Genomic DNA, 461,373 nt, shown 5'->3' on the forward strand with positions numbered 1-461,373 from the left:
GTCTACGACTTGTATCACCAGATCGAAACCTGGCTGCAGCCATTGATCGAGGTGGGCCTGAAGCTGCGACGCAATTCCACGCACGTGTTCGAAAGGGCACCGGACGAGGCGAGTTACGATTACGCCATCGACCAACTGCTGATCGAAGGCAACCACCACAGCATCACCTTCGATCCCGTCGCTCGCTTCACCGCTGACGGTGCCGGGCGAATCGAGATTCGCTCGACAGGCAAGGAGCTCGCCCTATTGCGAACCGTCGATGAACACGGCGAGACGCATTGGTGGCTTCAGGCGATCGACCAACCCGGACAACAACCGGATGCAATCGCGCTGACCGAACACAACCTGCTTCTGGCGGTGCAAGAAGGCCTGGGGCTTTAAAGCGTGTTCTGCCCCACCGCCATCGAGGGAGGCGCCGCTCGCCTCCCGTCCAGCGTTGGCCGTTCCGAAGGCAGATTCAGCGCTCGCAATACCGGCTTGTCGTACCCATACACATCGGGCTTGAACGTCACTCGCCCGTCAAGGCTCAGGTCCACCGTCCAATAGGCCAACAGCACTGGCACTTTCACGGGGAGCCTGATGTTCTCTGTCTTGCCGTTGGCTAACTGCTTTTGAATCCCTGCACTGTTCCAGCGAACCGGATCGTTGAACAACAGCTCCACCAGTTGCAGCGGGTTTTCTACCCGAATACAGCCCGAACTGGTCGCACGATTGGATTGCGCAAACAACTCGCGATGCGGGGTGTCGTGCAGATAAATGGCGTAATCATTGGGAAAGCGAATCACCACCTGCCCCAGCGAGTTATCCGACCCTGCATCCTGACGCAGTGTAAGGCCACGCGGGTTGTCCCAATCGACAGTCGACGGGTCGAGCACGTTGCCTTCTCGATCGATCACGCGGATCCGGTTTGCATCAAGATAACCGGGATTGTTGCGAATCTTCGGCAGCATGTCCTTGACCAGAATGGTCGGCGGCACGGTCCAGGTCGGGTTGAACGTGATGTAAGTGATCTCGGATTGAAAAATCGGTGTGCTGCGATACGGTTTTCCCACCTGTACCCGGGAGCGCCATATCAGCTTGCCATCGCGATAGAACGAAACCTTGTACCCGGCGATGTCGACGATGACAAAAGTACCCTGAAGTTTGTACAGCAGCCACCGCGCCCGCTCCATGTTCACGCGGACCTGATCGATTCGCGCCTCGACCGGCACGTTCAACGCCGCCAGTGTTGCCGGCCCCGCCACACCGTCCGCCCCAAGGTATTGTTCGGCCTGGTACTTTTTCACTGCCGCCGTGACCGTGTCGTCGTAATCGGTGCGCCCGCTCATTGGTGGAGCCAGATAACCACCGGCCACTAAACGGGCTCGCAGCTGCGCCACCGAGGCGTCATCCATGCCCGGTCTGAGCGTCTGCCCTTGCGCAATCTTTGGCCAGCCGCCACTGTCGCGAACCTTGCGCAATTGCGCCAGCCCCTGGCGCAACGTGCCATAAACCGCTTCTTGTGGCGGTGCCTGGGCAAACGCGCGTGCGACGTCGTGGCTGTCGAGGGCGGCGAAGAAAAGATTGACGTCCTCCCGAGGGTCTATGCCCACCGGGTCGAAATTCCAATGGATGTCCAGTCGCGAAGGGTCAACCTTGCCGCGGCGCAACTGCAGCAGCGCCGTGATGAACGTCTGAGTCGCCGAGATATCAAAAGCGGCCTGTTGCCCCGGGGTGGGCGCCGTTGCCTTCATCGACATTCTGGCCGTGACCAGTTCGGCAACTCGAAAATCGTCAGGGTCCAGGCCATCGATTTCTGTATCGCTCAGGCTTTTCAATAACTGGACGACATCGCCATCGTCCGTCCAGGCAGCGCGATAGCCTCGATGACTATAAAAATCCAGCACGGCCCGGTTAACGTCGACCCGTTGATGACGTGGTGAGGTGAGCAACGGGGGAAAAGCCGAGCGCAATGGCGCCAGCGCCGCCTGAATCGCCTGACCGACGTAATCACCAGGTGCTGCCTCCATGACCACGCTTACTGGAGATGACGGCTCAATCGGCGAAGTTTGCGCAATCGCGCTGCCGCTTATCAGAAAGCCCATAAAAAATATGCGGCTTATGACGAATAACCTTGTTAACTGCCCCATGGATAATCCTTAATCTCCCGTTTTCAACCGGCTAGCGTCGTGCGCGCTGCTAGACTCGAAACTATCAGATGAGACTTGCGTATGGCCCAAGACCGCTTCGGCTTTTTAATAACGGCCCTGTTGCTGACCGCGTGCACCTTACCGGCAGCCTACGCCGATTCACTTGAAGCCGCCCTCATCAAAGCGGCCCCGAATGCCAACGCCAAGGTGATTGCCCTGGCTGTACGCGCTTCCCAATGCAGCCGAGCCCAGAGTGCAGCCCCGGCTCAAAGACTGGCGGTGATCGATTATTCCCTGCCCTCGACCGCGCAACGTCTTTGGGTGTTCGACCTTAAACAACGCAAGTTATTGTTCCACGAACTGGTCGCCCACGGTCGCAACAGCGGTGAGAACATGGCCCGTCAATTCTCCAACCGCAATGCCAGTTTCGCCACCAGTCTCGGTTTGTATCGGACCCAATCCAGCTATGTTGGGCAGAACGGTTATTCGTTGCGTATGGAAGGTCTGGAGCCCGGCTTCAACGACAATGCATTCGAGCGCGCGATCGTTATACATGGTGCGCCGTATGTCAGTCCTGATCTGGCGCGGGCGAATGGCCGGATCGGCAGAAGCCTGGGTTGCCCCGCTGTGAGACCTGCGATTGCGCATCAGTTGATCGACTCGATGAAAGATGGACAGTTGTTGTTTTCTTATTATCCGGATCAGCGCTGGTTGAAGTCTTCCTCATATATCAATTGTGGTAACGCTACCGTGGCGGACTCCGCCAGGCCGACTGCAAATAATTGAACACAGCATGAAACTGTCAGAAATGTAATCTTGGCCTCAGTCTGCTGAAAGGCGTCCCCCGTTAGCCTCCATTTCATAAAGCGCTCTTCCATCCGCTCAGGATGGAAGTGTTGGGCTTCATCAGGCTGACGGACGGGAACCAAAACGGCATGCATTCCAACACCTCAAGACGCACTTTTGTGAAGGGCCTCGCCGCTGGAGGAATCCTCACTGGCCTCGGCCTGTGGCGCACGCCGGTCTGGGCGGTCACCAGCCCCGGCGAACCGAACGTACTGGCCGGTACCGAGTTCGACCTGTTCATCGGCGACACCCCGGTCAACATCACCGGCAATCCTCGATCGGCAATGACCATCAATGGCGGCATTCCCGGCCCCCTGCTGCGCTGGCGTGAAGGCGACACGGTCACGCTGCGGGTGAAGAACAAACTCAAGGACACCACTTCCATTCACTGGCACGGCATCTTGCTGCCCGCCAACATGGACGGCGTGCCGGGCCTGAGCTTTCACGGCATCGAGCCGGACGGGATGTACGTTTACCAGTTCAAGGTCCGGCAGAACGGCACTTACTGGTACCACAGCCATTCGGGCTTTCAGGAACAGTCCGGGGTTTACGGGCCATTGGTGATCGACGCCAAGGAACCGGAGCCTTTCCAATACGATCGCGATTACGTGGTGATGCTCACCGACTGGACCGACGAAGACGCCGTCGACCTGATGCGCAAACTCAAGAAACAATCGGACTACTACAACTACCACAAGCGCACCGTGGGCGATTTCATCCACGATGTCAGCGAGAAAGGCTGGGGCTCGACAGTCGCCGATCGCAAGATGTGGGCCGAGATGAAAATGAACCCCACCGATCTGGCGGATGTCAGCGGCGCCACGTACACCTACTTGATGAACGGCCAGGCGCCGAACATGAACTGGACTGGCGTGTTTCGCCCCGGCGAAAAGCTGCGTCTGCGTTTCATCAATGGCTCGTCCATGACCTACTTCGACGTTCGCATCCCCGGCCTGAAAATGACCGTGGTCGCGGCGGATGGCCAACATGTCAAACCGGTGAGCGTCGACGAATTCCGCATCGCGGTGGCGGAGACGTTCGATGTCATCGTTGAGCCGACCCAGGACGCCTATACCCTGTTCGCCCAATCGATGGATCGAACGGGTTATGCCCGAGGCACCCTTGCAATGAAGGCCGGCTTGTCGGTGCCAGTGCCACCGCTGGATCCGCGACCGCTGGTGACCATGGATGACATGGGCATGGGCGGGATGGATCACAGCAGCATGGGCGGCGATATGGCGGGGATGGATCACAGTGCACCGCAAGGCATGACGGGCATGGATGGCGGTGACATGCAGGGCATGGACAACATGGCCGGGATGGATCACAGCAGCATGGCCATGGGCGGCATGGCCGGTATGCAATCCCACCCAGATACGGAAAAAGACAACCCGCTGGTGGACATGCAAGCCATGAGCACCTCGCCGAAACTCGACGACCCGGGCCTGGGCCTGCGCGACAACGGCCGTCGCGTGCTGACTTACTCCGACCTGCGCAGCACCTTCGAAGACCCGGATGGCCGCGAGCCCGGTCGCACCATCGAGCTGCACCTCACCGGCCATATGGAGAAGTTCGCCTGGTCGTTCAACGGCGTGAAATTCTCCGATGCCGAACCGCTGCGACTCAAGTACGGCGAGCGCATTCGTGTGGTGCTGGTCAACGACACAATGATGACTCACCCCATTCACCTGCACGGCATGTGGAGCGACCTCGAAGACGAGAACGGCCAGTTCATGGTGCGCAAACACACCATCGACATGCCACCGGGATCAAAGCGCAGCTACCGGGTCACCGCCGATGCGCTCGGCCGCTGGGCCTATCACTGCCATCTCCTGTATCACATGGAAATGGGCATGTTCCGTGAAGTTCGCGTGGAAGAATGAGGCGCTACCCATGACCAGACTGATTCGCTCTACCCGCCTCGCTTTGGCACTCGCCGGCTTCACGGCTTCTTCGGCCATGGCCGCTACCGACGATATGCAGGGTATGGACCATAGCCAGATGCCGGGCATGGATCACAGCCAAATGCAAAGCATGGACGACGGCCAGATGCAGCCCGCCGCACCGACCCAAAGTCGCACGCCGATCCCGGCGCTGACCGATGCCGATCGCGCCGCCGTCTACGTCAGCCCCGCCGGCCATGCCGTGCATGACTCCGCACTCAATTATTACTTGCTTGCCGACAAACTCGAATGGCAGGACGCCGACGACGGCAGCGCGTTGGCGTGGGACCTGTCTGGTTGGGTCGGCGGCGACATCGATCGCCTGTGGCTGCGCTCCGAGGGCGAACGCGTCAATGGCAAGAGCGAAGACGCGGAAGTCCAGGCCCTTTGGGGCCACGCGATCAGCCCGTGGTGGGACGTGGTGACCGGCGTGCGCCAGGATTTCAAACCCGGCGATCCGCAAACCTGGGCTGCGTTCGGTGTGCAAGGCATGGCGCTGTACAACTTCGAAGCTGAGGCCACGGCCTTCATCGGCGAAGGTGGCCAGACCGCTGCACGGCTGGAGGGCGACTACGACATCCTGCTCACCAACCGGCTGATTTTGCAGCCGACCGCCGAGCTCAATCTCTATGGCAAAAACGACCCGCAACGGGGCATCGGTTCCGGGCTGTCCAACACCGAAGCCGGCCTGCGATTGCGTTATGAAATCCGCCGGGAATTCGCGCCCTACATTGGCGTGACCTGGAACCGCACCTACGGCAAAACCGCCGATTACGCCAGGGATGAAGGCGAGGACCGCAGCGAAGCCCGCCTTGTCGTTGGCGTTCGGCTGTGGTTCTAAATGTATTAACTCAAAAACCTAAAAACCAACCGCTTGAAGCGGTAAGAGGCCTTGCATGCGCACAATCAAAACCACCGCTATTGCCATCGCACTTTCAACCGGGCTGCTCATGAGCGCACTGGCTCAAGCCCACCCCAAACTGCTCTCCTCTACCCCGGCCGAAGGCGTGGAAGGCGCGGCGCCGAGCAAGATCGAACTGCACTTCTCCGAAAACCTCGTGACCCAGTTCTCCGGCGCCAAACTGGTCATGACCGAAATGCCAGGCATGGCCCACTCGCCCATGCCCATGAAGGCCAAAGTCTCCGGCGGCAGCGACCCGAAAACCATGGTCATCACCCCGCTCTCGCCACTGCCCACCGGCAGCTACAAAGTCGAATGGCGCGCTGTGTCTTCAGACACTCACCCGATCACCGGCAACGTTACGTTCAAAGTGAAGTGATGGATGAGCGACTCAATCAGCATTGCCCTGCGCTTTGCGTTGTATGTGGATTTGATGCTGTTGTTTGGGGTGGCGCTCTTTGGGCTGTACAGCCTTAAAGGACGGGAACGGTTGACGGGAGCGGTATTGCCGTTTCGGCCGATGTTGGCGGGGACGGCGGTGCTGGGCGTGATGTTGTCCGTCGTGAGCATGGTGATGATGGCGAGTGCCATGAGCGGGGAATCGGACTTCGCCGAGCTGCGTCCGCACATCGAAATGATGCTGTTCGAGACGAATGTCGGGCTGGCTTGGGTGGTTCGCATTGTTGCGCTGGTCGTCGCAGGTTTCGCGGTGATGCTCCGTGCGCCTGGTTTCAGTTTATGGATTACAGCTTTTGCCGGCGGTGTTGCCCTTTCCAGCCTGGCCTGGAACGGGCATGGCGCTATGGATGAAGGCAGTCGTCGTTTCTGGCATTTCACGGTGGACATTCTGCACCTGCTGACAGCAGGAGCCTGGCTTGGCGCCTTGATGGCGTTTGCGCTGATGGCCAGAATCAACGCCCTGCACACTGAAGCGCGCATCAGGTTGTTGGCCCGCGCGGTTAATCGATTCGAGGTAATGGGTGCGGTCATCGTGGTGGTCATCACGGTGACGGGGGTGGTGAATTATCTATTCATCGTCGGGCCGAAACTGGATGAAGTATTTCTCAGTACTTACGGGGTTTTGCTGTTTATCAAAGTGGTGCTGTTTGCCGGGATGCTCGTACTTGCTGCGCTGAACCGGTTTCACCTGGGACCGTTTCTGGAGCAGTCATTGGGGAACGGACGATACCAGGTAGCGGCGAATGCGTTGCGGCGTAGCGTGCTGGTGGAATGGTTGGCAGCGGTGGTGATCGTGGGATTGGTGGCCTGGCTCGGAACGTTGAGCCCGGAGATGGACGTTTCTATAGGGAATGAAGCATCCGATGATCGGCCAAGCAGCCAGTGGACAGGGTGAGAGTCCTTTACTAGCGTCTAACCACCGGATTTCAAGCCATAGGGTTCAACACCCAAGCGCCAAGGTGAAAATGCGGCGCAATTATCGAAAGGAGATCGAAAATGGCTGAAGTAATGAAAGTGGTGGATGTCGAATTAAAGTTACTTAAATCAAACCCACCGCAGCTACACATATCGGCAATTGGCCTGGTGAATTCTGGTGGATGGACAAACCCGAGACTGGAGCCACGGGTTTATATTCAGTTTCCGCCTGACGGCATTCAAGACTTCGATTTTGTTGCTGATCCGCCCCAAGGGGCTGCTATACAGGTCATCCTTCCCATCGACGCATCAAAACTTTGGAAAGAACCGCCGCTCGATAAACTCAAGGGAGTAAGAGTCCACTCTGCCAGCAACTCGATTGAAGCGCATCTTAAGAGTTCGAAGTCCCTGGCTTGCGGATAAACAACTAATGTGAAGGCATACGTGTCGGGCCTCGCCTGGCACGTATCACGCATTGGAATGAATGGGCTATTGAGACGGTGGATGACAGTCAAGAAGTGCTTTCACTACACTGACTCCCGCTTGAACCCCACTCCATCACAAAAGCCCAATAACAATGAAAACCATAAAAAGCACCATGATGCTCTGCGGCCTTCTCGCGCTAGCCAGCGGCGTTCAGGCAGTGGAAAACCCTTCCCATCTCGACACCGTCCTGCAACAGGGCCAACTTCGCGTTTGCACGACCGGCGACTACAAACCCTATACCGTCAAAGGTGAAGATGGCGAATATTCGGGGATCGACATCGCCATGGCCCGCTCGCTGGCCGACAGCCTGGGCGTGAAGGTTGAGTGGGTTCAGACCACCTGGAAAACCCTGATGCCCGACATGCTCGCGGGCAAATGCGACATCGGCGTCGGTGGCATCTCCGTCACGCTGGAACGCCAGAAAAAAGCCTTCTTCAGCACCACACTGGATGTCGACGGCAAAATCCCGCTGGTGCGCTGCGAAGATCAGGCGAAATACCAAAGCATCGAACAAATCAACCAACCCTCGGTTCGCCTGGTCGAACCGGCTGGTGGCACCAACGAAGCCTTCGTCCACGCCTTCCTGCCCAAGGCGCAATTGCGGCTTCACGACAACGTGACCATCTTCCAGGAGCTGCTGGACAAGAAGGCTGACGTGATGATTACCGACGCCTCGGAAGCGCTGTACCAACAGAAACTCAAACCGGGTTTGTGTGCCGTGAACCCGACGCAATACATGCAATATGGAGAGAAGGCTTATCTGTTGCCGCGCGACGATATTAGCTGGAAGTTGTATGTCGATCAGTGGCTGCATCTGGCCAAGGTGACAGGGAACTACCAGAAAATTCTGGGTCAGTGGATCGCGGTGCCAGAGACTAAATAGCTCGCTACATACCCATGTAGGATCTGCGTTCGATCGCGCAGCGCAAAATCAGAATGCGCAATGCATCAGTCAGATGACGCAACAGCGGAAGCCCCCCGCCGTTGCGTCATCTGGCCTGAGCTGTATTCAGTGCATATAAATGCATCTTGGATATTTCAATTTCTTCCAAGGGAAGCAGGTTTCCCATGGTGAGAGCGTTGTGCTCGCCTATACTAAAAATCAAGTGATGGCAGATGCAGTTTCGCAAAATATTGAAATTTAAAGAGGTAGGCCCCCTTTGGATTACTGATTAAAAAATTTTCCATGATGGTTTGGTCATGACGAGGATTGATATGAATGTCTTATTGAAAGAACTTCAGGCCTATCATCATGAAGTGGCGATGAAAATTACTCAGATCAAAGAGCTGCTGAGGAAAATGAGATATGAATCCGATGGTACTGATGACTGCAAGCTGTTGTTCAAGATGCTGGAAGCCTTGCATGGTGATGCAGAGCGACATCACCATGAAAACGAAGAACTTATCCGGATGGCCTTGCTAGCGACTGAGGCACCGATCCACCAACGGGTCAAGGATATCGAGCGAGATCATCAGGCATTTGGGCGCATTGCCGGACAACTGAAGATGTTGGAAAAGACAACTCAGGAAACGAGAGTAATTGCTGACACCATCGATGACTTCATCAAAAAATATTACGATCATATGGATGCTGAGGAAAATATCTTCTTTCCGGCGGCAGATAAATGGCTGTCAGACAACCAATGGCAGGAAATCAAGCGTCAATGGCATTAAATCGGGATGCGCCTTACATTTCTACTACTTAGTTTTGGTCTCACTAAGCAATTATGCGGCCACTGGATGGCTCCTGTGTCCATTACTCCAACTACCTCCGCTAGACTCGCCCGAACCCCGCAAGCCCAATCCTGATAAACTCCCCACCTCTCAGCCTCATCCATTTCAGAAACGCCAATACCCCTAATCACCGCTAACCCGCTCCGCTTTCCCGCCGTTTCTCCGTGGCCCGATGATTGGAACAACTTACGGCAAGCCCCTTTAAAATAGCGCCTTACAGCGAATCTCTACTACCATCGTACCAATTATGTACCACCGATCTCCCTTTTACCGGCCTTTCCAGTGTGGCTAACCACGTTACGTAAGGCAGATATCGGCCAGGAGCAGCCATGCGGACCACCTAAAAAACGGACAACCTGATGTACTCACTGATTCACCATGGGGTGACACCGATCCAACACAAAAAAAACAGCTATCGTTATAAGTGTCGGTCTGTCCTAGACCAGTAGCGTACTGATGGAGTTCTTATGAAAAGGACCAATCTTACTGCTGTTGTCACCGCCCTTCTCGCGGGAACCGTCCCAACACTTTCTAGCGCTACATCTCCTACAGATCCAGTTTTCGCCTTTGGCTTGCTGGGAAGCTATAGCGTTCTCGAATTCACAGGACACAGAAGCACGAACACCGAACACATTCCGGAAGGAGGGTTATTTCTCAACTTTGGCAACAAAATGACGGCTCAAACCGGTTTTATCTATCATGCGGAAATAAGCGGGCAGTACTCTGAAGAAAAGAATCAGACAGTAAAGGATGGCCAGGTCGACATGGATCTTGGCTGGCGGACTGATTTGAACACGCGTAACTTTTTAGATCTATTGCTGGGCGGAGGATACAAATGGAATCGATTTCAACCGGAGTCTAACAAGTACGACATTGATCTCACCAGCCGCACTTCTTTCGCTAAAGTTGCTGCTGGCTACAATCATCGGTTCACCACTACAACCCTGCGTTTTGAAGCGGGAATTCGAAGAGTAATAAATGGTGATTCGCAGCTAAAACTCCACGGGGTCAACAGCGAGAGTCTGGATTTAAAAGACAGCAACAATCCTTTTGCCGAGCTGAGTTTTCTGTTTAATCAACGAGGATCGATTCCGATCTTAGCATCCCTATACTACAACCGCTTCAATTATGACTTGGATGGTCAATTTGCAGTGACTGACCTCGACAAACAAACCAGGGAGGAATATGGCGTGAAATTGGGCTTGGTTTTTTAACTCAACGATGGATCTTTTCTATGGTTAACGGCCCTACCTGACCAAAAAAGATCCTTTACTTAACCCGCCTCCCGCGATGGGTCGATTGCTGCCGATATCAAGCTAAAAACCATCACCTTCTCGGTGATGGATCGGAAAAACAACGAAAAAAGGGGACTGATTTATTTACTCGTGCTATCTCGCTGAAGCTCTCCCATTGCTTTGCTCACTTGTTCCGAACACGAAGCAAGACTCGCCTAAGCTGTGCAAGCCCAATCCTGATAAACTCCCCATCTCCCAGCCTCACCCACTCCAGAAACGCCAATGCCCCCAATCACCGCCACACCCGCTCCGCTCTCCCGCCGCTTCTCCGTCGCCCCGATGATGGATTGGACAGACCGCCACTGCCGTTTCTTCCTACGCCTGCTCTCCAAGCACGCCCTCCTCTACACCGAAATGGTCACCACCGGCGCGCTCCTCAATGGCGATCACGAGCGCTTCCTGCGTCACAACGAAGCAGAACACCCGCTCGCCCTGCAACTCGGCGGCAGTGTTCCGCTGGACCTGGCCGCTTGCGCGCGCATGGCCCAGGACCATGGCTACGACGAGGTAAACCTGAACGTCGGCTGCCCAAGTGATCGGGTGCAGAACAATATGATCGGCGCGTGCCTGATGGGGCATCCGCAGTTGGTGGCCGATTGTGTGAAGGCGATGCGTGATGCGGTGTCGATTCCGGTGACGGTGAAGCATCGGATCGGGATTAATGGGCGGGACAGTTACGAGGAACTGTGTGATTTCGTCGGCACGGTTCGGGATGCAGGGTGCACGAGTTTTACGGTACATGCGCGGATTGCGATTCTGGAGGGGCTGTCGCCGAAGGAGAACCGTGACATTCCGCCTCTGCGCTATGACGTGGCGGCGCGGTTGAAGACGGATTTTCCGGAGTTGGAGATTATTCTCAACGGCGGGATCAAGACGCTGGAGGCTTGTCACGAGCATTTGCAGACGTTTGACGGCGTGATGCTGGGTCGTGAGGCGTATCACAACCCTTATGTGATGGCTGAGGTGGATCAGCAGCTGTTCGGCAGCACGACGCCGGTGATCAGCCGGGCCGAGGCGCTGGCGCAGTTGCGGCCCTATATCGCCGAGCATCTGCTGGCGGGTGGATCGATGCACCACATCACTCGGCATGTGCTGGGGCTGGGTACCGGGTTTCCGGGGGCGCGCAAGTTTCGGCAGTTGTTGTCGGTGGATATTCACAAGGCCAAAGAGCCTTTGGCCTTGCTGGATCAGGCGGCAGAGTTGCTTGAGGGGCGTTAACCGTCACCTGCGTTGAACCCGCGACCCATTTCAGCATCGTATCTACCGATACCATGCCCCGCCTTTCAAACATCCGTTTTCAGGTTGTTGCCGCTGGGGCCATCGATACACGTACGCGCCCTTGAGTGGCTGCAAGCGCTCGGGTAATGTCATTAGACCCATAGGACAGAGCACGCCCATGACTTCCAAGCTGGAACAACTCAAACAAATGACGACCGTGGTTGCCGACACTGGCGACTTCGAAGCAATCGCTCGCGTTAAACCCGTGGACGCTACCACCAACCCTTCCCTGCTGCTCAAAGCGGCTTCCATTGCCGGTTATGCCGAATTGCTGAACGCGTGCGTTCACGACTGCAAGGGCGATGTGGGCCTGGCCAGTGACCGTTTCGGCGTTGCGGTAGGGCAAGAAATTCTGAAGGTTGTACCGGGCCGTATTTCCACTGAAGTGGATGCGCGCCTGTCGTTCGACACCGATGCGATATTGAAACGTGCGCACCGTCTGATCGACCTGTACGAGAAAGCCGGCGTTGGCCGTGACCGTGTGCTGATCAAGATCGCTTCGACCTGGGAAGGTATCCGCGCCGCCGAGAAGCTGGAAAAAGAAGGCATTCAGTGCAACCTGACGCTGCTGTTCTCCTTCGCTCAGGCTGCCGCTTGTGCCGATGCCGGGGTATTTTTGATTTCGCCGTTCGTGGGCCGCATCTACGATTGGTACAAGAAAGCCACCGGCAACGACTACACCGGCGCGGATGACCCGGGCGTGCAGTCGGTGACGCGCATCTACAACTACTACAAGGCCAATGACTACAAGACTGTGGTGATGGGCGCGAGCTTCCGTAATCTGAATCAGATCGAACAGCTGGCCGGTTGTGATCGCCTGACCGTTAGCCCGGACCTGCTGGAGAAGCTGGCGGCGGATACTGGCAAGCTGGAGCGCAAATTGGCGCCGGGGCAGGCTGGCGAGGCGCGCCTGAGCCTGAATGAAGCGCAGTTCCGTTGGTTGTCCAACGAGGATGCGATGGCGACCGAAAAGCTGGCTGAGGGGATTCGTCAGTTTGCTCGGGATCAAGAGAAGCTTGAGGCGTTGTTGCAGGCCAAGCTTTGATTTGAGTTAGCTTGAAGCAAAAAAGGGGCGAACCTTGATGGGTTCGCCTTTTTTTTTGTGAATTTGGGTAGTGTGCTTCGCGTTGAAAGATGCAGTGATCGTTACGACGTCTTCGCGGGCAAGCCCGCTCCCACAGGGATTTGTGGTGATCGCGATAGTGTGTTTGCGCGGCCGCTTTAGGGGATCAGTGCCGCTCCAGCGCGTTCACCAAATCATGGAACGCCTCACGGTTGGAGTCGTTCAGGCCCATGAGGATTTTATGCGCTTCAAGGACTTTGACCCGCACCACTTCTTCGGACTGATCCTGGTCTGGCAGGTCGGTCAGGCATTCAGGGCATGGGATCGGGCGATCAACGATGTTGAACACTTGCTCAAAGCCCATGGACTGCAGCAGACGGGTGATGTCTTCGTGGGTGGTGACAACGGTCGGCAGCAGGCCGACCTTTTGCCGCGACAGGATCGACAGTTTGGCCAGCAGGCCCAGGGTGGTGCTGTCGATGCTGCGGGTTTCGGTCAGATCGATCACGATGGCGTTGAAATTCAACGCGGTGAAGATCCGCTCAATAGTCGCATCCAACGCCGAACACAGGGTCAGGCGAACTTCACCGACGAACTTCAGGACGAAGGTGCCATCCTGCTCGGCGAACTGGATTCTACCGGTACTCATTAAAGATTCCTGCTCAACACCAACAGGGCGATATCATCCGGCATCTCCCCTAGCGTGGCCAATCCAAAAACCTGGCGCAGACCATCCAGGCTGCCGCCCGCTGCCTTCACCCGTTGAGGTAAAGCAGCTTCTTTATCTTTGAGTGTGGGTTCTGGCAAAAGGTCCAGAATGCCATCAGACATCAGCGTCAGGCTGAACACTGGCGGCAATTCCAAAACGTGGTCTTCGTAGGTGGCTTCATTGAAGAGACCCACCGGCAGACCGCGCCCTTCCAGGTAACGAACACTGTCTGGCGTGTACAACACAGGCAACGGCAGATGACCGCCGATGCTATAGGTCAACAAACCGGTCTCCTCGTCGATGACTCCACCGACCATTGTGACGTGTTTACCCAGCTTACAGCTGATCAGGCCCCGGTTGATATGACCAAGAACCTCTGAAGGCTTGAACTCTGGCAATGTGCCGTTGCGCTTGGATTCGAACAGCAAGCGCGTGGTCATGAACTTCAGCAGCACGGTAACGAAGGCTGAAGAGGCGCCATGGCCGGAAACGTCCGCCAGGTAAAACGCTACCCGACGCTCATCGACCCGAAAGTAGTCGACGAAATCGCCCGACAGGTACAGCGACGGAATGATCTGGTGCGCAAACTGGAACTCATTGATGCTCCAGGGGCTGACCGGCAGCATGTTCATCTGCACCTGGCGACCGGCGTTCTGGTCTTCCTGGAGCAGGTTCAGGCTGGCTTCGAGCTCGCGGTTGGCCTTTTCCAGCTTCTCGCGATAGCGCTGGTTTTCCAGCAGCAAGCGCGCACGATCCAGGGCCCGGCGCACGGAGTGCTCGAGCACCGCCAGATCTTCGAGAGGCTTGATCAGGTAGTCGGCCGCACCCAGGCGCAGCGCCTCGACCGCGTCGTTCATCACGCCGGCGCCCGACACCACGATCACCGGGGTTTGCGGCGACAGCTCGGTAACCTGGCGAATGAGTTCGAGTCCGCCCATCTGCGGCATGCGCAGATCGCAGATGACCAAATCGGGCTTGTATTGCTCGAATACCTGAAGACCCTGCTGGCCGTTGCTGGCCTGCAGGACACTGAAACCACTGTCTTCCAAGTAGGCCGCGAGGCTCGCGCGCACTACTTCGTCATCATCGATTATCAGCAGCGTGGCACTGGTTTTTGGCATGTGGGCAAACGGCGCCAGAATTAGGTTGGCGTAGCAGGCTGGGCATTTTGCCCCGCACACACTACTGGATTCGCTTTCTAGCCTCTCTGTCGCACCGTTTTCGAGCGTTTGCCCTACTCACAGGTTCACCAAAGGTGCCCTTCTAAGGCGCAGACGGTACTCCCATCCGCGAGGCGTTTCAAGCTCACGCCGATGGTCGCTTGACGTCTTTACTTGTCAAATCACCGGGAGTTATAAGAACAGGCAAAACCGTAACCCAAAGGAAGGATCGAGCCCATGGGCGAAACCGGTCGGGACTACAGCGAAAAGCGCGATGCCGATGTGTCGCTGATTCATGAAGGCGACGAGGTGCCAGCCAACGAAAGAAGGCGGCCACATGGCCGCCTTCTTCGTTTTACCGGTCGAGATTAAAAATCGTCTTCGACCTGGCCGTCCTTGACCTTGAATTCGCGGTTTTGCAGGTACGCATTGCGGATAAAGGTGTATTTGTCGCCGCTGACCAGTTTTTCGGCCGACAGCAGATTGGCGCGGGTGTCGATGATGTTCAGGCCGAAGATCGAATTACGCACCGGCACGTCGTGGATGTAGCGGTATGGACCGGTGTAGCCATCGACATACTTGGAAGGCGCATCACGCAAGGTGCTTGGCCCCATGAGCGGCAACATCAGGTATGGACCGCTGCCCACGCCCCAGTAACCGAGGGTCTGGCCGAAGTCTTCATCATTGCGGTGCAGGCCCATCTGGGTACCCACGTCGAAGAAACCCAGCAGGCCGAAGGTGGTGTTGAAGATCAAACGCGCGGTATCGACGCCTGCGGCAGCGGGCTTGGCCTGCAACACGTCGTTGGCGAGGTTGGTCACGTCGCCGACGTTGCGAAACATGTTGTGAATGCCATCTTCCAGAAACTGCGGCGTGACGAATTGATAGCCCTGAGCCAATGGCTTCAGTGCGTAAGTGTCGACAAAATCGTTGAACTTGTAGATCGGGCGGTTAATGCTTTCCCAAGGGTCTTCTTCCGTGGCCGCCTGGGCCGCGAACGGAACCAGCAATACACTGGCACACATACAAAGCTGAGCGAGATGATTGCTCCAGCGCATAAAGAAACTCCTTGGATTCGTACTGGCGCGGGGGCTTGGCCCGGGCGCAAAGGCCGCTAGTATATGACGGAAAACCCGGTTTAGGCAGCATCGTGCGCAATGGCCTCCCGGATGATTGTCCTGGCTGGGAGCGATTCACATCAGTGTCACTCAACTGTCACCGTCCACGAATAGCCTTGTCACTATTTCAAGGATGTTGATATGCCACGCACCGAAACCTCGCCTCTCATCGCTCCCAGCCTGACCGCGGTACTGTTCGGCCTCAGTGGATGCCTGGTGGATTTCGGCGCACGTACTCGACAAGGCGGCACACTGACTGCCGAGCATGCCGAAGTCACGCTTGGCGCTCTGGACAGCCTGTCCAGCTTGCAGCGTCAACGGATTCCTTGCGCCTGGCTCGATGAGTTGCCCCCCGCCCTCAGCCACTCTCTGGCCGGGGCACTCCCGGAATGGGTCAAACCTTCGCAACACCTGGCAACAATCAATCCATGGCCAGCCCCAAACGCCTGTTGGCAAGCCTTGATGACATTGAATGTCGAGCGTCTGGACGGCTGTGTGCTGGTCAGCGGCGAACCGCGCCTTCTGCAATCGGGCCTGAATGCCGGGTTGTGGACCATTGGCCTGGCGTCCTGCGGCTCGCTGTGCGGGCTGGCACCCAGCGAATGGCAGGCCTTGAGCCAAAAGGAACGGGAACACCTGCGCGCCAAGGCAACAATGCAGTTGTTCGGCCTGGGCGTGCATTCGGTGATCGATCATCTGGGCGAACTCGACACTTGCCTGGCGGATATCAGTCTGCGCCGGCTCAAGGGTGAGAAGCCCTGATCGCCGCCTCACACCTATGAAGGCATGCACGTTGCCCGAGAGTGGATTAATCTAAAGCTCAGCCACAGACCTTTGGCGCACCGCTACGGTCTATGCCAGTGCCTATCGATAAAAGGAAGAACGTCATGCCTGCCCGCGAACTGCAAGAACAGCTCAACAAACTGCGCGAGCAATTGGAACAGAATCCACCGCTTACCGAAGCCGAGCGCGCTGACCTGCACGCGCTGATGCAACAGATCGAACTCGAACTTGAGCTGGAAACCAAAACCCAGGACACCAACCTCGCCGACAGTGTGAATCTGGCCGTCGATCGCTTCGAACTTGAACACCCAACCCTTGCTGGCACCTTGCGCAACATCGTGCAAGCGTTGGGCAACATGGGGATCTGAACCCGCCAGATACAAAACAGCCCCGCTATTGATAGCGGGGCTTTTTGGTTTCACAGCCCCTTGAGTTATCGGGCGACTGGAATTGCGCCAAGATCGCAGCCTTCGGCAGCTCCTACATTGGGAAGGCGAAGGCTGCGATCTTTTGATCTTACTGACGAACCAGCCGATGGTTCGGCAATTGCACGTCTTCTGTGCTGCGATACGGATTGATGTCCAGCCCGCCACGACGCACATACCGTGCATACACCGTCAGCTTCTCTGGCTTGAGCAACCGTTGCAGGTCGAGGAAAATCCGCTCCACACACTGCTCATGGAAGTCCGAGTGCTGACGGAAGCTCACGATGTATTCCAGCAGACTCGCATGGTCCAGCGCCGCGCCGCGATACTCCACCGCTACGCTGCCCCAATCTGGCTGACTGGTAACCGGGCAGTTGGATTTGAGCAAATGGCTGTGTACGGACTCTTCAATAATGAGCGACTCATTGCACCGCAGCAGTTCCGGACGCGGATGCTCGTAATTGCTGACGCTGATATCCAGGTCATCGATGCACACACCCGGCAACGCCTCCACGCCTTCTGCCTCAACATCTTTCAGGCTGCGAACCCGCACGCCCACCGGTTTGCCGGCAGCGGCCGAGAGGTCTTTCGCCAGCGTCGCTTCAAGGCTTGCGGTGTCGGCAAACGCTGTTTGGTTCAGCGAGTTGAGGTACAGCTTGAACGACTTCGATTCGATGATGTTCGGCGAATCCGCTGGAATGCTGAACTCGCCAATCGCCACCACGGGTTTGCCGGATGGCAACAGCCACGACAATTCGAAGCAGTTCCAGAAGTCCACGCCCTTGTACGGCAGGGTTTCAGCCGTCAGGCCCAGCTCGGCCCATTTCGCAGTGCGCGGGATCGGGAACAGCAGGGACGGCGTGTAGGTGGCGATGTATTCGCTGGATTTGCCCAGCGGCGAATGTTCGGCTGCGGGATGCATGGCGGAAACCTGACTGAAGAATCAGCGGATTCTACCAGCCTTTGCTCCCGCCTTTGAGTGCTTACTGACTGACTGTCAGTTTGCCGACCATGCCGGCCTGATAGTGACCAGGGATATTGCAGGCAAATTCCAGGTTGGTGGCCTTGGTGAAGGTCCAGGTCAGCTCGGCGGTTTTGCCCGGCTCCACCAGCACACTGTTCGGATCATCGTGTTTCATCCCATGCCCTTTGGAGGAATGGTCCATTGTGGCCATGGCGCCGTGGTCCATGGCCTTCATGCCTGTAGGCATCAGCATGCCGCTTTGCTGCATCTGGAGCATTTCCTGCTGATGCCGGGCATGCATCGCCGCGTCGCCGAGGTTGAATTCGTGCAGTAACTGGCCTTTATTCACCAGTACAAAACGCACGGTTTCTCCGGCCTTGATATCAATTGCCTTGGAAGTGAAGGACATGTCGCCCATCACCACTTCAACGCTACGGGTTGCCTTGGTCGCTGCCGCCGGTTGACCGAAGTCGTAGGAATGCGCCGGTGAAGCCTCCAGTCCCAAGCTCAGAGTCAGCAAGCAAGCGGTCAGTACCAGACGATTTTGAAAAAACATAGTCGCACTCCAACAAGATGAGGTTCAGCTTGTGGGAAACTTAACCCGCGGGCTCTGCCAGCCACCTGACAGGCAAATTACAACTTTGTCAGATTGGCCTTTATCGCCGCCGCCCACGGTATAACGCCCCCGTTCCAACTGCCCGAGTCGCCCATGAAACTGCTGATTGTCGAAGACCAACCGAAAACTGGCCATTACCTGCGCCAGGGCCTGACCGAGGCCGGTTTCACCACCGAACTGGTGGCCGATGGCAGCACCGGCCAGCAACTGGCGTTGAGCGGCGATTACGCCTTGTTGATCCTCGATGTGATGCTGCCCGGTCGCGATGGCTGGCAGATTCTGCAGGCAGTGCGCGGCGCGGGGCTCGACACACCAGTACTGTTTCTTACAGCGCGAGACGCCGTGGAGGACAGGGTTTACGGCCTGGAGCTGGGCGCCGACGACTACCTGGTCAAACCGTTCGCCTTCTCCGAACTGCTGGCGCGGGTTCGCAGTCTGCTGCGTCGCGGCAGCACCACGCCTCAGGAAACCAGCCTGCAACTGGCCGACTTGCGCCTGGACCTGATTCGTCGCCGGGTCGAACGCAACAGTCAGCGCATCGACCTGACCGCCAAGGAATTCGCCCTGCTGGAAATGCTCCTGCGACGTCAGGGTGAAGTCCTGCCCAAGTCGCTGATTGCTTCCCAGGTGTGGGACATGAATTTCGACAGCGACACCAATGTGATCGAAGTGGCGATCCGCCGTTTGCGCCTGAAGATCGACGATGATTTCCCGAACAAGTTGATCCACACCGTGCGCGGCATGGGTTACGTCCTTGAAGAGCGCCCTGCCTGATGCGCCGACTCTCTCTAAGCAACCGCCTGGCGCTGCTATTCGCAGCTTGCACTGCCGTGGTGTCGTTGTTCGCCGGGGTGTTGTTCAGCCGCGCCAGCGAGGCGCATTTTGTCGAGTTGGACCAGCAATTGCTCGACGGCAAACTGATTGGCTTGCGCCGGGCGCTGGATGACATTCCGTCCAGCGAGAGCGAGACCCGACTGGCCGATGAATTGAGCCGACAAGCCGATCTTTCGCTGCGCATCATCGGCAGCGACGGACAACGTGTGTACGACAGCACAGCCCGTTTACCCAAAGACTTGCCGCGCCAATTGGGCCTATCGACGGTGAGCGATGACGGCACTGACTACCGCGTCCTGAATGCTCTCCTGTTCCCCGACAAACCCGATTCACCGCAACTGACCTTGTTGCTGGACATCACTCATCACCAACATTTCCTGCAACGCATGCAGCATTTGATTTGGCTGACGGTCGGTTTGTCGGCGCTGGCCACCGCCCTGCTCGGAGCCTGGGCCGCACGCAGGGGGTTGCGCCCGTTGCGGCGCATGAGTGCGGTCGCCAGCGGCGTGTCGGCGCAATCGCTCAACGCTCGCCTGCCAGAAGCAGACATGCCGCCAGAGCTCGAGGAACTGGCTTACAGTTTCAACGCCATGCTCGGACGCCTAGACGATTCTTTTCAACGGCTCTCGGCGTTTTCCGCCGACATCGCCCATGAACTGCGCACACCGCTGTCGAATTTGCTGACCCATACGCAGGTCACCCTCACCCGCCCTCGTCCCATCGAGGATTATCGCGAAGCGCTGCACAGCAACCTCGAAGAACTGCAATGGATGGCGCAACTGGTCAATGACATGTTGTACCTGGCCAAGGCTGATCACGGCTTGCTGATGCCCAAGCGCGAAGCGCTGGAACTGGCGGAAGAAGCCGATGTGCTGCTGGAGTTTTTTGCGCCGCTGGCCGAGGACGCTCAGGTGAAATTGAGTCGTGAGGGCAGCGCGCGCATGCAGGGCGACCGCAGCATGTTGCGCCGGGCGCTGTCCAACCTGCTGGACAATGCACTGCGGTTTACCCCGGGCGGTGGCGAGGTTCGGGTGAAGATTATCGAGCAGCCGACAGGCCTGAGCCTGACGGTTGAAAACAGCGGGGAAATGATTTCTGAAGACTTGTTGCCGCGTTTGTTTGACCGCTTCTACCGGGCAGACCCGGCGCGCCGTGAAGGCAGCAGTGAGCATGCGGGGCTGGGATTGGCCATCACCCAGTCAATTATCCGCGCCCATGGCGGGCAGATTCGTTGCGAATCGGATAAGGAATGGACGCGGTTTGTGATGGAGTTGCCGAAGGGGGATTGAGGCGACGCAGAACCTGTGGGAGCGTGGCTTGCCCGCGAAGAACGATGACGCGTAGTACCTGAAAAACGCGGTGCATTCTTCGCGGGCAAGCCACGCTCCCACAGAATTTTCGTCGCTCAAAGTTCTTGACTTACCGGCATCAGGCCCATCGGACGGGTTTCGTTTATCGCCTGTCGTCGGACAATGGCGTTTCTTCATCCGGCGCTGGAATATCGTCATCCAGATCCGGGTCCAGGGCTGGGTCCCTCCAGTCTTCAGGACGATCGACGTCCGTATCGGCCGGATCTCGCGATGGGTCCATGCCCGGTGGTGCGTCTTGATCCATCGACGGATCGTCCATATCGGGATTGGGTCTGACAGGGTCGTTATCGGAAGTTCCACCCTGAAGGATTTGATCGTAAGCCATGACGCACCTCCATTGATCAGGCCCAGCAAATCCGGGCCGTACAGGTTGGAAACGAGCCTGCAAAAGGGGTGCTATCGAGGAGACCAACGGCGACTACCGATCAGCCGAAAAGCGGTCGCGACTGTTAGTCAGGTGCAACCACATTGCCGCCCGCGCCGCATCCGGATCCTGGCGTTTGATGGCGTTTAGAATCGCCTCGTGTTCGAGGTTGGCGAGTTGCCCCAGCTTGCTCAAATCCGCCGACCCGCGCTCGGCGGCATTGACGCGAGTCCGGGGGATCATGGCGCTGCCCAGGTGCTGCATGATCTCGGTGAAACACGCGTTGCCGGTGGCTTCGGCGATCAGCAGATGAAAGCGCTTGTCTGCCTCGACGCAACTGTCGTTGTTGGCCAACAGGCTTTGATAGTCATCCAGCGCTTCACGCATCTGCGCCAATTGCTGGTCTGTGCGACGAACCGCCGCCAGCGCCGCCGCCTGGGTTTCCAGGCCCATGCGCAATTCCAGAATACTGCGCACGCCCAGCGCCGTATCGACATTCAGACGCAGCCCCTGATCCGGTGCCCGCGCCAGAACAAAAGTGCCGATGCCGTGACGGGTTTCCACCAGCCCCGAAGCCTGCAACTTCGAGATCGCTTCGCGCACCACTGTGCGACTGACGCCATGCTCCTGAACAATCGAGTTCTCCGACGGCAGCTTGTCCCCCGGCACCATCTGGCCGAGCAGGATGCTCTGGGTCAGTTTGCTCACCAGATCGTGGGCCAGGTTATGGGCACGCTTACGGGCAGGTGCGTCGATGTCTTCTTGCATGGTGATTATCCGAAAAGCGGGTATCCGGATCGTATCACCGTGCGCACTTTTCGATGACGGGAATCTCAATAAAACGCCGCCCAACTTGTATGACAACACTCAATATTCACTGCACAAAAGACGATTTACACCATCGCCTCGAAGCGGCTCCGCCGCGACAAAGGGAAATTATCGACTGAAGAAATCCGGGACAGTCCCCAACAAATACGCCGCCAAAACCCATAAAACGAATAAAAAACCTTCCGCCTAGCACCATTTTGTTGAGTGACGTACTTGTAGAACAAAAAAACCTAGTTGTATGATGTCTATCAACAACGCAACATCCAGCCACACCCCGCATAAAAATAACGAGTGGGAGAAAAAGCAGTGAATACATCCATATCCGGGATGACCGAGGGCGCCGATTCGGTCCTGAAGTCCGCCATCTCGAAAGTGAAACGCCACGTTCTGCCGCTGTTCGTGATCATGTTCATCGTCAATTACATCGACCGTGTAAACATCGGCTTCGTCCGCGCGCACATGGAGCATGACCTGGGCATTGGCGCTGCCGCCTACGGTTTCGGCGCCGGTCTGTTCTTCATCGGTTACGCGCTGTTCGAAGTCCCTTCCAACATCCTCCTGCAAAAAGTCGGTGCACGAATCTGGTTGACTCGCATCATGCTGACCTGGGGTCTGGTGGCCTCCTGCATGGCGTTCATTCAAAACGAAACCCACTTCTACATTCTGCGTTTTTTGCTCGGCGTTGCCGAAGCCGGTTTCTTTCCTGGGGTGATTTACTACTTCACCCGCTGGTTGCCTGGCGTCGAACGCGGTAAGGCGATTGCGATCTTCCTCAGTGGCTCGGCCATAGCGTCGCTGATCTCCGGCCCGCTGTCCGGGCTACTGCTGCAAATCAGTGGTTTGGGCATGCATGGCTGGCAGTGGATGTACTTCATTGAAGGGATGTTTTCGGTCGCGCTGTGCGTGTTCGTCTGGTTCTGGCTGGACTCCAAACCCCATGACGCCAAATGGCTGACCCGTCCTGAGCAGGACGCACTGGTCAAAGCCATCGATGACGAACAACTGGCCCGCGAAGCCGCGACGCCGATCAAACCGTCGCTGGGCACGCTGCTCAAGGATCGCCAGATCATCCTGTTCTGCGTGATCTACTTCTTTATCCAGTTGACCATCTATGCCGCGACCTTTTGGCTGCCGAGCATCATCAAGAAGATGGGCGACCTGAGCGACATCCAGGTCGGGTTGTTCAACTCGATTCCGTGGTTGTTGTCGATCGTCGGCATGTACGCCTTCGCCACACTGTCGGCCAAATGGAAACACCAGCAAGCCTGGGTCGCCGCTGCGCTGTTGATCGCTGCCGCCGGGATGTTCATGTCCACCACGGGCGGGCCGATCTTCGCCTTCGTCGCCATTTGCTTCGCCGCGTTGGGTTTCAAGTCGGCATCGTCGCTGTTCTGGCCAATTCCCCAGGCGTACCTGGATGCACGGATTGCTGCAGGCGTGATCGCACTGATCAACTCGGTGGGCAACCTCGGCGGCTTCGTTGCGCCGACCACCTTCGGCCTGTTGGAACAACACACCGGCTCGATTCAGGGCGGGCTGTACGGCCTGGCCGCCACCTCGATCATTGCCGCGATCATCGTTTTCGCCGCGCGCAATAAACCGAAATCTGCACCTGTGGTTGCCTTGGGCAAACCAGCACCTAATCACGCCTGAACATTGGTTGTAAGGATAAAAAAATGACTCCACAAGAAGCCGCAAAAGCCCCGATCATCACCAGCATGCAGGTTGTACCGGTGGCCGGCCACGATGGCATGCTGCTCAATCTGAGTGGCGCCCACGGCCCGTTTTTCACGCGCAATATCGTGATCCTCAAGGACAACGCCGGTCACACCGGCGTCGGCGAAGTGCCGGGTGGCGAGCGTATTCGCCAGACGCTGGAAGATGCGCGCGCATTGGTAGTCGGCAGCCCGATCGGCACTTACCAGAAGATCCTCAATCACGTGCGCCAGACCTTTGCCGATCGCGATGCTGGCGGTCGCGGTGTGCAGACCTTCGACCTGCGCATCACCATTCACGCAGTCACTGGCCTTGAAGCCGCCCTGCTCGACTTGCTCGGTCAGCACCTGGACGTACCGGTCGCGGCCCTGCTCGGCGAAGGCCAGCAGCGCGACGAAGTGAAGATGCTCGGTTATCTGTTTTATGTCGGTGATCGCAATGAAACCGATCTGGCCTACCGCAGCGAACCGGACGCCGACAACGACTGGTTCCGTGTGCGTCACGAAAAAGCCATGAGCGCCGACGCCGTGGTGCGCCTGGCAGAAGCCGCCCACGCCCGCTATGGCTTCAAGGACTTCAAACTCAAGGGCGGCGTGTTGAGCGGCGACGAGGAAATCGAAGCGGTCACCGCCCTCGCTGAACGTTTTCCCGATGCGCGCATCACCCTTGATCCGAATGGCGCCTGGTCGCTCAAAGAAGCGATCCGCCTGTGCCGGGATCAACATCACGTTCTCGCTTACGCCGAAGATCCGTGCGGTGCGGAAAACGGTTACTCCGGCCGCGAAGTCATGGCTGAATTCCGTCGTGCCACGGGCCTGAAAACCGCGACCAACATGATCGCCACCGACTGGCGGGAAATGGGCCACGCGATCCAGTTGCAGTCAGTGGATATCCCTTTGGCAGACCCGCACTTCTGGACCCTGCAAGGCTCGGTTCGAGTCGCGCAGATGTGCCACGAATGGGGCCTGACCTGGGGTTCGCATTCCAATAACCATTTCGATATTTCCCTGGCCATGTTCACCCACGTTGCAGCGGCTGCGCCGGGCGAAATTACCGCCATCGACACCCATTGGATCTGGCAGGACGGTCAGCGCCTGACCAAAGCCCCGCTGCAAATCGTCGACGGCTGCGTGCAGGTGCCGAAAAAACCTGGCCTGGGGGTGGAGCTGGACATGGATCAACTGGCCAAGGCCCATGAGCTGTACAAAGGCATGGGACTGGGCGCGCGGGATGACAGCGTGGCGATGCAGTTTCTGATTCCGGGATGGAAATTCGATAACAAGCGGCCGTGTCTGGTGCGGTAATTCTGGAGAACACTACGCAGCCCCCCATGTAGGAGCTGCCGAAGGCTGCGATCTTTTGATCTTTATCTTTAGCAATTTCAGCTTCGCCAAACGTCAAGATTAAAGGATCGCAGCCTTCGGCAGCTCCTACGATTCATCATGGGCCGCTTGCAGCAACCAGTCCTTGAACGCGGCCATCGCCGACGTTTCAGGGCGCGACTGCAAGCGGGTCAGCCAGTAGCTGCCCGTGGTGATTCCGATGGCGAATGGTTGCTCGATTACGCCCGCCGCCAGTTGTCGAGAGAACATCAAGGGCGGCGCCAACGCTACGCCCGCCCCTTGCAACGCCGCTTCCATCATCGCCAGCGAGGAATCGAAGACGATACTTCTCGGCGGTGCCGCATGGATTGAGAGCCCGGCAGCCTGAAGCCAGTCCGGCCACTCATCGGTACGATAGGAGCGCAACAACGTTTGCTGCAACAGATCGGCCGGCGTGTGCAATTGCTGCGCAATCTCGGGAACGCAAAGCACCGACAGCGGCGCCTCGATCAACCGTACCGCTTCGATCCCATGCCACGCCCCTGCGCCAAAGCGAATGGCGTAATCCAGCCCTTCAGCGGCCACGTCCACCCGGTTATTGTTGGTCGAAAGACGCAAATCGATAAACGGATGTTTCGTCTGAAAATCCGCTAATCGCGGCAACAGCCAACCGACCGCGAAAGTCCCCACGGCGCCCACCGTCAGCACCTCACGAAAATGCCCGCCCTCGAAACGCTCAAGGGTTTCGGCGATCCGGTCGAAAGAGTCGCGCAACACCGGCAGCAGGGTTTCACCTTCGTTGGTCAGCATGAGGCCCCGGGGCAGGCGCTTGAACAAGGTCACGTTTAGCTGGGTTTCAAGGCTTTTGACTTGATGACTGACCGCCGCCTGCGTGACACACAACTCCACCGCCGCCCGTGTAAAACTCAAATGGCGTGCCGAAGCCTCGAAGGCGCGTAGCGCATTCAGCGGCAGATGAGGTCGAATCATGCCCACTCCCAAAATTTTCTAATGGCTCATCCGAAATATCGTCGTTTGTCGGTCTTCGCCAAACTGCATAGATTTGGCTCGCCCAACAACGGACCGGCTTGAAAAACCGCTGGAGTGTAGCGGTTAACACAACAGAAATTCATGGAAAGTGACTCAATCATGCATATAAAAAATCAGAGAAAACTCGCGTCTTACGGCGCTTTCGCACTTCTGCTAGGCGTCAGTCACAGCTTTGCTGACGACCGCATCGAAGCGATCGTCAAGGCCGCCGTTGAGCCGGTGATGCAGCAACAGCAGATCCCCGGTGTCGCGGTCGCGATTACCGTCAACGGCAAACCGCATTACTTTAACTACGGCGTGGCGTCGAAAGAAAACGGCAAAGCCGTTACCGAAGACACCCTGTTCGAGATCGGTTCGGTGAGCAAAACCTTCACCGCCACCCTCGCCGCTTACGCGCAGACAACAGGCAAATTGTCTCTTTCGGACAAAGCCAGTCAGGTGCTGCCAACATTGAGTGGCAGCGCGTTCGACAATGTCAGCGCGCTGGAACTCGGCACCTACACCGCCGGAGGTTTGCCGCTGCAGTTCCCCAGCGATGCCGACCATCAGGACAAAATGCTCGGCTATTTCAAGCAGTGGAAACCGGCCTACGCCGCCGGCACTCATCGCCAATATTCAAACCCCAGCCTTGGGCTGTTCGGCTATCTGGCAGCCCACAGCATGGGAGCGCCCTTCGATGAGCTGATGGAAAAAACTTTGCTACCCAAACTCGGCCTCAAGCACAGCTACCTCAAGGTCCCGCAGGATCAGATGGCGCTTTATGCCCAGGGTTACAACAAGGACGACAAGCCTGTGCGGGTCGGCCCGGGCGCATTGGATTCCGAAGCGTATGGCGTGAAAAGCAGCGCCTCGGACCTGCTTCGTTATGTTGAAGCGAACATGAATCCGGCTTCGCTGGAAAAGCCCTTGCAGCAAGCCATCGCCACCACACATACCGGTTACTTCACCGTCGGTGAGATGACTCAAGGGTTGGGATGGGAGTTCTACAACTATCCGGTAACGCTCGATACATTGCTGGCGGGCAACTCGTCGCAGATGGCGTTTGAGGCTCATGAAGTCCAACCGCTGAACCCGCCGCAACCGCAACGCGACACTGTGTTGATCAACAAAACCGGCTCAACCGGCGGCTTTGGCGCCTATGTAGCCTTTATTCCGGCGAAGGACATCGGCATCGTGATCCTGGCCAACAAAAACTACCCGAACGCTGAGCGAGTCAAAATCGCTTACAAGATATTGAGTGCGCTGGACAAATAGCCGAGCGTGACGCAGCTGCTACGGACGTTCGGGGGATAAACGAAAATGGTCAAGACGCAGAACCTGTGGGAGCGTGGCTTGCCCGCGAAGAACGATGACGCGCAGTACCTGAAAAACCGCGGTGCATTCTTCGCGGGCAAGCCACGCTCCCACAGGATTTTCGTCGCTCAAATGTCTTAACTTACCAGCAGAAATTCAATCATCCGGCATTTCAGGCGGTTTGGCGGGCTTCGCCGGTTTGCCCTTTGTGCCTTTGGCCGGTGCAACGTCAGCCACCGGCGCTGGCACCGGTACTGTCGCTTCCTTTTCGGCGGCTGGCAGCGCGTCGATGGTGCTGAAAATCTCTTTCAGCTCGACCGCATCCTTTTCAAGCTTCTTTTCGCCGTCCTTGCCGACCAGGATGATTTTGCTCTTTGCCCCTGCGCCCAACTTGAGCGAGCGAATCAACGCCATCGTTGTTTGCGGGTCCAGGTCTTTGCCGTCGCGTTGGCCCATCGTGTTGATCACGGTGTAAAGCACCATGTTTCGCTCGGTGAAGCCCTTGCGACTGGCGGGTTCATCCAGCGATTTTTTCAGGCTGAGCCAAGTGGGATCGACCGAACTGGGCGCGATGACAATCAGGGGACGGGCCCTGCCCACGTCTTTAACCAGAGGGGAATCGTCATCGGCGGCGAACAAGGGGCCGACGAAAGCCAGCAGAGTAGCCAGGGTCAAAGACCTGATGAGCATGCGCATCTCCTTTTGATATCCACGCTTTAATGATTGCGCATCGCGGCGAACGTTCCGGGCGAGGCAACGTATTTGTGTTCGCCTTGCCCCAAGCTTAGGTCAGGGCGTTCATTGCGCAACAGCCTGAGCTAATCTGATAACACGACTCGCACCACCTGATTCGCCGTGAGGATTTTTCCATGAGCGCTCAGTTGAACCACACCATCGTCTGGTGCCGTGACAAACAGGTCTCCGCTCGCTACCTGACCGACCTCCTCGGCCTGCCCGATGCCGAGCCGTTCGGGCCGATGCTGGTGGTCAAGTTCGATAACGCAGTGTCGCTGGATTTCTACAACAACGACCCGCCCATTGCGTCACAACACTATGCGTTCCTCGTGGGCGACGAAGATTTCGATGCAGCCTTCGCTCGCCTGCAAGCGCGCAAGCAGTCCTGGTGGGCCGATCCGGGCAAACAGAGGCCGAACGAGATCAATCAATACGGCGATGGCCGGCGAGTGTATTTCGATGACCCGGACGGGCATCTGCTGGAGATTTTTACCCGGGAATAGATACCCGTTATTAGCGCAATGCTGTTCACTTAAGCGCGACTCTCAGCCATGCCAACCGTTGTGGCGAGCGAGCTTGCTCGCGTTGGGCTGCGTAGCGGCCCCAAAAATACGATAACAATCGCCGATTTTGTGAGTGCTACGCACTCAAGCGCGAGCATGCCTCCCTCGCCACAGGTTACTCACTGACTCAAGACTCTGAAGTGAACAGCATTGCCGTGATTAGCGGGTCATATACCGAACGGAAAGGTGTCTTCCTCGTGTTCCATGAACTCAGGCGCCGGCAAGGGCGAGACCGCGTGGGTTTTTTCGATCCACACGAAAGCGTCGAACTGCTCTGCCAGTACGGCCTGAAAGTAATGACTCTGAAGCTCGGTTTTGGGTCGATAGATGACACCGATGGCGCGCTCGAGCAACGGTTCAGACAGTACGTCCAGCAATTCCTCGCTCGGTGACGTCCGCCAGTCGAGCAACGCTGCGGGAATGCCGGCCTGGAGAAACAGTTGTTCCCAACTGTCGGCCAATGCCGGGGTCACTTGTTTGACCTGCATCGGTTCGTCCCAGTCATCGGCAGCGGCGACGGTGCCATGGTCGGTGCCCATGCCGATCAGCACCGCTTGTGAGCCGTAGGCCATACGGCACAACTGGCCGATGTTGAATTCCCCTTCCCAACCCATTTGCGTCGCGGCGGCGTTGCCGATGTGTGAGTTATGCGCCCACACCACCGCTTTGGCTCCTCCCCCGCGATGCACCATCAGGGTTTGCAAGGTATCGAACATGTGCAGGTCACGCAGGTTCCACGAGGCGGTGGAGCCGCGGTACATGGCGCGATAATACTGCTCGGCGGCGCGCACAACGCGGGCGTTCTGGGTGGCGCTGAAAAACGCCTCGTCGTCGGCGACCATCGGGTCGAGCCGTTCGCCCAGCAGCACATTCAATTGCTCGACCACGGCGTCTTCGCACGTGGCCATGTTGCCCCGCTCTGCGAAATGGCCGTACAACGCCGGGTCGTCATGCCACGGCGTCAGGCAGCTGTAGCGATGACGGGCCTCTTTCGCCAGTTGCGGGTCGGTCTTATCAAGGTAGTCGAGCACTTCGTCGATGGAGTGACGCATGCTGTAAACATCCAGCCCCCGAAACTCCACCCGCTGCTCAGGCGTCAGCCCGCGATTATGGTGGTGCAGCCAGCGGGTGAACGTTTGCACGGCGGTGTTGCGCCACATCCAGGTGGGGAATCGGGCGAACGCCTGTTTTTTCCACGCCGAGCGGCCCAGGTCGCGGACACATCGGTCGATCTGGCCGGCATCGGGCCAGTCGGCTTCGACGGCGACGATGCCGAAGCCATGCTGTTCGATCAGGCGGCGGGTGATCGCCGCCCGGGTCTGGTAGAACTCCTGAGTGCCATGGCTGGCTTCGCCGATCAGCACCACGCTGGCATCGCCAAAACGGTCGAAGAGTTTGCCGAATTCAGGTGAGTCGAGTGCAGGCAATGGCTCGGCGTGACGGCGCAGCACGTCGGCCGCGTTACTGGGTGGCTCGCCGCGGGGACGGCGGAACCGTTGCAGAAGATCGTTTACGCGGCTGTTCATGGACGCCATGACCTCATCTGAACGTGGTCATCATTTTGACTACGCCAGCGAGGGCATGATTCCGCTTAATTCAGTGGTCCATACGGCGGCGGATCAGAACGCCAGTTTGTAGCCGATCAACACCAGCATTGTGGCCAGGCACGGACGCAGCAGTTCGTCGGAGATCCGCCCGGTCAAATGGCTGCCCAGGTAAATCCCCGGCAGCGAACCGACCAGCAAGTAGCCCAAAATATGCCAATCCATGTTGCCCATGCTCGCGTGACCCAAACCGGCGACCAGGGTCAGGGGCACGGCGTGAGCGATTTCGGTGCCGACCAGGCGGCGGGTGGGGAGCATCGGGTACAGAATGAACAGCGCGACGGTGCCCAAGGCGCCGGCGCCGATGGAGGTCAGGGCCACCATGGCGCCCAGGATCAGACCGGTGATGACGGTCAGTGCATTCAACCGGGGCCCGCTAGGATTGTAGTGGCCCCCCGCCCGTTTGTGGGCGAAATCGAGCAAGCGTTTCTTGAAGAAAATGGCCAGCGCCGTGGCGAACAATACGAAGCCCAGGGCTTGTTTGATAACGGCGTTCATCGCGTCGGGCGAGGTCTGCAAGCTGCTCAAAAACCAAAGCGTCAGCGCCACCGCCGGCACACTGCCGAGGGTCAGCCAACCGGTGATCGCCCAGTCGATGTTCTTGTTCTTGCGATGAACCAGCACGCCACTGGATTTGGTAATGGCCGCATACAGCAAATCAGTGCCTACCGCTGTGGCCGGGTTGACGCCGAACCACAGCAGGATCGGCGTCATCAACGAACCGCCTCCGACGCCGGTCATGCCGACAATAAAGCCGACCACCAGACCTGCAACGACCAACCCGAAATTACCGAATTCCATTAATACGCCCAGAAAATCGCAGGAAAATAACCGGCTCGCAGCATAGCGATTTTTCTTATAACCAGTTATATCGATGCGGTCTATCGTTATGCCAACTCATTGAGGCGGAACACAGTTTTCCCTCTCCACCACATCCCCTTGTGGGAGCGGGCTTGCTCGCGAAAGCGGTGTATCAGCCGACACTCATGGCGACTGACACAACGCATTCGCGAGCAAGCCAGCTCCCACAGGGGATTGGGTTCAGCACTCGTTTTATTGCACCGGCAAAAAATTCAGGAACAGCAAACTCTGGGCATAGTTGAGGCCGATCCGCCGGTAGCGTTCGTCGAGCATCTGGGTCAGCAGGTCCAACCGCGCGACGATTTTGCCGAACTCCACGGCAAAGCTCAGGTTGCTGCCCTCCTCCGAAATTTCGTTGGAAAACAGCAAGGGCTCGCCTTGCTTGTTTTGCCGCTGACTCAAAATCCAGGTGGCTTTCTCGATGTTGCGCGCGGCATTACTGACGAAGGTCGGGTTGATCGCATCCGTCATGTAGAACTCCAGCCGATTGCCGTGAGCGGTGACGAGCATGCTGCCGATGGCATAGATAAAGGCACCGACCCGGTCGCCGAGAAATTCCGGGCTCATGGCATAGCTCAGCGCGGCAAGGTCTTTTTTGCCGCCGAGAGTGGCCAGCGGCTCTTGCTGTTCGATGGCCATGCGCACCTGTTTTTCCGCGGTGCCAACATCAAGGAAGCCGGATTTCTTCAGCTCTTCCGGGTTGCGCAGGTAGAGCTTGTTCATCAGCAGGTAAAGGCTTTCGAGGTTGTCGCGCATCGTCAGGGTCGCCATGCGGTCGACGCTGGTCTGGAGGAACTCCTGGGGTGTGCCTTTGCGAAACTGACTGACGATATCGTTGCCCGGCTGATGGCTGCAGCCACTGGCGAAGAGCATCGACAGGCCAGTCAGCAGCCAGTAATAACGGCGAATGTGCGAGGTAAAGCGGGGTAAAACTCGAGCCATGGGTTCTTGAACTTGGGCATGGGCCGGCGGTGGGGATCGCCGCGGGCTGGCCAAAGATAGAACCGCCAAAGCCGGAAAAGTGCAGTGCCGGTGGTCCGTAAACGCGGATTACCGTGAAAGCGGCTCCACATTAGTCATACTTTATAATTGCAACCCTGCATAGATAAGCTATAAATCCTTCCTTGATTGCGTTAAATCTAGCTTATTAGTATGACTACTTCTCCAAAAACAACAAAAAGGAAGGTTCAACCATGCGTCAATCTCGATACCTGCTCTCCGGCCTCGGACTGTCCCTGACGATCGCCACCCTCCCCGCTCACGCCGCTGGCTTGTTCAGCGAACACAAAGCCTTCGGCAAAACCAATGATGGCACGCCCGTCGAGCAATACATCTTGCGCAACAGCCATGGCCTGCAAGCCACGGTCATTACTTACGGCGGGATTCTGCAGTCGCTGAAAGTGCCGGACAAAAACGGCAAGCTCGACGATGTGGTGCTGGGCTTCGACGACGTGCAGGGTTACCAAAGCGGCACCGCGTACTTCGGCGCGACCATTGGCCGCTTCGGCAATCGCCTGGCCAACGGTGCCTTTGAGCTGGACGGCAAGCGCTATCAGGTGCCACTCAACGACGGCAGCAATTCACTGCACGGCGGGGCGCAGGGTTTTGATAAACGGGTGTGGAAAGCCGAACCGAGCAACGGCAAGGATTCGGTGGGCGTGACCCTGACGTATTTGTCGGCGGGCGGTGAAATGGGTTTCCCGGGCAACCTGAAAACCGAAGTCACCTACAGCCTCACCGAGAACAATGAGCTGCGCATCGAGTACAAGGCCAGCACCGACCAACCCACCGTGCTGAACCTGACCAACCACAGTTACTTCAATCTGGCCGGCGCGGGCAACGGCGACGTACTGAAGCAGCTTGCGACCTTGCATGCAACCCGCTACACGCCGGTCACCGGCAAACTGATCCCTACCGGTGAACTGGCCCCGGTCGCCGGCACGCCCATGGACTTCACTCAACCGACCGCCATCGGTCAACACATCAAGGCTGATCACCCGCAACTGAAGTTCGCCGAGCCGAAACAAGGCGGTTTCGATTTCAACTGGGTGCTGGACGCCAAGGGTGATCTGGGCAAACTCGCCGCCGATGTCAGCGATCCGCAATCCGGGCGCCGCTTGCAGCTCTACACGACTGAACCGGGTGTGCAGTTCTATACCAGCAACTTCCTTGATGGCACGGTCAAGGGCAAGGCTGGCAAGGTTTATCCGCATTGGGGAGCGTTTACTCTGGAAACTCAGCATTATCCGGATTCGCCGAACCAGCCGAACTTCCCGTCCACACGGCTGGATCCGGGCAAGCGCTATAGCCAGACTACGGTGTACAAGTTTTCTACCCTGTAGATCAAAAGATCAAAAGATCAAAAGATCGCAGCCTTCGGCAGCTCCTACGCAGGCTGCGATCTTTCGAGGCCGCCACGGAACCACCGGGCCATTTTGCTGCCAACTGAAGTATCGATCGGACGTTAGAAAGGAGGATGCATGCGTACTCTTGAGCTGGCCGGCAGCCAAGTGCCGGTCATCGGCCAAGGAACCTGGCGCATGGGAGAGGAACGCTCCCGACACACAAAGGAAGTTGCAGCGCTACGTTTGGGCATCGAATTGGGCATGACCCTGATCGACACCGCTGAAATGTACGCAGAAGGAGGCGCTGAAGAGGTGGTGGGTGAAGCCATCGCCGGCCTTCGCGATCAGGTGTTTCTGGTCAGCAAAGTCTATCCCTACAACGCCAGCCGCAGAGGCATCCCCCAGGCCTGCGAGCGCAGCCTGCGGCGGTTGAATACCGATTACATCGATCTCTACCTGTTGCACTGGCGCGGCGACTATCCCCTGGCGGAAACCGTCGAAGCCTTCGAACGCCTGCGCGAAGAGGGCAAGATCGGCCGTTGGGGCGTGTCCAATTTCGATCTGGACGACCTGGAAGAACTGGCCTCCCCGGCCTGCGCCACCAATCAGGTGCTGTATAACCTGGAAGAACGCGGCATCGAGTTCGACCTGCTCCCTTGGAGCCAGCATCACGGGATGCCGGTGATGGCCTATTGTCCGATCGGCCAGGGCGGGCACATGCTGGCCAACTCGACGCTCAAGCAGATTGCCGCCCGTCACGAGGCGACACCGGCGCAGGTAGCGCTGGCATGGATTCTGCGTCAGAACGGCGTGATCGCCATCCCCAAAGCGGTCCGCCCCGAGCATGTGCAGCTCAATGCACAAGCGGCGCTGTTGCGGCTTGAAGTCGGGGATCTGGAGGCGCTGGACCAAGCGTTTCGCGCGCCACAACGTAAGCAGCGGTTGGCCATGGTCTGAGCCATCGCGGTTTGTCAGAGGGCATCGGCATGAGAAGTACCGATCAGCTCGACGCTTTCAATTTGCCACGCTTCGTTCAGGCGCAGGACCCTGTGTTCGAGTGGGTGCAGGAAGAGCTGCGCGCCGGCCAGAAGCGCCGGCACTGGATGTGGTTTATCTTTCCGCAGTTTTGCGGATTGGGCGACAGCGAGATGTCCCGCTACTTTGCCATTCGCTCCAGTGAAGAAGCCACCGCGTACCTGAAGCATCCGGTACTAGGGCCACGCTTGCGCCTGTGCACGCAACTGGTTCTGGACATTCCTCAACGCTCGATCACGAAGATTTTCGGCCATCCCGACAACCTGAAATTTCACTCATCGATGACGCTATTCGCCCAGGTTTCGCCAAAAGGCAGCCTGTTCCATAAGGCGCTGGATCAGTATTTTCACGGCATTCCGGATGACTGGACGTTGTCGCTACTGGACTCAAAACAGGCCCAACTGCCCCCCAATCAGCGTTGAGAAATCATCATCCACGAACGGCAGAATCGCATCCGCCACCGGTTGCAGCTGCCGGGTGACGTAATGGTCGTAGTCGATGGGCGCGCTGCGGATTTCCAGCGGCTCGGGGCCGGCGACGGTGATGACATAACTGATCCAGCCGCCATTCTGATATTGCCGCGGGCGTCCCTGCTGGTCGTTGTAGTCGTCGGCGATTCGCGCAGCCCGCACGTGGGGCGGCACGTTACGTTGATAGTCGTCGAGGGTACGGCGCAGGCGTTTACGGTAGATCAGGCGCTCGTCGAACTCACCGGCCAATGTCTTGCGCACATAATCACGTACGTAATCCTGATAGGGTTTGCGATTGAAGATGCGCAGGTACAACTCCTGCTGGAACTGTCGGGCCAGCGGCGACCAGTCGGTGCGCACAGTTTCCAGGCCCTTGTAGACCATTTCATCGGTGCCGTCGGCGCGGGTGACCAATCCGGCATAGCGCTTCTTGCTGCCCTCCTCGGCGCCGCGAATGGTCGGCATCAGAAAGCGCTTGTAGTGGGTTTCGAACTGCAACTCCAGAGCACTTTCCAGTCCGTATTCCTGTTTCACATGCTCGCGCCACCACTGGTTGACGTGGTCCACCAGCGCATGGCCGATCTGCGCGGCTTCTGCCTGACCGTGGGCACGCCGCAGCCAAACGAAGGTGGAGTCGGTGTCGCCATAGATCACCGCGTGGCCTTGGGCTTCGATCAACTGGCGGGTGCGCAGCATGATTTCGTGCCCGCGCAAGGTGATGGACGAGGCCAGCCGTGTATCGAAGAAGCGGCAACCGCTGGAACCCAGCACGCCGTAGAAGGCATTCATGATGATCTTCAGGGCCTGGGACAACGGCGCATTGTGTTCGCGCTTGGCGGTTTCACGACCTTCGGCCACCCGGGCGACGATGGCCGGCAGGCAATGCCGGGTTCTTGAGAAACGCGCACCGCGAAAGCCCGGCACCGACTCGCTGTCGTCGGGATGCTTGAGTCCTTCGATCAAGCCCACCGGGTCGATCAGGAAGGTGCGGATGATCGATGGATAAAGGCTTTTGTAGTCGAGCACCAGCACCGATTCGTACAGCCCGGGCTGCGAGTCCATGACAAAACCGCCGGGGCTGGCCTCCGGTGGTTTGCCGAGGTTCGGCGCGACGAAGCCCTGACGGTGCATCAACGGCATATACAGGTGAGTGAACGCCGCCACCGAGCCACCGCTGCGATCCGCCGGCAAACCGGTGACGCTGGCGCGCTCGAGCAGGAAGGTCAGCAGTTCGGTCTTGGCGAAGATCCGCGTCACCAGTTCGCAGTCCTTGAGGTTGTATTTCGCCAGAGCCGGTTTGTCCTCGGCAAACATGCGATTGATTTCGTCCATGCGCTGGTACGGATTGTCGATGGACTTGCCTTCGCCCAACAGGGTTTGCGCGACGTTTTCCAGGCTGAACGAGGGGAAGCTCCAGGTCGCCGAACGCAGCGATTCGATGCCATCGATGATCAGTCGGCCGGCAGCCGAAGCGAAGTAATGGTTGCCACTGCCGTGTTCGCGCCATTGCATTTCTTCACCGCCACGCCCCAGCTTCAGCGGCACCGCCAAGCGCCGGGCATGTTCGTGCAGTACGCGCAGATCGAACTGCACGACGTTCCAGCCGATGATCGCGTCGGGATCGTGCCGGGCGAACCATTCATTGAGCTTTTTGAGCAGCAGGGTTCGCGAGTCGCAGTATTCGAGCTGGAAATCCACCCCACTGTCATCGCCATTGGGTGGCCCGAGCATGTACACCTGCCGCTCGCCGCAGCCTTCCAGGGCAATGGAATACAACTCGCCCTGAGCGGTGGTTTCGATGTCCAGCGAGACCAGTCTGAGCTTCGGTCGGTAGCCGGGGTCGGGTTTCATTTGCGCGTCGAGCAGCAGACCTTCCGCGCCGGGCGTGCCGCCGAACAAAACGGGCGCGGTGATGAAACGCTCCATCATGTAGCGTTCCGGCGGGCGGATATCGGCTTCGAATACATCGACGCCTGATCTGCGCAGCGCGGTTTCCAGGCGCATCAACTGACCATGCTGCTGGCAATACAGGCCGAGCACCGGGCGATGTTCGAAGTCCAGAAGCGCCAAGGGCTTCAGCTCGATGTTTTTCTCGCCGCACAGCAGCGCTTCGGCTTGCTCACGCTGGGCTGCCGGAATAAATGCTACCGACGGTTGATGCGGCAGGCGGATACGCCGGGGACCGGCATCGGTCGCCAGCCAGAACTCGACTTCCGTGCCGGCCGGGGTATCGCGCCAATGCCGGGTCAGGACGAAGCCCTGCTGTAAATCCACCACTGCAACCTCAACGATCTGATTCAAGAGGTAATTCTACGCGTGATCGACGGTGATAGGCTCATTGCCAAGTGGATGCGCAATCCAATGTGGGAGCGGGCTTGCTCGCGAAGGCGGCGGCACAGTCAACATGGATGTCGCCTGACACACCGCTTTCGCGAGCAAGCCCGCTCCCACAGGTTCCATACCTTAACTGCCTGGCATTGGGGCATGCCCCCTCACCACGCGGCGGGCATTTACAAAGAAAAATCACTGAATGACGCTTTTTGCGCGGTATCTGCCGCTTTCTGCCTTGCTCTGTGAGCGCGTCTCTACGATTCTTCAAGAACAACGACAACACCCGAGAATCCGCCATGAAAACCGTCGCCCAACTGCTCAAGTTAAAGGCCCAACAGAATCAGGAAGTCCATACCATTGCGCCTCATCAAATGGTGCTGGAAGCGCTGATGGTGATGGCCGCAAAAAACGTCGGCGCGTTACCGGTGCTGAAAGAGGGAAAGGTCGTCGGCATCATCAGCGAGCGGGACTATGCGCGCAAACTGGTGCTCAAGGGACGTTCCTCCGTCGGCACGCCGGTCAGCGACATCATGGTGACATCGGTCATCACCGTGGACACCCATCAAACCGTCGAAACCTGCATGGGCATCATGTCCGAAAAGCGCCTGCGGCACTTGCCAGTGGTGGAAAACGGCGAGTTGATCGGCTTGCTGTCCATCGGTGACCTGGTCAAGGAAGCCATCGCCGAACAGGCTGAACTGATTCGGCAGCTGGAGCAGTACATTCGCGGCGAGTGATTCCAGCACACCGCAAATCCCCCCTGTGGGAGCGGGCTTGCTCGCGAAAGCGGTATGTCAGTCACCATAAGTGTTGACTGACATACCGCTTTCGCGAGCAAGCCCGCTCCCACATTTTGATTGGCGATGCTCTTAAGACGGCCAATGCCGCGCGAAAACCGGTGCCAACGCAGGGTGCCGGTCGAAGCGTTCGAGCCAGGCGGAAAACCCCGGCCGCGCAGCGCGCAAGTGCTCTCGGGTACCCGCCCAGCGCGTTACCACTGCCGCCAGAATATCCAGCGCACTCGGTGTTCCGTCGCCCAGGTACAACTTGCCGGCGAACTGATCGGCAAACACCTCCCAACTCCAGTGCAGGCGCTGGCGGGCACCGGCCATAAGGTTTTCCCTGGATGATTCGTCCGCCTCGGCCAGCCAGCGCTCGGGGTAGTCGATGATGCCGATGGCGGCGTAGCAATTGCTGACGATGTACACCAGGCCCCGAATAACCTGATCACGCTTGAGCGGGTTTTCCGGCAGCAGGTTCGACTCCGGGAACGTCAGGCCCAGGTGAATCAGGATGGCCGCACTCTCGGTCAGAACACCGCCATCGGGCAATTGCAGAGTGGGAATTTGCTTGAGCGGGTTGAGTTTCTCCAATGCCTGAACCGTCTCCGGGGACGATGAGACATCGATGAAGCGATAAGGCACCTCGCACAGCTCCAACGCCGCTTCGATGGCGGCCGCACCCGAGTTCTGATGTCCGTAAAGCTGATACATGACTAAATCTCCTCTGCGACTCTCTCTTTGTAGCAGCTGCTGAAGATTGCGCTCGAATTGTCAGTCAAACGTTGGCGGCCCCAACAGATCGCAGCCTGCGGCAGCTCCTACGGTCTGGCGTATGACTTCAACTCCACGGGTGTACCCGGTCGGCGTAGGAGCTGCCGCAGGCTGCGATCTTGGCGGCCCAGCACAGGATCAGTCATATCCCCGCGCGCTTCATGCAACGCTGGTAACGCTCATCGACCCGCTTGGCGAACCACGCTGTGGTGAGTTTGCGGGTGATTTTCGGGCTTTGCAGTACGATTCCCGGTAATACCGCACGGGGTAATGGCCGGCCTTCAGCCTGTTCGGCCAAGGCGAAAACCCGCCGATACAACTGGGTATCCTCGAATTCGAGGCCTCTCCCCTCCTCCAATTGATTGCGAATGGTCAAGTTGCGCATGTCCAATTGCTTGCCGAGGGTGCGCACCGCCAGTTCCGTGGTGCCCGGCATGATCGAACCGTAGCGCACCAGATCGCCATCCAGCGCCAGCGGAATGCCGGTCGCACGGCTTACCGCGTTCTGAAACGCCGCATTACGGCTGGCGTACCAACCAGCGTTGAAATCAGCGAAGCGATACAGCGGCTGCTTGTAGCTCACCGGGTAACCGAGCAAATGAGCAATACCGAAATACAGGCCACCACGACGCGTGAACACTTCGCGGCGAATCGAGCCGTTCACCGGGTAGGGATAATGACGCGCCTGCCGCTCGGCGAAGTCGATGCTGACCTGCATCGGCCCACCGGTGTGCACGGGGTTGAAACCATCGAACAGCGTCCGCCCCATGGGCACCATGCCGATGAAATCATCGAAAATCGCGCTGAGTTCTCTTTCGCTGCGCGCGGCATTCAGCCGGTCGCTGTAACTTTTGCCATTGGGTGAACTGACCTGCAAGGCACCGCTCACCAGCAGGCCAGGGATGTGAGCCTTGGCGGCGCGACGGTCGATTTCGTCCCGGGCGATCTTGCCCAGGCCCGGCACCGGCGGATCTGCCTGAAACGTCGACTCCTGCTCAGTGACCGCGAGTACCGAACACAGGTTTTGCGTGGTCGGCGAAATATTTTGCGCGGCAAACGCCGCGTAGATGTCCGTGGCCCAGCCTTGGCGATCGGTGGTCTTGGCCGGTAGCAGACGGATGATCTCGGCCTTGACCTCAGCCGGCTTGCGCGGTGGCGGTTCCTGCGTGCGTTGGGTACCGCAACCGGCCAGAACCAACAATGCCGCGATGCTCATGATCAATCGATTGACTTGCATGGTGCTCCATCAAAATCCGTTGAGCCGGGTTAACCATACGATCAATGGCATGGCGCAGGCTATGACTGTGACAGTCACGGACTGTTCCCCCGTAGCGGTAGCGCTGTGCTACACGCGTGGTTTTCCGTTGGGCAGCGGGGAGGCCAGTACATCCGGGCTGAACCATACTTGCTCCACACACCGAGGAGGACAGGCTCATGAACCGTAGCGACGTGCTGATCATCGGTGCCGGCCCGACCGGGCTGGTACTGGCGCTGTGGCTGAGCAAACTGGGGATTGCGGTGCGCATCATCGACAAGACGTCGGAACCCGGCACCACTTCACGTGCACTGGCAGTACAGGCGCGAACGCTTGAACTGTATCGCCAGCTCGACCTCAGCGACACCGTTGTGCAAAACGGCCATAAAGTGGCCGCAGCGAATTTCTGGGTCAAGGGCGAACCGGTCGCGCGCCTGCCGCTGAGCAGCATCGGCGAGGGTCTGACCCCCTACGCGTTTCTGGAAATGTATCCGCAAGACGAACACGAACGCCTGCTGATCGACCGCCTGGAGGCCTTCGGTATTACGGTTGAGCGCAACACCGAACTGCAAAGTTTCGAAGAAACCGGCGACGGCATCACTGCCCGGCTGCGCTTGCCCGATGGCCAGCAGGAAACCTGCCAGGCCTGTTACCTCGCCGGCTGCGACGGTGCCCGGTCTATTGTGCGCAAAACGCTGGACACCGATTTTCCAGGCGGCACCTATCAGCAGATTTTCTACGTGGCGGACGTGCAGGCTCGTGGTCCCACGTTCAACGGTGAACTGCATGTGGACCTTGATGAAGCCGACTTCCTCGCCGTATTCCCCTTGGCCGGCGAAGGTCGCGCCCGGCTGATCGGCACGGTTCGCGACGAGCGCGCCGACCGTGCCGAAACCCTCCAGTTTGCAGACGTCAGCAGCCGGGCCATCGAGCATCTAAAAGTGCAGATCGATCAGGTGAACTGGTTCTCGACCTACCGCGTGCATCACCGGGTTGCGGATCACTTTCGCACCGGACGCGCGTTTCTGTTGGGTGACGCCGCCCATGTCCACAGCCCTGCGGGTGGCCAGGGCATGAATACCGGGATTGGCGATGCGATCAATCTGGCCTGGAAGCTCGCGGCGGTGTTGAGCGGTGGCGCCTCGGCCAAACTGCTCGACAGTTATGAAACCGAACGCATCGCCTTTGCCCGGCGATTGGTGGCGACTACCGACCGGGTATTCAGTTTCGTCACCGCCGAAGGGCGAATTGCCGACGTGCTGCGCACCCGCGTGGCACCCTTTTTGATCCCGAAAATGACCTCGCTGGAAGCCGCTCGGGAGTTCCTGTTTCGCACGGTGTCGCAAACCACCCTCAACTATCGCGGCATGCCGTTGAGCGAGGGCGTTGCCGGCCATGTTCACGGCGGTGATCGTCTGCCTTGGGCCCACGACGGTGAAGGGGACAATTTCGAATCGCTGAAAAATCCGACCTGGCAGGTGCATGTGTATGGCGATACCAGCGACGAGATGATCGCCTGGTGCTCCGAGCATCACCTGCCGTTGCAGGTGTTCGACTGGCGGCCGGCGTTTGAAGCGGCGGGACTCACACGCAACGGGTTTTACCTGTTGCGACCGGATACCTATGTAGCAATTGCCGACTACAGCGCCGATCCGAAGGTGATCGAGCGGTATTTCCGCGATCGTGAAATTCGGCCGTTCTTCGGCTGACCCCAAGAACGACGAAGATCAAATGTGGGAGCGGGCTTGCTCGCGAAGGCGGCGTGCCAGTCACCATAAATCTCGACTGACACGCCGCCTTCGCGAGCAAGCCCGCTCCCACAATGATTATGTGGTGGTCTTTAGATCCCGGCCAGGGCCAGGTCCATTGCGAAGTAGGTGAAGATCAAATCCGCCCCGGCCCGTTTGATCGCCCCCAGGCTTTCACGCACCACCCGGTCTTCATCAATCGCTCCGGCCTGGGCGGCGAATTTGATCATCGCGTACTCGCCGCTCACCTGATACGCCGACAGCGGCAAACGCGAGGCTTCGCGGATGTCGCGGATGATGTCCAGATACGCGCCGGCCGGTTTGACCATCAGCGCGTCGGCGCCTTCCTGCTCGTCCAGCAGCGATTCCCGCACGGCTTCGCGGCGGTTCATCGGGTTCATCTGATAGCTTTTGCGGTCGCCCTTCAGCGCACTGCCGCCGGCCTCGCGAAACGGACCATAAAGCGCCGAAGCGAATTTGGTCGAATAGGCCATGATTGCGGTCTGGCTGAAACCCGCTTCATCGAGGGCACGCCGAATGGCCTGGACCTGCCCGTCCATGGCCGCCGACGGTGCAATCACATCGGCGCCAGCGCGGGCAGCGGCTACGGCTTGTTTGCCGAGGTTGATCAAGGTCTGGTCGTTGTCGACTTCGTGGTGGTGCAGCACGCCGCAGTGGCCGTGGTCGGTGTACTCGCAGAAACAGGTGTCGGACATCACGATCATTTCCGGCACGGCGTCCTTGGCGATGCGTGACATGCGCGACACCAGGCCGTTGTCGCTCCAGGTGTCACTGCCGCTGCTGTCCAGATGATGGGACACGCCAAACGTCATCACCGACTTGATCCCGGCGCGAGCGTAACGCTCGATCTCGCCGGCCAGCTTCGACTCGGGAATGCGCATCACCCCGGGCATGCTCTTGATCGGCACGAAATCGTCGATTTCTTCCTCGACGAAAATCGGCAGCACCAGGTCGTTCAAGCTGAACTCGGTTTCCTGGAACAGGCTGCGCAGGCTCGCATTGCGGCGCAGACGGCGTGGACGTGCTTCGGGGAACTGACTGGGCATGGATCTTCCTGAAAACAACAGCGCAAAAGACGAAACTTATAGGGGGCGAAGCTTATGCTCTGCAAGGCGCGGGGCACAAACCCCGATCACTCAAGACTGCATTACCGCGGCGGCAACAATCACCCGCCTCTGACACACAACCCTGTGGGAGCGGGCTTGCTCGCGAAGGCGGCCTATCATTCAACATTGATGTCGGCTGACCCATCGCTTTCGCGAGCAAGCCCGCTCCCACAGGTTCAGTGCGATAACTCAAAGCGGTTGCCTGGGGATTTCCAGCCCGCGAATCACCGCCGGCCTTGCCAGGAAACGCTCCAGAACGCGGGTAACATTGGGGAAATTCTGGATGCCGACCAGATCGCCGGCTTCGTAGAAGCCGATCAGGTTGCGAACCCAAGGAAAGGTCGCGATGTCGGCGATGGTATAGCGCTCGCCCATGATCCAGTCGCGCCCTTGCAAACGGCCCTCAAGAACGCTGAGCAAGCGCTTGCTTTCGTCGACGTAGCGATCACGGGGACGCTTGTCTTCGTAGTCCCTGCCGGCGAATTTGTTGAAAAAACCGAGTTGGCCGAACATCGGACCGATACCGCCCATCTGAAACATCAGCCACTGAATAGTCTCGTAACGCGCCGCCGATTCCTGCGCCAACAGTTGTCCGCTCTTGTCGGCGAGGTAAATCAGAATCGCCCCGGACTCGAACAAGGCCAGCGGTTGGTCCCCCGGACCATGGGGGTCGAGGATTGCCGGGATCTTGTTATTGGGGTTCAGCGAGAGAAATTCGGGGGACAGCTGATCGTTGGTGTCGAAGTCCACACGATGCGGCTCGTAGGGCAGCCCGATTTCCTCGAGCATGATCGAAACCTTGACGCCATTGGGCGTTGGCAAGGAATAGAGCTGGAGCCATTCCGGGTACTGGGCCGGCCATTTTCGAGTGACGGGGAATGCAGACAAATCGGTCATAAGGGGCATCCACGGGAAAAACGGAGTGAAGATCATAATTCAGGAGCTGCCGAAGGCTGCGATCTTTTGGCGTCTTCAGGGGGGCGCCGAAGAGAAAGATCAACAGATCGCAGCCTTCGGCAGCGTCTACAAGGAGTAAGGTATGTGCCGTGTCCATAATTCCGCAACATCCAGTCGCTAACCTTTTCCCCAATCCGGTCAAGGTTGCCGTTAAAGTGCATGGCGCCTCACTCGGATCGAACCAAAGGGCTTCAGAGGACTCTGAGCATTGCCCTATAGGAAACGGACCGGGTCAACGACATGGAAAACACCCGATGCTGGGAGCTCGCGGTGTCAAGGTTTGTCAGCCTTAACCGAATACGCTGAAGATGACCTATTCGATGATGAATCCCTTGAAATTCGCCCAACGCTTCAAACATCGCGCCTATATCTTCCTGCCCTCCCTGCTGGCGGTCAGCGCGTTGTTTTTGTCGCTTGAGTCCAGTGAAAGCCGTGCCCAACCGGCGGACGGCACCCAGACGCTGGTGTTCCTGCGCCACGCGGAAAAACCCGCCGGCGGCCTGGGTCAACTCAATTGTCAGGGGCTGAACCGCGCCATCGACCTGGCCACCTTGTTGCCGGAAAAATTCGGCAAGGCCGACTACGTGTTTGCCGCCAACCCGACACGCAATGTCGAGGAAGGTGAACTGGATAATTCCTACAGTTACATCCGCCCCCTGATAACCATCAGCCCCAGCGCGATCAAGCTCGGCTTGCCGGTCAATATCAACTTTTCGGCCAACGACACCAGCGACCTGGCGGATGAACTGCTCCACGACAAGTATCACAACTCGGTCATTTATACGGCCTGGTCCCACGGCTACCTGCCCGAGCTGATCAACAAAGTCGCCGGGGAAGCCGTCGGCAAGAAACAGAACATTACCGACGACTGGAAGTCGAGCGATTACGATTCGCTGTACGTGCTCACGCTGACCTGGCACAACGGCAAGGCCAGCCTGCAGAGTCAAAGCTACAAGCAAGGGCTGGATAACGGTCAGGAGACCTGTCCGACTTAAGTTGTCGACTGCTTCCTGCACTCGGTCGCGACGGTTGATCGGGGCGGCTGTGCTTTAGGATATTTAGTGCCTGTCTGGGTCTCTTCGCGAGCAAGCCCGCTCCCACACTGGATCTCTGCGGTACACAAAACCAGTGTTCACTGAAGATCAAATGTGGGAGCGGGCTTGCTCGCGAAGAGGCCTGAACAAACGACATCACCTTGGCTGACTACCCCGCTCCCGCAGATATTCAAGCACCGCCCCCCGCTCCCCGACAAACTCGATCCGCGACCCCTTCTTCTCCCGCTGAAACGCATACATCGGGTCGTAATATTCGCGCAGTAACCCTTCGATCCAGCCTCGGTGCAAATCCACCGCACCGCTGTTCGCCTGTTCTGCCAGCGCATCTTCCATCAAGGTCAACATCCGCTGATGGCGTTCGCCGCCCAACCGTTTCTGGACATTGTTCAGGCTCGCCAGCAAGCGCTCGGAAAACAGTGCGAAACCTTCATCGCCATGCACGTCGATGAACTCGGCGCACAAATCCACCACGTAATCTCGCAGGATTCGCTCGACTCGCCCTTCCAGGCTGTCTTCCAGCCAGACCATCGGAAATTGCTGCATGCCCTGATACAACGGCAACGGCAAGGCGCAACTGCCGACCATGCGACTCTCGTCTTCCAGCACGAACTGTTCGATACCACAGGCACGCTTCTTCAGCACATCCACGGCCAGGCGGTTTTCAAAGTCGATGTTGGAGGGTTGGCCGGTGGCGCGTTTGCCGAAGCTGGAGCCGCGATGATGGGCGTGGCCTTCAAGGTCCAGCCCGTTGCTCAATTGAGTGAGCACCTCGGTCTTGCCAGTGCCGGTCATGCCGCCCAGCAAAACGAAATCGCACTGGGCAATGGCCTGATCGAGCGTGTCGAGCAAGAAGGTGCGCATGGCCTTGTAGCCGCCACCGACCCGCGGATAGTCGATGCCTGCTTCGTCCTTGAGCCATTGCTGAACGATCTGCGAACGCAAACCGCCGCGAAAACAATACAAATACCCATCCGGATGCGCCCGGGCAAAATCGGCCCAGGCCTGGATGCGCTCGGCCTTGATCTCGCCGGCCACCATTTGATGCCCCAGCGTGATGGCCGCTTGCTGACCTTGCTGCTTGTAGCAAGTGCCGATCCGTTGCCGCTCGAGGTCATTCATCAGTGGCAGGTTGACTACGCCGGGGAATGAGCCCTTGAGAAATTCGACCGGCGCGCGGGTATCCATCATCGGCCGGTCGTTGAGGAAGATGTCGCGGTAATCGGTGAAGTCGATGGACATCAAATCACCTCTACCGCGTTAGTCTGTCGCTCAACCAGTTCGCCGATCGGCTCAAGGGTCAGGCCAAGTTCGGCTGCCAGCATCAAAAACTGTTCATTGCCCTCAGGCGTGACCGCAATCAGCAGGCCGCCGCTGGTCTGTGGATCGCAGAGCACACGTTTGTGCATTTCCTGAAGCCGCCCCAGTTTGCTGGCGTAGCTGTCGAAATTGCGCAGCGTGCCGCCCGGCACGCAGCCTTGATCAAGGTAGTACTCGACACCCGGCAGGCGCGGCACCCGGTCATATTCGATGCGAGCAGTCACGTTGCTGCCGTCGGCCATCTCGACCAAGTGCCCGAGCAGGCCGAAACCGGTGACGTCGGTCATTGCGGTCACGCCGTCGAGTTTGCCGAAACGGCTGCCGGGTTTGTTCAGGGTGCACATCCAGTCGCGGGCCAGGCCGATGTCGGCATGGCGCAACTTGCCCTTCTTCTCGGCCGTGGTGAGGATGCCGATGCCCAAGGGTTTGGTGAGGTACAGCAAGCAACCGGCGGTGGCGGTGTCATTGCGCTTCATGTGGCGCTTTTCCACCAGCCCGGTCACGGCCAGGCCGAAGATCGGCTCTGGCGCATCGATGGAATGGCCGCCCGCCAGTGGGATACCCGCCTCGTCGCAGACCGAACGCCCGCCGCGAATCACTTCCCGGGCAATCTCCGGTGCCAGCACGTTGACCGGCCAGCCGAGGATCGCAATCGCCATCAACGGATCGCCGCCCATGGCGTAGATATCGCTGATGGCGTTGGTCGCGGCGATACGGCCGAAATCGAATGGATCGTCGACGATCGGCATGAAAAAGTCGGTGGTCGAGACCACGCCGCGTTCTTCGTCGATGGCATACACCGCCGCATCATCGCGTGAAGCGTTGCCGACCCAGAGTTTCGGGTCCAGGTTTTGCGCGCCGCTGCCGGCCAGAATCACCTCCAGCACCTGGGGTGAAATCTTGCAGCCACAGCCTGCGCCGTGGCTGTATTGGGTCAGACGAATCGGCTCGCTCATCGGGGATGCACCTTGTGAAGTCAATGCCGAGGATTCTACAGCAACCCATTTTGTAGGAGCTGCCGAAGACTGCGATCTTTTGATCTTGATCCTCGGCAGAGTTGAAATCGCCCAAAGTCAAAAGATCGCAGCCTGCGGCAGCTCCTACAGGGAGCAGTCGACACCACTTTGGTGCATATACCGCCAGATCCTTTCGCCCTGAATATCACTCGTTCTGCCCCTCCCTCCGAATTCCTTGACCGAAAGGACAGTTAAACCGTTAATTCCTTAGATTTTTCCGTGCTTTGAACAAAACTGGTATGCCTTGTGCAAACGTTTGCGAGTCGACGATACCGGCCTGTTCGCCACCTATCTGCGCTCCCCGCACCATCGGACTTTCGAACCGCACGAAAAGGGACTTTTAATGCATTGCACCTCCAATCGCGCGACTTGCTCACGCACTTTGGCTGTTTCCTTGCTGCTGGCCAGCGTTACAGGACTACTCAGCAGCCACGTTTGGGCCCAACCGGCCACCGCCGAAGAGTCCGCTCAGGGCGAAGCTCTCAGCCCTGAAGCGAGCCCGCCGAAAAAAGGCGCCTATCTGTCGGACTGGTTCAACCAGGACCTGACAGTCATCGGCAGCAAAGACATCAGCTTCGGCCCGCAACCGGCCGACGATATCTACCTGGAATATGAATACTTCGGCCGCAAGGGGCCGTTCGAGTTGTACGGTTACATCGACATTCCGAAGATCTTCGACATCGGCAACAGCCATGACAAAGGTGTCTGGGACCATGGTTCGCCGGTGTTCATGGAGCATGAACCGCGGATCTCCATCGATTACCTGGCCGGCCGCAGCCTGGCCGTCGGACCGTTCAAGGAATGGTACGTGGCGTTTGACTGGATCTACGATCACGGCAACAACAGCGCCAACCGCGCCAACACGCTTTACAGCGGTCTGGGCACGGACATCGACACCCATTCGCGAGTCAATCTGTCGGCCAACTTCTACGGCCGCTACCAATGGGAAAACTATGGTGCCAGCAATGAGTATTCGTGGGACGGCTACCGCGCCCAGCTCAAATACATCGTGCCCGTCAGCAGTTTCAGCAACGGCGCTTCGTTGACCTACATCGGTTTCACCAACTTCGACTTCGGCTCCGACCTGCACAAGGACAACCTCGCCCGCACCGCCAACGCCACCGTCGCCACCAACGTGTTGCTCTATGCCTTCACCCACGTGCGCTTCACCCTGGTCGGCCGTTACTTCCACAACGGCGGTAACTGGGACGACGGCAGTGAATTGAATTTCGGCGACGGTGACTTCCGCGCCCGCTCTAACGGCTGGGGCTACTACGCCGGTGTCGGTTATCAGTTTTAAGGCTCATTTGAATAAGGAGGTTTTATGAAAGCAATGACCCGTTTTTCCCTGTCCGTCGGTTTGGCCATGAGCACCCTGCTCTCTTCTTCTGCTTGGGCGGTTGACACGCCGATCCAGCCGAAAGTAATGCTGATCACCATGTTTGCCCCCGAGGCGCAGAACTGGATCGATCGCCTGGAGCTCAAGCAGGAAGTCCGCGTACCGGGCCTGTCCGCCGAGTACCCGAACATTCGCTGCAACACCCGACAGGTGTGCCTGATGGTCACTGGCATGGGCCAGACCAATGCCGCGGCCTCGACCCTTGCCCTGGCGCTGTCAGCGAAATTCGATCTGCGCAAAAGTTACTTCCTGATCGCCGGAATTGCCGGCATCAGCCCGCACCATGGCACCATCGGCACCACCGCGTGGGCACACTATCTGGTGGAATTCGGCACCCAGTGGGAGCTGGATTCCCGGGACGCGCCGAAAGACTGGCCGACCGGTTACCTGGGCATCAACACCAAAGGCCCGAACGAAAAACCACCGCTGGACTACAAGACTGAAGTGTTCGAACTCAATCCGAAGTTGCAGGCCAAGGCGTTCGCCCTGAGCCACAAGGTTCAGTTGAGCGAGAGCAAGGAATCAGCGGCATGGCGCTTGAAATATCCATCGGCGCCAGCCAATCAGCCACCGGTAGTGACCCAATGCGACACACTGGCGGGCAACACCTGGTTTTCCGGGACGCGCCTGAGTGAGCGCGCGGAAGTCTGGACCAAGCTGTTGACCAATAATGAAGGGGTCTATTGCACGACTCAGCAGGAAGACAACTCCACCTACGAAGCGCTGCTGCGCGCCAGCCGCGAGGGGTTGGTGGATGTCCGGCGCCTGGCGGTAGTGCGCGCCGGTTCCGACTTCGACCGACCGGCGCCGGGTCAGAGCGAGGTGGATAACCTGCTCAAATACGCCGATCAGGGCGGCTTTGTGCCGGCGCTGGAGAACTTGTACCGCACGGGGAATCCGTTGGTGCAGGAGATTTTGCAGAATTGGTCGGCTTGGGAAAAAGGTGTACCCGAAGCTTGATCTGACAACACCTCCCCATGTGGGAGCGGGCTTGCTCGCGAAGGCGGACGGACAGTCGACGTTGATGCTGAATGTGAAGCCGCCTTCGCGAGCAAGCCCGCTCCCACCTTAATCGCATTACGGCAACAACCTCATACATGCTCAAATCAGGCGGCGCTGCCATAGACTAGGATCATCCGGGGTCAGGAAGGCTCCGTGATCACGAGGCGCCCGGCTGTCGCCAGCCACTGTCACCGTCCGACAATTCGACTGAATTTTCGTCGCGCCTCGCGATCCCTCTATAACTACAGGGAGGAATACAGGCTTTATGAACAACGCAAAACTTTTCGTCATTGAATACACCCTTCATGGCAAGCCCAAGTCTTTCATTATTCGCCTCGACAAAATGGACAATGCAGAGGCTTGGCACTGGGCAAGTTGCGATGCCGGAGTAGGCCGGATCCCGCGCTTTGGCCGTGAACGGGTGCAGAAGACCAGCAAACCGCTGGCGGAAAAATTCGGCATCGAGAATGTGACTTGGCGACCCGCCAGTTGAGCGTCAAAAAGGAGGGGAAAGATTTGAAGCGAAGTGGAGCCTGGACGGCTCCACTTTTTTGGCTCAGCGGTCAGGGTTGTGCACACTTGCAGCCTTTGTTGACGCAGGCTTCGCCGTTTTCATGGTGCTTGGCGCAGGCTTCACAGCAATAGTGCTTGCCGTGACGCACGATAGGGTGTTCACCGAGTTTACAGTTGCATTTCGGGCAGTCGCAGGTACCGTCATTCATAAGTCTGACTCCGTGGTTAGGGTCGTCCGGGTGCCGCGAATGCGCGACACCTGAAGCAAATGACCGTCCGTTCCCCAAACGGGTTCAAACAAACCCTTGGACAGTGCTTGCTTACTAATGAGGGTAGTCGCGATGCAGCTACTCATGAATGAACACTGCCCTGTGGTGAGGGGGGAAACCCTAATGCAGGTAAGTCGAGGCGCAGAACCTGTGGGAGCGTGGCTTGCCCGCGAAAGCGTCGTGTCAGTCAATATCAATGTTGAATGACACGACGCCTTCGCGGGCAAGCCACGCTCCCACAGGATTATCGTTGCTCACGTTTCTTAACTTACCGGCATTGGGGGCAAGCCTCCTCGCCACAAAAGCACCAGCAATCAGATGCGAAATTGCCCGACCAGTTGCCCCAGGCGCTGCCCCAGATCGGCCAGGCTACGGGGAGGTCTGGGCGCCGAGTTGGGTTTCATCGGCTACGCTGTCTACGGCCACGGCGATTTGATGCACGCTGCGGTTGATCTCTTCGGCCACGGCGGTTTGCTCTTCGGCGGCGCTGGCGATCTGGGCGTTCATCGAGTTGATGGTGCCGATCAGTTGGGCCATGGCGTCCAGAGATGCCCCGGCCTCGTTGGCCTGGGCCGACGTGCCGTCACCGGCCTCGCTGGAGCGGCGCATGGCTTCGACCGCCGATTGGGTGCCGGCCTGCAAGCGGTCGATCATGCTCTGGATTTCCTGGGTGCTGATTTGCGTGCGACTGGCCAATGCACGCACTTCGTCGGCGACCACCGCAAAACCACGCCCGGCCTCACCGGCGCGGGCCGCTTCGATAGCGGCGTTGAGCGCCAACAGATTGGTCTGCTCGGCAATCGAACGGATCACCCCGAGCACGCTGACAATCGACGACACATCTTTCTGCAGGCTGTCGAGCGACACGCCGCTGCTGCGAATATCATTGACCAACGCATGAATCTTCACGATGCTGCCGGCCACCACGCGTTTGGCGGCCTGGCCTTCTTCGTCGGTCTGCTGGGCAGCGACCGCCGCGTTCTGCGCACTTTTGGCCACTTCCTGAGCCGCCGCCGACATTTGGTTGATCGCCGTGGCTACCTGATCGGTTTCGTGACGCTGACGCTCCATGGCTTGATCCGAGCGCTGGGCCTGATCGGACACCTGATTCACCAGCCCGGTCAGTTGCGAGGTCATTTCAGTGATCTGACGTACCAGACCGTGGATCTTGTCGACAAAACGGTTGAACGAGCCGGCCAGCTGGCCGAGTTCATCCCGGCTGGTAATGGTCAGACGCCGGGTCAGGTCGCCCTCGCCTGCCGCGATGTCGTCGAGGTTGGCTTTCATCAGATTCAGCGGACGCAGAATGGTGTTGGCCAACAGCATCCCGGCAACAGCGATCATCAGCAGCACCACCACGGCAATTCCGACAATGCTCAGCACCACGCCTTGCATGCGCTCCTGGACCTTGGCCTCGACCACTGCCACTTGGGCTTCGATGCCGTCGAGGTTGACCGCAGTGCCGACCGCCATGTCCCACTTCGGCAGGTATTCGGTGTAGCCGAGCTTGGGCACCAGCACTTGGGTGTTACCGGGCAGCGTCGAGCTGTATTGCAGGTAGTGAGTACCGTCCTTGGCGACTTTCACCAGGTCGCGGTTGACGTAGACGCCGTTGGGGTCGCGATTGTCCTTGAAGCTCTGGCCCACGCCTTCGGGGCTGCTGGCCTTGAACAGGCGCACGGTATTGGAGTCGTAGCCGAAGAAGTAGCCGTCCTTGCCGTAGCTGATGCTCGACAGCAATTTGATCGCCTGCGCTCGCGCTGCGTCATCGCCGGGAGCGGCCGCGTCGTAGAGCGGTTTGATCGTGGTCATGGCCACAGCGACGTAACTTTGCAGGGTTGCCTTGGCATCGCTGAGCAGGCGCTGACGGGTTTCCTCGACTTCCTTGCGGGCCTGCTCCTGCAGAATGAACAGCGTGGTCAGGCTGATGACCAGCGCAAAGAGCAGCACCGGGAGGACGGCAAGGGACAGGACTTTAGCCTTCAGGCTCATGCGCATGACGTTCACTCTTTTTGATTTTTTTGGCGTGGTTAAAGGCTATAACGGCAGGCCAATTCAAAAGTTGAACGCGATCATTGTGGGAGCGAGCCTGCTCGCGATGGCGGCGATACCTTCAGCATCAATGTGACTGACAGATCGCAATCGCGAGCAGGCTCGCTCCCACAGGGGTAGTAGCCGTTACAGAACCATCGCGGCCACCCAGCCAAATACCAGCAGCGGCAGGTTGTAGTGCAGGAAGGTCGGGACCACGGTGTCCCAGATGTGGTGATGCTGGCCGTCGATGTTCAGACCGGAAGTCGGGCCCAGGGTCGAGTCCGACGCAGGTGACCCGGCATCGCCCAATGCGCCGGCGGTACCGACGATGCTGACGATGGCGAGCGGGCTGAAGCCCAGTTGCACGCACAACGGTACGAAAATCACCGCCAGAATCGGTACGGTGGAAAATGACGAGCCAATGCCCATGGTCACTAACAGGCCCACCAGCAACATCAACAACGCGCCAATGGCTTTGCTGTGGCCGATCCACGAGGCCGAGGTTTCGACCAGCGTTTGCACTTGCCCGGTGGCTTTGATCACTTCGCCAAAACCGGATGCGGCGATCATGATGAAGCCGATCATCGCCATCATTTTCATGCCTTCAGTGAACAAGTCATCGGTGTCGCGCCACTTGACAATGCCCGATGCCGAGAAAATCAGGAAGCCTGCCAGCGCCCCGATAATCATCGAATCGAGCAGCAACTGAATGATGAACGCGGCAGCAATGGCCAGGCCGGCGACTATCAAGCTCAACGGGTTGTACTGCACCGCGACCTGTTCGACCTGCTCGATCTTTTCCAGGTTGTAAACGCGCTTCTTGCGGTAGCTGATGAAGGCTACTGCGAGGCCAAACACCATGCCCAATGCTGGAATGCCCATGGCGTGGGTGACGTTGATGCCACTGATGTCCACGCCGCTACGGGCAACGTTGGCCAGCAAAATTTCATTGAGGAAGATGTTACCGAAGCCCACGGGCAGGAACATGTACGGCGTGATCAGACCGAAGGTGATGACACAGGCAATCAAACGACGGTCCAGTTGCAGTTTGGTCAGCACATACAGCAGTGGCGGCACCAGCAACGGGATAAAGGCGATATGAATCGGCAAAATGTTCTGGGAGGCGATGGCCACCACCCACAGCAGGCCGATCAGCAGCCATTTGACATTTCCGCCGCCGTTGGCGTGCTGGCGATCGACCATGGCCAGGGCCCTGTCGGCCAGCGCATGGGCCAGGCCGGATTTGGCGATGGCCACCGCGAACGCGCCGAGCAAGGCGTAGGACAACGCGACAGTCGCTCCGCCGCCGAGGCCGCTGTTGAAAGCTTTAAGGGTCGCGTCGATGCCCAAGCCACCGGTCAAGCCACCGACTAGCGCGCCCACAATCAGCGCGATCACCACATGCACGCGGGACAGGCTGAGTATCAGCATGATGCCGACCGCGGCAATTACTGCATTCATTGTCGTTACCTCAAAAGCAGCGCGGTGAGGCAATCACCGCCCATCGGAATGAGTCCGGCCGGTAGTCTGTACGAGCGCCACCAGCGGATGGAGAAAAGGGTTTTATCAGAGGGCGCGCACTGTGCCGGAGCGCTGCCGCCTTGTCAAAGCGAACACCCCGTTTGGGCCGATGGTTTACACCTGTGGTGAAGGGGTTTGTGGCGAGGGGGCTTGCCCCCGTTCGGCTGCGAAGCAGTCGCAAAACCTGTCGATGGGGGTTGTCTGATCAAATGCCGGGGCCGCTTCGCGACCCAACGGGGGCAAGCCCCCTCGCCACAGGCCCTCGCCACAGGCAAGCTCCCACCACAGGCAGCTCCGCGCGATAAAGCTTCGACTTACGAAATAAAGAAAGCCGGATTTCAGCCGTTACAGTGCAAAGTCTCAGATATTTATCGAATAAAAGGACGTTTCAATGTCGCTCAGACAACTTTCCATTCAATGGAAAATCACCCTGTTGGCCGGGCTGTGCCTGGCAGGCATCGTGACCCTGCTGGTAGGTCTTTCGCTGTATCGCATGGAACACAGCTCCGCACTGGTGAAAGCCTCGAGCATGGACATGCTGACCGAGGCCGCCCAGGCTCGCATCGAGTCCCAAGGGGAAGTCCAGGCGCTGGGCATTCGTCAGCAGTTCATGGACGCCTATCAATATGGCCATGGCTTTTCGCGGCAGGTGCTGTTTTTGCGTGATCAGGCCGAGAAGCGCTTTCTCGATGCCTTTGACCTGCGTGAAGACCTGACCCGGCAGGTCAAGTCGGCCCTGCAAGCCAACCCGGAACTGCTCGGTCTGTCGCTGGTGTTCGAAGCCAATGCGCTGGACGGCAAGGACGAACTGTTTGCCAATCAGGCAGAGATTGGCAGTAACGAGAAGGGTCGCTTCGCCCTGTACTGGTCGCAACCGATACCGGGCAAAGTGACCTCCATGGCCCTGCCGGAAAGCGACATGGCCGACACCACCACCGGCCCCAGCGGCGAGCCGGCCAACGCCTGGTTCACGTGCCCGCGCACCACGTTCAAGCCATGTGTGATCGAGCCCTACTTCTATGTGATCGACGGCCAGAACGTGCTGATGACCAGCATCGTGTTCCCGCTGATGGTCAACGGCAAAGTCATTGCCTCGCTGTCGGTGGACATCAACCTCAACAGCCTGCAAGCGATCAGCCAGAGCGCCAGCAAAAAACTCTATGACGGCCAGACCAATGTCAGCATCGTCAGCCCGGTCGGTTTGCTCGCCGGCTACAGCCCGGACGCCAGCAAGCTCAGCCAGCGCCTGGACGCCGTGGACACAACCGACGGTGCCGAATTGCTCCGCCGACTGACCACCAGCGGCAAAACTGAAAGCCTGCACAGCAATCGGCAATTGAAAGTGCTGTCGCCCTTCCAGCCGATTCCCGGTGGCAAATCCTGGGGTGTGTTGCTCGACGTGCCCGAGAAGGTCCTGGTCGGCCCCGCCGAAGCGCTGAAAAAGCAACTCGACGATAGCAACACCACCGGTACGCTGATTGAACTGTGCCTGGGTGTGCTGGCGGCACTCGTCGGTCTGCTGTTGGTGTGGTTGATGGCACGTAGCGTGACCCGACCGATCCTTGGCGTGGCCCGCATGCTGGAAGACATTGCCAGCGGCGAAGGCGACCTGACCCGGCGCCTGGCTTACGATAAGCAGGATGAGCTGGGCCAGTTGGCCGGTTGGTTCAACCGTTTCCTCGACAAGCTGCAACCAATCATCGCCCAAGTGAAACGCTCGGTGCAGGACGCCCGCAGCACGGCGGATCAGTCGTCCGCCATCGCTACCCAGACCAGCGCCGGCATGGAGCAGCAATACCGTCAGGTCGATCAGGTCGCCACCGCGTCCCACGAAATGAGTGCCACCGCCCAGGACGTCGCCCGTAGTGCTGCGCAGGCCGCACAAGCGGCGCGCGATGCCGATCAGGCGACTCGTCAGGGTTTGGCCGTGATCGACCGCACCACCGCCAGCATCGACCACCTCGCCGTCGACATGAGCGCGGCCATGGTCCAGGTCGAAGGCCTGGCGGCGAACAGCGAGAAAATCGGTTCGGTGCTGGAAGTGATTCGCGCCATCGCCGAACAGACCAATCTCTTGGCACTGAACGCCGCCATCGAAGCCGCCCGTGCCGGTGAGGCCGGACGCGGTTTCGCCGTGGTGGCCGATGAAGTGCGCAACCTGGCGCGGCGTACGCAGGAGTCCGTGGAGGAAACCCGGTTGGTGATCGAGCAGCTGCAGAGCGGAACGCAGGAGGTAGTGAGTTCGATGAACAACAGCCATCGCCAGGCTCAGGGCAGTGTCGAGCAGGTTAGTCAGGCGGTGACGGCATTGCGGCAGATTGGTGATGCGGTAACGGTGATCAGCGACATGAACCTGCAGATTGCCAGTGCGGCTGAAGAGCAGAGCGCAGTGGCTGAAGAAATCAATAACAACGTGGCGACCATTCGGGATGTGACCGAGTCCCTGTCAGGGCAGGCCAATGAATCGGCGCGGGTGAGTCAGTCGCTTAATAGCTTGGCGAATCAGCAGCAGAACTTGATGGATCAGTTTCGCGTGTGATCCCGATGCTGCTCCCACAGGGAATTTGTGCTGAATCAGGTTTATAGGGCGCCGCAGAACTCATGTGGGAGCGGGCTTGCTCGCGAAGGCATTGTGTCAGGCGGCATCGATGTTGACTGTGCCGCCGTCTTCGCGAGCAAGCCCGCTCCCACAGGGAATTTGTACTGAGTCAGGTTTATAGGGCACCGCAGGACTCATGTGGGAGCGGGCTTGCTCGCGAAGGCGTTATGTCAGGCGGCATCGATGTTGACTGTGCCGCCGTCTTCGCGAGCAAGCCCGCTCCCACAGGGAATTTGTACTGAGTCAGGTTTATAGGGCGCCGCAGAACTCATGTGGGAGCGGGCTTGCTCGCGAAGGCATTGTGTCAGGCGGCATCGATGTTGACTGTGCCGCCGTCTTCGCGAGCAAGCCCGCTCCCACAGGGAATTTGTACTGAGTCAGGTTTATAGGGCGCCGCAGAACTCATGTGGGAGCGGGCTTGCTCGCGAAGGCATTGTGTCAGGCGGCATCGATGTTGACTGTGCCGCCGTCTTCGCGAGCAAGCCCGCTCCCACAGGGAATTTGTGCTGAATCAGGTTTATAGGGCGCCGCAGAACTCATGTGGGAGCGGGCTTGCTCGCGAAGGCATTGTGTCAGGCGGCATCGATGTTGACTGTGCCGCCGTCTTCGCGAGCAAGCCCGCTCCCACAGGTTAAGCGGCGTCCTTGCGTTTGGAGTCAGCGTTTGGGCAACTCGATTATCACCTTCAACCCGCCCCACTCGCTTTCCTGCAACTTCAATACCCCGCCCCACGTATCGACGATGTCGCGCACGATACCCAATCCCAAGCCATGCCCATCCGTCTGTTCATCCAGCCGGGTACCGCGGCTGAAGACCTGAGTGCGCTGGTCTTCGGGAATGCCCGGCCCATCGTCTTCAACGCTCAATTCAAACCCTTCAGCCGTTTCGACCACGCTTAATCGAACCTCGGCATCCGCCCATTTGCAGGCGTTGTCCAGCAGATTGCCAAGCAACTCGAGCAGATCTTCGCGATCCCACGGCAGCTGCAAACCGGCCGGGGCCCGGTAGCTCAAGTCCAGGTGTTCGCCGTGAATCATGTTCAACGTGGCCAGCAAGCCCGGCAGTTCGGCATCGCAATCGAACAACGCCCCCGGCAGTGCATCGCCGGACAGCCGGGCGCGGTTGAGTTCGCGATTGAGCCGTTGCTGAACCTGTTCCAGTTGCGCCTGCATGACTTTGCGCAGCTGCGGGTGAGCATCGAGTTTTTCGCTGGACGCCAGGCTCAACAACACCGCCAGCGGGGTTTTCAAGGCATGGCCGAGGTTGCCCAAGGCGTTGCGTGAACGCTTGAGGCTGTCTTCGGTATGGGCCAGCAAATGGTTGATCTGCGCCACCAGCGGTTCCAGCTCGACCGGCACTGCGTCATCCAGTTGCGAACGCTGGCCCTGCTGCAATTGGGCGATTTGCTCGCGGGCCTTTTCCAGCGGGCGCAAGGCGCGGCGTACGGTGATCCGTTGCAGCAGCAAAATCAGCAACAGCCCCGCCAACCCCAACCCCAGACCAAGTTGCTGCATGCGACAGAAACTCTCGCGCATCGGCGTGTAGTCCTGGGCGACGCTGATGGAAATCGCCTGCCCCAGCCGCCGGTAGTCCGAACGCAGCACTAGCAACTGCTGCCCTTCCGGCCCCAATTGCAAATTGCTATGCAAGCCAGGCTGTTCAAGTCGCGGCAACTCCTGATCCCATAACGAACGGGAACGCCAATGGCTGTCGGCAAAATCGATGCGAAAGTAATGCCCGGAAAAAGGTCGCTGATAGGCCGGCGACAAGTGCCGCTCATCCAGTTGCAAACCCTGGGGTCCACGCACCAGCGCCACCAGCAGGTTTTCGCTGTCGTTGCGCAACCCGGCTTCGAGGTAGCGCTGCAGCCCCATTTCGAACAGCCACAGGCTGGTTTGCGCCAGCACCAGGCCGACGATCACCATCACGCTGATCAAGCCCAGGCTCAAGCGGCGCTGGATCGACCTCACTGGGCTTGCCCGCCGAACAGGTAACCCTGACCGCGACGGGTTTCGATCACGCTGCGGCCGAGCTTGCGTCGCAGGTGGTTGACGTGAACTTCCAGCACGTTGGAATCGCGCTCGGTTTCGCCGTCGTAGAGGTGTTCGGCAAGGTGGCTTTTGGAAAGGATTTGTTCAGGGTGCAGCATGAAATAACGCAGCAGGCGAAACTCGGCGGCGGTGAGCTGAATGTCGGCGCCGTCGCGGGTCACGCATTGGCGACCTTCATCCAGATGCAAACCGGCGGCCTTAAGCGTCGGCTGATTGGCGTGACCGTGGGAGCGGCGCAACAATGCCTGGACTCGCAGGTGCAGCTCTTCGGGATGAAACGGTTTGGTCAGGTAATCGTCGGCGCCGGTCTTCAGACCTTCGATCCGCTCAGCCCAGGAACCGCGCGCGGTGAGGATCAGCACCGGTGTGGTCAAGCCGCCGGCCCGCCATTGCGCCAGCACCTCGAGCCCCGGCAAACCCGGCAGGCCGAGGTCGAGAATGATCAGGTCATAAGGCTCGCTGCTGCCCTGATACACCGCATCGCGGCCGTCGGCCAGCCAGTCCACGGCGTACCCTTGTCGGTTGAGGCCGGCCAGCAATTCGTCGGCCAGTGGCACGTGGTCTTCCACCAGGAGCAAACGCATCGGTCAGTCTTCCTTGTCTTTCAATAAATGGCCGGTGACGGCGTCAAGGTCCAGCTCGCGCACCACGCCTTCGGCAGTCAGCAGCTCAACCTCGTAAATGTAGACGTCGTGTTTTTCCTCAAGCTCGGCTTCCAGCAGCTTGGCCCCGGGATAGAGGTCCAGCGCTTGCTGCAAGAGCTGCTCCAGCGGCAGGATCACACCTTGTTGGCGCAGACGCAGGGCCTCGTCCTGATCCAGATCGCGGGCCATGACCACCGAGCAAAAAGCCAGGAGCACCAGCGCCATCCGACTGCTGGCGCGCCGATTAAAAGAAAACACCTTCATTACGTATCCTGATGATCCTTGAGAACCTGCCCGCTGACAGCGTCCAACTCCAGGTCCCATTCAAGGCCCTGCGGGTCGCGCAGTTCGACCTGGTAGATGTACTTGCCGTACTCTTCTTCAAGCTCGGTTTCGCTGATTTTGGCGCCGGGGTGTTTGGCCAATGCCGTGGCGTTGAGCTTCTCGAAGGACACAATGGTACCAGCGTCGCGCAGTCTCAGGGCTTCGTCGGGGCCGAGGTCGCGCGCGTGGGCAATGCTGGCAGTTATGGCGATGATGGAGGCGGTAAACAGGGCAGTCAGGATTTTCATGGGTGTCTCCGTATTTTTTTATGTGTTGCTACGAGAGCTACTTTAGTGATTCGAACTTAACTGAAACTGAATTGCCATCATTGATGATTGCAACGCGACATCACTGACATAAACAAATCCCGGTAGGAGCTGCCGAAGGCTGCGATCTTTTGATCTTTGACTGCGTCATGAACGCCAAAAATCAAAATCAAAAGATCGCAGCCTTCGGCAGCTCCTACATTGATCGGGGACAATCACAGCCCAAGAGATGCTTATAATCCCCCGCCAGACATCGAGACCGGTTATGACCGCGATCCACATTAAGTTCCCTTCCCTGACGCTCAAGGCCGGCCCGCGTGCCTTGGCGCGCATCCGTGCCAATGGCTTGAGCGCTGCCGATGTGGGCACGCTGCCGGGCGCCGCCGGTGGCCCGAAGGCGTTGGGGATTCAGGGGCTGGATCTGGCGCTGTTCGGCGAATGGCTGCCGGCGGCGCCCCGGCAACGTTCGCTGATCGGCGCTTCGGTGGGTTCCTGGCGGTTCGCCAGCGCCTGCCTGCCGGATGCCGCCGAAGGCATCCGTCGCCTCGGTCATCTGTACACCGAGCAAAATTTCGCCAAGGGCGTGACCATGGCGCAGATCAGCCAGAGTTCCCGGCGCATGCTCGATGACTTGCTCGACGGCCGTGATGCCTCGATTCTGGACAACGCCCACTATCGACTGAACATCATGGTGGTCAAAAGCCATGGCCTGCTGGCTGACGATCATCGCGGTCGGCTGGGGCTGGGGCTGTCGTCGGTGATCGCCGACAACCTGCGCGGGCGGGCGCGGCTGTCGCGGCATTTCGAGCGGCTGATCATCCACGACCCGCGCCTGGCACCACCGGTCAACGCGTTGAATGACTTCCCGTCGCGCTTCGTTGCGCTGGATGCCGGCAACCTGCGCCAGGCCCTGCTCGCTTCGGGTTCGATCCCGATGGTCATGCAAGGCGTGCGTGACCTGCCGGGCGCCGGTGCGGGGACGTTTCGCGATGGCGGACTGCTGGACTATCACCTCGACCTGCCCTACAGCGGCAACGACATTGTGCTGTATCCGCACTTCACTGATCGAGTGATCCCCGGCTGGTTCGACAAGACCCTGCCGTGGCGCCGTGCCTGTCCTGCGCGCTTGCAGGATGTTCTGTTACTGGCGCCGTCCAAGGAATATCTGTCGCGCCTGCCCTACGGCAAACTGCCGGACCGGAACGATTTCAAGCGCTTCATGGGCGACGCCCCGAGCCGGCAGAAATACTGGCGCACGACGATGGATGAAAGCCGCAGGCTGGGTGACGAATTCCTCGAACTGACCGCCAACGGTCGCCTCGGCGAGCGCTTGCTGACCCTTTAGTCAGGACAAACTGTTAAACTCGCCGCCTGCCCGAATCGCTGCGGCGAACGCCACCTGAACAGAGCTGAAAACACTGTGGAAATCTTCAAGGAATTTACTTTCGAATCCGCCCACCGCCTGCCCCACGTGCCAGACGGCCACAAGTGCGGTCGCCTGCACGGTCACTCGTTCAAAGTGGCGATTCACCTGAGCGGCGATCTCGATCCGCACACGGGCTGGATCCGCGACTTCTCGGAAATCAAGGCGATCTTCAAGCCGCTCTACGAGCGTCTGGACCATAACTACCTGAACGACATTCCTGGCCTGGAAAACCCGACCAGCGAAGTGCTGGCCAAGTGGATCTGGAATGAATTGAAGCCCCTGCTGCCGGAACTCAGCGCGATTCGTATCCATGAGACGTGCACCAGCGGTTGCATCTATCGCGGTGAGTAAGCCGATCTAAAGACAACGAAAATCCCCTGTGGAGAGTAATGCTGTTCACTTAAGAGAGTCTTGAGTCAGAGAAACCTGTGGCGAGGGAGCTTGCTCCCGCTTGAGTGCGTAGCACTCACAAAAATCGGCAATGATTGTAGATTTTAGGGCCGCTACGCAGCCCAGCGCGAGCAAGCTCGCTCGCCACAATCCAAGAGCGCGCCTAATGAACAGCAAGCCCGCTCCCACAAGGGGAACTGCGTTTCGTCAGTGAATAGATAAACAGCCTTCAATGGCTGTTTTTTTATGCCTATGCTTCTTGGCTCGCACACGCCAAGAGGACGCTCCCATGGCTGACTGGCCGCTGGCTCAGACCTATCGCTTCAACGGGCATTCCGTGCGCTACGCCGTGCGTGGCGACGGGCCGCCGCTGGTGTTCGTGCATGGCACGCCCTTCTCTTCTTATGTATGGCACCGGATTGCGCCGCACTTCATCACCACGCATCGGGTGCACTACTTCGATCTGCTGGGTTACGGGCAATCCACGCAGCCCGACGGCGATGTGTCGCTGGGCATCCAAAACCAGTTGTTGGCGCAATTGCTGGAGCACTGGGGCCTGGAACGGCCAGACGTGGTTGCCCACGATTTCGGCGGCGCCACCGCGTTGCGCGCGCATCTGCTCAATGGCAAGGATTACCGCAGCCTGACGCTGATCGATCCGGTGGCGCTGTCGCCCTGGGGATCACCGTTCGTGCAGCATGTGCGTCAGCATGAAGCCGCATTCAGTGGACTGCCCGATTACATTCAGCAGGCGATTGTCCCGGCCTATATTCGCGGCGCGATCAAGCGCGAGATTCCCGATCATGAGCTGGCGCCTTATGTGCGGCCATGGCTTGGGGAACCTGGACGAGCAGCGTTCTATCGGCAGATCGCGCAGATGGATGAACGTTTTACCCGCGAGGTCGAAGGGCTGTACCCGACGGTTCGCTGCCCGGTGCAGATTCTGTGGGGAGAGGACGATCAGTGGATTCCCATTGAGCGTGGCCAGGCGCTGCATCAGGTGATTGCGGGGTCGCAGTTTCATGCCATTGCCAATGCCGGGCATCTGGTTCAGGAGGATGCGCCGGAGGCGATTGTGGCGGCGCTGCTGCGGTTTTTGCCCCTGCACAATTCCCCCTGAAAAAACCGAATCCATTGTGGGAGCGGGCTTGCTCGCGAAAGCGGTGTGTCAGCCAGCATCATTGTTGAATGTCAGGCCGCTTTCGCGAGCAAGCCCGCTCCCCACATGGGTGCTGTGTTTCTTCAGGTGCACCGCTTTCGTGCCTCTCTGAGGGCCAAATCCGCCTGCTCGTCTATAAATAACAACACCCTCGCGCCATTGGCACGAGCACTGCAATACCCACGCGTCCTCCATCCAGCAAGGAACGCCACATGACGCAAAACGATTCGGGCAACGATTACCCCCTCAGCGAAGTCCCGATGCATGCCCGCAAAGGACTTGCCTCCACCGCCATGGTGCTACTGGGTTTTACCTTCTTCACCGCGACCATGTTTGCCGGTGGCAAGCTCGGTGTGGCGTTCAGTTTCGGCGAGATGATGGCAGTGATTATCGTCGGCAATCTGCTGCTGGGGATCTACGCCGCGGGGCTTGGCTACATTGCCTTCAAGAGCGGCCTTAACTCGGTGCTGATGGGACGTTTCTGCTTTGGTGAAGTGGGCAGCAAACTCAGCGACCTGATCCTCGGTTTCACCCAGATCGGCTGGTACGCCTGGGGCACCGCGACGGCGGCAGTGGTGCTGGGCAAATATTTCGGACTGAGCGAGGGCACGGTTCTGGGGCTGATGGTGCTGTTTGGCCTGGGCTTCTGCGCCACGGCGTACATCGGCTATCGCGGATTGGAGATTCTGTCGTACATCGCCGTACCGGCCATGATGTTGCTGCTGATGTTGTCGATGTGGGTCGCCACGGTGAAAGTCGGCGGTCTCGAGGGCTTGCTCGCGGTGGTGCCGACGGGAACGCTGGATTGGTCGACCGCCATTACCCTGGTGTTCGGCACATTCGTCAGCGGTGCGACGCAAGCCACCAACTGGACACGCTTCTCTCGTTCGGCGCGGGTGGCGGTGCTGGCGAGCCTGATCGGTTTCTTTGTCGGCAACGGTCTGATGGTGCTGATCGGAGCCTACGGCGCCATCGTTTATCAGCAGCCGGACGTAGTCGAAGTGCTGCTGTTGCAAGGCTTCGCCATGGCCGCGATGGCGATGTTGCTGCTCAACATCTGGAGCACTCAGGACAACACCATCTACAACTTCGCCGTCGCCGGCTGCAACCTGCTGCGCACCGGCCGGCGCAAAGCCGTGACCCTGACCGGCGCGGTGATCGGTACGTTGCTGGCGCTGCTGGGCATGTACGACATGCTGGTGCCTTATCTGATTCTGCTGGGCACAGTGATTCCGCCAATTGGCGGGGTGATTATGGCGGACTTTTTCTTTCGCTATCGGGGCCGCTACCCACGCCTGGCCGACACACGGCTGCCCGCGTTCAACTGGCCGGGGCTGAGCGCTTACGCGGTCGGCACAATCGCCGCCTTCAGCTCGCCGTGGGTCGCGCCGCTGGTAGGGATTGCCGTAGCCGCGCTAACGTATGTGCTATTGACCGGGGTACTGGGTGCCCGTACCGCCGACGCACCATTACAAGATCTCTAGAAGGATTGCCTGATGCATATCATCAACGCCCGCCTGCGCAACCAAGAAGGCCTGCATGAGTTGCACCTGGAAAACGGTCTGATTCACAGCATCGCCCGGCAAACCGAAGCCCCATCACTGGGGCCTGACGACCTGGACGCCGGCGGTAATCTGGTGGTGCCGCCCTTCGTCGAGCCGCACATTCACCTCGACGCCACCCTGACCGCCGGCGAGCCGCGCTGGAACATGAGCGGCACGCTGTTCGAAGGCATCGAGTGCTGGGGTGAGCGCAAGGCAACCATCACCCAGGAAGACACCAAGACTCGCGCCAAGAAAACCATCCAGACCCTCGCCGCCCACGGCATTCAGCATGTGCGCACCCACGTCGACGTCACTGACCCGGAGCTGACGGCGCTCAAGGCGATGCTTGAAGTCCGCGAGGAAAGCCGTCATCTGATCGACCTGCAAATCGTTGCGTTCCCTCAGGAAGGCATCGAGTCGTACCGCAACGGTCGGGAGCTGATGGAAGAAGCGATCCGCCTGGGCGCCGATGTGGTCGGGGGCATTCCGCATTTCGAGTACACCCGGGATCAGGGCGTCAGTTCGGTGAAGTTTCTCATGGACCTGGCCGAGCGCACCGGTTGTCTGGTGGACGTGCATTGCGACGAAACCGACGACCCGCACTCACGTTTCCTTGAGGTGCTGGCCGAAGAAACCCGCAGCCGCGACATGGGTTCGCGCGTCACCGCCAGCCACACCACGGCCATGGGCTCTTACGACAACGCCTACTGCGCCAAGCTCTTTCGGCTGCTCGGGCATTCGGGGATCAGCTTTGTCTCCTGCCCCACCGAAAGCATTCACCTGCAAGGACGCTTCGATAACTTCCCGAAACGCCGCGGCGTGACCCGAGTGAATGAGTTGCTCGAAGCGGGGATGAACGTGTGCTTCGGCCAGGATTCGATCGTTGATCCGTGGTATCCGTTGGGGAATGGCAACATTTTGCGGGTGCTCGAGGCTGGGTTGCACATCTGCCACATGCTCGGTTATCGCAATCTGCAAAGTGCGTTGGACCTGGTGACCGACAACAGCGCCAAGGCCATGAACCTGGGTGATCGCTATGGACTGGAACAAGGGCGACCGGCGAATCTGCTGATTCTGTCGGCGGACAGCGATTATGAGGTGATTCGCAGTCAGGGCTTGCCGCTGTATTCGGTTCGCGGGGGTAAGGTGTTGATGAAGCGGCAGATGCCAGTGGTGGAATTCAGTGGTGATTTGAGCTGAGATCTTCGTTGAATGTGATGGCCCCTTCGCGGGCAAGCCCGCTCCCACAGGTTCAGCGTGATCCCTGTGGGAGCGGGCTTGCCCGCGATAGCGGTTTGAAATTCACCGCATCAACCGCGCCGTCCCGAATAATCTGACCCGACTCAACTCGCCCTCCATTTCCTCCAGCAAAATCGGCGCCGTGCCGCCAGGCATGACCACCTTCACCTCCCCCGCCGTCACCCAACCCGCACGCCACGCCGCACACGCCACTGCACTGGCGCTGGTGCCAGACGAGGCGGTCGGCCCTTCGCCGCGCTCGAACACCCGCGCAACGATTCGACCCTCGGATTCAAGCATCGCCCATTGCAGGTTCACCCCTGCCGCGCATGGCTGCCCTGCGCCGGTCGGCATAGCGTATGCGATGCGGGTCAAGCCGTCGGCCAATCCCGATTCGCGCATCTGCGCATTACTCGGCAACGCATCGGCACCGGTCACCAACGTTACGCAATGGGGATTACCGATGCGTACGAACTGGCTGCGGTTCCAGGCAGAATCGAGCGCCGACAACGGCCGCACATGACTGACTTCGCGCCCCTTCAACACCACGGGTTCAACCCCTTGCGCCGCCACCGCTTCAGGCCCGAACGATGGCTGCCCCAGGTCCAGCCAGAACCCTTGCACACCATCGATTTCAGCGGGTTTCACTGAAGTCTCCACCGGTGAAACCGCGTCGCTCTTGTCGTGATGAACCCGCAGCTGACAGGCCTCTTCCGTGGGCATCAACCCTTGTTCAGCAAGGGCCTGGGAAAAAATCGTCAGGCCATTGCCGCTGCGCTCGGCCAGCGTGCCGTCAGTGTTGACGATCAACAGATCAAACGGCGGCGACGATTGAAACGGTCCTACCAGCAGACCATCGCAACGATGTCCCTTGCTGCCGGGCGGCTGTGTACCTGGAGCCCAAGCGCAGAATGCCTCGATAGCCGACACCGTCCACGCTTCGCGGGTTTGCGCGGCATGACTGGCCAGCGCAGGCAATTCGATTCCGCTACTTCGCACGTTGTCCGGCGTCACGACCGCGTAGATATTCCCTCGAGCATCGTACATCCGCGTCATGGCGCCCCCTTTATGAACAATTGATGCGTCGACGATATCGCGAAACAGCGACTGGCTGTGCAAGGATGTCACCCTGCCTGACTGCGGCCCCGCCCGGACGTGATGATCGAACCCGTTGCGGTTGTTCACTGTCCCTTGGGGACGCGACGTTTTTTGCCAAGGATCGATATGACCAACCTCAATACTCAAGCCGCATTCGTCCCCGGACGTCTGGAACAGATGTCCACCCGCATCGCCTTCTTCATCGCAGGCATCGGCATCGCGGCCTGGGCGCCGCTGGTGCCTTACGCCAAGGCGCGGGCCGGGCTGGATGAAGGAACCCTCGGGCTGTTGCTGCTGTGCCTTGGGGTGGGCTCGATTCTGGCGATGCCCATGGCCGGTATTCTGGCGACGCGTTTTGGCTGCCGCCGGGTGTTGAGCGGCGGGACTTTGTTGATCTGTGCGGCACTGCCGCTGTTGGCGACGGTGTCTTCGATTCCGGCGTTGATCGCGGCGTTGTTCATGTTCGGCGCCGGCCTGGGCACGGTGGATTCGACGGTGAATCTGCAAGCGGTGATCGTCGAGCGGGCCAGCGGCAAAACCATGATGTCGGGGTTTCATGGGCTGTTCAGCCTCGGCGGAATCGTCGGTGCGGCGGGTGTCAGCGCCCTGCTCGGTTTGGGTTTTTCGCCGCTGGGGGCGATGTTGGTGGTGATCGTGATTCTAGTGCTGGCCTTGCTTAAAGCCGCGCCGCACCTGTTGCCTTACGGCAGTGAAAGCTCCGGCCCGGCATTCGCCGTGCCCCATGGCATCGTGCTGTTTATCGGCGGGATGTGCTTCATCGTGTTCCTGGCCGAAGGCGCGGCGCTCGACTGGAGCGCGGTGTTCCTGGCGCAGGAGCGCGGGATCGACACGGCGTATGCGGGGCTGGGTTATGCGGCATTTGCGCTGACCATGACCATCGGGCGCTTGACCGGCGACAGGATTGTTCGGCGTCTTGGTTATACGCGGGTGATTGTGTTCGGTGGGCTGACGGCCGCGGCGGGCCTGGCGCTGGCGACGTTCGCACCGGCGTGGGAGGCGGCGCTGGTGGGTTATGCGTTGCTGGGGGCTGGCTGCTCGAACATTGTGCCAGTGCTGTACACCGCCGTCGGCAAACAGACCGTCATGCCGGAAAGCATCGCCGTGCCGGCCATCACCACCTTGGGTTATGCCGGTATTCTCGCCGGGCCTGCGGTGATCGGCTTTATCGCCCACGGCAGCAGCCTGAGTTTTGCCTTTGGGTTGATGGCAGTGTTGCTGGTGGCCGTGGCGATTGGCGGAAGGGTGTTGAAGGTTTAGAGCGAAAAGATCGCAGCCTGCAGCAGCTCCTACAGGGAAACGCATATCCCGTGTAGGAGCTGCCGCAGGCTGCGATCTTTTGATCTTCAGCTGTTAAAAACCAACACTGGCCTGCACAAAGAACGTACGCGGCGCGCCGACGTACATCCCCGAGTTGTTATCGCTGGAGCGGGTGAAGTACTGCTTGTCGAAAATGTTCTTCACCCCCGCTCCGACTTTCAGGTTCGACAGTTGCGAGCCAAAGTCATATCCCCCACGCACGTTCCAGGTCACGTAACCCGGGATGTCGCCGTACTGGCCGTCCGCGCTGCCTTCGGTGATGTAGTTGCCGCTGAAGCTGCCATCAGCGTTTACCGCGGTGCCCGGCGAGCGTTGTTTGGACTGGGCAAAGGCATCGAGGTTGTAGGTCCAGCGGTTGATGTCGTAACGCAGCCCGGCGGTGGCCACCTGACGCGAGTAGAACGGCAGGTCACGGCCCTTGAAGCCTGGAATCTCGCCTTCATAAACAGCACGTGTGTAGGTGAAACCGGCGTTGGCGGTCAGGCCGTCGAGCCGTGGGTCCAGCGCCGCCATGTCGTAGTGCACCGAGGCTTCCAGGCCCTGGTGCGTGGTGGCGCCGAGGTTGGTCCAGCCCACATCGTTGCTGATGTATTGCAACTCTTTATCGAAGTCGATGTAGAACAGCGTCACTTCCCCGCCCCACACGTCATCGTTGTAGCGCGTACCGATCTCGTAGGTCTTGGCCTTTTCCGGGTTCAGGCCGTTGGCGGTGTTGTCACCCGAACCACCCTGACCGAGCTGGAAATATTGCAGGCTGCCAAACGAGGTTTCGTAGTTGGCGAACAGCTTCCAGGCCTCGGACATGTGATACATCACGCTCAGGGCCGGCAGCGGTTCGTTGCTGTCGATGCTGCGGCGCTTTTCCTGCACAGGTTTGCCAGCGGTGTCGAGAACCGGCCGGTCGTGCCATTCGGTGCTGATGCTTTCAAAACGGATGCCGGGGGTCACGGTCCAGTTGCCGACGTCGATCTTGTCATCGATGTAAATGGCGTGGGCTTCGGTGCCGCCAGTGCGATCCTGGAACACATGGCCATCGGAAGTTTTGGTAACCACCGGCTGATTGTTCACCAGCGCCAGACGGCTCGCCTCTTCATGCATGCCTTCTTTCAGGTAGCGATAACCGACGCTGGCTTCCTGAGTGGTCGGGCCCAGATCAAACACATGGGACACCCGCGGTTCGATGCCGAAGGTGTAGTAAGTGCGCGGATAAGAGCTGAGGGTTTTCTGGTCGCGTGAAGCGATGGTGCTGCCACGGAAGCTGTCGGAATAGTAGGTCAGCACTTCGGCCTGGGTGCGGTCGTCGATCTGCCGAATCCACTTGAAGGACACGTCCTTGCGGCGGCCGCTGAAGTTGTCATGATCGCGATCGGACTGGAACGGATCGGCGTCGTACTGCTTCTGCGTCAGGCCACCGGGCATGTCGGCGCTGGCGTCGTAGTAGTGGAAATTGAGGCTGAAATCGTCCTGATCGGTGGGCGCCCAATGGGTCTTGAGGATCACGTCGTCGATGTCATTGCTGTTGTTGCTTTTGCGATAACCGTCGCCGTTTACCCCGGAATACAACAGTGCCACGCCCATGCCGTTATCGGCGGTGCCCCCCAGAAACGCGGTATCGATGTGTTTCCAGCCACCGCGCTGAGTGGTTTCCAGGGTGGTGCCGATTTCGCCGGTGGCTTTCTCCGGGATCGCGCGGGTAACGAAGTTGATCACGCCACCGACGTTCTGCGGCCCATAACGTACGGAACCGGCGCCGCGCACCACGTCGATGCTGTCGAGGTTGCCGGAGGAAATCGGCGCCATGGACAGCTGCGGTTGGCCATAAGGGGCGAAGGCGGCCGGCACGCCGTCGATCAGCACGGTGGAGCGTGGCGACAGGCGTGAGGTCAGGCCGCGCACGCCAACGTTCAGGGAAATATCGCTGCCGCCGGTGCCGTTGGCGTCCTGTACTTGCACGCCGGGTACACGACGCAGCACGTCACCCACGTTCATCGCGCCCTGCTCGACCATGGCTTCGCGACGGATCACCGTGCGCGCGCCGGGATGGTTTTGCACCACGGCGGCATTGGCATCGCCGAGCCAGTCGCCAACCACTTTGATGTCGGTCACGCCCAATTCCAGCGGGCCGTTGGCGGCGGAAGTCGGGGCTGGCATCAGCGTTACCGAGCCTTCATCGATCCGGTATTCCAGACCACTGCCTTGCAGCAATTGGCGCAAGGCTTGTTCCGGTGAAAGATTGCCGTCGACCGCCGGGGCTTGTTTGCCAGCCACCAGTTCAGGGCTGAAAAAAACCTGCAGCGAGGTTTGCTGGCCCAGCTGACTCAGGGCCTGGCCCAACGGTTGCGCCTGAATATGAATGGCGTCGGCAGCAAACGCCTGGGGCAGCGCCGAGCTGACCGCCAGGGCGAGAGCGAGGGGCAGCCAGGATGTTTTGTTATTTTTAGCGGTGGTTTTCTTCACGTCGAACGTTGTCCTGTGGATCGCAAAAGTGTGCGGCTGTTAATGCAAACCAGTTGCAGTTGGACAAGAAGACGAAGAACTCGAAAAAAACCTGAATCTATCGGGCAATTATTTCCTGGCTGCCGTCATCGAGGGTCCGAATGGCTACCGGCAGAATGCTCGGCAAGGCCTTGAGCAGTGCATCGGTGTTGTCGGATTTGAACACGCTGGTCAGGCGCAGATTGCCTGCTTTGGCGCTACCGACCGTCAGCGGTTTTTCCCGATAGCGCGACACTTCTTCGGCCACTTCGCTCAGGCTGGCGTTGTTGAACACCAGTTTGCCGCTGCGCCACGCCGTCAGTTCAGCCGGGTTGACCGCATAGGCGGCAGCGACAAAGCCCTGGGCATTCACGCGAGTACCGAGGCCGGCGGTGAGGCTGACGGAATCTGCGCCATTACCTTGAACCTTGACCGTGCCCTGCTCCACCGCGACCCGGGTTTCGCTGCTGTCGCGACGCACGTCGAAACGGGTGCCAGTGACCGTCACCTTGCCGCTGCCCGCCTCGACCACGAACGGTCGGCTGCTGTCGTGCTCGACGCTGAACATCGCCTCGCCTTGCGTCAATTCGATGCTGCGACGATCCTTTTCATAGCGCACCTGCACCCGGCTGCGGCCGTTCAGGTCGATCACCGAACCGTCCGGCAACGCCACATGGCGACGTTCGCCAAGGGCCGTGGAATATTCAGCCGTGTAGGTCGCCGGAGGGTTCAAGCCACTGAACAACCCCAGGCCTAGCGCCACTGCCAACACACTGGCGGCCACTGCATAACGCACCAACGGACGACGTTTGCCGCGGGCCGGCGAAGTTTCGCACAAGGCGTGCAAACGCTTGGTCGGCAGTAGATCGGCTGCCGCCCACAGGCTCTGGAGCATTTGATATTCGTCGCGATGCTGAGGGTGTTCGTCCAGCCAGCTCTCGAAGCCACGCTGTTCTTCGGCGTTGACGGCAGGTTCCTGCAAACGCACAAACCACCGCGCCGCGTCGTCGCGAACCGTTGTTTGCCCGCACGCACAATCACGAGTATCCATCATGGAAAGTCCTGTTTGGCCGGGGATGAAAAGGCGCACCGCATCTGCCTTTCGTAGGGGCTGCCGAAGGCTGTGATCTTTTGACGGCCTTGAAACCGCTGGAGATCAAGATCAAAAGATCGCAGCCTGCGGCAGCTCCTACAGAAGCCGATCTTTTCGGGGCTGCGGCGAATCATGGCTGTAACCCGTCCAGGCGATCACGCAAATGCCGCAGAGTGCGGATCATATACTTTTCCACCATGTTCTTGGACAGCCCCAGGCGCTCGGCGATTTCGGCCTGGGTCAGGCCTTCGATCTTCTGCCAGACGAACACCTTGCGGCAGTTGAGCGGCAACTCGGTGAGCGCCCGTTCGATGGAATCGGCCAACTGGATCGCGTGCATGAAATGCTCCGGGTCGCCGGACGACGACGCACTGTGATCGATCGCCTCCGACTCCATGGCGCCCCGCCGATCCTCACGCCGATAACCATCCACCGCAATGTTGCGTGCGGTCTGGTGCAAATACGCCCGAGGTTGTTGCACCGCCGCCGAATCGGACTCAAGCACCCGCACGAAGGTGTCGTGGGCCAGGTCCTCGGCCTGCTGACGATTTCTCAGACGACGGGTCCAGGTGCCGATCAACTCTTCGTAATGCTCGAAAAAGCCGTGTCTGCGGGGCAGCTTGGGGGTCATTGCGGTGTGCTGTGGAGGGGAGGCGAGAATAGTAATGCTTCCTATTAAGCCCGGCAAATCATTCCTCGGGGCGTCGACGAGAGGACCTGTCCCCCCACAAAATCTGTGTATAGCGATGATCGAAAATGTGGGAGCGGGCTTGCTCGCGAAAGCGGTGTGTCAATCGACATCAATGTCGGCTGATACACCGCTTTCGCGAGCAAGCCCGCTCCCACAGGGTATGCGCAAGGCTCCCCGGCGGTCGAAACGTCCGGCACCAGACGACCGGCGGCAGAAACCCATTGCCACATAATATTACCTACGTCATATTACATTCGTAATAAAGCACCATTTCTCACAGGTATTTCTCCATGACCAGCATGCCCAGCCTTGAACCCGACCTTGCTGTCGCGGTGAACACACCCAAGCCTCCCCTGCTTAAAAGGCTGCTCTTGCTGGCGGCGGCCATCGCGGCCTTGGTGATCATCGGGCTGTACGCAACCCATTGGTGGACCGCCGGGCGCTTTATTGAAGAAACCGATGATGCCTACATCGGTGGCGACGTCACGGTGATCGGGCCGAAGGTCGCGGGGTATATTGAAGAGGTGCTGGTCACCGATAACCAAAGGGTCAAGGCCGGGGATGTGTTGATTCGGCTCGATGCCCGTGATTACCGTGCCAACCTGGTGAAGGCCGAAGGTGCAGTGGCTGCCGAAGAAGCGTTACTCGCCAACCTCGACGCCACCGAACAACTGCAACATGCGGTGATCGGCCAGGCCCGCGCCGGCATCGATGCCGCCGGCGCCGAAACCGCGCGCTCGCGGGACGATAACGCCCGCTATAAACGCTTGGTCAACAGCAATGCCGTCTCGGTGGAAAGCGCACAACGGGCCGAGGCCACCTTCAAAACCGCACAGGCGCAGAGTGCCCGGGCGCAGGCCGAACTGCTGGCCGCGCAACGTCAGTTGAACGTGATTGAAACCCAGAAGCAGCAAGCGCGCGCCGCGTTGATTCAGGCGCGGGCCGAGCGTGATCTGGCGCAATTGAACGTCGGTTACACCGAGTTGAAAGCCCCGGTCGACGGCGTGATCGGCAATCGCCGGGCACGGGTCGGCGCTTACGCCCAAGCCGGTTCGCAGCTGTTGTCGGTGGTGCCGGCCAGCGGGCTATGGGTCGATGCCAATTTCAAGGAAGATCAGCTGTCGCGGATGACGCCGGGCCAGCGTGTGATCGTTCATGCGGACGTGCTCAAGGGACGTGAATTCCACGGTCATCTGGACAGCCTCGCGCCGGCCAGTGGTTCGCAGTTCAGCGTGCTGCCACCGGAAAACGCCACCGGCAACTTCACCAAAATCGTCCAGCGGGTGCCGGTGCGAATCCTGCTCGACCCGGCCGACGGCGTGCTCGGTCATCTGCGCCCCGGCCTGTCGGTGACGGCCGAAGTGGACACTCGCGCCGAACCTGAAACCCCGAACGTGGCCAGCACACCATGAGTCGCGTCCTCGTCGCCCCCACGCAGCCGTTCAACGCCGCCAACATGGCGACGGCGACCAAGGTGTTCGCCTTCGCCACCATGTGCATCGGCATGTTCATTGCGCTGCTGGATATCCAGATCGTTTCGGCGTCGCTGCGTGACATCGGCGGCGGGCTCTCGGCCGGCACTGACGAAACTGCGTGGGTGCAGACCAGTTACCTGATCGCCGAAATCATCGTGATTCCGCTGTCGGGCTGGCTGTCCCGGGTGTTCTCGACCCGTTGGTTGTTCTGCGCTTCGGCGGTGGGTTTCACCCTGGCCAGCCTGCTCTGCGGCGCGGCATGGAACATCCAGAGCATGATCGCCTTCCGCGCCCTGCAAGGGTTTCTCGGTGGTTCGATGATCCCGCTGGTGTTCACCACCGCATTCTTTTTCTTCACCGGCAAACAACGGGTAATCGCCGCCGCGACCATCGGCGCCGTGGCCTCGCTGGCACCGACGCTGGGGCCGGTGATCGGTGGCTGGATCACCGACATTTCGTCCTGGCACTGGCTGTTCTACATCAACCTGGTGCCGGGAATTTTCGTTGCGGTGGCGGTGCCGATGCTGGTGAAAATCGACCAGCCGGAATTGTCGCTGCTCAAGGGCGCCGACTACCTGAGCATGCTGTTCATGGCGGTGTTTCTCGGCTGCCTGGAATACACCCTCGAAGAAGGCCCGCGCTGGAACTGGTTCAGCGACAGCACGATTCTGACCACCGCCTGGATCAGTGGCCTGGCCGGATTGGCCTTCATCGGTCGAACCCTGCACGTGGCCAACCCGATCGTCGATCTGCGCGCCTTGAAGGACTGCAACTTCGCCCTCGGCTGTTTCTTTTCGTTCGTCACGGGGATCGGTCTGTTCGCGACTATTTACCTGACGCCACTGTTCCTCGGTCGTGTACGTGGCTACGGCGCGCTGGACATTGGCCTGGCGGTTTTTTCCACCGGGGTGTTCCAGATTCTGGCGATTCCTCTGTACGCCTTTCTGGCCAACCGCATCGACCTGCGCTGGGTCATGATGAGCGGCCTTGGGTTGTTCGCCCTGTCGATGTGGGATTTCAGCCCGATCACCCACGACTGGGGGGCGAAGGAATTGATGCTGCCGCAAGCCTTGCGCGGAATCGCGCAACAACTGGCGGTGCCGCCGGCGGTGACCCTGACCCTCGGCGGGTTGGCACCGGCACGGCTCAAACATGCTTCGGGGTTGTTCAACCTGATGCGCAACCTCGGCGGCGCGATAGGTATCGCCGCGTGCGCCACGATCCTCAATGACCGCACCAACCTGCACTTCACCCGGTTGGCAGAGAACCTCAATAGCACCAACGAAGCGCTGAATCAGTGGCTGTCCCAGGTCGGCAATAACTTCGCCGCCCTCGGCCAGAACGGTGACATCGGCGTCACCGCCAGCCTGCGTCAGCTGTGGCTGCTGACCTACCGCGAAGCGCAGACGCAAACCTACGGCGACGCTTTTTTGATGATCATGGTCTGTTTCATCCTCGCCACGGCGATGGTGCCCTTGATGCGCAAGGTGCAACCACCGGCTGCGCCGTCAGCGGATGCTCATTGAGCGGATTCAGATATAAGTCACTAAATAACAATCGGCCAGTCAAAGTGGAATTTAGCAGCCCTCTATACGCAGAACGCCACAGATTTAAGCAAAGAAATCACGTACAGCTGCCAGAAACGAACTGCTGATAAATACATTGATTGCGACGATAGGTATGAACAGCACTGCCTTCGCCGGCCTAGACAATTTGGAATCAAACAGTTTATCCGCAAAATAAAAAATCAGTAGAGTCAGCCCCCACACCGAGATCGTCAATAAAAAAACAAATAGAAAATCCGACATAGGACCTCTTCTTCAAAGAGCGATATAAGTTCAACTTGAATTGGCCTGAACTCCACCGGCAGAGTCCACGGATTCCAAATCAAAACGACTGGGTCAATGGTTATGCTGCACCACCACCGGGACCGTTAGATCGCATCATATAACCGCCGCCAAGTCCTCCGTAGAAAGATGCCATTGCCGTCCCTGCCGCTTGAGCAGTCGTTGCCGGCGTAAAGAATCCGACTACTCCGGCCGCAACTCCTGCGCTAGCAGCTCCAGTCCAAGTGGCGGGCTGTCCACTGCCAGCTTGCATTCCAATGTATCCAGCGACACCAACGACTGCTCCCGCAACTGCACCGGGCGGGCCAACAGCGCCGCTAATTTCTGCAATTTCCATCTGAGTTAACGCACGCATTAGAACCATCCTTTATAAGTGATATTTTTTACGCTCTCTGACCTACTTTCAATATAAAGCGTCGCAACTCCAATTGATGGAGTAATTATCAGCAAAAAAATTAAATCGGAACGATCCTACGCAAGTCAGGTTATATATTCCTACAAACACTACCTACTGAATGATTTTCTGATGATTGGCATGCTTCATCCTCGCCACGGCGATGGTGCCCTTGATGCGCAAGGTGCAACCACCGGCCGCGCCGAGTGCCGATGCGCATTGAGGCATCAGGCTGCTTTTGCAAACAATCAGGCCTGAGGCATTTTGCGAAAACCCACGGCCAGGCGATTCCAGCTGTTGATGGTCGAAATCGCCACGGTCAGGTCGACCATTTCCTTGGGGCTGAACTCGGCGCTCAGCATTGCATAGTCTTCGTCCGGGGCGTGGGTCAGGCTCAGTTGGGTCAAAGACTCGGTCCAGGCCAGTGCGGCGCGTTCACGTGGGGTGAAAAACGGCGTTTCACGCCACGCCGACAAGGTGTACAGCCGGCGCTCGGTCTCGCCATCCTTGCGGGCATCGGCGGCGTGCATGTCGAGACAGAAGGCACAGCCGTTGATCTGCGATGCGCGCAGCTTGACCAGTTCGATCAGCGACTTTTCCAGTGGCAGCTTCGAGACGGCGGTTTCCAGGGCGATCATGGCTTTGAGGCCATCCGGGGAGGCGGTGTAGAAATCGATACGAGGTTGCATGGTGAGCTCCAGTCACAAATGGGTTGGCGCTACGTTAATGCCGGCTTGAGGTTGAACAAATAGCCAATTATTGGGAAGTTGAGGATGCCAATGGGCAAGCGTCATAAATAGGAGACATGGGTAATTGCCATCAGCCCATTAACGCCATTAGAATGCGATTCATTCTTGATTACGCGGCCGGGATGCCCGAAAGGAGTATTTGCCACCATGTCGCTCTCATCCCGAATGCCGTTGCCCTGCGCCACTTCGTCAATCCCCGAGACGACGTATAAACAACCACTGACACGTCGACAAACCCTGGCTCGTCTGGGCCTGTTGCTGGTGGTTGGCCCCATCGGTATGGCGTTGCAACATCTGCCCCTCGAGCACTGGAGCACTCAAGACCGCACCTCTGTCGAGCGCATCCGCTCATTGCCGGTTGAAGACCAACCCGATTGCGCTCGAGTGCCTAAGCCCGCTTGCGCAACCACTGCAAAAACCCCTTCTTCTCCACCCTCTTGGGCGTTTCCTGGATCAGTGCCTGCGCCGTATGCAAACGGAAATCCAGCAAGGCCTTCATCGCCTCATTGATGTCATGCCGCGCATCCAGGCATGGCTTGAGGTATTCCTTCTCGATGCGGTAGAGCGTGCAAAAAGTCTTGGCCGAAAAATCGGCGAGCGCCGATTCATCGGACAGAATCCCGGCCTCGCCTATCACCTCACCCGGCCCCATGCGCCCGGCCTCGAACTTTTTGCCAGCGCGGCTCAGGGTGACCGACACCACGCCGGATTCGATGATGAACAGGTGATCGCTGACCTCCCCCGACGGCAGGATCATTTCCCCGGCGCGGAAGGTTTGCAGTTTCATGTTCTGGCTGAAGGTTTCTTTCTCTTCTTGACGCAGGGTCGAGAAGATAGTCGAACTGTCCAGCAGCGCACGCGGCCGTGGCAATGTAGCAGGCACGTTGGATTCGACGCTCGACAACAGGCTGACACCCGAGGCCTGCAAGTGCCGGTAAGCCAAATCAAACAGCAGATTACGCACCATGCGCTTCTGATCCATGGAGACCACGAAGCCACTGATTTCGTATTCCATGCCAGTGCTGCCGGAGCTTTTCAACGACACGCTCGGCGCCGGTCTGGCCAACAGGAAGCGACAGCCCTGCATGGCCCGCTCCAGAGCATCAATCACCGTTTGCGGACGAGCATGGGGGCTGACTTGCACGCTGATCGATACCCCGAAAATATCACTCGGCCGGCTGAAGTTGATGATCTTGGCCTTGGCCGCCAGGGAGTTGGGAATCACCGCCATGCTGCCTTGCGCGGTCTGCAGGCGCGTGGCGCGCCAGTCGATGTCGGTGACCCGGCCTTCGGTGCCGTCGATGGAGATCCAGTCATCCAGTTGATAGGGTTTTGTGGTGTTCAGGACGATCCCGGAAAACACGTCACTGAGGGTGCTTTGCAAGGCCAGGCCAACGATGATCGCCAACGCACCGGATGTTGCCAGCACGCCCTTGACCGGTAATTCGAGTACATACGCCAGGGCGGCGATGACCGCAATCAGGAAAATCACTGCGCCGAGCAGATCCTGCAACAAACGCCCGGTGTGCCCGACCCGTTGCATCATCACCGCGCCGATCAACACTGTCAGGGTGCGCGCTGCATACAGCCACCAGCCGATCTGCAAACCGGTCGCCGCCAAGTGCAACGGCACATTGTCGAGCCAAGGCGCCGGCGCCATGGGGTTCAAGCCTTCGTTGAACAGCAGCACGCTGAACAACGAAAAAATCACCAGTCGTACCACCAGTTTCCAATTGCTGCCGCTGGCGGTGATCAAACGCCACAACACTAGATCGACCAGGATCAGGATCAGCGCGCTGAGCAATGGGTGATCGGTAAGCAGTGACAGCATCAAGCAACTCCAGCAAGGGTCAATGGCACGAAGATCTCACAGATTGGGCACAGTGTAGGAGCAATTGATGTCTCCAGAACAACACAAAACACTGTGGGAGCGGGCTTGCCCGCGATGGCAATTGATCAGTCAATGTGATGTTGACTGATCGACCGCTATCGCGGGCAAGCCCGCTCCCACAGGTTATGTGTGTATGTGCTGCCAGGGTTTACTTGCTGTTGGTGAGAGTGTTGTAGCTGGTCATCAGGTTGCGATAGTCCGGGATGTGGTTGGAGAACAGAGTCGCCAGACCTTCCACGTCGTTGCGCCAGTCGCGATGCAGCTCGCAGGCCAGGCCGAACCAGGTCATCAGTTGGGCACCGGAGGACGACATGCGATCCCACGCCGATTGACGGGTCAATTCGTTGAACGTGCCGGAAGCATCGGTCACCACGAACACCTCAAACCCTTCTGCCAGGGCCGACAGCGCCGGGAACGCCACGCAGACTTCGGTCACTACGCCAGCGATTATCAGTTGCTTCTTACCGGTAGCCTTGATCGCCTTGACGAAATCTTCGTTGTCCCATGCGTTGATTTGGCCGGGACGAGCGATGTAAGGCGCATCCGGAAACAACTCCTTGAGTTCCGGCACCAGGGGGCCATTGGGGCCGGTTTCAAAACTGGTGGTCAGAATCGTTGGCAGCTTGAAGTACTTGGCCAGGTCGGCCAGGGCCAGCACGTTGTTCTTGAAACGATCCGGATCGATGTCGCGCACCAGAGAAAGCAAACCTGCCTGATGATCGACCAGCAGAACGGCGGCGTTATCCTTGTCGAGACGTTTGTAGGAAGTAGTCATGGGGTAATCCTCGCTTTTTATCGATGCCGAACGGGCCGGCGGAAGTGAACTCTGATTTTTCGTTTAAACGTGGCCAGGCAAGCGTAGTCAGCCAAACCCGGCACGCCACAGCACTACAACAATGATTTCAATCACTCATCCGGCCGAAGCGGCCCGATTGAAAGTCGGCAAAGGCCTGGTGAATCTCCTGCTCGCTGTTCATTACGAACGGGCCGTGGCCGACGATGGGTTCATCGATCGGCTCGCCGCTGAGCAGCAGCACCACGGCGTCGTCAGGGGCTTGCAGACTGAGCTGATCGCCATCGCGCTCGAACAGCGCCAACTGCCCTTCCCGAACCAGTTCCACACCATTGACCTGAACCGTGCCGCGCAACACCACCAGTGCCGTGTTGCGCCCTTGGTGCAGATCCAGAGTCAGCGATTTTCCGGCGTTCAAGCGAACGTCCCACACATCGATTGGCGTAAAGGTCCGCGCCGGGCCGCTGTGGCCTTCGAACTCACCGGCGATCAAGCGCAGGCTGCCAGCGTTGTTCTTCAATGGAATGCTTGGGATGTCGGCGTCGAGAATCGTCTGGTAACCCGGCTCCGCCATCTTGTCCCTGGCCGGCAGATTGACCCACAGCTGCACCATTTCCAGGGTGCCGCCGCTCTTGGCGAAACCTTCGGAGTGGAACTCTTCATGGAGAATCCCCGACGCTGCGGTCATCCATTGCACGTCGCCGGGGCCGATCTTGCCGCCGCTGCCGGTGGAGTCGCGGTGTTCCAGTTCGCCCTTGTAGACGATAGTCACGGTTTCGAAACCGCGGTGCGGATGCTGACCAACGCCACGACGCTCGGTGGTCGGGGTGAATTCGGCAGGGCCGGCGTGATCCAGCAGCAGAAACGGGCTGATGTGTTTGCCCAGGTTGTCGTAGGAAAACAGCGTGCGAACCGGAAAACCGTCGCCGACCCAATGAGGTCGTGGGCTGGTGTAGAGACCGATGATGTTTTTCATCTTTCCTCCAAATCTGTGGTGTGACGCGATGGACAAAGCTTAAAACCGGCGCCTTTGGTGCGCTAGACTGCAAAAATCAGCCTTAGCGTTCTATTTGGAGAACGATGGTGGAAGACCTCAACACCCTGTACTACTTCACCCAAGTGGTGGAGCACCGCGGTTTCGCCCCGGCCGGACGCGCGCTGGACATGCCCAAATCCAAGCTCAGCCGACGCATTGCCGAGCTCGAAGAACGCCTCGGTGTGCGCTTGCTGCACCGCAGCAGTCGGCATTGCTCGTTGACCGAAATCGGCCAGGCTTATTACCAGCGTTGCCTGGCCATGCGGGTCGAAGCCGAAAGCGCCGCCGAACTGATCGAACGCAATCGCTCCGAACCCCAAGGTCTGGTACGCATCAGTTGCCCGACGGCGCTGCTGAATTCCTGGGTCGGGCCGATGTTGACCCGCTACATGCTCGAATACCCGCTGGTGGAGTTATTCATCGAAAGCACCAACCGCCGGGTCGATCTGATCCACGAAGGGTTCGACATCGCGCTGCGCGTGCGCTTTCCGCCGCTGGAAAACACCGACATGGTGATGAAGGTGCTGGGCAACAGTACCCAATGCCTGGTGGGCATTCCGGCGTTTGTGCAGCGCTTGTCGTCACCGGCTACGCCGGCTGATCTCAGCGGTCTGCCGAGCGTGCATTGGGGTGGCGCACAGAGGGAATATCAGTGGGAATTGTTCGGTGCCGACGGTGCGAGCGCGCTGATTCGTCATACCCCGCGGATGGTCACCGACGACTTGCTGGCCTTGCGTCACGCGGTACTCGCCGGCATCGGCATCGCCCACCTACCCAGTGTGGTGGTGCGCGATGAGATTGCCGCCGGCCGATTGGTGGAACTGGTACCGGGCTGGGCGCCCAAGTGCGGGATCGTGCATGCGATTTTCCCCTCACGACGCGGATTGCTGCCGTCGGTGCGGACCTTGATCGACTTTCTGGGCGAGGAATTCAGTCACAGTGACATCGCTTGAGGCAGGCGATAGACAGGAGATCAAGCCTCAGCCCTGCTCAAGACTGTGGTCCAGGCGCGTCATGGCTTGATGCAACTTATCGACGGCTGCGTCAATAAGTGCGGCATCGCCCTTGCCACATGCACGCTCTAGTTGTTCGCAACACTCGACCAGGCTCAGCGCCCGGACCATCTGCGCCCCGCCCTTGATGCGATGTGCCAGGTCCAGCAAGCCGTAGTGATTACCGCTGGCATGTTCTTGCAGCAAGCGTTCGCGATCATCGCGGTTGGTCACGGCCAGGTCGTGCAACAGTTGGGTGATCAGTTCATAGTCGGCCCCTGTGTATCGCTGCAGCCCGCTTAAATCGATTTCGACCATGGAACGCCCTTCGGTCGCGTCTACCGGTTCGCTGGAAAATCTCGTGGCCAACCATGTACTCAGGTCGACCAATCGAATCGGTTTAAACAGGCAATCGTCCATACCTGCTTCAATACAACGGGTTTTCACCTCGGGCTGTGCATTAGCGGTGAAGCCCAGAATCACGGTCGGTTGCCCCACTTCAAACCGTTCCTCATCGCGGATCGCACCCGCCAGTTCATAACCGCTGACCACCGGCATATTGCAGTCAGTGATGACCAGATCGAAGGTGTGTTCACGCCATTGCTTGAAACCTTGCTGACCATCCTCCGCGACCCGAACGTGGTGCCCCAAATAACTCAGTTGTCGCGAAAGCAACAACCGGTTGGCCGGGTAATCATCGACCACCAGAATCGTCAAAGGGCGGGTCTTTATCTGTGATTCACTCTCGGGCATTTCAATGACGGGCAACGTGTGCAATGCGACCAGTTCAAGGCTGATGTCCACCCGGGTGCCACGCCCGAGAAGGCTGTCGAGTTGCAAGCGACCACCCATCATTTCACACAACGTGCGACTGATCGCCAGCCCCAGACCGGTACCCTCTCGGCCTGATTGCTGACTGTTCCCGGCCTGCACAAAAGGGCTGAACAGTCGTTGTTGGTCAAAGCCGCTGATACCGATGCCGCTGTCCTCGATGCGCACACTGGCCATGAGACGGTCAGGCGGCGCGGGCACAATCCGCACGCTCAGACTGACCTCGCCTTTGTGGGTGAACTTGATTGCATTGCTCAGTAGATTGGACAGCACCTGTTTGAAACGCGTGGGGTCGATCAGCACATCACGGTCGCTGTGCTCGTCCAGTTCGACCCGCCACTGCAGATTCTTCTGCCGTGCCAGGCCTTCAAAGACCCGGCACACCGACACTACCAGAGCCTGCAAATTGGCCCGCTCCGGCGACAGCGACAGATGCCCGGACTCGATACGGGCGATGTCCAGAATGTCGCCGATCAATGCCAGCAACTGCTGCCCGGCATTTGACGCCACCTCGATGGCCGCGCGGTCGGTAATGCCCTCGTCTGCCCGTTTCAGCGCCAGTTCAAGCATGCCGAGCAATGCATTCATCGGCGTGCGAATCTCATGGCTCATGGTGGCCAGGAACGTGGTCTTGGCCCGGTTGGCATCGTCGGCGGCGTCCTTGGCGTCCTGCAGTTGTTTGAGCCACTGCTGACGCTGACGAATCTGCCGACGCTGCCAGACGATCCAGGCCAGGGCGAGCAGCAATAAGGCGCCGGCCACGACGAAGGCCTGGAGAATTTGTTGGCGATGACGCAGCCAGTAGCTTTCCTCCAGCATCAGGTCATTGCGCCAATACTGAGTCATCTCGTCGATCTCTTCGGGGGCGATACTGAGCAGCGCCTTGTCCAGTATCGAATGCAGCTCGGGGGCGTCCCGCCCGGTCGCCAGCGTGCTGCGAGCGGGATCGACGCCAACGGTGCTTGTCACTTGCAGACGATCGCGATACAGCCGGGAAATCATGTAACGGGCGCCGATCAACGAATTGATACCGCCGTCAGCCTTGCCCTGGGCGACCATTTCCATCGCATCTGCCGTCAACGGTGCATTGACCAGCCGGATTTGCGGAAAATGCTGACGGATGAATTCGCCAGCACTGTTGCCCTGGGTAACGGCCAGGTTTTTGCCTGCCATATCATCAAGCGTTACGGGGCTGCCCGGCTCTGCGCGAGTCACCAGTACATTCGGGCTGGTCAGAAACGGGCGAGTGAACTGCAACTCGGCTTCACGTTCGATGCTGGGGCTGATTCCTGCCACCAGATCGACCTGCCCGGTCTTGATCCACTCGAACATTTCAGCGATGGACTTTGTCGGTCGTATGTCGAACGTCAAGCCTGTGCGCAGGCTGATTTTCTCCAATACATCAGCGCCAATACCGCGAAACCTGCCTTCGCTGTCGAAGAAGGAAATCGGCATCAGATTTTCATTGATCGCGACCCTCAAATGCGGATGCTGCTGGAGCCAATGCTGCTCGGTCACGCTGAAATGCAACGGCTGAGTGCCCGAAATAGAGGCACCTCCAGCTCCCCAGCGGCGCAAGATATTCATTTGTTCATTGGTCGTGATCGCCGTCAGCGCCTGGTTGACGATACGCAACAACCGGCGATTATCGCGGGCCATGGCAAAGGCAAAACGGCCAGGCTCCATGGCAGAGAAATCAGCCAACTGGACGTTGTTCAGGTAGTTTTTGCTGATCAGGTATTGGGCGCTGATCGCATCGCCCAGATAGACATCCGCCTGACCGAACGCCACGGCCCCTACCGCCCCCAGCGTCGAAGGAAAGAGCTCGACCCGTGCCTGGGGATAAAACTGCTGCACGTATTGCTCGGGCAAGTAGTGGTACAGCATCGCCAGGCGCTTGCCGGCCAGTGCCGGGGTCAGCGTGTAAGGCGAATCGGTGCGGGTCACCAGTACCGGTTGATCGACGGCATAGGCGCTGGACTTCTGTAGCTGCGGATCCTGTGCCTCATAACTGTTAGCCGTTCCCAGCAGGTCGGCCGTCCCTTGTTTGAGCGCCTGGAGGGCCTCTTCTCGCGACCCGTAGCGTTGAACTTCGATCTCCACCTGCAAAAGCTGTTTGAGCAAACCGGCGTAGTCCGCCGTAACCCCCTCCAACGCATGGCCCGTGGTAGTGATGTCGAAGGGGGGATAGTCCGGGGCAGAGACGGCAAGCACCAACCGGCCCTTTTGCTGCAGCCAGCGTGAATCGGCCTCCGACAGCTTGGCCGTAGACCCTTGCGCGTAGGAACGACCCAGCAAGGTCAAGGTTTGCGGCTGGGCACTGACATACGACACCCATAGGCCAAACCCCAGCAACAGCAGGCTTTTCAGGCAGCGAAAGTGTCGAAGGGCGTTCATTCAGATCAGATGATTGCGTCGGGCAAGATCACGCAGATGCACCGACGATTTCACGTTGAGTTTTCCGATCAAACGGGTTTTGTAGGTACTGACGGTCTTGTGGCTCAAATGCATGATTTCAGCGATGACCTTGTTGCTCATGCCCCGCGCCAGATGCTGGAAAATCGTCAATTCGCGGTCCGACAGATTGTCGATCATCTGCTTTTCGCTGCGCTGCAACATACTCAAGGACACTGAACTCGAGGGCAGCTGTGTGAAATAGGTGTATCCCCCCATCACGGCGTGCACAGCTTTGTGCAGATGCTGCAAATCGTTGGTCTTGGCGACATAGGCCGCAGCACCGGCGCGCATGCATCGATCCTGATAAAACATGGGCTCCTGGGACGTGAAGACCACGATGCGACACCGCACCTCGCCAGCCTGAATCCGTGCCAGCACATCCAGCCCGTCGAGGGATGGAATGTTGAGATCCAGCACCACCAGTTCAGGCTTGTGTTCGCGAATCATCGGCAAGACCTCATTACCGCTGGAGGCTTCGTAGATGCGTTTGTATCCCTCAAGCCGGAGTACGATTTTGACTGCGCCGCGAATCACCGGATGATCGTCCACAATCAACGCTGACTTCATGGCAACTCCCTAGGCAAAAACACGAGCACTCACTTCCCATGGGCAAAGTCCGGATTAGACGCAGTAGCTGCGCATGGACTCTTGCATGGAATGCCGGTCTGAACTACCTGACAGAAATGATAGTTCAGACGAACGGTCCTGCGGATCAACGAACGCCATCAAACGTTGAATTGATGCGAGGTCAGGCAAGACGTGACTGACCTGAATCTTCTGTTGCCCCCTGGCCGGCAGCGATGGCAACCAGGCCTGTTGGCCGTCGTAGATCAGCACACGCTCCAATTGCCGGTTATCGAGGCAATAATCCACCAGGTCCAGAGTCCCACCCGCCAGCGCGGCATCGATGACCAACAGATCGAAGGGTTCGCGACCGTACTCCACCAGGGTCAGCAACTCTTCCAGGCTTTGCACCGGCGCTACCCGGTAATAACCGAGCTGGTTGAAACAACGCTCGATTCTCAGCCGGTTAAAGTGTTGTTCGTCAGCGATCAGGATGCGAAAGGACTTGTTCGACAATGGCGCCCCCCTGAAGGGTGTCAGATTAATGAGGGCGCAAGGCTACGGAAGACCTCTCGGGCTTTCTGTAGGACTTTTCTGAAATGCCGTCCCCCTTTTGGACGCGCTCCTATAGTAGGCGTTGCGGCAGACTGTGATCTTTTCAGGAGCGACTCAATATCAGCTCGCTGTGGCCAACAACATGTCCATCACCGACCGCCCATGCCCACGCGACTTGCCATGGTCATACAGCGAGCCGGCAATTTCATCGGCGCGGATCGGCAGGATCGACAGCAAGGTGTCGCTCAAGCCGTGGCTGGCCTGGCAGAAGCCCTGCATGTAGATGCCGGCCTTGCAACGCTCGTCGGTGATCAGTTTGTAGTGGCGATCGACCTCGAAATCGCCCAGGTACTGTTCCAGCGGAGCCAGCAATTTGCGATGCATCTGACGCTCGTAACCGGTGGCCAGCACCACAGCGTCGTAATGGCGAACCGTGACTTCGCCGGTGGCGTTGTTGCGCACCGCCAGCTCGATACCGCGCTCGGTGGCGGTGGCTTTTTCGACGGTGGTCAGGGTACGGAACGCATGGCGCGCGATGCCCGAGACTTTCTGCCGGTAGAAGATGCCATAGATGCGTTCGATCAGGTCGATGTCCACCACCGAATAATTGGTGTTGTGGTACTCGTTGACCAGACGCTCGCGTTCGCTGCTGGCCTGCTGGAACACCAGGTCGGTGAACTCCGGCGAGAACACTTCGTTGACGAAGGGGCTATCATCGGCCGGTTTCAGGGCCGAGCCGCGCAGGATCATGTCCACCTGCACCGACGGGAAGCTGTCGTTCAGGTCGATGAAGGCTTCCGCCCCACTCTGCCCGCCGCCGATGATCGCAATGCTCATCGGTTGGTTGTTCACGCACGGCTGCCTGGCCATGCGCTCCAGGTACTGGGAATGATGGAACACCCGGCCATCATCCTTGAGTGCCTTGAACGCTTCGGGAATGCGCGGTGTACCGCCGGCACTGACCACTACCGAACGGGTGGTGCGCACATGCTGCTGACCATGCGTATCACGCGAGATCACCCGCAGTGCTTCGACCTGCTGGTGGTGCAGCACTGGCTCGATGGCCAACACTTCCTCGCCATAGCGGCTCTGCCCGGTAAATTGCCCGGCGACCCAGCGCAGATAATCGTTGTACTCCATGCGGCACGGATAAAAGGTGCCGAGGTTGATGAAGTCCACCAGACGACCGTGATGCTTGAGGTAATTGACGAAAGAATACGGGCTGGTCGGGTTACGCAGCGTCACCAGGTCTTTGAGGAAGGAAATCTGCAGTTCGCTTTGGGTGACCAGGGTGTTGCCGTGCCAGCGGTAGTCCGCCTGCTTGTCGAGAAACAGCACATCCAGCTCGCCCTGGCTCGGCCCGCGCTCTTGCAAGGCGATGGCCAGAGCCAGGTTCGAAGGGCCGAAACCGACGCCGATCAGGTCGTGAACGATGGGCGATGCAATTGCCTGTGTCATTTCCAGTGTCCTCTGGATGAACCCCGGACCAGCGGGGATAAAGCCTGGGTGACCTGACCGGCCGTGTGCGGCAGCAGAGTCGTCTGTTGAATAGGAACGAGGACAATGAAAAAAAATTTAACGAGGCTTGATTAAACGGTGGCGATCAATGGGCGTCCCACTGGCGCATTCGCACCCGGCAATGCTTCATGGCATTGACGATGTGCTTTTCCACCAACGCCCGGGAAATCCCCAGGTGCTCGGCGATTTGCGGGTGCGACAAGCCGTCGATTTTGCGCAAAAGAAAACTCTCGCGACACAGCTTTGGCAACTCCGCCAATGCGCGCTGAAGCATGTCCAGACGCTGGCCATGATCGAGGCTGTTGTGGGGCGACGGCGTGAAATAGCGCTCTTCGCTGTCGAGCACGTCCAGGGATTCGACCTGGCGCAAGGCATTGCGTCGGTGGTCGTCGATCACCAGATTGAGCGCGGTGCGATAAAGAAACGCCCGGGGTTGTTCGATCGGCGTGTCACTGGAACGCTCCAGCACCCGCAGATAAGCGTCATGCACCACATCTTCAGCCACCTGACGGTTGCCTAGCTTGGCGTTCAGGAAATACACCAGCTCGCGATAGTAGTTTTCCAACATGACTCCCGGTTCTTGGGCCAATCTGTGCCATAAAGAGTGCGCCATAAAAGAGATGGCGGCACGATGATGGCAGCGCGCAAGAGGCGTAATTTATAGTAATTCTCATATAGATTTAAAGCACTGGATCCAATTACTTGAGAAATAACCTCATTTGTCCGATCTGTACGCGATATATCAAGGCTTAAATTCTGCTTCGGGGTTCTCGTTTACAGGACAGCTTCCCGTGTCTGTCGGTCCACCGACAGCGTTCAGCGACGCCGGTCACTGCCGCGCACGCCGAGCGACGGGCCGATTTCTACCGGCTGGAACCCCGCATGAAACGTCCCCGCCCTACCCGACGCGCCCTGTTTGTCGCTCTGTGTCTGATCCCCGCCGCAGCCCTGGCCGCCTGGCAAGTGATCCCGCCGGGGCGTGAAAAACTTGCCACCGCCACCGTGACCCGCGCCGATATCGAAAACAGCGTGACCGCCCTCGGCACCCTGCAACCGCGGCGTTATGTCGACGTCGGCGCCCAGGCGTCCGGGCAGATCCAGAAGATTCATGTCGAGGCCGGCGATCAAGTCAAGGAAGGCCAATTGCTGGTGGAGATCGATCCCTCGACCCAGAAAGCCAAACTCGACGCCGGGCGCTTTTCCATCGACAACCTCAAGGCCCAGTTGCAAGAGCAGCGCGCCCAGCACGACCTGGCGCAGCAAAAGTACCAGCGCCAGCAGACGCTCAAGGCTGGCGGCGCGACCCGCGAAGAAGATGTGCAGACCGCCCGCGCCGAGGTCCGTGCGAGACAAGCGCGCATCGACATGTTCCAGGCGCAGATTCGTCAAGCCCAGGCAAGCTTGCGCAGCGATGAAGCAGAACTCGGTTACACACGGATCTACGCGCCGATGTCCGGCACGGTGGTCGCCGTTGGCGCCCGGGAAGGCCAGACGCTCAATGCCCAACAACAGACGCCGCTGATATTGCGCATTGCAAGATTGTCACCGATGACCGTATGGGCCGAAGTGTCGGAGGCCGATATCGGCCAGGTCAAACCCGGCATGACCGCCTGGTTTACCACCCTCAGCGGTGGCAGCCGGCGCTGGAGCAGCACCGTGCGGCAGATTTTGCCGGTGCCGCCGCGCCCGCTCGAACAGACGCAGGGCAGCCCCACCAGCGGTCGCAGCGGCAGCGAACGGGTGGTGCTTTATACCGTGCTGCTGGATGTCGACAACGCCGACAACGCCTTGATGACCGACATGACCGCCCAGGTATTTTTCGTCACCCGGCAAGTGCAGAACGTGCTGACGGTGCCCACTGCGGCCCTGCACAACGGCACCGCGGCGGATCGCCAAGTGGCACAAGTGGTGGCGGCCAATGGCGAGGTTCAGCGCCGCGAGGTTCGCACCGGGATCAGCGATCGGTTACGCACGCAGATTCTCGAGGGGTTGGCGGAAGGCGATCACGTGCTGAGCGCCCCGCTCACCGGCAGCGGAGGCTGAATGCAAACGCCCCTGATTGACCTGCGACAGATCCGCAAAGCCTACGGCGGTGGCGACAGCCCCGTGGTGGAAGTGCTGCGCGGCATCGACCTGTCGATCCACGCTGGCGAATTTGTCGCCATCGTCGGCGCTTCCGGTTCCGGCAAATCGACCCTGATGAACATCCTCGGCTGCCTCGACCGCCCCACCAGCGGCGACTACCTGTTCGCCGGAGAAAACGTCGCCGGCCTGGGCAGTGACGAACTGGCGTGGCTACGGCGCGAGGCCTTCGGTTTCGTGTTTCAGGGTTACCACCTGATCCCGTCCGGATCGGCCCAGGAAAACGTCGAAATGCCCGCCATTTATGCCGGCACCCCGGCGGACGAACGCCATGCCCGCGCGGCGGCCCTGCTCGAGCGCCTCGGCCTGGGTTCGCGCACCGGCAACCGTCCGCATCAGCTTTCCGGTGGTCAGCAGCAACGGGTGTCGATCGCCCGCGCCTTGATGAACGGCGGCCACATTATTCTCGCCGACGAACCCACCGGCGCCCTCGACAGCCACAGCGGCGCCGAAGTCATGAGCCTGCTCGACGAACTGGCCAGTCAGGGGCATGTGGTGATTCTGATCACCCACGACCGCGAAGTGGCCAGGCGCGCCAACCGGGTCATCGAAATCCGCGACGGCCTGATCATCAGCGACACCGCCACACACTCCTCGGCCGCCCCGCGTACGTCCCGTCCCGGCGCACTGCAAGCCGTGGACCTGCGCCAGCGCCTGAGCGCCGGCAGCGAGCCTAATGGCGCCTGGAAAGGCGAACTGGTGGACGCGGTTCAGGCGGCGTGGCGCGTGATGTGGATCAACCGCTTCCGCACCGCGTTGACGCTGCTGGGGATTGTCATTGGCGTTGCGTCAGTGGTGGTGATGCTGGCGGTGGGCGAAGGCAGCAAGCGGCAGGTGATGGCGCAGATGGGCGCGTTCGGTTCCAACATCATTTACCTCAGCGGCGCCGCGCCCAATCCGCGTACACCGCCCGGGATCATTACCCTCGACGACGTCGCCGCGCTCGCCAACCTGTCCCAGGTGCAGCGGATCATGCCGGTCAACGGCTCGACGGTCGGCGTGCGTTTCGGCAACGCCGATCACACCGCTTATGTGGGCGGCAACGACACCAACTTCCCGAGCATTTTCAATTGGCCGGTGGTTCAGGGCAGCTATTTCACCCAGGCCGATGAAGACAGCGCCGCCGCCGTTGCGGTGATCGGCCACAAGGTCCGGGAGAAGCTGTTCAACGACCGGGTCGACCCGATTGGCCAGTACCTCCTGATCGAAAACGTGCCGTTTCAGGTGCTCGGCGTGCTGGCCGAAAAAGGCTCCAGTTCCGGCGACTCCGACAGTGACAACCGCATCGCCGTGCCCTACTCGGCCGCCAGCGTACGGCTGTTTGGCAGTCGCAATCCCGAGTATGTGGTGATCGCCGCCAAGGATGCGCGCAAGGTCAAGGAGGCCGAGCAGGCAATCGATCAAACGATGCTGCGCGAGCACAAGGGCAAGCGCGATTTCGAGCTGACCAACAACGCCGCCATGATCCAGGCCGAGGCCCGCACCCAGGGCACGCTGTCATTGATGCTCGGTTCGATTGCGGCAATTTCGTTATTGGTCGGCGGTATCGGCGTCATGAACATCATGCTGATGACCGTGCGTGAACGCACCCGGGAAATCGGTATTCGCATGGCCACCGGCGCCCGTCAGCGCGACATCCTGCGCCAGTTTCTCACCGAGGCGGTGATGCTTTCGGTGGTCGGCGGTGTCGCCGGGATCGGTCTGGCGTTGCTGGTCGGTGGCGTACTGCTGCTCGGCAATGTCGCGGTCGCGTTCCAGTTGATCGCCGTGCTCGGCGCCTTCGGCTGCGCGCTGGTCACCGGTGTCGTCTTCGGCTTCATGCCTGCCCGCAAGGCTGCCCGGCTCGATCCGGTCACGGCCCTTACCAGTGAATGATCGACCTATGAAAGTGCCCCTGACCCTACTGGCCGCCAGCCTGTTACTAGCCGCCTGCAGCACCCCTGCTTCGCACCCCGACAGCGGTCTGCTACCACCCGCCGCCTGGCAATCACCGAACACCGCCGCCGCTGCACACAGCAATCGGCAATGGTGGACGCAGTTCGGCAGCCCGCAACTCAATCGCCTGATCGAACAGGCAAGCGTAAGCAGCCACGACCTGGCCGCCGCGGTCGCCCGGGTGCAGCAGGCCCAGGCCAGCGCCACCATCGCCGGCGCCCCGCTGCTGCCCGAACTCAAGGCTGGCCTCAACGCCAATCGCCAACGCTTGCTGCATGGCAAGGGCTACAGCCAACTGGACGTCAGCCCCGATAATCGCTCGCTGAATTACTACGATGCGGAACTGAGCGCCAGTTACGAAATCGATTTCTGGGGCGGCAAACGGGCGGCCCGGGACAGTGCCCTGCTCGGCTTGCAGGCCAGCGAGTTCGATCGGGCCACCGTGGAACTGACCTTGCAAAGCGGCGTGGCCAACAGCTATACCCAGGCCTTGTCGTTGCGTGAACAGCAACGGATCGCCGAGCTGAACCTGGCCAACGCCCAAAACGTTTTGCGATGGGTGCAGACACGTTATGACGCCGGCAGCGCCACGGCGCTGGAACTGGCTCAGCAAAAAAGCCTGGTGGCCGAACAGCAACGCAAACTGCCGCTGGTGCAACAACAGGCCCGGGAAGCACGGATCACCCTCGCCGCCCTGCTCGGCCAACCGGTGCAAGCACTGACGCTGACAGAGCAGCCGTTCGATCAACTGCATTGGCCGCAGATTGCCAGCGGCGTGCCCAGTGAGTTGTTGAGTCGCCGCCCGGACATCGCCAGCGCCGAAGCCAAACTCGCCGCCGCCCAGGCCGATGTGACCGTCGCCCGCGCGGCGATGCTGCCCAAGCTGACGCTCACCGCCAGCCTGGGCTCCGGCGCCGACCTGGCTTCGGATCTATTGCGCACGACTTTCTACAACCTGTCCTCGGGGCTGGTGGCGCCGGTCTTCAACAATGGTCGCCTCAGCGCCGAGCGCGACAAGGCCACGGCGCGTCAACAGGAACTGCTGGAAACCTATCGCGGGGCAATCATCAATGGCTTTGCCGATGTGGAAAAAGCCCTCAACAGCATTCGCGGGCTGGATGAGCAACGCCAGTGGCAGGTAGAAGAACTGAGCCAGGCGCAGACCGCTTTCGACATCGCCCAGAGCCGTTACCAGGCCGGCGCCGAAGACCTGCTCACAGTGCTGCAAACCCAGCGCACGCTGTATGCCGCCCAAGATCTGAATGTGCAGCTGAGATTGTCGCGGTTGCAGGCCAGTATTGCGCTGTACAAGGCGTTGGGTGGGGGATGGCAAGCCCTGTAGAACAGCGTCGTTCTTGAGGCTGTCTTCGCGAGCAAGCCCGCTCCCACATTGGATCTGCGTCGTACACAAACCTCGTGCTCGATGGAGATCAAATGTGGGAGCGGGCTTGCTCGCGAAGAACGATAACGCGGTCTACCCGACTAAACCGGCCACCCCTTGACCTTCAAATGCCGCGCATACCACGGCCGTCGCGGCACTTTGCGCAACAGGTCACTCATGTTGTCTTCATCGCCAAAGGTGATGCGCAACGCCAGCTTCATGGTTTCCGGGTCCATTTCCACCGAACGCCCCACCTGCAGGCCCTGCGTCGTACTGCAACCGTGGGTGTCCGGCCCGAGCCACGGATCGCCCACTTCCACCCAACGCCCCGGCGCAAACCACGGCACGCCGTTGACCTCCAGGCGGCTCAGTTCGCCTGGGTGAAAACGTTCATGGGCGTGGAACCAGTCTTCGATGCGATCGTCGATCCAGCCGTGGAAACGCCAGAACACCGGGTTAACGTGGGATGAGAACGGATCGCCGAGAAAATCGTTTTCCGGGGCATACCAGCGCACCGCGAAGTCGGCCTGATCCCGAGCCATCGGCACGGGTATCTCGTTGGACGGATCCCGAGCCACCGAGGCCCAGCGCATGTGCAGCCAGTCGTGCAGGCCCAGCTCGACCTCCGAGCCGAACTGGCCGAGGGTCAGTTTCGACAGGTAACGCGGATCCCGGTACTGGGACTCCCAGACCTGAAAGTTGCTGTGATAGGTCTCTGCGGCTTTGATGTCACTGACCCATTTGGTGTATTCGTCATCACCTTCGGTCAACCAGGTCGGCGGTAAGGCATTGCCATCGTGATTGTCGAAATAGCGCGCGAAGCCCTGGCGATCACGCTCGAGTTCTGGCTGCGGCAAGGGGAACGCCGGCCATGAAGGCAAGTCCTGCATGGACCGGGCAATGCCGAGCATGTGCCGGTGCATGAAGAAGAAATCGATGCCCGAACCGTTGCGGTCCTTGCGCGGCCCGCGGGCATCACGCTCGTTGTCCCGTGGGCCGGGTTGCCAGCCGATACCGCGCAACGCCTCGCGCTTTTTCTCCGGGAGCTTGTGCCATTTGTCCCGGGAGGCGTGCCAGAGCTGGTGAAACAATCGATGCTCGGGGGACACCAGCCACGCCAGAAATGTCGGGTTGAGGGCGGTTCGCTCCCGCGCTTCGGGAAACCGCCGCTTGATGGCGATAAAGCGATTGTCGAGTTCGGGCAAACCCAACGGGCGATTCAGGCTCAGCACTTGGCCGCTGAACGTGCCGCTGCCGGCGTTGCCGAAAGCGGCCCAGACTTCGTCGAGTTTGGCCTTGAACTCATACACCGGCGCCACCAACGGGGCGTCGGTGCGCATCAGCCGCCAGTACAGTTCGGCGCCATTGGCTGGCGCCAGATCGCCGATGACTTGATAGCATGGCTGGCCCTCCCCGCGCAGGTGAGTGCCGGTATCCAGGCAACCGCGCAACCCGCGCCCGCGATGAGCGATGTCGAGAAACAACTCCAGCCCGTCCTGCGGCAAGCCATCAAGCCCTGCATCGCTGCCGACAAAACGAATGTCCCAGACTCCGCGCAAGCTGTCGGCCAGTTGCTGCCCGGCGGTGCTGGCCAGGTCGACCGTAGCCTCCCCCGGCGTGATCGGTTCCTGCTCCCGGGTCAACTCACGATGTGCATAAAAAGCGGCAGGCACCGCAGCGCTCGTGAGCGCCAGGCCCGCCATGAACCAGCGTCGAGAAATCGTCATTGCCCTACCTGTGTCAGCCATGAAGCAGGCTTTATCCAAGCTAGAACGTTTGTTGTGGGGGGAAATTTAAGCGCACCAGACACACCCTTGTGGAGAGCTTTCCTATGGAGAAAGGGCTTTCCTGTGGCGAGGGAGCTTGCTCCCGCTGGAGCGCGGAGCGGTCCTGATTTTTCTCAGGCAGATCGCGTCTGCTGGATTGACGACTGCTTCGCAGCCGAGCGGGAGCAAGCTCCCTCGCCACAGGAAATCACACAAGCCGCTAATTTTTCCTGCCGGTCACTCGTTCTTCCCAAATAGCAAAGGCCCCTGCGCCTGCACTCAACGGCGAACCTGACTGAGATGGCGATGACAAAAACACGTTCGAAAAAGGCCCTGTACCTCGGCCTGCCACTGGCCCTGGCCATCAGTGCCGGCGCAGGCTGGCTGGTCTGGGATTACGGGTTCAAGGACAACCCCGGCTACCCGATCAAGGTCATGAAACAGGCCACCGAACTGCAGGGGCGGATCCTTTCCTTCGACAGCCACATCACCGTTCCCCTGAATTTCGGCGCCCACGGCAACGAGGCCGACAAGGACGGTTCCGGCCAGTTCGATTTGATCAAGGCCAACCGTGGCCGACTGTCCGGCGCGGCCCTGACGGTTTTCGGCTGGCCGGAAATGTGGAACGGCCCGAACGCCCCGCACCGGCCCACTGACGGCTTCGTCGAAGAAGCACGCAACCAGCAGGAAGTGCGCTACAAAATCATCTCCGGACTGGTGCGCGACTTTCCCAATCAGGTCGGCATCGCCTACACCCCCGACGACTTCCGGCGCCTGCACGGCGAAGGCAAGTTTGCGATTTTCATCAGCATGCTCAACGCCTACCCGCTGGGCAATGACCTGAACAAACTGGACCTGTGGGCCGCTCGCGGCATGCGCATGTTCGGTTTCAGCTACATCGGCAACAACAGCTGGGCCGACTCGTCACGACCGCTGCCGTTTTTCAACGACTCCCCCGATGCCCTCGATGGGTTGTCGGACATCGGCAAACAAGCAGTGCGGCGACTCAACGATCTGGGCGTGATCATTGATGTGTCGCAGATGTCGAGCAAAGGCCTGGAGCAAGTGGCGCAACTGAGCCGCACGCCGATGGTGGCCTCGCACTCGGCGCCACGGGCCTCGGTAGACATCCCGCGCAACCTCAGCGACAAGGAGCTGCAGCTGATCAAGAACAGCGGTGGCGTGGTGCAGGTAGTCGGCTTCTCGCAATACCTCAAACCGCTGACCCAAGGCACACAGGACAAACTCAACGCCCTGCGCGCACGTTTCGATTTGCCGCCATTGCCCAACCTGGCGATGGCGCTGATGCCGGGCGACCCGATCATCACCGCCTGGTCCGAACAGAAGCTCGGTCAATACGCCAGCGGTCTGTACGCCATTCTCGAAGAAGAACCCAAGGCCACGCTCAAGGACCTCGGCGATGCCATCGATTACACCGTGCGCAAGGTCGGCATCGACCACGTCGGCATCGCTTCGGACTTCAACGATGGCGGCGGCATCAAGGGCTGGGAAAATGTCGGAGAAATCCGCAACGTCACCGCCGAATTGATCCAGCGCGGCTATTCCGAAACCGATATCGCCAAGCTCTGGGGCGGCAACTTCCTGCGGGTCTGGGAACAGGTGCAAAAAGCCGCGAAGCCCACGCTGATTTCTCGCCAGGAACCGCTCAAGCCATGAGTGACCGTCGGACCTTTCTGAAACGGGCCGGGGTCCTCGCCGCTGGCCTGCCGTTGGCTGCCAGCCTCGGCTCCCCGGTCGCCGCCGGGCAATCGCAAGCGCTGCCCCGGGACAAGTGGGCGCAGTTGCGTCAGTTGTTCGACCAGGACCCGAACTGCATTCACTTCGCCAATTTTCTGGTGACCTCCCACCCCAAACCCGTGCGCGAGGCCATCGCCCGTCACCGCGCCGCGCTGGACTTGAATCCCGGGCTGGCCATGGATTGGGACCTGGGCGTGACCCACCAGCGCGAAGAAAACGTGCGGTTCTGGGCCGGTCGGTATTTACAGGCCAAACCGACGCAGATCGCCCTCACCGGCAGCACCACCGAAGGCCTGGCGATGATCTATGGCGGCGTGCAGGTGCGCCCCGATCAGGAAATCCTCACCACGGTTCACGAGCACTATTCCACGAACAACATCCTGCATTTTCGCAACCAGCGCGATGGCACCCGGGTGCGCAAGATTCAATTGTTCGAGCAGCCACAGTCGATCTCGACCGACCAGGTGCTGGATACCATCAACCGCAACATCCGCCCCGAGACCCGCGTGCTGGGCATGACCTGGGTGCACTCGGGCAGTGGCGTGAAGCTGCCGATCAGCGACATCGCCGGCCTCGTCGATGAACACAATCGCCAGCGCGACGACCAGGACCGGATCGTTTACGTAGTCGACGGCGTGCACGGTTTCGGCGTCGAAGACCTGAGTTTTCCGGTGATGAACTGCGACTTCTTCATTGCCGGCACCCACAAATGGATGTTCGGCCCTCGAGGCACCGGCATCGTTTGCAGCCGCAGCGAAGAGCTGAAATACGTCAGCCCGAGCGTGCCGACCTTCTCCGAAGCCACGACCTTTTCCACCACCATGTCCCCCGGCGGCTATCACGCGTTCGAACATCGCTGGGCCGTGGATGAAGCGTTCAAATTGCACCTGGAACTGGGCAAAGCTGACGTGCAGGCGCGCATCCATCAGCTCAACAGCTACCTCAAACAGCGTTTGCTGGAGGAACCGGGTATCGAACTGGTCACCCCGGTCAATCCGAAGTTTTCCGCGGGGTTCAGCTTCTTCCGGGTCAAGGGTCAGGACGGCGATGCCGTGGCGGCTCACCTGATGCACAACCGGATTGTCAGCGATGCGGTCAGCCGCGACGTCGGCCCGGTGATCCGCACTGCACCCGGCCTGCTCAATACCGAAGCCGAGGTGGACCGCTTAATCGACGTGCTGGGCAAAAAGCGCTCCGCGTGAATTCTCGCTCCCAATGCAGTTCACTTAGAAGGTCTTGAGTCAGATAAACCTGTGGCGAGGGAGCTTGCTCCCGCTTGAGTGCGTAGCACTCACAAAAATCAGCAATGACTGGCAGATTTTTGGGGCCGCTGCGCAGCCCAGCGCGAGCAAGCTCGCTCGCCACAAAAGCCCTCTCGCCACAATGGTCGGCATGACTGACAAGTGAGCTGCGAGGCACCGTTTTCCTTTAACCGAGACGACTTATGAAAACGCCCCACACACCCTCTTCCCCGCGAACCCTGTCGGCCCTGGCACTGACCGCACTGCTTGCCGGTCTGCTGCCCGGCACTGCCCAGGCCGCAAGCCCGCCAACTCCCGGCAAGGTGTTCAAGGATTGCAAGGACTGTCCGGAAATGGTCGTGCTGCCCGCCGGCCGCTACACCATGGGCACACCAGAGGATGAAGTCGGCCACCAGACCGATGAAGGGCCGTTGCATGAAGTGACCTTCACCCGCCCTTTCGCCATCAGTCGCTTCCAGGTACTGGCCGGCGAATGGGACGCGTACGTGCGCGCCACCGGCAACACCCCCGCCGACTTCGATGATCGCCCGGGACGTCGCTGCACCGCCGGCAAACCCAGCTTTAAACAGACCGCGCGTCACCCGGCCGTGTGCATGAACGTGGCCGAAGCCCAGGGCTACATTGCCTGGCTGTCGGAGAAAACCGGTCATGCCTATCGCATGCCCAGCGAGTCGATCCGCGAGTACGCCGCCCGCGCCGGCAGCACCGGCGCTTTCCCGTTTGCCTTCGATGAAGGCGCCGACTACCAGATCTCGAAAAACGCCAACACTTACGGCGCCGCCGACGGCTACAACTTCACCTCCCCGGCCGGCACTTTCCCGGCCAACGCCTTTGGCGTGTTCGACATGCACGGCAATGTTTATGAGTGGGTCGCCGACTGCTACCGCGAAGACTATGTCGGCGTACCCAGCGACGGCAGCCCGTGGCTGGAGCAGAAGTGCAAACGCCAGGTCATGCGCGGCAACGACTGGGGCGAAGCACCGGTGTTTTCCCGCTCCGGCAATCGCAACAGCAGCCTGCCCACCAGCAGCGGCGACTGGCTGGGGTTTCGTGTAGTGCGTGAGCTCTGAATCCTCTGTGGCGAGGGGCGCGGAACCTGTGGGAGCGGGCTTGCTCGCGAAAGCGGTGTGTCAGGCGACATCAATGTTGACTGTGCCGACGTCTTCGCGAGCAAGCCCGCTCCCACAGGAATTTCGCTCGCCGCAGGTCTTGTGACTAACCGGCAACTACCGTTCGTGACCGTTTAAATAAAGTCCCCGACCATTCGTTTTCCTTAAGTACCGGCACTCCCTCCGTGTCGAAAGGAATCCTCCATGACCAAGCCAACGCGTGGGGCGATCAACGAATTGCTCGCCCTGCTCAAGCCCTTCCGCCTGATCGTCTCTGTGTCCATCGTGCTCGGCATGATCGGTGGCCTGAGCGTCACCGTGTTGCTGGCGACCATCAACAATGCCCTGCATTCCGCTGACGGCCTGACCCGCTCCGTGGTGATGATTTTTGCCGGGCTGTGCATGCTGGCGCTGCTGACCACGATTGTGTCCGACATCGGCACCAACTACGTCGGCCAGCACATCATCGCCAAGTTGCGCAAAGAGCTGGGAGAGAAAGTGCTGTCGGCGCCGATCGACCAGATCGAGCGCTACCGCAGCCACCGGTTGATCCCGGTGCTGACCCACGACGTGGACACCATCAGCGATTTCGCCTTCGCCTTCGCGCCGTTGGCGATTTCCCTGACCGTAACCCTCGGTTGCCTCGGCTACCTGGCCATGCTGTCGTGGCCGATGTTTCTGATGATGCTAGTGGCCATCGCCATCGGCACCACCCTCCAGGCCATCGCCCGGGCCAAGGGCATGCGCGGTTTCTACGCGGCGCGAGACTGCGAAGACGAGCTGCAGAAGCACTACAACGCCATCGCCGAAGGGGCCAAGGAACTGCGTATCCACCGCCCGCGGCGTCAGCGGATGTTCGTGTCCGGCATCCAGAAAACCGCCGAGAAAATCTGTGATACGCAGATCCGCTCGATCAATACTTTCGTCATTGCCAAGTCGTTCGGCTCGATGCTGTTTTTCGTGGTCATCGGCCTGGCGCTGGCCCTGCAATCGTTCTGGCCCAGTGCCGACAAGGCCGTGATGAGCGGTTTTGTGTTGGTGCTGCTGTACATGAAAGGACCGCTGGAACACTTGGTCAGCACCCTGCCGATCATCAGCCGGGCGCAGATTGCGTTTCGCCGGATCGCCGAGCTCAGCGAACAGTTTTCCTCCCCGGAGCCGCACCTGCTGCTGGAAGACCCGGGTCATAAATCCGGCCCGGTCCGCAGCCTGGAACTGCGCAACGTGCGTTACGCTTTCCCGCCGGTGGAAGGCAGCGAGCCCTTCCGTCTCGGGCCGGTCAACCTGCGCATCGAGCAAGGCGACATCGTGTTCATCGTCGGTGAAAACGGCTGTGGCAAAACCACGCTGATCAAACTGCTGCTGGGCCTTTACGCACCCACCGAAGGCGAGATCCGCGTGAACGACCAGCCGATCACCGCGCTCAACCGCGATGACTACCGGCAGAACTTCACCACGATATTTGCCGACTATTACCTGTTCGATGACCTGATCCAGGGCGACCGGCAAGTGCCGCAGGATGCCACGCGCTACCTCGAACGCCTGGAGATCGCGCACAAGGTCAGCGTGCGCGACGGCGCGTTCAGCACCACCGATCTTTCCACCGGCCAACGCAAACGCCTGGCGCTGGTCAATGCCTGGCTCGAAGAACGGCCGGTGCTGGTGTTCGACGAATGGGCGGCCGATCAGGACCCGACCTTCCGCCGCATTTTCTACACCGAACTGCTGCCCGATCTGAAGCGTCTGGGCAAGACCATCATCGTCATCTCCCACGATGACCGCTACTTCGACGTCGCCGATCAACTGGTGCGCATGGAGGCCGGCAAAGTCAAAAGCGAACTGCAACCCGCGTAATCGATCAGGCCGTGGCCGGTCGGAAAAATATTATTTTTTCCGGTTTGCCGCGGCCTCCTCGTCTTAATGAGATGAATAAGAACCATTACCAACTATACCTGCCAAGGTCTTAACCTCATGTCCGCATCCCGTTTCATGCTTCGACCTCTGACCCGCGCCCTGTTAATGAGCAGCACCACTCGCTCGCGCATGACGTCCACCGGCCTCGGCCTGGCGATGACCCTGGCGGTGACGCCGTATGTCCAGGCCCAGGAATGGACCCTGAACATCCCGGCCCAGCCATTGGCTCAGGCGCTGCAGACCCTCGGTCAACAGACCAATCTGCAAATCATCTACAGCCCCGAGAGCATTCAGAACTTGCGCTCCAGTGCCCTCAGCGGCCGCTACCAGGAAGATGATTCGCTGAACGCGATGCTCAAGGGCACCGGGATCCGCCATCAACGCGACGGCAACACCGTCACGCTGCTGGCGCCGGCCACCGGCAGTGCGATGGAACTGGCACCGACCAGCATCAACGGTCAGCGGTTGGGCGCGACCACCGAAGGCAGCAACTCCTACACCACCGGCGCGGTGACCATTGGCAAGGGCGAGCATTCGCTCAGGGAAACCCCGCAGTCGATCACCGTCATCACGCGCAAGATGCTCGATGATCAGAACCTGAACACCATCGAACAGGTCATGGAAAAGACCCCGGGCATCACCGTTTACGACTCGCCCATGGGTGGCAAGTACTTCTTCTCCCGGGGTTTCCGCATGACCGGCCAGTACCAGTACGACGGCGTGCCGCTGGACATCGGCAGCAGCTACGTGCAGGCCGATGCCTTCAACAGCGACATGGCGATTTATGATCGGGTCGAAGTATTGCGCGGTGCGGCCGGGATGATGAAGGGCGCCGGGGGCACTGCCGGTGGTGTGAACTTTGTGCGCAAGCGCGGCCAGGACACCCCGCACACTCAACTGTCGTTGTCTGCCGGCACCTGGGACAACTACCGTGGCCAGGTCGACACCGGCGGCCCGCTGAACGACGCCGGCACCATTCGTGGCCGGGCCGTGGTGACCCAGCAGACCCGTCAGTATTTCTATGACGTGGCCGAACGCAGGGACCAGATCTATTACACCGCGCTGGACTTTGACCTGAGCGACTACACCACCCTGGGCCTGGGCATGGCCTATGAAGACGTCGATGCCACCCCGTGCTGGGGCGGTTTGCCGCGCTACGCCGATGGCAGCGACCTGAAGCTCTCTCGTTCCACGTGCCTGAACACCGCCTGGAACAACCAGCGCAGCAAACGGGCCACCTACTTTGGCGACCTGAAACACGAGTTCAACGACAACTGGGCGCTGAAGGTTGCCGGGGTTTATTCGAAAAACACCCAGGACATGGAATACGCTTTCCCCAGCGGTACAGTACCGATTGGCGCCACCAGCACCAGTACCGCGATGATCGGCAGCATCTTTGACTACGATCAGGTCGACTACGGCCTCGACGCTTATGTGGACGGCAAATTCAACGCATTCGGCCAAGAACATGAGCTGATCGTCGGTGCCAACGCCAGCCGCTCCCACAAGGATGACTTCTACGCCGTGGCCCTCTTGCCGCAGAGCCAGAATGTGCTGAACCCCGACCATCACCTGCCTCAGCCGGATGAAAGTTTTTACCTGGCCAATGCCTCCCGGGGTGGTCCGGTGGATATCCGGATCAAGCAATACGGCGCCTACTCCACGGCACGCCTGAAACTGGCCGATCCGCTGACCTTCGTCCTGGGCAGTCGCGTCAGCTGGTACAAGTCCGAAACCGATTCCGTGTCGTTCTGGCGCGGCGAAGGCACGCCGACAAGCTCCGAGGCCAAGGAAACCGGGCAAGTCACCCCGTTCGCTGCCTTGCTGTTCGACATCAACGACAACCTGACCGCCTACGCCAGCTACGCGGATATCTTCACTCCGCAGGGCGGCTACAAGACCATCACCGGTTCGACGCTCAAGCCATTGATCGGCCAGAGCTATGAACTGGGGATCAAAGGTGAATGGTTCGACGGTCGCCTGAACAGCGCCGTCAACCTGTTCCGCACCATCCAGAAAGATGCAGCCCAGGATGACCCGGCCTGCCCGGACAGCAGCTGCTCGCTGAACTCCGGCAAAGTGCGCGCCCAGGGCTTCGAAGCTGAAGTCAGCGGTGAAGTCATCGACCGTCTGCAATTGCTCGCCGGCTACACCTATACCCAGACCAGGATTCTGGAAGACGCCGATGTCAGTCAGGATGGTGTGTCATATAACACCTATGTCCCGCGCCACTTGCTGCGTGTGTGGGGCGACTATGCGCTCAGCGGCCCACTGGAACGCGTCACCGTCGGTGCCGGCGTCAATGCCCAGAGCGGCAACTACCGCGTCTCGCCGACCAGCAACAACAACGTCACCCAGGCCGGCTATGCGGTCTGGAACGGTCGCATCGGCTACCGCATCGACGACACCTGGTCCGTGGCACTGAACGGCAACAACCTGTTCGACAAGCGCTACTACGCCACTATCGGTACCGAAAGTTGGGGTAACTTCTACGGTGAACCACGCAACTTCGTGATGTCGGTCAAGGCTGACTTCTGATTGCAGCCTCAATGAAAACGCCCCGCCATTGCGGGGCGTTTTTTTGTGCGGGAAAAGGACGGTGGTTTAACTGAAAGTTCGAGGGTGTTCCAGCGGGCCTCTTCGCGAGCAAGCCCGCTCCCACATTTGATCTCAGGCGTACACAAATAGTGTGTTCACCGAAGATCCCCTGTGGGAGCGGGCTTGCTCGCGAAGGGGCCGGCCCATCCACTACAAGACGCACAGTCAGACCAATAAACAGGCGATGTTTAATCGACATCTCCCGCACACCCTATAGGCTGTAGCGCGGGAAATCTTTCTACCCAACGAGCTTGGAGGTGTCAGTGAATAACGCTTCAAGAGTCCAGACAATCATTTCAGAAGACCCCGCTCGATGGCGTCTACTCCAGCTTGTTCATTCCCTGGGATTGCCGGATTGTTGGATAGGTGCAGGTTTTGTCCGGAACGCGGTTTGGGATCACTTGCACGGACGCTTCCCATCTCCTATCGCGAGCGACGTCGATGTAATCTGGTTTGATCCATGTCACTGCACTCCCTCAGATGACAGGGCTTTAGAAGCAGCTCTGCGAGATTTGGACCCGACAGTCCTCTGGTCAGTAAAAAATCAGGCGAGGATGCATGTTCAGAACGGCGATAAACCTTACATCTGCACGACTGATGCAATGCGTTACTGGCCAGAGACAGCAACGGCAATAGCCGTCAGATTGCGCGAAGGAAACACCTGTGAGGTATCTGCCCCCTTGGGACTGGATGATCTTTTCAACCTGATCATCAGACCCACTTGGAGATTTACTGAAGAAAAAACAGCGATGTACCAAGTGCGCTTGAAGTCCAAGGGGTGGACGACAGTGTGGCCTCTACTCAGGCAGGAGTCAGGTCAACTTATAGAGTCATCCAAATTTTGAACGATGACTTCTTTTTTGGTTTAACTGAAAGTTCGACGGTGTTCCACCGGGCCTCTTCGCGAGCAAGCCCGCTCCCACATTTGATCTCAGGCGTACACAAATAGTGTGTTCACCGAAGATCCCCTGTGGGAGCGGGCTTGCTCGCGAAGAGGCCGGCCCATCCACCACAAGATCCACAGTCAGACCAATAAACAGGAACTGTTTAAACGACACTTCCAGATACTCACTCAGGCTACACATTCTTGCGCCGCTGCCTACGACTACGCCAGAATCCGCCGGCTTGTGCGTCTAAGGGCCGGGCTCTATCGTTTCCGGGTCGCTGAAAAACAGCGATCGGGTTTGGTAGCCCGCTGTCCCACATGACGCATAGCGTCACCTTATGCAGGTGCTTTTTCGGCATTTGTTTTGATGGTGGCCATGCGCAGGGCGCCCTCGGGCGCGCCGGTTTTTCCATGTGGGCCGGTCTACCAACCTTCGTATGGCCACCACCCTTCGTTTGGTAGCGAGGGTGATGGCTCCTTTAATCACATATGGAGTTCCATCTATGTTCAAACCTACACCGAACCCACCGGAAACCGATCCGGCATCCCCCTACGAATCCCACGATTCCAAAAAACTCAACGAAGCCGCCGACCGCGCCCTCGACCACTACCTCAAACCGCCCATCCCCAAAGACACCAAGCGCAAGCCCAGCACCATTTACCATGTCGGCACCGAAGTCGATAACGAAACCCTGCTGGTCAACGCCTGCGAATCCCTGGCATCAGCCAGCATGATGCTCAGTGAGTTCGCCGGGTTGATGGACATGCCACATCGCAACATGATGTTGGGGATTCAATCGGTGGTCATGCTTGGAGAGTTGGCAGTGAACCGGGTGCTGGATAACCTCGATCCGCGAGGCTAGCGAAGAACCTGTGGCGAGGGAGCTTGCTCCCGCTCGGCTGCGCAGCAGTCGCAAAACCTGAGCGTGCGGTGCATCTGAAAAACCGTGACTGCCGGATTTGGGGCCGCTTCGCAGCCCAGCGGGAGCAAGCTCCCTCGCCACAACAGCGTGGCTGCCTGCAAAGCTCTGCGGTGTTTTTCACGAACCTCGACAACTACCTCCACGACGAACACCGAACCTGTAGGAGCTGCCGCAGGCTGCGATCTTTTGATCTTGAAGCTTTACGCTCAACCCAAATACCGACTCAGCGCCCGACTCAAGCGCTCATGCACACCCAACACATCCGGCATGACCGAAGCCAATCTGAGCAAGTCATGGGTCAGCCCCGGGCAATGTTCGAGTTCGACACTCACCCCCTGCGCACGCAGTTTATCGACGTAGGCCTGGCCTTCATCGAGCAACGGATCGAACCCGGCCAGCAACACAATCGCCGGCGCAACCCCGCGCAAGTCCTCAGCCAGCAACGGTGAGAAGCGCCAGTCCAGCAAATCTTCGGGGCTGCGGGCGTAGTGCTGGTAAAACCAGTCCAGCGTGTCGCTCTCCAGCAGATACCCCTCACTGAACAACAAACGCGAATCGTGGGTGCGCGAGGCATCCGTGACCGGATAACACAGCAGCTGCACCTTCGGGACGATGGCCACGGTGTGTGGCTGAACCACCGCTTGCAAGGCCAGCACCGTCGCCAGCGTGGCACCGGCACTGTCACCGCCGAATGCAACGCGACCGGCATCCAGCCCCAGGGCCAGCGCCTGTTCCGCCAGCCAGGACAAGGCGTCTTCACCATCCTCCAGCGCTGTCGGGAAACGATGCTCCGGCGCCAGCCGATAGCCTACCGACAACACCGCGCACGGCGTACGTCGGCAGAATTCGCGGCAGACTCCGTCATGGGAGTCCAGGCTGCCCACTACAAAACCACCACCATGGAAATACACCAGCACCGGCATCGGCGCCGTCGCCGCTCTCGGGCGATACAAACGCAACGCCAGCGGCGCACCGTCCCGGGCCGTGGTGTCGATCTCCTGCACATCAAGATCCTGAGGGGCATTCCAACGCAATTGCACGGTGGTTTGTTCGAAGATCGCCCGCGCCTCGGCCGGGGTCAGTTGATGCAGCGCTGGCTGGCCTGCGTCCTGGCCGTCTTGCGCCAGGTCGAGGAAGGCTTCCAGATCAGGGTGTAGCGACATCGAAAGAATCCTTCTATCCGCAAAAAGGGCGTTAGTAAAAAAGGGGCGCGCCTGAGCAACGCCCCCCAGCAATGATTAAATCCCCGGCTCAGCCCACCCGCGCCATGCAATGCTCGATCAACGCCTCAAGCTCGCGCTGATAATCCTGCATGAGCCGCTCCATGGTGCTGGCCCGATAACGCTGGCTGCTGTAGATGCAACGCAGCGCCAACTGGCCGTCGTACACCTGGCCAACAATCTCCAGCCAGTTGCCCAGATTGGCCTGCAAGCTGTAGTTGTCGCCGCTTTCTTCCAGCGCCGGTACCAGCAAGGCTTGCTCGTCGAAGCTCTGGTCGAACTGGCCCAGATAGTTGAACGTCACCCGTGCCTGCGGCAGATCAGCCAATTGGCGGGCCAGTTGCGGTCCGGCCAGATGACGCAATACGCCATAGCCGATGCCCTTCTGCGGGATGGCCGCCAATTGCGCCTGCACGTTGATGATCGACGCGCCGATGTCCGCGCTGTCGGGGGTGAGCCGTACGGGGAACATGCTGGTGAACCAGCCCAGGCTGCGACTCAGGTCGATGTTCTCGAACAGGTCCTCGCGGCCGTGCCCTTCCAGCAGAATCAGCGCCGACGGCTGTTCGCTCCAGCGGCACAGCGCCCGGCTCAGGGCCGACAGCAGCAAATCGTTGATCTGCGTGCGATAAACCGCCGGCGCTTGTTTGAGCAACTGATCGGTGTGTTCGGGAGACAACTTGAGCCGCGCCTGAGCCTGATGACGCACCTGATTCTTGCCGCGACGGTTGTCGCACGGCAGGTCGATACCCGGCTGATCCAGTTGCTCCAGCCAGTAGGCCAATTCCTGCTCGGCAATCACCGGCGCCTGCGCCTGCAACGCTTCGGCAAATGCGCGATAGCTGCTGGTGCGGATCGGCAATTGCGGTTCGATGCCCATCACGCAGGCCTCATAGGCCACCTTCAAGTCGTCGAGCAAAATTCGCCACGACACGGTGTCGACCACCAGATGATGGATGACCATCAACAGCCGCGCCTGGCCGTCCGGCAAGGCGATGTGCACCACCCGCCAGGCCGGTCCATCATCGAGTTTAAGGCTGCGCTGCGTCAGGTTGGCCAAGGCTTCGACCTGCTCGCTGCTCTCGACCTCACGACGCCATAGCACCGGCTCGCGGCGCTCGGTCGGTGCGGCATAGCGCTGCAACCAGCGCCCGCCTTCCTGACAGAAACGCAGGCGCAAGGTGTCGTGATGGTTTTCGATCCAGCCCAGCGCCTGTTCCAGGGCATCCAGATCCAGCGTCTGACGCGCACTCAGCAAAAACGACTGGTTGTAGTGATGAGACTCGGCCATGCCCTCGGCAAAAAACCACTCCTGAATCGGCAGCAGATTGAACAGCCCCTCGCTGGCCACATGGGTAAGGTCCGCCGCCGGTTGCGCGGTGCTCGCCTTGACCACGTCCTGTTCGACGATGCCGGCGATGGTCTGGTAGCGCATCAGATCGCGCAGCTTGAGGTCCATCTGCAGGGTCGGGTGGTTCCTGACCCGGGAAATCACTTGCAGGCTCAGGATCGAGTCGCCGCCCAGTTCGAAGAAGTTGTCGCTGATACCGACCTGCTCCACCTGCAACACCTGCGCCCAAATGTCCGCCAACAGTTGTTCCTGCTGATTGCGCGGGGCGATGTATTCCTCGCTTTTGAACTCCGGCTCGGGCAATGCCTTGCGGTCGAGCTTGCCGTTGGGGGTGATTGGGAAGGCACTGAGGCAAACGATCTGCGCCGGCACCATGTATTCCGGCAAGGTGCTGCGTAGAGCGGCCTTGAGTTCATCACCCAGCTGCTGGCCGGCGTTGGTGACAACATAACCGATCAGTTGCTTGCCGGAGGCATTGTCCCGGGCGATCACCAGGGCGTCGCTGACCTGCGCCAGTTGCCGAAGGCTGGCCTCGACTTCACCCAGCTCGATGCGGAACCCGCGCACTTTGACCTGATGGTCGATGCGGCCGACGTAATCGACCACGCCGTCCTGGCGCAAACGCACCAGATCGCCGGTGCGGTACAACCGCTCGCCGCCGGCAAACGGGTTGGGCACGAAGCGTTCGCAGGTCAGGTCCGGCCGACCGTGATAACCACGGGCAACCCCGTAGCCACCGATGTACAACTCGCCGGCAAAACCGGGCGGCAGCGGATTCAATTCTTCATCCAGCACATACAGGGAACGTGCGCCCACCGCCCGGCCGATCGGCGCATAAGCCGCTTCACATTGCTGGCTCACCGGCACTTTCCACAGCATCGGCGTGACCACGGTTTCCGTGGGGCCATAGCCGTTGGTGAAGTACTCGGGACGCAGCGTCGCCTTGACCTGTTCGAAGGTCTGGTCCGGCACCGCATCGCCGCCGAAGCAATAGATGCGCACCGGTGGCGGTGCAATTCCACTGGCCGCGGCGTACTCGGCCAGTTGCTTGAGGTAGGCCGGCGGGAAGCAAGCGATGGTCACGCCGTACTCGTGCAGCGCCCGGTAGGTCTGCTCCGGCGTCCACAGGCAACCGTCGCGCACCACCAGCCGGCCGCCGCTGTACAGCGTACTCAACCAGCGCTCATGGGCACCGTCGAAGGCGAACGACATGAAGTGCAGCTCGCAACTGCGGGTGTCCATTTCATACAGTGTGGCGATGGCCTGACAGTGCATGCTCAGCGGCCCTTGGGTGACCGCCACGCCTTTTGGCCGGCCGGTGGAACCCGAGGTGTAAACCAGATAAGCCAGCCCTTGCTCCAGCACGCGGCACACCGGCGCCTCATCGGCATAACGGGACTCGTCGAGCTGATCCAGCTCAAGGCGCAACAGGCCGTCGGGTGCCGGTAACGTCGCCCGCAGGCTGCTCTGGGTCAGCAGCAACGCCATGCCGGAATCTTCGATCATGTACGCCAGACGCTCCGGCGGATAATCAATGTCCAACGGCACATACGCCGCGCCGCTTTTGAGCACGGCGAGGAAGCTGACGACCATTTCCAGTGAACGTGGGAGTGCCACGCCAATCACCACTTCCGGCCCCGCGCCATGCTCGATCAAGCAATGGGCCAGACGATTGGCCCGTCGTTCCAGTTCGCCGTAGCTCAGGCTCAGCCCGGCGCATTGCACCGCAATGGCCTCAGGCTGACTCAGTGCGTGTCGACTGATCAGCTCTGGCAACAGCTGCGGCTGATGATCCGCTGGCGGTTCGGCGCTCCAGGTTTGCATCGCCTGCCATTGCTCGAGCGACAGGCGCTGCAGGTTACCCAGGCGTTCGCCAGGCGCGCGCATCATCGCCTCAAGGGTGTTTTCCAGGGTCAGGCGAATCCCCTCCACCGCCTCGGCACTGAAGTGGCTGCGCAGGTACAGGTATTCAATCGACAGTTCGTCGCCGAGCGTCACCGCCAGGTCCATCGGCACGTTCGTCACGTCATGGCCGATGGATTTGCCGAAGCTCAAGCCACTATCGTTGTCTTCTTGCAGGCGGTCGTCGATCGGGTAGTTCTCGAACACGATGATGCTGTCGAACAGCGCCTGCCCGCCCAGGCCGGACCAGCGTTGCACATCCGCCAACGGAGCCTGGGAATGGTCGCGGATATCCAGGTTGTACGCCTGGATCCGGTTCAGCCAGTCTGCCAGAGGCTGATCCGGTTCCAGCGTCTGAATGATCGGCAAGGTGTTGATGAACAGACCCAGCATGTTGCCGACATTGGGCAAACTCTCGGGACGCCCGGACACCGTGGCACCAAAGGTCACGGTGTTTTTCCCGGTGTAGCGCTGCAACAGCAGCAACCAGGCGCCCTGGATCAAGGTGTTCGGGGTAATCCGCAGATCGCGGCAGAACTGCAGCAGACGCCCGGTCTGTTGCGCGTCCCAATGGGAGTAGATGGCGTTGTGGCCGGGTTCATCGGACACATGCCGGGGATGGATGGCCTGGCTCAATGCCGTCGCCTCGTTGACCGGGGCGAGCCGGGCTTTCCAGAACAGCTCCCGGGCGTCCTGGTCCTGGGCTTGCAACCAGGCAATGAAGTCGCGGTAGCGGCCGTTTTCAGCGCTGATTTCACCCTTGGCGTAATGCTGGATCACCTCACCAAACAAGCGCGAGCTGCTCCAGCCGTCCATCAGAATGTGATGACTGGTCCAGACCATCTGGTACTGATCTTCAGTGTTGCGAATCAACAACACTCGCTGCAGTGGCGCATGGGTCAGTTCGAAGCCTCGCGCGCGATCCTCGGCGGCCCGCGCGGCGATGTCCGCCTCGCTGACGTCGCGATCGCGCCAGTCGAGCACCTGCAAATCGAGCGTCGCCTGACGCTGGACAATTTGCAGCGGTTTGGCCAAGCCATCGTGCCAATGGAAACTGGTGCGCAGGATAGCCTGACGCTCGATGACCGCCTCCCAGGCCTTGCGGAAACGCTCAACATCCAGACCGCCCACCGGCAAACTGATCTGATTGACGTACAGGCTGGAACCATTGTCCGACAAGGTGTGGAACAGCATGCCTTCTTGCATCGGCGACAGCGGATAAATGTCTTCGATCCGGGACGGGGCTATAGGCAAGGCGTCCAGTCGGGCCTGATCCAGATGCGCCAACGGGAAGTCCGACGGCGTGACGCCATGGCTGTCCGGCTGGCAGCAATGCTCGATCAGCAGCTCCAGTTCCCGGGCGTACTCCTCCGCCAGGCGTTCGATGGTCGAGGCGTTGAACATCTGCGTGCTGAACGACCAGCCGACACTCAACTCGCCGCCGTATACCTGGCCGTTGAGCGTCAGCCAGTTACCCAGCAGCGCATCGTCACTGTGCTCTGCGCCCTTGCCCTCATCGGCCGGCACAAACAAGGCACCGCTCTGGCTATCGAAGCTACCGTCGAACTGGCCCAGGTAGTTGAAGGTGATACGCGGTGTCGGCAAGGTCCGCAGCGACGCCTGGCAAGCCTCGTCCCCCAGATAACGCAGCACACCGTAACCCAGGCCACGATCCGGAATCGCGCGCAGTTGCTCCTTGATGTGCTTGATCGAGCCGACCAGCGCCTGGGTCGGGGTCAATTTGACCGGGAACAGGCTGGTGAACCAGCCGACTGTGCGGGTCAGATCGAGGCCGTCGAACAGATCTTCACGACCATGGCCTTCGAGCTGAATCAGCACCGACGACTGTTCGCTCCAACGGGCGATTACCCGGGCCAGCGCCGTCAGCAACAGGTCGTTGACCTGTGTGCGGTAAGCCGCCGGGGTCTGTTGCAGCAGTCGTCGGGTCAAGGTCGGGTTCAGGCGACTGTAAAGCGTCAAGGCATGGCGGCTCTGCAGGCTGCCCTGGGGGTTATCTTGCGGCAGCGGCGCGCCGTCCGAGTGCTGCGCCTGCCAGTAAGGCAGTTGTCCAAGCAGCGATTCACTGCGGGCGTGACGTTGCAATTGCTCCGCCCACTGCTTAAAGGACGTGGTCTTGGCCGCCAATGCCAACGGTTCGCCGGCCAGTAACTGGCGGTAGCTGCCCTGCAAATCCTCCAGCAGGATCCGCCACGACACACCATCGACCACCAGGTGATGAACGATCAACAACAAGCGCTGTTCGCCCTCGGGCAAACTGAACAACACCGCGCGCAACAACGGGCCTTGTTGCAGATCCAGGCTGCGTTGGGCTTGTTCGGCGACGCGTTCCAGGTGGGCGGCATCGCTGACCGATTCCAGCCACAACGGTGACAGGCGCTGGTGTTCCACGGTCCGATAGCTCGCCGACCAGCCGCCTGAGGTTTGGGCAAAGCCCAGGCGCAGGCCGTCGTGATGATCGATCAGCGCGTGTAAGGCCTGCTCAAGCGTCGCGGCCAGCAGAGGGTTCAACGGTTTGAGCAGCACCGACTGATTCCAGTGATGACGCTGCGGCAAGGGTTGCTCGAAGAACCATTGCTGAATCGGCAGCAACGGTGTCTCACCTGTCACTGGACCTTGATCGATTGACGCCAGGGCTTTGCCAAGTTGCGCGACAGTGGCCAGCCCCTGGACGGTCTGCTGCTGGAACAGATCCTTGGGCGTGAAGCTGATTCCCTGCTGACGCGCCCGGCTCACCACCTGAATGGAGATGATCGAATCGCCGCCCAGGGTGAAGAAGTTGTCGGTCACGCCGACCCGCGTAAGTTTCAGAATGTCTTGCCAGATCCCGGCAATCTGCTGCTCCAGTGCGGTGCGCGGTGCCACGTAATCGCGTTGCAGCTGGTTGGCGTCCGGGGTCGGCAACGCCTTGCGATCGAGTTTGCCGTTGGGGGTCAGCGGCAATTGTTCGATGAACAGCCATTGCGCCGGCACCATGTAATCCGGCAGGTGCGCCTTGAGCCCGGCCTTGAGCGTTTCGCTCAGATCGTCCTGTTGTTGCGGGCTCAGGTCTAACTGCGTCGGCACCACATAGGCCACCAGTTGCTGGCCGCTATGGCCTTCCACCGCCAGCACCACGCCTTCGCGCACGCTGTCGTGAGCCAACAGGCGCGCTTCGATTTCACCCAGTTCGATACGGAACCCGCGCACCTTGACCTGATGGTCGATGCGGCCGACGTATTCGATCAGGCCGTCGTCACAGAAACGGGTGAGGTCGCCGGTGCGGTACATCCGCTCGCCATTGCTGGCCAGCGGGTTAGGCACAAAGCGCTCGGCGGTCAGGCCCGGGCGGAACAGATAGCCACGGGTAATGCCGTCACCGGCCAGGTACAACTCGGCGGCAACCCCAATTGGCGCGGCCTGCAATTGGGCATCGAGCAAGTGGGCAGTGGTGTTCACCAGCGGTCGGCCGATGTTCGCCTGGCCGCCGGCTTCGCGGCGGGTGCAGGTCGAATAGGTGGTGTCTTCCGATGGCCCGTACAAATCGTAAACGTGCTCGACCGAGGTCTCGCGGTACAGCGTGTCCACCAGGCTTTGTTTGAGCGGTTCACCCGCAAGATTGATGATGCGCACGCCTTGGGGAATCTGTCCGGCGCGCTGCAAGGCCGCGATGGCCGACGGCACGGTGTTGATCAGGCGCACCTGATCGCGCTCCGGCAGCTCCGGCAATTCCAGGGCATTGCGCGCCATGATGATCGAACCGCCGCGGGCCAGGGTGACGAAAATCTCCCACACCGACAGGTCGAAGCACACCGAAGTCGAGGCCAGCACGCCTTGCAGGTCCTCTTCGCTGTACACCTCGTGCGACCAATGAATCAGCGCCTGCACGTTGCGATGCGCAATCGCCACGCCCTTCGGTTTACCGGTGGAACCAGAGGTATAAATCACATAAGCCAGGTTGGCAGAATCAATCCCGCCCTCAAGGTTGTGCGATGCCAGGTCAGCGAAGGCCTGACCGCCCGCCTCGACCCACACCATTTGCGCCTGGGTCTCGGGTAATTGCGACAGCAAATGCTGCTGAGTCAAAAGAACCCGCGCCTGACTGTCGTCGAGCATGTAGGCCAGGCGATCCGCCGGGTAGTCCGGGTCCAGCGGCACGTAGGTGCCACCGGCCTTGAGCACCGCCATCAAGGCAATCACCAGTTCGGCGGAACGAGGCATCGCCACGCCCACGCGAATTTCTGCGCCGACACCCAGGGTTTGCAGATGACGGGCCAACTGATTGGCGCGGCGATTGAGTTCGGCATAGGTCAAATCAGTACCGGCATGGCGCAAGGCAATCGCCTGTGGCCGCGCTTCGACCTGGGCTTCGAAGCCCTGATGGATCAAGGCTTGGGTCGGATACGCGGCGTGATGGTCATTCCATTCGGCCAGAGTGCGCAGCTCGGTCGCCGGCAACAAGCCGATCTCGCCCAGCAAGCGTTGCGGTGCGTCGAGGAACTGGCGCAGCACTTCTTCCAGATGAGCCGCCAGGCCGACAATGCTGCGCTCGGCGAAGTGCTCGGTGAGGTAGTTGAAGTCCAGGCTCAACACCTCGCCGGCACCGGCGATCAGCGTCAGGCCGTAGTTGGTTTGCTCACGGTGTTCGAGACCGCTGAAACGCAAGCCGCCCGGGTTGGCCTCCAGAGTGTCGGATACGGGGTAGTTTTCGAACACCAGCAAGGTGTCGAACAACGCTTCACCGTTGAGCGCGGCCAGGCGTTGAATGTCTTGCAATGGCGTCTGTTCGTAATCACGCAGCAACAGGTTCTTATCCTGCACGCCGCGCACCCAGTCGCGGACACTGCAGGTCGCTTGCGGGCTGGCGATCACCGGCAGGGTATTGATGAACAGGCCCAACTGTTGCTCGATACCCGGCAGGTCCACCGGGCGACCGGACACCGTCGCGCCAAATGCGACGCTGCTTTGGCCGGTGTAGCGCTGCAACACCAACAGCCACGCGGCTTGCACCAGACTGTTAAGCGTCACTTGCTGTTGACGCGAGAAACCGTTGAGGCGCTGAGTGAAGGCGGCGTCAAAGGTCAGCTTATGCACGCCTTTGCCGGGGCCGGGCACGGTTTGCCCGTGGCAGGCCGAGGCCAGCCGCGTCGGCTCGTCCAGTTCGGCCAATTGCCCGCGCCAGAAGGCTTGCGCCGCGTCCTTGTCCTGGCGTTGCAGCCAGGCCAGGAAGTCGCGATAACGGCCTTGGGCACTCGGCACCGGATGCCCGGCGTAATCCTGCAGCACTTCGCCAAACATCCGCGAGTTGCTCCAGCCGTCCATGAGAATGTGGTGGCAGGTGAAGATCAGGCGATGACGGTCATCGGCGGTGCGCAGCAGGCATAGGCGCAGCAGCGGCGGATTCTGTAAGTCGAAACCACGTTCGCGATCAGCCAAGGCACGGGCCTCAAGCACGGCCTGCACGTCCGGTTCTGCACGCACATCCACTTCCGGCATTTCCAGGGTCAGTTGGCGATTGATCACTTGCAGCGGTGTATCGAGGCCGTCATGGCCCCAGATGAAACCGGCGCGCAGCACTTCATGACGGTCCACCACCCGCTGCCAGGCTTGCTGGAAGCGCGGTACATCCAGACCGTCGATATCCAGCAGCATCTGATAGACGTAAGCGCTGGCGTCGGCGTCGTACAGGCTGTGGAACAGAATGCCCTGCTGCATCGGCGCCAGCGGGTAAATGTCCTCAATCCGCTGCGCGGCGATCGGCAGGCTGTCCAGATGCGCCTGGGACAACCCGGCAAGCGGCACATCGGAAGGGGTCAGGCCGCCGCTCGGATGACTCAGGCAATGCTCGATCAACTCACTCAGCGCGACTTCATAAGCGCGGGCCAGGGCGTTGATGGTCGCCTCTTCGAACACGTCAGCGCTGTAAGTCCAGGTCAGGCTCAATTGCCCCTGGTAGACGCGGCCGTCAATGGTCAGCCAGTTGCTCATCGGCGCCTGTTCGTCCTGACCGGCGCCCTTGTCTTCGGTGGCCGGCACCCACAGGGCGCCTTCGTCGAAGTTGTTATCGAACTGCCCCAGGTAGTTAAACGTCACCTTGGGTTGGGACAAACCGCTCAGGGCTGCCTGCGCAGCGTCGCTGCCCAGATAACGCAGCAACCCATAGCCGATGCCTTTGTTGGGGATCGAGCGCAGTTGTTCCTTGATGCCCTTGATGGACGCTTCGAGGCTGGCCTGCGGAGTCAGGCGCACCGGGAACATGCTGGTGAACCAGCCCACGGTACGGCTCAGGTCGAGGTCGTCGAACAGGTCTTCGCGACCATGGCCTTCGAGCTGCACCAGGGCGCTGTCGGAGGCGGTCCACTCACACAAAACCCGGGCCAGCGCGGTCAACAGCAAATCGTTGACCTGAGTGCGATACACCGCCGGTGCCTGTTGCAGCAATTGCCGGGTGCGCTCGGCATCCAGACGGGTATCGACGCTGCGCTCGAAACGGTTCTGCAGTTGTCCATCAGGGTTGTCCAGCGGCATGACCGCCGGTGCTTCGGCCAGTTGCTCGCGCCAGTAATCCAGTTCGGTTTCCAGCCCGGCGCTGCGCGCATAACCTTGCAGGCGTTCGCCCCAATCCTTGAACGCCGAGGTCTTGGCCGGCAGGCGCAACGGCGTGCCGGCACGCAGTTGTTGATAAGCGGTTTGCAGGTCTTCGAGCAGGATCCGCCACGACACACCATCGACCACCAGGTGATGGATCACCAACAGCAGTCGCTGGCTGGCATCGGGCAAATCCACCAAGGCCGCGCGGATCAACGGACCGTCGCTCAGGTTCAGGCTGCGCTGCAGCTCCAGGCACAGCGCGGGCAAGGCCTTGCTGTCATGCAAAGCAACGGTGCGCAGCAGTGCGTTCGGCTGATCGATGGCGGCATGTTCCTGCGCCCAGCCACCTGCGGTCTGGCGATAGCGCAGACGCAAGGCATCGTGATGCCGTTGCAGATGTTCCAGGGCCTGCTCCAGCGCAGCCGCTTGCAGAGGTTCAGCCGGGGTCAGCAGGATCGACTGGTTCCAGTGCTGACGCTGAGGAATCTCGGTGGCGAAGAAGTACTGTTGAATCGGCGTCAGCACGGCCGCGCCGAGCACATCGCCTTGCATCGCCTGCACCGCATCGCTCTGCTGTGCGACGGTGGCCAGGCGTTGCACGGTCTGATGCTGGAAGATGTCTTTGGGCGAAAAGCGGATGCCCGCCTGACGCGCCCGGCTGACCACCTGAATCGAGATGATCGAATCGCCGCCCAGTTCAAAGAAGTTGTCGTTGAGTCCCACCCGCTCGACTTTCAACACGTCCTGCCAGATCTCGGCCAGACGCTGTTCGAGTTCGCTGCGCGGTGCCGCATAAGCCTCTTGCACCAGGCTCACATCAGGGTTGGGCAGTTGCTTGCGATCGAGCTTGCCGTTGGCCGTCAGCGGCAGGCGGTCGAGGAACACCCAGCTGACCGGCACCATGTAGTCCGGCAGGCTTTCACGCAATTGCGCCTTGATCGAATCGCGCAAGCCGGCATGGGCCTCCGCGTCCAGTGGCTCGCTCGGCACGATCCACGCGGCCAGTTGCTGCCCACTGAGCCCTTCGACCGCCAGCACCACGGCTTCACGTACCGCGTCATGCTTGAGCAATCGGGTTTCGATTTCCCCCAGTTCGATACGAAAACCGCGAATCTTCACCTGATGGTCGATACGACCGATGTACTCGATCACTCCGTCGCCGCGCAGCCGCGCCAGGTCGCCGGTGCGGTACAGACGTTCGCCGGCCACAGGGTTGAACGGATCCGGAACGAACCGCGTGGCGCTCATGCCTGGCTGATTCAGATACCCCCGCGCGAGCCCGGCCCCGGCGATGTACAACTCGCCAATGCACCCTTGGGGCACCAGGTTCAGCGCGTCATCGAGCAAGTACCACGACAGGTCGACAATCGGCTCGCCGATCGGGCTGCTGTGGCTCTGTTGCAAGTCAGCCATGGACAGCGGGCGGTAGGTCACATGCACGGTGGTTTCGGTGATGCCGTACATGTTGATCAGCGTCGGCGCGCGGTCACCAAAACGCTCGAACCAGGGGCGCAGGCTCTGCACTTCCAGCGCTTCGCCGCCAAACACCACGTAACGCAGGGCATGGTTGCGCGACGAGGCACTGGCCACTTGCATCAGCGGTTTGAACGCCGACGGCGTCTGGTTCAGAACGGTGACTTGTTCATCGCAGAGCAAGGTGTAGAACTCTTCCGGCGAACGGGTGACGTCGTGAGGCACCACCACCAGTTTGCCGCCGTGAAGCAGTGCGCCGAAAATTTCCCAGACCGAGAAATCGAACGCGTACGAATGGAACAGGGTCCAGCTGTCCTCGGGGCCGAAACCGAACCAGTGATCGGTGGCGCTGAACAGGCGAATGACATTGCCATGGGGCAGCAACGCGCCTTTGGGCTTGCCGGTGGAGCCGGAGGTATAAATCACATACGCGAGGTTGTCTGCCGTAGTCGTGCACGGCGGATTGGCCGTGCTGCTGTCCTGCGGTGGTTGATTCAAATCCAGGCAAGCCAGCCCCGGTGGAATCGGCAGCTGCGCCCGCAGATGTCCCTGGGTCAGCAACAGCTCGATGCCGCTGTCCTCGATCATGAAGCGCAAACGGTCGTCGGGGTAGCTCGGGTCCAGCGGCACATAAGCGCCACCGGCCTTCAGCACGGCGACAATGGCGACGATCATGTCCAGCGAACGCTCCACCGCCACGCCCACCCGCACATCGGGGCCGACGCCATGGGCGATCAGCTGATGCGCCCATTGGTTGGCCTGTTGATTGAGTTCGGCGTATGTCAGCCGTTGCCCGGCGAACACCACTGCTGGCGCATCCGGATGACGCTCGGCCTGAGCCTCGATCAACTGATGAATGCACTGGCTGACCGGGTGCACCACCGGGCTCGGGTTCCAGTGCGCGAGCAGTTGCTGTTGCTGCGCGTCATCGAGTACCGGCAGTTGGGCAATGCGCAGGCTCGGGTCTTGAACGATCGCCTGCAGCAGGTTGCGCCAGTGATGCGCCAGACGTTCGATGGTCGAAGCTTCGAACAGGTCGGTGGCGTACTTGAGCACCGCTTCAATGCCATGGGCCTGTTCGGTGGTGTTCAGCACCAGGTCGAACTGCGCGGTTGTGCTTTGCCATTCCAGCGGCTCGATGCTCAAACCGTTCAAGCGCGTCTCGACACTGATGCGGCTTTCGGCCTGGTGATTGAACATCACCTGGAACAACGGGCTATGACTCAGGCTGCGTCCCGGCTCCAGAGCTTCCACCAGTTGTTCGAACGGCAGGTCCTGGTGCGCCTGGGCTTCCTGCGCGGTTTGCCGAACCTGGCGCAGCAGATCGACGAAGCTGGCTTGGCCGTCGACGTCCGCCTTGAGCACCTGGGTGTTGACGAAGAAACCGATCAGACGCTCGATCTCCACGCGCCCGCGGTTGGCCACCGGCACACCGACACGGATGTCGGCCTGGCCGCTGTAGCGGTGCAACAAGGCCTGGAACGAGGCCAGTAACAGCACGAACAGCGTGACGTTTTCCCGTCGGGCGAAGGCCTTGAGGCTGTCGCTCAGCGTCGGGTCCAGAATCAGGTTGTGACTGGCGCCGGCAAAGCTCTGTTCCACTGGACGCGGGCGGTCGGTGGGCAACTCCAGCACCGGTTGCTCACCGCCGAGCTTTTGTTGCCAGTAAGCCAGTTGACGCTCCTGTTCGCCGGCCTCCATCCATTGCCGCTGCCACAAAGCGTAGTCGGCGTATTGAATCGGCAGGGCCGGCAGCCCGGCGTCATGCCCGAGGTTGAAACCGGCATACAACTGCACCAGTTCCTCGATCATCACCTGCAACGACCAACCGTCCGACACGATGTGGTGCAGGGTCAGCACCAGCACGTGATCCTGCGGGGTGACTTGCAGCAGGGCCGCGCGCAACAGCGGGCCGGTCTGCAAATCGAAAGCTTGCTGGCTCTGGGTCTGGACGAAGGCCTGGATCGACGCCTGCGGGTTTGCCGCCAGTTCAGGGCTCAGCGTGTGAATATCCAGGGCAAACGATCCTGCGGGCAGGATCGTTTGCAAGGGGTGCCCGGCGTCTTGAGTGAACACCGTGCGCAAGGTTTCGTGACGCTCAATCAGCGCCTGGACACTGCACTGCAACGCGGCCACATCCAACGGGCCCTGCAAACGCAGGGCCGTGGGGATGTTGTAGGCCGCGCTGTGCGGTGCCCATTCCCAGAGAAACCACTGGCGCTGTTGAGCGTAGGACAGCAACAACGGTTCTTCAGCCGTGCGCTTGAAAACCGGGGCAATGTCAAAAAGGTTGACCCCTTTCTGCTTGAGCAGAACCGCCAGAGCCTTTCTTTGCTTAGCCGAAAGTTGTCCTACCGACTCGATTAACTCTTGCACGCGTTGTTCCCCTCAAGAAATCAGTTTTTCCAGATCATCGAGGGATAGACGTTTGAGGGCCTCCAGGGATTTAGCCAATTCGTCCTGAACCGGCGATAAATCGACGCGCAACGCTTCGATGCGGGTGCAGAACGCTTGCAGGGTGTCGGCTTCGAACAGTTCCTTGAGCGGCACCTTGTCACCCAGCCGTTCCTTGATCCGGGTCACTACCAGCGTCGCCAGCAACGAATGCCCGCCCAACTGGAAGAAATTGTCCGTCAGACCGACGCGCTCGACGTCCAGCACCTCTTGCCAGACGGTCGCCACTTCCCATTGCAGATCGGTGCGCGGCGCTTCGTAACGCTGCGGCGTCGGATGGCCGCCCAGCGCCAGCAGGGCCTTGCGATCGAGCTTGCCATTGGGGGTCAGCGGCAGCGCGTCGATCACGTGCAGATGGCTCGGCACCATGTGCGCCGGCAAACGATTGGCCAGGGCCGCCCGCAGGCTTTCCCCCAACGATAAATTGCCCGGTTGGCTCGCTACGACGTAGGCATGCAGGTGTTTACCCGCCGCGCCCTCCTGCGCCAGCACCACGGCTTCGCGCACCTGGGGCTGTTCCAGCAATCGGGCTTCGATCTCGCTCAGCTCGATGCGGAAGCCGCGAATCTTCACCTGATGGTCGGCACGACCGATGTACTCAATCGTGTCGTCTGGCCCCCGGCGCACCAGATCGCCGGTGCGATACAACCGCTCACCATGAGTGGCGAACGGGTCCGGTACGAAGCGTTCCGCAGTCAGGCCGGGACGCAGCAGATAACCGCGGGTCACACCGGCACCGGCCAGGTACAACTCGGCGGCCAACCCGGCTGGCAGCACTTGCAACTGACTGTCGAACAGGTAGGCCACGGTGTTGTCCAGCGGCCGCCCGATGTTCGCCCGGCCGTTGGCGGTGCGCAGCGTGAAGGTCGAATAGGTGGTGTCTTCCGACGGCCCGTACAGGTCATAAACCTGCTTGACCGAGGTGCTGGCGTACAGCGTATCGACCAGCGTCTGCTTGAGCGGCTCGCCGGCCAGATTGATGGTGGTGACCGACGCCGGAATCTGCCCGGCCCGTTGCAGCGCGGCAATTGCCGAAGGCACTGTGTTGATCAGCGTCACCCGCTCACGGGCCGGTAACTCGGACAGCGCCAGGGCGTTGTCCGCCAGCACCATGCAACCGCCGCTGGCCAGGGTGACGAAAATCTCCCACACCGACAGGTCGAAGCAGATCGAGGTCGAAGCCAGCACGCCACGCAGCTGCTCATCGCGGTAAACACCCTGCGACCACTGGATCAGCGCCGCGAGGTTAGCGTGGGTGATCGCCACCCCTTTGGGTTTGCCGGTGGAGCCGGAGGTGTAAATCACGTAGGCCAGGTTCTGCGACACGATCTGGCTGACCGGCGCCGTGGACGGATACCCGGCGAGCCATTCGGCGCCCTCTTCGACCAACAGCACTTGCGACGGCAACGCCTCGGGCAACATCGCCTGCAACGCGGCTTCGGTCAGCAGCACCGTTGCGCAACTGTCCTCGAGCATGTGCAGCAAGCGCTCTTGCGGATACTCCGGGTCCAGCGGCACGTAAGCACCGCCGGCCTTGAGGATCGCCAGCAGCCCGACCAGCATGTCCGGCGTGCGGCGCATGCACACGCCCACCCGCACTTCTGGCCCGACACCCAGCGCTTGCAGCTTGTGCGCCAGTCGATTGGCCCGGGCGTCGAGGGTGCGGTAATCGAGGGTTTGCTCGGCAAACAACAGCGCAGCAGCCTGCGGTTGATGTTGTACCTGCGCGTCGATCCGCTCGACCACGTTGCGCGAATCCAGCGCCGTGATCGCAGCCTTGCCCCAGTCGACAGCCGCTTGACGCGGGGCGCCGTCCAGCAGTTGCAACACGCCCAGAGGCTGCGAAGCATCCGCCATGAATTGCATCATCAGGCCTTCGAGCTGGGTGCTCAGGTCGGCGATGGTGGCGTGATCGAAACAGGCCTGGTCGAAGCTCAAGCCCAGGGTCAACTCGCGACCGGTAACCGCCACCAGTGTCAACGGATAGTTCGTTTGCTCTTGACGCTCGATGGCCGAAAACTCGAGACCGGTGGCAGAGCCTTGGGCCAGGGCTTCAGCCATCGGGTAGTTCTCGAACACCAGAATGCTGTCGAACAGCGCGCCCGCGCCCTGCCCGGCCCAGCGCTGGATATCGTAGAGCGGCGTGTGTTCATGTTCGCGCAGGGCCAGGTTGAGGCTCTGCACCTGCTGAATCCATTGCCCGACCGGGATCTCGGCGGACGGCGCAGCCACCACCGGCAAGGTATTGATGAACAGGCCGATCTGCTGCTCGACGCCGGGCAAGTCCGTCGGCCGACCGGCCACCGTGGCGCCGAAGGCCACGGTGTCCTGACCGGTATAGCGCTGCAACAGCACCAGCCACGCGGCTTGCATCAGGCTATTGAGGGTGACCTTCTGCTCGCGGGCGAAGCGGTTCAGGTCGCCGGTTTGTTGTTCGCTGAACACATGTTGGTAATCGGCATAACCGCTGGCCGGCGTCTGACTGACCGGCATGGCGCTGCTCAGGCGGGTCGGTTCCTGAAGGTCAGCCAATGCCGACGTCCAGAACTCGCGACTGGCCTGAGTATCGCGCTGGCCCAGCCACTCAATGTAATCACGATAACGACCCGGAGCCGCCGCCGGGGTCATGCCGGCATAGCGTTGCAACACCTCGCCAAACAACTGCGAGGTGCTCCAGCCATCCATCAAGATGTGATGACTGGTGTAGATCAAGTGATGCTGCGCCTCACCGGTTCGCACCAGCAGCACGCGCAACAGCGGCGCCTGGTCCAGTTCGAAACCGGCGGCCAGATCCTCCCGAGCCAACTGATCGAGCGCTGCGTGAAGGTCATCACGACCGCGCCAGTCTTGCACGGTCATGGGCATCGACACCGTCTGCCTTACAATCTGCACCGGCGCGTCGGCGTCCTCGGGCCAGACGAATACCGTGCGCAAAATCTCATGAGCCTCCAGCGTCTGCTGCCAGGCCTGGCGGAAACGCTCGGTGTCCAGCTGCCGCACATCGACCCGTAACTGGTTGGTGTAGGCCGGGCCGTCCGGCTCGTTGAGGCTGTGGAACAGGATGCCCTGTTGCATTGGCGACAACGGATAGAGATCGCTGATCTCCTGTGCCGGTACCGGCAGCGCCGACAGTTGCGCCTGCGTCAGGCGCACCAGATTGAAGTCCGACGGCGTGACCCCGGCATGCTCACCGCCAGTGCAATGTTCGATCAGCCGTTCCAGTTCATGGCGATAAGCATCGGCCAGCGCCTGAATGGTGTGCGGGCGGTACATGCCTTGGCCGAACGTCCAGCTCAATTCCAGCTCGCCGCCATAGACCTGGCCATCGACGCTCAGCCAGTTGCCCAAGGGCGCATCTTCATTCTGATGCTCGCCAGTGCTTTCGGCAGTCGGCATGAACAGTGCGCCGTCAGCGGCACTGAACGCATTGTCGAACTGGCCCAGGTAGTTGAAGGTGATGCGCGGCGGCGACAATTCCCGTAGCGGTTCGAAGCCTGCGAGGTAGCGCAGCACGCCGTAGCCGATGCCTTTGCCCGGCACAGCTCGCAGTTGTTCCTTGATCGCGCACAGCGAAATGCCCGGCTCTGCCTGTGGGGTCAGCCGCACAGGAAACAGGCTGCTGAACCAGCCAACGGTGCGACTCAAATCCAGGTCGTCGAACAAGTCTTCGCGACCGTGGCCTTCGAGCTGGATCAGCACCGAATCCTGTTCGCTCCAGTCACACAGCACCCGCGCCAGGGCCGTCAGCAGCAAATCGTTGATCTGGGTGCGATAGGCGGCCGGCGCCACTTTGAGCAGTGCGTGGGTCAGTGTCTTGTTCAGGCGAGAAGTGGCCTGAGCGGCTTGGCGATGAGTCTGGACGGTCTCAGGGAAATCCCTCGGCAAGTCGCTGTTGCCGCCCTCCAGCGTGCGCTGCCAGTAGTCGCGCTCGGCCTTCAAACTATCGCTCTGCCCATAACGGTGCAGGTGTTGCGCCCAAGCCTGAAGCGAACTGCTTTTGCCCGGCAGGACCATCGTCTTGCCCGCCGCCGACGCGGTGTAAGCCTGCTGCAAATCCTCCAGCAATACTCGCCAGGACACGCCATCCACCACCAGGTGATGGATCACCAGCAGCAACCGTTGTGTAGCGTCAGGCAGGTTCACCAGCACCGCGCGCACCAGCCGGCCCTGTTGTAAGTCGAGACTGCGCTGGGCTTCGGTGGCCAGCGCTGGCAAATCGGCCAGGTCGTCCAGTGTTCGCACCCACAACAGGTCTGTGTGGCGCTGCGTCTGGAACGTCGCCTGCCAAGTCTCGCCCGATGCCTGGAAACGCAGGTTCAGCGCATCGTGCTGCTCGATCAGAGCGACCAATGCGTTGTACAGATGGGTCGCGTCGAGGGGGATTTGCGGTTGCAACATCACCGACTGGTTCCAGTGGTGACGCTGAGGAATGTCGGTCTGGAAGAAGCGCGCCTGGATCGGCAGCAACGGCAATTCGCCGCTGGTCTTTTGCGCGACGCTGGCGGCCGGTTTGCTCTCGATCAGTTTGGCCACCGCCGCCAACTGGCCGATGGTTTGCTTCTCGAACAGTTGCTTGGGGCTCAGCTTGATGCCCTGGCGTTTGGCCCGGGCTATGATTTGCAGGCTGAGGATCGAATCGCCGCCCAGCTCGAAGAAGTTGTCGGTGCTGCCCACCTGTTCAAGCTTCAGGACATCGGCCCAGATCGCGGCAAGCTTCTGTTCGACCTCGCCCACCGGTGCGACAAATTGCAGCGTCACCAGCCCCGGCGCCGGCAAGGCACGCTTGTCCAGTTTGCCGTTGGCGGTCAGCGGCAGGCGCTCCAGCACCACGATCTGCGCCGGCACCATGTACTCCGGCAGGCAGGCCTGTAACTGCTGGCGCAGGTCGTCGACATTCAGCGCCAGGTCAGGCGCGGCCACGCAGTACGCTACCAGTTGCAGGCGCGTTTCATCACCGTCCAGTGGCAAGGCCAATACTGCGGCCTCGCTTACGCCGCTCAGGCCCAGCACTACCCGGGCGACTTCCGCCGGCTCCACCCGATAGCCACGCACTTTGACCTGATCGTCGGCACGACCGATGAATTCCAGTGCGCCCTGACGGTTACGGCGCACCCGGTCACCGCTGCGGTACACCCGCGCGCCGACGGCGCCAAACGGATCCGGCAGGAAGCGTTCGGCGGTCAGCCCCGGCTGCCCAAGGTAACCCAGCGCCACGCTGTCGCCGCCGATGTACAGCTCGCCCGCCACCTGATCGGCGACCGCGTTGAGCACATCGTCCAGCACGTAGACATGCGCACCCGACAACGGGCGTCCGACCGGCACGCCGCGGGCACCCGAGTCGAGATCCTTGAGCTCATGGGTCAACACACCGACCGTGGTTTCACTCGGGCCATAGTGGTTGATGAAGCGGCAGCCCGGTTTGAGTCGCCGCACCTGTTCCAGCAATGCCGGCGAGCAGGCCTCGCCACCCACGATCAGTGCGTGTTGCGGCAACACATCGACGGCCCGGGAGGCCTGCATCAGCGCCGCCAAATGCCCCGGCACGATCTTCAACACGCCCACTTGGTGCTCAGCCATGTAATCGGCAAACCGGTCCGGGTCGAAGCCCAGCTCTTCGGGCAATACATGCAGCAAGCGACCAGAGCACAGGGCACCAAACAGCACGGTAAACCCCAGGTCCGCGGCAATGGTCGAGACCAGCGCCATGCTCGCCGCTGGCTCCAGCGCCAGACGTTCCAGCGCACCGCGCACGTAACTGGCCAGGGCGCCGTGGCTCACCAACACGCCTTTGGATTGACCGGTGGAGCCAGATGTGTGAATCACATAGGCCGCGGCATCCGCCGACACCGTCAGCGAAGGCTTCGTCGTCGACTGGTCCTGCCAGCGTTCGGGGGCGAAGGCCAGCCCTTGGCAACCGGCGACCGCCAGAGTGCTTTCCCGCGCGTCGCCTGCGGCACACAGCAGGACTTTCGCCTGCGCGCCTGCGAGCATCTGCTTCAAACGTGCGGCCGGCGCCTTGACGTCCAGCGGCATGTACACCGCCCCGGCCTTGATCACCCCTAACACACAGGTCAGCCATTCCAGGGAGCGCTCCATCAGCACCGCCACGGGTTGCCCGTTTTGCACGCCTTGCGCACGCAGGTAGTGGGCCAGGCGATTGGCGTCCTGATCCAGCGTCTGGAAACTCAAGGTTCGTTCAAGGCAGCGTGCGGCCAGTGCCTCAGGCTGTGCAGCAACTTGACGATCCCATTGCTGCAACACCGACTCCGCCGGCTGCCGCGGCGTCAGCGCCGGTGGTACTGGCGTGGTTGCAAGACTGTGCAGCGGCGCCTGCGGAGCGCTGAGCAATTCGCGGAAAAGACCGAGCAGCGTCGGGATAAACCCTTCGATGGTCGAGTGCTGGTACAAGTCGCTGGCGTAGGTCATTTGCCCGTGGATCAGCGTGCCGTCATCGGTGATGTCCAGCGCCAGATCGAAGTGCGTGCCTGCTTTGTCCAGCGGATACTCGGTGACGCTCAGGCCCGGCAGGTTCATCGCACGCTGGGTCTGCATGCCGACGTTCTGGTTGAACTTGGCCTGGAACAACGGGTTATGCCCCAGGGTTCGCTCGGGCACCAGTTCATCCACCAGTTGCTCGAACGGCAGCTCTTGATGGGCCTGGGCACCGAACGATGCTTCCCGGACCCGGGCCAGCAAATCGTCGAAGCTGCCGCGCTCATCGACCTGGCAACGCAGTACCTGAGTGTTGACGAAGAAGCCGATCAGCCCTTCGACCTCGGAGCGCCCACGGTTGGCATTGGGCACGCCGACGCGAATATCGCGCTCGCCGCCAAGTCGCGACAGGAACAGCGAAAACCCGGCCAGCACCAGCATGAACAAACTGATGCCTTTAGCCCGGGCAAAGCCGTTCAACTGCCGGGACAGGTCCGCACCGAAATCAAAGCTCAGGGTCTGGCCTTCGAAACTCTGGGTCAGCGGCCGGGGAAAATCCGCCGCCACGTCCAGCAGCGGATGTTCTTCACCCAACTGCTGGCGCCAGTAATCGAGTTGCCGCTCGCCCTCGCCGGCCTCCAGCCAGCGGCGCTGCCAGATCGCGTAGTCGGCGTACTGCAGCGGCAACGCCGGCAACTGCGGTGCGCGCTCCAGGCTGAAGGCCTGATAGCACTGCACGAATTCCTTGACCATGACGTCCATCGACCAGCCATCGGAGACGATGTGGTGCATGCTCACGATCAGCACATGTTCATCGTCCGCCAGACGGAACAGGCTGGCCCGCAGCAATGGCCCGTGGAGCAAATCGAACGGCTGCGCGGCTGCTTCCTCAACCTGCTGCGCCAGCTCGGCTTCACGCTCTTGCATGGCGACGTTCGACAGATCGACGCGTTGCAGCGCCACGCTCTGCTGGTCGAGGATGATCTGGCTCGGCTGGTCATTGTCAGTCTGGAACACCGTGCGCAGCACTTCATGGCGCGCCACCAGATGATCGAAGGAACGCAACAGCGCAGCCTCGTTCAACTGCCCGTGCAAGCGCAGACCGGCGGCCATGTTGTACGCGGCGCTCTGCGGGTCGAGCTGCCACAGAAACAGCAGACGTTGTTGGGCGAACGAGAGCGGGATCACCGCGCAGTCGTGACGACTGACCGGCAGCGGCAGCAGGCTGAAGTCCTTGCCCTCCTCGCGCAGTTTGGCGAGAAACAGTCGACGTTGCTCCAGCGGCAAACCGACGAACCTTTTAGCGATACGCTCCGCCATATTGCCGCTCATACTTCAACTCCCTCCAAAGAACTCATGAACTGATCCATGTCGGACCAGTCGTTATCGCTTGCACCGCCGGCCAGCGCGGCCAACTCCAGCGCCAGATCGCCCAGCAGCGGTGTCTCGAACAGGCTGCGCAACGGCAGCACCACGCCCAATTGGCTTTTGATCCGTGCGATCACTTGCGCGGCCAGCAACGAATGCCCGCCCAACTCGAAGAAATGGTCATCGACCCCGACCCGTGACACTTGCAGCACCTCGATCCAGATCTGCGCCAGAGCCTGTTCGGTGTCGGTTTGCGGGGCGCGATAGCTGCTCTGCAATTGGCTCGGATCGGGGGTCGGCAAAGCCTTGCGGTCGAGTTTGCCGCTGGGGGTCAGGGGCAGTCGCGGCAACAGCAGCAAGTGGCCGGGCACCATGTAGTCCGGCAGGTTGTTCTGCAGCGAAGTTCTGGCTTGCTGACGCACAATCGCCTGCTCCGCCGCGCTGCCGAGCACGCTCTGATCGACCACCAGATACGCCACCAGTTGTGGCCCGCCGACCAGGGGCAAAGCCAGCACCACCGCCTCACGAATCCCCGGGCATTGCTGCAACCGCGACTCGATTTCTCCCAACTCAATGCGGAACCCGCGAATTTTCACTTGGTGATCGACGCGGCCGATGTACTCCACCGCGCCGTCGTCCCGCAGCCGGGCACGGTCGCCGGTGCGGTACAGACGCTCGCCGACCGCGAACGGATCGGCAATAAACCGCTGGGCGCTGAGCGTCGGTTGCCGGTGATAACCACGGGCCAGGCCCGGCCCGCCGATGTACAACTCGCCCACCGCCCCTTGCGGCAACAGATTCAAATCATCGTCGAGCACGTACAGCCGGCGGTGCTCCAGACCGTGACCGATCGGAATGCCACGCCACGACACCGCCTCGGCGGTCAATGCACTGCAATCGTGGAGAGTCGAAACCACCGTCGCCTCGGTCGGGCCATAAGTGTTGAGCAAACGCACATGACCCAATCCGGCGCGTTGCCACAGGCGCAGCCCCTCCACCGCCATCGCCTCGCCACCCACATGAATCTGGCGCAAGACACCGAAATGGACAGGCGGATTGGCCGCGTAATCCTGCACCACCGAATACCAATAAGCGGCCGGCAAATCCGCCAGGGTAATGCCCTGTTCGACGATCACCTGATGCAAGGTCGCACTGTCCCACAGGGCCGCATCGCGCAGGACCACACAGGCGCCATGGCACAGCGGCGGGAAGAATTGCTCGACGAAACCGTCAAAACTGCTGGTGGCGAATTGCAGGACGCGATCGCCTTCGCGCAAATCGCTGTAGTCGATCGCCCGCGCGATGAATTCACTCAGCGCACCGTGACTGACGGCCACGCCCTTCGGCCGGCCGGTGGAGCCGGAGGTGTAGATCACGTACGCGAGGTTCTGCGGATCTACCGTCACTTGCAGATTGTTTTCACTCGCAGCGTCGCTGTCCGGCAGTCGGTCCAGACACAGGCAATCGATGCCATCGAGCGCCGGCAAACTGCTCAGCAGCGGGCTCTCGGTCAGTACCAGTTTCAGTCCACTGTCATCGAGCACATGGCGCAAGCGTTCGGCCGGGGTGTGCGGGTCCAGCGGCACATAGGCGCCACCGGCCTTGAGCACGGCCAGCAATGCCACGGCCAGCTCCAGCGAACGCCCCAACGCCACACCGACCAGCACATCAGGGCCGACGCCTTTGGCGCGTAACTGATGGGCCAAGCGATTGCTGCGAGCATTCAGTTCGGCATAGCTGAGTGAGGGCGATTGCTTGCTCGCCAGAATCACAGCAGTGGCCTCGGGAGTGCGCACTACCTGGGCTTCGAACAGTTGTGGCATACCGGGCAGCAGCGCCGGGTTGGCGACGGGTTGAATCAAGCGCTCGCGCTCATCCGTGCCGAGCATCGCCACCTCGCCCAGCGGTTGTTGCGGATCACGGCAGACCGACACCAGCACGTTGTGCCAATGCTCGGCCAACGCGGCGATGGTCGGTGCGTCGAAGAGGTCGGTGGCGTAAGTGAACGCGGCGAACAGTTGCTCGCCCTCCTCCCGGGTGTCGAGCATCAGGTCGCTGGTGGCCGCATGTTGACGTCCACTGCCGGCCAGTTGCTGCTCACTCAGATAGCCGACCTGCAAACCGCAATCGAGCCGCACGTCCTGCAGATCGGTCACCAGTGGCTGGTGGTTGAACATCACCTGAAACAACGGATTGTGACTCTGGCTGCGGGCCGGTTGCAGGGCTTCGATCAACGCGTCGAACGGCAGTTCCTGATGGGCCTGGGCGCCAAGCGCTGCTTGACGCAAGCTCTGCAGCAGGTCGCTGAAACGGGTTTGAGGCGTGACCTCGCTGCGCAGGATCTGGGTATTGACGAAGAAGCCGATCAGGCCTTCGGTTTCACTGCGGGTGCGGTTGGCGATCAAGCCGCCGACGCGAATGTCGGTCTGGTCGCTGTAGCGGTGCAGCAAGGTTTTGAAAGCCGCCAGCAGTACCACGAACAGCGTCACGCCCTGGCGCTGGGCGAGGGTTTTCAGGTTTTGGCGCAGGGCCCCATCGATGATGTTCTCCAGACGTGCGCCCTGGTGGCTGGACTGGGCCGGATAGGCACGATCGGTGGGCAATTCGAGGATCGGAGGCTCTTCACCCAACTGCGTTTCGCCCAACTGCGTGCGCCAGTAATCGAGCTGGCGCTCGCGTTCCCCGGCTTCCAGCCAACTGCGCTGCCACAGGGCATAGTCGCGGTAGTGCACGGTCAGTTCCGGCAAGGTCGGTTGCCGCCCCGCGACCAGCCCATCGTAGGTGCGCATGAACTCATCGATCAGAATGTTCATCGACCAGCCATCGGCAATGATGTGATGCAACGTCAGCAGCAACACGTGCTCCTGTTCGGCCAGACGCAACAGGCGAAGGCTCAGCAGCGGGCCCTGTTGCAAATCGAAGGCCTGAGTGGCTTCAGCCATCATGTGCTGTTGCGCCTGCGGCCAGCGCCGATCTTCAGGCAAGGCACTCAGATCGTTGATCGCCAGTGTCAGGTCTCGGGGTTCGGCCACTCGCTGGAATGCACGCTCGCCCTCCTGGCCGAAGGTGGTGCGCAGGCACTCATGACGCGCGACAAGCAGGCTGAACGCGCGCTCCAGCGCCTCGGTTTGCAACGCACCGCTCAGGCGCACCGCCATCGGCAGGTTGTATGCCGCGCTTTGCGGGTCCAGCTGCCAGAGGAACCACATCCGCTGCTGGGCATAGGACAGGCCGTCACGCTCACCGACCCCGACACAACAGGTCATGGGAAGCTGCGCAAAATCGATGCCTTCGCGGGCCATGCCGGCCAGAAACAAGCGGCGCTTGTCCTGTGGCAGTTCGATAAAACGGCGGGCGAGTTTCTGTGCGTCTGCGGCATTCATGCATGGGGTCCTTGCTGATCGGCGGCGTGACCAGGAGGCCCGGTCGTATCAACAAGAACGAATGGCTAGCGCGATGATTTAGCGGCACCGACAAACGCGGCCAGTCAGTTGAGGTGCAGAACCTGTGGGAGCGGGCTTGCTCGCGAAGAGGGCGTGTCAGTCGATATTAATGTTGCCGGGCACACCGCTTTCGCGAGCAAGCCCGCTCCCACAGGTTCCGCACCAGGCATTAGACCGAGCAGTGGACAGCGCAACAAAAACGCCGAAGCCGGTGCAAGACTGGCTTCGGCGACAGGCGCGTCAAGGACTGTTCAGATCAGCGCGCGTCCTGGGAGTGCCCTTCAGCCATCGCGACAATCACCTTGCGCTTGCCTTCGAACGGCGCGCGGGCGTGGGCCGAGAGCATGTTGTCGAGCATCAGCACATCGCCCTCCTGCCAGGGAAAGCTGATGGCGCAGTCATCGAGCACCGCACGAATTTCACTGAGCACCTCATCCTCGATGGGCGAGCCGTCGCCGTAGTAGACGTTACGCGGCAGGTCTTCTTCATCGACGATGTCCAGCAGGGTTTCGCGCACCTCTGGTTGAAGGTTGGATATGTGGAACAGGTGCGCCTGATTGAACCAGACCCTGTCGCCGGTCACCGGATGACACGCCACCGCCTGGCACGTCTGGCGAGTGCGCAATTCTCCGTCGTCCTTCCATTCGCAAATGATACCGTGGGCCTTGCAGTAGGCCTCGGCCACCTCGCGGTCTTCGGTGTTGAACACTTGCTCCCAGGCCACGTCCAGCCCGTTGCCGAAATTGCGCACGTACATCAGGCCTTTGCTGATGAAGCGCTCGCGGATTGCGACAGGGATGCGACGATAGACTTCACGGCTGTCAGCAATCGGCGTTTCACCGCCCGAGGTGGCGGCGATCATGCTGTAGAACCAGATTTTCATCGGCCAATCCCGGGAATAGGCCTGCTCGTTGTGCAACGGGATGCTCTGATGCGCCGGGTATTCGGTAGAGGTGTAGACCCCTTGCGTGACGTTGGTGCGCGGCGTCGAACCGAACTCGTAATTGAGCAGCGGATGGCCGAAGCCGGCGGCGAATTGGCGGAACTGCTCGGCACCGTCCAACTGGAACCCGCGAAACAGAATGCCGCCATCACGCAGCAAATGCTCATCCACCAACTCATTCAATTCATCGAACACCGCCAACAGGCTGGTATTCGGCTCGGTCGCTTCCACCAACAGCGGCAAGCGACCCCGCGCCGGCAGCAACGGCCGAACGGCAAAACCCACGGCAACACCCATGACGGGCCTCCTGTTAACACTCGATAAAGCGAACCGCGCGCGCTAAAAAACCGGCGCGGCCAACTGCGCATGACGCCGGTGATGGACTTCCAGATGATTCTTGATAATTCGCAGCACCTTGGCTTCATGCTCATGAATGAAGAAATGGCCGCCGGTCATCATGTCCACCGAGAAACTGCCCAGGGTTTCCTGGCTCCAGCCGATCAATTGCTCGGTGGTGGCCCTGTCTTCCTTGCCGCCGAGCACGTGCACGGGGCACTTAAGCAGCGGACGCTGCATCGGTCGGAAGCGCCCGCAGAGCATGAAATCGGCGCGCAGAATCGGCAGCATCAGGCTCATCAACTCCTGATTGGCCAACACCTCCTCGCTGGTGCCTTGGAAGGTGCGCAGCTGCTCGATCAACTGTTCGTCACTTTGGGGTTCGGCGAAGCCACGGTCATAGTCGCTGCGCATCGTCGGGGCGGCCGTGCCAGAAGCAAACAGCGCCACCGGCTCCGCAGCGCCGAGGGCACGAAAGGCGTGGGCCATCTCGCAGGCCAGCAACGCCCCCAGGCTGTGACCGAACAAGGCATAGGGGCCATGCAGGGACGGCTTGTGTTCCCTGGCCAACTGCAGGGCCAGGGCGCGCATGTCGGTCTGCAAGGGTTCGTCATAACGAACGCCCCGCCCCGGCAACTCCACCGGCTGCAAGTGCAGCCACGGCGGCAACTGGCGCCGCCAGCGGCTATAGACCATGGCGCTGGCGCCCGAATAGGGCAGGCACAGCAGTGTCAGCTTTGTCACCGCATTTACCTCGATTGGTTATCTGTTTAGGAGAACGGATGAGTTGTGATCAGAATTAGTCTGTTGGATGGATAAGCTACCTGCGGTTTGCCGGCAAATGAACTCTCTGGGGCTCAAACCGGTCAGCTAGTTAGATCCTCATTCCCGGAGCACGGCGGCAATGGTTGATCCGTTCGAACGACAAAGCGCCATCGACGCCCACGGCATCATTGGCGACATGCGCAGCGCCGCGCTGGTCAACGACAAGGGCAGCGTGGACTTTTTCTGCTGGCCGGAATTCGACAGTCCGTCGATTTTCTGCGCGCTGCTGGACAGCCCCGAAGCCGGCATCTTCCAACTCGCCCCGGACCTGCCCGACGCTCGTCGCGAACAGATTTACCTGCCCGATACCAACGTCTTGCAAACCCGCTGGCTCAGCGATCACGCGGTGGTCGAAGTCACCGACCTGCTGCCCATCGGCGACAGCGAAGATGATTTGCCGATGCTGATGCGTCGGGTGCGCGTGGTCAGCGGACAAGCGACAATCCGTATGCGCTGCGCCGTGCGACATGACTATGCCCGGGCTCACACCAAGGCCCGCGCACGTGATCGGAGTGTGTATTTCGAGGCCACCGGCCAGCCAGCCATGCAGCTGTGTTCGAATCAATCCTTACGCATCGAGGGCCATGCGGCCGTCGCCCAATTCAGCCTCGAACAGGACCAGAGCGCCGAGTTTTTGCTCGGCGGCGTTGACGATGCGCGCTTCAAGGAAGGGGCCGCCGCGCTGTGCCTGGAGCGCACCCTGAAATTCTGGCGCGACTGGATCGGCCAGTCCAATTATCGCGGTCGCTGGCGAGAAATGGTCAATCGCTCGGCCCTGGCCCTTAAGCTGCTGACCTCGCGCAAACACGGCGCCATCCTCGCCGCCGCCACCTTCGGCCTCCCGGAAACGCCCGGCGGCGAACGCAACTGGGACTACCGCTACACCTGGATCCGCGACGCCTCGTTCACCGTCTATGCCTTCATGCGCCTGGGCTTCGTCGAGGAAGCCAACGCCTATACGCGCTGGTTGCGCGGTCGAGTCAGGGATTGTCACGGCAAAACCATGAAACTCAACATCCTCTACGCCATCGATGGCCGTCAGGAACTGCCGGAAGTTGAACTTCCACACTTGGCCGGTCACGGTGGCGCGACACCGGTACGCATCGGTAATCAAGCCTACGATCAAATCCAGCTCGACATCTTCGGCGAGCTGTTGGACGCGGTGTATCTGGTCAATAAGCACGGTGAAGCGATTTCCCATGAAGGCTGGAAACACACCGTGGAAGTGGTCGATCAGGTCTGCGCAACCTGGCAGCAAAAAGACGTCGGCATCTGGGAAATGCGCGGCGAGCAGTATCATTTCCTGCACTCGCGACTGATGTGTTGGGTGGCGGTGGACCGCGCTATCCGGCTAGCCTCCAAACGTTCGCTGCCCGCCCCGTTCGCCCGCTGGGACCAGACCCGTCAAGCGATCTACACCGACATCTGGAGCAATTTCTGGAACGAAGAACGCGGGCATTTCGTCCAGCACATCGGTGGCACCGGCCTCGACGGCTCGATGCTGCTGATGCCGCTGGTGCGCTTCGTCAGCGCCAAGGATCCGCGCTGGATAGCGACCCTCGAAGCCATCGAGAAAACCCTGGTGCGCGCAGGCATGGTCTACCGCTACCGCAACGACGATGGCCGGATCGACGGCCTGCCCGGTACCGAAGGCGCCTTCGCCGCGTGCTCGTTCTGGTACGTCGAATGCCTGGCCCGGGCCGGCCAGGTGGAGAAGGCCCACCTGGAATTCGAGCAATTGCTGAAGTACGCCAACCCGTTGGGGCTGTATGCCGAAGAATTCGACAGCCATGCCCGACATCTGGGCAACACACCACAAGCACTGACGCACCTGGCGCTGATCAGCGCGGCAAGTTTCCTGAACAGAAAGTTGAGCGGGGAGAAAAATTTTTGGCAGCCTTGAGACCGGGTCGTCTTCTTCGCTACTACAGATGTACACCGTTCAACTGTGGGAGCGGGCTTGCTCGCGAAGGCGATTTCACATTCAACATTGATGTCGCCTGACACACCGCTTTCGCGAGCAAGCCCGCTCCCACAGGGGATCAGCTGTGTGGCGCAGGCTTCGGTACGTCGACGTTATCGAGCACCCGATTCACCGCCAGTTCGGCCAGCATGATGACCTGCTGAATCGCCAGGAGCGTGTGCCGCTGCGGAGCATCGACATAGGCGGCAATGTCGCTGGTCATGACGCTGGCTGAGGCCAGTGATTCGCAAACATGGGCCAGCAGGCTTTCGTTATCCATATCCGGTGCAACCAGAAACATTTTGCTTGGCTTGCGGCCTTCGTTTTTTTTCGGGGTGGGTTTGAGGTAGTGGTCGAGCGCGCGTTCAGCGGCGTCGTGGAGTTTTTTCGAATCGAGGGATTCGTAGGGGGAAACGTTGTCGGTTTCTGGGGGATTGGGACTGTCTTTCATCATGGTGTAACTCCTGACATTCATGAAGCTCACCGCCGTCGTGACCAAACGATGGGTGGTGGGCGGTACGCAGGTTGGTCAACCGGGAAGTCAGGCACCCGGCGCACTCGAAAGTGCCCCGCGCACAGCCCACCGCGAAGCATACCGATAAGCACAAGAAAAAGCGCCGACATGCTCACGTTGGCGCTTGTACGCCTGACATTGCACGGGTGACCAAACCCGGTCGCTGAATTTGCAGCGACCCCCAAAGCCTATCGGCTCCCTTTCCTAACCTACAACCGCCAAAACTCGTCGGAAATATCCCCTTTTACGACGTTTTTTGTAGGACCGAGGCTACGCCTGATTAACTTAAACACGCTCCATCTGACACTGCTGACCTCCTGTGGCGAGGGAGCTTGCTCCCGTTGGGGCGCGCAGCGGCCCTAAAATTTGCAACCCCATTCCTCCAGAAGCACCGCATTTGCTGGCTTTGCGGCCGCTGCGCAGCCGAACGGGGGCAAGCCCCCTCGCCACAGAACCAGGTAGGCCGAACCTACAATCACTAAACAAAACCAGCCCAATCAAGACGCGGTAACGCATTCCTACATCTGGAAATACCTTGTTGCCAGCGCCTACATCCATCCCTACCATCCACGTCAACGGGCACAGCGGAGCTGTCCAACAAAACCCGAATTCAAGGAACCAGAATGACCCAGCGTATCCATCGCAGCATCGACACCCCACTCCGATCAGGCCTGAACCGGGATGAATTATGGGAAGGCCACGACAAAGGCCTGATCAAATGCTGGGAAATCGGCCGCCAACGTGCCGTCCGCTTCCCCGATCTCGCCCAGCAATGCCTCATCGGCGAACTCCCGGTGCTGGGCTGGAAAGGTGGCATCAGCCGCAGCCTGAAAAAACTCGAAAAATACGGATCCCTCAAATACCTCGCCCAATGGCAGGGGTTGCGCGGGGAAGATCTGGATATTGATTTGAGCGCAGAACGGGCGTTGACCTGTTCCAGAACCAAAATGGTCGTGACGTTTACGCCGGATCGGTCGAAGTATTTCAATCAGGTGGCGGACGTGGAAGCTTAAGGAGAAGGACGCATGGTGGACCTGCATCAGGAATTTCAAAACAGCGGTTTCTTCCACGAAGCACGGATTGATCGACGCTCGGCTGACGCACTGGTGGGAATCGCCGCCGGGCTCGCTGCCGACGGTACGATCAACCAGCAGGAAGCCGAGTTTCTAAAGACCTGGATCGAAACTCATTTAAGCCATCTCGGCGATCCGGTGGTGAATATCCTCTACAAACGCCTCGCCGGCATGCTGAGCGACGGCGTGCTTGATGCCGAGGAGTCTGGCGAGCTGTTGGAGATGCTTCACCAGTTTGCAGGCCTGCCGATTGGTTCTGCCCAAACGTTCACTGCGCCGACCAGTCTTCCTCTCGACAACCCGGTGCCCTCTTTAAGTTGGTCTGACCGAGTGTTCCTGTTTACCGGGATCATGGCTTACGGTCCGCGCAAGGAGTGCGAATCACTGATTATTGAACGTGGTGGGTTTATCGGCGGATCCGTCAGCAAGAAGATCCACTATCTAGTGGTAGGCAGCATTGGCAATGACCAATGGCTGCATAGCACCTATGGGACCAAGATCAAAAGAGCTGTCGAACTGAGAGAAAGCGGTGTGCCTATAGCGATCATCAGTGAAGAATATTGGCAAAAGGTGCTGTTCGGATAACCCATTACAGCCTCTATGGAGTGTCCAATGAACAAGGACGTGCAGATCCAATTCACCAAAACTCCAAGTTTGATTCTCGCCTACGAAGCACACGGCCCAACCACCGGCGACCCGGTCATTCTGCTCCACGGCTTCCCCTACTCCCCCCGCGCCTACGACGAAATCGCCCCGGCCCTCGCCGCAAAGGGCTACCGCGTGATCGTCCCGTACCTGCGCGGCTACGGCCCGACCCGGTTCAACAACCCCGACACCCTGCGCTCCGGCCAGCAAGCCGCCCTCGCCCAGGATCTTCTGGACCTGATGGACGCCCTCGCCATCAAACAAGCTGCCCTGTGCGGTTACGACTGGGGTGGTCGGGCGGCGTGCATTGTCGCAGCGCTGTGGCCGGAGCGAGTGCGCTGTCTGGTGACCGGGGACGGTTACAATCTTCAGAACATTCCCCACTCTACCCAGCCTCTGGATCCGGAGACTGAACATCGTCTCTGGTATCAGTACTACTTCCACACCCCGCGCGGTGCTGAAGGTTTGACCCAAAACCGCCGGGCACTGTGCGAACTGCTCTGGACGTTGTGGTCGCCGACCTGGGCCAAAAATGCCGAACGTTATCCCTTGAGCGCGCCAGCCTTCGATAATCCGGATTTCGTCGAGGTGGTGATTCACTCGTACCGACACCGGTTCATGTATGCGCCCGGTGATCCGGCGCTGGAGTGGATGGAAGAAGCGCTGACCCAACAACCGGTGATCAGCGTGCCGACGATTTCCCTGTGCGGCGCCGATGATGGTGTCGGCCCCGCATCTGAAATCGATGAAGACGCCGAGCGTTTTACCGGCCCTTACGAACGCCGGGTACTGGCGGGTGTCGGGCATAACATTGCGGAGGAAGCGCCCGAGGCGACGCTCAAGGCAATACTGGATCTGCTGGTGAGCTGACAGAAAACCGCTCGCGATAGGCTTGCGGCGTTACGCCCATGGCTCGCAGAAAACTGCGGCGCAAAGTCTCTTCACTGCCAAATCCGCATTGCACCGCGACCCGTTTGATCGGCACACCGGTGTCGCTGAGTAGACGTCGCGCGGTTTCGACCCGAATCAGTTCGATGGCCCGCGCCGGGGTCTGGCCGGTGTCGGCACGGTAGTGACGGACGAAGCTGCGCTCGCTCATGCCGGCCTGTAAGGCCAAGGTCGGGATGCCGAGGTCCTTGGTTAGGTTTTCGCTGATCCAGGCATGAAGTTCGTCGAAGCGGTTGCCTTCCTTTTGCAGGGACAGGGTCACGCTGAACTGCGACTGGCCCCCCGGACGCTTGAGAAACACCACCAATTGCCGGGCGACGTCCAGGGCCATGGTTCGGCCGAGGTCTTGTTCGACCATCGCCAGGGCCAGGTCGATGCCCGCGGTGACCCCGGCCGAGGTCCAGACCGGGCCGTCGTTGATGAAAATCGGGTTAGGTTCGACGTGCAGTTTGGGGTGCTGCTGCGCCAATTGTTCGCAGCGGGTCCAGTGCGTGACCACTCGCCTGCCATCGAGCCAACCGCTGGCCGCCAGCAAAAACGCCCCGGTACACACTGACGACACCCGCCGACACCCGGTCCCATGCTCCCGCACCCAAGCCACCAACGGCTCGTCTTGCGCCGCCGCATAAACGCCCCAGCCACCGGCAATGATCAACGTGTCGCTGCCCCGATCCGGCAGCGGCTCAGCCAACAGCGCCAATCCCGCCGACGACATCACCGCCCCGCCGCCGCTGGCAATCACCGACGGCGCATAGGGTGGCGGCAAACCTTGCTGGCGGACAATGTCGTTGGCCGAGGCGAACACCTGCAACGGCCCGGTGACGTCGAGCAGTTGCACGTTGGCAAAGGCCAGCACATGAATGGTTCTCGGGTTGTTTGACATGTTTGGCGTAATTCGTGGGGTTATTGGCGTATACGCCAGATCCTACGAGCCTAGAGTAAAGCCGTCCACCCCAACCAGGAGAAAAAGCGCCATGACGTTGCAGATCGGTTTTCTATTGTTCCCACAGGTTCAACAACTGGACCTGACCGGCCCTTATGACGTGCTGGCCTCACTGCCGGACGTGAAGGTGCACCTGATCTGGAAGGACCTGATGCCAGTCACCGCGAGTACCGGGCTGGTGTTGAAACCGACCGTCACCTTCGACGATTGCCCACCGCTGGATGTGATCTGCATTCCTGGCGGCAGCGGTGTCGGGCCGTTGATGGAGGATGAAGAAACCCTGGCCTTCATCAAGGCAAAGGCCGCCCAGGCGCGATATGTCACTTCAGTCTGCACCGGCGCGCTGGTGCTTGGCGCGGCGGGGTTACTCAAGGGCAAACGCGCCACCACTCACTGGGCGTATCACGAGTTGCTCGGAGTTTTGGGAGCGATCCCGGTGAACGATCGGGTGGTGCGCGACGGCAATCTGCTGACCGGGGGCGGGATCACCGCGGGGATCGATTTTGCCCTGACCCTGGCGGCTGAATTGTTTGATAAGGACACGGCGCAACTGGTGCAACTGCAGCTGGAATATGCTCCGGCGCCGCCGTTTGCTTCGGGTAGCCCTGAGACAGCACCGGTCAGCGTGCTGGAGGAAGCCCGCAAACGCGCTGCCGCGTCGTTGAAACTGCGCTCGGAAATCACCGAACGTGCAGCGGCGAAACTCGCCCGCCAGTGAAAGAAACGGCTGCGGGCGCTATCCCCGCAGCCAGCCATTCAGGTCGGAAAATCCGTTGCCGTTTTGTATGCAGCCCAGCAACGCCTCAAGCATTCGCCGCACGCCGACCATTGGGCACAAACAGCTCGACCGTGCCATCACCATAAGCCCGCTCCACTTTCGAGATTACCACTTGATAACTCGCGTACCATTTGCGGTACTGGCGCTTGGCCTCCAGATGCCTGGGATGGCTGGCGAATTCTCGTATAGAGGTTTCGTCCTGCCAGTAATAACTGGCGTTGACCAACTCGCCATCGGCCGAGCACCAGGATTGGGTGCCGACAAACCCTTCGATGCTGATCGCAACTTCGTCGATCAACGCGCTCAAACGGTTGAACTCCTCGTCCCGTTGCCCGGGTTTGTAGATAAACGAAGCGATGTACATACACAGGTTCCTTTTCAGTGAATGAGTCAGGCCGGACGAGTCATCAGGGCCAACCGGACGGCGAGCAACAGCAGTACCGCGGCCAGCCCCAATGACTGCCATTTGGCGAATGTCGAAAGGCTGGAAATACGCCGGCTGACGGTGCTGCCGAAAACCCCGAGCAGGGTGTGAAACACGCCACTGACCAGAGTCAGCACCACGCCCAACAGCACAAGCTGTAATGCAATCGGCCCTTGCTGGGCATCAACGAATTGCGGCAGAAACACCATGAAAAACAGCAAAGCCTTGGGGTTTAACAGGCTGTTGAGCATCGCCCGAATCAGCAGGGTCTTGAGCGGCACTCGCGCAACATCCGACGTGCCGCTGGCCGAGGTTTTTTGCAATGCCTTGAATGCCAGCCACAGCAGGTAGAGGACACCGGCATACCGGATCAGGTCAAAGGCCGGCGGCCAACTCCCAACCAGCGCCGTAACCCCCATCGCGGTCAGCGCCGTCAGAATCAGATCGGCCAAGCCAATGCCTAATCCCGACGCCACGCCACCGCGCCAGCCATAACTGGCACCATGACTGATCACGAAAGCCATATTCGGCCCGGGCGACAGCAGCAACAACATCACCGCGCCGACGAAAATCAATAAGGTCGCAGGGTCAATCACAGCGAAGTCTCCGTCCTGGAAAGCCTGTAGATTAGAACGCCAATCTGATACAAACAAAAAATTGATCCAGATACAAAGAGCTCTCACCCATGACCCGTATTCGCTACAAACGCCTGGTGGATCAGTTCGCCGGGAAGATTCGCAGCGGTGAACTGCCACCCGCCACACAGTTGCCGACCATTCGTGCGTTGATGCAGAGCGAGCGGATTGCCCTGGCCACTGCATTGCGGGTCTATCACGAGTTGGAGGCGATCGGCCTGGTGGTCGGCGAAACCGGCCGTGGCACCTTTGTGCGCGACACATCCTTGCCACGCGGACTGGGGCTGGAACAGCAACCACTGGGCGTCGGCATGGTGGACCTGACCTTCAATTACCCGTCGGTACCCGGTCAGGACGAGTTATTGCGCGAGGGTTTGCGAGTGATTGCCGCCTCCGGCGATATCGATGCGCTATTGCATTCCGCGCCTCAGGGCGGGCGGGCACATGAACGGCAGACGGCGGCCCGGCATTTACGCAATCGGGACATTCGGGTGGGGGGCGATCAGGTGCTGATCGTCAACGGCGCCCAGCAAGGTCTTGCCGTGACGCTGATGGCACTGCTCAAACCGGGAGATATTCTGGCCCTCGACGCCCTCACCTACCCTGGCCTTAAAACTCTGGCTCAGGCCCATCGGCTGGACCTCGAAGCCCTGCCGCAAATCGCCGGGCACACCGATCTTGACGCCCTGGAAGCGCTGTGCAAACGGCGCCCCGTGCGGGTGCTCTACAGCATGCCGACGATGCACAATCCGTTGGGGACGGTGATGTCCATCGCCGACCGTGAACGCCTGGTGCAATTGGCCGAACGCTACGACTTTCTGATCATCGAAGACGGCGCCTATGCCTTCCTCGCAGAACCCGCGCCCAAACCGCTGTTTACCTTGGCCCCGCAGCGCACACTGTATATCAGCGGCCTGTCGAAAAGCGTTGCCTCGGGCCTGCGCATTGGTTTTATCGTTGCACCGAAAGCGATGATGCCGGTGCTGGAACAAGCCATCCGCGTGTCGACATGGAGCACCCCGTCGCTGACTGTCGCACTGGCCTGCCACTGGATCGATAGCGGCGAAGTCGACAATCTCGAAGAGCAAAAGCGCCGGGACGCCCGGCAACGACAGGACCTGGCTCGGCAAATACTGAAAAATTGCGAGCTGGTGGCGCATCCCGGTTCCTACTACCTTTGGCTCAAATTGCCCGAAGGATTACGGGCGGAAACGGTTGTTGCCGAGTTGGAACGTAAAGGCGTGCAGGTGACCAGCGCCGAACCCTTTGCCACGACCACTCATGTGCCTCCTGCACTGCGGGTGGCCATGGGATCGATCAGCCTCGACGTGTTGGAGCGCGCCTTGGAGACACTGCGTGAAGTCGTGGACATCTGACAGACTTTTCTGACGCCCATAAAAAAACCCGCCGAAGCGGGTTTCTCAAGACCATTGCGACATCCTGTCGGCAGCCATCCTGGCGTATGGTCGATCATCCGTGATCCTGAGCACGTCCTGTGCTTCAGTTGATGGATCCAGATTAGACGTATCGGTGAAGCTTAAAAAGACGACATACCACTGGCTGCGTGTAAGCCATTGACCATTCAACACCTGAAACCTGCACTACAGGAGATCGGGTTTCAGTTTTCTAAAGACGAAAAAAAACCCGCCGAAGCGGGTTTTTCCCAAGACCATATCGACTCCCTGTCGGCAGCGATCCTTGCTATGGTCGATCATCCGTGACCCTGGAGCACTTCCTGTGCTTCAGTTGATGGAGCTAGATTACCCTTCGGATCCAATCCGCAATAGACGACATAGCTACTACCGCGTGTAAGACATTCGCTATAGCCGCGCCTCCAAACCCCCTAAGATGTCTCGGCCATCATGCGTTAAAGCCACGAGTCTCATGGCTTGCAGCCATTAACCTCCCTGACGCTCATGAGTCTTGGCATTCGTTTCCAGAAATTGTTCGATATTACTCATCTGCTCATCCCAACCCCGGCTGTCCATGCGGAACGCCTTTAGCCGGCGCGACTGAGGGATGTGATCGAAACCGGACTCGACGACCGTCAACAATGTGCCTTCGTCCATATCCTGGAGTTCGAATTTCACCAGCGTAGTGGGTTCTTGGGAATAGTCGGTTTCGGGATCGACTGCATACGGGTGCCAGCGAAACGAAAACACCCGCTCCGGCTCGACACGCTCCACCAGCACATTCCACAACAAGTGCTCATAACCAGGATAAGTGATCTGCCCCTGAGTCCACTCTCCGGCGACAAAGCGCTTGCCTTCGAGCGCCACGCCGAACCATTGACCGAAGACTTCGGCATTGGCCAGCACGCGCCATACCTGCGAGCGCGGCGCCTTGAGCAGGATCTTCCTTTCGATGCGATCTGATGCTGGGTTCATAAGTCACCTCCTGTAGTGAACAGTAGGCCTGTAAAGACCATAAGACCAACCTGAAAGTTGTATCAAACGCGCGTCGCAATCGAGCGAGCCTGAAATATTCGGCCTCAGTTTTGGCCATAAGTTCTGGTTTGAAGGGGGAAGTCAGCGGGCTGAAACTGCTAATGTTTGCAGAGACGTGCCCCCTTACAAGGAAGATTCATGCAGCCTTCACTCACGGAACGTTACCGCGCAACCCTGCTGGGGCTTGCGTGTGGGGATGCCGTTGGCACCCGTGCCGAGTTCCAGCCACGCGGCTCGTTTATCCCTCTGACCGATATGGTTGGGGGCGGCCCGTTCAATCTGAAGCCAGGGCAATGGACCGATGACACTTCCATGGCACTTTGCCTGGCAGAAAGCCTGCTGAACAAAAAAGGTTTTGATGCGGCCGACCAAATGGGCCGTTATCTCAACTGGTGGCAATGGGGTTACCTGAGTTCGACCGGCGAATGCTTCGACATCGGCATGACCGTCCGTGAAGCGCTGACTCGTTATCTGAAAAACGGTCAGCCATTCGCAGGTTCCACCGATCCCTATACAGCCGGCAACGGTTCGCTGATGCGGTTAGCGCCAATAGTGCTGTACTACTTTCCTGACCCCGACCGGATCAGGAGATTTTCCGCAGACAGCTCGCGCACTACCCATGCGGCGCCAGAGGCACTTGAATGCTGTCAGTTACTTGCTGAGCTGATCCGCAAGGCATTGAAAGGCGCGCCCAAGCAGGATTTGCAGAGCCTGCCGGAGACAATGTTCGTGGAACCAAAGGTCGCAAGCATCGCCCGAGGCGATTACCTCGGAAAATCCAAAGATGATATTTGCGGTACTGGTTACTGCGTTGCATCACTGGAAGCGGCCTTGTGGTGCTTTCACCAGACTGACAGTTTTGAAGCCGCCATTCTCGAAGCCGCAAACCTGGGCGATGACGCCGATACCACCGCCGCCATCGTCGGCCAGTTGGCCGGGGCTCACTACGGTGTTCAGGCCATCCCTGACGGGTGGCTGGCGAAATTGCATCAGCGCGAAGACATCGAGGCCACGGCTGACGCCCTGCTTCGAGCAGCCACCGCTGCCGCCATCTCAGCCACGCAACCAGGAAAGCCCCCATGAATAACTTGCATGGCAGCTGCTTGTGCAAAGCCATCGAGTACGAACTTGATAGCCTCGACATGCCCATCACTCATTGCCACTGCCAAACCTGTCGCAAGGCACACGCAGCGGCATTCGCCTCGACGGCCGGGGTCATGCGTGAGCATTTTCGCTGGATAAAAGGACAGGACCGGCTAAGCACCTATGAGTCGTCGCCGGGCAAGCTTCGGCATTTCTGTCCGATCTGCGGATCGCATCTGATGGCAGAGCGCTTGGCCCAACCCCATGTAATCGTTCGCGTGGCGACACTCGATGATGATCCGAAAATGATACCTCAGGCTCACATCTGGACATCCCATGACGTGCCCTGGCTTGAATATGAATCGAATAAGAAATGTCCTGAATGGCAGACATAGTTTCCGGACACGCCACAAGTGCAGCATCAGGCTGCTGATTTGTTGACTGGCGGCGCCCCGCTACACTGCCCCAACCTTCCATCATCACAGCGAGCCTCTCATGCCCTCACGTTTTCTCCTTGCGTTTACGCCGCTGCTGTTTACCCCCTTTGCGTATGCCATCGACTGCGACAACGCCACTGACCAGTCGACGTTGAATCAATGCGCGGCGCAGCGGAACAAGGCCGCCGACAAGGAGCTGAATGCGCTTTACCAGCAAATCACCACACGCTTGAAGGACGACCCCGACGCGAAAAAGCTGTTGATCGGTGCACAGCGCTCATGGATTGCGTTTCGCGATGCCGAGTGCAAGTTCTCGGCGTCCGGAGTGGCAGGGGGCAGTGTATATCCGCTGATCTACAGTAACTGCAACACTGAGCTGACCAAGACGCGGGTCGAGTCGTTCAAGACCTACTTGAAGTGTCAGGAAGGGGATTTGAGTTGTCCGGTGCCAGGGGCTTGATGCTGCGGTGTTCTTAAGGGCCTCTTCGCGGGCAAGCCTCGCTCCTGCAGGGGCCTTCGGTGGTACATGAATTGTGTGTTATTCAAAAATCCACCCGACAACTTAATGTTACCGATCTGCTTCAGGCTATAGAGTGTTCGGCGGTGGCCGAGTCTTCCTTCTCGGCTTCGGGAGACACGCCGCACCCGCCCACGTGGTGCGGCGTGACGCAGACTCAACGGTGAAACGGTGCGTGGAAGCCTTTACGAGCCTCGATTTTATGAGTCTCGATTTCTTGCCGCATATCAGCCACCAGTGACGCGATCGCGTGGGGGCTATCCAGTGTCCATACCGGAACATGGGTGGCCACCAAATCCACTTTCCCGGTCATGCAATCGCAGACCCTAATTGTCAGGGACTGGTCCGCTTCCATGCTGCAAGTGCACACAGCCGGCAAAAAACTATGTTCAATGATGTTTTGAATTTCCAGGGTTGAAAGGAACATTGCTACCTCCTTCACGCCAGGTGTATGGCCGGGCAAATGCTCCCTCATTCACCCATTATCCGGAAAATTCTAATCCTCAATAATGGGTGTCTCAAGACCGTAACAGGTTGCTTATCGTCTTGTTAGTGATCCTTGGACGTGAGGATCTCCCGGAGCTTTGCCCGGCACGGCTTATTGCGGCTTCAAATGACCATCCTGATCGAGCAGCAAGGCACTCATGATCTGCCATACCCACGGGACCGGCGACGCGACCGTCGGCCTCGCCGTTTTCGATCATGACCGAGATGACAGACCAACCCAAAAAACGGCGTGGTTACTTAGCGCCCGTTCTACCGAAACTATGAACAATGCAACTCGATGCAACTCGATGCAGCTCGATGCAGCCACCACGGTACTTTCCTGCGGACAAAACAAAACCCCTACCTGCGTACGCAGATAGGGGTTTCGGAATTTGATCTTGACGATGACCTACTCTCACATGGGGAAACCCCACACTACCATCGGCGATGCATCGTTTCACTGCTGAGTTCGGGATGGGATCAGGTGGTTCCAATGCTCTATGGTCGTCAAGAAATTCGGGTACCGAATCGTGGCCTGGTGGCCGCGCTTCAGCAAATTGGGTAGGTGATAGCCTGGTGTTTTGTGAGTATCGAACTTTCGGTTCTTGCGTCTTCACACACCGCAATCTGGTGCCTCTTCAGGTCAGCAAATTGCTTGGGTGTTATATGGTCAAGCCTCACGGGCAATTAGTATTGGTTAGCTCAACGCCTCACAGCGCTTACACACCCAACCTATCAACGTCGTAGTCTTCGACGGCCCTTCAGGGGACTCAAGGTCCCAGTGAGATCTCATCTTGAGGCTAGTTTCCCGCTTAGATGCTTTCAGCGGTTATCTATTCCGAACATAGCTACCCGGCAATGCCACTGGCGTGACAACCGGAACACCAGAGGTTCGTCCACTCCGGTCCTCTCGTACTAGGAGCAGCCCCTCTCAAATCTCAAACGTCCACGGCAGATAGGGACCGAACTGTCTCACGACGTTCTAAACCCAGCTCGCGTACCACTTTAAATGGCGAACAGCCATACCCTTGGGACCGGCTTCAGCCCCAGGATGTGATGAGCCGACATCGAGGTGCCAAACACCGCCGTCGATATGAACTCTTGGGCGGTATCAGCCTGTTATCCCCGGAGTACCTTTTATCCGTTGAGCGATGGCCCTTCCATACAGAACCACCGGATCACTAAGACCTACTTTCGTACCTGCTCGACGTGTCTGTCTCGCAGTCAAGCGCGCTTTTGCCTTTATACTCTACGACCGATTTCCGACCGGTCTGAGCGCACCTTCGTACTCCTCCGTTACTCTTTAGGAGGAGACCGCCCCAGTCAAACTACCCACCATACACTGTCCTCGATCCGGATAACGGACCTGAGTTAGAACCTCAAAGTTGCCAGGGTGGTATTTCAAGGTTGGCTCCACGCGAACTGGCGTCCACGCTTCAAAGCCTCCCACCTATCCTACACAAGCAAATTCAAAGTCCAGTGCAAAGCTATAGTAAAGGTTCACGGGGTCTTTCCGTCTAGCCGCGGATACACTGCATCTTCACAGCGATTTCAATTTCACTGAGTCTCGGGTGGAGACAGCGCCGCCATCGTTACGCCATTCGTGCAGGTCGGAACTTACCCGACAAGGAATTTCGCTACCTTAGGACCGTTATAGTTACGGCCGCCGTTTACCGGGGCTTCGATCAAGAGCTTCGCGTTAGCTAACCCCATCAATTAACCTTCCGGCACCGGGCAGGCGTCACACCCTATACGTCCACTTTCGTGTTTGCAGAGTGCTGTGTTTTTAATAAACAGTCGCAGCGGCCTGGTATCTTCGACCGGCGTGGGCTTACGCAGTAAATGCTTCACCCTCACCGGCGCACCTTCTCCCGAAGTTACGGTGCCATTTTGCCTAGTTCCTTCACCCGAGTTCTCTCAAGCGCCTTGGTATTCTCTACCCAACCACCTGTGTCGGTTTGGGGTACGGTTCCTGGTTACCTGAAGCTTAGAAGCTTTTCTTGGAAGCATGGCATCAACCACTTCGTGTTCTAAAAGAACACTCGTCATCAGCTCTCGGCCTTGGAATCCCGGATTTACCTAAGATTCCAGCCTACCACCTTAAACTTGGACAACCAACGCCAAGCTGGCCTAGCCTTCTCCGTCCCTCCATCGCAATAACCAGAAGTACAGGAATATTAACCTGTTTTCCATCGACTACGCTTTTCAGCCTCGCCTTAGGGACCGACTAACCCTGCGTCGATTAACGTTGCGCAGGAAACCTTGGTCTTTCGGCGTGGGTGTTTTTCACACCCATTGTCGTTACTCATGTCAGCATTCGCACTTCTGATACCTCCAGCAAGCTTCTCAACTCACCTTCACAGGCTTACAGAACGCTCCTCTACCGCATCACCTAAGTGATACCCGTAGCTTCGGTGTATGGTTTGAGCCCCGTTACATCTTCCGCGCAGGCCGACTCGACTAGTGAGCTATTACGCTTTCTTTAAAGGGTGGCTGCTTCTAAGCCAACCTCCTAGCTGTCTAAGCCTTCCCACATCGTTTCCCACTTAACCATAACTTTGGGACCTTAGCTGACGGTCTGGGTTGTTTCCCTTTTCACGACGGACGTTAGCACCCGCCGTGTGTCTCCCATGCTCGGCACTTGTAGGTATTCGGAGTTTGCATCGGTTTGGTAAGTCGGGATGACCCCCTAGCCGAAACAGTGCTCTACCCCCTACAGTGATACATGAGGCGCTACCTAAATAGCTTTCGAGGAGAACCAGCTATCTCCGAGCTTGATTAGCCTTTCACTCCGATCCACAGGTCATCCGCTAACTTTTCAACGGTAGTCGGTTCGGTCCTCCAGTTAGTGTTACCCAACCTTCAACCTGCCCATGGATAGATCGCCCGGTTTCGGGTCTATTCCCAGCGACTAGACGCCCTATTAAGACTCGCTTTCGCTACGCCTCCCCTATTCGGTTAAGCTCGCCACTGAAAATAAGTCGCTGACCCATTATACAAAAGGTACGCAGTCACCCAACAAAGTGGGCTCCCACTGCTTGTACGCATACGGTTTCAGGATCTATTTCACTCCCCTCTCCGGGGTTCTTTTCGCCTTTCCCTCACGGTACTAGTTCACTATCGGTCAGTCAGTAGTATTTAGCCTTGGAGGATGGTCCCCCCATATTCAGACAAAGTTTCTCGTGCTCCGTCCTACTCGATTTCATGGCCAAGAGATTTTCGCGTACAGGGCTATCACCCACTATGGCCGCACTTTCCAGAGCGTTCCGCTAATCTCAAAGCCACTTAAGGGCTAGTCCCCGTTCGCTCGCCACTACTAAGGGAATCTCGGTTGATTTCTTTTCCTCAGGGTACTTAGATGTTTCAGTTCCCCTGGTTCGCTTCTTAAGCCTATGTATTCAGCTTAAGATACCTAACTTATGTTAGGTGGGTTCCCCCATTCAGACATCTCCGGATCAAAGTCTGTTTGCCGACTCCCCGAAGCTTTTCGCAGGCTACCACGTCTTTCATCGCCTCTGACTGCCAAGGCATCCACCGTATGCGCTTCTTCACTTGACCATATAACCCCAAGCAATCTGGTTATACTGTGAAGACGACATTCGCCGAAAATTCGATGCTTGCTCATAAAGAGCAACTCACAAATTTTACCTTAGCCTGATCCACTACCAGTGAAAGTAGTGTTCAGTCTATCTTTCTATCACATACCCAAATTTTTAAAGAACGATCTAGCCAAAGACTAGAAATCAACATTCACCATCACCAGGATGGAATGCTCATTTCTAAGCTTTCAACAAACAGAAGCAGTAGTGGTGGAGCCAAACGGGATCGAACCGTTGACCTCCTGCGTGCAAGGCAGGCGCTCTCCCAGCTGAGCTATGGCCCCGTATTTCTACAGGCGTTTCCCACACAAAATTGGTGGGTCTGGGCAGATTCGAACTGCCGACCTCACCCTTATCAGGGGTGCGCTCTAACCAACTGAGCTACAGACCCAATTTCGGGCTGCTTCTTATCGTCTTCTTCAATGAATCAAGCAATTCGTGTGGGAACTTATGGAGCAGCTGATGTCGTCGATTAAGGAGGTGATCCAGCCGCAGGTTCCCCTACGGCTACCTTGTTACGACTTCACCCCAGTCATGAATCACACCGTGGTAACCGTCCTCCCGAAGGTTAGACTAGCTACTTCTGGTGCAACCCACTCCCATGGTGTGACGGGCGGTGTGTACAAGGCCCGGGAACGTATTCACCGCGACATTCTGATTCGCGATTACTAGCGATTCCGACTTCACGCAGTCGAGTTGCAGACTGCGATCCGGACTACGATCGGTTTTCTGGGATTAGCTCCACCTCGCGGCTTGGCAACCCTCTGTACCGACCATTGTAGCACGTGTGTAGCCCAGGCCGTAAGGGCCATGATGACTTGACGTCATCCCCACCTTCCTCCGGTTTGTCACCGGCAGTCTCCTTAGAGTGCCCACCATGACGTGCTGGTAACTAAGGACAAGGGTTGCGCTCGTTACGGGACTTAACCCAACATCTCACGACACGAGCTGACGACAGCCATGCAGCACCTGTCTCAATGTTCCCGAAGGCACCCATCCATCTCTGGAAAGTTCATTGGATGTCAAGGCCTGGTAAGGTTCTTCGCGTTGCTTCGAATTAAACCACATGCTCCACCGCTTGTGCGGGCCCCCGTCAATTCATTTGAGTTTTAACCTTGCGGCCGTACTCCCCAGGCGGTCAACTTAATGCGTTAGCTGCGCCACTAAGAGCTCAAGGCTCCCAACGGCTAGTTGACATCGTTTACGGCGTGGACTACCAGGGTATCTAATCCTGTTTGCTCCCCACGCTTTCGCACCTCAGTGTCAGTATCAGTCCAGGTGGTCGCCTTCGCCACTGGTGTTCCTTCCTATATCTACGCATTTCACCGCTACACAGGAAATTCCACCACCCTCTACCATACTCTAGCTCGTCAGTTTTGAATGCAGTTCCCAGGTTGAGCCCGGGGCTTTCACATCCAACTTAACGAACCACCTACGCGCGCTTTACGCCCAGTAATTCCGATTAACGCTTGCACCCTCTGTATTACCGCGGCTGCTGGCACAGAGTTAGCCGGTGCTTATTCTGTCGGTAACGTCAAAACAATTACGTATTAGGTAACTGCCCTTCCTCCCAACTTAAAGTGCTTTACAATCCGAAGACCTTCTTCACACACGCGGCATGGCTGGATCAGGCTTTCGCCCATTGTCCAATATTCCCCACTGCTGCCTCCCGTAGGAGTCTGGACCGTGTCTCAGTTCCAGTGTGACTGATCATCCTCTCAGACCAGTTACGGATCGTCGCCTTGGTGAGCCATTACCTCACCAACTAGCTAATCCGACCTAGGCTCATCTGATAGCGCAAGGCCCGAAGGTCCCCTGCTTTCTCCCGTAGGACGTATGCGGTATTAGCGTCCGTTTCCGAGCGTTATCCCCCACTACCAGGCAGATTCCTAGGCATTACTCACCCGTCCGCCGCTCTCAAGAGGTGCAAGCACCTCTCTACCGCTCGACTTGCATGTGTTAGGCCTGCCGCCAGCGTTCAATCTGAGCCATGATCAAACTCTTCAGTTCAAACATCTTTGGGTTTTTAAGAAACCCTAAACTTGGCTCAGCAATCGTTGGTTACATCTTTGATTTCTCGCGGAGTAACTTGTGATGCTGATAATCTTGTTGACTATCAGTCTGACTCCACAAGCACCCACACGAATTGCTTGATTCAGTTGTTAAAGAGCGGTTGGTTAAGACCTTTCGTCTCAACCGAGGCGCGCATTCTACAGCAGCCTCTGTTACTGTCAAGCGGTTATTTTCAGAAGTTTTCAAAGTTTCGCTTGGGAATCTTCAACAACTTCAACCACTTGCGCTTCCGATCTCTCGTTAGCGGGAGGCGAATTCTACAGCGTTACTCGCTGCTGTCAACACCTCTTTTTCTCCGCTTTCGACCGAGAAGATCGAACCGTCAAAAGAGCCAAACAACACCGCTCTTTCAACTCCTTCTGGCTTCGATGAACTGAAGCGTAACCGCTGCCGAAAACCGCATAACTCATTGTTTACCAAGGAGTTTTCCGTTTCGACTGCGCCGGAAGTGGGGCGAATTATAGACGTCCAGAATCTGCCGTCAAGCCCTGATTTTGTTTTTCTATCAGGATGTTCAAAAACCCTGCTTATATATAGACGCGCTCGCAACGAATGCGCAGTATATTGCCCAACACATACAACAATACTCTCGCTTGCTACTTCGGACGATGCCACGCAATGAATGACCACCCCCGCAGTCTTGCCTCGACCCTGTTCTCGGTTGGCCTGCTCTTGATAGCCATGGCATCAATCCAGTCCGGAGCCTCCCTGGCCAAAAGCATGTTCCCGGTTATCGGTGCTCAAGGAACGACCACCCTGCGACTGATCTTTGCCAGTGTGATCATGCTGCTGATATTGCGCCCATGGCGAGCGAAGCTCACTGCGAAATCCTTGCGCACCGTTATCGTCTACGGGATGGCGTTGGGCGGCATGAATTTCCTCTTCTATATGTCCTTGCGCACTGTCCCCTTGGGTATCGCCGTAGCCCTGGAGTTCACCGGCCCCTTGGCGGTCGCTATTTACGCCTCACGTCGAGCGATCGACTTTCTATGGATTGCTCTGGCAGCCCTGGGTTTACTGTTATTGATTCCGATAGGCGCCACGAGCGCGGGCATCGATCTGGTCGGCGCAAGTTATGCCCTCGGTGCTGGCGTCTGCTGGGCGCTGTACATTCTGTTCGGCCAGAAGGCTGGTGCTGACAATGGGGTGCAGACCGCTGCTTTGGGCGTGATGATTGCCGCCCTGTTCGTCGCCCCCATCGGTATTGTTCACGCTGGCGCTGCGTTACTGACACCCTCATTGATTCCCGTGGCCATCGGAGTCGCCATTCTGTCCACCGCCCTGCCTTACACCCTTGAGATGGTCGCCCTCACACGGATACCAGCCCGGACCTTCGGTACGTTGATGAGCATTGAACCCGCGATCGGTGCGCTGTCCGGCCTGTTGTTTCTTCAGGAATACCTTTCCCTGTCACAGTGGATGGCTATCCTGTGCATCATTCTGGCTTCCATCGGCGCGACCATGACCATGGGCAGCACCGCCAAGCCCGCGGTCGCAGCGGATTGAAACGAGATTTGACGAAGGTCTGGTATTTGCCGCTCAATTAGGCCATGTTTAGGCCACGTAACTCAGTGTCAGACATGGATTTTTTCAGATAGGGATATCAGAACGCTTCAAGCAAAAGCGAAGGCAGGCAGACCCAGGCACAGATCCGGGGCCGCTATTAAGGACAGCAATGAAACGAATTTTGATACTGATCGCCGTACTTGCAATTGCGGGCTGCGCAGCGACCTCGAAACCCCAGACGAAACACGGCAAGAAAGGACTGCATATCAACTGTTCAGGACTCTCCTCCTCGTGGGACAAGTGCTACGCCAGCGCCGCCAATTCGTGCGCGCCCAAGGGTTATAAGGTCATCGCCAAGTCAGGGGATGCGGTGGAAGAGCCCGGTGACTATCCCTTCGGCCTCAACCCCGCCGGCTATACCAGCCGCAGCATGATCGTCATCTGCAAGTAATCTTTCCCTTCCTATCAGGCTTGCGTAGTCCGATAGGCGTTTCGCTGCGATGCTGCTAACGTTTGTCAGTCAATGACCGTTCAGCAAAGGGCGATATCCATGACCACCGCTATTCATAACAAGAAGATCGTATTGGTCGTCGGCGCGGGCGATGCCACCGGCGGCGCCATTGCCAAACGTTTTGCCCGTGAAGGGTATATCGCCTGCGTCACACGTCGCAGCGCAGACAAACTCCAGCCATTGGTAGAGTCCATCACCGCCAGTGGTGGCCAGGCGCACGGTTTTGCCTGTGATGCGCGCAATGAAGAAGACGTGATGGCGCTCATCGAGCAGATCGAAACCGAGCTCGGCCCCATCGAAGCGTTCGTCTTCAATATCGGCGCCAATGTGCCGTGCAGCATCCTCGAGGAAACCGCCCGCAAGTATTTCAAGATTTGGGAAATGGCCTGTTTCTCAGGGTTTCTCAACGCCCGTGAAGTGGCCAAGCGCATGGTCACCCGCCAACGGGGCACGATCCTGTTCACCGGCGCCACTGCTGGCTTGCGCGGCGCCGCGGGTTTCGCCGCCTTCGCCGGTGCCAAGCACGGGATTCGCGCCTTGGCGCAAAGCATGGCCCGCGAACTGGGGCCGATGAACATCCATGTCGCCCACGTCGTAGTGGATGGCGCAATCGATACCGACTTTATCCGCAACAATTTCCCGGAAAAATACGCGACCAAGGATGAGGACGGCATTCTCAATCCTGAGCATATCGCCGACAACTATTGGTACCTGCACAGCCAGCCACGGGACGCCTGGACTTTCGAGCTGGATCTACGCCCCTGGAATGAACGCTGGTAGCCTCCCCTTCCAATAATAAGAAGAGCGCATCAACCATGAGCAAAACCGTGGAGTTCTTTTTCGACCTCGGCAGCCCAGCCACTTACCTGGCCTATACCCAGCTGCCGAAGATCTGCAAACAGACCGATAGTCATCTGATCTACAGGCCGATGCTGCTGGGTGGCGTCTTCAAAGCTACTGGCAATGCTTCCCCCATCACCGTACCGGCCAAGGGTCGCTACATGTTTCAGGATCTGGAGCGCTATGCCAAACGTTATGGCGTACCGCTGAAGTTCAACCCGAACTTCCCGATCAATACCTTGATGCTGATGCGTGCTGTCACAGGTATGCAACTACGCCATCCCGAACGCTTTCAGGCGTTTATCGATTGTCTGTTTCACGCCCTTTGGGTTGAGGGATGCAGCCTCGATGATCCAGTAACTGTTGCCGTCGTGCTGACGCAAAACGGTTTCGATCCGAAGGAGGTGCTGGCAATGACCGCCGATGAAACCGTCAAAGCCGCTCTCAAGGAAAACACCGAGGAAGCGGTGCAACGTGGTGTATTCGGTGCACCGAGCATGTTTGTCGGTGATCAGCTGTTCTTCGGCCAGGATCGTCTGGACTTCGTCCTTGAAGCCCTGCGTGCCCAATAACCAGCGCCGGCCTATGACCTGAGCCAGGCGCTGGAAAACAGCGCCTGGACTCAAACCGCTCAAATAGCTGCGGTTCGGCTGTTCAACCACTCAAGGGCCGCGCCATCGAGCAATGGGCTCAAGCGTTCACGCACCTCGGCGTGATAACCATTGAACCACTGCTTTTCGTCTTCAGTCAGCAGCGATGGTTCCAGGCAACGGGTGTCGATCGGGCACAGGGTCAGGGTTTCGAATTTCAGGAACTCCCCGAACTCGCTCTTGCCTGCTTCACGATTCAATACCAGGTTCTCGATCCGCACGCCCCAACGGCCCGGACGGTAAGTGCCTGGCTCGATGGAGGTGATCATGCCCGGCTGCATCGCGGTTTGCGGTGCCGCCGCGGCCTGATAGGCGATGACTTGCGGGCCTTCGTGAACATTGAGGAAGTAGCCGACGCCATGACCGGTGCCGTGGCCGTAGTCGACACTTTCGGCCCAGATCGGTGCGCGGGCAATGGCGTCCAGCAACGGCGACAGAATGCCTCGTGGGAACTGTGCACGGGAGAGCGCAATCACGCCTTTGAGCACGCGGGTGCAATCGCGCTTCTGCTCGTCAGTCGGCGTACCCACCGGCACCATTCGGGTGATGTCGGTGGTACCGCCCAGATATTGGCCGCCGGAGTCGATCAGCAACAGGCCGTCACCCTCGATCACCGCATGTTCTTCTTCGGTGGCGTGGTAGTGCGGCATTGCTCCGTTGGCGTTAAACGCGGCAATGGTGTTGAAGCTCAGCGAGACATAATCCGGACGCCGGGTACGCGCCGCGGTGAGGTGTTCATCGATGGTCAGTTCGGTGATGCGTTCACGCCCCCAAGCCGCTTCCAGCCAGGCGAAGAATTCGCACAGCGCCGCGCCATCCTGCTCCATCGCCCGACGAATGTGTTCGGCATCGGCCAGGCTTTTCTGTGACTTGGCCAGAGTGGTCGGGTTCAGGCCTTCGAGCAGTTTCACGCCGCTGTTCAGGTTATCCAAAAGACCCGCCGTGACCCGCGCCGGATCAATTTGCAGGCTCTCGCCACTCGGCACGGCGCGCAAGGCGGCGGTGACTTCGCTGTAATCGCGCAGGGTCACGCCGTCCTGTTCAAGAATGGCGCGCAGTTCGTCGCTCACTTTGCTCAGGGCGACAAACAAGGTGGCCTGCTGCTGGCTGATCAGGGCGAAGGACACGAACACCGGATTGAACGACACATCGCCGCCGCGCAGGTTGAACAGCCAGGCGATGTCATCAAGGGTGGCGATGAAGTGCCAGTCGGCACCGCGCTCTTTCAGCACCTCACGCAGTTTGGCGAGTTTTTCGCCACGGCTGACCGTCGCCTGAGGCGGCAAGTGTTGATAGATCGGCTCGTTCGGCAGGCTCGGACGGTCACTCCAGACTTCACTCAGCAGATCGATGTCAGTGCGCAGACGTGCGTCGCGTTCTTCAAGTTTGCCGCTCAAAGTACGTGCGGAGGCCAAGGCCATTACCGCGCCATCGACTGCAACGACACCGCCTTCAGGGGTTTGCTCGGCCAGCCAATCGAGCGGGCCGGGTTGACCCGGTTGCAGCTTGACCAGCTCGATGCCGCTGCCCTTGAGCTCCTTGCCCGCTTGTTCCCAATAGCGGCTGTCGGCCCAGACACCGGCAAAATCCGGCGTGACGATCAGCGTCCCCACTGAGCCATGAAAACCCGACAGCCACTGCCGTCCCTGCCAATAGCCCGGCAGGTATTCCGACAGGTGCGGATCGGCTGACGGCACCAGCAGCGCATGAATACCCTCCCGCCTCATCAGCTCGCGGGTTTGCGCCAGGCGCTGGGGTACCAATCCATTGGTCAAAGGCTGTGTACTCATCGTGTCTCCTGCTAACCACTCATCATTATTATTCGGTACCGATCGGAGTCGGCGCTTACTGACCTGTCGCCCAGAATGCCGGAGCACTGGCGCAAGCCGCTTTAATCAGGTGTACCGCCTGGTCGATATCCTGCTCGGTGGTGAAACGTCCCAGGCTCAAGCGAATGGTGCGACTGGCCGAGCGTGCGTCATGCCCCAGAGCCAGCAATACATGGGACGGCGCATTGCTGGCGGAATTACAGGCCGAGGTCGCGGAAAACGCGATCGAGGCGCTCAACGCCGCAGAGCTGAATTCGCCTTCGTTGAAAGTCAGGCTCAGGGTATGGGGAATGCGCTGGGTCGGGCTGCCATTCAGACGGACGCCGGGAATGCTCAGCAGCGGCTCGAGCAAGCGTTCACGCAGACGCGCGATGGTGGCTTTTTCTTCATCGAATGAGGTGGCCGCCAACGCGAAGGCTGAACCCATTGCGGCAATCTGGTGTGTCGCCAGCGTGCCTGAACGCAACCCGCCCTCGTGCCCACCGCCGTGGATCTGCGCCTGCAGACGCTGCTGCGCACGAGGACCGACATACAGCGCGCCGATGCCTTTGGGACCGTAGACCTTGTGCGCCGAGAACGACATCAAATCCACCGGCCACCGGGCCAGATCGATCGCCACTTTACCTGCGCCTTGGGCCGCATCGACGTGGAACAACGCATCGCGGTCATGCACCACCTGGCCGATGGCCGGGATGTCGTTGATAGTGCCCAGTTCGTTATTGACCAGCATCAATGACACCAGAAAGGTGTCCTCACGCATCGCTTCGCTAACCGCTTGCGGGGTAATCAGGCCATCGGCATCGGGCACCAGATACGTCACCGCAATGCCTGCGTCCTGCAACTGTTTTGCAGTGTCGAGAATCGCTTTGTGTTCGATCTGGCTGGTGATGATGTGGCCGCCGGACACACCGCGGGCCTGGGCCACGCCCTTGAGGGCAAGGTTATTGGATTCGGTGGCACCGGAGGTCCAGACGATCTGTTCTGCCTGGGCGCCCACCAATTCGGCGACCTGGCGCCGTGCTTGCTCGACCGATTGCCGGGCCTGTTGGCCGAAGGCGTGGGAACTGGACGCTGGATTGCCGAAGTTACCGGTGAAACCCAGACACTCGACCATGACCTTGATGACCCGCTCATCCACTGGCGTGGTGGCGGCGTAGTCGAAATACAACGGACGTTTATTCATAAAAGACTCGCAGAGCGTGTTCCGGATCAGGAAGCTCGTCACTGGAAATGTCAAAGAGCCGCCTCATGAGCGACGCCGAATTTTCAGAACGACAGCAATACCTGATCGCAGGCCATTAAAGAAGAACAACTTCATTTAAAAGTGCGTAGGAACGCTCCTGAAGTCGAGCTTAACAGGCATCGGGCCACCGGATGAAGCAATGCGTCAGCTAAAACTTTCGAGCAATAACGGATACATCGAAGCCACCAACAATAAGGCCATGCCCCAGTTGAACAGCCGCAACCAGCGGCGATCGCGCAGCACATTGCGCAACAGCGTGCCGCAACCGGCCCACACACTGACACTTGGCAGGTTGATCAAAGCGAAGACCGCGGCAATCACAATCACATTGGTGAAATAGCCCTGCATCGGCGTGTAGGTGCTGATGGCACCGATGGCCATGATCCAGGCCTTGGGGTTGACCCATTGAAACGCTGCCGCGCCCAAATAACTGATCGGCCTGCCCTCGCCCTGTTCACCCTCGGCTACGGGCCCGGAATGAGCAATCTTCCACGCCAGGTACAGCAAATACGCCGCGCCGACATAGCGCAACAGGGTGTAAAGCATTGGATAGGTTTGAAACACCGTGCCCAGGCCGAAACCGACAGCGACTACCAGGACGAAGAAGCCACACGTGATGCCCAGCATGTGGGGAATGGTGCGCTGAAAGCCGAAATTCACGCCCGAAGCCAGCAACATGGTGTTGTTCGGACCGGGGGTGATCGAGGTGACAAGGGCAAACAGGGCAAAGCCCAGCAGCAGGTCGAGCGAGAGTGTCATGGGTGGCAGTCCATCGGGGTCAGTCAGGTATTGACCCTATCGCACGCCTTGAGGGAAACCCATGGACAGTTGCGTGAAAGTTCGAGCAGTACAGTTGTCGCTCAGCTTTGGCGGCCGTGCAGCTGTACTGCGCGTTCGGCGTTCATCTCGCCTTGTTTGTCGAAACTGAACGATTTTGCCGGCTGGCCGAGCAGTTCGGCTTTCTTCGTGTGGTACTCCTCGAAAGACAAGCCACGACGATTCAAAGCCTCCAGCGCCAGCTCCCGGGTTTCTTCAGCGGTGTAGGGCCGCAATTCCGGTGAAACATGGCTGGCACATCCGGCAAGAACTGAGATGGCGAGCAGCAAGAAAGTGGCGAGCATAGATTTCATTTCGGGCGTCCGCAGATCTGTGTTTGGGGCAATGAACACAGGCTACCCGTGCCGCTCGAAGGCCAGAAATCAACGCTCTCGATAGTGGATATCGGATCAAGAGATTGCAGTTTTGGGCAACTGCTCGTCGGGCACTCGGCTGCGGGAAAAGGGCTGACCTATAGTTACTCGACCGGAAATCGGCGAAGGAACACCTTAACCCCACAACAAAAGGAGAACCGTCATGAGCGTAAAACCTATTCCAGAGGGTTATCACAGCATCACCCCGTATCTGGGCATTCAGAAAGCTGCCGAAGCCATCGACTTCTACAAGAAGGCCTTTGGCGCCACCGAAGTCATGCGCCTGGCCATGCCTGATGGCGGCATCGGGCATGCTGAGCTGCGTATTGGTGACTGCCCGATCATGCTGGGCACGCCCTGCGACCAGGGCCCATTGAGCAACCCGGACACGTCACCGTCCGTGGGGCTGCATCTGTATGTGAACGATGTGGACAAGTCCTTTAAACAGGCCATCGATGCCGGTGCCACGGTGGTCTCGGAGGTCAAGGATCAGTTTTATGGCGACCGTTCGGGGACTTTGAAAGATCCCTACGGGCATCTATGGTTTTTGGCCACGCACAAGGAGGATCTGACTCAGGAGCAGATCGAACAGCGGGCGAAGGAGATGTTTAAGCAGGGTTGAATTTTTCAATGAATATTCGGACCTCTTCGTGAGCATCGCTCCCACAGATTTTGATTTGAATGGATTTTGTGTTTAAAACAGATTCAATTTAGAGCGGGTTCGCTCGCGAAGAGGCCGGCACAACCACTGCAAATCACAGACAAAAAACAAACCGGCCGATTGACCGGTTTATTTGTTTACGCCATCCCCTCAAGCCGCTTCTGCGGCTTGAGCCTGACGCACCACCACCGCCAATCGCTTGAGGCCTTCTCCCAGCCGTACCGGGTCGATGTGGCTGAAGTTCAGCCGCATATGACCAAGGTTATTGTCCGGGTCGGGGAAAAACGGTTCGCCTGGCATAAACGCTACATCTGCAGCCAGCGCAGCCTTGAGCAGCGTGCGCGTATCCAGCGGCTGCTTGAGCGTCAGCCAGAAAAACAGCCCCCCCTTGCGGCACATTCCACTGCGCCAGATCGGAAAAGTGCGTTTCCAAGGCTGACTGAAACGCATCCCGACGAACCCGATAGAAGTCCCGTAACTCGCTTAGGTGCTGCTGGTATTTCTCAGTGCCGATCCATTGCAGCGCTTGCCACTGGCCAATGCGGTTGGTGTGCAGATCGGCCGATTGCTTGAGCCGCAACAAGTGCGGGAACAGGTCTGGGCTGGCGATCAGGTAACCGACCCGCAGGCCCGGTAACAGGGTTTTCGATACGGTACTCGTGTAGATCCAGCTGGCCTTGTTCAAGCGACTGACGATCGGCGTGGCACTGCCGCCGTCGAAGGTCAGTTCGCGGTAGGGTTCGTCTTCGATCAAGGTCACGCCGAACTCGTCGAGCAACGCCGCTACCGCGTCGCGCTTGGCCTCGCTGTAGCGCACCGCCGAGGGGTTCTGAAACGTCGGAATCAGGTAAATGAACGCTGGCTTGTGTTTTTCAAGACGGTTGCGCAATTGCGCCAGGTTCGGGCCATCGGCTTCCTGTGGGACGGTGATGCAGTCGGCACCGAACAATTGGAAGATCTGCAACGCTGCCAGGTAAGTCGGCCCTTCAAGCAGGATCTCGGTGCCTTTGTCGATGTAGAGCTTGGCCGCCAGATCAAGGGTTTGCTGGGAGCCGCTGACCACCAGCACCTGACTTGCCTCGCACGGCACACCCAACGCTCGGGCTTCGGCTGCCAGTGCTTCACGTAGCGCCGGTTCGCCTTCACTCATACCGTATTGCCCCATGGACAGCGGCATGTCCGCCCACTCGACTTTCGGCAGCATGGCTTCGGCCGGCAAGCCACCGGCAAACGACATCACCTCCGGGCGCTGGGCGGCGGCGAGGATTTCACGGATCAAAGAACTTTTAAGGCGCGAGACACGTTCGGAAAAAGCCATGGGGTCACCGGTAGCGAGGCCTGAGGAAAATGAGTCAAACTGGTTGACCGAAACTACGACAGACCGAACGGATACGTCAATATGCTTGACCTTAAAAACCCCAGCACTCAGCAACAAGCCATGGAAGCGTTTTTCTTCGGTTACCAGGCGTTCACCGCCAAAGCCGACGAAATGCTCGAGCGTCGCGGCTTGAGCCGGGTGCATCAACGCATCGTGTTTTTCATCGCCCGCTACCCTGCCCTCAGCGTCAAGGAGTTGCTGGCGTTGCTGGGCGTGAGCAAACAGGCGCTGAACATGCCGCTGCGTCAGTTGGTGGAAATGCATTTGGTGAATAGCGTCGCGTCCGAAACCGACAAGCGTAAGCGATTGCTGGAACTGACTGCAGAAGGTGCGCGGTTCGAACAGTCGTTGCGGCGCGAGCAGGTGAAATTGCTGGAGCGGGTGTTTGCCGAGGCCGGGGAGACGGCGGTGAATGGGTGGTTGGCGGTGAATCTCGCGCTGGGTAAAAGTCAGGTGACAGCTGACTGACTATCCGCGGCATGTGTATCGACTGATCTAAAGCTATCGCGGGCAAGCCACGCTCCCACAGGGGAATGCGCTCACCTGTGGGAGCGGGCTTGCCCTTGAAGGCGTCCTTCCTGGCGATATATCCCTATTGCCAAACTTTTCGTCTACAAAACCAAAAACATTATTTGCTTTATTTGTATACAAAAGCATAATTCGCTTCGTGCGAGTTTCTGACCAGCAAGTCAACAAATTCGCAAGCACCTCAAAGGGTCGCTGCCGCCCTCATGGGTCCGGCCCTGGAAATAACAATAAAACTCTTGAGGAGTACTCGCTGTGGAAAGCCGCAAATCCGAAGCCCCGACGCTGGAACTCTCGCCGCCATTACGCAATGGCTGGCTGGAGCGCATCTTCAAACTCAGCTTGCACGGCACCACGGTGAAGACCGAGCTGATCGCCGGTCTGACAACCTTCATCACCATGGCCTACATCATCTTCGTCAACCCGAACATCATGGCCGATGCCGGCATCGATCACGGGGCGGCGTTCGTCGCCACTTGCATCGCCGCCGCGCTGGGTTGTCTGTTGATGGGGCTGTACGCCAACTGGCCGGTCGGCCTGGCGCCGGGCATGGGCCTGAACGCGTTCTTCACCTACACCGTGGTCGGCACCATGGGCTACAACTGGGAAACCGCGCTCGGTGCGGTGTTCGTCTCCGGTGTGTTGTTCATGTTCCTGACTTTTTCCAGGATCCGCGAATGGCTGCTCAATAGCATTCCAGTGAGTTTGCGCTTTGCCATGGGCGCCGGTGTGGGGCTGTTTCTGGGGCTGATCGGTTTGAAAACCGCGGGTATCGTGGTCGACAGCCCGGCCACCCTGATCAAGCTCGGTTCCCTGCGCGAACCTGGCCCGTTGCTGGCGGCCATCTGCTTCCTGATGATTGCCGTGCTCAGCTACCACAAAGTATTCGGCGCGATTCTCATCAGCATCATCACCGTGACCCTGGCCGGTTGGGGCCTTGGTCTGGTGCATTACGAGGGCATCATGTCTGCCCCGCCGAGCCTCGCTCCGACGTGGATGGCCATGGACGTCGCCGGTGTATTCAATATCAGCATGATCAGCGTGGTGCTGGCCTTCCTCTTTGTGCACATGTTCGACACCGCTGGCACCTTGATGGGCGTTGCACAACGCGCCGGTCTGGTAAACGCTGACGGCAAGATCGAAAACCTTTCCCGCGCCCTCAAAGCCGACAGTGCTTCCAGTGTATTCGGCGCGGTGGTCGGTGTTCCGCCCGTCACCAGCTACGTGGAAAGTGCCGCGGGTGTCGCCGCGGGTGGTCGGACTGGTCTTACCGCCGTGACCGTAGGTGTGCTATTTATTGCCGCGATGTTTTTCGCACCGCTGGCTGGCATGATCCCCGCTTATGCAACCGCCGGTGCGCTGATTTATGTGGCGATGCTGATGATGGGCGGCATGGCGCACATCGAATGGGATGAAGCGACGGACAGCATTCCGGCGATTGTTACCGCGATCATGATGCCGCTGACCTTCTCGGTCGCCGACGGTATCGCGCTGGGCTTTATCACTTATGTGGTGCTGAAGGCTTTCACCGGTAAACACAAGGAAATTTCCATCAGTCTGTGGGTGCTCTGCGCGATCTTCATCGCCAAGTTCATTTTCTTGTAAGCCGTCTACGTTTCAACAACAGTGCTTCAAAACAGCCTCACCCCGTCGGGTGGGGCTTTTGCACATAGGGAGAAAGTGATGAGTCTGGAAACCTGGCTGCTGTTCAGCGGCGCTGCGCTGGTGGTGATCCTGATTCCGGGGCCACTGTCGTTGCTGATGATCAGCAACAGTCTGAATTACGGTTTGCGCCGTTCTTACCCGGCGTTTCTGGGCGGCGTGATTGCGTCGATCTGCCTGCTCAGTGCTTCGGCTTTGGGTCTGGGCGCTTTGTTACTGGCGTCGGAACAGCTGTTCAGCGCTCTGAAAATCGTCGGCGCGCTGTACCTGTTCTATCTCGCCTGGCAGAGCTGGCAGCAATCACGTCAGCCCTTCCAAGGCGCCGAAGTGCCCCAGGCTGCGCCGGTACCGCGTTTTCGTGCACTGTTCGGGCGCGCGTTCATGCTTGGCGCGAGCAATCCGAAAGACATTTTGTTCTTCGCCGCTTTTCTGCCGCAGTTTTTGAGTGCCGAGCAACCCTTCTTGCCGCAGTTGCTGGTGATGATTGTGACCTGGACTGTGCTGGATCTGCTGTGCAAATTGGCTTATGGGCTCGGTGCCCATGGCGCTGCGCGGTATTTGCGCAGTGGCAAAGGGCAGAGCTGGTTTAACCGGGTGAGTGCGGGGTTGTTTAGCGGGGCGGGTGCGGCGTCGTTGTTGAGTCGTTGAGGTAAAGCAAGATCAAAGGATCGCAGCCTTCGGCAGCTCCTACAGGTGTACGCAAAAACCATGTAGGAGCTGCCGAAGGCTGCGATCTTTTGACTTTGCCTAAGGCAAAAAAAGCCCGCAGTGTGAGCGGGCGAAAGACCAAAGAAGCTATATGCGCAGTCGCTTCTCGGAGGAGGCAGCTGCTTGGGGGATCAACTGCCCCGGTACGTGGAATAGCTATACGGCGAAATCAACAACGGCACGTGGTAGTGATCCTGTTCCGCAGAGATGCCGAAACGCAGCACCACCACATCAAGGAATGCAGGCTCGGGCAACTGAACCCCACGGCCGCGGTAGTAATCCCCCGCATGAAACTGAAGCTGATAGACCCCGGACCGATAGTCATCACTTTGCAGCAGCGGCGAATCGACACGACCGTCGCTGTTGGTAATCGCAGTGGCGACCAATTCCAGCTGCGAACCTTCGACGCGGTACAACTCGACCTTGATCGAGCTTCCCGGGCAACCGTGTGCAGCGTCCAAAACGTGTGTAGTCAAACGTCCCATTGATTCTGCGCGCCTGCTGCATGGAGCAGTCAGACCTCGCGCCTCCCGAAGTCAGGTGAAAGGAGACCGCACCGTTTCGGAGCACGAAAAGTTGCGGCGAGCGACTGATTAAGACACTTTTCATAAAAATTGTACACAATAAAAACGACATTTTTACCGCTACCACCTCCATTCAGGGTTTATCAGCGAATCTTGCGCCGAACCATAAGATCAGGGGACCTCCTATCCATTAGCTGACCAGTCAGGCAGGTTTCTTGCAGTACCCTTCAAAGTGCATAGCCAATGAAAAATGCAAAAAAACAGGCTTACAAAGTGAATATAAAGTTGTATACAATCACTCCATCGCTGTGACGCCAGCCTGCCCTCTCATCGCCAGGCCGCCACGCACACCCTGACTTTGAACAAGTCGACACGAACAAGAAGGAAGACTGCAGTGAGCGCTGACTACCCACGCGACCTGATCGGTTACGGCAGTAACCCTCCTCACCCACACTGGCCGGGCAATGCCCGCATCGCGCTGTCCTTCGTGCTCAACTACGAGGAAGGTGGCGAGCGCAATATCCTGCACGGCGACAAAGAGTCCGAAGCGTTCCTCTCGGAGATGGTCTCGGCGCAGCCGCTGCAAGGCGAGCGCAATATGAGCATGGAATCCCTTTACGAGTATGGCAGCCGTGCCGGCGTCTGGCGGGTTTTGAAACTGTTCAAGGAATTCGACATCCCGTTGACCATCTTCGCCGTGGCCATGGCCGCCCAGCGCCACCCGGACGTGATCCGCGCCATGGTCGATGCTGGCCATGAAATCTGCAGTCACGGCTATCGCTGGATCGACTACCAGTACATGGATGAAGCGCAGGAACGCGAGCACATGCTCGAAGCGATCCGCATCCTCACCGAAATCACCGGCGAGCGCCCACTGGGCTGGTACACCGGTCGCACCGGCCCCAACACCCGTCGACTAGTGATGGAAGAAGGCGGTTTCCTCTACGACTGCGACACCTACGACGACGACCTGCCCTACTGGGAACCGAACAACCCGACCGGCAAGGCGCATCTGGTGATCCCCTACACCCTGGACACCAACGACATGCGCTTCACTCAGGTTCAGGGTTTCAACAAGGGCGACGATTTTTTTGAATACTTGAAAGACGCATTCGATGTGCTGTACGCCGAAGGCGCCGAAGCGCCGAAGATGTTGTCGATCGGCCTGCACTGCCGGCTGATCGGCCGTCCGGCGCGCCTGGCTTCGCTCAAGCGCTTTATCGAATACGCTAAAAGTCATGAACAGGTGTGGTTCAGCCGCCGAGTCGACATCGCTCGCCACTGGCACGCAAACCACCCGTATCAAGGGGCCGCGAAATGAGCCGCTTCCAGACCCTGAAACCATCGACCCTGAGCCGCGACGCCTTTGTCGCCGCCTTCGCCGACATTTACGAACACTCGCCATGGGTGGCCGAGAAGGCCTTCGACCTGGGCCAGGACGCTTCGATCGACGAGATCGAAACCCTGCACCAGCGTATGAGCGACATCTTGTTGAGCGCTGATCACACAAGCCAATTGGCCCTGATCAACGCTCACCCGGACCTGGCCGGCAAAGCCGCCGTCCAGGGCGAACTGACCGAAGCCAGCACGAATGAACAGGCTGGCGCCGGTATTCACCAATGCTCGAGCGATGAGTTCCAGCGCTTCACCGAGCTGAACGACGCCTACAAAGCCAAGTTCAAGTTTCCCTTCATCATGGCGGTAAAAGGCAGCAACCGGCATCAGATCCTCGCGGCGTTCGAAACGCGCATTCACAACTCGGTCGACACCGAATTCAAATGCGCGCTGGCGGAGATTAACAAGATCGCCCTGTTCCGATTACTGACCCTATAGCAAGCCTGGCCCGAGTGGATTCATGAACGCCGAAAACACCCAGGGCCTGCAAGCATCCCAAGCCAACTTATTTAAAGGCAGACAAGAAGAATGAAAGCTTACGCCGTACCTTTCGAGAAGTTCGTCAACCTGGCCGACGCCCGTCTGGGCACCAAAATCATCTCGGTCACCGATGACTGGTTCGCCGACGCCAACCGTCTGTTCCAACCGACCCCGGCCGTGTGGAAGGAGGGCGTGTTCGATGACAACGGCAAGTGGATGGACGGCTGGGAGTCGCGCCGCAAGCGCTTCGAAGGCTACGACAGCGCGGTGATCCGCCTGGGCGTACCGGGCTCGATCAAAGGCGTGGACATCGACACTTCATTCTTCACCGGCAACTACCCGCCATCGGCTTCGCTGCAAGCCTGCTTCCTGGCGTCGGGCGAGCCGGACGAAAACACCCAGTGGACTGAAGTGCTGTCGGCCGTCGAGCTGCAAGGCAACAGCCACCACTACCACGAAATCAGCAATGACCAGGCCTTCAGCCATCTGCGTTTCAACATCTATCCGGATGGCGGCGTGGCCCGTCTGCGTGTGTATGGCATTCCGTACCGCGACTGGTCCGCTGTGGGCGACAACGAACAAATCGATCTGGCCGCAGCCCTGAACGGCGGCCGTGCGCTGGCCTGCTCCGATGAACATTTTGGCCGCATGAGCAACATCCTCAACCCGGGGCGTGGCATCAACATGGGCGACGGCTGGGAAACCGCCCGTCGTCGCACGCCGGGCAATGACTGGGTGATCGTCGCGCTGGGCCATGCCGGCGAGATCGAGAAAGTCATCGTCGACACCCTGCACTTCAAGGGCAACTACCCGGACACTTGTTCGATCCAGGGTGCACTCGTGAAGGGCGGCACCGACAGCCAGATCGAAACCCAGTCGCTGTTCTGGCGTGAACTGTTGCCAAGCCAGAAGCTGGAAATGCACGCCGAACATACCTTCGCCGAGCAGATCAAGGCACTGGGCCCGATCACCCACATCCGCCTGAATGTGTTCCCGGATGGGGGCGTGAGCCGCCTGCGGGTTTTGGGCAAGGTCGCGAAATAATGCTGAGCCTGTAGGAGCTGCCGCAGGCTGCGATCTTTTGATCTTGATCTTAAAAACAAAGTCAAAAGATCGCAGGCTTCGCCAGCTCCTACAGGGATCGCGCACGACACGCGAGCAAGTGAACCAACAACACTGAATTCGGAAAAGAAGACCAGCATGCGCACATTGACGATTGAACCGCTGACCAAAGAAGCCTTCGCCCCTTTCGGTGACGTGATCGAAACCGAGGGCAGCGATCACTTCATGATCAACAACGGTTCGACCATGCGCTTTCACAAACTGGCGACGGTAGAAACCGCCACGCCAGAGGACAAGGCGATCATCAGCATCTTCCGCGCCGACGCGCAGGACATGCCGCTGACCGTCTGCATGCTGGAGCGTCATCCGCTGGGCAGCCAGGCTTTCATTCCGCTGCTCGGCAACCCCTTTCTGATCGTGGTCGCGCCACTTGGCGATGAACCTGTATCAGGCTTGGTCCGCGCCTTCGTCACCAATGGCAGGCAGGGCATTAATTACCATCGCGGCGTCTGGCACCACCCGGTGCTGACGATCGAAAAGCGGGATGACTTCCTGGTGGTTGATCGCAGTGGCACAGGCAATAACTGCGATGAGCATTTTTTCAAAGAGGATGAGCGTTTGATCCTCGCCCCCCACCAATAAGAGAAGGTCTGATCACTCGACGACAGAGTGACAGGCGAGAGGTAAAGACTGTGGAAGCACATCTGTTGGAATGGCTGAACCTGAGCGTGCGCTGGGTTCATATGATTACTGGCGTGGCCTGGATCGGCGCGTCGTTCTATTTCGTCTGGCTGGAAAACAACCTCAACCGGGTCAACCCGAAAAACGGGCTGGCGGGCGATTTGTGGGCGATCCATGGCGGCGGTATCTACCACCTGGAAAAATACAAACTGGCTCCACCGACCATGCCGGACAACCTGCACTGGTTCAAATGGGAAGCCTACTTCACCTGGCTGTCGGGGGTCGCGCTGCTGTGCGTGGTGTTCTACTCCAACCCGACGCTCTACCTGCTCGCTCCGGGCAGCAGCCTGACCGGCCCTGAAGGTGTTCTGCTGGGCATCGGCTCGTTGTTCGTCGGCTGGTTCATCTACTCCTTCCTCTGCGATTCGGCCCTGGGCAAACACCCTGCCCTGCTCGGTGTCATCCTGTTCGTGCTGATCATCGGCGCCGCTTACGGCTTCAGCAAAGTGTTCAGCGGTCGTGGTGCGTACCTGCACGTCGGCGCGATCATCGGCACCATCATGGTCGGCAACGTGTTCCGCATCATCATGCCGGCCCAACGGGCATTGGTGGCGGCGATTGCCGAGAATCGCACACCCGATCCGGCGCTGCCAGCCAAAGGCTTGCTGCGTTCGCGGCACAACAACTACTTCACCTTGCCGGTGCTGTTCATCATGATCAGCAACCACTTCCCGAGCACTTACGGCAGCCAATACAACTGGCTGATCCTGGCCGGGATCGCGGTGCTGGCGGTGTTGGTGCGTCACTACTTCAACACCCGCCATGACAGCCACAAGTTTGCCTGGACCCTGCCCGCCGCGGCTGTCGGCATGATCTGCCTGGCCTACGTGACCGGCCCGGCGCCGATGTCCAGCGCCCCTGAAGTGGCCAAGGCGCCTGGGGCCATCGAGTACCAGCCGCTGCCGGAAACCGCCCTGGGCGGTGGCAAGAAACCGGTTGAAGCGGCACCGGCGACGGCCCCTGCAACTGCACCCGCCCAGGCATCCAATGCCGGCCCTGCCTTCGATAAAGTGCACGACGTGATCCAGGAACGCTGCACGGTCTGCCATTCGGCCAAACCCACCAGCCCGCTGTTCAGCACGGCGCCGGCGGGCGTGATGTTCGATACCCCGGAGCAGATCAAGCTTCAGGCCCCGCGCATCCAGGCCCAGGCGGTTGCCAGCCAGATCATGCCATTGGGCAACATCACCCAGATGACCCAGCAAGAGCGCGACCTGATTGGTGCGTGGATTGTTCAGGGAGCTCAAACCCAATAAGCAACATGCCGTTGTAGCGAGGGGGCTTTTGTGGCCACAGCAAGCCCCCCGCCACGATCCACCTGATACACAAATCACAAAAATAAAAAAGATCCGAGGTGTTGCATTCCGAACTGCCACACCCACCCGTACTGACTCACTAAAAGACACACCCCTTGTGGGAGCGAGCCTGCACGCGATGACGCTATGACATTCAACATCAATGTTGATTGAACCAACGCCATCACAAGCAGGCTCGCCCCCACAGTGGGTGGCTGCCTGCGCCTCAAACAATAAAAACAAAAGGGAGCAACAGATGATTCGGACAAAAACCAGCGTGCTGTTGGGCTCTGGCCTGTTGGCCGCGAGCCACGCCATGGCCGGGGATTTACTGCTGTGGCAAACCAACAGCCTGAGCTACCTGTACGGCAAGAATTTCGTGATCAACCCGTCGATCCAGCAGACGGTGACGTTCGAGCACGCCGACAGATGGAAGTACGGTGATAACTTCCTGTTCATCGACAAGATCTTCTACAACGGCGAAGAAGACCGCAATAAAGGCCCTCACGCCTTCTATGGCGAATTCAGCCCGCGCCTGTCCTTTGGCAAAATGCTCGACCGTCGTTTCGAGTTTGGCCCGATCAAGGACGTATTGCTGGCCATGACGTACGAGTACGGCGAAGGCGACAGCGAAGCGTATCTGATTGGCCCGGGATTCGATCTGGCAGTGCCGGGTTTCAACTATTTCACCTTGAACTTCTATCGTCGCCAGACCGAAGGCCCACGCCCCGGTGATGGTGTCTGGCAGATCACTCCCACCTGGTCCTACAGCGTTGCGCTAGGCAATTCGAACCTGTTGATCGATGGCTATCTGGACTGGGTAGTGGACAACGATCGCAACGCACGCGGCACTTACCACGCCAACTTGCACATCAATCCGCAGATCAAATACGACTTGGGCAAAGCGTTGGGCTGGGGCGAGAAATTCGTCTACGTCGGCACCGAATACAGCTATTGGAAAAACAAGTACGGAATCGAAAACAGCGCCAACTTTGACACTCACCAAAACACCGCCAGCCTGCTGGTAAAGGTGCATTTTTAAGATGGCCCGCAACCGTGCCCGATACCTGTCACCGGTGCTCTGTTGCGGGGCACTTGAGACCTGGCCAAGGAGTCAGTATTCTCCGCGCCCGCCCGAATCCGCTCTAAAAAAAAGCGCGGATTTAATTCCTGACCAGAAAGCCAACTTATCCCGGCTCTGGACAGCACCAAGGCCTCTCCAATTGACGCTCAATCGACTGTTTTCAAACAGCCGAACGGGCGTTTTTTGGCTTTTCGAAAGCCTTGGCTCAGCTCTTGCTAACAGCATTAAAGCTGACCGACTGGATTGTTTTTTACAGCGAAGAAAAGGCGCCACACCAGAGCGCTGACCTTAGAAAAATAACGTGGAAACACCTACTTTTTGGGAGCAACCGAATGAAACGTACGCGCACCAGCCTGATGCTCGCAGGATCCTTGCTGGCCGGGGGTCAGGCAATGGCAGGCGACTTGCTGCAATGGCAGAACAACAGCCTGACCTACCTTTACGGCAAGGACTTCCAGGTCAACCCGCGCATTCAGCAAACCGTCACCTTCGAGCACGCCGATGCCTGGAAATACGGCGATAACTTCTTCTTCCTCGACAAGATCTTCTACAACGGCGAGAAGGACTTCAACGCCGGCCCGAACACCTATTACGGGGAGTTCCAGCCACGTATTTCGCTGGGCAAGGTCCTCGACCAGAAGATCGAATTCGGCCCGATCAAGGACGTGCTGCTGGCCATGACGTACGAGTTCGGTGAGGGCGATACCGAGTCCTACCTGATCGGTCCGGGTTTCGACCTGGCGATTCCCGGGTTCGATTACTTCCAGCTGAACTTCTATCAGCGTCACACCGAAGGCAGCCGTGCGGGTGACAACGTCTGGCAGATCACACCGGTGTGGTCCTACACCATTCCCGTGGGCGATTCGAACATCCTGATCGATGGTTTCATGGACTGGGTAGTCGATAACGACCAGAACAGCAAAGGCACCTACCATGCCAACCTGCACTTCAACCCGCAGATCAAATACGACTTGGGCAAAGCCGTGAACATCGGCGAGAAGCAGCTGTACGTCGGTGTCGAGTACGACTACTGGTCAGACAAGTACGGGATCAAGGACAGCCAGTACTTCAAGACCGATCAGAGCAACACGAGCTTGCTGGTGAAGTTTCACTTCTGATCTTCGCTTTATGTGGCGTCTGGAAGGACGCCTTCGCGAGCAAGCCCGCTCCCACAGTTGATCAGCGGTGATCACAAATAACGTGTTCACAGGAGATCCTATGTGGGAGCGGGCTTGCTCGCGAAAGCCACACCGCAAATCTCAAGCCGGAACCGCAGGCTCCACCAACCCCAGAAACCGGCACAACTCATGCCGTTTGGCCAACGCATCGCGCCGCCCCAGATCGATCAATTCGCTGCAATACCCCGCCTCGAACAGCAGATAACTCAATACCCCCGCCCCGCTGGTCTTGGTCGCCCCCGGCCCGCGCAAAAACAGACGCAAGGCCGCTGGCAATTCCTGGCGATGCCGCGCTGCAATTTCATCGATCGGCTGACTCGGCGAAATCACCAGCACCTCCACCGGCGCGGCTCCCAATGCACGACTCGGCGCGCCGTCGGGCAGCAGATGGCTGAACTGATTCAGACGCTGCAACAACTCGATGTCACTTTCCAGGCTGTCAATGAACGTACTGTTGAGCATGTGCCCGCCGATTTGCGCCAGCGTCGGCTGCTGACCGGTATAGGCACGTTGCAGCGGCTGTTGCGGGTCGACCCCGCGCGGGTTGCCGCTGACACCCACCACCAGCACGCGGCTGGCACCCAGGTGCAAGGCCGGGCTGATCGGTGCCGATTGGCGTACCGCGCCATCGCCAAAATATTCTTCGCCGATTTTCACCGGCGCAAACAACAACGGAATCGCCGAACTGGCCAGTAAATGTTCGACGCTCAATTGGGTCGGCACGCCGATTCGCCGATGGCGCAACCAGGATTCGATGGTGCCGCCACCCTGGTAAAACGTGACGGCCTGACCGGACTCATAACCAAACGCCGTGACCGCCACCGCTTTCAATTGCTTTTGCGCGATGGCCTCGGCAATTCCGGGCATGTGCAGTTTGTCGTTGAGTAATCCGCGCAGTGGCGAGCTATTGAGCAGGGCCACTGGCACCGGGGCGCCAATGCCCATCAGATTGTGACTGACAAAACGGGTGGCTTGATGGATCACCCCCGGCCAGTCGCTGCGCAATACCAGATGACTGCGGAAACCTTGCCAGAAGGCAGTCAGACGCTGAATCGCGCCGCGAAAGTCCATTGCCCCACTGGCCAGGCTGACCGCGTTGATCGCGCCAGCCGAAGTACCGACGATCACCGGAAACGGATTCGCCGCGCCTACCGGTAGCAGCTCGGCAATCGCCGCCAGCACGCCCACCTGATAAGCCGCCCGAGCCCCGCCGCCGGAAAGTATCAACCCTGTAACCGGTTCAGCAGAACTCATCGCAACACTCCATGGTGCTTAAAGGGATCGGTGACTCAACCGCGTTTGGCGTACAGCTTCGCCTCGCCCGGTGGACGGGTCTTGAAGCGGCGATGTGCCCAGAGGTATTGCTCCGGACATTCGCGCAAAGCACTTTCGACCCACTGGTTGATACGAATGCAGTCAGCCTCTTCCGTCTCGCCGGGAAAGCCCTCGAGCGGCGCATGAATCACCAACCGATAACCACTGCCGTCCGCCAGGCGTTGTTGAGTGAACGGCACGACCAATGCCTTGCCCAGCCGTGCAAACTTGCTGGTGGCGGTGACGGTCGCCGCCTGAATCCCGAACAACGGCACGAAGATACTTTGCTTGGCACCGTAGTCCTGATCCGGCGCGTACCAGATCGCCCGACCTGAGCGCAGCAGTTTGAGCATGCCACGCACATCGTCGCGCTCCACCGCCAGCGAGTCGAGATTATGCCGCTCGCGGCCACGACGCTGGATGTAGTCGAACAGTGGATTCTTGTGTTCGCGGTACATGCCATCGATGGTGTGCTGCTGACCGAGCAGCGCCGCGCCGATTTCCAGCGTGGTGAAATGCACGGCCATCAGAATCACGCCCTTGCCCTGCGCCTGGGCCTGCTTCAAATGCTCCAGGCCTTCGATGTGGGCCAGTTTCGCCAGACGCTTGCGCGACCACCACCAGCTCATGGCCATTTCGAAAAAGGCGATGCCAGTGGAGGCGAAGTTTTCCTTGAGCAGACGCTTGCGCTCGGCAGCGGACTTTTCAGGGAAACAGAGCTCAAGATTGCGCTTGGCAATGCGCCGTCGGTCGCCCGCCACTCGGTACATCAATGCACCCAGGGCGCGACCGACCGACAGCAATGCCGGATATGGCAACTGCACAATCAGCCACAACAGCCCCAAGCCACACCACAGCGGCCAGAAACGTGGAGAAAGAAATGCTGTTCGAAATTGCGGGCGATCCATTAAAGGTTCCGTCAAGACAGTGGCCGCGCATTCTACATCGTTCGACCCGGCTTGCGGCCTGCGGGCGTTCTCGTTATAAGTCTCGGCACTTTTAGTGACAAGTCGTTGTATGCCGACCATGAGCCAAACCGAACCGCTAGACCAAGATCCCGTGTTCCAGTTGAAGGGCAGCATGCTCGCCATTACGGTGCTGGAACTGGCCCGTAACGACCTCGAGAACCTTGATCGACAACTGGCCGCCAAGGTCGCCCAGGCGCCCAACTTCTTCAGCAATGCGCCGCTGGTCCTGGCCCTGGACAAACTTCCGGCCAGCGAAGGCTCGGTCGATCTGCCCGGGCTGATGCGCATCTGCCGCCAGCATGGCCTGCGCACCCTGGCGATCCGTGCCAGCCGAATCGAGGACATTGCCGCCGCCATCGCCGTCGATCTGCCGGTGCTGCCGCCGTCCGGCGCCCGTGAGCGACCGCTCGACCCGCACGAAGGCACTGTTGCGAAAAAACCGGAAAAACCACCGGAACCCACCATCAAACCGACCAAAATCATCACCTCGCCCGTACGCGGGGGCCAGCAGATTTATGCCCAGGGTTGTGATTTGGTGGTGATTTCGTCGGTCAGCCCGGGGGCGGAACTTCTCGCCGATGGGAACATCCATGTATACGGCGCGATGCGCGGTCGTGTCTTGGCCGGCGTCAAAGGTGACACGAAAGCCAGGATTTTCTGCCAGCAAATGACCGCTGAACTGGTCTCCATCGCTGGCCACTACAAGGTTTCCGAGGATCTGCGTCGTGATCCATTGTGGGGCGCGGGCGTGCAAGTCAGCCTGTCGGGCGACGTGTTGAACATCATTCGGCTTTAACGGATACTGCCGCATTTTCCAAGCATCTCTAAAACGTAGCGAAAACGGCTCAAACGAAGTAGGAAAAAGGCCAACAGCAGTGTTTACCGGGGGTAAACGCCGCTCAGAACCGGATTCCAGCCAAGGCTGTCCGACTGCAGTAGTTTTTCAAGAGATGTTTTTCAGGGGCTAAACGTCCTTTTTCCTTAGGGGTAAAACACCTTGGCCAAGATTCTCGTGGTTACATCCGGCAAGGGTGGTGTGGGTAAGACCACCACCAGCGCCGCTATCGGTACCGGCCTCGCTCTGCGTGGTCACAAAACAGTTATCGTCGACTTCGACGTCGGCCTGCGTAACCTCGACCTGATCATGGGTTGCGAGCGCCGCGTGGTGTATGACTTCGTCAACGTGGTAAACGGCGAAGCCAACCTGCAACAGGCCCTGATCAAAGACAAGCGTCTGGAAAACCTCTACGTACTGGCCGCCAGTCAGACTCGCGACAAAGACGCGCTGACTGTCGAAGGCGTCGAAAAGGTCCTGATGCAGCTCAAGGAAGACTTCGAATTCGTGGTCTGCGACTCTCCGGCGGGCATCGAGAAAGGCGCCCACCTGGCCATGTACTTCGCTGACGAAGCGATTGTAGTGACCAACCCGGAAGTCTCCTCCGTGCGTGACTCGGACCGCATGCTGGGCCTGTTGGCCAGTAAGTCCCGTCGTGCCGAAAACGGCGAAGACCCGATCAAGGAACATTTGTTGCTGACCCGCTACAACCCGACACGCGTGAGTAACGGTGAAATGCTGGGCGTCGAAGACGTCAAGGAAATCCTCGCAGTGACCCTGCTGGGTGTGATTCCGGAATCGCAAGCCGTCCTCAAGGCATCCAACCAGGGCGTCCCTGTGATTCTCGACGACCAAAGCGACGCCGGTCAGGCGTACAGCGATGCCGTCGATCGTCTGCTGGGTAAAACCGTGGACCATCGTTTCCTCGATGTCGAGAAGAAGGGATTCTTCGAGCGACTTTTTGGAGGTAGGTAATGAACCTTTTTGACTTCTTTCGTGCCAGTAAAAAGGTCAGCACCGCGTCGGTAGCGAAAGAGCGTCTACAGATCATCGTGGCGCATGAACGCGGCCAGCGCAGTACGCCGGATTACCTGCCAGCCTTACAGAAGGAACTGGTGGAAGTGATCCGCAAGTACGTCAATATCGGGTCCGATGACGTGCACGTCGCTCTGGAAAACCAGGGCAGCTGCTCGATCCTGGAACTCAATATCACCCTGCCAGATCGCTGAGTCGATCCGGCGGGAGCCACGGCGGCTCAGAACCTTCAGGCTCTTGTAGGAGCTGCCGCAGGCTGCGATCTTTTGATCTTGTTTTAAAAGCAAAATCAAAAGATCGCAGCCTGCGGCAGCTCCTACATTGGGCATTAGGGTTCTGAGCCGCCGTTGGCGTTTGTTACGAGGCTGTTTTAATGCCGTTGTCCAACATCCGCATCATTCATCAGGACGCCGCCGTACTGGTGGTGGACAAACCGACCCTGTTGCTCTCCGTCCCCGGCCGGGCCGATGACAACAAGGATTGTCTGATTACGCGCCTGCAAGAAAACGGCTACCCGGAAGCGCGAATCGTCCATCGGCTGGACTGGGAAACGTCCGGTATCATTCTGTTGGCCCGTGACCCGGACACTCATCGCGAGCTGTCTCGGCAATTTCACGACCGCGAAACCGAAAAAGCCTACACCGCCCTGTGCTGGGGACAACCGGAACTGGACAGCGGCAGCATCGATCTGCCCCTGCGCTACGACCCGCCCACCAAGCCCCGCCATGTGGTGGACCACGAATTCGGCAAGCATGCCCTGACGTTCTGGCGTGTGCTGGAGCGTTGTGGCGACTGGTGCCGCGTCGAACTGACGCCGATCACCGGCCGCTCTCATCAGTTGCGCGTGCACATGCTTTCCATCGGCCACCCGCTGTTAGGCGACGGGCTCTATGCCCATGAGCAAGCCTTGGCTGCCTGGCCACGACTTTGTTTGCACGCCAGCATGCTCAGCTTCACTCATCCCCAGACGGGCGAACGCCTGCGCTTCGAGTGCCCCGCACCGTTTTAACGGTCAATGAGCGTGCTTTTGTGGCGAGGGGGCTTGCCCCCGTTGGAGTGCAAAGCACTCCTGAAACCAGCTAAACCGCATCTGCAGGATTTACGACTGCTTCGCAGCCGAACGGGGGCAAGCCCCCTCGCCACAGCAAGCTCCCTCGCCACATTGAGTCTCACTCTGCACGCGTAACAGCCCACCGCACTTTGCGCTTTCAATACGTTAAACTGGCGCCACTGCTGTCTGGAGCTACTTATGCGCGAAGAGTTGAACCAAGGCCTGATCGACTTCCTCAAGGCCTCCCCTACCCCGTTCCATGCCACCGCCAGCCTGGCTCAGCGTCTGGAAGCGGCCGGTTTCATGCGCCTCGACGAGCGTGAGCCATGGACCACCGAAGCCCATGGTCGTTACTACGTCACCCGTAATGACTCTTCGATCGTCGCATTCAAAATGGGCCGTCATTCACCCTTGCACGGCGGTATCCGACTGGTCGGCGCGCACACTGACAGTCCGTGCCTGCGGGTCAAACCCCAGCCGGAACTGCAACGTCAGGGCTTCTGGCAACTGGGTGTCGAAGTCTACGGCGGTGCACTGCTGGCGCCGTGGTTCGACCGTGATCTGTCTCTGGCCGGCCGCGTGACGTTCCGCCGCGATGGCAAGGTCGAGAGCCAGTTGATCGACTTCAAGGCACCGATCGCGATCATTCCGAACCTGGCCATTCACCTCAACCGTGAAGCCAATATGGGCTGGGCGATCAATGCCCAGACCGAACTGCCACCGATCCTTGCGCAATTTGCCGGTGATGAGCGCGTGGACTTCCGCGCCGTACTCACCGATCAACTGGCCCGCGAACATGGCCTGAACGCTGACGTAGTGCTCGATTACGAGCTGAGTTTCTACGACACCCAAAGCGCAGCGGTCATTGGCCTGCATGGCGATTTCATTGCGGGTGCGCGCCTCGATAACTTGCTGTCGTGCTACGCCGGCCTGCAAGCTTTGCTAACGACCGAAACCGACGAAACCTGCGTGCTGGTCTGCAACGATCACGAAGAAGTCGGTTCCTGCTCGGCCTGTGGCGCCGACGGCCCGATGCTTGAGCAAACCCTGCGTCGTCTGTTGCCCGAAGGGGATGAATTCGTACGGACCATTCAGAAATCCCTGTTGGTTTCGGCCGACAACGCCCACGGCGTGCACCCGAACTATGCGGACAAGCACGATGCCAACCACGGCCCGAAACTCAACGCCGGCCCGGTGATCAAGGTCAACAGCAACCAGCGCTACGCCACCAACAGCGAAACCGCCGGGTTCTTCCGCCATTTGTGCATGGCCGAAGAAGTGCCGGTGCAGAGCTTTGTAGTGCGCAGCGACATGGGCTGCGGCTCGACCATCGGCCCGATCACCGCCAGCCACCTGGGCGTGCGCACTGTGGACATCGGTTTGCCGACGTTCGCCATGCACTCGATCCGTGAGTTGTGCGGCAGCCATGACCTGGCGCATCTGGTCAAAGTACTGAGCGCGTTTTACACCTGCCGCGAATTGCCGTAGCCGCCCCCTGTAGGAGTTGCCGAAGGCTGCGATCTTTTGATCTTGATCTTTTGGCGTCTTCAAATGCGCTGAAAATCAAGATCAAAAGATCGCAGCCTTCGGCAGCTCCTACACACATCACCACCGCTCATCCGAAAGCCGCCTAGACTTGCAGTACCCTCTCCGACAAGGCTGTCCCCATGATCTCGTTGTCTTCGTTCCACGCCATGCTGATCCCGATTCTTTCCGGGATGATCATGCTGGCCATCGGCTTCAACTTTCGCGACAAGAACGCCGGTGTGTTCGCGATGTGGGTTGGCATGCTGATGATCCTCGCCACTGTGATCTACAAGATCCTCGCCAAACTCAACGAATAAATCCTCACGCCTGGCTCGCATTGATGTGCCGTTGAATGTGTGTCCTACACCACATCCACTCCGACATGAATCGCATCATGGCGCCAGAACTCCAGATCACAATCGATCAGTCGCTCGTGCTGATCGTAATTGACCCGAGCAATCCGCAATCCCGGGCTGCCTACCGACACCCGTAAAGCCGCCGCGGCGTCCACCGACAACGCCGTCGGCACAATCTCGAAACGCACCCGCCCGTAATGCAAGTCGTAATGCCGGGCATACAGTTCGGTCATCGACTGATTCAGATCGAAATCCAGAATCCCGGGGAAAAACTGCGGGTTCAGGTAGTGCTCCACATACAACACCAATCGCCCGTCAATCCGTCGCGAGCGGCAGATCTGGATCACGCTCGACAACGCCGGCAATTGTAACCAGGCACACACCGCCGCCGACGCCGGTTGCAACCGCGCCGAGATCACCTCGGTGGACGGCACTCGCCCCTGCGCACTGACCATCGCGTGAAAGTGGCTGCGCTGCATCAGGTTGTAAGCCAGCCTTGGTGGCGACACGAACCAGCCGCGTCGCTCCTCGCGATAAATCTGGCCCTGGGCCTCTAGCTGCAATAAAGCCTCACGCACGGTGATCCGCGTGGTACCGAACAACTCACTGAGCTTGCGCTCTGCCGGCAACTTGCTCCCGGGCGCCAACAGACCGTGGTCGAGCTGTTCTTGCAGAACCTGTCCGATGGCTGTCACCGCTTTGGTGGTCTCGATGCGCATCAACGTTACCTATCTGGACTAGACCAGCACTGATTCAGGGCAGAACCGTGATTCAAATCGGTTCCTTCAACTGCCTGCAAGCCTAGGCACTGCATATGACTGACAGATGACAAAGCCGCCGAACGGTTGCGCCAGACACCTGCAATTTTATGGCCAAGTCCCTTTCATATCAGCTCTTTAGCCATGGTCTACGCTTATCTCGCACCCCGCGTACCCGAGCGCAGAAAATTCAGGCCGACCGGTCGTCGACATCAAAATGTCATCGAGGGCGCCTAAATTGGCTCAGGTATTGCTGACCTAGACCAACACAACCGCAATCGCAGCGTTGAAAACGCCCAAAGGAGCTTCGGATGAAACAGTTTTTCCTGGCATCACTGTTAGGCTCGACCATTGCCCTGTGCACCGCCGCCATGGCGGCGGATGATCTGAAAACCCTGGAAGCCGCTGCGAAAGCGGAAGGCCAAGTCAACAGCGTCGGCATGCCCGATGACTGGGCCAACTGGAAAGGCACCTGGGAAGACCTGGCCAAGAAATATGGCCTGAAACACATCGACACCGACATGAGCTCGGCCCAGGAAATCGCCAAATTCGCCGCCGAAAAAGACAACGCCACGGCCGATATCGGCGACGTCGGTGCCGCGTTCGGCCCGATCGCGGTCAAGCAAGGTGTCGTGCAACCTTACAAACCCACCACCTGGGAACAGATTCCGGACTGGGCCAAGGACAAGGACGGTAACTGGGCGCTGGCCTACACCGGCAGCATCGCGTTCATCATCAACAAAAAACTGCTGCACGGTTCCGAAGCGCCAACCAAATGGGCCGACCTCAAGACTGGCAAGTACAAAGTCTCTATCGGTGACGTGAGCACTGCGGCCCAAGCGGCCAACGGTGTACTGGCCGCCGCCCTTGCCAATGGGGGTGACGAAAAAAACATTCAGCCAGCCCTGTTGCTGTTCGCCGACATCGCCAAGCAAGGCCGCCTGTCCATGGCCAACCCGACGATCGCCACCATGGAAAAGGGTGAAATCGAAGTCGGTGTGGTGTGGGACTTCAACGGTCTGAGCTACAAGGCCAAGATGGCGAATCCGGATGACTACATCGTGCTGATTCCATCCGACGGCTCGGTGATTTCCGGTTACACCACCATCATCAATAAATACGCGAAGCACCCGAACGCCGCCAAACTGACCCGCGAATACATCTTCAGCGACGCCGGCCAAATCAACCTGGCGAAAGGCAACGCCCGTCCGATCCGCGCCGAGCATCTGAAATTGCCGCAAGAGGTCAAGGCCAAACTGCTGCCTAACGAGCAGTACAAAAAGGTCACGCCGATCAAAGACGCCGACGCGTGGGAAAAGACCTCCAAGTCGCTGCCGCAGAAGTGGCAGGAAGAAGTCATTATCAATATGCCGTAACACGGTAGATCCCCACATTGGGTACCCAATGGAGATCCAGTGTGGGAGTGGGCTTATGGTGAGGGGGCTTTTGTGGCGAGGGAGCTTGCTCCCGTTGAACTGCGCAGCAGTTCCTTTTTTGGGGCCGCTTCGCAGCCCAACGGGAGCAAGCTCCCTCGCCACAGGCAAGCTCCCTCGCCACAAAAGCCCCCTCCCACAGGGGATTGGTTGCGTACTTGAATCATCTGTTTTTGCGGAGTCCCAGCCCCTATGAAGCACAACGTCATCCTTGTCGTGCTCGACGGCCTCAATTACGAAGTCGCGCGCCACGCCATGGGGCATCTGCAGGCTTACGTTGGCGCAGGACGCGCGGCACTCTACAAACTGGAGTGCGAACTGCCGGCCCTGTCCCGACCGCTTTATGAATGCATCCTGACCGGCGTTACGCCGATCGACAGCGGCATCGTTCACAACAACGTCTCGCGCCTGTCCAACCAGCGCAGCATCTATCATTACGCCACCGATGCCGGCCTGAAAACCGCGGCCGCGGCGTATCACTGGGTCAGCGAGTTGTATAACCGTTCACCGTTCGTGGCCGCCCGGGATCGTCATACCGATGACCCCAAACTGCCGATCCAGCACGGTCACTTCTACTGGAACGACCACTACCCCGACTCGCATCTGTTCGCCGACGCGGAGCACCTGCGCCTGCACCACGCACCAAACTTCTTATTGGTCCACCCCATGAACATCGACGACGCCGGGCACAAGCACGGCCTCGACACGCCGCAATATCGCAACAGCGCCCGCTCGGCAGACATCATCCTCGCCGATTACCTGCAAGGCTGGCTCGACGCCGGTTACCAGGTGATGGTGACTGCTGATCACGGCATGAACAACGACCGCTCGCACAACGGCTTGCTGCCCGAAGAACGTGAAGTGCCGCTGTTCGTCCTCGGCGATGCCTTCAGTCTCAACCAAAAAGCCGCACCGAAACAGACCGAGATCTGCGGCACCGTCTGCGAACTGTTGGGCGTGCCCCACGACAAACCTGTGTGCCGGGAGCTGCTCAAGTGAATGCCATGACCCGCGGTAAATGGCTCGCCGCTTTGTGCCTGGTGCCCTTCGCGATTTTCTTCTTCGTGTTCCAGATCGCCCCGCTGCTCTGGGTAATGATCAACAGCCTGGAATCGGAAGAGTTCGGCTGGGGCCTGGCCAACTTCAGCAAAATCTTCAATTCGAAGTTCTATCTGCAGGCGATCCAGTACAGCCTCGAAATCAGCTTCTGGTCCAGCGTGTTCGGCATCATCATCGCCATACTCGGCGCCTACTCCTTGCGTCGGGTCGACTCGAAACTGCGTAACTTCGTCAACGCCTTCGCCAACATGACCAGCAACTTCGCCGGCGTGCCCCTGGCCTTCGCGTTCATCATTTTGCTGGGGTTCAACGGCAGCATCACCATCATGCTGAAACAGGCCGGGATCATTCAGGACTTCAACCTGTACTCGAAAACCGGTCTGATCATTCTCTACACTTACTTCCAGATTCCCTTGGGCGTGCTGTTGCTCTACCCGGCTTTCGACGCCTTGCGCGAAGACTGGCGTGAGTCCGCGCAATTGCTCGGTGCCAACGGCTGGCAATTCTGGCGACACATCGGTTTACCGGTACTGACCCCGGCGCTGCTGGGCACATTCGTAATCCTGCTGGCCAACGCCCTCGGCGCGTATGCCACGGTCTATGCCCTGACCACCGGCAACTTCAACGTGTTGCCGATCCGCATCGCGGCAATGGTCTCCGGCGACATTTCCCTGGACCCGAACCTGGCCAGCGCCTTGGCCGTGGTGCTGGTGGCGTTGATGACCCTGGTGACCGTCGTGCATCAGTTGCTATTGAAGAGGAGCTACCATGTCTCGCGTTGAACTGGGGCCCGTCGGTATCTACCACCGGGTGGTGGTGTATTTGTTGTTTGCCATTCTGCTGCTGCCGCTGCTTGGGACATTGATCTACTCGATTTCCAGCAGTTGGTCCGCGACGATCATGCCCAGCGGTTTTACCTTCAAGTGGTACCTCCAGCTGTGGAGCGACCCGCGTTTTCTTGATGCATTCGGTCAGTCACTGCTGGTCTGTGTCGGCTCGCTGATTCTGTCGGTAGTGCTGATTCTGCCGCTGCTGTTCGTGGTGCATTACCACTTCCCGAAACTCGACGCCTTGATGAACATCCTGATCCTGCTGCCTTTCGCGGTGCCGCCGGTGGTGTCGTCGGTGGGGTTGTTGCAGCTCTATGGCTCGGGGCCGTTCGCGATGGTCGGTACGCCGTGGATTCTGATCGGTTGCTACTTCACCGTGGCGCTGCCGTTCATGTACCGGGCGATCACCAATAACCTGCAAGCGATCAACCTGCGCGACTTGATGGACGCCGCGCAACTGCTCGGTGCCAGCACCTGGCAAGCGGCATTCCTGGTGGTGCTGCCGAACCTGCGCAAGGGTTTGATGGTGGCATTGCTGCTGTCGTTCTCGTTCCTGTTCGGCGAGTTCGTGTTCGCCAACATCCTCGTCGGCACCCGTTATGAAACCCTGCAGGTCTACCTCAATAACATGCGTAACAGCAGCGGCCACTTCACCAGTGCGCTGGTGATTTCCTACTTCTTCTTTGTGCTGGTTCTGACCTGGGCGGCCAATATCTTGAACAAGGACAAAAGCGAATGAGCTATGTCAGCGTCCAACACCTTCAGAAAAATTACTCTGGAACCACGGTATTCAGCGACATCAACTGCGAAATCAAGAAAGGCGAATTCGTCACGCTTCTCGGCCCGTCCGGTTGCGGCAAGTCCACCCTGCTGCGTTGCATCGCCGGCCTGACCTCGGTGGACGGCGGCAAGATCCTGCTGGAAGGTCAGGACCTCGTCCCGCTGAGCCCGCAAAAACGCGGGATCGGCATGGTGTTCCAGAGTTATGCGCTGTTCCCGAACATGACCGTGGAGCAAAACGTCGCCTTCGGCTTGCGCATGCAAAAGGTCAACGCCGACGATAGCCACAAGCGCATTGCCGAAGTGCTGGCACTGGTAGAGCTCAAAGACTTCGCCGCCCGTTACCCGCATCAATTGTCCGGCGGACAATGCCAGCGTGTGGCCCTCGCTCGCTCGCTGGTGACCCGGCCTCGGTTGTTGTTGCTGGACGAACCGCTGTCGGCACTGGATGCGCGGATTCGCAAGCACCTGCGCGAACAGATCCGTCAGATCCAGCGCGAACTGGGCCTGACCACGATCTTCGTCACTCACGATCAGGAAGAAGCCCTGACCATGTCTGACCGAATCTTCCTGATGAACGAGGGAAAGATCGTACAAAGCGGCGATGCCGAAACCCTTTACACTGCGCCAGTCGATGTGTTTGCCGCAGGCTTCATCGGTAACTACAACCTATTGGACGCCGACAGCGCCAGCAAACTGCTGCAACGACCGATCACCCATCGCCTCGCCATTCGCCCGGAGGCCATCGAGCTGAGCCTCAACGGCGAACTCGACGCGCAGATCCGCAGCCACAGCCTGTTGGGCAACGTGATTCGCTACCGGGTAGAGGCCCGGGGTGTGGAATTGGTGGTGGATGTGCTGAACCGCTCGGCGGCCGATTTGCATCCCGATGGTCAGCGCCTGGCGCTTTCCATCGATCCGACGGCCCTGTGTGAGGTTGCTTGAAAGCAGCGGCAAGCTACAAGCCATAAGCTTCAAGTTGTAGACTGCTGATCACCAAAATCCACTTCTTGCAGCTTGAAGCTTGAAGCTTGCAGCTGTTCTCAGAGAGAACCCGATGGCCCTGGCAATTTTTGATCTGGACGAAACCCTGATCCACGGCGATTGTGCCACCCTCTGGAGCGAGCAAATGGGTCGCCTGGGCTGGGTCGATCCCGAGTCGTTCATGCGCAAGAACAATGAGCTGATGGACGCCTATAGCCATGGCAAGTTGCGCATGGAGGAGTACATGACCTTCAGCCTCGAACCGATGATCGGCCGCACACCGCAAGAACTCGAGCATTTGGTGGGGCCATGGGTGGAAGACTTCATCGAACCGATCATCTTCAGCGACGCCACCAAAGCCATTGCCGCCCACCGCAAGGCCGGCGACCGGATCCTGGTGATCTCGGCCTCGGGTACGCATCTGGTCAAGCCGATTGCCGACCGGTTGGGCATCGACGAGATTCTCGGCATCGATCTGGAAGTGGCCCATGGGGTTTATAGCGGCCAAACCGTTGGTACCCTGACCTATCGCGAAGGCAAGATCACCCGGTTGCTGGAATGGCTCGATGCCGAAGAGGAAAACCTGGAAGGCGCGAGTTTCTATTCCGACTCACGCAACGATTTGCCGCTGCTGCTGAAAGTGGACTTTCCGCATGTGGTGAATCCGGATCCGGTGCTGCTCGAACACGCCAAAAAGGCCGGTTGGCCGATCCATATCTGGAAGTAAAAGCAAAAGATCGCAGCCTCGCTTCGCTCGACAGCTCCTACAAGTGGATTGTTTACACCTGTAGGAGCTGTCGAGCGAAGCGAGGCTGCGATCTTTTGGCTGCCAACCCGATTTCAGGTCAAGCTTTCGTCAATCACCAGCACCAACTTCCCCGATACCTTATTGGTCGCCAGTTCCGCAAACGCCGCTTCGGCGTCCTTGATTGCAAAGGTCCTGGCCAGCTGCGGGCTCAAACGCCCCTCGGCAAACAGCGGCCAGACATGCTGGCCAAGATCGCTGAACAAATCGGCCTTGAACTGCTCATCACGGTTGCGCAAGGTTGAACCCAGCAGTTGCACCCGCTTGGCCAGTACCTGCGCCAGATCCAGCTGCGCTTCGCGACCGCCCATCAAACCGATCAGCACCCAACGACCATCGCGAGCCAGCAGCTTGAGGTTCAACGCCGCGTAATTGCCACCCACCGGGTCGAGGATCACGTCGAACGGCGCAAGATCATTCAAGCTGTCCAGATCGCCGTTGCGCACCACTCCGCCCTGCGCGCCCAACGCTTCACAATAGGCCAGGCGCTCGGCGGAACCGACGCTGACCCAGCACGGGTTACCAAACGCCTTGCACAGCTGAATGGCAGCTGAACCGATTCCACTGGCCCCGGCGTGCAGGAGAACTTTCTCACCCGGTTTGAGCGCAGCCAGTTGAAACAAATTCAGCCAAACGGTTGCATACACTTCCGGTAACGCGGCCGCCTCGGCCAGGGACAAACCTTCGGGAACCGGCAACACATGCCGTCCGTCGACAACTACCTCTTCGGCCATCCCACCCCCGGCCAGCAAGGCGCAAACCCGATCGCCGACCTTCCAGGAAGCGCCCGGGCCGACCTCGCAGATCACCCCCGAACACTCAAGACCCAGTACTTGACTGGCCCCCGGCGGTGGCGGATATAGTCCCGCCTTCTGCAACAAATCGGCGCGATTAAGTCCTGCTGCCGACACCCGGATGCGAACTTGTCCTACATCACACGCAGGACTCGGCTCTTCAACCCACTCCACTCGCCCCTCAACGCCTTGCAATGCTTTCACAGTGCCTCCATAGTGAGTCTGGACTGAGCCCGAAGCTGTAGCGCCGGGCTTTTTGCATTATGCGACCGGTCCTTGTGGATCCGGCGACTTCAAAGACGGCCTAATATGCGTTATCAATTGTCCCCGCGTCGAATCAGCATGAAGCATCTGCTCCCCAGCACCGCCCTCGCTCTTGTCATTGGTCTCGGTCTTTTGCCGATGTCGAGCCATTCGTTCGCAGCCAACAGCTGGGACAAGCTTCAGCCCGATCGTGACGAAGTAATCGCCAGTCTGAACGTCGTCGAATTGCTCAAGCGTCACCATTACAGCAAACCACCGCTCGACGATGCGCGCTCCGTGATCATCTACGACAGCTATATCAAGCTGCTGGATCCATCGCGCAGCTATTTCATGGCCAGCGATATTGCCGAATTCGACAAATGGAAAACCCAGTTTGACGACTACCTCAAAAGCGGCGACCTGAACGCCGGGTTCACCATCTACAAGCGCTACCTGGACCGCGTCAAGGCGCGTCTGGATTTTGCCCTTGCCGAGCTGAACAAGGGCGTCGACAAGATCGACTTCACCGCCAAGGAAACCTTGTTGGTCGATCGCAAGGACGCCCCTTGGCTCAAGACCACCGCCGAGCTGGACGATCTGTGGCGCAAACGCGTCAAGGACGAAGTGCTGCGGATGAAGATCTCCGGCAAAGAGCCGAAGCAGATTCAGGAAACCCTGACCAAGCGTTACAAGAATCAGCTGTCGCGTCTGGACCAGACCCGTGCGGAAGACATCTTCCAGGCGTACATCAACACCTTCGCCATGTCCTACGACCCGCACACCAACTATCTGTCGCCGGATAACGCGGAAAACTTCGACATCAACATGAGCCTGTCCCTGGAGGGCATCGGCGCCGTGTTGCAGAGCGATAACGATCAAGTGAAAGTCGTGCGCCTGGTGCCTGCCGGCCCGGCCGACAAGACCAAGCAGGTTGCACCGGCCGACAAGATCATCGGCGTGGCCCAGGGCAACAAGGAAATGGTCGACGTAGTCGGCTGGCGCCTGGACGAAGTGGTCAAGCTGATTCGTGGCCCCAAAGGCACCGTGGTGCGCCTGGAAGTGATCCCGGCCAGCAACGCGCCGAACGACCAGACCACCAAGATCGTGCCGATTACCCGCGAAGCGGTGAAGCTTGAAGATCAGGCGGTGAAGAAGTCAGTCCTCAACCTCAAGCAGGATGGCAAGGCCTACAAGCTCGGCGTCATCGAGATCCCGGCCTTCTACCTGGACTTCAAGGCCTTCCGTGCTGGCGATCCGGACTACAAGAGCACCACCCGCGACGTCAAGAAACTGCTGACCGAATTGCAGAAAGACAAGGTTGACGGCGTGGTCATCGACCTGCGCAACAACGGCGGCGGTTCCTTGCAGGAAGCCACCGAGCTGACCAGTCTGTTCATCGACAAAGGTCCGACCGTACTGGTGCGTAACGCCGACGGACGGGTCGATGTGCTGGAAGATGAAAACCCGGGCGCGTTCTACAAAGGCCCGATGGTGTTGCTGGTCAACCGTTTGTCCGCCTCGGCTTCGGAGATTTTCGCCGGCGCCATGCAGGACTACCACCGCGCGCTGGTCATCGGCGGCCAGACCTTCGGCAAAGGCACCGTGCAGACCATTCAGCCGCTGAACCATGGCGAACTGAAACTGACCCTGGCCAAGTTCTACCGTGTTTCCGGCCAAAGCACCCAGCATCAGGGCGTGCTGCCGGACATCGACTACCCATCGATCATCGACACCAAGGAAATCGGCGAAAGCGCCCTGCCGGAAGCCATGCCGTGGGACACCATCCGTGCGGCCATCAAGCCTGCGCTTGACCCGTTCAAACCGTACATCACGCAGCTCAAGTCCGAACACGACATGCGTACAGCCAAGGACGCGGAGTTTGTGTATATCCGCGACAAACTGGCCCTGGCGCAGAAGTTGATGAGCGAAAAAACCGTCAGCCTCAATGAAGCCGAGCGTCGTGCACAACACGCCGATATCGAAGCCAAGCAACTGGCCATGGAAAACCTGCGTCGCAAGGCCAAGGGCGAAGAACCCCTCAAAGAACTGAAGAAAGAAGACGAAGATGCCCTCGCGGGCGAGCCGGACAAGACCAAGCCAGAAGACGATGCTTATCTGAGCGAGACCGGGCGGATTCTGCTGGATTACTTGAAACTCAACACCGCGGTTGCCAAGCACTAAGTTGCTATAAACAGGATGATGGCAATTTAATGCTGACGCTCCCCGGATCGTCATCAAACAGACATCATTCTGTCGTGAAATAAAGGACTGGGTGCACCTTGCACCCGGTCCTTTTTTTATCGCCAGAGAACGCCATGACCACGACCGAACAGCTGAGTGCCTTGAGCTCGATACTGACTCAAAGCGGTTTGCACAGCCTGTTCCAGCCGATCATTTCTCTCTCTGAACGACGAATCATCGGCTACGAAGCCCTCAGCCGCGGCCCCTCCAACAGTCCGCTGCACTCCCCGGTCGCCCTGTTCGCGGTAGCCCGCCAAGCCGGTCGCCTTAGCGAACTGGAGATCGCTTGCCGTCAAAGTGCTTGCCGTCGTTTTAATGAGCAGCAACTGCCCGGCAAACTGTTCCTCAATGTGTCCCCGGAATCGCTGCTCGAAGCCGCCCACCAACCCGGACGCACTTTGCAACTGTTGCAGGATTTCGGCATCCCACCGAGCCAGGTGGTGATCGAGCTCACCGAACAGACCCCGACCGACGATTTCCAGTTGCTGCAAAACGCCCTGCATCACTATCGGGCAATGGGCTTTTCCATTGCACTGGATGATCTGGGTGCCGGTTATTCGAGCTTGCGACTCTGGTCTGAACTGCGCCCGGATTACGTCAAGATCGATCGGCATTTTATCGACGGCATTCACCAGGACGCGCTCAAGCGTGAATTCGTTGGCTCGATCCTGCAGATCGCCAAGGCTTCCCGGGCAAAAGTGATCGCCGAAGGCATCGAATTGCCGGAAGAACTCGCCGTGCTGACCGAAATGGGGGTCGATCTGGTCCAGGGTTATCTGCTCTGCCGCCCCCAGGAACAGCCACCCCGCGATGCCCGAACCTTGATGCCCAAACCCAACAGCGTCGCCGCAATACTGAGCGAGGACGTCAGTGATCTCAGCGCCCTGCTCAACGACCAACCGGCTATGGCCAGTGACACCCCGACCGCTACCGTACTGGAAGCCTTCCGCCGCCAGGCCAACCTGAGCTCTCTGGCGGTGCTCGACAAACAGGGCCAGCCGTGTGGCATCGTCCACCGCCATTCGCTCTCGGATGCCTTGCTCAAGCCCTTTGCCACCGACCTGTTCGCCCGCAAGCCCATCAGTCGCTTGATGAGCGACGACTTCCTCGCCGTGGAGTTGAGCCAGTCGCTGCAACAGGTCAGCCGCTTGATCACCAGCCGCGCCCGTCAGCGCATCGAAGAAGATTTCATCATCACCTTCAACGGCAGCTATTTGGGGCTGGGCCGAGTGATCGACGTGCTCAAGCTGATTACCGAACTGAAAATCCAGCAAGCACGCTACGCCAACCCGCTGACCCTGTTGCCCGGTAACGTACCGATCCAGCAATGCCTGACGCGCCTGCTGCAACAGGAACGGGAATCGGTGATCTGCTACGTCGACATCGACAGCTTCAAACCCTTCAACGACATCTACGGCTACGGCCGCGGGGATGAAGTCCTACTGTGTCTGGCGCAATGCCTGAACGACCGCGTCGACCCATCCCGCGACTTCGTCGGCCATATCGGCGGCGACGACTTCCTGCTGGTCCTCGGCCCCGAAGACTGGCGCAAACGCCTGAACCAACTACTGGACGACTTCCACAGCCAATGCCGACGCTTTTACCGCAGCGAACACCTCGAAGCCGGCTGCTTCATCGCGCCGAATCGCCAAGGCATACGGCAGGAGTTTGCGCTGCTGTCACTGTCCATCGGCGTGGTGCATTTGCACCCACAGGTCTGTGCACAGCTCGATGCGAGTCAATTGGCGGAGATGGCATCACAGGCCAAGCACCACGCGAAGAATGTGCAAGGGTACAGCGTGCATGTGATTGATAGCCTGGCGGTGTCAATAGCAGAGGAAACGTTGGTTGCCGGGCATCGGTGATTGCCGCTCAAAAAAGATCGCAGCCTTCGGCAGCTCCTACATTGAATGGCGTACATCCCGTAGGAGCTGCCGAAGGCTGCGATCTTTTGATCTTGCTCTTGTGGCGAGGGCCGACTTTGCGGGGGATCAATCAGGAAAGAAGTCGGGAAAGGATGATGTTGCTGTAGGGCGATTCGCTAAAAGCGCTCAACTAATTACCAAAGCAACCAGAAACAAAACGTGGCGGTAGGTTTCCCTCACGCCACGTTCGTTTGTCAGACACTCAATTATTTAATCCGCAGAACCACGAGACGCCAACTCTTTCAACTTGAGTTCAGCCAGCGGATGCCCGGCCTTCGCCGCCATTTCCCACCAGCGAGCCGCCTCCACCGGGTCCGGCGCCTTGCTCGGCGTACCGGCCAGGCAGATCACACCCACCTGATAGGCCGCCTTGCCATCCCCCGCCAGCGCGGCCAGGCGCAGTAATCGCACACCCTCCTCGCGAGCCCCAAGACCGACGCCGCGAAAGGTCAGAATGTGGCCGTAAAAGCTCTGGGCGCCGACATCACCCAGGTTCGCCATACGCGCAAACTGGCCCTCAAGCCAGCTCCAGCCTCGCGGCTGACGTACAAACCACGACCAATGGAACAACTGGCGGGCCAGCCAGTAACCGGCCCGCGCCTTGAGTCGTAAAAACACTCAGGCTTCCGCCGACTCGGGGTACTCGTATTCGAACACTCGCACCACTTCCGAGGCATGCCAGGACGCGGCAGCCACGCCATCGGACGGTCCGGAGAAGCGCCCGAGTCGCTCGACACATTCAAAGAAGCCAGTGCGCGGCAAACGGCTGGCGCCCTGGCTGATCACCAACGAGCTGCGCAACGGCTGCTCGGCTCTGGCATCCAGCGCGGCCAGGTGCTCAAGGGCTGCGGTCAAGGTTTGCATAGCCGGCGTGGGTAGCTGCAAACGCTCCAGCAATGCCCGATAAGTCAAAAGATGGCGCTGACGACGCGCCTGATCCAGCTCCCCCAACAATCCGTCCCAATGTTGACGACTGATGCGTACGCTCACGATTCATCCCTCCATCCTGGCACCGTCAATTCCCAGGCGAGGCTGCGGCGAATAGCAGCGTCGGGTTGACGCTCACCGCTTTCGATCAAGGCGAGATATGACGGGCTGATGCCTACCGTGCGGGCCAGCGCCTCAATGGCGATGCCCTTCCCTTCGCGCAAATTGCGTAGTTGATCCAGACCCGGAAGAATCTGGTCTGGTGCCGCCGCGGGAGGCACTGTGGCGTCACGCGGTGGTTGTTGCTTGATGCCTGCTGCTTTCAGTAGAGCCTGATACTGAGCCCATGGCAGAACCGCATATTCGGGCTCGCCTTCGCGTGTAATTATCTGAATATCCATGACTACCCCGTAGGACAACGACACTTAGCGAGTCGGCGCTTTTCCTTAGAAGTGTAATCCTAACAGCGACCAAGGTCGCGGGGCGGTATGAATATCTGGAGGATTCTGAATTGGCTCAGTTTTTCTTCGGTCCCTGCAGCTGTAATTGTTCGGGGGTATCAGGCAAGCGTTCGACGACCGCGAGCTTCTCCGGCACCTGACGTTTGCGCCAGGCGCGGAAGGCATTGAGCTCGTCATCGAGGACTTTCATCAACCAGGCCAGCACGGCAATGTCGTCGAGCATGCCGAACATCGGTAAGAAATCCGGGATCGCATCCACCGGACTCACGAAATACATCAGGCCGGCCACCACCGAAATCAGTGATTTCGGGCTGATGGCCCGGTATTCGCCACGCCAGTAAGCCAGGCAAAGAGCCTGCAACAGGCGCAGATCGTCTTTGAGTTTGCCCAGACGATTGCCCTGACTGGCACCTTTGCTGGCAACCGCGAACAGCAGGGTCGGCAAACGACCACGGGCGAGCAGGCGTCCAGCCAGAGGCAGGAAACGAGCAAAATTCCAGGGCGTTTTCATTTATTACTCCCACTGAAATGTTATCCACACAAATTGTGGATAACCTTGTGAACAGAGCTGCATTTCTACGCTGAAAGCCCCGTTTCATAAGGGCCTGACTCAGATCGGGCGTTTTTTACTCACATAAAAAAACCCAAGATTTCATTGACTTGGCGTTCTGGCCCGTCTAGCTCGAGCGCCCTCACTGGCTATGACTTCAGCGTACTGCATCCGTTCGCTTTGTTTACCTCCACTGAACGCCAGATGCAACAACGCCCCGCATAAGCGAGGCGTTGTTTGTAAAGCAGACGCGAATTACTGGGGAGCGTCTTGTTTGGCTGGATCCTTGATGGCCAGCAGCTCCAGGTCGAATACCAGCACCGAGTTGGCTGGAATCGCCGGGCTTGGGCTTTGGGCGCCGTAAGCCAGCTCGCTAGGGATGTACAGCTTGTACTTCTCGCCAACGTGCATCAGTTGCAGGCCTTCGACCCAACCCGGAATCACACCGCTGACCGGCAGATCGATCGGGCTGCCGCGCTCGACGGAACTGTCGAAAACGGTGCCATTGGTCAGTTTACCGGTGTAGTGAACAGTCACTACGTCGGTCGGCTTAGGCTGAGCGCCGTCGGCTTTTTTGACCACTTCGTATTGCAGGCCGGAAGCCGTGGTGGTGACACCCGCTTTCTTGCCGTTCTCTTCGAGGAATTTCTTGCCAGCGGCTGCCGCCTCTTCACTCATCTTGGTCAAACGCTCTTCGGCACGCTTTTGCAATGCAGCGAAGGCTTCAACCAGCTCTTCATCTTTCAGCTTCTGTTCTTTCTTGCCGACGGCATCTTCGATGCCCTGGGCTACCGCTTTGGAATCCAGGTCATCCATGCCTTCCTGAGCCAGGCTTTTGCCCATGTTCAGGCCGATACCGTAGGAAGCTTTTTGCGCCGGGGTTTTCAGCTCTACGCTGGTCTGCGAATCACAACCCGCAAGTACCAGGCCAACCAGGGCCACCGCCGCCGCCAACCGATGCTGTTTCATGCTATTTCCTTGTTCATGCGCCTAAAGGGCAATCGAGTAAAGCCGCGAGCTTATCAGGCCGCCACGACCAATGGCTACCGGCATGAGAGCAGGAAACGTCTGATAAGTTCAGGTGTTTAAACGCATTTTGGCTATAGAAGGATGAAGCTTCTGTCATTTCGCTCTTACGGACTCAAGTGCCGCTTCCCACAGACTCTGGCGTAATGGCCTCTTGCCGCACTTCGTGAGCTGAGGCATAAGGGAGCTACAAACTGACAAGGATGTTTATCATGCGCCTCATATTCCGCTTGCTGATTCTGATCGCAGTCTTGCTGGGGCTGGGCCTCGCCGTCGTACTGTATTACGTCGCCAACCCGAAATTGCCGGCCTGGTCACCTGCGCAACAGGTAAATTACCTGGAGCAATGGAGCGCCGCCGACCGCCAGACTTACTACTTCACGCCTCAAGGTACCCAAGTCAAAGGCTTGCGTTATGACTGGTTCAACGCCCTGGAATTGCCCTTCTCACAAGAACGATTCGCCGCTCCTGAATACCTCGCACGCTTTGGGTTTCTGATCGACCCGAGCCAGAAAGCCACGCCGAGCAATCCCGGTAACTTGCCAGTCGGTTTTGCCCGTCATCAAAACCCCGGCAGCCAGGACGAATATCTGGACATTACATGCGCCGCCTGCCACACCGGCGAATTACGCTTCAATGGCCAGGCTGTGCGCATCGACGGCGGCTCGGCCCAGCATGTGTTGCCCTCAAGCGTGCCGACCCTGCGTGGCGGCAGTTTTGGTCAGGCATTGGTGGCCAGTCTCGCCTCGACTTATTACAACCCCTGGAAATTCGAACGTTTCGCCCGCAACGTTTTGGGTCAGGACTACGAGGCACGGCATCAACAACTGCGCCAGGATTTTAAAGTCTCACTCGATACCTTCTTGAAGGTGGCCTGGAACGACACCCATCGCGGCCTTTACCCCACCGAAGAAGGTCCCGGCCGCACCGATGCTTTCGGGCGCATTGCCAACGCCAGCTTCGGCGATGCGATTTCACCCGCCAACTATCGGGTGGCCAACGCTCCGGTGGACTACCCGCAACTGTGGGACATGTGGACTTTCGACTGGGTGCAATGGAACGGTTCGGCGCAGCAACCGATGGCCCGTAATATCGGTGAGGCCTTGGGTGTGGGCGCCACGCTGAATTTCTTCGACAGCAACGGGCAGCCGCTCAAGGGCGACGACCGCTACCCCTCCAGCGTCCGGGTGCGCGATCTGCATCGGATCGAAGAAACCCTGCAACGACTCAAACCGCCTGCCTGGCCGGAAGCCCTGCTGGGCAACATCGACAAGCCCCTGGCCGCAAAAGGCCGCGACCTGTTCGCTGAAAACTGCGCCGGGTGTCATGTGCCCCCCGTTACCCAAAGCGAGGACAGATCGGTGCAACATCTGAAATTGCTGCCAGTGGAGGTCATTGGCACAGACCCCGGCGCCGCCAATAACATTGCCGATCATCGCTTCGATCTGACGGCTTTACAGTGGGATCCGGCAGAGCTTGCGCAACTGGACGTAAAACTGCATCCCAAACCCACAGAACCCTTGGATATGAGCCAATTGTCCGTAGCCAAGGGACTGGCTTACGTCACTGCTTTCGTGGGCAACCAGGCCTACCGCGAAGCCAATGTGACACCCGCAGAGCGCCCGAACCTGGACGGATTCGGCCTGCCGATCGGCGTGCAGGAGTTGCGTAGCTACAAGGCGCGACCTTTGGCGGGCGTCTGGGCCACGCCGCCGTTTCTGCACAACGGTTCGGTACCCAGCCTTTATCAATTGCTCTCGCCACAAAGTGAACGCGCGACCACGTTTTACAAGGGCACCTTTGAATATGACCCTAAACATCTGGGCTATCGCACCGAAGCCTTCACCAACGGTTTTGTGTTCGACACGCGCATTACCGGTAATCACAACAACGGCCACGAGTTCCGCGCAGGTGAACGCGGTAACGGCGTCATTGGTCGTCTGCTGCAACCGGAAGAACGCTGGGCGCTGCTGGAATACCTGAAAGTGTTGGGCGGCCCGATAGAGTCGCAATTGCCAGACCGCCGCCTCAGTCAAAAGGATTGACCCATGCTGATCACTCTCTGGTTGCGCCTGGGCGCCTTCCTTGGCAAAACCCTGCTGTGGTTGTTGGGTCTGGGCCTGCTCGGCTGGGCGCTGCTCATGGCCTGGTCTGCCTGGTCTGCCTGGCAGCATCGCGGCCCGGTATCGGCTGAAGAACTGATTCCGGACGGCGAAGCGGCGATGACCCAGGACATCATCCAGACGGCCGTGCGCATCGTCGATCAACACCGGGAAAGTACCCGCTACCTGCGCGATGCCCATGCCAAGGCCCATGGCTGCGTGAAGGCCGAAGTACAGGTGCTGTCGGATTTGACGGCTGAGTTACGCCAAGGCGTGTTCAGCGAGCCTGGCAAAACCTGGCAAGCGACGATACGGCTGTCCAACGGCAATGCATATCCGCAGTTCGACAGCATCCGCGATGCTCGGGGCATGGCGATCAAACTGCTCGATGTGCCTGGCAAACAGTTGCTGAGTGACCGACAAGGGCGCAGCGAGCAGGACTTCGTGATGTTCAATCATCCGAACTTCTTTGTCAGCGATGTCGCCGAGTATCGTCAGAATGTGGCCGCTCAGGCTGATGGCAAAAAGGCGATGGCGTTCTTCCCGGGCTGGGACCCACGCACCTGGCAAGTTCGCCATCTGTTTATTGCGCTGGCGACGCTCTCCCCTGCCCCGACAAGCCCGACGCAGACCACTTACTTTTCGGTTTCGCCGTACAAGTTCGGTGAGGCCAATGCCAAATTTCGCGTGATGCCGGACCCTGATAGCTGCCCGGCCTACGCACTGCCCACGCAAAATCAAAACTTGCCGAACTTCCTGCGCAGTGCGCTGAATCAGCAGCTATCGACCGATCGGGTGCCGGCATGTTTCGTCTTGCAGATCCAGCGTCAGGATACGGGGAAGTACATGCCGATCGAAGACACCAGTATCGAGTGGAACGAAAGCGACGCGCCCTTCGAAACCGTAGCCCGGATCAAACTGCCTGCCCAGGATTTCGACACGCCGGCGCTGAACCTGCAATGCGACAACCTGTCGTTCAACCCATGGTTCGGGCTTGAAGCCCATAGGCCGATTGGCGGGATCAACCGGTTGCGCAAAGCGGTGTATGAGGCCGTCAGCGACTACCGGCACAGCCGTAACGCTGAACAATAGGCAAAACAGAAACGAAAAAAGCGACCCGAGCAGGGCAAGGCTGGTCGGGTGAAGATCAAACCTGTGGGAGCGGGCTTGCTCGCGAAGACGGCGGCACAGTCAATTATTGATGTTGCCTGATACACCGCTTTCGCGAGCAAGCCCGCTCCCACATGGATTGCGCTTAACTGGATCAGCCGAACAGGTCGCTTTTTCAGTGGATTCGCTACAAAGCTAAATCCCAGACAGCAAAAAGCCCGCATTAAGCGGGCTTTCTGTGGTGATCTGGCGTTCAGCGTTCCAGATACCGAATATGGCGCAGCGGACGGGACTCGAACCCGCGACCCCCGGCGTGACAGGCCGGTATTCTAACCGACTGAACTACCGCTGCGCGTAGCGTTGAAAGTAAGTGGTGGGTGATGACGGGATCGAACCGCCGACATTCTGCTTGTAAGGCAGACGCTCTCCCAGCTGAGCTAATCACCCTTTACCTTCGTTGCGGGGCGCATTGTGCCACAAATTTTCATAACGTGTTGATTTAATTGATAAAAAATCAAAAAAATCTGAAAACCGGTAAAACGACACACCCTGCAGGAACTTCAGACAGAAAAAAACCCGCGTTAGCGGGCTTTTCCGTGGTGACCTGGCGTTCAGCGTTCCAGGTTACCGAATATGGCGCAGCGGACGGGACTCGAACCCGCGACCCCCGGCGTGACAGGCCGGTATTCTAACCGACTGAACTACCGCTGCGCGTAACACTAAAGCGAATGGTGGGTGATGACGGGATCGAACCGCCGACATTCTGCTTGTAAGGCAGACGCTCTCCCAGCTGAGCTAATCACCCTTCACTTTCGGTGTGGCGCGCATTCTACGGAGCGACCCAACCTCTGGCAAGCACTTTTTTAATTAATTTTCTCAGGCCTTCCAAAGGCTTAGAGAAGGGTTGGCCTATGGCACATGGAGGACAATAATGCCCCCCTTTGTTTAAAGGAGAGACTCACCTCATGTGGTTCAAAAACCTGCTTATCTATCGCCTGACCCAAGATCTGCCTTTTGATGCCGAGGCGTTGGAAACTGCACTGGCCACCAAACTGGCGCGTCCATGTGCAAGCCAGGAGTTGACCACCTACGGTTTCGTCGCCCCGTTCGGCAAGGGCGAAGACGCGCCGCTGGTGCACATCAGCGGCGACTTCCTGCTGATCGCCGCCCGTAAGGAAGAACGCATTCTGCCGGGCAGCGTCGTGCGTGACGCGGTGAAGGAAAAGGTCGAAGAGATCGAAGCCGAACAAATGCGTAAGGTCTACAAAAAGGAACGCGATCAGATCAAGGATGAAATCATCCAGGCCTTCCTGCCCCGCGCCTTTATCCGCCGCTCGTCGACCTTCGCCGCCATCGCGCCGAAACAGGGTCTGATCCTGGTTAACTCGGCCAGCCCGAAACGTGCCGAAGACCTGCTGTCTACCCTGCGCGAAGTGATCGGCTCGCTGCCGGTACGCCCGCTGACGGTGAAAATGTCGCCGACCGCCACCATGACCGAGTGGGTCACCACCCAGAAAGCCGCGAATGATTTCTTCGTGCTGGACGAGTGCGAACTGCGCGACACACACGAAGACGGCGGCATCGTGCGCTGCAAGCGTCAGGACCTGACCAGCGAAGAAATCCAACTGCACCTGAGCACCGGCAAAGTGGTCACTCAACTGTCGCTGGCCTGGCAGGACAAACTGTCGTTCGTGCTTGACGACAAAATGGTGGTCAAGCGCCTGAAGTTCGAAGATCTGCTGCAAGATCAGGCGGAACAGGACGGTGGCGACGAAGCCCTGGGCCAACTGGACGCCAGCTTCACCCTGATGATGCTGACCTTCGGCGACTTCCTGCCGTCGATGGTTGAAGCGTTGGGTGGTGAAGAGATGCCGCAGGGCATCTAAACCGACGCGCGGTCTAAATGTGGGAGCGGGCTTGCTCGCGAAAGCGGTCTGACATTCAACGATGATGTTGACTGTTATGACGCCTTCGCGAGCAAGCCCGCTCCCACATTTGGATGTGTGTTGCGACCAACCGAGGCTTGATCCTCGGGTTAATGATGGGCACTCTATTGCGCAACGCGGGGACGACCTCGCGGCTCGATCGAGTGATTAATCCGGGGACGACCCCATCCATCGATGGAGGTCTTCAATGTCCTGGATCATTCTGTTTTTCGCTGGCCTGTTCGAAGTCGGCTGGGCCGTCGGTCTGAAATACACCGACGGTTTCAGCCGCCCTCTTCCTACCGCACTGACCATTGCAGCCATGGCGATCAGCCTGGGCCTGCTGGGCCTTGCCATGAAGGAATTGCCGCTGGGCACGGCCTATGCGGTCTGGACTGGCGTGGGTGCGGTGGGCACGGTGATCGCCGGGATCATTCTGTTTGGTGAATCCATGGCGCTGTTTCGGCTGGCCAGTGTGGCGTTAATCATTGCCGGGTTGGTTGGGCTCAAGGTTAGCGCTTAGGCCTCTACCGTCTTCGCGGGCAAGCCTCGCCCCTACAGGGATTGGTGGTGTGTCCACACTATGCGGCACAACACAAAACCTGTGGGAGCCGGGCTTGCCCGCGATGAGGTCCGGGCAAACAACTACTTATCTAACGGCCCCACGCAACTCCCCCACCATCCCTTGCAACGTCGCCGGTTCAGCCAGTTCAACGGCCACCGCCGGCCCCGCCACCAGGGTCACCCGCGACCACAGTCGACGAAACACGCCCTTGTCCGGATCCCGACTGAAGAAACTCCCCCACAACCCCTGTAATGCCAGCGGAATCACCGGCACCGGCGTTTCTTCGAGGATCCGCGTCAGCCCGCCCTTGAACTCGTCGATCTCGCCATCGGCGGTCAACTTGCCTTCAGGGAAAATGCACACCAACTCACCGTCTTTCAGATACTGAGCGATGCGGGTGAAGGCTTTTTCGTAGATCTGAATGTCTTCCTGTCGTCCGGCAATCGGAATCGTCCCCGCCGTGCGGAAGATGAAGTTCAGCACCGGCAGATTGTAGATTTTGTAATACATCACAAAGCGAATCGGCCGACGCACTGCGCCGCCTATCAGCAACGCATCGACGAACGACACATGGTTGCAAACCAGCAATGCCGCGCCTTCATCGGGAATCAGCTCCAGGTTGCGATGCTCGACGCGGTACATGGAATGGCCGAGCAGCCAGATCATGAAGCGCATGCTGAACTCGGGGACGATTTTGAAGATGTAAGCATTGACGCCAATGTTCAGCAGCGACACCACCAGGAATAGCTGCGGGATCGACAGCTTGGCGATGCTCAGCAAGACGATCGACACAATCGCCGACACCACCATGAACAGGGCGTTAAGAATGTTGTTGGCGGCGATCACTCGCGCCCGTTCGTTCTCGACAGTACGCGACTGGATCAGCGCATACAGTGGCACGATGTAAAAACCGCCAAAGATCCCAAGCCCAAGAATGTCGATCAACACCAGCCAGGCGTGGCCGAACCCCAGGACTTCGATCCAGCCATGACCGGCAACGCTGTCTGGAATCGTGCCGGAATGCCACCACAGCAACAGGCCAAACACCGTCAGACCGAATGAGCCAAACGGCACCAGACCGATCTCGACTTTGCGCCCGGAGAGTTTCTCGCAGAGCATCGAACCCAGTGCGATACCGACCGAGAACACGGTAAGAATCAGCGTCACCACAGTCTCGTCGCCGTGCATCCATTCCTTGGCATACGCCGGGATCTGCGTCAGATAAATCGCCCCGACAAACCAGAACCATGAGTTGCCGACGATCGAACGCGATACTGCCGGGGTTTGCCCCAGGCCCAACTTCAAGGTAGCCCAGGACTGGCTGAAAATGTTCCAGTTCAAACGCATTTCCGGCGATGCCGCGGCAGCCCGGGGAATGCTGCGGCTGGCCAGGTAACCGAGCACGGCGATGCCGATGATTGCCGTGGACACGACCGGCGCGTAGTTGCTGGCCGACATCATGATCCCGGCGCCAATGGTCCCGGCGAGAATCGCCAGGAAGGTGCCCATTTCCACCAGACCGTTGCCGCCCACCAACTCCTCTTCGCGCAACGCCTGCGGCAGGATCGAGTACTTCACCGGCCCGAACAGCGCCGAGTGGGTGCCCATGGCAAACAACGCGACCAGCATCAGCGACAAATGATCGAACATGAAACCGACCGCGCCCACCGTCATGATGACGATTTCCCCGAGCTTGATCAGACGGATCAGCGCGTCCTTGGCAAACTTTTCCCCGAACTGCCCCGCCAGAGCCGAGAACAGGAAAAACGGCAAGATAAACAGCAACGCACACAGGTTGACCCAGATCGATCGGTCACCCTCGATGGTCAGCCGGTACAGAATGGCGAGGATCAACGACTGCTTGAAAATGTTGTCGTTGAAGGCACCCAGGGACTGCGTGACAAAAAACGGCAGGAAGCGCCGGGTGCGAAGCAAGGTGAACTGCGAGGGGTGACTCATCTTCCATGTGTCCCTGATGTTGGATAAAAAGTGGCGTGGCAATTGTTATTGGAATGTCGAGCGTCGATCCAGGCCACAGATTACCCAATCTTTGCCGGTTATTTGTTTAATCCTGCAATGCACGGCGAAACAAACAACTCACCTCGCCATGCGCCCTGCACCGTGCGTTTGGCAACAATCAGCCACATCACCGCCAGCAACGCCACCAGTACACAGCCAAAGACACTGAAAAACGTCAGGTGCAACGTGCTCGCCAGGTTCAACGTCGCCAAAGAATAGACGCCCAACGGGAAAGTGAAGCCCCACCAGCCGAGGTTGAACGGGATCCCGGCGCGCAAGTAACGCACAGTGATCAACAGCGCAATCAGCATCCACCAGAGCCCGAAGCCCCACAGCGTGATGCCGGCCACCAAGCCAAGCCCTGCGGCGATCTCGCCGATACCCGGCAAACCGTTGGTGGCAAAAATCGCTGGCGCGTCGGCCCCCAACAGCAACATGCCCAGTGCACCGGTGCCAATCGGCCCCAGGGCCAGCCAGCTTGAGGCGGCCATGTTTTCGTGGGGCAATTTATGCAACGCCATGCGCAGCAGCAGGATAGTCAGAATGCTGAACGCCACCGGCAGGGAAAAGGCCCACAGCACGTAGCTGGCCACCAACACCACCAGTTGTGAATGAGCATCGACCAGATGCGGCGCCAGCAAGCCGCCGCTGGCCGCCGCCACTTCCGCCGCCACCACCGGCAACAGCCAGACCGCGGTCATCTGGTCGATGCTGTGCTCCTGACGGGTGAACATCATGTAGGGAATCAATACGCCGCAGGCCAGCGACATCGCCACGTCCAGCCACCAGAGCGCTTGGGCGATATAAATCACGCCGTCGCCCCAGCGCGGCAAACCGAACAACAAAAAGCCATTGATAAGGGTCGCAAGGCCCATGGGAATGGTGCCGAAAAACATCGAAACCGTGGAGTGCCCGAAAATCCGCCGCGCTTCGTCGAAGAACATGATCCAGCGCGCGGCATACATGGCCGTGAACACAACAAACAGAACAATATTGAACAGCCACAGGCCTTCGGCGATCGCATGCAGACCAGGATTCGCCGCTGGTAATTGCGCAAGCGCGAGCGACAACACACCCGTACCCATGGTCGCCGCGAACCAGTTGGGGGTGAATTGGCGGATGGCTTCTCGAGGGTGCTGCAAATGACTGAGCGGTTTGATACCGGGTTTAACGCTATGGGTGCAGGTCATGATGAACTCCTGTCCTCTCGTGAGGTGGAGCTCATGGTAGATCCGAATCGAATATCGATATAACGGGTAATTTCTCTAACTGTTATCTGTTTTTCAGATATACATCAGACACTACCTTCAGTCTCGATCACCAATACCCTCGCCACACCCAGCGGATGAGCCACATGCTCGGTACCCACCGAGGCATAAAAGATATCGCCGACTTCAAGTATCGTTTCCTTCTCCTGGCCTTCTTCGCGATAACGCATCTGCACCCGCCCATCGAGCACCACGAATACTTCCTGACCGTCGTTGATGTGCCACTTATAGGGCTGATCGGTCCAGTGCAAACGGGTGGTGATGCCGTTCATGCTGGCGATATCCAGCGCCGCCCAGGCGCGGTCAGCGGTGAAGGATTTGCTGCGGATGATCTTCATGGGTCGGTCCGTCGAAATGAATGGCGGTGCCAAGGCTAACGGTCATCGAACATCGACGCCACAGACTTTGACGGAATGCATCGGTTGATCGATATTGCGTTTAGTCAGTAACGCCGCCTTCGCGAGCAAGCCCGCTCCCACACTGGATTGAGGGTGCCCACATATTTTGTGTTCACTGACGATCGAGTGTGGGAGCGGGCTTGCTCGCGAAGAGGCCCCCAAACACACCAAAAATCGAACTGACTCCCAACCTGCGACACCCCGCCACGTCACGACCTTGGTCGACACTGACTAACTCAAGCGGTCATGCGAGACTGTCTTGGCCGGGCGGAGTCCCGGAGGTCTTTTGCCTGGAGTTCCCATGTCGCTGTCCATCGGGCTGATCGCCACCGTCGCCCTGGCCTATATGGCCATCCTGTTCGCTATCGCCTTTTACGGTGATCGGCGCAGCACGCCGTTGCCGCCACGGGTGCGTGCCTGGGTGTACAGCCTGTCGCTGGCCGTTTATTGCACCAGTTGGACATTCTTTGGTGCCGTGGGCCAGGCGGCCGAGCAGCTCTGGTCATTTCTACCGATCTACCTCGGGCCAATCCTGCTGCTGATTTGTGCACCGTGGGTCCTGCAAAAAATGGTGATGATCAGCAAGCAGGAGAACATCACCTCCATCGCCGACTTCATCGCCGCCCGCTACGGCAAATCCCAGTCGCTGGCCGTGGTGGTGGCGCTGATTTGCCTGGTTGGCGTGCTGCCGTACATCGCCTTGCAGCTCAAGGGCATCGTGCTGGGCGTGAACCTGCTGATTGGCGCCGGTGCCGACGCCATGGGCACACGCGCGCAAGATACGGCATTGATCGTATCTCTGGTGCTGGCGCTGTTCACCATCGTTTTCGGTACCCGCAACCTCGATGCCACGGAACACCACCGCGGCATGGTGCTGGCGATTGCTTTTGAGTCGCTGGTCAAGCTGTTCGCTTTTCTCGCGGTCGGCGCATTTGTGACCTATGGCCTGTACGACGGTTTTGACGACCTGTTCGACCAAGCCCTGCTCGCCCCGCGCCTCGAAGCGTACTGGAAAGAAACCATCAACTGGCCGTCCATGGTGGTGCAAACCGGCGTGGCGATGATGGCGATTATCTGCCTGCCCCGGCAGTTTCATGTGACGGTGGTGGAAAACATCGATCCTCAGGATTTACGCCTGGCCAAATGGGTGTTCCCGGCCTATCTGGCGCTGGCGGCATTGTTTGTCGTGCCCATCGCGCTGGCCGGTCAGATGTTACTGCCCATTTCGGTGCTGCCGGACTCATTCGTCATCAGCCTGCCTCTGGCCCAATCTCACCCTGCCCTGGCGATGCTGGCATTTATCGGCGGCGCTTCGGCGGCGACCGGGATGGTAATCGTGGCCAGCGTGGCGCTGTCGACCATGCTTTCCAACGACCTGTTGCTACCGTGGTTGCTGCGGCGTAACAACGCCGAGCGCCCATTTGAAGTGTTCCGCCAGTGGATGCTTTCGGCGCGGCGGGTGAGCATCGTGGTCATTCTGCTGCTGGCCTATGTCAGTTATCGACTGCTGGGCTCCACCGCAAGCCTGGCAACCATCGGCCAGATCGCCTTCGCCGCCGTGACCCAACTGGCCCCGGCCATGCTTGGCGCGTTGTACTGGAAACAGGCTAACCGTCGCGGGGTGTTTGCCGGGCTGGCCGCCGGCACGTTCCTCTGGTTCTACACCTTGGTGTTGCCGATCGCCGCCAACAGTCTTGGCCTGCCCTTAAGCAATTTTCCAGGCCTGGCCTGGCTGCAAGGCAACCCGTTGAACCTGCCGATCACGCCGCTGACCCAAGGCGTGGTGCTGTCCCTGGCGGGCAACTTCACCTTGTTCACCTGGGTCTCGCTACTGTCACGCACGCGGGTTTCGGAGCACTGGCAGGCCGGCCGCTTCATCGGCCAGGAAATCAGCGCGCGCCCCAACGCCCGCTCAATGCTGGCAGTACAGATCAACGACTTGCTGCAACTGGCCGCCCGTTTTGTCGGCGAAGAACGCGCTCGCCAGAGTTTCATCCGTTTCGCCTACCGCCAGGGCAAAGGCTTCAACCCGAACCAGAATGCGGACGGTGAATGGATCGCCCATACCGAACGCTTGCTGGCCGGTGTACTCGGCGCATCTTCGACCCGGGCGGTGGTAAAAGCCGCCATCGAAGGCCGGGAAATGCAGCTCGAGGATGTGGTGCGGATCGCCGACGAAACCTCGGAAGTGCTGCAGTTCAACCGCGCCCTGCTGCAAGGCGCCATCGAAAACATCACCCAAGGCATCAGCGTGGTCGACCAGTCGTTGAAACTGGTGGCCTGGAACCGGCGCTACCTTGAACTGTTCAATTACCCCGACGGTTTGATCAGCGTGGGCCGGCCGATTGCCGACATCATTCGCTACAACGCCGAGCGCGGTCTGTGCGGCCCCGGCGAAGCGCAAGTGCACGTCGCCCGTCGCTTGCACTGGATGCGCCAAGGTCGGGCCCATACCTCCGAACGATTGTTCCCCAATGGTCGAGTGATCGAGCTGATCGGCAACCCGATGCCCGGCGGCGGTTTCGTCATGAGCTTCACCGACATCACCGCGTTCCGCGAGGCCGAACAGGCGCTGACCGAAGCGAACGAAGGCCTCGAGCAACGGGTCATTGAACGGACCCACGAACTGTCGCAACTCAACGTTGCCCTGACCGAAGCCAAGGGCACCGCCGAATCGGCGAACCAGTCGAAAACCCGTTTCCTGGCCGCCGTCAGCCATGACTTGATGCAACCGCTGAATGCGGCACGGCTGTTCTCTGCCGCCCTCTCCCATCAGGAAGAAAATTTATCCAGCGAAGCCCGCAAGCTGGTTCATCACCTGGACAGTTCGCTACGCTCGGCCGAGGACCTGATCAGCGACCTGCTGGACATTTCCCGCCTGGAAAACGGCAAGATCAACCCTGATCGCAAGCCCTTCGAGCTCAATGATCTGTTCCATACGCTAGGCGCCGAGTTCAAGGCTCTGGCGCAGGAACAGGGGCTGAAATTTCGCGTCAGGGGCAGCGCGTTACGGGTCGACAGCGACATCAAACTGCTGCGACGGATTTTGCAGAACTTCCTGACCAACGCCTTCCGCTACGCCAAAGGGCCGGTGCTGCTCGGCGTTCGGCGGCGCAACGGCGAGCTATGCCTTGAGGTCTGGGACCGTGGACCGGGTATTCCAGAAGACAAACTGCAGGTGATTTTCGAAGAATTCAAACGCCTCGACAGCCACCAGACCCGGGCCGAGAAAGGTTTGGGCCTGGGCCTGGCGATTGCCGATGGGCTGTGTCGCGTGCTGGGTCACACCTTGCGCGTGCGTTCCTGGCCGGGTCGCGGCAGCGTGTTCAGTGTCAGCGTACCGCTGGCTCGGACACAAACGGCAACGCCGGCCAAAGTGGCCGAACTCAATGGCCATTTGCTCAGCGGCGCGCAGGTGCTGTGTATCGATAATGAAGACAGCATTCTGATCGGCATGAACAGTTTACTCACCCGCTGGGGTTGCCAAGTCTGGACCGCGCGCAACCGTGTGGAATGCGCGGCGCTGCTCGGCGATGGAATGCGCCCGCAATTGGCACTGGTGGATTATCACCTGGACGATGGCGAGACCGGGACCGAGTTGATGGCCTGGTTACGCACACAACTGGGCGAGCCGGTGCCGGGGGTGGTGATCAGTGCCGATGGACGGCCGGAGACGGTCGCCCAGGTGCATGCAGCGGGCCTGGATTACCTGGCCAAACCGGTGAAACCGGCGGCGTTGCGGGCGTTGTTGAGTCGGCATTTGCCGTTGTAGGGTGATGATTGAGGTCTGTGTTGCCTTCGAAAAGATCGCAGCCTTCGGCAGCTCCTACATTGACTGCGTGAAAATCCGATCCTGTAGGAGCTGCCGAAGGCTGCGATCTTTTGCTCTTTATTCGGGTAACTCGGCCAAGCCATCGACATCCGTCATCGCTCGCTCCAGCAGGTCCGCCGGCAAGTTCTTGCTGGCTCGCGCCCCGAGCAACTTTAGCTGCTCGCTGCGGCTGACCAGGTTGCCGCGGCCTTCAGTCAGCTTATTGCGTGCAGCGCTGTAGGCTTTGTCCAGTTGCTGCAGGCGATTGCCGACCTCGTCCAGATCCTGAATAAACAACACGAACTTGTCGTACAGCCAACCGGCGCGCTCGGCGATTTCCCGAGCGTTCTGGCTCTGGCGCTCCTGCTTCCACAGGCTGTCGATGACCCGTAAAGTGGCCAGCAGCGTGGTCGGGCTGACGATCACGATATTGCGGTCGAATGCCTCCTGAAACAGCGTCGGCTCAGCCTGCAATGCCGCAGAAAACGCCGCTTCGATCGGAACGAAAAGTAGAACAAAATCCAGACTGTGCAAGCCGTCGAGCCGCTTGTAGTCCTTGCCGGCCAGGCCTTTGACATGACTGCGCAGGGACAGCACGTGCTGCTTGATGGCGATCTGGCCGATGGCATCGTCCTCGGCCGCCACATATTGCTGATAGGCCGTGAGGCTGACCTTGGAATCGACCACGACCTGCTTGTCGCCGGGCAGGTAAATAATCACATCCGGTTGGAAACGCTCGCCGTCCGGCCCCTTGAGATTGACCTGGGTCTGGTACTCACGCCCCTTCTCCAGACCTGCGTGCTCAAGCACCCGCTCGAGAATCAGTTCGCCCCAGTTGCCTTGGGTTTTCTGCCCCTTCAACGCACGAGTGAGGTTAGTGGCTTCGTCGCTCAGGCGCAGGTTCAGCTGTTGCAGTCGCTCCAGCTCCTTGGCCAGGGAAAAACGCTCGCGGGCTTCAGCCTGATAGCTTTCCTCAACGCGCTTTTCGAACGACTGAATGCGCTCCTTCAACGGGTCGAGCAATTGCCCCAAACGCTGCTGACTGGTTTCGGCAAAACGCTGCTCACGCTCGTCGAAGATCTTGCCCGCCAGCTCGGCGAATTGCGCGCGCAACTCGTCTCGCGAGCCTTGCAGGTCGTTGAGGCGTTGTTGATGGCTTTCCTGCTGCTCACGCAGCTCGGCATTAAGGGAAGCAGCCTGCGCGTCGAGACGACGCAATTCAGCCTCTTTGCCGGCGCGTTCGATGTTCCAGGCGTGAGACGCATCGCGGGCGTCGTCGCGCTCGATCTGCAGCAGTTCGACTTCACGGCGCACCGCGGCCAGATCCGCTTGTTTGGCGGCATTGGCCTGGCTCAGATCAGCGATTTCATCACGGCAAGTATCAAGCTGGGCATTCAAGCCGTCCTGCGTCAGTTGAGCAATGGCAAGACGCTCTTCCAGCAACGCCAGCTCGGCCTGCCCCGCACTCGTCCGACGCTGAAGTTGCCAGGCCAGTACCAGTAACGGCAACCCGGCGCCCGCGAGCCCCAGCAATGCGCTGGTCAAGTCCATCGCCATAGCCACTCCTGCCGATTCGATAAAGCGTGAAGGTTAACCAAGGCGTCAGGTCTTGGACAGCTCAGTCTTCGCTCAGGCCCAGTTCCTGTTGCGCACGTCGGTCGCCCGCACGTGCGGCCTGACGCAGGAGCTCCTGGCCAATGCGGCGATCCCGGGCATTACCGCATTCGCGGCACATCAGCTGGCCGAGACGGCTTTGCGCCGCCACAACGCCTTCACGGGCAGGCTGCTTGAGCAAGCGTCCGGCGAAATGTTTAACGTTGGAGTTTTCGCCCAGGCGCGGACTGTCCAGTAACCACTCGGCCACACGCATTGAAAAGCGCTTGGGCGGGGTAACACTGGAGGATGTTGAGGTAGCAGAGGCTGATACTGAGCGAAACTTCATAAAGCACTGTGGGACAGATCGGAAGGCGCGCCACTCTACTCTTTTTTTCGTACAGGTAAAGTCGAAAAAAGCCTGCACGCCCGTCCTAGAGCAAGCGCTTGGGACAATCCACAGAAGCTGTGGATAACTCAGTGGACAACCGCCTTTGAACTCGCGCAAAGCCGTATGGCGTGGGGCTCGCAGTCAAACTGACGATTTTTTCACCAGTAAAAAAAAGCGATGTTTTTCATTGACTTAAATTTTCATTACAGGCACCCACTCCTGTTGAAGCGAGGATGACAGTGGGATGACAGTTCGGGCAATTTATGTGCACAAGTCCCTGCGAGCCAGTTATATCGATGCGCTTTTTCGGCGCGTTTTTTGGCAGCGCCTGGGGATAAAACCCGAGCAACCCTTGCCGCCGGTCGGTCCTGACGCGATCGTTGTCTCGGATCAACGGTAGGGGTTCTGGGCTATTGCGGGGCATGGGTCAGCTCAATCGGAACTTGCCAATAGGCACTTCAGCGCTTTTTTACAAACAGCCTTCCCTTCTGCAGGTCAATCCGTTAGTATCCGCGGCGTTAGTACCAAGCTGAAAGTCAATTCTGGTCGAACAAATCCCCCGGTCAGCCTTCCCTAAGAGAAGCCTCCACCGACAAAACGGGATCGACCACCTCGATGGTTTCCAGGTAAATCTTGCGTCAACACAGCCTTTGAATCGAAAGCAAAGGGTGTTGCCAGGCTCACTTACTCTGACCGAACCAGCCTGCAAATTGATCAGGATCTTCACCCCGGGCCCAGAACCTTGCCCTTGATGTGTTGCCTGCCCTCCTAAGTACCTACCTGCCAGCCCAAGCGCGCCAATTTATCAGCGCTTCAAACTGGCTGCTTTGTTCCAGTCGGGTTCTTCGTTCGACCAATGGTGGTCGTCGTCACTGGAACGTTTTAACTTTGCACGGTTCTTATCCGTGTCGCTTGTAGGAACACCAATTATGTCCACTCAAATCCACACTCAGGATGCCATTCGCACCCTAACCAATGCCTTTGCTCCAATGAACTGCCTGATCATGGCCGCTCGCAAAGGCTGCTTCAGCTTCACTCTGGTCAACGAACACGGCATCGCTCGTCACAGCGAACGCCTGTACCCTGATCAATACTCCAGCGCAGAACCGCTGCAGGCTGTGATCGAGCGTACTCGCCAGGCACTGGTTGCCTGAGACGCCAGAAAAGCTGAAACCTAAAAAGCCCTGCTGAAAAGCGGGGCTTTTTATTGCCCGATATTTCTCATTTCGAGATCTACGGCTAAGCACCAACCGATATAACGGTTATAACTCGAAGCCGGAAATATTTTAAAAACAGTCCTTTACAGCGAAATAATGACACTACACTTCAACTCAAGCGGCTTGATCCGCTTGCGGCGAGCCTGAATCGATCCATTGCTGCCAAGGCCTTCAGGCATCGCCGACCACTTCATGTTTCGAGGGCTTTATGGGAATCGCTGCCAGCGAACTGTGTCGTTATGTGATCCGTCCGACATTGATCTACCTCGGACGCCATAGCGCAACTGCCGAATCCCTGCTGCTGGGCATCGCCGCCAGTCAGTCAGCCCTTGGTTCAGCCCTGCATGACCGCCGCGGACACGGTCTGTACCGAATCGCCGAACCCCGCCACCAGGCGCTTTGGGATCACTATCTGGCCCTGGATCCGGATCGGGCAAGCCTGGTCCGTGGCCTTGCCAGCCAACATGCTTTTCTCAGCGGGCCGCATCTGGAATTGACCGTCAACCTGCGTTACGCCACTGCCATTGCCTGGCTGCTGGTAGAAGAACAGAACACTCCCCTTCCCGCCTCCGATGACTTGTTGGGAATGGCCCGAATCTGGCGCCAGACTTTCCAGCCCCAAGGTCGTCTGCGAGATTTCACCTACGCGTGGCAAACCTGTGTTTCATCATTGAATCAAGTCGCCTGCTGATCCACCCATTTCCGAAAATCGCACAACAGGTCGCGATTTTGGTCGGATTGTCCTACAAAACCGCTCTAACTCAAGCGTTACAGGCTATAGCGCCCAGACGAAAATCTTGGTAATTTCCGCCCCGGTGATCACCAGGAATTCTAATAATGAAAAAAGTAATGCTCAAAACCACCATTAGCCTCGCCGTTGCCATGGCATCCACCCAACTCTTTGCAAGTGGCTTCGCCCTCAACGAACAAAGCATCAGCGGGATGGGGACAGGTTTTGCCGGGCGATCTTCATCTGCCGACGACGCATCTACAGTTTTTGGTAACCCCGCCGGCATGTCTCGCCTCAAGCGTGAACAAGTGAGCGGTGGTGTTGCATTTATCGACGCGCACGCTGATATCAGTGATGCGAGCTCCAGTCCGAATAGTGGCACCAATAAAGGTGACATGGTCCCTTTCATGGGCGTGCCCATGGGCTACTACGTAAAGCCAATCGATGACCAGTGGGCATTCGGTTTCGGTGTCTACGCTCCATTTGGCCTGGTGACCGACTACGAGAACGGCTTCGCCGGCAAATACTTCGGCAGCAAGAGCGAAGTCAAAATCGTGACGCTCCAGCCAACCGTCAGCTACGCCTTCAACGACAAGGTGTCCATCGGTTTTGGTCCGACCATCAACCACATTTCAGGCACCCTGGAATCGAACCTGTCGATCACTCAGGCCGCGCCGGACGGTAAGGTCAAGATCGAGGGTGACGACACCGCGCTGGGTTACAACGTCGGTATCCTGGTTCAGGCCACCGACAGCACTCGCGTCGGCCTGACCTACCACTCGAAAGTGAAGTACAAGCTGGAGGGTGACACCAAGGTCAATTACAACCTCCTCGGTGCCGTTGGTCAAAACCCGAACCAGAAGTACGACGCGTCTTTGGATATCACCACGCCTGAGTCGGTCGACTTCTCGGTCACACACCAACTGGATGACCGGTGGACGCTCTACGCAGGTAGCACCTGGACTCGCTGGAGCCGCCTGAAAGAAATCACCGTTGAGAACAAAGGCGTTCCGGCCCTCCTCAATGGCCAGTTCGGTACCATCACCGAAGAGCAGAATTGGCACGACACCTGGGCGCACGCCATCGGCGCTTCGTACCAGTTGAACAAACAATGGGTCCTGCGTACCGGCCTGTCCGTTGACCAGGCACCGACCAATAATGAAGACCGCTCCCCGCGCATTCCGACTGGCGATCGCAAGATTTTCAGCCTTGGGGCCGGCTGGAGCCCGACCGACGACCTGACCATCGACGTAGCGTACTCGTACCTGCGCGAAGAGTCGGTCAAGGTCAACAACAGTAACGGCCGTCAGAACTACAGCGCAGAGTATGAAAACTATGCGAACGGTTTCGGTGTTGGCGCAACATACCGTTTCTGATGATTCACGGCGACGCCCTCGCCGCCTGAATTGAAAAAGCCCCGCGCTCTTGTACAGAGACGGGGCTTTTTAGTGCGCGTCGATCAGGGTTTCGATGCGAGCGCTTTCTCCACCGCCTCGATGAACTCGGGATTATCCGGCTTGGTCAGGCTGGAGAAATTGGCGATCACCTTGCCCTGGCGATCGACCACGTACTTGTAGAAATTCCACTTCGGCGAACTGCTTTGTTCAGCGAGAACCTTGAACAAATGCGTTGCGTCATCGCCGCGGACTTTCTGCGGCTCGGTCATGGTGAAAGTCACGCCGTAGTTCACGTAACAAACCTTGGCAGTTTCTGCACCATCTTTGGACTCTTGCTTGAAGTCATTGGACGGCACACCGACCACTTCAAGCCCTTGATCCTTGTAACGCTGATACAGCGCCTCAAGGCCTTTGAATTGCGGAACGAAGCCACAGAAACTCGCGGTATTGACCACCACCAGCGGCTTGCCGGCGAAGCGCTGGCACAGATCGATGGATTCCTTGGCACGCAGCTTGGGCAAAGAGCCTTGTAGCAACTCCGGGCATTCTGCCGCCTGTGCCAAACCGGTGAAAGCCATCAACACTGCGGGAACTGCAAGCCAGCGCATCAGCATGTCGGTGCATCCTTGAACAATCGTCAGAAAACGAAATTACTCGCCTTCGCCGCTCGCTAGCAAGCTCCCATGCCCAGTTGCAACAATGCCAGGCCACCCTGATGCCAGCCCCACCATGCCAGGGCCAGCAACAATAGGCCGACGCCGATAGCAGTCATCTGCGGCCAGAGATTGTTCATGCGGCACTCATTCGGGTTTGCAGACGCGCCACCGGCTGCTCGCGCACCGGCCAGTTCAGGGCTGCGGCCACCAGACTCAAGAGAATCGCCACCTGCCAGATCAAGTCGTAGCTCCCGGTTCGGTCATACACCACCCCGCCCAACCAGCCGCCGAGGAACGAGCCGAGCTGATGGAAGAGGAAAACGATCCCACCGAGCATGGACAAATTTCGTACACCGAACAAGGTCGCCACCGTGCCGTTGGTCAAGGGCACCGTCGACAACCAGAGAAAGCCCATGGCCATGCCGAACAGATAGGCCGTGACCTGAGTGACCGGCGCCCAAAGGAACAGCACAATCACCACCGCGCGCAACAAATACAGACCGGTGAGCAAACGCGGTTTGGACATCCGCCCGCCAAGCCAGCCCGCGGTATAGGTACCGAAGATATTGAACAGCCCGATCAGCGCCAGCACCGTGGTGCCGACGGAGGCTGGCAAGTGTTGGTCCACCAGATAGGCTGGCAAGTGCACGCCGATGAACACCACCTGAAAACCGCAGACAAAAAAGCCGAACGCCAACAGCCAGAATCCTGAATGGGAGCAGGCTTCGCGCAACGCTTCAGAGAGGGTTTGCTCATGCCCGAGCACCGGCAGCGGATTGTCTTTGAGCATGCTCACCAGCGGCACGATCAGCGCCACCACCAGACCCAACACCAGCAATGCCGCAGACCAGCCAAGCCAGCCGATCAACCCCAGCGTGCCGGGCAACATGGCGAATTGACCGAAAGAACCGGCGGCGCTGGCGATCCCCATGCCCATGCTGCGTTTTTCCGGTGGCACGGCACGACCGACCACGCCGAGGATCACCGAAAACGAGGTGCCTGACAGGCCGATACCGATCAACAGCCCCGCGCTCAAGGACAAGGTCACCGCCGAATCGGACAACCCCATGAACACCAGACCCAAGGCGTACAGAACACCACCGATCAACACCACCTTCGCAGCGCCAAAGCGGTCGGCCAGTGCGCCGGTGAATGGCTGGGCCAGGCCCCAGATCAGGTTCTGCAAAGCAATGGCGAAGGCAAACACTTCGCGACCCCAGCCGAACTCGGCACTCATGGGTGCCAAAAACAGCCCGAAGCCGTGTCGCACACCCAATGACAACGCCAGAATCAGCGCACTCCCCAACAGTACCCAACCGCACGTACGCCACATCGATGTCATTGTTGTTCTCCGGTAGCGGGTATATACCCGCTTAAGATCGAACAAACTGGCCTCAAGCCAGTTCATCCAGCAATTTCAGCAAAATCTCACGCTTCTCTGCACCCAGGCGATCGATCAGCCGCTGTTGCGCCGCTTCCCACGCTGGCAACGCCGCCGCCAGGCGTTCACGCCCTGTCTCGGTGAGCAGGACAATGCGATTACGCATGTCCTCGCCTTCGACCAGCGTCACCAGACCTTCGCCCTCCAGCACCCGCAGATTACGCCCGAGCGTGCTGCGATCCAGGCCCATGGCTTCGGCCAGGGACGAGATGCTTGGCTGATCCAGACGCTGCAGATTGCACAGCAGAGAATACTGGGCAACGTTGATCCCGAAGCCGTCGAGGGCGCCGTCGTAATGCCTGCTGACGCCACGAGCGGCGCGACGCAGGTTAGTGCACAAACATTGGGAAGGAAGCATAGTGCGTGTATATACCCGCGAGTTTGTTAAATCAAGTTACAGGATGGCAGAAACATCAAAAGATCGCAGCCTTCAGCAGCTCCTACAAGGACCGCGATCTCCTGTAGGAGCTGCCGAAGGCGGCGATCTTTTCTACCATCAGACCAACGCCAATCCCACCAATACCACCACCTCCAGCAATTCCAGCAATGCCCCTGCCGTATCGCCCGTCGTCCCGCCCAATCGGCGCACCATCACTTGCCGCAGCCAGACAAACATCACGGCCGCCAACACAAGCGCCCATACGCCGCTGAGGCCAGCCATCAGCACAGAGGCCAAAGCACAGATTACCAACACCTGCTGACCGGCCAAACGCGGTAGATGATCAGCCAATGCCTGACCCAGCCCACCGGGACGCACGTAAGGTGTGGTGAGGAATAAGCCCAGTAACGCGCTGCGGCCAAGCAGTGGAACGATGATCAGGATCACGCTGTGCTGTTGCTCGATCAACGCCAGCAACGCGGCAAACTTGAGCAGCAATACCAAGACCAGCGTCACCACGGCGATCGGCCCGCTACGCGGGTCTTTCATGATGGTCAAGGTGCGTTCACGGTCGCCGTAACCGCCGAGCCACGCATCGGCGCTATCGGCCAGGCCATCCAGGTGCAACGCGCCACTGAGTACGACCCAAACACTGAGCAGCAATGCGGCGTGAAGCAATAATGGCGCGCCCAGCAATAGCCAGTTCAGCCCCCACAGAATCAAGCCGAACAGCAAACCGACCAGCGGATAAAACAGCAGCGACCGGCCCAGTTCCTCGGGCGTCGGCATACCCGGCAAACGAATCGGCAGGCTGCTCAAAAACTGCAGGGCGATCCAGAACGGCAACATGGTCAGATCGCTTCCCTTAACAAGACGCCGGGTTCGACCGACAGCGAGAACAACGCGCCGTGGCCGACTTCAACGTTGAGCAATTGCTCACGCGGCAATCCCCGCGCTTGAGCCAGCAACAAACGCATGACGCCGCCATGGCTGATCAGCAAGATCCGCTCACCCGCATAGGCCGTGTGCAGCCGTTCGATGGCCGCCAACACTCGCGCAGAAAAGTCCGCCACCGGTTCACCGTCTGGCGGCGTGAACGAATAAGGATCGGCCCAGAACAAGCCCAACGCGTCGGCGTTGGTTTCCATCAGCGCCGCCGCGCTCTGCCCTTCCCAGGCGCCGAAGTGCAGTTCTTGCAGATCCTTATCCAGCTGCACCGGCAAACCCAGTTGCGTCCCAAGCTCTTGCGCAAAGCGTGCACAACGCTGCAACGGCGAACTGACCAGTCGATCCCAAGGCCCTTGCTCGATCACCGCTGCGCGCATTTGCTCCCAGCCCTTGCCGGTCAGCGCATCGTCGAGGCTGCCGCGTAAACCGCCGCCGAGTTCGGTTTCGCCATGGCGCAACAGGTCCAGACGCAAGGTCATGCCGGGCGATCCGCCACTGCGGCTTCGGCGAACGTCGCCATCTGCCCGTGCAGGTCGCAGGCCAGACGCAACAATGGCACGGCCAATGCCGCACCACTGCCCTCGCCCAGTCGCAGGCCGAGGTCCAGCAACGGTTCGGCGTTCAGGGTTTCGAGCACATGGCGATGACCTGGCTCGGCGCCGCGATGACCGAACAGCAGCCACTCACGGCAGGCCGGATTCAAACGCACCGCCACCAACGCAGCGACGCTGCAAATAAACCCGTCGACCAACACCGCGACACCTTCCTGAGCACAGGCCAGGTACGCGCCGACCAGCGCAGCGATTTCGAAACCGCCGAGGTTGAACAAGGTTTGCAGCGCATCGCTACGCTGAGCGCCATGCAACGCCAAGGCGCGTTCAATGACTTGGGCTTTATGGCTGACACCCGCTGCATTCAATCCGGTGCCCGGCCCGGCCAGATGCACCACCGGGCAATCGAGCAATGCACAGGCCAAGGCACTGGCCGCCGTGGTGTTGCCGATGCCCATTTCGCCACCGATGAACAACTTCGCGCCGGCTGCGATGGCGCGCCGCGCACTGTCGCGACCGGCCTGCAAGGCGAGTTCACCTTGGGCTTGAGTCATCGCCGGCCCATGGACGAAATTCGCCGTGCCCAGGCCGAGGTTCAGGTGACGCACACCTGGCAGATTCAACGACGGCGTGACAGTGCCAAGATCCACCACTTCAAGGGAAGCCCCCAACTGCCGCGCCAACACACTGATCGCCGCACCGCCGCTGACAAAGTTGAGCAGCATCTGCCCGGTAACTTCCTGCGGAAACGCCGACACGCCTTCAGCAACCACACCATGGTCACCGGCAAAAATCGCAATCCACAGCTGATCCAGCGTCGGCTTGACCTTCCCCTGCAACCCGGCCAGTTGCACCGCTACCGATTCGAGCCGGCCGAGCGAGCCGGCAGGCTTGGTCAGTTGCTGTTGACGCGCCTGCGCCTGTTCGACCGCTTGCGCATCGATGGGCTTGCACGGGTTCAGCCACCAGGCGTGAGTCATAACGCAGTTCCTTTCAAAGTCAGGGGCAGGCCGGCGACGGTCAGGACGACTCGCTGACAGCGCTCGGCCAAGGCTTGATGCAGCCAACCGGCTTCATCGACATAGCGGCGAGTCAATTCGCCCAACGGCACGACACCCATCCCGGTCTCATTGCTGACAAAAATGATTTCACCCGGCAATGACGCCAGGCAGTCCAGCAGGGCTTCGCGTTCGGCCGACAAGCGCTCGGCATCGTCGAGCATCAGCAGATTGGTCAGCCACAGCGTCAGGCAATCCACCAGCAAGCAACGATCGGCACTGGCGTTTTCGCGCAGCACACGGGCGAGTTCCAACGGTTCTTCGATCAATGCCCATTCGGCCGGACGACGGGCGCGATGATGGGCTACCCGTTCGTTCATTTCGCCGTCCAGGGGTTGGCTGGTGGCGATATACGTCACGACCAGAGCGCTGTCGGTAGCGAGCTTTTCAGCCAGGCGACTTTTGCCGGAACGGGCGCCGCCGAGGATCAGTTGCAGCATGGTCATTCCTTAAAATGTGCAGTGAGGCCACTTCAGTCTTCGCGAGCAAGCCCGCTCCCACAGGGGGAATTGTATTGGTCACAAAATGGAGTAACACCTCACATCCAATGTGGGAGCGGGCTTGCTCGCGAAGAGGCCAGCACATTCACTCTAAAAACCACAGAGCTCACGCAACAGCGAGGTATCCAGATGCTTCTCCACCAGATCCGCCAGCCGTTCGATATCGCGCTCGCGCAAGGCGTGGTAATCGACCTCTTGCACAGCCTGCAACCCGGCCCAACGCAACAACGCACTGCATGCCGCCGGTGACTCGAACAGGCCATGCAGATACGTACCGAAGATCTGCCCATCGACACTTTGTGCGCCATCGCAGCGACCATCGTCGAGCTGCACCGCGGCGCTTTCCAACGCGGGCCCGGTGGTCACGCCGGCATGAATTTCATAGCCGCTGACCTGTGCATCTTCCAGCGCCAGACGCCCACGCACATTGCGCAACTGCTTCTCTTCTTCGAGTTGCGTTTCGAACGCCAGCAAGCCCAAACCGGCACTGGAACCGGGCGCGCCTTCGAGGCCCAGCGGGTCGTGCACCTGCTCGCCGAGCATTTGAAGACCGCCGCAGATCCCCAGCACTTTTCCGCCATAGCGCAAGTGCCGCGAGATCGCCGTGTCCCAACCGTTGGCCCGCAGATACGCGAGGTCGCTGCGCACGCTTTTCGAGCCGGGAAGAATGATCAGGTCGGCCGGCGGAATCGCCTGACCGGGGCCGATGAATTGCAAGTCCACTTGCGGATGCAGGCGCAGCGGATCGAAATCGGTGTGGTTGCTGATGCGCGGCAGTACCGGCACCACCACGTTGAGCACTCGATCGGCCTTGTCGGCCTGCCGCTGATCGATACCGTCCTCGGCCTCAAGATGCAGGTCCATCACATACGGCAAAACCCCGATCACCGGTTTGCCAGTGCGCTCCTCCAGCCAATCGAGGCCTGGCTGCAACAAGGCGATGTCGCCGCGGAACCGGTTGATGATGAAGCCTTTGACCCGCGCCTGTTCGCTGGGGGACAGCAACTCCAGCGTACCGACCAAATGCGCAAAAACCCCACCGCGATTGATGTCGGCAATCAGTACGACCGGGCAGTCCACCGCCTCGGCAAACCCCATGTTGGCGATGTCGCCGGCCCGCAGGTTGATCTCTGCCGGCGACCCCGCCCCTTCGACCATCACCACCGGATATGCCGCACTCAGCCGCTCATGGGAGGCCAGTACCGCTTGCATGGCGATGGCCTTGTAGTCGTGATAGGCGACCGCGTTCATCGTCGTGACTGCACGGCCATGAATGATCACTTGAGCACCGGTATCACTATTGGGTTTGAGCAGCACCGGATTCATGTCGGTGTGCGGTTCAAGGTTGGCGGCCTGGGCCTGCACCGCTTGAGCGCGACCAATCTCGCCACCGTCAGCGGTCACCGCGCTGTTGAGGGCCATGTTCTGCGGCTTGAACGGCACGACGCTGACACCTTGGCGGGTTACCCAGCGACACAGCGCCGTCACCAGTGTGCTTTTACCGGCGTCCGATGTAGTGCCCTGCACCATCAAAGTTGCGCCTTGCATCCTCAACGTAGTCATTGCGCTTCCTTAACGTAGGCTTCAAGCGCTTGCTCAAGACGCAGCCAATCCGCCTCATCCGCCGGCAAGCCAAACCGCACGCTGCTGTTGTGGGTGAACAACCGCAGCAGAATGCCGCGCCGGGCCATGAATTCGTGCAGTGCTTCGGCGCACTCGGTGATCAGCCATTGGAACAATGCGCAGCCGCCCTGGGGTTTAAGACCGTACTGTTCAAGCAGCAACGCCAGACGCTCGCCGGCCTCATCGGTACGAATGCGTTGTCGAGTGTGCCCTTCCGTATCCGTCAGACACGCCTGGCCCAGCACTCGGGTCGGACCGCTGACCGCCCAAGGCCCGACCTGTTCGGCCAGCAGTTTGAGCAACTTGCGCTCGGCCAGCACAAACCCCAGCCGCACACCGGCCAGGCCGAAGAATTTGCCGAAGGAGCGCAGCACGATCAAACCGATCTGATGGGTAAACGGCGCCAGGCTCAAATGCGGGGTGTTGTCCATGAACGCCTCGTCCACCACCAGCCAGCCACCGCGCTGGGCCAGCCGCGCATGCCAATCCAGCAGGCGAGCCGGGGTCAGGCTCAACCCAGTGGGATTGTTCGGGTTGACCACCACTAGCACGTCGAGGCTGTCGAGAAAGAAATCGACTTCCGACTCCAGCACTTCGCGCACGATGTAACCGTTGCGTCGCCAGGCTTCGGCGTGTTCGGCGTAACACGGCGACAGCACGCCGACCTTGCCGGCCCGGCGCAAACGCGGCAGCAACTGGATCGCCATTTGCGAGCCGGCCACCGGCAACACTTGAGCCGCACCGTAATAGTCGCAGGCTGCCTGCTCCAGACCGTCATCGGTTTCCGGCAACCGCGCCCAGGCTCGCAGCGGGATGTCCGGGACCGGGAATGGCCAAGGCGCGAGGCCACTGGACAGGTCGAGCCAATCGGCTTCGGCAATGCCGTATTGAAGCGCCGCCTTGCGCAAGCGGCCCCCGTGCTCAAGCATAAAACTCCGCCCCCACGCAAAGAATCAGCAGCCATAACCATACCCCGCGCTGGACCAATTGCCAGCCACGGTCGATGGAATCGGCATCCGCCGGCACGCCTTCGCCCAATTGCGGACGCTGATGCAGTTCACCGTGATAAATCGCCGCCCCACCCAACTCGACACCCAGCGCGCCAGCACCGGCCGCCATCACCGGCCCGGCATTCGGGCTGTCCCAAGTCGGGCCCTGGGTGCGCCAGCACTTCAGCGCCAGTCGGGTTTTGCCCAGCAACGCGTAGGTCAACGCCACCAGGCGTGCGGGAATGTAATTCAGAACATCATCGATCTTCGCCGCCGCCCAACCGAAACGTTCGAAGCGATCGTTGCGATAACCCCACATCGCATCGAGGGTGTTGCTCAGGCGATAGAGCACCACGCCGGGCGCACCCGCCACGGCAAACCAGAACAGCGCGGCGAATACTGCATCGCTGCCGTTCTCCAGCACCGATTCGGTGGCGGCGCGGGCGACTTCGGTTTCATCCAGTTCGCTGGTCTGACGGCTGACCAGATAGCCGACGCGTTTGCGCGCCTCGATCAGATCATCGCTGCGCAGGGCCTTGGCCACCGGCTCAACGTGCTCACCAAGGCTGCGCATGCCAAGGGCGCAATAGAGCACGAGAATCTCGACGATCCAACCGACATAAGGCGCCCAGGAAAGTGCGGTGGCCAATAAGGTCAGCGGCACAACCGCCATCACCCAGGCCGTAACGCCGTGACTGCGCCAGCCACGGCCACCGGAGTTGAAACGTTGCTCGATGCGATCGGCAAAACGACCGAACGCCACCAGCGGATGCCAGCGTTTGGGTTCACCCAGTAGCGCATCCAGCGCGACCGCGGCGACACTCAACAACGCCACACTCATTGACTCACTCCCCAATAATTTTCATACAGCAATTCGCTGAGCGGACGCGCCTGCGCCCAGCCTTCGAGTACCAGCATTGGCGCCGGGTAGAATTCCTTGACCGGCCCCAGACAAAGGACGGCCAACGGCTTGGCGCCGGTCGGTAAACCCAGCAAGTCCGCCAGCGCTTGTGGCTCGAACAATGACACCCAGCCCATGCCCAGGCCTTCGGCGCGGGAGGCGAGCCAAAGGTTCTGGATGGCGCAGGACAGCGACGCCATGTCCATTTCCGGCAGCGTACGACGGCCGAAAATGTGCCGCTCTCGATCGTCCATCAGTGCAGCGACCAGCACCTCGGCGCAGTCGTTGATGCCTTCGACCTTGAGCTTCATGAATTCGTCGGAGCGCTCGCCGAGGGCTTCGGCAGTGCGGATGCGTTCGTCTTCCACCAGTTGCTGGATCTTGCCGCGCAGGGCCCGGTCGCTGATGCGGATGAAACGCCAGGGCTGCATCAGGCCGACACTCGGCGCCTGGTGCGCGGCTTCGAGCAGACGCCTCAATAACGCAGGCTCGACGGTGCCGCCGCTGAAGTGCCGCATGTCGCGGCGCTCGGCAATGACTCGGTAAACGGCTGCGCGTTCGGCTTCGGAAAATGTGTTGTCGGTCATGGCCTCTTCGCGAGCAAGCCCGCTCCCACATTTGAAATGCGTTCCCCTGTGGGAGCAGGCTTGCTCGCGAAGGCGTCCTCAAGGTCAGGCAAAAATAGCGCGGCAATCGCCGATGGATTGGACGGGAAATAAAAGTGCACATAAGAAGCCGTCATCCGCCCCTTACGATAAACCGCCTCCGCCCCTCGCCCGCCATTGGGGCTCAAACCTCGAGCAATCGGCTCAAGTCCGGTGCTGGTCAACGAGTGGTGATAAGTGTGCCCACGCAGCAAACCTTCCGGCAACTCGACTGCCTGCAAGGCCAACGCGGCAAGACGCTTTTGCATCACCGCATCACCGGCCAGCAAGCCAACCAGTTCAGCGCGAGTGCCCTCGACATCGGTCAAGGAATCCAGCAAATACAGCATGCCGCCACACTCGGCCAGCAACGGTTTGCCCGCCGCATGGTGCGCGCGGATCGCGGTCAGCATCGGCGTGTTTTGTGACAACGCCACATGGTGCAATTCGGGGTAGCCGCCCGGCAGATAGAGGCTGTCTGCCTCAGGTAATTCGCTGTCGCGGATCGGCGAAAAGAACGTCAATTCGGCGCCCATGGCCCGCAGCAGATCCAGGCTCGCGCCGTAGGTAAACGCGAAAGCTTCGTCCCGGGCCACGGCAATCCGCACACCGGCCAGCAACGGTTCGGCGGCGATCATTTCAGGCGCGGCGAATTCCACGGCTGGCGGCAGCGCCACATCGCAACTGCTGGCCAAAGAGTCGGCCGCCGCATCGAGACGCAGGTCGAGATCGTTCAATTCACTGGCCTGAACCAGGCCGAGATGCCGACTCGGCAATTCGATCCCGGTCTCCCGGGACAACGCGCCGTACCAGCGCAAACCTTCAGTCAGGCTGCCTTCGAGCAATTGCGCATGGCGCACGGTGCCGACCCGGTTGGCCAACACACCGGCAAACGGCAAATCCGGCTGATAACGCGCAAGGCCCAGGGCCAGCGCGCCAAACGTCTGCGCCATGGCGGTGCCATCGATCACGCCGAGCACCGGCACACCGAAGTGCCGCGCCAGATCGGCGCTGGACGGCGTACCGTCGAACAGCCCCATGACGCCTTCGATGAGGATCAGGTCGGCTTCGCCAGCGGCTTCCCACAATAGCCGTCGACTTTCTTGCTCGCCGACCATCCACATGTCGAGTTGATAAACCGGTGCGCCGCTGGCGCGCTCGAGAATCATCGGGTCGAGAAAGTCCGGGCCGCATTTGAACACGCGAACCTTGCGCCCCTGATTGCGATGCAAACGGGCGAGCGCGGCGGTGACGGTGGTCTTGCCCTGACCGGAGGCCGGCGCGGCGATCAGTACCGCCGGGCATTGACGATGGCTATTCATAAAATGCAGTTCACAACTCGACGCCTTTTTGCGCTTTGATTCCGGCCTGGAAGGCGTGCTTGATCATGCCCATTTCAGTGACGGTGTCGGCCAGCTCGATCATCTCCGGTTTGGCGCCGCGACCGGTGACCACCACGTGCTGCAACGGCGGACGCGCCTGCAAGTCGCTGAGCACCTGATCGAGATCGAGGTAGCCGTGCTTGAGGGCGATGTTCAGTTCATCGAGCACTACCAGGCCAATGGCCGGATCACGCAGCAATTCGCGGGACACTGCCCAGGCGGCTTCGGCGGCGGCGATGTCACGCTGGCGATCCTGAGTTTCCCAGGTGAAGCCCTCGCCCATCACATGAAAACGCACCTGCTCCGGGAAGCGCCGGAAGAACAGCTCCTCGCCGGTGCTGTTGCGCCCCTTGATGAACTGCACCACGCCGCACTGCATGCCATGGCCCATGGCCCGCGCAAGCATGCCGAACGCCGAGCTGCTCTTGCCTTTGCCGTTGCCAGAGAGCACCAGCAGCAAACCGCATTCATTCGGCGAGTTGGCGATGCGTTCGTCGATCACCGCTTTTTTGCGCAGCATGCGCGCCAGATGGCGTTCGTCACGATCGGGAGTATCAGTCATGGGGGGAGCTCTCCGTTGAGGCTGGATAACGGCGGGCAGGCACAAGAATAGACGGCAACAAGCCTGGCATCGCCCACCGTGATGCCGTTGGATGAATCAGGCCGGTCTCCGGGCTCATGAGCGGCTTGCGCCTGACCGCGCGCCTTCCCATGTTGATATCAACACAGTGGCTCAAGGCGCAGTCTTCTCTCATTTACCGTTGCGGGGGCAGCGCCGGGATCATGACTCTTCGTCGCTTGAAGATAGTCACTCACCGGCTTCCCTGTTTCACTCTGTCGACCAAGGTCACAGAGCACCTGAAACAAGCCGCGAAGGTTAGAGGGTTGGGGATGGAGCGTCAATTAAAGCCGGGACACCGCTGAGCGAATAACTGCCATCGATCAATTAACTGACGCCAATCTTGTGCCACACTGTCAGCAGTGATATCAAAGAGCCACAACCTGACAACACAATAACAAGGGTGAGCCACATGCAAGGCATGATCATCAGCAATCCGAAGCTGGAATTCCTGCGGCCGGTGCTGGAACGCTGGTTTGACTGTATCGACCGCTACAACGCCGTGCGCGGCGATAACGATACACCTTACTGGTATGACGAAAACGCCAACCTCGGCCTGCTCTCCGCCGCGGCCTGGATGGCAGAAATGGTCACGCTGGCACAGACGTCGACCCGCAAACAGATTGAAGAAGGCGAACGTAACGCCCGCGCCGATCTGTTTATCGCCAGCAGCGAAGAACGCGCATATCTCCAAGCCACCCAGCGCTGGCCACGGGTCAATAGCCTGAACCTCACCCAGGCGCTGGCGGACATCACCAGCGATGCGAAGCGAATCAGCTACGCCAGCGACCTGAAACTCGGCTGTCTGTTTGTCGCGCCACAAAAAGCCCAGCACAGCGCCACCCCGGAGGAACTCCAGGACATGGTCGATGACCTGCAAAAGGAACACACCTGCGCCGTGGCCTGGTATTTCCCTTACGCCTACCGCAAGTTGCGTAATGAAGCCGGCAACTATCATCCGGGCATCGCTATTGTGCTCAAGGAAGCCCGCGGCTGACCGGTTGAACCATCGAGCGTCTACGCTTCTCTATGATTACATCAATGCATTCATAGGGAAGATCGTAATGCGCAAACCCCAGCTCGCTTTCATCATCGCGCTCGCCGGAGGGCTCGCTGCCTGTGGTGAAACCTCCAGACTGCAAGTCTCGGATGGCACAGGCCCTTCGCCCAAGCTGCCAGAACCGAATAAAACCCTGATCCCGACGGTGAACATCGCCCCGGCGATCGGCTGGCCTGAAGGCAAGAAACCTGCCGCCGCACCAGGGACTCAAGTGGCGGCGTTTGCCGAAGGCCTCGAACACCCGCGCTGGCTCTATGTACTACCCAACGGCGACGTACTGGTAGCCGAAACCAACGCACCGCCTAAACCTGGCGGAGGCATTCGCGGCTGGGTCATGGGCAAAGTCATGGGCCGCGCCGGTGCCGGCGTCCCCAGCCCGAACCGCATCACCCTGCTGCGGGACAAGGACCACGATGGCATCGCCGAAACCCGCACGGTATTCCTGGAAAACCTCAACTCGCCCTTCGGCATGACCCTGGTCGGCAATGACCTGTACGTCGCCGACACTGATCGCCTGCTGCGTTTCCACTATGAAAACGGCGAGACGGCGATCAAGTCGCAGCCGATCAAGGTGGTCGATCTGCCGGGCGGCACGCTGAATCATCACTGGACCAAAAACGTCATCGCCAGCAAGGATGGCAGCAAGCTGTACGTCACCGTGGGCTCGAACAGCAACATTGGTGAAAACGGCATGGATCAGGAGGAAGGCCGCGCGGCGATCTGGGAGGTGGACCGTGCCACCGGCAACCATCGGATCTTCGCCTCGGGGATTCGCAATCCAAACGGCCTGGCCTGGGAACCGCAGAGCGGCGCCCTGTGGACCGCCGTCAATGAACGTGACGAAATTGGCAGCGACCTGGTGCCGGACTACATCACCTCCGTGAAGGACGGCGGGTTCTACGGCTGGCCCTACAGCTATTACGGCCAGCACGTCGACATTCGCGTCGAGCCGCAAAACCCCGATCTGGTGGCCAAGGCGATTGCACCGGACTACGCGGTGGGGCCGCATACCGCGTCACTGGGCCTGACGTTCGCCGAAGGCAGCAAGTTGCCCGCGCCGTTCACCCAAGGTGCCTTCATCGGCCAACACGGCTCGTGGAACCGCAAGCCACACAGCGGCTATAAAGTGATTTTCGTGCCGTTCAACGCCGGCAAACCGAGCGGGCAGCCGGTGGATGTGCTCACCGGTTTCCTCACTGACGACGAAAAAGCCATGGGCCGGCCGGTGGGTGTGGTGATCGATCAGCAAGGAGGCTTACTGGTGGCGGATGATGTGGGGAACAAGGTGTGGCGCGTTTCCGCGGCTAAATAAACATCAAAAGATCGCAGCCTTCGGCAGCTCCTACATTGGATGATATATACCCTGTGGGAGCTGCCGCAGGCTGCGATCTTTTCCAACAAGCGCTTACCTTTACGGCAGACAACGCCCCTCTAGGGATTATGTGCCAAATGCTCAGGTTGCAAGACACGCTTGGCGCTCAGGTAGGCTTTCTGCCAGTAAGCCTTGGACAGGCTGTCCAGCTTGACCGTGCCGCCCGTGGCTGGCGCGTGGACGAAGCGGCCTTCGCCGACGTAGATCCCGGCGTGGCTGACCTGGGAGCCGCCATTGGTGGCGAAGAAAATCAGGTCACCGGTTTGCAGGCCTTCCTTGCCGACACTGGGGGCTTGCATGCCGATCATCTCGCGGGTGGAGCGCGGCAAGGAAATGCCGGCGACATCGCGATAAACGTAACCGATCAGACCGCTGCAATCGAACCCGGAATCCGGAGTGTTGCCGCCCCAGCGATAAGGTGTTCCCACCAGGCCCAGCGCGCGAAACAGCACGTCTTCTGCCGCAGGGGAAAAGGCTTGGGAAGGACCGAAAACAATGGGAGCGCGAACCACCGGCGCAGGTGGCGGTGTGCGGCTGGCGCAGGCGCTGAGCAGCGCTGCGAAGAATATGAGTGTGAGGCGGGCCGACATCGTCATAAACAGAACATCCTGATCTGGCTGCGGCTTTTTCCACCGAAAAGGCAGAAAAGAAAACCGCCTGCGCAGAACGCAGGCGGTTTGCCATCAATAATAGATCAGGATTCTAGCGGCTACGCGGCAAACTTCAAGTAAGACTTTAAGTTCGCCTTACAAACAGTCCGCTTACTTGCGTGCCGTGACGATAGTCGGGGCCGCAGTCGGCGCCATCGCGAGTGCGCGTTTGGCTTCGATGAAGGTTTTGCTCCAGTAGCTGTCGCCCAGGCTATCAATCCGGACACCACCGCTTTTGCGGCTGCTGGAGTGGATGAACTGGTTGTCACCCAGGTAGATCCCGGCGTGACTGACACGACCGCGACGACCATTGGTGGCAAAGAACAGCAGATCACCCGGTTTGAGGGCGCTGCGAGCAACCAGAGGAGCGTCAACGTTGATCATTTCGCGGGTGGAGCGCGGCAGGTTCATGCCGGCCTCTTCACGAAACAGGTAACCGATGAAGCCGCTGCAGTCGAAACCGGCTTCAGAGGTGCCGCCGAAACGATAACGGGTACCGATCAGGGACATGCCACGTTCGAGAATGCTGTCGGCGAGAACCGGAAGCTGGTACGACTTGCCGCCGGCGAAGTCTGCCAGTTCTTTATCGGTGGTTAGCTCTTCCTGGAAAAGAACGGAAGAAGACTGCGCAGTAACTGAATTTGAAACCTGCTGTTTTGGCGCTTGCTGGGACACTGGAGAGTGGGCAGCGCAACCGAACAACAGGGTGACGAGTGCGAGAGGCACGAGGGGTGCGAAGCGATTTAGCATGGGCACGACCGTGGCTGATAGTTTCTGAAGAAGCCGCGACTATGCCCGCTATCATCCTCATTTGCAAATTCAATCGATCTGTATGTGACTTTTCGGTTTCTCGTTTACATCTAAGCGCTTAAGCCCATTTTGAACCTTTGCGCAGCCTGCCCTCTTGCAGGAAAGCGGATTCGTTGACGCCTGGAAAATGCCGAAACCCGCGTAAAACCTGAGTCTGATCAGGTTCCTTTACCAACCCAGGGTTTCTTTCAGGAACGGGATTGTCAGCTTGCGCTGAGCTTGAAGGGAGGCCTGATCGAGGCGCTCGAGCAACTCGAAAAGCGCGCTCATGCTGCGAGTACCACGGGTCAAGATAAAATGCCCGACCTCGTCGGTCAGGTGCAGGCCACGGCGCGATGCGCGTAACTGCAAGGCACGCAATTTATCTTCGTCAGAGAGTGGACGCATCTGGAAGATGAGTGCCAGTGTCAGCCGCGACTTGAGATCCGCCAGCTTCACCGGCAATTCACGCGGGGATGTCGAGGCGGCGATCAGCAGGCGCCGGCCGCTGTCACGCAAGCGATTGAATAGATGAAACAGCGCCTCTTCCCAATCTGCCTTGCCGGCGACGGCCTGCAGATCGTCCAGGCAGACCAGTTCGTATTGTTCGAGGTGATCGAGGATTTCGATGCCGCGGTCCAGCAACTCGGCCAACGGCAAGTACACCGCCCGCTCCCCCAGCTGTTCGAAGCGCAGACACGCCGCCTGCAACAAATGCGTGCGCCCGACCCCGTCCTTGCCCCAGAGGTAAATCAGGCTTTCCGTCCAGCCGGCGTCGGCTTCGCAGAGCCGCTCGACATAGCCGAGTGCAGCGGCATTGGCGCCTGGGTAGTAGTTGATAAAGGTAGCGTCATCACGCAGACGCACACCTAGGGGCAGCTGAATCGGTTTCATGCTGACTGAACAGTTCCAAAGGAACCGTTAGTGGCCTCTGTGTAAAGTTTGCGAAGTTTATACCCGTGAGGCTGACCGCACAATGCGACAGACCACAAGCAAAATCAAAGGTTTGCGTTAACGACAGTTTCTTTGGCGGCGCATGTGACAGCCGCACAAGGGATACGGGCACACCTGGCACGAAACCAGGCTGCCCGCCATGAGCGATCAAAAACCCTTACAGCGCGGATTCGTCGATACCCCCATAGATATCCGAATCCTTATACAAATCGTGTACGTGACGCACCAGGACCATGATCACCGCCGCCACCGGCAACGCCAGCAACACACCGGTAAAACCAAACAGCTCGCCGCCGGCCAGGATGGCGAAGATCACCGCCACCGGGTGCAGGCCGATCCGGTCGCCGACCAATAACGGCGTCAGGACCATGCCTTCCAGCGCCTGGCCGACCATGAATACCGCGACAATACCGATCAAGGGATACAAATCGCCACCGAACTGGAACAAACCGGCAATCAATGCTGCACCAATTCCGATGACGAACCCCATGTACGGCACGATCGCCGCCAGACCGGCGATCAGACCGATCAACAGCCCCAGCTCCAGCCCGACGATCATCAAGCCTGCGGCGTAGATCACCCCCAGCGCCAGCATCACCAGCAACTGCCCGCGCACGAAGGCCCCGAGCACTTCATGGCATTCTTCCGCCAAGGTCATGACGCGCGCTTCACGATCACGGGGTAGCAGGCTGCGGATCTTGGCCATCATCAGATCCCAGTCGCGCAACAGATAAAAACTCACCACCGGAATCAGCACCAGATTGGCCAGCAAGCCAATTAGTGCAAGACCTGAAGCCGTTGCTTGACTCAGCACCACGCCGACCACATCGGTGGTCTGGCCCATGTGCTCGCTGAACGCCGCCTTGAGTTTGTCGAATTTCCAGAAGCCGTCCGACAACCCCATCTTCGATTGCGCCCACGGCACGGCAGTGTGCTGCAACCAGTCGAGCATTTGCGGCGTCAGCTCATACAAGCGAAAAAGTTGCTTGGCGAGCATCGGCACCAACACCAACAGCAATGCGGTGACGAGCAATGTGAACAAGGCAAACACCGCCACCACGCCCCAGGTCCGCGAAAGGCCATACTTTTCCAGCCGATCCACCAGCGGGTCGAACAGATAAGCCAGCAACAGCGCCACCAAAAAAGGCGTCAGGATCGGGTGCAACAGGTAAACAAACGCGCAAAGCAGGACCACCCCACCGAGCCAGAACCAACGCCGTGTATCGGCCATGTACCACTCCTGCTTCTATATAAAGAAAAACTACCAGCGAAAACGTAACTGCGGTGTCGGGGCCGGGGCTGGCGCTACGGCTGGTGTCGAACCAGCCGTCACTGTCTGAACAGGGACCGTGGGTGCCGGCGCCTCACCGGCCGGAATTTCCTGCAACCTGCCCAAGGACAACTGCGCCCGCAACTGATCGGGGCTGCCGTTGACCCGATAAAGCACGCGGTCGCCGTCGACACTTTGCAGGCGTGCCCCAAAAGGCTCCAGCAATCGCCCGAGCGTCGCATAACGTTCCAGGCTCATCCCTTGCACTTCCAGCAATTGCTCGCTCGAAGCGCCCGGCTTGGCGGCAAAACGCGGCGCGAGGCGTTGGCTGACCGCCAGCATCACCGCATCGGCCAGCGCGGCAGTATCGGCGCCCTGCGCACTCCCGGCTTCTTTTTGATCGCCCAACCACAAACGCCACTTGGCTTGCCATTGGCCACCCTCTTCACGGGCATGCACCGCCAGCAAAGCGTCGGCATTGTAACGGTCGGATGCGCCCCGCAGCGGTGCCGGGTCTGCGCTCTCCAGATTCGGCGCAGTGGCGACAATCTGCTCGTTCAGGTCCGCCAGCGGCAACCGCAGCGGCAGCCCACGGTGTTGCGCCGCTCGAAGCAGTGGCGTGGCGCTCGCCTGACCATCGCCGACCAGGCTCGAACCTTCAGTGGAATCGTTCAACCACCAGCCGAGGATCGATGGCCGGTTCGCGCCCCACACGGCCAACCCGGCACGCCGCAAGGCCTGTTCAGTGGTGGCCGGGTCGAAATCGACTTTCAGCACTTGCGGTGGCCCGGCGTCATATCCGAACTGACTGATGATCTGCTGAGGGTCCTTGCGCACGGTCGCAAGACCCGGGCTCTGCGCCGCCTTGGGGTCGCCAGTCAGGCGCAACACCAACGTATCCAGCGCCCTCTGAGTCGCCTGGTCGCGCTCCTCCGGTGTCTGGCTGCTGACAGGCTCGCGCACTTGATAGAGGCCTTTGACGGTTTCGGCATGACCGGTCAGGCTGACCATGGATAAACAGCCCGCGAACAAGAATTTAAGAAAACGCATAAAAAGATTCCTGACGACAAGAGCGGCTGGAACAGACCGCGTGAAGATGAATGAACCAAGGGTCTGTTGACCATAGATTCAAGCAAAACATTCACCCGGTCCCGGTAAGTTTTCGCACTGTCATAACGATAGACGGTTAACGTCGATACCTTATACAGCCATCCGGGACGCCACCAACACGGGCAATATCGGTTTTTTTAACGCGATATGCCCCTGCCCGTCGGCACGAGGATGGCCGCTGCCCCTCAAGCCTGATAAAATCGCGCGCCTTCGCAGACCGGCAACAGCCGGGCACCCTGAAATTCGCGTATGGCAATTGCCCTTCGCCAGCTTCAGTGGCCCCACTGGACTCGGTCGTTACCCCTGAATCCCCCCTAAAGGCCTGGATCATGAGCAAGCAACCCTCCCTGAGCTACAAGGACGCCGGTGTAGACATCGACGCCGGTGAAGCATTGGTCGAACGCATCAAGAGCGTCGCCAAGCGCACTGCGCGCCCGGAAGTCATGGGCGGCCTGGGCGGTTTCGGCGCCCTCTGCGAAATCCCGGCCGGTTACAAGCAACCGGTACTGGTCTCGGGCACTGACGGCGTCGGCACCAAGCTGCGCCTGGCGCTGAACCTGAACAAGCACGACAGCATCGGCATCGACCTGGTTGCCATGTGCGTGAACGACCTGGTGGTGTGCGGCGCCGAGCCGCTGTTCTTCCTCGACTACTACGCCACCGGCAAACTGAACGTCGAAACCGCGACCCAGGTCGTGACCGGCATCGGCGCTGGCTGTGAACTGTCCGGCTGCTCCCTGGTCGGCGGCGAAACCGCTGAAATGCCTGGCATGTACGAAGGCGAAGACTACGACCTGGCCGGCTTCTGCGTCGGCGTCGTGGAAAAGTCCGAAATCATCGACGGCTCCAAAGTCGCTGCCGGCGATGCCCTGCTCGCCCTGCCATCTTCCGGCCCGCACTCCAACGGCTACTCGCTGATCCGCAAGATCATCGAAGTGTCCGGTGCAGATATCGAAAACATCCAGCTCGACGGCAAACCGCTGACCGACCTGCTGATGGCCCCGACCCGCATCTACGTGAAGCCGCTGCTCAAGCTGATCAAGGAAACCGGCGCCGTCAAAGCCATGGCCCACATCACCGGTGGTGGCCTGTTGGACAACATCCCGCGCGTTCTGCCAAAAGGCGCACAAGCGGTGGTTGACGTTGCAAGCTGGACTCGCCCTGCCGTGTTCGACTGGCTGCAAGAGAAGGGCAACGTCGACGAAAACGAAATGCACCGCGTCCTGAACTGCGGCGTTGGCATGGTTATCTGCGTTGCGCAAGAGCACGTTGAAACCGCGCTGAATGTGCTGCGTGAAGCCGGCGAGCAGCCTTGGGTCATCGGTCAGATCGCCACCGCTGCCGAAGGCGCGGCTCAGGTCGAACTGAAAAACCTCAAGGCTCATTGATGTCCCAGACCTGTGATGTGGTGGTGCTGTTGTCCGGCACCGGCAGTAACTTGCAGGCCTTGATCGACAGCACGCGGACCGGCGACAGCCCGGTTCGCATCGCTGCGGTGATCTCCAACCGCGCCGATGCCTACGGCCTGCAACGCGCCAGGGACGCGGGTATCGATACCCGCACCCTGGATCACAAGGCTTTCGAAGGTCGCGAGGCCTTCGATGCCGCGCTGATCGAACTGATCGACGCCTTCAACCCCAAACTCGTGGTACTGGCCGGTTTCATGCGCATTCTCAGCGCTGACTTCGTGCGCCATTATCAGGGTCGCCTGCTCAATATCCATCCCTCGCTGCTGCCCAAATACAAAGGGTTAAACACCCATCAGCGCGCGCTGGAGGCCGGTGACACTGAACACGGCTGTTCCGTGCACTTCGTCACCGAGGAACTCGATGGCGGACCACTGGTCGTACAGGCAGTAATACCGGTAGAGTTGCACGATTCGCCGCAGAGTCTGGCGCAGCGAGTTCATACCCAGGAACACCTGATCTACCCGATGGCTGTACGCTGGTTTGCCGAAGGTCGTTTATCACTCGGTGAACAAGGTGCTTTACTGGACGGACAGTTACTCGCGGCCAGCGGCCACTTGATTCGAACCTAGGAGATTTTATGCGTCGCGCCCTGCTCTTCGCTTGCGCTCTTCTCGCCCTGCCGTTTGCGCAGGCCGCAGACCTTCAACCCTTCTCCGCCAGCTACACCGCCGACTGGAAGCAACTGCCCATGAGCGGCACCGCCGAGCGCAGCCTGACCAAGGGCGCCAACGGCATCTGGAAACTCAGCTTCAAGGCGTCGATGATGATCGCCAGCCTGACCGAAGAAAGCACTCTGACCGTAGACAAGGACACCCTGCTGCCGCAGTCCTACCATTTCGAACGTGGTGGCCTGGGCAAAGCCAAGAAGGCTGATCTGGATTTCGACTGGACCAACAAGATGGTCACCGGCACCGATCGCGGTGACGCCGTCAAGCTTCCACTCAACCGCGGCATGGTCGACAAGTCCACCTATCAACTGGCGCTGCAGCATGACGTGGCCGCCGGCAAGAAAAGCATGAGCTATCAGGTCGTCGATGACGGCGAAGTCGATACCTATGACTTCCGCGTGCTGGGCTCGGAGAAAGTCGACACCAAGGCTGGCCAGATCGATGCGATCAAAGTCGAGCGCGTGCGCGACCCAACACAAAGCAAGCGCATCACCGTGCTGTGGTTCGCCAAGGACTGGGATTACCTGCTGGTCCGTTTGCAACAGGTCGAAACCGACGGCAAGGAGTACAACATCATGCTCCTGGACGGTACGGTCAACGGCAAACCGGTCAAAGGCAGCTAATCCGCACCAACATGCAAGCCCCGCAAACGCGGGGCTTTTTTTCGTCTGGCATTTGGTTGGGCGAGAGAGCGATCAGCGCACGGTAAAGCGTTGCTGGGCCAGCAGACGGTCGCCCTGGAACACCATGAACCGCCACTCACCGGGAACGACTTCATGGCTTTCAGTGAACTCATACGCCATCACATCCTGCGGAGCACCGGGTACCAGTTTTTGAGTCACTTCCAGTTTGTCATGACGCACGCCATCCGGAGTTCGGATTCCCGGCGTGAAATAGAGCAACGTCAGCGGCTGGTCTTCGGCAACCTTGTCAGCCAACTGGTAACGCATACCAAACTTGGTGCCGAGTTTGGCGGGGACGATTTCGGTTTGCTGGATCTGTTCATTGCTGCGGCGCAAAACTCGCTCGCCCGATTGCAGTTCGGCTTTCGGGCCAGCGAACACGCCGTATTCCACTGGGCCTTCGACACGGACTTCGGCACTGGCCAGACCACTGACGAACATCATTGCGGCCAGGGCGGTTAAACGGGTGAGGTGCATAGTGCGCTCCTTGATTGAGATGAGCGCGAGGGTATGACGCTGGAGTGACAGGACGATGACAACCTTGGGTTCAGCACAATCCCGTGGGGAGGGGCTTGCCTGTGGCGAGGGGGCTTGCCCCCGTTGGGTTGCGAAGCGACCCCGGGATTTCAAAGTTAAACCGCATGCAATGGATTTACGACTGCTTCGCAGCCGAACGGGGGCAAGCCCCCTCGCCACAGGATTGTGATCACTTCGCGACAGCACGAAGCAGAATCCCCCGCCAAGAAAGCGGAACGCGAATTTGAAGGGATGCTCTATAACTTCAGGGTCTTTTTTGTTCGAATGACTTTTCCCACTGCCTGCGAGGTTTTTTATGACTGTTACCGTCAATACCGTCTCCGCCGAAGGTTTTCGTCACAGCGTCCAGATCGATGACCACGAACTCTTTGCCGATGTGCCGAAAACTTCTGGCGGCGAAGGCTCCGCCCCAGAACCCCACGACTACTTCGATGCAGCCCTCGGTGCCTGTAAGGCCCTGACGCTGAAAATGTACGCCAGGAAAAAGAACATCCCGCTGACGGGCGTCGAGGTTGAGGTCACGCGCGACAACAGTGAAGAGCAGAAAGGCAAATATGCCTTGCTCGTCGAACTCACACTAAAAGGCGTGCTCACCGATGCCCAGCGTGACGAACTGCACCGCGTGGCCGACCGCTGCCCGGTACATAAGCTGATGACCACTTCTGACATCAGCATTGAAACCCATCTGTCCGAAGGTGCGTTCAGCCAATAGCGGCAAGGGCTGCGCAAGCGGGTTATGCTCCCTGCGTCACCCGCTCAGCCTGGAATGCACCATGAACACGCCACTCGTGATCCGCCCTCGCGCCGAAGATGTCGAAGGCCAGCCAATTCTTCGCCCGTTGCCGTCAGCCAAATGCCGCAACGTCGGGCCTTTCGTGTTTTTCGACCACATGCTCGAAACCCGTTATTCGGCGGGCAAAGGCATGAACATCCGTCAGCATCCACACATCGGCCTGTCCACCCTCACCTACCTGTTCGAAGGGCAAATCCAGCACAAGGACAGCCTCGGCTCCGATCAGGTAGTAAATGCCGGTGACGTCAGCTGGATGACCGCCGGCAGTGCAATCGCCCACGTCGAACGCACGCCCGAAGCCTTGAAGGAAAGCGGCTTTACGATGCACGGCTTACAGATCTGGCTGGCTTCGCCCAAGGATCGTGAACACGGTCCGGGACATTACAGTCACCACCCGGCTGCCACACTGCCCGTCAGCGATAACCTGGGCGTGAAGATACGGATGATCGCCGGTTCAGGCTTTTGTCTCGAATCACCGGTCCCGGTGCTTTCTCCTACGCTGTACGCCGAATTGAACCTGCAAACGGCGACCACTTTGCTGATTCCCACCGAGCATGAAGAGCGGGCTCTGTATGTGCTGAGCGGGGAGGCACAACTGGATGGCGAGCTGATTGAACCGCGCTCACTGGTGGTGTTGCCGGCCGGTGAAGAGATGACGCTGTTCGCCGAGAGCGACTGTCATGCCGTGCTGTTTGGCGGCGCGCCGCTGGATGGGCCACGGCGGATCAACTGGAATTTCGTGGCCAGTGATCCGGCATTGATCGATGAAGCACGTCGACGCTGGGCGGCCGGGGATTGGCCGACAGTGCCGGGGGAAAGTGAGCGGATCGAACTGCCGAAACACCGAAGCCCGCCGCCGCCCCTGTAATTGATCGGCTGATCGTTCCCATGCTCTGCGTGGTTGCAGCCCGTGACGCTCCGCGTCACTGGACGCGGAGCGTCCCTAGAGGCATTCCCACGCAGAGCGTGGGAACGATCAAAAAACCCGCCGAAGCGGGTTTTTTTACAACGCGGTTAAACCGACAATTCAACCAGCAGCTTGTTCAGACGGCGCACATAAGCGGCCGGGTCTTTCAAGCTATCACCGGCCGCCAGGGCCGCCTGATCGAACAGAATGTGCGACAGGTCGCCGAAGCGCTCGTCGCTCGGCTCATTGTCGAGTTTCTCGATCAGCGGGTGGGCCGGGTTGAATTCGAAGATCGGCTTCGAATCCGGAACCTTCTGACCGCTGGCTTCCAGGATCTGACGCATTTGCAGGCCCAGGTCCTGCTCGCCGATGGCCAGAATCGCCGGGGAATCGGTCAGACGATGGGAGACTCGCACTTCAGCAACAGAGTCGCCCAATGCCGTCTTCAGACGCTCAACCAGGCCTTCTTTGGACTTGGCGACTTCTTCCGCGGCTTTCTTGTCTTCTTCCGAATCCAGATTGCCGAGGTCCAGGTCACCGCGAGCCACGTCGACAAAGCTCTTGCCGTCGAAGTCGTTGAGGTAGCTCATCAGCCACTCGTCGATGCGGTCGGTCAGCAGCAGCACTTCGATGCCTTTCTTGCGGAAGACTTCCAGGTGCGGGCTGTTTTTGACTTGCGCGTAAGTTTCGCCGGTCAGGTAGTAGATCTTGTCCTGACCTTCCTTGGCGCGGGCCAGGTAGTCGGCCAGACCTACAACTTGCTCGCCGTCGTCGCCCTGAGTGGACGCAAAACGCAGCAGGCCAGCAATTTTTTCTTTGTTGGCGAAGTCTTCTGCCGGGCCTTCTTTCATGACCTGACCGAAGTTCTTCCAGAAGCCTTTGTATTGCTCAGGCTCGTTCTTCGCCAGTTTTTCCAGCATGTCCAGAACACGCTTGGTCAGCGCCGACTTCATCGAATCGATGATCGGGTCTTTCTGCAGGATTTCCCGCGACACGTTCAGCGACAGGTCGTTGGAGTCGACCACGCCTTTGATGAAGCGCAGGTACAGCGGCAGGAACGACTCAGCCTGATCCATGACGAACACACGCTGCACGTACAGCTTGAGGCCTTTCGGCGCTTCACGCTGGTACAGGTCGAACGGAGCACGGGTCGGTACATAAAGCAGCGAGGTGTACTCGAGCTTGCCTTCGACCTTGTTGTGGCTCCAGCTCAGTGGGTTTTCGAAATCGTGAGCGACGTGCTTGTAGAACTCCTGGTATTCCTCGTCCTTGATTTCAGTACGAGGGCGAGTCCACAGGGCGCTGGCGCGGTTGACGGTTTCCCATTCAACGACAGGCTTGTCTTCGCCTTCAACGGCTGCCACTTCTTTGGGCAACTCGATCGGCAAGGCGATGTGGTCGGAATACTTCTTGATGATGTTGCGCAGACGCCAACCATCGGCGAACTCGTCTTCACCGGATTTCAGGTGCAGGACAATGCGCGTACCGCGGTCAGCCTTCTCGACGGTGGCGATTTCGAATTCGCCTTCGCCTTTGGACGACCAGTGCACGCCTTCGCTGGCAGCGAGGCCGGCACGGCGGCTGAATACGTCAACTTTATCGGCAACAATGAAGGCCGAGTAAAAACCAACACCGAATTGACCGATCAGGTGCGAATCTTTTTTCTGATCGCCAGACAAGTGCTTCATGAAATCGGCAGTGCCGGATTTGGCAATGGTGCCCAGGTGGGTCACCGCGTCTTCACGGCTCATGCCGATGCCGTTGTCTTCGAGGGTGACGGTTTTAGCGTCTTTGTCGAAGCTCACACGGATTTTCAGTTCCGCGCCGCCTTCCAGCAAGTCAGGCTTGGCCAGCGCTTCAAAACGTAATTTGTCGACAGCGTCAGAGGCGTTCGAGATCAATTCGCGAAGGAAAATTTCCTTGTTGGAATACAGCGAATGGATCATGAGGTGCAGCAGCTGCTTCACCTCGGTCTGGAAGCCCAGGGTTTCCTTTTGAGTTTCCACACTCATGGTCATCAAACTCCAATCAGATGGCATAAGCCGCGACCTTGAGGTCGACGGCGGGTTGTCCTCAGAGTTGGGGGCTGAGATCAGGATTTCAAGGGCTCTTCGATTTTGAAGTGAGCGCGGGCTGTGGCAATAGGCTCGCCCTCAGTGCTTTGCCAGGCGGTAATCGCCACGTTTGCCACCCGCCGCCCCTGTCGGCACACCTGGCATCTGGCCCAAGTATCGCGAAACTGCCCCGCGCGCAGGTAGTCGAGGGAAAAGTCGATAATCTTCGGCACACCGGGCGAGCCGGTGAAGATCAGCAGGTGCAGTGCCGCCGAGAGCTCCATGAACCCGGCAATCACGCCGCCGTGAATCGCTGGCAGTAAAGGATTACCAATGTTGTCTTTGTTGGCCGGCAGACGAAACAGCAGTTCATCCCCGACGCGCGAACATTCCACGCCAATCAGTCTGGCGTAGGGAATCAGACCCAGCAGCGAGGCGTAGTCCCCCTGCGCATGGGCCTGTTGAAGTTGCTCTTTGAACGTGTCGGTCATTTCGCACCTCCGGCTATGGCGCCGCCAAAACCTTTAGTGCCTTTAATGCCCTTGCCCATGCGCATGAAGGTACCCACCACATGGGCGATGGGCTGTTCGGGGTCGTCCTGATAGGCAAAACCGCGCGCGAAGATGACGTCGGTGGTCACTCGATAGCATTGGGCGAAGCCGTATACGTCCTTGTGCGGCTCGGCGGCGTGCATGTAGTCGATGCGCAAGTCGAGCGTCGGACAAACTTCGAATTCGGGCAGCACGCAAAGGGTAGCCATGCCGCAGGCGGTGTCCATCAGTGAGGTCAACGCTCCGCCATGAATCACGCCGGTTTGCGGATTGCCGACGATCTGCGGGCTGTACGGCAGAATCACCGTCAATCCTTCGCTGCTGGCGCTGTGAACGCGCATGCCGAGTACCTGACAATGCCGCAAGGCCGACAGGAAGCGTGTCGCACGCTCAAAAACGGGGATTTCGGCCATTGGATTAAACTCTTCTTAGTGTTCCTGGAAAGTAGCAGGCTAGTGGGTAAAAGTTCCGTAGAAAAACAAACTTATATATCTGTGCGAATTAAGGAACTTAACCCTGATCGCTGCGCTCGAAAGGCCAGTAGATACTTTCCATCAGGAGAAACACCCCATGCGTAAGACTTTAGCTATTGCCTTGATGTTGACCGCTTCCCTCGGTCTCGCTGCCTGCGATAAAAAATCCGAGGACAAAGCTCAAGAAGCCACCAAACATGCTGAGCAAGCTCAGGAAAAAATGGGTGAGGCTCAGGATAAAGTGAACGAGGCAGCAAAAGAAAACGCCGAAGCTGCCAAAGCTCAGGCCGAATCGAACGCAGCAGCGACAAAAGAAGCCGCGCCAGAAGCTCCTAAAAACTAAAAGCGATTTTAGTGACAAAAGAAAACCCGCCAAGTGCGGGTTTTCTTTTGTCTGCGGCTTTTGTTTGGCGTGCAGCCTTAGAGCAAAATCGTCCTAAAAGTCGGGCTAATCATCAGTAACAACGAAGACACTAAACCGATAAACCACACCAAACTGCGCTGCCAGGCCAGATCCACCCAATAGCACAACAGGTAAAAGATACGTGCGATCACAAAGATGATCGCCAGCGCATCGATCAGCCATCCCGCCGTCTGCGTGGTGTGCGCCATCAACACCCCCACCGCAAAGATCATGAACGCCTCGAAACTGTTCTGATGGGCGGCCAATGCACGGGCACCGAAGCCCGTAAGTTGCGCCTGCTGTTGGCGCGGCAGGTGATTGTTGTAACCACCCTGATCGTTCATGGCTTTGGCCACCGGGATCTTTGCCAGGAAAATCAGTAACGCGCTGATAAACACACACCAGAACGGAATACTCATCAAGCAGCTTCCTTGTTAATTTCAGGCAATGGCGCCTCTGTAGGGGTATACACCATTACATCAAGAACGTCGGAGTGAAATTCGCGGCGATACAACACCAGCACGACGCCGGCACTCATCAACATGAACAACCAAGGGCTGACGAACCACGCCAGCATGGTCATGCCGAAGTAATAGGAACGCAGACCGAAGTTGAACTGGTTGGCCGCCATGGAAATGACCCGTGCTGCCCGGGAAGCGAAAGCTTTACGCTCTTGCTCGGACACATGACGCTCGCCAATCATCGGCGCCGAGCCCACCAGAATGGCCGCGAAGTTGTACTGACGCATGCACCAGCTGAACGTAAAGAACGCATAGACAAACACCAGCGCCAGGCACAACAACTTGATCTCCGACATGCCCTGGGAGGCTTGTTGCACCATCGGGATATCCGCCAGCAACGACACGGCTCTGTCGGACGCACCTAATACCGTGAGAATACCGGCCAGGATAATCAACGTACTGGACGCGAAGAACGAGGCATTGCGCTCCAGGTTACCAATCACGCTGGCATCGGCAATGCGGTTGTCGCGCAACAGCATGCGACGCATCCAGTCTTCGCGATACAGGTGCAACACACTGGCCAGGCACGCGGTGTCGCGGCCTTTCCATGTCGCGTAACGGGTGTAGCCACCCCAGCAGATGACAAACCAGAGCGCGGCGAGGATGTGGATCAGATTTGCTTGGATGAACGACATGCAGGTCCTTGTGAGGTATAGGAGGAATACCGAAATCCTGTGGGAGCGGCGGTACGACGATTCGACTTGCTCGCGAAAGCGGACTTCCAGTTAATATCACTATTGAATGTTAAGCCCTCTTCGCGAGCAAGCCCGCTCCCACATAGATTTGCGCACGGCCATAAAAAATGCCCCGTATCGATTGATACGGGGCATTTCCATTTTTGCCAGGACTCAGCGCAAGGCCCGCTTGTGGCAGGCCATGAAGCCGCTTAAGCCAGCGCTTCTTCGCGCTTGCCCAACAGACGATCGCAGACCACCGCGACCACCAGGGTCATGACCGCCGGCACCAGCCACGCCAGACCCTGCTCGCTCAGCGGCAGGTGAGTCAGCTGGGTCGGCATCCAATCGGCCAGACCGGCGCCCTTGAGGGCATCGATCAGACCGAAGATGAACGACACCAGCATCACCGGACCGACGATGCGGCCCTGCTCATGCCAGAAGTCCTTGCAGAAGCTTAGCGCTACCAGGGCGATGCACGGCGGGTAGATGGCCGTCAGCACCGGGATCGAAAACGCGATCAGCTTGGTGAGGCCCAGATTGGACACCAACAGGGAGAATGCAGCCAGGATGATCACCAGCGTCTTGTAGGACAGTGGCAGTACACGGCTGAAGTATTCGGCACAAGCGCACGTCAGACCGACTGCTGTCACCAGGCAGGCCAGGGAGATCAGCACCGCAAGGAAACCGCTGCCGAGCGAACCGAATGTGTGCTGAACATACGCGTGCAATACCGCCGCGCCGTTGGCAGCACCGGCGGCCACTTCATGGCTGCCCGAACCGAGGCGGAACAGACTGACGTAAACCAGCGCGAGGCCTACGCCGGCAATCAGTCCGGCGATGATCGCGTAACGGGTGATCAGCGCCGGCGATTCCACGCCACGGGAGCGGATCGCATTGACAATGACAATGCCGAATACCAGCGCACCCAGGGTATCCATGGTCAGGTAACCATTGATAAAGCCCTGGGAGAACGGTGCTGCGACATATTCAGGCGTGGCCACGCCGATATCACCGGCCGGCAACGCAAACGCGGCGATGCCGAGAACGGCCAGGGCAATGATCTTCAGCGGTGCAAGGAAACGTCCTACGGTGTCGAGCAGGCGGCCCGGGTAGAGCGAGATGAAAAACACCACCAGGAAGTACACCGAGCTATAGAGAAACAACGCCAACGGGCTCTCGCCAGTCAGCGGCGCCAGGCCCACTTCGAACGACACGGTCGCGGTGCGTGGCGTTGCGAACAACGGGCCGACAGCGAGATAGCACGCGGCTGCCAGCAGGCCACCGGCGACTTTACCGATCGGGCTGCTCAAGGCATCCATTGCACCACCGACCTTGGCCAGGGCGACAACGGTGATCACCGGCAAACCAACCGCGGTGATCAGAAAACCCAGCGCCGCCATCCAGACATTAGGCCCGGACTGCAAACCGACGATAGGCGGGAAGATGATGTTGCCAGCCCCGACGAACAGGGCAAATGTCATAAAACCCAGTGCCAGGATGTCCTGGCCTTTCAACACTTTCATTAAGGAAATACCACACTACTGAATCGGAATTTAGAGAGGGATTTCCCTTATGGGTGAGGGAAATGCTGTCGGCCCGTATAGGACTGACCCGTTTAGCGCGTTGCTGCCTTGTGGGCCGCGGACGCAAAAATGGCTGCTAGCCTAACGAATTTGCACGACAAACGCACTGTTACAGGGCGAACTATCCGATACGCGACGTTTCAATGTCGCGTTTACATATCTAATTTTCCTTGAAGATCAAAAAGATCGCAGCCTTCGGCAGCTCCTACGGTTGGAATGCGATCCCATGTAGCCGAAGGCTGCGATCTTTTGATCTTCGGAAACAACAAAGGCCACCCGAAGGTGGCCTTTGTCTGGTGAAGCGTCAGTTAAGCGCGAGGCTTACTTGACAGCCCAACCGGTCAGCTCGGCCAGGGCCTTGCCGATGTCTGCCAGCGAACGCACGGTTTTTACGCCTGCGTCTTGCAGTGCAGCGAATTTCTCGTCTGCAGTGCCTTTGCCGCCAGAGATGATTGCGCCAGCATGGCCCATGCGCTTGCCCGGAGGAGCAGTCACACCCGCGATGTAGGAAACAACCGGCTTGGTCACGTGTGCCTTGATGTAGGCAGCCGCTTCTTCTTCAGCCGAACCGCCGATCTCGCCGATCATTACGATCGCTTCGGTCTTCGGGTCTTCCTGGAACAGCTTCAGGATATCGATGAAGTTCGAACCCGGGATCGGGTCACCACCGATGCCGACGCAAGTCGACTGACCGAAACCGGCGTCAGTCGTCTGCTTCACAGCTTCGTAGGTCAGGGTGCCGGAACGGGAAACGATACCGACCTTGCCTGGCAAGTGAATGTGACCTGGCATGATGCCGATCTTGCATTCGCCTGGAGTGATCACGCCTGGGCAGTTAGGACCGATCAGGACTACGCCCAGTTCGTCGCACTTAACTTTAGCGTCCAGCATGTCCAGGGTAGGAATGCCTTCGGTGATGCAGACGATCAGCTTGATGCCGCCGAATGCTGCTTCCAGGATGGAGTCCTTGCAGAAAGGAGCTGGAACGTAGATCACGCTGGCGGTGGCACCAGTGGCAGCTACAGCATCTTTCACGGTGTTGAACACTGGCAGACCCAGGTGCTCGGTGCCGCCTTTGCCAGGAGTTACGCCACCCACCATCTTGGTGCCGTATTCGATGGCTTGCTGGGTGTGGAAACTACCTTGCGAACCGGTAATACCCTGGCAGATAACTTTGGTGTCTTTATTGATCAGGACGCTCATTATTTGCCCTCCGCAGCTTTAACGACTTGTTGAGCAGCGTCGGTCAGGCTGGTAGCAGCGATGATGTTCAAACCGCTTTCTGCCAGTACTTTAGCGCCCAGCTCAGCGTTGTTGCCTTCAAGGCGAACAACAACCGGGATTTTCACGCCGACTTCTTTCACAGCGCCGATGATGCCTTCGGCAATCATGTCGCAACGAACGATGCCGCCGAAGATGTTGACCAATACTGCAGCGACGTTAGTGTCGGACAGGATGATCTTGAACGCTTCGGTAACGCGTTCTTTGGTAGCACCGCCGCCCACGTCGAGGAAGTTGGCTGGTTTGCCGCCATGCAGGTTGACGATGTCCATGGTACCCATGGCCAGGCCAGCACCGTTGACCATGCAACCGATGTTGCCTTCCAGTGCTACGTAGTTCAGTTCGAACTTGGCAGCGTGCGCTTCGCGCGGATCGTCTTGCGACGGATCGTGGAAAGTCTTCAGCTTAGGCTGACGGTACATGGCGTTGGCGTCGATGTTGATCTTCGCGTCGAGGCAATGCAGATCGCCGTCAGCCTTGATCACCAGCGGGTTCACTTCCAGCAGAGCCAGGTCGTGATCCTTGAACAGCTTGGCCAGACCTACGAAGATCTTGGCGAACTGAGCAACTTGCTTGCCTTCCAGACCCAGCTGGAATGCCAGCTCGCGACCCTGGAATGGCTGAGCGCCAACCAGTGGATCGATAGTAGCCTTGAGGATTTTCTCAGGGGTGTCGTGAGCGATTTTCTCGATGTCCACGCCACCTTCGGTGGAAGCCATGAACACGATGCGACGGCTCGAACGGTCAACGACAGCGCCCAGGTACAGCTCTTTAGCGATATCAGTGCACGATTCAACCAGGATCTTGGTGACTGGCTGGCCATTGGCATCAGTCTGGTAAGTCACCAGACGCTTGCCCAACCACTGTTGAGCGAATGCTTTGGCGTCTTCTTTGCTGCGAACCAGCTTTACGCCGCCCGCTTTACCGCGACCACCAGCGTGGACCTGGGCTTTGACAACCCACTCGGTGCCGCCGATTTTGTCGCAAGCTTCTGCTGCTGCTTCCGGGGTGTCTACTGCGTAGCCGGTGGAAACTGGCAGGCCGTATTCAGCGAACAGCTGCTTACCCTGATACTCGTGAAGATTCATGCTTATTACCGTCTTCGTTAGGTACTGCGCATTCGGTGCTGCACCATTCTGGTGCCGCACCACCTGTGACTGCTGCTTGCGTAGCTTTCCAGTTACCCCGGTGCAGCTACGCAAGACTGCGTCCAGCGGACATTCCGCGGTGAGTCTTGCATGCAAGGCTCACGACGGGCCGTACCGCCGTGGTTTCTTATTGTGTTAACGCTTCTTGCGGTTGGCGATGTGGATGGCGCCGCCATTCACAGCCAAAGCTGCTTCGTGCAAGGCTTCAGACAGGGTCGGATGGGAGAAAACCATCATGCCCAGGTCTTCAGCGCTGGTGCCGAATTCCATACCGATCGCGCCCTGCTGAACCAGTTCTGCAGCGCTCGGGCCAATCACGTGGACGCCCAATACGCGGTCAGTCTTGGCATCGGCAATGACTTTCACAAAACCGCCGGTGTCGTTGGCTGCCATGGCACGGCCACTGGCTGCGAACGGGAAGGTGCCAACGTTAACTTCAACGCCTTCAGCCTTCAAGGCCTGCTCGGTTTTGCCGACCCACGCGATTTCCGGGTGAGTATAAATAACTGACGGGATCAAGTCATAGTTCATCTGGGCTTTATGGCCCTTGATGCGCTCGACGACCATGATGCCCTCTTCCGAGGCCTTGTGTGCCAGCATCATGCCGCGAACCACGTCACCGATGGCGTAAACGCCCGGTACGGTGGTGGCGCAGTGATCGTCAACATGCACGAAACCGCGCTCGTCCAGGGTCACACCGCAATCGGCAGCCAGCAAATCAGTGGTCACCGGACGGCGACCAACGGCTACGATCAGCTTGTCGAAAGTGATGTTCTGTTCGCCGTTGGCATCGGTGTAGTTCACAACGACTTCGTCGCCGTTCACTTTGGAACCGGTAACGCGAGCACCCAGCTTGATGTCCAGACCTTGTTTGGTCAGGGTTTTCAGCGCTTCCTTGGAAACCGCTGCATCAGCGGCCATCAGGAAGGTGTCCAGCGCTTCGAGAACGGTAACTTCTGCGCCCAGACGGGACCAGACCGAACCCAGTTCCAGACCGATGACGCCAGCGCCAATCACGCCCAGACGTTTTGGAACCGATTGGAATTCCAGCGCGCCAGTCGAATCGACGATCACATTCTGGTCGACCGGAGCCGGTGGAATGTCGATCGGACGCGAACCTGGAGCCAGAATCACGTTCTCGGCTTCAATGATTTCTACCGAACCGTCAGGCTTGGTGACTTCGACTTTCTTGCCGGCCAGCAGTTTGCCGTGGCCCTGGATCGAGGTCACACCGTTGGCCTTGAACAAGGTGGCAACACCCGAGGTCAGGCCTTTGACGATGTTGGCTTTACGGCCGACCATTGCAGGCACGTCCATAGTTACGCCAGCGTGGTTGATACCGTGGATCGCGAAGCCGTCCTGGGCTTCGTGGAACTTCCAGGAGCTGTCCAGCAGCGCCTTGGATGGAATGCAGCCGACGTTCAGGCAAGTACCGCCGAGGGCCAGTTTGCCTTCCTTGTCGGTGTATTTCTCGATGCAGGCAGTGGAAAGGCCCAATTGCGCTGCTTTAATGGCGGCCACGTAACCGCCAGGGCCCGCGCCAATCACTACTACGTCAAATTTCTGCGACATTCAAAAAATCCTCTTTTTTGCGGCAAGCTTGAAGCCGCAAGCGTCAAGCCAAGCTGCCCTTTCCTGCAGCTTGTAGCTTGAAACCTGCGACTGCTTCTATCAGATATCCAGCAGCAAACGAGCCGGGTCTTCCAGCAGGTTCTTGATGGTCACCAGGAAGGTCACAGCTTCTTTGCCGTCGATCAAACGGTGATCGTAGGACAGCGCCAGGTACATCATCGGACGGATAACGACTTGGCCGTTGATCGCCATAGGACGCTGCAGAATGTTGTGCATGCCCAGGATGGCCGCTTGTGGCGGGTTGACGATCGGAGTCGACATCATCGAACCGAAGGTACCACCGTTGGTGATGGTGAACGTACCGCCAGTCATTTCGTCCATCGACAGCTTGCCGTCGCGGGCTTTCTTGCCGAAGGTGGCGATGCCGCCTTCGATTTCAGCCAGGCTCATCAGTTCGGCGTTACGCAGAACCGGAACAACCAGGCCGCGATCGCTGGAAACTGCAACGCCAACGTCAGCGTAACCGTGGTAAACGATGTCGCCGCCGTCGATCGAAGCGTTGACAGCCGGGAAGCGTTTCAGCGCTTCGGTGGCAGCCTTGACGAAGAACGACATGAAGCCCAAACGCACGCCGTTATGGCTCTTCTCGAACAGATCCTTGTACTTGGAACGCAACGCCATGACTTCGGTCATGTCGACTTCGTTGAAAGTGGTCAGCATCGCCATGTTCGACTGAGCTTCAACCAGACGCTTGGCAACAGTGGCGCGAACGCGGGTCATCGGTACGCGCTTCTCGATGCGATCGCCGGCAGCGAACACTGGAGCAGCAGCGGCAGGTGCAGCAGCCTTGGCAGGTGCGGCAGCCGGAGCGGCTTTCTTGGCAGCTACAGCGGCAACAACGTCTTCCTTGGTCACACGACCGCCTTTGCCAGTGCCGGCAACGGAAGCGATGTTGATACCGTTTTCTTCAGCCAGCTTGCGAGCAGCTGGTGCAGCAACAGGATCGTCTTCGCCCGCTTCGACAGGAGCAGCGGCAGCAGCAGGTGCAGCAGCGGCGGCTGGAGCAGCGGCGGCAGCAGGTGCAGCAGCGGCGGCTGGAGCAGCGGCGGCAGCACTGCCCTCACCGATGGAGCCCAGAACTTCGTCGGACAGAACGGTGTCGCCTTCGTTCTTGACGATAGCGCCCAGCACGCCGTCAGCAGTGGCCAACACTTCCAGTACGACTTTGTCGGTTTCGATGTCGACGATCAGATCATCGCGCTTGACGGCGTCGCCCGGTTTTTTGTGCCAGGTGGCAACGGTGCCATCGGCAACCGATTCCGGGAAAGTGGGGGCTTTGATTTCGATAGCCATTATCTGTGGGTCCTTAAATTCGGTTTCAGGTGCGCGAAGGCGTTAAACAGTAAAGGCGTCTTGCAGCAGTTGTTCCTGCTGCTCAGCGTGCATCGATGCATAACCACAAGCAGGTGCAGCAGAAGCCTCACGGCCCGCGTACTCGAGTACGAGAGACTTGTTGAGCGTACTGATGCTACGACGCAAGTGGTGTTGGCTGCAGTACCAGGCACCCTGGTTCATCGGCTCTTCCTGACACCAAACGGCATGCTTGGCGTTGGTGTAAGGAGCCAGGACTTCTTTCAGGTCGTCCTCAGGGAATGGATACAGCTGCTCGATACGCACGATGGCGATGTCATCACGACCTTCGGCACGGCGTTTTTCCAGCAGGTCGTAGTAGACCTTGCCGCTACACAGAACAACGCGCTCGACCTTTTTCGGGTCCAGGGCATCGATTTCCGGGATAACGGTCTGGAACGAACCTTCGGCCAGATCTTCCAGAGTCGAGATGGCCAGTTTGTGACGCAGCAGCGACTTCGGAGTCAGGACGATCAACGGCTTGCGCAGCGGGCGAATCACCTGACGACGCAGCAAGTGGTAGATCTGAGCCGGGGTGGTCGGGACGGCAACCTGAACATTGTGCTCGGCGCACAGTTGCAGGTAACGCTCCAGACGAGCCGAAGAGTGCTCCGGACCCTGACCTTCATAACCGTGCGGCAGCAGCATGGTCAGACCGCAGAGACGGCCCCACTTGTGCTCGCCACTGGTGATGAACTGGTCGATAACCACTTGGGCACCGTTAGCGAAGTCGCCGAACTGGGCTTCCCAGATCACCAGCGCCTCAGGCGTGGTGGTCGAGTAACCGTATTCGAACGCCAGCACGGCTTCTTCGGACAGGAACGAATCGTACAGGTCGAAACGTGGCTGGCCCTTGTACAGGTTTTGCAGCGGGACGTAGGTACCCGCGTCTTTCTGGTTGTGCAAGACAGCGTGACGGTGCGAGAACGTACCGCGACCGATGTCCTGACCCGTCATGCGAATCGGGTGACCTTCGAACGCCAGGGTCGCGTACGCCATGGTTTCGGCGTAACCCCAGTTGATCGGCAGGCCGCCGGCTTGCATTTTCTGACGGTCTTCGTAGATTTTCGAGACCTGGCGCTGAACCACGAAGCCTTCCGGAATTTCCAGCAGCTTGGCGGACAGTTCCTGCAAGGTTTTCAGATCGAAACGAGTGTCGTGACGCGCGGTCCAGGCATGGCCCAGATACGGACGCCAGTCCACGAACAACTCTTTGTTCGGCTCTTTGACCAGGCTTTTTACAACATGCAGACCGTTGTCCAGCGCATTGCGGTATTCGTCGACTTTCGCCTGAACACGCTCTGCGTCCAGCACACCGCTCTGGGTCAGACGATCGGCATACAGCTCACGGGTGGTGCGCTGTTTGGTGATCTGCTGGTACATGATTGGCTGGGTGCCGCTAGGCTCGTCGGCCTCGTTGTGGCCACGACGACGGTAGCAGACCATATCGATTACCACGTCACGCTTGAACTGCATGCGGTAGTCGATGGCCAGTTGGGTCACGAACAACACGGCTTCCGGATCATCACCATTCACATGGAGGATCGGCGCCTGGATCATCTTCGCAACGTCGGTCGCGTACTCGGTGGAGCGCGAGTCCAGCGGGTTGCTAATGGTGAAACCGACCTGGTTGTTGATCACGATGTGCACGGTGCCGCCGGTCTTGAAACCGCGGGTCTGCGACATCTGGAAGGTTTCCATGACCACACCTTGACCGGCGAATGCCGCGTCACCGTGGATGGAGATCGGCAGAACCTTCTCGCCGGTAGGGTCGTTACGACGATCCTGACGGGCGCGAACCGAACCCTCGACCACCGGGGAAACGATTTCCAGGTGTGAAGGGTTGAAGGCCATGGCCAGGTGAACTTCACCACCGGTGGTCATCACGTTGGACGAGAAGCCCTGGTGATACTTAACGTCACCGGAACCCAGCTCGACCTTCTTCTTGCCTTCGAACTCGTCGAACAGCTCGCGCGGGTTCTTGCCGAAGGTGTTGACCAGCACGTTGAGACGGCCACGGTGGGCCATGCCAATCACGATTTCCTTGGTGCCATAGGAACCGGAACGCTGGATCAGCTCGTCGAGCATCGGAATCAGGCTCTCGCCGCCTTCCAGACCGAAACGCTTGGTACCCGGGTATTTGGTCCCGAGGTATTTCTCCAGGCCTTCGCCGGCGGTGACGCGCTCAAGCAGATGGCTCTTGATGTCGGCGGAGTACGTCGGACGACCACGCACGCTTTCCAGACGCTGCTGGAACCACTGGCGCTGCTCGGAATCGGTGATATGCGTAAATTCAGCGCCGATGGTGCGGCAATATGTCTGCTGCAACGCTTCGTGAATTTCGCGTAGGCTCGCCTCCTCTTTGCCGATGAACAGGTCGCCGGCACGGAAGGTCGTATCAAGATCGGCATTGGTCAAGCCGTAATGATTGATTGACAGGTCTGCAGGTGCAGGACGCTGCCACAGCCCCAGCGGGTCAAGCTGGGCTGCCTGGTGGCCACGCATACGGTAGGCCTGGATCAATCGCAGCACTTCAACTTGCTTCTTCTCGTGCTCACTGCTCACGCTGCCGGCGGAAACCGGTTGGGCGCGGCGCTGGTTCTTTGCCAGCAAGACGAAATGATCGCGAATTGTGGAGTGCGAAACATCGGTGGCAGGGTTGCCGTCAGCAGGCAACTTCTGGAAGTAGGTGCGCCACTCTTCTGGCACAGCGTTAGGGTCGTGCAGGTAGAGCTCGTAGAGCTCTTCCACATAGGCAGCGTTACTACCGGATAGGTAGGCGCTGTTCCACATGCGCTGCATCACGCTTTCTTGCATGCTTGGTCACCCTCGGTTAGGGGAACACCACCGGCGTCGACACCGAGCAAACTTGCAGAAGTCCGAATGCAGCGACCAAAACAAGCCACTTAGGATCACGCTGATAGTCCGGGTACCAGCCCGGATGCCCCTGCTTGTCTCATTTCTTCAAAATAAGAGCGGCAGCCTTTTAAGCTGCTGCTCAGGTTAAAACTACGGCGCCGGTTGAAGCCGGCGCCGTAGCATCTACGGGTACAGCGGTTCTACGGGTACAGCAGCTGAATCACACGCCGCTTGAAAGCAGCATGTTACGGATGTGACCGATGGCCTTAGTCGGGTTCAGGCCTTTCGGACAAACGTTGACGCAGTTCATGATGCCCCGGCAGCGGAATACGCTGAACGGGTCATCCAGCGAAGCCAGACGCTCGGACGTCTTGTTGTCGCGGCTATCTGCCAGGAAGCGATAGGCTTGCAGCAGAGCAGCCGGACCCAGGAACTTGTCCGGGTTCCACCAGAAGGACGGGCACGAAGTCGAGCAGCAAGCGCACAGGATGCACTCGTACAGACCGTCGAGCTTTTCACGCTCTTCAGGGGACTGCAGACGCTCGATGGCCGGAGCTGGCGTGTCGTTCTGCAGGTATGGCTTAACCTTTTCGTATTGCTTGTAGAAGATGCTCATATCGACAACCAGGTCACGGATAACCGGCAAACCTGGCAGCGGACGAACGATCAGCTTGTTACGTTTAACGACGGCAGACAGCGGCGTGATACATGCCAGGCCGTTTTTGCCGTTGATGTTCATGCCGTCGGAGCCGCAAACACCTTCACGGCAAGAGCGACGATAGGAGAAACCTTCGTCCTGCTCTTTGATCAGGGCCAGCACGTCCAGCACCATCAGGTCTTTACCACCGGTATCAACCTGGAATTCCTGCATGAACGGCGCAGCGTCCTGATCAGGGTTGTAACGATAAACACTGACTTGCAACATGGCGGCCACCCTTAATAAGTCCGAATCTTAGGTTCAAAAGTCGGAACAGTCTTCGGCGAGAAGTTCACGGCACGCTTGGTAACGCGCTTGTCACCCGGGAAGTACAGGGTGTGGCACAGCCAGTTTTCATCGTCACGGTCTTCGAAGTCTTCACGGGCGTGAGCACCGCGGGACTCTTTGCGCACTTCTGCAGCGATAGCAGTGGCTTCGGCCACTTCCAGCAGGTTCTGCAATTCCAGCGCTTCGATACGCGCCGTGTTGAAGGCCTGGCTCTTGTCGTTGATCTTGACGTTGGCGATACGCACGCGCAGGTCAGCCAGCTGAGCAATACCCTTCTGCATGTATTCGCCGGTACGGAACACACCGAAGTAATTCTGCATGCAGCTTTGCAGTTCGCGACGCAGGGTTGCCACGTCTTCACCTTCGGTACGCTCGTTCAGCGCGGACAGACGTGCCAGGGCCGCGTTGATGTCGGCGTCGGTGGCGTCATCGTATTCGATACCGTCGCTCAGCGCTTTTTCCAGGTGCAGGCCGGCAGCACGGCCGAATACCACCAGGTCAAGCAGCGAGTTGCCACCCAGACGGTTGGCGCCGTGAACCGATACGCACGCCACTTCACCCACTGCGAACAGGCCAGGGATGATTTCGTCGACGCCTTCGTCGTTCTGGGTGATGGCCTGGCCGTGAATGTTGGTCGGAACGCCGCCCATCATATAGTGGCAGGTCGGAACAACCGGAACCGGAGCGACCACCGGGTCAACGTGTGCGAAAGTCTTGGACAATTCGCAGATGCCTGGCAGACGGCTGTGCAGCACTTCCTCGCCCAGGTGGTCGAGTTTGAGCATTACGTGGTCGCCATTCGGACCGCAACCGTTGCCGGCGATGATCTCTTTAACCATCGAACGGGCAACCACGTCACGACCGGCAAGGTCTTTGGCGTTCGGAGCATAACGCTCCATGAAACGCTCGCCGTGCTTGTTGATCAGGTAACCACCTTCACCACGGCAACCTTCGGTAACCAGTACACCGGCGCCGGCGATGCCGGTCGGGTGGAACTGCCACATCTCGATGTCTTGTACCGGTACGCCGGCACGCAGCGCCATGCCAACGCCGTCACCGGTGTTGATCAGGGCGTTGGTGGTCGACGCGTAGATACGACCTGCACCGCCGGTGGCCAGTACGGTAGCCTTGGCACGGATGTAGGTGGTTTCGCCGGTTTCGATGCAGATGGCAATCACGCCGACGAATGCGCCGTCCTGGTTCTTCACCAGATCAACAGCGTAGTACTCGTTCAGGAACGTGGTGCCGGCTTTCAGGTTGCCCTGATAAAGGGTGTGCAGCAGCGCGTGACCGGTACGGTCGGACGCGGCACAGGTACGGGCGGCCTGGCCACCTTTACCGTAATCCTTCGACTGACCGCCGAATGGACGCTGGTAGATGCGGCCCTGTTCGGTACGGGAGAACGGCAGACCCATGTGGTCCAGTTCGAAAACTGCAGCCGGGCCTTCCTGACACATGTATTCGATAGCGTCCTGGTCACCGATATAGTCGGATCCCTTGACGGTATCGTACATGTGCCAGCGCCAGTCATCATTCGGATCAGCGGACGCGATGGCGCAAGTGATGCCGCCCTGGGCCGATACGGTGTGCGAACGGGTCGGGAAAACCTTGGTGATCACGGCAGTCTTGTGACCGCCTTGTGCCAGTTGCAGCGCTGCGCGCATGCCGGCACCGCCGCCACCAATAATGATGGCGTCGAAAGAAATCGTTGGAATGTTAGCCATGGATCAGATACCCCAGAGAATCTGCACACCCCAGACGAAGTAAGCGAACATCGCAACGCCGCATACTGCCTGGAAAAGGAAACGTACTGCAGTCGCGGACTTGCCCAGCGCCATCGGCGTCAGGTAGTCGGTCGCGATGGTCCACATGCCGACCCAGGCGTGAGCGCCCAGGGCTACAAGGGCCAGCAGACTGAAGATACGCATCCAGTTGCTTGCGAACAGTTCGTGCCATTGGGTGTAGCCAATGCCAGGATTCGCAACGAGGTATCCGATCAGGAAGATGAAATAAGCCGCGAGAACGACCGCAGACACACGCTGTGCCATCCAGTCATAGAGGCCCGAACGCGACAGGTTCGTAACGCTGGTTACCATATCCAAACTCCCGCCAGAACGATCAACACCGCAGACACGGCGATAATGATTTGCGAGCCCAGTTTGCCGCCTTCCAGCGTCTCACCGATGCCCATATCCATAATCAGATGGCGCACACCGGCTACCAGGTGATACAGAAGAGCGGACAGGAGGCCCCATGCTACGAACTTGGCCAGCGGACTGGTCAAGCATGCCTTCACCTCGGCAAAACCTTCCTCGGATTCCAGAGATTTGCCCAATGCATAAAGCATGAAGCCAAGGCCCAGGAAGAGGATGATGCCGGAAACACGGTGAAGAAACGACGTAACGCCGGTGATGGGGAGTTTGATGGTCCTTAGGTCTAGGTTTACAGGTCGTTGGCTTTTCACGGCTTTTTTTCACACTGAAGAGCCCCTAACAATCAGGGCAAAGTTGTTGGGGAGTGCACTGGTCAGGTAACCACCACCCAGGGATGCGACCCCCAATAAAGCAGGCCCAAAAGCCCCTGGCGGTCGGTGGCCGAGTATAGACAGTTAGGCTACTAATGACAACGCGTTCACCTTCCCCTAATAGCTGATTGCACAAGTGACATAAAAGGCGTAAATGGCAGTCAATTTCGAGGAAAAAGTCCGGTTAAAGCCTTCTGGAGCAAGACTTTAGGCAAATTGACATTCGAATTTATCTCACTATAGTGGTGCGGGCCCTGCGTGGGGGGTCTGTCTGATGATTTCAAGCATAAATAGGAGGCCACATGGCTGACAAAAAAGCGCAGTTGATCATCGAGGGCGCAGCCCCCGTCGAGCTGCCCATTTTAACCGGCACCGTTGGTCCCGATGTTATCGACGTTCGGGGCCTGACGGCCACGGGCCGTTTCACCTTTGACCCTGGTTTCATGTCGACTGCCTCCTGCGAGTCGAAGATCACCTATATCGACGGCGACAACGGCATTCTGCTGCACCGCGGCTACCCGATCGAACAGCTGGCTGAAAAGTCGGACTACCTGGAAACCTGCTACCTGTTGCTCAACGGCGAATTGCCGACCGCAGAACAGAAAGCCCAGTTCGTCGGCACCGTGAAGAACCACACCATGGTTCACGAACAGTTGAAGACCTTCTTCAACGGCTTCCGTCGCGACGCCCACCCGATGGCCGTCATGTGCGGCGTAGTGGGAGCCCTCTCGGCCTTCTACCACGACTCCCTCGACATCAATAACCCGCAGCATCGCGAAATCTCCGCGATCCGGCTGGTTGCCAAGATGCCGACCCTGGCTGCAATGGTTTACAAGTACTCCATGGGCCAACCCATGATGTACCCGCGCAACGACCTGTCGTACGCGGAAAACTTCCTGCACATGATGTTCAACACCCCGTGCGAGATCAAACCGATCAGCCCGGTACTCGCCAAGGCCATGGACCGGATCTTCATCCTCCATGCCGACCACGAGCAGAACGCATCGACTTCTACCGTACGCCTGGCCGGCTCGTCGGGTGCCAACCCGTTCGCCTGTATCGCCGCCGGTATCGCTGCACTGTGGGGCCCTGCCCACGGTGGCGCGAACGAAGCCGTTCTGACCATGCTTGACGAGATTGGCGATGTTTCGAACATCGACAAGTACATCGCCAAGGCCAAGGACAAGAACGATCCCTTCAAACTGATGGGCTTCGGTCACCGGGTTTACAAAAACCGCGACCCACGTGCCACCGTTATGAAGCAGACCTGCGACGAAGTGCTGAAAGAACTGGGCATCACCAACGATCCGCAACTCGAACTGGCCATGCGGCTGGAAGAGATCGCCCTGACCGATCCGTATTTCATCGAACGCTCGCTGTACCCGAACGTCGACTTCTATTCGGGGATCATCCTCAAGGCGATCGGCATTCCAACCAGCATGTTCACCGTGATCTTCGCCCTGGCGCGGACTGTCGGCTGGATTTCCCACTGGAAGGAAATGCTCTCCAGCCCGTACAAGATCGGCCGTCCGCGTCAGCTGTACACTGGCTATGAGTCGCGTGATATCACCCGGCTTGAAGACCGCTGATAAGCGCTTTCTTGCGATAACGTTTTGAGCTGCACCGGAAACGGCCTCTATTGGATAGGGGCCGTTTTTGTTTGTGCCTTGACGTTGTATACGCAGCGGCCTGAGGGCCGACCGGGCTCTGTGGTTGTGTACATATCCGTTTCTTCGGTTGCGCCGGCTGGCGGTTCCGCTCTTACAGCGGGTCACTTTGGAAAAGCGCCAAAGTAACCAAAACGCTCTTGCCCCTTTCGTTCGGTGCCTCGCCCAGGCTCGGCATACCCTCGCTCCGGTCCTGCTCCGTGGGCCCGCCGCGATCGGCCATCCATGGCCGTGCGCGGCTAACCCGGCATCCATGCCGGGTTGCCCACTGCGCAGAACCTCCCCTCGGCCTCTCGAGGGGGCGGTGCGTCAACATCAAAAGCTGCAGGCGAGCTAACGCTCGGCCTGTTGAGTGGTGAAAAGCACAGCGGATGCGCTCTGATTTTTTGTGGGAGCTGGCTTGTCGGGTCCCCGCATCGCTGCGAAGGCGGCCTGACAGCCGACCAGTCTCTTGAAGATGCACATCCCCCCTGTGGGAGCGGGCTTGCTCGCGAAGCTTTTGATTTTGCGTTGCTTTGGCTTTTGATCTTGATCTTGATCTGCCGTCCCTTTCCCAGAGGCCGAACGCAGGTGTTGCGTAGGGGGCACCGCGGCAAGGATGCCGCGGTAGCCGCCTCCGGCCATGGATGGCCGATGGCGGCGGGCCCCCGGAGCAATGCCGGAGTGAGGGCATGCCGAGCCTGGGCGAGGCACCGAATGGCGGGGCAGAAGCCCTTTGGTTACTTTGGGGCTTTTCCAAAGTGACTCGTTGTAAAAACGAAACCATAAGTGGCCGTTACCGCAGCAATGGATATGTACACCATCAAAAAACAAACCACCTGGCATACAGCCTTCGCGGGCAAGCCTCGCTCCTACAAAAGACAATAACCGCCAGCCAGTACAACCGCAGAAACAGATATGCACACGTTCAAAGGCCCGGCCCGCTATCAGACCGCCTACGCGAGCAAGCCAAACAGAGCCCGATAATCACCCAATAAAAATGCCCCAATCTCTCGACCGGGGCATTTTGCGTAGCTCAGCTTATATATAGAAACTCAAAGCCTTAGTGCGAAACCGCCCCGCTCGCCCCCAACCCGGTCTGCGAACGAACAAACTGCGGGAAGAACAGCGCACGTTCGTTCACACCCTCGGCCGATTTATCGGTGATCGAGAAGAACCAGATACCGACAAAGGCAATGATCATCGAAAACAGCGCCGGGTATTCATACGGGAAGATCGCCTTCTCGTGACCCAGGATCTGCACCCAGATGGTTGGCCCCAGCACCATCAAACCAACAGCACTGACCAGGCCCAGCCAGCCGCCGATCATCGCACCACGCGTCGTCAGCTTCTTCCAGTACATGGAAAGCAGCAGTACCGGGAAGTTGCAGCTCGCCGCGATGGAGAACGCCAGGCCCACCATGAACGCGATGTTCTGCTTCTCGAACAGAATGCCCAGGCCGATCGCCAGCACCGCCAGAGCGATGGTGGTGATTTTCGAGACGCGGATCTCATCCTTCTCGTTGGCCTTGCCCTTCTTGATCACACTGGCGTACAGATCATGGGACACCGCCGAAGCACCGGCCAGGGTCAGACCCGCCACCACCGCCAGGATGGTTGCGAACGCCACCGCCGAGATGAAGCCCAGGAACACACTGCCGCCCACCGCGTTGGCCAAGTGCACCGCCGCCATGTTGTTGCCGCCCATCAGTGCGCCAGCGGCATCTTTAAAGGCCGGGTTGGTGCTGACCAGCAGGATCGCGCCGAAGCCGATGATGAAGGTCAGGATGTAGAAGTAACCGATGAAGCCAGTTGCATACAGCACGCTTTTACGCGCTTCTTTGGCGTCGCTCACAGTGAAGAAGCGCATCAGGATGTGCGGCAGGCCAGCGGTACCGAACATCAGCGCCAGACCGAGGGAGAACGCCGAGATCGGATCCTTCACCAAGCCGCCCGGGCTCATGATCGCTTCACCTTTAGGGTGAACCTTGATCGCCTCGGAGAACAGCGCATTGAAGTCGAAGTTGACGTGCTTCATCACCATCAGCGCCATGAACGAGGCACCGGACAGCAACAGCACCGCCTTGATGATCTGTACCCAGGTGGTCGCCAGCATGCCGCCGAACAGCACGTAGGCGCACATCAGGATACCCACCAGGATCACCGCAACGTGGTAGTCCAGGCCAAACAGCAGTTGAATCAGTTTGCCGGCACCCACCATTTGCGCGATCAGGTAGAAGGCCACCACCACCAGCGAACCGCAGGCCGACAGCGAACGGATCTGGGTTTGCCCGAGGCGGTAGGACGCCACGTCGGCAAAGGTGTACTTGCCCAGGTTACGCAGGCGCTCGGCGATCAGGAACAGAATGATCGGCCAGCCCACCAGGAAACCGATCGAGTAGATCAGGCCATCGTAGCCGGAGGTGAACACCAGGGCGGAAATACCCAGGAAAGACGCCGCGGACATGTAGTCGCCGGCGATCGCCAAGCCGTTCTGGAAACCGGTGATCTTGCCGCCCGCCGCATAGTAGTCGGCCGCCGAGTTGTTACGCTTGGATGCCCAATAAGTGATGCACAGGGTTGCACCCACGAATGCCACGAACATCAGGATCGCGGAAACGTTGAGCGGTTGTTTCTGTACCGCACCCGTCAGGGCTTCAGCCGCCCAGGCGCCAGGTGCAAAGGCTGCGATGCTCAATAGAGCCATTAGACGCCGGATCATTGCTGAGCCTCCTTGAGAATTGCATTGTTCAAGTCGTCGAATTCGCCGTTGGCACGTCGCACGTAGATGCCTGTCAGGATAAAGGCCGAAACAATCAGCCCGACACCGATCGGAATGCCCCAGGTAATTGAGGACTCGGGGCTGATTTTTGCGCCCAGGATATGCGGTCCGTAAGCAATCAAAAGAATGAATCCGGAGTACAGCCCAAGCATGATCGCTGAAAGAATCCAGGCGAATCGTTCTCTCTTGCTGACCAGCTCTTTGAAGCGCGAGCTGTTTTGAATCGAGAGGTAAATGCTGTCGTTCATTGTTTTTATCCTCGCAGCACAGATTAAGTTGGAACGTGATCCACTCTATGCGGCTGCCGGACAGGTTCCAGACGACCTTAGTATTAGAACGACATGACCGAGTCTTCATTTCTCCTGCATGTATCAAACACATGAAAAAGCAAAAGGCCCCTTGGCAAAAATGCCAAGGGACCTTGGGAGGTGCTGACTAGACGTTTCAGATCAAATCATTTGACCCAGTCGGCAACGCGATCCGGGTGTTTGGCCACCCAATCCTTCGCTGCGGCTTCAGGCTTGGCACCCTCCTGAATCGCCAGCATGACTTCGCCGATTTCGTCTTTCGAAGACCACTGGAAGTTCTTCAGGAACTTCGCGACTTCAGGTGCCTTGGCTTCCAGGCCCTTGCTACCGATGTTATTGACGGTTTCAGCCGCACCGTAAACGCCTTTCGGATCTTCCAGGAAACGCAGTTTCCACTTGGCGAACATCCAGTGTGGCACCCAACCGGTGACGGCAATGGATTCGTTTTTCTTCTCGGCACGGGTCAACTCGGCAATCATGCCGGCACCAGAACTGGCCTTGAGGGTGTAGTTGTCCAGACCGTAGTCCTTGATGGCCTGATCGGTTTTGAGCATTACGCCTGAACCGGCATCGATACCGACGATACGATTTTTGAAGCTGTCGTCGGTTTTCAGATCGGCAATAGACTTGGCCTTGACGTACTCCGGCACGATCAGGCCGATTTTTGCATCCTTGAAGTTCGGGCCGTAATCGACGACCTGATCCTTGTTCTTGGTCCAGTATTCACCGTGGGTCACGGGCAACCACGCCGATAGCATGGCGTCGAGTTTGCCAGTGGCCACACCCTGCCACATGATCCCCGTGGCAACCGCTTGCAGCTTCACGTCATAACCGAGTTTCTGTCTGATCACTTCCGCGGCCACGTTGGTCGTGGCGACGCTGTCCGACCAGCCGTCTACATAACCGATCGTCACTGCCTTGCCTTCAGCACTGGCCATCGTAGAACTGATCGCCAGCACCAAAGCGGCACCTGCGCCCAAGAGTCGTCGCATCTTCATCGTTACTTCCCCGAAAGTGCTGCGCTCGACGGATGCCGAGCCGCTCAACGTATTGTTATGGTGCACAGCGCCCCCATCACGCCTCACCGCAAACTCGTTCAAACATCAGCGGAGTACTGACGATTGGATGATCAACCTGACGCCCACTGCGACCTGCTCTGCCAGCGACCTCAAGGCATCGAGAAACGACATCAGAAGGCCATTAATTGCAACCGGCGCAAATCCATCCGCCATCCCGCCTGAACTTTGCATGTCAAAATTATGCGGGCCACCAAGCGCGGAACAAATGCAGGTAACATGCGCGGCTTTGTTCCCAGACGGCCTGACCATGCCCGCGACATCCCGCTTTCCTTTTTTTGCTTATTTATTTGCCTGCCTGCTGGGGCTTTTTGCCCTCGGTGGCTTCTGGTATGGACTCGGCAAACCGGTGATCCTGCCGGACGTGGCCAGCGCGACGCACAAGCTTCAATGTGCCTCCTACACCCCGTTCGACAAAGACCAATCGCCGTTCGATGTACCGTTCAAACTGCGCCCCGAGCGCATGGACGCCGACCTCGCACTGCTGGCAACCCGCTTCGAATGCATCCGCACCTATTCCATGACCGGCCTGGAAGCCCTGCCTGACCTTGCACGCAAGCACGGCTTGAAGCTAATGATCGGCGCCTGGGTCAACAGCAACCCGGTGGACACCGCCAAAGAGGTCGACCTGCTGATCGCCTCGGCCAATGCCAACGCCGATGTAGTGACCTCAGTGATCGTAGGTAATGAAACCCTGCTGCGCAAGGAAGTCACCGGCGCCCAATTGGCGACGCTGATTAACAAGGTCAAAAGCCAGGTCAAACAACCGGTGACCTACGCCGACGTCTGGGAGTTCTGGCTCCAGCATCCCGAAATCGCTCCGGCGGTGGATTTCCTGACCATCCATTTGCTGCCGTACTGGGAAGACGATCCGTCGAACATCGACGCCGCGCTGCAGCATGTGGCCGAAGTGCGTCAGGTGTTCGGCAACAAATTTGCGCCCAAAGACGTGATGATTGGCGAAACCGGTTGGCCGAGCGAAGGCCGTCAGCGCGAAACCGCTTTGCCGAGCCGGGTCAACGAAGCCAAGTTCATTCGCAGCTTTGTGATCATGGCCGAACAGCAAGGCTGGCATTACAACCTGATCGAGGCATTCGACCAGCCCTGGAAACGCGCCAGCGAAGGTGCGGTCGGGGGTTATTGGGGATTGTTCGACGCCGATCGTCAGGATAAGGGCGTACTCGCCGGGCCAGTCTCGAACGTGCCGTACTGGTCGCAATGGCTGGCGGTGGGTGGCTTGATCTTCATCGGCACGCTGTTTCTCGGTGGTCGCGTCCGCAGCACCCGCGCGGCGCTGGTGCTGCCGCTGCTCGGCGCGCTGGCGGCCTGTTCGATGGGTGCCTGGGGTGATCTGGCGCGAGTGACCACACGGTTTGCCAGTGAATGGCTATGGGTCGCTTTGCTGACGGGGTTGAATCTGTTGGTGCTGGCCCATGCTGCGCTGACTTTGAGTGCTCGGACCGGCTGGCGTGGACGCGCCTTCAATGCACTGGAGCGTCGCGCCGGCTGGTGGCTGGCAGCGGCAGGTTTTGCTGCGGCGGTGATGATGCTGGAACTGGTGTTCGATCCGCGTTATCGCAGCTTTCCGAGTGTCGCGTTCATCGTGCCGGCGTTGGTGTACCTGTGCCGTCCGGTCAATGTGCCGCGCCGGGAAATTGCACTGCTGACCTTCATCATCGGCGCCGGCATTGCGCCGCAGTTGTATCAAGAAGGCTTGCAGAACCAGCAGGCTTGGGGGTGGGCGCTGGTGAGTGTGTTGATGGTGGCGGCGTTGTGGCGCAGCTTGCGGGTTCGCAAAGGATAATCTTCAGCGCGTCTACCGACCTCTTCGCGAGCAAGCCCGCTCCCACATTCGACCGCATCTAGCATGAGAACGCGGTTATATGTGGGAGCGGGCTTGCCCGCGAAGACTGTCCATCAGGCGCTACGAGACGCCCGGACCAGACGCAATGCAGCAATCACCACCGCAAACACCGCCAATGTGGTGTTGTACAACGCCAGCGCCGGAAACCCGAACACCAGTGCCAGCACCGCCAGCCACCACCCCGCTCGCCCTGGCAGAACAAAACCAATCACGGCGGCAGCCAATGCTACCCAGCCCAGTACCTTGAAATGAATCATCAGCCCCAGGTTCGAACGAACCTGGCATTCCCAGCGACTGGCCTCATCCACGCAGATGCCAACCCATTGCGCATCCTCCATGAAGCCATAACGCGCGCCATAACTGGCAGCCAGCCACAATGGCAGAAAAACGAGCAACAGGATCACAGGCAAACGGCGGGACATGAAGCACTCCAATAAACGAAATCGGCGGCCAGCTTAATCCCCCATCCGCGGTAAGCAAGTGACATCAACAGATAACTGTTCATCAAATGGCTGCAAAGTGTATCGTCCAGCTACCATTGCTCCGAAATCAGGCCTGTTTGGTGCCGATGCATGGCACTTTGACGCACATCCGATGGTCATAGCCTGCGAACTTCATCCGGCACCTTCCTCTAAGGGATCTAGTCATGCTCCGTTCCTTGCGCTGCGCCGCCCTGTTTGGCGGCTTGATTTTAAGTGCGTCCGCCCTGGCGGCCGACATTGATGCCGCCAGTTACGGCTACCCCCTGACCAACCCATTCGAGGCGACTATCGCCACGACACCGCCGGAGTTACGACCGGAACTGCCGCTGGACGACGACATCAATCAGGAAGATCGCAGCGTCACGTTGCGCCCCGAGCGTGAGTTCAGCCTGCCGGACAACTTCTGGCCGGTAAAGAAACTCACCTACCGCATCGCCACACAGGACCAACCCGCACCCCTGATCTTCCTGATCTCCGGCACAGGTGCACGCTATGACAGCACTCTCAACGAGTACCTGAAAAAGCTTTACTACAAGGCCGGCTATCACGTGGTCCAGTTGTCGTCGCCCACCAGCTTCGATTTCATGACCGCCGCCTCGCGCTTCGCCACCCCCGGCGTGACCAAGGACGATGCCGAAGACATGTACCGGGTGATGCAGGCCGTGCGGGCGCAAAATCCGAAACTGCCGATCACCGAGTATTACCTGAGCGGCTACAGCCTCGGTGCCCTGGATGCGGCTTTTGTGGCGCACCTGGATGAAACCCGCCGCAGTTTCAATTTCAAGAAAGTCTTGCTACTCAACCCACCGGTCAACCTTTACACCTCGGTCACCAACCTGGACAAGCTGGTACAGACAGAGGTGAAAGGCATCAACAACACCACCACTTTCTATGAACTGGTGCTGGACAAACTGACCCGCTACTTCCAGCAGAAGGGTTACATCGACCTCAACGATGCCCTGCTCTACGACTTCCAGCAGTCCAAGCAGCACTTGAGCAACGAGCAGATGGCCATGCTGATTGGCACTTCGTTCCGTTTCTCGGCGGCCGATATCGCCTTCACCTCGGACCTGATCAACCGTCGCGGCCTGATCACGCCACCGAAATACCCAATCACCGAAGGCACCACCCTCACGCCATTCCTCAAACGCGCGCTGCAATGCGACTTCGACTGCTACCTCACCGAGCAGGTCATCCCGATGTGGCGTGCCCGCACCGATGGCGGCAGCCTGCTGCAACTGATTGATCAAGTCAGTCTGTATGCACTCAAGGATTATCTGCACGACAGCCCGAAAATCTCCGTCATGCACAACGCTGACGATGTGATCCTCGGCCCTGGCGATCTGGGGTTTCTGCGCCGCACCTTCGGCGACCGTTTGACTGTTTATCCATTGGGCGGCCATTGCGGCAACCTCAACTATCGCGTCAACAGCGATGCCATGCTGGAGTTTTTCCGTGGCTAAATACCTTCTGCTGATCGCAGCGTTACTCTGTGCAGGCGTCGCCAACGCCGACAACAGCAAAGCCAATGCCCCTGTGGTGGTCGATAGTGACGGCTTCAAGCAACCGCTGAGCAAACTCAAATTCAACCCGGGACTGGATCAGCGCGAGTTCGAACGTTCGACGCTCAACGCATTGAACGTCTACGACCCGCTGGAAGAATGGAACCGTCGCGTCTACCACTTCAATTACCGTTTCGATCAATGGGTGTTCCTGCCCGTGGTCAACGGCTATCGCTATATCACCCCAAGCTTCCTGCGCACCGGCGTCAGCAACTTCTTCAACAACGTCGGCGATGTGCCGAACCTGGCGAACAGCTTGCTGCAATTCAAGGGACAGCGTTCGATGGAAACCACCGCGCGCCTGCTGCTCAACACCACCATCGGTGTCGCTGGCCTGTGGGATCCCGCTACCGCCATGGGACTGCCGCGCCAGAGCGAAGACTTCGGTCAGACATTGGGCTTCTACGGCGTACCGGGCGGCGCCTACTTCGTGCTGCCGATCCTCGGTCCGTCGAATCTGCGTGATACTGCAGGCCTGGTGGTGGATTACACCGGCGAATCGGCGATCAACTTCCTGAACGTAGCCGAAGTCAGCTCCAACCATCCGGAAGTCCTGGCACTGCGCATCATCGACAGGCGCTATCAGAACAGCTTCCGCTACGGTCAGCTGAACACGCCGTTCGAATATGAAAAAGTGCGTTACGTGTACACCGAATCGCGCAAGCTGCAGGTTGCCGAGTAATTTCGTCGACATCACCACAAAACAACTGTGGGAGCGGGCTTGCTCGCGAAGGCGGTATAACAGTCAACATTGATGCTGAATGTTATTACCTCTTCGCGAGCAAGCCCGCTCCCACACTTGATCGTATTGCCAGGCTTCAACCTTTGACTGCTTTCCAGGTCTTGCTCACCGCCATCACTCCCACCAAAACCGCCGCACCGGCAATAATCCCTGCCACGGCATTGAGCAACGTCGGCACGATAAACCCGCCACCGCCAGCACTCGCGCTGACACTCTCGATCCAGTGATGAACCACCGGCACGCCATGGGTCAGAATCCCGCCGCCGACCAAAAACATTGCCGCGGTGCCGATCACCGACAGGCTTTTCATCATGTACGGCGCTGCACGCAGAATTCCGCCGCCAATGCTCTTGGCCATCTGCCCGGGCTTGAGGGCCAGCCACTGACCGAGGTCGTCGAGTTTGACGATGCCGGCCACCAGGCCGTAAACGCCAATGGTCATGACGATGGCAATGCCCGAGAGCACGATCACTTGCAAGGTCAGCGAAGCGTCAGCCACAGTGCCCAGGGTGATGGCGATGATTTCTGCCGAGAGAATGAAGTCGGTACGGATCGCCCCCTTGATCTTGTCCTTTTCGAACGCCACCAGATCGACCGCCGGGTTGGCCACGGCCTCGACCAGTTCTGCGTGTTCGGCCTGATCTTCAGCTTTGCTGTGCAGGAATTTGTGCGCGAGTTTCTCGAAGCCTTCAAAGCACAGGTAAGCGCCACCGACCATCAACAATGGCGTGACCAGCCACGGAATGAACGCACTGATGGCCAAGGCCGAGGGCACCAGGATCAGTTTGTTGAGGAACGAACCCTTGGCCACCGCCCACACCACCGGGATTTCCCGCTCGGCACGCACGCCGGAAACCTGCTGGGCGTTGAGCGCCAGATCGTCGCCAAGCACGCCGGCGGTCTTCTTCGCGGCCATTTTGGTCATCAACGCCACATCGTCCAGTACGGTGGCGATGTCGTCGATCAGCACCAGCAAACTGCTTCCCGCCATGAATCAGGTTTCCTTCTTGAATGAATGGTGCGCAGCATAGCGCGACCCGAGGCCAGACGGGGCATTCTTGAGCGCCGCGCGAGGCCGGTGCTACCATGCGCAACCGCCAGAACAGGCAAGGAACTCCTTGGTTTATGAGCACCATCCGCGAGCGCAACAAAGAACTGATCCTGCGTGCCGCCAGTGAAGAATTTGCCGACAAGGGCTTCGCTGCGACCAAAACCAGTGACATCGCGGCCAAGGCCGGGCTCCCCAAGCCTAACGTCTACTACTACTTCAAATCCAAGGAAAATCTCTACCGCGAGGTCCTGGAAAGCATCATCGAGCCAATCCTGCAGGCCTCGACGCCGTTCAACGCCGATGGCGTGCCCAGCGAAGTGCTGAGCGGCTACATTCGCTCGAAAATCCGCATCTCCCGTGACCTGCCCTTCGCCTCCAAAGTGTTCGCCAGCGAAATCATGCACGGCGCCCCGCACCTGAGCTCCGACCTGGTCGAGCAGCTCAATGGCCAGGCCAGGCACAACATCGACTGCATCCAGACCTGGATCGACCGCGGCCAGATCGCCCCGATCGACCCTAACCACCTGATGTTCAGCATCTGGGCCGCGACCCAGACCTATGCCGACTTTGATTGGCAGATCTCTGCGGTTACCGGTAAAGCCAAGCTGGATGAGGCCGACTATGAAGCGGCGGCGCAGACAATTATCCGGTTGGTGCTTAAGGGGTGTGAGCTGGACTGATAGACCGCGGTGCGGCTTCGCGAGCAAGCCCGCTCCCACAATGGATCTACTGCGTACACAAAATCTGTGAACAACCGAGATCAACTGTGGGAGCGGGCTTGCTCGCGAATGGGGCAACTCGGTCCCACATCAAACCCAGACAGCATCCCACAACGGATAGTCGCCAAGCTTTTCAATCAGCCCCGCCCGCAATGGGTTCGCGACAACATATCGAGCGAGCTTCACCAAATCCTCCTCTCGCCGCAATGCATGATCATGAAAACTCTGCTGCCAAAGGCTGCCTACCCTGCCAGCCGCCGCATTGATCGATCGAGTACTCAACGATTTGGTCTGACACATCAGTTGTCCCAGCGATCCTCTTTGTAGCTGGATTAACCAGTGAAAATGGTCAGGCATGACCACAAAGGCCAAGGAGTCGGCAAAACCCTGATCCTGTGCTTGCTTGAATTGATGTACGACCATCCTGCCCAAGGTGTAATCCTTGAAAACAGGCTGCCGCCCAAGGGTATTGGCCGTCAGTAGGTAGATGCGGTTTTGCTCTGCGTAACGACCAATGCGCAGGCGATGTGATGCTGACAGTTCAGGCATTCCTTTGCCCCTTCATGGATGAAATCCTGAAAAGGTTAGATCAGCGAATATCGGATAGTGGGACAGACTTTTAGCTGGATGTGTCTGGTACATCGCCTTCGCGAGCAAGCCCGCTCCCACCGTTGATCTGCGGTGTTCACACAATTTGTGTCCACCGACGATCAGTGTGGGAGCGGGCTTGCTCGCGAAGGCGGTAGATCAGTCACCCAATAATCAAGTCGTCACCCCCGCATCCGCCCTCAATCCCAGCCCCTCAATCGCCCTGATCGCACACTGCTCATCCACATCAGACAAATCACCGCTGATGCCCACCGCCCCCAACACAGTCCCGTCCTGATCCCGAATCAACACGCCGCCCGGTACCGGGACGGCGCTGCCCTGCCCCAGGCTATTCAGCGCGGCGAAGAAGGCCGGGCGTTGTTGGGCGTCCTGGGCCAGCAGGCGTGAGCCCTTGCCCAGGGCGATCGCGCCCCAGGCTTTGCCGATGGCGATCTGCGGGCGTAACAGGCTGGCCCCATCTTCGCGTTGCAGCGTTATCAAGTGCCCGCCGGCGTCCAGCACGGCAACGGTCAAGGGCGCGGCAGAGATTGCGCGGCCTGCGCAGATGGCCTGGTTGGCCAGATTGACTGCGACGTTCAAGGTTAAAGCGCTCATGGTGCCGTCCTCATTTTGTTATTGGGAAAGCCGTTGGATTGCTTTCTGTTGCGCAATCCGATGCAACAAATAGAACACAATGAATTATTTTTTTGTATACAATAATTCTCGAAAAGCGCCGCATGCGACGAAAAGCCACAGTCCTTCGGGCTTCCGACGAATGAAACAGCTGCTTGAGAAAATGGATTGACCTGCGCCGTCCGCCGTGAATACACTCTGCGCAAAGCCACTTGTATACAATTACAAAACGTAAGAGGCACAAAATAATGAGCAAAATGAGAGCAATCGAAGCCGCCGTTCTGGTGATGCGCCGTGAAGGGGTTGATACCGCTTTTGGCATCCCGGGCGCCGCGATCAACCCGCTGTACTCCGCCTTGCAAAAGGTCGGTGGCATCGATCACGTCCTCGCTCGCCACGTTGAAGGCGCCTCGCACATGGCCGAGGGCTATACCCGCACTAAGGCCGGCAATATCGGCGTGTGCATCGGCACCTCCGGCCCGGCCGGTACCGACATGGTCACCGGGCTCTACAGCGCCTCGGCCGACTCGATCCCGATCCTGTGCATCACCGGCCAGGCACCCCGGGCCCGGATGCACAAGGAAGACTTCCAGGCCGTCGATATCACCAGCATAGTCAAGCCGGTCACCAAGTGGTCGACCACCGTCATGGAGCCGGGCCAGGTGCCTTACGCGTTCCAGAAAGCCTTCTATGAAATGCGCTCCGGCCGCCCAGGCCCCGTGCTGATCGACTTGCCATTCGACGTGCAGATGGCTGAAATCGAATTCGACATCGACGCCTATGAACCGCTGCCGCTGGCCAAGCCCACCGCTAATCGCGTGCAGATCGAGAAAGCTCTGGCCATGCTCGATCAGGCTGAACGTCCATTGCTGGTCGCCGGTGGCGGCATCATCAATGCCGACGCCAGCGAGTTGCTGGTGGAGTTCGCTGAGCTGACTGGCATTCCAGTGATCCCGACCCTGATGGGCTGGGGCACCATCCCGGACGATCACCCGCTGATGGTGGGCATGGTCGGTCTGCAAACCTCGCACCGTTACGGCAACGCCACAATGCTGAAGTCGGACGTGGTACTGGGCGTCGGTAACCGTTGGGCCAACCGTCACACCGGTTCGGTCGATGTTTACACCGAAGGCCGCAAATTCATTCATGTCGACATCGAACCGACCCAGATCGGCCGCGTATTCACTCCAGATCTGGGCATCGTGTCCGACGCCGCAGCCGCGTTGACTGTGTTCATCGAAGTCGCCCGCGAATGGCAAGCCGCCGGCAAGCTGAAAAACCGCAGCGCCTGGCTGCAAGACTGCCAGCAACGCAAAGCCAGCCTGCAGCGCAAGACTCACTTCGACAACGTACCGGTCAAGCCGCAACGGGTTTACGAAGAGATGAACCAAGTGTTCGGCAAGGACACCTGCTATGTCAGCACCATCGGTCTGTCGCAGATTGCCGGCGCGCAGTTCCTGCACGTCTACAAGCCACGTCACTGGATCAACTGCGGCCAGGCCGGCCCGCTGGGCTGGACCATTCCGGCCGCACTCGGCGTGGTCAAGGCTGATCCGACCCGTAAGGTTGTGGCGCTCTCGGGCGACTACGATTTCCAGTTCATGATCGAGGAACTGGCGGTGGGCGCGCAGTTCAAGCTGCCGTATATCCACGTGGTCGTGAACAACTCGTACCTGGGGCTGATCCGTCAGGCTCAGCGCGGTTTCGATATGGATTACTGCGTGCAGTTGTCTTTCGACAACCTCAACGCGCCGGAACTCAACGGTTACGGTGTCGACCATGTCGCGGTCGCCGAAGGCCTGGGTTGCAAGGCACTGCGGGTGTTCGAACCGGCTCAGATCCAGCCTGCCTTGCGCAAGGCTCAGGAACTGATCGAGGAGTTCAAGGTGCCGGTGATCGTCGAAATCATTCTGGAGCGCGTGACCAACATTTCCATGGGCACCGAGATCAACGCCGTCAACGAATTCGAAGACCTGGCGCTGGTCGGCAACGATGCGCCAACGGCGATTTCGCTGCTCGATTAACTGCTGATCGTTCCCAGTGTGGGAGCGGGCTTGCTCGCGAAGGCGACGGCACAGTCAACATTGATGTCGCCTGATACACCGCTTTCGCGAGCAAGCCCGCTCCCACAGGGATCTGGGAACGATGACCACATCTACACGGGAGACCACCATGCCGCGTTTCGCAGCCAACCTGTCCATGCTGTTCACAGAGCAGGATTTTCTTGCCCGTTTCGACGCTGCCGCCAAGGCCGGCTTCAGTGGTGTCGAATACCTGTTTCCCTACGATTTCAGCTCCGCCGAAATCAAGGCCAGGCTCGATGCCAATGGCTTGACCCAGGTGCTGTTCAACCTGCCGGCCGGTGACTGGGCCAAGGGCGAGCGCGGTATCGCGTGCCTGCCGGATCGGATCGAAGAATTTCGCGCCGGTGTCGATCTGGCCATCGCTTACGCCAAAGTGCTGGGCAACACCCAGGTCAACTGCCTGGCCGGTATTCGTCCACAAGGTGTCGACGATGCCACCGTGGAAAAGACCTTCGTTGCCAACCTCAAATACGCGGCCGACAAGCTGCAAGCGGCGGGCATCAAACTGGTGATGGAAGCGATCAACACCCGCGACATCCCAGGCTTCTATCTGAACAACACGGCGCAAGCCCTATCGATTCGCGAACAAGTCGGCAGCGCCAACCTGTTCCTGCAATACGACATCTATCACATGCAAATCATGGAGGGCGACCTGGCTCGCACCATGGCCGCGCATTTGGGCGAGATCAATCACATCCAGTTGGCCGACAACCCAGGGCGCAACGAACCGGGGACCGGTGAAATCAATTACCGCTTCCTGTTCGAACACCTGGACCGCATCGGTTATCAGGGTTGGGTTGGCTGCGAATACAAGCCGCTGACCACCACTGAAGCGGGCTTGGACTGGTTGAAAACCCATAACGCGATTTGACTGATCAGCACAAAACACTGTGGGAGCGGGCTTGCTCGCGAAGAGGCCCTGACATTCAACATCTATGTTGACTGATCCACCGCTTTCGCGAGCAAGCCCGCTCCCACCAAAAGCTTTCTCCCATTTGCTTGAGCAACATAAAAACAAGAGGATTTTCTCATGGCTAAAATCGGATTTATCGGCACCGGCATCATGGGCCACCCAATGGCGTTGAACCTGCAGAAAGCCGGTCACAGCCTGTTCCTGTCGGCGCATCACGACCCGGCACCTGCCGACCTGGTGGCCGCTGGCGCCGTCGCCCTGGCCAACCCGAAAGAAGTAGCCCAGGAAGCCGAGTTCATCATTGTCATGGTCCCGGATACCCCGCAGGTCGATGACGTACTGTTCCGCGCCGACGGCGTTGCGGCAGGCGTGAGCAAGGGCAAAGTGGTGATCGACATGAGCTCGATCTCGCCGACCGCCACCAAAGCCTTCGCTGCGAAAATTAACGAGAAAGGCGCGCAGTACCTCGACGCGCCGGTGTCCGGTGGTGAAGTCGGGGCCAAGGCTGCGACCCTGAGCATCATGGTCGGTGGCGATGCCGATGCGTTCGAACGCGCCCTACCGCTGTTCCAGGCCATGGGCAAGAACATCACCCTGGTGGGCGGCAACGGCGACGGTCAAACCGCGAAAGTGGCTAATCAGATCATCGTCGCGTTGAACATCCAGGCGGTGGCCGAAGCGTTGCTGTTCGCCTCGAAAAACGGTGCCGATCCGGCCAAGGTGCGCGAAGCGCTGATGGGAGGTTTCGCCTCGTCGAAGATTCTTGAAGTTCACGGCGAACGCATGATCAAGGGCACCTTCGAGCCGGGCTTCCGCATCAGCCTGCACCAGAAGGACCTGAACCTGGCCCTGGCCGGCGCTCGCGAATTGGGTATCAACCTGCCGAACACCGCCAATACCCAGCAAGTGTTCAGCACCTGCGCGGCCATCGGTGGTAGCAACTGGGACCACTCGGCGCTGATCAAGGGCCTGGAACACATGGCGAATTTCTCGATTCGAGATAAATAACACCGATCTGAAACTGGCTAGGTTCCTGTGGGAGCTGGCTTGCCTGCGATGCCATCGACTCGGTCTACCTGAAAGACCGCGTTGCCTGAATCGCAGGCAAGCCAGCTCCCACAGGACCGCGTCCCAATACTTGCTTTCGCCTTCCTCCAATAACAAGAATTCCGGGAGCCCGCCATGTCGGCCGATCCGCAACAATTGCTGCGCGAGCTGTTTGCCACAGCCATCGACGCGGCCCATCCGCAGCACATCCTCGAAGCACATTTGCCCAAAGATCGCAGCGGTCGGGTGATCGTCATCGGCGCGGGTAAAGCCGCAGCGGCCATGGCCCAGGTGGTCGAGGGTTGCTGGCAGGGCGAAGTGTCCGGCCTGGTGGTGACTCGTTATGGTCACGGCGCCCCGTGCGAAAAAATCGAAGTGGTCGAAGCCGCGCACCCGGTGCCGGATGCGGCGGGGTTGGCTGTGGCGAAACGGGTGCTGGAACTGGTCAGCGACCTGAGCGAAGACGACCGCGTGATCTTCTTGCTCTCGGGCGGTGGCTCTGCCCTCCTCGCCTTGCCCGCCGCCGGCATCACCCTCGCCGACAAACAGTCGATCAACAAAGCCCTGCTCAAATCCGGCGCGACCATCGTCGAGATGAATTGCGTGCGCAAGCACCTCTCGGCCATCAAGGGCGGTCGTCTGGGCAAAGCCTGCTGGCCGGCCTCGGTTTATACCTATGCGATTTCCGATGTACCGGGCGACCTGGCCACGGTCATCGCGTCCGGCCCCACCGTGGCCGACCCGAGCACCTCGGCCGAAGCACTGGCGATCCTCAAGCGTTATGGCATCGAAGTCCCGGCCTCGGTGCGTAACTGGCTGCAAAGCCCGGAATCGGAAACGGTCAAACCCGGCGATCCGAGCCTGGCCCGCAATCATTTCCAGTTGATCGCCCGCCCACAGCAATCGCTCGAAGCGGCAGCGGTGAAAGCCCGCCAGGCCGGTTTCAGTCCGTTGATTCTCGGCGATCTGGAAGGTGAATCCCGGGACGTGGCGAAGGTCCATGCCGGCATTGCGCGGCAGATTGTCCAGCACGGCCAGCCGCTGGCCGCGCCCTGCGTGATTCTGTCCGGCGGCGAAACCACCGTCACCGTGCGCGGCAATGGCCGTGGCGGGCGTAACGCCGAATTCCTGCTGAGCCTGACCGACAGCCTCAAAGGCCTGCCCGGCGTCTACGCGCTGGCGGGTGACACCGACGGCATCGACGGCTCCGAAGACAACGCCGGCGCCATCATGACCCCAGGCAGTTACGCCCGCGCCGCCGCCCTCGGTCTGAGCGCAAGTGATGAACTGGACAACAACAATGGCTACGGCTATTTCGCCGCGCTAGAGGCGCTGATCGTCACCGAGCCGACCCGCACCAACGTTAACGATTTCCGCGCCATCCTGATTCTCGAGAGCCCTGAACATGACGCCTGATAAGAAGGTCAAAATCCTCGCCACCCTTGGCCCGGCCACTAACGGAATCGACGACATCCGTGAACTGGTGCAGGCCGGGGTCAATATCTTTCGCCTGAACTTCAGCCACGGCGATCACGCCGATCATGCACAGCGCTATCAATGGATTCGTGAAGTCGAGCGCCAGCTGAATTACCCGTTGGGGATTCTGATGGACCTGCAAGGCCCGAAATTGCGGGTCGGCAAATTCGCCCAAGGCAAAGTGCAGCTGCATCGCGGTCAGGCCTTGCGTCTGGACCTGGACCCGACGCCGGGCGATGAGCGCCGGGTCAACTTGCCTCACCCGGAAATCATTGCAGCCTTGGAACCAGGCATGGACCTGCTGCTGGACGACGGCAAGCTGCGCCTGCGGGTGGTGACCAAATACACCGACGCCATCGACACTACGGTGCTCAATGGCGGTGAGCTGTCGGATCGCAAAGGCGTCAACGTGCCGCAAGCGGTGCTGGATCTGAGCCCGTTGACCGCCAAGGATCGTCGCGACTTGAGCTTCGGTCTGGAGCTGGGGGTGGATTGGGTCGCGCTGTCGTTCGTGCAACACCCGCAAGACATCCGCGAAGCCCGCGCACTGATCGGCGACAAGGCGTTTTTGATGGCGAAGATCGAGAAGCCATCGGCCGTGACTCAACTGCGGGAAATCGCCGAATTGAGCGATGCGATCATGGTCGCTCGCGGTGACCTGGGGGTGGAAGTGCCGGCCGAGAGCGTGCCGCAGATTCAGAAGAACATCATCAGCACTTGCCGCCAACTCGGCAAACCGGTGGTGGTGGCGACGCAGATGCTGGAGTCGATGCGCTTCTCCCCGGCCCCGACCCGCGCCGAAGTCACCGACGTCGCCAACGCGGTGGCCGAAGGCGCGGACGCGGTGATGCTGTCGGCGGAAACCGCGTCCGGCGAGTATCCGCTGGAAGCGGTGCAGATGATGAGCAAGATCATCCGTCAGGTGGAAAACGGCCCGGACTATCAAGCCCAACTGGACGTGAGCCGACCGAAAGCCGAGGCCACGGTGTCGGACGCGATCAGCTGCGCAATCCGCCGCATCAGCAACGTGCTGCCGGTGGCGGTGCTGGTGAATTACAGCGAGTCCGGCACATCGAGCCTGCGGGCGGCGCGGGAACGGCCGACGGTGCCGATCCTCAACCTGACGCCGAATCTGCAAACCGCGCGACGCTTGACGGTGGCGTGGGGCGTGCATTCGGTGGTCAACGATCGGCTACGCCAGGTGGATGAAGTGTGCTCGACGGCATTGGAGATTGCCCAGGCACAGGGCATGGCTCAACGCGGCGATACGTTGTTGATCACCGCGGGAGTGCCGTTTGGGCAGCCGGGGTCGACCAACTCACTGCGCATTGAGACGTTGATTTAAAGAACTACTCCTGTACCCCTGTGGCGAGGGAGCTTGCTCCCCCTCGGCTGCGAAGCAGTCGTCGCTTTGGCATGACGGTTTCAACAGAAAGACCGCATTGCTGATTTCAGGGCTGCTCCGCAACCCAGCGGGAGCAAGCTCCCTCGCCACAGTTTTTGTGCAAGACCCTGGATTTTCTCTGCCCTAGACCCCACCCATGCCTGCCCACCACTTCAACACCCACTGCCACGACTGGGCCACTGCCCTGCTCAATGGCTTCAGCCAAATCTTTCTCCAGCGTCATCCGCTGTGCGGTCTTCTGTGTCTGTTGGCGATTCTGTTCAGCGCTCCGGCCCTGCTCGGCGGTGCGTTGCTGGGAGGGGTCGCCGGGTTGCTCACCGCGCAGCGTCGCGGGTACACCAAGGCGGATCGTCAGGCCGGGCTGTTCAGTTACAACGGTATTCTGCTCGGTCTGCTGCTGAGCCTTTACTTCCCGTGGTCAGCGTTATTGCCGCCGCTGATCATTGCTGCTGGCGGCCTGAGTGCGATGCTCACCCAGCAATGGCTCAAGCATTCGCGCGATCATGACTGCCTTCCCGCCTACACCGCGCCCTTCGTCGGGATAAGCTGGTTGCTGCTGTCGTTTGCCGCTCCCCAGCAACCCGCGCCGCTGATCGAAATGACCACACTCAACTTGCTCGCCGCGTCATTGAAAGGGCTCGGTCAGGTGTTGTTTCTTGGTCATCCGCTGGCCGGTGCTCTGATTGCCGCGGGTTTGCTGATCGCTGACCGTCGTGCCTTCCTGTGGGCGCTGCTCGGCTCCGCTGCCGGCCTCGGTTTCGCCCTTCTGCATCATGAAACAGCAACCGCGCTGCTGGGTTTGAGCGGTTACAACGCCGTGCTCGCCGCCCTCGCCTTCAGCCAAAATCGTCGCAAGCCTTGGCTGCCATTGTTGGGAATCCTGCTGGTGGTGTTGTTCACGCCGGGGTTCGCCACATTGGGGCTGGCAACGCTGACGGCGCCCTTCATCCTCGCCTGCTGGCTGATTCGCGCAGGCATTCGGGTACTGCGTCAGGCCACCATGGACAGCGCGCCTTGCGCTACCGGGGAGAATCGACCTAGGCTTCGTTGATTCCTGGTTCAGGCGTTTTCCATGGACAGCAATAAAAACTGGCGTGAAGACCTTTACGTCATCATTTTCCAATCCGATACCCCGGCCGGTCGCCGCTTCGACAGCATTCTGCTGCTGATCATCCTGGCAAGCCTGGTGATCGTGGTTCTGGACAGTATCGACAGCGTCCACCAGAACTATGCTGACCTATTGGCGTACATCGAATGGGGCTTCACCATCGTTTTCGCCATCGAATACGGTCTGCGCCTGTACTGCTCGCCCAAGCCGCTGCGCTATGCATTCAGCTTCTATGGGCTGGTGGACTTGCTGGCAATTGTGCCCGGCATTCTTGCGTTGTATTACAGCGATGCGCAGTACCTGCTGATTATCCGGATCATCCGGATGCTGCGGATTTTCCGCGTGCTCAAGCTCAGCCCGTACCTGAAGCAAGCCAACTATTTGATGACGGCGTTACGCGGCAGCAAGCAGAAGATCGTGGTGTTTCTGCTCAGCGTCAGCACCCTGGTGACGGTGTTCGGCACGCTGATGTACGTGATCGAAGGCCCGGAACATGGTTTCACCAGCATCCCCAAAGGCATCTATTGGGCCATCGTCACACTGACCACTGTGGGCTTCGGCGACATCGTGCCCAAGACGCCGCTGGGTCAGGTAGTTTCGTCGCTGGTGATGATCACCGGTTACTCGATCATCGCCGTGCCCACAGGGATCTTCACCGCGGAACTGGCTAACGCCATGCGCGGCGAACAATTGCAACACGATTGCCCGACTTGCAAGAAAAACAGCCACGAACACGGCGCCGCATTTTGCTCGCGTTGCGGCAATGCGCTGTTCAAGAAACTGGAATAAGCAAAGTGCTTTTTAATCTTTAAAGGACTATGCGAGCCCGGCTATAGTCGCTGCCTTTGATAACTGACAAATAACCTGTAGGAGTTGCCGCAGGCTGCGATCTTTTGATCTTGCTCTTGAAAATCAAGATCAAAAGATCGCAGCCTGCGGCAGCTCCTACATAACAGAACAAGGAATGCGCAGTGAAAAAACTCTTTGGCGCCTCACTTCTGGCCGCTGGGCTGGCCCTGGGCAGCGTGGCACAGGCTGCACCGACCCTGCTTAACGTTTCCTACGACGTGATGCGAGATTTCTACAAGGACTACAACGCTGCCTTCCAGAAGCACTGGCAAGCCGAGCACAACGAAAACATCACGGTGCAAATGTCCTTCGGCGGCTCCAGCAAACAGGCGCGTTCAGTGATCGATGGTCTGCCGGCTGACGTCATCACCATGAACATGGCCACCGACATCAATGCCCTGGCAGACAACGGCAAACTGGTCCCGGACAACTGGGTCACGCGCCTGCCAAACAACAGCGCGCCATTCACCTCGGCCACCGTGTTCATCGTGCGCAAAGGCAACCCGAAAGCCCTGAAAGACTGGCCGGACCTGCTCAAGGACGGCGTGCAAGTGATCGTCCCTAACCCGAAAACCTCGGGCAACGGCCGCTACACCTACCTTTCGGCCTGGGGTTATGTACTGAAAAACGGCGGTGACGAGAACAAGGCCAAAGCTTTCGTCGGCAAACTGTTCAAACAAGCGCCAGTGTTGGATACCGGCGGCCGTGCAGCGACCACCACGTTCATGACCAACCAGATCGGCGACGTGCTGGTGACCTTCGAAAACGAAGCGGAAATGATTGCGCGTGAGTTTGGCCGCGACCAGTTCGAAGTGATCTACCCAAGCGTTTCCGCTGAGGCAGAACCGCCCGTGTCCGTGGTCGACAAAGTGGTCGAGAAAAAAGGCACTCGCGCTGCTGCCGAGAAATATTTGAAGTACCTGTGGTCGCCGGAAGGTCAAGAGATTGCGGCGGCCAACTACCTGCGTCCGCGTGATCCGGCGGTATTGGCCAAGTACACCGATCGTTTCCCGAAGGTTGATTTCCTTTCGGTGGAGAAGACCTTTGGTGACTGGCGCACTGTGCAGAAGACCCACTTCAATGATGGCGGGGTTTTTGATCAGATTTACAGCGGTCAGTAATTCTGAGGCCAATGAAAAGGCGACCTTCATAGGTCGCCTTTTTTGTAGGAGCTGCCGAAGGCTGCGATCTTTTGATTTTGATTTTCAGATCAAGGTCAAAAGATCGCAGCCTTCGGCAGCTCCTACGGGAGATTGCGTCATGCTGTTACATCGGAGGGGTCCTTGCCCGCCGCAATCGAGCATGCAATCGGTTCAAATAAACGGCCTCTCTCTATCATTCTTCAGAGGCATGATGACTATCACCCTATTCCCCCTTCCGCAGCTCCAGCCAGCCGATTAGCCTCTGCGCATTCCTTTTTGTTCAACGAGCCCCGTTATGAATCCAACGACTCAGGTGTCCCTCGGCGCCGCGACAATGACCCCAGGGATGGTGCTGCTCTTTGCCTTCTGTTGCGGCGCTATCGTGGCCAATATCTACTACGCCCAGCCGATCATCGGTCTGATCGCGCCGGACATCGGCCTGACCGACACCATGGCCAGCCTGATCGTTTCGCTGACGCAGATTGGTTATGCGTTAGGCCTGTTCTTTCTGGTGCCGTTGGGTGATCTGCTGGAAAACCGCCGTTTGATGATCATCACCACCGTGGTGGCGATTGCCAGTTTGCTGGGCGCGGCGTTCACCGACCAGCCGAACGTGTTTTTGCTCATCTCGTTGCTGGTGGGGTTCAGCTCGGTGTCGGTACAGATCCTGATTCCACTGGCCGCTCATCTGGCGCCCGAAGAATCGCGCGGCCGCGTGGTCGGCGGTATCATGGGTGGTTTGCTGCTGGGGATTCTGCTGGCTCGACCGGTATCCAGCGTAATAGCCGACCACTTCGGCTGGCGTGCGATGTTCATCATCGCTGCGGTATTGATGGCGGCCATCAGCATGGTTCTGGCCTTGACCATCCCCAAGCGCCAGCCTGATCACAGTGCTTCTTATGGTCAGTTGTTGGGTTCGCTCTGGACGCTATTGCGTCAGCAGCGCGGTGTTACGTCAGCGCGCGTTTTACCAAGCCTGCATGTTCGCCACCTTCAGCCTGTTCTGGACTGCAGTGCCGCTGGAACTGTCGCGCAATCATGGCTTGTCGCAAACCCAGATCGCGATCTTCGCCCTGGTCGGCGCCATCGGTGCGATTGCCGCCCCCATCGCCGGTCGATTGGCGGATGCCGGCCACACCCGCATCGCCTCGCTGCTGGCCCTGCTATTCGCCAGCCTGAGCTTCCTGCCCGCCTTCATCCACCCGGTCTACAGCGTTATCGGCCTGGCCGTGACGGGGGTGGTGCTGGATTTCTGCGTGCAGATGAACATGGTCCTTGGCCAACGAGCGGTCTACACCCTCGACGCCAAAAGCCGCGGACGTCTGAATGCGCTGTACATGACCAGCATCTTCATCGGCGGCGCGTTTGGTTCTTCGGTGGCCAGCGCGGTGTATGAGCATGGCGGCTGGCTGTGGATCGTGATTGTGGGTAGTGCGTTTCCACTGTTGGCGTTGTTGCGGTTTTTGAGTGTTTCGCAAAGGCGTTCGTTGGCAACGGCTTAGGACGCTAAAAGCTTCGCGGGCAAGCCTCGCTCCCACATTTAGGGGTAATGGTTTGAGGCTTGCCCGCGAAGGCGATTCGACTGATACCACTCAATGCCGAACCAGCTTCTCCATCGCCGCATCCGCGAGAAAGGAGGAGCGACTTTTGACATTGTGCTCTCGCACATAGCGGTCAATGCGCTGGATCACGTAGCCAGGCAGCGTCACGTTGACTTTCTCGGTCTTGCCCAGATACGGCGAGATGTCGAGTTCCAGCATCCCCCAACCCATGTCGGCAAATTCCGGATTCACGCGGTGCGCAGCCGCTGAGGTCGGCATCGGAATTGACTCCCCGCCTGCCATGATCTCCTGCAACATGATGTGGGCAATTTCGACCGCCGCGTTGTAAGCCTCTTCAAACGTATCCCCGGCCGTAACGGCACCAGGAATATCGGGGATCTGAATACCGATGGCGGTGTTCTCGTCGCCCCACTCGATACAGATTGGATATTGCATTATGGATCTCCTGCCAAACTGGCTCCCGGGCAATAAAGCCCGGCTCGCCTCCTGATGCTTTTGACCGTCCCGACCGGCAAATCCTTCTTCGGATGAGGGACGGGTATCGTGTAAGGGTTGTAACGGTGAGTGAAAATGTGATGACTGCCGGTGACCCGGTCCAGTGTCCAGCCCGCCTCTATCAGTTCCTTGATCAATAACCTGCTCTGCACCACCAGCCTCCTTGCTCCCGCCCAACAAAAAATAACCCTAGAGTTACTTTTACTCAAGCACAAAAACCCGGATCACGACGCTCGGTTGTTTTACAGGGTGTTGATTTGATCGGACTTGCGAGGGCTGTCAATTAAATGCAGACCTTGCTGGCAAAGGAGCCTTAAACAAGTTCATTTTTCGTTTATTGCGATTTTCGTTTGATTCGAATAGCCTTTCAGCATCGCTATTGTAGGAATTTCATCATGTCCCTAGTCATCCACCCTCCGATCAATTTGCCCATGGCACGCGAAGTTCAGGCCGCCATCGAAGGCCAGCGCGCCCTCGCTGCCTATCTCGCGACTCAATTCGAAACCCAACGCATCCAGATTTTCGACGAGCAGAATGAAGCTCACAGCGTCGAACTGCCCACCTCAGCCCTGCGATTGCTGGTCGACATCCTCGCTGCATTGGCTGAAGGCAATGCGGTAAAGGTCGTCCCGGTTCACGCGGAACTGACCACCCAGGAAGCGGCGGACTTGCTCAATGTCTCACGCCCGCATCTGATCAAACTGCTGGAATCCGGCGAGTTGTCCTACCACAAAACCGGCAAGCACCGACGTGTGCGCTTTGCCGATTTGATGGACTATAAAAACCGGCGCGACACCGCCAGCGAGCAAGCAATGACGCTTCTCGCCGAGCAAGCACAAGCGTTAAGGACAGGATACGAGTGAGGCATTCCCCTTTTACCGCTGTATATGACGCATGTGTTCTGTACCCCGCCCCCTTGAGAGATTTTCTGATGTGGCTCGCGCTCTCAGGACGTTTCAGGGCGCGATGGTCACTGGAGATACACAACGAATGGAAGCGCAATCTGCTGAAAAACCGTCCGGACCTGACAACAGAGCAATTGGATCGCACGTCCGACTTAATGGATCAAGCCATACCCGATGCTTGCGTATCCGGTTACGAAAAGCTGATCGAAGGGCTCACACTGCCCGACATCGATGACCGACATGTTCTGGCTGTCGCCATACGCTGCAACGCCAGTGTCATCGTGACTTTTAATCAGAAAGACTTTCCCGATGAAACACTCGGACCTTTTGGTATCGAGGCCCAGCATCCTGACGAGTTCGTCGACAATCTCTTTGACCTGGACCCGGCAGCGGTTGTCGCGGCAGCACAACGGCAACGCAAACAGCTAAAGATGCCGCCGATGGATGTCGGTACCTATCTTGATCTGCTCTTTCGCCAAGGCCTGATTCGGTCGAGCAAGGCGTTGACCCACTATCGAGCTATTCTTTAATCGCCTTCCACAACCCCCCAAAAAGCAAAACGGCGATCCTCAGATCGCCGTTTCCATTCACTGCCCGAATTTTCTGCCTAACCCACCCGGCACGCCATGGATGTCCGTCTCTTCCCATGGCCCGTTCGGGCTGATCGAGCGGCTCCAGCCGTTGTTCCAGCGGTAGTAGGTGCGCTGGCGGTAGAAGGTGTTGGTTTGATCATCGAGCACGTAAACACCGAGTTTCGCGTCCCAATGGCTGTTGCCACCCGGTGGGGGGGCGAAGCTGGCGGAAGTGCGTGGAATCGGCTTGGACGGTTTGACCGGGATGCTCGGTTTGCTCGGTGTCGTCGTTGGAGGCGGTTTGGTGCTTGGACCCGAAGGCGGGATTGGCGGCAGCCGTGTGGGCTCGGGCTGCTGGACCGCACAGGCGCTTAACCCCAAAACCATACTGAGGAGAGTGATACGAGCGATGGCGGTCATGGTGGTGCTTCCTGTTATTTATCCGGGCTGTCGATGATCAGTTTTTGTTGCGCGGTGGTGCTGGTGGCCAAGGGTTGGCTACGACCGATCCATTCGCCGGCAGTCGGTTGGCCGGCGCGGGAGATGCGCGCAACCAGTTGGACTTCAGGGAAGTTCGACAGTTTCAACTGCGGCATCATGGCGTCGGCATCACCCAGCTCGACGGTTGCCGGCAAGTCGGCGACGGTCAGACGCTTGGCGGCCAGCGGCGCGGGTGGGCCGGAAATGGCGCGGGCGAAGATGAACACGCTGTCACCCGGCTGGACTTTGGCTTTCAGCTCTGGCGAAAGTTCGACTTGCACTTTGAGCAGCGCTGCAGTTTTGACTGCAGGCGCTTGGGCAACCTTGCCACCGCTGGCTTCCAGCTTCTCGGCGGCCCGAGTAATGCCGCCTTGCAGCGCGACGCGGGATTTATCATCCGGCGGCAGTTGCGTCAGCAGGCGATTCCAGTAGTCGATGGCGTCCTGATAACGCTCGCCTTCGAAGGCCGCGATGCCCAGCAGACCGAGGCTGGTGACTTCTTTCGGATCAGCTTTCAGCGCTTCGTCGGTCAAGGCCTGGACCTTGTCCGACCACTTCTTGCCGTCGGCAAAGTATTGCGCCTGGGCCCACTGCCCGAGCAGTTCCGGCTGCCGCCCGGCCAACGCCACGGTGCGTTCGAAGATCTTCGCCGCATCGCCCGGACGGTCCTGAGCCATGTAGGTACGGCCGAGAAAGTACAGGCCCTCGGCCGAGTCCGGTTGGGCGGCGACCGCACGCTCCAGTCGACGGGTCATCTCTTTCATCGACTGCGGAGCCTGGGCGAATTCGCGGGTCAGCTCGACTTTGTCGCTGGCGCCGAAATGCAGGTACAGCCCAAGGCCCAGCACCGGCACCAGAATCGCCGCCAGCAATGGCAACGGCTTGCCCAGACGCGACACCCGCGGCGCCTCGAGGCCTTCGGTGTCAGCGAGCAGTTCACGGGCAGCTTCGGCGCGGCCGGTGTCCATTTGTTCGGCGTTGAGCACGCCCTCTTCCTGCTGAGTCTGCAACTCAGCCACGCGCTCCTGATAAAGCGCGACGTTCAGCGCCGTACGGTCTTCTTCCAGCTGAGCGCGGCGCCCCCGCAGAACGGGGATCAGCAGAAAACTCAGGGCAACCAGGAGCAGCAGGCCTGCAGCGAGCCAGAAATCAATCATTCTTGGTTTTATCCAACAGGTGGTCGAGGCGCTCGCGCTCCTCGGCAGAAAGCGTGTCCGGGCTATCCGTGCGTTGCACGCGACGACGACGGACGATCACGGCGATGATCACAAAACCGCCCAGCAGCAGGCCGGCGGGGCCAAACCAGAGCAGTGCGGTTTTGGCGTTGAGGGCAGGTTTGTAACGGACGAAATCACCGTAGCGGTCGACCATGAAATCGATGATTTGCTGATTGTCCTTGCCCTCGCCGAGCATGCGAAAAATCTCTTTGCGCAGGTCGGCAGCGATCGGGGCATTGGAATCGGCGATGTCCTGATTCTGGCACTTGGGGCAACGCAGCTCTTTGGTCAGCTCGCGAAAACGCTCACGGTCGCCTTCTTTGGCGAACTCGTAAGTGTCGATGGCCGCATGGGCCATACCGGCCATGCTCAAACCCAGCACCGCGGCGGCAATCCAGCGCTTCATGGCTTGGCCTCGTCAACCAGCGCCTGATACTTGGCGGCCAGTTTTTCGCGCCAGACTTGTTCGTCGATCACGCCGACGAATTTGTCGCGGATGATGCCCTTGGCGTCGATGAAGAAAGTTTCCGGTGCGCCGTATACGCCGAGGTTCAGGCCCAGGGTGCCGGCATCGTCACGGATGTCCAGTTGATACGGGTTATGGAACTCGGCCAACCACTTCAAGGCATCGGCGTTGACGTCCTTGTAGTTGACGCCGTAGATCACCACGCCTTGCTGCGCCAATTTATTCAGCACCGGGTGCTCGACCCGGCAGGAAATGCACCAGGTGCCCCAGACGTTGACCAGTGCCGGTTTACCCAGAAGATCCGCTTTAGTCAGGGTTTTGTCACCCTGCACCGAGGGCAGCGAAAACTCCGGGAACGGTTTGTTGATCATCGCCGAAGGCAGCTCGGCCGGGTTCAGGTACAGACCCCGATACAGAAAAACAGCAACCACCAGAAAAATCGCCAGTGGCAACAGCATCAACCAACGTCTCATGCGGTGGCTCCCGTCATGCCGAGTGCTTCACGCACGCGGCTCTTCACCTTGACCCGATAACGGCGATCCAGCGCCGCCAGCAAACCGCCGAAACCTGTGAGCAACCCGCCAAACCAGATCCAGCGCACAAACGGTTTGACGTGTACCCGAACCGCCCAAGCCCCCTCGCCCAGCGGCTCGCCCAGCGCGACGTAAAGGTCACGGGTAAAACCGGCGTCGATCCCGGCTTCGGTCATCACCGAATTCTGCACGGTATAGAGGCGTTTTTCCGGGTGCAACACACTGATGACCTTGCCATCGCGGATCACCCGCACGGTGCCCTTGTCGGAGGTAAAATTCGGCCCTTCGAAGTGCTTGGCGCCTTCGAACACAAACTGATAACCGGCCAGGCTCATGGACTCACCCGGCGCTAGGCGCAGATCGCGCTCGGCACTGTTCTGGCTCGACAACACGACACCCAGCGCGCACACGGCAATGCCCAAATGCGCGATCTGCATGCCCCAATAGCTGCGGGTAAGGGTCGGCAGACCTTTGATCAAACCCTTGTGACGCGTTTTGTCGAAGATATCCCGCACACCGGCCAGCAACACCCAGGCAGCCAGCATGAACGTCGCCAGCACCGCCCAGTTGAAATCGCCGTAAGCGACACCCGCCACCACGGCCAGCGCAGCGCTGCCGAGCAACACCGGGGTCAACATGCTTATCAGCCATTTGACCGGCGTGTCTTTCCAGCGCACCAGCATGCCGACCGCCATCACCACCATCAGTATCGCCATCAACGGAATGAACAGCGCGTTGAAGTACGGCGGGCCGACCGACAGTTTGGCGCCGGTCATCGCGTCGAGGATCAGCGGATACAAGGTGCCCAGCAGGATCATCGAAGCGGCCACCACCAGCACCAGGTTATTGCCCAGCAATAGGGTTTCCCGGGACCAGAGGTTGAAGCCGACGTGGCTCTTGACCACCGGCGCGCGCAGGGCGAACAACGTCAGCGAACCACCGACCACAAACAGCAGGAAGATCAGGATGAACACACCGCGCTCAGGATCGGAGGCAAAGGCGTGAACCGACGTCAGCACGCCGGAACGTACCAGGAAAGTCCCGAGCAAACTCAATGAGAACGCGGCGATCGCCAGCAACACGGTCCAGCTCTTGAACACGCCACGTTTTTCCGTGACCGCCAACGAGTGAATCAGCGCCGTGCCCACCAGCCAAGGCATGAAGGATGCGTTCTCCACCGGGTCCCAGAACCACCAGCCGCCCCAGCCGAGTTCGTAGTACGCCCACCATGAACCGAGGGTGATACCGATACCGAGGAAGGCCCAGGCGACGATGGTCCACGGACGGGACCAGCGCGCCCACGCCGCATCAAGACGACCGCCCAGCAGTGCGGCAATAGCGAAAGCGAAAGCCACGGAGAAACCGACGTACCCCATGTACAACATCGGTGGGTGAACGATCAGGCCGATGTCTTGCAGCAGTGGATTGAGGTCGCGGCCATCCGTCGGCATCTGCGGCAGGATGCGCTTGAACGGGTTGGAGGTCATGATCAGAAACAGCAGAAAACCGGTGCTGATCATGCCCATCACGGCCAATACGCGAGCGAGCATCACCTGCGGCAACTGCCGGGAGAACACCGACACCGCGAAGGTCCAGCCGCCGAGGATCAATGCCCACAGCAGCAACGAACCTTCGTGAGCGCCCCAGACCGCGCTGAATTTGTAGTACCACGGCAAGGCGCTGTTGGAGTTGCTGGCCACGTAAGCGACGGAGAAGTCGTCCGCCATGAACGCGTAAGTCAGGCAACCGAAAGCGAACAGCAAAAACGCGAACTGCCCCCATGCTGCGGGCTGAGCCAGGCTCATCCACAGACGGTCGCCACGCCAGGCACCGAGCAACGGCACCACGGCTTGAACCAGCGCGAAACACAGCGCCAGGATCATGGCCAAATGGCCGAGTTCGGGGATAAAGATGCCGGAAGTCATCGATCAACCCTCCTTCGCGGGTGTGGGGGCGGATTGACCACTGTCTTTCAGCGCCTTGGTCACTTCCGGCGGCATGTACTTCTCGTCGTGCTTGGCCAGCACTTCATCAGCCACCACCACGCCATCAGCGTTGAGCTTGCCGAGGGCGACGATGCCCTGCCCTTCGCGGAACAGGTCCGGGAGGATGCCGCGGTAGCTGATGGTCACGGATTTGTTGAAGTCGGTGACGATGAATTTCACGTCCAGGGAATCGCCGGAACGTTGCAGCGAACCCGCCTCGACCATGCCGCCCGCACGGATGCGCGTGTCTTGCGGGGCTTCGCCGTTGGCGATCTGGGTCGGGGTGTAAAACAGATTGATGTTCTGCTGAAGGGCGCTCAGGGCCAGGCCAACGGCAGCGCCGACACCGACCAGAATCGCGAGGATGATGATAAGACGCTTTTTACGCAGCGGATTCACTTGCCGTTCTCCCGGCGCAGACGACGCGCCTCTTGTTGCAGATACCGCTTGCGGGCCAGGATCGGCGCCGCCACGTTGAGGGCCAGCACCGCCAGGCTTATGCCATAGGCTGACCAGACATACAGGCCGTGATGGCCCATGGCGAGAAAGTCGCCGAATGAAGCGAAACTCATCGAGCGGCCTCCAGACTGTTCTGCACTTCGGTTTTCACCCAGCTCGCCCGGGCTTCGCGCTTGAGCACTTCAAGGCGCATGCGCAGCAACAGCACCGCGCCGAAGAAACAGTAGAAACCCAGCGCCGACAGCAGCAGCGGAAGCCACATCTCGGCGGGCATCGCCGGTTTTTCGGTGAGGGTGAAGGTCGCGCCCTGGTGCAGGGTGTTCCACCACTCCACCGAGTATTTAATGATCGGGATGTTGATCACGCCGACGATTGCCAGCACCGCGCAGGCCTTGGCCGCACTGTCACGATTGCTGATGGCGTTGCCCAGCGCAATAAGACCGAAGTACAGAAACAGCAGAATAAGCATGGACGTAAGTCGCGCATCCCAGACCCACCACGAACCCCAGGTCGGTTTGCCCCAGATCGCGCCGGTGACCAGCGCCACGGCAGTCATCCAGGCACCAATCGGCGCGGCGCATTGCAGGGCGACGTCGGCCAGTTTCATCTTCCAGACCAGCCCGACGATGCCGCACACGGCCAGCATCACATAGATGGACTGCGCCAGCATGGCGGCGGGAACGTGGATATAGATGATGCGAAAGCTGTTGCCTTGCTGATAGTCCGGCGGCGCGAAGGCCAACCCCCAAACCACGCCGATGCTGATCAGCAGCAACGCCGCGACGCTCAGCCACGGCAGCAGTTTGCCACTGATGCCGTAAAACCATTTGGGCGAGCCGAGCTTATGAAACCAGGTCCAGTTCATTGCTGTTTCCATCACGGGTGCTCTTCGCTTTGAAGAGCCAAGGGTCCTGCCTTTCATCAAAAGAAGTGATCAACTTTTGACCAGGGCCTCATTATTATTCGCCGACGCTGATCTTCAGGCCAGCAGCTATTGCAAAAGGTGTCAGGGTTATCGCCAGGGCGGTCAGGCTACCAAGCCACAAGAGATAACCGGTCGCCGGCATGCCCTGCAATGCCGCCTGCAAGGCGCCACTGCCGAGAATCAACACCGGGATGTACAGCGGCAGAATCAGCAGCGCCAATAACAGGCCACCGCGCTTCAATCCTACCGTCAACGCCGCGCCCACCGCACCGAGCAGGCTCAGCACCGGTGTACCGAGCAATAAAGAAAGCAGCAACACCGGCAGACAGGCGGCAGGCAAACCAAGCATCAACGCCAGCAAGGGTGCGAGCAAAACCAGCGCCAGGCCGGAAAACGCCCAGTGTGCCAGCACCTTGGCCAAAACCAGAATAGGCAGGGGGTGCGGCGAAAGGACCCACTGCTCAAGCGATCCGTCTTCGAAATCACTGCGAAAGAGCCCGTCCAGCGAGAGCAAGACCGATAAAAGCGCCGCCACCCAGACCAGCCCCGGGGACAAGGTTTGCAACAATTGAGGCCCGGCGCCGACCGCCAACGGGAACAAAGAGACCACGATGGCGAAGAACACCAGCGGATTCGCCAATTCGGCAGGACGGCGGAACAGCAAACGTGCCTCGCGGGCGACCAACAGGCCGAAAACACTCATACGGCCCAGTTCCCCAAATCAATGTCACGATAGCCGGCAGGCATCCGGGTTAACGTGTGGTGAGTGGTGAGAACCACCATGCCCCCCCGCTCGCAGTGCGACGCCAGGTGTTCTTCGAGTTGCGCCACGCCTTGTTTGTCGAGCGCGGTGAACGGTTCATCGAGGATCCAAAGCGACGGGCTGTCCAGATACAACCGTGCCAACGCGACGCGGCGTTGCTGGCCGGCAGACAGGGTATGGCACGGAACATCCTCGAAACCACGCAGCCCCACCGCCGACAGCGCCTGCCAGATCGCCTCATGGGAGGCCGGTTGATGCAAGGCGCAGAGCCAACTGAGGTTTTCCTCGGGGGTCAGCAGGTCCTTGATGCCGGCGGCATGGCCAATCCACAACAGGTTGCGCGCCAGTTCGCTGCGCTGTTCGTTCAGTGGCAAGCCGTTGAGCAGCACCTGCCCGGCAGTCGGGTGCATCAAACCGCAAAGCAGACGTAAAAGACTGGTCTTGCCGCTGCCGTTGGGGCCGCTGATCTGTACCATTTCGCCACTGGCCAGTCTCAATTCGAGATTTTCGAAGAGCAGCCGAAGGTCTCGCTCACAGGCAAGGGCAACGGTTTGCAGGACAGGACTGGTCAAGAGATCACGGGCCTTTTGCGGTTCAAGTCGGCGGCAGGGCGGCCGCTAAAGAGATGCAGCATAGATGCATTGGCGGCTTGTTCTAGAGAGCCAGGTCAAACAAATGCAATGTTTTCGCCACTCCCCGAAGACGGGCGGCATTATACATGCCATGCCCTACTCTAAAGAGTGCATTTTCCTCAGGTTGTGACCGCGTATGACAGGCGAAATGAACATCCTCCCGCTGCCGCCGACCACACCCGCGACTTCGCGGCCGCTGGTGGTGAGTGGTGACCTACTCAAGCTGCTGACGCCGATGGAGGGCCTGATCAGCGCCGGTCAGACTGCCAAGGCCGAAGTGCTATCGCTCAAGCAGATGGATCAGACCTTTCAACTGTTGCTCAAGGTCACCCTCGACAGCGGTCGCCAGACCACGGTCCAGGCCACCAGTACTCAGCCGTTGCCCCAAGGCACCAGCCTGGCGATTACCCAGCCATCGGCGGGCAACCTGGCGGTCACGGTGCAACAGGCCATCACTTCCAGCGTCGCGACACTCACCCGCATTGACACGACGCAACTACCGGTCGGCACCTTGCTGCAAGGCAAAGTGCTGACCTCTCAGGTGATGCCGCAGGTGCCGGGTCAGCCGACGGTGTTTCGCTCAATGGTGAGCCTGCTCAATACCGCGCTGAGTGGCAGCACGCTGAGCATCGACAGCCCGACGCCACTGCGCATCGGCACCTTGCTGAGCGCCTTGGTGCAAGACACCCAGACCCTGAAGTTCGTCCCGTTGAGCAGCCGGCAGGAACAGTTGGCGGTGACGCAGCAATTGGTCAGCCAGAAAAGTCGCCAGGGCTCTTTGGATGGCTTGCTCAAAGTCCTGCAAAACCTGCCGCCATCGGATCAGACCTCCAGCGACCTGCGCGCCGCCGTGGACAAATTGCTCGCCGGCCTGCCGGACGTTCAGCAATTGAGTACACCCAAAGGTCTGGCCCAGGCGCTGGCCAACAGCGGTCTGTTCCTTGAAGCGAAACTGCTGACCGGACAAAACCCGACGCTGACACCAGACATGAAGGGCGACCTGCTCAAGCTGATCGCGCAACTGACGCAGGGATTGCCGGCCAATACCAATCTCAACGCGATCATCGCCGCCAATACACTGGCGCAAGCGCTGCCCAGCTTCGTGCGAAGCGCCCTCGGCATGTTGGGGCAAGTCAGCGCCAAACCATTGCCGACCAGTTTCCCGCTCCCGGAGCGTCTGCTGCAAAGTCAGGACGGTGAAAACGATTTGGAGCACTTGCTGCGTTTGGCAGCAGCGGCCGTTTCACGCCTGCAAAGCCATCAACTGTCGAGCCTGGAACAGACCGGCCTCACTGACGACGGTCGGCTGCTCAGCACCTGGCAACTGGAAATCCCCATGCGCAACCTGCAGGACATCGTGCCATTGCAGGTCAAATTCCAGCGCGAAGAAGCACCTGAGAAAGAACAACCGCACGAACGCCGCGACGAACACGAACCCAAGCAACAATTGTGGCGAGTCGATCTGGCGTTCGACATGGAACCGCTGGGGCCATTGCAGATTCAGGCGCAGCTGATCAAAGGCAGCCTCTCCAGTCAGCTATGGGCCGAACGGCCTTACACCGCCAGCCTGATCGAAAGCAATCTGGCCGGGCTGCGCGAACGGCTGCTGGCCTCAGGCCTGAACGTCGGCGATCTGGATTGCCACCTCGGCACACCGCCTCAGGGCCCCCAAACCCGCCTCGAACAACGCTGGGTCGACGAAACCGCATGAACCAATCCACCGCACCGCGCCAGGCCATCGCCCTCAAATACGACGGCACTCACGCCCCTACCCTCACGGCCAAAGGTGACGAGGAATTAGCGGAAGAAATTCTGCGGATCGCCCGTGATTACGAAGTGCCGATCTATGAAAACGCCGAGTTGGTGAGATTGCTGGCGCGGATGGAATTGGGGGAGAGTATTCCGCAGGAGTTGTATCGCACGATTGCCGAGATCATTGCGTTTGCGTGGAATTTGAAGGGTAAGTTTCCACAGGGTCATGATCCGCATGCGGTGATGGTCGTGAAGGATGTGGCTGATCGCGGGGATGATTACTGATGTGTTGAATGCAAAAAGATCGCAGCCTCGTTGCACTCGACAACTCCTACATTGGGGCGGTGTACGCTCTGTAGGAGCTGTCGAGTGCAACGAGGCTGCGATCTTTTGATCTTCTCAGTTCTTGTGCAACTTACTCATCAACTCCGCCTCAGCCTGGGTCAACCCGCAGGACTGCGTCAGCTCACTGACGCTCGCGCCCATCCCCACCAAGCGTGCCGCCTGGGCGAATGAAAGACTCGACGGATCACGCTGCTCCAGCTGCGCCAGTTTGTCCGGCAACGGGCCGACGACGGCGCGCAGTTCGTGCAGGTCTTCACCCATGCGCACGTTGCCGTTCTGGTAGTCGTCGACGCGTTTGGCCAAATCCTTGATGCGCTGATCGCGCAGCGCATCGCCCTCGGCCTGTTGCGCGGCGATCTGTCGCTGAGCGCGGATGTATGCCAGGAACATCGCCAGCGTGCCTGCCCATAAAAGGAACAGGACAATGACAGCCACCTCAAGAATCAATCAGATATTCTCCAGTTCCGACCATTCTTCTTCGCTCATCATCTTGTCCAGCTCGACCAGGATCAGCAGTTCGTTGTTCTTGTTGCACACGCCTTGAATGAACTTGGCGGACTCTTCGTTACCGACGTTCGGCGCGGTCTCGATTTCCGACTGACGCAGGTAAACCACTTCCGCCACGCTGTCGACCATGATCCCGACCACTTGCTTGTCGGCTTCGATGATGACGATACGGGTGTTGTCGCTGATCTCGGCATTCATCAGACCGAAGCGCTGACGGGTGTCGATCACGGTGACCACGTTACCGCGCAGGTTGATGATGCCCAGCACGTAGCTCGGAGCACCCGGGACCGGGGCAATTTCGGTGTAGCGCAGGACTTCCTGAACGCGCATCACGTTGATGCCGTAGGTTTCGTTGTCCAGTTTGAAGGTTACCCATTGCAGGATCGGATCTTCAGAACCTTTTGCATTCGTCGCTTGACTACTCATACCCTGACCCCTCGAAAAACCGCTTCTGGCGGTGTGTGTTCTGTAGGCAGCATTCAACAATGCCGTCGCATACTTGTTATGTCGGCAGCTATGTCGGTTTGTGAAGTGGCTTGCTGCCGCTCATGTGCTTTGCCCCACCGCTGGCGATCAACTCGGCCAGGGCAGAAACGTCCAGCAGCGCACACATGTGCTCAATCACTGTGCCGGCGAGCCATGGCCGCTGACCTCGGTGACTTCTCCATTTGATTTCGTTCGGGTCCAGGCGCAATGAGCGGCTGACCTGATGCACCGCCAGCCCCCACTCGTAGCCCTGAACCGAAATAACGTATTGCAGGCCCTGGCGGAAATCATCGCGATAGCGGTCCGGCATGACCCAGCGCGCGGTGTCCAGCACTTTGAGGTTGCCGGCCTGGCTCGGCAGGATCCCGAGGAACCATTCCGGCTGACCGAACAACGGTGTCAGCTCGTGACCGGCCAAAGAATAAATCGAGCCCAGGCATACCAGTGGCACTGCCAGGGTCAATCCGGCGACGTCGAACAACAGGCACTCGAACGGCTCGGCAGCCCATGACGGACGACCGTCGGTTTCCACCGGTGGCGGCGTGTTGCCGGGTGGCAGATGAACTTCAACCAACGGCGGCACCAATGCTTGCAGCAGGGGTGCAATCGTCGACACGGGCGCCAGAATCGGTGCCGGCGCGTCGATCACGGCCACCGGTGCTTTCACCACTGGCGCAACGATGGGTGCAGCGGCCACGGCCGGTTTCTGCGCATCGCGGGCCTGCTCTTCAAGCACGGCAGCCTGGAACTCATCCAGCGCGGCTTCAACCTCGATAACCTCGACAACCTCGGGCAGCGCCTCGACTTCTGGCGACAACTCTTCGGTCGCGTCTTGCAGCAAGCTGTCCAGATAAGACTGGAGGGCCAGTTGCGGACGCGAGGTGATCTTCACCGGACGAGTCATGCGCCCACCATCGTAGGAGCTGCCGCAGGCTGCGATCGTTTGGCGGATTCGAAGATGTCACAAAGCGAGATCAAAAGATCGCAGCCTGCGGCAGCTCCTACAGGGATTGAGTTCATCTCAAGCCACCTGCGGGACAAGTTGTGCGGCCAACAGGTGCTTGAGCAGTGCGCGGTAAGCGAGAACGCCACGGCTCTTGCCGTCGAATTGCGAAGGCGTCAGCCCTGCCCGGCTCGCATCACGCAAGCGGGTGTCGATCGGGATGTAGCCTTGCCAGATTTCTTCCGGATATTTGTCGCGCAGCACGCGAAGGGTGCCGAGGGACGCCTGGGTGCGGCGGTCGAACAGGGTCGGCACGATGCTGAACGGCAGCGGCTGTTTGCGCGAGCGGTTGATCATCGCCAGGGTGTTGACCATGCGTTCCAGGCCTTTGACCGCCAAGTGTTCGGTCTGCACCGGAATCACCAACTGCTGGCTCGCCGCCAAGGCATTGACCATCAGCACACCGAGCAACGGCGGGCTGTCGATCACGGCGTAATCGAAGTCCTGCCACAACTGCGCCAGGCTCTTGGCGATCACCAGGCCCAAACCACTCTGGCCCGGCGACTGGCGCTCGAGGGTTGCCAGCGCGGTGCTCGATGGCAACAGGGAAATGCGTTCGTCACTGGTGGGCATCAGCAACTGACCGGGCAAGCCTTGCGGCACATTGCCCTTGTGCAGAAACAAGTCGTAGCTGCTGTGTTCCAGGCTGTCGGGGTCGTAACCGAAGTAGCTGGTCATGGAGCCGTGGGGGTCGAGATCGACCACAACCACGCGCTTGCCCGCCTCGGCCAGCAAACCGGCTAAAGCGATGGAGGAAGTGGTTTTACCGACACCACCCTTTTGATTGGCGACTGCCCAGACTCTCATTCGGATTGTTCCTCCCGGTCGAAAAGGTCGACCGAGAAATAGCTCAACGTATTAATGCGGGTGACGGAGAATTGACGGAGCTCTCTCGTCCCGGCGACTTGACCGCAGCTGGTGCAGTTTGTGTGCCAGCCCGCTTCAACGCGGCATCCGGTTGTGCATGAGCCGTTCCGGTACCCGTGAGGCTGCGGCGTACATCGAGATTTCGTGAAACCACCAACACCACCCGACGGTTGCGCGCCCGGCCTTCGGCGGTGGCGTTATTGGCCACCGGCTGGAACTCGCCATAACCCACCGACGCCAGACGACCGGGGTTCACACCCTGCATCGCCAGCATGCGCACGATGCTCGCCGAACGGGCCGAGGACAGCTCCCAGTTGGTCGGGTATTGCGCGGTGCGAATCGGCTGATCGTCGGTAAAGCCTTCGACGTGGATCGGATTGTCGAACGGCCGCAGGATCGCCGCGACCTTATCGATAATGTTGAAGGCGATGTCGCTGGGCATGGCATCGCCACTGCCGAACAACAAGCTGGAATTGAGCTCGATCTCGACCCACAACTCATTGCCGCGCACGGTCATCTGGTTGGAACTGATCAAGTCGCCGAACGCCGCGCTGATGTCATCGGCAATGCTTTTGAGCGGATCGTTGGCAGCCTGGGCGATGCCGGCGTCAATCTGTTCGCTGTCCTTGACCAGCGGCTTGGCCGGGGTCACGGTCTTCGGTCGCTCGTCACCAATCGGGATCGGCTTGAGGGCGCGATCAGAGTCGGTAAACACCCCGATCAACGCCTCGGAAATGACCTTGTACTTGCCTTCGTTGATCGAAGAAATCGAGTACATCACCACGAAGAAAGCGAACAGCAACGTAATGAAGTCGGCGTAGGAAACTAGCCAGCGTTCATGGTTTACGTGTTCTTCAGGTTGCCGACGACGAGCCATGAGGTTATTCCCTTAATCCATGAAGCCCTGAAGCTTCAACTCGATGGAGCGAGGGTTCTCACCTTCGGCGATCGACAGAATGCCTTCCAGCAACATCTCGCGATAACGCGACTGCCGCAACGCGATGGACTTGAGCTTGGCGGCAACCGGCAGCAATATCAGGTTGGCACTGGCCACGCCATAGATGGTGGCGACGAACGCGACGGCAATGCCGCTGCCCAGTTGCGACGGATCGGCCAGGTTGCCCATGACATGGATCAGGCCCATTACCGCACCGATGATGCCGATGGTCGGCGCGTAGCCGCCCATGCTTTCAAAGACTTTGGCGGCTTCGATGTCGCGGCTTTCCTGGGTGTAGAAATCCACTTCCAGAATGCTGCGAATCGCTTCCGGCTCGGCGCCGTCCACCAGCAGTTGCAGACCTTTGCGCGAGTAGCTGTCGGGTTCGGCATCGGCCACACCTTCCAGGCCGAGCAAACCTTCCTTGCGGGCGGTCAGGCTCCAGTTCACGACGCGATCGATGCCGCCAGCCAGGTCCACGCGCGGTGGAAACAGAATCCAGGCGAGAATCTGCATGGCGCGCTTGAAGGCGCTCATCGGCGATTGCAGCAGCGCTGCGCCAACGGTCCCACCGAGTACGATCAACGCTGCCGGGCCGTTGGCCAACGCGCCGAGGTGACCGCCTTCAAGGTAGTTGCCGCCAATGATGGCGACGAACGCCATGATAATCCCGATAAGGCTGAGTACATCCATCAGAGACACGCCTCGACCAGGTGACGGCCGATATCGTCCAGGCTGTACACCGCGTCCGCGAGCTCGGCTTTGACGATCGCCATGGGCATGCCGTAGATCACACAACTGGCTTCATCCTGAGCCCAGATCGCACTGCCGCCCTGCTTGAGCAGACGCGCGCCTTCGCGACCGTCGGCGCCCATACCGGTGAGTACCACCGCCAGAACTTTGTCGCCGTAGGATTTGGCCGCGGAACCGAAGGTGATGTCCACGCAAGGCTTGTAGTTCAGACGCTCGTCGCCCGGCAGGATTTTCACCGCGCCACGGCCGTCGATCATCATCTGCTTGCCACCCGGCGCCAGCAGCGCCAGGCCCGGACGCAGGATGTCGCCATCCTCGGCTTCCTTGACACTGATGCGGCACAGTTTGTCCAGACGCTCGGCGAAGGCCTTGGTGAAGGCTGCCGGCATGTGCTGGATCAACACGATCGGTGCCGGGAAGTTGCCCGGCAACTGTGTCAGCACCCGTTGCAAGGCAACCGGGCCACCGGTCGAAGTACCGATGGCGACCAGTTTGTAGGCTTTGCGTTTCGGCGCTGGCGACGCCGGCGTCGCTGCATGGCTGCGAGCCGGAATCGGTGCCGGAGCCGCACGCGCAGGCGCACTGCTGCTGTAGCTGCTGACGCTCGAAGGCGCAGGCGTCGGGGCTGGTGCGGCCACTGGAGCCGGGGCACTGTAGGCGCTGACACGACGGTTACTGCGCGAGATGCTGAGAATTTTCTCGCACAGCAGTTGCTTGACCTTCTCCGGGTTACGCGAGATGTCTTCGAAATTCTTCGGCAGGAAGTCCACCGCGCCAGCGTCCAGCGCATCGAGGGTGACCCGCGCGCCTTCGTGAGTCAGCGAGGAGAACATCAACACCGGGGTCGGGCAGCGCTGCATGATGTGCCGCACTGCCGTGATGCCATCCATCATCGGCATCTCGTAGTCCATGGTGATCACGTCTGGCTTGAGCGCCAGCGCCTGATCGATCGCCTCTTTGCCATTGGTCGCCGTACCGACGACCTGGATATTGGAATCCGCTGAAAGAATTTCCGAGACGCGGCGGCGGAAAAACCCCGAATCGTCCACCACCAGGACTTTGACTGCCATAAACACTCCGTTAGACGGGGCGAGGCTCAGTCGCCCCGCTCCCGCAGAATCAAATACGCCGTGCGGCGTAACGCTTGAGCATGCTCGGAACATCGAGAATCAGTGCAATGCGGCCGTCACCGGTGATGGTGGCGCCGGACATGCCCGGGGTTCCCTGGAGCATTTTGCCCAATGGCTTGATGACCACTTCTTCCTGGCCCACCAGTTGATCGACGACGAAGCCGATCCGCTGAGTGCCCACCGAAAGGATCACCACATGGCCTTCGCGCTGCTCTTCGTGAGCAGCGGAGCTGACCAGCCAGCGCTTGAGGTAGAACAGCGGCAGCGCCTTGTCCCGCACGATCACCACTTCCTGGCCGTCCACCACGTTGGTGCGCGACAGGTCGAGGTGGAAGATCTCGTTGACGTTCACCAGCGGGAACGCGAACGCCTGGTTGCCGAGCATGACCATCAGCGTCGGCATGATCGCCAGGGTCAACGGGACCTTGATGACGATCTTCGAGCCTTTGCCCTTGGTCGAGTAGATATTGATGGTGCCGTTGAGCTGGGCGATCTTGGTTTTCACCACGTCCATGCCCACGCCGCGCCCGGAGACGTCGGATATCTCGGTCTTGGTCGAGAAGCCCGGGGCGAAGATCAGGTTGAAGCAATCGGTCTCGCTGAGACGGTCCGCCGCATCCTTGTCCATCAGGCCTTTCTTCACGGCGATACCGCGCAGAACATCGGCGTCCATGCCTTTGCCATCATCGGAGATGGACAGCAGGATGTGGTCGCCTTCCTGTTCCGCGGACAGGATCACTTTGCCGCTGCGAGGCTTGCCCATCGCTTCGCGCTCAGCCGGCTCTTCAATACCGTGGTCGACCGAGTTGCGCACTAAGTGGACCAGCGGGTCGGCCAGGGCCTCGACGAGGTTCTTGTCGAGGTCGGTTTCTTCGCCGACCAGCTCTAGGTTGATCTCTTTCTTGAGCTGGCGAGCCAGGTCGCGAACCAGACGCGGGAAACGCCCGAAGACTTTCTTGATCGGCTGCATCCGGGTCTTCATGACCGCGGTTTGCAGGTCGGCCGTGACCACGTCGAGGTTCGACACGGCCTTGGACATGGCTTCGTCGCCGCTGTTGAGGCCCAGGCGGACCAGGCGGTTACGCACCAGTACCAACTCGCCGACCATGTTCATGATTTCGTCAAGACGCGCAGTATCGACCCGCACAGTGGTCTCGGCTTCGCTGGCCGGTTTTTCCGGTGGCGGTGCGGCCGGGGCACGAGCAGGTGCCGGTGCAGTAGCGGCGGCCGGTTTCGGCGCTTCGGCTTTTGGCTCGGGCGCTTTGGCCACAGGTTTCGCAACCGGTGCTGGCGCCTTGGCGACAGGAGCAGAAACCACTGCGCCAGTGCCAACCTCGGTGAACTTGCCTTTGCCATGCAATTCGTCGAGCAGCGATTCGAACTCGTGATCGGAGATCAGATCGTCGCCGGCCGCTTTAGCGGTTGGCGCAGCCGGGGCCGGAGCCGAAGCAATCGCCGACTCCAATGCATCGACCGCAAAGTTGCCTTTGCCGTGCAACTGGTCAAGCAGTGCTTCGAACTCGTCGTCGGTGATGTCGGAGCTGTCGCCTGCCGCTTTAGGGGCCGCCGGTGCGGCGGGCGCCGCGACCACTGCATCGGGGGCGAACTGGCCTTTGCCGTGCAATTGATCGAGCAACGACTCGAACTCGGCATCGGTGATTTCGTCGCTGGCCGAGGCATCGCTGGTCGGCACTGGCGCAGCCGCTGGAGCCTCGGCTTGAGCCTTGACGGCATTCAGCGAGTCCAGCAGTTGTTCGAATTCGTTATCCGTGATGTCGCCCGATTCTTCAGCGGCAGGTTCTTCCACCACCTCGGCGACCGGTGCCGACTCATCGGCGGTTTGCGGCTCGGCCAGACGGGCCAACGCTGCAAGCAATTCTGGAGTGGCAGCCGTGATCGGGCTGCGTTCGCGGACTTCGCTGAACATGCCGTTCACCGCGTCCAGTGCCTCGAGAACCACGTCCATCAGTTCCGAGTCGACGCGTCGTTCACCCTTGCGCAGGATGTCGAACACGTTCTCGGCGATGTGACAGCACTCCACCAGCTCGTTGAGCTGGAGGAAGCCGGCGCCCCCTTTTACAGTGTGAAAACCGCGAAAAATTGCATTGAGCAAATCCGCATCATCCGGTCGGCTTTCAAGCTCGACCAGCTGTTCGGACAGTTGCTCTAGAATCTCGCCGGCCTCAACCAGGAAATCCTGAAGGATCTCTTCATCGGCGCCGAAGCTCATTAAGGGGGGTGCTCCTAAAGGTCTAAAAACCTAAAAAACCTGAAACGCTAAAACTCTAAAATGCTAAAACTCTAGAATCCCAGGCTGGATAACAAATCGTCCACATCGTCCTGACCGGACACAACGTCTTCTCTTTTATCGGCATGAATCTGCGGACCTTCACCCTGAGAGAGATGTTTTTGCGGATCTTTTTCAGCCAGCATCGCTTCACGGTCATGTTCGATACCCGCAAAGCGGTCGACCTGACTGGCCATGAGCACGAGCTTGAGCAGGTTGCTTTCAACTTCGGTGACCAACTGGGTCACGCGCTTGATCACCTGACCGGTGAGGTCCTGGTAATCCTGGGCCAGCAGAATGTCGTTGAGGTTGCTCGATACGACGCGGTTGTCTTCACTGCTGCGGGTCAGGAAACCGTCGACCCGCCGGGCCAGCTCGCGGAACTCTTCGGCCCCGACTTCGCGACGCATGAACCGCCCCCAATCCGTGCTCAGCGCCTGAGCTTCGTCGCTCAGGCTGTTGATCAGCGGCGTGGCGTTTTCCACCAGGTCCATGGTGCGGTTGGCCGCGGCCTCGGTCAGCTTGACCACATAACCCAGGCGCTCGGTGGCATCCGTGATCTGAGACACTTCCTCGGCTTGCGGCATGTGCGGGTCAATCTGGAAATTGACGATCGCGCTATGCAGCTCGCGAGTGAGCTTGCCCACTTCCTGATACAGGCCGCGGTCACGGGTCTGGTTGAGCTCATGGATCAGTTGCACAGCGTCGCCGAACCTGCCTTTTTCAAGGCTCTCGACCAGTTCGACCGCGTGTTTTTTCAGGGTCGATTCAAAATCGCCCTGTGAAGATTCGTTATGCCCCATAGCTCCCCCGTGACGGACTGGCTTTGCACATCAACCGATGCGTTCGAAGATCTTTTCAATCTTGTCTTTCAACGCTTGAGCCGTGAATGGCTTGACCACATAGCCGTTCACGCCCGCCTGAGCGGCTTCGATGATTTGCTCGCGCTTGGCTTCGGCCGTGACCATCAACACCGGCAGGTGTTTGAGTTTTTCATCGGCACGCACGTGGCGCAGCAGATCGATACCGGTCATGCCGGGCATGTTCCAGTCCGTCACCAGAAAGTCGATGCTCCCGCTGTTGAGGACCGGAATCGCGGTAATACCGTCATCCGCCTCGACCGTGTTGGTGAACCCAAGGTCACGCAACAGGTTTTTTATGATCCGCCGCATCGTTGAGAAGTCATCAACGATGAGGATTTTCATATTCTTGTCCAATTCGACCTCCAAGCAGTCTTAAAACGCGCGCAGCACCTGAACGCGCCGTTCAATCAATTCGGCGTAACACTCAACAGTTGCATGGATTACAACGGGCCGTGGCCGATGCAGCAAAATGCCGTACCCACCTCGTTCGCAGTGTCCCCACACTGCCTGTCAGCGCGCTCGCCACTCCCCCAAACGCCCCCGCAAACGGGCCGCGCACTGGCTGTGTAACTGGCTGACCCGCGATTCGCTGACCCCCAGGACCTCACCGATTTCCTTGAGATTCAACTCTTCGTCGTAGTACAGCGCCAACACCAGTCGCTCACGCTCCGGCAAATTGGCAATCGCGTCCGCCAGCGCCGCCTGGAAGCGTTCATCTTCCAGATCGCGCGACGGCTCGAGATGAGCACTGGCGCCATCCTCGTGCAGCCCTTCGTGTTCGCCGTCCTGCAACAGATCGTCGAAACTGAATAACCGGCTACCGAGGGTGTCGTTCAAAATCCCGTAATAATCGTCGAGACTCAATTGGAGTTCGGCCGCAACTTCGTGATCTTTAGCGTCACGGCCGGTTTTAGCTTCAATCGAGCGAATTGCGTCGCTGACCATGCGGGTATTGCGGTGAACCGAACGTGGTGCCCAGTCCCCCTTGCGCACTTCATCGAGCATCGCGCCGCGGATTCGAATGCCCGCGTACGTCTCGAAGCTCGCGCCTTTGCTGGCGTCGTATTTGGTTGATACTTCAAGCAGGCCGATCATCCCGGCCTGGATCAGGTCTTCGACCTGGACACTGGCCGGCAGACGCGCCAGCAAGTGGTAGGCAATGCGTTTGACCAGTGGCGCGTAACGCTCGATCAGCTCGTACTGCGCGTCACGTGCCGACTTCTTGTAGAGGTTGTAGCCACTGGCTGTCATAGGACGGGTCCTGCGGTCTGTTGCACGAGGCGCTCGACGAAAAACTCCAGGTGCCCACGCGGGTTGGCCGGCAGTGGCCAGGTATCGACCTTTTGTGCAATGGCCTTGAACGCCAGGGCGCACTTGGAACGCGGGAAGGCTTCGTAGACAGCACGCTGCTTCTGCACGGCCTTGCGCACGCTTTCGTCGTAAGGCACGGCACCGACGTATTGCAAGGCGACGTCGAGGAAACGATCCGTGACCTTGGTCAACTTGGCGAACAGATTGCGCCCTTCCTGCGGGCTCTGCGCCATGTTGGCCAGGACGCGGAAGCGGTTCATGCCGTAGTCGCGATTCAACAATTTGATCAGCGCGTAGGCGTCGGTAATCGAGGTCGGTTCATCGCACACCACCAGCAGCACTTCCTGGGCTGCGCGAACGAAACTGACTACCGAGTCACCAATACCCGCAGCGGTGTCGATCACCAATACGTCGAGGTTGTCGCCAATGTCGCTGAAAGCCTGGATCAGGCCGGCATGCTGGGCCGGGCTCAAATGAACCATGCTCTGGGTGCCGGACGCCGCCGGGACGATGCGGATGCCGCCGGGCCCTTGCAACAGTACGTCGCGCAGCTCACAGCGGCCTTCGATCACGTCGGCCAAGGTGCGTTTGGGTGTCAGTCCCAGCAGGACGTCGACGTTCGCCAGTCCCAGATCGGCATCCAGCAGCATGACGCGCCGGCCGAGCTCAGCTAGAGCCAGGGACAAGTTCACTGACACGTTAGTCTTCCCGACGCCACCTTTGCCGCCGGTCACCGCGATCACCTGTACGGGATGCATGCTGCCCATGTTATTTCTTTACCTTGTCTTACTTAGACGGAGGCCACATTACTGGCTGCGCGTTCACCAACTGAACAATGCATGGCAGACCATCGATGTAGGTACAAAAACTGTTCATTAGTACCTCAGCCAACCTGCTTGGTCGGGCTGTGGTAAATATCAGCGAACATGTCAGCCATGGCTTCTTCGCTGGGTTCTTCCTGCATTTGCACGCTAACGGCGCGGCTGACCAACTGATGACGACGCGGCAGATGCAAATCATCCGGGATCCGCGGGCCATCGGTGAGGTAAGCCACCGGCAGTTCATGACTGATGGCCAGGCTCAACACCTCGCCCAAGCTTGCCGTTTCATCCAGTTTAGTCAGGATGCAGCCGGCAAGGCCGCAACGTTTGTAACTGTGATAAGCGGCGGTTAGAACCTGTTTCTGGCTGGTGGTTGCCAAGACCAGATAATTTTTTGATTTGATGCCCCGTCCAGCCAGGCTTTCGAGCTGCATGCGCAGTGCCGGGTCGCTGGCTTGCAGGCCGGCGGTATCGATCAGCACCACGCGTTTGCGCAGCAAAGGCTCCAGCGCCTGCACCAGCGATTGGCCCGGGTCGACGTGGGTGACCGACACGTTGAGGATGCGGCCCAGGGTCTTGAGCTGTTCCTGAGCGCCGATGCGATAGCTGTCCATGCTCACCAGCGCGATGTTTTGCGCGCCGTACTTGAGCACATAACGCGCTGCGAGCTTGGCCAGCGTGGTGGTCTTGCCCATGCCTGCCGGGCCAACCATCGCAATCACACCACCCTCTTCCAACGGCTCGACTTCCGGAGTGGCGATCATCCGCGCCAAGTGCGCGAGCAACATGCGCCAGGCCTGACGGGGTTCATCAATATCGGTAATCAGTGCCAGCAGATCGCGCGACAACGGCCCGGACAGACCGATGCGTTGCAGGCGACGCCAGAGGTTAGCCTGGGCCGGACGGCTGCCTTGCAGCTGATTCCAGGCCAGCGAGCCGAGTTGCACTTCCATCAATTCACGCAAGCTGTTGAGCTCGAAACGCATCGAATCGAAGGCTCGCGGGTCAACTGCGCCGGAGGCTGGCGCGGGGGCGGGTGCAGCACGACGAGGTTCAGCGTAAGTCGGTTCGATCAGCGGCTCGGCGGCGGTCAGCGGCAGGCCGGCGAACAATTGGCGATTGGTGCTGTTGTCGCTCTCGCCATCGCTACGCAGGCTCAGTTCGGCCTGGGCGGTCACGATCCGCGACTGGGTCTTGCGCAGCTCGTCCTCGAGTTCCATGTTCGGAACACGCGGGGCCAGCGCCGACAATTTGTAATCCAGCGCAGCCGTCAGCTCGACACCGCCGGCGATCCGGCGATTGCCAATGATGGCGGCATCAGCGCCCAGCTCATCACGAACCAGCTTCATGGCCTGACGCATATCGGCGGCGAAAAAACGCTTAACTTGCATAAACCACTACCTCAGCCGTTGGGCCCTACTGTCGCAACGATGGTCACTTGCTTGTTGTCAGGAATTTCCTGGTAAGCCAACACATGCAAACCCGGGACTGCCAGCCGACCGAATCGCGAGAGCATCGCGCGAACCGGACCGGCCACCAGCAGAATCACCGGCTGACCTTGCATCTCTTGACGCTGCGCCGCTTCGATCAATGAGCGTTGCAGCTTCTCTGCCATGCTTGGCTCCAGCAGAACGCCCTCTTCCGAGCCTTGTCCTGCCTTCTGAAGACTATTGAGCAATATTTGTTCCAACCTTGGCTCCAAGGTGATCACAGGCAGCTGCGACTCAGTGCCTACAATGCTTTGCACGATTGCACGGGATACGCCGACGCGCACCGCGGCCACCAAAGCGGCAGTATCTTGACTCTTGGCGGCGTTGTTCGCGATGGCTTCGGCGATGCTGCGAATGTCCCGTACCGGCACCTGTTCGGCCAGCAATGCTTGCAAGACCTTGAGCAGTTGCGACAGCGAAACCACCCCCGGCACCAGCTCTTCAGCCAGCTTCGGTGAGCTTTTGGCCAGCAATTGCATGAGTTGCTGGACTTCTTCGTGGCCAATCAGCTCGCTGGAGTGCTTGTATAGAATCTGGTTCAAATGGGTTGCCACTACCGTACTGGCATCGACCACGGTGTAACCGAGGGATTGCGCCTGGGCACGTTGGCTGATTTCGATCCAGACCGCCTCCAGACCAAAAGCCGGATCTTTGGCGGTAATGCCGTTGAGCGTGCCGTAGACCTGTCCCGGGTTGATCGCCAGTTCGCGGTCCGGGTAAATCTCGGCTTCGGCCAGGATCACCCCCATCAGGGTCAGGCGGTAGGCGCTTGGCGCCAGGTCGAGGTTGTCACGGATATGCACCGTCGGCATCAGGAAGCCCAGGTCCTGGGAGAGCTTTTTACGCACACCCTTGATCCGTGCCAGCAACTGACCACCCTGGTTGCGATCCACCAGTGGGATCAGGCGGTAGCCGACTTCCAGGCCAATCATGTCGATCGGGGTCACGTCATCCCAGCCAAGCTCCTTGGTTTCCTGGGCGCGGGATGGTGATGGCAGCAGTTCCTGCTGACGCTTGACCTCTTGCAGGGCCTGAACCTTGACCGTGTTCTGCTTCTTCCAGAACAGGTAAGCGCCGCCGGCCGCCAACGCGGCCATGCTGAGAAAGGAGAAGTGCGGCATGCCCGGCACCAGGCCCATCACCGCCATCAAACCTGCGGCCACTGCCAAGGCTTTCGGCGAGGCGAACATTTGACGATTGATCTGCTTGCCCATGTCTTCCGAGCCGGAAGCACGGGTCACCATGATCGCAGCGGCAGTCGACAACAGCAGTGATGGCAATTGCGCCACCAAACCGTCACCGATGGTCAACAAGGCATACACCCGACCGGCATCGCCAAAGGTCATGCCGTGCTGGAAGATACCGACCGCCATGCCGCCGATCAGGTTGATGAACAGAATCAGCAGGCCGGCGATGGCGTCGCCGCGCACGAACTTGCTGGCACCGTCCATCGAACCGTAGAACTCGGCTTCCTGAGCCACTTCCATCCGACGCAGTTTCGCCTGGTTCTGGTCGATCAGGCCGGCGTTCAAGTCGGCGTCGATGGCCATTTGTTTGCCGGGCATCGCATCAAGGGTAAAACGCGCGCTCACCTCGGAAATCCGTCCGGCGCCCTTGGTCACTACGACGAAGTTGATAATCATCAAAATCGCGAAGACCACGATACCAACCACGTAGTTACCGCCGATCACCACCTCACCGAAGGCCTGAATCACCTTACCGGCGGCGGCATGGCCATCCTGACCGTGGAGCATCACCACCCGCGTCGAGGCCACGTTCAACGCCAGTCGCAGCAACGTCGCCACCAGCAGAATGGTCGGGAACACCGCAAAATCCAGCGGTCGCAAGGCGTACACGCAGACCAGCAACACGACAATGGACAAGGCAATGTTGAAGGTGAAAAACACGTCCAACAGGAACGGCGGCACCGGCAACATCATCATGGCCAGCATGACCAGCAGCAACAGCGGCACGCCCAGATTGCCCCGACTGAGGTCGGCAACGTTTGTGCGGGCAGTGTTGATTAACTGAGAGCGATCCACCGGTATTCCCCGTTCCTTTAAAGCAAACTTTTGACGCCTGAAGCAGGCTCGGGGCGGCTATTGCAAGAAGCCTTCCAACTTTTGGCTGGAGGGGAATTGAGGGTATGGAGCAAGCGTGTGCAGTTTCAGGAAAAGGCTGAATTTCAAAACAACGGAGAACCCTGTGGGAGCGAGCTTGCTCGCGATGACGTCCGCACAACAAACATACTTGGTGGCTGACCCACTGCTATCGCGAGCAAGCTCGCTCCCACAGGGATTGCGGCGTTCCAGACTGCCCACCCGTTCCAAAGACTACCGAACCTATCAGTTCTGTTAGTACCCAACTCTCGCACAGCCATCGATACTGGGCTCCCGCTCTTCCACCTTTCGGAGCAACCGGTCATGACAGCAATGGACAAAACCGTTCTCTGCCGTTACCGCTACGACCCGCTCGACCGCCTGATTGGCCACATCCCCTCAGACACGTCCGAGCGCCAGCGTTTTTACTGCAAAAGCAAGTTGGCCACCGAGATACAGGGCGCGACGCGCTACTCGGTCGTCCAGCATGGCGATCTGTTGCTGGCGCAACAACGAAACGAGGGGGATGCAACGGAAAACACCCTGCTGGCCACAGACCAGCAACGCTCGGTGTTGCAGACGGTGAAGGTCAATCATCCACCGCAGCCCATCGCTTATTCGCCCTATGGCCACCGCCCCATTGCAAGCGGGTTACTCAGCCTGCTTGGGTTTAATGGCGAACGGCCGGATCCGGTGACTGGGCACTATCTATTGGGGAATGGGTATCGGGCGTTTAATCCGGTGTTGATGCGGTTCAATAGTCCGGATAGTTTGAGCCCGTTTGGGAAGGGCGGGATGAATAGTTATACGTACTGTTCCGACGACCCAATAAATAATACCGACCCTACGGGCCACTACAAAACTTTTTTCGAGAACCTCATAAAGGCACTTCAAGAAACTCGCCCCGGACAAATTCCACGCCCCTCCCTTATATCCTCTTCAATTAAAACAATAACCCCTACTTCGGACGATTATGTGTTGGCAGGATTTCATGGCTCCACAAGCGAGTTTATTGAGAGCTTTAAGCAAGGCGTAAATCATCAACACTCACTCGTCCCATTCCACAAAGGAGAATTTTATGCATCACCAGATATTACAACAGCCGCGAAATACACACAAAAAATGAAGATGTCCGGCCTGGGACATTGGGAAAATTACCCTTATACAGATATATCCTCGAACCCCTCTAATATTGCAATCTCGCTTGCACAACCCAAATATGCCCCGACAATCTATGGCGTTTACGTAAAAAACTATCACAACATGACACCCGGGAAAGAATTTCAATTCATATCCAATAAAAAAAACTATGACGGATCAATACTTCGTTTCCCTAAAGAATTACATAAGGACCTTAGGGTAACTCCCTTAGACTCACTAAAAAACCCACCAAAACCATGGACTAAAAACCTAATCATAAGAACCTCTCAATAAAAACCTGACTAACATTAAAACGCTAACAAGTCTATTTTAATTGACGAAAATTTTAGTCCCGCAGCAAATCCGGCGGAATAGGCAGATCATTCTGGAGCGGCTCCGGCCGCTTACCCTTACCCGCCCTCAGTACTGGCGGATCCGGTAGACGTAAGCCAGTACTTGGGCAACGGCGAGGCAAAGACCACCCGGAATTTCCTGCTCCAGCTCCGTGGATTTAGTAGATTAACCGCGCCAGCGCCGACGACTCCAGCAACAGAATTTCGTTAGCCGCCGCGATCTATCGAATCTTCGGACCAGGAAGCCGCTGCCTTTGGCAATCAGCATCGGTGCGCAGCTCGTGCCCGGGTTCCACCTATCAGTTCTGCTAGTACCCAACCCTCGCACAGCCATCGATACTGGGCTTCCCCCTCTTCCGCCTTTCGGAGCAACCCGTCATGACAGCAAAAGGCAAAACCGTTCTTTGCCATTACCGCTACGACCCGCTCGACCGCCTGATTGGCCACATCCCCTCAGACACGTCCGAGCGCCAACGTTTTTACTGCAAAAGCAAGTTGGCCACCGAGATACAGGGCGCGACGCACTACTCGATCGTCCAGCATGGCGATCTGTTGCTGGCGCAACAACGAAACGAGGGGGATGCGACTGAAAGCACCCTGCTGGCCACGGACCAGCAACGCTCAGTGTTGCAGACAGTCAAGGTCAATCATCCACCGCAGCCCATCGCTTATTCGCCCTATGGCCACCGCCCCATTGCAAATGGACTGCTCAGCCTACTTGGGTTTAATGGCGAACGGCCGGATCCGGTGACCGGACACTATTTATTGGGGAATGGGTATCGGGCGTTTAATCCGGTATTGATGCGATTTAATAGTCCAGATCATAAGAGCCCTTTTAGAGAAGGCGGATTGCACTGCTATAGCTATTGCGGTGGAGATTCGATCAATCATCAGGACCCCACAGGGCACATTAGGTGGAAAATATTTAACCCCTTTCTGTACCTATTCCCAAAAAAACAATCATCACCTAGCACTTTGCTGACAACTGATATCACTCCAACAGCTGGAGCGATTAGTGCTGATAATGGCTTGAAACGGCTCTCACTTCAACGCACGCACGAATATAAATCCGCGACAAGACGACTATCCGACCCTGGTCGAATTTCTCCGGATGATCAGTATGAATTTGTTGGGTATCACGGCTCGGCAAAAAGACACGTAAGAAGTTTAACGTGGGGAGGCATCAATCCGTCATTTCTAGGCAAGGGCATCGATCACATCGGCAAAGGCTTTTATACGACACCCGATCTTAAGCTAGCGATGACATATGCTTTTGATGTGGGAGGCATGTTAGGCGGAGAAAAAATCTTTAGTGTATACGCCAAAAACTTCACAAGCATGAGACCTGGAATTGACTATACAGCAACACTGCATCGACCTGTATTTGAAAACGAACGTCCCATTCAACTTGTTTTTAGAGAACACGTCGTTAGCGCCATTAGGATCCGAAATTTCGATCCAAATAGAATGGATAAATTGGTTTTTCCGAGAAATTCAGAGTCGCCGTTTTGACAATTCTCTTCCAGATAAAACCATATCCCTTGGCACCGCTATAGCGATATGTTTCCACATGCCCATTGCCAGGACTCAAGATTCTCATCGCAAATCCGGCGAATCGGCAATTCTTCTCGCCTACGACTGCGCCAGAGTCCGCCGGCTTGTGCGCTTGAGGGCCGGGCTCTATCGTTTCCCAGTCTCTGAAAAACAGTGATCGGGTTTGGTAGCCCGGTAGACTTCGTGCGTAGCACACCTGAAGCAGGCCTTGCGGTCTGTGTCTTTATGGTGACCATGCGCAGGGCGTCTTCGGGCGTGTCGGTTTTCCAAGTCACCGGCCTACCAACCCGCGTATGGCCACCACCCCTTTCGTTTGGTAGCGAAAGTGATGGCTCCTTTTTTCTGATCTGGCGCTCCATCTTTGTTCAAAGTAACGCCCAACCCGCCGGAAACCGAAAACGTTCCCCAGACACCCCAATCGATCCGCAAAAACTCCACGAAGCCGCCGACCGCGGCCTCAATGAGTACATCAACCTGACCGCCCGTATAAACGCCACCGCGTGAAAACCCAGCACGATGTTCGTCATTGCGCCCCGTATCGATACCGAAACCTGTTGGCGCATGCCTGCGAATCGCTGGCTGGCCAGGGTCGTGGCCGATGACCTTGCTGGCTATCTGAAAGGTTCTCAGAGCAATACGATACTGGCGATTTCGCAGACGATCATGCTTGGCGAATTGGCGGTGAATCGCGCACTGGAAAACATCGATCCGCATGGCTAGTTAAGGATTCAAGTCAGGCACAATTCATGTGCAAGCAACTGTCTTCCCCATGCCACTCGACACCTCTATTGGCTGTGATGGTCTCTTCGCGAGCAGGCTCGCACAGGTTTTGTGTGTGTGTGCTGGCTGGCTTGGACTGTCAGGAATCCCGGCGCAAATCCGGCGGAATGGGCAAGTCATCCTTGAGCGGATCCGGTCGCTTGCCCTTGCCCGCGCGGAATTGGCGGATCTGATAGACGTAAGCCAGTACCTGGGCAACGACGAGGTAAAGCCCGCCCGGAATCTCTTGCTCCAGCTCCGTGGAGTAGTAGATCGACCGCGCCAGCGCCGGGGACTCCAGTAGCAGAATCTCGTTCGCCGTGGCGATTTCGCGAATTTTCAGGGCGAGGAAATCCGTGCCCTTGGCCAGCAGCACAGGTGCGCTGCCCTTGTCCGGGTCGTATTTGAGCGCCACGGCGTAGTGAGTCGGGTTGGTGATGACCACATCGGCCTCGGGAATGGCCGCCATCATCCGCCGCTGCGACATCTCGCGCTGCAACTGGCGAATGCGCTGCTTGACCTCTGGTTTACCTTCCTGATCCTTGTGCTCATCGCGCACTTCCTGCTTGGTCATCAGCAGCTTCTTGTGGCTTTCCCAGAGCTGCACCGGCACGTCGACCGCAGCGATGATGATCAGCCCGCAAGCCATCCACAAGGTGCTCCAGCCGACCAATTGCAGGCTGTGAATGATTGCCATGTCCAATGGCTCGTGGGCGATGCGCAGCAGATCGTCGATGTCCGCCGACAAGACCGCCAACGCCACGAATAACACGATAAAGAACTTCGCCAGAGCCTTGAGCAACTCCACCAGGGCCTTGGCCGAGAACATCCGTTTCAGGCCCGCCCCCGGATTCATGCGACTGAACTTGGGTGCCATGGAGCCGGCCGCGAATAGCCAGCCGCCCAGGGAGATCGGGCCGATCAGCGCCGCCAGCAGCATGGTGATCATCACCGGCTGAATCGCAACCAGGGCAATCTGCCCCGAATGCAGCAGATAAGTGCCCATGGAGCGCTGATCCAGAATCACTTCCCGCGAGAGCGAGAAGTTCATGCGCATCAGCTCCATCATGTCCTGCGCCAATGCGCCGCCAAAAATCAGCAATGCACCGGCACCGGCGAGCATGACCGCCAAGGTGTTGAGTTCCTTGGAGCGAGCAATCTCGCCCTTCTCACGGGAGTCCTTTTTGCGTTTCTCCGTGGGGTCTTCTGTTTTGTCCTGACCGCTTTCGCTCTCAGCCATGACTCAGCGCGCCCGTGCCAGTTCGCGTAACAACTGCAAAGCCTCGGCGGCCAGCGGTTGATACTGATTGAGAATGTCCGCCAGGCCGACCCAGACAATGAACAGCCCGAGCACCAGCGTCAGCGGAAAGCCGATCGAGAAGATGTTCAACTGCGGCGCCGCACGGGTCATCACGCCAAACGCAATGTTGACCACCAGCAACGCCGTGATCGCCGGCAACACCAGTAACAGCGCCGCACCGAGCACCCAGCCGAGTTTGCCGGCCAATTCCCAGAAATGATGGACCATCAAGCCGCCGCCGACCGGCAGCGTGGTGAAGCTTTCGGTGAGCACTTCGAACACCACCAGATGGCCGTTCATTGACAGGAACAGCAGGGTCACCAGCATGGTGAAAAACTGCCCGATCACCGCCACCGACACACCGTTGGTAGGGTCGACCATCGAGGCGAAGCCCATGCCCATCTGGATCGCGACAATTTGTCCGGCGACCACGAACGCCTGGAAGAACAGCTGCAAGGAGAATCCCAATACCGCACCAATGATGATCTGCTCGGCAATCAACAACAGCGCACTCAGGTCCAGTGCATTGACCGGCGGCATCGGCGGCAGGCCGGGCGCGATCACCAAGGTGATTGCCAGGGCGAAATACAGGCGCACGCGAATGGGCACCAGCGTCGTGCCGAAAATCGGCATGACCATCAGCAGCGAACCAATGCGAAACAACGGCAACATGAACGTTGCCACCCAGGTGCTGATCTGGGTATCGGTCAGCTGAAGCAGCGACATGGCTTAACCGATGACCTGAGGAATACTGTGGTACAGCTGCAGGATGTATTCCATGAAAGTCTGCACCAGCCACGGGCCGGCAACGATCAGCGTCACCAGCATCACCAGCAGGCGCGGCAGGAAGCTCAGGGTCTGTTCGTTGATCTGGGTGGCGGCCTGGAACATCGCCACCAGCAAGCCCACCAGCAAGCTGGGAATCACCAGCACGGCGACCATCAGGGTGGTCAGCCACAGCGCTTCGCGAAAGATGTCTACGGCCACTTCCGGCGTCATGGTGAAACGCCGCCAAAGCTGCTGGCCAAGGTCCCGATGATCAACGCCCAGCCATCCACCAGCACGAACAACATGATTTTGAACGGCAGGGAAATGATCAGTGGCGAAAGCATCATCATCCCCATCGCCATCAACACGCTAGCCACCACAAGATCGATGATCAGGAACGGGATGAAGATCATGAAGCCGATCTGGAACGCGGTTTTCAGTTCAGAGGTCACGAACGCCGGCACCAGAATCGTCAGCGGTGCCTGATCAGGCGAAGCGATGTCGGTGCGCTTGGACAAGCGCATGAACAGTTCCAGATCGCTGCTGCGAGTCTGGGCCAGCATGAAGTCCTTGATCGGCACCTGGGCCTTGGTCACGGCATCCTGAGCGGTGAGTTTCTCTGCCAGATACGGCTGCAAGGCATCCTGATTCACCCGATCGAACACCGGCGCCATGATGAACATGGTGAGGAACAGCGCCATGCCGGTGAGGATCTGGTTCGACGGTGTCTGCTGCAAACCCAGGGCCTGTCGCAGAATCGAGAACACGATGATGATCCGGGTGAAACTGGTCATCAGCATGACGAACGCCGGGATGAAACTCAGCGCAGTCATGATCAGCAGGATTTGCAGGCTGACCGAATATTCCTGAGCGCCTTCGGCGTTAGTGCCCAAGGTGATTGCCGGGATCGACAACGGCTCGGCAGCGAACGCCAACGGCGCGGCCAGCATCAGGGCCAGCGTCAAGACGATGCGTAACGCACCCATTACTTCTTATCCTTCTGATCCTTGCCGAGCATTTTCAGCAGATGCTGGGCAAATTCCGGCGTGGCTTTCTCGGCATTGTCCGGCACTTGCACCGGCTCCTTGAGCACATGCAACGCGGTGATGTTGCCGGGGCTGAGGCCAAGCAGAATCTGTTCGTTGCCGACCTGCACCAGCATCAAACGGTCACGGGGACCCAGTGCGCGCGAACCGATCAACTCGATCACCTGCCCCTTGCCAGCCGGCCCGGCCTGCTGGACCCGGCGCAGCAGCCAGGCGAGGAAGAAGATCAACCCCAGCACCAGCACCAAGCCGAATACCAATTGCGTCAATTGCCCGGCCACACCACCGCTGACGGCCGGCGTGGCGGCTGCTGATGCAGCCGTCGTGACCGGCTCGGCCGCCAACGCGCTAAACGGCAAGGCCAGCGCTAACCCCAGTACAAAACCCGGAACCTTTTTCACTCAGCGCAGCTTCTTGATGCGTTCGCTTGGGCTGATCACGTCGGTCAGGCGAATACCGAACTTTTCGTTGACCACCACCACTTCACCGTGGGCGATGAGCGTGCCGTTGACCAGCACGTCCAGTGGCTCACCGGCCAGGCGATCAAGCTCGATCACCGACCCCTGGTTGAGCTGCAGCAGGTTGCGGATATTGATATCGGTGCTGCCCACTTCCATGGAAATCGACACCGGAATATCGAGGATCACGTCCAGGTTCGGACCGTCCAGCGTCACCGGATCGTTGTTCCTCGGCACGCTGCCGAACTCTTCCATCGGCAGACGGTTGGACGGCGAACCGGCGGCGTCGGCGGCCAGCAAGGCATCGATATCGTCCTGCCCGGCGTCACCGGTTTCTTCCAGGGCCGCAGCCCACTCATCAGCCAGTGCCTGGTCGTCCTGGGCATTCATATCGTCGTTCATCATTTGTCCTCGGCGGGCACCTGCTCACTCAAGAGCAGTCAATTAAAGGGGAGTTGGAGCGCCGGTCAGCGGCGCTCGATCGGCTCGATCACCTGCAACGCGAGGTTGCCTTTGTGCGAGCCCATCTTGACCTTGAAGGCCGGTACGCCATTGGCGCGCATGATCATTTCTTCCGGCATCTCGACCGGAATAATGTCCCCGGGCTGCATGTGCAGAATGTCGCGAAGGCGCAGCTGACGGCGGGCCACGGTGGCACCGATTGGTACATCGACGTCCAGCACGTCCTGGCGCAAGGCGTTGACCCAGCGTTCGTCCTGATCATCGAGGTCCGACTGGAAGCCGGCGTCGAGCATTTCGCGCACCGGCTCGATCATCGAGTACGGCATGGTCACGTGCAGGTCGCCGCCACCGCCATCGAGTTCGATGTGGAACGTCGACACCACAACCGCTTCGCTCGGGCCGACGATGTTGGCCATGGCCGGGTTCACTTCCGAGTTGATGTACTCGAAGTTCACTTCCATGATCGCTTGCCAGGCTTCCTTCAAATCGACGAAGGCCTGTTCCAGCACCATGCGCACCACACGCAGTTCGGTGGGGGTGAATTCACGCCCTTCGATCTTCGCGTGACGGCCATCGCCGCCGAAGAAGTTGTCCACCAGTTTGAACACCAGTTTGGCGTCAAGGATGAACAGCGCAGTGCCGCGCAGCGGCTTGATCTTGACCAGGTTGAGGCTGGTCGGCACGTACAGCGAGTGCACGTATTCGCCGAACTTCATCACCTGCACGCCACCGACGGCGACGTCCGCCGAGCGGCGCAGCATGTTGAACATGCTGATGCGGGTGTAGCGGGCGAAACGCTCGTTGATCATTTCCAGGGTCGGCATGCGTCCACGGACGATGCGATCCTGGCTGGTCAGGTCGTAGCTTTTGACACTGCCGGGTTCGGCAGCGTTATCGGTCTGTACCAGACCATCGTCGACGCCATGCAGCAGCGCATCGATCTCATCCTGGGACAGCAGGTCCTGCACGGCCATGTCGTGTTCCTACTGCAGTACGAAATTAGTGAAAAGCAACTGTTCGATCACCACTTTGCCAAGCTCTTTCTGCGCCACTTCCTGGACGCTGGCCGTGGCCTTCTGACGCAACATTTCCTGGCCGACCGGAGTCGCCAGCGTGGCGAAATCCTGACCGGAAAACAGCATCACCAGGTTATTGCGAATTACCGGCATGTGGATTTTGAGCGCTTCCAGATCAGCCTGATTGCGGCCCTGCAGGGTAATGCTCACCTGCATGTAGCGCTGGCGACCGTTCTGGTTGTAGTTGGCCACGAACGCCGGTGCCATGGGCTCGAAGATCGCTGGCTGCTTGCCGATCACCGCCGTTTCAGCCGCGGGGGCAGGCTTGCTCTGGGCGCTGTGCATGAAGAACCAGGTCGCCCCCACGGACAAGCCGATCGCCAGCAACAGGGCCACGACGATCACAATGATCAGCTTGATTTTGCCTTTGGTTGCGGGGTCTTTCACGGGTGCTGCGTCGCTCTTAGCCATGCCAATAATCCGTCACTATTCGGGTTTTCACAGTCGCACGGCAAGGCAAGAGCAAGTGTTATGCCAGAAGTGTCGGAGGCAAAATGGATGGCGGCGGGCAGCATCCAAAATCAAAAGATCGCAGCCTGCGGCAGCTCCTACGGTTGGATGGTGTACATCCTGTAGGAGCTGCCGAAGGCTGCGATCTTTGAGAGGCGCCCTGATTTATCAGGCGTAGTAGTCGACCGCGCTGGAGCCAATCACGCTGGTGGTGTTAGCGGCTATTTCAGCAACAGTTGCGGGAAGCTCTTCATCGGCAGACTCGAGGCGACCGCCATTGGCGTTGGCACGCCCGCCCTGCCCCTGTTGAGCCTGCTCCTGACCCTGCCCCTGCCAGCCACGGGGCTGATCGGAAACGTTGACGTCGACCTGGCCCATGCCCTGTTGCGCGAACATGTCACGCAGGCGATGCATTTGCCCGTCGAGCGCTTCACGAACGCTTGGGTGGGCACTCATGAAGGTCACCTGGGTCTGCTGATCCGGCACCATGTTCACCCGAATATCCAGGCGCCCCAGCTCGGCCGGTTGCAACTGAATGTCGGCCGCCTTGAGATTGGCGCTGGACAGGTACATGACCCGATTGACCACCTCTTCGGTCCAGCCGCTCTGATGCATGACGATGGGCTGGTTCACCGGTAACGCATTGGCAGTCTTCGGCGTTGCCGCCTGGGTCAGTGCCGCCAGACGGTTGGCGAAATCATCGACACGGGTATCGCTGCTGGCGGACTTGAGATCCTTGAGGCCGTCATCGATCAGGCCGCTGAAAGCCTTCTCGCCGCCCTGGCTGGTGCTGTCCTGATCGGCTTGCACATCGAGCATGCCTGCCATGCCCGTGGCAAAATTCTGTGCCGAAGTTGGCTCGCCATCGACTTGAGCCGGGGTCGGTGCCGCTTTGGGCTGAATCTGGCTGGCGGGCGAAACGTGCCCGCCCTGCTCCATGGCCATGCGTACGGCTGGCAGCGCATCGAGAGGATCGGCTTCGGGATCGAAATCCGGATCGAGGGTTGCAACCGTCTGTGCCGCTGCCGCAGCAACCACGGCGGCGACAGGTGCCTCAACTTGTGATTGCGCAGTGGCCACAACTGTTGGCGTTTCCGGCACAGGAGCTGGCAACACCGGCTGCACCACCAACGCAGGATCGAGGGCCGGATCGACAGGCGCGGTATCGGCCACCGGCGTCAACGCCTCGGCCGTATCCGATGCGTCATCGCTGGCCGTCTTGTCGTCAGCCTGCGCCGGTTTATCGGCGGGCAAGGATTTGCCGCTATCGGCAACCGTCGGTTCTGGAGCGGCAGACTTGTCGCTGCTCACATCCTTTTTGCCGACGCTGTCCGAGACTTTATCGCGTGCGGGTTTAGCCGAACCATCTGCCATGACGGAGGGTTTAGTCTGCGCCTGATTGGCATAGACCTGAGCGAAGCTGGAGGCCTTGTCCCCAGGCTCAGCGGTCAGCACCGGTGCATTGGCGGACGCGGCTTGGGCCTTGGCCGTCGTGGCGACCTGAAGAAGGATGTTTGGGGTAACGGGCATAAAACGGTCTCCGCTGCACTGGGATCGTAGGTACAGTTGAGCAAGTTAACTGCAAGGGTCGAGCCAGTTTGATTCACTGGTCGGTAAAAGCGCCGGTCGGCTATGCTGCATGCGATCCGTAGCAGCTGGATAGTTGCTCTATTCAGCAAGAGAGCGCTGGCGCTCCGCTTCGTAGAGGGGCCGGACAATGGCGAACTCGCCGTCAATTTCCCCGACCAGCGCTTCAATGCCTTCAAGGCTTTTTTGCTTGGCTCGCTGCTCCAGTTCATTGCATAGCTCAGCCAGCCGGGTAGCGCCCATATTGCTGCTGCTGCCTTTGAAACTGTGCGCAGTGGCACCTAACTGATCGGCATCGTCAACTTGCCGCAGCAGACTCAAACGCTCTTCGGAATCGGCGAGAAAGGTATCGAGCAATTCTGGATACCCGTCCTCCATCACTTCCTGCAACGCGCTCAGCACGTCACGGTCCAGATGTGTGTTGTCCACTTGTTCACTCCTTGATCAAGAACGCCTGGCATTATGCCAGAGCCTCCCAGAAAAACTCCACGCGAGCACTGCGACCATTATCAGACCAGGTCGCATGATCGCTCAACTGACGAATCAAATTGACCCCTCGGCCTGACAGACGGACATCATCGACGGGACGCGCCATGACCCGCGCCACATCGAAGCCTTTGCCACTGTCCTCGACCCGGACCACCAGGCAACCGCCCTCGTCTTTTGGCGTCACCTGCAAATGCACCCGCACATAGCCATCGCGTAACTCGTCCAGGCGTGCATTGCGCTGCTGATAATAACGCGCAAAACCTGCCGCATCGCGTTTCAAACTCGAATCCAGGCCCAGCACGCCATGCTCCAGGGCATTGGAATAAAGCTCTGCCAGCACACTGTAGAGCGCGCCGCTCTGAGCCCGCAGACCATGCACCTCAAGCAGCAACTGCAACAAGTACGGCAGTGGATTGAAGCGCTTGAGGGTGGCGGCGCGGAACTCGAAACTCACCGACCAGTCCAGCGGGCACGACTGGCCGCTGTCGGAATACACTGGCGTCGGTGGGCTCAGTTGCGTGGCCTCCAGCAGACGGACCTCGACCATGCTCACGTCATCACGAGCCTCGCCACGAAAATCCCGCAGTGCCTGCTCGATCTCTTCGAACAGTGCATCGGGCTGGCGATTGGCTGCAAACACTTGCTCCAGCCGCTCTACGCCAAACAACTGTTCATTGGCATCACAGGTATCGATCACCCCATCGGACAGCAGAAACACCCGATCGCCGACGGCCATCGGGAACACCTCGGTGCGATCATCGAAGGTTTGCGGGCTCAGTACGCCCAGCGGCAAGTGCCGTGCCGTCAGCGCCGTGCGCTCGCCACTGGCGATACTGTGCAGGTAACCGTCCGGCATTCCGCCGTTCCAGACCTCCACCGACCCTCGCTGAAAGCTCAGGCACAGCAGCGCCGCACAGCAGAACATGTCCACCGGCAGAATACGTTTGAGCTTGGCGTTCATCTCGCGCAGGGTTTCGGACAAACCGTAACCCTTGGCCGTCATGCCATAGAAGACTTCGGCCAACGGCATGGCACCGACAGCGGCCGGCAAACCATGGCCGGTAAAATCACCGAGCAGCACATGCATGTCGCCAGCCGGGGTGAACGCGGCCAGCAACAGATCGCCGTTGAATAGCGCATAGGGCGATTGCAGGTAACGGATGTTCGGGGCATTCAGGCAACCGGAGTGGGCGACCTTGTCGAACACCGCTTTGGCCACCCGTTGTTCGTTGAGCAGGTAATCGTGGTGCCTGGCGATCAGGTCACGCTGCTCCAGCACCGTGGCTTGCAAACGTCGCAAGCGATCCATGGCCTTGATTTTGGCCGCGAGGATCACTTGGTTATAAGGTTTTGCCAGAAAATCGTCGCCTCCGGCCTCCAGACAACGGGCCAGCGCTTCGCTTTCGGTCAGCGACGTCAAAAAGATGATCGGCACCAGGGTTTCGCCAGCCAGCGCCTTGATCTGGCGTGCAGCCTCGAAACCGTCCATGACCGGCATCATGGCGTCCATCAGTACCAGATGCGGTCCTTGCGAGCGAAATACTTCGACCGCCTCGGCGCCGTTGGCGGCCGTCAGCACTTCATGGCCCTGACGCCGGACGATCGTCGACAGCAACATGCGATCGGCCGCGCTGTCTTCGGCGATCAGAATCGTCAGCGGTTCGAGCGACTGCATGACGGTCAACTGATGTCGAACAGTTTGTCGAAATTGGAGATGGCGAGGATTTTCTTCACATCGGAACTGCTGTTGACGACGCGAATATCGGAGTTGTCGCCACCGGCGTGATCACGCAGCAAGAGCAGCATGCCCAGCGCGGAGCTGTCGAGATAAGTGGCTTTCTTGAGGTCCACCACAATGGAATCGGGTTTACTGTTGAGTTTTTCGTAGGACTCGCGAAACTCCTGATGCCGACCGAAATCGAATCGTCCCTCGATCGAAATCGTCAGCTTTTTCCCATCTTGAGATACTTCTGTAACGACTGACATTTCACGGCTTCCTTGTCATTGGCGAACGAACGTACGTGTACAAGGTTTAGCACCTGATGGGGGCTGGAGCAAGGCAGGAAATCAGAATCAAAAGATCGCAGCCTTCGGCAGCTCCTACATTGGCCGCATGTAAACCCTATCCTGTAGGAGCTGCCGAAGGCTGCGATCCTTTAAAACCGACACTCAATACGGATCCTGACGCGGCAACCGCTGGGACAGCTCATCGAGCAGTTTCTGCTCGCGCTTGTCTTCCAGTTGCCGCGCTTCATCCCTGTAGCGCTGAACCAGTTTGCGCAAGCCTTCGACCCGGGCAAACGCCTGCTGCCAGGCTTCCCGGGATTTGTTCAGGTTATTTTGGTGCCAGTTCAGGCTCTGACGCTGCTGGTCGATGGCCGTGCCCAATTGCGCGAGAAAACCCTGATAACCCAGCAACCATTGGCCCGACACGCCGCTACTGCCGCGTACGATCCATTGTTCCTGGTATTCGAGGCGGAAGTTTTCCAGGTCGGCGAGTTTGCTTTCCGCCAGGCGAACCTGGCCCTGAAAGTGTCCCAGGCGCAGGACAGCGGTCTTTTCGGCCTTTTCAGCCATTTCCACCACAGGCGCCAGACGTGCTGCGCGGCTCGAGGCCATGACCGGTTAACCGCCCGGCGCTGGCGCAAAGATCGAAGCGAGATGGTTCTCGCTGGCGCCCATGCTGATGTTGTCGTTCAAGCCCTGACGCAGGTACATGGTCATGGCCGGTTGTAGACTGATTGCGGTATCGGTTTCCCGATCACCGCCGGACACATAGGCGCCGACACTGATCAAGTCGCGGCTCTGCTGATAGCGCGACCAGTATTGCTTGAACGTCTGCGCGTGGTTCATTTGCTTGATGCCGACCACTGACGGCATGACCCGGCTGATGGAGGCTTCGATATCGATGGCTGGGTAATGCCCTTCCTCGGCCAGACGCCGGGACAGCACGATGTGTCCGTCGAGCACACCCCGCGCCGAGTCGGCGATCGGGTCTTGCTGATCGTCGCCTTCGGACAATACCGTGTAGAACGCGGTGATCGAACCGCCGCCCTTTTCAGCGTTACCGGCACGCTCCACCAGTTTCGGCAACTTGGCGAACACTGACGGCGGATAGCCTTTGGTCGCTGGCGGTTCACCGATGGCCAGGGCGATTTCCCGCTGGGCCTGGGCGAAACGGGTCAGGGAATCCATGAGCAACAGGACGTTCTTGCCCTTGTCGCGAAAATACTCGGCGATTCGCGTGCAGTACATGGCCGCGCGCAGACGCATCAGCGGCGCATCGTCCGCGGGCGATGCCACTACCACCGAACGCTTGAGGCCTTCTTCACCGAGGATATGCTCGATGAATTCTTTGACTTCACGACCCCGCTCACCGATCAGGCCGACGACGATGATGTCGGCCTCGGTGAAGCGGGTCATCATCCCCAGCAGCACACTCTTGCCCACGCCAGTACCGGCGAACAACCCCAGCCGCTGACCGCGACCGACCGTCAACAAACCGTTGATGCAGCGAATGCCCACGTCCAGAGGCTCGCTGATCGGTTCGCGCTTGAGCGGGTTGATGGTTGGGCCGTCCATCGGCACCCAATCTTCTGCCTTCATGCCACCCTTGCCATCCAGCGCACGCCCGGCGCCATCGAGCACCCGCCCGAGCATGCTCATGCCCATGGGCAAGCGACCGGTATCAGCCAGGGGAACTACACGGGCACCGGGGGCGATGCCGGCGACGCTGCCAACTGGCATCAGAAAGACTTTGCTGCCAGAGAAACCCATGACCTCGGCTTCAACCTGCACCGGGTGATAGCTGTCATCGTTGATGACCATGCAGCGGCTGCCCATGGCGGCGCGCAAGCCTTCCGCCTCGAGGGTCAGGCCGACCATGCGCAGCAGGCGACCTTCGAGGATCGGCGCACTGGCAAGCTCCGTGGCCTCGGCGTAGCTGCCGAGGCGCTTGGCGAAGCTGGTGCGGTCAAGGCGCATCGGGATCGTCCAGTGTCGGCTCGACCGGAGTAACCGCGGTTTTTTCGTCGATTGGCAGTTCCAGGCTCAGGTCCGGTGCGGCCGGGTGCAGCGCCTGATCGTGCAATTGATCGAACAGCTTGGCGATGACTTGGGTAACACGGGTTTCGATGGTGGCGTCGATGCGGCTGTGTTCGGTCTCGACCCGACAGCCGCCCGGCAACAAGGACTCGTCCTCGACGATGCGCCAGGTTTCTTCATGGCGCTCGCGCAGGGCTTTGACCTGTTCGAAATCCTGCGGATTGATGTACAGCCGCACATTGCCCACACCCAGCGGCAAGAGCTTGAGCGCTTCGCGCATGACGTGTTCGATCTGCGTCGAGTCGATGGCCAGTTCGCGCTGAATCACTTGCTTGGTGATGTGCTGCACGAGGTCGACCAGCGACTTTTCGATCTGCGTGTCCTGCTCGGCAATCGGCTCGAACAGGTTGGCCATCAGTTGTTCCAGGCCAGCGATCTTGGCGGTCAGAACCACTTCGGCTTCCTGACGGACCTTGAGCGTGGTGCTGTGGAAACCTTCTTTTTCGCCAACGGCGAAGCCTTCGTTGTAGGCCTCCTGGCGAATGCTCTCGAGCTCTTCGAGGGTCAGCGGCTGGACTTCTTCCAGCGGCACTTCTTCCATTTCCGGTGGTTCGGGTTCCGGTTCCGGCTCGGGTTCTGGCACAAACGGGTCGAAGCTGGGCAACGACCAGATGTCGAAACCACCGACGTCCTTGGCACGGATCAGGTCGGTATTGGACTCATCATGTTTGGACGACATAGTGACCTTAGATCATCTCTTCGCCGCCCTTCCCGCCGAGAACGATTTCTCCGGCTTCGGCCATACGGCGGGCAATGGTGAGGATTTCTTTCTGCGCCGTTTCCACATCGCTGACGCGCACCGGGCCTTTGGCCTCGAGGTCGTCGCGCAACAGTTCGGCCGCCCGTTTGGACATGTTCTTGAAGATCTTTTCCTTGACGCCTTCGTCCGAACCCTTGAGGGCCAGCACCAGGACGTCCGAGGACACTTCGCGCAGCAGCGCCTGGATACCGCGATCGTCGACATCGGACAGGTTGTTGAACACGAACATGAGGTCTTCGATCTGACCGGACAGGTCTTCGTCGACTTCGCGGATCGAGTCCATCAGTTGACCTTCGATCGAGCTGTCGAGGAAGTTCATGATGTCGGCCGCACGCTTGATACCACCCAGGGTGGTGCGCGAGGCATTCGAGTTGCCGGAGAACTGCTTCTCGAGAATCTGGTTGAGTTCTTTCAGGGCTGCCGGTTGCACCGTGTTCAACGAGGAGACTCGCAGAATGATGTCCAACCGGACCTTGTGGTCGAAATTGCCCAGCACTTCACCGGCCTGATCCGGGTCGAGGTAAGCGACCACGATGGCCTGGATCTGCGGGTGCTCGTAACGGATCACGTCGGCGACGGCGCGTGGCTCCATCCACTTCAGACTGTCGAGACCACTGGTATTGCCGCCCAGCAGGATCCGGTCGATCAGGCCGTTGGCCTTGTCTTCGCCCAGTGCCTGAGTGAGCATTTTGCGCACGTAGTCATCGGAGCCGACGCCCAGGCTGGTCTGGTCGCCGACGATGTCGACGAACTCGCTCATCACCTGCTCGACCTGCTCACGGTGCACGTTGCCCATCTGGGCCATCGCCACGCCCACACGCTGGACCTCTTTGGGCCCCATGTGGCGCAGCACTTGCGCAGCATCGGTGGAACCGAGGGACAGCAGCAGAATCGCGGCTTTGTCGACCTTGGTCAGTTTGGCGGCAACGGCTCGGTTATCACTCATCTGCGTTAATCCACTCTTTCACGACCTGGGCCACGCGGCCCGGATCTTCTGCCACCAGACTCTTGATTGCGTTCAACTGTGCGTCATAGCCTTCGCTCGGGCTCGGCAGCAGGATGCTGGTCGGGCCACCAAGGCTGACGCGGTCATTGGACAGTTCGCCGTCCAGGCCGCCCATGCCACCGAGTTCCACGTCGCTGCCCAGGCCTGCGAGTTGCTTGTCTTTGCCGCCACCGGTGATGTTGTTGAGCACCGGACGCAGCACACCGAACACCAGCACCAGGATGAACAACACACCCAGCACTTGCTTGACGATGTCCCAGAACCACGGCTGGGAATAGAACGGAATCTCGGCAATCACTTCACCGCGCTCGGCGGAGAACGGCATGTTGATCACACTGACGCTGTCGCCACGGCTGGCGTCGAAACCGACCGCGTCCTGCACCAGGCGAGTGAAGCGCGCCAATTCATCGGCGCTCCACGGCGCGCGGGTCGTTTCGCCGTTGGCCGCGTTGACCTTGACCTGATCATCCACCACCACCGACACCGACAGGCGATTCAAACGGCCCTGCTGTTGTTTGGTGTGGCTGATGGAACGGTCGAGTTCGAAGTTCTTGGTGGATTGTTGACGCTTGTCCGCCGGGTACGGCGCCAGCATCGGCTGACCGGTGGCCGGATCCATGATTTGCTGACCGTTGGCATCGAGCAATGGCTGGCCTGGCTGCACCATGCCGGCCGACGCGGTGGCGCCACCGGTGGTTTGCGGCGCCGAGGCTGGCGATGGCGGCTGGTTGCTCAAAGCACCCGGCACACCTTGCGGGCCATTGCTGGCGGTGCGCTGTTCGTTGACCGATTGCTCACTGCGCAACGCCGGTTGATCCGGGTTGAACTGCTCGGAAGTCGACTCGACGGCGCTGAAATCCACATCGGCCGACACTTCGGCTTTATAGCGATCATTGCCCAACACTGGTTGCAGGATGTTGTGTACACGCTGGGTCAGCATGCTTTCCATGCGACGGCTGTAATCGAATTGCTTACCGGCCATGGTCAGTTCAGAGTTTTCCGCCTGATCCGACAGCAGGTTGCCCTTCTGATCGACCACTGTGATCTGCGACTTGCTCAGTTCAGGAACGCTGGTAGCAACCAGATTGATGATAGCGACGACCTGGCCCGGCTCCAGCGAGCGACCGGAATAGAGTTCAACCAGAACCGAAGCGCTGGGCTTGCGTTCGTCACGCACGAACACCGAACTTTTCGGAATCGCCAGGTGCACGCGGGCACCCTTGACGTTGTTCAGGCTGGAAATGGTCCGGGCCAGTTCGCCTTCGAGGCCGCGACGATAACGCGTCGCTTCCATGAACTGACTGGTGCCCAGCCCTTGTTCCTTGTCGAGGATCTCGAAACCGATGTTGCCATCGCTGGGAGTGACACCAGCGCCCGCCAGCTTGAGCCGCGCACGGGACAGGTCATCGGCCTTGACCAGCAAGGCACCGGAGTTCGGTTCAACGGTATAGGGGATGTCGGCTGCGGCCAGGGTTTCCATGACCTGCTTGGCGTCCATACCGGCAAGGCTGCCGTACAGTGGCCGGTAGTCTGGCTGCTGGGACCACAACACCACGGCAAAACCAATCGCCACGCTCGCGGCCAGGCCGACCAACAGGCCCACCTGACGCAACATGGTCATCTCGGAGAGGTTTTCCAGGAAGGACAACCCGAACAGCGGCGGTTTGCCGTCTATTGGAGTGGCCTTGGCCGGAACATTATCGGCGATTGCTTCTGCCATGACTCAATCTCGTCCTTAAACCGGCATCTGCATGATGTCTTGGTATGCCTGAACCAGCTTGTTACGCACTTGGGTCAACGCTTGAAACGACACGCTGGCCTTCTGCGAGGAAATCATCACGTCCGTCAGGTCGACGCCGCTTTTACCGATCTCGAAAGCACTGGCCAACTGATTGGACGCTTGCTGAGTGTCGTTCACTTTATTGACGGCCTGACCGAGCATGTCGGAAAAGCTGCTGCCACCCAATTCAGGGACTGCGGCAGTCGATTTCGGCGCAGACATGGCATCCATTTGCATGGAGCGCATATCCAGCATCAACCGATTGAATTCAATACCTTGGCTCATGGTTTCTCTCTTTGACGAAGCTACGTCTGTGGCTACCCGCAATTTTTTGACACTCACTCGGCGGGTAGTGAGGTGTTAGCAACAAGGGTGCCAGCTCGGTGGCCGCTCTAAACAAAAGCCTTCCATGCTTTGCCTTAACCGCAAAACAGGGTGGGACCTGCCCTTTGTGGCGAGGGGGCTTGCCCCCGTTCGGCTACGCAGCAGTCGCAAAATCTGAGCACACAGCAAAAAGAAGGACCGCTTCGCGCTCCAACGGGGGCAAGCCCCCTCGCCACAAAAGCTCCCTCACTACAAAACTCCCTCACCACAAAGGCGTGCTTCCAGATTTGCTTGCATCAACTCTCAGGTGGCGAACAAGTACGCTTCCACGTCCATTCCGGCGTCACGCATTTGCGCCAGCTTGTAGCGCAAGGTGCGCGGACTGATGCCCAGTCGCTCGGCGGCTTCTTTGCGACGGCCGCGCTCGGAACGCAAGGTGTCGATGATCATCTGAAATTCACGGCGTCGCAGGTCATCGCCGAGTGCGCCCGCCGTTTCGGTTTCGACGTCTACGGCCCGCGTGGAAGTCGACGCCAATGGCGACAATGGCGCGCACGCCACAGGCCCGGCCAGGCAGAAATCCTGCGGCTGGATCAAGCCGCCTTGCTGCAGAATCAACGCACGCTGGATCGCGTTATCCAGCTCACGCACGTTGCCCGGCCACGGATAACCAATCAGGCACGCCTGCGCCTCGGGCGAGAGCTTCGCCGCGGCATGCTTCATTTTATTGACGTGTTTGGCCAGCAGTCGCTCGGCCAGCGGCAGGATATCGGCGGTGCGCTCGCGTAGCGGACGCCAGGCCAGCGGGAACACCGACAGGCGATAGTAAAGGTCTTCACGAAAACGCCCCGCCGCCACTTCGGCGGCCAGGTCACGGTTGGTGGTGGCGATCACTCGAATGTCCAGCGTGATCGGCTTGCGCGCGCCGACTCGCTCGACTTCACGCTCCTGCAATACCCGCAGCAACTTGGCCTGCAGGCTTAGGGGCATTTCGGAGATTTCATCGAGCAGAATTGTGCCGCCATCGGCCTGCTCGAACTTGCCGGCCTGCGCCGCAATGGCGCCCGTGAACGAGCCCTTTTCGTGACCGAACAAGGTGGCTTCAAGCATGTTGTCCGGGATCGCTGCGCAGTTGATCGCAATGAACGGCTGACTGGCGCGATGAGAATGCTGATGAATGTAACGCGCCAGCACTTCCTTGCCGGTCCCGGACTCACCGGAGATCAATACTGTGGAGTCACTGCGTGCCACCCGCGCCGCCAGTTGCAGCAATTGCGCGCTGGCCGGCTCGAACGCCACAGGCCCTTCATTTTCGGTCGCGCCCAGATTGCCCAGTGCGTGCCGCGCCACCAGATCGAGCAAGGCTTTGGGCTCGAAGGGTTTGACCAGATAATCCGCCGCGCCCTGACGCATGGCGTCGACCGCCCGCTCGACCGCACCGTGAGCGGTCATCAGTAATACAGGCAATTGCGGCTGACGCGCCCGCAGCAATCCAAGCAATTGATGACCATCCATGCCCGGCATGTTGACGTCGCTGAGCACCAGGTTAAATGCCTCGGTGCCCACCGCCGCCAGCGCCTCTTCCGCCGAACCGACCGCTGTGTAATCGTGCCCGGCAAGCAGCAGCGTATCGGCCAATGCTTCCCGTAGCGCGCGATCATCCTCGACCAGTAAAACCTTGATCGCCATGTCTTTCACTTCACTCCCTGAGCGCTGGGTTGTTCAGCAGAAAAAAGCGGCAAGATCACCTGCGCGCAAGTGCCGCGACCCGGCCGTGAGCGCAATTGCAATTCTCCCTGATGGGCACGGGCGACTGCCTTGACCACGGTCAGGCCCAGGCCGGTGCCGGTGGTTTTGGTGGTGAAAAACGGTTCACCCAGTCGCGCCAATACCTTCATGTCGATACCGCTGCCGCTGTCACTGACGCACAGGCGCAGATTGTTGCCACGGGTATACAGGTGAACCTTCAAACGAATGTCGCCAGTGCTGGCCTGGATGGCGTTCTCGATCAGGTTGAGGATCGCCCCGACCAACGTGTCGCGATTACACAGCAACTCACCGGCATGACTGTCGCACTGCCAGCGAATCGGCAAGTCCTGAACGTGGGTCAGCGCCGCCGCTTGCAGCGCCTGCATGAGCATCTTGGGGCTCACGCGATCGGTCAGCGGCAGCTCACCGCGGGCGAATACCAGCATGTCGCGAACCTGATGTTCGAGTTCATGCAGACGCTCTTTCAGGCGACCTGCAAACCGCTGCTGGGTCTCTACCGGCAACTCTTGCTCGGTCAAATGACTGGCGTAGAGCAGCGCAGCGGACAACGGCGTGCGAATCTGATGAGCCAACGAGGCAACCATACGCCCCAGAGACGACAAGCGTTCGTGGCGAGCCAATTGATCTTGAAGATGACGGGTTTCAGTCAGGTCGTTGAGCAACACCAACTGACCGGGTTCTGCGTCCAGCGAACGGGTAGCGATCGACAGACGTCGACCGTCCTTGAGAGAGATTTCGTGGCCGTCGTCTTCGCGTGGCGCAAAGCATCGCGCAATCACATGACGCCACAACTCGCCTTCCAGAGGCAGCCCGAGCAGTTCACTCGCTGCGGGATTCGCTTCGCGGACGATGCCTTGGGCGTCGATGACGATGACGCCGCCGGGCAATAGATCGAGGAGATTTTGCAGGCGATTGGCCAGACGTTCCTTTTCCGCCAGCTCCTGCATGCGCTGAGCACTGACCACCGCCAGCTCGCCCTTGAGCTCGGTGACCCGGGCTTCGAGCATGCTGTAGGAATCGGTCAATTGGCTCGACATTTGGCTGAACAGCGCAAATGCCTGCTCAAGGCCAAGCCGGCTTGCCTGCTCTACGGACGATGGTTGCCCCGAAGCATCAAGGGCAGGAGACATCTGGGCGGCTTGGGGCATCGGGATCTCTCGCGTGGTTGACCGTCAGTTAAACGGAACGTTGCGAGGGATGTAGCAATACCCGTGCCTAAAAAAAACTACCTATAAATGAAGGAGTTGAAAAACAGGCGTCAATCATCCGCCTGTTCATCACCGTCACGACGACTCATGCCGTACTTGCGCATCTTCTCCACCAGCGTGGTACGACGAATCCGCAGCCGTTCGGCCGCCCTCGCCACGATGCCATTGGCATCATCCAGCGCCTGCTGGATCAGCCCTTGTTCCAGACCACCGAGGTAATCCTTCAAGTCCAGGCCTTCCGGCGGCAGCAAGGCATTGGCGGTGAAGTCCGGGGTATGACCGTTAATGGCCACCCGCTCCTCAAGATCGCTGCGCAGGCTGTCGACCAGTTGCTCGTCTTCGTCATCGACGTAGCGGAATTTCTTCGGCAGCTCGACCACGCCAATCACACCGTACGGGTGCATGATCGCCATACGCTCCACCAGGTTGGCGAGCTCGCGAACGTTGCCCGGCCAGCCGTGACGACACAGCGACATGATCGCCGCCGAATTGAAACGGATCGAGCCGCGCTTCTCATGCTCCATGCGCGAGATCAACTCGTTCATCAACAGTGGGATGTCTTCGACACGCTCGCGCAATGGCGCCATCTCGATCGGGAACACGTTCAAGCGATAGTAGAGGTCTTCGCGGAAAGTGCCGATCTCGATCATGCTTTCGAGATTCTTGTGGGTCGCCGCAATGATCCGCACATCGACGCTTTGGGTCTTGTTGCTGCCCACGCGCTCGAAGGTGCGTTCCTGCAAGACGCGCAGCAGCTTGACCTGCATCGGCAACGGCATGTCGCCGATTTCGTCGAGGAACAAGGTACCGCCATTGGCCAGCTCGAAACGCCCGGCGCGACTGGTGATCGCTCCGGTGAAGGCGCCCTTCTCGTGACCGAACAATTCGCTTTCGAGCAACTCGGCCGGAATAGCACCGCAGTTGACCGGCACGAACGGCGCATCACGCCGCTTGGAGTGATAGTGCAGGTTGCGCGCGACCACTTCCTTGCCGGTCCCGGACTCACCGAGGATCAGCACGCTGGCATCAGTGTCGGCCACTTGCTGCATCATCTGACGGACGTGTTGAATCGCCCGGCTGGTGCCGACGAGGCTACGGAAAAGATTGGGTTCACGGTGACGACCGCGCTCACGCGCCTGGTCATACATCTCGCGATAGACCTGTGCACGGTGCAACGAGTCGAGCAATTTGCTGTAGCTGGGTGGCATTTCGAGAGTCGAAAGCACTCGACGACGCTGGTCTTCCGGCAAGTCAATGGAAGAATTATCGCCCATTAACAAAACTGGAAGGAACTCATCCCAGGTAGAGAGTGTCTTTAACAGGCCCAAAAGTGCACCAGGAGCATTTACCGTCCCGATGAGGACACAGATTACTTCACGACTTGATGACAAAGAGCCGACAGCCTGCTGCCAGTCATGGCTGCCACAGGGTAAATTTTCTTCGCCAAGAAAATTTAAAATCACCGCCAAATCGCGGCGGCGGACGCTATCGTCATCGATCAGCAGAATTTTGGTTTCACGCCACATGCAATAGCAACTTCCCTAGTCAACTCAATGCCCAAAATGAGGGGCAAGCTAGACGCTTGCAGACACGTTATGCCTGTAGACGCCTGAAATCTGGAACCAGCCACTAGTTAAGTCAAAAAACCGTGCACAGTCAAATTTATGGCGCACTATGTTTGGATTAACTGAGGGTTAACTAACCAAACAGATGGTAAACCTTTGCCGCGCTCTGCGCTTGGTGGATCTGCGACATCTCGTCGACTATCGCTTGGCGCTCTCCCGTAGCCGCCTCCAGAAGCTGTTTATATACCCCCAGCAACTCCTCAAGGTTATCGCGCAACGCGGCCTCGTCCACCGAAGCTTCACTCAAGACGTCTTCCATGCAGGAACGGCAAGCCAGGTCCAATTCACCAATGGCTTCCCAGTTGCGCTCGGCCAATGCACCGACGAGGGCATCCCGGGTTTGTTCGATTCGCTGCAAGACAAGACTCATGGTGATCTCCTTAAAACTGCGGACCCGGCGCGGCAATGGCATCCCAACCGTCTTTGACCGTGCGAAGCAGGTCGGCGACTTCGTCGAGAATTTTTGGATCGGTCTTGATATTGGCTTCAGCCAGACGCTTCATCATGTAGGTGTAGAGGTTATCCAGCTCAGTCACCGAATCGGCCTGATTTTCCAGATCCAGACCCTCACGCAGACCACCGATGATGCCGATGGCCTTGCCGATCAGAACGCCTTTGTTCGGGATATCCTTACGTTCCATCGCGCCTTTGGCCTGGGCGATACGATCCAGGCCGCCTTCCATCAGCATCTGCACCAAACGATGCGGGCTGGCTTCGGAAGTTTGCGCCTGAGCGCCAATCTTCTGGTATTGGCGAAGGGCTAACATTGGATTCATGTTGTACCTCATCAGAAATCTGTGGTTCGTATAACCAGTGTATCGACGACGCGTCAAAAAACTTTAGATTCAAAAACAAAAAGCCCGGAGCGTGAAAACGCTGCCGGGCTTTTGGCACTCTGGGTGTTATGAGTTCTTCTGCTGCGCGGTCATGGCTTCGAAAATCGATGTGATGTTACTGGCGGTGGCCTTTAACTTGCCGACCAGGGTGTCCATGTCGTTGTACTTTTTGGTCAGTACCGCGGTCAGGGTCTCGATTCGGCGATCCAGGGCGGCCTGATCATTGCTCAACTTGGTCTTTGTCTTGTTCAGGCTTGTTGTGCGCTGATCCAGAATACCGCCGGTATCGGAGAACGGCGCGATAGCCTTCTGCATGCGCGCCAGCAAACCATTGTCACTGCCAGTGTCGCCAACAAACAGCTTCTGGACTTCACCACCCAGCTTCTTGTCGTTCATGGCACTGGTGAACTTAGTGCTGTCGAAGTTGAGGGCACCGGTTTTCTGATCGGTGGTGATACCCAGCTGCGCCAGAACAGTCAGTTTCTCGCCCGCACCGGTTTCCGATAGCGGACCGCGCATGGCCGACAGAATCGAACGCGGCAACGCGTCGCCGGTCAATGCAGCAGCAACGGTGGGATTGCCGTCATCGTCGAGCGAAGGCTTGGTCAATGCTGTGATGCCATTGGCCAGAGCATTGTAGGCATCAACGAACTTCTGGATCGAAGCTTTCAGACCATCGTTGTTGCTGGCCACGGTGACGGTCGACATACCGGCTGCCACCAAGTTTAAGGTCAGCCCGGAAACGGCCTGGTCTACAGTATTGCTCTTGCTGGTCAGCTCCATGCCATCGATGGAGAATTTAGCATCAATGGCCGTAGCACCGATCGAACCGGCCGAGGCGGCAGTCATTGCCGGACCGCCGCTGGCGCCAACGACATTGCTGCCATCGATAGTCAGTTCCGAAATACCGCTGACGGAAATGTCGGAGCCCGCACCCGTCGTGGTCGAGCCAAGCACCAGGCGCGAACCAAAAGAGTCGGTGATGATGTTGGCACTGATCCCTGCGCCCTTGAGCGAGGCATCGGCATTGATCGAGTCGCGAACCGATTGCAGCGTCGCCCCGGCCTCGATGTCGAGGTTGTAAGTGCTGGCGCCCTGCTTGATGCTCAACGTACCCGCAGTGATCGGGCTGGTCGTACCGCCGGCGAACGCCGCGCTGGTGACTTTCGAGGATGTAGCCAGATTGTCCACTTTCACGACGTAGCTGCCGTTTACCGCCGAGTTGCTGGCAGTGGCGCCGACGATCTTCACATCGGAGGAAGTGGCTGCAAAACCCGGAAATTGCGGGCTAGTCGTGCTGCCCAGCCCCTTCATGGCCGTATTGAAGGCAGCCATCAACGACTTCAAGGTCCCGATACCGGAGATACTCGCGGTGTTGGTCGCAGTCCCACGATCGATCTGACCTTGCTTGGCCGCTTTGTCAGCGTTCACCAAGGCTTTGACGATGGCACCGGTATCAAGGCCAGAACCTAAACCCGTGCCCGGTAGGATTATACTTGCCATGTGAAACTCCCTTCAGTGTGTCGCCGGCCTTTTGACCACTACAACGCCCAAAAGAACATAGCAACAAAATTCGTGCCAGCTGTCAGACTTTTGCGCTGAACAACAGGCTGCTTGCATCATTCAAACTGTTCGCCAGCTTAAGGACTTCTTCGTTGGGGATTTGACGAATCACCTCACCGGAGTCACTGGCAATCACTTTGACCACTACTTTTCCTGAAGGCTCGTCAATCGAGAACTCCAGGTTGCGCTTGACTGACTGAACGAACTTTTCGATTTCCTGAACGGCCATCTTCAGTTTTTCCTGCTCGGTCTTGTCGCTTTTACCTTCTTCCTTGACGGCAACCACTGGCGCAGTTTCCGCTAGAGGCTTTTCCGCAGACTGATCGGCAACAGTCGTCGCCTGCTTGGCCACAGGATAAGACAAGTTCAACTTGACGCTCATATCCATGTCCATCACCTCTTAATGTAAAAAGCGAGAGAGCGCGACAAGCGCACTCCCCCGCCAAAACTTATCAGCTATTACTGAAGCAGTTTCAGTACAGCGGATGGCAGTTGGTTGGCTTGGGCCAGAACTGCGGTGGACGCTTGTTGCAGAGTTTGTTGCTTGGTCAGCTGTGCAGTTTCAGCAGCGAAGTCGGTATCTTGTACGCGACCCAGTGCAGCAGCGGCGTTTTCGTTGATGTTCTGCAAGTTGGAGATGGTGCTGGTCAGACGGTTTTGTGCAGCACCGAGGTCGGCACGAGTGGAGTTGATGGTCGACAGAGCAGCATCGATCGCATCCAACGCAGCAGCGGTGCTGGCTTCTGCGGTTGTGCCATCGGTACCGGTGATGGCAATAGCGTCACTATCAACGGCCAGTGTTACGGCATCGGTGCCGGCAGCCAGAGAGATGGTGATCTGGTTAGTCGCGCCAGTGTTGGAACCGACCTGGAAAGTCATGGTGCCGGCAGTGCCGTCGATCAGGTTCTTGCCGTTCAGGTTGGTCGAACTGGCGATACGAGTCAGTTCGTCCGACATCGAAGCGAATTCTTTGTTCAGAGCGACACGGTCAGCAGTACCGTTGGAGTCGTTTCGTGCTTGAACAGCCAGTTCACGCATACGCTGCAGAATGTTGGTCTGTTCCTGCATCGCGCCTTCAGCGGTCTGAGCGATCGAGATACCGTCGTTGGCGTTTTTGATCGCCATGGTCTGACCACGGATCTGCGAAGTCATACGGGTAGCGATCTGCAGGCCGGCGGCGTCGTCTTTGGCGCTGTTGATTTTCAGGCCGGAAGACAGACGAGTCATCGAAGTCGACAGAGCATCGGAAGCCTTGTTCAGGTTCTTCTGTACGTTCAACGATGTAACGTTAGTGTTTACTGTTAAAGCCATGACGAATTCCTCGTTGGTTGGGTACTGCGGCTTCCGGCCCTGGCAACCGCCGGGTATGGCCTAGAGAACCTTCGTAATAGTTATCGTCGGGATTGGAACTTGCTTTAGGGGATTTTGAAAAATATTTGCCATCACGTTGCCACCCCCCGCAATACAAGGGCTTGGCAGCGTGAGAGCAGCGAAATAAATGACGTCAGAGAAATGCCAGTGACGAAAATGGCGAGGGCTCGCCTGCACCGGCAGAAGAGAAATTGCTTAAATGGACAGACTGTCGCGCAGCAACTGGACCAGCTCATATTCCAGACAGTCCGCCAGCGCCAACCAGTTCTGCGTCTCCTGACACTCAAGCATCTGGCCGAGCAACAGCACCCACTGCTGCTGAACATCCTGCTGCGTCAGATCAAAAGACGGCTGCACCGCTCCGATCAATTCGATCATTGCCAGCCCTGCTTCTACTTCACGCCCCAAACGAAACAATGCCGCACATTGCTCTGAGTCGACGACAAAGGATTCAAACCCGCTCATGCCGCCAACTCCGGGTGAAAAGCCGTACCGGCGATCATCGCGCCTGCCCGACTGCTGTTATAGAAGCGCACCTGAGGATGCCCGGCGATAAATCGCTCCAGCTCACATAGATAGCTGCGGAAATTGAGCTGGGTTTTGATGCGCTGACCGTGACCATCGAGCACCCAGTGTTTAGCCGCGCCCAATTGTGGCCCCAGGTCGCCATCGTTCCAGCCGGCATGGGTCTTGTCATTGGGGAAGGCGAAGTCGGCACCGAACAGGGTGATCTGCGTTGCGCCGATCTTCACCGCAAGGTCCACCGCTGGGTGAATCACGCTGCCGCCGACATACAATTCGCCCTTGGGCCATTGCCTACGCAGCTGTTGGTAGATCGGGCTGGCGGAGTAACCGGTATACCGCGGCCCTTGCCAGGCCGCCAGCACCTGAGGGTCGATCATAGGCATGTACGCCAGGGTAATGTCGGTCGTACCCTCTGGCGGCAGATGCCGGGACGAAATACGCTGGTCGATGCTGACCACCACGTCCGGGCGAATGCCATGATTGAGCAGCGGCCGGTAGGCGGTATCGACACAAATGAACAACGGTCGCACCGCCTGCTCACGAATCGCCCGCAAGCGCTCGAAGTGCAGCTCAAGACTCGGCCCCGTGGCAATGACGAACGCTTCCTGCCCGACACAGGAACCGAACAACTCGGCCACATCACTATCGGCTTGTACAAGTTCCAGACTCGCTTGCAAGCGCTCGACGATGTCCGGGGCCTGAGGGTCGAATTCACGGTTATTGAACGCCAGGTGAGTTTCGCTGATCAGACGATCGCGGATCTTGGCATTGAAGTCATCAGCCAGCACCAGCTCTGAAGGCAGGGCAAAGAACGGCAAACAGATTTCAGCCGAATCACCGGCATAGTGCAGCTGGACACGCGGATCGCTGAGCCACGGCTGTTGGTCGAGCAATTGCAAGATCAGCGCAAAAACCGCGCCGTTCAGGATATGTACATGCAGCTGAATCAGCTCCGAACGCTGCAGCAGGTCCAGTTGAAGATCACCCAGTCCTGTGCCGTAAACGTGCAACACCGGACTGTCGAGCGGCAGGCTTTCGGCTTGAAGCTGCGCTTCGCGGGTGCGGTCATGGCGACTGGTCAACTGAATGCCGTTGATGCTCAACGTCGAACCTAGACCTTCAACCAGATCAGCCTGCAACAGGCTCGCGTCTTCAACCAGCAAGCGCGCAGACAGCAGCGGCCAGCGGCGCTGTATGACCTCGACGTTGCGCTCAAAGAACTCGCTCATGGAGCCTCGCTTTTCATTCGGGCAAAAAAATAGCGTTCAAGGTTACACCTTGAACGCTATTTTTGTGCCTGGCTTTTAGAAGCTCAAGGACGATAGATGATCGCCGAACCCCAGGACAAACCAACACCAAAACCGCTGAGCGCGACACGTTTCCACTTGGAATCGAGCACGTGTTTTTCCAGCAGCAACGGAATGCTCGACGACACGGTATTGCCGGTCTCGACCATGTCCTTGATGAACTTCTCCGGCTCGCCCTCGAAACGCCGCGCCACGGCGTCGACAATTGCCGCACTGCCCTGGTGAATGCAGAAGGCATCGATATCGTCAGCCGTCAGGCCCGAGTCGCCGAGCAGCTCATGCAAATGTGCGGGCACTTTGAGCAGCGCGAAGTTGAAGACCTGACGACCGTTCATGAAGAACACACCGTCGGAAACCTTCAGGTGCGGCGCGCCGGAACCGTCGGTGCCGAACTTGGCCTTGCCCAGCTGCCATGGCGCGTCTTCGCCCATCCAGGTCGCCGTGGCGGCATCGCCGAAAAGCATGGTGGTGTTGCGGTCTTCCGGGTCGACGATCTTGGAGTACGGATCAGCGGTCACCAGCAAGCCATTCTTCAGGCCCGCGGCTTCCATGAAGCCCTTGATGGCGTAGATGCCGTAGACATAACCCGAGCAGCCCAGGGAAATATCGAATGCCGCCACGGTGGTTGGCAGGCCCAGTTTGTCCTGAACGATGGCGGCGGTGTGCGGCAAGCCTTCTTCATCGCCGTTCTGGGTCACGACAATCAGCACGTCGATGGCTTCACGCTTCAAATCGGGATTGTTGGCGAACAGCGCGTTGACTGCCTCGACACACAGGTCGGAAGTTTCTTGCCCTGCATCTTTGCGCGGCAGGAAGGCCGAACCGATTTTGCCCAGGATGAATTCTTCATCCTTTTCGAATTTTGCACCTTGTGCGTAATTGTCCACGCCGGCTACAGGAACGTAGCTCGCAATGCTCTTTATGCCAATCATTACGGCTTCCCAATAATAAACAGCCCAATACCACCGCTCGCAAGGAATCGAGGGGCGCCGACAAACAACGAATAAATGCCGCCCTCGAGGGGTGACAGCGGGAAGAGTAAAAGGCCATCACTGAGTCAAAAAACAGACCAGGCGCCCTCTCCCCTTTTTATACAATACAGTGAAGATGCGCGTTATGACTCGCAGGTCACGCTATTTTGCCGAATCAGCCGCACAAGCGGTTATTCAACCAACGACCAATCCAGCGGTGTTCCGCGCTTGATGGCCTGACGAGCGCGGCGGCCCAGCAGGGTTTCAGCGTGTTTGGGGGCCAGCCCCAAGCCAGGCCGGATGGCCCGCAGATTGGCAACGGTGAAAGGCTCACCGGCGGCCATGTCCTGAGTGACGTATAGCGAGCGTCGGTATACCAGAGATTTGCGCTCGGCCTCGGTCACGCCGTAATGCACCTGGCCCATGGCCTGCCAGGCGCGTTCGGTTTCGATCACCAGGCTGGCGAGTTCAGCCGGTTCCAGGGAAAAACTGGCGTCCACGCCACCGGCGGCACGGTCGAGAGTGAAATGTTTCTCCACCACTGTCGCCCCCAGCGCTACCGCGGCAACGGACACTCCCACGCCCATCGAATGATCGGACAAACCGACTTCACAGCCAAACAGCTCCCGCAGATGTGGGATGGTGCGCACATTGCTGTTGGCCGGCGTCGCCGGGTAGGTGCTGGTGCACTTGAGCAACACCAGGTCCTTGCAACCGGCCTCACGGGCGGCGCGCACGGTTTCATCGAGTTCGGCGATGCTGGCCATGCCGGTGGAGATGATCAGCGGCTTGCCGGTGGCAGCGACTCGCCGGATCAACGGCACATCGGTGTTCTCGAAACTGGCGATCTTGTAGGCCGGCACGTCCAGGCCTTCGAGGAAGTCCACCGCGCTGTCATCGAACGGTGTGGAGAACGCCAGCATACCCAGCTCTTTGGCCCGGGCGAAAATCGGCGCGTGCCATTCCCATGGCGTATGGGCCTTCTCGTACAGCGCGTACAGTGAAGAACCGGCCCACAGGCTGTTGGGGTCCTTGATGAAGAACTCGCCTTCAGACAGATCCAGGGTCATGGTTTCGGCGGTGTAGGTTTGCAGCTTCAAAGCGTGCGCGCCGGCCTTGGCCGCGGCTTCGACGATGCGCAGCGCCACGTCCAGTGACTGGTTATGGTTGCCGCTCATTTCGGCAATGATGAACGGCGGCGCATCGGCTCCGATCAAGCGGTTGCCGATCTTGAAACTGGTCATGGGTGATCCTTTAAAACGCGTGTAAATGCACAAGCACTCTGGGTGAAACCTGCCTCGCGGAAAACTTTCAGCGACGCTGAATTGGCCGGCAGCACTTGAGCGGTGATGGTGTTCAGTCGCGGCCAATGAACGGTGACGAAGGCTTCGCCCCGCGCCAGCAGCGCCCTGCCCCAGCCCAGCCCAACTCGGCCTTCGAATAGATAAATCGAGACTTCGGCGCGAGCATCGTCGAGGTCATAACGCAGCACACCGACCGGGCCATCATCCGCTTCGGCGATCAACAGCAACCGCCGCGGATTACTCAGGCTCGCGGCCACCCAGGCCTGATGCCGTTGCCAGTCGATGACGTGGGTGTCCAGCGACCAGCGCCGGACCGCCTCGGCATTGCGCCCATCGAACAACAATTGCGCATCGTCCTGAGTGGCCTGACGAACCTGCAGCACCGCTCCCGCCAGCGCTGCCGCTACCCGCTGCGCCCCACGGCCATCAACCAACTGCCGCGAACGTTCGGCCAGACTCTGACGAATTCCCTGATTGCCCACGACAAAACCGATGGCTTGGCGCAACTGCTCGACGCTGACCTGTTCGTGGTTGCCCAGGAACACATGAGCACCGGAGGTCGCCATCACCTCGCCGTTGGCCTGCTGATTATTCGAAACTGCGATGCAGATCGTCGGCAGCCCCATGGCCGCCCGCTCCCAGCTGGTACCGCCACCGGCACCAATGAACAGATCGGCTTCGGTCATCAACTGATAGAAATCGCTGACAAAACGGTGCAGGCGCCAGTTTGGGCGATAGTCCACCAGACTCTGCATCTGCTCCCAGGCCGGGTTATCGGCACCCGCCACGAAATCGACTTCCAGCTCATGGAGGTCCGCCAGTGCCAACATTGCGTGGTGGGTCTGCATGGCCGCGTCGAAGCCGCCGAAGTTCACCAGCACGCGCCGGGCTCGAGGTTTGATCTCGATCGCCGGGCAACGGAACTCATCGCGCAGCAAGGCAAACCGTGGGCCGAGCAAAGTCTGGCAATCGGGCGTCAGCAGCGAGGCATAAGCCTCTGGCGTGCCTGACAGATTTTGATTGAGCAGCAGATCGACGCTGTATTGCCGAGTGGCCAAATCGTCCACCGCCGCGATTCGTGGAGCCCAGCGGCGGGCCGCGGTCTGCCAATGGTGATCGAGGCCATAGTGGTCGACGATGATCCAGTCGAAAGCCGGATGACTTTCCAATACTTGCCCCAGCGCGGCAATGTCTGCCTGCCAGGGCAGCATCGACTCGATGGCCTGCTGTGGGTCTTCATCGCGATAGCGCTCCGGCAGCGCGAAGGTCTCGAAACCCTCGGCCCGCAGGCTATCCAGTCGATGCCCGGGCAACAGACGACAGGCGAAGGCAACGTGCATGCCCTGCTTGCGCAATACCCTGGCCAGGGTCAGGCAGCGGGCAACGTGGCCACTGCCAATGGTTGGCGACGCGTCGGCGCGGATCAGTACTCTCATTGCAGCTCGCCACACGCCTTCAAGGCGGCATAGAGGTATTCGGCGCGTTTCCAGTCTTCGAGGGTGTCGATGTCTTGCACCAGATGCCGCGGCAGAATCACCGGCAGGCTTGCCGGCGAGAACAGCACATCGCCACGCAACCAGGCTTCGCTGCGCCCCCAGTAGAACTGGCCGGCATCCTGAAAAGCTTCGGGCAAGTCCTGGGAACGGGTCTCGCGAAATTCCGGGTAGAGCGAGGTCAAGGCGCCCTGCTCGTCGAGGGTCAAGGCCCGTTGTACCGGGAAGCCAAAACCGGCGACTGAAAACGCGAAAGACTTGTCCGGATGCTGCACCAGCAACTCATGCCCCTGACGCAGATAACGCGCCTGCAACAGGGGCGCCGTCGCGTAGACGCAGCACGCATAGTCGAACGGCGGCAATTGCTGCAAGGCATGTACGATCACCGCTGCAGTCCCGGTGAAATCATCAGCCAGCGTTGCGGGCCGCATGAACGGCACTTGAGCCCCATTGGTCCGTGCGACCTCGGCGATTTCTTCATCGTCAGTACTGACGATCACCTGGTCGAACAGGTTCGACGCCAGCGCCGTGCGAATCGAACGGACGATCATCGGCACGCCGTCGAACGGCTTGAGGTTCTTGCGCGGAATTCGCTTGCTGCCACCACGGGCCGGGATGATCGCAACACTGCTCAAGCGTCAGTACTCCTCAAGTCGCTATTCCTCAAATTGCTATGCCTCAAGAATCAGTCGTCGCAATTGCTCGACCACATAGTCCTGTTGTTCATCGCTCAGCAGAGGAAACAGCGGCAAGCTGATGGCCTCGGCGTAATAACGTTCGGCCTGGGGGAAATCCCCCTCGGCAAAACCCTGGTCGCGATAGTACGGCTGCAAGTGCAGAGGAATATAGTGCAGGTTCACACCCACCCCGGCTGCTCGCAAGCCTTCGAACACCTGTCGATGACTGAGGTTGATCCGCTCCGGCTGCAAGCGCACCACGTACAGATGCCACGCCGATTCGGCATCAGGCTGCGCGCCAGGCAAGGTCAGCGGCAAGTACGCCAACAAGCGCTCATAACGCGCCGCCAGCTCACGCCGACGCTCGATGAAACCATCGAGCTTGTTCAGCTGTGACAGACCGAGGGCCGCTTGCAGGTCGGTGATGCGGTAATTGAAGCCCAGCTCCACTTGCTGGTAGTACCAGGGGCCGTGGCTTGGCTCAGTCATTTGTGCAGGGTCACGGGTCATGCCGTGACTGCGCAGGCGCTGCAAGCACTCGGCCAGTTCCGGGCGATTGGTCAGGACCATGCCGCCTTCGGCGCTGGTGATGATCTTCACCGGATGAAAACTGAATACAGTCATTGCCGCGAATTCGCCGCAACCCACCGGGCGCCCGGCATAGGTTGCGCCGACCGCATGGGAAGCGTCCTCGATCACCGTAAAACCATAGCGCTCGGCCAATTCGGCGATCATGCGCATATCGCAGCTCTGCCCGGAGAACGCCACCGCCACCAATACTTTCGGCAGCGTGCCGTCGCGCTCGGCGATCTCAAGCTTCGATGCCAAGGCGTAGGCGTCGAGGTTCCAGGTCAGCGGATCGATGTCGACAAAATCGACATCCGCGCCGCAATAACGACCGCAGTTGGCCGAGGCCAGAAAGGTGTTCGGCGTGGTCCATAACCGATCGCCCGGCCCGAGGCCGGCGGCGAGACAGGCAATGTGCAGCGCCGCCGTGGCATTGCACACCGCCACCGCGAAATCGGCCTGGCAACGCTCGGCCATGGCCTGTTCGAAACGCTCGATGGTCGGCCCTTGCGTCAGCCAGTCGGACTGCAACACGGCAACCACCGCGTCGATGTCTGCCTGATCGAGACTTTGCCGACCGTAGGGAATCATGCCGACAGCTCCGCGTGCAGATCAGCGATCTGGCCGACCGACAGAAAGTGCGGATTAGTGTCGGAACGGTACTCGAAATCTTCGCTCACCGGCCGGCCCTGCTCGCCCAGTTTGTCGACGGCAAAATCCACGTCGACGCTGGTGAAACGAATCGACGGCTGAATGGTGTAGTGATCATCGAACTCCAGGGTCATGCGCGCATCATCCAGCGGCACCATCAGCTCATGGAGTTTTTCCCCCGGACGAATGCCGACGTTCTTGTGCGGCAAATGTCCAGCCATGCCCCGCGCCAGATCGACGATGCGAATCGACGGGATCTTCGGCACGAACACTTCACCGCCGTGCATGCGGGCGAAGCTGTCGAGCACAAACTTCACACCGTGATCGAGGGTGATCCAGAAACGCGTCATGCGTTCATCGGTGATCGGCAGCTCTTTGGCGCCCTCGGCAATCAGTTTGCTGAAGAACGGCACCACTGAACCCCGAGAACCGGCGACGTTGCCATAGCGAACCACGGCAAAGCGGGTCTGCTGTTCACCGGCAATGTTGTTGGCGGCCACGAACAGTTTGTCCGATAGCAGCTTGGTCGCACCGTACAGGTTGATCGGGCTGGCCGCCTTGTCGGTAGACAGTGCGACGACTTTTTTCACGCCGTTATCGATCGCCGCAGCGATGATATTTTCCGCGCCGTTGACGTTGGTGCGAATGCATTCGGTGGGGTTGTATTCCGCCGCTGGCACTTGTTTCAAGGCCGCGGCATGCACCACGTAATCGATGCCGCGCATGGCCTGACGCAAACGCTCGGCATCGCGCACATCACCAATGAAGTAACGCATGCACGGCGCGTTGAAAGTCTGCTGCATCTCATACTGCTTGAGCTCATCGCGGGAGAACACCACCACCCGCTTGGGCTGGTATTGCTCCAGCAAGCGGCGAATGAAGTTGCGCCCGAACGAGCCGGTGCCGCCAGAGATGAAAATCGATTTACCGTTGAACATGCCTTGAGTCCTTTTACCTGTCAGCCAGGCTTATGCGAGCAACTGCGCCCAGTTCACGCTAGTCGGTTCGCTGAGAGTAAAGCCCTTGCCGGTCAAGGCCAGGTTCTGGTTGTAGGCTGAATCCTGTTCGAAGCGCGATTGCCACTTGTCGCGCAGAGCGGTACGGGCCTGGGTTGACTCAGGCAGCACGCCCGGGTGCAACAGTTGCGCTTGTGGCGTCCAGACAGTGAGGTAACCGGCCTCGGCGACTTTCAGGCACAGGTCGACATCAGCGAAGGCCTCGTCAAAATGCTCTTCGTCCAGGCCTCCGACCGCTTCATACAAGTCCTTGCGAATCATCAGGCACGCACCGGACACCGCCGAATAGTTCTGCTCCACTTGATGGCCATTCAGATAGCCTTTGGCGTCTTTACGCTCACCGATAAACGCCGAGTCAATATCGCCATTCAAACCCAGGACCAACCCGGCCTGGGTGGTGATGCCACGAATGTCCATCAATTTGGCGCCAACGATGCCGACCTCCGGACGCTGAGCCTGATTGAGCAGGGCATCGAGCCAATTGGCATTGATCACTTCGGACTCTGCCGACAGCAACACCAGGTAGTCTCCTTTGGCCTGGGCGCAGGCAAAATTATTCAGCGCCGAGGCACTCAGGCGCTGACCGCTGCGCACGACACGAATGCGATCGCCTTTGCCCTCAAGGCTGCTCAGCCATTCGGCCAGTTCTGGCGATTGGCTGTGGTTGTCGGCAATCAGCACTTCGTGACGCTGGTAGCGGGTGCGTTGCAGTACGCTGACCAATGCACGTTGCAGGTGTTCCAGGTTGTCCTGGCTCTGGAGGATGATCGAAACCATCGGTCGCTGAGCGTGTTGATAGTCGATCTGCCAGGTCTGCGGCAGCGTCGAGTTGACCTGACCGCGATACCCACGATTGGTCAGATGCCGGCTCAAGACCTGACGTTCCTGAACATTCTCTTCAGTGGCCGGCGCGTTGCAGATCAGCAAGGGTTCGGCCAGATGAGCCAGACCACCGAGACCGCCGTCTTCGATCAGACGCAGCAACAGGTCAAACTCCAGGGCCTGGGTGTACTCGGTCGAGAAGCCTCTGGCCTGAGCCAACACGTCACGCTGGATCAACCAATGCCGCGCCATCAGTGACGGCACGGTTTGCAGCAGGTCGAGGTTGACGCCTGGGCGGAATACATCCGCCAGAGAACCGTTGGCCTGACGCTGAATTTCATCCATCGCCACCGCACGCACACTCTCGGCACCGATCAGCTCAAGGCTGGCGCGCAGCAACCCGCTTGGGGTCAACTGGTCTCCGGCCTCGGCCAGCAGCAGCCAGTCGACAGACCACTGGGCGACGATCTGGTTGATGCGCTCAACGTAGTTGGCAGTGGTGACTTTAACGAAGTGCACGGTGTCGCGCACCGACGTGGTCGCCGGCAAGTCACCGGTAGTGAAGACCACCACTTTGAAGGCTTTGCAGTGGCCGTTGACCAAGCTATCGAAGGTCGCCTGCAACTTAAACATGTCTGCGTCCAGATCAAGCAGCAGAATGCCGAATTGTGGGCCACCATTGTGCCTGGCCAGATGTTCGGAGATCGCTGAAAGTTGAGCGGTATCGGGATTGCGCGCTTCGATCCAGTCGAGCAAACGCCCGGACGGCATGTTCTGAAACAGTGTGCGGTCATCCTGCCCCGGTACCGAATCCAGACGTGTGGCCCATGCTTGAAGCTTGAGCTTCTCATTCTGGTCTTCGCTGCCTTCGAGCGACTCGATCAGGCGCTTGACCACCGACCGGTTGAACCGGTTAAGACTCAGTGCCTCCCACAAACGGGCGCGGATGGTGCGGTCGTTGTCGTTAGGCTGAATTCGCATCAACTCATGCTGCTTGAGCAAGATGCCTTCCAGCTCCTGAAGTTGCAGGCGACCGGCGGGCATCGCGTGCAGCAGGAATTCGAACTCGGTCAACAGGTCGAACATCGGTTTGTTGTAGAACGGCATTTCGACGAACTGCTCGGGGCCGAACGAGCGAACCGGCTCGCGCCCCACCTCGATCCAGGCCGAACGGAAGATCAGGGTAGCTCTGAGCGAACGACCTTCGAGCAGACAGTCGGCCATGGCGGTAAAACTGTCCAGAACAATCTGTTTGACCCGGGCCGGGTCGCTGTCACTGGCACTGAACTGCGTCGGGATCGAGGCCAGGAATTGCGCAAACTGCTCGCGGTCGGCAACGGTTTTCGCATCTTTGTACATCAGCACGGTCAACACATTGGTTTGGTGATCCGAGGCGCCATAATTGGCCTCACGCACAGCGTAGGGAATCGGCAAGATCCGCGCCTTGGAACACGCCAGCAGGTAGAACGCGTGGCCGATTTCCTGCCACTCGAAACTGGTGCCGGGAGGCAACAGGCTGTACCACTGTTGCAGCAGGTCCGTGCGGGTCACCGCATAGAACGGCGGCAGGAACTGGCCCATGAATTCCATTACCCGACCTTCAGGCTGTTGCGAGTTGTAATCCTCTTGCACCCTTTGGTCGCGGCGGTAGTAGTTCACTTCGGTGGCACGGGCCAGGTACATCATCCCGTAGCCATGGCACAGGCCATAGTCAGGGTTGGCTTCAAGAAACTCCACCGACTCGGTCAGGGCATCCTGCAACAGGAAGTCGTCATCGGCAGCAAACACCATGTACGGCGTGGTGACCTGATTGACGCCGTAGGTGAGTTTTTCCTGCAGCCCTTGATAGGTGTATTGCGGCAAGTGGCGATAGTCGACTGACGGGAAGTCCCGGGCCATGTGCTCATCGCCCTCAACGGACGAATCCAGAACCAGAATCGTACAAGGATAGTTACTGTAGTACTGCAAAGTACGCCGCAGGAACGCGTTCCGGTTGTGGGAAATCACCACCACCGTGAACCGCTCGCTCAGCGGCGCAACGTTGTTTTGAGCACTGTTTTGAACCTGCATCTTTCCATCCCCACAACCGGCCAATCGCCAAGAACCTGAAACCACTTTTGATTAACGAACGCGACGCAGATAACCATCCGGCGCTACGGTGATCAGCAGCTTGTTTTGCAGTTGCTGGTCAATTTCGAAGTCCTTGTTCTCTTCCAGGTACTTCCATACCGCAGTCTTCGGGTTGTCGCCCGGGCCCCATGGTCGATCCGGAAAGAAATCGGCCGGCATGTCTTCGACCACGGTGTCCATGACCACGCAGTAGCTGTCCACCGAAACCAGTGGCGCATACAGACGCAGCTCTTCGAGCACGTGGTCGTGGGTGTGGTTGGAGTCCAGCACCAGAATGACTTTCTTGCCTTCGGCGGCAGCGCGCACTTGTGCGGCGATCGCAGGATCGATGCTCGAGCCTTCGATCATCTTGATGCGCTTGCTCATCGGGTGGCTTTCGATGGCTTCGCGGTTGTGCGCACGGATGTCCAGGTCGATGCCCAGCACTTCGCCGTGGCCTTGCAGCTCCAGCAAGGAGGCGTAGTAGATGATCGAACCGCCGTGGGCAATGCCGCACTCGATCACCAGATCCGGTTTGACCTGCCAGATGATTTCCTGCATCGCCATCATGTCTTGCGGCAGCTGGATGATCGGACGGCCCATCCACGAGAAGTGGTAGCTGTATTTGTGCTTGGCCGATTCGTTGAAAAACTCTTGGGCCAGGCCGGTGAGTTTCTGGTCGTCACCTTGCTGGGCGATCTGTTCCCGGCATTCGGCTTCGAAGGCTTTGTTGATGCTGTTGTCGGTCATTTCAGAATCTCAATAGTCACTGGAACGAAGCGCTGTCGACGGCGTGATAGACGTAGTGTCCACCGGTCATCCGCTTGATTTCTTCGAGGTAGTTGGAGTTCATCACAAACAGGTTGGCGCCTTTGGGCAAGGCATCCATGGCCTCTTGCGGTGAGGACACCTGCACGCCGCTCAGAGGTAGATAACGACCCTGTTTGGCCGGATTGATATCCACCACGCGATCCACCGCCACGCCCGCTCGTTGCAGGAAAAGCGAATAAATCACGCCTTTGGACGACGCGCCCCAGATCGCCGAACCTTGCTCAGGCGCCGCTTGAATGATCTGCACCGCACGGTCGAGGCTGACAGTGAAATGTTCCGACAGCGTCAGCAACGATGGTGCCTCGACCGGCATGCGGCGCAACGTCGACAGATCCGCAACGATGTACAGGTACTGACCACCGAAAAGGTGCCCCGCCTCGAGCACCGTTCCGAACATTGCGCGCAAATCCGCACGACGGAAGTAATTCACGTGCTCGTAGAAAACATCGAACCAGGCGTTGTGCTCAACAATCCAGTCGAAGCACGGCACTTCGATGTAAATCTGCCCACCATGGTTGGCACGGGCAATTTCAGCCAGGAAACTGACCGGGTCGCTGATATGTTCCAGCACGTGGCGCAGGACGATCGCTTCGGCGGCCAGTCCCAGTTCCCGGGTGAAAGGGGCTTTGATCACTTCGGCATTGTCACCTTCATAGGAAGGATCGATCCCGGTGATGGCATAGCCAAGCCCCCGAAGCATCTCCAGGAAGTAGCCTTTGCCGCAGCCGACTTCAATCAGGCTTTTACTCTTGAAATGACGTGCCAGGATCGCTTCGACATCATTCAGGTGCTGCTGAAATTGCGCCGAATGGGCCTGTTCGTTTTGATAGTCGGCGTCATAGCAGAGTTTGCTTGCGTCAAATGCCTGGTTGAAGATGAGCCCGCTCCGGCTGTCCTGCACCAGCACAATATCCGCGCTGCCCGACACCTGCGCCTGTTCAGCACTGGCAAACGTGCGGTTCTGCAGAACCGGCAGCCCGGACGCTCGATAGAGTTCATGCTGCATGCTCTTCTCCCGTCAGTTGCGAAATCCGCTGGGCAACACCCCAAAACGCCATGGGTTCATGGACGGAATAACCGTAGTGCCCAAGATTCAGGACGATGGAGGATTGGCGCTCGCGCACACGCTGCTCAACCAGCGCCCGCACGGACACCGGTTGGCCGCTGCAACAGTTGATCACGCCATCGACATCGCGACGGGCAATGAGTGATGCAAGCCGGGAAGCGGCCTGCCTGATGTCCAGGTAGTCACGCAACTGGTCGCCCTTCGACATATTGAACTGCGTGTCACCGGCGTCGATGGCCCGGTCGAGACTGGCCAACAAGCTGTTGGGGTTCTGTCCCTCGCCATGCAGATAGAACAGCCGTACCCACTGCAATGTGAACGCGCGCTCACGCTGCAAGGCTTCGAGGAACAGGCGCAACGTGTGTTTGGCCAGGCCATAGGGGGTGCAAGGCTGTGCGGCCATCGCCTCACTTAACGGGCCACTTTGCAGCCCATACTCAAAACAGGTTCCAGTGACCAGCACCTGGCTGACACCGGCCTCGATCACCCGCTTGAGAAACGCGTAATCCAATGGCAGGTTTCGCTCGAAATGGAACAGTGCCTGGTAGTTCGGCAGGCCGGCCCACGCCAGATGCGCAATAGCATCCATGCCATCGGCCAGGCTTTCCATGTCTAGATCCGGTGTGTGGATATCCGCGGCGACAAACTCCACTTCATCGAACCACGGCATGGCACGCGCAGCTACGATATTTCGAGAAACCGCACGGACCTTGAAGCCTTTGGCGAGCAAGGCGCTGATCAGATGCCGGCCGACAAAACCGGTGGCGCCAGTAACCAGCACTGTCATGGGGTGCCCCATCACAGTTCGACTCCGCTGAAGTCTTTGTTCAGCTGTGGATGGCACGCATCTTTGGCCGACAGATTCTTGACGGGCAATGGCCAAGGGATCGACAGCGCAGGATCTGTGACCGACAGGCCTGCTTCATGATCCGGCGCGTAGTCCGCGTCTGTCAGATAGAGCACTTCCGAGTCGTCGGTCAGGGATTGAAAACCATGAGCGAAACCCGCCGGAATCAGCAAACTGCGCCCATCATCGGCCTGTAACTCTTCGGCGTGCCACTGCAAATACGTCGGTGACTGGGGCCGCAGATCCACCACCACGTCCCACACCGCACCACGTATGCAGGTGATCAGCTTGGACTCTGCATGACCAGCTTTCTGATAGTGCAGGCCACGCACACTCCCCTTTTCAGCCGTACGCGAATGGTTGATCTGACGTATGGCAAACGGGCGGCCTTGCAATGTCAGACGGGTCTGGCAAAACAGCCGGGCAAACCGGCCTCGATCATCGCAGAACACTTTTTGCTGGATCAGATACAACCCTTCCAGCGCCAGCGTCTGGAGCGTGAACTCAGTCATGACCGTTCCCTGTAGAAATTCAATTGACACAAAGTCATCGTGCGCATGTCGTCACCGTTCTGCCACGCCAGATGCCAATCGAGGGTCTGGGTCAGGCATTGCTGCAACGACCAGCGTGGTTGCCAGCCAAGCAACTGACGAGCGCGACTGCTATCCAGGCGCAGCAAGCCTGCTTCGTGCAAATCACTGGGTTCGATGCGCAATCCACGTGCTTGCGGCCAGCGGTTGGCGAGCAACTCGACCACTTCTCCGACGCTGCACATATCGGCTTCGCTCGGGCCGAAGTTCCATGCACCGGCAAACTCAGGGCCTTGTTCGTAGAGACCGGCAGCCAGTTGCAGATAACCGGCCAGCGGCTCTAGGGCGTGTTGCCATGGGCGCACGGCGTGCGGGTAGCGCAGGGTCACCGGTTCGTCGGCTGACCAGGCTTTGAGTACATCGGGAATCAGGCGCTCCGGGGCAAAGTCGCCACCACCCAGTACGTTGCCGGCACGGGCAGTGGCCAACGCCAGGCCGTGCTCGGCATACTTTTCGGCGGGGAAAAATGACGCGGCATAAGACTGGGCCAGCAACTCGCAGCAAGCCTTGCTGCTGCTGTACGGATCGTGACCACCGAGCGCTTCGTCCTCGCGGTAGGGCCACAGCCATTCCTTGTTGGCATAGACCTTGTCGGTGGTCACCAGCACGCAGGCACGCACGCCGCCGACCTGACGGATCGCTTCGAGCAGGTTGAGCGTGCCCATGACATTGCTGGAGTAGGTACCCAGCGGGTCGCGATAGCCTTCGCGCACCAGCGGCTGGGCCGCCAGGTGCAGGACGATTTGCGGCTGCGTCTCGGCGATCAGTTCCAGCAGGGCACCGAGGTCACGCAGATCGCCGCGTTGGTCATTGATGCCTTCGTGCACCCGCGCCAGTTCGAACAGGCTTGGCTCAGTAGACGGGTCGAGGGCAAAACCGCTGACCTCGGCACCGAGGCTTTGCAGCCACAGAGTCAGCCAACTGCCCTTGAAACCGGTGTGCCCGGTGACCAGCACCCGTTTGCCGCACCAGAATTGCGGGCTCAGTCCCATTGTTTCCATGGGGCCTCCCCACTCTGCCACAGTGCTTCGAGGTGGTTCTTGTCGCGCAGGGTATCCATCGGTTGCCAGAAACCCGAGTGCTCGAAGGCACGCAATTGCTCAAGCTCGGCCAGACGCATCAGCGGCTCCGCTTCCCAACTGGTCGCATCACCCGCGATGTAGCGCAGTACCTGCGGTGACAGGACAAAAAAACCACCATTGATCCAGCCACCATCACCACGTGGCTTTTCCGTGAACCCCATTACCTGGTCGCCAACGCGTTGCAGGGCGCCATAACGACCTGGGGGTTGCACAGCGGTGACGGTGGCCAACTTGCCGTGGCCCTCATGAAAATTCAGCAACGCACTGATATCGACATCGGAGACGCCATCGCCATAGGTGAAGCAAAAGGCATTTTCGCCTTTCAGATAGGGCTGCGCGCGCAACAGACGGCCACCGGTCATGGTTTCCTCGCCGGTGTCGATGAGGGTGACGCTCCACGGCTCGCTGAAGTTCTGGTGAACATCCATGCGGTTATTGCGCATGTCGAAGGTGACGTCGGAGGTGTGCAGGAAGTAGTTGGCGAAGAAGTCCTTGATCGCGTATCCCTTGTAGCCAAGGCAAATCACGAAGTCATGAATTCCGTGGGCGGAGTACTGTTTCATGATGTGCCAAAGAATTGGCTTGCCGCCGATCTCGATCATCGGCTTGGGCTTGAGGTGCGACTCTTCGCTGATGCGCGTACCGAGACCACCTGCCAGAATTACTGCCTTCATCGCTGTCCTCTTGCTCTTCGTACGGCGCGGCAGCCCCTCGGGGGGCGGCGAACCGTCAGATGCACATCATTTACCCGCAGCCACTGGGCCACTCACGCTCTTGGCAGTGAAGGTTTTATGGCGATATAGGGGTGACTTGCAGGAAGTGAGCCAATTGCGCAGGGCAAAAAAGGTCGTCCGAACGCGGCCCGAGCCTTCGGCCAACATCCCTGTCGAAGCCTGCGATCTTTTGATATTTAGAAGGTAATAACAGATCAGTCCGGCAACCAACCCCACAACCAGTGGTTCAAGTTATCGCCCCGCAGCATGAAGTCCCGATGAACCGCTTCGCGCAGTTCATCACCCATGCGGTAACTGGCTTGCGGGTCGGCCAGATGCATGCGGATCGCCTGCAGCCATTCGTCCGTGCTGTTACTGAAGACTCTGGTGCATGGCAAGTGGCCGCGATAGGCCTCGGTGTCGGTACAGATCACCGGGTATCCGCAGGCGCCGTACTCCAGCAATCGCAGGTTACTTTTGCAATCGTTGAAGATGTGGAACTCCAGCGGAGCCAGTGCCAGATCGAGGTTCAGTCCCGCCAGTTTGAACGGGTAACTTTGCAAGCCGATAGCGGAATGAAACTCGTGAACATACGGGCGCAAGGCGTCGGGGCACATGCCGAAGAACACCCACTCGACTTCGTCCGCCAGCTCGCGCACGACCTCGGCAATGATCTCCAGGTCCCCGGTGTGACTGGTCCCGCCCCCCCAACCAACGCGCGGCTTGCTGGAGGTGCGGCGACGACTGGCCAGCGTGGCCCAAGGGTCCGGCGACAGCATGTTCGGCACCACGCGAATGTCGTTGTGCATGCTCGACAAGATATTGGCCAACGGTTGGGTCGTGACTACCAAGCGATCGCACAGGCCGATGCCTTCGCGCAGCATCTGTTCGATGTTGACCGGCTTGTTGCGGGCGTGAGCGTTTTTCTTCGGTGCGCTAATGATGTAGTCGTCGAGTTCGAAAACCCGCAGGGCGCTGGAATACTTTTTCATCCGCAGAATATCGCCGGCTGAGCCTTCGCTGTAACGCCCTTGCAGGACGATGGTGTCCGGGGACAGACGCTCGATTTCCACGATCGACGGCGACTCATGGGCCACCCGTGCAATCACTCGTCCAGTGGCTTCGAGTTCCGTCAGCGGCGCGATCACCCGGTAGTGACCGACGGCAGTGCTATTGACCGGAAGACCGAGAATCAACGGCAATGCACGGGTGCAGAACGGGTTCCAGTTGTTGCGTAGCGAAGGCTCCAGGCTGAAGCTGGAAACCCCAAGACTCAGTGCCGGGTTGTAGGCCGGATCCTTGGCGATCTTCGGCAGCCATTTGTGATAAAAGGCGTCCTGTTCACGCTCGCACAGTTGCAGCGTCGACTCCTCGCCTTCCGGGGCCAGTACCACGCTGGAGTACGGCGTCCAGACCACCAGGTAGCCGTTATTGTTCGCCCGCAGGCACAAATCGACATCACTGAGGCTGTGGGTAAACGTCACCTCATCGAGCTGCCCCAGACTATCGAAAACTTCCTTGCGAACCATCAGGCAGCGGTCACTGACCGCGCTCCAGTTCTGGGTCACGTGCAACCGCTGCATGTAGCCGCGAGAGTCGGCAGTCTCACCGGAAAATGGCGAACCGACCGACCCCGCCAACCCGAGGATCAATCCGGCGCTGACGATCGCCCCCTGCGGACTGAGAATCCGGGCACCGACCACCCCCACTTCGGGACGCTGTGCGTGGTTGAGCAATTCGTCCAGCCAATCGCTGTCGCAGATCAATATCTGAGGATTGAGCAGCAGCAAGTATTCGCCATGAGCCAGGCTCGCGGCGAAGTTGCGGATCGCCGCGTCGTTGGCGTCACCGGCGTAACGGATCACCCGCAGCATCGCGGCACCCAGCTGCGTCATGGCAACCAACCAGTCGAGCATCGCCGGGTCGTCAGTGCCGCTGTCGACGATCAGGATTTCGTACCGGGTGTAAGCCGTGCGCTCGATCAAACCTTCGATGCAACGCTGCAAGGCGTAAAGCGAATCACCGGTCTGGATGATGATCGATACCAGCGGACGGGTCTCGTGTCGGTAATCGATGCGATTGATCAGTGGCAATTCTTCGTGACGGATAGCGTGCGCCACGCCGATACGGTCCAGGTGCGCACCGATCATGCCAGCGTTGTTTTCGATGACTTCGGGTAATGACAGCCAGTCGGAAAAGGCCAGGCTCGACTCCACCTGAATCTCCGCGATGTGCTCGATGGTCTGCGGACCGACCTCTTCCACCAGCCGCCACATCAGGTCATGGGGGGCCAGCTCGCCGTGAGCCGGGTCAAACCCGCCCAGCGCCATGAAGTGCTGACGTTCGAAGGCCAGGGTTCGACCGACGTAGGGATAGGCGCGCATCAGATCCAGGTTGAAATCGGGTTTGAACACCGGGTCGATCGACTCGCCGTCGACCAGCGCACCCTCGTCGCTGTAGACACAGAGGAGCCCCGCAGAACCGGCAATGCGCTCTGCCAGAATCAGCAGAGCGGATTCACGCAAGGTGTCACCAGCGCGCAGCAGGTAAAACCAGTGGGCGCCTTCCAGTTGCGGAACTACGGTATTGAGCTGTTGCGCCCAGTTCGACTGGAACGGCAACTGAACGATTCGATCATCGGCATCACAGTGCGCATCGGACAGCAGCACCACCGCCTGAGGCGTATACAGCTGAGCACTGATGCTTTGCAATGTGGACTTCAACGCGGCGCTGTCGGCACGACTGTCAATGATGATCGGCACGATCTGCGGGCGGAATGCCCAGCTGTCGATGCACGCTGACATGAGCCGCTGCTCGACTGCCGAGAACCTGCGTATCGCCAGCCATTGGCGATAGAAGTCGGCGTAACTCTCGCTCTCCCCACCTACTCGACCATTGACCACCGTGCTGCGGTTGCCGAGGATGCGCGTCACATACAATTCTTCCCAGGCGTGGGGTTGATCAGTGACCTTGCTCAGGTCGATATAGCGAACCCAGCCCGATGCCGGCGCCGATTCGCCACTGCGTACCGCGAGCATCTGCGCCAGCCAGCTCCACTCGAGCGCCGCTGCCTTGAGCATCTCAGGGGTTCGACTCAGTCGCTCGGGATACAGCCGCTCGGTGCTCAACACAGTGCTTAGTGACACCAGATTAGCGCGGCGCATCAGGCACACGAACAAGGCGAAATCGAGCATGGCGATGAACCCGGCGCCTTCCTGGATCAAGGCTGGCAACAGCTCCAGCACATCAGCGCGACGCATCAAGGCAGAGCTGAAATTGCCGAGGAAGTTCTTTGGCGTGCCCTCGAAAATCGCCAGCATATCGTCGCCCTTGAGCAACGCATCGCTTGGACAAAAGCGGCAATTGTCCACCCGCGACGGCAGCAGAAAATTGCCGGCGTCGCTGAGCATCCGCAGGGCAAACACCACATTCACGTCCGCGTGGTCGATCAACACCTGCGCCTGCAAGGCAATGCTCGGTGAAAACAGACGGTCGTCGTCACACAGCACTTTGATGAACTCGCCCCGGGCTTGCTCGACGCAACGCAATACGTTCTTCTGCAAACCCAGACGCTGCGGATTGCGCAAGTAACGAATCGGGTGAGCCGGCTCGACGAAGGTCTCGACAATGTCGCGGATTTCGTCGCTGTACGAATCGTCGCAGATGACGATCTCGACGTGCTCGTAGGTCTGGGCGAGCGCACTTTCCAATGCCTGACTGAAGAAGCGCGGGTTGAAGGCTGGGATGACGATGCTGACGAGGGGGGGTTGATTCACGGCGGGAAACTCTCGAGCGGCGGGCCTCTACCCTTTCAGGCAGAGGCCCCGGAACCGCTTAAAAAAAGACGGTTGGCTGCTCGGCAGACGCAGGCTCAGACCTTGTTGAACAGGCCCAACTGAGCAATCTTGCTGAAGGCCAGTTGCGAGGCTTGCAACATGGTTTGTTGCAAGGTCAGACGGGTCATCACTTCAGCCGGATCGGAATCGCGGATCGATGATTGGGTCTGGGTGTTGGCCAGTTTAAGGCTCTGGTTGGTATCGCTCTGGGTATCCAGGGCAGCACCGCGGCCACCGACCGAACTCAAGGCGCTGGATAGCTGATCAATACCGCTGGCCAGGTTGGCAATGCCTGAAGCCAGTGACGCTTGCAGTTTCTGAGTAGCGATCGGGTCACCGTTGGTTGGCGTATTCAATGCGGTTTTCAACTGGCTCACGGTGTCCAGGATGTTCTGGGTTTCGTGAGTGTTGACTGCGATGCTGAACTGATCGTTGGCCGCCGGCGTACCGGTCAGGGTGAAGCTCACACCCGATGCCGTGGCGACGCTGCCGGCCATGGTTCCGCTAGACACCGGTTTACTGCTGGCCGTCAAAGGCGCCGCATACAGGTCGAAGGCGGTGGCGCTGGTGAACTTGAGGATCGCCGAACCGGTAGGGAAACTGGCGTGGTAATCCGCCGGGTTGGTGATGCTGCTGGTGGTGATCTGCGCCGTCGAAGGATTGCCCGGGCTGCCGGCTGCGCTGAAGGTGTCCGGCTTGGCCGCCAGGCTAAACGTGTGGCCAGGCAGCACGGTCGCCGCCGTGTCGCCGGCGCTCAGGTTGATGTTCAAAGTCAGCTCGACGCCGCGGAAAGTGACGGCTTGGCCCACCTTGCTGGCCGGATCGAACGCGCCGCCCTGACTGGCTTCGGCAGTCACGTCGTTGCCGGCCGAGTCGGTGATTTGCAGCTGGGTGGCGCTGACGAAGTCCACGGTATATGGCTCGCCACTGCGGAATTTGTTGTTGTAGGTGACGTTCGACGACACCTGGCCGTTGGACAGGGTCACGCGGCCGTCATCCACGACCGGCGCAGTCCTGGTGACTTCGCTGCGGCTGGTGTTGATCGCTTGCTGGAACGCATCCCAACCGGTGCTATTGGTGGCCATCGACATGGTGTCACCGATCACCAGGTCAAGAGTCACCTGATCGCCGTTATAGCTGTAAGTCCCGTCATTGTTGCGCGTGAACGGCATGGTATCGCCCTTGGAGCCGGCGAAGATGTATTTGCCATTCTCGTCCTTACTGTTCATCAGGCTCAGCAACTGCTCTTCGATCTGCCCCAGTTCCGAGGCGTTGGCCTGGCGGTCGGCATCGGTATAACCGGCGTTGCCCGCACCAACGGCCAGTTCCCTGGCGCGCTGCAATACATTGCCGATGCTGGTCATCACCGCTTCGGTGGCACCGAGGGTCGCCTTGATGGTCGTGGCGTTGGCTTCGTACTGATCAAGCATCGAAGCCTGCTGACCCAGTTGCAGCAAACGCGAAGCGCCGACCGGATCATCCGCCGCGGTATTCACACGAACCAGGCTGCTGGCCTCTTCGCTGCTCTTGACCACGTTGGCGAAGTTCTTCTGATAGTTGGCGGCAGAGGACTCGTAAAACTGGGCGGTAGAAATGCGCATGGGCTACGACTCCTTAAAGACTGTTGATCAGTGTGCTGAAGATTTCCTGCGCAGCCTTGATGATCTGCGAAGACGCGGTGTAGTACTGCTGGTACTTGACCAGGTTGCCGGTTTCCTCATCGAGGTCGACCCCGGACAACGAGTCGCGAGCGCCCTTGGCGTTGGCCAGGATCGCTTCGGTGGCAGCGCTGTCGAGTTTGCCTTGAGCGGCTTTGGCGCCTACGCCCTCAACCAGTTTGCCGTAGGCATCGTTCAGGGAAATGCCTTTGCTCGCCGAACCGGTGTCCACGGTCTGCCTGGTCTGCAAGCCAGCCAGTGTGGTGCCGTTGCGGTTGTCCAGCGTACCCGGTTGGCTGAGCGAAACGTTGATCGCAGAGCCTTGACCTGGCGAACCGGCCAGGGTCATGTCAAACGACACAGTGCGCTGCACGATTGGCGGCCCCGGATCATTGATCGCCGCACCGCTGGCGTCGACCAATGGAATGGTCAGGCTCAGCGTATTGTTCTGGCCCGGCACGATGGTGCCTGTGCTGAGCGAATTGCCTTGGGCATCGAGCATTTCATAAGTCTGGGTCGTACCCCCCGCCGCGCCGAACACAATCTTGACCGGAGTCGACGTCTTCAGGCCGTTCTGGATCGTGGTGGTGGTCGCCGTGTCGTAGATATCGAACTTCGTGGTCAGGGTCGGTTGGCCGCTGGCCGAAATCGTCAATGTGCCGCTGCCGCCCGCAGCAATGGCCGCGCCCAACGGGGCCGCGATGGCCAGACGCTTGGCGTCGGTCATCTCGGTCTTGATGGTGGTCGCCGCGTTGCGGGTCGGGGTGATCTTGAAGGTGTCGCCCGCGGCTGCGGTGCCACCGGTGAGCTTCATCGAGAAACCATCGATCACTGGCGGCGGCGTGGTCAGCGTGCTGAATGCGCCCATGGCGGTGCCTTCAGGCAGGCGCTGCACGGTGTAGTTCGTGGCGCTGGTGAAGATGACTTTGTAATCGTTGATGGTCAGCTTGCCGCTGTCCTCGATGCTCACCTCGAAGTTGCCTGAGCCGACGCTGTTGCCGACCGTGGCGACGCTGCGCTGAGCCATTTGCGCGGCACTGTTGATGCTGTTGAACAGGTTCGAACCGAAGTCACCGTTCTTGTCGATACCCTGGGCCTGGATGGTATTCATCTGATCGGCGACGACCAGCGCCACACGTCCCAGCTCGTTCATGGCCGGGTCCAGCACGGTGCTGCGATAGCGCAGCAAGCCGCCCATTTCACCACCGGTCATCACCGAGGTGATGTCGATGGTGCTCGAACCACGATTGAGCTGAATGGCCGAGCGCGAAGGGTCGTCTTTGCTCGGCACCACTTCCAGTTTGCTGGCGGTGCTGCCCATGACCAGCGGCTGACCGCTGCCCAGGTAAATGTCGAGGTTACCGTCACGTTCCATCACCTGCGCACCGGTGAAAGTGGACAGTTGGCGTACGGTCTCGTTGCGCGCATCGAGCAAGTCGTTGGGCTGGCCGCCGGCTTTGGAAACTTCGGAAATCTTCTGGTTCAGCTGGGCCACGGTGGCGGCCAGTTTATTGACCTGATCGGCCATGTCCGCCAGGTTGCCGTTGACGTTGGCGTTCTGCTGCGTCAACTGGCTGGAAATCGAGTTGAACCGGTTGCTCAGGGCTTGCGCATCGCTGAGCAGCAGTTGGCGGGAAGCATCGTCGCCCGGCTTGGCGTTGACGTTCTGCACCGAGGCGAAGAACTTGGTCAAGGCGCCATTGAGGCCGGTGCCGCTGTCCGAGAGCAACTTATCGAGCGGGCTGATCTGCCCGGCGTAGGCAGCCGAGTCGCTGTTAAGCGAAGTGGTGGTCTGCAGTTGCGCATCGAGGTAGCTGTTGTACACCCGACGCACATCGGCCAGGGTCGTACCGGTGCCGATGTAGACATTGCCGAACGGATTCGAAGCCTTGGTGCCCTGCACGGTTTGCTGGCGTGAGTACCCGGCGGTGTCGGCGTTGGCAATGTTATTACCGGTCACCATCAACGCGGTTTGGCCCGCGGATAAACCCGACATCCCGATATTGAGCAAACTCATGGTTCAGACCTTATGCCTTGTGCCTATAAAGGCGTAGTGGAAGCGCCCGCCGCAGCGTAGTTTTGGTAACTCGTCATCTGCTTGGCTATCTGCGAAATCTTGCTTGCGTAATCCGGGTCGGTTGCATACCCGGCTTTTTGCAACTCGCGTACAAACTGTTCTGGGTTATCGGCCGACTTCAGCACATCTTGATAGCGATTATTGCTTTGCAGCAGTGTTACAAGGTCATGGAAGCTGTCTTTGTAAGAGCCATAGGAACGGAACTCGGCCGTCTCCTTGACCATCTCGCCATTTCTGAATTCGCTGGTGATCGCCCGCGCCGAATCGCCCTTCCAGTTACTGCTGGCCTTGATGCCGAACAGGTTGTGGCTGCTGCTGCCATCCTGGGCGCGCATGACCGATTTGCCCCAACCGGTTTCCAGGGCAGCCTGAGCCACCAGGTAACGCGGATCGACACCGATACGGTCGGCAGCTTCTTTGGCCATCGGCAGCATGGTGTTGACGAATTCGTCGGCGGAACTGAAGGCTTTCTTCGGCGGTGCCAAGGGTATTTGAGCCATGGCACGCCCATAAATCTGCATACGCCCGCTGGCTGTCGTATCCGTTTGCGCAGCCAGCCAATCGCCGTTGTACAGGGGGCCGGAACCGGTCCTGGTGCTCTGCGGCATCGGGATAGTGTTCTGCGCCGTTGTGGCGGTTGTTGCAGCGGTCGATGCCGACGGCACCAGCCCGGCGAGCAAACGATCGGCCAGTTTCGGTGGCAGCGCCAGACGCCGCTGATTGATCAGCGCCATGTCATTGCGATGAGCGCCCTCGCCCGCGCTTGCCGGCGTTTTCACCGAGCGCGAAGCCCACAATGGGCGCTCACCATTGAGACGCGACAGCGGCCCGTTGGTGGCGACGGTACCGGCGGCAATCGGTGTTTCCACGGCGGCTTTCGCGGCAGCCTGCTTGGCGGCAGACGCTGCCGCGGCCTCACCCGGCGCCATCGGTTTGTTCTTCGACATCTGGCGCATCAGCACGTCGGCCAAGCCAATACCGCCGCCTTCGCGGGACAGGGAAACGGCCAACTGCTGGTCGTACATTTCCTGGTATTGCTTGGCTGCCGGCGTGTTGAGCGGGTTGTCCTGGCCCAGCGCTTCGGTGGCCGAACGCATGGACTTGAGCATTTCACCAAGAAACAGCGATTCGAATTCCTGCGCCACTTTGCGCATGTTCGCATCGCTGTTCTTGTCGCCGACCTTGAGCTGGTTCAGTCGATTCAAGTCCGAGTAGGAACCCGAATCGCTGCTGCTGACCAGACCGCTTTTACGCATATCCATGGTCGCCGTCCTCAGATCACAATCAGGTCGGCTTGCAAGGCGCCGGCCTGCTTCAGCGCTTCGAGGATCGCCATCAAGTCACCCGGTGCCGCGCCGACCTGGTTCACCGCCCGGACGATTTCGTCGAGGGTGGTGCCCGGGCCGAATTTGAACATTGGCTTGGCTTCTTGCTGAGCGTTGACCCGTGAGCGCGGCACCACTGCCGTCTGCCCGTTGGACAGAGGGCCGGGCTGGCTGACGATCGGGTCTTCGGTGATGGTCACGGTCAGGCTGCCGTGGGTCACGGCGGCCGGAGAAACCTTGACGTTCTGGCCGATCACGATGGTGCCGGTGCGCGAGTTGATGATGACTTTCGCCACCGCCTGACCCGGGTCGACTTCGAGGTTTTCGAGGATCGACAAATAGTCGACCCGCTGGCTCGGATCGAGTGGCGCAGTCACGCGGATCGAACCACCGTCGATGGCCTGGGCGACGCCAGGGCCAAGCATATTGTTGATCTTGTCGACGATGCGCTTGGCGGTGGTGAAGTCCGAACGGTTGAGGTTCAGGGTCAGGCTGTTGCCCTGATTGAAACCGCTTGGCACGGCACGCTCGACCGAAGCACCGCCAGGGATGCGACCGGCCGACGGAACGTTGACGGTGATCTTCGAACCGTCACGCCCTTCGGCATCGAAACCGCCAACCACCAGGTTGCCCTGAGCGACGGCGTAGACGTTGCCGTCGATACCTTTGAGCGGCGTCAGCAACAACGTACCGCCACGCAGGCTCTTGGAGTTACCGATGGACGCAACGGTGATATCTATCTGTTGACCCGGCTTGGCGAACGCCGGCAGATCAGCACTGATCGACACCGCCGCGACGTTCTTCAATTGCACGTTGCCCGAACCTGCCGGCACCTTGATGCCGAACTGCGAAAGCATGTTGTTGAAGGTCTGCAGGGTGAACGGGGTCTGGGTCGTCTGGTCGCCGGTGCCGTTAAGCCCGACCACCAGGCCGTAGCCGATCAATTGGTTGGAACGCACACCGGAAATACTGGCGATGTCCTTCAGCCGCTCGGCTTGAGCGTCGAAGGCTGCGGACATCAGGAGCGCAGCCACCATCAGGTGTTTGAAGTTCAACATGCTCACCAGAGAAGCCACCTAGAAAGGGAACAGCGGGCTGAGGAAGAAACGGTCGAACCAGCCTGGCTGACTCGCATCGGCAAACGCACCGGTGCCCGAATAGGTGATGCGTGCATCGGCGACGCGGGTCGACGACACGGTGTTGTCGGTGGCGATGTCATCGGCGCGAACGAGGCCGGCAATCCGCACCAGCTCATCACCGGTGTTGAGGGTCAGCCACTTCTCGCCGCGCACGGCGATGATGCCGTTGGGCAACACGTCGGCGACGGTCACGGTGATCGAACCGGTCAGGCTGTTGCTCTGGCCGGACTTGCTGTCGCCCTTGGTGGCGCGGTCACCTTCATAACCGACATCCAGGCTCAGGCTACCGCTGCCCACTGGATCACTGGTGCTCAGGCCGCCCCCGAAAAACGAGCTCAGGCCGATGTCGGTCTTGCTGTTCTTGTCGATCTGCGAGTTGGCGTTCTTGCTCGCCTGGGTGCGCTCGTTCAGGGTGATGGTGATGATGTCACCGACCCGGAACGCCTTGCGGTCGCTGTACAGGTTCTGTTCGAAACCGGCCTGGTAGATCGAGCCATTATTGGCGGCAGCCGGCAGCGGCGTGCGCGGCAACACCGGGGCGTAGTAAGGGTCATTGGGCTTGGGCGGCGGGGCGACGCAGCCCGCGAGCACAACGGCCCCACTCAGTGCCAGAACAGATACAAAGCGATTCATGACCCTACCTCACGGTGTTGCAGGAGACCTCATGGCCGCCTCATAGACTTGATTACAGATTCTGCGTTACGAACGAGAGCATCTGGTCGGCGGTGGAGATCACCTTGGAGTTCATCTCGTAGGCGCGCTGAGTGGTGATCATGTTGACCATCTCTTCAACGGTGCTGACGTTGGACGTTTCCAGGGTGTTCTGCAGCGTGGTACCGAAACCAGCGAGGCCCGGGGTGCCGACTTGCGGCGCGCCACTGGCAGCGGTTTCCAGGAACAGGTTGTTACCCACCGCTTGCAGACCGGCCGGGTTGATGAAGTCGGCGGTTTGCAGGTTGCCGATCACCTGGGAAGCCGGGTTGCCGGCAACGGTGATGGACACGGTGCCGTCACGGCCGACGGTGAAGGTCTGGGCATCGTTGGGAATCACAATGGCCGGCTCCAGGGCGAAGCCGCTGGCGTTGACGATCTGGCCGTTGGAATCCAGGTGGAACGTACCGTCACGGGTGTAGGACGTGGTGCCGTCCGGCTGCAGGATCTGGAAGAAACCGCGGCCGTCGATGGCCATGTCCAATGGCTGCTCGGTGGTTTGCAGGCTGCCGGCGGTGAAGTTTTTCTGGGTGCCGACGATGCGCACACCGGTACCCACTTGCAGACCCGACGGCAATTCGCTGTCCTGGGTCGACTGGGCGCCTGGCTGGCGTTTGATCTGATACAGCAAGTCCTGGAACTCGGCGCGGTCACGTTTGAAACCCGTGGTCGATACGTTCGCCAGGTTGTTGGAAATGGTGGTGAGGTTGGTGTCCTGGGCGGACAGACCTGTTTTGGCAACCCATAGAGCCGGAAGCATTCGATTCTCCTCGTGCGCCTGTTTTACGGCGCGACGTTCTGATAATTAGCTGATCTGCAAGACCCGAGCCATGGCCTGGTCATCGTCTTTGGCGGTGTTCATCATCTTGATGTGCAGCTCGAACTGCTTGGCCAGCGCCAGCACCGAGGTCATTTCTTCCACGGCATTGACGTTGCTCGACTCAAGGAACCCGGACACCAGTTTGACGTTGGCATCGGCCTGTGCCGGCTTGCCGTCCTTGGTGTGGATCGAACCGTCCAGGCCTTTGGTCATGTTCTTGAAGTCCGGGTTGACCAGTTTGATGCGGTCGACTTCCGCCATCACGCGAGGGCCTTCGCCCATCGCACGGATGCTGATGGTGCCGTCTTCGCCGACTTCGATTTGCTGCTCGGGCGGCACGGCAATCGGCCCGCCATTGCCTACCACCGGCATACCGTTGCCAGCACGCAGCACGCCCAGGGCGTCAACGTTCAAGCTGCCGGTGCGCACGTAGCTTTCACCGCCATCGGGGTTCTGCACGGCGATCCAGCCGTTGCCCTGCACCGCGACATCGAGGTCACGACCGGTTTCTACCAGCGAACCAGGGGAGAAATCGGTGGCCGGACGTTCGCTCATGGCAAACGCACGCGCCGGAAAGCTGTCACCAAACACCGGCATCGAACGAGCCTGTTCCAGGTCCTTCTGAAAACCGTTGGTAGAGATGTTCGCCAGGTTGTTGGCATGAGCCTTCTGCGCCAGTGCATTCTGGCTGGCGCCGGTCATTGCCACATAAAGGTACTTGTCCACACTCTTTCCTCTGCATGCCGGACGTTTGCCGCCCACCGCTGTACTGCTGAGCCATAAGCAATTTGCAGACCAACTTTTTTCTGGCGGCGCAGGGCCCGGCAAACAAAGGACTTGAGGGATTCAGAGGGGATTAGGGGACTGTATCGAAGACGAAAAACCGGCGGTGTTATGCCGCTTCGCGGCAATCCTCTCATGGCCAAGCTCATCCCCCTGTGGCGAGGGAGCTTGCTCCCGTTCGGGCGCGAAGCGGCCGCAAAACCATCCCGCGGGATTTGCCTGCAATAACTCGATTGTCTTTTTTGGGGCTGCTGCGCAGCCCAGCGGGAGCAAGCTCCCTCGCCACAAAAGCTATTTAGCCCGGCTCTTTACCGACTTCATACTCACGCAACTTGTTGGCAATGGTCGTATGCGAAACCCCCAACCGCTTGCCCAGTTGCCGACTGCTCGGATGCTCGGAGTACAAACGCTCTAGCACCGCTTTCTCAAAGCGCCCGACAATCTCGTCCAAGCCGCCTTCAAGGGAAAAATCGCCGAGGGGCTGACGCACACCGTAATCCGGCAGACGAATGTGTTCGGCTTTGACGGTGCCGCCGTCGCACAAGGAAACCGCCTGGAACAGTACGTTTTCCAACTGCCGCACATTGCCCGGCCAGTGATAGTGACTGAGCCGTTCCATCGCCGCTGGCGCCAGTTTCGGCAACGGACAACCGATCTGCCGGCTGGCCTGATCGAGGAAGTGCTCCACCAGCGGCGCCAGCCCATCCAGGCATTCGCGCAGCGGCGGGATGTGCAGCGAGAGTACGTTCAAGCGGTGGTACAAATCCTGGCGAAACTCACCGCGCGCACACAGCTCGGACAAGTCCACTTGCGTTGCGCAGATCACCCGCACATCCAGATAGACCTCTTCATCGCTGCCGACACGACGGAAGCAACCGTCCTGTAGAAAGCGCAGCAATTTCACCTGCAAGCGCGGGCTCATTTCGCCGACGCCGTCGAGGAACAACGTACCGCCCGCCGTCAGCTCCAACAGCCCAAGCTTGCCTTCGGCCCGCGCCCCTTCGAAGGCACCGGGACCGTAGCCGAACAGTTCGGTCTCGGCCATGGACTCCGGCAGACCGGCACAGTTGAGCGCCATCAACGGTGATTGCCCACGCGGGCTCGCCAGGTGACAGGCCCGCGCCAACAATTCTTTGCCGGTGCCGGTTTCGCCTTCTATCAATAGCGGCGCATCCAGTGGCGCCATGCGTCGTGCCTCGCGCACCACCGCCGCCATTACTTTCGAGCTTTGGAAAATGCTGTCGAAGCCGCGCAATTCCTGCTTGCGCACGTTATAGATGCGCTCGCCCACCCGGTCCGCCCGGTGCAACGTCAACACCGCACCGGCCATGGCCTCGCTTTCGTCATGCTCCGATTGCAGCGGCGCGATATCGGCGAGAAACACGTCACCCTTGACCTTGACCCGCAAGCCGTTGATCCGTGACTTGTTGGCGCGCACCAGTTCCGGCAAATCGAAATCCTCGGCGTACCGCGACAGCGGAATCCCCGGCACCTCGTCCACCCGCACCCCAAGCAACTGCGCCGCCGCACGGTTGGCCGCGACGATGGAGCCGCCCATGTCGATCGACAGCACCGGAAACTCCAGGGCGCCGAGCAAGGCATTGAGTTCCATGTGCCGACGCTCGCTGGGCATCAGCCCTACGCGTTTGACGCCGAATACCCCGCCAATCGCCTCGAACTTCGGACGCAACGCCTGAAACTGAATATTGATCAGGTTCGGGCAGTGCAGATAGATCGCATTGCCGTGCTCACCGCCCACTTCGCCGCGAGCGACGTTGATCCCGTACTCGACCAGCAGGTTGAGAATGTCGCGCAGAATACCGATGCGGTTCTGGCAGTGAACTTTGATACGCATATAAAGGCCCACAAAACGGTGAGTGAGGTTGATCACAACCTGTGGGAGCGGGCCGTGGTGAGGGGGCTTGCCCCCGTTTGAGTGCGCAGCACTCACAAGATCTTTGGCGCATCAGAGATTTTGGGGCTGCTTCGCAGCCCAACGGGGGCAAGCCCCCTCACCACAGCCCGCTTCCACAGGGGTACTTGGCAGACCGACGTATTTTTCTGCCGAGGCACTCAAATAGTCGTCAAGATTATGTGACAGCTGTGCGCCTTTTCAAACCCGTAAATCTCAATACCTGCGCCATAGCGCTCAAATCGTAACGAATAATTTACAGAAATTGATGAATTTTCCTACTCACCATGCCACTCACCTGCTGCAACACCGCACGCCTTGGGGTATTTCTAGGTCCATAGCTGTACACACAACAAGAACGAATCCCCTAGCAGGAGAGCAGCATGAAGCAGACGCAATACGTGGCTCGTGAGCCCGATGCGCAAGGTTTTATCGACTACACCGCCGAAGAACACGCGGTGTGGAACACGCTGATCACTCGCCAACTGAAAGTGGTCGAGGGCCGTGCGTGCCAGGAATACCTGGACGGTATCGAAAAACTCGGTCTGCCCCACGACCGCATTCCGCAACTCGGTGAAATCAACAAGGTCCTCGGTGAAACCACCGGTTGGCAGGTTGCCCGAGTCCCCGCACTGATTCCCTTCCAGACCTTTTTCGAATTGCTGGCGAACAAGCAGTTCCCGGTGGCGACGTTTATTCGTACCCGCGAAGAGCTGGATTACCTGCAAGAGCCGGACATTTTCCACGAGATCTTTGGCCACTGCCCGCTGCTGACCAACCCCTGGTTTGCCGAATTCACCCACACCTACGGCAAACTCGGCCTACAGGCTTCCAAGGAAGAACGGGTGTACCTGGCGCGCCTGTACTGGATGACCATCGAGTTCGGCCTGGTCGACACGCCGCAAGGCCTGCGCATCTATGGTGGCGGCATTCTGTCCTCGCCCAAAGAAACCGTTTACTGCTTGTCGAACGAGCCTGAGCACCAAGCCTTCGACCCGCTGGAATGCATGCGCACGCCGTACCGCATCGACATCTTGCAACCGCTGTATTTTGTCCTGCCGAACCTCAAGCGCCTGTTCGACCTGGCCCACGAAGACATCATGGGCATGGTCAAGCAAGGTATGCAGCTGGGGTTGCATGCGCCGAAATTTCCGCCAAAAGCCGCGTGACCCGCGCCTTTTGGCATCAAGTGAGTCTGTTACGGATCGCCGCTTTGCTTTAGCGTGATCCCACTGACGACCGTTTTTCAAAACACTCGATTTCAGGAACACATCATGTCCACATTGAACCAAGCCCATTGCGAAGCCTGCCGCGCCGACGCCCCACAGGTCAGCGACGAAGAACTGCCGATCCTGATCAAGCAGATCCCTGACTGGAACATCGAAGTCCGCGACGCGGTGATGCAGCTGGAAAAAGTTTTCCTGTTCAAGAACTTCAAACACGCACTGGCGTTCACTAACGCCGTCGGTGAAATCTCCGAGGCCGAAGGTCACCATCCAGGCCTGCTCACCGAGTGGGGCAAAGTCACCGTGACCTGGTGGAGCCACTCCATCAAAGGCCTGCACCGCAACGACTTCATCATGGCCGCGCGCACTGACGAAGTGGCGAAGAACGCCGAGGGCCGCAAATAATGCATTTCGACGCCATCGGCCGAGTGCCCGGCGACCCGATTCTCGGCCTGATGGAGGCCTATGCGCTGGACCCTAACCCGCGCAAATTCGACCTTGGCGTGGGTGTCTACAAAGACGCCCAGGGCCAGACGCCAATTCCCGAAGCGGTGAAGCTCGCCGAGCAACACCTGGTGGATCGTCAATCCACCAAAACCTACATCGGCGGCCACGGCAATGTAGCGTTCGGCAAAGTCATCAACGAATTGGTGCTTGGTGCGGATTCGGCGTTGATCGCCGAACAACGGGCCGGCGTCACTCAGACGCCGGGCGGCACTGGCGCGTTGCGTTTAAGCGCCGACTTCATCGCCCAATGCCTGCCGGGCCGTGGCGTGTGGTTGAGCAACCCGACCTGGCCGATCCACGAAACCATTTTCGCGGCGGCCGGGGTCAAGGTCAGTCATTACCCATACGTGGGCAGCGACAACCGTCTCGATGTGGAAGCGATGCTGGCGGTGCTCAATGAAGCCCCCAAGGGCGACGTGGTTCTGCTGCATGCCTGCTGCCACAACCCGACCGGTTTCGATCTGTCCCATGACGACTGGCGTCGTGTGCTGGACGTGGTGCGCAGTCGCGATTTACTGCCACTGATAGACTTCGCTTATCAGGGTTTCGGTGACGGCCTGGAGCAGGATGCCTGGTCGACCCGACTGTTCGCCGCCGAGTTGCCGGAAGTGCTGATTACCAGTTCCTGCTCGAAGAACTTCGGCCTGTACCGCGACCGCACCGGCGCGCTGATCGTCTGCGCGAAAACCGCCGACAAGCTGGTGGATATCCGCAGCCAACTGGCCAACATCGCCCGTAACCTGTGGTCGACGCCACCGGATCATGGCGCCGCCGTGGTCGCGACCATCCTCGGCGATCCAGAGCTGAAAAGCCGCTGGGCCGACGAAGTGGAAGCGATGCGCTTGCGTATCGCCCAGTTGCGCAGCGGTCTGGTCGAAGCGCTTGAACCCCATGGCTTGCGCGAGCGATTTGCGCACATCGGCGTGCAACGCGGGATGTTTTCCTACACCGGTTTGTCGCCGGAGCAGGTTAAACAGCTACGCGAGCATCACAGTGTGTACATGGTGAGCTCGGGCCGGGCTAATGTGGCGGGGATTGATGCAACGCGCCTGGACTTGCTGGCCGAAGCTATCGCCGACGTCTGCAAATAAATATCAGACACTACACATCCCCTGTGGGAGCGGGCTTGCTCGCGAAAGCGGTGTGTCAGGCAACGATGATGTTGACTGACACTCCGTCTTCGCGAGCAAGCCCGCTCCCACACTTGAATGTGTGTCGCCCCCTCTTGCTGACCTGTCTAGACAATCCCATCCGTCGCAACAAATGGATATAAAAGTCTATTTGTCATTTCTCCTGCTGTATCCTGCGCAGGCTTTTTTTTTAAAAGCGCGGATCTACCAGATCTATCAACAGACTTAGCGAGGAGCGCGAACATGCACGAGATCCCTAATCTCCCCTTCCCAAGCCTGCACGAAACTGAGCAGACAACCACGCAACAAGCCGGTGCCCAACAGCCCGAAATGAAAGAAGCACCTGAACGCCGCCAGGCCGACAGCGAAGACTGATACACCTGCAATGCCAGACCGTGTGGAAAGCGCTAACATGCGCTTTCCACACTGCCTGAACCGCGAGCCCGCACCATGAGCGATGATTTCACTGAAGCCCAGGCCAGCGTCCTGATCGGCACCGCCGAGAAGATGATCGAGATCTGGAACCGCCTTTCCCCCGAGAAACAAGCCGCGTTGCTGGCCCGCTTCGGCAGCGAAGAAAACGCGCTGGCCGCCCTGGTCACGACGCAACTGATTGCCCCCGCCAACACCTGATTCATCCCCATGCGGCAAATAGTTTTACTTTTACACGTCCCTCGACCGTCCACACCGCTATCATAAGCAGCCTATCTATCCTGCTGCCCCGTGGACCTTTACCCATGCCAGAAACCCAGCGCCCCATGGCGGTCACGCTGCAAGTCATTTCCATCGTCCTGTTTACGTTCATCGGTTACCTGAATATCGGCATTCCCCTGGCCGTGTTGCCTGGCTACGTTCACAGCGACCTCGGTTTCGGCGCCGTGATCGCCGGGCTGGTGATCAGCGTGCAATACCTGGCCACCCTGCTCAGCCGCCCTTACGCCGGGCGCATCATCGATAACAAGGGCAGTAAACTGGCGGTGATGTACGGCCTCGCCGGCTGCGGTTTGAGCGGTGTATTCATGTTGATTTCGGCCTGGACGCAAAGCCTGCCGACGTTAAGCCTGATCAGCCTGTTGATCGGCCGTTTGGTACTCGGCAGCGCGGAAAGCCTGGTGGGTTCCGGTTCGATCGGCTGGGGCATCGGCCGGGTCGGCGCGGCGAATACCGCCAAAGTCATCTCCTGGAACGGCATCGCCAGTTACGGCGCGCTGGCGGTCGGCGCGCCGCTGGGGGTGCTGCTGGTGAATCAACTGGGTTTATGGAGCATGGGCGTGAGCATCGTGCTGTTGGCCGTTCTGGGCTTGGCGCTGGCCTGGCCAAAAACCGCCGCACCGATCGTTGTTGGCGAACGCCTGCCGTTCATGCACGTGCTGGGGCGGGTGTTTCCTCACGGTTGCGGTCTGGCCTTGGGTTCCATCGGCTTTGGCACCATCGCTACATTCATCACCCTGTATTACGCCACTCAGCACTGGTCCAACGCGGTGCTGTGCCTGAGCCTGTTCGGCGCCAGTTTTATCGGTGCGCGATTGTTGTTCGGTAATCTGATCAATCGCCTCGGCGGCTTTCGCGTGGCGATTGCCTGCTTGTCGGTGGAAACCCTCGGGTTGTTGCTGCTGTGGCTGGCACCCGATGCTCATTGGGCACTGGCCGGCGCGGCGCTAAGCGGTTTCGGTTTTTCGCTGGTGTTCCCGGCCTTGGGCGTGGAAGCGGTCAACCTGGTGCCCGCCTCCAGCCGTGGCGCGGCAGTCGGGGCGTATTCGTTGTTCATCGATTTGTCGCTGGGGATCACCGGACCGCTGGCGGGTGCGATTGCTGCAGGGTTTGGTTTTGCCTCGATCTTCCTGTTTGCCGCCCTCGCCGCTTTGAGCGGATTGATACTAAGCGTTTACTTGTACCGGCAGGCGCCAAAGTATCGTGAAGAAAGAGAAGCGCGTTAAAAGTCGACCTTTCCGCGCCCAGCCTTGATGCTGCCGCGCTTGGTCTTTGATTCGAGCCGACGCTTTTTCGAACCGAGTGTCGGTTTGGTCGGACGGCGCTTCTTCTCGACCTTGGTGGCACTGAGGATCAACTCGGTCAGACGCTCCAGCGCATCGGCGCGGTTGGCTTCCTGCGTGCGGTATTGCTGGGCCTTGATGATCAACACGCCGTCGCTGGTGATGCGACTGTCGCGCAGCGCCAGCAGCCGCTCCTTGTAGAACTCGGGCAAGGACGAGGCCGGAATGTCGAAGCGCAGGTGCACGGCGCTGGAAACCTTGTTGACGTTCTGCCCACCGGCACCCTGGGCGCGAATGGCCGTCAACTCGATCTCGGCATCCGGCAGATGCACATTGTTGGTAATCACCAGCATGGAAAAAGCTTCCGGTATCAGGGTGTTCAGGATACCGCGAATGATGGATTGACTGGGCCGACCCTTTCGCGGACATGTATGGAATGTTCGCCACACAGAGGACCAAATGTGGGAGCGGGCTTGCTCGCGAAAGCGGTGTGTCAGGCAATATTAATGTCGACTGATACTCCGCTTTCGCGAGCAAGCCCGCTCCCACAAGGGGCCGTGCAAGTTCAAAGTTTTTTGCATCGCCCACAAAAAACCCGGCACATGGCCGGGTTTGTTGTTTCTGCGCTTTGCACTTACTTGGCAGCGGAACCCGCGGCCAGCAACGCCTGCTGCGCACTGCGCTTGTTCTTGATGCCGTAGCAGATCCACATGAAGACGACCCACACCGGAATCGCATACACCGAGATCTGGATGCCCGGGATCAGCAGCATCACGCCAAGGATGAACACCACGAACGCCAGGCAAACATAGTTGCCGTACGGGTACCACAGGGCCTTGAACAGCGGTGTCTGTTTGGTCTTGTCCATGTGCTGACGGAACTTGAAGTGCGAGAAGCTGATCATCGCCCAGTTGATCACCAGGGTGGCCACCACCAACGACATCAACAGTTCCAGCGCATGTTGCGGAACCAGGTAGTTAAGCAGCACCGCGACCAGAGTCACGGCGGCTGACGCCAGAATCGAACGCACCGGTACGCCACGCTTGTCGATCTTCGACAGAGCCTTCGGCGCATCGCCCTGCTCGGCCATGCCCAGCAGCATACGGCTGTTGCAGTAGGTGCCGCTGTTGTACACCGACAGCGCCGCGGTCAGGACCACGAAGTTGAGGATGTGCGCGGCGGTGTCGCTGCCCAGCATCGAGAACACTTGCACGAACGGGCTGCCGCTGTAGGCATCGCCGGACGCGTTCAGCGTCGTCAGCAGGCTGTCCCACGGCGTCAGCGACAGCAGGACCACCAGTGCACCGATGTAGAAAATCAAAATCCGGTAGATCACCTGATTGATCGCCTTCGGGATCACGGTTTTCGGTTTGTCGGCTTCGGCGGCAGTGAAACCGAGCATTTCCAGGCCGCCAAAGGAGAACATGATGATCGCCATGGCCATCACCAGACCACTGACGCCGTTCGGGAAGAAGCCGCCGTGTTCCCACAGGTTGGTCACCGAGGCTTGTGGGCCGCCGTCGCCGCTGACCAGCAGGTAGCTGCCGAGTGCAATCATGCCGACGATGGCCACGACTTTGATGATCGCGAACCAGAACTCCGCCTCACCAAAGACTTTGACGTTGGCCAGGTTGATCAGGTTGATCAATACAAAGAACCCGGCTGCCGAGACCCAGGTCGGGATATCCGGCGCCCAGTAATGGATGTATTTGCCGACCGCGGTCAGCTCGGACATGCCCACCAGGATGTACAGGATCCAGCAGTTCCAGCCCGACAGGAAGCCGGCAAAACCGCCCCAGTATTTGTGGGCGAAGTGGCTGAAGGAACCGGCGACTGGCTCTTCGACGATCATTTCACCCAGTTGGCGCATGATCATGAAAGCGATGAAGCCGCAGATGGCGTAGCCGAGAATCATCGACGGGCCGGCGGATTTGAGCACGCCGGCCGAGCCAAGGAACAACCCGGTGCCGATCGCGCCACCGAGGGCGATCAGTTGAATATGGCGATTTTTCAGGCCGCGTTTCAGCTCGCCTGAATGCGAGTTTTGTCCACTCATGAAAAGGGTCTCACGCAAGGTTTGATGATGTTCAGTAGACGTTGCTGCTCAGTTGCGATTTCAAGCAGCGCCGATCAAACCCCAGCGCAGGCACCAGGAGTTCAGCGTTTTTACGACAGTCATGCGTCACCTGTTTGTTTTTATCTGTGACGAAATCGAACCCGACACGCTCGTGACGCGGCGGAGTGAACAAAGCGAGTAGCCTTGAGGTTTGCGCTGTTGCGCAGAGGGTCACAGTTAAAACGCGGCGCATTGTACACCTGTAACCCCCTGCTGCCAGACACCGCTGGATCAGCGCGTCGGTTGCCGGGATTGCCTGTGTCCGCCTCGAGGGTCTCGGGCGACTGCAAAAATTGAGTCAGACCTTTGCAGGTCATCGATAAGGGCAGCAGAAAAAGCGCCCTTGGGGGAGAGATGGAGATGAGTCACGGCGTACATTGCGCCTCCTTCTTGTTATGCACCTGCACGACAGGCATGGGGCGCATCTCACCCTTCATACGCTGCTGAAACAAGCGCGCCAGAGCCCTTGAAGACCACGAACTCGCCGACTGACGGAAGGTTTTCCTTACAGACCTTTCCCTCGCGGCATTCCACGGGGTTTGAGAGCGCTTTTCGTAAGGTTTTATTGACAAGGCGTAACGTAAATTTTCCAAATCAGATCCATAAGCCCATTGACTGTAAATTGACGATAGGAAGCTTCCTAAGTAAATACCCGACTTAGTTTTCTGTTTTTTATTAAGAAAAATGGCTTTCGAAAAACGGAATAAATAGTTCAAATGAAAATTGTTTAATTATTTTTTTGCATTCCAAAACCCTGTGAACTAGGTTTTCAGCGACTTGCCGAACTGCATCGACCGGCAGGTTGATGTGCTCTTCAACGAGTGAAAAGCACGTCGCTGTTCTTACCTAAAAGTCATCTAGGAGATTCACCATGCAAGCACTGGACAAAGACTTGGACACTGAACTGCAACTGGACGATTGGTTTGAAGCACCGACCCATGATGCCGCCGTCGACATGATGCAAGCCGACGCGGTTGTTCCGTTCGGCACCGCGATGTGGCCTCTGTAAGACATCACGGCAGGCACGATCCGGCCGGTCGCGCCTGCCACTTTTTCGGTTTGTCAGGGAGGACTACATGGATAAGCAACGCGCCATCTCGCATTTCCTTTACTACCTCGAACATCACCCTGCCATTGCCGGTATCAATCCGGCGAAGGTCTTGCTCGGCCATACCGCTGATTACGAGGCACACACTCGCGCCATCGTCGAACAGGCCGGTAACAGCTCACGGTTCAGCTTCAGCGCGATGCGTCTGGACCTCGAACCCACCGAATTGCTGACCCAGGCAATTGCCGACAACGATCTGTACATTTTCTTCTACGACTCTTCCACCCTGCCCAACCCGCGTCCCGACGGCCCGGAATTTGTTCGCGCGCTGCAAGGCGTGATGACGCAGAACTGGAAGAAGTCATTGCTGTTCAAGGATTACGGCGATTACTTCTACGACACTTTCAGTGTCACCCCGCAGCGAATTGCCGGGTTGAACAGCCACTTGATCCAGCGGATGTCCCACGCCACCACCCTGAGTTTCAAAGATGAGCATGGGTCGTGGTTCGAAACACCCTTGAGCAGTATCAAGAAGTGGACCGACATCAACGGTATCGGCAACTTCGACCTGGCGCCCGGTGAGATCGCTACTCATAGCGAGGCCATTAATGGACGGGTGAAGTTTATGGGGACTTTCCTCAGTACGATTCCGTTTGCCCGCAAGTACGGCGTATTGGCGTCACCGCTGGAGTTATGGATCGAGAATTCCACCATCAGCAAAATCGCCACCGACGTGCCGGGGCTGGCACATGACTTCAACAAGTACCTGGATGCCAATCCGTCCAATCGACGAATCGAGGAATTGGGGATCGGCACCAATGAAGGCGTGAAAGATTTGTATGCGCGCAATGCCGGCTTCGAGGAGCGCCATTGCGGCTTGCACCTGGGGTTGGGCGGAGGCGCCAAGGGTAGCCATCATCTGGACCTGATCTTCTCCAGTGGCGTGTTGGCGCTGGATGATGACCCGGTGTTTGATCGGCGGTTTGTGTTTTAAGCAACGCCTGACCCTGTGGCGAGGGAGCTTGCTCCCGCTCGGCTGCGCAGCAGCCACAAAACCTGCCGACGCGGTTTACCAGACATAACGAGGTGAATGGTTCTGGGGCCGCTTCGCGACCCAGCGGGAGCAAGCTCCCTCGCCACAGGTTCACCTGCTTTCTGAAACCGGTTTACCAGCCCAAAAAAAACGCCATCCCGAGGGATGGCGTTTTTCATGCAGCGCTTACCGATTACTCAGGCTTGCGACGACCGAAGCCCGGGCGCTGGCCGGAACCGGCTGGCGCGCCGCGGCGTTTGCCCGATGGCGCGTCACGGTCGACCAGTACGATGCCTGGGCGTTTCTTCGGTGCCGGCTTGGCCGGGCGCTTGGTGTCGGCCGGGCGCTCTGCCACAGGCGTACCACGACCGGCAGGCGCGCCGCGATCGCTACGACCACCGGACGGAGCGCCACGGCCTTCGCCACGCTCAGTGCGACCGTTGGCCGGACGCGGAGTGCGTGGACCGCGCTCGCCATCCTGACGTGGCGCCGGCTTGCGGGCCGGCCGCTCGCCTTCGATCTGTGGCTCGCGGGATTCACGCGGGCTGACAGCGGTCGAACCCGCGGCTGGACGCAGGGTCCGCACGCGTTCGGTCTTGCCCACCGGACGGGACGATTTGCGCTGCATACGCTCAAGCTTGTCTTTGCTCTTGGCGTTCATTTGCGGCATCGCCACCGGAGTCAGGCCGACTTCGGCACTGAGAATGTCGACTTCGTACTGGCTCATTTCGCGCCAGCGGCCCATCGGCAAGTCAGAGTTGAGAAACACCGGACCGAAACGCACGCGCTTCAGGCGGCTGACCACCAAGCCCTGGGATTCCCACAGTCGACGGACTTCGCGGTTACGACCTTCCATCACCACGCAGTGGTACCAGTGGTTGAAACCTTCGCCACCCGGAGCCTGTTTGATGTCGGTGAACTTGGCCGGGCCGTCTTCGAGCACCACGCCTGCTTTCAGGCGTTCAATCATCTCGTCGTCGACTTCGCCACGTACACGTACCGCGTATTCACGGTCCATTTCGTAGGAGGGGTGCATCAGGCGGTTGGCCAATTCACCGTCGGTAGTGAACATCAGCAAACCGGTGGTATTGATGTCCAGACGACCGATGTTGATCCAGCGACCTTCTTTGGGGCGCGGCATCTTGTCGAACACGGTCGGACGACCTTCAGGGTCGTTACGGGTGCAGATTTCACCGTCGGGCTTGTTGTACATGATCACGCGACGTACCGACTCGGCGGCTTCTTCGCGCTTGATCACACGGCCATCGATGGTGATGGCGTCATGCAGGTCGACGCGCTGGCCGAGGGTGGCGTCTTTGCCATTGACCTTGATGCGGCCATGGCTGATCCAGGCTTCTACGTCACGGCGCGAGCCGACGCCGATACGGGCGAGGACTTTCTGCAGCTTTTCGCCTGCAGGGCCGATTTCCTGGTCGTCTTTCTGGTCGTTGATACTCATCTGGGCACCTCCCGGTGTGGTCTGTTCAGGCTTTTGCCTGAAGATGTGAAAGCTGGTCGTTTGACGAAGATCGCCAAAGGGTCGCGAATCATACGCTCATGGAGACGTTCGCGCATCAGAGACTAGCTGATCATTGAAGACCTACTTGATTTTCCGCCGACCGGTGGCGTCAATTTCGAATTCAATAGAGAACCAATGTGGGAGCGGGCTTGCTCGCGAAAGCGGTGTATCAGGCAACACAGACGTCGACTGACACTCCCCCTTCGCGAGCAAGCCCGCTCCCACATTGGGTTCGTGTCAGTCTTCGAGTAGGCGGCGTTCGCTTTCGATCGCTTCGGCGAGGGCCTTGGCTTCGGCTTCTTCGTCAGTCAGCTCGGGCTCGGGTTTCGATTGTTCGAGAGCGGCAACGGCGGCCAGGAGCTTTTCGCGAGCTTCGGCAACGCCAAGAATGTCATCTTCCTGTTCTGGTTCTGGTTGGGCTTCGTCTTCGTCTTCGTCTTCGTCTTCGTCTTCGTCTTCGTCTTCGTCTTCGTCTTCAGCTTCGACCTGAGGTTCAACTTCGACTTCAGGCTTAGGCTCTGCCGACTCCCCTTCAGTCTCGGTCACCGCCCCATCGCGCAGCAAATCGTCGAAGTCGGTCTTGAGCCCCTCTTCCATGGTGTCCAGTTCCAGCAACAGTGTGTGGAAACTGGTTTCTTCCTTGGGCTCCTCCGGCTCAGCGCTGGCATCGGCCAGTTCCTGCAAACCTTGCGGAACCGGAGCGTCGTCGAAATCGAGCACAGGATCAGGTTCCAGCTCACGCAGTTCGGCGAGCGGTGGCAGGTCGTCGAGGTTTTTCAGGTTGAAGTGATCGAGAAACGCCTTAGTGGTGGCGAACATCGCCGGTTTGCCGGGTACGTCGCGATAACCGACGATGCGGATCCACTCACGCTCCAGCAGGGTTTTCACGATGTGGCTGTTGACGGCCACGCCGCGCACGTCTTCGATCTCGCCTCGGGTGATCGGCTGGCGATAGGCGATCAGGGCCATGGTTTCGAGCATGGCGCGGGAATAGCGTTGCGGCCGCTCTTCCCACAAACGCCCGACCCACGGCGCGAACTTTTCGCGGATTTGCAGGCGATACCCGGAGGCGACTTCCTTCAGCTCGAAAGCACGGCCGTCGCAGGATTTGGCCAGAATCGTCAGCGCTTTCTTGAATACAGGGGGCTCGGGGCGCTCGCCTTCTTCGAACAGTTCGAACAGGCGTTCAAGCGATTGCGGTTTTCCCGAGGCCAACAGAAAGGCTTCGAGCAGTGGCGCCAGCTCGCGGGGTTCAGTCAGGTTCATGATTCAACTCGTTATTCGGCTCGGGCCCGGACATGGATCGCCGCGAACGGCTCATTCTGCACCAGCTCGACCAAGGATTCCTTGACCAGTTCGAGGATCGCCATAAAGGTCACCACCACCCCCAGGCGCCCTTCTTCAGCGGTGAACAGCTCGACAAAGGGTACAAAACCGCCACCCTTGAGCCGTTCCAGTACATCGCTCATGCGCTCGCGAGTGGACAGCGCTTCACGGCTGACCTGGTGGCTTTCGAACATGTCGCCACGGCGCAGGACCTCGGCCATGGACATCAGCAATTCTTCCAGGCTTACATCCGGCAACAGTTTGCGCGCCCGCGCTTGCGGGGCATCGAGCTTGGGCACCACCACGTCGCGGCCGACGCGGCTCAGACCATCGATGCCTTCGGCCGCAGCCTTGAAGCGTTCGTACTCCTGCAAGCGGCGAATCAGCTCGGCGCGAGGATCGTCCTCTTCGTCTTCGATCGTCTCGGCACGGGGCAACAGCATCCGCGACTTGATCTCGGCGAGCATCGCGGCCATCACCAGGTACTCGGCGGCCAGCTCCAGGCGCACCGACTGCATCAACTCGACATAGCCCATGTACTGACGGGTGATTTCCGCCACCGGGATGTCGAGGATGTTGATGTTCTGTTTGCGGATCAGGTACAGCAGCAAGTCGAGCGGGCCTTCGAAGGCCTCAAGAAAGACCTCCAGCGCATCCGGCGGGATGTACAGGTCCAGCGGCATTTCCATGACTGCCTGGCCATAGACCATGGCGAAAGGCAGTTCTTGCTGGGCACCGGTCTGGCTGTCGACGGGTTCTACTGCAGACATCTAGGCCTCGGCCATGAAAGGCGCAGGGTCGCCGCAACCGACACGCAGAACTTCCGGTTCGCCGTCGGCGAGGCTGATCACGGTGGATGCCTTGATCCCGCCGAAACCGCCGTCGATGATCAGGTCCACCTGATGCTCAAGCAACTGACGCATCTCATAGGGATCGGTCAGCGGATCGGTGTCGCCGGGCATGATCAGGGTCACGCTCATCAGCGGCTCGCCGAGTTGCTCCAGCAGCGCCAGGGCAATCGGATGGCTCGGTACACGCAGGCCGATGGTACGTTTTTTCGGGTGCAGCAACAGCCGCGGGACTTCGCGGGTGGCGTTAAGAATGAAGGTGTAAGGGCCAGGCAAGTGAGCCTTGAGCACACGGAAGGTGCCGGTATCGATCTTGGCAAACAACCCCAACTGCGACAGGTCGCTGCAGATCAGCGCGAAGTTGTGCTTGTCATCCAGCTGACGCAGCCGACGCACGCGCTCCACGGCGTTTTTGTCGCCGATCTGGCAACCAATGGCGTAGGAAGAGTCTGTGGGATAAATCACCACCCCGCCGTTGCGGATGATCTCGACAGCCTGTTTGATCAGGCGCGGTTGCGGGTTTTCCGGATGAATCTGGAAAAATTGACTCACATTCTCTACCTGTTCAGACGACGGCAATAATTGGGTCATGTTTGAATCGACACCACAGTGGTGGCAGATCCTCCGGGATCGGGCGGTATTCACCGATCTCGGACCAGCCTCCAGGGCCATGAAAATCACTGCCGGCACTGACCAGCAGACCAAACTCGCGGGCTAGAATCGCCAAACTGCCCACCTGTTCGGCGGGCTGATGGCCATTGACCACTTCAATCGCGTGGCCCCCTGCTTGAATATAGTCGGCAATCAGGCGGCGACGCTTGCTGCGAGTGAAATCGTAGTGCCAGGGATGCGCCAGACTGACCCAGGCACCCGCGGCGCGCAGGGTTGCGACGGTGTCTTCCAGGGTCGGCCAGTGTTGTTTGACGTCGCCCAGTTTGCCGGCGCCCAGCCATTTGCGGAACGCTTCGGCGCGATCCTTGACGAAACCTTCACGCACCATCCAGTCGGCGAAGTGCGGACGGGCCGGCGCGTTACCGCTGTCGCCCAGCTCCTGTTGAATGGCCCGAGCGCCGTCGAGCGCCCCCGGCATGCCTTTCAACGCCAACTTGCGGCTTATTTCTTCGGACCGTAGCCAGCGGCCATCGTGCAATTTTGCAATGGCCTCGACCAACGGCGGCGCATTGACGTCGAAACCGTAGCCCAAAACGTGAATAGTCGCCCCGCCCCAGGTGCAGGACAATTCAACCCCATTGACCAGTTGCATCCCCAGCGCCGTCGCGGCGCTACGGGCCTCGTCGAGGCCTTCAAGGGTGTCGTGATCGGTCAAGGCCAGGACTCGCACGCCTTTCTCGAACGCACGCGCGACCAGTACCGCGGGCGCGAGGGCGCCGTCGGAAGCCGTGCTATGACAGTGCAAATCAACATTCACAGGACTGTGTAACCTCAAATCAGCTGACGCTATCGCGCGTCAATATGTTTGTTATTATGCCGCCACATCCTGCTTCTGGCTGCCACTGTGAAACAATTCATCGACTTCATCCCGCTTCTGCTGTTTTTCATCGCTTTCAAAATCGATCCTCAGGTCGTCGACATCGGCGGTTTTCAACTGTCTGTCGGTGGTATTTACAGCGCCACCGCCGTGCTGATCATCAGCTCCCTGGTGGTTTACGGCACGCTGTTCATCAAGCAGCGCACGCTGGAGAAGAGCCAGTGGCTTACCCTCATCGCCTGCCTGGTCTTCGGGAGCCTGACCTTGGCGTTCCACAGCGAGACGTTCCTGAAATGGAAAGCCCCGGTGGTCAACTGGCTGTTCGCCCTCGGGTTCATCGGCAGCCACTTCATCGGTGACCAACTGCTGATCAAACGCATCATGGGCCACGCACTGACCCTGCCAGAGCCGGTCTGGACCCGTCTGAACATCGCCTGGATCGGGTTTTTCCTGTTTTGCGGCGCCGCCAACCTGTTCGTTGCGTTCACCTTCCAGAGCTACTGGGTCGACTTCAAAGTCTTCGGCAGCCTGGGCATGACGTTGCTGTTCCTGGTCGCCCAGGGCATTTACCTGTCCCGCCACCTGCACGACGCCGATACCACCACGCCAAAAACCGAGGACTGACATGCTTTACGCAATCATTGCCACAGACGTTGCCAACTCTCTGCAAGCCCGCCTGGCCGCACGGCCTGCACACCTTGAGCGCCTGGAAGTGCTTAAAGATGAAGGTCGCATCGTATTGGCCGGCCCGCACCCGGCCGTCGACAGCAATGATCCGGGCGCGGCGGGTTTCACCGGCAGCCTTATCGTTGCCGAATTCGATTCCTTGAGCGCCGCCCAAGCCTGGGCCGACGCTGATCCGTACATAGCCGCAGGCGTCTACGCCAACGTTTTGGTCAAGCCGTTCAAGCAAGTCCTGCCTTAGTGCTCTGTTGCGCGATGAACCTTGTCGGTTCATCGCGCGTTCAATCGCTCATTATTCTCGTTTACCGGCCGACAACCTGCCCAATACCCGTATTGGAATCAGGAGTTGCGATGCGCAAAGGTCCGTTGTGTCTGATGTTGGTGACGTTGTCGATCATGGCGCCCGCCCACGGTGAAGAAAGCGTCGATGTTGGCAATTCCACGCCGCTGTCCTTGAGTGCCGGCAGCCAGATCACCGAGTTGCAGCAGCGCTTGAAAGCAAGCGAGCAGCAACGAGAAGCATTGAGCAAACAATTGCAAAATACCGATGGCGAACGCGAAAGCGCTCAGTTGAGCCGGTTGCGCCAAGAGAATCAGCGCCTGAAGCTGCAACTCAAGGAAATCCAGGCCAGCCCGCTGCCACGCCTGCTGACAGATCAGCAACAGTGGTTCGTGATTGGGGCCGGAGTAGCGCTATTGGCGCTGCTCTGCGGTATCTTCGCCAGTGGTGCACGTAGAAAACGTCGGCAATGGCTAAATTGAGTGAGTCATGAGCGAGCTGTTATTAATTGATGATGATCAGGAGCTGTGTGAGCTCTTGAGTAGTTGGCTGAGCCAGGAAGGCTTTCAGGTCCGCGCCTGCCACGATGGTCAGAGCGCACGCCGTGCGTTGGCTGAAACGTCCCCGGCGGCCGTGGTGCTGGACGTGATGCTGCCGGACGGCAGTGGCCTGGAACTGCTCAAGCAACTGCGCAACGACCATCCGGAACTGCCAGTGCTGATGCTGTCGGCCCGTGGCGAGCCGCTGGACCGCATTCTCGGCCTGGAACTCGGTGCCGATGATTACCTGGCCAAGCCGTGCGACCCGCGGGAACTGACAGCCCGCCTGCGCGCAGTGTTGCGCCGTAGTCATCCGACGGCAGTTTCCAGCCAGCTCGAATTGGGTGACTTGTGCTTCAGCCCGGTGCGTGGCGTGGTCAGCATCGATGAACAGGAATTCACCCTCACCGTCTCCGAAAGCCGTCTGCTCGAAGCCCTGCTCAAGCAACCCGGCGAACCGCTGGATAAACAGGAACTGGCACAAATCGCCCTCGGTCGCAAACTGACCCTGTACGACCGCAGCCTGGACATGCACGTGAGCAACCTGCGCAAAAAAATCGGCCCACACCCCGACGGCCGCCCGCGCATCGTGGCCCTGCGCAGTCGCGGTTACTACTACAACCTCTGAATCCAGGCACGACTTGCGATCCCCTGTAGGAGCTGACGAAGGCTGCGATCTTTTGATCTTGATCTTGGCCGGTAAAAAGCAAAATCAAAAGATCGCAGCCTTCGGCAGCTCCTACGCCGCACCGTGGTGCATCGTGGAATTGTCAGGAAGATAGAAAATCATCTTTACCCAAGCTTTACGCTCCGCTGACCGCCGCTGACCTTGATCTGCGTAATCTGCACACATCCGGAACGTACCGGGAACGAGACAAGGAGATACACCATGCGCAAGACTCTTATCGCTCTGATGTTTGCTGCCGCCCTGCCGACCGTTGCCATGGCCATGCCTGAAGGCGCAGGTCCCATGGGTGACCACATGGACGGCTCACGCCACGGCGGTCAGATGCACGGCATGCACGGTAAAGGCCCTTACAGCCAACTGGACCTGAGCCGCGAACAGCGCGAGCAAATCCGTAAGATCATGGGCGAGCAGATGCATGAGCGTCAGCAATTGGTCGACAAATACCTGGAAAAACTCTCGCCAGCCGATCAGAAAGCCCTGAAAGACGAGATGGCGGCCAGGCACAAGAAAGCCGAAGCCGACGTTCGTGCACTGCTGAAACCGGATCAACAGAAGCAATTCGACGAGATCCAGAAGAAAAAGGCTGAGCGTCGCGCCGAATGGGCCGAGTTCAAGGCCTGGAAAGCGCAGCAAGCGCAAAAAGCGCAATAATGCGCTGACCCCGGACCCGACGGCTAACGCCGTTGGGTCTGTTGCCTCTCAGTCTAATGTGGGAGCGGGCTTGTGTGGCGAGGGGGCTTGTCGGACCGCCGTATCGCCCCGTTGGGTCGCGAAGCGGCCCCGACATTTCAAAGTTAAACCGCAGGTAATGGTTTACGACTGCTTCGCAGCCGAACGGGGGCAAGCCCCCTCGCCACACGGGCCCCCTCATCACAGGGTCCGCTCTCACATGGATTTGCGCTAGTTGAGGATTTTCTGTGCGCTCATTGTTCTGGCGTATCCTGGCCAGCTTCTGGCTGGCCATCGCTCTGGTTGCAGGGCTTTCCATCCTGCTCGGGCACATGCTCAACCAGGACGCGTGGATTCTCAGTCGCCACCCAGGCCTCAACACCTTGGCCGAACAGTGGACGCAAACCTACGAAAGCCAGGGAGAAGAAGCCGCCCAGGACATTCTGGAACAGCGCAAGCGTCAGTATCACATCAACGTTCAAGTGCTCAACGAGGCAGGTGACCCGGTGGTACGCGGTACCTTTCCACCGCGGGCGGCGGCCTTCGAAGCACGGCAGAACAACAATGATCGACGCCTGCCATGGCGGCGTCTGACCGATGAATACACCAGCGCCAAGACAGGCGACACCTATCTGCTGATCTATCGCGTTCCGCACCCGGAACTGGACGCCTGGCATCGCGAAAGCCTGCTCTGGCCATTGAGTGCATTGGGCATCGCGCTGGTGGTGCTGACTCTGTTCAGCTTGCTGGTGACCTTTTCCATCACGCGCCCCCTGAGCCGTTTACGAAGCGCCGTGCATGATCTGGGGCAGACCACGTATCAACAGAACAGCCTGGCGCAACTGGCCAACCGCCGGGATGAATTTGGCGTGCTGGCCAACGACTTCAATCGCATGGGCGCACGCCTGCAAAGCCTGATCGGCAGCCAGCGGCAATTATTGCGGGACGTGTCTCACGAATTACGTTCACCCTTGGCCCGATTGCGCATTGCCTTGGCATTGGCCGAGCGGGCCAATCCTGAGGAACGGGGAAAACTCTGGCCACGCCTGACCCGTGAATGCGATCGACTGGAAGCGTTGATCAGCGAAATTCTGGTACTGGCGCGCGTCGATGCCGATAACGCCAGTGCTGAAGAGGTCGATCTCAATGCGCTGCTCACTACCCTGCAAAAGGACGCTCAGTTGGGTTCGCCCGAGCAGAACGTGCGCCTTGAAGTCGAGCCGCAACTGAACCTCAAAGGCTGGCCGACCATGATCGAGCGCGCCGTGGACAACCTGCTGCGCAATGCCCAGCGTTTTAACCCGGTCGGGCAACCGATCGAAATGCAGGCGTCTCGCCAGGGCGACAGGATTGTGGTCAGCGTGCGCGATCATGGCCCCGGTGTAGAGAGCGCGCATTTGAATCAACTGGCTGAACCGTTCTATCGGGCACCGGGGCAGACCACGGCCGGGCATGGCCTCGGGCTGGCCATTGCGCGTCGTGCGGCGGAGCGTCATGGCGGCAGTCTTGTGCTGGCCAATCACCCGGAAGGCGGGTTTGTTGCCAGCCTGGAATTGCCGTTGGTGCCGGGGGCGGTGGTGCAACCTTAAATTCGGTGGTGATGCAAAAAGATCGCAGCCTCGTTTCACTCGACAGCTCCTACCTATCCCTGTAGGAGCTGTCGAGTGAAACGAGGCTGCGATCTTTTGATCTTCAGACCTTACCGGACCAAGCGCTGACAAACTCGGCCAGATCGACCTTCTCCGCCACCCGTGGCTCTTTCTGCGGCGTGCCCAGGTAAAGAAACGCAATCACCTGTTCCCCTTCCGCCAATCCCAAACCTTTGGCCACATGCGCCGAATAAGCCAGCTCACCGGTGCGCCACACCGCGCCAATGCCTTGCGCATAAGCGGCCAGCAAAATCCCGTGAGCGGCACAGCCAGCTGCCAGTAATTGCTCGGACTTCGGCACTTTGGCGTGTTCCTGCAATCGCGCAATCACCACAACCACCAGCGGCGCACGCAGCGGGCCATTGCGCGCCTTGTCCAGCAAGGCTTCGGACACATCACTGTTTTGCAGTTTCGCCGCCTCGGCCAGCAACTCGCCCATCTGCTCGCGCGCCGCGCCTTCGACTGTCAGGAAGCGCCAAGGCTGCAAGTGGCCATGGTCTGGCGCGCGCATCGCGGCGGCAAACAGCACTTCGCGCTGCTCGGCAGTGGGTGCCGGATCGAGCAGTCGTGGGACGGAAACACGGTTGAGCAAAGCGTCGAGAGCCTGCATCGGCCACCTCCTGTAGAAAATGTTTGGCTATTCTAGCGTCAACTGTCGCGACGGCGTCGGTTTACATGCCCTGCCCCGCAGGTAGAATGGCGCCCTTCCTACTATCAGCCCGAGCGGACTTCATGGCGTTGCCGACCTTACGGATCATTGGTTTCATCATCGGCATCTTCCTGATCACGCTGGCCATCGCCATGGTCGTGCCCATGGCCACGCTGGTGATCTTCGAGCGCACCAGCGATCTGCCGTCGTTCCTCTGGGCGAGCATGATCACCTTTGTCGCCGGCCTGGCCTTAGTGATACCCGGGCGCCCCGAGCACATCCATCTGCGTCCGCGAGACATGTACCTGCTGACCGTCAGTAGCTGGCTGGTGGTGTGCATCTTCGCCGCCCTGCCATTCCTGTTGACCCAGAACATCAGCTACACCGACTCGTTCTTCGAAAGCATGTCCGGCATCACCGCCACCGGAGCGACAGTGCTCAACGGCCTGGACACCATGTCCCCCGGCATCCTGATGTGGCGCTCATTGCTGCACTGGATCGGTGGCATCGGCTTTATCGGCATGGCGGTAGCGATTCTGCCCCTGCTGCGCATCGGTGGCATGCGGCTGTTTCAGACCGAGTCGTCGGACCGTTCCGAAAAGGTCATGCCCCGTTCACACATGGTGGCGCGTTTGATCGTTGCGGCCTACGTAGGCATCACCATTTTCGGCAGCCTGGCCTTCTGGTGGGCCGGGATGAACCTGTTCGATGCCATCAACCATGCGATGTCAGCGATTTCCACCGGCGGCTTCTCCACCTCCGACAAGTCTTTGGCCAAGTGGCCGGAGCCTGCGGTGCATTGGGTCGCCGTCGTCATCATGATTCTCGGTGCCCTGCCGTTCACCCTTTATGTCTCCACGTTACGTGGTAACCGTCGGGCACTGATCAAGGATGAACAGGTTCAAGGCCTGCTCGGTATGTTGCTGGTGACCTGGTTGGTACTCGGCACCTGGTACTGGTGGACCACCCAGCTGCATTGGCTGGAAGCCTTACGGCATGTGGCGCTGAACGTGACGTCGGTAGTGACCACCACCGGTTTCGCATTGGGGGACTACAGCCTCTGGGGCAATTTCTCACTGATGCTGTTCTTTTATCTGGGGTTTGTTGGCGGCTGCTCGGGTTCGACCGCTGGCGGGATCAAGATTTTCCGCTTCCAGGTTGCCTACATTCTGCTCAAGGCCAACCTTAACCAGTTGATTCACCCGCGCGCGGTGATCAAGCAGAAATACAACGGCCACCGTCTCGACGAAGAGATCGTGCGCTCGATCCTGACCTTTTCGTTCTTCTTCGCCATCACCATTTGTGTCATCGCACTGCTGCTGTCGCTACTGGGCGTGGACTGGATGACCGCATTGACCGGCGCGGCCGCCACGGTGTCTGGCGTAGGCCCGGGGCTTGGCGAAACGATTGGCCCGGCGGGTAACTTCGCCAGCCTGCCAGATGCCGCGAAGTGGATTCTCTCGTTTGGCATGCTGCTGGGCCGGCTGGAGATCATTACGGTGTTTGTCCTGTGTATCCCGGCGTTCTGGCGTCACTGATCGGCATGGGCGCTTCCATCAGCCGCGTCCGGTATTCGCCGGGCGTGGAATCGAACCAGCGTCGGAAGGCGCGGAAGAAGTTGCTCGGATCGGCAAATCCCAGCAGGTAAGCAATTTCCAGCAGGGTCATGTTCGGTTGCGCCAGGTATTGCTCGGCCAGTTCACGTCGGGTGTCATCCAGCAACGTCTGAAAACTCGTGCCTTCTTCCTGCAGGCGACGCTGCAAGGTGCGTTGCGACAAGTGCAGCGTCTGGGCCACTGCATCACGCTTGGGTTCGCCCTGGGGCAAAAGACGGCATAACACTTGCCGCGCCTTGTGGGTCACGCGGCTCTCGGAAAACCGCGCCAGGTACTCGCCGGCAAACCGGTCGTGCAGCCGCGCCATGGCCTCGTTGGCAGTGGGCAGCGGTGCCTCCATGTCAGCGCGCTCGAAAATCAAGGCGTCATAGGGCGCGTTGAACATCAACGGGGCGTGGAAAGCTTGTTTATAGGGTTCAAGATCAACGGGGTTATCGCCTTGCAGCAAGACTTTGCGCGGCTGGAGTGTACGGCCGGTCAGCCAGCCGCAAAGTGCCAGGGCGCAGGCCATTGATGCTTCGGCACTCTGTCGGGTCGGCGGCAAGTGGTCGCCATGCACTGTCAGAATCAGCGCATAACCCTCATCCAGCAATCGGAAACTCAAGTCGGCACTTTCGGCGATGATGCGCTGATAACGCACCAGACGTTGAAAGCCTTCGGCCAGGGTCTGGCTGGACATCAAGGCATAACCGGCGACATGGAAGGACGCCGGTCGCACCACCTTGCCCATGTTCAGGCCGATCGCCGGGTTGCCGGACAGCTCGACCGCGCGCTGCCAAAGCCGCGTCATGGAATCTTGCGGGAAGCGCGCATCCGGGTCATCCAGTGCCGCATAGTCGAGCCCTAACTGCTTGAACAGAACCCGGCAATCCAGGCCGTCCATTTCCAGTGCTTTGACAATCCCCATCGCCCAGCTTGCAGAAGTCGTTCGTTCGCTCATGGCGGTTTACTACGTGATGGCCGCATGCCACGACCCAATACCCAAGGATACTAAAGTGGCGCCTATTGTCACTGGCTGATACCAATGATCACTCTAGACTTAAATAAGCTATCCGCAGAACAACTTGTCGCGTGCGCAGCTACCACAGAGATTGCAGTCGTGGAAAACATCAAGCGTTTCAATAGCTTCGCTGAGTTTTACCCGTATTACCTCAGCGAACATCGCAACAGCACCTGTCGACGATTGCACTTTGTCGGCACCTCTGTGGTTATTTTCATTCTGGCTCTGACCATCGGCAACGGCGCATGGTGGATGTTGCTGGCCCTGCCGCTGGCCGGTTATAGCTTCGCCTGGGTCGGGCATTTCTTCTTCGAGAAGAATCGCCCAGCCACCTTCCAGCATCCTCTTTACAGCCTGCTCGGCGATTTCGTCATGTACCGCGACATGATTCTGGGTCGCGTGCCGTTCTAGGCTCCCTGAGTTACAAAAGCGTCTTGTGTAGCCAATGCAGCGTTGGATCCAAGCCCTACACTCAACACATCCCTTCGATCCGAACAAGAGGATAGCCGATGAATGCCCACGCCCGTTTTACCCATATGCAGGACGGCACGCAGGAAGACTGGGCGATCATCGCCGCAGATTTCAGCGCCTATGCCCGGCAATTGCCCAAACGGATCGTGGCGCACCTGAAGTTACTGGAGGGGGATTTCGGCGGTTTCCCGGTGGATCGTCTGACCCACTCCCTGCAAACCGCCAGCCGTGCCTGGCGCGATGGTCGCGACGAAGAATATGTGGTCTGCGCCCTGCTCCATGACATCGGCGACACGCTGGGTTCCTACAATCATCCGGACATCGCCGCGGCGATCCTCAAGCCGTTCGTCAGCGCCGAGAACCTGTGGATGGTGGAGAAGCACGGGATTTTCCAGGGTTATTACTTCTTCCATCACTTGGGCATGGATCGGCATTTGCGCGAGCAATTCAGTGGTCATCCGCAGTATCAGGCGACCATCGAGTTTTGTGCCCGATATGATGCGGCGGCGTTTGATCCAGCGTACGACACACTGCCGCTGAGTTTCTTCGAACCGATGCTCGAGCGGCTATTTGCGCAGCCGAAGAATTCAATTTACAAGGCAGCGATGGAAGAACACGCGCCGGCCTGAAGAATGTCGGGGACCGCTACGCGGTCCATTCGCGAGCAAGCCCGCTCCCACATTGGATTTTCTGTGAGCACAACATTTGTGGACCACGGCAGATCCAATGTGTGTGGGCTTGCTCGCGAAGAGGCCCGTCCAGGCACTCTATTTCTCGCAAGTTACGCCGGCTCTGTGACTTTAATTGCCTTCAACTCGGCCTCCCGCGCTTGGGCATCGGCCAATCGATATAGCTCGATCGAGCCATCCCAATGCTCGATCAGTGCCGTGCATGACTCCACCCAATCCCCGCAATTGAGGTAATCCACCCCGCCAACCTTGCGAATCTCGGCATGGTGAATGTGTCCGCACACCACGCCGTGCAACTCGCGTTTAACGCATTCGTGGGCGATGGCTTCTTCAAAATCGCTGATGAAGCTGACGGCGGTCTTGACCTTGTGCTTGAGGTACGCCGACAGCGACCAGTAGCCATAGCCATAACGGGCACGCCAATGATTGAGCCAGCGGTTGAGTGTCAGGGTGAATTCGTAGGCCGAATCGCCGAGGAACGCCAGCCAGCGGTGGTAGCGGGTGATCACGTCGAACTGGTCGCCGTGAATCACCAACAGATGACGACCATCGGCGGTCACGTGCACGGCTTCGTCCACTAACTGGATGTTGCCCAAAATCAGCTTCGAATAACGGCGCAGGAATTCGTCATGGTTGCCGGTGACGTAGATCACTTCCGTGCCGCGCTTGCTCATGGTCAGCAGGCGACGAATCACATTGGTGTGCGCCTGGGGCCAATACATGCCGCTGCGCAGTTTCCAGCCATCGATGATGTCGCCGACCAGATAGACCTTGTCCGCATGGTAGCCCTTGAGAAATTGCGACAGGTGTTCGGCCTGGCAGTCCCGGGTGCCCAAATGCACATCGGAAATCCACAAGGTCCGCACACGTTGCTTACGGCTGGGTTTGGCGAGCTCGGCGCTGGTCATGGGCAACCCTCAGGACAAGTTTTGGCAAGCTTGCGCCGGTCGGGTGAATTGCCCATGACAATCGCAAGTCAGTCCTGTGACAGCGCGAGTCGGAACGCACCCGGTGTAGACTGGCGACCAGCACAGGAGACCTGCGATGAGACCGATCCTCACGCTACGCCAGTACACCCATGACCTGATCGTCCACAGCCACGACCACGCGCAACTGGTGTTCGGGCTGTCGGGCGCGCTGGACTTCGAGGTCGAAGGGCATGGTAGTCAGGTGGTGCAGCAGAGTTTCGTGGTGGTGCCGTCGGGCGCGCATCATGCCTGCGACAGCGCCCGTGGCAGTCGTTGCCTGGTGCTGGATGTGCCGAGCGAGCAGTGGGTTTCGCAGTCCCTTGGCGATCACGCCGAAGCCAGCCGCCGCTTGCTCGGCAGTGCCGGGCGCCTGTCGCTGGACGCCGGGCAAAGCCAGCTGGTGAGTTGGCTGGCGGGCAGTCAGATCAGTGATCCGCTGATTGCGCAGCAAGGCGCGGTGTTGTTGCTGGCCAGCCTGAACAATGCCAAACCCGACAGTGTGGGCGGTCGGCGCCTGCCCTATTCGGCGTTGAATGCGCACATCGATCAATACGCGGCCTATCCACTGCAAGTCGCCGATCTGGCGCGCATTGCCGGCCTGTCCAGCGCCCGCTTGCATGCGCGGTTCGTGGCGGAATGCGGACAAACGCCGATGGACTACATCCGCAGTCGTCGGCTGCACATTGCCGTGCACCTGTTGCGCGATTCGGCGCTGCCCATTGGCGAGATTGCCTGTCGGGTCGGTTACAGCTCGCAGAGTGCATTCGCCGCAGCAGTGCTGCGCGAGTTCGGAGCGTCGCCCGGTCAATTACGCCGCGAGGCTGGCGACAAATGACGCGAGTCTGGCGACAGACATAACCGGCCCGGCACGATTTAATGTAGGAGCTGCCGAAGCCTGCGATCTTTTGATCTTGTTTTTGGAGATCAAGATCAAAAGATCGCAGCCTTCGGCAGCTCCTACAGGGGCCGATGGTTGTCGGCCGGATTCGATTCGTTTATCAAGGATTGCAATGACTCCCCGTACCGCCCTAGGCGCTCTGCATATCGGTGCACTGATGTTTGGCCTGACCGGCGTATTCGGCAAACTCGCCGCCGCTTCGCCGGCCATCATCGTGTTCGGCCGTGCCGCGTTTGCTGTCCTCGCCCTGGCGTTTTTTGCACGGTTCGCCAGCGGTACCCGTTGGCAGAAACTCGACGCCGTGGACCTGCGGCGCCTGCTGCTCAGTGGCTTGCTGCTGACCGGGCACTGGGTGAGTTTTTTCATCTCGGTGAAGGTCGCCGGGGTGGCAATCGCGACCCTGGGGTTTGCCAGCTTCCCGGCGTTTACCGTGATCCTCGAAGGGCTGATTTTCCGCGAGCGCATCCGCGCCAATGAAATCCTCTTGGTGGTACTGGTCAGCATCGGATTGGTGCTGGTCACGCCGGATTTCGATCTGGCCAGCGGCGCCACCACCGGCCTGTTGTGGGCGGTGGCTTCCGGCTTGTTGTTCGCCCTGCTGTCCCTGACCAACCGCGCCAGTTCGGGACGCATTGCGCCGGTGCAGGCGGCTCTGTGTCAGAACGTGGTGGTTGCGATCTGCCTGCTGCCGGTGGCGGCGCCCCAGTTGAGCGAAGTGCGAGCCATCGACTGGCTGTGGATCGGCCTGCTCGGGGTGTTCTGTACCGGCGTTGCCCACAGCTTGTTCGTCGCCAGCCTGGCGGTGATCAAAGCCCGGACCGCGTCAGTGGTGTTCGCCTTGGAGCCGGTTTACGGCATCACCCTGGCCTGGTTGTTGTTCGATGAAAACCCGACCCTGCGCATGCTGATCGGCGGCGCGCTGATCATCGTTGCCATCGTGGTTTCCAGCCGATTGTCCGGCAGTTCAAGCAAGAGCGCGGTGGCGGCGCAAGCCCCGTCTCACTGAGTGCGGTCGTTGTGGCCCAGGTCGCGGTACGGATCGATCTGATCGCGGACCCGCTGCTTGAGCACCTTGGCCTCGGGAAAACCACCGTCGGCCTTGCGCTCCCAGAGCTGTACATCGTCACAGAAAATGTGAAAAACCCCGCCGGTGCCGGGCACCAGAGACACTTTGCCCAGGTCGTCGCCGAAGGTACTTAGCAGTTCCTGGGCCAGCCAGGCAGCGCGTAACAGCCATTGGCATTGCGTGCAATAGGTGATGACGATTTCCGGTTTGTGTGCGGTCATGATTGATAAAACTCCTGGGCCTGGGGCGTCGCCATGATAAACCGCATAACCGAAAAGATCGCAGCCTCGTTGCACTCGACAGCTCCTACAGGGATATGTGTCCATCTGTAGGAGCTGTCGAGTGCAACGAGGCTGCGATCTTTTGATCTTCAGCGAATACCGGCCAACAGCGTCCGGGCCGTTTCCTTGAGCGGTTCGTCTCCTTCCTTGAGCAGCTCGTTAAGCAGTTCGATGGCGCTGTCCAGATCGCCGTCGTCGATGCAGGTCTGGGCCTGTTCGAGTTTGCCCGCGTTGCTCGGCACGGCCGGTTCCAGATCCATCAATTCAGCACTCAGCGGCTCAAGCTCCAGCGGCTGACCGGGGTCGCTGAACTCGTTGAGAAAGGTCTCGTCCAGCGATTGAGCGTCTGGTTCGGCGATCCATTCAAGCTCGGGCTCGTCCAGCGTCGGCTCCTCGGGCATTTCGAAAACATCGGGTAGCACGTGCAGGTTCGAGGTGAACCCGGGCTCGTCTGCTTGCGCTGGCTCATTCGACAGCTTGGCGCTGGAGTTCTCGAAGGGGCTGATCAGGTCCCAGTTCGAATCCATCGACAGGTCATCGAGGTTCAACTGGAACTCATCGCTCGGTGCCGCTTCAGGGATTGGCGTGGGAGGAACCACTGTCACGGCGGCGATCACCGGTGCGGCGCTGATCAGTTTCGGATGGCGGGCGCGGATGTCCTGAAGTTGTTGTGCATCGAACCCGGCCTCTCGCAGGCTGCTTTCCTGCGCATCATAAGCTTGAACGTCGCCTTGTTTACCGAGGACTTCCAACAGTTGCACGGCCAGATCGGTGCGCTGGGGTTCCCTGACCAACGCGTCTCGCAACAAACCGGCCGCCTCGGACAAACGGCCATACGCCAGATAAATACCCACCCCTTCCAGCACGTCGCCTGCCGGAGGCTCTTCGGTCGATCCGGCTAGCGGTTGCAGCCGGGACGCTGGCCTGATCGGCTCTTCCGTGTGGTGGGGCTCCGGCTCATGACGCAACGGCTGCACAGGTAACGGCTCGGCCTGGACCTGAGCCTGCTGTCGTTGACGACGAATGAAGACGGCGAGCGATAGCAACGCCACCAGTGCCAGCAACCCGATAATCAGCAGCCACGGGGTCGGTTCAGATTCCTCTCCTACAACGGGCACCGGTACCGTCACCTGCGGCACAACCGGCTCTACCGGCGCCTGTTTGACTTCCGCCAATTGGGTTTGCAGCTCGATCACCTGCTTTTTCTGCCCGGCGATCTGCTCGTCCTGAGCCTGAAGCCTGGCATTGAGTTCATCGATGTTTTTTTGCAGTTGCTGGTTCTGCAAAACGCTGGCGGCCAATTGTTCGGCAACAGCATCATTCCCAGGCACGGCGGCTGGTTTATCGACATCAGGCTTGGGCGTCGCCGCCTTCGCAGCAGGTGGAGGGGCTACAGCCGGTTCGACGGAAGGAAACGCGGAGGACTGAGGGCGCGGCGCAGGGTCGTCGTTGACGGGAACAATGCCCGGTGACCCCGGCGGATCGATCAGCACGGTGTATTCGCGCAGCAACCGCCCATTGGGCTGATTGACCTGCACCAGAAAATTCAGGAAAGGTTCATTGACCGGTTTGCTGGAGGTTACCCGGATCAGGCTGCGATTGCCCCGCAGGATCGGTGTGAACTTCAGGTCGTTGAGGAAAAACACCCGCTCGACGCCAGCGCGGCTGAACTCGTCCGCCGTCGCCAGGCTGACCGATAGCTCGCCCTCCGCCAGGCCGCCAGCGTCCACCAAAGCAATGTCGGCATTGAACGGCTGATTCAACGCCGAATGCTGGGTGATCTCACCCAACCCGAGCGCAGGGGCCAATGCCGAGTAAGTGACAGCACCACCGACCAGCAGCAGCCTGCAACACCGCAATACAACGTGCCAACTCTCGAGCATGAGCATCCCTTAGATAACCTGAACCAACCTGTACGTATTCGCACATCCGGTACGAACACGATATCGACTAGTAGTTCTTTATAGTCTGCCCAACGGGGTATCTCAAAAGTCCGGCGCGTGGTTATGCCTCAAGATTTTTCCAGGTTACCCAGGATGTGCCCGTGGACCCGCATGCAGACTTTCAAATCCGCCTCATCGACGCCTGCGAACAGTTCGTGGCGCAATTGAGTGGCAATGGTTTCAATTTGTTCGATCAAGGGCCGGGCCGGGGCGCAGAGGACGATTTTTTTTGCCCGACGATCTTCCAGCACGGATTGGCGTTGCACCAGGCCCTGGCTTTCCAGGCTGTCGAGCAGTCGGGCCAGTGTAGGCCCCTCAACGCCGACGCTTTGCGCCAGTTCGCGTTGGGTGGGGGCAGTCTCGAAACGTGCCAAATGCAGCAGCACCAGCCAGCGTGCCTGGGACAGACCCAGGCCAGCCAATCGGCGGTCCAGTTCGGCACGCCAGCCCCGAGACATCTGGGCCAATTGCATGCCAAAGCGGTGTTGATCGGTTAACGGCATAAAACACTCATGGTTAGACTGAAAATAGAGAAAAACTAATTATTAGTCAGCTAAGCATGACCCTTGGCTATAGGCAAGGCTTGCTCCTGTACTGAATCGTTACATCTGTGCCGCAGGTCATTCAGACTTCGAATTCCGACTGCAAGGCGGCACGAACGCAATACAAAACGCCTTCCGGAACCCTGCCCGCGAACAGCGCGGCAATCTCTGACACCGGTGGTAACTCGCCCTCGCCGTCGAGGAAAGCGTCCTGAACTTCGCCCATCAACTCTTCAGGCAGGTCCAGCGCCTGCTCCAGTGACAGCTGCTGCTTGCCTATGGCCTCGGCAAGCATTGTGTAAACGTTCTTTTCCGAGCATTGCAGCTGACCGGCGATCTGCAGCGGTGTCATGCCGGCCCGAGCCAGCGTGATCAGCTCGTGGCGCACATCGGCCACCACTTTCGGTGCCTCGACCTGACCGCCGAGCACTTCGAGGAAGGCTTCGCCGTAACGTTCCAGTTTGCGCGCGCCGACACCGCTGACCGTGGCCATTTGCGCCAGCGAAGTTGGCTGGCTGCGGAGCATTTCCAGCAGCGTCGAGTCGGGGAAGATGACGTACGGCGGCACGCCATGCTCTTCGGCCAGTTTGCGGCGCAGTGCACGCAAGGCTTCCCACTGTTCGCGTTCTTCACCTCGAACCAGTTGGCTGGCCTGGCTCTTGCTGCTTTTGGCGGTGGTTTGCGGCTTGAGGTCGCGGCGCAGTTCCAGGGTCACTTCGCCCTTGAGCAATGGCCGGCAGGTATCGCTCAGGCGCAGGCCGCCGTAGCCTTCGAGGTCGATGTCCGCCAGACCACGGGCAACAAGTTGTCGGAACAAGGAGCGCCATTCGCTCTCGCCCATCGCTTTGCCTACGCCGTATACCGACAAATGCTGATGGCCAAAGCTGCGAACCTTTTCGTTGTCCTTGCCCAGCAGTACGTCAACCAGATGACCGACGCCATAACGCTGACCGGTACGGTAGATCGCCGACAGCGCCTGACGGGCCGGCTCGGTGGCGTCCCAGGTTTGCACGCCGTCGACGCAGTTGTCGCAGTGGCCGCAGGGCTCGGGCATGTCTTCGTCGAAGTACGCGAGCAGGGTCTGGCGGCGGCAGCGGGTTTCTTCACAAAGCGAGAGCATGGCGTCGAGCTTGTGCTGCTCCAGACGCTTGTGGCGCTCGTCGCCTTCGGAGTTTTGCAGCATCTGCTTGAGCATCACCACGTCTTGCAGGCCGTACGCCATCCAGGCATCCGCCGGCAGGCCATCACGACCGCCGCGACCGGTTTCCTGGTAATAAGCCTCAAGGGACTTTGGCAAATCCAGGTGCGCGACAAAACGCACGTTGGGCTTGTCGATGCCCATGCCGAACGCCACGGTGGCGACCATGATCAGGCCTTCCTCATTGAGAAAGCGCTTTTGGTGGTGGGCCCGCGTGTCGTTGGGCAGGCCAGCGTGGTAGGGCAGCGCCGGGAATCCTTGCTCACTGAGAAACACCGCCACTTCGTCGACCTTTTTACGGGACAGGCAGTAAACAATACCGGCATCGCTGCGCCGCTCGGCGAGGAATGCCAGCAACTGCTTGCGCGGCTGTTCCTTGGGCACGATGCGATAGAAAATATTGGGCCGGTCGAAACTCGATAGAAAGCGCTCGGCATCCTGCAAATGCAGGCGATCGACGATTTCTTCGCGGGTACGCTTGTCGGCGGTAGCGGTCAGGGCAATGCGCGGAACATTCGGGAACAATTCCGCCAATTGCCCCAGTTGCAGGTATTCCCGACGGAAATCGTGGCCCCATTGGGACACGCAATGCGCTTCGTCGATGGCGAACAGGGCGATTTCGAGGCTTTGCAGGAAGGCCAGCATGCGCGGCTGAACCAGGCGCTCGGGCGCCAGATAGAGCATTTTCACCTCGCCGCGCTTGATCCGCGCCGCCAGATCACGCTGTTGCTCAGCGCTCAGCGTGGAGTTCAACGCCGCCGCGGCGACGCCCAGCTCTTCGAGAGTCGCGACCTGATCGTCCATCAGCGCGATCAGCGGCGACACCACCACCGCCAGGCCTTCGCGCAGCAGCGCAGGGACCTGAAAGCACAAGGACTTGCCGCCCCCGGTAGGCATCAGCACCAGGGCATCGCCGCCACTGGCCACGCGCTCAATGATTGCACCCTGACGGCCACGGAAACTGTCGTAGCCGAAGATGTCCTTGAGGACGCGTTGAGCCTGTTCGAGCATAAAAACTCCAAAAATCACCGAAACATCCCTGCAAGGCTGGTTCAGAACCACGAAAGCTGCACTGACAAATCGTAAGTGCGCATTGCATGACGCTGCATATCTCAGCCGTGACGCCAGCAGGGCATCACAAAACGCGCGAGTATACCCGACGCCCGTCCGGCAAAGGGCGCCGCTGATAAGACACGCATTGCGCAAACTGACACGCCCCCTCTGTAGGAGCTGCCGAAGGCTGCGATCTTGTGATCTTGATTTTCGGCGAGACCGAAATGGTTGAAGATCAAAAAGATCGTGCGCGCGGTGTGCCCCGGCTGCAAATATGCCGAGCGGCTGGCCCAAGCGCTCAAGAAGGCCTAGAATTCCCGCATCGTATATTCCCCAAGGTAGCCCTTTAATGTCCTTCGCTGAGCAACTAACCCGCCTGCAAGTCTTCCTCGACGCCGACGAGCTGCATGACGAGGCGCTGGACTACGTGGCCGCCCACGGCTATCTCACCGCGCTGTCGATCTGCTCCGAAGAAGTTCCCGAGCGTGAATGGATCGACGCGCTCTTCGCCGAAGAGCCGCATTACGCCGACGACACCGAGCGTGAAGCGATCGAATCCACTCTGGTGCTGCTCAAGGCGCACATCGCCCGCCAACTGGCGTCCGACGAAGAGTTCGAGCTGCCGTGCGAGCTCGACCTGGGCGACGACCCGGACGATTCCGACCTGCGCGGCTGGTGCATCGGCTTCATGGAAGGCGTGTTCCTGCGCGAAGCGGCCTGGTTCGAAACCGCCGAAGACGAAGTCAGCGAAATGCTGCTGCCGATCATGGTCGGTTCGGGTCTGTTCGACGAACAGCCTGAGTTCGAAGACATCGCCAAAGATGCCAACCTGATGGACGACATGATCGTGCAGATCCCGGAAGCCCTGACCGCGCTGTACCTGCTATGCCAGGCGCCAGACGAAAAACCGGCGATTCTCAAGCCACGTCACCATTAAGGTTTTGCCTATGGACAACCCCATAGGCAACCGCCCCCTGATGTTGCGCTACGTGCTGCTGGCCATCGGCTGGCTGAGCGTAGCACTGGGGGTGATCGGGATTTTCCTGCCGGTGCTGCCCACCACACCGTTCCTGTTACTGGCGGCCGCTTGTTTTGCCCGCAGTTCACCGCGTTTCTATCAGTGGCTGGTGGAGCACCCACGGCTTGGGCCGTGGGTTCGCGATTACCTGGATGGCAATGGCATTCCGCTCAAGGGCAAGCTCTATGCGATCGGGCTGATGTGGGCGAGCATCCTGTTCTCTTGTTATCTGGTGCCACTCCCATGGGCGCGGGGGTTCATGCTGACCAGTGCGACGCTGGTGACGGTTTATATCCTCAAGCAGAAAACCCTGCATAAACCCTGATCCTTCTGCAATGAAGGACTTCTGTGGCGAGGGAGCTTGCTCCCGCTGGGTTGCGAAGCGACCCCAAACCCTGCGACCCAATTTTTCCTGACACACCGCATGAGCTAGTTTTACGACTGCTGCGCAGCCGAGCGGGAGCAAGCTCCCTCGCCACAGTAAGCAAACTGCTGACGTCCTTTCGTCCGACGACCTGCCCTACCCCGCCCAAATCAACGCCTAGACTTCAGACATCTGTACCCGAGCGGCCAGACATGTCCCGCAGTCCGCGTAGTCCAAGATGGTCAACGCTCCGACTTCGGTTCGGCGGATGGCTGCTGCTGACAAGTTTTCTGCTGGTCGGGTTGGACAGTGTCCGGGCCGACCGGGATTTTGCGCAGATTCTGCAAACTGCCGAAACACGCTACGGCCCCCTTGGCCCCGCTCGGGGGCGGATCGAGGCCTGGAGTCAAATGCTGCAAAGCGAACTCGACCAGCCCGAGCGCGAACAACTGAACACGGTCAATCGCTTCTTCAATCAACAGCTGAATTTTCAGGATGACATGCGCATCTGGCGTCAGACTGATTACTGGGCCACGCCAGTGGAATCCTTGATCAAGGCCGCAGGTGACTGTGAAGACTACGCGCTGGCGAAATATTTCAGCCTGCGTCACCTCGGAATTCCCAGCGAGAAACTGCGCATCACCTACGTCAAGGCTCTGAACCAGAATCAGGCGCACATGGTGTTGACCTTCTACAGCAGCCCCTCGGCCGATCCGCTGGTGCTGGATAACCTGATCGGCGAGATCCGCCCCGCATCCCAGCGCAAAGACCTGCTGCCGGTGTATGCCTTTAACGCCGAAGGCCTGTACTTGCCAGGGGCCCATGGCGGCAAACGCCGCAGCGACTCGAAAAAACTGTCGCGCTGGCAAGACGTGCTGCAAAAAATGCAAATTGAAGGGTTCGCCGTGGGCGAAGGCTAGCCGCACAGCAAGGAGCGTTTTATGTCACTGCGCAAACAGTTGTTCCTGGCCATCTGCCTGTTCTTGCTGGTGGCGTTCAGCGGCAGTTTTTTTGTCAGCCTGGAAAGCTCCCGTGAGCAGGTGCTTAGCCAGTTGCGCTCCCATGCCCAGGACGCCGCCACGGCGCTGGGCCTGTCATTGAACGCACAGATCGACGACCCGGCGATGATCGAATTGATGGTCAGCTCGATTTTCGACAGTGGTTATTTCAGCAGCATCCGAGTCATCGACATCGAGAATGAACAAGTGCTGGTGGAACGCAGCGCACCCGCGCAATTGGAAGGCGTTCCGCAGTGGTTTGTGAACCTGGTCGATCTGCGCCCGCAAGGTGGCGACGCACTGATCACCCGTGGCTGGCAGCAGGTGGGGCGGGTCGAAGTGCAGAGCAATCCGCAATTCGCCTTGGCCAAACTCTGGGACAGCACTCTCGGCAGCCTGATCTGGCTACTGATTTGCGGATTGCTCAGCGCCGTGTTCGGTGGCTGGTTGTTGCGCCGGCAACTGCGCCCACTCGACAACATGGTCAAACAGGCAGAAGCCATCAGTAAACGCGAATTCCGCAGTTTGCCGAAACTGCCGCGCACACCGGAACTCAAACGCGTAGTGCTGGCCATGAATCAGATGGTCGAAAAGCTCAAAGCGCTGTTCGCCGAGGAGGCCGCGCGCAGTGAAAATCTGCGCGCCGAATCTTATCAGGACGCCCTGACGGGCCTGGCGAACCGGCGCTTGCTGGATGAACAATTGGCCGACCAATTACTGGTTTCCGAGCAAAGCCGCGACGGTCATTTGCTGATGCTGCGGATCAATGACCTGATCGGCCTCAACCAACGCTTGGGCGGCCAGCGCACCGATGCCCTGATCAGTGCCGTCGGCGAATTGCTCAAGCGCCTGACGCAACCGCCAGAGCGTCGAACCTGGCTGGGGGCGCGCAATCGCGGCGGCGAATTCAGTTTGTTGACCCCAGGCCTGGACAGCAAGGACGCTGCACGCGTGGCCAGTGAAATCAGCGCCACCCTGGAAAACCTGCGTCTTACCGGCGCCAGCGACTGCATGCCGGTGGCGCACCTGGGCGTGGTCGCCTATCACCCCGGCGACCCGGCGAGCGAGGTGCTGCTACGCCTCGATCAGGCGCTGACCCAGGCCCGGCAACATCCCGAGCGCCCCTGGGTATACCAGGCCCACGCCGATACCGCGCCAAACCATTCCCAACACGATTGGCGCAGCTGGATCGACGAGGCACTGACCGAAGGCAAGATGCAGTTGTATTTCCAACCGGTGGTGCAATGTGCCGACACCAGCCAGGTGTTGCATCACAAAGTCCTCGCTCGCCTGCTCGATCCGCAGGGCGAGGCGATTGCCGCCGGGCATTTCCTGCCATGGATCGAACGCCTTGGCTGGTCGGCGCGATTCGATCTGGTAATGCTCGAAACAACCCTCGAATACCTGGCCGCCAACCGTTGGCCCCTCGCGCTGAGTCTGTCCGGCAGTACCCTGCGCGATCAGGCGCAGCTGCAACATATCCTCGACCTGCTTGAATCACTACCGGAACTCGCGCCGTTGTTGACCTTGGAAATCGACGAACGCCAACTGCCGCCCCCAGAAGAACTGCAACGCCTGAGCCACAGCCTGCTCAACACCGGTTACCGCATCGGGTTGCAGCATTTCGGCGGCAGCTTCAGCCAGATCGGCAACCTGACGCAACTGGGGCTGGCTTACCTGAATATCGACGGCGCCTATATTCGGGGCATCGATGAACAGACGGACAAGCGCCTGTTCATCGAGGCGATTTTCCGAGCGACCAACAGCATTGATTTGCCGTTGATTGCCGAGATGGTGGAAACGCAGGACGAATTGGAGGTAATTCGGGAGCTGGGTTTGTTTGGGGTGATGGGAAGATTGATCGGGCCGCCGGAGCCGATGTGAGGCAGCCGCGAGCAGGCTCGCACAGGTCAGGGCCGACGATCCTCAACCCGAACCTGGCTCTTGCTCCAATCGGTGAGCAGGCTGTAAGCCACGGCCAACAACGTCGGGCCGATAAACAAGCCGATAAATCCAAACGCGATCAACCCGCCAAACACCCCGAGCAGCACAATCACCAACGGTAAATTCCCGCCCCGGCTGATCAGGTACGGCTTAAGTACGTTGTCGACACCGCTGATAATGAACGTTCCCCAACAGCCAAGGAACACCGCCATCCCGTACTCGCCCTTCCAGGCCAACCACGCCGTGGCCGGAATCCACACCAACGGTGGCCCCATCGGAATCAGGCTGAGCAGGAAGGTCACGATCCCCAGCACCAACGCTCCGGGCACACCGGCAATCAGGAAACCGATCAACGCCAGAATAGCCTGAGCCGCCGCGGTGCCGATCACCCCATTGACCACTCGCTGCACGGTACCCGCCACCAGTTCGATGTAATAGCCGGCACGGTCACCGATCAGCCGCTCCAGCAATCCATGAACAAACACCGCCAACCGTGGCCCGTCGCGGTAGAAAAAGAACACGAACACAATACTCAGCGTCAGCTCGAGAATTCCGCCGCCAATTTGCGCACTGCGCGCCAGTAACCAGTTACCGACCTGCCCCAGATATGGCTTGATCGCCAGCATCATCGCCGCGCCTTGCTGATCAATGCTGTTCCAGATACCCACCAACCGCGCGCCGACCAAGGGAATATCGCCCAGCCAGGTTGGCGCCTCGGGCAGGCCATCGACCTGTATATCCTTGATGAGCGCCGTGGCATCGCGCACGTGATCCGCCAGATTGAACCCCAGCCATACCAGCGGCGCTGCCACCAGCACCATCCAGCCGAGTGTCAGTACCAGCGCCGCCAGGGATTCACGGCCATTAAGCCAACGGGTCAACAGACGCATCAGCGGCCAACTGGCAAACGCCAGCACCGCGCCCCAGAACAGCGCCGACCAGAACGGCGCCATCACCCAGAAGCTTGCGCCAAACAGCACCAGGAGCAGAATTTGCACCAACAGCCGATCGTTACTGGGCATGTATGATCCTGAAAAAAGTCAGACGAAAAAGTCAGTCAGCAAAGAGTAGGCGAACGCGCAGAACGCGCTCGCCAATGAAGCTTATCGCAACAGTTCGAAGTGCAAGCCAGAGCCTTCGACGCTGCCGGTTTCCATCCGTGCCGCCCGCACGCCCTGGCCGATCAGCGCCTGGCGCCAGGCTTCGGCATTGGGCCCCGAAACAGTGACGCGCAACGTGGTGTCCAGATTCAGGCCTCGGGAAATCAGACGCAGCCAGGTTTCGTCAGGGTCGCCGCCGAGTTTGGGGAAATCGAGTTTTCCAGTGCTTTTTAGCTGTCGCAGCAAGGTCGCGGAAGTGGGCACCAAATCGCCCAATGGTGCAGCAGCGTCGAACTGCTCGACGTGCAGATAGGCTTTGCGATTGCCGCGAGTGATGCTGTAAAGCGCCACCAGTGTGTTGTCTTGAGGGGCCGCCAGACGCAGCAGTAGATAAGCCTGCTGATTATCGGCGCCATACAGCTTGGCGTTGCCGAAGACTTCATTGGCCCACAGACTGCTTTCGCCACAATCCCGGGCCTGGCACCAGAAAAGCAACTCGGCGCCCTGCTTCTGCAAGGCTTCGCGAGCGGTGGTGAAGGCGTCGGTAGAAGAATGCTCCGGTGGCAATTCGTAGGTCACCGAGGTGGTTTGACCCCGGGCGGTGACTTGGCCGTCAAAGCGCAGCTGGCCACTGATCTTGCGGATCGAACCCAGCGGGTAGATCCGCTCAAGCTCGACAGCCGGGCGATAGTCGACGATCTGCGCATCGGCCATACGCGGCACGATCGGCAAGTCCTGACTGCCCGGGACATCAGCAGCTAATAACAGAGGACTGAAACAACACAGCGCCAGCAGACTGAGAGAACGCATTGATTGACTCATCGAATCAGCATGGCCTGGGCGCCCTTGATGACACTGTCGTCATCGATGCGTTCGGGCACCAATAGACCGCGTTGTACCGCAGGGCGCGCCTCCATGGTCGCCATCCAGCGCTGCAAGGCTGACAAGCCATCCACTGCGACACCGGACCATTCATGGCCACGGACCCACGGAAAAGTCGCGATATCGGCAATGCTGTATTCGCCCGCCAGGAATTCTACGGTTTGCAAACGCGTGTCGAGCACTTCATACAAGCGCCGGGTTTCATGTTGATAGCGGTCGATGGCGCCCTGGAGCTTTTCCGGAAAATAGCGAAAAAACACATTGGCCTGACCCTGCATCGGGCCGATTCCGCCCATCTGGAACATCAGCCACTGCAGCACGACCGAGCGCCCTTTCGGGTCCTGGGGCAGCAGTTTGCCGGTCATCTCGGCGAGGTAAATCAGGATTGCACCGGACTCGAACACGGCGAAATCGCCATTGGCGCGGTCGACAATCGCCGGAATCCGCCCATTGGGATTGATCTTGAGAAAGTCCGGGGACTTCTGTTCCTTTTTGTCGAAACTCAAGGCATGCACCGTGTAGGGCAGGCCGAGTTCCTCGAGCACGATAGAGACCTTATGGCCATTCGGGGTCGCAGCGGTGTACAGATCTATCATGGTTGTCTCCCATTTCAACCCGCCCAGCCTCGACAGTTGCCCGACGCAAGTCAAGGAATGGCGAAGAACCGATTGAAACAGTCTGCGACAAGGTCGGCACCGGATTCATCATTCAGGTGCAAATGGTGGCCGCCAGGCAACTGTTCCCGGCTAAAGGGTAGACGCTCCAGCAACTCTGGATGTTTGGCGAGCATTCCGTCAGCCGCAACCACCAGGTGTGCAGGACAACTGACGCGCTGGACGAAGGCCATCGCCTGTTCCGTGGTCAGACGTAGCGGTGATGGAAGGGTCAGGCGGTTGTCGGTGCGCCAGGTATAACCGCCGGGCACCGGCATCAAGCCGCGCTGGGCCAGGAGTTCGGCGGCTTCGCGACTGACCGCCACTAAACCTTTCATTCGCGCTTCGATGGCACGGTCGAGGGTGTTGTAGACCGGTTTGCGTTTTTCCCGCAGATCCAGCTGCGCTTGCAGGGCCATGCCCATACGCTCGGCGGCGTTTTCGCCTTTGTCTGTAGGAGGAATGACGCCGTCGATCAAGGCCAGATGCGTAACCCGCTCCGGCAACGACCCGGCCAGCACCAGCGAGACGATTGCCCCCAGGGAATGCCCCAGCAGCGCAAAACGTTTCCACCCCAGTTGCTCGGCCACTTGCAGCACATCGTGGGCGTAGTCCCACAGCGCGTAACCGGCGCCGTTCGGCCGATGCCCCGAATGACCGTGCCCGGCCATGTCCAGCGCGATGATGCGCAAGCCTTTGAGCTTGGGCGCCAGCCGGGCAAAGCTGTTGGCGTTGTCCAGCCAGCCGTGCAAGGCGATCACCGGCAAGCCGTCCTCGGGACCGAACAGGTGCGCCGCCAATTCGATATGCGGCAGGCTCAGGCGAACTTCTTCGACGACGCTACTCATGCGCAATCCTGTTGGCGGCGACCTTCCCAGCGACTGAACAGATTTTTCAGCAGCGTGGCCGTGTCCTGCGGGCGTTCCAGGGGAAACATGTGGCCACCGGGCATGGTCAAGGATTCGCCCAGGGGCATACGCCCGACGGAACGGGCGTGATGACGCATCACCACGCGGCTCTTGTGCCCGCGAACCACCGCCAGCGGCACTTTCAACTGCCGTGCACGGCCGGGACTGGTGTGGGGCACACCGCGATAAATGCTGATTTCCGTGGCCGGATCGAAACGCAAACGCAGCTTGTCGCCGACCTTTTGCAAACCATGTTGAAGATAGGCGTCGAAACATTCCGGATCGAAGCCACGAAACAGGGTTTTACCAGCGAAATACAGGCGGGCCGCATCCAGATCGGCGAACTCTTCCCGTCGTCCCAATGTGCGGCCGGCCGGGGTCAGGCGATCGATGAAACCGAAGCGCTTGGCGGCACGAATCACCCATTGATCGGCGCGGGTCAGCACCGGTGAGTCGAGCATCACCACGCCGCGATACAGCTCGGGACAACGCAACGCGGCGTGCAAATGCAGGACGCCGCCGAAGGAATGGCCGATGCCCCAGACCGGTTCCGGTTGTCGCTTGAGGTGATGGATCAGTTCGTCCACCAGATTGTTCCAGTTGTCGTCCGCCGGAAAACGCGGGTCATGGGCGTGCTGCTCCAGATGCGTCACCTGATACTCGGGCGCCAAGGCCGCGAACAACTTGCCGTAGGTCCCCGAAGGAAAACCATTGGCGTGGGCGAAAAATATCTGCTGCGACATACCTGCAAATCCATGAGCGAGAACGGGGTTTGATTGTCCGTAAGACGGAGTCCTACAGCAATGACCGTAACTGACAGGAATGATGACAGTCGGGTCAGGGCTATGACCATTCAGCATTCACTGAAAATCTTGTGGCGAGCGAGCTTGCTCGCGCTCGGTTGCGCAGCAGCCGCAAAACTGGCGAATGCGGTGTGACCAGAGAGCGGTGTATTCCGGGTTGGGGCCGCTTCGCGACCCAGCGGGAGCAAGCTCCCTCGCCACAAAAATTCTCCAGCCATGAGTCTTTGACTCGATCAGGAATCAACGCGCCGGCGGGTTCTCACCCAATGGCACCACCGCCATGGTCAGCCGCGACACGCAACTGGCCTTCCCTTCATCGCTGGTCAGGCGGATATCCCAGACATGCGTCGTGCGACCGATGTGAATCGCTTTGGCCACCGCCGTCACTCGCCCACTGCGCAAGCCCCGTAAATGATTGGCGTTGATTTCCAGGCCCACGCAATAAAACTTGCTGGCGTCGATGCACAGGTAACTGGCCATCGAGCCGACGGTTTCGGCCAACACCACCGAGGCGCCGCCGTGCAGCAAACCAAAGGGCTGATGCGTGCGACGGTCGATGACCATACTGGCAGTCAGGGACTCGTCATCGAAGGCTTCAAAGCGAATATCCAGCACTTCGCTGATGGTATTTTTCCCGATTGCGTTCAACTGCTCGACGTTGGGAATGGTGCGCCACAGACTCATCGTTACGTTCCTTTGCTGGAGTTGTTCGTGGCTCAATCCTGCCATAGCACCGCCTCACTACGCTCGCTCCATTCTTCAAAGCGCGCACCGTAAGCGGCTTCGATCATGTTGCGCTTGATCTTCAGGGTCGGTGTCAGGAAGCCGTTTTCCACCGCCCAACTGCCCTTGACCACTACCAGCCGATGCAAGCGCTCATGTCTGTCGAGGACGCCGTTGACCTCCTCCAGCAGCTTTTCCAGGCTTGAATGCAAGCCCGCCCGGGCCGATCCCTTCGCGTCCTGCTGACCGACCGCCGACAAAACGCATAAACCCAGTGGGGCGCTCAAGCCGTCGCCGACCACACACACTTGTTCGATCCGCGCATGCACCGCCAGGCGATTCTCGATCGGTGCGGGGGCGACGTATTTGCCTTTGCTGGTTTTGAAAATTTCCTTCAGGCGCCCAGTCAGGCGCAGGTTGCCTTCGGCGTCTTCCTCGCCCTTGTCGCCGGTGCGCAGGTAACCGTCCTCAGTGATGGCTTCGGCGGTTTTCCCAAGTTCCTTGAAATAGCCGAGCATGGTCGCGCCGCTGCGCACCAGAACTTCGCCAGACGGTTCGATGCGCACTTCGACTTCCGGGCATGGCTTGCCGATCCAGCCAGGTTTGTTCTGACCCGGCAGGCCGATGTGGGAGTAACCGCAGCTTTCGGTCATGCCGTACACCTCCAGCACATCCAGCCCCAGTTTTCGGTACCAGAGCAGCAAGGTCTGCGGCACGGGTGCCGCACCGGACAAGGCGATGCGCAAGGCGTCCAGCCCCAGCCCGGCAAGGACTTTGTGCCCTACCCGTTTGCCAATGAAGGGCAAATCGAGCAGGAAATCGAGGCGTTTAGCCGGGATCCTGTTGTAGACGCCCATCTGGAATTTGGTCCAGATTCGCGGCACGCCAAACAGCGCGGTCGGCCGGGCACGTTTTAGATCAGTGAGAAAGGTATCGAGGCTCTCGGCAAAAAATACCGTTTGCCCGGTATAAATCGACGCCAACTCGACGAACATCCGCTCGGCAACATGGCATAGCGGCAGGTAGGACAGCAGGCGATCCGACTCATTCAGGCCAAATAACTGCGTGCCGCGAGTGGTGGCAAATCCAAGCGTGCCGAAACTGTGCATCACACCTTTGGGCTGCCCCGTGGTGCCGGAGGTGTAAATGATGGTCGCCAGCTGATCGGCGGCAGGTTTTGGGTCGTCCTGAATCGGCGAGCTGCGCTGCAGATCGGCCCAGCTGAAATCGAAGGACCCGGCCGGGCACAGCGGCAGGCTGATGGTTGGCAGATCGGACCTGACCCCGGCGGACATGCCCGGCCAGTCATCCAGCTTGCCGATGAACACCAGTGCGGCTTCGGAATGATCGAGCACCTGGGCCACGGAATCGGCGGTCAGATTGGGATAAAGCGGCACCGAGACATGCCCGGCCATCCAGATCGCCAGGTCGGCGATGATCCAGTGGGCGCAGTTTTTCGAGATCAGCGCGATGTGGCTGCGTTGGGGCAATTCGCGGGCCCGCAGCCAGTGGGCGGCACAGCGCGCCTGGTGGCCGACATCGGCCCAGGTCAGCGTCTCGACCTGGCCGCCCCCCGTCGGCTGGACCAGAAAATGTTGGCGGGGATGACGGGCCTCACGCTCGTAGAAGGCGTCCAGGGGCAAACGGAAAGCAGCAGACATGCGACTTGCTCCATTATTCTTTGTCTGGAGCAAGCGTAGTCAACCAAGCAAGTGCTTGGTTGACTATTTCACACAAAAATCAGCAACGACACCGGTCCTGTGGGAGCCGGGCTTGCCCGCGATGCAGGCGCTGCGGTTTATCAGGCAGACCTAAGGGATGCCATCGCGGGCAAGCCACGCTCCCACAAAAACGGTTACGGGTGCTTGATGCCGTTAAGCTTCATCGACCCGATCAGCAGTTCATTGTTCTCAAGCTCGGCCAGGCCGGCGGTGCTGACTTTTTCCGGTGGATGGCCGGCGCCATGCTGCAGATAGCTCAGCAGGTTGCCCACCAGCGGATTGTGACTGACCAGCAGCACATCACTCACCGATACCAGCTGCTCCGCCACCTTGTCCGGATCGGTATCCGGGGTCAGCCAGTCGACGGTGCGAATCTCCGGCGCGAAATTGAGCGCCGCACGCACAATTTCTGCCGTCTCCTGCGCTCGCTGATAAGGACTGGCATAAATGGCGGTGAGTGGCTTACCCATCAAATAGGCGGCAGCGCGCAACACTTCTTCACGACCGTGGGCGGTCAATGTCCGCTCGGAGTCCGGGCGAGTACCGTGAGGTTCGGCTTCACCATGACGCAATACCCAGAGTTTCATAGTTTTGGCTCCTCATCTCGGGCCGGATGCGGTGCCGGCGCTACAACGTGCGGGGCTTCACCTTCCGGAGTACGCGGCGTCGGCCAATCGGCGAACGGCCAGGGCTTCTGGTCGCTGTGGAAACTGCCGAACCGACCGATCTGCGCCAGGAACTGGCTCAAGCTATCGCCGAAGTTCATCAGGCTGGCGCTCGGGGCACCATAAAACAAACGATAGATCAGTTGCACCAGCACCACCGCACCGAGGATCAATTGCGCCACTTGCCAGACCAGCACATAGACAATCATCCACAGCACCCGCAGCAGGATGGATTCGTACTTGGCGTCTACTTTCGGATCATTCATGTTTCGCTCCCTGCCCTGATGGGGTATTTAGTTGAAACCGCTGGTGGAGATAAAGTCGACGTCGGTTTTAGGCTCGGCACGCATCAGTAGACCGATGACCTGCTCCAGCGTGCGCCCTTCGAAGAGGATGGCATGCAATCCGGCGACCAGCGGCATATACACGCCTGCTTCCTGCGCCTTGGCCTTGAGTACCTTCAGGGTGTTCACGCCTTCGGCGACTTCGCCAAGACGGGTCACTGCTTCCTCAAGGCTCAAACCCTGGCCAAGGGCAAACCCGACCTGATAATTGCGGCTTTTGGGCGATGAGCACGTCACGATCAAGTCGCCCACGCCCGCCAGCCCAAGGAATGTCATCGGGTTGGCGCCCTGATTCACCGCGAAGCGGGTCATTTCCGCCAATGCCCGGGTGATCAGCATGCTCTTGGTGTTTTCACCCATGCCCAACGCCACCGCCATGCCGGCGATGATCGCGTAAACGTTTTTCAATGCCCCGCCCAACTCCACGCCATAGCGGTCGGCGCTGGCGTACACACGAAAGGTCTTCCCGTGCAGCGCTTCCTGGACTCTTTGGCAAAGCTCTTCGTCTTCACTGGCGACCACCGTGGCGGTCAGCGCGTGTTCGGCGATTTCACGGGCCAGATTCGGGCCCGACAGCACGCCGATGCGCGCTTGCGGGGCGATCTCTTCAAGGATCTCGCTCATCAGCTTGAACGTATGGGCTTCGATGCCTTTGGTCAGGCTCACCAGCAGTTTGCCGCTCAAACGCTCGGCGTGCGGGACCAGCACCGAGCGCAGCGCGCTGGACGGTAGCGCGACGAAGCACAGGTCGCAGGCCTCCAGGGTGGCTTGCAGGTCTGTGACCGCTTCCACTGCCGGAAGAATCTTGATGCCTTTGAGGTAACGCGGGTTCTCACGGTTGACCCGAATGGCCTCGGCCTGTTCCGGGTCGCGCATCCACAGCCGGACCTGATGCCCGTTCTCGGCCAACAGATTAGCCACGGCGGTACCAAAACTTCCGCCTCCCAGGACCGCTATTGGGCGCTGTTCAGTCATATGCAATCCGTTAATCCATACCAATGGCGATGCCGGCATTATACGGAGCGGCCCGGTCGCGGCCAGCCCCAGCATCAATTACCGACACTTGTAGGAAGAAGACCAAGAAAACCTAGGAAAATGCCCATAACGTGACTGGAAAAGTCTTTGCGCTCGGTTAACATGCGCGCCAACTAATCGCTATCAAGGCCGTGCCGTGTCTTTTGGCTTTCCCCGTGCTCGCTCGCCGCTGGTATTGACGCTGATCTTCAGCTCGCCATTGCTGGCCGACGATCTGTTCCTCGATAACGATCCGCTGCCGCAAGTGCTGACCGCGACGCGCCTGAAACAATCGCCTGCGGCCGTGCCGGGAAGCATGACGGTGATCGACAATGAACTGATCACTGCCAGCGGCGCGCGGGATATCAGCGAGCTGCTGCGCCTGGTGCCGGGGATGATGGTCGGCCATATCAACGGCAATCAGGCGGCGGTGAACTATCACGGCACCAATGCCAGCGAAGCGCGGCGCATGCAGGTGTTGATCGACGGCCGCTCGGTGTACCGCGCCGGCCTGGCCACGGTGGACTGGAGTGATATTCCGGTGGCCATGGAAGACATCGAGCGCATCGAGGTTTTCCGTGGCCCGAACACCGTCAGCTATGGCGCCAACGCGCTGATGGCGGTGGTCAATATCATCACCCGCAAACCGGCCGACAGCCACGGCACGCGGCTGAAAGTCACTCGTGGTCAGCGCGGTATCAACGATTTCTACGCCAGCCAAGGCATGGGCTGGGACAACGGCGACTTGCGTCTGTCGTTGTCCGGCCAACAAGATGACGGCTTCGACTCGGATCGCACCGGCGCCGATTACCGCGACAGCCGTCGCTTGAACCGCTTCAGCCTCGCCGTCAGCCAGACGCTCAATGACAACCAGAGCATCGACTGGCAACTGAATGCCAAGGACGGGACCAACCAGCGGCCTTATACCTACCGTCCAGTGTTCTCAGGGATTACCGCCGCGGGGAACAATTCCGACGTCATCGCCAAGGATTATGCCGGCTCGTTGCGCTGGAACCTGGACATCAATCCCGATCACAGCCTTTATATTCAAGGCTCTGCGCAACATTGGGATCGCCAGCAGACGTGGCGTGCCTGTGATGCCGAGGTCTCGTTCAGCCCGGAACTGACCCAACTTTGGCAGCTCAATCCCAATTACACCGAACGTCTGGCGCGCAACATGGACCGCTACACCGTTTCGGGCGCACCGGCAGGAACTGCGGCTGAACGTGCGCTGGGCAATCAGGTACTGAGGCAATGGCAAAACGGCGCCCGGCAAACCCTCTGCGGCGACATTGACCAGAGCGCCAGGGAATCGCGCTACGACCTCGAGCTGCAAGATACGCTCAGCCTGTCCGACAGCCTGCGGCTGGTCAGCGGCATGAACTATCGTTACGATCGTGCCAATTCCGAGACCTACTTCAATGGCACGCTCGACGACACTACCTGGCGGGCGTTCGGCCAACTCGAGTGGCGCGCCACCGAGCACTGGTTGCTGCAGGGCGGGGCGATGTACGAAGACACGCAATTGACCGGCAACTCGCTGACCCCGCGGGTCGCGGTCAATTACCTGATCAACCCGCGCCACGGCTTGCGAGCGGTGTACTCGGAAGCCATCCGCTCGCCGGACATGTTCGAGAACAACGTCAACTGGAGCTATCAGGTGACCAACCTGAAGCCCAGTGCCTACGGCCAGTCCAGCGCCCGTTATTTCGTCAAGACCCGTGGCCCGGGCGACCTCGAACAAGAACGCATGCGCTCTCGGGAATTGGGCTACAACGGCTACTTCACAGAGTGGGGATTGGCGGTCGATGTGAAGCTGTTCTACGACGAAATCACCGGCATGATCAGTGAACCGCTACGCAACAATCAGTACATCGCCAGCAACTCGAACAGCTCGCGCTTCACCGGAACTGAAACCCAGCTGGATTGGCGCATCAACAGCGCCGATCGTTTGCGCCTGACCTATGCCTATGTCGATGCCCAAGCCAGCAACCCGCTGGATGCACAACAGACTGCGCGCAATAGCGGCTCCGCCGGTTGGCTTCGCAACTGGGGCCGGGGCTGGAACAGCGCGCTCTTCTACTATGGTGCCGATGCTCTCAATGGGTATCGCTTCGAACGGGTCGACACCCGCATCGCCAAACACATCGGTTTGGGCAAAGCCAATCTGGAGCTGGCCGGGGTCCTCCAGCAACGCCTCGACCATCAGCCCACCACCTTCGTCGACAACAACTACGACGATCGCCGGGTGCTCTACTTCAGCGCGGAGCTGGCGTTCTAAGATGCAATATGGCCTGCCACCGAAGACGCCAACCCTTGGCCGCCTGCTGGCGGGGTTGTGCCTGGTGTTTATCGGGCTGCTGTGCAATCTGCCGGCACGGGCTGCCGACATTCTGCTGACGGGCGCCGAAGACAATCCTGGCGTGCAGTCTTTCGTTCAAGCCCTCAGCGAGTTGCGCCCTACCGACAATGTGCGCTTCCAGCCTGTCGCCAGCCTGCCCGCGCCAGGCCAACTGCCCGTCGACACCCGACTGGTGCTGCTCGACTTGCCCAGCCTCGACTGGCGCCTGCAAGACGCTCAGGGCCCGGCGACGCTGGTGTTGCGCATCAGTCGTTTGCAAGCCCGCCAACGCTTGGGCAATGAAATGCCCCCGCACCTGAGCCTGCTCTGGAGCGATCCGCCGCTGCACCGACAGTTGCGCCTGCTCCGACTGCTCCTGCCAGAGGCCCGCCGGGTCGGTGTGCTTTTCGATAGCCACAGCGAATTCCTTTTGAAAGAACTGCGCCAGGCTGCCCTGCCCCTGGGCCTTGAAGTGGTCACCGAGCGTTGGGAGAACACCCATGACAGCCGCCCCTTGCAGGCCCTGCTGAAAAACAGTGATGTGCTGTTGGGCCTGGACGATCCTGATCTGTACAACCCGAAAACCGTGAAAAACCTGCTGCTCAGCAGCTATGCCCGGCAACTGGCATTGATCGGTCCCAACGCAGCCTTTGTCAGGGCCGGTAGCCTGGCCAGTACTTACAGTGACCAGAACGATTGGCTGAAGATTCTCGACGAACTGCTCGACCGCCCCTCGAGCACCTGGCCACGTGCACTTTACCCGCAACACTTCAAGGTCTTGAGCAACCCGCAAGTGGCTCGTTCACTGAGTATTGAACCGATGAATGAAGCCTCTGTCGCAACACAGCTGGCCGAAGGAGAACACCGCCCATGACCTTCCGTCGCGGTTGGGACATCAATACCCGCACACAGATCATCAGCCTCGGCCCGGCCCTGTTGCTGACCTTGCTGCTGATCAGTTTTTTCACCTTCGTGCGAATCCAGGACCTGCGCCAGGAACTCAATCACACCGGTCAGCTGATCGCCAATCAACTGGCGCCGGCCACCGAATACGGGGTGATTTCAGGCAACAACGAGGTGCTCGAAAGTTTGCTCAAGGCCACCCTGGCCACGCCTAACGTACGCTTTCTGGAAGTACAGGACAGCGCCAACCGGATTCTGGTGTATGTCGAGCAACCGTCGGAAGCGCACAACCGCTCGCATCAAGTCGAAGTGTTCCAGGCGCCGGTGCGCCTGCAACGCATCGCGCTCAACAATGATTTTTTCCAGAACAGTCGTACCGTTGCCAGTGCACCGGGCGAGGATTATCTGGGGCGGGTGATCGTCGGCCTGTCCAATGACGCGTTCAATCAGCGCCAGCAGGAAATCCTCTTCAAGGCCGGGATCCTCGCCTTGTTCGCTCTGCTGTTTACGTTTCTGCTGGCCCGGCGCCTGGCCAGTAGCCTGTCGCAACCGATCCACGACATTGGCAATGCGGTCAAGGCGATCCAGGAAGGCGACTACAAAACGCCCCTGCCGATCGTCGACGACACCGAACTGGGCGCCCTGTCGCAACACATCAATAACCTTGCCCAGGGCCTTGAGCAAGCCAGTCGCGAACAGCATCAGGCCATGGCGCAATTGATTCAGACCCGCGAAGAAGCGGAAAAGGCCAACAACGCCAAATCCGATTTCCTGGCAATGATGAGTCACGAATTGCGCACGCCGATGAATGGCGTGCTGGGCATGCTGCAACTGCTGGAAACCACGGAGATGACCGAGGAGCAGATGGAGTACGCGGCGCTGGCCTCGGAATCCACCGAACACCTGCTCAAAGTGATCAACGACATTCTCGATTTCTCGCGCATCGAGCGCTCGGAACTGGAGCTGGAACATATTCCGTTCAACCTCGCAGACCTGATCAGCAGCTGCGCCCAGTCGTTCCAGCACAGCGCGGTGCAACGCGGCCTGGACATGCAACTGCGCATCCCCGAAGACCTGCGCGCCCTTCAGGTTCAGGGCGACCCGACGCGAATCCGGCAGATATTGGTCAATCTGATCGGCAACGCGTTGAAGTTCACCGAACGGGGCCGTGTCACGATCGAACCGCAGTGGCAGTCCCTGGATCATGAACTGCTGTGGTTCACCTGCACCGTACGCGACAGCGGAATCGGCATTGCGCCCGCTAGCCTGGAGTTGATGTTCAATGCGTTCCAGCAGGCCGACAGTTCTATTTCAAGACGTTACGGAGGTACCGGACTGGGGTTGCCGATTGCCCGTACCCTGGCCGAGCGGATGGGTGGCACCTTGCGCGCGCAGAGCGAAGAAGGCGTTGGCTCGGCGTTCACCCTGGAAATTCCTTTGGCGCTGTATAAGCAGCCAATGCCGGTGCTGACCCCGCGAGGGCATACCGGCGATGACCACGGCGAAGGTCGCAATGTGCTGCTGGTGGAGGACAACCCGGTCAACCGCACTGTTGTCGAAGCAATGTTGCGCAGTCTGGGCTTTACTGTCAGCGTCGTCACCGACGGTGCACAAGCAGTACGCAGTGCCGAGAATTTGACTTTCGAAGCGATTCTGATGGACTGCCGATTGCCGGTCATCGACGGCTACGAGGCCACCCGACAGATTCGTCGATTGCCCGGCTGTGCCGACGTGCCGATCATCGCCCTGACGGCCAATGCCTTGCAGGGCGACCGCGAAGCCTGTTTATCGGCGGGAATGAACGATTACCTGGCCAAGCCCTTCAAACGCACTGATCTGCAGCAAATTCTGCAGCGGTGGGTGCAGTAGAACAGGCCATTCGGCTATCTGCGACTGGCGTGAATGACGAAAGTGCGGCAGTCTTAGGCACCCGAACGAGCCCGAAAAGGGGCTTGAATAATAATTTCAGTGCACAAGTGTACATTCATGTCCTTGGTGCTGTGACTTTCACCACAACGCAATAGTCTATGAGTAGGCTGCTGACTCGAGGCATGAACGCTTCGATCGGCCGGGAAGATTCGCCCCACCCTGCCGCATGGACTATTGAGGAGCTCGCATGACCAAACAAAACGCCTTTACTCGGGAAGACCTGCTGCGCTGCAGTCGTGGTGAGCTGTTCGGCCCAGGTAACGCGCAATTGCCCGCCCCGAACATGCTGATGGTCGATCGCATCACCCATATCAGCGAAGAGGGTGGCAAGTACGGCAAAGGTGAATTGGTCGCCGAGCTGGATATCACTCCGGACCTGTGGTTTTTCGCCTGCCACTTCGAAGGTGATCCGGTGATGCCGGGCTGCCTGGGCCTCGACGCCATGTGGCAACTGGTCGGCTTTTTCCTCGGCTGGCAAGGTCTGCCGGGCCGCGGTCGCGCCCTGGGTTCCGGCGAAGTGAAATTCTTTGGCCAGGTACTGCCGACCGCCAAGAAAGTCACCTATAACATCCATATCAAACGTGTCCTGAAGGGCAAGCTGAACATGGCTATCGCCGATGGTTCGGTGACCGTTGACGGCCGCGAAATCTACACCGCCGAAGGCCTTCGGGTCGGCGTTTTCACCTCCACTGACAACTTCTAAGGGTTATTCGCATGCGCCGCGTCGTTATCACTGGTCTGGGCATCGTTTCGTGCCTGGGCAATGACAAAGAGACCGTCTCCGCTAACCTGCGTGCAAGCCGCCCTGGCATCCGGTTCAACCCGGAATATGCTGAAATGGGTCTGCGTAGCCAGGTTTCCGGCTCCATTGACCTTCCCCTCGAAGAGCTGATCGATCGCAAGATCTATCGCTTCGTCGGCCACGCGGCGGCTTACGCCTACCTGGCCATGAAAGATGCCATCGCAGACTCCGGTCTGACCGAAGAGCAGGTTTCCAACGTGCGTACTGGCCTGATCGCCGGTTCCGGTGGCGCGTCGACCTTGAACCAGATGGAAGCGCTGGACATCCTGCGCGAGAAAGGCGTCAAACGCGTAGGCCCGTACCGCGTCACGCGGACCATGGGCAGCACCGTTTCGGCTTGCCTGGCGACGCCGTTCAAGATCAAGGGTGTGAATTACTCGATCTCCTCCGCGTGCGCCACCAGTGCTCACTGCATCGGTAACGCTGTGGAGCAAATCCAGTTGGGCAAGCAGGACATCGTGTTCGCCGGCGGCGGTGAAGAAGAACACTGGAGCCAATCGTTCCTGTTCGACGCCATGGGCGCACTGTCCAGCCAGTACAACGAGACGCCGGAAAAAGCCTCGCGTGCCTATGACAAGAACCGTGATGGTTTCGTCATCGCCGGTGGTGGTGGCATGGTCGTGGTCGAAGAGCTGGAACACGCTCTGGCCCGCGGCGCGAAGATCTACGCCGAAATCGTTGGCTACGGCGCGACCTCCGACGGCTACGACATGGTCGCCCCAAGCGGCGAAGGCGCCATCCGCTGCATGCAGATGGCCATGGCCACCGTCGACACTCCGATCGACTACCTGAATACCCACGGCACCTCGACTCCGGTCGGCGACGTCATGGAAATGAAAGGTGTGCGTGAAGTGTTCGGTGACAAGGCTCCAGCCATCAGCTCCACCAAGAGCCTGTCGGGTCACTCCCTGGGCGCCGCCGGCGTTCATGAAGCGATCTACTGCCTGCTGATGATGGAAGGCAACTTCATGGCGGGTTCCGCCAACATCGACGAACTGGACCCGGAAGTGGCAGACATGCCAATCCTGACCAAGACTCGCGAAGACGCCACCATCAACACCGTAATGAGCAACAGCTTCGGCTTCGGTGGCACCAATGCCACGCTGGTACTGAAGCGCTGGCAGGCGTAGGAGCTGCCGCAGGCTGCGATCTTTTGATCTTTAGCGCCCCGTTAAGACGCTGAAAAGATCGCAGGCTTCGCCAGCTCCTCAGGTTTCGCATAAACCTGATAGAGCCCCACACAAAAACGCCCCGACTGGTTCGGGGCGTTTTTGTGTGCCTTGAAAATGACCTCACCGTCGCTCCCTTGTAGCAGCTGGCGTGTCGACCGCGGTTTTCAGAGAAACTGTGGCGAGGGAGCTTGCTCCCGCTTGAGTGCGTAGCACTCACAAAAATCGGCAATTGCTGCCAGACTTTCAGGGCCGCTACACAGCCCAACGCGAGCAAGCTCGCTCGCCACAAAGGTTTACCACATCAGATCATCAGGAATCTGATAAGCCGCGTACGGATCGTCTTCGGCGCTGACTTCTTCTGTCTTCACATTCAGCTGCACGATGCGCTGTGGATCGCGCTCCTGAATCTTCAGGGCCGCTTCACGTGGGATCACTTCGTAACCACCGGCATGATGCACGATCGCCAGCGAACCGCTGCTGAGCTTGTTGCGCATCAGCGTATTGACGGAGATGCGCTTGACCTTTTTGTCGTCGACGAAGTTGTAGTAGTCCTCGGTGGTCAGCTTGGGCAGGCGCGAGACTTCGATCAATTGCTTGACCTGGGCGGCGCGGGCCTTCGCTTCGGCCTTCTCCTGCTGCTGGCGGTTCAGCTCCTGATCGCGCTTGACCTTCTCGGCCATAGCTTCCTGAGCGGCACGCTGCTGGGAGTCATCAAGTTCGATCTGGCCTTTGTGGGCCAGACGTTGCTGCTTCTGCTTCTCTTTGCCGACCTGTTTGGCCTGCTTTTGGTTGACCAGCCCTGCTTTGAGCAACTGGTCGCGAAGGGAAAGGCTCATGGTGCTTATTTCTCACTTAGGCAACTGCTCAACCGCAGCTGGGCAAATTCTTTTCCTGACGTTTGGCTTCGCCCCACAAGGCGTCCAACTCTTCGAGGGTGCAATCTTCTATGGGACGGTGGGTGTCGCGCAATGCCTGTTCGATAAATCGGAAGCGTCTTTCAAACTTTGAGTTCGCGCCGCGCAGTGCGCTTTCCGGATCGACCTTGAGGTGTCGCGCCAGATTGACCACGGAAAACAGCAAGTCGCCGACTTCATCGGCAATCGCCGTCGAGTCATTGTCGGCCATGGCTTCGAGCACTTCATCGAGCTCTTCGCGAACCTTGTCGAGTACCGGCAAGGCGTCCGGCCAGTCGAAACCGACCTGCCCTGCGCGCTTCTGCAGTTTTGCCGAACGGGACAGCGCCGGCAACGCGGCAGGCACGTCGTCGAGCAAGGACAACTGCTGCGGCGCCGAAGACTTCTCGGCACGCTCTTCAGCCTTGATCTCTTCCCAGCGTTGCTTGACCTGCTCTTCATTCAGACGCGGGATGTCCAGCGGTGCATACAGATCACCGGTAGGGAACACGTGAGGATGACGGCGGATCAGTTTGCGCGTGATGCTGTCGACTACGCCATCGAACTCGAAACGCCCTTCTTCCCGGGCCAGCTGGCTGTAATAAACCACCTGGAACAACAAGTCGCCCAACTCACCCTGTAAATGATCGAAGTCCCCGCGCTCGATCGCATCGGCGACTTCGTAGGCTTCTTCCAGGGTATGCGGGACGATGGTCGCGTAGGTTTGCTTGATGTCCCACGGGCAGCCGTATTGCGGGTCGCGCAGACGGTTCATCAGGTGCAGCAAGTCTTCAAGTGAATACATCTGTCATCTCGTTCAACGGTGTATCTGATAAATCAAATCCCTGTAGGAGCTGCCGAAGGCTGCGATCTTTTGATGTTCAAGATCAAGATCAAAAGATCGCAGCCTTCGGCAGCTCCTACACGGGCAGACCGATCACCGCTTAGGGCGTGCGGTTACGGCGGGTTTCGATGATGTTCGGCAACTGGGAAATCCGCCCCAGCAACCGCCCCAGCGCATCCAGCCCCGGAATCTCGATGGTCAGGGACATCAACGCGGTGTTGTCCTCTTTGTTCGAGCGGGTGTTGACCGCCAATACATTGATCCGCTCGTTGAGCAGCACCTGCGACACGTCACGCAGCAGACCGGAACGGTCGTAAGCGCGGATGATGATATCCACCGGATAGGTGAGCACCGGCACCGGCCCCCAGCTGACCTGGATGATCCGCTCCGGCTCGCGCCCGGCCAATTGCAGCACCGAGGCGCAGTCCTGACGGTGAATGCTCACGCCACGACCCTGGGTGATGTAACCGACGATCGCATCCCCCGGCAGCGGCTGGCAGCAGCCGGCCATCTGGGTCATCAGGTTGCCGACGCCCTGGATCTGAATGTCGCCGCGCTTGCCCGGTTTGTAGCCGGTGGCTTTGCGCGGGATCAGTTCCAGCTGTTCGTTGCCGCGTTCCGGCTCGACCAGTTGCTGCGCCAGATTCACCAATTGCGCCAGGCGCAAATCGCCGGCGCCCAATGCAGCGAACATGTCCTCGGCAGTCTTCATGTTGGCCTTCTCGGCCAGCTTGTCGAAGTCTACCTGCGGCAGGCCGAGGCGATTGAGTTCGCGCTCGAGCAAGGTTTTACCGGCCGCGACGTTCTGATCCCGGGCCTGCAATTTGAACCAGTGAACGATCTTCGCCCGCGCCCGCGAGGTGGTGATGTAACCCAGGTTCGGGTTCAGCCAGTCACGGCTCGGCGTGCCGTGCTTGCTGGTGATGATCTCGACCTGTTCACCGGTTTGCAGGCTGTAGTTGAGCGGTACGATCCGCCCGTTGATCTTGGCGCCGCGGCAGTTGTGACCGATTTCGGTGTGTACGCGGTAGGCGAAATCCAGCGGTGTCGCGCCCTTCGGCAAGTCGATGGCGTGACCGTCCGGGGTAAAGATGTAGACCCGGTCCGGCTCGATATCGACCCGCAGTTGTTCGGCAAGACCACCAATATCGCCCAGCTCTTCGTGCCACTCGAGCACCTGACGCAGCCAGGAGATTTTCTCTTCGTAGTGGTTCGAGCCGGACTTGACGTCGGTGCCCTTGTACTTCCAGTGCGCGCACACGCCCAGCTCGGCTTCTTCGTGCATGGCATGGGTGCGGATCTGCACTTCCAGCACTTTGCCTTCAGGGCCGATCACCGCGGTGTGCAGCGAGCGGTAGCCGTTCTCTTTCGGGTTGGCGATGTAGTCGTCGAACTCTTTCGGGATGTGCCGCCACAGGGTGTGGACGATGCCGAGCGCGGTATAGCAGTCGCGCATTTCCGGCACCAGCACGCGAACGGCGCGCACGTCGTAGATCTGGCTGAATTCCAGACCCTTGCGCTGCATTTTGCGCCAGATCGAATAGATGTGTTTGGCCCGACCACTGATGTCCGCATCGATGCCGGTGGCCTGCAACTCGTCTTTGAGTTGGGTCATCACGTCGGCGATAAAGCGCTCGCGATCCAGCCGTCGCTCGTGGAGCAGTTTGGCGATCTGCTTGTACTGGTCAGGCTCAAGATAGCGGAAGGACAAGTCCTCCAGCTCCCACTTGATGTGACCGATACCGAGGCGGTGGGCGAGCGGCGCGTAAATGTCGAAGACTTCACGGGCGACGCGGTTGCGCTTCTCGTTGTCGGCGGTTTTCACCGCGCGGATCGCACAGGTGCGCTCGGCCAGTTTGATCAGCGCGACACGCACGTCGTCGACCATGGCCACGAGCATCTTGCGCAGGTTTTCGACCTGGCCTTGAGTGCCCAGCACCATGGATTGACGGGGGCTCAGGCTGGCGCTGATCGCTGCCATGCGCAACACGCCGTCGATGAGTTTGGCGACCACCGGACCGAAACGCTGGCTGACCGCCGGCAACTGGATCTGGCCTTCGCGCACGCCGCGGTACAAGACTGCCGCGACCAACGAATCCTGGTCGAGTTTGAGGTCGGCGAGAATCTCGGCGATCTCAAGGCCCGTGCGGAAACTCGAGGTCCCTTCGGACCATAGATTCTTCGCCGCATTGGCTTGTTGTTCGGCCTCGCGAGCGAACTCGCAGGCTTCCTTCAAGGCTTCGCGATCCAGTGCCGCATCGACACTGACCGCATGATCGAGCCAAGCCTCGAGGTTGATACTGCCGTCGGTATTGATCGGCTGGTGTGCTCTCACCTGTACCATCTTGCTTTACCTTCCCTACGACGCAGATTCAATGCGTCAAATCGCTGACCTTCGCTGCCCGTGTGCACTCGCGGGGCTAAGACGAATGCGTTTTCACGAGCGGGTCAGTCGGACCAGACGAGCCGTCCTGGCTCGCTTCAAATAACGCCATGGCTTCGACATGCGCCGTCTGAGGAAACATATCGAGAATCCCGGCACGTTTTAACCGGTAGCCCTGCTTGATCAATTCGACTGTGTCGCGCGCCAGCGTTGCAGGGTTGCACGACACATACACCAATCGTTTGGCGCCCAGGGACGCCAACTTGCGCACCACCTCAAAAGCACCGTCGCGAGGTGGGTCCAAGAGTACCGCACAAAAGCCTTCATTCGCCCATTCGGCATTGGTCAAAGGCTGGGATAAATCGGCCTGAAAAAACGTCGCATTATGCAAATTGTTGTCAGCGGCATTCGCGGCGGCCCGCTCGACCATCGCCTGCACGCCCTCCACCGCCACCACTTCGCGAACGGTCTTGGCCAGCGGCAAGGCAAAGTTGCCCAACCCACAAAACAGGTCCAGAACCCGTTCATCCGATTTCGGCGCCAGCCACGCCAACGCCTGGGCGACCATCGCTTCGTTGACCCCGGCGTTGACCTGAATGAAATCTCCCGGCCGATACGCCAGGTTCAAGTCCCACTGTTCAAGGCGATAGCCCAGCGAGAGATCGGCCTCGACCGGTTGCGGCTCGCCGTCACCATGCAGCCACAACTGGGCTTCATGAAACGCGCAGAATTCCTTGAGGATGGTCATGTCGGCTTCGGACAACGGCGCCATGTGCCGCAGCAATACCGCCAATGACGAACCGCTGAACAACTCCACATGCCCCAGCGCCTGAGGTTTGCTCAAGCGCCGCAGCATCTCCGGCAAGCGGCTCATGATCGGCTGCAAGGGCTGTACCAGCACCGGACATTCGTTGATGGCGACGATGTCCTGACTGCCGGCAGCGCGGAAACCGACTTCGAGTTTTTTCGCTTTCATGTCCCAACGCACCGCCACTCGGGCGCGACGACGGTAGCCGAATTCCGGACCGCTCAACGGCGCTGCCCACTCTTCAGGTTCGACACCGGCAACCCGCGACAATTGCTCGGCGAGCATGCGCTGTTTCAGCGCGAGCTGTTCGTTGTGGGGCAAATGCTGCACGCCGCAACCGCCGCAGCGACCGGCATGAGCGCACGGTGCCGGGCGGCGCAATTCACTGGCCTGGAACACGCGTTCGGTGCGCGCCTCGACCACTTTGCCGTGGGCACCCAAGACCCGCGCCTCGACATCTTCACCGGCCAATGCGCCGATGACGAACCAGGTGCGACCTTCGAAAAACGCGATACCGCGACCGTCATTGGCCAGGCGCTCGATGGTCAAGCGCTGCTTTTTGCCGGTCGGGACTTGCGGGGCCTTGCTGCCGCCCGTGGGCTGGAAGCGCAGGCCTCTCTCTTGCCTGGCCATCAGTTAGGCGCGTCGAAAATGCCGGTCGACAGGTAACGGTCGCCACGGTCGCAGATGATCGCGACGATCACCGCGTTTTCAACTTCTTTGGACAGTCGCAGCATCGCCGCCACCGCACCGCCCGAGGACACGCCGCAGAAGATGCCTTCTTCGCGCGCCAGGCGACGGGTCACGTCTTCGGCTTCGCTTTGTGCCATGTCGACGATCCGGTCCACGCGCTCGGCCTGGTAGATCTTCGGCAGGTATTCCTGCGGCCAGCGACGGATGCCCGGAATCGCCGAACCTTCCATCGGTTGCAGGCCGATGATCTGCACGTTGTCGTTCTGTTCTTTCAGGTAGCGCGAAACGCCCATGATGGTGCCGGTAGTGCCCATCGAGCTGACGAAATGAGTAATGGTGCCTTCGGTCTGACGCCAGATTTCCGGACCGGTGGTGGTGTAGTGCGCTTCAGGGTTGTCACCGTTGGCGAACTGATCCAGCACTTTGCCGCGGCCTTCGGCTTCCATTCGCTGGGCGAGGTCGCGAGCGCCTTCCATGCCTTCTTCCTGGCTGACCAAAATCAGCTCGGCGCCATAAGCCGTCATGGCGGCTTTACGTTCGGCGCTGGAGTTGTCCGGCATGATCAGGATCATCTTGTAACCCTTGATCGCCGCAGCCATGGCCAAGGCAATCCCGGTATTGCCCGAGGTCGCTTCGATCAGCGTATCGCCGGCGTGGATCTGCCCGCGCAATTCGGCACGGGTGATCATCGACAACGCCGGACGGTCCTTGACCGAACCCGCCGGGTTATTCCCTTCGAGCTTGAGCAAAAGGGTATTGCTGGTGGCGCCAGGCAGGCGCTGCAAACGGACCAGCGGAGTGTTGCCGACGCAATCGGCGATGGTTGGGTACTGCAAGGTCATGGCGTATTCGCAATCCAGACTGCGGGGGCGCCTATCATACCGGCAAACGTGCGCAGGCCATATCACGCAAAGTGTGGTGCTTATGGCCATTGGGAATAAGGGTCATGGAAAAATGAGCTGCCACCCAAGATTCTTCTTACAGGTGACATGGATAACATCCGTAAGACTTGGCGATCTCGCACTTAAAAACGCTGTTATTTAACCTGATTTATGACGGTCTGGTAGGACGTTTCCTGCAAGCTGTGATGCCTTTGATGAACTATCGAAATATCCGCTCCCTCTGTATTCTTTTGAACCCACTACAAATTATCTTAAAACGGACCTGGAATTTTTCCGAGACACACAAAATTCTCAACAATTACGAAATTTGCTCGCAGGCGAACACTTTATAGACAAAGCTTAATTATATATGGAGTTAAAACACTCATGACCAACAGGGAACAGGAGGTTCTACATTTGCTCCTGGATGGAAAGAGCAACAAACAAATAGCCATTTCACTTGGCATTAGCAGTTTCACGGTGCGCGACTACGTATCATCAATCTTACGAAAGAAAGGAGTCAACTCAAGATCAGAACTTTTTGCAGCAACAATGAAAAGCACTATACACGACTAAAGAACGCTTGCTTTCGCATCACTAAAAATAACGAAGGCCAAACATCCACATGAACATGAACCTATCACTTTCAGCAATGTTTTCCAATTCTCACACCATCGGCCTAATCGGCATATTTCAGTTCATCTTTACAAATAGTCACATATGGGTGGATACGAACACCAAGACCCATATCTATTTGGGCATGCACCCGCAGCCTGATGTGACCATCACAATTTCAGAGGCAAACCTCCTAAACATCCTGGATGGTAGCGCCAACATAGAACAACTATACGCATCAGGTAATCTTGAAATCGATGGCAACTTAGGTCTAGCAACACTTTTACCTCAACTAATTTATGATCAACCGGATAGTCATTATAAGCAAGAAACTGTCTCAACCAATGAGCGCTACCCTGCGCGAAAGCGATTCAGCGAACTTATCTCGCTTGACACCCAAATTAACGAGATAGAACGAATCACACAAAGTGAGCTTTCGATTGAAAATTTCAGGTCTAAGTATATGTGCAATGGCGCACCGCTAATTATTAGCGACGCCATTCAAGATTGGCCAATATCGAATATTAGCAAACAAAAATCTCTAGAGTACTTTTCAGAACTTAGAGGCATTACACGCAACGGAAACTATGCAGATCTAACGTTTTCCACCAAACGAAAATTCAATACCGTTTCAATGGTAGATTTCATAAAATCACTAGATAATCTTGAAGACCCGCTCCAACCTGGTGATCTACCGCCATACATGGGAAACAATATACTACCAAGAGAACTTCTGCACTTAATAAATTATCCGCCGTATTTTGAGCGCACACAATATGTAGCTCCACGAGTTTGGACAGGACCGAAAAATACTCTAACGCCGCTGCATCGCGATGATGTAGACAACTTATTTGTTCAAGTATGGGGATCCAAGAGTTTTATACTTGCAGCCCCTCACAATAGAGGTGCGCTTGGCACATGGTCAACCTCACCGAACGGAGGACTCGACGGCTGTGATTTTGATCCAGAGAAGCCTGACTATGGTGTATTTCCCGACGCGCAAAATATCAAGTTCTTGAAACTCGAACTAAGAGCCGGAGAAATGTTATTTCTACCAGAAGGTTGGTTTCATCAAGTAAGGTCTTTAAGTTCTTCGCTATCAATAAATTTTTGGACAAACTCATTTAGGTGCCTTGAGGCCAGACAACAACCATAAGCAAACATCAAAATAGAATTCATCGATACACCAAGGAGGCACAGAGTCAAATTAAGCCAAAACCAATCTTATTGAGAACACTATCAATTAAAATAGTTTGCTTGAAAAGCGTAACTGTACCTGCGCATTAAAACATAAATGAAGCCTTTAATAGCAAGCGCCATGAGCAACCAAAAATTACAATAATAATAGCGAAACCACAACTACCCTGACACCCCTCCGGGGGGCCTCTTGCCCTCGGAAGCTTATCACCCACCGCGTCTTTCTTTAATACAATCAAAAAATTACCTCCACCAACAAAAAACCTTCTGCCTTTTGGCTTAATACAAACTTTTCCACCCTAAACCCATAAAAACGCCCCCCCACAGACAATAAAAAAAAGCGATCCACAGCACCAACATACAAAACAGCGCTGCGCGATCTCCATCAAACACATTACAAATTATAGGTAATAACGCGCACCCAAAAATGCACACCGAAAACTATAGCATTTCATTGTATAAGCCATGAAAAACCACGCATAATGTATCTGCGTGAAAACTTCCCAACTTTTGTCACCGTATATCAAAATACGCGGGGTTGTCAGCGGTGACCGGAGCAGCTTCACAACCAGGCCAGCCGTAAAATCTCAAACAGCGAGAGTATCAAAACTCGGTGAGTATTTCAGACCTTCCTTATCTCCTGATATCTTGGAGATAGCGATAAGACTTGAACTACTCCGCAAATACGGCTTGAGGTCCAGTTGCGGGGTCATCGACTTCAGTGAGAAGTGTCAGCGCACCATCAAATGAGATCAGTCTATCGGTCGTGGCTTTCCAGTCAGCAAGCGGTGGTAAGCATTGACAAACCAACTCAAATTATTGCACAGATTGCCAAATGCCGAATTGATCTGCATCACATCACCAAACATGATGTTGCCGGAGAAAAATCGAGGAACGGCCAACAGGCTGCTAAACACTAGGGAGAGTTGGCTGTAACTTTCGGTAAACAACGACAGACGCATTTTTACTCGAATGGTGCGGCGCATATTAGCTAAGCTGACATCAAGCTTTTCGCTGATGCTTTCTTTCTCGAAATGACGTCCGATCTCGGTTGAGCGCACCTTTGAGCCCTCACGGAAGCGTATAAGAAAGTACCGGAGATCGGCCTCCGATCGCTGCTGGTTATTACTAAGGGAGACCAGCTTGAAACCGATTCTCTGGCTAATATACGTACCCAGCAAGGCGTAAAGGATGGCAGCCCAGAACATATAAGCCGGGACGGTAATTCCCCAGAACGACGCGTCACCCGAAATACTGATCAGCACTGCACTGAAGGATACGACGCTGGCCAAGGTATAGATAAGGCCGCAGGCGAGGTCTATGGTTTCAAAGGTGAACTTGTTGATGTCCTCGGCGATACGTTGATCCGGATTATCGATACACTGTTCAACTTGCTCGGGCCGAGTCGACTTGACAATCCAGGCGGAAAGGTAGTAGTTGGTCAACCAGCGTCGCCATTTGAGTGCAAATATATCCACCAAGTAGGTGATCAGCACTGACCGCGCCACCGAAAACGAGATGATAGCGAGGAACACTGCCACCAAATTGTAAAACTTATGGGCATCGAGATCTTGAATGGCATTGTAAAAATGTTTGTACCATTCGTTGATGGCCAGGGCAGTAGCGACGGCCAGCAGCGAGAGAACCACCAACGCGGTAAGCGCACACCACGCAAAAAATTTCTCCTCGCTTTGCCAGTACAACGAAAGTACAGAAAATGTATTTCGCAGGAAGGGCTTTTTGCTGAAATTCGTAGCCTCCTTGTTTGTTGTATTGTGGTCCATTAGTGCCTCTCGGTAGTGTCCTGAAATTGATTTATATGTTTATTGTTAATACATTCTTTTGCTTCCTGCTCGGAGGTACATGGTTATAGCGCCCAGAAACCCAAGCGTCCTAGGCTTGCTGCCAGTTTTAGTCGCGCCAGCTGCCAGCTGTTCAATGTGTTTATATGTTGTTGTTCCGCTGCTGCATAAGCGTTCAATGCGTTCAGAAGTTCGATCATGTTGCCGGCCCCAGAGCTATAGCGCCCTTGCACAACTTGCAGGGCCTGATTTGACTGGTCCACCCACTCAGCGGTTCTTTCCAGTGAGCGCGTTTCGATGCTCAGCGTTTGATAGTTGGCCCACAGCTCCAACGAGATACGTTGTTCAACATCCGAAAGCTCCGCTTCACTTGCTTCGAACTGTGCCTGAGCCCCCCGCACCTGATAGGCACGTTCGAAACCTTCAAACAGCGGAATATTCAGTTGCAGACCAACGCTGTTGTCACGCATTCGACTATCGCCGTTGTAGTCCATTGGTTGGTTGGTCCGCACATCGGACATGTTTGCGATAAACGATAGGGTAGGCCGTCCGACAGCTCGGCTTTCGTCAATGGCAGCCTTCGTCGCATCCAGCTTGGCCTTGGCGGCAATAAGCGATGGATGATCCTGCCGGGCTTGTTCCAGCAAATAGTCAACGCTTTTGATAAACAAGGTGTCCGGACGCCGACTTAGGCTCCCCGCCAACTCTAAAGGTGTTTGCGGCGGCAATCCCATACGCAGTGCAATAAGGCCTTTGGCATTTCGCAAGACACCAGTGCTGCGAACTTCATTCAGGCTCGCCTGCGAGTATGCAGTTTGCGCCTGCAGTCGGTCAGAGAGTGCCGCAGCTCCCGCTGCATACTTGGCGCTTGCGGCGTTGAGGTTTTCGGCCGCTAATGCGGCGACCTTGCTTGCGGCAATCTGGCTGCCTTGTGCAGCGAGGGTGTCGTAATATAGTTGCGCCGTCAGCACGAAGGCCTGCTGCAACTGCCTGTCCTGATTAGCATTTGCTGCAATGAGCAGTTGTCGCGCATTTCGCAAAGCCGCTTCGCGGCGACCGAAATCAAATAATACCCAGCTAAGACTCAGGCGATTTTCAAGCTGGCGTTGATGACCGTGACGGGAGTATTCCCCACGCAGTTCATACTCGGTGTCGTTATGACCACTGGTGATACCAGAGTTACCGTTGAGCCTGGGGAGATACGCCGATTGCTTCACCCCGACTAAGGCCGCTTGGGCCTTGGCATTAGCCCAGGCCTGTCGCAACTTTGGGTCGTGACAAAGTACCCGCTCTATCATTTCTTCCAGCGTCAAAAGTGCAGGTACAGAGCCCACTTCACACGACCAAGTCAAGCTATCAACGTCCTTGGTCGCAGTGCGGGAGACATCCCGATCGGTCATGAATATGTCCATATCCAAAGCCACGGTCCATGGTGACCAGGCGCAAAGACAAGCCAGCACGGTGTTGGCCAAAGCTATATTCATCACAGGGCGACATCGCCTGTCGAATGAAACATCGTTGCCGTGGTGGGCTGGTCCAAGACAATCCGGCCAGCTTCCAGTATCACCACTCGATCTGCTGAGGCGATCGTCTCCGAGCGATGAGCGACAATGATGCGAATAATCTTAAGTGTCCGTACTCCATCATTTACCTGCTGCTCGCACTTCACGTCCAAATGACTGGTTGCCTCGTCAAGAATCAGAATGCAGGGTTTCTTGTAGAGCGCTCTGGCCAGTAACACACGCTGCTTCTGCCCGCCGGACAACACCGTCCCCATGTCACCAACCAGGGTGTTGTAGCCCATCGGCATGGCCACTATGTCAGTGTGAATTGATGCCTTACGTGCGCATTCCATAGCCCACTCCAAGTCAGGTTTGGGTTCGAAGAATGCGATGTTGTCTGCCAATGAGCCGGCAAACAGGCAATCATCCTGCATCACCGTGCCGATCTTGCTGCGGAGGGTTTCCATACCCAAGTGGTGCAGTTCGCTACCGCCAATTTGTATCTGGCCTTGGGTAGGCTGGAAGATTCCCAGCAGCAGACTGATCAGTGTGCTCTTTCCGCTGCCCGAGGCTCCGGTGATGGCCACCGACTCCCCCTGACCAATGTGTAGGTCGATGCCATCCAGCACGAACGGCTCTTGATCGGAATAGCGGTACTTCAATCCTTTGATATCAATATCGACCGGGAACGGGATACAGGTCGCGGAACTCAACGTGCCGCGGTTGTCTTCTGGGGGATGCATGACAATGTCGGCGAGGCGTTCGCCTTGCAAACGCAGCATGTGCAGTTCGAACAGATGGTCGACCAAACTGGCCACGCGACCTATAAACTGGGATTTGTAGGCGATAAAAGCCATTAGTACGCCGACGCTGAATTGGTTGTTCATCACCATGGACGCACCCAGCCCGAGCGCCATCAGATTTTCCAGGCCGAAAATCAAGCCATTGAGTTGGGTGTAGATCAGTTGCAACTTTTGGGTTCGTAACCCTGCATTGATCTGCTCCACGAGCAATCCAAGCCAGGCGGAGCGTCGTTCGCTCTGGCGTTGGAACAGTTTTATTGTGCGCATGCCGCGCACCGTTTCCAGAAAGTGGCTTTCCTGTCGAGCAGCATGAATGATCTGCTCCTCGCTTGCCCGGCGTAAGGGTCGGTACCAAGCCCAGCGAACCATTGTGTACAAGGACATGGCAGTCACTGCAATGGCTGCCAGCAACGGACTGTAGATAATCATGAGGACGAGTGTCGCGATGGTTATCAGCCCATCCAGAATCGTAGAAAAGAAGGCGGCTGTCAGTGTCCCCTGTATCGCGCCAATAGCACCGAAGCGCGAGACGATATCGCCCAAGTGGCGCTTTTCAAAGTATTGGATCGGCAGGCGCAGCAGGTGGCTGTATACATTTGCCTGCCATTGCACGCTCAACAGGGTGTTCGTGTGCATCATCACCCAGGCCCGTATAGCGCTCACTAGTTGCTGCATCAGCAGTAACAGACCAAAGCCGATGATCAAGATCGTCAGCAAGTCACGGTCTTGAGTGACTAATACGTTGTCGATGATCCACTGCAGCAAAAAAGGACTAGCCAGCGAGAATACTTCCAGGACCAGAGCCAGTAACAGAATCTGCGCCAAGGCGCGATAAAGACCGCTTACCCGTCCCAGCATGCTCATCAATTTGACTTGGGGCTTGGCTTCCTGCTTTTCAAAGTCGCTGCAAGGCCACACTTCAAGGGCAACACCGGTGAACGACTTGCTAGCCTCGGCCAGGCTTAACTGGCGGATGCCATGAGCCGGGTCATGCAAAGTAAGACGCTGACCGTCTACGACCTTGAGCACGACGAAATGGTTTAAGTTCCAATGCAATACACACGGCAGTTTGAGCTTGCTCAAGTCCTCAGTTCAAGCCTCACCGCCCTAGTGCCGAGCTTCATCTGATCAGCTGTCTGTATCAACTGTTTGAGCGTAACCCCCTTGAGCGACACGCTGAACTCGCGTCGGAGTTCCATCAGTGTTGCGTGATGACCATGATAGCCCGCAACCATCGCAAGACAGGCCAAGCCGCACTCTGTCGCTTCGGTTTGTAGGATCAGGGGCAGCCGCCGGCCCAGGCGCAAGCTGATTGCGTCGAGATAGTTCATGCATTTGTCCCTAGAGTTTGCCAGTCAAGCTATAGAGCGGTTCAAGTACCCACTCATAGAGGCGGCGAGTCTCATGCAGAATGTCTGCCTCAACCAGCATGCCGGTTTGTAACGGTCTTGGTTTGCCGTAAGCCAAGACAGACTGCGCTTCGACATCAACGCGAATACGGTAGATCTGTTCGCCGCTCAGCCCCAGCCCCGGCACACTTCCGGTCATGCTCGCAAGCTCAGCGGCAGACATGGTGGCTTTGGAAATAGACAACACGTTGCCGCGATGCTGGCCGAATTTCTGGTATGGATAAGCTTGGTAACGAACCATTACCGGGTCGCCCGTACGAACAAAGCCGATGGCTTTACTCGGTGCGTACAACTCTGCTTGTAGGCGGGAATTGGCAGGCACGATGCTCATCAATGATCGTGAGCTATCAACGGTCTGGCCCGGCTCAACAAGAATGGCGGTTGCTACGCCTTCTTGGGGGGGCCGTGATGATCAGCGTGCGCTTGGCTTCGCTCTCGATAAGCTCCTGCTGGACGCTGGACAATGACCGCTGGATGCTGGCGAGCTGATTCTCGTGCAATGCCGACAGCCCCGAAAACTCGTGTCGGCGCTCGACCAGTTGCTGTGTCAACGCCGTAGTTTCACGAGCCAGGCCCTGAAGAGTCTGTCGCTGGCCCAAGAGTTCAGCTTGGCGCTGCTGAAGCTGATCCATGGAGATGTAGCCTTTATCCATCAGTCCCTGATAACGACCGGCGGCATTGGTTGCCAGCTGTACAAGCTTCTCCTGGCTGACCACTTGCTTCGCCAATGTCACTAACTCTTGTCGTAAACTGTCCAGCTTGCTTTTCAGGCTTTGGCGCTCTTCAGCCTGAAGCTGCTTTTGTTTCGTCAACTCCTCACCCAGAGATCGATGTCGTTGCGCGAGCTGATCGCTCACCTCTGCCTGTATCGGTCCCAAATTCCCCGCAAAACGCTCACTGGAAAGGCTAAACAGTTGCCCCCCCTGTTTGACTGACTGCCCTTCATCTACAAAACGCTCGAGCACCACACCGTATTGTGGAGAGTAAATTTTCAGCTGCCCCGAGGATGGAACCAACTGACCCGGCACCGTACTGCGTTTGGTATAGCTGCCGTAGATGAAAAAGGTGACCACCAAAACGGCAAACAATACTGAAATTAGCGTCAATACAGTGAATGAAACGGGCCTGACCAACACTATGTCACCGAGCCAGTTACCCTGTCGTGAGGCTAGTGCTTCAAGTCGAAACAGCGGAGTCTTTGGTGTCACGCATATTTCCTTCCTAGACTGTGACCAGGTTGTTACCTGGGCACTACGCTTCCCGCCGGCCCCGAAAAATGCCAGCTCAAATATTCATTGTTCGCCGCGAACGGCAAACAAAGTTACGCGGGGTAAACTCCATCACTTACCCAAGCGAATCGTCCACATCAGTTTTACATCAAAGCAATTTTCGGGATGGCGCGCCTACTCCTCAACTTTCGCCTTGTAATATCCCTTCTGAGCGACTGTGCGCCGAGCGGAACTTTAGAATTACAGGAGGATAGCGTGATGCAACGCACCTATTAGCTGATGGCTTGCCCAACAAGAAATTGACCAACAACTGGGGATCCGCAGTCACGCCGACAGGGCTCACATATCGACAATGCTCAACATCTAAAACTTAACAAATCATGTCGAATTTTCAATTTCAGCTGCCTGGCTTAATTAGTAATGGCTCTCTCAGAGATTTGATCTTTTTACTTTCGCTAAGCGCTGTGCCCGTGGTAACCCCTACAGATGTAGGGTCGCATTTGGCTAGTCTTTAGAGCTAACGTAATTACCTGCAATCGCTGGCGCTTTATGATTGATAGCGATATTGCATGAGGATAGGTAGGTTTTAGTCAACAAGGTAAAGGCGTGGCCGTTCATCGGGTTCGGAATAGAAGTGATCAATTATGACAAAAAGGATGCAGCTGTCTGATTTACAGGAATGTTTTATAAATTTTGAAACCGAAAAGCTGGAAGGATGCAGCGTTGTTTACTTGAACGAAACACTAGCCGATGGCAAATCTTCGGAAGCTATTCTTGACGCTTACAGCTATGTTGTGAGGCCTCACTCAATGCCCTCCCGCGGCCAATCCTCAGTCAAAATATTTATGGCCGAGCGCTATGGTGGCGACGGCATACTCAGTAATGGCGGCGGAGGACGCTGCGGTTTCGATGGTTTATGGCAACTCAAAGGGCTGGGACCCAATCAATTGGTTGGCAAAGATGTCGATGCAGGTCATGGCGATGGCAATTTATCCCTAGACACGGCTATTTATGAGTCTATCTGGTCCGAAATCATAAGCGCCACACTTCCCTTCGGTGCCATTCGAACCGTCGCCGTCTTGGACACTGGACGCTCGTATGAAGAGCAAGGGTTTGCAACTCCCCGCGGACTATTGGTTCGCCAGCCTGTCGTGCGCCCAGCTCATTTTATTAGGGCTATATATTTTGAAGAAAAGCAGCTAAACAGGCTAAGTAAGGATGCCCATAGGGTTAAAACTGCAATAGCGAAATTGGTTGATTTCCTGCCAAGTGCAGGCGTTGCGTCAACAGCTAGCAGTATGAGCGAACGCTTGGAATTTGGACTTCTTGAGCTTGCAGCGAGATTTGCAGAGCAATTTGCTGCGGCCAAGGCGAAGCACATTATTCATTACAATGTGAGCGCATCGAATCTCTCACTCGATGGGGCTTGGCTGGACTTGAGCGGCACCCGTTTGTTCACCCATCTTATTGAAGACTATCGAGATGACATTGACAGGTTCAACACTGAATATTTTCCTGCAGTCGAAAGCTTACAGAGCCTGTGTTATTACTTGAGTAAATACTCTGTAATTACCGTTGAAGAATCTACACATATTCTAGAAAAAACAATCAATCACTTTACCCAGACATACGACAAGCAGTTGAACCTGTATCAGGTAGCACAGGTAGGATTCCCTTTATGGATACTACGAGTGCTAGTGGGCAGCGCGGAGCTCATAAACTTTTTCGGTAGTCTGCGTAAGTTTTTGGCGCTCGATGATTTTACGGTCAATGAAATTACCCTAGTGGGAGGCTGGAACGGTTATGAGCGCTGGACTGCGCGGCTGTTCAATGAGTTACTGTCAAGCAGGGTTAATGCTTCGGACGCAAATTTATCATGGCTAAGTACGGACGCCACAGCGATCAGCCAATTGCTATCAAGTTATAATAAATTGCTTGACCTAGCCTCTCAGATCGCCAAAGAACAACATATTAATCTGCGAAATTTCTATCGCTGCATGTTAATAAACATAACTCGACTCAATCGTAGTCATAGTCTGCTGCACCATATTAAAGGACGAATTGAACGCATCAGAATCAGCGTACAAACAGATAAAAAGACAGCCTATAAAACACTTTCAGAAGAGGCTTCGCTTACTGCAAGGTTAAACCTTGGCAACGAACAGGGGCGATGTATTCCGTTCTGGTTGAGCAGCGCACTATCCATCTGGTTTGATCCAACATCAGGCATATTTACGTTGCAAGGGGTTGTTAGCCGCTCACTGTCGATCGATGCCCTTGTTGAGCTCAGTGAACATCAGGTGGATGTAAACACTGCACTTGGCTTTTACCGTGGAGCTTGGAGTAGTTTAAATGAAAAAACAATTTAGCCTTTCTACAGATATCGAGACGATTTAAACAAAACTCTTGGCTTGAATCCCCAAAGGGTCAAGCTGCATTTATGGTTCCTTTCTTCGTTGGTGTTGTACTTCTGTATACAAAGTCGTTTTTCCTTGAGTAGCAGGCTGACCTGCGAAAACGACAATTGCCATACTCTAGGGGAATGCCGCGTGATTGGATATAGACAAGGCCATACCTTTTTGCCGTGCTACGTTGGATTGATTAATGAAAAAAATTTCTGAGCTTTATACTAGCTTCCGAGTTGACCGCTCACCGAACAGGGCAAAACTTATTGGTTTTGCTTGCCTGATCATTTTCATGTGCAGGCATTACTCTCTTTTTCAGATTATGACCTTGCGACTCTGGATAGTCCCCGCTATAGATCACAAACAGATTTTATTTTTTTTCGATAACACCGACACACCTATTGGTTATGTGAGTTGGGCTCACTTAGCTCCAGACAGCGAACTGCGTCTACTACAAGACCCTAGCTTCTTACTTCACACGTCCGAATGGAATGAAGGGGGTAAAACATGGATTGTTGACTTTTGCTTTCCTTTAGGCGGCACAGCTGAGGCGATTAAACATCTGAAAAAACATTTCCGAGAACATGGAATCGATAAAGTTTTTTGGGGCCGTCAAAACAGAGATTACTCAGTCAGAAGAATCGGAAGCTACTCCATTGCCATGGAGAAGTATGGCGCGTCATGAAATTTGGCACATGAATATTAGTTATTTGTAATGTAAGGGTGTTGCAACGAACTAAACAGTCATCGGTTAGGGGGATTGTGCCCCTCAAGCGCACTGCGAACACAGTATCTATTGATGTTGAAAAATTAAGATTTTTGCAATAGCTGAAAAAATTCAAACGCTGCACAAGTAAAAAGCTGACTATTACCAACCCTTAAAAAGGAAAATTTTGTCATGAGAAAGTTATCCAATATTGAAATATCGCAAATTTCAGGCGCCGACGGCTCAGGTACCACTTTTGCAGGAAACGTAGGAGCTACTTTGGGCGCTGCCGCGGGCGCTGCTATAGGGGGTAGAGTGGGGATGAGTACGCCGGGCGCCGCAATTGGGAGTGGGGTGGGGGCTCTGGCAGGAGAAGCAGTTTATAATTCTGGAAAAAATGCAGTCAACTCTTGGAATCCAAGTGCCTTTCAGGGATCTTCTTTTTTTCCTCAAGCGCCCTTTGGTGGTGGTGGTGGTGGTGGTAAGTAACTAAACCAGAACTCTGCTGGACGTACCTTGGCTGAGGTGCGACTACGTCCAGTAGACTTAAAATTATAAGAGAGCTTGGCAGTGAGATTGAATTCATGATTAAGGACGCTTTGAAAAGATTCAAGATAAGAGACCAATTATCAGCAGATTTTTTGAAGCTTCTTTCATTGGCAGAAAAAACTGTATTGGCTTTTATGTTAATAGTTTTAGTTTTTGTTTTTATGGAAAAAATCGGTCTAACAGACACATTTTTGGTTGGAGCCGTTATAGGTGGAACTATAGGTTTTTTAACCATAACTGCAAAAAAAATGTATCACAACGAAGCATTTTCCGAGCTAAGAATCTATGCTGACATAAAGCAAGACATGCTGAAGAGCGCAATACTCACCATTGATTATTCAGAAAAAAAAGATGGAGTGTATTATCCAAAAAAAAGGATTTTTAGTATTTTTTACTGTTGCAAGTCTGAAGCAATCACACACAAGACTCAAAATGGAATCCACATATTTACGGGACCGCACAATAGACTATTAAAACTTTCAAATATCATATTGCAAGGACCTAAACTGAGCACAACATAGAAACCTTCATGACCGGCTGACAAGCGATGATAGGCCATGTACTCGAGAGCCTACCGCAAGCTATTTAGGTAGAAAAACTCGAGGCCTTACTGCCGTGGAACTGCTCCCCAACTATCTCGCGCCAAATGCCCACATCGTTTGTTTGCCATGTGTGGTTATGGGTGCTCAAAACAATTAAAAGCCTTAACCTTCACAAGCTATCAAAGCATTCTTATTTATCCCATCTACCGTTATTACAGCGCAAATACGCGCAAAACGTATACCTATTCACACTTAAAACTCAGTAACTTAGGAGCACCTCCCTTGATAGAGCATTTTAATATTATAGAATTTTTTAATACTTTTGGCTGGACGATGATCATTTTAACCTTGACCAAGCTCATTCTATTCTCTCTAAAAAAATCAATGGCTTTGAGATCCCACAAAATGTCAATGCAGTTTTTTGTCCCATTCGTCATTTGCACAGCACTAATGTGCGCGCGAATTATACCTATCTTTTAAATATCTAAATTCAAAAATTAACGCGACCCTGGAAGCGAAGAGGGAGTCCTTCTATCAAAAATGTTTTTCGTTCCCAGTAACACCAAGAAGTTTAAAGAGCCAACAGCGTCAGCAGTGCTGACACTATTGGAGATTGAGTGACGCTGAGTCCGATAGGGACGCCTTTGAACGGGGTTTTGTCTGTGTGAAAATGATCAGGTCATGCGATCAGGGAATTGTCGCGCCAGTGGAGCGACTTTTTCATGACCTTGACCCGAAAGGCCGCATCGCGAGCAGGCTCGCTCCCACAGGAGTCGAGGTTGATCACACTATCTGTAGCTTACACACCCCCAATGTGGACACAAGTGAGCTTGCTCGCGAAAGCGGTCTATCTGGCGACGTTGGCTGTATCGCCGTCTTCGCGGGCAAGCCTCGCTCCTACAAGGAGGTCGGCGTATGTCTGAAAGATATCGGTCGGCTGTCAGGCTGTCTTCATTGAAATTATCGGAAACTTCCTGCATCCCAGAGCGCCATGTATTCAGTGGCGGGCATGCGCCAGCAAATAAGCTGCACACACTCTCACCCTCACTGCCTGGGAAATTATTTCTTTCACGAGTACGCACATGAAAAACTATCCAGCACTTGCTTTTGCAACACTGATATTTGCGACGGGCCAAGCTGACGCAGCATGCACTTCCCTCCAAAATACCTATAGCGGCACAGTTCCTGCCAACTCGTATGTCATTGCACAGGGACCGTTCACTATTACCGGCGCAAACGGATGTCGATAAGCTAACATTTCATCGACAATTAGAGCCCAGGGTTTTGGCTCTCCTCCAAGCTTATATATTGACAGGCTGGATGGATCTATCTGGACCCAGGTCGATAGTGGCAACCGCAATAATGCTTCGGCGCTCGGGCGACTGGGCACTTACAGAGTTCGCCATGTGAATAATCTCGACGTGGCCAGAGATTACTCCGGCACCACACGCTACGGCCGTTAAGCAGCACTCGGGCGCCGGTAGACTCAGGCTTTAACGTTGATTGACAGATCACCTTGAGATGAATTGGCAAAATAAGTGAGTGCGCCTATGGCGTGATTCACGCGCAACAGGCCCTTGGTTATGTCATGAAAGCCCTTTGCTGACTCCGACTTGCCAAGTATTTGTCGTGCCTCAAGCATTTCCTTGAACATGGCTACGGCATTAAACTTCACATTTTTCTCAGTTTGATGGCCAGATTCATCAGTCGCCATATTTCCTGAAATAAAAAAAATCCACCATGTACTCACCTATCAAACCGTTGTGATAGAGCATGCTACCGATCTTTGCGAGTTCGTTGGTGCTGACGGATGTGAAATCATATCCCTTCAGTGAATTTCTCAACTCATCAACTGAAAATCCGCCGTCAAATTTCAGCGCAGCAGTCGCCTCAGTAATACTTTTCTTTGCAAACGCGCTTTCTGTCTCGTGGGGAGTCTTGATGACATAGGCAGCTGCTTTCTCTTACCGACCTCCCTTGGATTTTATTCGCAAGCTAGATATCGACCCTAAACTTTCATTCTTGAGAATTACGCCTATGTAGCTGCTTGCAAAGATGTTGCAAGTTATATCAGAGAGGCACTACGCACGATTGCCTGCATGAACCAATAACCGCATATTCAGCCGCAACCCCTTTCCAGTATTCCCCGCCCAAAGCCGCCCACCCTGGCGCTGCACCGCATTCCTCGCGATGCTCAACCCCTATCCAAACCCACCGGCCGCGAACCATCGAGCCGGATGCACATCGAAGACTTGCTGGCGCGCAATGGCCAACCCTTCCTGGCCGTTCTGGCACCAGGTCACCTGAAAACCGCAGCGCCCCAGATGCTCATGGACATAAGCACCGAGCACCGGATCGTCTTCGATGGAGAGGATGCGGGGATGACCAACAGAGATGGGAGTCATGAGTATCTGCAAATAATTCTCAGTTGCCGACTGTTCAAGATTGCCTCGCCAGGGGCAACCCAAGGTTGGTTCCCCGAGCCCAAAGCACTGAACTTACCGACGAATAACGACATCAATTTTACGAAGATTGCCCGCATGCAAATCGCTACACTGCGCAGGTGGCGCGTGCCGGACGCATGTGCAGGTCAATAAACAGCTGGATGCGGGAGAGATGCGTGCTCAAGAAACTGGGAATTAAAGGCCGCGTGCTGTTGCTGACCCTGTTACCGACCACCCTGATGGCACTGGTCCTGGGCGGCTATTTCACCTGGATGCAGCAATCGGACCTGCAATCGCAACTCATGCAGCGCGGCGAAATGATTGCCGAACAGCTGGCACCGCTGGTGGCCCCGGCCATGGGTCGCAAAGACAATGACCTGCTGGAACGCATCGCCACTCAGTTCCTGGAACAGACCGATGTACGCGCGGTGACTTTCCTCGCTCCCGACCGCACTCAACTGGCCCATGCCGGCCCGACCATGCTCAATTCGGCGCCTCTGGGCAGCGGTTCACAGCTGCTGCGCCGCAGTGGCAATGACGCCACGCGCTATCTGCTGCCCGTGTTCGGCAAGCACCGCAATCTGGCGGGCGACCTGATCCCCGATGAAGCCGACCGCCTGCTGGGTTGGGTCGAACTCGAACTGTCACACAGTGGCATGTTGCTGCGCGGTTACCGCAGTCTGTTCGCCAGCCTGCTGCTGATCGGCGGTGGCCTGGTCGGTGCGGCGCTGCTGGCGTTGCGCATGGGCCGGACCATCAACCGGCCATTGAGCCAGATCAAACAAGCCGTGGCACAGCTCAAGGACGGCCATCTGGAAACCCGCCTGCCGCCCCTCGGCAGCCAGGAGCTGGATGAACTGGCGTCCGGCATCAACCGAATGGCCGGAACCCTGCAGAACGCTCAGGAAGAATTGCAAAACAGCGTCGACCAAGCCACCGAAGACGTGCGTCAGAACCTGGAAACCATCGAGATCCAGAACATCGAGCTGGACCTTGCGCGCAAGGAAGCCCTGGAGGCGAGCCGGATCAAGTCCGAGTTCCTGGCCAACATGAGCCATGAAATCCGCACACCGCTCAACGGCATTCTCGGCTTTACCCATTTGCTGCAAAAAAGTGAATTGACCCCGCGCCAGCTCGACTATCTGGGCACCATCGAAAAATCCGCGGACAGCCTGCTGGGGATCATCAACGAGATTCTCGACTTCTCGAAAATCGAGGCCGGCAAACTGGTACTCGACCATATTCCGTTCAACCTGCGCGATCTGCTGCAAGACACCTTGAACATCCTCGCCCCGGCCGCCCATGCCAAAGAGCTTGAGCTTGTGAGCCTGGTTTATCGCGATACGCCACTGTCGCTGGTGGGCGATCCGCTGCGACTCAAGCAGATCCTCACTAACCTTGTGAGCAACGCGATCAAGTTCACCCGCGAAGGCACCATCGTCGCCCGCGCCATGCTCGAAGAAGAGTATGAAGACAGCGTGCAATTGCGCATCAGCATTCAGGACACCGGCATCGGTCTGTCGAATCAGGACGTGCGCGCCTTGTTCCAGGCCTTCAGCCAGGCCGATAACTCGCTGTCCCGGCAACCTGGCGGCACGGGCCTGGGGCTGGTGATTTCCAAACGACTGATCGAACAGATGGGTGGCGAGATCGGCGTCGACAGCACACCGGGCGAAGGCTCGGAATTCTGGATCAGCCTGAACCTGCCCAAAACCCGCGACGACGCCGAAGACCTGCCCGGCCCGCCCTTGCTCGGACAGCGGGTGGCGGTTCTGGAAAACCATGAGCTGGCCCGTCAGGCCTTGCAGCATCAACTGGAAGACTGCGGCCTGGCAGTCACGCCGTTCAACACCCTCGAAAGCCTGGCCAATGGCGTGACCGGTGCCCATCAGACCGATCAGGCCATCGGTCTGGCAGTGCTCGGCATCACCAGCAACGACATGCCGCCGGAGCGCCTCAACCAGCATATCTGGGATCTCGAACACCTGGGCTGCAGAGTGTTGGTGCTGTGCCCGACCACCGAACTGACGCTGTTCCACCTCTCGGTGCCCAACCCCCATAGCCAGCTGCAGTCCAAACCGGCCTGCACGCGCAAACTGCGTCGAGCCCTGTCCGACATGGTCAACCCGCGCCAGCAGCGCAGCGACCCCGGCGAGCCGCTTTCGAGTCGCGCACCGAAGGTCCTTTGCGTCGATGACAACCCGGCCAACCTGCTGCTGGTGCAAACCCTGCTCGAAGACATGGGCGCCAAGGTGCTCGCGGTGGAAAGCGGTTACGCCGCAGTCAAGGCCGTACAGAACGAAACCTTTGACCTGGTGCTGATGGATGTCCAGATGCCCGGCATGGATGGTCGCCAAAGCACCGAAGCCATTCGTCAATGGGAAAGCGAACGGCATTGCACACCACTGCCGATCGTCGCCCTCACTGCCCACGCGATGGCCAACGAAAAACGCGCCTTGCTGCAAAGCGGCATGGATGATTACCTGACCAAACCCATCAGTGAACGGCAACTGGCACAGGTGGTGTTGAAATGGACCGGTCTGGCGTTGCGCAATCTGGGGCCGGAGCGCTCCAGCGAAAGCAGCAACGATAATGACTTGCAGGTACTTGATCACGACGAAGGCCTGCGCCTGGCGGCGGGCAAGGCCGATCTGGCGGCAGATATGCTGGCAATGCTGCTGGCTTCCCTGGAAGCCGATCGCGAGGCCATCCGCGTCGCCCGAGAAGCCAATGACCAGAATGCGCTGATCGAGCGAGTCCATCGCCTGCATGGGGCGACCCGTTATTGCGGCGTCCCGCAACTGCGCGCTGCCTGTCAGCGCAGCGAAACCCTGCTCAAGCAACAGGACCCGAAAGCCCCCGGCGCGCTGGAAGATCTCGAACGAGCCATCAATCGCCTGGCAGCCCATGCGCGCATCAATGCCTGATGCAGCGCAATAACATGGAGTGCCTGGAAGGCTAAGCTCAAATACATTCTGTGTAGCAGCTGCCGAAGGCTGCTACAGGATTTGAGACTTCCAGGAGGACAGCATGCGCACGATTCTTTTCAGCAGCCAGACCTACGACCGCGACAGTTTTCTGGGCGCAGACCTGCCCGCCGGCATCGAGCTATTTTTTCAGCCAGCGCGACTGAGCCTCGACACGGCGGCGCTGGCGGAACATTACGACGTGGTCTGCGCCTTCATCAATGATGACCTCAGTGCTCCGGTACTCGAACGCCTGGCCGCGGGCGGCACACGCATGATCGCCCTGCGCTCGGCCGGTTACAACCATGTCGATCTGGCGGTAGCCAAGCGTCTGGGGCTGGCGATCGTGCGGGTTCCGTCCTACTCGCCTCACGCGGTGGCCGAACACGCGGTGGCGCTAATTCTGGCGCTCAACCGACGCCTGCACCGTGCCTACAACCGTACCCGCGAGGGCGACTTCAGCTTGCACGGGCTGACTGGTTTCGACCTTGTGGGCAAAACCGTCGGCGTGGTCGGCACCGGGCAGATCGGCGCGACCTTCGCGAAAATCATGAACGGCTTCGGCTGCCGGTTGCTGGCCTATGATCCCTACCCGAACCCGCAAGTCGAAGCGCTCGGCGCGCGCTACCTCAGCTTGCCGCAATTGCTGGCCGAGTCGCAGATCATCAGCTTGCATTGCCCGCTCAACGAACAGAGCAAACACTTGATCAACCGCGAATCACTGGCGCACATGCAGCCCGGCACGATGCTGATCAATACCGGGCGTGGCGGTCTGGTGGACACGCCGGCGCTGATCGACGCGTTGAAGGACGGCCAATTGGGCTATCTGGGGCTGGATGTGTATGAAGAGGAGGCGCAGCTGTTCTTCGAGGATCGCTCCGATTTGCCGCTGCAGGACGATGTACTGGCGCGCCTGCTGACCTTTCCGAATGTCATCATCACCGCGCACCAAGCCTTCCTTACGCGCGAGGCCCTGGGAGCAATTGCCGCGACCACCCTGCAGAACATCGCAGCCTGGGCGGCCGGTTCGCCACAGAATCAGGTCGAGAGCTGATCGCTCAGGACTTGGACAAAAGGATCATCAGGGTCATTTGAACCAGATCGAAGGTCACATGCCCGCGCCATGCTGCGTTCATGCCCGTGCTAGCATATCGCGCATATTTGGAGGACCCATGGTCGAACACGATTTCCGCTATAGCCTGATGAACCCGCAACACACCCTCACCGAATGCCGTGCCCTTGTGCCGGGGCGTTATCAAGTCACCGGCAACGGCGGCTCGATTCGTAATAACGACGTGCTGGTAGTGACCCTTAAAGGCAGCAAGGACTTGTCCATGCGCCTGACGGTCGAAACGGTTCGCCACTTGATCAACCCGCCGGGCCAATGGGTCGCGGTGGCCAGTGGTCCGGTGTTCGGCGAACTGGCGATTCACACCTGGAAAGTCAACTGCGACAGCTGCGCCAAAGAGCTGAGCTTTGAGTTCGCGGTCGACGCCAAGCTGGGCAACAAGGCCGAAAAACCGGCGGCCACTGCACGGATTGCCGAGCTGGGCTGGGCCACTGTTGCCGACAAGCACCTGTGCAAGAAGTGCCAGGAGCCTGCGTGATGAAACGCCTTGCTCTGAGCGCCCTGGCCGGCGCCAGCCTGTTGGGCTGCGCCGCCGAACCTGTGCAATTGCAACACAACCGCAGCTACATTCTGGAATGGATCGGTGAGCGTCCGCTGATGGACTACAGCCATCTGACCATCACCCTTGATGAGGACGGTCGGGCCTACGGCAATGGCGGCTGCAATCACTGGTTCGCGTCGTATACCCTGCAAGGCGACAAGCTGAGCTTCGGCAAGATCGGCAGCACCCGCAAAATGTGTGCGCCAGCGTTGATGGAACAGGAAAAACGCTTCCTGCAGGCGCTGGAAAACGTCCAGCGCTGGGACGTTTCACCCATCGACCAGATGCGCTTCTGGCCGGCGCAAGGCAAACCGTTGCGTTGGTGGCTTGAAGAGGGTTGATCATCAGCCCCGAAAAGATCGCAGCCTCGCCAGGGCTCGACAGCTCCTACATGGATTGCCGAACATCTTGTAGGAGCTGTCGAGCCCTGGCGAGGCTGCGATCTTTTGCTTTTAGTTCTTGGTCTGCAACGCCTCAAGCCTCGCCATCACCCCCGCCGCCGTCTGCTCGCCCATCAACTGCTCCCGCACCTTGCCCTTGTCATCAATGATGTAAGTCACCGGCAACGCTTCACTGCGCGGCAACTCAAAAAGATCGGCCGGGTCCTGGGCCAGCACGGTGAAGGCGATCCCCAGTTTCTCGCTGGCGCTTTTCAGCTCTTCACCCTGCACATTGTCGAAGTTGACCCCGAACACCCCGATCTTCTTGCCCTTGAGCTGCTCGGCCAGCGCGTTCAACTCGGGAATCTCGGTACGACACGGGCCACACCATTCGGCCCAGTAATTGAGCACCAGCCATTGTTTGTCCAGACGTTCGGCGGCAACTTTATGGCCATTTTGGTCGGTGCCATAGTCGTTGCCGCAGCCCCCCAACAATAACGCCCCCATGATCGCCAATGCCGCTGCCAGTCGCCTTGTCATGTCTCGATCCTTGTCAAAAATAGAATGCACCTGCGACCCATCGCCTCCCAAGGTTCTGGATTACGCGCCGCCCAGTTAGAATAGCCGCCACCTCACGCAAGATGCGACCCGCACATGACCGATCTGACGCTTTATCACAACCCGCGCTGCTCGAAATCCCGCGGTGCGCTCGAACTCATCGAAGCCCGTGGCCTGACGCCAACGGTCGTCCGCTACCTGGAAACCCCGCTGGACGCCGCGCAAATCCAGAGCCTGCTGAGCAAGCTTGGTATCAGCGCCCGGCAATTGCTGCGCACCGGCGAGGACGAGTACAAAACCCTCAACCTGGCCGACAGCACCCTCGGCGAGGCGCAATTGATCGCTGCTATCGCCACGCACCCGAAACTCATGGAGCGGCCGATTCTCGAAGTCGGCGACAAAGCCATCATCGGCCGTCCGCCGGAGAATGTGCTGGAGTTGCTGCCGTGAGTGCCCCATACATTCTGGTGCTGTATTACAGCCGCAGCGGCTCGACCAATGAAATGGCCCGGCAGATTGCCCGGGGTGTCGAGCAAGCCGGCCTTGAAGCCCGATTGCGCACCGTGCCGGCGATTTCCACCGAGTGCGAAGCCGTGTCGCCGGACATTCCCGATGAAGGCGCGCTGTACGCCAGCCTCGACGACTTGAAAAACTGCGCCGGTCTGGCCCTTGGCAGCCCGACCCGGTTCGGCAACATGGCCGCACCGTTGAAGTACTTTCTCGATGGCACCAGCAATCTGTGGCTGACCGGCGCCCTGGTAGGCAAACCGGCCGGGGTCTTCACCTCCACCGCGAGCCTGCACGGCGGCCAGGAAACCACGCTGCTGTCGATGATGTTGCCGTTGCTACACCACGGCATGCTGATCACCGGCCTGCCTTACAGCGAGTCGGCGTTGCTGGAAACCCGTGGTGGCGGCACGCCTTACGGCGCCAGCCATCACGCCGGGGCCGATGGAAAAAGCGGTTTGAATGAACACGAAGTTGCGCTGTGCCGCGCCTTGGGCCTGCGGTTGGCGAAGACTGCGCAAAAGTTGGTGAGCTGAAATGGCCAAAAAGCCGAAGATTCTGCCTTCCATCGAATGGCTCGAACCACGAGTACGGGCGATGCGCGTCATCAGCCTGCTGTGCTTTTTCGGCCTGGTGGGGCTGCTCTGCGCCTACTACCTGATATTCGCCGACCTGCATGGCGCGCGGCCGTGGGTGATTCTGCTGATCGAACTGGTGCCACTCTTGTTGCTGGCGCCGGGGATGATCGTTGGCAGCGCCCGCGGGCATTCGTGGATGTGTTTTGTGGTGAACCTGTATTTCATGAAAGGCGCATTGGCCGCATATGACCCGAACCGGCAGCTGTTCGGTTTACTGGAGATGGGCGCGAGCCTGGCGGTGTTCTGCTCGGCAATGTTGTATGTGCGGTGGCGGTATCAATTGAACCGCAAGTTGGCGGGGGAAGGCGAGAGCAGCGTCGCCTGACAGGACGCCTTCGCGAGCAAGCCCGCTCCCACATTGGATCTTCAGTGGTCACATAATTTGTGAACACTCAAAAATCCCTGTGGGAGCGGGCTTGCTCGCGAAGGGATCGACTCGGTCTCAATGATTAACGGTATATGCCAGCATCATCGAAATCTGGCTCATCGGCCGCCCACCGCTCTCTTCGTGCCACTGGTTGAACGCATTCTGCACCGTGGCCATGTCCCTCAGACTAGTCGGGACCTTGTCGACGATCTTCTGCGCACTCAGCGCTGCTACCACGTCGTAGCTCGGCACGAACGTGTCCTTGCCGACCATGCGCAAGAATCGCGGCGCCGATAACCCGCCCAACTGATGCCCATGTTTTTTCAGGTAGGTCCACAAGCCGACAATATCGGTCACTGACCATTCGGCGATCAATGCGCCAAAACTGCCCTTTTCATGGGCCACGTCCAGAATGAACTGCGCATTGCGCGGCACGCTCTTTAATTTGCCCAGGTGGCGGATGATTCGCGCGTTCTGCATCAGTCGTTCCAGGTGTTCGGCGCTCATCAGCACGACTTTTTCCGGGTCGAACTTGAAGAACACTTCTTCGAACGCCGGCCACTTGGCATCCACCAGGCTGTGCTTGAGCCCGGCGCGAAATACCCGCAACGCCATGGTCGAGAGGTAGCGGTCGTCACTGATCTTGCGCAATTGCGCCGGGGTCTTGGGAACGGGCAGATGGGCTTCCAGTTCAGCCGCCGAACCGAAGCGGTTCAGACAGTATTCGTGCAGCCACTTGTAATCGCGCATGCCCCTCTCCTGAGGATTGAAACAGAAAACCTGTGGGAGCGGGCTTGCTCGCGAATGCGTAGTGTCAGTCAACGATAATGTCGGCTGACACTACGCATTCGCGAGCAAGCCCGCTCCCACACAATTTTGTTCAGAGATTTACTACGTTGACGAACCGCGATGCGGCGGTTTCATCGATGCGCAGGTTGGTGAAATCGAACAGGTTGCGGTCCGCCAGTTGCGACGGGATCACGTTCTGCAAGCTGCGGAAAATGCTTTCGGTACGGCCCGGGGTCTTGCGTTCCCACTCCTGCAGCATTTCTTTAACCACCTGGCGTTGCAGGTTTTCCTGGGAGCCGCAGAGGTTGCACGGGATGATCGGGAATTGCTTGAAGTCCGAGTAAGCCTGAATGTCTTTTTCGTTGCAGTAGGCCAGCGGGCGGATCACCACGTTGCGCCCGTCATCGGCGCGCAGCTTCGGCGGCATGGCCTTGAGCGAGCCGTTGAAGAACATGTTGAGAAAGAACGTCTCGACGATGTCGTCGCGGTGGTGACCGAGGGCCATTTTGGTCGCACCGATTTCATCGGCAAAGGTGTAGAGCGTGCCGCGTCGCAGGCGCGAGCATAGCGAGCAGGTGGTCTTGCCTTCCGGAATCAGCTCCTTGACCACCGAGTAAGTGTCTTTTTCGACGATGTGGTACTCGATGCCCAGTTCTTTGAGGTAAGCCGGCAGCACGTGCTCGGGAAAGCCTGGCTGCTTCTGGTCCATGTTCACGGCCACGATGTCGAACTTGATCGGGGCGACCTTCTGCAAATGCAACAGCACATCGAGCATGGTGTAGCTGTCCTTGCCACCGGACAGGCAGACCATGACCTTGTCGCCATCTTCAATCATGTTGAAATCGGCGACAGCCTCACCCGCCTGGCGGCGAAGGCGCTTTTGCAGTTTGTTCTGGTTGACCGTAAGAGTGCCCATGACGCGAAATCCGTGAGGTGTGACGAAAGGCCGGCATTTTACGCAAAAACCCTTCAAGGGCGAAGAGCCCGGCGTATAGCAATCCCCGTAGGAGCTGCCGAAGGCTGCGATCTTTTGATTTTGGCTATTTCAGCAAGATCAAGATCAAAAGATCGCAGCCTTCGGCAGCTCCTACAAGATCCCGGGACATATCCAGGACTTTCAGCCAATTCAGCACTGCGAAGATCAACTTCCCAATGCATTAGCGCGATTAACAATAGTGTTTACAGCGCGATTTGCTCTAAGGCCCTCGCACTATTACGGGTAACTCCTTTCTATACTGCGGCATAAGGTCGCACACATATTCAGACCTGTACTTACCTGGCCACTTTGGCCCGTAAGCGCTCCGCTGGGGGGCGATGGCAACAACAAGAGGAGTGACTGGCATGATCCATCACGTAGTGGGGCTCTTCACCCACCCTGACCAGGAATGGAAAGAAATCCGTGGCGACCAGGAGGAAAGCATCAGCCACATGTACCTCACGCACACCCTGATTCTGGCGGCGATCCCTGCCGTGTCGGCGTTTATCGGCACCACGCAGGTGGGCTGGGTCATTGGTAACCGGGCGCCGGTGATGCTGACCATGGAAAGCGCGCTGTGGATGACCATCATGTCGTACCTGGCGATGCTCGGCGGTGTCGCGGTGATGGGCGCGTTTATCCACTGGATGGCTCGCACCTATGACGCCAATCCGAGCCTGGCACGTTGTGTCGCGTTCGCCACCTACACCGCGACGCCACTGTTCATCGGCGGCCTGGCGGCGCTGTACCCGCACTTGTGGCTGGGGATGATCGTCGGCACCGCGGCCGTTTGCTACACGGTGTACTTGCTGTATGTGGGCTTGCCAACGTTCATGAACATTCCGTCGGACGAGGGATTTCTATTTTCAAGCTCGGTGCTCGCCGTAGGACTGGTGGTGCTGGTGGCGATCATGGCGTTCACGGTGATTGTCTGGGGACTCGGCGTGGGGCCGGTCTATACGAATTAGCAACACCCCCACCAAAAACAAGATCTGCCAACACAGGCCGCCGCAAGGCGGCCTTCTATTCTCCAGGAAAGAGCAGGAGGTACGACCATTCGGCGCCTCGGCGATTCGCAAGTCCCGAGGGTTGCGGCATACTCGACGTCTCTGGAGATCCATCAAGCATGCCCGAGCAACTCAATACCCGCGTCGAAGACTGTTTTCAACAAGCCGAATCCTTTTTCAAACGACCTTTCAAACGCCCCGTGGTGAGCCTCAAGCTGCGCGGGCAAAAAGCCGGTGTCGCGCATTTGCACGAGAACCTGCTGCGTTTCAATCCGCAGCTGTACCGGGAAAATACCGAAGACTTCCTCAAGCAGACCGTGGCGCACGAAGTCGCGCACCTGATCGCCCATCAGTTGTTCGGCGACCGCATCCAGCCTCACGGCGAAGAGTGGCAACTGATCATGCGCGGTGTTTACGAACTGCCGCCCAACCGCTGCCACACTTACGACGTCAAACGCCGCAGCGTGACCCGCTACATCTACAAATGCCCCTGCCCCGACAGCGATTTCCCGTTTTCGGCACAGCGACATGGTCTGGTGAGACAGGGGCGGCGGTATTTGTGTCGGCGGTGCAGGAGCACATTGGTGTTCAGTGGCGAGATGCGGCTCGAGTAGCGGGATTTGTGGTGTTTGGGCCGGCCTCTTCGCGAGCAAGCCCGCTCCCACACTGGGCCTGCGTCGCGCCGAAGATCAAATGTGGGAGCGGGCTTGCTCGCGAAGGCGTCCTTACAATCACTACACAACCACCCTGGCCCGCCGCAATTCCTCGATCCGCTCAACACTGAACCCCAACTCCCCCAACACCTGATCGGTATGCGCTCCCAGCGTCGCGCCAATATGCCGAGGCTCAGGCAACCCATCCGAAAACTTCAATGGGCAGGCCATCTGCGCTTGAGTCGAACCATCGCCCCTCGGCACCTCAGTCACCAATTCTCGCGCTTTCAACTGCGGATGCCGCACCGCTTCGCTCAGGCTCAACACCGGCTCGACGCAGGCATCGACCCCGGCGAACAGTTCACACAACTGGGCAAAGGCGTATTTTTCGAATTCAACTTTCAACGCCTCCTTGAGCGCCTGTTGCCGGGCCGGCTCGGGTGACAGCCCCTGGACCGCCAGTTCCGGCCGGCCCAGCGCCGCGCAGAGTTGCTGCATGAACGCCGGTTCCAGACTGCCCACCGACAACCAGCGTCCATCGCGTGAACGGTAATAGTCGTAAAAGCTGCCGCCATTGAGCATCTGCTCTTCCCTGCCCGGCTCCACCCCACAGGCCAGGTACCCGGCACCGGCCATGGCATTCAAGCTGAAGGCGCAGTCGGTCATGCTCACATCCAGATGCTGCCCCTGCCCGGTCTGCTGTCGCGCGATCACCGCCGCCAGCAGGCCGATCACCCCATGCAGCGAGCCGCCCGCGACATCCGCCACCTGCATGCCCAACGGCACTGGGCCGCTGTCGGCGCGACCGGTGTAGCTCGAAAGCCCCGCCAACGCCAGGTAGTTAATGTCGTGCCCCGCACGATCTTTGTAGGGGCCGGTCTGGCCATACCCGGTGATCGACACATAAATCAGCTTCGGATTGATCGCTTTCAAGGCTTCATACCCCAAACCCAACCGGTCCATCACGCCGGGACGAAACTGCTCCAGCACGATGTCGTGGTCCTGCAGCAATTGCTGGATCACCTCCAGCGCTTCGGGTTGCTTGAGGTCCAGCGCCAGGCTGCGCTTATTGCGATTGAGGTAGGCGTGGCTGGCCGACACGCCTTGATCATGCGGCGGCAATACTCGCAGCAGGTCCATGCGGGTCGGCGATTCGATGCGCAGCACCTCGGCGCCCATGTCTGCCAGCAGCAACGAGGCGAACGGCCCCGGCAGCAATGTCGAGAAATCCAGAACCTTGAGTGATGCCAGTGGACCGAGCATAAGCGTTCTCCAATGCGATTCCTCAAGCCTAGGCAGACCCGGACATTGCAGCAATCACCTTATGTGTCAGTGGCGGTGACCGTTATGCTCAAATCGCAGATAAGAAAAAACCCGCCGAAGCGGGTTTTTCAGTGCAGTCTACAGGTGTTGAAGCGCTTACTTGACGCTAGCCGGAGCCGGGCCTTCAGCCACACCCAGGTCGTCTACTTCACGCTCGTCGGAGATACCGCGACCGCCGGAAGCCAGCTCGACTTGCAGCGTGTCTTCGTCCAGCTCGTTGACCCACTTGGCGACCACGAGGGTAGCCACGGCGTTACCCACAAGGTTGGTCAGCGCACGGGCTTCGGACATGAAGCGGTCGATACCCAGGATCAGCGCCAGGCCGGCAACCGGCAAGTGGCCGACGGCAGACAGGGTAGCGGCCAACACGATGAAGCCACTGCCGGTCACGCCCGCAGCACCTTTGGAGGACAACAGCAGCACCAGCAGCAAGGTGATCTGGGCAGTGAGGTCCATCGGCGTATCAGTCGCCTGAGCAATGAACACAGCCGCCATGGTCAGGTAGATCGAAGTACCGTCGAGGTTGAACGAGTAGCCAGTCGGGATCACCAGACCCACAACCGATTTCTGCGCACCCAGGCGTTCCATCTTGATCAGCATGCGTGGCAGCGCGGATTCCGAAGAGGAAGTGCCCAGCACGATCAGCAGTTCTTCACGGATGTAGCGAATCAGTTTGATCACGCTGAAACCGTGCGCGCGGCAGATGGCGCCCAGAACCAGAACCACGAACAGGATGCAGGTGATGTAGAAGCAGATCATCAGCTGACCGAGTTGCACCAGCGAACCGACACCGTAGGCACCGATGGTGAAGGCCATCGCACCGAACGCGCCGACTGGAGCGAGCTTCATGATCATGTTGATGATGTTGAACATCACGTGAGCGAAGCGATCGATGAAGTCCAGCACCGGTTTGCCGTAGGCACCCAGGCGATGCAGGGCGAAACCGAAGATCACCGAAAACATCAGCACTTGCAGGATGTCACCGTTGGCGAAGGCGCCGACGATGGTGTTCGGGATCACGTTGAGGATAAAGGCAATGATGCTCTGGTCTTTACCGGCCGAGATGAAGCCAGCGATTTTGCTGGTGTCCAGGGTCGTCACGTCGATGTGCATGCCGGCGCCCGGTTGCACGACGTTGACCACGACCAGACCGATCAGCAAGGCAATGGTGGAGACGATTTCGAAGTACAGCAGCGCATAGCCGCCGGTCTTGCCGACCGATTTCATGTTCTGCATGCCGGCGATACCACTGACAACAGTACAGAAGATGATCGGCGCGATGACCATTTTGATCAGTTTGATGAACCCGTCACCCAACGGCTTGAGGGCTACACCAGTCTGCGGGTAGAAGTGACCGAGCAGGATGCCGATAGCGATGGCAACGATCACCTGGAAGTACAGGGATTTATACAGTGGCTGACGAGTCGTCATTGTAAGTTCCTCAAGAGTGCCTCAGTAACAACATCCATCTGTTGCCCCTGACACCTCAATTGCGAACCCTCCTGCACTGGAGGGATTTGTTTTGTCGAGCTGCACGCCGGCAGACCTCTGCGGCTTGTATCGCAAGCGCCGTGCCACCTTCGAAAAAAACCCCGCCAGCCTTGTGACATCAAGGGTTACAGGTTTTTTGGAGTCACTGACCCGCCACAACGATGTGGCGGATTTCCGCCCATCAGCCAAACCTCGTCCTGCAATTTGGCGGATATCCGCCTTGTTCATTCTCGACAGGCACCGCTACCATCCATTGCTCAGTGGACGGACCTGCCCCCTATGCGCGAACGCACCATCGCCAGCCATTTCGCCCGTGCCGCCCTCGGTGGCGCGCGTCGGCGTGGCTACGACTATTGGAGTCTGTTGCAGCAACTGGGGATCAGCCCCGAGCTGCTCGAGGAGCCGCGCGCCCGAATCGCGCCCGAGCAGTTCGCCCGATTGATCCAGGGGCTGTGGCTGGCCCTGGACGACGAATACCTGGGCTTCGGGCAGGCGCCGAGCAAACCCGGCAGCTTCGCGATGATGTGCCATGCGGTGATTCACTGCCGCACGCTGGAGAAAGCGCTCAATCGCGGCTTATTGTTTTACAGCCTGTTCCCCGGCGCGCCGCGTCTGACGCTGAGCCGCGAAGGCGAGATGGTTCGCCTGAGCCTGGACGATTCGCCGCTGTGGGATCCGGACCACTTCCTCAGCGAAAGCCTGCTGGTGATCTGGCATCGGTTCGGCAGTTGGCTGATCGGCCAGCGCATTCGTCTGGAACAGGCCACATTCAGCTACCCGAGGCCCGAACACGGGGCCGAATACGACTTGCTGTTTTCCTGCCCGCTGAGCTTTGCCACCGTAAAGAGCACGACGGCGCAAAGCAGTCTGCTGTTTCACAGTCGCTACCTGAACATGCCACTGTTGCAGGACGAACGAACCCTCAAGCACTTTCTCGAGCGCTCACCCGCCGACCTGCTATCGCGCCCCGACGAAGGCGACAGCCTGAGCAGCCAGTTGCGGCGCTTGCTCAGCCGCGACAGCGCGCGCTGGCCAGACCTGGAAGCCGTGGCCGCGCACCTGCACATCAGCCCGCAAACCTTGCGCCGGCATTTGCGTGAAGAAGGCACGAGTTTTCAGGAGTTGAAGGACCAGTTACGGCGGGACATCGCGATTTATCACCTGGGGCGCGCGGATCTGTCGTTGCAACAGATTGCCGAGCAGCTGGGGTTTTCCGAGCCGTCGGCGTTTCACCGGGCGTTCAAGAAGTGGACGGGGTTGACGCCGGGGGCCTATCGCGCTCAGGAGAACTGAGTTCTAGCGCTTTTTTTGATGTACTCACTGGCCCCTTCGCGAGCAAGCCCGCTCCCACAGGGGATCTGCTGCGAACACATCATTTGTGAACGCCAGCAATCCAATGTGGGAGCGGGCTTGCTCGGGTAGAGGCCCGGAAGAACACCGCAAAACCATGCAACAAGCCAAGCTTTTGTGGCGAGGGGGCTTGCCCCCGTTCGGCTGCGAAGCAGTCGTAAAACCGGTATATGCGGAGTACCTGAAAACATGCGGTTGCAGGTTTTGGGGTCGCTTCGCAACCCAACGGGGGCAAGCCCCCTCGCCACAGCAAGCCCCCTCGCCACAGGTTCTTCGCTAGCCTCGCGGATCGAGGTTATCCAGCACCCGGTTGACGGCCAACTCACCAAGCATGACCACCGATTGAATCCCCAACATCATGTTGCGATGTGGCGTGTCCATCAATCCGGCGAACTCACTGAGCATCATGCTCGCTGACGCCAGGGATTCGCAGGCGTTGACTAGCAGGGTTTCGTTATCGACTTCGGTGCCGACATGGTAAATGGTGCTTGGTTTGCGCTTGGTGTCTTTGGGGATGGGGGGCTTGAGGTAATGGTCGAGGGCGCGGTCGGCGGCTTCGTTGAGTTTTTTCGAATCAAGGGATTCGTAGGGGGATGTCGGATCGGTTTCAGATGGGTTGGGTGTAGGTTTGAACATGGCGAAACTCCGTGGTTGATTGAGCCGCCACGACCTATCGCTAAACAAGTAAAGGTGGCGGCTGTACGCAGGTTAGCGATCCGGGTCACAGAAACCCCGGGTAGACTCGAAGGTCTCCCACGCACAGCCACCATTACGCGAATTGCAGGCACTAAAACTGCAATCAAAACTTGGGCGCTTTTGCGTCTGTGTATGGGATCGGATCGCTAAACCCGATCGCTGATTCGTCAGCGACCCGCAAACGATAGAACCCACGCCCCAGGCGCACAAGCCGGCGGATTCTGGCGTAGTCGTAGGCAGCGACGCAAGGATGTGTAGCCTGGGAGAGTATCTGGAAGTGTCGTTTAAACAGTGCTTGTTTAGCGGTCTGACACTGAGCTTTGTGGTGGATTGGCGGGCCCCTTCGCGAGCAAGCCCGCTCCCACATTAAACCGAATCGTTGCTAAGAACGCGGTCAACTGTGGGAGCGGGCTTGCTCGCGAAGGGGCCCGAGAGAACACCCTCCAACTTCCAGTCAAACCACCGGAAAATGAACCCGGAACGCCGCCCCGCCCATTGGCGAATCCCCCAGCGTCAGCTTGGCGCTGTAGCTTTCGATGATGTCCTTGACCACCGCCAACCCGATCCCCTGCCCCGGATGCTGCCGATCCAGCCGTTCGCCCCGCTGCAAAATCCGCGCGCGCTGATCCGGTGGCACGCCCGGGCCGTCATCTTCAACGCACAACTCAATGCCACTGAGGGTTTCACGCACGCTGATGCGCACTTCGCCGAGGCACAGGCGATAGGCGTTTTCCAGCAGGTTGCCCATCATTTCCAGCAAGGCGCCTTGTTCGATCGGCACATAACACTGATCGGGCAGATCGAAAGCGACCCGCACCTGTTTGTCGCGGTAGACCTTGTCCAGCGTATCGCAGAGGCTTCGCAGCACCGGGCGCAGGCGTACCTGATGACGCACCAGCCCGCTTTTGCGCAGGCTGGCGCGTTGCAGTTGATAGCCGATCTGCTGGCTCATGCGTTCGATCTGGGTTTGCAGCACCCAGGCCTGTTCGCGCTCTTGCGGCTTTTGCGCCATGTCTTCGCTGACCCCTTGCAAAACTGTCAGCGGGGTTTTCAGGCTGTGGGCCAGGTCGTCGAGGGAGTCACGATAACGGCTGCGCTGCTCACGCTCGCTGTGCAACAAGCGGTTAAGCGAACCGGTCAGGCGCAGCAATTCCCGCGGGTGTTGTTCGCTAAGGCTTTCCCGGGTGCCGCTTTCGATCTGGTCCAGCTCCTGGCTCAGCCGGCGCAACGCCTGCAAGCCCCAGGTCAGGCCAATCCACAGCAAAGCGAGCAATACCAGCAAGGCTGCGCCAAAGCCCAGATAAAGATTTTCCCGCAGGCCTTCAAGGGTGATTTCGTATTCGCGCACCGGTTGCAGGGCGACGATGCTGAACGCCGCGCTTTGGCCACCGAGCAGTTTGACCTCGACGTCATAGACGAAGAACTCTTCCCCGTTGGCTTCGCGAATCCTTGCGAACTCGTTACCGCGTCCGTCGTAACGCGGTTTGTAGTTGATCTTCTCTTCCTGGGTAGCCTTCGAGCGCCAGACCAGGTGACCTTCGCGGTCATAGATGTAGCCGAGCAAACGGCTGTCGGTGAGGTTGAAGCGCTCGTCGGGCAGTTGCACTGGCATCTGCAAGCGGTTGTTATTCACCCGGGCAGCAGAGATCAGCGTGGTGACGTCCGACGCCAGGCGCTGCTCGATAGCGTCCTGCAACGCCAGGCTGAACGCGCCCTGCATCGCCGGCAGCAACGCCAGCATGAACAACACCGCCAAGGTCGTGGCGGCGAGCATCAGCCGGACGCGAAGGGAACGAATCAAGTGCAGCGCTCGTTAAACAGGTAGCCAAGACCACGCACGGTATCGATCGGTTTGAAGCCGGCCGGGCCTTCAAGTTTGCGGCGCAAGCGGCCGACCAGCACTTCGATCACATTCGGATCGCGCTCGCCGTCATCCGGATAGAGCTGCTCCATCAAGCGGTCCTTGGCCACCACTTGCTGGTGATGGCGCATCAGGTACTCGAGGATCCGGTACTCGTAGGCGGTCAGCGCCAGCGGTTGTTCATCGAGAGATGCCTGCTTGCGGTTGAGGTCCAGCAACAGCGGCCCGGCAACGATGGTCGACTGGATGAAACCGCTGGAGCGGCGCAGCAAGGCATTGAGGCGAGCGTCCAGCTCTTCGAACTGGAACGGCTTGACCACGTAGTCGTCGGCACCGGCGGCGAGGCCTTCGACTTTGTCCTGCCAATTGCCGCGCGCGGTGAGGATCAGGATCGGAAAGGATTTGCCCCGGGAGCGCAACTGACGAATCAGGTCGAGCCCGCCCATGCCCGGCAGGCCGAGGTCGATCACCGCCAGATCATGGTTGAACTGCTCGGCCTGGTACAACGCTTCCTCGGCGTTGGCCACGGATTCGACCACGTGGCCACTATCGGTCAGGCGGGTTTGCAGGTGATGGCGCAACAGCGCTTCATCTTCGACGACCAGCAATTTCATAACGCTCTCCTGGGCAAATCAACATCTCCAAAGACATAACGCCGCGGAACATGTGGGAGCGGGCTTGCTCGCGAAGACGGTGGCACAGTCAACATTGATGCCACCTGACATACCGCTTTCGCGAGCAAGCCCGCTCCCACAGGGATTTCGCTTAACCACTGGCTTCGGCGCGTACCCTCATAAAACGCTTTTTAGAAAGCGTAGTTGGCGGACAGGTAGGTCTGGGCGCTGCTGGTCAAGTCCAGCGAACCCTGTTTGCTGCCGTCGCGCTCGCTCATCTCGGTGCTGGCGTTGCTGCGCAGGTAACGGTAACCCAGCTCGACCGAGGTGTTTTGCGTAACTTGCTGCAATACACCGACCTGGCCGCCAATGGCGTAACCGATGTCGCTGTCGCGGCTGAAGCCTGGCGAATCCTGGGTCAGTTTGGTCAAACCAGCCGTGGCACCGCCGAACAGTTTGGTGCTGCCGCCCACCGGGTAGAACAGATCGTAGCTGCCCAGCAGGTTTTCCTGACGCAGTTTAATGCCATTGTGCGAGCCCGATACGTTGTCGTAAGTGGCGTAGTAGCGGCCCTTGCTGTCTTGCTGGCCCAGACGCACGCCCCAGGTGTTGTCCTTGCCAATCACACCATCGGCGTTCGGGTGGTTGAGGTTGTCGTTCAGGGCGCTGGATTTTTTAACCTTGTCGCTGGTCTGGCCAAAGGTCAGGCCGGCGAAATTGGTGGTGTCGGCGTGGGCTGCCACACTGGCGCCCATCATGGTGAAAGCCAGAAGCAGTTTTTTAAAAGTAGTCATTGGGGAGTTTCCTCATGCGCTATGTGCTTTTTGGGTACGAGGCAAGGTTACTGCCCCCTCCCTGTACTGCCCCTGAACGCACTCTGAACCTGAGCTGAATCAAATCGACTACGCTGTTCTCACGATTACTAATATGGAGATTTGATCATGCGTGTGTTCCTCGCCCTCGTGTTACTGGCTCTGAGCGGGGTCAGCCAGGCCGCCATCCAGACCCAGGAAATTCCCTACCAGAGTGCCGACGGCACCAAGCTGATCGGCTATTACGCCTACGACGACGCCATCAAAGGCCCGCGCCCGGGCGTAGTGGTGGTGCATGAGTGGTGGGGCCTCAACGATTACGCCAAGCGCCGCGCTCGTGATCTGGCCGGTCTGGGCTACAGCGCACTGGCGATCGACATGTTTGGCGACGGCAAGAACACCGAACATGCCAAGGACGCCATGGCCTTCATGCAAGCGGCATTGAAGGACAGCGCAGCAGCCAGCGCGCGGTTTCAGGCCGGGCTCGACTTGCTGAAGAAACAACCGCAGACCGATCCGGCCAAACTGGCGGCCATCGGTTATTGCTTCGGCGGCAAGGTGGTGCTGGATGCGGCGCGTCAAGGCGTGCCGCTGGCGGGCGTGGTGAGTTTCCACGGCGCGCTGGTGACCAATACGCCAGCAACGCCTGGCAGCGTGAAGGCGAAAATCCTGGTGGAGCATGGCGCCCTGGACAGCATGGTCACCGCGGAAAACGTGGCGGCGTTCAAAGCGGAAATGGACAAGGCCAAAGCCGACTACACGTTCGTCACCCTCGAAGGCGCCAAGCATGGGTTCAGCAATCCCGAGGCGGATCGTCTGAGCCATGGCGACCACGGCGGGCCGGACATTGGTTACAGCAAGACTGCCGATGAGAAGTCCTGGGCGGACATGCAGGCGTTTTTCAGGAAGATATTTGGCTGACACACCGACAGCACTGAGCCGAGCATTGCTCCCTGTGGCGAGGGAGCTTGCTCCCGCTGGGCTGCGAAGCGGCCCCAAATCCGGCAATCACGTTTTTTCAGACACACCGCATTCACCGGTTTACGACTGCTTCGCAGCCGAGCGGGAGCAAGCTCCCTCGCCACAAAAGCGCTCAGCCACTACCCAGCCTCAAGGCAACCCGGCAAAATGCCGGTCATGAATCCCGTCCCCGCCCTACCCGTCTGCTGCACCCCACTCGACGCCCATTGGCCGCTGCCGTTTGTGCTGGCCGATACGGTCCTGTTGGGCACCCACTTCGATACCAGGCAACTGGCCAGTGATGATTTCCAGCGCAGCGCCATCGAGCCGCCGGCGAGCATCCAGCGTTCGGTGGCCAAGCGCCAGGCCGAGTTTCTCGCCGGGCGAGTCTGCGCCCGGGCGGCGTTGCAACAACTGGAAGGGCTGAGTTTCATTCCCGCCATCGGCGAAGACCGGGCACCGGTATGGCCGGCGCACATCACTGGTTCAATCACCCACAGCACCGGCCGGGCCGCAGCGATTGTCGCGAATAAAGCCCATTGGCGGGGCTTGGGAATGGACCTGGAAAACCTGCTCAATGCAGAGCGCGCCGAACGCCTGGCCGGGGAAATCCTCACCGGGCCTGAAATGCAGCGCATGGCTGCCGGGGCTCGCGATCAATTGGCAATGCTGGTGACGTTGACGTTTTCGGTGAAGGAAAGCCTGTTCAAGGCGCTCTACCCGATTGTTCAACAGCGCTTCTACTTTGAACATGCCGAAGTGCTGGAGTGGAGCGCGGGCGGTGAAGTGCGGTTGCGGTTGCTGACTGACCTGTCCGGTGAATGGCGTAGCGGCACTGAGCTGGATGCGCAGTTTGCGGTGATGGATGGGCAGTTGTTGAGTCTGGTCAGTATCAAGGCCTGAGGTTTTGTAGCGCCTGTCAGGGCCTCTTCGCGAGCAAGCCCGCTCCCACATTGGACCGCATTCCCACTTCAGATACGGTCCAATGTGGGAGCGGGCTTGCTCGCGAAAGCGGTGGATCATTCACCGCAGATCTCACCGCCGCTCCTGATTCCTCGGCCAGCTCAAGCTGAAACAGGCCCCGCCCAGGCTTTTGCTCTTGCCGATCAATGCTCGCCCGTCATGCCAATGGATGATTCGCCGCACAATCGACAACCCCAACCCATGCCCGCCCGAAGCGCGGGTGCGGCTGTCATCGAGGCGCAGGAACGGGGTGAAGATTTTCTCCCAGGCCGTTTCCGGCACGCCCGGCCCGTCATCCTCGACATCGACCCGACAGCGCTGCTGGCCGACCTGATAACTGACGGTCACCCGTGAATGGGCGTGGCGCATGGCGTTGCTCACCAGATTCTGCAACGCCCGGTGCAGGTAGCGTGGCTCGGCCTCGACCCAGGCGTCGTCGCAATCGGCGGCCGACAGGCACAAGCCGCGCTGCACCGTGATCTCGGCGCGCAGTGGCGCCAGTTCTTCGATCACCTGATTGACCAACGCATCCAGATCGATCCGCTGAAAATTCAGCGCCGGTGAGCCCTGCTCCAGCCGCGCATAGGTGAGCATCTCATCGACGAGCCGATCGAGGTCCTCGATGTCGTGGTCCATGCCCTCGCGGTATTTTTCCAGCGCCTCAGGTGTGGTGGCCGAGCCGATCATCTCCAGGCCAAACCGCAAACGCGCCACCGGCGTGCGCAGTTCATGGGACACGGCGCGCACCAGTTCCCGCTGAATCGCCAACAATTGTTGCAAGTGCTCGGCCATGCCGTTGAACGCCGAGGCCAGGCGCCCCACCGAGTCCGCGCCGCGGGCCGGTACGCGGGTTTCCAGGCTGCCTTGGGCGATGCGCGTGGCGGCGGCTTCCAGTCCGCGTAAACGGCGCTCCAGCTGACGCACCAATAGATAGACAATCAAACCGATCAGGCTCAGGCCGAGGGCCGCGATCAGCACCAGCCACTCGGGCGGGTAAGGATTCATCTGATACAGCGGGCCGATTTCCAGCACCCACGGCGTACCGACCATGCCGGCAAACACCCGGATCGAATCGCCGCCCTTGCCCAGCGCCATCACCGTGTCGCCTTCGGATATGCGGCGGCTCTGGTCTTCGTCCATGTCGGCCTGATCGATCGTGACCAGTTTCAGATCAAAACCGAAACCCTTCTCTTCCTTTAACTGCGCCAGACGTTTGGGCTGCTCGGCCACCGGATAGCGCACCAGTTCATCAGCCAACAGGTAAATGGTCGCCCGCGCCAGTTGTTCGCTGATCTGCTGGACTTCCCCGGTGAGCACCAGTTGTTCCTTGTCGCTGACCAAGCGGTAAACCTTCGCCGCGTGCGGCCCGGTCTGCTCCACCAAGACCTGGCCGCGCAGTACACGGGTGCGCTGGGTCAGGTCGAGGTCGGTGTGGGGGAATGTCTTCAGCGCCAATGGAATCCCGAGCAAGCGCTCCCATACCAGCAAGGCTCGGTGGCGTTCGGTTTCGTTCATTGGTTGCAGGTTATCGGCCATCAACGAGAACGTGCCGTGGGCCAGACGCTCGCGGTATTGCTCGCTACGCACTTGGTTAAGCAGGTGCAAGGCCAGCACGCCAAGCACGGCCACCAGAATCAGCGCCGCGCACATGCCGCCATAAATGCGCAGGAAGATCGAGTTCACAGCGACAGGTCTGCGCAGGCTTCAGGAACGAACAGATAGCCTTTGCTGCGGATGGTCTTGATCAGTCGCGGATGCTCCGGGTCATCGCCGATCTTCGGGCGGATGCGTGAGATGCGCACGTCAATGGAGCGGTCCTGGCCGTCATAACCGATCCCGCGCAGCGCCGTGAAAATTTCCTCGCGAGACAGAATACGTCCGGCGTTAGCCACCAGCAGCCAGAGTAAATCGAACTCGGCGCTGGTCAACTCGATGCCTTTGTCATGCAGCCAGGCCTCGCGCAGCGCGTTGTCCACCACCAATGGGCCGAACTGCAGACGCCGTTGTTTTTCCGGGGCTGCTTCAGGCGCTTCGCTACGCCGCAACAAGGCCTGGATGCGCGCCAGCAGCAGGCGTGGGCGAACCGGTTTGCACACGTAGTCATCCGCGCCGAGGTCGAGACCGAGGATTTGATCGGTGTCATCGGTACGCGCGGTGAGCATCAGGATCGGGCCGTCATACTTGTCGCGAACCTTGCGGCAAATGCTCAGGCCGTCTTCGCCAGGGAGCATCAGGTCGAGGATTACCAGGTCCGGTTTCTCCTTGATGATGCGTGCCGCGGCAAGGGCGCCGTTGCCCTCAATCGACACGCGCAGGCCATTGGCTTCCAGGTAATCGCGGGTCAGTTCGGCCAGACGCTGGTCGTCCTCGACAATCAATACCTGCCAGACTTCTTGCTCCACGGTGACCTCTGCTTGCCAACATCACTTTAAGAAAGGATCCGCCCGTCTTTTTGTAATGATTGGGGAGGATAAGAATGCATCTGCATTGGCCGATTGTATAAACGGCGCACGTCTGGAACACAAGCGGGTAAATGCGTTCGGACACAGCGGTTTTTTGTGATAGGGTTCGCGCCCTTAAAAATCCGAATGACTGTTTTCAATCGCTGAAAATCAGTGAAAAACAGTCCGCTCCAGCTAGGTCGCGGCCTACACGCTCGTTCCACCTTTCACACACAATTTACGCACAGGTTTATCCACAGGTAGTACGTTGCAACACCCTCAAAAACGCATT

At 58.8% G+C, this 461,373-nt stretch carries 405 protein-coding genes, 6 tRNA genes, 3 rRNA genes, 10 pseudogenes and 1 riboswitch (1 of these 425 cut by a window edge); of the genes and pseudogenes, 175 read left to right on the top strand and 249 right to left on the bottom strand.

Features of this window, described 5'->3' with window-relative positions; all coding sequences use genetic code 11:
* Positions 1-381, top strand: partial view of a hypothetical protein gene (locus ABH909_RS22580; RefSeq protein ID WP_429437274.1) — the 3' portion only. It extends 102 nt beyond the left edge of the window; the window shows 381 of its 483 coding nt (coding positions 103-483); the start codon falls outside the window, past its left edge; the stop codon is at positions 379-381.
* Here the strand turns inward: ABH909_RS22580 and ABH909_RS22585 are convergent.
* Positions 378-2,129, bottom strand: a complete 1,752-nt coding sequence (locus ABH909_RS22585; RefSeq protein ID WP_429437276.1) for a L,D-transpeptidase family protein — start codon at positions 2,127-2,129, stop codon at positions 378-380. The two genes, ABH909_RS22580 and ABH909_RS22585, sit on opposite strands and share 4 nt — an antisense overlap.
* Positions 2,130-2,210: 81 nt before the next feature.
* On the opposite strand from ABH909_RS22585, the gene ABH909_RS22590 reads away from it, so the two are divergent.
* From ABH909_RS22590 to tal, 11 genes are all read left to right on the top strand, one after another.
* Positions 2,211-2,915, top strand: coding sequence for a murein L,D-transpeptidase catalytic domain family protein (locus ABH909_RS22590; RefSeq protein ID WP_429437279.1), 705 nt, complete (start codon positions 2,211-2,213; stop codon positions 2,913-2,915).
* Between the two features lie 149 nt (positions 2,916-3,064).
* Positions 3,065-4,858, top strand: a complete 1,794-nt coding sequence (locus ABH909_RS22595) for a copper resistance system multicopper oxidase (RefSeq protein ID WP_429437281.1) — start codon at positions 3,065-3,067, stop codon at positions 4,856-4,858.
* Between the two features lie 10 nt (positions 4,859-4,868).
* On the top strand, positions 4,869-5,759 hold the full coding sequence (locus ABH909_RS22600) for a copper resistance protein B (protein ID WP_429437283.1): 891 nt from the start codon (positions 4,869-4,871) through the stop codon (positions 5,757-5,759).
* A gap of 55 nt (positions 5,760-5,814) precedes the next feature.
* Positions 5,815-6,198 carry a copper homeostasis periplasmic binding protein CopC gene (gene copC, locus ABH909_RS22605; RefSeq protein ID WP_429437285.1) on the top strand — a complete coding sequence of 128 codons (384 nt, stop codon included), beginning with the start codon at positions 5,815-5,817 and terminating at the stop codon, positions 6,196-6,198.
* Positions 6,199-6,201: 3 nt separating this feature from the next.
* Entirely contained in the window at positions 6,202-7,173 is a 972-nt protein-coding gene (copD, locus tag ABH909_RS22610; RefSeq protein ID WP_429437288.1) for a copper homeostasis membrane protein CopD, read from the top strand.
* Between the two features lie 101 nt (positions 7,174-7,274).
* Positions 7,275-7,616 (top strand): hypothetical protein, encoded by a 342-nt coding sequence (locus ABH909_RS22615; RefSeq protein WP_429437290.1) that lies wholly within the window; start codon positions 7,275-7,277, stop codon positions 7,614-7,616.
* A 154-nt stretch (positions 7,617-7,770) separates the two neighbouring features.
* A complete protein-coding gene (locus ABH909_RS22620) occupies positions 7,771-8,562 on the top strand; it encodes a transporter substrate-binding domain-containing protein (protein WP_429437293.1) in 792 nt (263 codons plus the stop codon).
* A gap of 332 nt (positions 8,563-8,894) precedes the next feature.
* Complete coding sequence (locus ABH909_RS22625) at positions 8,895-9,353, top strand: hemerythrin domain-containing protein (protein WP_429437295.1); 459 nt, start codon at positions 8,895-8,897, stop codon at positions 9,351-9,353.
* Between the two features lie 527 nt (positions 9,354-9,880).
* Positions 9,881-10,627, top strand: a complete 747-nt coding sequence (locus tag ABH909_RS22630; protein WP_429437298.1) for a hypothetical protein — start codon at positions 9,881-9,883, stop codon at positions 10,625-10,627.
* 303 nt (positions 10,628-10,930) lie between these two features.
* Positions 10,931-11,926: a tRNA dihydrouridine(20/20a) synthase DusA gene (gene dusA, locus ABH909_RS22635; protein ID WP_429437301.1), complete on the top strand. Its 996-nt coding sequence runs from the start codon at positions 10,931-10,933 to the stop codon at positions 11,924-11,926.
* A 178-nt stretch (positions 11,927-12,104) separates the two neighbouring features.
* Positions 12,105-13,031, top strand: a complete 927-nt coding sequence (gene tal / locus ABH909_RS22640; RefSeq protein WP_429437303.1) for a transaldolase — start codon at positions 12,105-12,107, stop codon at positions 13,029-13,031.
* 184 nt (positions 13,032-13,215) lie between these two features.
* Here tal and rssC read toward each other — a convergent pair whose 3' ends face one another.
* Both rssC and rssB read right to left on the bottom strand, forming a co-directional pair.
* The gene (gene rssC, locus ABH909_RS22645; RefSeq protein WP_007897104.1) at positions 13,216-13,698 is read right to left on the bottom strand and encodes an anti-sigma factor antagonist RssC; all 483 of its coding nucleotides are present in this window, start codon (positions 13,696-13,698) and stop codon (positions 13,216-13,218) included.
* Positions 13,698-14,879, bottom strand: coding sequence for a two-component system response regulator RssB (gene rssB, locus ABH909_RS22650; RefSeq protein ID WP_429437305.1), 1,182 nt, complete (start codon positions 14,877-14,879; stop codon positions 13,698-13,700). The genes rssC and rssB overlap by 1 nt, the downstream gene beginning before the upstream one ends.
* A gap of 276 nt (positions 14,880-15,155) precedes the next feature.
* Here rssB and ABH909_RS22655 point away from each other — a divergent pair.
* Positions 15,156-15,230, top strand: a pseudogene (locus ABH909_RS22655) (PilZ domain-containing protein); the annotation flags it as partial.
* 56 nt (positions 15,231-15,286) lie between these two features.
* On the opposite strand, the gene ABH909_RS22660 reads toward ABH909_RS22655, so the two are convergent.
* Positions 15,287-15,976 (bottom strand): MlaA family lipoprotein, encoded by a 690-nt coding sequence (locus ABH909_RS22660; protein WP_429437308.1) that lies wholly within the window; start codon positions 15,974-15,976, stop codon positions 15,287-15,289.
* A gap of 201 nt (positions 15,977-16,177) precedes the next feature.
* Here ABH909_RS22660 and ABH909_RS22665 point away from each other — a divergent pair, with 201 nt between their 5' ends.
* Together ABH909_RS22665 and ABH909_RS22670 are read left to right on the top strand one after the other, a co-directional pair.
* On the top strand, positions 16,178-16,798 hold the full coding sequence (locus ABH909_RS22665; protein ID WP_429437311.1) for an HAD family phosphatase: 621 nt from the start codon (positions 16,178-16,180) through the stop codon (positions 16,796-16,798).
* A gap of 125 nt (positions 16,799-16,923) precedes the next feature.
* Positions 16,924-17,187: a DUF4404 family protein gene (locus tag ABH909_RS22670; RefSeq protein WP_218399096.1), complete on the top strand. Its 264-nt coding sequence runs from the start codon at positions 16,924-16,926 to the stop codon at positions 17,185-17,187.
* 148 nt (positions 17,188-17,335) lie between these two features.
* Here ABH909_RS22670 and queF read toward each other — a convergent pair whose 3' ends face one another.
* Together queF and ABH909_RS22680 are read right to left on the bottom strand one after the other, a co-directional pair.
* Positions 17,336-18,166, bottom strand: a complete 831-nt coding sequence (queF, locus tag ABH909_RS22675; RefSeq protein ID WP_429437314.1) for an NADPH-dependent 7-cyano-7-deazaguanine reductase QueF — start codon at positions 18,164-18,166, stop codon at positions 17,336-17,338.
* Positions 18,167-18,227: 61 nt separating this feature from the next.
* Positions 18,228-18,764: a cupredoxin domain-containing protein gene (locus tag ABH909_RS22680; protein ID WP_429437317.1), complete on the bottom strand. Its 537-nt coding sequence runs from the start codon at positions 18,762-18,764 to the stop codon at positions 18,228-18,230.
* A gap of 153 nt (positions 18,765-18,917) precedes the next feature.
* Here ABH909_RS22680 and ABH909_RS22685 point away from each other — a divergent pair, with 153 nt between their 5' ends.
* Positions 18,918-19,598, top strand: a complete 681-nt coding sequence (locus ABH909_RS22685; protein WP_429437319.1) for a heavy metal response regulator transcription factor — start codon at positions 18,918-18,920, stop codon at positions 19,596-19,598.
* Positions 19,598-20,947: a heavy metal sensor histidine kinase gene (locus ABH909_RS22690; RefSeq protein WP_429437322.1), complete on the top strand. Its 1,350-nt coding sequence runs from the start codon at positions 19,598-19,600 to the stop codon at positions 20,945-20,947. Before ABH909_RS22685 ends, ABH909_RS22690 begins: the two co-directional genes overlap by 1 nt.
* A 163-nt stretch (positions 20,948-21,110) precedes the next feature.
* Here the strand turns inward: ABH909_RS22690 and ABH909_RS22695 are convergent, their stop codons facing one another.
* Together ABH909_RS22695 and ABH909_RS22700 are read right to left on the bottom strand one after the other, a co-directional pair.
* Positions 21,111-21,353, bottom strand: coding sequence for a hypothetical protein (locus ABH909_RS22695; protein ID WP_429437325.1), 243 nt, complete (start codon positions 21,351-21,353; stop codon positions 21,111-21,113).
* Positions 21,354-21,446: 93 nt separating this feature from the next.
* On the bottom strand, positions 21,447-22,160 hold the full coding sequence (locus tag ABH909_RS22700) for a FadR/GntR family transcriptional regulator (RefSeq protein WP_429437328.1): 714 nt from the start codon (positions 22,158-22,160) through the stop codon (positions 21,447-21,449).
* Positions 22,161-22,526: 366 nt separating this feature from the next.
* Here ABH909_RS22700 and ABH909_RS22705 point away from each other — a divergent pair, with 366 nt between their 5' ends.
* Positions 22,527-23,873 (top strand): MFS transporter, encoded by a 1,347-nt coding sequence (locus ABH909_RS22705; protein ID WP_429437331.1) that lies wholly within the window; start codon positions 22,527-22,529, stop codon positions 23,871-23,873.
* A 23-nt stretch (positions 23,874-23,896) separates the two neighbouring features.
* Complete coding sequence (gene gudD / locus ABH909_RS22710; RefSeq protein WP_429437334.1) at positions 23,897-25,240, top strand: glucarate dehydratase; 1,344 nt, start codon at positions 23,897-23,899, stop codon at positions 25,238-25,240.
* A gap of 126 nt (positions 25,241-25,366) precedes the next feature.
* On the opposite strand, the gene ABH909_RS22715 is transcribed toward gudD, so the two are convergent.
* A complete protein-coding gene (locus ABH909_RS22715) occupies positions 25,367-26,248 on the bottom strand; it encodes a LysR family transcriptional regulator (RefSeq protein ID WP_429437337.1) in 882 nt (293 codons plus the stop codon).
* Positions 26,249-26,407: 159 nt separating this feature from the next.
* On the opposite strand from ABH909_RS22715, the gene ampC reads away from it, so the two are divergent.
* Positions 26,408-27,562, top strand: coding sequence for a class C beta-lactamase (gene ampC / locus ABH909_RS22720; RefSeq protein ID WP_429437340.1), 1,155 nt, complete (start codon positions 26,408-26,410; stop codon positions 27,560-27,562).
* 45 nt (positions 27,563-27,607) lie between these two features.
* Positions 27,608-27,742: a hypothetical protein gene (locus ABH909_RS22725; RefSeq protein WP_429437343.1), complete on the top strand. Its 135-nt coding sequence runs from the start codon at positions 27,608-27,610 to the stop codon at positions 27,740-27,742.
* A 15-nt stretch (positions 27,743-27,757) separates the two neighbouring features.
* Here the strand turns inward: ABH909_RS22725 and ABH909_RS22730 are convergent, their stop codons facing one another.
* Complete coding sequence (locus ABH909_RS22730) at positions 27,758-28,291, bottom strand: DUF4174 domain-containing protein (protein ID WP_429437346.1); 534 nt, start codon at positions 28,289-28,291, stop codon at positions 27,758-27,760.
* Between the two features lie 179 nt (positions 28,292-28,470).
* On the opposite strand from ABH909_RS22730, the gene ABH909_RS22735 reads away from it, so the two are divergent.
* Complete coding sequence (locus ABH909_RS22735) at positions 28,471-28,839, top strand: VOC family protein (protein ID WP_429437349.1); 369 nt, start codon at positions 28,471-28,473, stop codon at positions 28,837-28,839.
* Between the two features lie 227 nt (positions 28,840-29,066).
* Here ABH909_RS22735 and ABH909_RS22740 read toward each other — a convergent pair whose 3' ends face one another.
* The 3 genes from ABH909_RS22740 to ABH909_RS22750 form a co-directional block, all read right to left on the bottom strand.
* Positions 29,067-30,425, bottom strand: coding sequence for an erythromycin esterase family protein (locus ABH909_RS22740; RefSeq protein ID WP_429437352.1), 1,359 nt, complete (start codon positions 30,423-30,425; stop codon positions 29,067-29,069).
* Between the two features lie 93 nt (positions 30,426-30,518).
* Complete coding sequence (locus ABH909_RS22745) at positions 30,519-31,304, bottom strand: sulfite exporter TauE/SafE family protein (protein ID WP_007901717.1); 786 nt, start codon at positions 31,302-31,304, stop codon at positions 30,519-30,521.
* A 252-nt stretch (positions 31,305-31,556) separates the two neighbouring features.
* Positions 31,557-32,306, bottom strand: coding sequence for a hypothetical protein (locus ABH909_RS22750; RefSeq protein ID WP_429437355.1), 750 nt, complete (start codon positions 32,304-32,306; stop codon positions 31,557-31,559).
* A 251-nt stretch (positions 32,307-32,557) separates the two neighbouring features.
* On the opposite strand from ABH909_RS22750, the gene ABH909_RS22755 reads away from it, so the two are divergent.
* From ABH909_RS22755 to ABH909_RS22765, 3 genes are all read left to right on the top strand, one after another.
* Positions 32,558-33,706, top strand: coding sequence for an aldose epimerase family protein (locus tag ABH909_RS22755; protein WP_429437358.1), 1,149 nt, complete (start codon positions 32,558-32,560; stop codon positions 33,704-33,706).
* A 138-nt stretch (positions 33,707-33,844) separates the two neighbouring features.
* Positions 33,845-34,666 (top strand): aldo/keto reductase, encoded by an 822-nt coding sequence (locus ABH909_RS22760; RefSeq protein ID WP_429437361.1) that lies wholly within the window; start codon positions 33,845-33,847, stop codon positions 34,664-34,666.
* Between the two features lie 29 nt (positions 34,667-34,695).
* Entirely contained in the window at positions 34,696-35,166 is a 471-nt protein-coding gene (locus tag ABH909_RS22765) for a DUF1810 domain-containing protein (protein WP_429437364.1), read from the top strand.
* Here ABH909_RS22765 and ABH909_RS22770 read toward each other — a convergent pair.
* Positions 35,131-37,488, bottom strand: coding sequence for a DNA polymerase II (locus tag ABH909_RS22770; protein WP_429440066.1), 2,358 nt, complete (start codon positions 37,486-37,488; stop codon positions 35,131-35,133). The genes ABH909_RS22765 and ABH909_RS22770 overlap by 36 nt on opposite strands.
* A 353-nt stretch (positions 37,489-37,841) precedes the next feature.
* Between ABH909_RS22770 and ABH909_RS22775 the strand changes: the two genes are divergently transcribed.
* Positions 37,842-38,282, top strand: a complete 441-nt coding sequence (locus ABH909_RS22775; RefSeq protein ID WP_429437367.1) for a CBS domain-containing protein — start codon at positions 37,842-37,844, stop codon at positions 38,280-38,282.
* 132 nt (positions 38,283-38,414) lie between these two features.
* Here the strand turns inward: ABH909_RS22775 and ABH909_RS22780 are convergent, their stop codons facing one another.
* Complete coding sequence (locus ABH909_RS22780; RefSeq protein WP_429437370.1) at positions 38,415-39,038, bottom strand: glutathione S-transferase; 624 nt, start codon at positions 39,036-39,038, stop codon at positions 38,415-38,417.
* A 202-nt stretch (positions 39,039-39,240) separates the two neighbouring features.
* Positions 39,241-40,335, bottom strand: a complete 1,095-nt coding sequence (locus ABH909_RS22785; RefSeq protein ID WP_429437373.1) for a DUF1615 domain-containing protein — start codon at positions 40,333-40,335, stop codon at positions 39,241-39,243.
* A gap of 197 nt (positions 40,336-40,532) precedes the next feature.
* On the opposite strand from ABH909_RS22785, the gene ABH909_RS22790 reads away from it, so the two are divergent.
* The gene (locus tag ABH909_RS22790) at positions 40,533-42,062 is read left to right on the top strand and encodes an FAD-dependent monooxygenase (protein WP_429437376.1); all 1,530 of its coding nucleotides are present in this window, start codon (positions 40,533-40,535) and stop codon (positions 42,060-42,062) included.
* Between the two features lie 131 nt (positions 42,063-42,193).
* Here ABH909_RS22790 and hemB read toward each other — a convergent pair whose 3' ends face one another.
* Both hemB and ABH909_RS22800 read right to left on the bottom strand, forming a co-directional pair.
* Complete coding sequence (hemB, locus tag ABH909_RS22795) at positions 42,194-43,168, bottom strand: porphobilinogen synthase (RefSeq protein ID WP_052963143.1); 975 nt, start codon at positions 43,166-43,168, stop codon at positions 42,194-42,196.
* 249 nt (positions 43,169-43,417) lie between these two features.
* Positions 43,418-44,125, bottom strand: coding sequence for a glutathione binding-like protein (locus ABH909_RS22800; protein WP_429437380.1), 708 nt, complete (start codon positions 44,123-44,125; stop codon positions 43,418-43,420).
* Between the two features lie 380 nt (positions 44,126-44,505).
* On the opposite strand from ABH909_RS22800, the gene ABH909_RS22805 reads away from it, so the two are divergent.
* Positions 44,506-45,180: a histidine phosphatase family protein gene (locus ABH909_RS22805; RefSeq protein ID WP_429437383.1), complete on the top strand. Its 675-nt coding sequence runs from the start codon at positions 44,506-44,508 to the stop codon at positions 45,178-45,180.
* A 195-nt stretch (positions 45,181-45,375) separates the two neighbouring features.
* Here the strand turns inward: ABH909_RS22805 and mnmH are convergent, their stop codons facing one another.
* Together mnmH and selD are read right to left on the bottom strand one after the other, a co-directional pair.
* Positions 45,376-46,479, bottom strand: a complete 1,104-nt coding sequence (gene mnmH / locus ABH909_RS22810; RefSeq protein ID WP_429437386.1) for a tRNA 2-selenouridine(34) synthase MnmH — start codon at positions 46,477-46,479, stop codon at positions 45,376-45,378.
* Positions 46,479-47,513: a selenide, water dikinase SelD gene (gene selD / locus ABH909_RS22815; protein WP_429437389.1), complete on the bottom strand. Its 1,035-nt coding sequence runs from the start codon at positions 47,511-47,513 to the stop codon at positions 46,479-46,481. The genes mnmH and selD overlap by 1 nt, the downstream gene beginning before the upstream one ends.
* Positions 47,514-47,916: 403 nt before the next feature.
* Between selD and ABH909_RS22820 the strand changes: the two genes are divergently transcribed.
* The 3 genes from ABH909_RS22820 (at position 47,917) to ABH909_RS22830 (ending at position 50,467) form a co-directional block, all read left to right on the top strand.
* Entirely contained in the window at positions 47,917-48,873 is a 957-nt protein-coding gene (locus ABH909_RS22820; protein ID WP_429437391.1) for a nucleoside-specific channel-forming protein Tsx, read from the top strand.
* 24 nt (positions 48,874-48,897) lie between these two features.
* A complete protein-coding gene (locus tag ABH909_RS22825; RefSeq protein WP_429437394.1) occupies positions 48,898-49,932 on the top strand; it encodes a purine-nucleoside phosphorylase in 1,035 nt (344 codons plus the stop codon).
* A 307-nt stretch (positions 49,933-50,239) separates the two neighbouring features.
* Complete coding sequence (locus ABH909_RS22830) at positions 50,240-50,467, top strand: DUF6555 family protein (RefSeq protein ID WP_007907010.1); 228 nt, start codon at positions 50,240-50,242, stop codon at positions 50,465-50,467.
* Positions 50,468-50,537: 70 nt separating this feature from the next.
* Here the strand turns inward: ABH909_RS22830 and ABH909_RS22835 are convergent, their stop codons facing one another.
* The 3 genes and pseudogenes from ABH909_RS22835 to ABH909_RS22845 form a co-directional block, all read right to left on the bottom strand.
* Positions 50,538-50,696 carry a metallothionein gene (locus tag ABH909_RS22835; protein WP_429437396.1) on the bottom strand — a complete coding sequence of 53 codons (159 nt, stop codon included), beginning with the start codon at positions 50,694-50,696 and terminating at the stop codon, positions 50,538-50,540.
* A 429-nt stretch (positions 50,697-51,125) separates the two neighbouring features.
* Positions 51,126-51,893 (bottom strand): methyl-accepting chemotaxis protein, encoded by a 768-nt coding sequence (locus ABH909_RS22840; RefSeq protein ID WP_429440069.1) that lies wholly within the window; start codon positions 51,891-51,893, stop codon positions 51,126-51,128.
* Between the two features lie 84 nt (positions 51,894-51,977).
* Positions 51,978-52,754 (bottom strand): annotated as a pseudogene (locus ABH909_RS22845) (cache domain-containing protein); the annotation flags it as partial.
* Here ABH909_RS22845 and ABH909_RS22850 point away from each other — a divergent pair.
* On the top strand, positions 52,753-52,884 hold the full coding sequence (locus ABH909_RS22850; protein WP_429437399.1) for a hypothetical protein: 132 nt from the start codon (positions 52,753-52,755) through the stop codon (positions 52,882-52,884). The pseudogene ABH909_RS22845 and the gene ABH909_RS22850 sit on opposite strands and share 2 nt — an antisense overlap.
* Positions 52,885-52,934: 50 nt before the next feature.
* Here the strand turns inward: ABH909_RS22850 and ABH909_RS22855 are convergent, their stop codons facing one another.
* Positions 52,935-54,251: a Na+/H+ antiporter family protein gene (locus tag ABH909_RS22855; protein WP_429437402.1), complete on the bottom strand. Its 1,317-nt coding sequence runs from the start codon at positions 54,249-54,251 to the stop codon at positions 52,935-52,937.
* Positions 54,252-55,845: 1,594 nt separating this feature from the next.
* Here ABH909_RS22855 and ABH909_RS22860 point away from each other — a divergent pair.
* Both ABH909_RS22860 and ABH909_RS22865 read left to right on the top strand, forming a co-directional pair.
* A pseudogene (locus ABH909_RS22860) lies at positions 55,846-55,992 on the top strand (HAMP domain-containing protein); the annotation flags it as partial.
* A gap of 102 nt (positions 55,993-56,094) precedes the next feature.
* Complete coding sequence (locus ABH909_RS22865) at positions 56,095-56,850, top strand: methyl-accepting chemotaxis protein (protein WP_429440071.1); 756 nt, start codon at positions 56,095-56,097, stop codon at positions 56,848-56,850.
* A gap of 716 nt (positions 56,851-57,566) precedes the next feature.
* Here the strand turns inward: ABH909_RS22865 and ABH909_RS22870 are convergent.
* Genes ABH909_RS22870 through ABH909_RS22885 form a run of 4 tightly spaced genes read right to left on the bottom strand, consistent with a single transcriptional unit; the run spans position 57,567 to position 60,177 of the window.
* Positions 57,567-58,880, bottom strand: coding sequence for a sensor histidine kinase (locus tag ABH909_RS22870; RefSeq protein WP_429437405.1), 1,314 nt, complete (start codon positions 58,878-58,880; stop codon positions 57,567-57,569).
* Positions 58,877-59,545: a response regulator transcription factor gene (locus tag ABH909_RS22875; RefSeq protein ID WP_429437408.1), complete on the bottom strand. Its 669-nt coding sequence runs from the start codon at positions 59,543-59,545 to the stop codon at positions 58,877-58,879. The genes ABH909_RS22870 and ABH909_RS22875 overlap by 4 nt, the downstream gene beginning before the upstream one ends.
* Before the next feature lie 3 nt (positions 59,546-59,548).
* Entirely contained in the window at positions 59,549-59,869 is a 321-nt protein-coding gene (locus ABH909_RS22880; RefSeq protein ID WP_429437411.1) for a PepSY domain-containing protein, read from the bottom strand.
* On the bottom strand, positions 59,869-60,177 hold the full coding sequence (locus ABH909_RS22885; RefSeq protein WP_429437414.1) for a PepSY domain-containing protein: 309 nt from the start codon (positions 60,175-60,177) through the stop codon (positions 59,869-59,871). Before ABH909_RS22885 ends, ABH909_RS22880 begins: the two co-directional genes overlap by 1 nt.
* Positions 60,178-60,460: 283 nt before the next feature.
* Between ABH909_RS22885 and ABH909_RS22890 the strand changes: the two genes are divergently transcribed.
* From ABH909_RS22890 to codA, 5 genes are all read left to right on the top strand, one after another.
* Positions 60,461-61,540: a patatin-like phospholipase family protein gene (locus ABH909_RS22890; RefSeq protein WP_429437417.1), complete on the top strand. Its 1,080-nt coding sequence runs from the start codon at positions 60,461-60,463 to the stop codon at positions 61,538-61,540.
* Positions 61,541-61,615: 75 nt separating this feature from the next.
* Complete coding sequence (queD, locus tag ABH909_RS22895) at positions 61,616-61,972, top strand: 6-carboxytetrahydropterin synthase QueD (RefSeq protein WP_003173033.1); 357 nt, start codon at positions 61,616-61,618, stop codon at positions 61,970-61,972.
* A 328-nt stretch (positions 61,973-62,300) separates the two neighbouring features.
* Positions 62,301-63,131 carry an alpha/beta fold hydrolase gene (locus ABH909_RS22900; RefSeq protein WP_429437420.1) on the top strand — a complete coding sequence of 277 codons (831 nt, stop codon included), beginning with the start codon at positions 62,301-62,303 and terminating at the stop codon, positions 63,129-63,131.
* A gap of 251 nt (positions 63,132-63,382) precedes the next feature.
* Complete coding sequence (gene codB, locus ABH909_RS22905) at positions 63,383-64,654, top strand: cytosine permease (RefSeq protein WP_429437423.1); 1,272 nt, start codon at positions 63,383-63,385, stop codon at positions 64,652-64,654.
* Positions 64,655-64,666: 12 nt separating this feature from the next.
* Positions 64,667-65,914 carry a cytosine deaminase gene (gene codA, locus ABH909_RS22910; protein ID WP_429437426.1) on the top strand — a complete coding sequence of 416 codons (1,248 nt, stop codon included), beginning with the start codon at positions 64,667-64,669 and terminating at the stop codon, positions 65,912-65,914.
* A gap of 102 nt (positions 65,915-66,016) precedes the next feature.
* Here codA and ABH909_RS22915 read toward each other — a convergent pair whose 3' ends face one another.
* A complete protein-coding gene (locus ABH909_RS22915; RefSeq protein ID WP_429437429.1) occupies positions 66,017-67,009 on the bottom strand; it encodes a diaminopimelate epimerase in 993 nt (330 codons plus the stop codon).
* Between the two features lie 168 nt (positions 67,010-67,177).
* On the opposite strand from ABH909_RS22915, the gene ABH909_RS22920 reads away from it, so the two are divergent.
* Positions 67,178-68,329 (top strand): MFS transporter, encoded by a 1,152-nt coding sequence (locus ABH909_RS22920; protein WP_429437432.1) that lies wholly within the window; start codon positions 67,178-67,180, stop codon positions 68,327-68,329.
* A gap of 93 nt (positions 68,330-68,422) precedes the next feature.
* Here ABH909_RS22920 and ABH909_RS22925 read toward each other — a convergent pair whose 3' ends face one another.
* The 3 genes from ABH909_RS22925 to ABH909_RS22935 form a co-directional block, all read right to left on the bottom strand.
* Positions 68,423-70,846, bottom strand: coding sequence for a TonB-dependent siderophore receptor (locus tag ABH909_RS22925; RefSeq protein ID WP_429437435.1), 2,424 nt, complete (start codon positions 70,844-70,846; stop codon positions 68,423-68,425).
* Between the two features lie 97 nt (positions 70,847-70,943).
* The gene (locus ABH909_RS22930; protein WP_429437438.1) at positions 70,944-71,918 is read right to left on the bottom strand and encodes a FecR family protein; all 975 of its coding nucleotides are present in this window, start codon (positions 71,916-71,918) and stop codon (positions 70,944-70,946) included.
* 169 nt (positions 71,919-72,087) lie between these two features.
* Positions 72,088-72,588, bottom strand: a complete 501-nt coding sequence (locus ABH909_RS22935) for a sigma-70 family RNA polymerase sigma factor (protein WP_429437441.1) — start codon at positions 72,586-72,588, stop codon at positions 72,088-72,090.
* A 350-nt stretch (positions 72,589-72,938) separates the two neighbouring features.
* Between ABH909_RS22935 and ABH909_RS22940 the strand changes: the two genes are divergently transcribed.
* Positions 72,939-74,060 carry an HlyD family secretion protein gene (locus ABH909_RS22940; RefSeq protein ID WP_429437444.1) on the top strand — a complete coding sequence of 374 codons (1,122 nt, stop codon included), beginning with the start codon at positions 72,939-72,941 and terminating at the stop codon, positions 74,058-74,060.
* Positions 74,057-75,649, top strand: a complete 1,593-nt coding sequence (locus tag ABH909_RS22945; protein WP_429437447.1) for a DHA2 family efflux MFS transporter permease subunit — start codon at positions 74,057-74,059, stop codon at positions 75,647-75,649. Before ABH909_RS22940 ends, ABH909_RS22945 begins: the two co-directional genes overlap by 4 nt.
* Positions 75,650-76,612: 963 nt before the next feature.
* Here ABH909_RS22945 and ABH909_RS22950 read toward each other — a convergent pair.
* The 4 genes from ABH909_RS22950 to ABH909_RS22965 all read right to left on the bottom strand — a co-directional run bounded on the left by ABH909_RS22950 (position 76,613) and on the right by ABH909_RS22965 (position 80,773).
* On the bottom strand, positions 76,613-77,053 hold the full coding sequence (locus tag ABH909_RS22950) for a carboxymuconolactone decarboxylase family protein (RefSeq protein WP_429437450.1): 441 nt from the start codon (positions 77,051-77,053) through the stop codon (positions 76,613-76,615).
* A 448-nt stretch (positions 77,054-77,501) separates the two neighbouring features.
* Complete coding sequence (locus ABH909_RS22955; RefSeq protein WP_429437453.1) at positions 77,502-78,944, bottom strand: mechanosensitive ion channel domain-containing protein; 1,443 nt, start codon at positions 78,942-78,944, stop codon at positions 77,502-77,504.
* 208 nt (positions 78,945-79,152) lie between these two features.
* Positions 79,153-79,779 (bottom strand): isochorismate family cysteine hydrolase YcaC, encoded by a 627-nt coding sequence (ycaC, locus tag ABH909_RS22960; RefSeq protein ID WP_007907677.1) that lies wholly within the window; start codon positions 79,777-79,779, stop codon positions 79,153-79,155.
* Positions 79,780-79,906: 127 nt separating this feature from the next.
* Positions 79,907-80,773, bottom strand: a complete 867-nt coding sequence (locus ABH909_RS22965; protein WP_429437456.1) for a pirin family protein — start codon at positions 80,771-80,773, stop codon at positions 79,907-79,909.
* Positions 80,774-80,877: 104 nt separating this feature from the next.
* On the opposite strand from ABH909_RS22965, the gene ABH909_RS22970 reads away from it, so the two are divergent.
* On the top strand, positions 80,878-81,786 hold the full coding sequence (locus ABH909_RS22970) for a LysR substrate-binding domain-containing protein (protein ID WP_429437459.1): 909 nt from the start codon (positions 80,878-80,880) through the stop codon (positions 81,784-81,786).
* A 27-nt stretch (positions 81,787-81,813) separates the two neighbouring features.
* On the opposite strand, the gene ABH909_RS22975 is transcribed toward ABH909_RS22970, so the two are convergent.
* From ABH909_RS22975 to ABH909_RS22995, 5 genes are all read right to left on the bottom strand, one after another.
* Positions 81,814-85,053 (bottom strand): transporter substrate-binding domain-containing protein, encoded by a 3,240-nt coding sequence (locus ABH909_RS22975; RefSeq protein ID WP_429437462.1) that lies wholly within the window; start codon positions 85,051-85,053, stop codon positions 81,814-81,816.
* Positions 85,054-85,680 carry a response regulator gene (locus tag ABH909_RS22980; protein ID WP_429437465.1) on the bottom strand — a complete coding sequence of 209 codons (627 nt, stop codon included), beginning with the start codon at positions 85,678-85,680 and terminating at the stop codon, positions 85,054-85,056. It lies immediately after the preceding gene.
* 54 nt (positions 85,681-85,734) lie between these two features.
* Complete coding sequence (locus tag ABH909_RS22985; protein ID WP_429437468.1) at positions 85,735-86,193, bottom strand: response regulator; 459 nt, start codon at positions 86,191-86,193, stop codon at positions 85,735-85,737.
* 159 nt (positions 86,194-86,352) lie between these two features.
* Complete coding sequence (locus ABH909_RS22990) at positions 86,353-87,690, bottom strand: lysine N(6)-hydroxylase/L-ornithine N(5)-oxygenase family protein (protein ID WP_429437471.1); 1,338 nt, start codon at positions 87,688-87,690, stop codon at positions 86,353-86,355.
* 145 nt (positions 87,691-87,835) lie between these two features.
* Positions 87,836-88,318, bottom strand: coding sequence for a sigma-70 family RNA polymerase sigma factor (locus ABH909_RS22995; protein WP_192343244.1), 483 nt, complete (start codon positions 88,316-88,318; stop codon positions 87,836-87,838).
* Between the two features lie 314 nt (positions 88,319-88,632).
* On the opposite strand from ABH909_RS22995, the gene ABH909_RS23000 reads away from it, so the two are divergent.
* From ABH909_RS23000 to ABH909_RS23010, 3 genes are read left to right on the top strand one after another with little or no spacing between them, the layout of a single operon-like run.
* A complete protein-coding gene (locus ABH909_RS23000) occupies positions 88,633-89,793 on the top strand; it encodes an efflux RND transporter periplasmic adaptor subunit (RefSeq protein WP_429437473.1) in 1,161 nt (386 codons plus the stop codon).
* Positions 89,794-91,767 (top strand): MacB family efflux pump subunit, encoded by a 1,974-nt coding sequence (locus ABH909_RS23005; protein ID WP_429437476.1) that lies wholly within the window; start codon positions 89,794-89,796, stop codon positions 91,765-91,767.
* Between the two features lie 7 nt (positions 91,768-91,774).
* On the top strand, positions 91,775-93,169 hold the full coding sequence (locus ABH909_RS23010; RefSeq protein ID WP_429437478.1) for an efflux transporter outer membrane subunit: 1,395 nt from the start codon (positions 91,775-91,777) through the stop codon (positions 93,167-93,169).
* Positions 93,170-93,309: 140 nt separating this feature from the next.
* On the opposite strand, the gene ABH909_RS23015 is transcribed toward ABH909_RS23010, so the two are convergent.
* On the bottom strand, positions 93,310-94,935 hold the full coding sequence (locus ABH909_RS23015) for a PvdJ/PvdD/PvdP-like protein (protein ID WP_429437481.1): 1,626 nt from the start codon (positions 94,933-94,935) through the stop codon (positions 93,310-93,312).
* 345 nt (positions 94,936-95,280) lie between these two features.
* Between ABH909_RS23015 and pvdM the strand changes: the two genes are divergently transcribed.
* From pvdM to ABH909_RS23050, 7 genes are all read left to right on the top strand, one after another.
* On the top strand, positions 95,281-96,651 hold the full coding sequence (gene pvdM, locus ABH909_RS23020; protein ID WP_429437484.1) for a pyoverdine-tailoring dipeptidase-like protein PvdM: 1,371 nt from the start codon (positions 95,281-95,283) through the stop codon (positions 96,649-96,651).
* The gene (locus ABH909_RS23025) at positions 96,648-97,934 is read left to right on the top strand and encodes an aminotransferase class V-fold PLP-dependent enzyme (RefSeq protein ID WP_429437487.1); all 1,287 of its coding nucleotides are present in this window, start codon (positions 96,648-96,650) and stop codon (positions 97,932-97,934) included. The genes pvdM and ABH909_RS23025 overlap by 4 nt, the downstream gene beginning before the upstream one ends.
* A gap of 242 nt (positions 97,935-98,176) precedes the next feature.
* The gene (locus ABH909_RS23030; protein ID WP_429437490.1) at positions 98,177-99,064 is read left to right on the top strand and encodes a formylglycine-generating enzyme family protein; all 888 of its coding nucleotides are present in this window, start codon (positions 98,177-98,179) and stop codon (positions 99,062-99,064) included.
* Positions 99,065-99,307: 243 nt separating this feature from the next.
* The gene (locus tag ABH909_RS23035) at positions 99,308-100,957 is read left to right on the top strand and encodes a cyclic peptide export ABC transporter (RefSeq protein WP_429437493.1); all 1,650 of its coding nucleotides are present in this window, start codon (positions 99,308-99,310) and stop codon (positions 100,955-100,957) included.
* Between the two features lie 117 nt (positions 100,958-101,074).
* The gene (locus tag ABH909_RS23040; protein WP_429437495.1) at positions 101,075-103,555 is read left to right on the top strand and encodes a TonB-dependent siderophore receptor; all 2,481 of its coding nucleotides are present in this window, start codon (positions 101,075-101,077) and stop codon (positions 103,553-103,555) included.
* A gap of 323 nt (positions 103,556-103,878) precedes the next feature.
* Positions 103,879-104,460, top strand: a complete 582-nt coding sequence (locus tag ABH909_RS23045; RefSeq protein ID WP_429437497.1) for a nucleotidyltransferase family protein — start codon at positions 103,879-103,881, stop codon at positions 104,458-104,460.
* A gap of 544 nt (positions 104,461-105,004) precedes the next feature.
* Positions 105,005-105,364, top strand: coding sequence for a DUF6124 family protein (locus ABH909_RS23050; protein WP_429437499.1), 360 nt, complete (start codon positions 105,005-105,007; stop codon positions 105,362-105,364).
* Between the two features lie 266 nt (positions 105,365-105,630).
* Here ABH909_RS23050 and ABH909_RS23055 read toward each other — a convergent pair whose 3' ends face one another.
* The 6 genes from ABH909_RS23055 to ABH909_RS23080 all read right to left on the bottom strand — a co-directional run bounded on the left by ABH909_RS23055 (position 105,631) and on the right by ABH909_RS23080 (position 133,678).
* A complete protein-coding gene (locus ABH909_RS23055) occupies positions 105,631-106,587 on the bottom strand; it encodes an alpha/beta hydrolase (RefSeq protein WP_429437502.1) in 957 nt (318 codons plus the stop codon).
* 88 nt (positions 106,588-106,675) lie between these two features.
* Positions 106,676-120,334, bottom strand: coding sequence for a non-ribosomal peptide synthase/polyketide synthase (locus ABH909_RS23060; RefSeq protein ID WP_429437505.1), 13,659 nt, complete (start codon positions 120,332-120,334; stop codon positions 106,676-106,678).
* Between the two features lie 12 nt (positions 120,335-120,346).
* Positions 120,347-128,176, bottom strand: coding sequence for an amino acid adenylation domain-containing protein (locus tag ABH909_RS23065; protein WP_429437507.1), 7,830 nt, complete (start codon positions 128,174-128,176; stop codon positions 120,347-120,349).
* Positions 128,173-131,595 carry an amino acid adenylation domain-containing protein gene (locus ABH909_RS23070; protein WP_429437509.1) on the bottom strand — a complete coding sequence of 1,141 codons (3,423 nt, stop codon included), beginning with the start codon at positions 131,593-131,595 and terminating at the stop codon, positions 128,173-128,175. Before ABH909_RS23070 ends, ABH909_RS23065 begins: the two co-directional genes overlap by 4 nt.
* 316 nt (positions 131,596-131,911) lie before the next feature.
* A complete protein-coding gene (locus ABH909_RS23075) occupies positions 131,912-132,895 on the bottom strand; it encodes a TauD/TfdA family dioxygenase (RefSeq protein WP_429437512.1) in 984 nt (327 codons plus the stop codon).
* 42 nt (positions 132,896-132,937) lie between these two features.
* Positions 132,938-133,678 (bottom strand): thioesterase II family protein, encoded by a 741-nt coding sequence (locus ABH909_RS23080; RefSeq protein ID WP_429437515.1) that lies wholly within the window; start codon positions 133,676-133,678, stop codon positions 132,938-132,940.
* Between the two features lie 160 nt (positions 133,679-133,838).
* Here ABH909_RS23080 and ABH909_RS23085 point away from each other — a divergent pair, with 160 nt between their 5' ends.
* Positions 133,839-135,662, top strand: coding sequence for a glycoside hydrolase family 15 protein (locus ABH909_RS23085; protein ID WP_429437517.1), 1,824 nt, complete (start codon positions 133,839-133,841; stop codon positions 135,660-135,662).
* 139 nt (positions 135,663-135,801) lie between these two features.
* On the opposite strand, the gene ABH909_RS23090 is transcribed toward ABH909_RS23085, so the two are convergent.
* A complete protein-coding gene (locus tag ABH909_RS23090) occupies positions 135,802-136,176 on the bottom strand; it encodes a DUF6124 family protein (protein WP_429437520.1) in 375 nt (124 codons plus the stop codon).
* A gap of 683 nt (positions 136,177-136,859) precedes the next feature.
* Between ABH909_RS23090 and ABH909_RS23095 the strand changes: the two genes are divergently transcribed.
* Genes ABH909_RS23095 through ABH909_RS23105 form a run of 3 tightly spaced genes read left to right on the top strand, consistent with a single transcriptional unit; the run spans position 136,860 to position 138,824 of the window.
* The gene (locus tag ABH909_RS23095) at positions 136,860-137,249 is read left to right on the top strand and encodes a hypothetical protein (RefSeq protein WP_429437523.1); all 390 of its coding nucleotides are present in this window, start codon (positions 136,860-136,862) and stop codon (positions 137,247-137,249) included.
* Between the two features lie 12 nt (positions 137,250-137,261).
* A complete protein-coding gene (locus ABH909_RS23100) occupies positions 137,262-137,894 on the top strand; it encodes a BRCT domain-containing protein (RefSeq protein ID WP_429437525.1) in 633 nt (210 codons plus the stop codon).
* A gap of 27 nt (positions 137,895-137,921) precedes the next feature.
* Positions 137,922-138,824, top strand: coding sequence for an alpha/beta fold hydrolase (locus tag ABH909_RS23105; protein WP_429437528.1), 903 nt, complete (start codon positions 137,922-137,924; stop codon positions 138,822-138,824).
* Here the strand turns inward: ABH909_RS23105 and ABH909_RS23110 are convergent.
* Positions 138,793-139,785, bottom strand: coding sequence for a GlxA family transcriptional regulator (locus ABH909_RS23110; RefSeq protein WP_429437531.1), 993 nt, complete (start codon positions 139,783-139,785; stop codon positions 138,793-138,795). The two genes, ABH909_RS23105 and ABH909_RS23110, sit on opposite strands and share 32 nt — an antisense overlap.
* 91 nt (positions 139,786-139,876) lie before the next feature.
* Here ABH909_RS23110 and inhA point away from each other — a divergent pair, with 91 nt between their 5' ends.
* Positions 139,877-140,563, top strand: a complete 687-nt coding sequence (gene inhA / locus ABH909_RS23115) for an isonitrile hydratase (RefSeq protein WP_429437533.1) — start codon at positions 139,877-139,879, stop codon at positions 140,561-140,563.
* 85 nt (positions 140,564-140,648) lie between these two features.
* On the opposite strand, the gene ABH909_RS23120 is transcribed toward inhA, so the two are convergent.
* On the bottom strand, positions 140,649-140,987 hold the full coding sequence (locus ABH909_RS23120) for an antibiotic biosynthesis monooxygenase family protein (RefSeq protein ID WP_429437535.1): 339 nt from the start codon (positions 140,985-140,987) through the stop codon (positions 140,649-140,651).
* Between the two features lie 26 nt (positions 140,988-141,013).
* Entirely contained in the window at positions 141,014-141,643 is a 630-nt protein-coding gene (locus ABH909_RS23125; protein ID WP_429437538.1) for a LysE family translocator, read from the bottom strand.
* An 89-nt stretch (positions 141,644-141,732) separates the two neighbouring features.
* Here ABH909_RS23125 and ABH909_RS23130 point away from each other — a divergent pair, with 89 nt between their 5' ends.
* Positions 141,733-143,058, top strand: coding sequence for a PLP-dependent aminotransferase family protein (locus ABH909_RS23130; protein WP_429437540.1), 1,326 nt, complete (start codon positions 141,733-141,735; stop codon positions 143,056-143,058).
* 522 nt (positions 143,059-143,580) lie between these two features.
* Here ABH909_RS23130 and ABH909_RS23135 read toward each other — a convergent pair.
* Positions 143,581-144,069 (bottom strand): SRPBCC family protein, encoded by a 489-nt coding sequence (locus tag ABH909_RS23135; RefSeq protein ID WP_429437542.1) that lies wholly within the window; start codon positions 144,067-144,069, stop codon positions 143,581-143,583.
* A 198-nt stretch (positions 144,070-144,267) separates the two neighbouring features.
* Between ABH909_RS23135 and ABH909_RS23140 the strand changes: the two genes are divergently transcribed.
* The 3 genes from ABH909_RS23140 to ABH909_RS23150 all read left to right on the top strand — a co-directional run bounded on the left by ABH909_RS23140 (position 144,268) and on the right by ABH909_RS23150 (position 146,109).
* Complete coding sequence (locus tag ABH909_RS23140) at positions 144,268-145,212, top strand: ADP-ribosylglycohydrolase family protein (RefSeq protein ID WP_429437544.1); 945 nt, start codon at positions 144,268-144,270, stop codon at positions 145,210-145,212.
* Positions 145,209-145,607, top strand: coding sequence for a GFA family protein (locus ABH909_RS23145; RefSeq protein ID WP_429437547.1), 399 nt, complete (start codon positions 145,209-145,211; stop codon positions 145,605-145,607). The genes ABH909_RS23140 and ABH909_RS23145 overlap by 4 nt, the downstream gene beginning before the upstream one ends.
* A gap of 100 nt (positions 145,608-145,707) precedes the next feature.
* A complete protein-coding gene (locus ABH909_RS23150; RefSeq protein ID WP_429437550.1) occupies positions 145,708-146,109 on the top strand; it encodes a lysozyme inhibitor LprI family protein in 402 nt (133 codons plus the stop codon).
* A gap of 214 nt (positions 146,110-146,323) precedes the next feature.
* Here the strand turns inward: ABH909_RS23150 and ABH909_RS23155 are convergent, their stop codons facing one another.
* The 6 genes from ABH909_RS23155 to ABH909_RS23180 form a co-directional block, all read right to left on the bottom strand.
* Positions 146,324-146,593, bottom strand: coding sequence for a DUF1652 domain-containing protein (locus ABH909_RS23155; protein WP_429437553.1), 270 nt, complete (start codon positions 146,591-146,593; stop codon positions 146,324-146,326).
* Positions 146,594-147,048: 455 nt separating this feature from the next.
* Positions 147,049-147,164, bottom strand: a 5S ribosomal RNA gene (rrf, locus tag ABH909_RS23160).
* A 154-nt stretch (positions 147,165-147,318) separates the two neighbouring features.
* Positions 147,319-150,210: ribosomal RNA gene (locus tag ABH909_RS23165) — 23S ribosomal RNA — on the bottom strand.
* 249 nt (positions 150,211-150,459) lie between these two features.
* Positions 150,460-150,535: transfer RNA gene (locus tag ABH909_RS23170), tRNA-Ala, on the bottom strand.
* Positions 150,536-150,565: 30 nt separating this feature from the next.
* Positions 150,566-150,642, bottom strand: a tRNA-Ile gene (locus tag ABH909_RS23175).
* Between the two features lie 82 nt (positions 150,643-150,724).
* Positions 150,725-152,261: ribosomal RNA gene (locus ABH909_RS23180) — 16S ribosomal RNA — on the bottom strand.
* The 16S, 23S and 5S rRNA genes sit together here with 2 tRNA genes alongside, the layout of an rRNA operon.
* Positions 152,262-152,942: 681 nt before the next feature.
* Here ABH909_RS23180 and rhtA point away from each other — a divergent pair.
* The 4 genes from rhtA to ABH909_RS23200 all read left to right on the top strand — a co-directional run bounded on the left by rhtA (position 152,943) and on the right by ABH909_RS23200 (position 155,753).
* Positions 152,943-153,830, top strand: a complete 888-nt coding sequence (rhtA, locus tag ABH909_RS23185) for a threonine/homoserine exporter RhtA (protein ID WP_429437556.1) — start codon at positions 152,943-152,945, stop codon at positions 153,828-153,830.
* Between the two features lie 169 nt (positions 153,831-153,999).
* Positions 154,000-154,281 (top strand): hypothetical protein, encoded by a 282-nt coding sequence (locus ABH909_RS23190; protein ID WP_429437559.1) that lies wholly within the window; start codon positions 154,000-154,002, stop codon positions 154,279-154,281.
* Positions 154,282-154,380: 99 nt separating this feature from the next.
* A complete protein-coding gene (locus tag ABH909_RS23195; protein ID WP_429437562.1) occupies positions 154,381-155,121 on the top strand; it encodes an SDR family oxidoreductase in 741 nt (246 codons plus the stop codon).
* Between the two features lie 35 nt (positions 155,122-155,156).
* A complete protein-coding gene (locus ABH909_RS23200; RefSeq protein ID WP_429437564.1) occupies positions 155,157-155,753 on the top strand; it encodes a 2-hydroxychromene-2-carboxylate isomerase in 597 nt (198 codons plus the stop codon).
* A 59-nt stretch (positions 155,754-155,812) separates the two neighbouring features.
* Here ABH909_RS23200 and ABH909_RS23205 read toward each other — a convergent pair whose 3' ends face one another.
* From ABH909_RS23205 to ABH909_RS23220, 4 genes are all read right to left on the bottom strand, one after another.
* Positions 155,813-157,621 (bottom strand): aminopeptidase P family protein, encoded by a 1,809-nt coding sequence (locus ABH909_RS23205; RefSeq protein ID WP_429437567.1) that lies wholly within the window; start codon positions 157,619-157,621, stop codon positions 155,813-155,815.
* A gap of 55 nt (positions 157,622-157,676) precedes the next feature.
* The gene (locus ABH909_RS23210; protein WP_429437569.1) at positions 157,677-158,843 is read right to left on the bottom strand and encodes a cysteine desulfurase family protein; all 1,167 of its coding nucleotides are present in this window, start codon (positions 158,841-158,843) and stop codon (positions 157,677-157,679) included.
* Between the two features lie 204 nt (positions 158,844-159,047).
* Positions 159,048-159,662 (bottom strand): LysE family translocator, encoded by a 615-nt coding sequence (locus ABH909_RS23215; protein ID WP_429437572.1) that lies wholly within the window; start codon positions 159,660-159,662, stop codon positions 159,048-159,050.
* Positions 159,663-159,763: 101 nt separating this feature from the next.
* Positions 159,764-160,033 carry a hypothetical protein gene (locus ABH909_RS23220; protein ID WP_429440074.1) on the bottom strand — a complete coding sequence of 90 codons (270 nt, stop codon included), beginning with the start codon at positions 160,031-160,033 and terminating at the stop codon, positions 159,764-159,766.
* A gap of 223 nt (positions 160,034-160,256) precedes the next feature.
* On the opposite strand from ABH909_RS23220, the gene ABH909_RS23225 reads away from it, so the two are divergent.
* Complete coding sequence (locus tag ABH909_RS23225; protein ID WP_429437575.1) at positions 160,257-160,715, top strand: VOC family protein; 459 nt, start codon at positions 160,257-160,259, stop codon at positions 160,713-160,715.
* Between the two features lie 189 nt (positions 160,716-160,904).
* Here ABH909_RS23225 and ABH909_RS23230 read toward each other — a convergent pair.
* A pseudogene (locus tag ABH909_RS23230) lies at positions 160,905-162,072 on the bottom strand (PLP-dependent aminotransferase family protein).
* Between the two features lie 81 nt (positions 162,073-162,153).
* Between ABH909_RS23230 and ABH909_RS23235 the strand changes: the two are divergent.
* From ABH909_RS23235 to ABH909_RS23245, 3 genes are all read left to right on the top strand, one after another.
* Positions 162,154-162,600, top strand: coding sequence for a MarR family winged helix-turn-helix transcriptional regulator (locus ABH909_RS23235; protein WP_429437577.1), 447 nt, complete (start codon positions 162,154-162,156; stop codon positions 162,598-162,600).
* Positions 162,601-162,912: 312 nt separating this feature from the next.
* Positions 162,913-164,262: an NCS2 family permease gene (locus tag ABH909_RS23240; RefSeq protein WP_429437579.1), complete on the top strand. Its 1,350-nt coding sequence runs from the start codon at positions 162,913-162,915 to the stop codon at positions 164,260-164,262.
* A gap of 78 nt (positions 164,263-164,340) precedes the next feature.
* Complete coding sequence (locus tag ABH909_RS23245; RefSeq protein WP_429437581.1) at positions 164,341-164,967, top strand: LysE family translocator; 627 nt, start codon at positions 164,341-164,343, stop codon at positions 164,965-164,967.
* 191 nt (positions 164,968-165,158) lie between these two features.
* Here ABH909_RS23245 and uraH read toward each other — a convergent pair whose 3' ends face one another.
* Entirely contained in the window at positions 165,159-165,512 is a 354-nt protein-coding gene (uraH, locus tag ABH909_RS23250; protein ID WP_429437584.1) for a hydroxyisourate hydrolase, read from the bottom strand.
* Positions 165,513-165,945: 433 nt separating this feature from the next.
* Between uraH and puuE the strand changes: the two genes are divergently transcribed.
* The 7 genes from puuE (at position 165,946) to ABH909_RS23285 (ending at position 172,726) form a co-directional block, all read left to right on the top strand.
* A complete protein-coding gene (puuE, locus tag ABH909_RS23255; protein ID WP_429437587.1) occupies positions 165,946-166,872 on the top strand; it encodes an allantoinase PuuE in 927 nt (308 codons plus the stop codon).
* Positions 166,869-167,384 carry a 2-oxo-4-hydroxy-4-carboxy-5-ureidoimidazoline decarboxylase gene (gene uraD / locus ABH909_RS23260; protein ID WP_429437589.1) on the top strand — a complete coding sequence of 172 codons (516 nt, stop codon included), beginning with the start codon at positions 166,869-166,871 and terminating at the stop codon, positions 167,382-167,384. Before puuE ends, uraD begins: the two co-directional genes overlap by 4 nt.
* Positions 167,385-167,474: 90 nt before the next feature.
* Positions 167,475-168,470: an allantoicase gene (gene alc, locus ABH909_RS23265; RefSeq protein ID WP_429437592.1), complete on the top strand. Its 996-nt coding sequence runs from the start codon at positions 167,475-167,477 to the stop codon at positions 168,468-168,470.
* 156 nt (positions 168,471-168,626) lie between these two features.
* Positions 168,627-169,130, top strand: coding sequence for an ureidoglycolate lyase (locus tag ABH909_RS23270; RefSeq protein WP_218394258.1), 504 nt, complete (start codon positions 168,627-168,629; stop codon positions 169,128-169,130).
* A 50-nt stretch (positions 169,131-169,180) separates the two neighbouring features.
* Positions 169,181-170,485: a urate hydroxylase PuuD gene (locus ABH909_RS23275; RefSeq protein WP_429437595.1), complete on the top strand. Its 1,305-nt coding sequence runs from the start codon at positions 169,181-169,183 to the stop codon at positions 170,483-170,485.
* A 295-nt stretch (positions 170,486-170,780) separates the two neighbouring features.
* Positions 170,781-171,566: an outer membrane protein OmpK gene (locus tag ABH909_RS23280; protein WP_429437597.1), complete on the top strand. Its 786-nt coding sequence runs from the start codon at positions 170,781-170,783 to the stop codon at positions 171,564-171,566.
* Between the two features lie 374 nt (positions 171,567-171,940).
* Positions 171,941-172,726 (top strand): outer membrane protein OmpK, encoded by a 786-nt coding sequence (locus ABH909_RS23285; protein WP_429437598.1) that lies wholly within the window; start codon positions 171,941-171,943, stop codon positions 172,724-172,726.
* 141 nt (positions 172,727-172,867) lie between these two features.
* On the opposite strand, the gene ABH909_RS23290 is transcribed toward ABH909_RS23285, so the two are convergent.
* Complete coding sequence (locus ABH909_RS23290) at positions 172,868-174,040, bottom strand: patatin-like phospholipase family protein (protein ID WP_429437601.1); 1,173 nt, start codon at positions 174,038-174,040, stop codon at positions 172,868-172,870.
* A 35-nt stretch (positions 174,041-174,075) separates the two neighbouring features.
* Positions 174,076-175,008, bottom strand: coding sequence for a lipid A biosynthesis lauroyl acyltransferase (locus tag ABH909_RS23295; RefSeq protein ID WP_429437604.1), 933 nt, complete (start codon positions 175,006-175,008; stop codon positions 174,076-174,078).
* 118 nt (positions 175,009-175,126) lie between these two features.
* Between ABH909_RS23295 and minC the strand changes: the two genes are divergently transcribed.
* The 6 genes from minC (at position 175,127) to ABH909_RS23325 (ending at position 179,833) form a co-directional block, all read left to right on the top strand.
* Positions 175,127-175,864: a septum site-determining protein MinC gene (minC, locus tag ABH909_RS23300; RefSeq protein ID WP_038980241.1), complete on the top strand. Its 738-nt coding sequence runs from the start codon at positions 175,127-175,129 to the stop codon at positions 175,862-175,864.
* A 201-nt stretch (positions 175,865-176,065) separates the two neighbouring features.
* Positions 176,066-176,878, top strand: a complete 813-nt coding sequence (gene minD, locus ABH909_RS23305; RefSeq protein ID WP_007898841.1) for a septum site-determining protein MinD — start codon at positions 176,066-176,068, stop codon at positions 176,876-176,878.
* The gene (gene minE, locus ABH909_RS23310) at positions 176,878-177,132 is read left to right on the top strand and encodes a cell division topological specificity factor MinE (protein ID WP_007898843.1); all 255 of its coding nucleotides are present in this window, start codon (positions 176,878-176,880) and stop codon (positions 177,130-177,132) included. The genes minD and minE overlap by 1 nt, the downstream gene beginning before the upstream one ends.
* 179 nt (positions 177,133-177,311) lie before the next feature.
* The gene (locus tag ABH909_RS23315) at positions 177,312-177,947 is read left to right on the top strand and encodes an RluA family pseudouridine synthase (protein WP_030131660.1); all 636 of its coding nucleotides are present in this window, start codon (positions 177,312-177,314) and stop codon (positions 177,945-177,947) included.
* A gap of 240 nt (positions 177,948-178,187) precedes the next feature.
* The gene (locus ABH909_RS23320) at positions 178,188-179,477 is read left to right on the top strand and encodes a M18 family aminopeptidase (RefSeq protein WP_429437608.1); all 1,290 of its coding nucleotides are present in this window, start codon (positions 178,188-178,190) and stop codon (positions 179,475-179,477) included.
* 179 nt (positions 179,478-179,656) lie between these two features.
* The gene (locus ABH909_RS23325) at positions 179,657-179,833 is read left to right on the top strand and encodes a hypothetical protein (RefSeq protein WP_007898847.1); all 177 of its coding nucleotides are present in this window, start codon (positions 179,657-179,659) and stop codon (positions 179,831-179,833) included.
* Between the two features lie 44 nt (positions 179,834-179,877).
* Here ABH909_RS23325 and ABH909_RS23330 read toward each other — a convergent pair whose 3' ends face one another.
* The gene (locus ABH909_RS23330) at positions 179,878-180,591 is read right to left on the bottom strand and encodes a UTRA domain-containing protein (RefSeq protein ID WP_007898856.1); all 714 of its coding nucleotides are present in this window, start codon (positions 180,589-180,591) and stop codon (positions 179,878-179,880) included.
* Positions 180,592-180,941: 350 nt separating this feature from the next.
* Between ABH909_RS23330 and ABH909_RS23335 the strand changes: the two genes are divergently transcribed.
* From ABH909_RS23335 to ABH909_RS23360, 6 genes are all read left to right on the top strand, one after another.
* Entirely contained in the window at positions 180,942-182,006 is a 1,065-nt protein-coding gene (locus ABH909_RS23335; protein ID WP_429437611.1) for an ABC transporter substrate-binding protein, read from the top strand.
* Positions 182,007-182,255: 249 nt separating this feature from the next.
* The gene (locus ABH909_RS23340) at positions 182,256-183,062 is read left to right on the top strand and encodes an alkaline phosphatase family protein (RefSeq protein ID WP_429437613.1); all 807 of its coding nucleotides are present in this window, start codon (positions 182,256-182,258) and stop codon (positions 183,060-183,062) included.
* A 5-nt stretch (positions 183,063-183,067) separates the two neighbouring features.
* Positions 183,068-183,904 (top strand): ABC transporter permease, encoded by an 837-nt coding sequence (locus tag ABH909_RS23345; protein ID WP_429440077.1) that lies wholly within the window; start codon positions 183,068-183,070, stop codon positions 183,902-183,904.
* Complete coding sequence (locus ABH909_RS23350; RefSeq protein WP_429437616.1) at positions 183,891-184,691, top strand: ABC transporter permease; 801 nt, start codon at positions 183,891-183,893, stop codon at positions 184,689-184,691. The genes ABH909_RS23345 and ABH909_RS23350 overlap by 14 nt, the downstream gene beginning before the upstream one ends.
* Positions 184,688-185,677, top strand: a complete 990-nt coding sequence (locus tag ABH909_RS23355; protein ID WP_429437619.1) for an ABC transporter ATP-binding protein — start codon at positions 184,688-184,690, stop codon at positions 185,675-185,677. The genes ABH909_RS23350 and ABH909_RS23355 overlap by 4 nt, the downstream gene beginning before the upstream one ends.
* A 112-nt stretch (positions 185,678-185,789) precedes the next feature.
* Positions 185,790-186,443: an HAD family hydrolase gene (locus tag ABH909_RS23360; protein WP_429437621.1), complete on the top strand. Its 654-nt coding sequence runs from the start codon at positions 185,790-185,792 to the stop codon at positions 186,441-186,443.
* Between the two features lie 113 nt (positions 186,444-186,556).
* Here ABH909_RS23360 and ABH909_RS23365 read toward each other — a convergent pair whose 3' ends face one another.
* Entirely contained in the window at positions 186,557-187,519 is a 963-nt protein-coding gene (locus ABH909_RS23365; RefSeq protein ID WP_429437623.1) for a zinc-binding dehydrogenase, read from the bottom strand.
* A 138-nt stretch (positions 187,520-187,657) separates the two neighbouring features.
* On the opposite strand from ABH909_RS23365, the gene ABH909_RS23370 reads away from it, so the two are divergent.
* A complete protein-coding gene (locus ABH909_RS23370) occupies positions 187,658-189,739 on the top strand; it encodes a carboxy terminal-processing peptidase (RefSeq protein ID WP_429437626.1) in 2,082 nt (693 codons plus the stop codon).
* Positions 189,740-189,873: 134 nt separating this feature from the next.
* Entirely contained in the window at positions 189,874-191,664 is a 1,791-nt protein-coding gene (locus ABH909_RS23375) for a bifunctional diguanylate cyclase/phosphodiesterase (protein WP_429437628.1), read from the top strand.
* 270 nt (positions 191,665-191,934) lie between these two features.
* On the opposite strand, the gene ABH909_RS23380 is transcribed toward ABH909_RS23375, so the two are convergent.
* The 5 genes from ABH909_RS23380 to ABH909_RS23400 all read right to left on the bottom strand — a co-directional run bounded on the left by ABH909_RS23380 (position 191,935) and on the right by ABH909_RS23400 (position 194,631).
* Entirely contained in the window at positions 191,935-192,342 is a 408-nt protein-coding gene (locus ABH909_RS23380; RefSeq protein ID WP_429437631.1) for a sel1 repeat family protein, read from the bottom strand.
* Positions 192,343-192,714, bottom strand: a complete 372-nt coding sequence (locus tag ABH909_RS23385; protein ID WP_007898892.1) for a hypothetical protein — start codon at positions 192,712-192,714, stop codon at positions 192,343-192,345. It lies immediately after the preceding gene.
* Entirely contained in the window at positions 192,711-193,052 is a 342-nt protein-coding gene (locus ABH909_RS23390; RefSeq protein ID WP_030131674.1) for a helix-turn-helix domain-containing protein, read from the bottom strand. Before ABH909_RS23390 ends, ABH909_RS23385 begins: the two co-directional genes overlap by 4 nt.
* A 115-nt stretch (positions 193,053-193,167) precedes the next feature.
* Entirely contained in the window at positions 193,168-193,623 is a 456-nt protein-coding gene (locus tag ABH909_RS23395; RefSeq protein WP_429437634.1) for a YkvA family protein, read from the bottom strand.
* A 294-nt stretch (positions 193,624-193,917) separates the two neighbouring features.
* The gene (locus ABH909_RS23400) at positions 193,918-194,631 is read right to left on the bottom strand and encodes an FKBP-type peptidyl-prolyl cis-trans isomerase (RefSeq protein WP_429437636.1); all 714 of its coding nucleotides are present in this window, start codon (positions 194,629-194,631) and stop codon (positions 193,918-193,920) included.
* Between the two features lie 269 nt (positions 194,632-194,900).
* Here ABH909_RS23400 and ABH909_RS23405 point away from each other — a divergent pair, with 269 nt between their 5' ends.
* Together ABH909_RS23405 and ABH909_RS23410 are read left to right on the top strand one after the other, a co-directional pair.
* Positions 194,901-196,733, top strand: coding sequence for a di-heme-cytochrome C peroxidase (locus ABH909_RS23405; RefSeq protein WP_429437638.1), 1,833 nt, complete (start codon positions 194,901-194,903; stop codon positions 196,731-196,733).
* A gap of 3 nt (positions 196,734-196,736) precedes the next feature.
* On the top strand, positions 196,737-197,882 hold the full coding sequence (locus ABH909_RS23410; protein WP_429437640.1) for a catalase family protein: 1,146 nt from the start codon (positions 196,737-196,739) through the stop codon (positions 197,880-197,882).
* A gap of 293 nt (positions 197,883-198,175) precedes the next feature.
* Here the strand turns inward: ABH909_RS23410 and ABH909_RS23415 are convergent.
* From ABH909_RS23415 to ABH909_RS23430, 4 genes are all read right to left on the bottom strand, one after another.
* A tRNA-Asp gene (locus tag ABH909_RS23415) sits at positions 198,176-198,252 on the bottom strand.
* Positions 198,253-198,271: 19 nt separating this feature from the next.
* Positions 198,272-198,347: transfer RNA gene (locus ABH909_RS23420), tRNA-Val, on the bottom strand.
* A gap of 187 nt (positions 198,348-198,534) precedes the next feature.
* Positions 198,535-198,611: transfer RNA gene (locus ABH909_RS23425), tRNA-Asp, on the bottom strand.
* Positions 198,612-198,629: 18 nt separating this feature from the next.
* A tRNA-Val gene (locus ABH909_RS23430) sits at positions 198,630-198,705 on the bottom strand.
* A gap of 160 nt (positions 198,706-198,865) precedes the next feature.
* On the opposite strand from ABH909_RS23430, the gene rdgC reads away from it, so the two are divergent.
* Both rdgC and sugE read left to right on the top strand, forming a co-directional pair.
* Complete coding sequence (gene rdgC / locus ABH909_RS23435; RefSeq protein ID WP_123496202.1) at positions 198,866-199,786, top strand: recombination-associated protein RdgC; 921 nt, start codon at positions 198,866-198,868, stop codon at positions 199,784-199,786.
* Between the two features lie 247 nt (positions 199,787-200,033).
* Entirely contained in the window at positions 200,034-200,348 is a 315-nt protein-coding gene (gene sugE, locus ABH909_RS23440) for a quaternary ammonium compound efflux SMR transporter SugE (protein WP_038979745.1), read from the top strand.
* Positions 200,349-200,474: 126 nt separating this feature from the next.
* Here the strand turns inward: sugE and ABH909_RS23445 are convergent, their stop codons facing one another.
* The 3 genes from ABH909_RS23445 to ABH909_RS23455 all read right to left on the bottom strand — a co-directional run bounded on the left by ABH909_RS23445 (position 200,475) and on the right by ABH909_RS23455 (position 204,015).
* Complete coding sequence (locus ABH909_RS23445; protein ID WP_429437643.1) at positions 200,475-202,349, bottom strand: MFS transporter; 1,875 nt, start codon at positions 202,347-202,349, stop codon at positions 200,475-200,477.
* Between the two features lie 98 nt (positions 202,350-202,447).
* Positions 202,448-203,599 (bottom strand): TDT family transporter, encoded by a 1,152-nt coding sequence (locus tag ABH909_RS23450; protein WP_429437646.1) that lies wholly within the window; start codon positions 203,597-203,599, stop codon positions 202,448-202,450.
* A gap of 104 nt (positions 203,600-203,703) precedes the next feature.
* The gene (locus ABH909_RS23455) at positions 203,704-204,015 is read right to left on the bottom strand and encodes a cupin domain-containing protein (RefSeq protein ID WP_429437648.1); all 312 of its coding nucleotides are present in this window, start codon (positions 204,013-204,015) and stop codon (positions 203,704-203,706) included.
* 361 nt (positions 204,016-204,376) lie between these two features.
* Here ABH909_RS23455 and ABH909_RS23460 point away from each other — a divergent pair, with 361 nt between their 5' ends.
* A complete protein-coding gene (locus ABH909_RS23460) occupies positions 204,377-207,847 on the top strand; it encodes a hybrid sensor histidine kinase/response regulator (protein ID WP_429437651.1) in 3,471 nt (1,156 codons plus the stop codon).
* Positions 207,848-207,964: 117 nt separating this feature from the next.
* On the opposite strand, the gene rmuC is transcribed toward ABH909_RS23460, so the two are convergent.
* Entirely contained in the window at positions 207,965-209,329 is a 1,365-nt protein-coding gene (gene rmuC / locus ABH909_RS23465) for a DNA recombination protein RmuC (protein ID WP_429440080.1), read from the bottom strand.
* A 175-nt stretch (positions 209,330-209,504) separates the two neighbouring features.
* Positions 209,505-209,828: a sel1 repeat family protein gene (locus ABH909_RS23470; protein WP_429437654.1), complete on the bottom strand. Its 324-nt coding sequence runs from the start codon at positions 209,826-209,828 to the stop codon at positions 209,505-209,507.
* A 971-nt stretch (positions 209,829-210,799) separates the two neighbouring features.
* Between ABH909_RS23470 and ABH909_RS23475 the strand changes: the two genes are divergently transcribed.
* The 3 genes from ABH909_RS23475 to ABH909_RS23485 all read left to right on the top strand — a co-directional run bounded on the left by ABH909_RS23475 (position 210,800) and on the right by ABH909_RS23485 (position 213,193).
* Positions 210,800-211,024, top strand: coding sequence for a hypothetical protein (locus ABH909_RS23475; RefSeq protein ID WP_007898912.1), 225 nt, complete (start codon positions 210,800-210,802; stop codon positions 211,022-211,024).
* A 271-nt stretch (positions 211,025-211,295) separates the two neighbouring features.
* Complete coding sequence (locus tag ABH909_RS23480; protein ID WP_038979731.1) at positions 211,296-211,778, top strand: hypothetical protein; 483 nt, start codon at positions 211,296-211,298, stop codon at positions 211,776-211,778.
* 146 nt (positions 211,779-211,924) lie between these two features.
* Entirely contained in the window at positions 211,925-213,193 is a 1,269-nt protein-coding gene (locus tag ABH909_RS23485) for an OmpP1/FadL family transporter (protein ID WP_429437657.1), read from the top strand.
* Between the two features lie 83 nt (positions 213,194-213,276).
* Here the strand turns inward: ABH909_RS23485 and ABH909_RS23490 are convergent, their stop codons facing one another.
* The 14 genes from ABH909_RS23490 to cobO all read right to left on the bottom strand — a co-directional run bounded on the left by ABH909_RS23490 (position 213,277) and on the right by cobO (position 224,848).
* Positions 213,277-213,828: a glutathione peroxidase gene (locus ABH909_RS23490; RefSeq protein WP_429437659.1), complete on the bottom strand. Its 552-nt coding sequence runs from the start codon at positions 213,826-213,828 to the stop codon at positions 213,277-213,279.
* A 56-nt stretch (positions 213,829-213,884) separates the two neighbouring features.
* Positions 213,885-214,007, bottom strand: a complete 123-nt coding sequence (locus ABH909_RS23495; protein ID WP_429437662.1) for a hypothetical protein — start codon at positions 214,005-214,007, stop codon at positions 213,885-213,887.
* Positions 214,004-215,212 (bottom strand): MFS transporter, encoded by a 1,209-nt coding sequence (locus ABH909_RS23500; RefSeq protein ID WP_429437665.1) that lies wholly within the window; start codon positions 215,210-215,212, stop codon positions 214,004-214,006. The genes ABH909_RS23495 and ABH909_RS23500 overlap by 4 nt, the downstream gene beginning before the upstream one ends.
* Positions 215,213-215,264: 52 nt before the next feature.
* Positions 215,265-215,669, bottom strand: coding sequence for a MarR family winged helix-turn-helix transcriptional regulator (locus ABH909_RS23505; protein WP_095051845.1), 405 nt, complete (start codon positions 215,667-215,669; stop codon positions 215,265-215,267).
* A 138-nt stretch (positions 215,670-215,807) separates the two neighbouring features.
* A complete protein-coding gene (locus ABH909_RS23510; protein ID WP_429437667.1) occupies positions 215,808-216,539 on the bottom strand; it encodes an adenosylcobinamide-GDP ribazoletransferase in 732 nt (243 codons plus the stop codon).
* A gap of 2 nt (positions 216,540-216,541) precedes the next feature.
* Positions 216,542-217,117, bottom strand: coding sequence for an alpha-ribazole phosphatase family protein (cobC, locus tag ABH909_RS23515; RefSeq protein ID WP_429437670.1), 576 nt, complete (start codon positions 217,115-217,117; stop codon positions 216,542-216,544).
* The gene (cobT, locus tag ABH909_RS23520) at positions 217,114-218,169 is read right to left on the bottom strand and encodes a nicotinate-nucleotide--dimethylbenzimidazole phosphoribosyltransferase (protein ID WP_429437672.1); all 1,056 of its coding nucleotides are present in this window, start codon (positions 218,167-218,169) and stop codon (positions 217,114-217,116) included. The genes cobC and cobT overlap by 4 nt, the downstream gene beginning before the upstream one ends.
* Entirely contained in the window at positions 218,166-218,687 is a 522-nt protein-coding gene (cobU, locus tag ABH909_RS23525; RefSeq protein WP_429437674.1) for a bifunctional adenosylcobinamide kinase/adenosylcobinamide-phosphate guanylyltransferase, read from the bottom strand. The genes cobT and cobU overlap by 4 nt, the downstream gene beginning before the upstream one ends.
* Before the next feature lie 150 nt (positions 218,688-218,837).
* The gene (locus ABH909_RS23530) at positions 218,838-220,295 is read right to left on the bottom strand and encodes a cobyric acid synthase (RefSeq protein WP_429440083.1); all 1,458 of its coding nucleotides are present in this window, start codon (positions 220,293-220,295) and stop codon (positions 218,838-218,840) included.
* An 11-nt stretch (positions 220,296-220,306) separates the two neighbouring features.
* Entirely contained in the window at positions 220,307-221,299 is a 993-nt protein-coding gene (gene cobD, locus ABH909_RS23535) for a threonine-phosphate decarboxylase CobD (protein WP_429437676.1), read from the bottom strand.
* On the bottom strand, positions 221,292-222,200 hold the full coding sequence (cbiB, locus tag ABH909_RS23540; RefSeq protein WP_429437679.1) for an adenosylcobinamide-phosphate synthase CbiB: 909 nt from the start codon (positions 222,198-222,200) through the stop codon (positions 221,292-221,294). The genes cobD and cbiB overlap by 8 nt, the downstream gene beginning before the upstream one ends.
* Complete coding sequence (gene bluB / locus ABH909_RS23545; protein ID WP_429437682.1) at positions 222,197-222,847, bottom strand: 5,6-dimethylbenzimidazole synthase; 651 nt, start codon at positions 222,845-222,847, stop codon at positions 222,197-222,199. The genes cbiB and bluB overlap by 4 nt, the downstream gene beginning before the upstream one ends.
* Positions 222,844-224,226 carry a cobyrinate a,c-diamide synthase gene (locus ABH909_RS23550; RefSeq protein WP_429437684.1) on the bottom strand — a complete coding sequence of 461 codons (1,383 nt, stop codon included), beginning with the start codon at positions 224,224-224,226 and terminating at the stop codon, positions 222,844-222,846. The genes bluB and ABH909_RS23550 overlap by 4 nt, the downstream gene beginning before the upstream one ends.
* A 10-nt stretch (positions 224,227-224,236) precedes the next feature.
* A complete protein-coding gene (gene cobO, locus ABH909_RS23555) occupies positions 224,237-224,848 on the bottom strand; it encodes a cob(I)yrinic acid a,c-diamide adenosyltransferase (RefSeq protein ID WP_429437686.1) in 612 nt (203 codons plus the stop codon).
* An 82-nt stretch (positions 224,849-224,930) separates the two neighbouring features.
* Positions 224,931-225,163, bottom strand: a riboswitch (cobalamin riboswitch).
* Between the two features lie 154 nt (positions 225,164-225,317).
* Here cobO and ABH909_RS23560 point away from each other — a divergent pair.
* Complete coding sequence (locus ABH909_RS23560) at positions 225,318-225,902, top strand: hypothetical protein (RefSeq protein WP_429437688.1); 585 nt, start codon at positions 225,318-225,320, stop codon at positions 225,900-225,902.
* A gap of 67 nt (positions 225,903-225,969) precedes the next feature.
* Positions 225,970-227,277 carry a PQQ-dependent sugar dehydrogenase gene (locus tag ABH909_RS23565; protein WP_429437691.1) on the top strand — a complete coding sequence of 436 codons (1,308 nt, stop codon included), beginning with the start codon at positions 225,970-225,972 and terminating at the stop codon, positions 227,275-227,277.
* 119 nt (positions 227,278-227,396) lie between these two features.
* On the opposite strand, the gene ABH909_RS23570 is transcribed toward ABH909_RS23565, so the two are convergent.
* From ABH909_RS23570 to ABH909_RS23590, 5 genes are all read right to left on the bottom strand, one after another.
* Complete coding sequence (locus ABH909_RS23570) at positions 227,397-227,933, bottom strand: C40 family peptidase (RefSeq protein WP_063342954.1); 537 nt, start codon at positions 227,931-227,933, stop codon at positions 227,397-227,399.
* Between the two features lie 165 nt (positions 227,934-228,098).
* Positions 228,099-228,737 carry a C40 family peptidase gene (locus ABH909_RS23575; RefSeq protein WP_429437695.1) on the bottom strand — a complete coding sequence of 213 codons (639 nt, stop codon included), beginning with the start codon at positions 228,735-228,737 and terminating at the stop codon, positions 228,099-228,101.
* A 228-nt stretch (positions 228,738-228,965) separates the two neighbouring features.
* Entirely contained in the window at positions 228,966-229,670 is a 705-nt protein-coding gene (gene hda, locus ABH909_RS23580) for a DnaA regulatory inactivator Hda (RefSeq protein WP_095634544.1), read from the bottom strand.
* Positions 229,671-229,887: 217 nt separating this feature from the next.
* Positions 229,888-230,961: an AI-2E family transporter gene (locus ABH909_RS23585; protein WP_429437698.1), complete on the bottom strand. Its 1,074-nt coding sequence runs from the start codon at positions 230,959-230,961 to the stop codon at positions 229,888-229,890.
* A 30-nt stretch (positions 230,962-230,991) separates the two neighbouring features.
* Positions 230,992-232,050: a DUF2066 domain-containing protein gene (locus tag ABH909_RS23590; protein ID WP_429437701.1), complete on the bottom strand. Its 1,059-nt coding sequence runs from the start codon at positions 232,048-232,050 to the stop codon at positions 230,992-230,994.
* Between the two features lie 389 nt (positions 232,051-232,439).
* Between ABH909_RS23590 and purM the strand changes: the two genes are divergently transcribed.
* Genes purM through ABH909_RS23605 form a run of 3 tightly spaced genes read left to right on the top strand, consistent with a single transcriptional unit; the run spans position 232,440 to position 234,870 of the window.
* Positions 232,440-233,498 carry a phosphoribosylformylglycinamidine cyclo-ligase gene (purM, locus tag ABH909_RS23595; RefSeq protein WP_008013877.1) on the top strand — a complete coding sequence of 353 codons (1,059 nt, stop codon included), beginning with the start codon at positions 232,440-232,442 and terminating at the stop codon, positions 233,496-233,498.
* A complete protein-coding gene (gene purN / locus ABH909_RS23600) occupies positions 233,498-234,148 on the top strand; it encodes a phosphoribosylglycinamide formyltransferase (RefSeq protein WP_429437703.1) in 651 nt (216 codons plus the stop codon). The genes purM and purN overlap by 1 nt, the downstream gene beginning before the upstream one ends.
* An 8-nt stretch (positions 234,149-234,156) precedes the next feature.
* Positions 234,157-234,870: a DUF3108 domain-containing protein gene (locus tag ABH909_RS23605; protein ID WP_429437706.1), complete on the top strand. Its 714-nt coding sequence runs from the start codon at positions 234,157-234,159 to the stop codon at positions 234,868-234,870.
* 72 nt (positions 234,871-234,942) lie between these two features.
* On the opposite strand, the gene ABH909_RS23610 is transcribed toward ABH909_RS23605, so the two are convergent.
* Positions 234,943-235,407 (bottom strand): DUF3859 domain-containing protein, encoded by a 465-nt coding sequence (locus ABH909_RS23610; protein WP_429437708.1) that lies wholly within the window; start codon positions 235,405-235,407, stop codon positions 234,943-234,945.
* Positions 235,408-235,762: 355 nt separating this feature from the next.
* On the opposite strand from ABH909_RS23610, the gene ABH909_RS23615 reads away from it, so the two are divergent.
* Both ABH909_RS23615 and ABH909_RS23620 read left to right on the top strand, forming a co-directional pair.
* The gene (locus ABH909_RS23615; protein WP_429437711.1) at positions 235,763-236,179 is read left to right on the top strand and encodes an OsmC family protein; all 417 of its coding nucleotides are present in this window, start codon (positions 235,763-235,765) and stop codon (positions 236,177-236,179) included.
* Between the two features lie 61 nt (positions 236,180-236,240).
* Entirely contained in the window at positions 236,241-237,128 is an 888-nt protein-coding gene (locus ABH909_RS23620; protein ID WP_429437714.1) for a pirin family protein, read from the top strand.
* A gap of 146 nt (positions 237,129-237,274) precedes the next feature.
* Here the strand turns inward: ABH909_RS23620 and htpG are convergent, their stop codons facing one another.
* From htpG to ABH909_RS23635, 3 genes are all read right to left on the bottom strand, one after another.
* Positions 237,275-239,179 carry a molecular chaperone HtpG gene (htpG, locus tag ABH909_RS23625; protein ID WP_429437717.1) on the bottom strand — a complete coding sequence of 635 codons (1,905 nt, stop codon included), beginning with the start codon at positions 239,177-239,179 and terminating at the stop codon, positions 237,275-237,277.
* An 80-nt stretch (positions 239,180-239,259) separates the two neighbouring features.
* Entirely contained in the window at positions 239,260-239,712 is a 453-nt protein-coding gene (locus tag ABH909_RS23630) for a PaaI family thioesterase (RefSeq protein ID WP_429437720.1), read from the bottom strand.
* Positions 239,709-240,185, bottom strand: a complete 477-nt coding sequence (locus ABH909_RS23635) for a PaaI family thioesterase (RefSeq protein WP_429437723.1) — start codon at positions 240,183-240,185, stop codon at positions 239,709-239,711. Before ABH909_RS23635 ends, ABH909_RS23630 begins: the two co-directional genes overlap by 4 nt.
* 157 nt (positions 240,186-240,342) lie before the next feature.
* On the opposite strand from ABH909_RS23635, the gene ABH909_RS23640 reads away from it, so the two are divergent.
* Positions 240,343-240,588 (top strand): hypothetical protein, encoded by a 246-nt coding sequence (locus tag ABH909_RS23640; protein ID WP_008071487.1) that lies wholly within the window; start codon positions 240,343-240,345, stop codon positions 240,586-240,588.
* Positions 240,589-240,665: 77 nt separating this feature from the next.
* Here ABH909_RS23640 and ABH909_RS23645 read toward each other — a convergent pair whose 3' ends face one another.
* The 12 genes from ABH909_RS23645 to sdhC all read right to left on the bottom strand — a co-directional run bounded on the left by ABH909_RS23645 (position 240,666) and on the right by sdhC (position 255,148).
* A complete protein-coding gene (locus ABH909_RS23645) occupies positions 240,666-241,067 on the bottom strand; it encodes an MAPEG family protein (RefSeq protein ID WP_429437727.1) in 402 nt (133 codons plus the stop codon).
* Positions 241,067-241,804, bottom strand: coding sequence for a DUF599 domain-containing protein (locus ABH909_RS23650; protein WP_429437730.1), 738 nt, complete (start codon positions 241,802-241,804; stop codon positions 241,067-241,069). Before ABH909_RS23650 ends, ABH909_RS23645 begins: the two co-directional genes overlap by 1 nt.
* Before the next feature lie 251 nt (positions 241,805-242,055).
* Positions 242,056-243,369 carry a branched-chain amino acid transport system II carrier protein gene (gene brnQ / locus ABH909_RS23655; protein WP_429437732.1) on the bottom strand — a complete coding sequence of 438 codons (1,314 nt, stop codon included), beginning with the start codon at positions 243,367-243,369 and terminating at the stop codon, positions 242,056-242,058.
* Between the two features lie 381 nt (positions 243,370-243,750).
* Positions 243,751-244,632 carry a succinate--CoA ligase subunit alpha gene (sucD, locus tag ABH909_RS23660; RefSeq protein WP_007919877.1) on the bottom strand — a complete coding sequence of 294 codons (882 nt, stop codon included), beginning with the start codon at positions 244,630-244,632 and terminating at the stop codon, positions 243,751-243,753.
* Positions 244,632-245,798, bottom strand: a complete 1,167-nt coding sequence (sucC, locus tag ABH909_RS23665) for an ADP-forming succinate--CoA ligase subunit beta (protein WP_007898980.1) — start codon at positions 245,796-245,798, stop codon at positions 244,632-244,634. The genes sucD and sucC overlap by 1 nt, the downstream gene beginning before the upstream one ends.
* A gap of 195 nt (positions 245,799-245,993) precedes the next feature.
* A complete protein-coding gene (gene lpdA, locus ABH909_RS23670) occupies positions 245,994-247,430 on the bottom strand; it encodes a dihydrolipoyl dehydrogenase (protein WP_075948470.1) in 1,437 nt (478 codons plus the stop codon).
* Positions 247,431-247,529: 99 nt separating this feature from the next.
* Positions 247,530-248,783 carry a 2-oxoglutarate dehydrogenase complex dihydrolipoyllysine-residue succinyltransferase gene (gene odhB / locus ABH909_RS23675; RefSeq protein WP_429437736.1) on the bottom strand — a complete coding sequence of 418 codons (1,254 nt, stop codon included), beginning with the start codon at positions 248,781-248,783 and terminating at the stop codon, positions 247,530-247,532.
* A gap of 42 nt (positions 248,784-248,825) precedes the next feature.
* A complete protein-coding gene (locus ABH909_RS23680) occupies positions 248,826-251,657 on the bottom strand; it encodes a 2-oxoglutarate dehydrogenase E1 component (protein ID WP_429437738.1) in 2,832 nt (943 codons plus the stop codon).
* A gap of 262 nt (positions 251,658-251,919) precedes the next feature.
* A complete protein-coding gene (locus tag ABH909_RS23685; protein ID WP_038980237.1) occupies positions 251,920-252,624 on the bottom strand; it encodes a succinate dehydrogenase iron-sulfur subunit in 705 nt (234 codons plus the stop codon).
* An 11-nt stretch (positions 252,625-252,635) separates the two neighbouring features.
* Complete coding sequence (sdhA, locus tag ABH909_RS23690; protein WP_123496127.1) at positions 252,636-254,408, bottom strand: succinate dehydrogenase flavoprotein subunit; 1,773 nt, start codon at positions 254,406-254,408, stop codon at positions 252,636-252,638.
* 3 nt (positions 254,409-254,411) lie between these two features.
* On the bottom strand, positions 254,412-254,780 hold the full coding sequence (sdhD, locus tag ABH909_RS23695) for a succinate dehydrogenase, hydrophobic membrane anchor protein (RefSeq protein WP_052967227.1): 369 nt from the start codon (positions 254,778-254,780) through the stop codon (positions 254,412-254,414).
* Positions 254,774-255,148 (bottom strand): succinate dehydrogenase, cytochrome b556 subunit, encoded by a 375-nt coding sequence (gene sdhC / locus ABH909_RS23700; protein WP_429437740.1) that lies wholly within the window; start codon positions 255,146-255,148, stop codon positions 254,774-254,776. Before sdhC ends, sdhD begins: the two co-directional genes overlap by 7 nt.
* Positions 255,149-255,510: 362 nt before the next feature.
* Between sdhC and gltA the strand changes: the two genes are divergently transcribed.
* Positions 255,511-256,797, top strand: coding sequence for a citrate synthase (gltA, locus tag ABH909_RS23705; RefSeq protein ID WP_008071464.1), 1,287 nt, complete (start codon positions 255,511-255,513; stop codon positions 256,795-256,797).
* Positions 256,798-257,917: 1,120 nt separating this feature from the next.
* Here gltA and ABH909_RS23710 read toward each other — a convergent pair.
* The 3 genes from ABH909_RS23710 to ABH909_RS23720 all read right to left on the bottom strand — a co-directional run bounded on the left by ABH909_RS23710 (position 257,918) and on the right by ABH909_RS23720 (position 260,942).
* A complete protein-coding gene (locus tag ABH909_RS23710; RefSeq protein ID WP_429437742.1) occupies positions 257,918-259,576 on the bottom strand; it encodes a cation acetate symporter in 1,659 nt (552 codons plus the stop codon).
* A complete protein-coding gene (locus tag ABH909_RS23715) occupies positions 259,573-259,884 on the bottom strand; it encodes a DUF485 domain-containing protein (RefSeq protein ID WP_007894282.1) in 312 nt (103 codons plus the stop codon). The genes ABH909_RS23710 and ABH909_RS23715 overlap by 4 nt, the downstream gene beginning before the upstream one ends.
* 206 nt (positions 259,885-260,090) lie before the next feature.
* Positions 260,091-260,942 carry a glycine betaine ABC transporter substrate-binding protein gene (locus ABH909_RS23720; protein ID WP_095634524.1) on the bottom strand — a complete coding sequence of 284 codons (852 nt, stop codon included), beginning with the start codon at positions 260,940-260,942 and terminating at the stop codon, positions 260,091-260,093.
* A gap of 286 nt (positions 260,943-261,228) precedes the next feature.
* Between ABH909_RS23720 and ABH909_RS23725 the strand changes: the two genes are divergently transcribed.
* Positions 261,229-262,824, top strand: a complete 1,596-nt coding sequence (locus tag ABH909_RS23725) for a beta (1-6) glucans synthase (RefSeq protein ID WP_429437746.1) — start codon at positions 261,229-261,231, stop codon at positions 262,822-262,824.
* 113 nt (positions 262,825-262,937) lie between these two features.
* Here ABH909_RS23725 and ABH909_RS23730 read toward each other — a convergent pair whose 3' ends face one another.
* A complete protein-coding gene (locus ABH909_RS23730) occupies positions 262,938-263,306 on the bottom strand; it encodes a hypothetical protein (RefSeq protein ID WP_429437749.1) in 369 nt (122 codons plus the stop codon).
* A 224-nt stretch (positions 263,307-263,530) separates the two neighbouring features.
* Here ABH909_RS23730 and ABH909_RS23735 point away from each other — a divergent pair, with 224 nt between their 5' ends.
* On the top strand, positions 263,531-264,829 hold the full coding sequence (locus ABH909_RS23735) for a serine/threonine protein kinase (protein WP_429437751.1): 1,299 nt from the start codon (positions 263,531-263,533) through the stop codon (positions 264,827-264,829).
* Positions 264,822-265,610: an MlaA family lipoprotein gene (locus ABH909_RS23740; RefSeq protein ID WP_429437753.1), complete on the top strand. Its 789-nt coding sequence runs from the start codon at positions 264,822-264,824 to the stop codon at positions 265,608-265,610. Before ABH909_RS23735 ends, ABH909_RS23740 begins: the two co-directional genes overlap by 8 nt.
* 136 nt (positions 265,611-265,746) lie before the next feature.
* Here the strand turns inward: ABH909_RS23740 and ABH909_RS23745 are convergent, their stop codons facing one another.
* Positions 265,747-266,661, bottom strand: coding sequence for a DUF808 domain-containing protein (locus ABH909_RS23745; RefSeq protein WP_429437756.1), 915 nt, complete (start codon positions 266,659-266,661; stop codon positions 265,747-265,749).
* Positions 266,662-266,795: 134 nt separating this feature from the next.
* Between ABH909_RS23745 and ABH909_RS23750 the strand changes: the two genes are divergently transcribed.
* The gene (locus tag ABH909_RS23750) at positions 266,796-267,401 is read left to right on the top strand and encodes a TetR/AcrR family transcriptional regulator (RefSeq protein ID WP_429437758.1); all 606 of its coding nucleotides are present in this window, start codon (positions 266,796-266,798) and stop codon (positions 267,399-267,401) included.
* A 129-nt stretch (positions 267,402-267,530) separates the two neighbouring features.
* Here the strand turns inward: ABH909_RS23750 and ABH909_RS23755 are convergent, their stop codons facing one another.
* Together ABH909_RS23755 and ABH909_RS23760 are read right to left on the bottom strand one after the other, a co-directional pair.
* Positions 267,531-267,989, bottom strand: coding sequence for an REP-associated tyrosine transposase (locus ABH909_RS23755; RefSeq protein ID WP_429437761.1), 459 nt, complete (start codon positions 267,987-267,989; stop codon positions 267,531-267,533).
* A 213-nt stretch (positions 267,990-268,202) separates the two neighbouring features.
* Positions 268,203-268,643 carry a GlcG/HbpS family heme-binding protein gene (locus ABH909_RS23760; RefSeq protein WP_429437764.1) on the bottom strand — a complete coding sequence of 147 codons (441 nt, stop codon included), beginning with the start codon at positions 268,641-268,643 and terminating at the stop codon, positions 268,203-268,205.
* A gap of 266 nt (positions 268,644-268,909) precedes the next feature.
* Between ABH909_RS23760 and gcl the strand changes: the two genes are divergently transcribed.
* From gcl to ABH909_RS23805, 9 genes and pseudogenes are all read left to right on the top strand, one after another.
* The gene (gene gcl / locus ABH909_RS23765) at positions 268,910-270,685 is read left to right on the top strand and encodes a glyoxylate carboligase (RefSeq protein ID WP_007894263.1); all 1,776 of its coding nucleotides are present in this window, start codon (positions 268,910-268,912) and stop codon (positions 270,683-270,685) included.
* Between the two features lie 148 nt (positions 270,686-270,833).
* Positions 270,834-271,616, top strand: a complete 783-nt coding sequence (hyi, locus tag ABH909_RS23770) for a hydroxypyruvate isomerase (RefSeq protein ID WP_429437766.1) — start codon at positions 270,834-270,836, stop codon at positions 271,614-271,616.
* Positions 271,617-271,775: 159 nt separating this feature from the next.
* Positions 271,776-272,666, top strand: a complete 891-nt coding sequence (locus ABH909_RS23775; protein ID WP_429437769.1) for a 2-hydroxy-3-oxopropionate reductase — start codon at positions 271,776-271,778, stop codon at positions 272,664-272,666.
* Positions 272,667-272,840: 174 nt separating this feature from the next.
* Positions 272,841-274,121 carry a glycerate kinase type-2 family protein gene (locus ABH909_RS23780; RefSeq protein ID WP_429437772.1) on the top strand — a complete coding sequence of 427 codons (1,281 nt, stop codon included), beginning with the start codon at positions 272,841-272,843 and terminating at the stop codon, positions 274,119-274,121.
* Positions 274,111-275,526, top strand: a complete 1,416-nt coding sequence (gene pyk, locus ABH909_RS23785; RefSeq protein ID WP_429437774.1) for a pyruvate kinase — start codon at positions 274,111-274,113, stop codon at positions 275,524-275,526. Before ABH909_RS23780 ends, pyk begins: the two co-directional genes overlap by 11 nt.
* 196 nt (positions 275,527-275,722) lie before the next feature.
* Positions 275,723-276,637 (top strand): urea transporter, encoded by a 915-nt coding sequence (locus tag ABH909_RS23790; RefSeq protein WP_429437777.1) that lies wholly within the window; start codon positions 275,723-275,725, stop codon positions 276,635-276,637.
* Between the two features lie 21 nt (positions 276,638-276,658).
* Positions 276,659-277,483: an ion transporter gene (locus ABH909_RS23795; RefSeq protein WP_429437780.1), complete on the top strand. Its 825-nt coding sequence runs from the start codon at positions 276,659-276,661 to the stop codon at positions 277,481-277,483.
* 182 nt (positions 277,484-277,665) lie between these two features.
* Entirely contained in the window at positions 277,666-278,664 is a 999-nt protein-coding gene (locus ABH909_RS23800) for a sulfate ABC transporter substrate-binding protein (RefSeq protein WP_429437782.1), read from the top strand.
* Between the two features lie 316 nt (positions 278,665-278,980).
* A pseudogene (locus ABH909_RS23805) lies at positions 278,981-280,187 on the top strand (MFS transporter).
* A gap of 90 nt (positions 280,188-280,277) precedes the next feature.
* Here ABH909_RS23805 and ABH909_RS23810 read toward each other — a convergent pair.
* Together ABH909_RS23810 and ABH909_RS23815 are read right to left on the bottom strand one after the other, a co-directional pair.
* Complete coding sequence (locus tag ABH909_RS23810; protein WP_429437785.1) at positions 280,278-280,682, bottom strand: type II toxin-antitoxin system HicB family antitoxin; 405 nt, start codon at positions 280,680-280,682, stop codon at positions 280,278-280,280.
* On the bottom strand, positions 280,682-280,894 hold the full coding sequence (locus tag ABH909_RS23815; protein ID WP_427626725.1) for a type II toxin-antitoxin system HicA family toxin: 213 nt from the start codon (positions 280,892-280,894) through the stop codon (positions 280,682-280,684). Before ABH909_RS23815 ends, ABH909_RS23810 begins: the two co-directional genes overlap by 1 nt.
* Positions 280,895-281,137: 243 nt before the next feature.
* On the opposite strand from ABH909_RS23815, the gene ABH909_RS23820 reads away from it, so the two are divergent.
* On the top strand, positions 281,138-281,605 hold the full coding sequence (locus ABH909_RS23820; protein WP_008073029.1) for a helix-turn-helix domain-containing protein: 468 nt from the start codon (positions 281,138-281,140) through the stop codon (positions 281,603-281,605).
* Complete coding sequence (locus ABH909_RS23825) at positions 281,602-282,177, top strand: PIN domain-containing protein (RefSeq protein WP_429437788.1); 576 nt, start codon at positions 281,602-281,604, stop codon at positions 282,175-282,177. Before ABH909_RS23820 ends, ABH909_RS23825 begins: the two co-directional genes overlap by 4 nt.
* Positions 282,178-282,234: 57 nt before the next feature.
* Here ABH909_RS23825 and ABH909_RS23830 read toward each other — a convergent pair whose 3' ends face one another.
* The 10 genes from ABH909_RS23830 to ccmA form a co-directional block, all read right to left on the bottom strand.
* Positions 282,235-282,639, bottom strand: a complete 405-nt coding sequence (locus ABH909_RS23830) for a hypothetical protein (RefSeq protein ID WP_123496081.1) — start codon at positions 282,637-282,639, stop codon at positions 282,235-282,237.
* Between the two features lie 14 nt (positions 282,640-282,653).
* Positions 282,654-283,856 carry a c-type cytochrome biogenesis protein CcmI gene (ccmI, locus tag ABH909_RS23835; RefSeq protein WP_429437790.1) on the bottom strand — a complete coding sequence of 401 codons (1,203 nt, stop codon included), beginning with the start codon at positions 283,854-283,856 and terminating at the stop codon, positions 282,654-282,656.
* Positions 283,849-284,322, bottom strand: coding sequence for a cytochrome c-type biogenesis protein (locus ABH909_RS23840; protein WP_429437793.1), 474 nt, complete (start codon positions 284,320-284,322; stop codon positions 283,849-283,851). The genes ccmI and ABH909_RS23840 overlap by 8 nt, the downstream gene beginning before the upstream one ends.
* Entirely contained in the window at positions 284,319-284,855 is a 537-nt protein-coding gene (locus ABH909_RS23845) for a DsbE family thiol:disulfide interchange protein (RefSeq protein ID WP_008073023.1), read from the bottom strand. Before ABH909_RS23845 ends, ABH909_RS23840 begins: the two co-directional genes overlap by 4 nt.
* Positions 284,852-286,840 carry a heme lyase CcmF/NrfE family subunit gene (locus tag ABH909_RS23850; RefSeq protein ID WP_429437795.1) on the bottom strand — a complete coding sequence of 663 codons (1,989 nt, stop codon included), beginning with the start codon at positions 286,838-286,840 and terminating at the stop codon, positions 284,852-284,854. Before ABH909_RS23850 ends, ABH909_RS23845 begins: the two co-directional genes overlap by 4 nt.
* A 3-nt stretch (positions 286,841-286,843) precedes the next feature.
* On the bottom strand, positions 286,844-287,299 hold the full coding sequence (gene ccmE, locus ABH909_RS23855; protein WP_237882946.1) for a cytochrome c maturation protein CcmE: 456 nt from the start codon (positions 287,297-287,299) through the stop codon (positions 286,844-286,846).
* On the bottom strand, positions 287,296-287,472 hold the full coding sequence (gene ccmD / locus ABH909_RS23860; protein WP_007894243.1) for a heme exporter protein CcmD: 177 nt from the start codon (positions 287,470-287,472) through the stop codon (positions 287,296-287,298). The genes ccmE and ccmD overlap by 4 nt, the downstream gene beginning before the upstream one ends.
* Entirely contained in the window at positions 287,469-288,224 is a 756-nt protein-coding gene (locus ABH909_RS23865; protein WP_192345730.1) for a heme ABC transporter permease, read from the bottom strand. Before ABH909_RS23865 ends, ccmD begins: the two co-directional genes overlap by 4 nt.
* A gap of 94 nt (positions 288,225-288,318) precedes the next feature.
* Complete coding sequence (gene ccmB, locus ABH909_RS23870) at positions 288,319-288,987, bottom strand: heme exporter protein CcmB (RefSeq protein ID WP_008072659.1); 669 nt, start codon at positions 288,985-288,987, stop codon at positions 288,319-288,321.
* A complete protein-coding gene (gene ccmA / locus ABH909_RS23875; protein ID WP_429437799.1) occupies positions 288,984-289,619 on the bottom strand; it encodes a cytochrome c biogenesis heme-transporting ATPase CcmA in 636 nt (211 codons plus the stop codon). Before ccmA ends, ccmB begins: the two co-directional genes overlap by 4 nt.
* Positions 289,620-289,815: 196 nt before the next feature.
* Between ccmA and ABH909_RS23880 the strand changes: the two genes are divergently transcribed.
* Together ABH909_RS23880 and ABH909_RS23885 are read left to right on the top strand one after the other, a co-directional pair.
* Entirely contained in the window at positions 289,816-291,390 is a 1,575-nt protein-coding gene (locus ABH909_RS23880) for a flagellar hook-length control protein FliK (protein WP_429437802.1), read from the top strand.
* Positions 291,387-291,716 carry an EscU/YscU/HrcU family type III secretion system export apparatus switch protein gene (locus ABH909_RS23885; RefSeq protein WP_429437804.1) on the top strand — a complete coding sequence of 110 codons (330 nt, stop codon included), beginning with the start codon at positions 291,387-291,389 and terminating at the stop codon, positions 291,714-291,716. The genes ABH909_RS23880 and ABH909_RS23885 overlap by 4 nt, the downstream gene beginning before the upstream one ends.
* A gap of 114 nt (positions 291,717-291,830) precedes the next feature.
* Here the strand turns inward: ABH909_RS23885 and ABH909_RS23890 are convergent, their stop codons facing one another.
* From ABH909_RS23890 to flhA, 14 genes are all read right to left on the bottom strand, one after another.
* Positions 291,831-292,223 carry a DUF2802 domain-containing protein gene (locus ABH909_RS23890; RefSeq protein WP_218394194.1) on the bottom strand — a complete coding sequence of 131 codons (393 nt, stop codon included), beginning with the start codon at positions 292,221-292,223 and terminating at the stop codon, positions 291,831-291,833.
* Positions 292,224-292,709 (bottom strand): chemotaxis protein CheW, encoded by a 486-nt coding sequence (locus tag ABH909_RS23895; protein WP_429437807.1) that lies wholly within the window; start codon positions 292,707-292,709, stop codon positions 292,224-292,226.
* 88 nt (positions 292,710-292,797) lie between these two features.
* A complete protein-coding gene (locus tag ABH909_RS23900; protein WP_429437810.1) occupies positions 292,798-293,673 on the bottom strand; it encodes a CheW domain-containing protein in 876 nt (291 codons plus the stop codon).
* A gap of 117 nt (positions 293,674-293,790) precedes the next feature.
* On the bottom strand, positions 293,791-294,579 hold the full coding sequence (locus ABH909_RS23905; protein ID WP_429437812.1) for a ParA family protein: 789 nt from the start codon (positions 294,577-294,579) through the stop codon (positions 293,791-293,793).
* Between the two features lie 43 nt (positions 294,580-294,622).
* Positions 294,623-295,516, bottom strand: a complete 894-nt coding sequence (gene motD, locus ABH909_RS23910; protein ID WP_183680002.1) for a flagellar motor protein MotD — start codon at positions 295,514-295,516, stop codon at positions 294,623-294,625.
* 12 nt (positions 295,517-295,528) lie between these two features.
* On the bottom strand, positions 295,529-296,269 hold the full coding sequence (locus tag ABH909_RS23915) for a flagellar motor protein (RefSeq protein ID WP_008072647.1): 741 nt from the start codon (positions 296,267-296,269) through the stop codon (positions 295,529-295,531).
* Positions 296,269-297,399: a protein-glutamate methylesterase/protein-glutamine glutaminase gene (locus tag ABH909_RS23920; protein WP_429437815.1), complete on the bottom strand. Its 1,131-nt coding sequence runs from the start codon at positions 297,397-297,399 to the stop codon at positions 296,269-296,271. The genes ABH909_RS23915 and ABH909_RS23920 overlap by 1 nt, the downstream gene beginning before the upstream one ends.
* Before the next feature lie 49 nt (positions 297,400-297,448).
* Positions 297,449-299,689: a chemotaxis protein CheA gene (locus ABH909_RS23925; RefSeq protein WP_429437817.1), complete on the bottom strand. Its 2,241-nt coding sequence runs from the start codon at positions 299,687-299,689 to the stop codon at positions 297,449-297,451.
* A gap of 71 nt (positions 299,690-299,760) precedes the next feature.
* Complete coding sequence (locus ABH909_RS23930) at positions 299,761-300,549, bottom strand: protein phosphatase CheZ (RefSeq protein ID WP_429437819.1); 789 nt, start codon at positions 300,547-300,549, stop codon at positions 299,761-299,763.
* Positions 300,550-300,579: 30 nt separating this feature from the next.
* Complete coding sequence (locus tag ABH909_RS23935; RefSeq protein ID WP_008072643.1) at positions 300,580-300,951, bottom strand: chemotaxis response regulator CheY; 372 nt, start codon at positions 300,949-300,951, stop codon at positions 300,580-300,582.
* 168 nt (positions 300,952-301,119) lie between these two features.
* On the bottom strand, positions 301,120-301,860 hold the full coding sequence (fliA, locus tag ABH909_RS23940) for an RNA polymerase sigma factor FliA (protein WP_007894214.1): 741 nt from the start codon (positions 301,858-301,860) through the stop codon (positions 301,120-301,122).
* Positions 301,857-302,687 carry a flagellar synthesis regulator FleN gene (gene fleN, locus ABH909_RS23945; RefSeq protein ID WP_003222917.1) on the bottom strand — a complete coding sequence of 277 codons (831 nt, stop codon included), beginning with the start codon at positions 302,685-302,687 and terminating at the stop codon, positions 301,857-301,859. Before fleN ends, fliA begins: the two co-directional genes overlap by 4 nt.
* A gap of 116 nt (positions 302,688-302,803) precedes the next feature.
* The gene (gene flhF / locus ABH909_RS23950; RefSeq protein WP_429437822.1) at positions 302,804-304,132 is read right to left on the bottom strand and encodes a flagellar biosynthesis protein FlhF; all 1,329 of its coding nucleotides are present in this window, start codon (positions 304,130-304,132) and stop codon (positions 302,804-302,806) included.
* 11 nt (positions 304,133-304,143) lie between these two features.
* The gene (flhA, locus tag ABH909_RS23955) at positions 304,144-306,273 is read right to left on the bottom strand and encodes a flagellar biosynthesis protein FlhA (protein WP_429437824.1); all 2,130 of its coding nucleotides are present in this window, start codon (positions 306,271-306,273) and stop codon (positions 304,144-304,146) included.
* Between the two features lie 381 nt (positions 306,274-306,654).
* Between flhA and ABH909_RS23960 the strand changes: the two genes are divergently transcribed.
* Entirely contained in the window at positions 306,655-307,764 is a 1,110-nt protein-coding gene (locus tag ABH909_RS23960) for an RHS repeat-associated core domain-containing protein (protein ID WP_429437826.1), read from the top strand.
* Positions 307,765-307,816: 52 nt separating this feature from the next.
* Here the strand turns inward: ABH909_RS23960 and ABH909_RS23965 are convergent.
* Positions 307,817-308,103 (bottom strand): annotated as a pseudogene (locus tag ABH909_RS23965) (EscU/YscU/HrcU family type III secretion system export apparatus switch protein); the annotation flags it as partial.
* A 98-nt stretch (positions 308,104-308,201) separates the two neighbouring features.
* Between ABH909_RS23965 and ABH909_RS23970 the strand changes: the two are divergent.
* The 3 genes from ABH909_RS23970 to ABH909_RS23980 all read left to right on the top strand — a co-directional run bounded on the left by ABH909_RS23970 (position 308,202) and on the right by ABH909_RS23980 (position 310,097).
* Positions 308,202-309,335, top strand: coding sequence for an RHS repeat-associated core domain-containing protein (locus ABH909_RS23970; RefSeq protein ID WP_429437829.1), 1,134 nt, complete (start codon positions 308,202-308,204; stop codon positions 309,333-309,335).
* Between the two features lie 225 nt (positions 309,336-309,560).
* Positions 309,561-309,881 (top strand): hypothetical protein, encoded by a 321-nt coding sequence (locus ABH909_RS23975; RefSeq protein WP_429437831.1) that lies wholly within the window; start codon positions 309,561-309,563, stop codon positions 309,879-309,881.
* A 57-nt stretch (positions 309,882-309,938) separates the two neighbouring features.
* A complete protein-coding gene (locus tag ABH909_RS23980; RefSeq protein WP_429437833.1) occupies positions 309,939-310,097 on the top strand; it encodes a DUF6124 family protein in 159 nt (52 codons plus the stop codon).
* A gap of 139 nt (positions 310,098-310,236) precedes the next feature.
* On the opposite strand, the gene flhB is transcribed toward ABH909_RS23980, so the two are convergent.
* The 50 genes from flhB to ABH909_RS24230 form a co-directional block, all read right to left on the bottom strand.
* Positions 310,237-311,376 carry a flagellar biosynthesis protein FlhB gene (gene flhB, locus ABH909_RS23985; RefSeq protein ID WP_429437835.1) on the bottom strand — a complete coding sequence of 380 codons (1,140 nt, stop codon included), beginning with the start codon at positions 311,374-311,376 and terminating at the stop codon, positions 310,237-310,239.
* A gap of 3 nt (positions 311,377-311,379) precedes the next feature.
* Positions 311,380-312,162, bottom strand: a complete 783-nt coding sequence (gene fliR, locus ABH909_RS23990) for a flagellar biosynthetic protein FliR (protein ID WP_429437838.1) — start codon at positions 312,160-312,162, stop codon at positions 311,380-311,382.
* Positions 312,163-312,165: 3 nt separating this feature from the next.
* Entirely contained in the window at positions 312,166-312,435 is a 270-nt protein-coding gene (fliQ, locus tag ABH909_RS23995; RefSeq protein WP_063342917.1) for a flagellar biosynthesis protein FliQ, read from the bottom strand.
* Positions 312,432-313,190: a flagellar type III secretion system pore protein FliP gene (gene fliP / locus ABH909_RS24000; RefSeq protein WP_429437841.1), complete on the bottom strand. Its 759-nt coding sequence runs from the start codon at positions 313,188-313,190 to the stop codon at positions 312,432-312,434. Before fliP ends, fliQ begins: the two co-directional genes overlap by 4 nt.
* Entirely contained in the window at positions 313,190-313,651 is a 462-nt protein-coding gene (fliO, locus tag ABH909_RS24005; RefSeq protein WP_429437844.1) for a flagellar biosynthetic protein FliO, read from the bottom strand. The genes fliP and fliO overlap by 1 nt, the downstream gene beginning before the upstream one ends.
* Positions 313,652-314,110: a flagellar motor switch protein FliN gene (gene fliN, locus ABH909_RS24010; RefSeq protein ID WP_008072631.1), complete on the bottom strand. Its 459-nt coding sequence runs from the start codon at positions 314,108-314,110 to the stop codon at positions 313,652-313,654.
* Between the two features lie 65 nt (positions 314,111-314,175).
* Positions 314,176-315,144 (bottom strand): flagellar motor switch protein FliM, encoded by a 969-nt coding sequence (fliM, locus tag ABH909_RS24015; RefSeq protein ID WP_429437846.1) that lies wholly within the window; start codon positions 315,142-315,144, stop codon positions 314,176-314,178.
* 9 nt (positions 315,145-315,153) lie between these two features.
* A complete protein-coding gene (gene fliL, locus ABH909_RS24020) occupies positions 315,154-315,657 on the bottom strand; it encodes a flagellar basal body-associated protein FliL (RefSeq protein ID WP_429437849.1) in 504 nt (167 codons plus the stop codon).
* A gap of 207 nt (positions 315,658-315,864) precedes the next feature.
* Positions 315,865-317,226: a flagellar hook-length control protein FliK gene (locus tag ABH909_RS24025; RefSeq protein WP_429437851.1), complete on the bottom strand. Its 1,362-nt coding sequence runs from the start codon at positions 317,224-317,226 to the stop codon at positions 315,865-315,867.
* 138 nt (positions 317,227-317,364) lie between these two features.
* Complete coding sequence (locus ABH909_RS24030; RefSeq protein WP_429437854.1) at positions 317,365-317,712, bottom strand: Hpt domain-containing protein; 348 nt, start codon at positions 317,710-317,712, stop codon at positions 317,365-317,367.
* Between the two features lie 31 nt (positions 317,713-317,743).
* The gene (locus ABH909_RS24035) at positions 317,744-319,447 is read right to left on the bottom strand and encodes an ATP-binding SpoIIE family protein phosphatase (protein WP_429437857.1); all 1,704 of its coding nucleotides are present in this window, start codon (positions 319,445-319,447) and stop codon (positions 317,744-317,746) included.
* Between the two features lie 5 nt (positions 319,448-319,452).
* Positions 319,453-319,758 carry an STAS domain-containing protein gene (locus ABH909_RS24040; RefSeq protein ID WP_192345713.1) on the bottom strand — a complete coding sequence of 102 codons (306 nt, stop codon included), beginning with the start codon at positions 319,756-319,758 and terminating at the stop codon, positions 319,453-319,455.
* A gap of 183 nt (positions 319,759-319,941) precedes the next feature.
* Positions 319,942-320,391 (bottom strand): flagellar export protein FliJ, encoded by a 450-nt coding sequence (fliJ, locus tag ABH909_RS24045; RefSeq protein WP_063342911.1) that lies wholly within the window; start codon positions 320,389-320,391, stop codon positions 319,942-319,944.
* 6 nt (positions 320,392-320,397) lie between these two features.
* Positions 320,398-321,756 (bottom strand): flagellar protein export ATPase FliI, encoded by a 1,359-nt coding sequence (fliI, locus tag ABH909_RS24050; RefSeq protein ID WP_429437860.1) that lies wholly within the window; start codon positions 321,754-321,756, stop codon positions 320,398-320,400.
* Entirely contained in the window at positions 321,746-322,555 is an 810-nt protein-coding gene (fliH, locus tag ABH909_RS24055) for a flagellar assembly protein FliH (protein ID WP_429437862.1), read from the bottom strand. The genes fliI and fliH overlap by 11 nt, the downstream gene beginning before the upstream one ends.
* A gap of 7 nt (positions 322,556-322,562) precedes the next feature.
* Positions 322,563-323,582, bottom strand: coding sequence for a flagellar motor switch protein FliG (gene fliG, locus ABH909_RS24060; RefSeq protein ID WP_007894195.1), 1,020 nt, complete (start codon positions 323,580-323,582; stop codon positions 322,563-322,565).
* Positions 323,575-325,362 carry a flagellar basal-body MS-ring/collar protein FliF gene (fliF, locus tag ABH909_RS24065; RefSeq protein WP_123496032.1) on the bottom strand — a complete coding sequence of 596 codons (1,788 nt, stop codon included), beginning with the start codon at positions 325,360-325,362 and terminating at the stop codon, positions 323,575-323,577. Before fliF ends, fliG begins: the two co-directional genes overlap by 8 nt.
* A gap of 15 nt (positions 325,363-325,377) precedes the next feature.
* Entirely contained in the window at positions 325,378-325,707 is a 330-nt protein-coding gene (gene fliE, locus ABH909_RS24070) for a flagellar hook-basal body complex protein FliE (protein ID WP_008072611.1), read from the bottom strand.
* A 342-nt stretch (positions 325,708-326,049) separates the two neighbouring features.
* The gene (locus tag ABH909_RS24075; protein ID WP_429437864.1) at positions 326,050-327,435 is read right to left on the bottom strand and encodes a sigma-54-dependent transcriptional regulator; all 1,386 of its coding nucleotides are present in this window, start codon (positions 327,433-327,435) and stop codon (positions 326,050-326,052) included.
* A gap of 5 nt (positions 327,436-327,440) precedes the next feature.
* Entirely contained in the window at positions 327,441-328,646 is a 1,206-nt protein-coding gene (locus tag ABH909_RS24080) for a sensor histidine kinase (RefSeq protein WP_429440085.1), read from the bottom strand.
* A 128-nt stretch (positions 328,647-328,774) separates the two neighbouring features.
* Complete coding sequence (locus ABH909_RS24085; protein WP_007894189.1) at positions 328,775-330,250, bottom strand: sigma-54 dependent transcriptional regulator; 1,476 nt, start codon at positions 330,248-330,250, stop codon at positions 328,775-328,777.
* A 172-nt stretch (positions 330,251-330,422) separates the two neighbouring features.
* Entirely contained in the window at positions 330,423-330,719 is a 297-nt protein-coding gene (locus ABH909_RS24090; RefSeq protein ID WP_008006639.1) for a hypothetical protein, read from the bottom strand.
* 10 nt (positions 330,720-330,729) lie between these two features.
* Positions 330,730-331,125 (bottom strand): flagellar export chaperone FliS, encoded by a 396-nt coding sequence (fliS, locus tag ABH909_RS24095; RefSeq protein WP_008072603.1) that lies wholly within the window; start codon positions 331,123-331,125, stop codon positions 330,730-330,732.
* Positions 331,126-331,251: 126 nt separating this feature from the next.
* The gene (gene fliD, locus ABH909_RS24100; RefSeq protein WP_429437867.1) at positions 331,252-332,688 is read right to left on the bottom strand and encodes a flagellar filament capping protein FliD; all 1,437 of its coding nucleotides are present in this window, start codon (positions 332,686-332,688) and stop codon (positions 331,252-331,254) included.
* A gap of 82 nt (positions 332,689-332,770) precedes the next feature.
* Complete coding sequence (locus ABH909_RS24105; RefSeq protein ID WP_183680017.1) at positions 332,771-333,136, bottom strand: flagellar protein FlaG; 366 nt, start codon at positions 333,134-333,136, stop codon at positions 332,771-332,773.
* Between the two features lie 71 nt (positions 333,137-333,207).
* The gene (locus ABH909_RS24110) at positions 333,208-334,059 is read right to left on the bottom strand and encodes a flagellin domain-containing protein (RefSeq protein ID WP_095051749.1); all 852 of its coding nucleotides are present in this window, start codon (positions 334,057-334,059) and stop codon (positions 333,208-333,210) included.
* 255 nt (positions 334,060-334,314) lie between these two features.
* On the bottom strand, positions 334,315-334,584 hold the full coding sequence (locus tag ABH909_RS24115) for a hypothetical protein (protein WP_429437870.1): 270 nt from the start codon (positions 334,582-334,584) through the stop codon (positions 334,315-334,317).
* The gene (locus ABH909_RS24120; RefSeq protein WP_429437872.1) at positions 334,581-335,873 is read right to left on the bottom strand and encodes a motility associated factor glycosyltransferase family protein; all 1,293 of its coding nucleotides are present in this window, start codon (positions 335,871-335,873) and stop codon (positions 334,581-334,583) included. The genes ABH909_RS24115 and ABH909_RS24120 overlap by 4 nt, the downstream gene beginning before the upstream one ends.
* An 83-nt stretch (positions 335,874-335,956) precedes the next feature.
* Positions 335,957-336,883: a ketoacyl-ACP synthase III gene (locus ABH909_RS24125; RefSeq protein WP_192345706.1), complete on the bottom strand. Its 927-nt coding sequence runs from the start codon at positions 336,881-336,883 to the stop codon at positions 335,957-335,959.
* Between the two features lie 230 nt (positions 336,884-337,113).
* Positions 337,114-338,166 carry a pseudaminic acid synthase gene (pseI, locus tag ABH909_RS24130; protein ID WP_429437875.1) on the bottom strand — a complete coding sequence of 351 codons (1,053 nt, stop codon included), beginning with the start codon at positions 338,164-338,166 and terminating at the stop codon, positions 337,114-337,116.
* Positions 338,163-339,662, bottom strand: a complete 1,500-nt coding sequence (gene pseG, locus ABH909_RS24135) for a UDP-2,4-diacetamido-2,4,6-trideoxy-beta-L-altropyranose hydrolase (protein WP_429437877.1) — start codon at positions 339,660-339,662, stop codon at positions 338,163-338,165. Before pseG ends, pseI begins: the two co-directional genes overlap by 4 nt.
* Positions 339,659-340,354 carry a pseudaminic acid cytidylyltransferase gene (gene pseF / locus ABH909_RS24140; protein ID WP_429437879.1) on the bottom strand — a complete coding sequence of 232 codons (696 nt, stop codon included), beginning with the start codon at positions 340,352-340,354 and terminating at the stop codon, positions 339,659-339,661. Before pseF ends, pseG begins: the two co-directional genes overlap by 4 nt.
* 36 nt (positions 340,355-340,390) lie before the next feature.
* Positions 340,391-341,554 (bottom strand): UDP-4-amino-4,6-dideoxy-N-acetyl-beta-L-altrosamine transaminase, encoded by a 1,164-nt coding sequence (gene pseC / locus ABH909_RS24145; RefSeq protein WP_429437882.1) that lies wholly within the window; start codon positions 341,552-341,554, stop codon positions 340,391-340,393.
* The gene (gene pseB, locus ABH909_RS24150; protein ID WP_429437884.1) at positions 341,551-342,552 is read right to left on the bottom strand and encodes a UDP-N-acetylglucosamine 4,6-dehydratase (inverting); all 1,002 of its coding nucleotides are present in this window, start codon (positions 342,550-342,552) and stop codon (positions 341,551-341,553) included. The genes pseC and pseB overlap by 4 nt, the downstream gene beginning before the upstream one ends.
* A 30-nt stretch (positions 342,553-342,582) precedes the next feature.
* Positions 342,583-345,522, bottom strand: coding sequence for a TIGR00180 family glycosyltransferase (locus tag ABH909_RS24155; RefSeq protein ID WP_429437886.1), 2,940 nt, complete (start codon positions 345,520-345,522; stop codon positions 342,583-342,585).
* A 51-nt stretch (positions 345,523-345,573) separates the two neighbouring features.
* Positions 345,574-346,311: a cephalosporin hydroxylase family protein gene (locus ABH909_RS24160; RefSeq protein ID WP_429437888.1), complete on the bottom strand. Its 738-nt coding sequence runs from the start codon at positions 346,309-346,311 to the stop codon at positions 345,574-345,576.
* Between the two features lie 16 nt (positions 346,312-346,327).
* Positions 346,328-347,398 carry a class I SAM-dependent methyltransferase gene (locus ABH909_RS24165; RefSeq protein ID WP_429437891.1) on the bottom strand — a complete coding sequence of 357 codons (1,071 nt, stop codon included), beginning with the start codon at positions 347,396-347,398 and terminating at the stop codon, positions 346,328-346,330.
* Complete coding sequence (locus tag ABH909_RS24170; protein ID WP_429437894.1) at positions 347,388-348,245, bottom strand: NAD-dependent epimerase/dehydratase family protein; 858 nt, start codon at positions 348,243-348,245, stop codon at positions 347,388-347,390. The genes ABH909_RS24165 and ABH909_RS24170 overlap by 11 nt, the downstream gene beginning before the upstream one ends.
* Before the next feature lie 11 nt (positions 348,246-348,256).
* The gene (gene rfbC / locus ABH909_RS24175; protein WP_429437896.1) at positions 348,257-348,817 is read right to left on the bottom strand and encodes a dTDP-4-dehydrorhamnose 3,5-epimerase; all 561 of its coding nucleotides are present in this window, start codon (positions 348,815-348,817) and stop codon (positions 348,257-348,259) included.
* The gene (rfbG, locus tag ABH909_RS24180; RefSeq protein WP_429437899.1) at positions 348,814-349,896 is read right to left on the bottom strand and encodes a CDP-glucose 4,6-dehydratase; all 1,083 of its coding nucleotides are present in this window, start codon (positions 349,894-349,896) and stop codon (positions 348,814-348,816) included. The genes rfbC and rfbG overlap by 4 nt, the downstream gene beginning before the upstream one ends.
* The gene (gene rfbF, locus ABH909_RS24185; RefSeq protein ID WP_183680040.1) at positions 349,878-350,651 is read right to left on the bottom strand and encodes a glucose-1-phosphate cytidylyltransferase; all 774 of its coding nucleotides are present in this window, start codon (positions 350,649-350,651) and stop codon (positions 349,878-349,880) included. The genes rfbG and rfbF overlap by 19 nt, the downstream gene beginning before the upstream one ends.
* Before the next feature lie 254 nt (positions 350,652-350,905).
* Entirely contained in the window at positions 350,906-354,466 is a 3,561-nt protein-coding gene (locus ABH909_RS24190) for a glycosyltransferase (RefSeq protein ID WP_429437901.1), read from the bottom strand.
* 95 nt (positions 354,467-354,561) lie between these two features.
* Positions 354,562-356,127, bottom strand: a complete 1,566-nt coding sequence (locus tag ABH909_RS24195) for a flagellar hook-associated protein 3 (protein ID WP_429437903.1) — start codon at positions 356,125-356,127, stop codon at positions 354,562-354,564.
* 13 nt (positions 356,128-356,140) lie between these two features.
* Positions 356,141-358,201, bottom strand: a complete 2,061-nt coding sequence (gene flgK, locus ABH909_RS24200; protein WP_429437905.1) for a flagellar hook-associated protein FlgK — start codon at positions 358,199-358,201, stop codon at positions 356,141-356,143.
* 23 nt (positions 358,202-358,224) lie between these two features.
* Entirely contained in the window at positions 358,225-359,523 is a 1,299-nt protein-coding gene (gene flgJ, locus ABH909_RS24205) for a flagellar assembly peptidoglycan hydrolase FlgJ (protein ID WP_429437908.1), read from the bottom strand.
* Between the two features lie 11 nt (positions 359,524-359,534).
* The gene (locus ABH909_RS24210) at positions 359,535-360,644 is read right to left on the bottom strand and encodes a flagellar basal body P-ring protein FlgI (protein WP_008072568.1); all 1,110 of its coding nucleotides are present in this window, start codon (positions 360,642-360,644) and stop codon (positions 359,535-359,537) included.
* 18 nt (positions 360,645-360,662) lie between these two features.
* Complete coding sequence (gene flgH, locus ABH909_RS24215; protein WP_030130509.1) at positions 360,663-361,358, bottom strand: flagellar basal body L-ring protein FlgH; 696 nt, start codon at positions 361,356-361,358, stop codon at positions 360,663-360,665.
* Positions 361,359-361,410: 52 nt separating this feature from the next.
* Positions 361,411-362,196: a flagellar basal-body rod protein FlgG gene (gene flgG, locus ABH909_RS24220; protein WP_008011001.1), complete on the bottom strand. Its 786-nt coding sequence runs from the start codon at positions 362,194-362,196 to the stop codon at positions 361,411-361,413.
* 45 nt (positions 362,197-362,241) lie between these two features.
* Positions 362,242-362,982 (bottom strand): flagellar basal body rod protein FlgF, encoded by a 741-nt coding sequence (locus tag ABH909_RS24225; protein WP_008074885.1) that lies wholly within the window; start codon positions 362,980-362,982, stop codon positions 362,242-362,244.
* 352 nt (positions 362,983-363,334) lie between these two features.
* Positions 363,335-364,894, bottom strand: a complete 1,560-nt coding sequence (locus ABH909_RS24230; RefSeq protein ID WP_123720667.1) for a sigma-54-dependent transcriptional regulator — start codon at positions 364,892-364,894, stop codon at positions 363,335-363,337.
* A 440-nt stretch (positions 364,895-365,334) separates the two neighbouring features.
* Between ABH909_RS24230 and phhA the strand changes: the two genes are divergently transcribed.
* The 6 genes from phhA to ABH909_RS24260 all read left to right on the top strand — a co-directional run bounded on the left by phhA (position 365,335) and on the right by ABH909_RS24260 (position 369,751).
* Positions 365,335-366,120, top strand: coding sequence for a phenylalanine 4-monooxygenase (phhA, locus tag ABH909_RS24235; RefSeq protein ID WP_429437911.1), 786 nt, complete (start codon positions 365,335-365,337; stop codon positions 366,118-366,120).
* 105 nt (positions 366,121-366,225) lie between these two features.
* A complete protein-coding gene (locus ABH909_RS24240; RefSeq protein ID WP_429437914.1) occupies positions 366,226-366,582 on the top strand; it encodes a 4a-hydroxytetrahydrobiopterin dehydratase in 357 nt (118 codons plus the stop codon).
* Positions 366,582-367,775 (top strand): amino acid aminotransferase, encoded by a 1,194-nt coding sequence (locus ABH909_RS24245; RefSeq protein ID WP_429437917.1) that lies wholly within the window; start codon positions 366,582-366,584, stop codon positions 367,773-367,775. Before ABH909_RS24240 ends, ABH909_RS24245 begins: the two co-directional genes overlap by 1 nt.
* Before the next feature lie 282 nt (positions 367,776-368,057).
* Complete coding sequence (locus ABH909_RS24250; protein ID WP_256348506.1) at positions 368,058-368,189, top strand: hypothetical protein; 132 nt, start codon at positions 368,058-368,060, stop codon at positions 368,187-368,189.
* A gap of 75 nt (positions 368,190-368,264) precedes the next feature.
* Positions 368,265-368,447, top strand: coding sequence for a hypothetical protein (locus tag ABH909_RS24255; RefSeq protein WP_429437920.1), 183 nt, complete (start codon positions 368,265-368,267; stop codon positions 368,445-368,447).
* 104 nt (positions 368,448-368,551) lie between these two features.
* Positions 368,552-369,751 carry an MFS transporter gene (locus ABH909_RS24260; protein ID WP_429437922.1) on the top strand — a complete coding sequence of 400 codons (1,200 nt, stop codon included), beginning with the start codon at positions 368,552-368,554 and terminating at the stop codon, positions 369,749-369,751.
* Here the strand turns inward: ABH909_RS24260 and arfB are convergent.
* Positions 369,748-370,161, bottom strand: a complete 414-nt coding sequence (arfB, locus tag ABH909_RS24265; protein ID WP_429437925.1) for an alternative ribosome rescue aminoacyl-tRNA hydrolase ArfB — start codon at positions 370,159-370,161, stop codon at positions 369,748-369,750. The genes ABH909_RS24260 and arfB overlap by 4 nt on opposite strands.
* A gap of 281 nt (positions 370,162-370,442) precedes the next feature.
* Positions 370,443-371,864 carry an amino acid permease gene (locus ABH909_RS24270; RefSeq protein WP_429437927.1) on the bottom strand — a complete coding sequence of 474 codons (1,422 nt, stop codon included), beginning with the start codon at positions 371,862-371,864 and terminating at the stop codon, positions 370,443-370,445.
* Between the two features lie 931 nt (positions 371,865-372,795).
* Between ABH909_RS24270 and ABH909_RS24275 the strand changes: the two genes are divergently transcribed.
* Together ABH909_RS24275 and ABH909_RS24280 are read left to right on the top strand one after the other, a co-directional pair.
* On the top strand, positions 372,796-372,933 hold the full coding sequence (locus tag ABH909_RS24275; protein WP_007902483.1) for a hypothetical protein: 138 nt from the start codon (positions 372,796-372,798) through the stop codon (positions 372,931-372,933).
* A 67-nt stretch (positions 372,934-373,000) separates the two neighbouring features.
* Complete coding sequence (locus tag ABH909_RS24280; protein ID WP_429437930.1) at positions 373,001-373,966, top strand: leucyl aminopeptidase; 966 nt, start codon at positions 373,001-373,003, stop codon at positions 373,964-373,966.
* Between the two features lie 232 nt (positions 373,967-374,198).
* Here the strand turns inward: ABH909_RS24280 and rluB are convergent, their stop codons facing one another.
* The 5 genes from rluB to ABH909_RS24305 form a co-directional block, all read right to left on the bottom strand.
* Complete coding sequence (gene rluB, locus ABH909_RS24285; RefSeq protein ID WP_429437932.1) at positions 374,199-375,464, bottom strand: 23S rRNA pseudouridine(2605) synthase RluB; 1,266 nt, start codon at positions 375,462-375,464, stop codon at positions 374,199-374,201.
* Between the two features lie 297 nt (positions 375,465-375,761).
* On the bottom strand, positions 375,762-376,790 hold the full coding sequence (gene scpB, locus ABH909_RS24290; protein WP_429437934.1) for an SMC-Scp complex subunit ScpB: 1,029 nt from the start codon (positions 376,788-376,790) through the stop codon (positions 375,762-375,764).
* 11 nt (positions 376,791-376,801) lie between these two features.
* Positions 376,802-377,500 carry a segregation and condensation protein A gene (locus tag ABH909_RS24295; RefSeq protein WP_429440088.1) on the bottom strand — a complete coding sequence of 233 codons (699 nt, stop codon included), beginning with the start codon at positions 377,498-377,500 and terminating at the stop codon, positions 376,802-376,804.
* 120 nt (positions 377,501-377,620) lie between these two features.
* Positions 377,621-378,250: an L-threonylcarbamoyladenylate synthase gene (locus ABH909_RS24300; RefSeq protein ID WP_429437936.1), complete on the bottom strand. Its 630-nt coding sequence runs from the start codon at positions 378,248-378,250 to the stop codon at positions 377,621-377,623.
* 13 nt (positions 378,251-378,263) lie between these two features.
* Complete coding sequence (locus tag ABH909_RS24305) at positions 378,264-379,127, bottom strand: PHP domain-containing protein (RefSeq protein WP_429437938.1); 864 nt, start codon at positions 379,125-379,127, stop codon at positions 378,264-378,266.
* A gap of 87 nt (positions 379,128-379,214) precedes the next feature.
* On the opposite strand from ABH909_RS24305, the gene ABH909_RS24310 reads away from it, so the two are divergent.
* From ABH909_RS24310 to ABH909_RS24335, 6 genes are all read left to right on the top strand, one after another.
* Positions 379,215-379,811, top strand: coding sequence for a septation protein A (locus ABH909_RS24310; protein ID WP_429437940.1), 597 nt, complete (start codon positions 379,215-379,217; stop codon positions 379,809-379,811).
* Position 379,812: 1 nt separating this feature from the next.
* On the top strand, positions 379,813-380,112 hold the full coding sequence (locus ABH909_RS24315; RefSeq protein WP_429437942.1) for a YciI family protein: 300 nt from the start codon (positions 379,813-379,815) through the stop codon (positions 380,110-380,112).
* Positions 380,113-380,222: 110 nt separating this feature from the next.
* A complete protein-coding gene (locus tag ABH909_RS24320) occupies positions 380,223-380,633 on the top strand; it encodes a translation initiation factor 2 (protein WP_095634423.1) in 411 nt (136 codons plus the stop codon).
* A 7-nt stretch (positions 380,634-380,640) separates the two neighbouring features.
* Positions 380,641-381,318 (top strand): response regulator transcription factor, encoded by a 678-nt coding sequence (locus ABH909_RS24325; RefSeq protein WP_429437945.1) that lies wholly within the window; start codon positions 380,641-380,643, stop codon positions 381,316-381,318.
* Positions 381,319-381,579: 261 nt separating this feature from the next.
* Positions 381,580-382,029 (top strand): Spy/CpxP family protein refolding chaperone, encoded by a 450-nt coding sequence (locus ABH909_RS24330; protein ID WP_007895022.1) that lies wholly within the window; start codon positions 381,580-381,582, stop codon positions 382,027-382,029.
* 266 nt (positions 382,030-382,295) lie between these two features.
* On the top strand, positions 382,296-383,636 hold the full coding sequence (locus tag ABH909_RS24335) for a sensor histidine kinase (RefSeq protein ID WP_429437948.1): 1,341 nt from the start codon (positions 382,296-382,298) through the stop codon (positions 383,634-383,636).
* A 103-nt stretch (positions 383,637-383,739) separates the two neighbouring features.
* On the opposite strand, the gene ABH909_RS24340 is transcribed toward ABH909_RS24335, so the two are convergent.
* The gene (locus ABH909_RS24340; protein WP_429437950.1) at positions 383,740-384,306 is read right to left on the bottom strand and encodes an NAD(P)H nitroreductase; all 567 of its coding nucleotides are present in this window, start codon (positions 384,304-384,306) and stop codon (positions 383,740-383,742) included.
* A 122-nt stretch (positions 384,307-384,428) separates the two neighbouring features.
* Between ABH909_RS24340 and ABH909_RS24345 the strand changes: the two genes are divergently transcribed.
* Positions 384,429-385,883: a TrkH family potassium uptake protein gene (locus tag ABH909_RS24345; protein WP_429437952.1), complete on the top strand. Its 1,455-nt coding sequence runs from the start codon at positions 384,429-384,431 to the stop codon at positions 385,881-385,883.
* On the opposite strand, the gene ABH909_RS24350 is transcribed toward ABH909_RS24345, so the two are convergent.
* On the bottom strand, positions 385,840-386,901 hold the full coding sequence (locus ABH909_RS24350) for an AraC family transcriptional regulator (protein ID WP_429437954.1): 1,062 nt from the start codon (positions 386,899-386,901) through the stop codon (positions 385,840-385,842). The genes ABH909_RS24345 and ABH909_RS24350 overlap by 44 nt on opposite strands.
* 159 nt (positions 386,902-387,060) lie before the next feature.
* Here ABH909_RS24350 and ABH909_RS24355 point away from each other — a divergent pair, with 159 nt between their 5' ends.
* Both ABH909_RS24355 and ABH909_RS24360 read left to right on the top strand, forming a co-directional pair.
* Positions 387,061-387,372: an Mpo1-like protein gene (locus ABH909_RS24355; protein ID WP_429437957.1), complete on the top strand. Its 312-nt coding sequence runs from the start codon at positions 387,061-387,063 to the stop codon at positions 387,370-387,372.
* 98 nt (positions 387,373-387,470) lie between these two features.
* A complete protein-coding gene (locus ABH909_RS24360; protein ID WP_429437959.1) occupies positions 387,471-388,061 on the top strand; it encodes an HD domain-containing protein in 591 nt (196 codons plus the stop codon).
* A 152-nt stretch (positions 388,062-388,213) separates the two neighbouring features.
* Here the strand turns inward: ABH909_RS24360 and ABH909_RS24365 are convergent, their stop codons facing one another.
* On the bottom strand, positions 388,214-389,029 hold the full coding sequence (locus ABH909_RS24365) for a UDP-2,3-diacylglucosamine diphosphatase (protein ID WP_429437962.1): 816 nt from the start codon (positions 389,027-389,029) through the stop codon (positions 388,214-388,216).
* Between the two features lie 136 nt (positions 389,030-389,165).
* On the opposite strand from ABH909_RS24365, the gene ABH909_RS24370 reads away from it, so the two are divergent.
* Together ABH909_RS24370 and ABH909_RS24375 are read left to right on the top strand one after the other, a co-directional pair.
* A complete protein-coding gene (locus ABH909_RS24370; RefSeq protein WP_429437964.1) occupies positions 389,166-389,924 on the top strand; it encodes an AraC family transcriptional regulator in 759 nt (252 codons plus the stop codon).
* Between the two features lie 175 nt (positions 389,925-390,099).
* Complete coding sequence (locus ABH909_RS24375; RefSeq protein WP_429437967.1) at positions 390,100-390,993, top strand: DMT family transporter; 894 nt, start codon at positions 390,100-390,102, stop codon at positions 390,991-390,993.
* On the opposite strand, the gene ABH909_RS24380 is transcribed toward ABH909_RS24375, so the two are convergent.
* The 4 genes from ABH909_RS24380 to recQ all read right to left on the bottom strand — a co-directional run bounded on the left by ABH909_RS24380 (position 390,987) and on the right by recQ (position 396,028).
* A complete protein-coding gene (locus ABH909_RS24380) occupies positions 390,987-391,274 on the bottom strand; it encodes a SelT/SelW/SelH family protein (RefSeq protein ID WP_429437970.1) in 288 nt (95 codons plus the stop codon). The genes ABH909_RS24375 and ABH909_RS24380 overlap by 7 nt on opposite strands.
* 149 nt (positions 391,275-391,423) lie before the next feature.
* Complete coding sequence (locus tag ABH909_RS24385) at positions 391,424-393,217, bottom strand: FimV/HubP family polar landmark protein (RefSeq protein ID WP_429437972.1); 1,794 nt, start codon at positions 393,215-393,217, stop codon at positions 391,424-391,426.
* A 128-nt stretch (positions 393,218-393,345) separates the two neighbouring features.
* Positions 393,346-393,780 carry a MarR family transcriptional regulator gene (locus tag ABH909_RS24390; protein WP_095634410.1) on the bottom strand — a complete coding sequence of 145 codons (435 nt, stop codon included), beginning with the start codon at positions 393,778-393,780 and terminating at the stop codon, positions 393,346-393,348.
* Between the two features lie 121 nt (positions 393,781-393,901).
* Entirely contained in the window at positions 393,902-396,028 is a 2,127-nt protein-coding gene (gene recQ / locus ABH909_RS24395) for a DNA helicase RecQ (protein WP_429437975.1), read from the bottom strand.
* A 391-nt stretch (positions 396,029-396,419) separates the two neighbouring features.
* Between recQ and ABH909_RS24400 the strand changes: the two genes are divergently transcribed.
* From ABH909_RS24400 to lapD, 4 genes are all read left to right on the top strand, one after another.
* Positions 396,420-397,007, top strand: coding sequence for a UPF0149 family protein (locus tag ABH909_RS24400; protein WP_429437978.1), 588 nt, complete (start codon positions 396,420-396,422; stop codon positions 397,005-397,007).
* A 10-nt stretch (positions 397,008-397,017) separates the two neighbouring features.
* Positions 397,018-397,413, top strand: a complete 396-nt coding sequence (locus ABH909_RS24405) for a YbaN family protein (RefSeq protein ID WP_429437981.1) — start codon at positions 397,018-397,020, stop codon at positions 397,411-397,413.
* Between the two features lie 251 nt (positions 397,414-397,664).
* Positions 397,665-398,372 (top strand): cysteine protease LapG, encoded by a 708-nt coding sequence (gene lapG, locus ABH909_RS24410; protein ID WP_429437984.1) that lies wholly within the window; start codon positions 397,665-397,667, stop codon positions 398,370-398,372.
* Between the two features lie 21 nt (positions 398,373-398,393).
* Positions 398,394-400,334, top strand: a complete 1,941-nt coding sequence (lapD, locus tag ABH909_RS24415; protein ID WP_429437987.1) for a cyclic di-GMP receptor LapD — start codon at positions 398,394-398,396, stop codon at positions 400,332-400,334.
* A 26-nt stretch (positions 400,335-400,360) separates the two neighbouring features.
* On the opposite strand, the gene ABH909_RS24420 is transcribed toward lapD, so the two are convergent.
* The 10 genes from ABH909_RS24420 to ABH909_RS24465 all read right to left on the bottom strand — a co-directional run bounded on the left by ABH909_RS24420 (position 400,361) and on the right by ABH909_RS24465 (position 409,168).
* Positions 400,361-401,416, bottom strand: coding sequence for an AI-2E family transporter (locus ABH909_RS24420; RefSeq protein ID WP_429437990.1), 1,056 nt, complete (start codon positions 401,414-401,416; stop codon positions 400,361-400,363).
* Between the two features lie 81 nt (positions 401,417-401,497).
* On the bottom strand, positions 401,498-402,304 hold the full coding sequence (locus ABH909_RS24425; RefSeq protein ID WP_429437993.1) for a DUF4892 domain-containing protein: 807 nt from the start codon (positions 402,302-402,304) through the stop codon (positions 401,498-401,500).
* An 8-nt stretch (positions 402,305-402,312) separates the two neighbouring features.
* Positions 402,313-402,972: a glutathione S-transferase family protein gene (locus ABH909_RS24430; RefSeq protein WP_429437995.1), complete on the bottom strand. Its 660-nt coding sequence runs from the start codon at positions 402,970-402,972 to the stop codon at positions 402,313-402,315.
* 50 nt (positions 402,973-403,022) lie between these two features.
* Entirely contained in the window at positions 403,023-403,877 is an 855-nt protein-coding gene (locus ABH909_RS24435) for an alpha/beta hydrolase (RefSeq protein WP_429437997.1), read from the bottom strand.
* Positions 403,874-404,680, bottom strand: a complete 807-nt coding sequence (locus tag ABH909_RS24440) for an alpha/beta fold hydrolase (protein ID WP_429438000.1) — start codon at positions 404,678-404,680, stop codon at positions 403,874-403,876. The genes ABH909_RS24435 and ABH909_RS24440 overlap by 4 nt, the downstream gene beginning before the upstream one ends.
* A 300-nt stretch (positions 404,681-404,980) precedes the next feature.
* Positions 404,981-405,424, bottom strand: coding sequence for a hotdog fold thioesterase (locus tag ABH909_RS24445; RefSeq protein ID WP_429438003.1), 444 nt, complete (start codon positions 405,422-405,424; stop codon positions 404,981-404,983).
* Between the two features lie 32 nt (positions 405,425-405,456).
* Positions 405,457-407,124: an AMP-binding protein gene (locus ABH909_RS24450; RefSeq protein ID WP_429438006.1), complete on the bottom strand. Its 1,668-nt coding sequence runs from the start codon at positions 407,122-407,124 to the stop codon at positions 405,457-405,459.
* A gap of 194 nt (positions 407,125-407,318) precedes the next feature.
* Positions 407,319-407,771: a phosphohistidine phosphatase SixA gene (gene sixA, locus ABH909_RS24455; RefSeq protein ID WP_007899028.1), complete on the bottom strand. Its 453-nt coding sequence runs from the start codon at positions 407,769-407,771 to the stop codon at positions 407,319-407,321.
* The gene (locus ABH909_RS24460) at positions 407,768-408,115 is read right to left on the bottom strand and encodes a DUF4389 domain-containing protein (protein WP_429438009.1); all 348 of its coding nucleotides are present in this window, start codon (positions 408,113-408,115) and stop codon (positions 407,768-407,770) included. The genes sixA and ABH909_RS24460 overlap by 4 nt, the downstream gene beginning before the upstream one ends.
* 27 nt (positions 408,116-408,142) lie before the next feature.
* Positions 408,143-409,168: an NAD(P)H-dependent glycerol-3-phosphate dehydrogenase gene (locus tag ABH909_RS24465; protein WP_429438012.1), complete on the bottom strand. Its 1,026-nt coding sequence runs from the start codon at positions 409,166-409,168 to the stop codon at positions 408,143-408,145.
* 196 nt (positions 409,169-409,364) lie between these two features.
* Between ABH909_RS24465 and ABH909_RS24470 the strand changes: the two genes are divergently transcribed.
* From ABH909_RS24470 to fabB, 5 genes are all read left to right on the top strand, one after another.
* Complete coding sequence (locus tag ABH909_RS24470; RefSeq protein WP_429438015.1) at positions 409,365-411,488, top strand: TonB-dependent receptor plug domain-containing protein; 2,124 nt, start codon at positions 409,365-409,367, stop codon at positions 411,486-411,488.
* A gap of 1 nt (position 411,489) precedes the next feature.
* Positions 411,490-412,422 carry an ABC transporter substrate-binding protein gene (locus tag ABH909_RS24475; protein WP_429438018.1) on the top strand — a complete coding sequence of 311 codons (933 nt, stop codon included), beginning with the start codon at positions 411,490-411,492 and terminating at the stop codon, positions 412,420-412,422.
* Positions 412,419-414,320, top strand: coding sequence for a response regulator (locus ABH909_RS24480; RefSeq protein ID WP_429438021.1), 1,902 nt, complete (start codon positions 412,419-412,421; stop codon positions 414,318-414,320). The genes ABH909_RS24475 and ABH909_RS24480 overlap by 4 nt, the downstream gene beginning before the upstream one ends.
* A gap of 247 nt (positions 414,321-414,567) precedes the next feature.
* A complete protein-coding gene (gene fabA, locus ABH909_RS24485) occupies positions 414,568-415,083 on the top strand; it encodes a 3-hydroxyacyl-[acyl-carrier-protein] dehydratase FabA (RefSeq protein ID WP_007899046.1) in 516 nt (171 codons plus the stop codon).
* 11 nt (positions 415,084-415,094) lie between these two features.
* The gene (gene fabB, locus ABH909_RS24490; RefSeq protein WP_429438023.1) at positions 415,095-416,312 is read left to right on the top strand and encodes a beta-ketoacyl-ACP synthase I; all 1,218 of its coding nucleotides are present in this window, start codon (positions 415,095-415,097) and stop codon (positions 416,310-416,312) included.
* Positions 416,313-416,647: 335 nt separating this feature from the next.
* Here the strand turns inward: fabB and ABH909_RS24495 are convergent, their stop codons facing one another.
* From ABH909_RS24495 to cysM, 5 genes are all read right to left on the bottom strand, one after another.
* Positions 416,648-417,190 (bottom strand): DUF2058 domain-containing protein, encoded by a 543-nt coding sequence (locus tag ABH909_RS24495; protein WP_123495908.1) that lies wholly within the window; start codon positions 417,188-417,190, stop codon positions 416,648-416,650.
* Between the two features lie 28 nt (positions 417,191-417,218).
* Entirely contained in the window at positions 417,219-418,052 is an 834-nt protein-coding gene (gene mazG / locus ABH909_RS24500; RefSeq protein WP_429438026.1) for a nucleoside triphosphate pyrophosphohydrolase, read from the bottom strand.
* 139 nt (positions 418,053-418,191) lie between these two features.
* A complete protein-coding gene (gene relA / locus ABH909_RS24505; RefSeq protein WP_429438029.1) occupies positions 418,192-420,435 on the bottom strand; it encodes a GTP diphosphokinase in 2,244 nt (747 codons plus the stop codon).
* A 76-nt stretch (positions 420,436-420,511) separates the two neighbouring features.
* Positions 420,512-421,915: a 23S rRNA (uracil(1939)-C(5))-methyltransferase RlmD gene (gene rlmD / locus ABH909_RS24510; RefSeq protein ID WP_429438031.1), complete on the bottom strand. Its 1,404-nt coding sequence runs from the start codon at positions 421,913-421,915 to the stop codon at positions 420,512-420,514.
* The gene (cysM, locus tag ABH909_RS24515; protein WP_007899067.1) at positions 421,915-422,817 is read right to left on the bottom strand and encodes a cysteine synthase CysM; all 903 of its coding nucleotides are present in this window, start codon (positions 422,815-422,817) and stop codon (positions 421,915-421,917) included. Before cysM ends, rlmD begins: the two co-directional genes overlap by 1 nt.
* 426 nt (positions 422,818-423,243) lie before the next feature.
* On the opposite strand from cysM, the gene ABH909_RS24520 reads away from it, so the two are divergent.
* Together ABH909_RS24520 and ABH909_RS24525 are read left to right on the top strand one after the other, a co-directional pair.
* Positions 423,244-423,432, top strand: coding sequence for a response regulator transcription factor (locus tag ABH909_RS24520; protein WP_429438034.1), 189 nt, complete (start codon positions 423,244-423,246; stop codon positions 423,430-423,432).
* Between the two features lie 49 nt (positions 423,433-423,481).
* The gene (locus tag ABH909_RS24525) at positions 423,482-424,627 is read left to right on the top strand and encodes a cupin-like domain-containing protein (RefSeq protein ID WP_429438037.1); all 1,146 of its coding nucleotides are present in this window, start codon (positions 423,482-423,484) and stop codon (positions 424,625-424,627) included.
* Between the two features lie 793 nt (positions 424,628-425,420).
* Here the strand turns inward: ABH909_RS24525 and ABH909_RS24530 are convergent.
* The 4 genes and pseudogenes from ABH909_RS24530 to ABH909_RS24545 form a co-directional block, all read right to left on the bottom strand.
* Positions 425,421-426,452: an SbmA/BacA-like family transporter gene (locus ABH909_RS24530; RefSeq protein WP_429438039.1), complete on the bottom strand. Its 1,032-nt coding sequence runs from the start codon at positions 426,450-426,452 to the stop codon at positions 425,421-425,423.
* Between the two features lie 83 nt (positions 426,453-426,535).
* Positions 426,536-427,954: a TolC family protein gene (locus tag ABH909_RS24535; protein ID WP_429438041.1), complete on the bottom strand. Its 1,419-nt coding sequence runs from the start codon at positions 427,952-427,954 to the stop codon at positions 426,536-426,538.
* Positions 427,954-430,106: pseudogene (locus tag ABH909_RS24540) on the bottom strand (peptidase domain-containing ABC transporter). Before ABH909_RS24540 ends, ABH909_RS24535 begins: the two are co-directional and overlap by 1 nt.
* A 10-nt stretch (positions 430,107-430,116) precedes the next feature.
* A pseudogene (locus ABH909_RS24545) lies at positions 430,117-431,374 on the bottom strand (HlyD family secretion protein).
* A 695-nt stretch (positions 431,375-432,069) separates the two neighbouring features.
* Between ABH909_RS24545 and ABH909_RS24550 the strand changes: the two are divergent.
* The 4 genes from ABH909_RS24550 (at position 432,070) to ABH909_RS24565 (ending at position 435,594) form a co-directional block, all read left to right on the top strand.
* Entirely contained in the window at positions 432,070-433,782 is a 1,713-nt protein-coding gene (locus ABH909_RS24550; protein WP_429438044.1) for a hypothetical protein, read from the top strand.
* Between the two features lie 235 nt (positions 433,783-434,017).
* On the top strand, positions 434,018-434,503 hold the full coding sequence (locus ABH909_RS24555; protein WP_429438047.1) for a toxin-activating lysine-acyltransferase: 486 nt from the start codon (positions 434,018-434,020) through the stop codon (positions 434,501-434,503).
* 213 nt (positions 434,504-434,716) lie between these two features.
* The gene (locus ABH909_RS24560; RefSeq protein ID WP_429438050.1) at positions 434,717-435,013 is read left to right on the top strand and encodes a glycine zipper domain-containing protein; all 297 of its coding nucleotides are present in this window, start codon (positions 434,717-434,719) and stop codon (positions 435,011-435,013) included.
* Positions 435,014-435,108: 95 nt separating this feature from the next.
* Positions 435,109-435,594 carry a hypothetical protein gene (locus tag ABH909_RS24565; protein ID WP_429438052.1) on the top strand — a complete coding sequence of 162 codons (486 nt, stop codon included), beginning with the start codon at positions 435,109-435,111 and terminating at the stop codon, positions 435,592-435,594.
* 1,507 nt (positions 435,595-437,101) lie between these two features.
* On the opposite strand, the gene ABH909_RS24570 is transcribed toward ABH909_RS24565, so the two are convergent.
* The 3 genes and pseudogenes from ABH909_RS24570 to ABH909_RS24580 form a co-directional block, all read right to left on the bottom strand.
* Positions 437,102-437,365, bottom strand: coding sequence for a hypothetical protein (locus ABH909_RS24570; protein WP_429438055.1), 264 nt, complete (start codon positions 437,363-437,365; stop codon positions 437,102-437,104).
* 331 nt (positions 437,366-437,696) lie between these two features.
* Positions 437,697-437,854 (bottom strand): annotated as a pseudogene (locus ABH909_RS24575) (two-component sensor histidine kinase); the annotation flags it as partial.
* A gap of 1 nt (position 437,855) precedes the next feature.
* Positions 437,856-438,020 (bottom strand): annotated as a pseudogene (locus ABH909_RS24580) (DNA-binding response regulator); the annotation flags it as partial.
* A 215-nt stretch (positions 438,021-438,235) separates the two neighbouring features.
* Between ABH909_RS24580 and ABH909_RS24585 the strand changes: the two are divergent.
* From ABH909_RS24585 to ABH909_RS24600, 4 genes are all read left to right on the top strand, one after another.
* Positions 438,236-440,986, top strand: a complete 2,751-nt coding sequence (locus ABH909_RS24585) for a response regulator (protein ID WP_429438058.1) — start codon at positions 438,236-438,238, stop codon at positions 440,984-440,986.
* A 103-nt stretch (positions 440,987-441,089) separates the two neighbouring features.
* Positions 441,090-442,079, top strand: coding sequence for a 2-hydroxyacid dehydrogenase (locus ABH909_RS24590; protein ID WP_429438061.1), 990 nt, complete (start codon positions 441,090-441,092; stop codon positions 442,077-442,079).
* A gap of 118 nt (positions 442,080-442,197) precedes the next feature.
* Positions 442,198-442,632 carry a hypothetical protein gene (locus ABH909_RS24595; RefSeq protein WP_007899088.1) on the top strand — a complete coding sequence of 145 codons (435 nt, stop codon included), beginning with the start codon at positions 442,198-442,200 and terminating at the stop codon, positions 442,630-442,632.
* A complete protein-coding gene (locus tag ABH909_RS24600) occupies positions 442,632-443,036 on the top strand; it encodes an META domain-containing protein (RefSeq protein WP_429438064.1) in 405 nt (134 codons plus the stop codon). The genes ABH909_RS24595 and ABH909_RS24600 overlap by 1 nt, the downstream gene beginning before the upstream one ends.
* 111 nt (positions 443,037-443,147) lie before the next feature.
* On the opposite strand, the gene ABH909_RS24605 is transcribed toward ABH909_RS24600, so the two are convergent.
* Complete coding sequence (locus tag ABH909_RS24605; RefSeq protein WP_429438067.1) at positions 443,148-443,615, bottom strand: TlpA family protein disulfide reductase; 468 nt, start codon at positions 443,613-443,615, stop codon at positions 443,148-443,150.
* Between the two features lie 114 nt (positions 443,616-443,729).
* Between ABH909_RS24605 and arsC the strand changes: the two genes are divergently transcribed.
* From arsC to ABH909_RS24620, 3 genes are read left to right on the top strand one after another with little or no spacing between them, the layout of a single operon-like run.
* Positions 443,730-444,083: an arsenate reductase (glutaredoxin) gene (gene arsC, locus ABH909_RS24610; protein ID WP_123495884.1), complete on the top strand. Its 354-nt coding sequence runs from the start codon at positions 443,730-443,732 to the stop codon at positions 444,081-444,083.
* The gene (wrbA, locus tag ABH909_RS24615) at positions 444,080-444,676 is read left to right on the top strand and encodes an NAD(P)H:quinone oxidoreductase (protein WP_095634377.1); all 597 of its coding nucleotides are present in this window, start codon (positions 444,080-444,082) and stop codon (positions 444,674-444,676) included. The genes arsC and wrbA overlap by 4 nt, the downstream gene beginning before the upstream one ends.
* A 1-nt stretch (position 444,677) precedes the next feature.
* Positions 444,678-445,103: a DUF2069 domain-containing protein gene (locus ABH909_RS24620; RefSeq protein ID WP_429438070.1), complete on the top strand. Its 426-nt coding sequence runs from the start codon at positions 444,678-444,680 to the stop codon at positions 445,101-445,103.
* Positions 445,104-445,220: 117 nt separating this feature from the next.
* Here ABH909_RS24620 and ABH909_RS24625 read toward each other — a convergent pair whose 3' ends face one another.
* Together ABH909_RS24625 and ttcA are read right to left on the bottom strand one after the other, a co-directional pair.
* Positions 445,221-445,895 carry a DNA-3-methyladenine glycosylase I gene (locus ABH909_RS24625; protein ID WP_429438073.1) on the bottom strand — a complete coding sequence of 225 codons (675 nt, stop codon included), beginning with the start codon at positions 445,893-445,895 and terminating at the stop codon, positions 445,221-445,223.
* 130 nt (positions 445,896-446,025) lie between these two features.
* A complete protein-coding gene (gene ttcA / locus ABH909_RS24630; protein ID WP_429438075.1) occupies positions 446,026-446,850 on the bottom strand; it encodes a tRNA 2-thiocytidine(32) synthetase TtcA in 825 nt (274 codons plus the stop codon).
* Between the two features lie 425 nt (positions 446,851-447,275).
* Between ttcA and ABH909_RS24635 the strand changes: the two genes are divergently transcribed.
* Positions 447,276-447,878 carry a Yip1 family protein gene (locus tag ABH909_RS24635; protein WP_095634373.1) on the top strand — a complete coding sequence of 201 codons (603 nt, stop codon included), beginning with the start codon at positions 447,276-447,278 and terminating at the stop codon, positions 447,876-447,878.
* Positions 447,879-448,036: 158 nt separating this feature from the next.
* Complete coding sequence (locus tag ABH909_RS24640) at positions 448,037-448,531, top strand: SprT family zinc-dependent metalloprotease (protein WP_429438077.1); 495 nt, start codon at positions 448,037-448,039, stop codon at positions 448,529-448,531.
* A 120-nt stretch (positions 448,532-448,651) separates the two neighbouring features.
* Here ABH909_RS24640 and ABH909_RS24645 read toward each other — a convergent pair whose 3' ends face one another.
* Positions 448,652-449,833, bottom strand: coding sequence for a CaiB/BaiF CoA transferase family protein (locus ABH909_RS24645; RefSeq protein WP_429438080.1), 1,182 nt, complete (start codon positions 449,831-449,833; stop codon positions 448,652-448,654).
* A gap of 156 nt (positions 449,834-449,989) precedes the next feature.
* Positions 449,990-451,324, bottom strand: a complete 1,335-nt coding sequence (locus ABH909_RS24650; protein ID WP_429438083.1) for a dicarboxylate/amino acid:cation symporter — start codon at positions 451,322-451,324, stop codon at positions 449,990-449,992.
* 339 nt (positions 451,325-451,663) lie between these two features.
* Here ABH909_RS24650 and ABH909_RS24655 point away from each other — a divergent pair, with 339 nt between their 5' ends.
* Entirely contained in the window at positions 451,664-452,677 is a 1,014-nt protein-coding gene (locus ABH909_RS24655; RefSeq protein WP_429438085.1) for an AraC family transcriptional regulator, read from the top strand.
* 333 nt (positions 452,678-453,010) lie between these two features.
* Here the strand turns inward: ABH909_RS24655 and ABH909_RS24660 are convergent, their stop codons facing one another.
* From ABH909_RS24660 to ABH909_RS24675, 4 genes are all read right to left on the bottom strand, one after another.
* A complete protein-coding gene (locus tag ABH909_RS24660; protein WP_429438088.1) occupies positions 453,011-453,370 on the bottom strand; it encodes a DUF6124 family protein in 360 nt (119 codons plus the stop codon).
* A gap of 514 nt (positions 453,371-453,884) precedes the next feature.
* Complete coding sequence (locus ABH909_RS24665; RefSeq protein ID WP_429438091.1) at positions 453,885-455,231, bottom strand: ATP-binding protein; 1,347 nt, start codon at positions 455,229-455,231, stop codon at positions 453,885-453,887.
* On the bottom strand, positions 455,228-455,905 hold the full coding sequence (locus tag ABH909_RS24670) for a response regulator (protein ID WP_429438094.1): 678 nt from the start codon (positions 455,903-455,905) through the stop codon (positions 455,228-455,230). The genes ABH909_RS24665 and ABH909_RS24670 overlap by 4 nt, the downstream gene beginning before the upstream one ends.
* A 191-nt stretch (positions 455,906-456,096) precedes the next feature.
* Entirely contained in the window at positions 456,097-456,699 is a 603-nt protein-coding gene (locus tag ABH909_RS24675; protein WP_429438097.1) for a hypothetical protein, read from the bottom strand.
* 147 nt (positions 456,700-456,846) lie between these two features.
* On the opposite strand from ABH909_RS24675, the gene ABH909_RS24680 reads away from it, so the two are divergent.
* Together ABH909_RS24680 and ABH909_RS24685 are read left to right on the top strand one after the other, a co-directional pair.
* Positions 456,847-457,638, top strand: coding sequence for a dienelactone hydrolase family protein (locus ABH909_RS24680; RefSeq protein ID WP_429438100.1), 792 nt, complete (start codon positions 456,847-456,849; stop codon positions 457,636-457,638).
* A gap of 216 nt (positions 457,639-457,854) precedes the next feature.
* Positions 457,855-458,580, top strand: coding sequence for a 4'-phosphopantetheinyl transferase family protein (locus tag ABH909_RS24685; protein WP_429438102.1), 726 nt, complete (start codon positions 457,855-457,857; stop codon positions 458,578-458,580).
* 132 nt (positions 458,581-458,712) lie between these two features.
* On the opposite strand, the gene ABH909_RS24690 is transcribed toward ABH909_RS24685, so the two are convergent.
* Both ABH909_RS24690 and ABH909_RS24695 read right to left on the bottom strand, forming a co-directional pair.
* Complete coding sequence (locus ABH909_RS24690) at positions 458,713-460,323, bottom strand: ATP-binding protein (protein WP_429438105.1); 1,611 nt, start codon at positions 460,321-460,323, stop codon at positions 458,713-458,715.
* Positions 460,320-461,042, bottom strand: coding sequence for a response regulator (locus ABH909_RS24695; protein ID WP_427625958.1), 723 nt, complete (start codon positions 461,040-461,042; stop codon positions 460,320-460,322). The genes ABH909_RS24690 and ABH909_RS24695 overlap by 4 nt, the downstream gene beginning before the upstream one ends.
* Between the last annotated feature and the right edge of the window lie 331 nt (positions 461,043-461,373).

Source organism: Pseudomonas sp. BS3782 TE3695 (assembly GCF_050435305.1).
Lineage (GTDB): Bacteria > Pseudomonadota > Gammaproteobacteria > Pseudomonadales > Pseudomonadaceae > Aquipseudomonas.

Coding starts and splice junctions, on each gene's coding strand:
- ABH909_RS22840 (WP_429440069.1), bottom strand. CDS start 51,893: ATGACCTCGCAACTGACCGGGCTGGTGAATCAGGTGTCCGATCAGGCC.
- ABH909_RS23285 (WP_429437598.1), top strand. CDS start 171,941: ATGAAACGTACGCGCACCAGCCTGATGCTCGCAGGATCCTTGCTGGCC.
- ABH909_RS23410 (WP_429437640.1), top strand. CDS start 196,737: ATGCTGATCACTCTCTGGTTGCGCCTGGGCGCCTTCCTTGGCAAAACC.
- ABH909_RS24675 (WP_429438097.1), bottom strand. CDS start 456,699: ATGACTACTTTTAAAAAACTGCTTCTGGCTTTCACCATGATGGGCGCC.
- fliH (WP_429437862.1), bottom strand. CDS start 322,555: ATGTCGTCCAAACATGATGAGTCCAATACCGACCTGATCCGTGCCAAG.
- ABH909_RS24280 (WP_429437930.1), top strand. CDS start 373,001: ATGGATAAGCAACGCGCCATCTCGCATTTCCTTTACTACCTCGAACAT.
- ABH909_RS23915 (WP_008072647.1), bottom strand. CDS start 296,269: ATGGATGTACTCAGCCTTATCGGGATTATCATGGCGTTCGTCGCCATC.
- ABH909_RS23135 (WP_429437542.1), bottom strand. CDS start 144,069: ATGAACCCAGCATCAGATCGCATCGAAAGGAAGATCCTGCTCAAGGCG.
- rdgC (WP_123496202.1), top strand. CDS start 198,866: ATGTGGTTCAAAAACCTGCTTATCTATCGCCTGACCCAAGATCTGCCT.
- ABH909_RS22825 (WP_429437394.1), top strand. CDS start 48,898: ATGAAAGCAATGACCCGTTTTTCCCTGTCCGTCGGTTTGGCCATGAGC.
- ABH909_RS23450 (WP_429437646.1), bottom strand. CDS start 203,599: ATGACCTGCACCCATAGCGTTAAACCCGGTATCAAACCGCTCAGTCAT.
- ABH909_RS24450 (WP_429438006.1), bottom strand. CDS start 407,124: ATGTCTGCTGCTTTCCGTTTGCCCCTGGACGCCTTCTACGAGCGTGAG.
- ABH909_RS23620 (WP_429437714.1), top strand. CDS start 236,241: ATGAACACGCCACTCGTGATCCGCCCTCGCGCCGAAGATGTCGAAGGC.
- ABH909_RS23025 (WP_429437487.1), top strand. CDS start 96,648: ATGAGTGACCGTCGGACCTTTCTGAAACGGGCCGGGGTCCTCGCCGCT.
- rlmD (WP_429438031.1), bottom strand. CDS start 421,915: ATGGCCAGGCAAGAGAGAGGCCTGCGCTTCCAGCCCACGGGCGGCAGC.
- ABH909_RS24595 (WP_007899088.1), top strand. CDS start 442,198: ATGGTCGAACACGATTTCCGCTATAGCCTGATGAACCCGCAACACACC.
- ABH909_RS22835 (WP_429437396.1), bottom strand. CDS start 50,696: ATGAATGACGGTACCTGCGACTGCCCGAAATGCAACTGTAAACTCGGT.
- ABH909_RS23980 (WP_429437833.1), top strand. CDS start 309,939: ATGCCTGCGAATCGCTGGCTGGCCAGGGTCGTGGCCGATGACCTTGCT.
- ABH909_RS24320 (WP_095634423.1), top strand. CDS start 380,223: ATGCGCAAAGGTCCGTTGTGTCTGATGTTGGTGACGTTGTCGATCATG.
- ABH909_RS22990 (WP_429437471.1), bottom strand. CDS start 87,690: ATGACACAGGCAATTGCATCGCCCATCGTTCACGACCTGATCGGCGTC.
- fliG (WP_007894195.1), bottom strand. CDS start 323,582: ATGAGTGATAACCGAGCCGTTGCCGCCAAACTGACCAAGGTCGACAAA.
- ABH909_RS22700 (WP_429437328.1), bottom strand. CDS start 22,160: ATGCAAGAAGACATCGACGCACCTGCCCGTAAGCGTGCCCATAACCTG.
- ABH909_RS24445 (WP_429438003.1), bottom strand. CDS start 405,424: ATGAGTCTGTGGCGCACCATTCCCAACGTCGAGCAGTTGAACGCAATC.
- ABH909_RS22800 (WP_429437380.1), bottom strand. CDS start 44,125: ATGACCGATTTGTCTGCATTCCCCGTCACTCGAAAATGGCCGGCCCAG.
- ABH909_RS23930 (WP_429437819.1), bottom strand. CDS start 300,549: ATGGGGCATAACGAATCTTCACAGGGCGATTTTGAATCGACCCTGAAA.
- flgJ (WP_429437908.1), bottom strand. CDS start 359,523: ATGGATATGCGTAAAAGCGGTCTGGTCAGCAGCAGCGATTCGGGTTCC.
- ABH909_RS23720 (WP_095634524.1), bottom strand. CDS start 260,942: ATGAAGATGCGACGACTCTTGGGCGCAGGTGCCGCTTTGGTGCTGGCG.
- ABH909_RS23630 (WP_429437720.1), bottom strand. CDS start 239,712: ATGACCGACACGTTCAAAGAGCAACTTCAACAGGCCCATGCGCAGGGG.
- ABH909_RS22620 (WP_429437293.1), top strand. CDS start 7,771: ATGAAAACCATAAAAAGCACCATGATGCTCTGCGGCCTTCTCGCGCTA.
- ABH909_RS22595 (WP_429437281.1), top strand. CDS start 3,065: ATGCATTCCAACACCTCAAGACGCACTTTTGTGAAGGGCCTCGCCGCT.
- ABH909_RS23560 (WP_429437688.1), top strand. CDS start 225,318: ATGCAAGGCATGATCATCAGCAATCCGAAGCTGGAATTCCTGCGGCCG.
- arsC (WP_123495884.1), top strand. CDS start 443,730: ATGACCGATCTGACGCTTTATCACAACCCGCGCTGCTCGAAATCCCGC.
- ABH909_RS22920 (WP_429437432.1), top strand. CDS start 67,178: ATGACCAACCTCAATACTCAAGCCGCATTCGTCCCCGGACGTCTGGAA.
- ABH909_RS24085 (WP_007894189.1), bottom strand. CDS start 330,250: ATGTGGCGTGAAACCAAAATTCTGCTGATCGATGACGATAGCGTCCGC.
- ABH909_RS24040 (WP_192345713.1), bottom strand. CDS start 319,758: ATGTCAGTCGTTACAGAAGTATCTCAAGATGGGAAAAAGCTGACGATT.
- ABH909_RS23820 (WP_008073029.1), top strand. CDS start 281,138: ATGTCCCTAGTCATCCACCCTCCGATCAATTTGCCCATGGCACGCGAA.
- ABH909_RS23055 (WP_429437502.1), bottom strand. CDS start 106,587: ATGTCGCTACACCCTGATCTGGAAGCCTTCCTCGACCTGGCGCAAGAC.
- ABH909_RS22975 (WP_429437462.1), bottom strand. CDS start 85,053: ATGAACGCCCTTCGACACTTTCGCTGCCTGAAAAGCCTGCTGTTGCTG.
- ABH909_RS22785 (WP_429437373.1), bottom strand. CDS start 40,335: ATGCAAGTCAATCGATTGATCATGAGCATCGCGGCATTGTTGGTTCTG.
- ABH909_RS22945 (WP_429437447.1), top strand. CDS start 74,057: ATGAGTCGCGTCCTCGTCGCCCCCACGCAGCCGTTCAACGCCGCCAAC.
- ABH909_RS24430 (WP_429437995.1), bottom strand. CDS start 402,972: ATGATAGATCTGTACACCGCTGCGACCCCGAATGGCCATAAGGTCTCT.
- ABH909_RS22750 (WP_429437355.1), bottom strand. CDS start 32,306: ATGGCTCGAGTTTTACCCCGCTTTACCTCGCACATTCGCCGTTATTAC.
- ABH909_RS22885 (WP_429437414.1), bottom strand. CDS start 60,177: ATGAAAATCCTGACTGCCCTGTTTACCGCCTCCATCATCGCCATAACT.
- ABH909_RS23215 (WP_429437572.1), bottom strand. CDS start 159,662: ATGACACTCTCGCTCGACCTGCTGCTGGGCTTTGCCCTGTTTGCCCTT.
- ABH909_RS23640 (WP_008071487.1), top strand. CDS start 240,343: ATGCGTAAGACTTTAGCTATTGCCTTGATGTTGACCGCTTCCCTCGGT.
- ABH909_RS23035 (WP_429437493.1), top strand. CDS start 99,308: ATGACCAAGCCAACGCGTGGGGCGATCAACGAATTGCTCGCCCTGCTC.
- ABH909_RS23145 (WP_429437547.1), top strand. CDS start 145,209: ATGAATAACTTGCATGGCAGCTGCTTGTGCAAAGCCATCGAGTACGAA.
- flgH (WP_030130509.1), bottom strand. CDS start 361,358: ATGAATCGCTTTGTATCTGTTCTGGCACTGAGTGGGGCCGTTGTGCTC.
- ABH909_RS23565 (WP_429437691.1), top strand. CDS start 225,970: ATGCGCAAACCCCAGCTCGCTTTCATCATCGCGCTCGCCGGAGGGCTC.
- ABH909_RS24530 (WP_429438039.1), bottom strand. CDS start 426,452: ATGGACCACAATACAACAAACAAGGAGGCTACGAATTTCAGCAAAAAG.
- lapD (WP_429437987.1), top strand. CDS start 398,394: ATGTCACTGCGCAAACAGTTGTTCCTGGCCATCTGCCTGTTCTTGCTG.
- ABH909_RS22890 (WP_429437417.1), top strand. CDS start 60,461: ATGACCGCGATCCACATTAAGTTCCCTTCCCTGACGCTCAAGGCCGGC.
- ABH909_RS22735 (WP_429437349.1), top strand. CDS start 28,471: ATGAGCGCTCAGTTGAACCACACCATCGTCTGGTGCCGTGACAAACAG.
- codA (WP_429437426.1), top strand. CDS start 64,667: ATGCATATCATCAACGCCCGCCTGCGCAACCAAGAAGGCCTGCATGAG.
- ABH909_RS24650 (WP_429438083.1), bottom strand. CDS start 451,324: ATGACGACTCGTCAGCCACTGTATAAATCCCTGTACTTCCAGGTGATC.
- ABH909_RS23480 (WP_038979731.1), top strand. CDS start 211,296: ATGGGAATCGCTGCCAGCGAACTGTGTCGTTATGTGATCCGTCCGACA.
- ABH909_RS24670 (WP_429438094.1), bottom strand. CDS start 455,905: ATGAAATTGCTGGTCGTCGAAGATGAAGCGCTGTTGCGCCATCACCTG.
- ABH909_RS23015 (WP_429437481.1), bottom strand. CDS start 94,935: ATGACGATTTCTCGACGCTGGTTCATGGCGGGCCTGGCGCTCACGAGC.
- ABH909_RS24160 (WP_429437888.1), bottom strand. CDS start 346,311: ATGACCGACAACAGCATCAACAAAGCCTTCGAAGCCGAATGCCGGGAA.
- fliS (WP_008072603.1), bottom strand. CDS start 331,125: ATGAATCCAATGTTAGCCCTTCGCCAATACCAGAAGATTGGCGCTCAG.
- odhB (WP_429437736.1), bottom strand. CDS start 248,783: ATGGCTATCGAAATCAAAGCCCCCACTTTCCCGGAATCGGTTGCCGAT.
- ABH909_RS22615 (WP_429437290.1), top strand. CDS start 7,275: ATGGCTGAAGTAATGAAAGTGGTGGATGTCGAATTAAAGTTACTTAAA.
- ABH909_RS24655 (WP_429438085.1), top strand. CDS start 451,664: ATGCGCGAACGCACCATCGCCAGCCATTTCGCCCGTGCCGCCCTCGGT.
- ABH909_RS22880 (WP_429437411.1), bottom strand. CDS start 59,869: ATGAAGGTGTTTTCTTTTAATCGGCGCGCCAGCAGTCGGATGGCGCTG.
- ABH909_RS23745 (WP_429437756.1), bottom strand. CDS start 266,661: ATGGCGGGAAGCAGTTTGCTGGTGCTGATCGACGACATCGCCACCGTA.
- relA (WP_429438029.1), bottom strand. CDS start 420,435: ATGGTACAGGTGAGAGCACACCAGCCGATCAATACCGACGGCAGTATC.
- ABH909_RS23190 (WP_429437559.1), top strand. CDS start 154,000: ATGAAACGAATTTTGATACTGATCGCCGTACTTGCAATTGCGGGCTGC.
- arfB (WP_429437925.1), bottom strand. CDS start 370,161: ATGCTGGTGATTACCAACAATGTGCATCTGCCGGATGCCGAGATCGAG.
- sdhD (WP_052967227.1), bottom strand. CDS start 254,780: ATGGTAACCAGCGTTACGAACCTGTCGCGTTCGGGCCTCTATGACTGG.
- ABH909_RS23920 (WP_429437815.1), bottom strand. CDS start 297,399: ATGGCAGTCAAAGTCCTGGTGGTGGACGATTCGGGGTTTTTCCGCCGC.
- ABH909_RS23925 (WP_429437817.1), bottom strand. CDS start 299,689: ATGAGCTTCGGCGCCGATGAAGAGATCCTTCAGGATTTCCTGGTTGAG.
- ABH909_RS24635 (WP_095634373.1), top strand. CDS start 447,276: ATGATCCATCACGTAGTGGGGCTCTTCACCCACCCTGACCAGGAATGG.
- ABH909_RS23645 (WP_429437727.1), bottom strand. CDS start 241,067: ATGAGTATTCCGTTCTGGTGTGTGTTTATCAGCGCGTTACTGATTTTC.
- ABH909_RS24035 (WP_429437857.1), bottom strand. CDS start 319,447: ATGCAGTCGCTCGAACCGCTGACGATTCTGATCGCCGAAGACAGCGCG.
- ABH909_RS23210 (WP_429437569.1), bottom strand. CDS start 158,843: ATGAATAAACGTCCGTTGTATTTCGACTACGCCGCCACCACGCCAGTG.
- recQ (WP_429437975.1), bottom strand. CDS start 396,028: ATGCTCGAACAGGCTCAACGCGTCCTCAAGGACATCTTCGGCTACGAC.
- ABH909_RS24560 (WP_429438050.1), top strand. CDS start 434,717: ATGAGAAAGTTATCCAATATTGAAATATCGCAAATTTCAGGCGCCGAC.
- mnmH (WP_429437386.1), bottom strand. CDS start 46,479: ATGTCCATCGACTTCACCGATTACCGCGACATCTTCCTCAACGACCGG.
- htpG (WP_429437717.1), bottom strand. CDS start 239,179: ATGAGTGTGGAAACTCAAAAGGAAACCCTGGGCTTCCAGACCGAGGTG.
- ABH909_RS23455 (WP_429437648.1), bottom strand. CDS start 204,015: ATGAAGATCATCCGCAGCAAATCCTTCACCGCTGACCGCGCCTGGGCG.
- ABH909_RS23280 (WP_429437597.1), top strand. CDS start 170,781: ATGATTCGGACAAAAACCAGCGTGCTGTTGGGCTCTGGCCTGTTGGCC.
- ABH909_RS23195 (WP_429437562.1), top strand. CDS start 154,381: ATGACCACCGCTATTCATAACAAGAAGATCGTATTGGTCGTCGGCGCG.
- ABH909_RS23470 (WP_429437654.1), bottom strand. CDS start 209,828: ATGAAGTTTCGCTCAGTATCAGCCTCTGCTACCTCAACATCCTCCAGT.
- queF (WP_429437314.1), bottom strand. CDS start 18,166: ATGCATCCCGCAGCCGAACATTCGCCGCTGGGCAAATCCAGCGAATAC.
- copD (WP_429437288.1), top strand. CDS start 6,202: ATGAGCGACTCAATCAGCATTGCCCTGCGCTTTGCGTTGTATGTGGAT.
- ccmI (WP_429437790.1), bottom strand. CDS start 283,856: ATGATTGATTTCTGGCTCGCTGCAGGCCTGCTGCTCCTGGTTGCCCTG.
- ABH909_RS23290 (WP_429437601.1), bottom strand. CDS start 174,040: ATGAGTTCTGCTGAACCGGTTACAGGGTTGATACTTTCCGGCGGCGGG.
- ABH909_RS24495 (WP_123495908.1), bottom strand. CDS start 417,190: ATGAGCCTTTCCCTTCGCGACCAGTTGCTCAAAGCAGGGCTGGTCAAC.
- ABH909_RS24535 (WP_429438041.1), bottom strand. CDS start 427,954: ATGAATATAGCTTTGGCCAACACCGTGCTGGCTTGTCTTTGCGCCTGG.
- ABH909_RS23790 (WP_429437777.1), top strand. CDS start 275,723: ATGCCTGCCCACCACTTCAACACCCACTGCCACGACTGGGCCACTGCC.
- uraH (WP_429437584.1), bottom strand. CDS start 165,512: ATGGGACGTTTGACTACACACGTTTTGGACGCTGCACACGGTTGCCCG.
- fliQ (WP_063342917.1), bottom strand. CDS start 312,435: ATGACGCCGGAAGTGGCCGTAGACATCTTTCGCGAAGCGCTGTGGCTG.
- fleN (WP_003222917.1), bottom strand. CDS start 302,687: ATGGGCAGCATGCATCCCGTACAGGTGATCGCGGTGACCGGCGGCAAA.
- ABH909_RS22760 (WP_429437361.1), top strand. CDS start 33,845: ATGCGTACTCTTGAGCTGGCCGGCAGCCAAGTGCCGGTCATCGGCCAA.
- ABH909_RS24600 (WP_429438064.1), top strand. CDS start 442,632: ATGAAACGCCTTGCTCTGAGCGCCCTGGCCGGCGCCAGCCTGTTGGGC.
- ABH909_RS23360 (WP_429437621.1), top strand. CDS start 185,790: ATGGCCCTGGCAATTTTTGATCTGGACGAAACCCTGATCCACGGCGAT.
- ABH909_RS24090 (WP_008006639.1), bottom strand. CDS start 330,719: ATGAGTCTTGTCTTGCAGCGAATCGAACAAACCCGGGATGCCCTCGTC.
- ABH909_RS24480 (WP_429438021.1), top strand. CDS start 412,419: ATGACCTTCCGTCGCGGTTGGGACATCAATACCCGCACACAGATCATC.
- ABH909_RS24210 (WP_008072568.1), bottom strand. CDS start 360,644: ATGTTGAACTTCAAACACCTGATGGTGGCTGCGCTCCTGATGTCCGCA.
- lapG (WP_429437984.1), top strand. CDS start 397,665: ATGTCCCGCAGTCCGCGTAGTCCAAGATGGTCAACGCTCCGACTTCGG.
- ABH909_RS23615 (WP_429437711.1), top strand. CDS start 235,763: ATGACTGTTACCGTCAATACCGTCTCCGCCGAAGGTTTTCGTCACAGC.
- pyk (WP_429437774.1), top strand. CDS start 274,111: ATGACGCCTGATAAGAAGGTCAAAATCCTCGCCACCCTTGGCCCGGCC.
- ABH909_RS23225 (WP_429437575.1), top strand. CDS start 160,257: ATGAGCGTAAAACCTATTCCAGAGGGTTATCACAGCATCACCCCGTAT.
- ABH909_RS22950 (WP_429437450.1), bottom strand. CDS start 77,053: ATGCAACCTCGTATCGATTTCTACACCGCCTCCCCGGATGGCCTCAAA.
- ABH909_RS22915 (WP_429437429.1), bottom strand. CDS start 67,009: ATGACGCGGATGTACGATGCTCGAGGGAATATCTACGCGGTCGTGACG.
- fliJ (WP_063342911.1), bottom strand. CDS start 320,391: ATGGCCTCGAGCCGCGCAGCACGTCTGGCGCCTGTGGTGGAAATGGCT.
- ABH909_RS23075 (WP_429437512.1), bottom strand. CDS start 132,895: ATGGGTGTTGCCGTGGGTTTTGCCGTTCGGCCGTTGCTGCCGGCGCGG.
- ABH909_RS23810 (WP_429437785.1), bottom strand. CDS start 280,682: ATGCAATATCCAATCTGTATCGAGTGGGGCGACGAGAACACCGCCATC.
- cbiB (WP_429437679.1), bottom strand. CDS start 222,200: ATGAGTGTGGCGTTGTTGAGTGTCGCCGCGGTCGCGCTGGATGCGCTA.
- ABH909_RS23320 (WP_429437608.1), top strand. CDS start 178,188: ATGCGCGAAGAGTTGAACCAAGGCCTGATCGACTTCCTCAAGGCCTCC.
- ABH909_RS23270 (WP_218394258.1), top strand. CDS start 168,627: ATGCGCACATTGACGATTGAACCGCTGACCAAAGAAGCCTTCGCCCCT.
- ABH909_RS24555 (WP_429438047.1), top strand. CDS start 434,018: ATGAAAAAAATTTCTGAGCTTTATACTAGCTTCCGAGTTGACCGCTCA.
- phhA (WP_429437911.1), top strand. CDS start 365,335: ATGAAGCAGACGCAATACGTGGCTCGTGAGCCCGATGCGCAAGGTTTT.
- ABH909_RS23235 (WP_429437577.1), top strand. CDS start 162,154: ATGCTTGACCTTAAAAACCCCAGCACTCAGCAACAAGCCATGGAAGCG.
- ABH909_RS24075 (WP_429437864.1), bottom strand. CDS start 327,435: ATGGCGATCAAGGTTTTACTGGTCGAGGATGATCGCGCGCTACGGGAA.
- ABH909_RS23750 (WP_429437758.1), top strand. CDS start 266,796: ATGAGCACCATCCGCGAGCGCAACAAAGAACTGATCCTGCGTGCCGCC.
- tal (WP_429437303.1), top strand. CDS start 12,105: ATGACTTCCAAGCTGGAACAACTCAAACAAATGACGACCGTGGTTGCC.
- ABH909_RS24330 (WP_007895022.1), top strand. CDS start 381,580: ATGCGCAAGACTCTTATCGCTCTGATGTTTGCTGCCGCCCTGCCGACC.
- ABH909_RS22740 (WP_429437352.1), bottom strand. CDS start 30,425: ATGAACAGCCGCGTAAACGATCTTCTGCAACGGTTCCGCCGTCCCCGC.
- ABH909_RS23780 (WP_429437772.1), top strand. CDS start 272,841: ATGTCGGCCGATCCGCAACAATTGCTGCGCGAGCTGTTTGCCACAGCC.
- ABH909_RS23775 (WP_429437769.1), top strand. CDS start 271,776: ATGGCTAAAATCGGATTTATCGGCACCGGCATCATGGGCCACCCAATG.
- lpdA (WP_075948470.1), bottom strand. CDS start 247,430: ATGTCGCAGAAATTTGACGTAGTAGTGATTGGCGCGGGCCCTGGCGGT.
- ABH909_RS24080 (WP_429440085.1), bottom strand. CDS start 328,646: ATGTCTCCTGCCCTTGATGCTTCGGGGCAACCATCGTCCGTAGAGCAG.
- sdhA (WP_123496127.1), bottom strand. CDS start 254,408: ATGGCTAACATTCCAACGATTTCTTTCGACGCCATCATTATTGGTGGC.
- rhtA (WP_429437556.1), top strand. CDS start 152,943: ATGAATGACCACCCCCGCAGTCTTGCCTCGACCCTGTTCTCGGTTGGC.
- ABH909_RS23650 (WP_429437730.1), bottom strand. CDS start 241,804: ATGTCGTTCATCCAAGCAAATCTGATCCACATCCTCGCCGCGCTCTGG.
- ABH909_RS22630 (WP_429437298.1), top strand. CDS start 9,881: ATGAAAAGGACCAATCTTACTGCTGTTGTCACCGCCCTTCTCGCGGGA.
- ABH909_RS22680 (WP_429437317.1), bottom strand. CDS start 18,764: ATGTTTTTTCAAAATCGTCTGGTACTGACCGCTTGCTTGCTGACTCTG.
- ABH909_RS23150 (WP_429437550.1), top strand. CDS start 145,708: ATGCCCTCACGTTTTCTCCTTGCGTTTACGCCGCTGCTGTTTACCCCC.
- ABH909_RS24660 (WP_429438088.1), bottom strand. CDS start 453,370: ATGTTCAAACCTACACCCAACCCATCTGAAACCGATCCGACATCCCCC.
- flgK (WP_429437905.1), bottom strand. CDS start 358,201: ATGAGTTTGCTCAATATCGGGATGTCGGGTTTATCCGCGGGCCAAACC.
- fliL (WP_429437849.1), bottom strand. CDS start 315,657: ATGGCTAAGAGCGACGCAGCACCCGTGAAAGACCCCGCAACCAAAGGC.
- hda (WP_095634544.1), bottom strand. CDS start 229,670: ATGAAACCGATTCAGCTGCCCCTAGGTGTGCGTCTGCGTGATGACGCT.
- ABH909_RS23130 (WP_429437540.1), top strand. CDS start 141,733: ATGACCCGTATTCGCTACAAACGCCTGGTGGATCAGTTCGCCGGGAAG.
- ABH909_RS24110 (WP_095051749.1), bottom strand. CDS start 334,059: ATGGCTTTAACAGTAAACACTAACGTTACATCGTTGAACGTACAGAAG.
- fliE (WP_008072611.1), bottom strand. CDS start 325,707: ATGAGCCAAGGTATTGAATTCAATCGGTTGATGCTGGATATGCGCTCC.
- ABH909_RS23575 (WP_429437695.1), bottom strand. CDS start 228,737: ATGCTAAATCGCTTCGCACCCCTCGTGCCTCTCGCACTCGTCACCCTG.
- fliR (WP_429437838.1), bottom strand. CDS start 312,162: ATGTCGCTGCTTCAGCTGACCGATACCCAGATCAGCACCTGGGTGGCA.
- brnQ (WP_429437732.1), bottom strand. CDS start 243,369: ATGAAAGTGTTGAAAGGCCAGGACATCCTGGCACTGGGTTTTATGACA.
- ABH909_RS24645 (WP_429438080.1), bottom strand. CDS start 449,833: ATGCTCGGTCCACTGGCATCACTCAAGGTTCTGGATTTCTCGACATTG.
- ABH909_RS24680 (WP_429438100.1), top strand. CDS start 456,847: ATGCGTGTGTTCCTCGCCCTCGTGTTACTGGCTCTGAGCGGGGTCAGC.
- ABH909_RS24435 (WP_429437997.1), bottom strand. CDS start 403,877: ATGAGTAGCGTCGTCGAAGAAGTTCGCCTGAGCCTGCCGCATATCGAA.
- ABH909_RS23795 (WP_429437780.1), top strand. CDS start 276,659: ATGGACAGCAATAAAAACTGGCGTGAAGACCTTTACGTCATCATTTTC.
- ABH909_RS23895 (WP_429437807.1), bottom strand. CDS start 292,709: ATGAGTAGTCAAGCGACGAATGCAAAAGGTTCTGAAGATCCGATCCTG.
- ABH909_RS23120 (WP_429437535.1), bottom strand. CDS start 140,987: ATGTACATCGCTTCGTTTATCTACAAACCCGGGCAACGGGACGAGGAG.
- ABH909_RS23355 (WP_429437619.1), top strand. CDS start 184,688: ATGAGCTATGTCAGCGTCCAACACCTTCAGAAAAATTACTCTGGAACC.
- ABH909_RS24390 (WP_095634410.1), bottom strand. CDS start 393,780: ATGCCGTTAACCGATCAACACCGCTTTGGCATGCAATTGGCCCAGATG.
- ABH909_RS23090 (WP_429437520.1), bottom strand. CDS start 136,176: ATGATGAAAGACAGTCCCAATCCCCCAGAAACCGACAACGTTTCCCCC.
- bluB (WP_429437682.1), bottom strand. CDS start 222,847: ATGACCGACAACACATTTTCCGAAGCCGAACGCGCAGCCGTTTACCGA.
- ABH909_RS24195 (WP_429437903.1), bottom strand. CDS start 356,127: ATGCGCATTTCTACCGCCCAGTTTTACGAGTCCTCTGCCGCCAACTAT.
- ABH909_RS24375 (WP_429437967.1), top strand. CDS start 390,100: ATGACTCCCCGTACCGCCCTAGGCGCTCTGCATATCGGTGCACTGATG.
- ABH909_RS22695 (WP_429437325.1), bottom strand. CDS start 21,353: ATGGCTTACGATCAAATCCTTCAGGGTGGAACTTCCGATAACGACCCT.
- ABH909_RS24640 (WP_429438077.1), top strand. CDS start 448,037: ATGCCCGAGCAACTCAATACCCGCGTCGAAGACTGTTTTCAACAAGCC.
- rssC (WP_007897104.1), bottom strand. CDS start 13,698: ATGAGTACCGGTAGAATCCAGTTCGCCGAGCAGGATGGCACCTTCGTC.
- ABH909_RS23295 (WP_429437604.1), bottom strand. CDS start 175,008: ATGGATCGCCCGCAATTTCGAACAGCATTTCTTTCTCCACGTTTCTGG.
- ABH909_RS24260 (WP_429437922.1), top strand. CDS start 368,552: ATGCCAGAAACCCAGCGCCCCATGGCGGTCACGCTGCAAGTCATTTCC.
- ABH909_RS23330 (WP_007898856.1), bottom strand. CDS start 180,591: ATGCGCATCGAGACCACCAAAGCGGTGACAGCCATCGGACAGGTTCTG.
- ABH909_RS22625 (WP_429437295.1), top strand. CDS start 8,895: ATGAATGTCTTATTGAAAGAACTTCAGGCCTATCATCATGAAGTGGCG.
- ABH909_RS24405 (WP_429437981.1), top strand. CDS start 397,018: ATGGACAACCCCATAGGCAACCGCCCCCTGATGTTGCGCTACGTGCTG.
- ABH909_RS23685 (WP_038980237.1), bottom strand. CDS start 252,624: ATGTTGCAAGTCAGTGTTTATCGTTACAACCCTGATCAGGACGCTGCG.
- ABH909_RS23375 (WP_429437628.1), top strand. CDS start 189,874: ATGACCACGACCGAACAGCTGAGTGCCTTGAGCTCGATACTGACTCAA.
- ABH909_RS24325 (WP_429437945.1), top strand. CDS start 380,641: ATGAGCGAGCTGTTATTAATTGATGATGATCAGGAGCTGTGTGAGCTC.
- gltA (WP_008071464.1), top strand. CDS start 255,511: ATGGCTGACAAAAAAGCGCAGTTGATCATCGAGGGCGCAGCCCCCGTC.
- ABH909_RS22765 (WP_429437364.1), top strand. CDS start 34,696: ATGAGAAGTACCGATCAGCTCGACGCTTTCAATTTGCCACGCTTCGTT.
- ABH909_RS24460 (WP_429438009.1), bottom strand. CDS start 408,115: ATGAATGATCCGAAAGTAGACGCCAAGTACGAATCCATCCTGCTGCGG.
- ABH909_RS22995 (WP_192343244.1), bottom strand. CDS start 88,318: ATGTTGGAAAACTACTATCGCGAGCTGGTGTATTTCCTGAACGCCAAG.
- rfbF (WP_183680040.1), bottom strand. CDS start 350,651: ATGAAGGCAGTAATTCTGGCAGGTGGTCTCGGTACGCGCATCAGCGAA.
- ABH909_RS23340 (WP_429437613.1), top strand. CDS start 182,256: ATGAAGCACAACGTCATCCTTGTCGTGCTCGACGGCCTCAATTACGAA.
- ABH909_RS23500 (WP_429437665.1), bottom strand. CDS start 215,212: ATGACATCGATGTGGCGTACGTGCGGTTGGGTACTGTTGGGGAGTGCG.
- ABH909_RS24240 (WP_429437914.1), top strand. CDS start 366,226: ATGTCCACATTGAACCAAGCCCATTGCGAAGCCTGCCGCGCCGACGCC.
- ABH909_RS24345 (WP_429437952.1), top strand. CDS start 384,429: ATGGCGTTGCCGACCTTACGGATCATTGGTTTCATCATCGGCATCTTC.
- ABH909_RS23905 (WP_429437812.1), bottom strand. CDS start 294,579: ATGAGAGTCTGGGCAGTCGCCAATCAAAAGGGTGGTGTCGGTAAAACC.
- ABH909_RS24155 (WP_429437886.1), bottom strand. CDS start 345,522: ATGCAGGTTCAAAACAGTGCTCAAAACAACGTTGCGCCGCTGAGCGAG.
- ABH909_RS23935 (WP_008072643.1), bottom strand. CDS start 300,951: ATGAAAATCCTCATCGTTGATGACTTCTCAACGATGCGGCGGATCATA.
- cysM (WP_007899067.1), bottom strand. CDS start 422,817: ATGACCTTGCAGTACCCAACCATCGCCGATTGCGTCGGCAACACTCCG.
- ABH909_RS23610 (WP_429437708.1), bottom strand. CDS start 235,407: ATGCACCTCACCCGTTTAACCGCCCTGGCCGCAATGATGTTCGTCAGT.
- ABH909_RS23460 (WP_429437651.1), top strand. CDS start 204,377: ATGTCGCTGTCCATCGGGCTGATCGCCACCGTCGCCCTGGCCTATATG.
- cobC (WP_429437670.1), bottom strand. CDS start 217,117: ATGACCTTGCGTCTGGACCTGTTGCGCCATGGCGAAACCGAACTCGGC.
- ABH909_RS23635 (WP_429437723.1), bottom strand. CDS start 240,185: ATGGCCGAAATCCCCGTTTTTGAGCGTGCGACACGCTTCCTGTCGGCC.
- ABH909_RS22830 (WP_007907010.1), top strand. CDS start 50,240: ATGAACAACGCAAAACTTTTCGTCATTGAATACACCCTTCATGGCAAG.
- ABH909_RS24115 (WP_429437870.1), bottom strand. CDS start 334,584: ATGAGCGGGTTTGAATCCTTTGTCGTCGACTCAGAGCAATGTGCGGCA.
- ABH909_RS23345 (WP_429440077.1), top strand. CDS start 183,068: ATGACCCGCGGTAAATGGCTCGCCGCTTTGTGCCTGGTGCCCTTCGCG.
- ABH909_RS23100 (WP_429437525.1), top strand. CDS start 137,262: ATGGTGGACCTGCATCAGGAATTTCAAAACAGCGGTTTCTTCCACGAA.
- scpB (WP_429437934.1), bottom strand. CDS start 376,790: ATGAACCTGACTGAACCCCGCGAGCTGGCGCCACTGCTCGAAGCCTTT.
- ABH909_RS23830 (WP_123496081.1), bottom strand. CDS start 282,639: ATGACCGCCATCGCTCGTATCACTCTCCTCAGTATGGTTTTGGGGTTA.
- rfbG (WP_429437899.1), bottom strand. CDS start 349,896: ATGGAAACAATGGGACTGAGCCCGCAATTCTGGTGCGGCAAACGGGTG.
- ABH909_RS22940 (WP_429437444.1), top strand. CDS start 72,939: ATGACCAGCATGCCCAGCCTTGAACCCGACCTTGCTGTCGCGGTGAAC.
- fabB (WP_429438023.1), top strand. CDS start 415,095: ATGCGCCGCGTCGTTATCACTGGTCTGGGCATCGTTTCGTGCCTGGGC.
- ABH909_RS22670 (WP_218399096.1), top strand. CDS start 16,924: ATGCCTGCCCGCGAACTGCAAGAACAGCTCAACAAACTGCGCGAGCAA.
- ABH909_RS22930 (WP_429437438.1), bottom strand. CDS start 71,918: ATGATGGATACTCGTGATTGTGCGTGCGGGCAAACAACGGTTCGCGAC.
- pseG (WP_429437877.1), bottom strand. CDS start 339,662: ATGAGAGTACTGATCCGCGCCGACGCGTCGCCAACCATTGGCAGTGGC.
- ABH909_RS24245 (WP_429437917.1), top strand. CDS start 366,582: ATGCATTTCGACGCCATCGGCCGAGTGCCCGGCGACCCGATTCTCGGC.
- pseI (WP_429437875.1), bottom strand. CDS start 338,166: ATGACCAGTTTCAAGATCGGCAACCGCTTGATCGGAGCCGATGCGCCG.
- ABH909_RS24625 (WP_429438073.1), bottom strand. CDS start 445,895: ATGCGCGATTACAAGTGGCTGCACGAATACTGTCTGAACCGCTTCGGT.
- ABH909_RS23030 (WP_429437490.1), top strand. CDS start 98,177: ATGAAAACGCCCCACACACCCTCTTCCCCGCGAACCCTGTCGGCCCTG.
- ABH909_RS22820 (WP_429437391.1), top strand. CDS start 47,917: ATGCATTGCACCTCCAATCGCGCGACTTGCTCACGCACTTTGGCTGTT.
- minC (WP_038980241.1), top strand. CDS start 175,127: ATGAGCCAAACCGAACCGCTAGACCAAGATCCCGTGTTCCAGTTGAAG.
- ABH909_RS24550 (WP_429438044.1), top strand. CDS start 432,070: ATGCAGCTGTCTGATTTACAGGAATGTTTTATAAATTTTGAAACCGAA.
- ABH909_RS24250 (WP_256348506.1), top strand. CDS start 368,058: ATGCACGAGATCCCTAATCTCCCCTTCCCAAGCCTGCACGAAACTGAG.
- alc (WP_429437592.1), top strand. CDS start 167,475: ATGAAAGCTTACGCCGTACCTTTCGAGAAGTTCGTCAACCTGGCCGAC.
- ABH909_RS22660 (WP_429437308.1), bottom strand. CDS start 15,976: ATGCGCTGGAGCAATCATCTCGCTCAGCTTTGTATGTGTGCCAGTGTA.
- ABH909_RS22980 (WP_429437465.1), bottom strand. CDS start 85,680: ATGAAGTCAGCGTTGATTGTGGACGATCATCCGGTGATTCGCGGCGCA.
- ampC (WP_429437340.1), top strand. CDS start 26,408: ATGCATATAAAAAATCAGAGAAAACTCGCGTCTTACGGCGCTTTCGCA.
- ABH909_RS23105 (WP_429437528.1), top strand. CDS start 137,922: ATGAACAAGGACGTGCAGATCCAATTCACCAAAACTCCAAGTTTGATT.
- ABH909_RS23570 (WP_063342954.1), bottom strand. CDS start 227,933: ATGACGATGTCGGCCCGCCTCACACTCATATTCTTCGCAGCGCTGCTC.
- cobT (WP_429437672.1), bottom strand. CDS start 218,169: ATGACTCACGCCTGGTGGCTGAACCCGTGCAAGCCCATCGATGCGCAA.
- ABH909_RS23390 (WP_030131674.1), bottom strand. CDS start 193,052: ATGGATATTCAGATAATTACACGCGAAGGCGAGCCCGAATATGCGGTT.
- mazG (WP_429438026.1), bottom strand. CDS start 418,052: ATGTATTCACTTGAAGACTTGCTGCACCTGATGAACCGTCTGCGCGAC.
- ABH909_RS24315 (WP_429437942.1), top strand. CDS start 379,813: ATGCTTTACGCAATCATTGCCACAGACGTTGCCAACTCTCTGCAAGCC.
- ABH909_RS24365 (WP_429437962.1), bottom strand. CDS start 389,029: ATGACCAGCGCCGAGCTCGCCAAACCCAGCCGTAAGCAACGTGTGCGG.
- ABH909_RS22970 (WP_429437459.1), top strand. CDS start 80,878: ATGGTGGAAGACCTCAACACCCTGTACTACTTCACCCAAGTGGTGGAG.
- fliI (WP_429437860.1), bottom strand. CDS start 321,756: ATGCGCCTTGACCGCACCAGCTTCGCCAAGCGCCTCGGCAGCTACGCC.
- flhB (WP_429437835.1), bottom strand. CDS start 311,376: ATGGCTGAGAGCGAAAGCGGTCAGGACAAAACAGAAGACCCCACGGAG.
- inhA (WP_429437533.1), top strand. CDS start 139,877: ATGACGTTGCAGATCGGTTTTCTATTGTTCCCACAGGTTCAACAACTG.
- ABH909_RS23370 (WP_429437626.1), top strand. CDS start 187,658: ATGAAGCATCTGCTCCCCAGCACCGCCCTCGCTCTTGTCATTGGTCTC.
- ttcA (WP_429438075.1), bottom strand. CDS start 446,850: ATGGGCACTCTTACGGTCAACCAGAACAAACTGCAAAAGCGCCTTCGC.
- ABH909_RS24425 (WP_429437993.1), bottom strand. CDS start 402,304: ATGCGTTCTCTCAGTCTGCTGGCGCTGTGTTGTTTCAGTCCTCTGTTA.
- ccmB (WP_008072659.1), bottom strand. CDS start 288,987: ATGAGTGTTTTCGGCCTGTTGGTCGCCCGCGAGGCACGTTTGCTGTTC.
- ABH909_RS22585 (WP_429437276.1), bottom strand. CDS start 2,129: ATGGGGCAGTTAACAAGGTTATTCGTCATAAGCCGCATATTTTTTATG.
- ABH909_RS23070 (WP_429437509.1), bottom strand. CDS start 131,595: ATGAATGCCGCAGACGCACAGAAACTCGCCCGCCGTTTTATCGAACTG.
- fliD (WP_429437867.1), bottom strand. CDS start 332,688: ATGGCAAGTATAATCCTACCGGGCACGGGTTTAGGTTCTGGCCTTGAT.
- hyi (WP_429437766.1), top strand. CDS start 270,834: ATGCCGCGTTTCGCAGCCAACCTGTCCATGCTGTTCACAGAGCAGGAT.
- ABH909_RS23405 (WP_429437638.1), top strand. CDS start 194,901: ATGCGCCTCATATTCCGCTTGCTGATTCTGATCGCAGTCTTGCTGGGG.
- ABH909_RS24350 (WP_429437954.1), bottom strand. CDS start 386,901: ATGAGCGAACGAACGACTTCTGCAAGCTGGGCGATGGGGATTGTCAAA.
- ABH909_RS22775 (WP_429437367.1), top strand. CDS start 37,842: ATGAAAACCGTCGCCCAACTGCTCAAGTTAAAGGCCCAACAGAATCAG.
- ABH909_RS23850 (WP_429437795.1), bottom strand. CDS start 286,840: ATGACTTCCGGCATCTTTATCCCCGAACTCGGCCATTTGGCCATGATC.
- purN (WP_429437703.1), top strand. CDS start 233,498: ATGTCCCAGACCTGTGATGTGGTGGTGCTGTTGTCCGGCACCGGCAGT.
- sixA (WP_007899028.1), bottom strand. CDS start 407,771: ATGAAACTCTGGGTATTGCGTCATGGTGAAGCCGAACCTCACGGTACT.
- ABH909_RS22965 (WP_429437456.1), bottom strand. CDS start 80,773: ATGAAAAACATCATCGGTCTCTACACCAGCCCACGACCTCATTGGGTC.
- ABH909_RS23350 (WP_429437616.1), top strand. CDS start 183,891: ATGTCTCGCGTTGAACTGGGGCCCGTCGGTATCTACCACCGGGTGGTG.
- ABH909_RS22780 (WP_429437370.1), bottom strand. CDS start 39,038: ATGTATCAGCTTTACGGACATCAGAACTCGGGTGCGGCCGCCATCGAA.
- ABH909_RS22865 (WP_429440071.1), top strand. CDS start 56,095: ATGGAGCAGCAATACCGTCAGGTCGATCAGGTCGCCACCGCGTCCCAC.
- gcl (WP_007894263.1), top strand. CDS start 268,910: ATGAGCAAAATGAGAGCAATCGAAGCCGCCGTTCTGGTGATGCGCCGT.
- ABH909_RS23475 (WP_007898912.1), top strand. CDS start 210,800: ATGTCCACTCAAATCCACACTCAGGATGCCATTCGCACCCTAACCAAT.
- ABH909_RS23845 (WP_008073023.1), bottom strand. CDS start 284,855: ATGAGACGTTGGTTGATGCTGTTGCCACTGGCGATTTTTCTGGTGGTT.
- ABH909_RS22935 (WP_429437441.1), bottom strand. CDS start 72,588: ATGACCCCCAAGCTGCCCCGCAGACACGGCTTTTTCGAGCATTACGAA.
- gudD (WP_429437334.1), top strand. CDS start 23,897: ATGACTCCACAAGAAGCCGCAAAAGCCCCGATCATCACCAGCATGCAG.
- ABH909_RS23140 (WP_429437544.1), top strand. CDS start 144,268: ATGCAGCCTTCACTCACGGAACGTTACCGCGCAACCCTGCTGGGGCTT.
- ABH909_RS23865 (WP_192345730.1), bottom strand. CDS start 288,224: ATGAACTGGACCTGGTTTCATAAGCTCGGCTCGCCCAAATGGTTTTAC.
- copC (WP_429437285.1), top strand. CDS start 5,815: ATGCGCACAATCAAAACCACCGCTATTGCCATCGCACTTTCAACCGGG.
- ABH909_RS23495 (WP_429437662.1), bottom strand. CDS start 214,007: ATGAACAATCTCTGGCCGCAGATGACTGCTATCGGCGTCGGCCTATTG.
- pseB (WP_429437884.1), bottom strand. CDS start 342,552: ATGTTCAACGGTAAATCGATTTTCATCTCTGGCGGCACCGGCTCGTTC.
- ABH909_RS23010 (WP_429437478.1), top strand. CDS start 91,775: ATGAAAGTGCCCCTGACCCTACTGGCCGCCAGCCTGTTACTAGCCGCC.
- ABH909_RS22850 (WP_429437399.1), top strand. CDS start 52,753: ATGACGTTCACTCTTTTTGATTTTTTTGGCGTGGTTAAAGGCTATAAC.
- flhF (WP_429437822.1), bottom strand. CDS start 304,132: ATGCAAGTTAAGCGTTTTTTCGCCGCCGATATGCGTCAGGCCATGAAG.
- ABH909_RS24685 (WP_429438102.1), top strand. CDS start 457,855: ATGAATCCCGTCCCCGCCCTACCCGTCTGCTGCACCCCACTCGACGCC.
- uraD (WP_429437589.1), top strand. CDS start 166,869: ATGAGCCGCTTCCAGACCCTGAAACCATCGACCCTGAGCCGCGACGCC.
- ABH909_RS24475 (WP_429438018.1), top strand. CDS start 411,490: ATGCAATATGGCCTGCCACCGAAGACGCCAACCCTTGGCCGCCTGCTG.
- ABH909_RS23485 (WP_429437657.1), top strand. CDS start 211,925: ATGAAAAAAGTAATGCTCAAAACCACCATTAGCCTCGCCGTTGCCATG.
- ABH909_RS22600 (WP_429437283.1), top strand. CDS start 4,869: ATGACCAGACTGATTCGCTCTACCCGCCTCGCTTTGGCACTCGCCGGC.
- ABH909_RS23510 (WP_429437667.1), bottom strand. CDS start 216,539: ATGTTGCCGTTCTGGATCGCCCTGCAGTTTTTGAGCAGCCTGCCGATT.
- ABH909_RS24165 (WP_429437891.1), bottom strand. CDS start 347,398: ATGCAGCATGAACTCTATCGAGCGTCCGGGCTGCCGGTTCTGCAGAAC.
- ABH909_RS24255 (WP_429437920.1), top strand. CDS start 368,265: ATGAGCGATGATTTCACTGAAGCCCAGGCCAGCGTCCTGATCGGCACC.
- ycaC (WP_007907677.1), bottom strand. CDS start 79,779: ATGACTACTTCCTACAAACGTCTCGACAAGGATAACGCCGCCGTTCTG.
- rssB (WP_429437305.1), bottom strand. CDS start 14,879: ATGCCAAAAACCAGTGCCACGCTGCTGATAATCGATGATGACGAAGTA.
- ABH909_RS23755 (WP_429437761.1), bottom strand. CDS start 267,989: ATGCCTGAACTGTCAGCATCACATCGCCTGCGCATTGGTCGTTACGCA.
- rluB (WP_429437932.1), bottom strand. CDS start 375,464: ATGAGTATCAACGACCAGAAAGACGACCAGGAAATCGGCCCTGCAGGC.
- ABH909_RS23715 (WP_007894282.1), bottom strand. CDS start 259,884: ATGAACGACAGCATTTACCTCTCGATTCAAAACAGCTCGCGCTTCAAA.
- ABH909_RS22715 (WP_429437337.1), bottom strand. CDS start 26,248: ATGATTCGACCTCATCTGCCGCTGAATGCGCTACGCGCCTTCGAGGCT.
- fliN (WP_008072631.1), bottom strand. CDS start 314,110: ATGAACGACGATATGAATGCCCAGGACGACCAGGCACTGGCTGATGAG.
- ABH909_RS23585 (WP_429437698.1), bottom strand. CDS start 230,961: ATGGCCGATACACGGCGTTGGTTCTGGCTCGGTGGGGTGGTCCTGCTT.
- ABH909_RS23200 (WP_429437564.1), top strand. CDS start 155,157: ATGAGCAAAACCGTGGAGTTCTTTTTCGACCTCGGCAGCCCAGCCACT.
- ABH909_RS24025 (WP_429437851.1), bottom strand. CDS start 317,226: ATGCCCGTTACCCCAAACATCCTTCTTCAGGTCGCCACGACGGCCAAG.
- ABH909_RS24340 (WP_429437950.1), bottom strand. CDS start 384,306: ATGCAGGCTCTCGACGCTTTGCTCAACCGTGTTTCCGTCCCACGACTG.
- ABH909_RS23085 (WP_429437517.1), top strand. CDS start 133,839: ATGGTTGATCCGTTCGAACGACAAAGCGCCATCGACGCCCACGGCATC.
- ABH909_RS24170 (WP_429437894.1), bottom strand. CDS start 348,245: ATGACAGTGCTGGTTACTGGCGCCACCGGTTTTGTCGGCCGGCATCTG.
- ABH909_RS22875 (WP_429437408.1), bottom strand. CDS start 59,545: ATGCGTTTGCTCCTGGTGGAAGACCACGTGCCACTGGCCGACGAATTG.
- ABH909_RS24125 (WP_192345706.1), bottom strand. CDS start 336,883: ATGATTGGCATAAAGAGCATTGCGAGCTACGTTCCTGTAGCCGGCGTG.
- pseC (WP_429437882.1), bottom strand. CDS start 341,554: ATGATTCCCTACGGTCGGCAAAGTCTCGATCAGGCAGACATCGACGCG.
- ABH909_RS22690 (WP_429437322.1), top strand. CDS start 19,598: ATGCGCCGACTCTCTCTAAGCAACCGCCTGGCGCTGCTATTCGCAGCT.
- ABH909_RS23970 (WP_429437829.1), top strand. CDS start 308,202: ATGACAGCAAAAGGCAAAACCGTTCTTTGCCATTACCGCTACGACCCG.
- ABH909_RS23155 (WP_429437553.1), bottom strand. CDS start 146,593: ATGTTCCTTTCAACCCTGGAAATTCAAAACATCATTGAACATAGTTTT.
- sucC (WP_007898980.1), bottom strand. CDS start 245,798: ATGAATCTTCACGAGTATCAGGGTAAGCAGCTGTTCGCTGAATACGGC.
- ABH909_RS23735 (WP_429437751.1), top strand. CDS start 263,531: ATGCTCCGTTCCTTGCGCTGCGCCGCCCTGTTTGGCGGCTTGATTTTA.
- ABH909_RS23095 (WP_429437523.1), top strand. CDS start 136,860: ATGACCCAGCGTATCCATCGCAGCATCGACACCCCACTCCGATCAGGC.
- ABH909_RS23245 (WP_429437581.1), top strand. CDS start 164,341: ATGAGTCTGGAAACCTGGCTGCTGTTCAGCGGCGCTGCGCTGGTGGTG.
- ABH909_RS23400 (WP_429437636.1), bottom strand. CDS start 194,631: ATGAAACAGCATCGGTTGGCGGCGGCGGTGGCCCTGGTTGGCCTGGTA.
- fliM (WP_429437846.1), bottom strand. CDS start 315,144: ATGGCCGTGCAGGACCTGCTGTCCCAGGATGAGATCGATGCGCTGCTG.
- ABH909_RS23960 (WP_429437826.1), top strand. CDS start 306,655: ATGACAGCAATGGACAAAACCGTTCTCTGCCGTTACCGCTACGACCCG.
- selD (WP_429437389.1), bottom strand. CDS start 47,513: ATGAGCGAGCCGATTCGTCTGACCCAATACAGCCACGGCGCAGGCTGT.
- cobD (WP_429437676.1), bottom strand. CDS start 221,299: ATGCTTGAGCACGGGGGCCGCTTGCGCAAGGCGGCGCTTCAATACGGC.
- ABH909_RS23505 (WP_095051845.1), bottom strand. CDS start 215,669: ATGCTTCCTTCCCAATGTTTGTGCACTAACCTGCGTCGCGCCGCTCGT.
- ABH909_RS24440 (WP_429438000.1), bottom strand. CDS start 404,680: ATGTCGCAGCAGATATTTTTCGCCCACGCCAATGGTTTTCCTTCGGGG.
- ABH909_RS23335 (WP_429437611.1), top strand. CDS start 180,942: ATGAAACAGTTTTTCCTGGCATCACTGTTAGGCTCGACCATTGCCCTG.
- ABH909_RS23730 (WP_429437749.1), bottom strand. CDS start 263,306: ATGTCCCGCCGTTTGCCTGTGATCCTGTTGCTCGTTTTTCTGCCATTG.
- ABH909_RS23885 (WP_429437804.1), top strand. CDS start 291,387: ATGAACCAATCCACCGCACCGCGCCAGGCCATCGCCCTCAAATACGAC.
- ABH909_RS22855 (WP_429437402.1), bottom strand. CDS start 54,251: ATGAATGCAGTAATTGCCGCGGTCGGCATCATGCTGATACTCAGCCTG.
- purM (WP_008013877.1), top strand. CDS start 232,440: ATGAGCAAGCAACCCTCCCTGAGCTACAAGGACGCCGGTGTAGACATC.
- ABH909_RS23005 (WP_429437476.1), top strand. CDS start 89,794: ATGCAAACGCCCCTGATTGACCTGCGACAGATCCGCAAAGCCTACGGC.
- sucD (WP_007919877.1), bottom strand. CDS start 244,632: ATGAGCGTCCTGATCAATAAAGACACCAAAGTTATCTGCCAGGGTATT.
- ABH909_RS23110 (WP_429437531.1), bottom strand. CDS start 139,785: ATGTCAAACAACCCGAGAACCATTCATGTGCTGGCCTTTGCCAACGTG.
- ABH909_RS24420 (WP_429437990.1), bottom strand. CDS start 401,416: ATGCCCAGTAACGATCGGCTGTTGGTGCAAATTCTGCTCCTGGTGCTG.
- ABH909_RS23065 (WP_429437507.1), bottom strand. CDS start 128,176: ATGAGCGGCAATATGGCGGAGCGTATCGCTAAAAGGTTCGTCGGTTTG.
- ABH909_RS24120 (WP_429437872.1), bottom strand. CDS start 335,873: ATGAGCGAGTTCTTTGAGCGCAACGTCGAGGTCATACAGCGCCGCTGG.
- ABH909_RS24230 (WP_123720667.1), bottom strand. CDS start 364,894: ATGCGTATCAAAGTTCACTGCCAGAACCGCATCGGTATTCTGCGCGAC.
- rfbC (WP_429437896.1), bottom strand. CDS start 348,817: ATGACTGAGTTCACGCTCCAGACGCTGGCGCTGGAAGGGTTGTATCTG.
- ABH909_RS24525 (WP_429438037.1), top strand. CDS start 423,482: ATGAACATGAACCTATCACTTTCAGCAATGTTTTCCAATTCTCACACC.
- ABH909_RS24605 (WP_429438067.1), bottom strand. CDS start 443,615: ATGACAAGGCGACTGGCAGCGGCATTGGCGATCATGGGGGCGTTATTG.
- sugE (WP_038979745.1), top strand. CDS start 200,034: ATGTCCTGGATCATTCTGTTTTTCGCTGGCCTGTTCGAAGTCGGCTGG.
- ABH909_RS22685 (WP_429437319.1), top strand. CDS start 18,918: ATGAAACTGCTGATTGTCGAAGACCAACCGAAAACTGGCCATTACCTG.
- fliA (WP_007894214.1), bottom strand. CDS start 301,860: ATGACAGCCAGTGGCTACAACCTCTACAAGAAGTCGGCACGTGACGCG.
- minE (WP_007898843.1), top strand. CDS start 176,878: ATGAACCTTTTTGACTTCTTTCGTGCCAGTAAAAAGGTCAGCACCGCG.
- ABH909_RS24105 (WP_183680017.1), bottom strand. CDS start 333,136: ATGGATATGAGCGTCAAGTTGAACTTGTCTTATCCTGTGGCCAAGCAG.
- fabA (WP_007899046.1), top strand. CDS start 414,568: ATGACCAAACAAAACGCCTTTACTCGGGAAGACCTGCTGCGCTGCAGT.
- ABH909_RS23530 (WP_429440083.1), bottom strand. CDS start 220,295: ATGCAAGGCGCAACTTTGATGGTGCAGGGCACTACATCGGACGCCGGT.
- ABH909_RS22900 (WP_429437420.1), top strand. CDS start 62,301: ATGGCTGACTGGCCGCTGGCTCAGACCTATCGCTTCAACGGGCATTCC.
- ABH909_RS24465 (WP_429438012.1), bottom strand. CDS start 409,168: ATGACTGAACAGCGCCCAATAGCGGTCCTGGGAGGCGGAAGTTTTGGT.
- flgG (WP_008011001.1), bottom strand. CDS start 362,196: ATGCTTCCGGCTCTATGGGTTGCCAAAACAGGTCTGTCCGCCCAGGAC.
- ABH909_RS24275 (WP_007902483.1), top strand. CDS start 372,796: ATGCAAGCACTGGACAAAGACTTGGACACTGAACTGCAACTGGACGAT.
- hemB (WP_052963143.1), bottom strand. CDS start 43,168: ATGCCCAGTCAGTTCCCCGAAGCACGTCCACGCCGTCTGCGCCGCAAT.
- ABH909_RS22805 (WP_429437383.1), top strand. CDS start 44,506: ATGATGAATCCCTTGAAATTCGCCCAACGCTTCAAACATCGCGCCTAT.
- ABH909_RS23680 (WP_429437738.1), bottom strand. CDS start 251,657: ATGCAAGAAAGCGTGATGCAGCGCATGTGGAACAGCGCCTACCTATCC.
- ABH909_RS23040 (WP_429437495.1), top strand. CDS start 101,075: ATGTCCGCATCCCGTTTCATGCTTCGACCTCTGACCCGCGCCCTGTTA.
- ABH909_RS24565 (WP_429438052.1), top strand. CDS start 435,109: ATGATTAAGGACGCTTTGAAAAGATTCAAGATAAGAGACCAATTATCA.
- codB (WP_429437423.1), top strand. CDS start 63,383: ATGACGCAAAACGATTCGGGCAACGATTACCCCCTCAGCGAAGTCCCG.
- ABH909_RS22730 (WP_429437346.1), bottom strand. CDS start 28,291: ATGCTCATCAGGTCTTTGACCCTGGCTACTCTGCTGGCTTTCGTCGGC.
- fliP (WP_429437841.1), bottom strand. CDS start 313,190: ATGGGTGCGTTACGCATCGTCTTGACGCTGGCCCTGATGCTGGCCGCG.
- ABH909_RS24590 (WP_429438061.1), top strand. CDS start 441,090: ATGCGCACGATTCTTTTCAGCAGCCAGACCTACGACCGCGACAGTTTT.
- cobO (WP_429437686.1), bottom strand. CDS start 224,848: ATGACTGATACTCCCGATCGTGACGAACGCCATCTGGCGCGCATGCTG.
- ABH909_RS24400 (WP_429437978.1), top strand. CDS start 396,420: ATGTCCTTCGCTGAGCAACTAACCCGCCTGCAAGTCTTCCTCGACGCC.
- ABH909_RS23605 (WP_429437706.1), top strand. CDS start 234,157: ATGCGTCGCGCCCTGCTCTTCGCTTGCGCTCTTCTCGCCCTGCCGTTT.
- ABH909_RS24370 (WP_429437964.1), top strand. CDS start 389,166: ATGAGACCGATCCTCACGCTACGCCAGTACACCCATGACCTGATCGTC.
- ABH909_RS23395 (WP_429437634.1), bottom strand. CDS start 193,623: ATGAAAACGCCCTGGAATTTTGCTCGTTTCCTGCCTCTGGCTGGACGC.
- ABH909_RS24270 (WP_429437927.1), bottom strand. CDS start 371,864: ATGAGTGGACAAAACTCGCATTCAGGCGAGCTGAAACGCGGCCTGAAA.
- ABH909_RS24620 (WP_429438070.1), top strand. CDS start 444,678: ATGGCCAAAAAGCCGAAGATTCTGCCTTCCATCGAATGGCTCGAACCA.
- ABH909_RS22590 (WP_429437279.1), top strand. CDS start 2,211: ATGGCCCAAGACCGCTTCGGCTTTTTAATAACGGCCCTGTTGCTGACC.
- cobU (WP_429437674.1), bottom strand. CDS start 218,687: ATGCTGCAACTGATCCTCGGCGGCGCCCGTTCCGGCAAAAGTCGCCTG.
- ABH909_RS22745 (WP_007901717.1), bottom strand. CDS start 31,304: ATGGAATTCGGTAATTTCGGGTTGGTCGTTGCAGGTCTGGTGGTCGGC.
- ABH909_RS23000 (WP_429437473.1), top strand. CDS start 88,633: ATGAAACGTCCCCGCCCTACCCGACGCGCCCTGTTTGTCGCTCTGTGT.
- ABH909_RS23325 (WP_007898847.1), top strand. CDS start 179,657: ATGATCTCGTTGTCTTCGTTCCACGCCATGCTGATCCCGATTCTTTCC.
- ABH909_RS24520 (WP_429438034.1), top strand. CDS start 423,244: ATGACCAACAGGGAACAGGAGGTTCTACATTTGCTCCTGGATGGAAAG.
- pvdM (WP_429437484.1), top strand. CDS start 95,281: ATGACAAAAACACGTTCGAAAAAGGCCCTGTACCTCGGCCTGCCACTG.
- ABH909_RS22790 (WP_429437376.1), top strand. CDS start 40,533: ATGAACCGTAGCGACGTGCTGATCATCGGTGCCGGCCCGACCGGGCTG.
- ABH909_RS23760 (WP_429437764.1), bottom strand. CDS start 268,643: ATGAGCGCTTTAACCTTGAACGTCGCAGTCAATCTGGCCAACCAGGCC.
- ABH909_RS23900 (WP_429437810.1), bottom strand. CDS start 293,673: ATGACTCGTCCGGTGAAGATCACCTCGCGTCCGCAACTGGCCCTCCAG.
- ABH909_RS22665 (WP_429437311.1), top strand. CDS start 16,178: ATGCCACGCACCGAAACCTCGCCTCTCATCGCTCCCAGCCTGACCGCG.
- ABH909_RS22755 (WP_429437358.1), top strand. CDS start 32,558: ATGCGTCAATCTCGATACCTGCTCTCCGGCCTCGGACTGTCCCTGACG.
- ABH909_RS23315 (WP_030131660.1), top strand. CDS start 177,312: ATGCCGTTGTCCAACATCCGCATCATTCATCAGGACGCCGCCGTACTG.
- ABH909_RS24380 (WP_429437970.1), bottom strand. CDS start 391,274: ATGACCGCACACAAACCGGAAATCGTCATCACCTATTGCACGCAATGC.
- ABH909_RS23220 (WP_429440074.1), bottom strand. CDS start 160,033: ATGAAATCTATGCTCGCCACTTTCTTGCTGCTCGCCATCTCAGTTCTT.
- ABH909_RS23445 (WP_429437643.1), bottom strand. CDS start 202,349: ATGAGTCACCCCTCGCAGTTCACCTTGCTTCGCACCCGGCGCTTCCTG.
- ABH909_RS22725 (WP_429437343.1), top strand. CDS start 27,608: ATGGTCAAGACGCAGAACCTGTGGGAGCGTGGCTTGCCCGCGAAGAAC.
- ABH909_RS24385 (WP_429437972.1), bottom strand. CDS start 393,217: ATGCTCGAGAGTTGGCACGTTGTATTGCGGTGTTGCAGGCTGCTGCTG.
- ABH909_RS23840 (WP_429437793.1), bottom strand. CDS start 284,322: ATGAAGCGCTGGATTGCCGCCGCGGTGCTGGGTTTGAGCATGGCCGGT.
- ABH909_RS23880 (WP_429437802.1), top strand. CDS start 289,816: ATGACAGGCGAAATGAACATCCTCCCGCTGCCGCCGACCACACCCGCG.
- ABH909_RS23205 (WP_429437567.1), bottom strand. CDS start 157,621: ATGAGTACACAGCCTTTGACCAATGGATTGGTACCCCAGCGCCTGGCG.
- fliF (WP_123496032.1), bottom strand. CDS start 325,362: ATGGCAGAAGCAATCGCCGATAATGTTCCGGCCAAGGCCACTCCAATA.
- ABH909_RS23710 (WP_429437742.1), bottom strand. CDS start 259,576: ATGATCCGGCGTCTAATGGCTCTATTGAGCATCGCAGCCTTTGCACCT.
- ABH909_RS23725 (WP_429437746.1), top strand. CDS start 261,229: ATGCAGGTAACATGCGCGGCTTTGTTCCCAGACGGCCTGACCATGCCC.
- dusA (WP_429437301.1), top strand. CDS start 10,931: ATGCCCCCAATCACCGCCACACCCGCTCCGCTCTCCCGCCGCTTCTCC.
- ccmD (WP_007894243.1), bottom strand. CDS start 287,472: ATGAGTTTCGCTTCATTCGGCGACTTTCTCGCCATGGGCCATCACGGC.
- ABH909_RS23050 (WP_429437499.1), top strand. CDS start 105,005: ATGTTCAAACCTACACCGAACCCACCGGAAACCGATCCGGCATCCCCC.
- ABH909_RS22955 (WP_429437453.1), bottom strand. CDS start 78,944: ATGCTGTCACTGCTTACCGATCACCCATTGCTCAGCGCGCTGATCCTG.
- ABH909_RS24360 (WP_429437959.1), top strand. CDS start 387,471: ATGAATGCCCACGCCCGTTTTACCCATATGCAGGACGGCACGCAGGAA.
- ABH909_RS23490 (WP_429437659.1), bottom strand. CDS start 213,828: ATGCTGATGCGCTGGCTTGCAGTTCCCGCAGTGTTGATGGCTTTCACC.
- motD (WP_183680002.1), bottom strand. CDS start 295,516: ATGGCTCGTCGTCGGCAACCTGAAGAACACGTAAACCATGAACGCTGG.
- ABH909_RS23550 (WP_429437684.1), bottom strand. CDS start 224,226: ATGAATAGCCATCGTCAATGCCCGGCGGTACTGATCGCCGCGCCGGCC.
- ABH909_RS23590 (WP_429437701.1), bottom strand. CDS start 232,050: ATGCGTTTTCTTAAATTCTTGTTCGCGGGCTGTTTATCCATGGTCAGC.